371 protein-coding genes, 9 tRNA genes and 7 pseudogenes (2 of these 387 only partly in view) are annotated in these 461,373 nt (G+C 67.0%); 185 read left to right on the plus strand and 202 right to left on the minus strand.

All coding sequences use genetic code 11. The features are described from left to right. The 5 genes from AC3ITN_RS09605 to AC3ITN_RS09625 form a co-directional block, all read left to right on the plus strand. A protein-coding gene (locus tag AC3ITN_RS09605) for a DUF3857 domain-containing protein (RefSeq protein WP_489392900.1) crosses the window boundary here: on the plus strand, window positions 1–1,690 show its 3' portion. It extends 176 nt beyond the left edge of the window; only the last 1,690 of its 1,866 coding nucleotides appear in the window; the start codon falls outside the window, past its left edge; it ends in the stop codon at window positions 1,688–1,690. A 65-nt stretch (window positions 1,691–1,755) separates the two neighbouring features. Continuing rightward, a complete protein-coding gene (lolA, locus tag AC3ITN_RS09610) occupies window positions 1,756–2,394 on the plus strand; it encodes an outer membrane lipoprotein periplasmic chaperone LolA (RefSeq protein ID WP_313341782.1) in 639 nt (212 codons plus the stop codon). Between the two features lie 78 nt (window positions 2,395–2,472). After that, the gene (locus tag AC3ITN_RS09615; RefSeq protein WP_489392779.1) at window positions 2,473–3,774 is read left to right on the plus strand and encodes a replication-associated recombination protein A; all 1,302 of its coding nucleotides are present in this window, start codon (window positions 2,473–2,475) and stop codon (window positions 3,772–3,774) included. After that, window positions 3,774–4,178 (plus strand): fluoride efflux transporter CrcB, encoded by a 405-nt coding sequence (gene crcB, locus AC3ITN_RS09620; protein WP_489392901.1) that lies wholly within the window; start codon window positions 3,774–3,776, stop codon window positions 4,176–4,178. The genes AC3ITN_RS09615 and crcB overlap by 1 nt, the downstream gene beginning before the upstream one ends. A gap of 103 nt (window positions 4,179–4,281) precedes the next feature. Beyond that, a complete protein-coding gene (locus AC3ITN_RS09625; RefSeq protein WP_313341776.1) occupies window positions 4,282–4,554 on the plus strand; it encodes a hypothetical protein in 273 nt (90 codons plus the stop codon). On the opposite strand, the gene AC3ITN_RS09630 is transcribed toward AC3ITN_RS09625, so the two are convergent. From AC3ITN_RS09630 to AC3ITN_RS09645, 4 genes are all read right to left on the minus strand, one after another. Further along, window positions 4,478–6,856, minus strand: coding sequence for an ATP-binding protein (locus tag AC3ITN_RS09630; protein WP_489392780.1), 2,379 nt, complete (start codon window positions 6,854–6,856; stop codon window positions 4,478–4,480). The genes AC3ITN_RS09625 and AC3ITN_RS09630 overlap by 77 nt on opposite strands. Next, window positions 6,853–7,455, minus strand: a complete 603-nt coding sequence (locus AC3ITN_RS09635) for a response regulator (protein WP_313341770.1) — start codon at window positions 7,453–7,455, stop codon at window positions 6,853–6,855. The genes AC3ITN_RS09630 and AC3ITN_RS09635 overlap by 4 nt, the downstream gene beginning before the upstream one ends. A 201-nt stretch (window positions 7,456–7,656) precedes the next feature. Continuing rightward, window positions 7,657–8,538, minus strand: coding sequence for a LysR substrate-binding domain-containing protein (locus tag AC3ITN_RS09640; RefSeq protein ID WP_489392781.1), 882 nt, complete (start codon window positions 8,536–8,538; stop codon window positions 7,657–7,659). A 66-nt stretch (window positions 8,539–8,604) separates the two neighbouring features. Beyond that, entirely contained in the window at window positions 8,605–9,585 is a 981-nt protein-coding gene (locus AC3ITN_RS09645) for a helix-turn-helix transcriptional regulator (protein ID WP_313341765.1), read from the minus strand. Between the two features lie 119 nt (window positions 9,586–9,704). Here AC3ITN_RS09645 and AC3ITN_RS09650 point away from each other — a divergent pair, with 119 nt between their 5' ends. From AC3ITN_RS09650 to AC3ITN_RS09690, 9 genes are all read left to right on the plus strand, one after another. Continuing rightward, window positions 9,705–10,310 carry a glutathione S-transferase family protein gene (locus AC3ITN_RS09650; RefSeq protein ID WP_489392782.1) on the plus strand — a complete coding sequence of 202 codons (606 nt, stop codon included), beginning with the start codon at window positions 9,705–9,707 and terminating at the stop codon, window positions 10,308–10,310. 103 nt (window positions 10,311–10,413) lie between these two features. Further along, complete coding sequence (locus AC3ITN_RS09655; RefSeq protein ID WP_489392783.1) at window positions 10,414–11,859, plus strand: amidohydrolase family protein; 1,446 nt, start codon at window positions 10,414–10,416, stop codon at window positions 11,857–11,859. 186 nt (window positions 11,860–12,045) lie between these two features. Continuing rightward, a complete protein-coding gene (locus AC3ITN_RS09660; RefSeq protein ID WP_421566886.1) occupies window positions 12,046–12,225 on the plus strand; it encodes a hypothetical protein in 180 nt (59 codons plus the stop codon). 141 nt (window positions 12,226–12,366) lie between these two features. Beyond that, window positions 12,367–13,125: a hypothetical protein gene (locus tag AC3ITN_RS09665; RefSeq protein ID WP_489392784.1), complete on the plus strand. Its 759-nt coding sequence runs from the start codon at window positions 12,367–12,369 to the stop codon at window positions 13,123–13,125. Window positions 13,126–13,195: 70 nt separating this feature from the next. Beyond that, a complete protein-coding gene (locus tag AC3ITN_RS09670; protein ID WP_489392902.1) occupies window positions 13,196–14,197 on the plus strand; it encodes an alpha/beta hydrolase in 1,002 nt (333 codons plus the stop codon). Between the two features lie 119 nt (window positions 14,198–14,316). Continuing rightward, complete coding sequence (locus tag AC3ITN_RS09675; protein WP_489392785.1) at window positions 14,317–15,699, plus strand: YncE family protein; 1,383 nt, start codon at window positions 14,317–14,319, stop codon at window positions 15,697–15,699. Between the two features lie 52 nt (window positions 15,700–15,751). Further along, window positions 15,752–16,804 carry an ABC transporter substrate-binding protein gene (locus AC3ITN_RS09680; protein WP_489392786.1) on the plus strand — a complete coding sequence of 351 codons (1,053 nt, stop codon included), beginning with the start codon at window positions 15,752–15,754 and terminating at the stop codon, window positions 16,802–16,804. 13 nt (window positions 16,805–16,817) lie between these two features. Next, on the plus strand, window positions 16,818–17,858 hold the full coding sequence (locus AC3ITN_RS09685; protein WP_313341742.1) for a FecCD family ABC transporter permease: 1,041 nt from the start codon (window positions 16,818–16,820) through the stop codon (window positions 17,856–17,858). Continuing rightward, complete coding sequence (locus tag AC3ITN_RS09690) at window positions 17,855–18,628, plus strand: heme ABC transporter ATP-binding protein (protein WP_313341739.1); 774 nt, start codon at window positions 17,855–17,857, stop codon at window positions 18,626–18,628. The genes AC3ITN_RS09685 and AC3ITN_RS09690 overlap by 4 nt, the downstream gene beginning before the upstream one ends. Before the next feature lie 377 nt (window positions 18,629–19,005). Here the strand turns inward: AC3ITN_RS09690 and AC3ITN_RS09695 are convergent, their stop codons facing one another. Continuing rightward, window positions 19,006–21,207 (minus strand): TonB-dependent siderophore receptor, encoded by a 2,202-nt coding sequence (locus AC3ITN_RS09695; protein ID WP_489392787.1) that lies wholly within the window; start codon window positions 21,205–21,207, stop codon window positions 19,006–19,008. A 497-nt stretch (window positions 21,208–21,704) separates the two neighbouring features. On the opposite strand from AC3ITN_RS09695, the gene fusA reads away from it, so the two are divergent. From fusA to AC3ITN_RS09735, 8 genes are all read left to right on the plus strand, one after another. Further along, window positions 21,705–23,741, plus strand: a complete 2,037-nt coding sequence (gene fusA / locus AC3ITN_RS09700; protein ID WP_489392788.1) for an elongation factor G — start codon at window positions 21,705–21,707, stop codon at window positions 23,739–23,741. Between the two features lie 654 nt (window positions 23,742–24,395). Continuing rightward, window positions 24,396–25,316, plus strand: a complete 921-nt coding sequence (locus tag AC3ITN_RS09705; RefSeq protein ID WP_489392789.1) for a M14 family metallopeptidase — start codon at window positions 24,396–24,398, stop codon at window positions 25,314–25,316. A gap of 387 nt (window positions 25,317–25,703) precedes the next feature. Next, window positions 25,704–26,117 carry a hypothetical protein gene (locus tag AC3ITN_RS09710; protein WP_489392790.1) on the plus strand — a complete coding sequence of 138 codons (414 nt, stop codon included), beginning with the start codon at window positions 25,704–25,706 and terminating at the stop codon, window positions 26,115–26,117. A 393-nt stretch (window positions 26,118–26,510) separates the two neighbouring features. Continuing rightward, window positions 26,511–37,760 carry a DUF7507 domain-containing protein gene (locus AC3ITN_RS09715; protein ID WP_489392791.1) on the plus strand — a complete coding sequence of 3,750 codons (11,250 nt, stop codon included), beginning with the start codon at window positions 26,511–26,513 and terminating at the stop codon, window positions 37,758–37,760. After that, the gene (locus AC3ITN_RS09720; RefSeq protein ID WP_489392792.1) at window positions 37,757–41,440 is read left to right on the plus strand and encodes a TonB-dependent receptor; all 3,684 of its coding nucleotides are present in this window, start codon (window positions 37,757–37,759) and stop codon (window positions 41,438–41,440) included. The genes AC3ITN_RS09715 and AC3ITN_RS09720 overlap by 4 nt, the downstream gene beginning before the upstream one ends. A 6-nt stretch (window positions 41,441–41,446) precedes the next feature. Further along, complete coding sequence (locus AC3ITN_RS09725; protein ID WP_489392793.1) at window positions 41,447–42,199, plus strand: prealbumin-like fold domain-containing protein; 753 nt, start codon at window positions 41,447–41,449, stop codon at window positions 42,197–42,199. A 123-nt stretch (window positions 42,200–42,322) separates the two neighbouring features. After that, window positions 42,323–43,117, plus strand: coding sequence for a bestrophin-like domain (locus AC3ITN_RS09730; protein WP_489392794.1), 795 nt, complete (start codon window positions 42,323–42,325; stop codon window positions 43,115–43,117). Between the two features lie 72 nt (window positions 43,118–43,189). Beyond that, window positions 43,190–43,954: a transporter gene (locus AC3ITN_RS09735; protein ID WP_489392795.1), complete on the plus strand. Its 765-nt coding sequence runs from the start codon at window positions 43,190–43,192 to the stop codon at window positions 43,952–43,954. A gap of 37 nt (window positions 43,955–43,991) precedes the next feature. Here AC3ITN_RS09735 and AC3ITN_RS09740 read toward each other — a convergent pair whose 3' ends face one another. Beyond that, a complete protein-coding gene (locus AC3ITN_RS09740) occupies window positions 43,992–44,402 on the minus strand; it encodes a YidH family protein (protein WP_489392796.1) in 411 nt (136 codons plus the stop codon). A 41-nt stretch (window positions 44,403–44,443) separates the two neighbouring features. Between AC3ITN_RS09740 and AC3ITN_RS09745 the strand changes: the two genes are divergently transcribed. The 6 genes from AC3ITN_RS09745 (at window position 44,444) to AC3ITN_RS09770 (ending at window position 52,065) form a co-directional block, all read left to right on the plus strand. After that, the gene (locus tag AC3ITN_RS09745) at window positions 44,444–46,138 is read left to right on the plus strand and encodes an arylsulfatase (RefSeq protein ID WP_489392797.1); all 1,695 of its coding nucleotides are present in this window, start codon (window positions 44,444–44,446) and stop codon (window positions 46,136–46,138) included. 237 nt (window positions 46,139–46,375) lie between these two features. Continuing rightward, entirely contained in the window at window positions 46,376–47,008 is a 633-nt protein-coding gene (locus AC3ITN_RS09750; protein WP_489392798.1) for a sugar dehydrogenase complex small subunit, read from the plus strand. Between the two features lie 63 nt (window positions 47,009–47,071). Then, a complete protein-coding gene (locus AC3ITN_RS09755; RefSeq protein ID WP_489392799.1) occupies window positions 47,072–48,712 on the plus strand; it encodes a GMC family oxidoreductase in 1,641 nt (546 codons plus the stop codon). Then, entirely contained in the window at window positions 48,709–50,094 is a 1,386-nt protein-coding gene (locus tag AC3ITN_RS09760; protein WP_489392800.1) for a cytochrome c, read from the plus strand. The genes AC3ITN_RS09755 and AC3ITN_RS09760 overlap by 4 nt, the downstream gene beginning before the upstream one ends. Next, on the plus strand, window positions 50,094–51,353 hold the full coding sequence (locus AC3ITN_RS09765; RefSeq protein WP_489392801.1) for a carbohydrate porin: 1,260 nt from the start codon (window positions 50,094–50,096) through the stop codon (window positions 51,351–51,353). The genes AC3ITN_RS09760 and AC3ITN_RS09765 overlap by 1 nt, the downstream gene beginning before the upstream one ends. A 538-nt stretch (window positions 51,354–51,891) precedes the next feature. After that, the gene (locus tag AC3ITN_RS09770) at window positions 51,892–52,065 is read left to right on the plus strand and encodes a hypothetical protein (protein ID WP_489392802.1); all 174 of its coding nucleotides are present in this window, start codon (window positions 51,892–51,894) and stop codon (window positions 52,063–52,065) included. A gap of 49 nt (window positions 52,066–52,114) precedes the next feature. Here AC3ITN_RS09770 and AC3ITN_RS09775 read toward each other — a convergent pair whose 3' ends face one another. Then, window positions 52,115–53,050 carry a DNA-binding protein gene (locus tag AC3ITN_RS09775; RefSeq protein ID WP_489392803.1) on the minus strand — a complete coding sequence of 312 codons (936 nt, stop codon included), beginning with the start codon at window positions 53,048–53,050 and terminating at the stop codon, window positions 52,115–52,117. Window positions 53,051–53,154: 104 nt separating this feature from the next. Here AC3ITN_RS09775 and AC3ITN_RS09780 point away from each other — a divergent pair, with 104 nt between their 5' ends. The 4 genes and pseudogenes from AC3ITN_RS09780 to AC3ITN_RS09795 all read left to right on the plus strand — a co-directional run. Continuing rightward, complete coding sequence (locus AC3ITN_RS09780; RefSeq protein WP_489392804.1) at window positions 53,155–54,243, plus strand: site-specific integrase; 1,089 nt, start codon at window positions 53,155–53,157, stop codon at window positions 54,241–54,243. Window positions 54,244–54,325: 82 nt separating this feature from the next. Next, window positions 54,326–55,294 (plus strand): hypothetical protein, encoded by a 969-nt coding sequence (locus tag AC3ITN_RS09785; protein ID WP_489392805.1) that lies wholly within the window; start codon window positions 54,326–54,328, stop codon window positions 55,292–55,294. Between the two features lie 305 nt (window positions 55,295–55,599). Further along, window positions 55,600–55,761: pseudogene (locus tag AC3ITN_RS09790) on the plus strand (integrase core domain-containing protein); the annotation flags it as partial. Between the two features lie 38 nt (window positions 55,762–55,799). After that, window positions 55,800–56,248, plus strand: a pseudogene (locus AC3ITN_RS09795) (tyrosine-type recombinase/integrase); the annotation flags it as partial. Here the strand turns inward: AC3ITN_RS09795 and AC3ITN_RS09800 are convergent. The 4 genes from AC3ITN_RS09800 to AC3ITN_RS09815 form a co-directional block, all read right to left on the minus strand. After that, the gene (locus tag AC3ITN_RS09800) at window positions 56,157–58,397 is read right to left on the minus strand and encodes an AAA family ATPase (RefSeq protein ID WP_489392806.1); all 2,241 of its coding nucleotides are present in this window, start codon (window positions 58,395–58,397) and stop codon (window positions 56,157–56,159) included. The pseudogene AC3ITN_RS09795 and the gene AC3ITN_RS09800 overlap by 92 nt on opposite strands. A gap of 459 nt (window positions 58,398–58,856) precedes the next feature. Next, on the minus strand, window positions 58,857–60,377 hold the full coding sequence (locus tag AC3ITN_RS09805; RefSeq protein WP_489392807.1) for a hypothetical protein: 1,521 nt from the start codon (window positions 60,375–60,377) through the stop codon (window positions 58,857–58,859). A 375-nt stretch (window positions 60,378–60,752) separates the two neighbouring features. Then, window positions 60,753–61,571, minus strand: coding sequence for an SDR family NAD(P)-dependent oxidoreductase (locus tag AC3ITN_RS09810; protein ID WP_016903422.1), 819 nt, complete (start codon window positions 61,569–61,571; stop codon window positions 60,753–60,755). Window positions 61,572–61,609: 38 nt separating this feature from the next. Continuing rightward, window positions 61,610–62,671 (minus strand): alkene reductase, encoded by a 1,062-nt coding sequence (locus tag AC3ITN_RS09815; RefSeq protein WP_481477828.1) that lies wholly within the window; start codon window positions 62,669–62,671, stop codon window positions 61,610–61,612. Between the two features lie 117 nt (window positions 62,672–62,788). On the opposite strand from AC3ITN_RS09815, the gene AC3ITN_RS09820 reads away from it, so the two are divergent. Beyond that, entirely contained in the window at window positions 62,789–63,688 is a 900-nt protein-coding gene (locus AC3ITN_RS09820) for a LysR family transcriptional regulator (protein ID WP_481477826.1), read from the plus strand. A gap of 13 nt (window positions 63,689–63,701) precedes the next feature. On the opposite strand, the gene AC3ITN_RS09825 is transcribed toward AC3ITN_RS09820, so the two are convergent. Then, on the minus strand, window positions 63,702–64,628 hold the full coding sequence (locus tag AC3ITN_RS09825; RefSeq protein WP_489392808.1) for a LysR substrate-binding domain-containing protein: 927 nt from the start codon (window positions 64,626–64,628) through the stop codon (window positions 63,702–63,704). A gap of 121 nt (window positions 64,629–64,749) precedes the next feature. Between AC3ITN_RS09825 and AC3ITN_RS09830 the strand changes: the two genes are divergently transcribed. From AC3ITN_RS09830 to AC3ITN_RS09875, 10 genes are all read left to right on the plus strand, one after another. Further along, window positions 64,750–65,607 carry a pirin family protein gene (locus AC3ITN_RS09830; RefSeq protein ID WP_489392809.1) on the plus strand — a complete coding sequence of 286 codons (858 nt, stop codon included), beginning with the start codon at window positions 64,750–64,752 and terminating at the stop codon, window positions 65,605–65,607. Further along, a complete protein-coding gene (locus AC3ITN_RS09835) occupies window positions 65,604–66,677 on the plus strand; it encodes an HlyD family secretion protein (protein ID WP_489392810.1) in 1,074 nt (357 codons plus the stop codon). Before AC3ITN_RS09830 ends, AC3ITN_RS09835 begins: the two co-directional genes overlap by 4 nt. Further along, the gene (locus tag AC3ITN_RS09840) at window positions 66,667–67,725 is read left to right on the plus strand and encodes a DUF2955 domain-containing protein (RefSeq protein WP_489392811.1); all 1,059 of its coding nucleotides are present in this window, start codon (window positions 66,667–66,669) and stop codon (window positions 67,723–67,725) included. Before AC3ITN_RS09835 ends, AC3ITN_RS09840 begins: the two co-directional genes overlap by 11 nt. Window positions 67,726–67,867: 142 nt before the next feature. Next, window positions 67,868–68,620, plus strand: a complete 753-nt coding sequence (locus tag AC3ITN_RS09845; RefSeq protein WP_016903429.1) for a pirin family protein — start codon at window positions 67,868–67,870, stop codon at window positions 68,618–68,620. 21 nt (window positions 68,621–68,641) lie between these two features. Next, window positions 68,642–69,247 (plus strand): isochorismatase family protein, encoded by a 606-nt coding sequence (locus tag AC3ITN_RS09850; protein ID WP_016903430.1) that lies wholly within the window; start codon window positions 68,642–68,644, stop codon window positions 69,245–69,247. Window positions 69,248–69,334: 87 nt separating this feature from the next. After that, window positions 69,335–70,456 (plus strand): FAD-dependent monooxygenase, encoded by a 1,122-nt coding sequence (locus AC3ITN_RS09855; protein WP_489392903.1) that lies wholly within the window; start codon window positions 69,335–69,337, stop codon window positions 70,454–70,456. Window positions 70,457–71,027: 571 nt separating this feature from the next. Further along, window positions 71,028–71,261 (plus strand): hypothetical protein, encoded by a 234-nt coding sequence (locus tag AC3ITN_RS09860; RefSeq protein ID WP_102789238.1) that lies wholly within the window; start codon window positions 71,028–71,030, stop codon window positions 71,259–71,261. A 766-nt stretch (window positions 71,262–72,027) separates the two neighbouring features. Further along, entirely contained in the window at window positions 72,028–72,576 is a 549-nt protein-coding gene (locus AC3ITN_RS09865) for a hypothetical protein (protein ID WP_489392812.1), read from the plus strand. Window positions 72,577–72,812: 236 nt separating this feature from the next. Further along, entirely contained in the window at window positions 72,813–74,462 is a 1,650-nt protein-coding gene (locus AC3ITN_RS09870; RefSeq protein ID WP_489392813.1) for a hypothetical protein, read from the plus strand. Continuing rightward, on the plus strand, window positions 74,459–75,424 hold the full coding sequence (locus tag AC3ITN_RS09875) for a hypothetical protein (RefSeq protein WP_489392814.1): 966 nt from the start codon (window positions 74,459–74,461) through the stop codon (window positions 75,422–75,424). Before AC3ITN_RS09870 ends, AC3ITN_RS09875 begins: the two co-directional genes overlap by 4 nt. Before the next feature lie 1,538 nt (window positions 75,425–76,962). Here AC3ITN_RS09875 and AC3ITN_RS09880 read toward each other — a convergent pair. Then, the gene (locus AC3ITN_RS09880; RefSeq protein WP_489392815.1) at window positions 76,963–78,132 is read right to left on the minus strand and encodes a serine hydrolase domain-containing protein; all 1,170 of its coding nucleotides are present in this window, start codon (window positions 78,130–78,132) and stop codon (window positions 76,963–76,965) included. A gap of 240 nt (window positions 78,133–78,372) precedes the next feature. On the opposite strand from AC3ITN_RS09880, the gene AC3ITN_RS09885 reads away from it, so the two are divergent. After that, window positions 78,373–78,939, plus strand: coding sequence for a hypothetical protein (locus AC3ITN_RS09885; RefSeq protein ID WP_489392816.1), 567 nt, complete (start codon window positions 78,373–78,375; stop codon window positions 78,937–78,939). Window positions 78,940–78,948: 9 nt separating this feature from the next. Here AC3ITN_RS09885 and AC3ITN_RS09890 read toward each other — a convergent pair whose 3' ends face one another. The 3 genes and pseudogenes from AC3ITN_RS09890 to AC3ITN_RS09900 all read right to left on the minus strand — a co-directional run. Beyond that, on the minus strand, window positions 78,949–80,082 hold the full coding sequence (locus AC3ITN_RS09890; protein ID WP_489392904.1) for a hypothetical protein: 1,134 nt from the start codon (window positions 80,080–80,082) through the stop codon (window positions 78,949–78,951). 255 nt (window positions 80,083–80,337) lie between these two features. Beyond that, complete coding sequence (locus AC3ITN_RS09895; protein ID WP_489392817.1) at window positions 80,338–80,892, minus strand: hypothetical protein; 555 nt, start codon at window positions 80,890–80,892, stop codon at window positions 80,338–80,340. 314 nt (window positions 80,893–81,206) lie between these two features. After that, window positions 81,207–81,524 (minus strand): annotated as a pseudogene (locus AC3ITN_RS09900) (DUF3526 domain-containing protein); the annotation flags it as partial. A 43-nt stretch (window positions 81,525–81,567) separates the two neighbouring features. On the opposite strand from AC3ITN_RS09900, the gene AC3ITN_RS09905 reads away from it, so the two are divergent. Beyond that, on the plus strand, window positions 81,568–82,002 hold the full coding sequence (locus AC3ITN_RS09905; RefSeq protein ID WP_489392818.1) for a hypothetical protein: 435 nt from the start codon (window positions 81,568–81,570) through the stop codon (window positions 82,000–82,002). A gap of 34 nt (window positions 82,003–82,036) precedes the next feature. On the opposite strand, the gene AC3ITN_RS09910 is transcribed toward AC3ITN_RS09905, so the two are convergent. The 5 genes and pseudogenes from AC3ITN_RS09910 to AC3ITN_RS09930 form a co-directional block, all read right to left on the minus strand. After that, complete coding sequence (locus tag AC3ITN_RS09910) at window positions 82,037–82,966, minus strand: hypothetical protein (protein WP_489392819.1); 930 nt, start codon at window positions 82,964–82,966, stop codon at window positions 82,037–82,039. A gap of 100 nt (window positions 82,967–83,066) precedes the next feature. After that, window positions 83,067–83,372, minus strand: a pseudogene (locus AC3ITN_RS09915) (DUF3526 domain-containing protein); the annotation flags it as partial. A gap of 648 nt (window positions 83,373–84,020) precedes the next feature. Beyond that, window positions 84,021–84,770 carry a DUF1353 domain-containing protein gene (locus AC3ITN_RS09920; protein ID WP_489392820.1) on the minus strand — a complete coding sequence of 250 codons (750 nt, stop codon included), beginning with the start codon at window positions 84,768–84,770 and terminating at the stop codon, window positions 84,021–84,023. A 103-nt stretch (window positions 84,771–84,873) separates the two neighbouring features. Next, a complete protein-coding gene (locus AC3ITN_RS09925; protein WP_489392821.1) occupies window positions 84,874–85,512 on the minus strand; it encodes a hypothetical protein in 639 nt (212 codons plus the stop codon). 354 nt (window positions 85,513–85,866) lie between these two features. After that, on the minus strand, window positions 85,867–86,598 hold the full coding sequence (locus tag AC3ITN_RS09930) for a hypothetical protein (RefSeq protein ID WP_489392822.1): 732 nt from the start codon (window positions 86,596–86,598) through the stop codon (window positions 85,867–85,869). A gap of 360 nt (window positions 86,599–86,958) precedes the next feature. Between AC3ITN_RS09930 and AC3ITN_RS09935 the strand changes: the two genes are divergently transcribed. The 3 genes from AC3ITN_RS09935 (at window position 86,959) to AC3ITN_RS09945 (ending at window position 88,801) form a co-directional block, all read left to right on the plus strand. Continuing rightward, entirely contained in the window at window positions 86,959–87,456 is a 498-nt protein-coding gene (locus tag AC3ITN_RS09935; RefSeq protein ID WP_489392823.1) for a YciE/YciF ferroxidase family protein, read from the plus strand. Window positions 87,457–87,598: 142 nt separating this feature from the next. Next, window positions 87,599–88,237 (plus strand): DUF6766 family protein, encoded by a 639-nt coding sequence (locus AC3ITN_RS09940; RefSeq protein WP_489392824.1) that lies wholly within the window; start codon window positions 87,599–87,601, stop codon window positions 88,235–88,237. A gap of 15 nt (window positions 88,238–88,252) precedes the next feature. Then, the gene (locus AC3ITN_RS09945) at window positions 88,253–88,801 is read left to right on the plus strand and encodes a cysteine hydrolase family protein (protein ID WP_489392825.1); all 549 of its coding nucleotides are present in this window, start codon (window positions 88,253–88,255) and stop codon (window positions 88,799–88,801) included. Window positions 88,802–88,834: 33 nt separating this feature from the next. Here AC3ITN_RS09945 and AC3ITN_RS09950 read toward each other — a convergent pair whose 3' ends face one another. Continuing rightward, complete coding sequence (locus tag AC3ITN_RS09950) at window positions 88,835–89,644, minus strand: OBAP family protein (protein WP_489392826.1); 810 nt, start codon at window positions 89,642–89,644, stop codon at window positions 88,835–88,837. 505 nt (window positions 89,645–90,149) lie between these two features. After that, complete coding sequence (locus AC3ITN_RS09955; protein WP_313341601.1) at window positions 90,150–90,524, minus strand: response regulator; 375 nt, start codon at window positions 90,522–90,524, stop codon at window positions 90,150–90,152. Between the two features lie 155 nt (window positions 90,525–90,679). On the opposite strand from AC3ITN_RS09955, the gene AC3ITN_RS09960 reads away from it, so the two are divergent. Both AC3ITN_RS09960 and AC3ITN_RS09965 read left to right on the plus strand, forming a co-directional pair. After that, a complete protein-coding gene (locus AC3ITN_RS09960; RefSeq protein WP_489392827.1) occupies window positions 90,680–91,828 on the plus strand; it encodes a two-component system sensor histidine kinase NtrB in 1,149 nt (382 codons plus the stop codon). Further along, complete coding sequence (locus tag AC3ITN_RS09965; protein WP_489392828.1) at window positions 91,818–92,186, plus strand: response regulator; 369 nt, start codon at window positions 91,818–91,820, stop codon at window positions 92,184–92,186. Before AC3ITN_RS09960 ends, AC3ITN_RS09965 begins: the two co-directional genes overlap by 11 nt. Window positions 92,187–92,219: 33 nt before the next feature. Here the strand turns inward: AC3ITN_RS09965 and AC3ITN_RS09970 are convergent, their stop codons facing one another. Further along, complete coding sequence (locus tag AC3ITN_RS09970) at window positions 92,220–93,383, minus strand: zinc-dependent alcohol dehydrogenase (RefSeq protein ID WP_489392829.1); 1,164 nt, start codon at window positions 93,381–93,383, stop codon at window positions 92,220–92,222. A 153-nt stretch (window positions 93,384–93,536) separates the two neighbouring features. Between AC3ITN_RS09970 and AC3ITN_RS09975 the strand changes: the two genes are divergently transcribed. From AC3ITN_RS09975 to AC3ITN_RS09985, 3 genes are all read left to right on the plus strand, one after another. After that, a complete protein-coding gene (locus tag AC3ITN_RS09975; protein ID WP_489392830.1) occupies window positions 93,537–94,016 on the plus strand; it encodes a DUF4126 domain-containing protein in 480 nt (159 codons plus the stop codon). Between the two features lie 106 nt (window positions 94,017–94,122). Next, the gene (locus tag AC3ITN_RS09980) at window positions 94,123–94,989 is read left to right on the plus strand and encodes an SDR family oxidoreductase (RefSeq protein WP_489392831.1); all 867 of its coding nucleotides are present in this window, start codon (window positions 94,123–94,125) and stop codon (window positions 94,987–94,989) included. A gap of 112 nt (window positions 94,990–95,101) precedes the next feature. Further along, a complete protein-coding gene (locus AC3ITN_RS09985) occupies window positions 95,102–96,925 on the plus strand; it encodes a glycoside hydrolase family 15 protein (protein ID WP_489392832.1) in 1,824 nt (607 codons plus the stop codon). Window positions 96,926–97,040: 115 nt separating this feature from the next. On the opposite strand, the gene AC3ITN_RS09990 is transcribed toward AC3ITN_RS09985, so the two are convergent. Continuing rightward, complete coding sequence (locus AC3ITN_RS09990; protein ID WP_313341581.1) at window positions 97,041–97,361, minus strand: hypothetical protein; 321 nt, start codon at window positions 97,359–97,361, stop codon at window positions 97,041–97,043. A gap of 736 nt (window positions 97,362–98,097) precedes the next feature. Here AC3ITN_RS09990 and AC3ITN_RS09995 point away from each other — a divergent pair. Next, window positions 98,098–98,769 (plus strand): class I SAM-dependent methyltransferase, encoded by a 672-nt coding sequence (locus AC3ITN_RS09995; protein ID WP_489392833.1) that lies wholly within the window; start codon window positions 98,098–98,100, stop codon window positions 98,767–98,769. Here AC3ITN_RS09995 and ltaE read toward each other — a convergent pair whose 3' ends face one another. From ltaE to AC3ITN_RS10040, 9 genes are all read right to left on the minus strand, one after another. Further along, a complete protein-coding gene (gene ltaE / locus AC3ITN_RS10000) occupies window positions 98,770–99,798 on the minus strand; it encodes a low-specificity L-threonine aldolase (RefSeq protein WP_489392834.1) in 1,029 nt (342 codons plus the stop codon). 102 nt (window positions 99,799–99,900) lie between these two features. Further along, entirely contained in the window at window positions 99,901–100,257 is a 357-nt protein-coding gene (locus AC3ITN_RS10005; protein ID WP_313341572.1) for a hypothetical protein, read from the minus strand. After that, window positions 100,245–100,694, minus strand: coding sequence for a hypothetical protein (locus tag AC3ITN_RS10010; protein WP_489392835.1), 450 nt, complete (start codon window positions 100,692–100,694; stop codon window positions 100,245–100,247). The genes AC3ITN_RS10005 and AC3ITN_RS10010 overlap by 13 nt, the downstream gene beginning before the upstream one ends. 52 nt (window positions 100,695–100,746) lie before the next feature. Further along, window positions 100,747–101,289, minus strand: a complete 543-nt coding sequence (locus tag AC3ITN_RS10015) for a hypothetical protein (protein WP_489392836.1) — start codon at window positions 101,287–101,289, stop codon at window positions 100,747–100,749. A 213-nt stretch (window positions 101,290–101,502) separates the two neighbouring features. Next, complete coding sequence (locus AC3ITN_RS10020; RefSeq protein WP_489392837.1) at window positions 101,503–102,888, minus strand: NAD-dependent succinate-semialdehyde dehydrogenase; 1,386 nt, start codon at window positions 102,886–102,888, stop codon at window positions 101,503–101,505. Between the two features lie 413 nt (window positions 102,889–103,301). Then, on the minus strand, window positions 103,302–103,907 hold the full coding sequence (locus AC3ITN_RS10025; RefSeq protein ID WP_313341502.1) for a hypothetical protein: 606 nt from the start codon (window positions 103,905–103,907) through the stop codon (window positions 103,302–103,304). 188 nt (window positions 103,908–104,095) lie between these two features. Then, complete coding sequence (locus tag AC3ITN_RS10030) at window positions 104,096–104,701, minus strand: hypothetical protein (protein ID WP_489392838.1); 606 nt, start codon at window positions 104,699–104,701, stop codon at window positions 104,096–104,098. Window positions 104,702–104,778: 77 nt separating this feature from the next. Beyond that, the gene (locus tag AC3ITN_RS10035) at window positions 104,779–108,603 is read right to left on the minus strand and encodes a M48 family metallopeptidase (RefSeq protein ID WP_489392839.1); all 3,825 of its coding nucleotides are present in this window, start codon (window positions 108,601–108,603) and stop codon (window positions 104,779–104,781) included. 256 nt (window positions 108,604–108,859) lie between these two features. Next, window positions 108,860–110,797 (minus strand): hypothetical protein, encoded by a 1,938-nt coding sequence (locus tag AC3ITN_RS10040; RefSeq protein ID WP_489392840.1) that lies wholly within the window; start codon window positions 110,795–110,797, stop codon window positions 108,860–108,862. 162 nt (window positions 110,798–110,959) lie between these two features. Between AC3ITN_RS10040 and AC3ITN_RS10045 the strand changes: the two genes are divergently transcribed. Beyond that, on the plus strand, window positions 110,960–111,487 hold the full coding sequence (locus tag AC3ITN_RS10045; RefSeq protein ID WP_489392841.1) for a DUF6622 family protein: 528 nt from the start codon (window positions 110,960–110,962) through the stop codon (window positions 111,485–111,487). Window positions 111,488–112,194: 707 nt separating this feature from the next. Here AC3ITN_RS10045 and AC3ITN_RS10050 read toward each other — a convergent pair. Then, window positions 112,195–113,310, minus strand: a complete 1,116-nt coding sequence (locus AC3ITN_RS10050) for a serine hydrolase domain-containing protein (RefSeq protein ID WP_489392842.1) — start codon at window positions 113,308–113,310, stop codon at window positions 112,195–112,197. 276 nt (window positions 113,311–113,586) lie between these two features. Here AC3ITN_RS10050 and AC3ITN_RS10055 point away from each other — a divergent pair, with 276 nt between their 5' ends. Then, window positions 113,587–114,354, plus strand: coding sequence for a hypothetical protein (locus AC3ITN_RS10055; protein WP_489392843.1), 768 nt, complete (start codon window positions 113,587–113,589; stop codon window positions 114,352–114,354). 724 nt (window positions 114,355–115,078) lie between these two features. On the opposite strand, the gene AC3ITN_RS10060 is transcribed toward AC3ITN_RS10055, so the two are convergent. From AC3ITN_RS10060 to AC3ITN_RS10090, 7 genes and pseudogenes are all read right to left on the minus strand, one after another. Then, window positions 115,079–115,921, minus strand: a complete 843-nt coding sequence (locus AC3ITN_RS10060) for an aldose epimerase family protein (protein ID WP_489392844.1) — start codon at window positions 115,919–115,921, stop codon at window positions 115,079–115,081. After that, entirely contained in the window at window positions 115,911–116,927 is a 1,017-nt protein-coding gene (locus tag AC3ITN_RS10065; protein ID WP_489392905.1) for a glycoside hydrolase family 43 protein, read from the minus strand. Before AC3ITN_RS10065 ends, AC3ITN_RS10060 begins: the two co-directional genes overlap by 11 nt. Continuing rightward, window positions 116,901–118,373: pseudogene (locus tag AC3ITN_RS10070) on the minus strand (MFS transporter); the annotation flags it as partial. The gene AC3ITN_RS10065 and the pseudogene AC3ITN_RS10070, both read right to left, overlap by 27 nt. Before the next feature lie 10 nt (window positions 118,374–118,383). Continuing rightward, entirely contained in the window at window positions 118,384–121,038 is a 2,655-nt protein-coding gene (locus AC3ITN_RS10075; RefSeq protein ID WP_489392906.1) for a glycoside hydrolase family 3 protein, read from the minus strand. Window positions 121,039–121,067: 29 nt separating this feature from the next. Then, entirely contained in the window at window positions 121,068–122,756 is a 1,689-nt protein-coding gene (locus tag AC3ITN_RS10080; RefSeq protein ID WP_489392845.1) for a glycoside hydrolase family 43 protein, read from the minus strand. After that, window positions 122,756–124,777, minus strand: coding sequence for a sialate O-acetylesterase (locus AC3ITN_RS10085; RefSeq protein ID WP_489392846.1), 2,022 nt, complete (start codon window positions 124,775–124,777; stop codon window positions 122,756–122,758). Before AC3ITN_RS10085 ends, AC3ITN_RS10080 begins: the two co-directional genes overlap by 1 nt. Further along, entirely contained in the window at window positions 124,774–126,957 is a 2,184-nt protein-coding gene (locus tag AC3ITN_RS10090; protein WP_489392847.1) for an alpha-glucuronidase family glycosyl hydrolase, read from the minus strand. The genes AC3ITN_RS10085 and AC3ITN_RS10090 overlap by 4 nt, the downstream gene beginning before the upstream one ends. A 111-nt stretch (window positions 126,958–127,068) precedes the next feature. Between AC3ITN_RS10090 and AC3ITN_RS10095 the strand changes: the two genes are divergently transcribed. Beyond that, entirely contained in the window at window positions 127,069–128,124 is a 1,056-nt protein-coding gene (locus AC3ITN_RS10095; protein WP_489392848.1) for a LacI family DNA-binding transcriptional regulator, read from the plus strand. A gap of 17 nt (window positions 128,125–128,141) precedes the next feature. Here AC3ITN_RS10095 and AC3ITN_RS10100 read toward each other — a convergent pair whose 3' ends face one another. From AC3ITN_RS10100 to AC3ITN_RS10130, 7 genes are all read right to left on the minus strand, one after another. Continuing rightward, complete coding sequence (locus AC3ITN_RS10100) at window positions 128,142–130,706, minus strand: glycoside hydrolase family 3 N-terminal domain-containing protein (protein WP_489392849.1); 2,565 nt, start codon at window positions 130,704–130,706, stop codon at window positions 128,142–128,144. 23 nt (window positions 130,707–130,729) lie between these two features. Then, window positions 130,730–132,064: a xylose isomerase gene (gene xylA / locus AC3ITN_RS10105; RefSeq protein WP_489392850.1), complete on the minus strand. Its 1,335-nt coding sequence runs from the start codon at window positions 132,062–132,064 to the stop codon at window positions 130,730–130,732. Window positions 132,065–132,108: 44 nt separating this feature from the next. After that, the gene (xylB, locus tag AC3ITN_RS10110) at window positions 132,109–133,602 is read right to left on the minus strand and encodes a xylulokinase (RefSeq protein ID WP_489392851.1); all 1,494 of its coding nucleotides are present in this window, start codon (window positions 133,600–133,602) and stop codon (window positions 132,109–132,111) included. Window positions 133,603–133,666: 64 nt separating this feature from the next. Then, complete coding sequence (locus AC3ITN_RS10115) at window positions 133,667–135,196, minus strand: tryptophan halogenase family protein (protein WP_489390377.1); 1,530 nt, start codon at window positions 135,194–135,196, stop codon at window positions 133,667–133,669. A 13-nt stretch (window positions 135,197–135,209) separates the two neighbouring features. After that, complete coding sequence (locus AC3ITN_RS10120) at window positions 135,210–136,211, minus strand: cupin-like domain-containing protein (RefSeq protein ID WP_489392907.1); 1,002 nt, start codon at window positions 136,209–136,211, stop codon at window positions 135,210–135,212. A 21-nt stretch (window positions 136,212–136,232) separates the two neighbouring features. Beyond that, complete coding sequence (locus AC3ITN_RS10125; protein WP_489390378.1) at window positions 136,233–136,991, minus strand: SapC family protein; 759 nt, start codon at window positions 136,989–136,991, stop codon at window positions 136,233–136,235. Between the two features lie 67 nt (window positions 136,992–137,058). Continuing rightward, complete coding sequence (locus AC3ITN_RS10130) at window positions 137,059–140,190, minus strand: TonB-dependent receptor (protein ID WP_489390379.1); 3,132 nt, start codon at window positions 140,188–140,190, stop codon at window positions 137,059–137,061. Between the two features lie 324 nt (window positions 140,191–140,514). Between AC3ITN_RS10130 and AC3ITN_RS10135 the strand changes: the two genes are divergently transcribed. Continuing rightward, window positions 140,515–141,576: a LacI family DNA-binding transcriptional regulator gene (locus AC3ITN_RS10135; RefSeq protein ID WP_489390380.1), complete on the plus strand. Its 1,062-nt coding sequence runs from the start codon at window positions 140,515–140,517 to the stop codon at window positions 141,574–141,576. A gap of 72 nt (window positions 141,577–141,648) precedes the next feature. Here AC3ITN_RS10135 and AC3ITN_RS10140 read toward each other — a convergent pair whose 3' ends face one another. The 4 genes from AC3ITN_RS10140 to AC3ITN_RS10155 all read right to left on the minus strand — a co-directional run bounded on the left by AC3ITN_RS10140 (window position 141,649) and on the right by AC3ITN_RS10155 (window position 144,719). Beyond that, window positions 141,649–142,683, minus strand: coding sequence for an aldo/keto reductase (locus AC3ITN_RS10140; protein ID WP_489390381.1), 1,035 nt, complete (start codon window positions 142,681–142,683; stop codon window positions 141,649–141,651). Between the two features lie 219 nt (window positions 142,684–142,902). After that, window positions 142,903–143,589: a hypothetical protein gene (locus tag AC3ITN_RS10145; protein ID WP_489392908.1), complete on the minus strand. Its 687-nt coding sequence runs from the start codon at window positions 143,587–143,589 to the stop codon at window positions 142,903–142,905. A gap of 159 nt (window positions 143,590–143,748) precedes the next feature. After that, window positions 143,749–144,021, minus strand: coding sequence for a hypothetical protein (locus tag AC3ITN_RS10150; protein WP_313341460.1), 273 nt, complete (start codon window positions 144,019–144,021; stop codon window positions 143,749–143,751). A 110-nt stretch (window positions 144,022–144,131) separates the two neighbouring features. After that, entirely contained in the window at window positions 144,132–144,719 is a 588-nt protein-coding gene (locus AC3ITN_RS10155) for a CGNR zinc finger domain-containing protein (protein WP_489390382.1), read from the minus strand. 86 nt (window positions 144,720–144,805) lie between these two features. Here AC3ITN_RS10155 and AC3ITN_RS10160 point away from each other — a divergent pair, with 86 nt between their 5' ends. Then, the gene (locus AC3ITN_RS10160) at window positions 144,806–145,768 is read left to right on the plus strand and encodes an alpha/beta fold hydrolase (protein ID WP_489390383.1); all 963 of its coding nucleotides are present in this window, start codon (window positions 144,806–144,808) and stop codon (window positions 145,766–145,768) included. A 252-nt stretch (window positions 145,769–146,020) separates the two neighbouring features. Here AC3ITN_RS10160 and AC3ITN_RS10165 read toward each other — a convergent pair whose 3' ends face one another. The 6 genes from AC3ITN_RS10165 to AC3ITN_RS10190 all read right to left on the minus strand — a co-directional run bounded on the left by AC3ITN_RS10165 (window position 146,021) and on the right by AC3ITN_RS10190 (window position 152,394). Further along, a complete protein-coding gene (locus AC3ITN_RS10165) occupies window positions 146,021–146,311 on the minus strand; it encodes a hypothetical protein (RefSeq protein ID WP_489390384.1) in 291 nt (96 codons plus the stop codon). 169 nt (window positions 146,312–146,480) lie between these two features. After that, window positions 146,481–147,863, minus strand: coding sequence for an aldehyde dehydrogenase family protein (locus tag AC3ITN_RS10170; RefSeq protein ID WP_489390385.1), 1,383 nt, complete (start codon window positions 147,861–147,863; stop codon window positions 146,481–146,483). 107 nt (window positions 147,864–147,970) lie between these two features. After that, the gene (locus tag AC3ITN_RS10175) at window positions 147,971–149,626 is read right to left on the minus strand and encodes an acetolactate synthase large subunit (RefSeq protein WP_489392909.1); all 1,656 of its coding nucleotides are present in this window, start codon (window positions 149,624–149,626) and stop codon (window positions 147,971–147,973) included. 137 nt (window positions 149,627–149,763) lie between these two features. Next, window positions 149,764–150,363 (minus strand): hypothetical protein, encoded by a 600-nt coding sequence (locus AC3ITN_RS10180; RefSeq protein ID WP_313341446.1) that lies wholly within the window; start codon window positions 150,361–150,363, stop codon window positions 149,764–149,766. Between the two features lie 456 nt (window positions 150,364–150,819). Next, a complete protein-coding gene (locus AC3ITN_RS10185) occupies window positions 150,820–151,317 on the minus strand; it encodes a helix-turn-helix transcriptional regulator (protein ID WP_489390386.1) in 498 nt (165 codons plus the stop codon). 132 nt (window positions 151,318–151,449) lie between these two features. Beyond that, window positions 151,450–152,394 (minus strand): alpha/beta hydrolase, encoded by a 945-nt coding sequence (locus tag AC3ITN_RS10190; protein ID WP_489392910.1) that lies wholly within the window; start codon window positions 152,392–152,394, stop codon window positions 151,450–151,452. Between the two features lie 218 nt (window positions 152,395–152,612). Here AC3ITN_RS10190 and AC3ITN_RS10195 point away from each other — a divergent pair, with 218 nt between their 5' ends. The 3 genes from AC3ITN_RS10195 (at window position 152,613) to AC3ITN_RS10205 (ending at window position 155,799) form a co-directional block, all read left to right on the plus strand. Further along, complete coding sequence (locus AC3ITN_RS10195) at window positions 152,613–153,149, plus strand: hypothetical protein (protein WP_489390387.1); 537 nt, start codon at window positions 152,613–152,615, stop codon at window positions 153,147–153,149. A 144-nt stretch (window positions 153,150–153,293) separates the two neighbouring features. Beyond that, window positions 153,294–154,679, plus strand: a complete 1,386-nt coding sequence (locus AC3ITN_RS10200) for an FAD-containing oxidoreductase (RefSeq protein WP_489390388.1) — start codon at window positions 153,294–153,296, stop codon at window positions 154,677–154,679. Between the two features lie 10 nt (window positions 154,680–154,689). Then, a complete protein-coding gene (locus AC3ITN_RS10205; RefSeq protein ID WP_489390389.1) occupies window positions 154,690–155,799 on the plus strand; it encodes an alpha/beta hydrolase family protein in 1,110 nt (369 codons plus the stop codon). A gap of 10 nt (window positions 155,800–155,809) precedes the next feature. Here AC3ITN_RS10205 and AC3ITN_RS10210 read toward each other — a convergent pair. Together AC3ITN_RS10210 and AC3ITN_RS10215 are read right to left on the minus strand one after the other, a co-directional pair. Continuing rightward, window positions 155,810–156,088 (minus strand): annotated as a pseudogene (locus AC3ITN_RS10210) (hypothetical protein); the annotation flags it as partial. Window positions 156,089–156,187: 99 nt separating this feature from the next. Beyond that, complete coding sequence (locus AC3ITN_RS10215) at window positions 156,188–156,355, minus strand: hypothetical protein (protein ID WP_489390390.1); 168 nt, start codon at window positions 156,353–156,355, stop codon at window positions 156,188–156,190. Window positions 156,356–156,485: 130 nt separating this feature from the next. Between AC3ITN_RS10215 and AC3ITN_RS10220 the strand changes: the two genes are divergently transcribed. Further along, window positions 156,486–157,616, plus strand: coding sequence for a DUF3667 domain-containing protein (locus tag AC3ITN_RS10220; protein WP_489390391.1), 1,131 nt, complete (start codon window positions 156,486–156,488; stop codon window positions 157,614–157,616). Between the two features lie 39 nt (window positions 157,617–157,655). On the opposite strand, the gene AC3ITN_RS10225 is transcribed toward AC3ITN_RS10220, so the two are convergent. From AC3ITN_RS10225 to AC3ITN_RS10300, 16 genes are all read right to left on the minus strand, one after another. Further along, on the minus strand, window positions 157,656–159,074 hold the full coding sequence (locus AC3ITN_RS10225) for a S41 family peptidase (RefSeq protein WP_489390392.1): 1,419 nt from the start codon (window positions 159,072–159,074) through the stop codon (window positions 157,656–157,658). Between the two features lie 89 nt (window positions 159,075–159,163). Continuing rightward, complete coding sequence (locus tag AC3ITN_RS10230; RefSeq protein WP_489390393.1) at window positions 159,164–162,070, minus strand: TonB-dependent receptor domain-containing protein; 2,907 nt, start codon at window positions 162,068–162,070, stop codon at window positions 159,164–159,166. 281 nt (window positions 162,071–162,351) lie between these two features. Continuing rightward, window positions 162,352–164,721, minus strand: a complete 2,370-nt coding sequence (locus tag AC3ITN_RS10235) for a beta-L-arabinofuranosidase domain-containing protein (protein ID WP_489390394.1) — start codon at window positions 164,719–164,721, stop codon at window positions 162,352–162,354. 19 nt (window positions 164,722–164,740) lie between these two features. Further along, the gene (locus AC3ITN_RS10240; protein WP_489390395.1) at window positions 164,741–167,104 is read right to left on the minus strand and encodes a glucosidase family protein; all 2,364 of its coding nucleotides are present in this window, start codon (window positions 167,102–167,104) and stop codon (window positions 164,741–164,743) included. 114 nt (window positions 167,105–167,218) lie between these two features. Next, the gene (locus AC3ITN_RS10245; RefSeq protein ID WP_489392911.1) at window positions 167,219–168,760 is read right to left on the minus strand and encodes a DUF5597 domain-containing protein; all 1,542 of its coding nucleotides are present in this window, start codon (window positions 168,758–168,760) and stop codon (window positions 167,219–167,221) included. Window positions 168,761–168,840: 80 nt separating this feature from the next. Continuing rightward, the gene (locus tag AC3ITN_RS10250) at window positions 168,841–171,156 is read right to left on the minus strand and encodes a S9 family peptidase (RefSeq protein ID WP_489390396.1); all 2,316 of its coding nucleotides are present in this window, start codon (window positions 171,154–171,156) and stop codon (window positions 168,841–168,843) included. Next, entirely contained in the window at window positions 171,146–172,717 is a 1,572-nt protein-coding gene (locus tag AC3ITN_RS10255; protein ID WP_489390397.1) for an APC family permease, read from the minus strand. The genes AC3ITN_RS10250 and AC3ITN_RS10255 overlap by 11 nt, the downstream gene beginning before the upstream one ends. Before the next feature lie 83 nt (window positions 172,718–172,800). Beyond that, the gene (locus tag AC3ITN_RS10260) at window positions 172,801–174,606 is read right to left on the minus strand and encodes a DUF885 domain-containing protein (protein WP_489390398.1); all 1,806 of its coding nucleotides are present in this window, start codon (window positions 174,604–174,606) and stop codon (window positions 172,801–172,803) included. Beyond that, window positions 174,603–176,441, minus strand: coding sequence for a DUF885 domain-containing protein (locus AC3ITN_RS10265; RefSeq protein ID WP_489390399.1), 1,839 nt, complete (start codon window positions 176,439–176,441; stop codon window positions 174,603–174,605). The genes AC3ITN_RS10260 and AC3ITN_RS10265 overlap by 4 nt, the downstream gene beginning before the upstream one ends. 75 nt (window positions 176,442–176,516) lie before the next feature. Then, on the minus strand, window positions 176,517–177,719 hold the full coding sequence (locus tag AC3ITN_RS10270; RefSeq protein WP_489390400.1) for a M24 family metallopeptidase: 1,203 nt from the start codon (window positions 177,717–177,719) through the stop codon (window positions 176,517–176,519). After that, entirely contained in the window at window positions 177,716–179,308 is a 1,593-nt protein-coding gene (locus tag AC3ITN_RS10275; protein WP_489390401.1) for an aldehyde dehydrogenase family protein, read from the minus strand. The genes AC3ITN_RS10270 and AC3ITN_RS10275 overlap by 4 nt, the downstream gene beginning before the upstream one ends. A 1-nt stretch (window position 179,309) precedes the next feature. Next, a complete protein-coding gene (locus tag AC3ITN_RS10280; protein ID WP_489390402.1) occupies window positions 179,310–180,212 on the minus strand; it encodes a dihydrodipicolinate synthase family protein in 903 nt (300 codons plus the stop codon). After that, window positions 180,209–181,555, minus strand: a complete 1,347-nt coding sequence (locus tag AC3ITN_RS10285) for an FAD-dependent oxidoreductase (protein ID WP_489390403.1) — start codon at window positions 181,553–181,555, stop codon at window positions 180,209–180,211. Before AC3ITN_RS10285 ends, AC3ITN_RS10280 begins: the two co-directional genes overlap by 4 nt. After that, complete coding sequence (locus tag AC3ITN_RS10290) at window positions 181,527–181,772, minus strand: 2Fe-2S iron-sulfur cluster-binding protein (RefSeq protein ID WP_489390404.1); 246 nt, start codon at window positions 181,770–181,772, stop codon at window positions 181,527–181,529. The genes AC3ITN_RS10285 and AC3ITN_RS10290 overlap by 29 nt, the downstream gene beginning before the upstream one ends. Beyond that, on the minus strand, window positions 181,769–182,881 hold the full coding sequence (locus AC3ITN_RS10295; protein WP_489390405.1) for an NAD(P)/FAD-dependent oxidoreductase: 1,113 nt from the start codon (window positions 182,879–182,881) through the stop codon (window positions 181,769–181,771). Before AC3ITN_RS10295 ends, AC3ITN_RS10290 begins: the two co-directional genes overlap by 4 nt. Next, entirely contained in the window at window positions 182,878–183,834 is a 957-nt protein-coding gene (locus AC3ITN_RS10300) for a proline racemase family protein (protein ID WP_489390406.1), read from the minus strand. Before AC3ITN_RS10300 ends, AC3ITN_RS10295 begins: the two co-directional genes overlap by 4 nt. Window positions 183,835–183,975: 141 nt before the next feature. Between AC3ITN_RS10300 and AC3ITN_RS10305 the strand changes: the two genes are divergently transcribed. The 8 genes from AC3ITN_RS10305 (at window position 183,976) to AC3ITN_RS10340 (ending at window position 200,380) form a co-directional block, all read left to right on the plus strand. Beyond that, the gene (locus AC3ITN_RS10305) at window positions 183,976–184,692 is read left to right on the plus strand and encodes an AraC family transcriptional regulator (RefSeq protein WP_313341380.1); all 717 of its coding nucleotides are present in this window, start codon (window positions 183,976–183,978) and stop codon (window positions 184,690–184,692) included. 363 nt (window positions 184,693–185,055) lie between these two features. Continuing rightward, window positions 185,056–186,732, plus strand: a complete 1,677-nt coding sequence (locus tag AC3ITN_RS10310; RefSeq protein WP_489392912.1) for a ShlB/FhaC/HecB family hemolysin secretion/activation protein — start codon at window positions 185,056–185,058, stop codon at window positions 186,730–186,732. 10 nt (window positions 186,733–186,742) lie between these two features. After that, entirely contained in the window at window positions 186,743–192,310 is a 5,568-nt protein-coding gene (locus AC3ITN_RS10315) for a two-partner secretion domain-containing protein (RefSeq protein WP_489390407.1), read from the plus strand. A 130-nt stretch (window positions 192,311–192,440) separates the two neighbouring features. Then, window positions 192,441–193,166 carry a gluconate 2-dehydrogenase subunit 3 family protein gene (locus tag AC3ITN_RS10320; protein ID WP_489390408.1) on the plus strand — a complete coding sequence of 242 codons (726 nt, stop codon included), beginning with the start codon at window positions 192,441–192,443 and terminating at the stop codon, window positions 193,164–193,166. 4 nt (window positions 193,167–193,170) lie between these two features. After that, window positions 193,171–194,946 carry a GMC family oxidoreductase gene (locus AC3ITN_RS10325; RefSeq protein ID WP_489390409.1) on the plus strand — a complete coding sequence of 592 codons (1,776 nt, stop codon included), beginning with the start codon at window positions 193,171–193,173 and terminating at the stop codon, window positions 194,944–194,946. Window positions 194,947–194,956: 10 nt separating this feature from the next. Beyond that, window positions 194,957–196,342 (plus strand): cytochrome c, encoded by a 1,386-nt coding sequence (locus tag AC3ITN_RS10330; RefSeq protein WP_489390410.1) that lies wholly within the window; start codon window positions 194,957–194,959, stop codon window positions 196,340–196,342. A 181-nt stretch (window positions 196,343–196,523) separates the two neighbouring features. Further along, on the plus strand, window positions 196,524–198,089 hold the full coding sequence (locus AC3ITN_RS10335; RefSeq protein WP_489392913.1) for an SDR family NAD(P)-dependent oxidoreductase: 1,566 nt from the start codon (window positions 196,524–196,526) through the stop codon (window positions 198,087–198,089). 242 nt (window positions 198,090–198,331) lie between these two features. Then, window positions 198,332–200,380, plus strand: coding sequence for a TonB-dependent receptor domain-containing protein (locus AC3ITN_RS10340; RefSeq protein WP_489390411.1), 2,049 nt, complete (start codon window positions 198,332–198,334; stop codon window positions 200,378–200,380). Here the strand turns inward: AC3ITN_RS10340 and AC3ITN_RS10345 are convergent. Both AC3ITN_RS10345 and AC3ITN_RS10350 read right to left on the minus strand, forming a co-directional pair. Continuing rightward, on the minus strand, window positions 200,364–200,600 hold the full coding sequence (locus AC3ITN_RS10345; protein ID WP_489390412.1) for a hypothetical protein: 237 nt from the start codon (window positions 200,598–200,600) through the stop codon (window positions 200,364–200,366). The genes AC3ITN_RS10340 and AC3ITN_RS10345 overlap by 17 nt on opposite strands. 14 nt (window positions 200,601–200,614) lie before the next feature. Continuing rightward, on the minus strand, window positions 200,615–202,660 hold the full coding sequence (locus AC3ITN_RS10350) for a TonB-dependent receptor (RefSeq protein WP_489390413.1): 2,046 nt from the start codon (window positions 202,658–202,660) through the stop codon (window positions 200,615–200,617). 181 nt (window positions 202,661–202,841) lie between these two features. Between AC3ITN_RS10350 and AC3ITN_RS10355 the strand changes: the two genes are divergently transcribed. Further along, window positions 202,842–204,551, plus strand: a complete 1,710-nt coding sequence (locus AC3ITN_RS10355) for a sensor domain-containing diguanylate cyclase (RefSeq protein WP_489390414.1) — start codon at window positions 202,842–202,844, stop codon at window positions 204,549–204,551. Window positions 204,552–204,621: 70 nt separating this feature from the next. Further along, window positions 204,622–204,897 (plus strand): hypothetical protein, encoded by a 276-nt coding sequence (locus AC3ITN_RS10360; RefSeq protein ID WP_489390415.1) that lies wholly within the window; start codon window positions 204,622–204,624, stop codon window positions 204,895–204,897. 252 nt (window positions 204,898–205,149) lie between these two features. Here the strand turns inward: AC3ITN_RS10360 and AC3ITN_RS10365 are convergent, their stop codons facing one another. The 9 genes and pseudogenes from AC3ITN_RS10365 to AC3ITN_RS10405 form a co-directional block, all read right to left on the minus strand. Next, entirely contained in the window at window positions 205,150–205,554 is a 405-nt protein-coding gene (locus AC3ITN_RS10365; RefSeq protein ID WP_489390416.1) for an SMI1/KNR4 family protein, read from the minus strand. Window positions 205,555–206,319: 765 nt separating this feature from the next. After that, the gene (locus AC3ITN_RS10370; protein ID WP_489390417.1) at window positions 206,320–206,658 is read right to left on the minus strand and encodes a hypothetical protein; all 339 of its coding nucleotides are present in this window, start codon (window positions 206,656–206,658) and stop codon (window positions 206,320–206,322) included. 22 nt (window positions 206,659–206,680) lie between these two features. Beyond that, the gene (locus AC3ITN_RS10375; protein ID WP_489390418.1) at window positions 206,681–207,022 is read right to left on the minus strand and encodes a hypothetical protein; all 342 of its coding nucleotides are present in this window, start codon (window positions 207,020–207,022) and stop codon (window positions 206,681–206,683) included. A gap of 506 nt (window positions 207,023–207,528) precedes the next feature. Continuing rightward, a complete protein-coding gene (locus AC3ITN_RS10380) occupies window positions 207,529–207,840 on the minus strand; it encodes a hypothetical protein (RefSeq protein WP_313341350.1) in 312 nt (103 codons plus the stop codon). A gap of 71 nt (window positions 207,841–207,911) precedes the next feature. Continuing rightward, a complete protein-coding gene (locus tag AC3ITN_RS10385; RefSeq protein WP_313341347.1) occupies window positions 207,912–208,166 on the minus strand; it encodes a hypothetical protein in 255 nt (84 codons plus the stop codon). 104 nt (window positions 208,167–208,270) lie between these two features. After that, the gene (locus tag AC3ITN_RS10390) at window positions 208,271–208,609 is read right to left on the minus strand and encodes a hypothetical protein (RefSeq protein ID WP_313341344.1); all 339 of its coding nucleotides are present in this window, start codon (window positions 208,607–208,609) and stop codon (window positions 208,271–208,273) included. 232 nt (window positions 208,610–208,841) lie between these two features. Next, a pseudogene (locus tag AC3ITN_RS10395) lies at window positions 208,842–209,057 on the minus strand (IS3 family transposase); the annotation flags it as partial. After that, window positions 209,006–209,284, minus strand: coding sequence for a transposase (locus tag AC3ITN_RS10400; RefSeq protein WP_489390419.1), 279 nt, complete (start codon window positions 209,282–209,284; stop codon window positions 209,006–209,008). The pseudogene AC3ITN_RS10395 and the gene AC3ITN_RS10400, both read right to left, overlap by 52 nt. 47 nt (window positions 209,285–209,331) lie before the next feature. Beyond that, window positions 209,332–209,796 carry a hypothetical protein gene (locus tag AC3ITN_RS10405; protein ID WP_489390420.1) on the minus strand — a complete coding sequence of 155 codons (465 nt, stop codon included), beginning with the start codon at window positions 209,794–209,796 and terminating at the stop codon, window positions 209,332–209,334. A 288-nt stretch (window positions 209,797–210,084) separates the two neighbouring features. Here AC3ITN_RS10405 and AC3ITN_RS10410 point away from each other — a divergent pair, with 288 nt between their 5' ends. The 4 genes from AC3ITN_RS10410 (at window position 210,085) to AC3ITN_RS10425 (ending at window position 213,318) form a co-directional block, all read left to right on the plus strand. Beyond that, a complete protein-coding gene (locus AC3ITN_RS10410; protein WP_489390421.1) occupies window positions 210,085–211,233 on the plus strand; it encodes an SPFH domain-containing protein in 1,149 nt (382 codons plus the stop codon). An 18-nt stretch (window positions 211,234–211,251) separates the two neighbouring features. Further along, on the plus strand, window positions 211,252–212,586 hold the full coding sequence (locus AC3ITN_RS10415) for a TFIIB-type zinc ribbon-containing protein (RefSeq protein ID WP_313341332.1): 1,335 nt from the start codon (window positions 211,252–211,254) through the stop codon (window positions 212,584–212,586). Next, a complete protein-coding gene (locus tag AC3ITN_RS10420) occupies window positions 212,583–212,834 on the plus strand; it encodes a hypothetical protein (RefSeq protein ID WP_313341329.1) in 252 nt (83 codons plus the stop codon). The genes AC3ITN_RS10415 and AC3ITN_RS10420 overlap by 4 nt, the downstream gene beginning before the upstream one ends. A gap of 73 nt (window positions 212,835–212,907) precedes the next feature. Next, entirely contained in the window at window positions 212,908–213,318 is a 411-nt protein-coding gene (locus tag AC3ITN_RS10425) for a hypothetical protein (RefSeq protein ID WP_489390422.1), read from the plus strand. 22 nt (window positions 213,319–213,340) lie between these two features. Here AC3ITN_RS10425 and AC3ITN_RS10430 read toward each other — a convergent pair whose 3' ends face one another. The 5 genes from AC3ITN_RS10430 to AC3ITN_RS10450 form a co-directional block, all read right to left on the minus strand. After that, window positions 213,341–213,727, minus strand: coding sequence for a DUF1622 domain-containing protein (locus AC3ITN_RS10430; RefSeq protein ID WP_313341323.1), 387 nt, complete (start codon window positions 213,725–213,727; stop codon window positions 213,341–213,343). A gap of 169 nt (window positions 213,728–213,896) precedes the next feature. Then, a complete protein-coding gene (locus AC3ITN_RS10435) occupies window positions 213,897–216,245 on the minus strand; it encodes a winged helix-turn-helix domain-containing protein (RefSeq protein WP_489390423.1) in 2,349 nt (782 codons plus the stop codon). Between the two features lie 65 nt (window positions 216,246–216,310). Further along, window positions 216,311–216,700, minus strand: a complete 390-nt coding sequence (locus AC3ITN_RS10440; RefSeq protein ID WP_489390424.1) for a hypothetical protein — start codon at window positions 216,698–216,700, stop codon at window positions 216,311–216,313. After that, window positions 216,701–218,473 (minus strand): S8 family peptidase, encoded by a 1,773-nt coding sequence (locus tag AC3ITN_RS10445; protein ID WP_489390425.1) that lies wholly within the window; start codon window positions 218,471–218,473, stop codon window positions 216,701–216,703. A 79-nt stretch (window positions 218,474–218,552) separates the two neighbouring features. Beyond that, window positions 218,553–221,699 carry a YadA-like family protein gene (locus tag AC3ITN_RS10450; RefSeq protein WP_489390426.1) on the minus strand — a complete coding sequence of 1,049 codons (3,147 nt, stop codon included), beginning with the start codon at window positions 221,697–221,699 and terminating at the stop codon, window positions 218,553–218,555. Between the two features lie 292 nt (window positions 221,700–221,991). On the opposite strand from AC3ITN_RS10450, the gene AC3ITN_RS10455 reads away from it, so the two are divergent. The 14 genes from AC3ITN_RS10455 to AC3ITN_RS10520 all read left to right on the plus strand — a co-directional run bounded on the left by AC3ITN_RS10455 (window position 221,992) and on the right by AC3ITN_RS10520 (window position 235,619). Beyond that, window positions 221,992–222,546: a (2Fe-2S)-binding protein gene (locus AC3ITN_RS10455; RefSeq protein WP_489390427.1), complete on the plus strand. Its 555-nt coding sequence runs from the start codon at window positions 221,992–221,994 to the stop codon at window positions 222,544–222,546. Further along, complete coding sequence (locus AC3ITN_RS10460) at window positions 222,519–223,589, plus strand: FAD binding domain-containing protein (protein WP_489390428.1); 1,071 nt, start codon at window positions 222,519–222,521, stop codon at window positions 223,587–223,589. Before AC3ITN_RS10455 ends, AC3ITN_RS10460 begins: the two co-directional genes overlap by 28 nt. Beyond that, window positions 223,586–225,871, plus strand: coding sequence for a xanthine dehydrogenase family protein molybdopterin-binding subunit (locus tag AC3ITN_RS10465; RefSeq protein ID WP_489390429.1), 2,286 nt, complete (start codon window positions 223,586–223,588; stop codon window positions 225,869–225,871). Before AC3ITN_RS10460 ends, AC3ITN_RS10465 begins: the two co-directional genes overlap by 4 nt. Before the next feature lie 191 nt (window positions 225,872–226,062). Further along, complete coding sequence (locus AC3ITN_RS10470) at window positions 226,063–227,259, plus strand: molybdopterin molybdotransferase MoeA (RefSeq protein WP_489390430.1); 1,197 nt, start codon at window positions 226,063–226,065, stop codon at window positions 227,257–227,259. 1 nt (window position 227,260) lies between these two features. Further along, entirely contained in the window at window positions 227,261–228,286 is a 1,026-nt protein-coding gene (gene moaA, locus AC3ITN_RS10475; protein ID WP_489390431.1) for a GTP 3',8-cyclase MoaA, read from the plus strand. Beyond that, window positions 228,286–228,774 (plus strand): cyclic pyranopterin monophosphate synthase MoaC, encoded by a 489-nt coding sequence (moaC, locus tag AC3ITN_RS10480; RefSeq protein WP_489390432.1) that lies wholly within the window; start codon window positions 228,286–228,288, stop codon window positions 228,772–228,774. The genes moaA and moaC overlap by 1 nt, the downstream gene beginning before the upstream one ends. Beyond that, entirely contained in the window at window positions 228,771–229,361 is a 591-nt protein-coding gene (gene mobA, locus AC3ITN_RS10485; RefSeq protein WP_489390433.1) for a molybdenum cofactor guanylyltransferase, read from the plus strand. Before moaC ends, mobA begins: the two co-directional genes overlap by 4 nt. After that, a complete protein-coding gene (locus tag AC3ITN_RS10490; protein WP_489390434.1) occupies window positions 229,361–229,603 on the plus strand; it encodes a MoaD/ThiS family protein in 243 nt (80 codons plus the stop codon). The genes mobA and AC3ITN_RS10490 overlap by 1 nt, the downstream gene beginning before the upstream one ends. After that, window positions 229,600–230,058 (plus strand): molybdopterin synthase catalytic subunit, encoded by a 459-nt coding sequence (locus AC3ITN_RS10495; RefSeq protein WP_313341299.1) that lies wholly within the window; start codon window positions 229,600–229,602, stop codon window positions 230,056–230,058. The genes AC3ITN_RS10490 and AC3ITN_RS10495 overlap by 4 nt, the downstream gene beginning before the upstream one ends. Before the next feature lie 146 nt (window positions 230,059–230,204). Continuing rightward, window positions 230,205–230,849 (plus strand): aldehyde dehydrogenase iron-sulfur subunit PaoA, encoded by a 645-nt coding sequence (paoA, locus tag AC3ITN_RS10500; RefSeq protein ID WP_313341296.1) that lies wholly within the window; start codon window positions 230,205–230,207, stop codon window positions 230,847–230,849. After that, entirely contained in the window at window positions 230,846–231,796 is a 951-nt protein-coding gene (locus tag AC3ITN_RS10505) for an FAD binding domain-containing protein (protein ID WP_313341293.1), read from the plus strand. Before paoA ends, AC3ITN_RS10505 begins: the two co-directional genes overlap by 4 nt. A 3-nt stretch (window positions 231,797–231,799) precedes the next feature. Further along, window positions 231,800–233,998: an aldehyde oxidoreductase molybdenum-binding subunit PaoC gene (paoC, locus tag AC3ITN_RS10510; RefSeq protein WP_489390435.1), complete on the plus strand. Its 2,199-nt coding sequence runs from the start codon at window positions 231,800–231,802 to the stop codon at window positions 233,996–233,998. Continuing rightward, a complete protein-coding gene (locus tag AC3ITN_RS10515; RefSeq protein ID WP_489390436.1) occupies window positions 233,995–235,014 on the plus strand; it encodes an XdhC family protein in 1,020 nt (339 codons plus the stop codon). The genes paoC and AC3ITN_RS10515 overlap by 4 nt, the downstream gene beginning before the upstream one ends. Then, entirely contained in the window at window positions 235,011–235,619 is a 609-nt protein-coding gene (locus tag AC3ITN_RS10520) for a nucleotidyltransferase family protein (RefSeq protein WP_489390437.1), read from the plus strand. Before AC3ITN_RS10515 ends, AC3ITN_RS10520 begins: the two co-directional genes overlap by 4 nt. A gap of 10 nt (window positions 235,620–235,629) precedes the next feature. On the opposite strand, the gene AC3ITN_RS10525 is transcribed toward AC3ITN_RS10520, so the two are convergent. The 8 genes from AC3ITN_RS10525 to AC3ITN_RS10560 all read right to left on the minus strand — a co-directional run bounded on the left by AC3ITN_RS10525 (window position 235,630) and on the right by AC3ITN_RS10560 (window position 250,011). Beyond that, window positions 235,630–236,310 (minus strand): ATP-binding cassette domain-containing protein, encoded by a 681-nt coding sequence (locus tag AC3ITN_RS10525; RefSeq protein ID WP_489390438.1) that lies wholly within the window; start codon window positions 236,308–236,310, stop codon window positions 235,630–235,632. Next, the gene (gene modB / locus AC3ITN_RS10530) at window positions 236,307–236,987 is read right to left on the minus strand and encodes a molybdate ABC transporter permease subunit (protein WP_313341278.1); all 681 of its coding nucleotides are present in this window, start codon (window positions 236,985–236,987) and stop codon (window positions 236,307–236,309) included. The genes AC3ITN_RS10525 and modB overlap by 4 nt, the downstream gene beginning before the upstream one ends. Beyond that, complete coding sequence (modA, locus tag AC3ITN_RS10535) at window positions 236,988–237,746, minus strand: molybdate ABC transporter substrate-binding protein (protein WP_489390439.1); 759 nt, start codon at window positions 237,744–237,746, stop codon at window positions 236,988–236,990. A gap of 101 nt (window positions 237,747–237,847) precedes the next feature. Continuing rightward, window positions 237,848–242,641: an ATP-dependent helicase gene (locus AC3ITN_RS10540; protein WP_489390440.1), complete on the minus strand. Its 4,794-nt coding sequence runs from the start codon at window positions 242,639–242,641 to the stop codon at window positions 237,848–237,850. Between the two features lie 63 nt (window positions 242,642–242,704). Beyond that, on the minus strand, window positions 242,705–244,312 hold the full coding sequence (locus AC3ITN_RS10545; RefSeq protein WP_489390441.1) for an arylsulfatase: 1,608 nt from the start codon (window positions 244,310–244,312) through the stop codon (window positions 242,705–242,707). A 122-nt stretch (window positions 244,313–244,434) separates the two neighbouring features. After that, entirely contained in the window at window positions 244,435–245,286 is an 852-nt protein-coding gene (locus AC3ITN_RS10550) for a hypothetical protein (RefSeq protein ID WP_489390442.1), read from the minus strand. A gap of 24 nt (window positions 245,287–245,310) precedes the next feature. Continuing rightward, complete coding sequence (locus AC3ITN_RS10555; RefSeq protein ID WP_489390443.1) at window positions 245,311–247,479, minus strand: arylsulfatase; 2,169 nt, start codon at window positions 247,477–247,479, stop codon at window positions 245,311–245,313. Window positions 247,480–247,656: 177 nt separating this feature from the next. Continuing rightward, window positions 247,657–250,011 carry an arylsulfatase gene (locus AC3ITN_RS10560; RefSeq protein WP_489390444.1) on the minus strand — a complete coding sequence of 785 codons (2,355 nt, stop codon included), beginning with the start codon at window positions 250,009–250,011 and terminating at the stop codon, window positions 247,657–247,659. 273 nt (window positions 250,012–250,284) lie between these two features. On the opposite strand from AC3ITN_RS10560, the gene AC3ITN_RS10565 reads away from it, so the two are divergent. Then, on the plus strand, window positions 250,285–250,731 hold the full coding sequence (locus AC3ITN_RS10565; RefSeq protein WP_489390445.1) for a hypothetical protein: 447 nt from the start codon (window positions 250,285–250,287) through the stop codon (window positions 250,729–250,731). A 234-nt stretch (window positions 250,732–250,965) separates the two neighbouring features. Here the strand turns inward: AC3ITN_RS10565 and AC3ITN_RS10570 are convergent, their stop codons facing one another. Further along, window positions 250,966–252,495, minus strand: coding sequence for an arylsulfatase (locus tag AC3ITN_RS10570; RefSeq protein WP_489390446.1), 1,530 nt, complete (start codon window positions 252,493–252,495; stop codon window positions 250,966–250,968). A 246-nt stretch (window positions 252,496–252,741) separates the two neighbouring features. Between AC3ITN_RS10570 and AC3ITN_RS10575 the strand changes: the two genes are divergently transcribed. Then, window positions 252,742–253,158, plus strand: a complete 417-nt coding sequence (locus AC3ITN_RS10575; RefSeq protein WP_489390447.1) for a hypothetical protein — start codon at window positions 252,742–252,744, stop codon at window positions 253,156–253,158. 48 nt (window positions 253,159–253,206) lie between these two features. Beyond that, entirely contained in the window at window positions 253,207–254,160 is a 954-nt protein-coding gene (gene pip, locus AC3ITN_RS10580; protein WP_489390448.1) for a prolyl aminopeptidase, read from the plus strand. Here pip and AC3ITN_RS10585 read toward each other — a convergent pair. Then, window positions 254,145–255,278: an alkene reductase gene (locus AC3ITN_RS10585; RefSeq protein ID WP_489390449.1), complete on the minus strand. Its 1,134-nt coding sequence runs from the start codon at window positions 255,276–255,278 to the stop codon at window positions 254,145–254,147. The genes pip and AC3ITN_RS10585 overlap by 16 nt on opposite strands. A gap of 126 nt (window positions 255,279–255,404) precedes the next feature. Between AC3ITN_RS10585 and AC3ITN_RS10590 the strand changes: the two genes are divergently transcribed. Further along, entirely contained in the window at window positions 255,405–256,331 is a 927-nt protein-coding gene (locus tag AC3ITN_RS10590; protein WP_489390450.1) for a LysR family transcriptional regulator, read from the plus strand. A gap of 455 nt (window positions 256,332–256,786) precedes the next feature. On the opposite strand, the gene AC3ITN_RS10595 is transcribed toward AC3ITN_RS10590, so the two are convergent. Then, the gene (locus tag AC3ITN_RS10595; protein WP_489390451.1) at window positions 256,787–256,996 is read right to left on the minus strand and encodes a hypothetical protein; all 210 of its coding nucleotides are present in this window, start codon (window positions 256,994–256,996) and stop codon (window positions 256,787–256,789) included. A 300-nt stretch (window positions 256,997–257,296) separates the two neighbouring features. Between AC3ITN_RS10595 and AC3ITN_RS10600 the strand changes: the two genes are divergently transcribed. The 3 genes from AC3ITN_RS10600 (at window position 257,297) to AC3ITN_RS10610 (ending at window position 259,925) form a co-directional block, all read left to right on the plus strand. Continuing rightward, complete coding sequence (locus tag AC3ITN_RS10600) at window positions 257,297–258,547, plus strand: patatin-like phospholipase family protein (RefSeq protein ID WP_489390452.1); 1,251 nt, start codon at window positions 257,297–257,299, stop codon at window positions 258,545–258,547. 196 nt (window positions 258,548–258,743) lie between these two features. Further along, the gene (locus AC3ITN_RS10605) at window positions 258,744–259,241 is read left to right on the plus strand and encodes a YciE/YciF ferroxidase family protein (RefSeq protein ID WP_489390453.1); all 498 of its coding nucleotides are present in this window, start codon (window positions 258,744–258,746) and stop codon (window positions 259,239–259,241) included. A gap of 21 nt (window positions 259,242–259,262) precedes the next feature. Then, the gene (locus tag AC3ITN_RS10610) at window positions 259,263–259,925 is read left to right on the plus strand and encodes a hypothetical protein (protein WP_489390454.1); all 663 of its coding nucleotides are present in this window, start codon (window positions 259,263–259,265) and stop codon (window positions 259,923–259,925) included. A 56-nt stretch (window positions 259,926–259,981) separates the two neighbouring features. On the opposite strand, the gene AC3ITN_RS10615 is transcribed toward AC3ITN_RS10610, so the two are convergent. From AC3ITN_RS10615 to AC3ITN_RS10625, 3 genes are all read right to left on the minus strand, one after another. Then, window positions 259,982–261,331: a PQQ-dependent sugar dehydrogenase gene (locus AC3ITN_RS10615; RefSeq protein WP_489390455.1), complete on the minus strand. Its 1,350-nt coding sequence runs from the start codon at window positions 261,329–261,331 to the stop codon at window positions 259,982–259,984. Then, a complete protein-coding gene (locus AC3ITN_RS10620; protein ID WP_489390456.1) occupies window positions 261,328–261,750 on the minus strand; it encodes a DUF2231 domain-containing protein in 423 nt (140 codons plus the stop codon). The genes AC3ITN_RS10615 and AC3ITN_RS10620 overlap by 4 nt, the downstream gene beginning before the upstream one ends. Before the next feature lie 66 nt (window positions 261,751–261,816). Beyond that, window positions 261,817–263,181, minus strand: a complete 1,365-nt coding sequence (locus tag AC3ITN_RS10625; RefSeq protein ID WP_489390457.1) for an XAC2610-related protein — start codon at window positions 263,179–263,181, stop codon at window positions 261,817–261,819. Between the two features lie 178 nt (window positions 263,182–263,359). Here AC3ITN_RS10625 and AC3ITN_RS10630 point away from each other — a divergent pair, with 178 nt between their 5' ends. Continuing rightward, complete coding sequence (locus AC3ITN_RS10630) at window positions 263,360–264,598, plus strand: MFS transporter (protein ID WP_313341212.1); 1,239 nt, start codon at window positions 263,360–263,362, stop codon at window positions 264,596–264,598. Window positions 264,599–264,838: 240 nt separating this feature from the next. Here the strand turns inward: AC3ITN_RS10630 and AC3ITN_RS10635 are convergent, their stop codons facing one another. Beyond that, window positions 264,839–265,636, minus strand: coding sequence for an AraC family transcriptional regulator (locus AC3ITN_RS10635; protein ID WP_489390458.1), 798 nt, complete (start codon window positions 265,634–265,636; stop codon window positions 264,839–264,841). Between the two features lie 94 nt (window positions 265,637–265,730). Here AC3ITN_RS10635 and AC3ITN_RS10640 point away from each other — a divergent pair, with 94 nt between their 5' ends. Further along, window positions 265,731–266,459 carry an SOS response-associated peptidase gene (locus AC3ITN_RS10640; RefSeq protein WP_489390459.1) on the plus strand — a complete coding sequence of 243 codons (729 nt, stop codon included), beginning with the start codon at window positions 265,731–265,733 and terminating at the stop codon, window positions 266,457–266,459. 6 nt (window positions 266,460–266,465) lie between these two features. Here AC3ITN_RS10640 and AC3ITN_RS10645 read toward each other — a convergent pair whose 3' ends face one another. From AC3ITN_RS10645 to AC3ITN_RS10660, 4 genes are all read right to left on the minus strand, one after another. Next, window positions 266,466–268,808, minus strand: a complete 2,343-nt coding sequence (locus AC3ITN_RS10645; protein ID WP_489390460.1) for a GH92 family glycosyl hydrolase — start codon at window positions 268,806–268,808, stop codon at window positions 266,466–266,468. A gap of 293 nt (window positions 268,809–269,101) precedes the next feature. Further along, window positions 269,102–270,589: a glycine betaine/L-proline transporter ProP gene (gene proP, locus AC3ITN_RS10650; RefSeq protein WP_489390461.1), complete on the minus strand. Its 1,488-nt coding sequence runs from the start codon at window positions 270,587–270,589 to the stop codon at window positions 269,102–269,104. 285 nt (window positions 270,590–270,874) lie between these two features. Next, the gene (locus AC3ITN_RS10655) at window positions 270,875–271,198 is read right to left on the minus strand and encodes a thioredoxin family protein (protein WP_489390462.1); all 324 of its coding nucleotides are present in this window, start codon (window positions 271,196–271,198) and stop codon (window positions 270,875–270,877) included. Between the two features lie 7 nt (window positions 271,199–271,205). Further along, window positions 271,206–271,619, minus strand: coding sequence for a host attachment family protein (locus AC3ITN_RS10660; protein WP_313341889.1), 414 nt, complete (start codon window positions 271,617–271,619; stop codon window positions 271,206–271,208). A gap of 186 nt (window positions 271,620–271,805) precedes the next feature. Between AC3ITN_RS10660 and AC3ITN_RS10665 the strand changes: the two genes are divergently transcribed. The 4 genes from AC3ITN_RS10665 to AC3ITN_RS10680 are packed head-to-tail and all read left to right on the plus strand — an operon-like array spanning window position 271,806 to window position 276,129. Beyond that, window positions 271,806–272,483 carry a DUF3348 domain-containing protein gene (locus AC3ITN_RS10665; RefSeq protein ID WP_489390463.1) on the plus strand — a complete coding sequence of 226 codons (678 nt, stop codon included), beginning with the start codon at window positions 271,806–271,808 and terminating at the stop codon, window positions 272,481–272,483. Between the two features lie 10 nt (window positions 272,484–272,493). Then, entirely contained in the window at window positions 272,494–274,896 is a 2,403-nt protein-coding gene (locus AC3ITN_RS10670; protein ID WP_489390464.1) for a DUF802 domain-containing protein, read from the plus strand. Next, window positions 274,893–275,546: an OmpA family protein gene (locus tag AC3ITN_RS10675; RefSeq protein WP_313341188.1), complete on the plus strand. Its 654-nt coding sequence runs from the start codon at window positions 274,893–274,895 to the stop codon at window positions 275,544–275,546. Before AC3ITN_RS10670 ends, AC3ITN_RS10675 begins: the two co-directional genes overlap by 4 nt. Beyond that, complete coding sequence (locus tag AC3ITN_RS10680) at window positions 275,536–276,129, plus strand: DUF2894 domain-containing protein (protein ID WP_489390465.1); 594 nt, start codon at window positions 275,536–275,538, stop codon at window positions 276,127–276,129. Before AC3ITN_RS10675 ends, AC3ITN_RS10680 begins: the two co-directional genes overlap by 11 nt. Here the strand turns inward: AC3ITN_RS10680 and AC3ITN_RS10685 are convergent. From AC3ITN_RS10685 to AC3ITN_RS10715, 7 genes are read right to left on the minus strand one after another with little or no spacing between them, the layout of a single operon-like run. Further along, on the minus strand, window positions 276,126–276,887 hold the full coding sequence (locus tag AC3ITN_RS10685) for a 2,3-dihydro-2,3-dihydroxybenzoate dehydrogenase (protein ID WP_489390466.1): 762 nt from the start codon (window positions 276,885–276,887) through the stop codon (window positions 276,126–276,128). The genes AC3ITN_RS10680 and AC3ITN_RS10685 overlap by 4 nt on opposite strands. Beyond that, the gene (locus tag AC3ITN_RS10690) at window positions 276,884–280,810 is read right to left on the minus strand and encodes an amino acid adenylation domain-containing protein (protein WP_489390467.1); all 3,927 of its coding nucleotides are present in this window, start codon (window positions 280,808–280,810) and stop codon (window positions 276,884–276,886) included. The genes AC3ITN_RS10685 and AC3ITN_RS10690 overlap by 4 nt, the downstream gene beginning before the upstream one ends. Next, window positions 280,807–281,076, minus strand: a complete 270-nt coding sequence (locus AC3ITN_RS10695; protein ID WP_313341176.1) for a phosphopantetheine-binding protein — start codon at window positions 281,074–281,076, stop codon at window positions 280,807–280,809. Before AC3ITN_RS10695 ends, AC3ITN_RS10690 begins: the two co-directional genes overlap by 4 nt. Then, window positions 281,073–281,708, minus strand: a complete 636-nt coding sequence (locus tag AC3ITN_RS10700) for an isochorismatase family protein (RefSeq protein WP_489390468.1) — start codon at window positions 281,706–281,708, stop codon at window positions 281,073–281,075. Before AC3ITN_RS10700 ends, AC3ITN_RS10695 begins: the two co-directional genes overlap by 4 nt. Continuing rightward, window positions 281,708–283,360: a (2,3-dihydroxybenzoyl)adenylate synthase gene (locus tag AC3ITN_RS10705; protein ID WP_489390469.1), complete on the minus strand. Its 1,653-nt coding sequence runs from the start codon at window positions 283,358–283,360 to the stop codon at window positions 281,708–281,710. Before AC3ITN_RS10705 ends, AC3ITN_RS10700 begins: the two co-directional genes overlap by 1 nt. After that, on the minus strand, window positions 283,360–284,550 hold the full coding sequence (locus tag AC3ITN_RS10710) for an isochorismate synthase (protein WP_489390470.1): 1,191 nt from the start codon (window positions 284,548–284,550) through the stop codon (window positions 283,360–283,362). Before AC3ITN_RS10710 ends, AC3ITN_RS10705 begins: the two co-directional genes overlap by 1 nt. Beyond that, complete coding sequence (locus AC3ITN_RS10715) at window positions 284,547–285,818, minus strand: MFS transporter (RefSeq protein WP_489392914.1); 1,272 nt, start codon at window positions 285,816–285,818, stop codon at window positions 284,547–284,549. Before AC3ITN_RS10715 ends, AC3ITN_RS10710 begins: the two co-directional genes overlap by 4 nt. 233 nt (window positions 285,819–286,051) lie before the next feature. Between AC3ITN_RS10715 and AC3ITN_RS10720 the strand changes: the two genes are divergently transcribed. From AC3ITN_RS10720 to AC3ITN_RS10730, 3 genes are all read left to right on the plus strand, one after another. After that, window positions 286,052–288,796 carry an autotransporter family protein gene (locus tag AC3ITN_RS10720; RefSeq protein WP_489390471.1) on the plus strand — a complete coding sequence of 915 codons (2,745 nt, stop codon included), beginning with the start codon at window positions 286,052–286,054 and terminating at the stop codon, window positions 288,794–288,796. Between the two features lie 47 nt (window positions 288,797–288,843). Further along, entirely contained in the window at window positions 288,844–289,290 is a 447-nt protein-coding gene (gene atpC, locus AC3ITN_RS10725; RefSeq protein WP_489390472.1) for an ATP synthase F1 subunit epsilon, read from the plus strand. Window positions 289,291–289,533: 243 nt separating this feature from the next. After that, a complete protein-coding gene (locus tag AC3ITN_RS10730) occupies window positions 289,534–292,218 on the plus strand; it encodes an autotransporter family protein (RefSeq protein WP_489390473.1) in 2,685 nt (894 codons plus the stop codon). Window positions 292,219–292,295: 77 nt separating this feature from the next. Here the strand turns inward: AC3ITN_RS10730 and AC3ITN_RS10735 are convergent, their stop codons facing one another. Both AC3ITN_RS10735 and AC3ITN_RS10740 read right to left on the minus strand, forming a co-directional pair. Continuing rightward, window positions 292,296–292,601, minus strand: a complete 306-nt coding sequence (locus tag AC3ITN_RS10735; protein ID WP_313341887.1) for a DUF3817 domain-containing protein — start codon at window positions 292,599–292,601, stop codon at window positions 292,296–292,298. Between the two features lie 86 nt (window positions 292,602–292,687). Beyond that, window positions 292,688–293,449 carry an SDR family NAD(P)-dependent oxidoreductase gene (locus AC3ITN_RS10740; RefSeq protein ID WP_489390474.1) on the minus strand — a complete coding sequence of 254 codons (762 nt, stop codon included), beginning with the start codon at window positions 293,447–293,449 and terminating at the stop codon, window positions 292,688–292,690. 98 nt (window positions 293,450–293,547) lie between these two features. Here AC3ITN_RS10740 and AC3ITN_RS10745 point away from each other — a divergent pair, with 98 nt between their 5' ends. The 4 genes from AC3ITN_RS10745 (at window position 293,548) to AC3ITN_RS10760 (ending at window position 297,426) form a co-directional block, all read left to right on the plus strand. Further along, window positions 293,548–294,456, plus strand: a complete 909-nt coding sequence (locus tag AC3ITN_RS10745) for a LysR family transcriptional regulator (RefSeq protein WP_489390475.1) — start codon at window positions 293,548–293,550, stop codon at window positions 294,454–294,456. 130 nt (window positions 294,457–294,586) lie between these two features. Continuing rightward, window positions 294,587–295,363 carry a DeoR/GlpR family DNA-binding transcription regulator gene (locus tag AC3ITN_RS10750; protein WP_489390476.1) on the plus strand — a complete coding sequence of 259 codons (777 nt, stop codon included), beginning with the start codon at window positions 294,587–294,589 and terminating at the stop codon, window positions 295,361–295,363. A 10-nt stretch (window positions 295,364–295,373) separates the two neighbouring features. Continuing rightward, entirely contained in the window at window positions 295,374–296,519 is a 1,146-nt protein-coding gene (locus AC3ITN_RS10755) for an MFS transporter (protein WP_489390477.1), read from the plus strand. Between the two features lie 88 nt (window positions 296,520–296,607). After that, on the plus strand, window positions 296,608–297,426 hold the full coding sequence (locus AC3ITN_RS10760) for an isocitrate lyase/PEP mutase family protein (protein WP_489390478.1): 819 nt from the start codon (window positions 296,608–296,610) through the stop codon (window positions 297,424–297,426). A gap of 18 nt (window positions 297,427–297,444) precedes the next feature. Here the strand turns inward: AC3ITN_RS10760 and AC3ITN_RS10765 are convergent, their stop codons facing one another. Next, the gene (locus tag AC3ITN_RS10765; RefSeq protein ID WP_489390479.1) at window positions 297,445–298,362 is read right to left on the minus strand and encodes a M14 family metallopeptidase; all 918 of its coding nucleotides are present in this window, start codon (window positions 298,360–298,362) and stop codon (window positions 297,445–297,447) included. Between the two features lie 203 nt (window positions 298,363–298,565). On the opposite strand from AC3ITN_RS10765, the gene AC3ITN_RS10770 reads away from it, so the two are divergent. Then, window positions 298,566–299,453, plus strand: coding sequence for a LysR family transcriptional regulator (locus AC3ITN_RS10770; protein ID WP_489390480.1), 888 nt, complete (start codon window positions 298,566–298,568; stop codon window positions 299,451–299,453). A 28-nt stretch (window positions 299,454–299,481) separates the two neighbouring features. Here the strand turns inward: AC3ITN_RS10770 and AC3ITN_RS10775 are convergent, their stop codons facing one another. The 7 genes from AC3ITN_RS10775 to AC3ITN_RS10805 form a co-directional block, all read right to left on the minus strand. Continuing rightward, a complete protein-coding gene (locus AC3ITN_RS10775) occupies window positions 299,482–300,459 on the minus strand; it encodes a zinc-binding dehydrogenase (protein ID WP_489390481.1) in 978 nt (325 codons plus the stop codon). Window positions 300,460–300,510: 51 nt separating this feature from the next. Further along, window positions 300,511–301,287 carry a hypothetical protein gene (locus AC3ITN_RS10780; protein ID WP_313341128.1) on the minus strand — a complete coding sequence of 259 codons (777 nt, stop codon included), beginning with the start codon at window positions 301,285–301,287 and terminating at the stop codon, window positions 300,511–300,513. A gap of 95 nt (window positions 301,288–301,382) precedes the next feature. Further along, window positions 301,383–303,023 (minus strand): MFS transporter, encoded by a 1,641-nt coding sequence (locus AC3ITN_RS10785; RefSeq protein WP_489390482.1) that lies wholly within the window; start codon window positions 303,021–303,023, stop codon window positions 301,383–301,385. Further along, on the minus strand, window positions 303,017–304,315 hold the full coding sequence (locus tag AC3ITN_RS10790) for an alginate export family protein (protein ID WP_489390483.1): 1,299 nt from the start codon (window positions 304,313–304,315) through the stop codon (window positions 303,017–303,019). The genes AC3ITN_RS10785 and AC3ITN_RS10790 overlap by 7 nt, the downstream gene beginning before the upstream one ends. After that, window positions 304,294–306,147 carry an amidohydrolase gene (locus AC3ITN_RS10795; protein WP_489390484.1) on the minus strand — a complete coding sequence of 618 codons (1,854 nt, stop codon included), beginning with the start codon at window positions 306,145–306,147 and terminating at the stop codon, window positions 304,294–304,296. Before AC3ITN_RS10795 ends, AC3ITN_RS10790 begins: the two co-directional genes overlap by 22 nt. A 32-nt stretch (window positions 306,148–306,179) precedes the next feature. After that, window positions 306,180–306,581 (minus strand): DoxX family protein, encoded by a 402-nt coding sequence (locus tag AC3ITN_RS10800; protein WP_313341116.1) that lies wholly within the window; start codon window positions 306,579–306,581, stop codon window positions 306,180–306,182. Window positions 306,582–306,583: 2 nt separating this feature from the next. Further along, window positions 306,584–307,246, minus strand: coding sequence for a hydrolase (locus tag AC3ITN_RS10805; protein ID WP_489390485.1), 663 nt, complete (start codon window positions 307,244–307,246; stop codon window positions 306,584–306,586). 206 nt (window positions 307,247–307,452) lie between these two features. Here AC3ITN_RS10805 and AC3ITN_RS10810 point away from each other — a divergent pair, with 206 nt between their 5' ends. Then, window positions 307,453–310,470, plus strand: a complete 3,018-nt coding sequence (locus AC3ITN_RS10810; protein WP_489390486.1) for a sensor histidine kinase — start codon at window positions 307,453–307,455, stop codon at window positions 310,468–310,470. Next, a complete protein-coding gene (locus AC3ITN_RS10815) occupies window positions 310,467–311,129 on the plus strand; it encodes a response regulator (RefSeq protein WP_489390487.1) in 663 nt (220 codons plus the stop codon). The genes AC3ITN_RS10810 and AC3ITN_RS10815 overlap by 4 nt, the downstream gene beginning before the upstream one ends. A gap of 120 nt (window positions 311,130–311,249) precedes the next feature. Here the strand turns inward: AC3ITN_RS10815 and AC3ITN_RS10820 are convergent, their stop codons facing one another. After that, a complete protein-coding gene (locus AC3ITN_RS10820) occupies window positions 311,250–312,374 on the minus strand; it encodes an MFS transporter (RefSeq protein ID WP_489392915.1) in 1,125 nt (374 codons plus the stop codon). Between the two features lie 165 nt (window positions 312,375–312,539). On the opposite strand from AC3ITN_RS10820, the gene AC3ITN_RS10825 reads away from it, so the two are divergent. From AC3ITN_RS10825 to AC3ITN_RS10860, 8 genes are all read left to right on the plus strand, one after another. Continuing rightward, window positions 312,540–313,484 carry a LysR family transcriptional regulator gene (locus AC3ITN_RS10825; protein ID WP_489390488.1) on the plus strand — a complete coding sequence of 315 codons (945 nt, stop codon included), beginning with the start codon at window positions 312,540–312,542 and terminating at the stop codon, window positions 313,482–313,484. 56 nt (window positions 313,485–313,540) lie between these two features. Then, window positions 313,541–314,887 (plus strand): Nramp family divalent metal transporter, encoded by a 1,347-nt coding sequence (locus tag AC3ITN_RS10830; protein WP_489390489.1) that lies wholly within the window; start codon window positions 313,541–313,543, stop codon window positions 314,885–314,887. Between the two features lie 76 nt (window positions 314,888–314,963). After that, complete coding sequence (locus tag AC3ITN_RS10835) at window positions 314,964–315,803, plus strand: class I SAM-dependent methyltransferase (RefSeq protein WP_489390490.1); 840 nt, start codon at window positions 314,964–314,966, stop codon at window positions 315,801–315,803. 163 nt (window positions 315,804–315,966) lie between these two features. Next, the gene (locus tag AC3ITN_RS10840) at window positions 315,967–317,763 is read left to right on the plus strand and encodes an FAD-binding oxidoreductase (protein ID WP_489390491.1); all 1,797 of its coding nucleotides are present in this window, start codon (window positions 315,967–315,969) and stop codon (window positions 317,761–317,763) included. Window positions 317,764–317,865: 102 nt separating this feature from the next. Then, a complete protein-coding gene (locus AC3ITN_RS10845) occupies window positions 317,866–319,767 on the plus strand; it encodes a DUF885 domain-containing protein (protein WP_489390492.1) in 1,902 nt (633 codons plus the stop codon). A 112-nt stretch (window positions 319,768–319,879) separates the two neighbouring features. Continuing rightward, window positions 319,880–320,677 carry a DUF2092 domain-containing protein gene (locus AC3ITN_RS10850; protein ID WP_489390493.1) on the plus strand — a complete coding sequence of 266 codons (798 nt, stop codon included), beginning with the start codon at window positions 319,880–319,882 and terminating at the stop codon, window positions 320,675–320,677. Between the two features lie 463 nt (window positions 320,678–321,140). Beyond that, on the plus strand, window positions 321,141–321,308 hold the full coding sequence (locus AC3ITN_RS10855) for a hypothetical protein (RefSeq protein ID WP_489390494.1): 168 nt from the start codon (window positions 321,141–321,143) through the stop codon (window positions 321,306–321,308). Window positions 321,309–321,401: 93 nt separating this feature from the next. Further along, window positions 321,402–321,578, plus strand: a complete 177-nt coding sequence (locus tag AC3ITN_RS10860; protein ID WP_313341081.1) for a hypothetical protein — start codon at window positions 321,402–321,404, stop codon at window positions 321,576–321,578. Between the two features lie 93 nt (window positions 321,579–321,671). Here AC3ITN_RS10860 and AC3ITN_RS10865 read toward each other — a convergent pair whose 3' ends face one another. The 3 genes from AC3ITN_RS10865 to AC3ITN_RS10875 form a co-directional block, all read right to left on the minus strand. Then, on the minus strand, window positions 321,672–323,927 hold the full coding sequence (locus AC3ITN_RS10865; protein WP_489390495.1) for a patatin-like phospholipase family protein: 2,256 nt from the start codon (window positions 323,925–323,927) through the stop codon (window positions 321,672–321,674). Further along, a complete protein-coding gene (locus tag AC3ITN_RS10870; RefSeq protein ID WP_489390496.1) occupies window positions 323,918–325,072 on the minus strand; it encodes a BamA/TamA family outer membrane protein in 1,155 nt (384 codons plus the stop codon). The genes AC3ITN_RS10865 and AC3ITN_RS10870 overlap by 10 nt, the downstream gene beginning before the upstream one ends. 144 nt (window positions 325,073–325,216) lie before the next feature. Continuing rightward, a complete protein-coding gene (locus AC3ITN_RS10875) occupies window positions 325,217–325,765 on the minus strand; it encodes a DUF4136 domain-containing protein (RefSeq protein WP_489390497.1) in 549 nt (182 codons plus the stop codon). Between the two features lie 168 nt (window positions 325,766–325,933). On the opposite strand from AC3ITN_RS10875, the gene AC3ITN_RS10880 reads away from it, so the two are divergent. Genes AC3ITN_RS10880 through AC3ITN_RS10910 form a run of 7 tightly spaced genes read left to right on the plus strand, consistent with a single transcriptional unit; the run spans window position 325,934 to window position 332,964 of the window. Then, window positions 325,934–326,353: a response regulator transcription factor gene (locus tag AC3ITN_RS10880; protein ID WP_313341071.1), complete on the plus strand. Its 420-nt coding sequence runs from the start codon at window positions 325,934–325,936 to the stop codon at window positions 326,351–326,353. Further along, entirely contained in the window at window positions 326,350–326,901 is a 552-nt protein-coding gene (locus AC3ITN_RS10885; protein ID WP_489390498.1) for a DUF3302 domain-containing protein, read from the plus strand. The genes AC3ITN_RS10880 and AC3ITN_RS10885 overlap by 4 nt, the downstream gene beginning before the upstream one ends. 3 nt (window positions 326,902–326,904) lie before the next feature. Next, window positions 326,905–328,086, plus strand: coding sequence for an HlyD family secretion protein (locus AC3ITN_RS10890; protein ID WP_489390499.1), 1,182 nt, complete (start codon window positions 326,905–326,907; stop codon window positions 328,084–328,086). Next, complete coding sequence (locus AC3ITN_RS10895; RefSeq protein WP_489390500.1) at window positions 328,062–329,573, plus strand: efflux transporter outer membrane subunit; 1,512 nt, start codon at window positions 328,062–328,064, stop codon at window positions 329,571–329,573. The genes AC3ITN_RS10890 and AC3ITN_RS10895 overlap by 25 nt, the downstream gene beginning before the upstream one ends. Before the next feature lie 12 nt (window positions 329,574–329,585). Next, window positions 329,586–330,644 (plus strand): calcium/proton exchanger, encoded by a 1,059-nt coding sequence (gene cax / locus AC3ITN_RS10900; protein ID WP_313341059.1) that lies wholly within the window; start codon window positions 329,586–329,588, stop codon window positions 330,642–330,644. 6 nt (window positions 330,645–330,650) lie between these two features. After that, window positions 330,651–331,313, plus strand: a complete 663-nt coding sequence (locus AC3ITN_RS10905) for a potassium channel family protein (protein ID WP_489390501.1) — start codon at window positions 330,651–330,653, stop codon at window positions 331,311–331,313. A gap of 13 nt (window positions 331,314–331,326) precedes the next feature. Beyond that, window positions 331,327–332,964, plus strand: coding sequence for a mechanosensitive ion channel family protein (locus AC3ITN_RS10910; RefSeq protein WP_489390502.1), 1,638 nt, complete (start codon window positions 331,327–331,329; stop codon window positions 332,962–332,964). Here the strand turns inward: AC3ITN_RS10910 and AC3ITN_RS10915 are convergent. The 3 genes from AC3ITN_RS10915 to AC3ITN_RS10925 are packed head-to-tail and all read right to left on the minus strand — an operon-like array spanning window position 332,951 to window position 335,999. After that, window positions 332,951–333,850 (minus strand): DUF2950 domain-containing protein, encoded by a 900-nt coding sequence (locus tag AC3ITN_RS10915; RefSeq protein ID WP_489390503.1) that lies wholly within the window; start codon window positions 333,848–333,850, stop codon window positions 332,951–332,953. The two genes, AC3ITN_RS10910 and AC3ITN_RS10915, sit on opposite strands and share 14 nt — an antisense overlap. A gap of 13 nt (window positions 333,851–333,863) precedes the next feature. Continuing rightward, window positions 333,864–335,159 carry a DUF3300 domain-containing protein gene (locus AC3ITN_RS10920; RefSeq protein WP_489390504.1) on the minus strand — a complete coding sequence of 432 codons (1,296 nt, stop codon included), beginning with the start codon at window positions 335,157–335,159 and terminating at the stop codon, window positions 333,864–333,866. Window positions 335,160–335,201: 42 nt separating this feature from the next. Next, window positions 335,202–335,999, minus strand: coding sequence for an OmpA family protein (locus tag AC3ITN_RS10925; protein WP_313341048.1), 798 nt, complete (start codon window positions 335,997–335,999; stop codon window positions 335,202–335,204). Between the two features lie 208 nt (window positions 336,000–336,207). Between AC3ITN_RS10925 and AC3ITN_RS10930 the strand changes: the two genes are divergently transcribed. From AC3ITN_RS10930 to AC3ITN_RS10945, 4 genes are read left to right on the plus strand one after another with little or no spacing between them, the layout of a single operon-like run. Beyond that, window positions 336,208–338,958, plus strand: a complete 2,751-nt coding sequence (locus tag AC3ITN_RS10930; protein WP_489390505.1) for an Orn/Lys/Arg family decarboxylase — start codon at window positions 336,208–336,210, stop codon at window positions 338,956–338,958. Between the two features lie 30 nt (window positions 338,959–338,988). After that, entirely contained in the window at window positions 338,989–340,689 is a 1,701-nt protein-coding gene (locus AC3ITN_RS10935) for an aspartate:alanine exchanger family transporter (RefSeq protein WP_489390506.1), read from the plus strand. Window positions 340,690–340,698: 9 nt separating this feature from the next. Continuing rightward, entirely contained in the window at window positions 340,699–342,042 is a 1,344-nt protein-coding gene (locus AC3ITN_RS10940) for an OprD family outer membrane porin (RefSeq protein WP_489390507.1), read from the plus strand. Window positions 342,043–342,065: 23 nt separating this feature from the next. Continuing rightward, window positions 342,066–343,754 carry an aspartate-alanine antiporter-like transporter gene (locus AC3ITN_RS10945; protein ID WP_489390508.1) on the plus strand — a complete coding sequence of 563 codons (1,689 nt, stop codon included), beginning with the start codon at window positions 342,066–342,068 and terminating at the stop codon, window positions 343,752–343,754. A gap of 11 nt (window positions 343,755–343,765) precedes the next feature. Here AC3ITN_RS10945 and AC3ITN_RS10950 read toward each other — a convergent pair whose 3' ends face one another. From AC3ITN_RS10950 to AC3ITN_RS10985, 8 genes are all read right to left on the minus strand, one after another. After that, window positions 343,766–344,383, minus strand: a complete 618-nt coding sequence (locus AC3ITN_RS10950) for a response regulator transcription factor (RefSeq protein WP_489390509.1) — start codon at window positions 344,381–344,383, stop codon at window positions 343,766–343,768. A 4-nt stretch (window positions 344,384–344,387) separates the two neighbouring features. Beyond that, window positions 344,388–345,506, minus strand: a complete 1,119-nt coding sequence (locus AC3ITN_RS10955) for a sensor histidine kinase (RefSeq protein ID WP_489390510.1) — start codon at window positions 345,504–345,506, stop codon at window positions 344,388–344,390. A 90-nt stretch (window positions 345,507–345,596) separates the two neighbouring features. Next, entirely contained in the window at window positions 345,597–346,160 is a 564-nt protein-coding gene (locus tag AC3ITN_RS10960; RefSeq protein WP_489390511.1) for a hypothetical protein, read from the minus strand. Window position 346,161: 1 nt separating this feature from the next. Beyond that, complete coding sequence (locus AC3ITN_RS10965) at window positions 346,162–346,986, minus strand: DUF2092 domain-containing protein (RefSeq protein ID WP_489390512.1); 825 nt, start codon at window positions 346,984–346,986, stop codon at window positions 346,162–346,164. 39 nt (window positions 346,987–347,025) lie between these two features. Further along, window positions 347,026–348,009 carry a SphA family protein gene (locus AC3ITN_RS10970; RefSeq protein WP_489390513.1) on the minus strand — a complete coding sequence of 328 codons (984 nt, stop codon included), beginning with the start codon at window positions 348,007–348,009 and terminating at the stop codon, window positions 347,026–347,028. A gap of 39 nt (window positions 348,010–348,048) precedes the next feature. Further along, window positions 348,049–348,972, minus strand: a complete 924-nt coding sequence (locus AC3ITN_RS10975; protein ID WP_489390514.1) for a formylglycine-generating enzyme family protein — start codon at window positions 348,970–348,972, stop codon at window positions 348,049–348,051. Window positions 348,973–348,997: 25 nt separating this feature from the next. Next, window positions 348,998–349,510, minus strand: coding sequence for a DUF202 domain-containing protein (locus AC3ITN_RS10980; RefSeq protein ID WP_489390515.1), 513 nt, complete (start codon window positions 349,508–349,510; stop codon window positions 348,998–349,000). Next, window positions 349,507–349,938 (minus strand): hypothetical protein, encoded by a 432-nt coding sequence (locus AC3ITN_RS10985; RefSeq protein ID WP_489390516.1) that lies wholly within the window; start codon window positions 349,936–349,938, stop codon window positions 349,507–349,509. The genes AC3ITN_RS10980 and AC3ITN_RS10985 overlap by 4 nt, the downstream gene beginning before the upstream one ends. Window positions 349,939–350,118: 180 nt before the next feature. Between AC3ITN_RS10985 and AC3ITN_RS10990 the strand changes: the two genes are divergently transcribed. Beyond that, the gene (locus AC3ITN_RS10990; RefSeq protein ID WP_489390517.1) at window positions 350,119–351,285 is read left to right on the plus strand and encodes a hypothetical protein; all 1,167 of its coding nucleotides are present in this window, start codon (window positions 350,119–350,121) and stop codon (window positions 351,283–351,285) included. Between the two features lie 15 nt (window positions 351,286–351,300). Here AC3ITN_RS10990 and AC3ITN_RS10995 read toward each other — a convergent pair whose 3' ends face one another. The 3 genes from AC3ITN_RS10995 to AC3ITN_RS11005 all read right to left on the minus strand — a co-directional run bounded on the left by AC3ITN_RS10995 (window position 351,301) and on the right by AC3ITN_RS11005 (window position 353,578). After that, the gene (locus AC3ITN_RS10995; RefSeq protein WP_489390518.1) at window positions 351,301–351,690 is read right to left on the minus strand and encodes a response regulator transcription factor; all 390 of its coding nucleotides are present in this window, start codon (window positions 351,688–351,690) and stop codon (window positions 351,301–351,303) included. A gap of 120 nt (window positions 351,691–351,810) precedes the next feature. Next, window positions 351,811–352,458: a response regulator transcription factor gene (locus AC3ITN_RS11000; protein ID WP_313341007.1), complete on the minus strand. Its 648-nt coding sequence runs from the start codon at window positions 352,456–352,458 to the stop codon at window positions 351,811–351,813. A gap of 148 nt (window positions 352,459–352,606) precedes the next feature. After that, entirely contained in the window at window positions 352,607–353,578 is a 972-nt protein-coding gene (locus AC3ITN_RS11005; protein ID WP_313341005.1) for a helix-turn-helix domain-containing protein, read from the minus strand. A 331-nt stretch (window positions 353,579–353,909) separates the two neighbouring features. Here AC3ITN_RS11005 and AC3ITN_RS11010 point away from each other — a divergent pair, with 331 nt between their 5' ends. The 3 genes from AC3ITN_RS11010 (at window position 353,910) to AC3ITN_RS11020 (ending at window position 356,934) form a co-directional block, all read left to right on the plus strand. Further along, a complete protein-coding gene (locus tag AC3ITN_RS11010; RefSeq protein ID WP_489390519.1) occupies window positions 353,910–355,466 on the plus strand; it encodes a sensor histidine kinase in 1,557 nt (518 codons plus the stop codon). 89 nt (window positions 355,467–355,555) lie between these two features. After that, a complete protein-coding gene (locus tag AC3ITN_RS11015) occupies window positions 355,556–356,419 on the plus strand; it encodes an acid phosphatase (RefSeq protein WP_489390520.1) in 864 nt (287 codons plus the stop codon). A gap of 107 nt (window positions 356,420–356,526) precedes the next feature. Then, on the plus strand, window positions 356,527–356,934 hold the full coding sequence (locus AC3ITN_RS11020) for an OsmC family protein (RefSeq protein ID WP_489390521.1): 408 nt from the start codon (window positions 356,527–356,529) through the stop codon (window positions 356,932–356,934). Window positions 356,935–357,283: 349 nt separating this feature from the next. On the opposite strand, the gene AC3ITN_RS11025 is transcribed toward AC3ITN_RS11020, so the two are convergent. The 3 genes from AC3ITN_RS11025 to AC3ITN_RS11035 all read right to left on the minus strand — a co-directional run bounded on the left by AC3ITN_RS11025 (window position 357,284) and on the right by AC3ITN_RS11035 (window position 363,420). Beyond that, window positions 357,284–358,120 carry an OmpA family protein gene (locus tag AC3ITN_RS11025; RefSeq protein ID WP_489390522.1) on the minus strand — a complete coding sequence of 279 codons (837 nt, stop codon included), beginning with the start codon at window positions 358,118–358,120 and terminating at the stop codon, window positions 357,284–357,286. A 67-nt stretch (window positions 358,121–358,187) separates the two neighbouring features. Further along, entirely contained in the window at window positions 358,188–362,216 is a 4,029-nt protein-coding gene (locus AC3ITN_RS11030) for a YadA-like family protein (RefSeq protein ID WP_489390523.1), read from the minus strand. 214 nt (window positions 362,217–362,430) lie between these two features. Further along, window positions 362,431–363,420 (minus strand): helix-turn-helix domain-containing protein, encoded by a 990-nt coding sequence (locus AC3ITN_RS11035; protein ID WP_489390524.1) that lies wholly within the window; start codon window positions 363,418–363,420, stop codon window positions 362,431–362,433. A 773-nt stretch (window positions 363,421–364,193) separates the two neighbouring features. On the opposite strand from AC3ITN_RS11035, the gene AC3ITN_RS11040 reads away from it, so the two are divergent. The 14 genes from AC3ITN_RS11040 (at window position 364,194) to AC3ITN_RS11105 (ending at window position 377,669) form a co-directional block, all read left to right on the plus strand. Further along, window positions 364,194–364,394, plus strand: coding sequence for a Flp family type IVb pilin (locus tag AC3ITN_RS11040; protein WP_489390525.1), 201 nt, complete (start codon window positions 364,194–364,196; stop codon window positions 364,392–364,394). A 124-nt stretch (window positions 364,395–364,518) separates the two neighbouring features. Continuing rightward, window positions 364,519–365,064: an A24 family peptidase gene (locus AC3ITN_RS11045; RefSeq protein ID WP_489390526.1), complete on the plus strand. Its 546-nt coding sequence runs from the start codon at window positions 364,519–364,521 to the stop codon at window positions 365,062–365,064. Beyond that, window positions 365,061–365,528, plus strand: a complete 468-nt coding sequence (locus AC3ITN_RS11050) for a TadE/TadG family type IV pilus assembly protein (RefSeq protein ID WP_313340980.1) — start codon at window positions 365,061–365,063, stop codon at window positions 365,526–365,528. Before AC3ITN_RS11045 ends, AC3ITN_RS11050 begins: the two co-directional genes overlap by 4 nt. Window positions 365,529–365,559: 31 nt before the next feature. Beyond that, window positions 365,560–366,591, plus strand: a complete 1,032-nt coding sequence (gene cpaB / locus AC3ITN_RS11055; RefSeq protein ID WP_489390527.1) for a Flp pilus assembly protein CpaB — start codon at window positions 365,560–365,562, stop codon at window positions 366,589–366,591. Window positions 366,592–366,610: 19 nt separating this feature from the next. Next, window positions 366,611–367,963: a type II and III secretion system protein family protein gene (locus AC3ITN_RS11060; protein ID WP_489390528.1), complete on the plus strand. Its 1,353-nt coding sequence runs from the start codon at window positions 366,611–366,613 to the stop codon at window positions 367,961–367,963. A gap of 25 nt (window positions 367,964–367,988) precedes the next feature. Next, window positions 367,989–369,275: a CpaE/TadZ family protein gene (locus AC3ITN_RS11065; RefSeq protein ID WP_489390529.1), complete on the plus strand. Its 1,287-nt coding sequence runs from the start codon at window positions 367,989–367,991 to the stop codon at window positions 369,273–369,275. Next, window positions 369,260–370,606 (plus strand): TadA family conjugal transfer-associated ATPase, encoded by a 1,347-nt coding sequence (locus AC3ITN_RS11070; protein ID WP_313340970.1) that lies wholly within the window; start codon window positions 369,260–369,262, stop codon window positions 370,604–370,606. Before AC3ITN_RS11065 ends, AC3ITN_RS11070 begins: the two co-directional genes overlap by 16 nt. A gap of 2 nt (window positions 370,607–370,608) precedes the next feature. Further along, window positions 370,609–371,547: a type II secretion system F family protein gene (locus AC3ITN_RS11075; RefSeq protein WP_313340968.1), complete on the plus strand. Its 939-nt coding sequence runs from the start codon at window positions 370,609–370,611 to the stop codon at window positions 371,545–371,547. Further along, window positions 371,544–372,503, plus strand: a complete 960-nt coding sequence (locus AC3ITN_RS11080; RefSeq protein WP_489390530.1) for a type II secretion system F family protein — start codon at window positions 371,544–371,546, stop codon at window positions 372,501–372,503. Before AC3ITN_RS11075 ends, AC3ITN_RS11080 begins: the two co-directional genes overlap by 4 nt. 2 nt (window positions 372,504–372,505) lie before the next feature. Next, window positions 372,506–373,354: a tetratricopeptide repeat protein gene (locus tag AC3ITN_RS11085; RefSeq protein WP_489390531.1), complete on the plus strand. Its 849-nt coding sequence runs from the start codon at window positions 372,506–372,508 to the stop codon at window positions 373,352–373,354. Further along, the gene (locus tag AC3ITN_RS11090) at window positions 373,351–373,767 is read left to right on the plus strand and encodes a DUF3613 domain-containing protein (RefSeq protein WP_489390532.1); all 417 of its coding nucleotides are present in this window, start codon (window positions 373,351–373,353) and stop codon (window positions 373,765–373,767) included. Before AC3ITN_RS11085 ends, AC3ITN_RS11090 begins: the two co-directional genes overlap by 4 nt. Window positions 373,768–373,795: 28 nt before the next feature. Continuing rightward, window positions 373,796–375,955 (plus strand): TadG family pilus assembly protein, encoded by a 2,160-nt coding sequence (locus AC3ITN_RS11095; protein WP_489390533.1) that lies wholly within the window; start codon window positions 373,796–373,798, stop codon window positions 375,953–375,955. A gap of 117 nt (window positions 375,956–376,072) precedes the next feature. After that, entirely contained in the window at window positions 376,073–376,789 is a 717-nt protein-coding gene (locus tag AC3ITN_RS11100) for a DUF2968 domain-containing protein (protein ID WP_489390534.1), read from the plus strand. A gap of 559 nt (window positions 376,790–377,348) precedes the next feature. Continuing rightward, window positions 377,349–377,669 carry a putative quinol monooxygenase gene (locus tag AC3ITN_RS11105; RefSeq protein WP_313340961.1) on the plus strand — a complete coding sequence of 107 codons (321 nt, stop codon included), beginning with the start codon at window positions 377,349–377,351 and terminating at the stop codon, window positions 377,667–377,669. 258 nt (window positions 377,670–377,927) lie between these two features. On the opposite strand, the gene AC3ITN_RS11110 is transcribed toward AC3ITN_RS11105, so the two are convergent. The 3 genes from AC3ITN_RS11110 to AC3ITN_RS11120 all read right to left on the minus strand — a co-directional run bounded on the left by AC3ITN_RS11110 (window position 377,928) and on the right by AC3ITN_RS11120 (window position 380,521). Beyond that, the gene (locus AC3ITN_RS11110; protein ID WP_489390535.1) at window positions 377,928–378,695 is read right to left on the minus strand and encodes a SapC family protein; all 768 of its coding nucleotides are present in this window, start codon (window positions 378,693–378,695) and stop codon (window positions 377,928–377,930) included. Between the two features lie 113 nt (window positions 378,696–378,808). After that, window positions 378,809–379,705: a hypothetical protein gene (locus AC3ITN_RS11115; RefSeq protein WP_489390536.1), complete on the minus strand. Its 897-nt coding sequence runs from the start codon at window positions 379,703–379,705 to the stop codon at window positions 378,809–378,811. A 189-nt stretch (window positions 379,706–379,894) separates the two neighbouring features. Next, the gene (locus AC3ITN_RS11120) at window positions 379,895–380,521 is read right to left on the minus strand and encodes a decarboxylase (RefSeq protein ID WP_313340954.1); all 627 of its coding nucleotides are present in this window, start codon (window positions 380,519–380,521) and stop codon (window positions 379,895–379,897) included. Window positions 380,522–380,700: 179 nt separating this feature from the next. Here AC3ITN_RS11120 and AC3ITN_RS11125 point away from each other — a divergent pair, with 179 nt between their 5' ends. Continuing rightward, window positions 380,701–381,411 (plus strand): M949_RS01915 family surface polysaccharide biosynthesis protein, encoded by a 711-nt coding sequence (locus tag AC3ITN_RS11125; RefSeq protein WP_489390537.1) that lies wholly within the window; start codon window positions 380,701–380,703, stop codon window positions 381,409–381,411. Window positions 381,412–381,420: 9 nt separating this feature from the next. Here AC3ITN_RS11125 and AC3ITN_RS11130 read toward each other — a convergent pair whose 3' ends face one another. Beyond that, entirely contained in the window at window positions 381,421–381,915 is a 495-nt protein-coding gene (locus AC3ITN_RS11130; protein WP_489390538.1) for a DUF1543 domain-containing protein, read from the minus strand. Window positions 381,916–382,018: 103 nt separating this feature from the next. Here AC3ITN_RS11130 and AC3ITN_RS11135 point away from each other — a divergent pair, with 103 nt between their 5' ends. Then, window positions 382,019–382,324: a hypothetical protein gene (locus tag AC3ITN_RS11135; RefSeq protein ID WP_489390539.1), complete on the plus strand. Its 306-nt coding sequence runs from the start codon at window positions 382,019–382,021 to the stop codon at window positions 382,322–382,324. Between the two features lie 60 nt (window positions 382,325–382,384). On the opposite strand, the gene lldD is transcribed toward AC3ITN_RS11135, so the two are convergent. From lldD to AC3ITN_RS11155, 4 genes are all read right to left on the minus strand, one after another. Beyond that, on the minus strand, window positions 382,385–383,545 hold the full coding sequence (gene lldD / locus AC3ITN_RS11140; protein WP_489390540.1) for an FMN-dependent L-lactate dehydrogenase LldD: 1,161 nt from the start codon (window positions 383,543–383,545) through the stop codon (window positions 382,385–382,387). Between the two features lie 74 nt (window positions 383,546–383,619). Continuing rightward, entirely contained in the window at window positions 383,620–384,057 is a 438-nt protein-coding gene (locus AC3ITN_RS11145) for a VOC family protein (RefSeq protein ID WP_313340941.1), read from the minus strand. Then, complete coding sequence (locus AC3ITN_RS11150) at window positions 384,054–384,512, minus strand: MgtC/SapB family protein (protein ID WP_489390541.1); 459 nt, start codon at window positions 384,510–384,512, stop codon at window positions 384,054–384,056. The genes AC3ITN_RS11145 and AC3ITN_RS11150 overlap by 4 nt, the downstream gene beginning before the upstream one ends. 109 nt (window positions 384,513–384,621) lie before the next feature. Then, window positions 384,622–385,380 carry an SDR family NAD(P)-dependent oxidoreductase gene (locus AC3ITN_RS11155; RefSeq protein ID WP_489390542.1) on the minus strand — a complete coding sequence of 253 codons (759 nt, stop codon included), beginning with the start codon at window positions 385,378–385,380 and terminating at the stop codon, window positions 384,622–384,624. Window positions 385,381–385,538: 158 nt separating this feature from the next. On the opposite strand from AC3ITN_RS11155, the gene AC3ITN_RS11160 reads away from it, so the two are divergent. Continuing rightward, window positions 385,539–386,633, plus strand: coding sequence for an alkene reductase (locus AC3ITN_RS11160; RefSeq protein WP_489390543.1), 1,095 nt, complete (start codon window positions 385,539–385,541; stop codon window positions 386,631–386,633). Between the two features lie 69 nt (window positions 386,634–386,702). Here the strand turns inward: AC3ITN_RS11160 and AC3ITN_RS11165 are convergent, their stop codons facing one another. After that, entirely contained in the window at window positions 386,703–388,598 is a 1,896-nt protein-coding gene (locus AC3ITN_RS11165) for a CocE/NonD family hydrolase (protein WP_313340930.1), read from the minus strand. 720 nt (window positions 388,599–389,318) lie between these two features. Then, entirely contained in the window at window positions 389,319–392,144 is a 2,826-nt protein-coding gene (locus AC3ITN_RS11170; RefSeq protein ID WP_489390544.1) for a beta-glucosidase family protein, read from the minus strand. Between the two features lie 457 nt (window positions 392,145–392,601). Here AC3ITN_RS11170 and AC3ITN_RS11175 point away from each other — a divergent pair, with 457 nt between their 5' ends. Together AC3ITN_RS11175 and AC3ITN_RS11180 are read left to right on the plus strand one after the other, a co-directional pair. Further along, entirely contained in the window at window positions 392,602–392,952 is a 351-nt protein-coding gene (locus tag AC3ITN_RS11175) for a type II toxin-antitoxin system MqsR family toxin (RefSeq protein WP_489390545.1), read from the plus strand. Between the two features lie 2 nt (window positions 392,953–392,954). Continuing rightward, window positions 392,955–393,434 carry a type II TA system antitoxin MqsA family protein gene (locus AC3ITN_RS11180; RefSeq protein WP_313340922.1) on the plus strand — a complete coding sequence of 160 codons (480 nt, stop codon included), beginning with the start codon at window positions 392,955–392,957 and terminating at the stop codon, window positions 393,432–393,434. 34 nt (window positions 393,435–393,468) lie between these two features. Here the strand turns inward: AC3ITN_RS11180 and AC3ITN_RS11185 are convergent, their stop codons facing one another. Beyond that, the gene (locus AC3ITN_RS11185) at window positions 393,469–393,915 is read right to left on the minus strand and encodes a winged helix-turn-helix transcriptional regulator (protein WP_489390546.1); all 447 of its coding nucleotides are present in this window, start codon (window positions 393,913–393,915) and stop codon (window positions 393,469–393,471) included. Between the two features lie 73 nt (window positions 393,916–393,988). Between AC3ITN_RS11185 and AC3ITN_RS11190 the strand changes: the two genes are divergently transcribed. The 6 genes from AC3ITN_RS11190 to AC3ITN_RS11215 all read left to right on the plus strand — a co-directional run bounded on the left by AC3ITN_RS11190 (window position 393,989) and on the right by AC3ITN_RS11215 (window position 401,938). After that, window positions 393,989–395,149 carry an MFS transporter gene (locus AC3ITN_RS11190; RefSeq protein ID WP_489390547.1) on the plus strand — a complete coding sequence of 387 codons (1,161 nt, stop codon included), beginning with the start codon at window positions 393,989–393,991 and terminating at the stop codon, window positions 395,147–395,149. A 175-nt stretch (window positions 395,150–395,324) separates the two neighbouring features. Next, on the plus strand, window positions 395,325–395,942 hold the full coding sequence (gene imuA, locus AC3ITN_RS11195; protein ID WP_489390548.1) for a translesion DNA synthesis-associated protein ImuA: 618 nt from the start codon (window positions 395,325–395,327) through the stop codon (window positions 395,940–395,942). A 9-nt stretch (window positions 395,943–395,951) separates the two neighbouring features. Beyond that, a complete protein-coding gene (locus tag AC3ITN_RS11200) occupies window positions 395,952–397,367 on the plus strand; it encodes a Y-family DNA polymerase (protein WP_313340911.1) in 1,416 nt (471 codons plus the stop codon). Next, complete coding sequence (locus AC3ITN_RS11205; protein ID WP_489390549.1) at window positions 397,364–400,480, plus strand: error-prone DNA polymerase; 3,117 nt, start codon at window positions 397,364–397,366, stop codon at window positions 400,478–400,480. The genes AC3ITN_RS11200 and AC3ITN_RS11205 overlap by 4 nt, the downstream gene beginning before the upstream one ends. A 119-nt stretch (window positions 400,481–400,599) precedes the next feature. Then, complete coding sequence (locus AC3ITN_RS11210) at window positions 400,600–401,106, plus strand: hypothetical protein (protein WP_489390550.1); 507 nt, start codon at window positions 400,600–400,602, stop codon at window positions 401,104–401,106. A gap of 64 nt (window positions 401,107–401,170) precedes the next feature. Next, the gene (locus AC3ITN_RS11215; RefSeq protein ID WP_489390551.1) at window positions 401,171–401,938 is read left to right on the plus strand and encodes a YggS family pyridoxal phosphate-dependent enzyme; all 768 of its coding nucleotides are present in this window, start codon (window positions 401,171–401,173) and stop codon (window positions 401,936–401,938) included. Window positions 401,939–401,962: 24 nt separating this feature from the next. Here AC3ITN_RS11215 and AC3ITN_RS11220 read toward each other — a convergent pair whose 3' ends face one another. From AC3ITN_RS11220 to AC3ITN_RS11240, 5 genes are all read right to left on the minus strand, one after another. Then, window positions 401,963–402,871 carry a LysR substrate-binding domain-containing protein gene (locus AC3ITN_RS11220; RefSeq protein WP_489390552.1) on the minus strand — a complete coding sequence of 303 codons (909 nt, stop codon included), beginning with the start codon at window positions 402,869–402,871 and terminating at the stop codon, window positions 401,963–401,965. Window positions 402,872–403,203: 332 nt separating this feature from the next. After that, window positions 403,204–405,381, minus strand: coding sequence for a translocation/assembly module TamB domain-containing protein (locus AC3ITN_RS11225; RefSeq protein WP_489390553.1), 2,178 nt, complete (start codon window positions 405,379–405,381; stop codon window positions 403,204–403,206). 93 nt (window positions 405,382–405,474) lie between these two features. Then, on the minus strand, window positions 405,475–405,879 hold the full coding sequence (locus AC3ITN_RS11230) for a VOC family protein (RefSeq protein ID WP_313340899.1): 405 nt from the start codon (window positions 405,877–405,879) through the stop codon (window positions 405,475–405,477). A gap of 133 nt (window positions 405,880–406,012) precedes the next feature. Next, entirely contained in the window at window positions 406,013–406,561 is a 549-nt protein-coding gene (locus AC3ITN_RS11235; RefSeq protein WP_313340896.1) for an outer membrane beta-barrel protein, read from the minus strand. A gap of 87 nt (window positions 406,562–406,648) precedes the next feature. Further along, on the minus strand, window positions 406,649–407,050 hold the full coding sequence (locus tag AC3ITN_RS11240; protein ID WP_489390554.1) for a RidA family protein: 402 nt from the start codon (window positions 407,048–407,050) through the stop codon (window positions 406,649–406,651). 130 nt (window positions 407,051–407,180) lie between these two features. On the opposite strand from AC3ITN_RS11240, the gene AC3ITN_RS11245 reads away from it, so the two are divergent. Then, a complete protein-coding gene (locus AC3ITN_RS11245; protein WP_489390555.1) occupies window positions 407,181–408,110 on the plus strand; it encodes a LysR family transcriptional regulator in 930 nt (309 codons plus the stop codon). Between the two features lie 61 nt (window positions 408,111–408,171). Here the strand turns inward: AC3ITN_RS11245 and AC3ITN_RS11250 are convergent, their stop codons facing one another. Continuing rightward, window positions 408,172–408,537, minus strand: coding sequence for a hypothetical protein (locus AC3ITN_RS11250; RefSeq protein ID WP_489390556.1), 366 nt, complete (start codon window positions 408,535–408,537; stop codon window positions 408,172–408,174). 188 nt (window positions 408,538–408,725) lie between these two features. Here AC3ITN_RS11250 and AC3ITN_RS11255 point away from each other — a divergent pair, with 188 nt between their 5' ends. Both AC3ITN_RS11255 and AC3ITN_RS11260 read left to right on the plus strand, forming a co-directional pair. Next, window positions 408,726–409,850, plus strand: coding sequence for a sensor histidine kinase (locus AC3ITN_RS11255; RefSeq protein WP_489390557.1), 1,125 nt, complete (start codon window positions 408,726–408,728; stop codon window positions 409,848–409,850). Further along, window positions 409,847–410,638: a LytR/AlgR family response regulator transcription factor gene (locus tag AC3ITN_RS11260; protein WP_313340887.1), complete on the plus strand. Its 792-nt coding sequence runs from the start codon at window positions 409,847–409,849 to the stop codon at window positions 410,636–410,638. The genes AC3ITN_RS11255 and AC3ITN_RS11260 overlap by 4 nt, the downstream gene beginning before the upstream one ends. 12 nt (window positions 410,639–410,650) lie before the next feature. Here AC3ITN_RS11260 and map read toward each other — a convergent pair whose 3' ends face one another. From map to AC3ITN_RS11280, 4 genes are all read right to left on the minus strand, one after another. Then, the gene (gene map, locus AC3ITN_RS11265; RefSeq protein ID WP_489390558.1) at window positions 410,651–411,409 is read right to left on the minus strand and encodes a type I methionyl aminopeptidase; all 759 of its coding nucleotides are present in this window, start codon (window positions 411,407–411,409) and stop codon (window positions 410,651–410,653) included. Further along, window positions 411,406–411,618: a ParD-like family protein gene (locus AC3ITN_RS11270; RefSeq protein ID WP_068852612.1), complete on the minus strand. Its 213-nt coding sequence runs from the start codon at window positions 411,616–411,618 to the stop codon at window positions 411,406–411,408. Before AC3ITN_RS11270 ends, map begins: the two co-directional genes overlap by 4 nt. 66 nt (window positions 411,619–411,684) lie before the next feature. After that, window positions 411,685–412,503 carry a thiol:disulfide interchange protein DsbG gene (gene dsbG, locus AC3ITN_RS11275; protein WP_489390559.1) on the minus strand — a complete coding sequence of 273 codons (819 nt, stop codon included), beginning with the start codon at window positions 412,501–412,503 and terminating at the stop codon, window positions 411,685–411,687. A 124-nt stretch (window positions 412,504–412,627) separates the two neighbouring features. Continuing rightward, window positions 412,628–413,698 carry a GlxA family transcriptional regulator gene (locus tag AC3ITN_RS11280; RefSeq protein WP_489390560.1) on the minus strand — a complete coding sequence of 357 codons (1,071 nt, stop codon included), beginning with the start codon at window positions 413,696–413,698 and terminating at the stop codon, window positions 412,628–412,630. Window positions 413,699–413,916: 218 nt separating this feature from the next. Between AC3ITN_RS11280 and AC3ITN_RS11285 the strand changes: the two genes are divergently transcribed. From AC3ITN_RS11285 to AC3ITN_RS11335, 11 genes are all read left to right on the plus strand, one after another. After that, window positions 413,917–414,315 (plus strand): heavy metal-responsive transcriptional regulator, encoded by a 399-nt coding sequence (locus tag AC3ITN_RS11285; RefSeq protein WP_489390561.1) that lies wholly within the window; start codon window positions 413,917–413,919, stop codon window positions 414,313–414,315. Continuing rightward, window positions 414,312–416,684, plus strand: coding sequence for a heavy metal translocating P-type ATPase (locus AC3ITN_RS11290; protein WP_489390562.1), 2,373 nt, complete (start codon window positions 414,312–414,314; stop codon window positions 416,682–416,684). The genes AC3ITN_RS11285 and AC3ITN_RS11290 overlap by 4 nt, the downstream gene beginning before the upstream one ends. A gap of 86 nt (window positions 416,685–416,770) precedes the next feature. Beyond that, window positions 416,771–416,846 (plus strand) — tRNA-Ala (locus tag AC3ITN_RS11295). A 54-nt stretch (window positions 416,847–416,900) separates the two neighbouring features. Continuing rightward, window positions 416,901–416,976: transfer RNA gene (locus tag AC3ITN_RS11300), tRNA-Glu, on the plus strand. A gap of 147 nt (window positions 416,977–417,123) precedes the next feature. Beyond that, window positions 417,124–417,199, plus strand: a tRNA-Ala gene (locus tag AC3ITN_RS11305). 51 nt (window positions 417,200–417,250) lie between these two features. Next, window positions 417,251–417,326 (plus strand) — tRNA-Glu (locus AC3ITN_RS11310). 120 nt (window positions 417,327–417,446) lie between these two features. Further along, a tRNA-Ala gene (locus tag AC3ITN_RS11315) sits at window positions 417,447–417,522 on the plus strand. A 51-nt stretch (window positions 417,523–417,573) separates the two neighbouring features. Next, window positions 417,574–417,649, plus strand: a tRNA-Glu gene (locus AC3ITN_RS11320). Between the two features lie 124 nt (window positions 417,650–417,773). Further along, window positions 417,774–417,849: transfer RNA gene (locus AC3ITN_RS11325), tRNA-Ala, on the plus strand. Window positions 417,850–417,904: 55 nt separating this feature from the next. Beyond that, window positions 417,905–417,980, plus strand: a tRNA-Glu gene (locus tag AC3ITN_RS11330). A 57-nt stretch (window positions 417,981–418,037) separates the two neighbouring features. Continuing rightward, window positions 418,038–418,994, plus strand: coding sequence for an SOS response-associated peptidase family protein (locus AC3ITN_RS11335; protein WP_489390563.1), 957 nt, complete (start codon window positions 418,038–418,040; stop codon window positions 418,992–418,994). A gap of 7 nt (window positions 418,995–419,001) precedes the next feature. On the opposite strand, the gene AC3ITN_RS11340 is transcribed toward AC3ITN_RS11335, so the two are convergent. Then, window positions 419,002–419,382: a response regulator gene (locus tag AC3ITN_RS11340; protein ID WP_313340875.1), complete on the minus strand. Its 381-nt coding sequence runs from the start codon at window positions 419,380–419,382 to the stop codon at window positions 419,002–419,004. A gap of 124 nt (window positions 419,383–419,506) precedes the next feature. Between AC3ITN_RS11340 and AC3ITN_RS11345 the strand changes: the two genes are divergently transcribed. After that, window positions 419,507–419,593: transfer RNA gene (locus AC3ITN_RS11345), tRNA-Leu, on the plus strand. Between the two features lie 194 nt (window positions 419,594–419,787). Here AC3ITN_RS11345 and AC3ITN_RS11350 read toward each other — a convergent pair. The 13 genes from AC3ITN_RS11350 to ppsR all read right to left on the minus strand — a co-directional run bounded on the left by AC3ITN_RS11350 (window position 419,788) and on the right by ppsR (window position 433,610). Then, on the minus strand, window positions 419,788–421,629 hold the full coding sequence (locus AC3ITN_RS11350; protein ID WP_489390564.1) for a methyl-accepting chemotaxis protein: 1,842 nt from the start codon (window positions 421,627–421,629) through the stop codon (window positions 419,788–419,790). Between the two features lie 228 nt (window positions 421,630–421,857). Further along, window positions 421,858–424,014, minus strand: coding sequence for a PAS domain S-box protein (locus tag AC3ITN_RS11355; protein WP_489392916.1), 2,157 nt, complete (start codon window positions 424,012–424,014; stop codon window positions 421,858–421,860). 279 nt (window positions 424,015–424,293) lie between these two features. After that, a complete protein-coding gene (locus AC3ITN_RS11360; RefSeq protein ID WP_489390565.1) occupies window positions 424,294–426,663 on the minus strand; it encodes a Tex family protein in 2,370 nt (789 codons plus the stop codon). 495 nt (window positions 426,664–427,158) lie between these two features. Then, the gene (locus tag AC3ITN_RS11365; RefSeq protein ID WP_489390566.1) at window positions 427,159–427,374 is read right to left on the minus strand and encodes a hypothetical protein; all 216 of its coding nucleotides are present in this window, start codon (window positions 427,372–427,374) and stop codon (window positions 427,159–427,161) included. A 117-nt stretch (window positions 427,375–427,491) separates the two neighbouring features. Continuing rightward, on the minus strand, window positions 427,492–427,932 hold the full coding sequence (locus tag AC3ITN_RS11370; RefSeq protein WP_489390567.1) for a hypothetical protein: 441 nt from the start codon (window positions 427,930–427,932) through the stop codon (window positions 427,492–427,494). Continuing rightward, window positions 427,929–428,135, minus strand: a complete 207-nt coding sequence (locus AC3ITN_RS11375) for a PspC domain-containing protein (protein ID WP_313340860.1) — start codon at window positions 428,133–428,135, stop codon at window positions 427,929–427,931. The genes AC3ITN_RS11370 and AC3ITN_RS11375 overlap by 4 nt, the downstream gene beginning before the upstream one ends. Before the next feature lie 31 nt (window positions 428,136–428,166). Then, on the minus strand, window positions 428,167–428,559 hold the full coding sequence (locus AC3ITN_RS11380; protein WP_313340858.1) for a YfeK family protein: 393 nt from the start codon (window positions 428,557–428,559) through the stop codon (window positions 428,167–428,169). Then, on the minus strand, window positions 428,556–429,626 hold the full coding sequence (gene phaC / locus AC3ITN_RS11385; RefSeq protein ID WP_313340855.1) for a class III poly(R)-hydroxyalkanoic acid synthase subunit PhaC: 1,071 nt from the start codon (window positions 429,624–429,626) through the stop codon (window positions 428,556–428,558). Before phaC ends, AC3ITN_RS11380 begins: the two co-directional genes overlap by 4 nt. Continuing rightward, window positions 429,623–430,699, minus strand: coding sequence for a class III poly(R)-hydroxyalkanoic acid synthase subunit PhaE (gene phaE / locus AC3ITN_RS11390; protein WP_489390568.1), 1,077 nt, complete (start codon window positions 430,697–430,699; stop codon window positions 429,623–429,625). The genes phaC and phaE overlap by 4 nt, the downstream gene beginning before the upstream one ends. A gap of 52 nt (window positions 430,700–430,751) precedes the next feature. Then, a complete protein-coding gene (locus tag AC3ITN_RS11395; protein ID WP_313340851.1) occupies window positions 430,752–431,366 on the minus strand; it encodes a CDP-alcohol phosphatidyltransferase family protein in 615 nt (204 codons plus the stop codon). Window positions 431,367–431,618: 252 nt separating this feature from the next. Further along, window positions 431,619–432,107 carry an NUDIX hydrolase gene (locus AC3ITN_RS11400; RefSeq protein WP_313340849.1) on the minus strand — a complete coding sequence of 163 codons (489 nt, stop codon included), beginning with the start codon at window positions 432,105–432,107 and terminating at the stop codon, window positions 431,619–431,621. Window positions 432,108–432,166: 59 nt separating this feature from the next. Then, window positions 432,167–432,679, minus strand: a complete 513-nt coding sequence (locus AC3ITN_RS11405) for a DUF1249 domain-containing protein (RefSeq protein WP_489390569.1) — start codon at window positions 432,677–432,679, stop codon at window positions 432,167–432,169. A 109-nt stretch (window positions 432,680–432,788) separates the two neighbouring features. Further along, complete coding sequence (gene ppsR / locus AC3ITN_RS11410) at window positions 432,789–433,610, minus strand: posphoenolpyruvate synthetase regulatory kinase/phosphorylase PpsR (RefSeq protein ID WP_313340845.1); 822 nt, start codon at window positions 433,608–433,610, stop codon at window positions 432,789–432,791. 144 nt (window positions 433,611–433,754) lie between these two features. Here ppsR and ppsA point away from each other — a divergent pair, with 144 nt between their 5' ends. Next, on the plus strand, window positions 433,755–436,133 hold the full coding sequence (gene ppsA / locus AC3ITN_RS11415) for a phosphoenolpyruvate synthase (RefSeq protein WP_313340842.1): 2,379 nt from the start codon (window positions 433,755–433,757) through the stop codon (window positions 436,131–436,133). Window positions 436,134–436,366: 233 nt separating this feature from the next. On the opposite strand, the gene AC3ITN_RS11420 is transcribed toward ppsA, so the two are convergent. The 9 genes from AC3ITN_RS11420 to AC3ITN_RS11460 form a co-directional block, all read right to left on the minus strand. Continuing rightward, entirely contained in the window at window positions 436,367–437,479 is a 1,113-nt protein-coding gene (locus AC3ITN_RS11420; RefSeq protein ID WP_489390570.1) for an alkene reductase, read from the minus strand. 190 nt (window positions 437,480–437,669) lie between these two features. Next, window positions 437,670–438,539, minus strand: coding sequence for an EcsC family protein (locus tag AC3ITN_RS11425; protein ID WP_313340837.1), 870 nt, complete (start codon window positions 438,537–438,539; stop codon window positions 437,670–437,672). A 498-nt stretch (window positions 438,540–439,037) separates the two neighbouring features. Further along, complete coding sequence (gene orn, locus AC3ITN_RS11430) at window positions 439,038–439,610, minus strand: oligoribonuclease (protein ID WP_313341881.1); 573 nt, start codon at window positions 439,608–439,610, stop codon at window positions 439,038–439,040. Between the two features lie 113 nt (window positions 439,611–439,723). Next, window positions 439,724–440,248 (minus strand): tRNA adenosine(34) deaminase TadA, encoded by a 525-nt coding sequence (gene tadA, locus AC3ITN_RS11435; protein ID WP_313340835.1) that lies wholly within the window; start codon window positions 440,246–440,248, stop codon window positions 439,724–439,726. Next, entirely contained in the window at window positions 440,241–440,699 is a 459-nt protein-coding gene (gene mntR / locus AC3ITN_RS11440) for a manganese-binding transcriptional regulator MntR (RefSeq protein ID WP_313340833.1), read from the minus strand. The genes tadA and mntR overlap by 8 nt, the downstream gene beginning before the upstream one ends. Before the next feature lie 144 nt (window positions 440,700–440,843). Further along, on the minus strand, window positions 440,844–441,959 hold the full coding sequence (locus AC3ITN_RS11445) for a hybrid sensor histidine kinase/response regulator (protein WP_313340830.1): 1,116 nt from the start codon (window positions 441,957–441,959) through the stop codon (window positions 440,844–440,846). Continuing rightward, window positions 441,956–442,540, minus strand: a complete 585-nt coding sequence (locus tag AC3ITN_RS11450; RefSeq protein WP_489392917.1) for a chemotaxis protein CheB — start codon at window positions 442,538–442,540, stop codon at window positions 441,956–441,958. Before AC3ITN_RS11450 ends, AC3ITN_RS11445 begins: the two co-directional genes overlap by 4 nt. Continuing rightward, on the minus strand, window positions 442,537–443,385 hold the full coding sequence (locus AC3ITN_RS11455; protein WP_313340826.1) for a CheR family methyltransferase: 849 nt from the start codon (window positions 443,383–443,385) through the stop codon (window positions 442,537–442,539). The genes AC3ITN_RS11450 and AC3ITN_RS11455 overlap by 4 nt, the downstream gene beginning before the upstream one ends. Next, a complete protein-coding gene (locus tag AC3ITN_RS11460) occupies window positions 443,358–446,453 on the minus strand; it encodes a response regulator (RefSeq protein WP_489390571.1) in 3,096 nt (1,031 codons plus the stop codon). The genes AC3ITN_RS11455 and AC3ITN_RS11460 overlap by 28 nt, the downstream gene beginning before the upstream one ends. A gap of 154 nt (window positions 446,454–446,607) precedes the next feature. Between AC3ITN_RS11460 and AC3ITN_RS11465 the strand changes: the two genes are divergently transcribed. The 6 genes from AC3ITN_RS11465 (at window position 446,608) to AC3ITN_RS11490 (ending at window position 452,426) form a co-directional block, all read left to right on the plus strand. After that, on the plus strand, window positions 446,608–447,765 hold the full coding sequence (locus tag AC3ITN_RS11465) for a two-component system sensor histidine kinase NtrB (protein ID WP_489392918.1): 1,158 nt from the start codon (window positions 446,608–446,610) through the stop codon (window positions 447,763–447,765). Then, a complete protein-coding gene (locus AC3ITN_RS11470) occupies window positions 447,758–448,126 on the plus strand; it encodes a response regulator (protein WP_313340821.1) in 369 nt (122 codons plus the stop codon). The genes AC3ITN_RS11465 and AC3ITN_RS11470 overlap by 8 nt, the downstream gene beginning before the upstream one ends. A 106-nt stretch (window positions 448,127–448,232) precedes the next feature. After that, window positions 448,233–450,023 carry a putative bifunctional diguanylate cyclase/phosphodiesterase gene (locus tag AC3ITN_RS11475; RefSeq protein ID WP_489390572.1) on the plus strand — a complete coding sequence of 597 codons (1,791 nt, stop codon included), beginning with the start codon at window positions 448,233–448,235 and terminating at the stop codon, window positions 450,021–450,023. Between the two features lie 169 nt (window positions 450,024–450,192). Beyond that, on the plus strand, window positions 450,193–450,807 hold the full coding sequence (locus AC3ITN_RS11480) for a hypothetical protein (RefSeq protein ID WP_489390573.1): 615 nt from the start codon (window positions 450,193–450,195) through the stop codon (window positions 450,805–450,807). Beyond that, window positions 450,804–452,132 carry an XVIPCD domain-containing protein gene (locus AC3ITN_RS11485; RefSeq protein WP_489390574.1) on the plus strand — a complete coding sequence of 443 codons (1,329 nt, stop codon included), beginning with the start codon at window positions 450,804–450,806 and terminating at the stop codon, window positions 452,130–452,132. Before AC3ITN_RS11480 ends, AC3ITN_RS11485 begins: the two co-directional genes overlap by 4 nt. Window positions 452,133–452,189: 57 nt before the next feature. Next, window positions 452,190–452,426 (plus strand): DUF1653 domain-containing protein, encoded by a 237-nt coding sequence (locus AC3ITN_RS11490; protein ID WP_313347086.1) that lies wholly within the window; start codon window positions 452,190–452,192, stop codon window positions 452,424–452,426. 69 nt (window positions 452,427–452,495) lie between these two features. On the opposite strand, the gene AC3ITN_RS11495 is transcribed toward AC3ITN_RS11490, so the two are convergent. Further along, window positions 452,496–453,359, minus strand: coding sequence for a hypothetical protein (locus AC3ITN_RS11495; protein WP_489390575.1), 864 nt, complete (start codon window positions 453,357–453,359; stop codon window positions 452,496–452,498). Window positions 453,360–453,512: 153 nt separating this feature from the next. On the opposite strand from AC3ITN_RS11495, the gene AC3ITN_RS11500 reads away from it, so the two are divergent. Then, window positions 453,513–454,010, plus strand: coding sequence for a hypothetical protein (locus AC3ITN_RS11500; RefSeq protein ID WP_489390576.1), 498 nt, complete (start codon window positions 453,513–453,515; stop codon window positions 454,008–454,010). 492 nt (window positions 454,011–454,502) lie between these two features. Here the strand turns inward: AC3ITN_RS11500 and AC3ITN_RS11505 are convergent, their stop codons facing one another. The 7 genes from AC3ITN_RS11505 to AC3ITN_RS11535 form a co-directional block, all read right to left on the minus strand. Next, window positions 454,503–455,231 carry a hypothetical protein gene (locus AC3ITN_RS11505; RefSeq protein ID WP_489390577.1) on the minus strand — a complete coding sequence of 243 codons (729 nt, stop codon included), beginning with the start codon at window positions 455,229–455,231 and terminating at the stop codon, window positions 454,503–454,505. Window positions 455,232–455,869: 638 nt separating this feature from the next. Then, on the minus strand, window positions 455,870–456,967 hold the full coding sequence (locus AC3ITN_RS11510; RefSeq protein ID WP_489390578.1) for a DUF4189 domain-containing protein: 1,098 nt from the start codon (window positions 456,965–456,967) through the stop codon (window positions 455,870–455,872). 373 nt (window positions 456,968–457,340) lie between these two features. Continuing rightward, the gene (locus AC3ITN_RS11515; RefSeq protein WP_489390579.1) at window positions 457,341–457,874 is read right to left on the minus strand and encodes a DUF4189 domain-containing protein; all 534 of its coding nucleotides are present in this window, start codon (window positions 457,872–457,874) and stop codon (window positions 457,341–457,343) included. A gap of 364 nt (window positions 457,875–458,238) precedes the next feature. After that, window positions 458,239–458,772, minus strand: a complete 534-nt coding sequence (locus AC3ITN_RS11520) for a DUF4189 domain-containing protein (RefSeq protein ID WP_489390580.1) — start codon at window positions 458,770–458,772, stop codon at window positions 458,239–458,241. 663 nt (window positions 458,773–459,435) lie between these two features. Continuing rightward, complete coding sequence (locus AC3ITN_RS11525; protein WP_489390581.1) at window positions 459,436–460,107, minus strand: DUF4189 domain-containing protein; 672 nt, start codon at window positions 460,105–460,107, stop codon at window positions 459,436–459,438. Next, window positions 460,022–461,179, minus strand: a complete 1,158-nt coding sequence (locus tag AC3ITN_RS11530) for a TrbL/VirB6 family protein (RefSeq protein WP_489390582.1) — start codon at window positions 461,177–461,179, stop codon at window positions 460,022–460,024. Before AC3ITN_RS11530 ends, AC3ITN_RS11525 begins: the two co-directional genes overlap by 86 nt. A gap of 69 nt (window positions 461,180–461,248) precedes the next feature. Further along, a protein-coding gene (locus tag AC3ITN_RS11535) for a hypothetical protein (RefSeq protein ID WP_489390583.1) crosses the window boundary here: on the minus strand, window positions 461,249–461,373 show its 3' portion. Its footprint extends 679 nt past the window's final position; only the last 125 of its 804 coding nucleotides appear in the window; the start codon falls outside the window, past its right edge; the stop codon is at window positions 461,249–461,251.

The following is a 461,373-nucleotide window of genomic DNA, read 5'->3' on the forward strand; positions in this document are numbered from 1 at the left end:
GCGGCTGAGTTACAGCGAGAAGATGGAAACGCTGGACGTATTGGCCGCATACACGCTCACCGCCGACGGCCAGCGCCGCGACGTGCCGGCCGACCGCATCTACACGCAGGAAAGCTATTCCAGCGCGGCCGCGGCCATGTACGCCGACCGCAAGGTGCGGGTGGTGGTGTTCCCGAACCTGGCGCCCGGCACGCGCGTGGTCTACCAGACCCGCCGCACCCAGAACACGCCGTACTTCCCGGGGTACTTCGGGCTGTGGGAAACCTTCAATGTGTTTACCCAGTACGACGACGCGCGCGTGACCCTCACCGCACCGTCCAACCTGCCGATGCATGTGCAGGCGCGCGGCGTCGAGGGTGGCCAGTCGCCGCAGCACCGTGATGGCCAGGCCCGCTGGGAATGGCGGTACCGTCGCGCCGATCCCATGCAGGTGCAGAACTGGTCCGCGGCCGCCTGGGAGTTCAGTCCCACCATCATGGCCAGCACCTACCGCGACTGGTCGCAGGTGGCGCGCGCCTACCAGGTGAAGGGCGGCGAGGCGGCCCAGGTCACCCCCGGCATCCAGGCGTTGGCCGACGAGGTCACCCGCGGCATCGACGACCGCCGCGAACAGGCGGCCGCGCTGTATCGCTGGGTGTCGCAGAACATCCGCTACGTGGCCGTGTACCTGGGCAATGGCGGGCTGGAGCCGAATCCGGCGCAGAGCATCCTCGACAACCATTACGGGGACTGCAAGGACCATGTGGTGATCCTGGAGGCGCTGCTGGCGGCCCGCGGCATCGAGAGCACCCCGGTGCTGATCGGCGCGGGCGGCGGCCCGACCCTGCCGGCCATTCCGCTGCTGGGGCGCTTCAACCACGCCATCACCTACGTGCCCGAGTTCGACCTGTACCTGGACTCGACCAGTGCCTACGCACGCTTCGGGCAGTTGCCCGAGGGCGATCTGGGCGCGCCGGTGCTGCACACCCGCCAGGCCACCGTGGCCCGCACGCCGGACAACGATGCCGCGCGCAATGGCGCGGGGTTCGAGGTGACGTTCCGCTTCGACCCGAGCGGCAACCTGGCCGGGCAGACCGTGCAGCAGCCGCGCGAAGTCACCGAGATCGGCCTGCGTGGCTCGTTCGCGCGGCTCAACGCGCAGAACCGGGCGCGCGTTGAGGAGTCGATCATGGCGGCGTCCGGCTTCGATGGCAGCGGCTCGCTCACCCTGGTGGGCGACCCGCAGGACCTGACCCGTCCGTTCAACTACCGCTACGACTTCCATGCAAGTGACTACGTCGACTTCGGCGTGGTCGGCGGGATGGCGCTGCCGGACGCGCCGGGTGGCGAATCCTTCCGCGACATCTACACCACCACCTCCGCGCCGGAAAACGCCACGCCCTTCTACTGCAACGACAATCAGCGCGAGGAAACCTACCGGCTCGAGTTCCCGGTCGGGATCCCCATCGTGGCCATGCCGCGCAACCAGCAGTTCCGCAACGCGGCCGGCGAGTACGCGTTGACCTGGTCGCGCGAGGGCCAGGCCATCGTGGCCCGCCACCGGCTGCACCAGCGGGCGGTGCGCGGCGCCCAGGCGCTGTGCGAGCCGGCCGACTATCCTGCGTTCCGTGAGCTCTACCAGCAGGTGCGGCGCGGGTTCCGGGGGCAGGTGGTCTACGGCGACCTGCGTACGGTCCAGGCCGGTCCCTGATTGCCCATTCAGGATGGCGTCGGCACACTGTCGGCCATCCTCAATCCTTGTCACTGGATCCCCCTATGCACAGCTCCTTCCGTCGCTATCTCGTTGCCGCCACCCTGGTCTGCGCCAGCGTGGGATCGGCCAGTGCGTGGGCCGGCGCCCGCGACGAACTGAACCGTTTCAGCCAGGGCCTGAAGGGCCTGGACGGGCAGTTCAGCCAGCAGGTGTTCGACAGCAAGGGCAAAGTGAAGGAAACCACCAGCGGCCGCGTCGCGCTGTCGGCACCGCGCCAGTTCCGCTGGGAGTACCTCAAGCCGCACGAGCAGCTGATCATTGCCGACGGCAAGAACGTGTGGGTGTACGAAAAGGACCTGGAGCAGGCCACCAAGCGCGCCCAGGGTGCCGAAGAGCAGAACAGCCCGCTGACCGCGCTGATCAACCCGAAGCTGCTGGACCAGCAGTACGACGTGAGCGAAGAAGCCGCGCCGCGTGATGGCCTGCAGTGGCTGTCGCTGAGCCCGAAGCGCGAGACCGAAACGTCCTTCCAGTACGCCGCGCTCGGCTTCAATGCCCAGGGCCTGGCGCGCATGGAAGTGGTGGATGCAGTCGGCCAGCGTACGGTGATCAGCTTCACCGGCTGGAAGCGCAACCCGGGCTTTGCGGCCGGCACCTTCAGCTTCGCCCCGCCGAAGGGCACCGACGTCATCGGCGATTGATCGCTCTACAATAGCCGCGTGGCCAGAAACCGAACGACATTCAACGGGCCCGATCTGCTGGCGGTAGATCGGGACAGCATGCGCCCGCTCGCCGAGCGCATGCGCCCGCAGACGCTGGACGAGATGGTCGGCCAGAAGCGTCTGCTGGCCCCGGGCAGCGCCCTGCGCCGCGCGGTGGAATCCGGGCACGTGCACTCGATGATCCTGTGGGGCCCGCCGGGGTGCGGCAAGACCACGCTGTCCTTGCTGCTTGCGCATTATGCCGACGCCGAATTCCGGGCGATTTCGGCCGTGCTGTCCGGCCTGCCCGACGTGCGCGTGGTGCTGGCCGAGGCCGCGCAGCGCTTCGCGGAAGGCCGCCGCACGGTGCTGTTCGTGGACGAAGTGCACCGGTTCAACAAGGCCCAGCAGGATGCGTTCCTGCCACACATCGAACGCGGCACCATCGTGTTTGTCGGCGCCACCACTGAAACCCCGTCTTTCGAGCTGAATTCGGCGCTGCTGTCGCGCTGCCGCGTGCACGTGCTGGAAGCGGTATCGCCGGCGGATATCGTCGAGTCCTTGCAGCGTGCGTTGCAGGACCCGGTGCGTGGCCTGGGCGGCGACGCGCTGCAGGTGACCGACGCGGCGTTGCTGGAGATCGCCACCGCCGCCGACGGCGACGTTCGCCGCGGGCTGACCCTGCTGGAGATCGCGGCCGAACTGGCCGGCGGCGAAGGCGGTCGGATCAGCCCGGAGATGCTGGTGCAGGTGCTGGCCGACCGCACGCGCCGCTTCGACAAGGGCGGTGAACAGTTCTATGACCAGATCTCGGCCCTGCACAAGTCGGTGCGCAGCTCCAATCCCGACGCGGCGCTGTACTGGCTGACGCGCATGCTCGACGGGGGCTGCGACCCGTCCTACCTGGCGCGACGCCTGACCCGGATGGCCATCGAGGACATCGGCCTGGCCGATCCGCGTGCGCAGTCGATGGCGCTGGAGGCGTGGGACATCTACGAGCGGTTGGGCAGTCCGGAAGGCGAGCTGGCCTTCGCCCAGCTGGTGCTGTACCTGGCCAGCACCGCGAAGTCGAATGCCGGCTATGCCGCCTTCAACCTGGCCAGGCAGGAAGTTCGCGAGTCCGGCACGCAGGAAGTGCCGCTGCACCTGCGTAACGCGCCGACCAAGCTGATGAAGGAGCTGGGCTACGGCAAGACCTACCAGTACGACCATGACGCCGAGGGCGGCATCGCACTGGATCAGACCGGCTTCCCGGATGCGATGGGCGAGCGGGTGTATTACCAGCCGGTGCCCCGCGGGCTGGAGATCAAGCTCAAGGACAAGCTCGACCGGCTGCGCGCCGAACGCGAGCAGGCCCGCGCACGCAAAGCGCAGGAGTGATGGGCGGTTTCGGCACATGGTGGCAGCAGCTGGGCCTGGTGATGGCCGGCGGCGCGCTGGGTGCGGCACTGCGGTTCATGGTCGGCGACGCCCTGCTGCGCCAGTTTGGCAGCGGCTTCCCGTGGGGCACGCTCGCGGTGAATCTGGTGGGCGCGTTTGCGGTGGGCTACGTCGTGGTGTGGCTGCAGACCCGCGGCAGCGCGGCGCTGTATTGGCGTGCGTTCGCGGTCGTCGGCGTCATCGGCGGCCTGACCACGTTCTCTTCGATGATGCTCGAGGCGGTGCTGCTGGCGCGCAGCGGGCGCGGGTGGGTCATGCCGACCTATCTGGGCATCAGCCTCGTTGCCGGGTTTGCGCTGGTCTGGCTGGGTGCGCGCTTGGCGGAGTGGCAGGTCGGCCGTTGACGCCGCAGGCGCGGGCGCTCACAGAAATCCAGCGGTAAATCCGCTGGATTTCTGTGAGCGCTCACGATATCGTGCGCGCCCCCGTTTTACTTCTCTGCCCGTCATGCGTGATGAAGAAGACCCCGGCACCCTGGAGCTGATGCTGCCGCGCAAGCGCGGCCGTCCGCCCACGTTCGGCTACGCCATGACCGATGCGCAGCGCGCAGCCCGTTACCGTGCACGTCGTGCAGGGCAGGCCGGGCAGGGCGACGTGCGCACCTGCAGCGACATGGTGCTGCTGGACAAGATCCGTGCGGCGATCAGCGGAAAGGATCCGGAACTGACGGGTTTTCTCGTGCATGTGCTGTGGCAGCGGTATCCGTTGCAGCTGAAGTAACCCCGCCGCGCACCATCAGTGCTACCGCCGGGCGCAGATAGCCCAGCAACCGCTCGGCCTCCTGCCAGTCGGCCGTATCGTCAAGCTCCAGCTCGTGCAGGTCCCCGGCGATCGCCGCCAGTGCGGGCTGCCCCAGCATGCGCAGGATGCCCGCCATGCGATGGGCGTGATGCCGCAGGCGGTTGGCGGCCTGCTGGCGCAGGGCGTCCTGCAGGGCCGTCTGCTCCTCCTGCAGCGACTGCAGGAACTGCAGCCACATGGGGTCGCCGCCCGGGTCCGCGCCCGCCGCGCTGGACGGGGGCGGGTCCACAGGATCCACCCGCAGGATGTCCAGCAGCCGGCGGGTGTCGAGCGGCTTGCAAAGCACCGCATCCATGCCGCAGGCGCGGCAGCGTTCGACGTGCGCCGCAGAGTCGTTGGCGGACAAGGCGACGAGCAGGGCGGGCGTGGCGCCACGCTGCCGTTCCAGCTGGCGCAGCAGCACTGCCAGCTCGTAGCCACTCATGTCATCCAGCGTGCAGTCCAGCAGCACGACGCCGCAGGGTTCGGCGGCCTGGTTGCGCACCGCGCTGGCACCGTCGGCGCAGCTGGTCACCGATGCGCCGAGCGCGGCCAGGCGGCGGCTGACCATGCTACGGCTCAAGGCATGGTCCTCGACCAGCAGCAGGGTGCGCCCAGCCAGTGGTTTGCCCATGGGGGGCGCGCCGGCCGCCTCGACAACGACGGGTATGCATGCCTCGAAACAGCTGCCCTGTCCCGGTGCGCTGCTCAACTGCAGGGTCCCGCCCAGTGCGCGCACCAGGTCGTGGCAGATGGACAGGCCCAGGCCCGCGCCGCCCACCTGCCGCGACCGGGCGCCATGCGCCTGCGCGAAGGGCTTGAACACGCTGTCCTGGTGTTCGCGTGCGATGCCGATGCCGGAGTCGCGCACCGCCACCCGCAGGTGCGCGCTGTCGGCGTCCAGGTGCAGGCCCATGCTCACCTCGATGTGTCCCTGGTCGGTGAATTTCAGTGCATTGCCGAGCAGGTTGCTCAGCACCTGGCGCAGGGCGTCGCCGTCGATCCACACGCGTGGCATCGGGTCGGTGGTCTGCTTCAGCGCGAGCACCAGGCCCTTGCCCTCGGCGGATGGACGCACCACGGCCATGCATTCGCGGACCAGCTGGCGAAGGTCTTCCCAGCGGGGGGTGGGGTGGTACTCGCCAGCAGCGAGACGTGAGTAGTCCAGCGCGTGGCTCAGCAGGTAGCGCAGGCCTGCACCGGCCGCGCGGGCGGCATTGACCAGTTGGCGCTGGCCCTGGTCGAGCCCGGACTGGTGCAGCAGGTCCACCGAGGTCACCAGGGCCTGCGCGGCATTGCGCACTTCGTGGCTCATCATGGCGATGAAGCGCGCCTGCTGGCGTTCACTGCGGCGTGCCGACTGCTGCGCACGGCGAAGCCAGAATCCGGCCGACAGCATCAGCAGCAGGGTTACGCCCATGGCCAGCAGTTCCCAGCCGAAATGCCGCGAGAGCACCGCGAAGGACGGTCCGCTCAGGTAGGTGGCCTTGGTCCAGCGCTGCATCAGCTCGGCATGTTCCTGCGGGCTGATCGAGCGCATCGCCTGGTGGATCTGTTCGAGCAGGGCCCGGTCCTGGTGACGGACCACCAGGTGCAGGCTGCCCGGCAGGTTCGCGGGGCCGCCATGCAGCAGCAGGCTGTCACCGTGGTCGCGGCGCACCAGGGGCCGCATCACCACGTCCAGCCCCACTGCAACGTCGACCACGCCGGTTTCCACGGCGGCCAGCGCCTCCCGCAGGGTGGGTACCCCGATGACCTGCAGGTGCGGGTGGTAAGCGGCAAGCCATTCGTCATGACGGCTGCCACGCACCACCGCCACCCGCCGCAGGTCTGCAAGGTCCGGCGGATTGGGCAGGGTGTGCCTGCTGGCCAGCAGGGCCTGGCCCCGGTAATACGCCGGCGATGTTGCCAGCGCGGCACACGGCGCCTCGTCGAGTGCGCCCAGCAGCAGCATCAGGTCCGCGCGACCATCGCAGAGGTCCTGCAGCGCGGCGCGGGTGGAGTCGACCTGCTGCTCGCGGAACTGCAGGCCCGTCTGTTCCGACACCAGGCGCGCGTAGCCGCTGATCAGGTTGGCGTCACGCGCCGCGCGACTCTCCGTGGCCAGCAGCCGGTGCTGCGACGGGTCGGTCGCCACCCGCACTGTGCGGGGCGTCGGGGCGGCGGTGGCCAAGCCAGGCGGCAGCCAGGCGGCCAGCACCAGCAGCAGGGTGCTGGTGCGTGCCCATTCGGCGCCGCTCACAGTACCGCCAGCTGGTGGCGCAGGGTGAACAGGTCGCGGTCGGTACGCAGGCCCAGCTTGCGGAAGGCGGCATGCTTCTGGGTGCTGATGGTCTTGATGCTGCGGTGCCGCTTGAGCGCGATGTCGGTCACAGTCATGCCACTCAGGCAGAGCTGCAGTACCTCGCGCTCGCTGGGCGACAGGCGGTGCGCCTCGTGTTCATCGCGGTAGTTGACCGGCAGGTGGATGTGGCCGGCGGCGACGCGCCCGACCGCGCGGGCCAACGCCTCCAGCGGTTCACCCTTGGACACCACGCCCGCGGCGCCAGCGGCAATGGTGTTGGAGATCATCACGTGATGCACGTTGGCCGAAAACATCAGCAGCCGCACGCGCGGGAACCGGCGGCGCAGCATGCGCAGCAGCTCCATGCCCTGCAGGTCGCCTTCGGCCAGGGCGTAGTCGATCACGGCCACGTCCACGACATGCTGGGTGAGGGTGTTGATCAGTGCCCGGCTGCGGGCGTGATTGCCCACCACCTGGAAACGCGGATCGTTGGCCAGGTGCACGACGCTGCCGCGCCGGACGACGTCATGGTCATCCAGCAGCGCGATCTTCAGCACGGGTGGGCATGCGGTTCCGTGCAGGGGGCCTGTAGGGCGTAGGGACAAAGGAGGCGCGCACTCGTTGGGTCTGCGCCATTCTTACTGCTTCACTGTCCGGCAAAGATGCCCTGACGCCAGATTAGGATTATTCCTATACGCGGGACGAGAGGCCCGTCACTCTCTGCACGCCTCCGGCCGCCCGGTGGCGATGGTCGCCCGTCAGCGCCGCTCGCGATCCAGCAGGCGTGTGAACTGCGTCGCCAGTTCGAGCACCAGCGGCTCGGCATTGCTTCGATGCAGCATCGCGATCTCGATGCTGTCGACCGGTGGCAGGCCGTGTCGTGGGGTGAGTGCGCGGTGTTCGCGGGTCATGGCGCGTGCCGGCAACAGGCTGATGCCCATGCCGTCGGCGACAGCGCCCTGGATCCCGCTGAGGCTGGAACTGGTGAAGCTGATCCGCCAGCGCCGGCCCATGCCTTCCACCGCCGCGATCAGCTCGTCGCGGTAGAGGCCGCGCGGTGGGAACGTCACCAGCGGCACCGGGTCCAGGCCGATGCAGGGGCTGCGGACGCTGTCCACCCAGCGCATCGGCTCGGGCCAGCACTGCACGCCCTGGCGGCTGTTGCGCCGTTGCTTGACCAGCACCAGATCCAGTTCGCCGTGATCGTAGGCATTGGCCAGGTCGCGGCTGAGTCCGCTGGTGACCTCCAGCTTCACCTCGCGATGGCGGCGGTTGAAACGCCCGAGCAGTTCGGTGGTGCGGGCGCTCACGAAGTCTTCCGGCACGCCGAGGCGGAGGGTGACGGCTACCGTAGCGCCCGCCAGGGCCTCGCCCATCTGGTCGTTGAGTGCCAGCATCTGCCGCGCGATGCCGAGCAGGGTCTGCCCGGCGTCGGTCGGGTGAACGTCGCGATTGCCACGCACCAGCAGCGGATGGCCGGCCAGCTGTTCCAGGCGTCGGATCTTCTGGCTGACGGTGGACTGGGTGGAGTGCAGGCGCGCGGCGGCGGTGGTGAAGCTGCCGCAGTCGGCGACCATCGCCATGGCGCGCAGCAGGTCCAGCTCGAACAGGGCGCGATGGGGTTTTCCACTGGGTCGCATGCTGGCATCCAGAATGTAAATGACGAGGGTGGCAGCATGCCACGCGGGTGCGACAACGCGCGCGGCTCAGTCGGCCAGGGCGGCGTCGCCGCGGGCCAGGCTGCGGCCGAGCCTGGCGCGGGCATCGCGCATCATCACGTGCAGGGCCGGTGGACCGAGTACCTCGAATTCCAGTTCCAGTGCCAGCAGCCAGTACACGACTGCGCCTTGCGGGTGCGCGCCGCACCGCAGCAGGCAGCGCTGCGCGTCCACCACCTCCAGCAGGCCGGCCGAGCTGGGCATGCGCTCGCGCACCACCTCGATCGGCGCGTGCAGGATCACGCGCGCCTCGTCGCCATACGGGCCGAGCGACAACGACGCGATGACGAACGCGCGCAGGTCGCCATTGGCCGGCGACGGGCGGGGGCGGAAGTGTGCACCGACCTCGGCCCCACTGGTCATGCGGTCGATGCGGAAGGTGCGCCAATCGGTGCGCAGCGTGTCCCACGCCACCAGGTACCAGCGGCGTTCGGCGTGCACCACGCCTTGCGGCTCGACCTGCCGGTGGCTGGGTTGGCCCTGGCGGTCGGCGTAGTCGAAGCGCAGCTGCAACTGGTCGCGACAGGCGCCGGCCAACGTGGCGAGCAAGGTGGCATCCACGACCGGCCCGGCCTGGTCGACCGGCAGGATCGAGGTGCGCAGGGCATCCAGTCGACGTCGCAGCCGGGCGGGCATCACCTGTTCCAGCTTGACCATGGCGGTGATGGCGGTCTGCTCGATGCCGCTGATGGTGCCGGTCACCGCCATCCGTAGCGCCAGCGCGGCGGCCAACGCCTCTTCGTCGTCGAGCAGCAGCGGGGGCAGCGCGCGTCCGGCGCGGAAAGCGTAGCCGCCGGCCACGCCGCTGCTGGCCTGGATCGGGTAGCCGAGTTCGCGCAGGCGGTCGATATCGCGGCGCAGCGTCCGGGGGTGCACGCCGATGTCGGCGGCCAGGGTCGTGCCGGACCAATGCGGTCGGGATTGCAGCAGTGAGAGCAGGCGCAACAGTCGGGCGGAGGTGGTGAGCATGGCAGCAGGGTCGCGCCTGTCGAGGACAGGATCTGTCCGCAATGGTGGCTAGCCTGTGTCCGTGGTGCAAGGCCCTTCGCCGCGCACCGTCCACGCCGACACACAACAAGGAGTTCTGCATGTCCCTCGTCTTCTACTGGCACCCCATGTCCAGTGCCACCCCCATCGCCTGCGCCCTGGCCGAGCTGGGTGTCGCCCACGACCGGGTGAGGATCGACATCCGCAACGGTGAGCAGCGCACCCCGGAATACCTGGCAATCAACCCCAATGGCAAGGTGCCGTGCCTGGTGGTGGACGGCACGCCGATCTTCGAAGGCCTGGCCATCCACCTCTGGCTGGGCGAGCGTTTCGGCGTGGAACGCGGGCTGTGGCCGGCCGCCGACACGCCCGAACGGCTGCAGGCCATGTCGTGGTGCGCCTGGGCTTACGTGACCTACATGGCCGTGATCGGCCGGCTGCGGCTGGCCACGGCCGATGATGCACTTCGCGATGCACGGCAGGCAGATGCGGCGTCCTCTGACGCCAAGCGCCTGCTGGAGGTGCTCGACGAACGACTGGGCGGCAACGCCTGGATGCTCGGCGCGCAGTACTCGCTGGCGGACCTGGTGGTGGCGCAGGTGGTCGGCTACGGCACCTACGTCGGGGCAGGGGTGGACGACTACCCGGCGGTGGCGGCATGGCTGGCGCAGGTGCAGGCCCGGCCGGCGATGCAGGGCGAGGTCTGAGCCTGGATTCGAATAACGAATGATGGCCATGCAGAAAGTTAACTGGTGAATGCGGGCCTCCGCGCCGTATGGTGCGGAGGTCTTTACTGCATTGCGCCCCGCCATGAACCTGACCGTGCTGACCGCGTTCCCGCTGCTGCTTGCGCTGACCCCTGCTGCCCTGGCAGCCGAGCAGGGCGATCTGATCATCCGCCACGCCACGGTGGTCGATGTCGAACACGCCACCACCCGCGCCGACCAGGCCGTGGTCGTGCGCGGCGGCGACATCGTGGCGGTCGGCGACGACCGCGTCATTGCCCGGGACTGGAACGCGCCGCGACGGATCGATGGCAAGGGCCGTTTCCTGATTCCCGGGCTGTGGGACATGCACGTGCACTTCGGCGGCGGCCCGGAACTGATTGAAGAGAACAAGGCGTTGCTGCCGCTGTACATCGCACACGGCATCACCACCATCCGCGACTGCTCCGGGGACCTGCCCGAGCAGGTGCTGCAATGGCGCGGCGAGATCGCCAACGGCAGCCTGGAGGGTCCGCAGCTGTTCAGCTCCGGCGCCAAGATCGAAGGCATCAAGCCGGTCTGGAAGGGCACGCTGGAAGTCGGCAGCCAAGCCGACCTGGACGCGGCACTGGCGCGACTCAAAACCGACCATGTGGACTTCGTCAAGATCACCGACAGCACGCTGACGCCGGAACTGTTCCTGGCCGCCGTGCGCGGCGCGCGTGCCAACGGTCTGCGCGCCTCCGGCCACATTCCGATGGCACTGACCGTGCAGCAGGCGGTGGACGCAGGGATCAGCTCGATCGAGCACCTCGATTACGCGTACAAGGCAGGCGTCAAGGACGAGGCCAGCATTGCCGCGGACTTCGCCGCCAAGCGCATCGACCGCGCCGAAGCCAATCGCCGGCTGGACGCAGGCGTTGATCGCGACACCGCCATGGCGGCGTACCGTGGCTTCGCCGCCAAAGGCGTGTACGTGACGCCCACCCTCAATGGCGGCCGCATCCTCGACTTCCTCGACCAGGACGATCACGCGCAGGATCCGTACCTGGCCTACATCGGCCCGAAGCTCCAGGCGACCTATGCCTGGCGTGTCGAGCGTGCGGCCAAGGCGAGCCCCGCGCAGATCGATGCGCGGCACCGCAACTACCAGCAGGTCGCCGCGGTGCTGCCGATGCTGCAGCAGGCAGGCGTGACGATCATGGCCGGCACCGATGCAGGCTTCCTCAATTCATTCAACTATCCCGGCATCGGCCTGCATGACGAGCTGGGCCTGTTCGTCAAGGAAGGGCTGACGCCCGCGCAGGCGCTGTCTTCCGCAACGCGTGCGGGCCCGTCGTGGTTCGGCACGCTGGATCGGTATGGTGGCATCGCCGAAGGCAAGGCGGCAGATCTGGTGTTGCTGGACGCCAACCCCCTGCAGGACATCCAGGCGACCCGCGCGATCCATGCCGTGGTGCTGCGCGGGCATGTCTACGATCGCAAGGCGCTGGATGCGCTGCTGGCGCAGACGCGGGCCAAGGTGGCGGCGTGGCAGGCGGCCGCGCGGTAATCCGGAGCGCACGTATCCATCCCTGTGCGACAGCAGCGTGACGATGCGGGCACTGCCGTCTGAACTGTTTAGTGACGTGCGCTGCGCGTCGATGACGGGTGGCTTTCAGCGCACGCGGCGGTAACGGGCCATTGCCTAGTGTTGAGTCACCGGCATCACTCTCGACGCCGAATACCGGAGACAGTCATGGGTAACCAGCAGAATCCGCAGCAGGGCCAGCAGAATCCGCAGCAGGGTCAGCAGAACCAGCAGAACCAGAAAGACCAGCAGGGCGACAAGCAGCGCCAGGGTCAGCAGCAACAGCAGGATGCCGACCAGAAGCGCGAGCGCAACCAGCAGGGTGGGCAGCAGGAAGAAGAAGAATAAGCACCTGCCGGAATGGAATGACCGAATCACCGAAGTCCGGCCCCAGGCCGGACTTTTTTTTGCGTGGGGTGGGGCGTGATCGCTGGCGTATGATGCCGTTCCCTGTGGCGCGCCGGCGGCGCCCACTGCAAAGGAATGTTGATGACGCCTGTTTCGCTGTCGTACCTGGTTGCCGCTGCTGCGTTCTCGTCCAGCGCCGTCGCCGCTGATGTGCCTGCCACCCTCGAGGGGCTGATCGAGCGCAGCGCACGCATCAGCATCACCCAGGCCTTGCCCTCGGGTGGCGCAGTCGATCATGCGGTGGTCGAGCAGTTCGCCAATGGCGACATGCTGGTGCGGCACGGCGGCGGGGAAGGCGTGCCCATCGTGGTCACGATCTGCACGCGCGCCACGTTCCTCAACACCGCGCCGGACACCGCGGGTGCTGCGCCGCTGTCGGGCGGCCAACTGCGCGCCATCCGCGGCGCCCAATACATGGGCGCGTTGGCCGGGATGGCGATGGTGACCGGCGTAGCGGGCCGGGAGGCCGAGGTGCCAGCGGCCGGGGCGTCGATCAGCACCGAGAAGACAACCGCCTGGGCGTACGGCAAGGAGCGTTACGCGCTGGCCGTCTCGCGCGACGCGGTCGGCCAGCTCCGGCTTCGGGCGACCAAGATTGCCACTGAGACCACCACGCCGGCGTCCGGCCCCGAGGATCGGGTGAGCACCGACGATGATCGCGCGGCGCGCCTGGCCGAACTGGAACCGGTCGGGACTTGGCGCGAGATGGTGGTGTCCCCGCACGAGCGCACGGAAGCACTGCCGGCGACGACGTCGCTGCGCGGCTGGGTCGATGCCAGCGGCGACACGTACGCGAGCGTGGCCGACGCGCGCGACGAGATGTCCGGATGCGGCAAGTGATACCCATTCGCATTTGCGGTACACTGGGGTGATCGCCTTGCCCTGAGTCGTGCCTGCCGTGCTTTCCTGCCTGATTCCGTCGTTCTCTCCCTGGTTGCGCGCCGTCGGCGTCGTCGCTGCGCTGGGCATGGTGGCAGCAGCACCGGCCGCGGCGCAGCAGCGCAACCCGCTGCAGAAGGTCGGCGAGACCGTCCTCGACCAGCCCGCGCAGAGCTATCGCTTCGAACGTTTCGTGATCGAAAGCGGTGCGCCGGCACGTCGCTGGCGCGTCAATGTGGGGCTGCCGACACACACCGCCGCCAAGGCTGCGCCGGTGCTGTACATGCTCGACGGCAATGCCGCTGCCATGGTCTTCGACCAGGCCATGCTCTCCGACCTGGCCGCGCACGCCGCGCCGGTGCTGGTGTTCATCGGCTACGACAACGACCTGCGCATCGATTCCTTGGCGCGCACGATCGACTACACCGCCTGGGTGGATACCGCCGACGATGAGAACGGTACGCCGCAGTCCAGCGGCGGCGGCGCGCAGGCCTTCCTGGAGATGATCCAGACCCGGATCAAGCCGGAGGTCGAGCGTCGGGCACGCGTGGATGCGGGGCAGCAGTCGCTGTGGGGTCATTCGCTGGGTGGGCTGTTCGTGCTGAGCACGCTGTATACCCAGCCCACGGCGTTCCAGAACTATGTGAGCGCCAGTCCCTCGCTGTGGTGGAGTCAGGGCGCGCCGCAGGGCGTGATGGAGCATCACTTCGTGGCCAAGCCGTCGCCGGCGAATGTGTGGCTGATGCTGGGCGGCGACGAGCGCAGCGGCAACCGCGGCGTGCGTGACCTGACCAATCCCCGCGTGGTCGCCCACCTGCGCCGCATTGCCGGTGCCACGCCGGACGCCGCCTACACGTTGAGCCAGCGCCTGGCGAAGGTGCCCGGCGTGCAGGTGACCTACCGCGAATTCCCCGGGCTCGGCCACGGGCCGATGCTGCCGGCATCGTTGAAGGCGACGCTGGCGGCGCTGTACGGCGCCGCCGACCGCAGCACCGCGCCTGCGGGCACGGCCACCGACGCGACCTCGGATTGATCTTTTTCACCCTTACCCAGGCAATGCGTGGCCATGTGCCACCGCCGCAGCGATGCAGCTACGCCAAGGCAACCCTTGTGACACGCGCCGCTGGCGCGCCCCTACAGAAGGAGTCTGCTATGTCCCGATTCGTTTCCCTTCCGCGCCTTGCGGCGTTGACCGTGGCCCTGTCGCTGGTGACCGGGGCGGTGTGCGCCCAGCCGGTGTTCGACGCGCCGGCCAACGGCTTCCGTGGCAAGGTCAGCGCCCGCAATGAAAACGTCGTGCCGGGCAGCACCGCCGAAGTGACCGGCCGTGCATTCGTGCCCGGTCAGCAGGTGACGCTGCTGCGCGGCGAGACCGTGCTCAACGCCACCCCGTACGTCGTCGACGCGCAGGGCAACTTCAAGGCCAGCGTGGCCATCCCGGCCGATGCGGTGCCCGGTCAGCACCCGGTGGTGGTGCGCGCCAGCCAGCCGGCCGCCGCCGCCGTGGTGGCCCTGCGGGTATCGCCGAGCCTGCCGTTGAGTGGGCAGCAGAACTTCAGCCAGACCTCCGGCAAGCTGGTGCAGGGGCTGTACCAGAGCAGCTACAGCGCGGGCAGCAACGCGCTGTTCGTGACCGCGGCGGTGGGTCGCCCGCCGGTGACCCAGTCGCAGCTGCTCAAGGTGGACCCGAAGACCCTGAAGGTGGTCAAGGCGATCACCCCGGCACAGGCGCCCGATGCCAAGGGGGGCAGCGTGTTCGCGGTCTACGGCGTGGGCGTGGACGACGCCAACGGCACCGTGTGGGTGAGCAATACCCGCCAGGACACCGTGGCGGTGTATCGCCAGTCCGACCTGTCGCTGGTCCACCAGTTCCCGGTGGGCGCGGTGCCGCACGCGCGTGACGTGGTGGTCGATGCCAAGCGCGGCAAGGTGTTTGCGTCCGCCGCCGGTGAAGATCACCTGTCGGTGTTCGATGCGAAGACGTTCAAGGCGCTGGAACCGATCACCCTGGCCTCGGGCGTGGACGACGAAAAGTTCGTGCCCATGAGCCTGGTGCTGGACGAGGCCGGCGGCAAGCTGTTCACCGTGAGCATCGGCACGCCCGAGGCGGCGGTGATCGATGTCGCCAGCGGCAAGGTCGACAGGGTGATCGACCTCGGCAATGCCATCAGCGCCTCGGGCGTTGCATTCGACGCGAAGCACAACCGCCTGTACGTGGCCTCGCAGGGGACCGACAACCTGCTGATCGTCGATGTGGCCAGCGGCAAGGTGCTGCACGACGTGGCCGTCGGTGCGGGCGCGTTGAACGTGGCATTCGAGCCGGTGTCCGGCCTGGCCTACGTCACCAACCGCGGTGCCGGCACCGTGACCGTGGTCGATGGCGAGGGCAAGGTCGTCGGCAACCTGGATGGCGGTACCTTCCCGAACCACGTCCGTGAGGACGGCAAGGGCAATGTGTTCGCCGTCAACAAGTCGCGCGGTGCGGAAGACCCGAAGGGCGACCGCATCACCCGCATCACCCCGATCCGCCGTTGATGTGCCGCGCGCGCAGGGCCAACGTCCTGCGCGCGCCTGACTGGAGAAAACCATGTTGAGCGCTTTGTCCGCACGCCGCCGCGTGCTCGTGCTGGCCCTCGCGGCCGGGCTCACCGCATGCGGTGGAACGCCGGCGGACGCCGTAGCGCCTGCGGCCACACCGGAGGCGCCCGCGCGTGCGGACGCGACCACCGCGGCCGCACTGCCGCAGGGCTGGCTGCGCCTTGCTGGCACCGACGTCCCCGCCAGCACGGGCCTGGCGCCGGTGTTGCCGGTGACCGTGCAGTCCGACGATGGCGAACAGGTCACGGTGAAGGACACCGCGCGCATCGTGGCCGGTGGCGACGACGTCATCGCGGTGATCGAGGCGCTTGGCATGGGCGGGCAGGTGTATGCCGCGCCATTGCGTTCGGCCACCGAGGCGGGACGCAAGGCGCCGAAGCAGTTCCTGTTCAACCGCACCACTGGCGTGGAAGGCGTGCTCAGCCTGGAAGGGTCGCTGTTCATCGGCAACAGCCTGCGCCGCCATACCGAGCTGGCCAGGAAGCTGCGCGGGGCGGGTGAGGCGGCCATCGTGATCGACGATCTGCAGCCGGCACCGGACAAGGTGCGCAAGGTGGCGGCGGCGCTCGGCGTCGCGGCGGCGGGCGAAGCGCTGGCGGCACAGGTGCAGGCCCAGCTGGATGAGGCCGCGGCGATTGCGGCGGCCAGCACGCACCACCCGCGCGTGATCCATCTCTCGGCCACGGGTGCCGGCGGCGCGCCCACCGTGGCCGGCGCCGACAGTGCCTCGGGCGCGCTGATCGCGCTCGCCGGTGGCCTCAATATCGGTACCGAGGCCGGGGTGGCCAACTACTCCGCGCTGAGCAATGAAGGCGTGGTGGCGGCGGCACCGGACGTCATCCTGGTCACCGAGAATGACCTGCAGCTGTTCGGCGGTGAGGCCGGGCTGTGGAAGGCCTACCCGACGTTGAAGCAGACGCCGGCCGGCGCGGCCAACCGCGTATGGGTGATGCCGGACGTACAGCTCAAGGCGGCCAGCGTTGGTTCGGGCAGCGGCGCCGTGGCGCTGGCCAAGGCGCTGGCGGCGCTGCCGTCACCGTGACTGGCAGTCCGTGATGGAGCGCAGCAGGCGTCGCCGCGCAGGCGGCTGGGTGCTGGCGATGATGGCGCTGGCATTGCTGGGCGCAATCCTGGCCTCGTTCGCGGTGGGTCCGCTGCGGCTGCCGCCGCTGGAGGTGATGCAGGCGATGGCGGTCAAGCTGGGGTTGCTGGACCCGTCGCAGGTGAGCCAGCGGGACATGGCGGTGGTGTGGAACCTGCGCATTCCGCGGGCGCTGCTAGGCGCGCTGGTCGGCGCATCGTTGGCGATGGCCGGCGCCAGTCTGCAGGGCCTGTTCGGCAATCCGCTGGCCGACCCGGGTATCGTCGGGGTGACGCAGGGCGCGGCGCTCGGCGCGGTGGCCGCCATCGTGCTGGGAGCCGGCAGCGTGGGCGGCTGGACGCTGCCGCTGGCGGCATTCGCCGGCGGCGCGGCGGCGATCAGCCTTACCTACGCGCTGGCCCGTCCGGGACGCAACAGCGGCACGGCGACGCTGCTGCTGGTGGGCATCGCGATGGCGGCGTTCTGCTCGGCGGCGATCGGATTCCTGACCTACATTGCCAGCGAAAGCGAGCTGCAGTCGCTGGTGTTCTGGCAGATGGGGTCGCTGGCGCAGGCCGACTGGGCCGACGTCGCCGCGGCGCTGCCGGTGTTCGTGCTGGGCACGGTGGCGCTGCTGCGCCTGTCCACGCCGCTGGACATGCTGGCGCTGGGGGAGCGCCAGGCACAGCACCTTGGGCTGGATGTGCGGCGCACGCGCTTGAAGCTGATTGCGTTCAGCGCGCTGCTGGTGGGCGCGGCCGTCGCGTTCGCCGGCTCGATCGGGTTCGTGGGGCTGGTGGTGCCGCACGTGGTGCGCATGCTGGTGGGGCCGGGGCACCGCTGGCTGCTGCCGGTATCGGCGGTCACCGGCGCGCTGCTGATCGTGGTGGCCGACACGGCGGCACGGACGCTGGATCCGCCGGCCGAGATTCCGCTGGGGCTGTTCTCGGCCGCGCTGGGCGCGCCGTTCTTCCTGTGGCTGGTGCTGCACCAGCGCCGGAGTGGAACGGTATGAGTGCGCCGTTGCTGCAGCTGGACGGGGTAGGGCTGCGGTTGGGTGAGCGCCGCATCCTGCACGACATCCACCTGGCCTTCGCGCCGGGTACGTTGACCGCGCTGGTCGGCCCGAACGGCGCGGGTAAATCGACGCTGCTGGCGGTGGCCAGCGGCGATATCGATGCGGATGAGGGGCGCGTGATCCTGCATGACCGGCCCATCGCGCAGTGGAAGGCGATGGCGCTGGCGCGCGAGCGCGCGGTGATGCCGCAGGACCACGCGGTGCGCTTCGCCTTCACGGTGGAGGAGGTGGTGGCCATGGGAAGGCTGCCGCACCCGGCCGACGCGGTGCGCGATGCGGCGCGGGTCGAACACGCGCTGGGACAGGCCGAAATGCACGCGCTGCGCCAGCGCGAGGTGCAGACCTTGTCCGGTGGCGAGGCGGCGCGTGCGACGTTCGCGCGCGTTCTCACCCAGGACACGCCGCTGTTGCTGCTCGACGAGCCCACCGCCGCGCTGGACCTGCGCCACCAGGAGCGGACGCTGCGCGCGGTGCGCGGGCTGGCCGATGCCGGCGCGTGCGTGATCGTGGTGGTCCACGACCTGAATTTGGCCGCCGGCTATGCGGACCGCATCGTGCTGCTGGAGCAGGGCAGGGTGGCGGCCGATGGCACGCCGGACCAGGTATTGACGCGCGAGCACATCGAGCGGGTATACCAGCAGCCGGTGCTGGTGCTGCGGCACCCGCAGCGCAACGTGCCGCTGGTGGTGGTGGCGGACCCGGAGTAGAGCCGACTGCTTGGTTGCCACGCAGGGCGTGGCACTACGCTTGCGTTTGGCTGCTGCTTGGTTGCCACGCAGGGCGTGGCACTACGTTTGCGTTCGGCACTGCTTGGTTGCCACGCAGGGCGTGGCACTACGCTTGCGTTCGGCTGCTGCTTGGTTGCCACGCAGGGCGTGGCACTACGCTTGTGTTCGGCACTGCTTGGTTGCCACGCAGGGCGTGGCACTACGCTTGCGTTTGGCTGCTGCTTGGTTGCCACGCAGGGCGTGGCACTACGCTTGCGTTCGGCACTGCTTGGTTGCCACGCAGGGCGTGGCACTACTGGGTGCCGCGCCGTTCTGGCTTGTAGAGCCACGCCCTGCGTGGCTGCCGTGCGCGCGGCTTACCAGCCGAACGTGGCGGTGGCCGTCACGGTACGGCCGCTGCCGTAGTAACACGACGAAACGCCGGTGCAGGTCGACACATAACGCTTGTCCGCCAGGTTGCTGGCGTTGAGCGCGAGCTGCACGTGGGTGTTGCCGTGCTGGCCGAGGTCATAGCGCAGGGCGGCGTCGAACAGGGTGTAGGACGGAATGCGGTACAGGTTGGCGCTGTCGCCGTAGCTGACGCCGTTGTAGCGTGCACCCGCCGCCAGGCTCAGGCCACGCAGGGCGCCGGCCTGGAAGGTGTAGTCGGCCCAGAACGAGGCGCTGACATCGGGCACCATCGCCAGTTGCTTTCCCTTGTACGCTGCAGAGCGCAGCATCTCCGAATCCATGCGCGAGGCGGCGCCGATCAGGCTCAGGCCCTCGATCGGGGTGATGCGGCCTTCCAGTTCAATACCGCGCACGCGGCCCTCATCGCCCTGGATGGAGCAGGTGGCGGTGCCGGTGGCGCCGCAGTTGCGATGGCTGGTGATCGGGTCGTCGACGATCATGTTCTGCTGCCGAAGGTCGTACACGGCGAGGGTCACGAGGCCGTCTACGCTCGCCGGCTGGTACTTCAGGCCGGCCTCCCACTGCGAACCGGTGACCGGGTCGAACGCAGTCTGGGTGAAGCTGTCCAGTGGCGATCTGGTCGAGGGCTGGAACGATTCTGCGTAGCTCACGTACGGGGTCAGGCCGTTCTCGAACACATACAGCAGCCCGCCGCGGCCGGTGAACGCCTCGTTCTTGATCACGTTGTGCGGGCCGGGCTGCGACACGCCCGTGGCGATGTTGCGGGTGGCGCTCAGGGTGTCGTCCTTGGTCCAGTCGTAACGACCGCCCAAGGTCAGCCGCCAGTTGCCCGCGGCCAGCTGGTCCTGCAGGTACACGCCGCTCTGCCGGTTGATGCCGGCGGTGGGCGTTTCGGTGGTGACGGTGGGCTGGTAGGGGTAATAGGCTGGGTCGAAGATGTCGATCGCGCGCGGGTTGGTCATCGCGCTGCGCACGCCTTCCCAGTCGGCACGCTGCCAGTCCCAGCCGAGCAGCACGGTGTGGTCCACGGCGCCGGTGGCGAAGCGCGCCTGCAGGCGGGTGTCGAAGGTGTCGCCGTCGGAATCGCCGGTACCCTGCACGCCGCGGCGGTTCTGGGTGCGGCCGTCGGCGTTGAGCGCGCCGAACGTGACCACGCCGCGGTAGAGCGAGTCGACGTGGGTGCGGCGTGCGTTCTGAGTCAGGGTGATATGGTCGTTGAACTGATGTTCGAACATCCAGCCGGCGGTCCACAGCGTGCGGTCGAAGGTGTTCCAGTCCGGCTGGCCGATGAAGGTGCTGTTCTTCATGTAGCCATATGGTGTGGCGTTGAGCGTGCCGGCCATCGGCAGGAACTGGTAGGTCGATCCGCCGTCGTCCTTCTGGTACATGCCCAGCAGGGTGAGCCGGGTGCGCTCGGCGAGCTGCCAGGTGTAGCTCGGAGCCAGGAACCAATGCTGCTGCGCGGTGTGCTTGATCTGCGTGTCGCCGTCGCGGTACACCCCGACCAGACGCAGCAGATGCTGGTCGTCCGCACTGCCGGCGCCCACGTCGAACGCGGCGCTGTACTGGCCGTCCGCATCCAGGCCGAGCCGCAGCAGCTGCTGCTGATCGGGCGTGGGGGTCTTGCTGACCTGGTTGACCATGCCGCCCGGTGCCATCTGGCCGTACATCACGGCCGACGGTCCCTTGAGCACTTCCACGCGCTCCAGGTTCCAGCTGTCGAACATGCTGCGGTTCCACTGGCTGCCCTGCGGTGCGCGCATGCCATCCAGGGTGACATTGTTGGACCAGCTGCCGGCATCGAAACCGCGGATGCGGAAGTCGTCCACGCGGTTGTCGATGCCGCTGCTCTCCAGGCTCACGCCGGCCACGTAGCGCATGGCGTCGTTGAGCGACTGCACGCCGCGGGCGTCCAGTTCGGCGCGTTCGATCACCGACACCGACTGCGACGTTTCGGCGATGGCCGTGCTGGTCTTGGTGGCGCCGCTGGTGCTGTTGGCGGCGCGGTAAGCATTGACCTGCACCGCATCCAGTGCGGTGGCGGTCTGCGCCAGCGCTGCCGGCGCGAAGCTGGCGGCTGCGAGGCAGCAGGCGAGGGCGAGCGGGTGGCGCGGCAACGGACGGGTGTTGGCAGGAGCGGTGATCATGATGGGAACTCGGACGACAGTGCCCGACGCATTTTAGGCAGTTCCGCACAGGATGCAATTGCGACCTATTCGCATATAAGAGACCGGAACGGGTGCGGTTCGTTGCCAGAAATGCTCCCCATGGACGTTTCGGCCGCTCAGTGTTCCATGGATGCTTGCAAAACCCGCTTGCATACGGCCAACACAGGACTAGAATGCGCGCAGGTTCCTTCCTTTGCCGCCATGACCCTGATGCCGCTCCTGACGTTTTTTACTCGCACCCGCGCTTTTGCGGGACGGGCGCGTCTGCCTCGCGGCTCCTCAAGCGGTTGACCTGATCCGGTCAGCCGAAGGACCCAGACAGAGCGCCCACCGGGCGCTCTTTTCGTTTCCGTGTTCCACAACCTCATGAAGGAGAACGTGCCATGCACCAGATCGCCGAGCCCCAAACCTGGCCGCACGCCCGTCAGCCAACGGCGGCGTGCGGCTCCCCGAAGTTGGCAGCGAGAACATAGTCCATGAACACCCAGACCCAGGCCCTCCGGCGCAACCTCGGCATCATTGCGCATATCGACGCCGGCAAGACCACCCTCACCGAACGGCTGCTGTGGAAGACCGGCGAGATCCATCGCGTCGGTGAAGTCCACGATGGCGCGACGACCACCGACTTCTCGGCGATCGAGCGCGAGCGCGGCATCACCATCGGCGCAGCCGCCGTGCAGGCGCATTGGGCGCCGCGCGGTGAGGCCATCCACCACTTGACCCTGATCGACACCCCGGGCCACATCGACTTCGCCATTGAAGTCGAGCGCTCGCTGCGCGTGCTCGACGGTGCGGTGGCGGTGTTCTCTGCCGTGGATGGCGTACAGCCGCAGTCCGAAACGGTGTGGCACCAGGCGCGCCGTCACGGGGTGCCGATGATTGCCTTCGTCAACAAGATGGACCGCATCGGTGCGTCGTTCGACCGCGTGCTGTCGCAACTGCGGGAGAAGCTGCAGGCGCGACCGTGGGCGATCGGCTGGCCGCTGGGCGCCGAGGCGCAGTTCAACGGCTGGGTCGACCTGGTCGATCGCACGACCGTGCGCTGGGACGAGGCCGGTACGCCGACGCGAACGCCGTGGACCGACGACGAACGTGGCGAATGGGAGCCGCGCCGCCTGCAGCTGGTGGAGGCGGTGGGCAGCCATGACGACGCGTTGGCGGAGGCATGGCTCGAAGGCGGCGAGATCGATGCGCTGTCGCTGCGCGCGGCGCTGCGCCGGGCCACGCTGGCCGGTGCGGGCGTGCCGGTGCTCGCGGGTGCGGCGTTCAAGAGCAAGGGCATCGAGACGTTGCTGGACGCGATCGTCGACTATCTGCCGGCGCCGGAAGACCGGCCGGCGGTGGTGGCCGGATCTGCGGATGGCGAGGTCACGTTGCCGCCGGATCCGAGCGGTCCGCTGGCGGCGCTGCTGTTCAAGATCACGCACCAGAACCACGGTGCGCTGAGCTTCGTGCGGGTCTATTCGGGCACGCTGCGGGTGGGCGATGCGCTGGCCAGTTCGCAGCACGCGCAGGGTCGGCGGGTCAGCCGGCTGGTGCGTGTGCAGGCCGACCAGACCCACGACATCAAGCAGGGGGTGGCTGGCGACATCGTGGCGGTGCTGGGCTGGAAAGATGCGGTGAGCGGTGAAACGCTCAGCGCGCCATCGCGGCCGCTGCTGCTGGACACGATCAAGGCGCAGCAGGCGGTGTTGGCGTGGCGGTTGACGGCGGCGAAGTCGGCCGACCTGCTCCGCATCAGCCAGGGCTTGTCCAGTCTGGCCCAGGAAGATCCGTCGTTCCGTATCGAGACCGATGCGGACAGCGGTGAAACGCTGGTCTGGGGCATGGGCGAGTTGCACCTGGAGGTGATGGTGGAGCGGTTGCGTACGGAGTGGAACGTCAATGTGCAGACGGGCGCACCGCGGGTGGCCTACCAGGAAACGCTGCGGCAGGCGCTGCGCGGTGTGGAAGGGAAGGTGGTCAAGCAGACGGGTGGCCAGGGCCAGTTCGCGCGGGTGCTGATCGATGTGGCGCCGCGCGAGGACGGGGAGGTGCACTTCGTCGACCGCACGGTTGGCGGGGTCATCCCACGCGGTTTCGTGGCGGCGGTGGAGAAGGGTGTGCGCACGGCGCTGATGGAAGGCCCGAAGGGCCATCCGGTGGTCGGCATCGAGGTGACGCTGGTCGATGGGCAGACGCACGCAAAAGACTCGTCGGACATGGCCTTCCACCGTGCGGGCAGCGAGGCGGTCAAGGCGGCGTTGCTGCAGGCCGGTACGCGTCTGCTGGAGCCGGTGATGGAGGTGTCCATCCACGTGCCGTCGGTCAATGTCGGCGACGTGGTCGGCGACCTCAATCGTCGCAGTGGCCGCATCGCGTCCATCGATGACCAGGGTGGCCGCGCGGAAGTGGTGGGTTACGCGCCGTTGGCGCAGTTGTCCGGCTACACCACTTCATTGCGCTCGCTCACCCAGGGCCGCGCATCGAGCGACATGCGTTTGAATGGCTACGAAGAAGTGCAGGCCGCTTGATGGTGTATGGAGTGGGGGAGCCGGGTTTCCGGCTCCCCTTTTTTTTCTTAGAGGCTAAGAGCCTTCGTTTGCTGGGTTCGCCTGGTAAGGGCCGGCGGGTACGGGGGTACGGGACACGCCGTGAACCCATCCATGGGGGCTCGTAGAAAACATCCATGTTTTCTACGGTCCCGTACCCCCGCACCCGCCGACCCTTCGACAGTGTGTCGGTGGCCGAGGACAGAGCAATGCAGTTCAGGTCGCGGTGACAGTCGCTCGTTTGTTTTGATCTTCCGTAGGGCACCGGCCAACTTCAAAGTGTGTCGGTGGCCGAGGACAGAGCAATGCAGTTCAGGCGCCGGTGACGGTAGCTCGCTTGTTTTGATTTTCCGTCTTGTCCTGATTTTCCGTAGGCCACCGGCCAACTCCAAAGAGGGTCGGCGGGTATGGGGGTACGGGACCGTAGAAAACATGGATGTTTTCTACGAGCCCCCATGGATGGGTTCACGGCGTGTCCCGTACCCCCATGCCCGCCGGCCCTCACACAGTGACCCCGCAAACCAGGTGCTCTGGTTTTTGCTGTGGCTGTGGCTGTGGCTGTAGCTGTAGCTTCGGCTGTGGCTGTAGAAAGAAGCCAGTCCGTTACAATGGGCGCATCTGTTTGAGGAGCTTGCCATGACCACCGCCCATTTCTATCCCATCGGTACGCCCGGCCATGCCTGGGGCGATGGTGAGCGGGCTGCATGGCGCGCGCGCCAGGTGCAGCAGCGCAGCTATGCGCGGGATGTGGTGGAAGCCTTGCAGGCGCTGCCGGGTTCGCTGGAGGTGGTGCAGTATGGCCAGCTTGAATCGATCACCGACAGCTACCCGCTGCTGCTCGCGATGAGTCGTGACTGGGACCCGGCCCTGCCGACCGCACTGGTGACCGGCGGCGTGCATGGGTATGAGACCAGTGGCGTGCATGGCGCCCTGCAGTTCCTGCGTGGGCATGCACAGGACTATGTGGGGCGGCTCAACCTGATCGTCGTGCCGTGCGTGTGCCCGTGGGGCTATGAGCGCATCCAGCGTTGGAACCGCGATGCGGTTGATCCCAATCGCAGCTTCCGTGACGGCGGGTTGATCGTGGAATCGGCCTCCTTGATGAACTGGCTCGCCGCGCGCGATGACACGCTGCTGGTGCACCTCGACCTGCACGAAACCACCGACAGCGATGCAGATGAGTTCGACCCCGCACTGGCCTCGCGCGATGGCAAGGCCTGGACGCCCGAGACCATTCCGGATGGCTTCTACGTCATCGGCAACAGCGAGAATCCCGAGCCTGCCTTCCAGCAGGCCCTGATTGCCGCCGTGGCCCCGATCACCCACATCGCCCCGGCCGACGCCCAAGGCAACCTGGTGGGCCTGCCGCTGCAGTCGCCGGGGGTGGTGTGGGGTGAATCGCGCTCGATCGGCGCCTGCGCCGGCGTCACCGATGCCCGCTTTGCCACCACCACCGAGGTGTATCCGGACAGCCCGCGCACCACGCCCGCACAGTGCAACGACGCCCAGGTGGCCGCAGTCGTGGCCGGGTTGGAGTTTGCGTTGGCCAATCGCTGAGCCCGCCGGAACAGGGCAGGCAGCATGGCGAACGTCCTTCCGGTGGGAATGGCAGGCTGCGCACAGGGTTGACCCGCGCGCATGAAGGCGATGTCAGCGCCGCCTTGCCGATGCAAACCCTGCGGGACCGTACTTTTACTGACGGTGGCCGCAGCTTCCAGGCCTCTCAGCCCGCCGGCATATCAGCGTGGCGACCAGCGCTTCGCCGAGATCACTGTTCGGATCGGGGCGCGCTTCCGATTGTGACGGCCGGTAAGTAAGAGTACGCACGCCCGGCACGCGGCTTTACTGATGCGCTTGCGGTGAGGTGCGGCCAGACTTTGCCCCGTAGACCGGCACGACAGGTGAGTGGCGATGTCCAGAGTGGCTTCCAACCGAACGTATCCCATGCGGGGCCCGAACCTGGAGCGGTGCCCGGACAGCCTGTGCGGCATCTCCGATGTGGCATCGCGGAAATACAGTCACCTTGCCGCCTCCCGGCGGGTGCGGTTCGGCACCCAGATGCTGGACCTGGCAACGGGTAGCGATGCCGGGTTTGAAGCGCGGGGTGCAGCCCGACACACTGAACGTGCCCCCGTGGCCAGCGCGACGCTGGATGCGGCGTACCGGCACGTCGACTATCACGTCACCGCGTGGCAGCCGGCGGGCAAGCCGGCCTTTGTTTTCGTGATTACGTTGAAAGACCAGCATTGGATGCAACCCGATGTGGAAGAAGGCACGGATTTCGACGAAGTGATGCAGAACGCCGTGGCTTTCGTCGAGCGCTTGTTGGACAGGGAGGCCGTCTGCGATGGAACGTAAATTTACTTAGCACGCATAGGTATATAAACGCTGGCCGGTACACGGCCCGCACCCAAAGCTTTCCCACCTCGACAGAAGGCCGCGAGTTTCAGCCTTGACCAGGTGCTGGAAGAGATGAAGGAAGCCTCCACCGGGGCGTAGCAGGCGGCGCGAGCGTCGTGGCAACGCTGCCGCCGTCCCTGGGCCGGCGGCAGCGGCTTGTGTTCTTGCGAATGAAGGATTGTCTACCTTGGGGGAGCATCTCAATGGGGTACGCCGGGCTGTCCCTGCGCTGCGGAACTGCAACGCGATCCACCACACGGTCGGGACGTGGCTGACGGTTGCGCAGCGGTATCTTTGCGGCGGGTCCGGCGTGGACAACCGTTGCGGGCCATCGCGTTTGCAGTACTGGCCATGCTTGCCTGCTGTGCGTCGGCCGCCGCACAGACCTCGGTACAGAACACGGCTCAGATCCAGCTGCCGGCGGGATTGACCGACGCCACCCCAGGCAACAACACCGCCACGGTGGCGGCGTCGGTCTATGCGGTCACCATCAGCAAGACCGGCAGTCCTGCCAGCGGCGCCGCCGTTGCCGCGGGCGACACGATCGGCTTCAATCTCTCCGTGACCGTGACCGGGGCAACCACCTCCGAGCCGACGGTGTTCACCGATGTGCTCGGTGCCGGCCTGACACTGATCCCCGCGTCACTTCCCGCCGGCTGCACCGGCAGCGGCCAGACCATCACCTGCACCCTGCCGGCCGGCGCGGCGCCGGGCACTTCTGGCTGGTCCTACCAGGCGCAGGTGGACGCGTCGGCGACCGGCTCGGTCGGCAATACCGTGTCCGGTGGGCAGGGCTGCACCGTCGGCGGCGACTGCACCACGGTGCATGCCGTGTACCCCGCCATCAGTTTGGGAAAGAGCTGGGTGAACGGTCCCGGCGGCGACGCTGTCGATCTTGCCATCAGCGGCGCAGCGGGCAGCGTCATCGTCCTGGGCGGTGGCAGTTCCACTGACGGCGGGAGTACCACGCTGGCCACCGCAGGCGGTGCGCCCGGTGCGACCGTCACCCTCGCGGAAGCCTTCAGCACCGGCGACGCGGGGAACTACCTCATTACGGCCGCCTGCACCCGGACCGACAACGGCGCTGGCGTGCCGGTATCAGGCACGGGCGGCAGCGTCAGCTTCACCATGCCTGCCGACAGTGGTGTGGCGTGCGCCTTCACCAACACGCGGCGCCAGGCGTCACTCACGCTGACCAAGCAATGGGTCGATGCGCGGGTGGGGGAGACGGCGACCGTGTCCACCGCCGGCTTCACCAACAACGCCACCAGCGGACCCAGTACCTCCACGGGCAACAATGCGACGGTGGGCACGGCGGTGACGGTCTACGCCGGCGAAACCGGCACCATCAGCGAGCTGCTCAGTGATGCCGCGAACTACGACCCGGTGCTGACCTGCACGGGCAACGCGCTGCCACTCAGCGGCGGCGCGCTGACGATCGCACCGACCGACACCGCCATTACCTGCACCCAGACCAACACCCGGCGCCGGGCCACCCTGACACTGGCCAAAGCCTGGATCGACGGGCTTCCCGGCGACACCGCCACCGTGACCAGCAGTGGGTTCGAAAACGCCGCCAGCAGTGGCGTGTCCACGTCCACCGGCAACAACGTGACCACCGGCGCTGCGGTAACGGTGTTTGCAGGTGAGAGCGGCACCCTCAGCGAAGCGCTCAGCAACCCGGGCAACTACGACGCCACGCTGGCCTGCACTGGCAACACCACGCCGGTGACCGGCACCACGCTGACAATCAACCCGGCCGACACCGCCATTACCTGCACGCAGACCAACGCGCGCAGAGCGGTGAGCCTGACCCTGCGCAAGAGCTGGGTGGATGCAGCCGTGGGTGAGGCGGTCACGCTGACCGCCAGCGGCAGCACCACCACGCCGATCACGCTGGCGTCCACCGCCGACAGCGCCACCGAAATCGATACCGGTGCCGCGGTGCAGGTGTATGCCGGCGAGTCCATCACCCTGGCTGAAACGTTCACGGTGCCGGGCAACGCGGCCAACTACACCACCGCGCTCGCCTGCACGGGCACCAGCGGGTTGAGCGGTTCGTTGCTTACCGTGGGGCAGGGCGACAGCGCCATCGTGTGCACGTACACCAACACGCGCCCGCAGGCAACGCTGCAGCTGGTCAAGCAATGGGCGCCGGACAGCCGCAATGGCGACGTCGCCCAGCTGGGTGCCACCACGGGGCTGCAGAACAACACCAACGCCTTTACGTCGACGGCCTCGATCAATGCCAACAGCACCACGGTGGTGGTGTATGTGGGCGAGCAGGCCACCCTGCCGGCCGAGACCATGGGGGGCGGAGCGCTGGCCAACTACGCGGTGTCGTTGAGCTGCACCGGTGGCACCTTGGGCGGGACCGACGGCAAAGCGCCCAACACGCTGGACATCACCCCGGCCGACGCGGGCACGCCCATTGCCTGCACGTACACCAACACCCGCACCGCAACAACGCTGACGCTCCAGAAGACCTGGCTCAACGCGCTGCCCAATGACGAGGTGACCATCGTCGCCACCGGTCTGGCGCCGCTGTCGTCGACCGCGAGCGGCGGGCCCAGCCAGACCGATACCGGTGCCGCGCAGACCGTGCATGCAGGCGACATCATCAACTTGACCGAGTCGTTCAGCTCGGTCACCTCCAACCTGTACACCACCACCCTGTCGTGCACCAACACCAGCGGGCTCGTGGTCAACGATCCAACCACCGGCACCCTCACGGTCGGGCCGAACGATGGTCCGATGACCTGCACCTACGTCAATGACCGGCGCAGTGCTGAACTGATCGTGCGCAAGGTCTGGAGCGGTGGGCCGCCCACCACGGTCACGATCCCCGCCAGCACCGGCTTCACCAACAACACCCCGGCCTTCACCTCGACTTCGCCCGGGCCGGACCAGGTCGGGCCGGTCACGGTATACGCGCTGGAGAACGGCGGGCTCGGCGCGGAAAGCTTCCCGGGCGGCGATGGCGGTGACTACACCAGCAGCGTGAGCTGCGATGGTACCGACACCAATCCAGGCAACGGCCTGCTCATTGCAATCGCCGACGCCGGCAGCACCATTGTCTGCACCTACAGCAACATCTTCGTGCCGCGCGCCACGCTGGATCTGCAGAAGACAACCCCGGTCACCAGCGTCACCGCACCGGGGCAGGTGGTGCCGTACACGATCACCGCCACCAACACCGGCAATGTGCCACTGACCGATGTGACCGTGGTCGATCCGCTGATTGCGGGCAACATGGTCTGCACCCCGTCCATTCCTGTCGCCTCCCTGGCAACGGGGGGCACGCTCAGCTGCACTGGCAGCTATACCGTCACGCAAGGCGACATCGACCGCGTCGGCAGTGGCGACGGGATCAACGACGATGTCATCAGCAACAGCGCCGATGTCGAGGGCACCGATCCGGATGGCAACGCGGTAGTCGATTCCAGCAGCGTCGACACCACCCTGCCTGCGCGCAACTTCGTGGCCGAGTTCACCAAGACCCCGAATCTGGCCGATGCCAACGGCAGCGGCACCGGCAGCGTCGGTGAAGTGATCAGCTACAACTTCACGGTCACCAACGCCGGCAACACCACCATCCAGAGCGTGACGATCGCCGATCCGGCCTTGCCGGGCCTGAGCTGCCCGGCGGGTGGCCCGCTGGCACCGGGGCAATCGATCACCTTCGGGACCGCACCGCCGGCGGACATCGCCTGCACCGGCAATACCCACACCATCACCCAGGCCGACATCGACGGCCGCGGCGGCGGCGATGGCGATATCGACAACGACGCCACGGCCACGGCGGTGGCGCCCGGGGGCGGCAGCGTCAACGGCGACGCCACGTCCAGCGTGCCGCTGGATCCTCCGGCGCCGCAACTGGTGCTGGACAAGACCGCCAGTCCCACCCAGGTCAGCGCGGCGGGCGAGATGATCACCTATACGTTCACCGTCAGCAATCCGGGCAATGTCACCCTGACCAGCATCAGCGTGCTCGATCCGAAGGCGGGTCTGAGTGCGATCACCTGCACGCCCCCAGCACCCTTCACCCTGGCCCCGGGCGCCAGCGCGACGTGCTCGGCCACCTATACCGTCACCCAGGCCGATATCGACGGCGGCAATGCGATCACCAATCTGGCCACGGCGGCCGGCGACTACGACGGCACGCCGATCAGCGATACCGACGGCAGCGCGGTGATCATCAACCACGGCACGGTGTCGCCGGAGCTCATCAAGATTCCCAGCCGCACCTCGGTCAGCGCGGTGGGCGACCCGATCAGCTACACCTTCCGGGTCAACAATCCGTCCAGCGTCACCCTGACCAACCTGCAGATCACCGACGACACGCTGCTCGGTACCGGTCTGTCGTGCACGCCCATTGCCACGCTGGCGCCCGGCGGCAGCGCCGACTTCAGCTGCACCGGCAACACCTATGCCGTGCAGCAGTCGGACATCGACAACCAGGGCAACCCGGTCAACGACACCCAGGTGATCCACAACGACGTCACCGGCACGGCCCAGTACCAGATCGGGGCGGGCCCGGTGATCACGGTCACCGACGTGGCCAGCGCCGATGTCGCGCTGCCACAGCGCACGCCCGCGATCTTCCTGACCAAGGGCTCGGACGTGGCTTCGGTGAGCGGGCCCAACCAGCCGATCACCTACACGTTCTCGGTGCAGAACACCGGCAACGTGACGCTGTTCAACCTGGTCCTGACCGACCCGATGCTGCCGTCGTTGTCGTGCCCGCCGTTGTCCAGCCTGGCACCGGGTGCGCTGGTGGTGTTCAGCGGCTGCACCGGCATCGTCTACACGGTGACCCAGGCCGACATCGACAGCGGCAGCACCGACAGCCTGCCGGGCAATGGCCAGATCGACAACGTGGCCACGGTGGTGGCCGACACGCCCGTGGCCGGGGCCACCGTCACCGATACCGGCGAGCACCAGGTGAACCTGCCGGTGCGCGGCCCGCAGATGACCATCGTCAAGAGTGCCGACGTCGCCACCATCACGGCACCGGGCACGCTCAACTACCGCTTCACGGTCAGCAACACCGGCAACGTGACGCTCGAAGACGTCACCGTGAGCGATCCGACGCTGGGCCTGGCCTGTCCAAGCGTCGATCTCGCACCCGGGCAGACCCTGGTGTTCGGTGGCGCTGGCGCGGACGTGGTCTGCACCGGCACCACCCGCGGGGTGACCCAGGCGGACGTGGACACGTTGAACGTGGTCAGCAACGTGGCGGCGGCCACCGGCACTTCGCAGGCCGCCGGCACGATCAGCCGCAGCGGCGCACTGGACATTCCGGTGGCGCGCAGCCCGGCACTGGGCTTCACCAAGACCGCGGATGTCACCCAGGTGCTCAACCCCGGCGATGCCATCGTCTACACGCTCAGCGCCACCAACAACGGCAATACCACCCTGACCAACCTCAGCATCGCCGACCCGATGCTGCCGGCGCTGTCCTGCACGCCGGCCATTCCGGTGGCGGCACTGGCACCGGCCGCCACCGTCGTCTGCCAGGGCACCTACATCGCCACGCAGGCCGACTTCGACACCAACGGCGGTGGCGACCAGGCGATCGACAACACCGCCACGGCCAGCAGCGATGGGACCAGCACCACGGCCAGCGCGCAGGTCACCCTGCCGCTGCCGCAGCAGTCGCTTGAGATCGACAAGGCCGCCGGCACGCCCACCCTCAACCTGGGCCTGGACCCGGCGGTGACCGACGCCGGCGACACCATCACCTACACCTTCGTGGTGACCAATACCGGCAACCAGAGCCTGTCCGCGTTGGCGGTGATCGACACCAACCTCGATGCCACCGCCACCTGCGACAAGACCACGCTGACGGCCAGCGGGCCGGATGCGGTGGCCACCTGTACCGGTGTGCACACCATCACCCAGGCCGAGATGGACAACGGCACCGTCACCAACACTGCCACCGCAGAAGGGACGCCGCCGGGAAGCGCACGGGTGAGTTCGTCCCCGGATTCGGCGGTGGTCACCCTGGCGCCGCAGCCAGTGCTGGTGCTGGACAAGACGGCGGGCGCGCCGACCGTGGCCGGGGGCGCGCTGCCGACGGTGACCGACGCCGGCGACACGATCAGCTACAGCTTCGTGATCACCAATGCAGGCAACGTCACCCTCGACAACCTCACCGTGGCCGATCCGCTGCCCGGCATGCCCGCGATCAGCTGCCCGCCGGGGCAGCTGGCGCCGGGGGCAAGCCGCACCTGTTCAACGGTGGTGTACACGCTCACCCAGGGCAACCTGGATGCCGGGTCGGTAACCAATACCGCCACCGGGCAGGGCACGCCGCCCTCGGGACCCAATGCCACGGGAGACGACAGCACCACCACGCCGCTGACCGCAGGGCCCGCGCTCATCTTGGCCAAGACCGCGAACCCGACCACCTACGCCAGCGTCGGCCAGTCCATCAACTACAGCTACGCGGTGACCAACACCGGCAACGTCACCCTCAACACCCTGGCGCTGACCGACGACCGCATCGCCAGCATCAGCTGCCCGGTCACCACGCTGGCGCCGGGCGAGGGCACCACCTGCACCGGCACCTATCCGATCACCCAGGCCGACCTGGATGCCGGCAGCGTGACCAACACCGCCAGTGCCAGCGTGGTGCCGGCGCAGGGCAGCGTCGCCCCGGCCAGCGCGCAGGCCACCATCACGGCCGTGCAGACTCGTGCGCTCGCGCTGGTCAAGAGCAGCACCGCCACCGGCTTCAACGCGGTGGGCACCGTACTGCCCTACAGCTACCTGGTCACCAATACCGGCAACATCACCCTGACCGACCCGGTGACCGTCAGCGATGACCGCATCGCAGCGGTAAGTTGCCCGGCGCTGCCGGCGGGCGGGCTCGCGCCAGGAACCAGCGTGACCTGCACGGGCACCTACACCGTGACCCAGGCCGACCTCGACGCAGGCAGCGTCACCAATATCGCCACGGCGCAGTCCGGCGCGGTGAGTTCCGCGCCATCCACGGTCACCATCACCGGCACCCAGCAGCCGGGTCTGGGGCTGGACAAGACCACCACCAGCAGCGGCTACGACAGCGTGGGCGACACGCTGGCCTACAGCTACCGCGTCACCAATACCGGCAACGTGACCCTCACCGCTGCGGTGGTGGTCGCCGACGACCGCATCGTTGCGCCCAACGTGGTGACGTGCCCGGCACTGCCGGTGGGCGGGCTGGCACCGGGCGCGGAGCTGGTCTGTACGGCCACCTACAGCGTCACCCAGGCCGATCTCGATGCAGGCAGCGTGACCAACACCGCCACTGCGACCTCCGGCAGCACCACGTCGGGGCCGGATTCGGTGACGGTCAGCGGGGTGCAGAATCCCGCCTTGAGCATGGCCAAGGTGGTCAGCGATGCGCCCAACCCGGTGGTGCTCGGCAGTGTGCTGGAGTACACGGTTACCGGTACCAACAGTGGCAACACCACCCTGACCAACGTGGTGATCAGCGACAACAGGATCACCCCGTCCAGCACTACCTGCGCCAGCGTGGCACCTGCCGGCACCTGCGTGCTGGTGGGCACCTACACGGTGACCCAGGCCGACGTCGATGCCGGCCAGGTGCTCAACATCGGCAGCGGCATCTCCGACACCACGCCGCTGACCCCGTCGCCGCCGACGATCACCCCGGTGCAGCAGCTGCGCGGGCTGACCCTCGACAAGGCCAGCAGCACCGCCACCTATACGGCAGTGGGCGATGTGCTGAGCTACACCTACGTGGTGACCAACAGCGGCACCGTCACCGTCACCGGCCCGATCTCCGTGATCGACGACCGCATCGTCGCGCCCGGCACCGTGAGCTGCCCGGCACTGCCCGCCGGTGGTCTTGCCCCGGGTGCCAGCCTGACCTGCACCGCCAGCTACGCCGTCACCCAGGCCGACCTCAACCAGGGCAGCGTGACCAACACCGCCACCGCCACGGACGGCACCAGCACGTCCGCACCCGACAGTGTGACCATCAACGCCACCCAGCTGCCGTCAATCAGCCTGGACAAGACCGCCAGCGTGGCCGACAGCAATGGCGACGGCATCACCGGCGATGCCGGAGACGTGATCAGCTATGCGTTCAGCGTGACCAACACCGGCAACGTGCTGCTCGCGCCGGTAACCGTGGTCGATCCGCGCCTGCCGGGGCTGGGCTGCACCGTGCTGCTACTGCCACCGGGCACCACCACCGCCTGCACGGCCAGCAACAACACCTACACGGTCACCTTCGCCGACGAAACGGCCACCACCGTGGTCAATACGGCAACGGCCACCGGCGATGCGCCGGGCAGCGCACCCGACGCCACTGCGACCGACACCGAAACCACGCCCACCGCCATCACCCCGGCCGCGATCACCGTCAACAAAAGCGCCCAGCCCGCATCGGGCACGCAGGTGGCGCCGGGCGATGTGGTGCAGTTCACCCTTACCACCACCGTCGCCAACAACGAACTGCACGAGCCGCTCACGCTGACCGACACCCTCGGCGATGGCTTCAGCTTCGTGGCCGTCACCAGCCCCGGTGCCTACACCTGCAATGCCGCCAATCCGCTGGTGTGCACGCTGCCGGTGGGTACCGCCGCCGGTACCTACGCGGTCGTGTACACCGCAACCGTGGATGCCGACGCCACCGGCACGTTGCGCAATGCCGTGGTGCCCAGCAAACCGGCCGGCATCGATCCGGCGCCGGTCTGCCAGAGCTGCAGCACCGATCATCCGGTGGTGCCGTCCACCGCGACGGTGAGCAAGAGTGCCACCCCGCCCAGCGGCAGTTTCGTGCAGCAGGGTCAAGCCATCACCTATACCGTCACCACGGTGATCGCGGGCTCGGCCACGACCCAGCCGGTGATCCTCACTGACCAGCTGGACGCAGGGCTTGGCCAGGTCAGCGTCGCCGCCGCCGGGGCCTACACCTGCAGCGGCAACCTGGCCTGCATCCTGCCTATCGGCACGCTGCCGGGCAGCTATCCGCTGGTGTACACCGCCACCGTTGCCGCCGACGCCAGCGGCACGCTGCACAACGTGGTCAGCGCGGCCAACCTGCCGGGCGGCGATCCGGACCCTGTCTGCGTGCAGTGCAGCACCGAACACACCGTCGAACAGCCCGCGCTGGAAACCGCGAAGCGGCTTGCCGCCAGTACTGATCCCAGCGGCGAAGTGAGCACCGGCGATACGCTCACCTACACCGTCACTGCCACCAACACCGGCAACGTGGCGCTGAGCGATCTCACCATCGACGATCCGCTGATCACGCCCAACCGCATCGTCTGCGCCAGCGTCGCGCCCGGCGGCGAATGCACATTGACCGGCACCTATGTGGTGACCCAGGCCGATACCGATGCCGGCACCGTCGACAATATCGCCACCATCACCGCGCAACCCGGCCCCGGCGGCAGCCCGCTGCCCCCGGCGGTGTGCCCCCCGGGCTCGGCCGATGCGCGCTGCCGCCCGGTGCTGAACCTGCCGATCGTGCGCCGGCCGGCGCTGGCCACCACCAAGACCGCCACGCTCAGCGTGGACCGCGGTACCCCGGGCAAGGGCAATGCCGACGACGTGGTGACCTATGCGGTGACCGCCACCAACATCGGCAACGTGACCCTGGACCAGCTGGTGATCCAGGACACCCTGCAGGGCGGCACGCCTACGCTGCTCAGCTGCGCGCCCACCCAGCTCGCACCGGGGCAGAGCGCTACCTGTGCCAGCTACGACCACACCATCACCGAAGCCGATGCCGGCGTGGAGGGTGGCCAGTTGAACAACACCGTGCTCGCCACCGGCCAGCCCACCGGGGCCGGGCTGGCCAGCGCCACCGCCACCGCAGCAGCCGTCATCGCCGTTGAAAACGCACCGGCCGATATCCGGTTGGGCAAGGTCGCCAACGTGCGCGAAGTGAAGGTGGGCGATCTGGTGCGGTACACATTGACCGCGCAGAACGTGGGTGACATCGACCTGGTGGACGGCTACCTGATCGATACCCCGGCGCCGGGCTTCACTTACGTGGAGGGCTCGCTGCAGGGCGATGATGACGATCATTCGGTCACCGCGAGCGGCAGCGCGCCGCTGCGCATCAACGACCTCGACATCGCCGCCGGCAATACCGCGCGCCTCTCCTACCTGATGCGGGTCGGCGCGGGCGTGCGGCCGGGCACGCTGATCAACAGGGCGCAGACCTTCGCGCCCACCGACAAGGCCGCCTCCAACGTGGCCACCGCCGAAGTGGTGACCGGCAGCGACCCGCTGCTCGACGACAGCCTCATCATCGGCAGCGTGTTCGATGACCGCGACGGCGATGGCTGGCAGGACAGCGCCGCGCTGACCGGTCTCAAGGCACGGGGCGGCTTCGCCGCCGAGGCCTATATCGCCGGTTCGACCACCATCGACCGCGGCAACGGTCCGCAGCCGGTGGCGGACGCCAGCGCGCCGCTGCTGCATGGGATTGCCCTGGGCGAGCTGGGCGGACGCAGCAGCGAGGCCGCGCCGACGGGGACGATCGTGGTCCGCCAGCGGCTGCGCGAGCCGCGCTTCACCGACGACTTCGTGCTGACCAGCCGGCAGGGCGTCAGCGTGCACCTGGCTGCCGACGGCAGCACCCGCCGGCAACGTGTGGGCGATGCCGCCAAGGGCCTCACCGCTGCCCAGCCGAGCGTGAGCCGCAAGGTGATGCCGGGCGAGGGCGGCTACGTAGTCGATTACGTGATCGCCAACGCCGGCATCGACGAGAGCGGCATTCCCGGCGTACGGATCGGCTCGGTGGAAGGGCTGCTGATGGAGACTGACCAGTTCGGGCGCTACCACCTGGTAGGGGTCTCCGGCGGTGGCCTTGCGCGTGGACGCAACTTCATCCTCAAGGTGGACGCGGCCACCTTGCCGGCCGGAACGACCTTCGTGACGCGCAACCCGCTGCTGCGCCGGATCACGCCCGGTGTGCCGGCCCGCTTCGATTTCGCGGTTACCCTGCCGGCCACCGTGCTGGAAGAGCAGCGCGAGGTGGAGATGGTGTTGGGCGAAGTGGTCTTCGCGCCGGACAGCGCCCGCATCGGCGAGCGTTACCAGCCGGTGATCGAAAAGATGGCCGAGCAGGCGCGCGGGCAGGGCGAAGGCGAGATTGTGATCGCCGCCAACGGTGGCAGCGAGACGCTCGCGCTGGATCGTGCCAACGCCGTCCGCCAGGCGCTGGTGAGCGCGCTGGGCAGCAACGGCGCAGCCATCCGCGTACTCGCGCGCGCCGACGTGGACGACCCGGCCTCGTTGCTGGTCGGGGTCGACCAGGGCGGCGCACTGGTCGGCACGGTGCTGTTCGATACCGACAGCGCGGTGATCCGCCCGGCCATGCAGCCGCTGCTCGAGCGCATCGCGCAGCAGCTTGAACAGCGCGGCGGCGGGCGCGTGCTGATCGTCGGCCATGCCGATGTGCGGGGTGCGTCCGCGTACAACGTGCAGCTTGGCCTGCGCCGCGCCGAAGCGGTCTACGCCGCACTCCGCGCGTACCTGAGCCCCGGCGTGCGTGACAAGGTCCAGGTCGACAGCAGTGCCGATCCGGGTGCACCGCTGGATGCGCGCCCGGGCGCGGGAGAGGCACGATGAAGCCGCACCTGCTCAGCGGCGCGCTCGCCACCCTGATCGCCGGCATGGCGGGCAACACGCTTGCGCAGCCGGCGCAGGATCCGTCGCCGGCGGCGCAGACCCCGCCGGTCAGCTGCGGTGAACGGGAGTGCCATGAAGGCGAGGGGCTGCTGCTGCGCATCCGCACGCGCGGCAAGACCGACCCGGTCACCGAAGGGACCGACGCGCAGTCCGGTTCGGACGCCCTTCAGCCGGACCGCCGCGTCACGATCTCGGCGCCGCCGCCGGGGCGTGCCGTAGCGACCGGGCGCTTCAACATCCGCCTGCCCAGTGGCGGCGTGCTCTGGGCCACCGAGGACCCCAACCTGGGCCAGCCCGAACTCTCGGCCTCGGCCCCGTCGCTGGTCGCCTTCGAAGACGGGCGCATCCAGAAGCCGGTCCCGTTCTATGTGCGCGGCAACTACGGCGACTTCATCGAGCGCATGGAGATCCTGGTCTACCGCGCCACCGACGTGGACCTGATCGCGCCGCTGGCGCACATCCCCGTAGAGGTATCGGCGGTCAGCCAGGTGGAGTGGGATGGCACGTTGCCCGCCGGGGAACCGTTCCGCGCAGGCGATGAACTGCTGTATGTGGTGCGCGCCTACGGCCACAACGGCATCTTCGACGAGACCGTGGCGCAGCGCCTGCAGCTGGTGCGCCCGATCGAGGCCGACAGCCAGCTGCGTGGACTGCGCAGCCAGGTGGAACGCAGCCAAGGCACCTCGCTGGGCGTGGACCAGGCCCTGCAGCAGAGCCTGATCGACACGGCCTTCGCCGCCAATGGCCTGCGCCTGCAGAACATTCCCATCTACGGTTCGCGCATCCGCATCACCGGGCGGGATATTCCCGAGTCCACCTCCCTCACCATCAATGGCGCTTCGTACCCGGTGGACATGGAGCGCAAGTTCGTCGCCGAATACCTGGTCCCGGTCGGCCTGCACCGCTTCGACATCGCCGTGCGCGGTGGCCGCGATGGGGTGGAGCAGCAGCACACCCTGGAAGTGGATGTGACCGGCAAGTACTTCTACGGCATCGGACTGGCCGATGTGACCATCGCCCAGAACACTGTCAGCAGTGCCACCGCACCGTTCGCGGTGGACGAGCGCTACAGCGACGACGTGATCAGCGATGGTCGGCTGGCGTTCTACGCGAAGGGCAAGGTGCGCGGCAAGTACCTGGTGACCGCGCAGGCCGACACGACGGAGCAGGATATCGAGCATCTGTTCGACGGCTTCACCGAGGCGTGGCCACAGGACATCTTCCGCCGGCTGGACCCGGACCTGTACTACCCGACCTACGGCGACGATTCCACCACCTACCGCGACGTGGACAGCATGGGCCGCTTCTACGTCCGGGTGGACTGGGACAAGAACCAAGCCCTGTGGGGCAACTTCGCCACCGGCCTGACCGGTACCGAATACGCCCAGTACGTGCGCTCGCTGTACGGCGGCGCACTGAGCTGGCGCTCGCAGGCCATCAACCCCTGGGGCGACCCGCGCAGCACGCTTCGCCTGTTCGGTGCCCAGGAGCAGACCGCGCCGGGCCACAACGAATTCATTGGTACCGGCGGCAGCCTTTACTACCTGCGCAACACCGACATCCTGCCCGGGTCTGACCAGGTGGTGCTGGAAATCCGCGACCGCACCACCGGGCGGGTGGAAAAGCGCATCACCCTGCAGCGGGGTACCGATTATGAAATCGACGAGATGCAGGGTCGGCTGCTGCTGACCCGGCCGCTGAGCCAGGTCACCCGCGAGAACATGCCCACGCTCACCCGCGATTCGCCGCTCGACGGCTACCAGCAGCATCTGTTGGTGGACTACGAATGGCTTCCGTCCGGTTTCGATGATGGCGAACTCACCGCCGGCGTACGCGGCAAGCAGTGGCTCGGCGACCACGTCGGCGTGGGCGTCACCTACGTGGACGAGAATCGTGACGGCCAGGACTATTCGCTGGCCGCAGGCGACCTGACCCTGCAGGCAGGCAAGGGCACCTTCCTGAAGCTGGAATACGCGCACACAGAATCCTTCGGGGTGCCGTCGTTCTTCTCCGACAATGGCGGGTTTACCTTCATCCGCAGCAACAGCACCGACCCGCATCGCGAAGGTGACGCCAAGGCTGTGGAAGCCCGCGCCAATCTGCGCGAGCTGGGCTGGACCACGCTGGACTGGAGTGCCGGCGGCTGGTGGCGCGAAACCGAGCCGGGCTTCTCCATCGCCCGCCACGACACGGGACTGCCGGTCACCGAGTATGGCGCCGAGGTGCTGGGACGGCTGACCCGCGAGCTGGGCCTGTATGCCCGCTACAGCAAGGCCGAAAGTGGCGACGAGCAGTTCACCCAGGCCCAGGCCACGCTGGAATGGCGTCCGGATGACTGGAACACCCTCAGCGCAGAACTGCGCCGGGTGGAGGAGGGCCGTACCGACGATCCCGCCGCCGGGCTGCTGGGCGCGGTGAAATACAGCCACCGCTTCAGCACCGCGCTGGAGCTGTATGGGCTGGTGCAGGGCACCCTGGATGATGACGGCGGGCGCTACGCAGACAACAACGCGATGGCGGTCGGAGGCGACTACCTGCTGGATGACCGTGCCAGCGTGGGTGCCGAAGTCAGCACCGGCGACCGCGGCGATTCGGCCACGGTCGATGCCGAGTACAAGCTCGATGCGGATCACTCGCTCTACGGTGCCTACACGTACTCCACCGATACGACGGAGTACGAGTCCCTGTTCAACCCCACCCGCCAGAACGGGTGGTCGCTGGGCCAGCGCTGGCGGCTGTCGAGCCGCGCCAACCTGTTCAACGAAAGCCAGTTCCTGAAAGAGCCGGATCAGTCCGGGCTCGCGCATACCATGGGCATGGATTTCTACCCGGCGCAAGGCTGGAACCTCGGTTTCACCCTGCAGTCGGGCGACCTGGATACGGTCGACGGCGGCCACGTGGACCGCAGCGCCGTCAGCGTCAGCGGTGGTCGCACCTCGGCCGACACCGACTGGCGCAGCAAGGTCGAATGGCGCAAGGACACCGGCAGCGAGCGCCGCGAACAGTGGGTCACCACCAACCGGCTTACCCATCGCTTCAACGACAGCTGGCGGATTGCCGGGCGGCTCAACTATTCGCGCACCACCGATGAACTCAACGCGCTGGCCGGCGCCCGGTTCTGGGAGGCCAACTTCGGTTTCGCCTACCGTCCCTGGAACAGCCAGCGCTGGGCCCTGTTCGGCCGTTACACCTATCTCTACGACCTGGCCACCGAGGCGCAGCTGGGCGGCGCCGACCAGGACCAGAAGAGCCGGATACTCTCGCTCGAGGGTGTCTACAAATACGACACCCAGTGGGAATTCGGCGCCAAGCTGGCCCGCCGCGAAGGCGAGGTGCGGCTGGGCCGCGGCAGCGGGCCGTGGTTCGATTCGGCCACTACCTTGAGCGTGCTGCAGGGTCGCTATCAACTGCACCAGAAGTGGTACGCGCTGGGCGAGTACCGCTGGCTGGACGTCGACGAGGGCGGCACCCAGTCCGGGTTCCTGGTCGGCGTCGACCGCGACATCGGCGAGAACTTCCGGCTGGGCGTGGGATACAACTTCACCCGGTTCAGCGACGACCTGACGGACTTCGATGACGACCATGAAGGCTGGTTCCTGAACATGGTCGGCACCTACTGAGGGCGCATGATGACTACCAAGGCCAGCGTCTTTCTCCAACGCTCGCGGGCGCGCCATCGCGTGGTGGCGTGTGTGTTCGCGCTGTGCGCAGCGCTGCCTGCCCTGGTCGCGGCCCAGACGGTGCAACTGGCCAAGACAAGTCAAGGCGGGCAGGGCACGTTCAACTACACGTTGACCAACCTGAGCGGCGGGAGCGACACCATCACCACCGTAACGCCTGGAACGCCCCAGCTCTCGGCGGCAACATTCACCGTGTCCGATCCGGCGCAACCCGTGACAGTCATCGAGGCGACCAACACCCAGTTCACGCTCGACACGGCCAGTTGCGTCGATACCAGCAACACCGTGCCCGGCAGCATCGGGACACTGAGCGGCGCCACCCTGACCATTCCGGCTGCCAGCCTGCAACCCACGACCACCCTGGTATGCACGTTCGTGAACAGCCTGCGCGAACCGGACCTGGCGGTCACCAAGCAGGTGTCGCCGGGCGTCGTGGCCAGCGGCGGTACGGTGACCTACACCCTGACCGCCAGCAACGTGGGGGTGGTCGATGTGAGCAATGCGGTGCTGGCCGATGCGCCCGGTGCAGGCTTGAGCTGCACCGCGGCCGGAAGCTGCAGCGCCAGCGGCGGCGCCACGTGCCCGGCCAGCGTGCCGGCCGCGGCCCTGTTCGGTGCCGGGGTCACGATTCCCTCGCTGCCGGTCGGTGGCAGCGTAGTGGTCAACGTGCCGTGTACCGTGACGGCATCGGGAAACTGAGCCGCAACTACCGCCGTGCATCAATCACTGGGCGAGGCTCGGTAGAAGTACCGAAGCAGCTACGGGATTCATCGGCCATCCTCAAGCCAACCCTCGCGTGCCCGTTGATGATGGAGCATTCACATGTCAGGCAGCCTCCTCTTCGTCCCGCTGTGGCTGCTCACCGTGATGTTCTTCGTCGCGTTGATCGCCGCCCGCGAGCTGGGGTCCTTCCTGCGCAGACGAGAGAACCTGCGGAAGTCGCGGGAGCCGACGGCCACCGATGCCGATGAGGGCGACTCGTTCTCGACCAACACCGTTCTGGGCCTGTTGGCGCTGCTGATCGGCTTCACGTTTTCGCTCGCGCTCGGCCGCTACGACGAGCGCAGGTCGCTGGTGCTGCATGAGGCGAACGCGCTGGGTACCACCTGGCTGCGGACGGATCTGCTGGAGACGCCCGACGCCGAACGCGTACGCGCCGTGCTGCGCCGGTACATCGACGCACGCGTGGATTTCGCCAAGGCAAAGACCGCACAGCAGGAGCTGGATCGGTACGCACGCACCACTGCGCTGCAGACGGAGCTGTGGGCCGCCGTGATGTCGGCCACCGCCTCCTTCCGTGACACCCCGCGCGCGAGCCTGATGGTGACCACCACCAACGAATCCATCGACCTCGCCGGCGAGCGGTTCGCGGCCCGGCAGGACCACATTCCCCATCGCATCCTGCGGATGCTGTTCCTGTTCGCGCTGTTTGCCGCAGGGCTGCTCGGCTATGAACGCGTTCGCCAGCGGACGTCGACAACCCTGCTGCTCCTGTTGTTCTCGCTCGCCGTGGGCCTGGTACTGGACCTGGACCTGCCCAGTACCGGCGGCATCAACGTGCCGCAGGACCCCATGCTCGATCTTCAGCGTTCCGTGGCCCTGCCCACGCCTTCATAGGTGTCCGTCATGCACTGCTCATCCAACGCTGCTCGCCCCCTGCGCATACACCCGGTGCTGGCTGCGCTCGCCATGGTCCCGGTACTGGCAGGATGGTCCGGATCGGTATCGGCGCAGGATGCCGACGCCCTGGCGAAGAAGCTCTCCAACCCCGTCGCGGCGCTCATCAGCGTGCCGTTCCAGTACAACTACGACGACGGCTACGCCAATGGTGGTTATCGGCACACGCTGAACATCCAGCCGGTTGCACCGTTTTCGATCTCGCCGGAGTGGAACGTCATCTCCCGCACCATCCTGCCGGTGGCCTACCAGGAGGACGTGATTCCCGGGACCGACCAAGCCGGCCTCGGCGACCTCACCCAGAGTTTCTTCTTCTCGCCCAAGGAAACCGGCCCGTCCGGCATCGTCTGGGGCATCGGCCCGGCGCTGCTGGTGCCCACCGGCACCGATGACCTGGGCGCGGACACCTGGGGCGCCGGTCCCACCTTCGTGGTGCTCAAACAGGACGCGAGCTGGACCTTCGGCGCGCTGGTGAACCACCTGTCGGACATCGCCGGCAGCGGCTCCCGTCGCAGGGACATCAGCAACACGTTCGTCCAGCCGTTCGTGGCCAAGGCGTTCACCGGCGGCCGCACCGTGGCGGTGAACATCGAGTCCACCTACGACTGGAAGGCGAGCCAGTGGACCGTGCCGCTCAACCTCCAGTACTCGAAGGTCAGCAAGCTGGGCAGCCAGATGATCAGCTACCAGGGTGGGGTGCGGGCCTACCTGGACGGCCCGCGCGGCGGGCCGGACTGGGGCCTCCGGTTCAGTGTCACCTTGCTCTATCCCCGCTGAGCAGAGGCCCCCGTGAAGAGGGGGGCGGTGGAAGACCTTAGTCGGTGAACAGCCAGACCGCTGTCAGCCCGCCCATCAACAACAAGCCAAGGGTGAATACCGTGGTGGCGCGGTGCCGGGGGTTGATGACCCCCAGCTCGATGTCCCGTGTCACCAGCCGGTACCGCACCAGCGACCAGACCAGCAGCGCCAGCCCCAACAGCACCATGCCGAAACCGGCATTGCTGGCGTCATGCAGCATCAGGCGGCCGCCCTTGGGCGCTTCGTCGTTCTGGATCAGATAGGTGCTGAACCGGTTGATGGTGATCCCGAACCCGATCAGCGACACGGTGGTGCGCAGGTAGGCAAGATGCGTGCGCTCGTTGCCCAGGTGGGTGCGCCCGCGGGCGAGGTCGTTGGCCAGCGAGGCGGGCGGCGCGGTGTCTGGCGGGGCAGGGGCGTGGCTCATGGGGTCTCCGTTGGGCCGCAGCAGATGCCTGGAAGTGTGTCGTGCAGACGCGTGCCATGCATGCGTGTCAATGCGGAGACCGTGTCAGTAAAACTACTGCGGACGTGCACGCAGTAGAACTACTGGCAGGCATGGAAGGGAACTACGGATGCCTCCCAAGCGCCCCGGGTGAACAATTGAAATCCCATCGGTATCCCGCAAGGGAACAGGAGCACGTCGTGGCGAAGAAGAGCGTCGACTCGAGCAAGAAACCCAATATCCTCGTCATCTTTGGCGATGACATCGGCATTCCGCAGATCAGTGCCTACACCCGGGGGCTGATGGGCTACCAGACGCCCAACATCGACCGTATTGCCTTGGAGGGAGCGCTGTTCACCGACTCGTACGGTCAACAGAGCTGTACCGCCGGACGCGCGTCGTTCATTCTTGGGCAGGAGCCGTTCCGTACGGGGCTGCTGACGATCGGCATGCCCGGCGATCCGCATGGCATCGCTGAGTGGATGCCGACGATCGCCGATGTCCTGCAGGCGGAGGGCTACGCCACCGGCCAGTTCGGCAAGAACCATCTGGGCGACCAAGACCAGCACCTGCCGACCAACCACGGCTTCGACGAATTCTTCGGCAACCTCTACCACCTCAATGCGGAGGAAGAGCCTGAAGGCTACTTCTACCCGAAGGACCCGGCGTTCAAGAAGAAGTTCGGTCCGCGTGGCGTGATCCACTCCAAGGCCGGTGGCAAGATCAAGGACACCGGTCCGTTGAACAAGGCACGCATGCCTACCGTGGATGAAGAATTCCTGGAGGCCGCGCAGGGCTTCATTGGCAACAGCGTCAAGGAAGACAAGCCGTTCTTCGTGTGGTTCAACACCACCCGGATGCACGTCTTCACCCATCTCAAGCCGGAATCCGACGGTGTGACCGGCAAGGGGCTGCATGCAGATGGCATGGTGGAACATGACGGCCATGTCGGGCAGCTGCTCGACCAGCTGGACGAGCTGGGGGTGGCCGACAACACCATCGTGCTTTACACCACCGACAATGGTGCCGAAATCGCGCTGTGGCCGGACGGTGCCATGACACCCTTCCGCGGTGAAAAGGGCACCACCTGGGAAGGTGGCATGCGCATCCCCATGATGGTCCGCTGGCCTGGCGTGATCGAGCCTGGCACCGCCTACACCGACATCATCTCGCTGATCGACTGGTTCCCGACCCTGTGCGCCGCCGCAGGCGTGGACGACGTCGTGGGCAAGATGAAGAAAGGGTACAAGGCCGGCGGCACCACCTTCAAAGTCCATCTGGACGGCTACGACTTCACGAGCTATTTCCGGGGCAAGGCCGACCAGGGGCCGCGACAGGCGCTGTACTACTTCGACCAGGGCGGCAACCTCAATGCGATTCGCTACGCGGACTGGAAGGTGAGTTTCGCGGTGGCCAGTCACGGCAACATCGCCACCGCAAAACGCGAAGTGACGTCGTGGGCCACCATCACCAACCTGCGCATGGACCCCTATGAGCGGGGCATCGAGGAGGGCGGTGGCGCGATGCAGTTCATCGGGCAGCAGATGTGGCTGCTGGTACCGATCCAGGCGCAGATCAAGGCGTTCTTCAAGGACTTCGGCGATTATCCCTATCAGGTTGGCAGCTCGCTCAACCCCAGCGGCATCAACTACGGGTTGCTGCAGCAGCAGGACGCGATGAAGCGGTTGAAAGAGCTGGAGACATTGCGGACCAACTAGATCTGTTGGCGGGCGAGGGCGGCGCTTCGTTCCAGGAGCGCTGTCCTGATTGCCGTTGCAGTGAAAATCAGTCGCGTCATTGTGGCGTGAATGTTGGGCTGGAGAAAGACAGATCGTTCCATCGTCGGTCTTCTGCTCACGCCACGCCTCCTCTGGCGCGTAAGTTGCGGTTTTATCTCACTTAAAAACAGCAATCCAATAATCCTTGCGAAAATAAACTATTAGCTTCGACAATTGATGCGCCACGCGTCGCCTGCAATCATTGTCCGACCCCCAACGTCACAATTGGAACGCCCCGTGGATGACAGCAACGGTGATGCGGGCCCAGTGCAATTCCATGGATGGTCGCGTCGGAAGTTCCTTCTGGCGTCTGCCTCGATGGCGTTGCTCGCGGCCTGCCGGCGCAGCGATGAACCCGCTGCCAGCACCCAGCCAAGCGCCAACCAGACCCCACGCCGCGATGCGGCAGCAGCGGGCAGCACCGCTGCAGACACCGAATTCCTTGCGCTCTCCGTGGCCTTGACCGGCAAGGCCGATCTGGATCCGTCGGTCGCCGGCAGAATCCGCGCCGCGCTGGCTTCACTGGATCCGGCGACCACCGCCGCACTTCCCGCGCTGAAGCGTGTGGCCGCCACCGCGGACTCCCCGGCGAAGATCGTCGCGTCGCCAGGCGTGCGCGATGCGGCACTGGCCATCATCGCCGCGTGGTACACCGGCACGGTAGGGAAGGGCACCGCCGCCGTTACCGTCGCCTACCGTGACGCGCTCATGCAGCGCCCGGTTGCCGACGGGTTGTTCCCGGCGACGTATGCGCTGGGTGGCCCGGCCTGGTGGGTCGCCGCACCGCCGGCCGCCATCGCCCTGCGCTGACCCACCGCCTTCCTGTCGATTGCCGCGTGGCGTGCCAACGCCGCGCTTTCCGAGTGCATTCCCGTGAAAAAACCAACATTCAACAGCGGTGACGTCGATGCAGACGTCATCGTGGTAGGTTCCGGCGTCGTTGGCGCCCTGATCGCCAACCAGCTGGCCGCCGCCGGTCGCTCCGTCGTGATTCTGGAAGCCGGTCCCCGCCTGGAGCGGGCCGAAATCGTCCAGAACTGGCGCAACGCCAGCTTCGAGCGCCGCATCGGCAGCGACTTCCAGGGGCCGTACCGTCAGTCGCCACTGGCCACTGCGCCGCTGTACTTTCCGCCCAATGATTACGTGGCCCTTTCCGGGCCGGACGGCAACAGCTTCCGCCAAGGCTTCATCAAGGCCGTCGGCGGCACCACCTGGCATTGGGCTGCCTCGTGCTGGCGCCATCTGCCGGTCGATTTCAAGATGAAGTCCGCCTACGGGGTTGGCCGCGACTGGCCGATTGCCTATTCGGACATCGAGTCGTACTACTGCCGCGCCGAAGAGGCGATGGGCGTCTCCGGACCGAACGATCCCGAGCGCCAGAGCCCGCGCGAGCGCTCCAAGCCGTACATCGCCGACATGATTCCGTGGGGCCATGGCGATACCACCTTCGCCGAGGTGGTCAACCCGCATGGCTACAACCTGGTGCCGATTCCGCAAGGGCGCACCATCCAGCCGTTCAACGAGCGCCCGGCGTGCTGTGGCAACAACAACTGCCAGCCCATCTGTCCGATCGGCGCCATGTACAACGGCGTCCACACAGTGGATGCGGCCGAGAAAAAGGGCGCGGTGGTGCTGGACGAGGCCGTGGTGTACCGCATCGACACCGACCAGAACAACACCGTCACGGCGGTGCACTGGTACGACCGTGAGCGTGTCAGCCACAAGGCCACCGGACGGCAGTTCGTGATCGCGTGCAACGCACTGGAAACGCCGCGCCTGCTGCTGTTGGCCGCCAACGCGCAGAACCCGAACGGCATCGCCAATTCTTCCGACCAGGTCGGCCGCAACATGATGGATCACTCGGGCTTCCATTGCTCCTTCATCGCCGACCGTCCCATCTGGCTCGGGCGCGGTCCCGCGCAGTCCAGCTGCATGGTGGGCCCGCGCGATGGCAGCTTCCGCTCGGAGTACTCGGCCAACAAGATCATCCTCAACAACATCAGCCGCGTTCCGGTGGCCACCCAGCAGGCGCTCAAGATGGGTCTCGTCGGCGAGGCGCTGGACGCCGAGATCCGCCGGCGCGCGGTGTACGGCGTGGACCTCTCGATCAGCCTCGAGCCGCTGCCGGATCCGAGCAACCGCCTGACGCTGTCGAAATCGCGTGTCGATGGCCTCGGCCTGGCCTGCCCGGATATCCACTATTCGCTGGGCGACTATGCGCGCAAGGGCTACGACAAGGCCTGCGAGCAGCTGCGCCATATCGGCACCTTGTTCAATGCCGACGAGTTCGAGATCACCACTGCGCTCAATGCCAACAACCACATCATGGGCTCCACCATCATGGGCAGCGATCCGCGCGATTCGGTGGTGGATGAGAACTGCCGCGCGCACGACCACGCCAACCTGTGGTTGCCCGGCGGCAGCGCGATGGTGTCGGCAAGCGTGGTCAACAGCACGTTGACCATGGCCGCGCTGGGTTTGAAGGCGGCCGATGCCATCGAGCGTGCCCTGTGAAGTGGCTGACCCTACCGGGCGTGCTCCTGGCACTGATGGCGGCGGCCAACGTCCACGCCGACGACGCGGTCGAGCGCGGACGTTACCTGGCCACGGCCGGCGACTGCATGGCCTGCCACACCAAGCCGAATGGCGGCAAGGACTATGCAGGCGGTTACTCCATCGCCTCGCCGATGGGCGAGATCTGGGCCAGCAACATCACGCCCTCGGTGAAGTTCGGCATCGGCAGCTACAGCGAGGCGGACTTCGAACGTGCCGTTCGCCAGGGCATCCGCAAGGACGGCGCCCGCCTGTACCCGGCGATGCCGTACACGTCCTACGCGAAGCTGACCGATCGTGACGTGCGCGATCTGTATGCCTACTTCATGGCCGAGGTCAAACCGGTCGAGCAGCTCTCGCCGTCCACCGACCTGCCGTTCCCGTTCAACGTGCGCCTGTCGATGGCCGGCTGGAACCTGCTGTTCCTTGATCGCACGGCGGTGCCATCCGATTCGTCCAAGAGCGCGCAATGGAACCGCGGCGCCTACCTGGTTGAAGGCCTGGAACACTGCGGCAGCTGCCACACGCCGCGCGGCCTGATGATGCAGGAAAAGTCGGGCCAAGCGCTGTCGGGCGGTTCGTTGGGGCTGTGGTATGCCCCGAACATCACCTCGGACAAGGTCAGTGGTATTGGTGCCTGGACCGACCAGGACATCGCCCAGTACCTCAAGACCGGCAAGGTCGCCGGCAAGGCCCAGGCGGGCGGCGGCATGGCCGAGGCCATCACGCACAGCCTGTCCAAGCTCACCGATCAGGACATCGCCTCCATCGTGACCTACCTGAGGACCGTGCCAGCGGTCGCGGACCCCTCGATGAGCAGGAACGCCTCATCGTGGACGCTGCGCACAGGCGCGGGAGCAGGGGAGGCCCGAATCCGTGGCACCGGTCTGCCACTGTCCGACGGCCACGTGCTCTATGACGGTGTCTGTGCCAGCTGCCATGGCACGCGCGGGGAGGGCAGTGCCGATCAGTACTACCCCTCGCTGGTCAACAACAGCACGGTCGGTGCCGCCACGCCGCAGAACCTGATTGCCACCATTCTCACCGGCGTGGATCGTGAGGTGGCCGGCGAACACACGGTGATGCCGCATTTCTCCACCGGCTCCTACGTACAGCGGTTGAGCGACGAAGAGGTGGCCAGCGTTGCCACCTATGTCCGTCAACAGTTCGGTCCGGGCGACAGCGTTTCTGCAGCGGACGTGCGCCTGGCGCGAGCAGGCGGTCCCAGGCCGCTGTTGATGACGTTGACCACCTACGGCCTGCCGCTTGGTGGGCTGGTGATCATTGCATTGGGTATCTGGATCTGGCGGCGCAGGGCGGCCCGGAAGAGGAGGGCGCTGTGATGCGCGCATCTGTAGTGGTGTTGTCGATCAGTTCCGTGCTGGCATGTCAGCCGGCGATGGCCGCTGATGGTGTTCCGGCCAAGCCGGTGGAGTCCGTCAAGCAGGTTCCGTTGAGTACCGGCCTGCCAGCGCGCGACTGGTTGCAGGACCGCGGCGTCACCCCGACGGCGCGCGTGGTGGTGTCCTCGAGTTACGTCGACGGTGGCTACCGTGGCTCGGGCACCGCCACGGCAACCCATGTTGATTTCGGCGCTGTCGTGGACACCGGCAAGGCATTCGGCGTGGATGGCACGTTGCGGGTGGTCTTGTCGGATCGGTTCGGACAAGCGGCGCACGACCGCTACACCGGCAGCTACATCCAGAACCAGGCGTTCTGGGGGCAGGGGCAGAACTTCCGTCTCAACGAGGTCTCTTACGAGCGTGCGCTGCTGGACAAGCGGCTCAGCCTGAAGGGTGGCTTCTTCTCGATGGGCAATGATTTCGGCGGGCTGCCTTACACCTGCAATTTCAACAACAACGGGCAGTGTGGTCATCCGCTCGGACCGATCTACAGCTCCGGCTGGCTCGACAATCCGACCGGGCAATGGGGCCTACGCGTCAAATGGACCGACCCTTCCGGCTGGTACGCGCAGACCGGTGTGTTCGACGTGAATCCGTCCCGCAAGCAGGCCGACAACGGTTTCAAGCTGTCGTTTGATGGCAACACCGGTCTGTTCTTCCCGGTCGAGCTGGGCTACGTGAACGACCCCGGTCAGCGCGGGTACGGCGGGACCTACAAAGCCGGGTACTACTGGGACACCTCGAACGCGGCCGTTCTGGACAATCCCGGGGCGCGCGAAGCTTCGCATCGCAGCGGCGAGTATGTGCAACTGGCGCAGCGCATCTGGAAACCGGAAGAAGAGACGGTACGCGGCATTTCGGCCTTCGCCATCGGTACGCAGGCCGATGTACGCACCGGCACGCTGCGCCGTTCGTGGGAGCTCGGCGTCAGTTGGCGCGGTCCATTCCGGTCACGCGAGGACGATATCCTGAGCGTGGGTTGGACGCGGCTGGATTTCTCACGGCGGCTGCAGGCGTACCAGCAGGCTTCCGGCCAGCAGGTGCAGACCCGGGAAGAAATGCTGGAGCTCAACTATGGCGCCCAGGTGGCACCGTGGCTGGTACTGCGTCCGGCGCTGCAATATGTGACGCGGCCGTCAGGGTTGTCAGAGCGGCCGGATGCGTGGGTGTTTACGTTGCAGGCGCAGGCTACGCTTTGAACGGTTGTGGTTTGGAGGGGGATTGGGGCGCGCTGCAGAGAGGTGGCGCGCTGGCTTCATCGTAGGGTGTAAGGATGAAGCTGCCTGGGTTGGAGTGAAGTATTGGGGGTCGGTTCGGGGTCTGGCCGGCCATCCGCGTTCTTACATAATATACATTATGCGAAATGGTAGATCTGTCCTAGCCACGCTATTTCAGGTGGCTGGGTCCCGCTTCAACGATCGACTGGATTGTTCGTCAGCAGACAATTCTGCCCCGTTGAGGCAGAGATTCTGGTCCGCAAGGCAGACATTCTTGGGCCGCCGCAAGCCGTCGCAGAAATTTCTGGGTGCTAGTTGTCTGGTTGAACAAAGTTCCGCCCTTGGATCGCCTGGGTGCGCCGGGTTCAAATGCAGCCATCCTGCCCGCAGAGTGCAGCCATCCAGCCCTCAGTCTGCGTTAGATCTGGGGCTTCTACCGTTAAATTTCCTGCAAATTCTCTCGATCCGGGGACTAAAATTGCAGTGCCACATCGTCTTGGTCTTCCTAGTGGGAAATGCAATGAACTCCCTGTCTACCTTGCAACAGATGATCATCGTCGCCGGCGTCGCTATAGCGCTTGTTGTTTCCATTACCGTGGCGGCAGTTCGGCTGGCCAACCGCCAGAATGCAGCAGAAGCCCGAGACCTGGCTGGAGGAAAATGCCCTTGTTGTGGCAAATCTCTTGATGGCTGAAGTGTTCCTAATTAATGGCCTTGGCTGAGATCTACGCAAGCCCGCGTTCCTAGTTTGTGGCCTTGGATGAGCTCTTCTTAGCTCGCTGCTTGGGGCTTGTCTTCCGTGGACCGGAAGTTACCTGGCTTCGTCTAAGGGCAGCCTCTAGATCCGCCGGCAAGTTCTGGAGCTTGGCCAGTTGCTCTTCTAGCGCTGCAGATCGGCCGCGCTGATTGTCTACCATCTGTAGTGCATCCGCAGTAGCTGAGTGTGCCTTTTCGAGGCTGCCCCGCATCTCTGCTTCAATTGATGCATGTCTTTTCAGTGCGCTGGCTAGCTGCGCCTGCAGCACCTTGCTCTCTTGCCTAGCGCGATCAAGCTCACCCAATGCGCGGTTTTCGACAGATCTGACGTGCTCAGCCAGGCTCTCGCGCTCAGATCTCGCGGATTCCTCAGTCTTTTGGAGCCTGTCGTAGAGCGCTTGGCGTGAGGCCTCCACTTGGTCAAGTCGCTGAATAGCGGCGGTTCGTTGCTCGGCCAGTTCCGCAGCCTGCAGCTGAAGCTGGTCGACCAATCGCTGCAATTCGGTGGCGCGGGTGCATGCGATGCGTTCCGCGGCAATTGCCGCCTCCGATCTCGCATGGACAGCGCTTATCTCGCCTGCAAGTGCCTTGGACCGGACAAGAAGCTCCTCTTGTTTGAGTGCAAGGTCCTCGCGCACCTCGGAGAACTCAGCAAGGACCGCATCACGCGCATGTTCTAGCGCTAGCGCCCACCATTGCCCGGCAAGCTTCCCCACCACAGCCGGAGCGTCTTTCACGACTGAACTCTCAGGGTACAACCGACTTCCGAGGCTTTGCCACCACGTCTCCAGCAAGCGGGTTACCGTGTTCGGGGAGCCCGTACCTAGGTGCGCCCGGACGCGCTCCACCGTCGGGCGCTCGCCCTTTGCCACAAGCGCGTCAGCGGCGCCGTGCACGTCCAGTTCCGTGATGCCGCGAGCCATTGAACTATCTCCTGTGCGGGCGCCCTGCCCCGTTGATTCCGTACTGGCGATAAGTGATGATTATCGCGGGTATAAACTCTAGTTCGTAGTATACATTACATAGTATGAAAGATAATTCTATGCTTCCCGTACTCGGCGCGACGGCCGCCAGCTTGGTGCTGCCGGAACAGCTGGCCCAGCAGGCCGCCGACGCGGTCCGCGAGCTGCTGGCCGAAGCCGCCGCCGAGAACACCACCCGTAGCTACACCAGCGCCCTGCGCTACTGGGTCGGCTGGCATTCGGCGCGCTACGGCATCGAGCTGGCTTTGCCTGTACCCGAAGCCACCGTGCTGCAGTTCGTGGTCGACCATGTCCAGCGCCGCTCGACCGAGGGCGAATTGGCCTGGGAACTGCCGCCCACCGTCGACCAGGCCTTGGTGGCCGCTGGCCTCAAGGCCAAGCTCGGCCCGTGGACCTTGGCCACCGTGCGGCATCGGGTCGCCGTCCTGTCCACGGCGCACCGGCTCAAGCAAGCACCCAACCCCTGCGAGCAGCCGGCGATCCGCACCGTGCTCAGTCGCGCCGCGCGGGCGGCAGTCAAGCGCGGCGAGCGGCCGCGCAAGAAGACTGCCATCACCCTGCCCGAGCTGGAAGCGCTGCTGGCCACCTGCGATGACAGCCTGGAAGGGATTCGCGACCGTGCCCTGCTCTGCTTCGGGTTTGCCAGTGGCGGCCGCCGACGCAGCGAGATCGCTGCGGCCGACCTTCGTGACCTACGCCGCATCGGTGAAGCGGGCTATATCTACCGACTGGAACACAGCAAGACCCAGCAGGCCGGCGTCACCGCGACCTCCACGCCCGACAAGCCGGTGCTGGATCGGGCTGCCCTCGCCCTCCAGGACTGGTTGGAGGCCTCCGGGATCACCGAGGGGGCGATCTTCCGGCGGCTGTGGAAACAGCGCGTGGGCCCTGCCCTGTCCCCGGCGGCGGTGGGTGAGATAGTGCAGCGGCGGGCGCGCCTGGCTGGGCTGGAGGGGGATTTTGGCGGGCACAGCCTGCGGTCGGGGTTCGTGACCGAGGCCAGCCGCCAAGGGGTAGCGTTGCCGGCCATCATGCAGTTGACCGAGCACCGATCGGTGTCGAGCGTGGTGGGCTACTTCCAGACAGGCGGGGCCACGGCGAATCCCGCCGCTCGTCTTTTGGAGGACGATTAGGAGTGGCGGAAACAGTGGGACTTCACCCCCCCTATTGACGTGCGGGCCATCGAGCAGCAGCACCATCGTCCACGGAGCAACCATGGATCTGAAAGACCTGACCAAACTGGGTGACCTTTCCAGCCCCCTGGAACTCCTGTCGAAGGGCCCCAAGGCGTTGGCGGCTTGGATGGAGAAGCGCACGCGGGAGCGGTACGAGGAATTTGCCCGCTCAGCGCTGGATGGCGGCGTATTCCCGGAGAACGCGGAGGCCATGACGCCGGAGGACTTCCTTGCCATGATTCGAGCCCTAGAGTTGGACGTTGAAGCCGAGAAGGCGACCGTTTACGGTCGCCTGGCCTGCTCCATTGCCACGGGCAAGGTAAAAGGCCACTTCAAGCGGCACTTCATCAAGGCCCTCAGTGAGCTGTCTTTCGGGCAAGTCGATCTTCTGCGCATGGCTTGGATTGCCAAGCGCTTCGACGTGTATCCGGGCGGCGGTGGTGGCAGCCGAGAACCCAGAGAATTCTTGGGTTTTGATTCGAAAAACAGCATCAACCGGCTGACGTTCGAGCGCCTAGGGATGCTCGGAGAGAAGGAACTGAGCTCGACGGGAAGTCAGTTCGTGGAATCCTGTTTCCGCGCCGACGAGCTGGAACCGTCGTCAGTGGGCTTCCGTTTGTGGGCTAAAGGCATCGTCCATACGGTGTGCAACGAGATTGGTATCCCCGGATGTGCCCCATTCCTTCGCGAAATGTCAGAAGGCTGCCACCGTGAAGCGATACGCAATCCGAAAACGGCGGCCCGGCGAGGACACTCCACGCGCGCGATGAGGCTCGGCCCCTTGATGGTCGTCCTGCTCGCTGAGGATCCCCAGAGACTTATTGCAGAATGGACTGCCGTTGGGGATGTCATTCGCGGGGCAGACAAGGTGATGGTGGCGACGACTGATTCGACCGCGGTTCTACCACCCGAGATGGAAGGCTTCGAACGAATCGATGCGTCGAAGGAGAACCTCACCTCTGCGGTGAACACCGTGCTTGCCAGGTTCGAGGAAAGCGGCTTGCGATAGAGCTACCCTGAAGTTCCCTGAGCATTCCCGGGCCAGCGGGTGAACACGGCCTTGCGTAGCTTGTTAAAGGCCGCCTGGGCCTCAGGACCAAGTGATGCCATGTAGCGGGCCAACGCATCGATCTGACGCATCGCAACCGATCTGGCAATCATGTCCGATGGAAGTTCGCCTTCAGCGATGAGAGCTTGAATGTCAGCCTTGACCCTGCCCACGGCCACGTGAAGTCTCTGGGGAATGACCTGAGGCCATTCACCGGGGCCTCTACGATAAAACCCGGACTCTAAGGAGCCCCGCTACTGAAGGCAGAGGACGTCATTCCCACTTTGCTGCACGCACGTACCGGGATCGAAACTTGACGACGGGAATACAACGAGGAACGACCGAAGAAGATCCTGGGAGGTCTGACGCCGGCCGCCTATGCCCAACAACTCGCGGCCAAAACCGCCAAGACTAAATCTGGACTCTAAAGGGCCCCGCTACTGAAAGCGGGGGGGGGGGGGCGTCGGAGGCGGGCTATATCTCTCGGATGGAGCACAGCAAGAGCCAGCAGGCCGGCGTCACCGCCACTTGGTCCCCGGACAAACCGGTGCTGGATCGGGTCGCCCTCGCCCTGCAGGATTGGTTGGAGGCCTCCGGGATCACCGAGGGGCGATCTTCCGGTGACTATGGAAACAGCGCGTCGGCCCTGCCCTGTCCCGTACTGTGGTAGGCGAGATCGTGCAGCGGCGGGCGCGTCTGGCCGGGCGGGAGGGGGATTTTGGCGGGCACAGCCTGCGATCGGGGTTTGTCACCGAGGCCAGCCGCCAGGGCATGGCGCTGCCAGCGATCATGCAGCTGACCGAGCACCGCTCGGTGTCGAGCCCTATGCTGTGGCCTGCTCTTCTGCAGCGCCCATATTTGCCGAGTAGTGATCGCCAAACCCTGCGGCCACGAACACAGCCTGGAACTTGGTGAAGTAGTAGCTCAGATCGTACTGATTGAAGTCCATCACCGTGATGTTAATCCCATCCTTGTGTGATCCTCGATCTAGGTAGCGCGCCAAGGGAGCGAAGGTTGCGTCTTCGTCGCCGACCTTCTTTAAGGCCTCTTTGAACTTGTCCTCTTGATGCGTGAACCAGAAAAAGTGTTCGAGGATGCAACGCATGGCGTTGGGCACCATGATCGCAGGCATGTTGGAGTCACGCGCGTCTCGTAGCACTTGCCACAGCGCCTGGTAGTCGTTCATGAGCTCGGCAGCCTTCATGGGCACGACTTTGGTGTGCTCGGACTTCACAACACGCAGGAGCTGGCACTTCTTTGACGCCTTGGCAAGATCGGATCCGCCGATCGTCTGCCGAAGCACTTCGTGCAGGAAGAACAGATTGTGTGTCAGGACGATCACCTGGCGCGGCCTGGGTGTTCCATCTTCCGGCTTGATCAGCTCTCCGTAGATGATGGAGGCAATGTCAAACACAAAATTGTGAGACAAGCTGGATATAGGATCATCAATGACCGCAATGGTCCTCCCGAGATCGACAGCGCCGGCTTCGGCGGTGTCTGAGCCGCCAAGGCATTCCAGGTAGTAGAGAAAGGAAATGAGAGTCTTCTCGCCTTCGCTCAATGACTTCATATCTCCTTCGGCTTGCCCGGGGCGCGCTAAACAATACAGATTTCCTTCGCCGGCTTTCCTGGCGATCGAGTATGACGCAATCCCCATCCGCGCGAGGCGCGAATTGATCTTATCCACCGAGGCACCAACACCGCTTTGCACACGACGCAGTTCCTTTAGCCGGGCGGCGACAGCCGTCAGCGCCTCACTTACCTCCACCTTTTCTTCCTTGTCCTTCTTCAGCACCTCCACTAGCGGGTCTTTGCCCGCTTTGTATGTGTCATAGACGGGCGCCCGCTCCCTTCGCATGACTTGCCAGAACATGGTCTTGATGCGCTCACGCTCAGCCACTCGATCCGCCACTCGGGTGTTGAACTGAGTGATCCGTTCGTTCACGGTAGCGATCGCCTTCGCGAAACTCTCAGTATCACTGGCTTCCAGCACAACACTCTCGCCCGGCTTTTCAATCTTCGACAGCATCGAGGCGGCGTTAGCCTTGATCTGCGCATGAAATAGATCCCAAGCCTGCTCCAGCCCCGGCTCTTCCTTGGAGAACGTCTGTTCGAGCATGGTCTTAGCTGCCACCTCGATCTCGGCAACACGCTGGGCATAGGTGTCGGAAAGCGACTGGATCCGGTCGAGCTTCGACTGCCTGTCTCCGTCCAGTAGCAACGCTAGATCTTTGGCGAAGCCAGCCGGCAGGTACTGCTGACAGAACGGGCACTCTGGATCATGCGCAAACTTTCGCCCCTGGCCCACCCAATCGCTATTACCCCACTTTTCGATGAGCGGGGCCAGACGACTGGTCGCAGAGACGGCAATCACCTCGCCCCAGATGACGTCAGCTTCAACGATAGCGAGTCCAGTTAGATTCAGAGAAATCTTGGGCTGGGAACTCTCTGTGCTGTTGGCGTCTGCCAGTCTTTGCTTTAAGCGATCAAGGTCGTCTAGCTCTGCATCGTCAGCAACGGTGCAAGTGCCCAGCTCCTCGAAGAACTTCTGACGATCAGAGTGAAAGCCCTTCATCAAGTCCCGGAATGGCCCTTGATCGTGGTCAGAATGTGCCTTCCAAGCACCAGCAATGGCAATGTCCCGAACTGCCTTGCCTGCGTCAATCGTCTGCTGGATCTTCGCGTCCAACGCCGTCGATTGCCCTTCAAGCTTTTCGGCTTCGGCTTGCTTCTCTTCGATCTCAGCCTGGGTGGCGGCGTCTTGGACGCCAATGGTGAAGATTCCGGGCACACCCTCGGCCGTGCGGATTACCTTATCTACGAAGCGCTGGTTATAGACGAGAATTCGATAGTCAGCGTTATTGCTAGTTTCCAAGGCGCAGTGGGCAAACTCTGCTTCGTTCCCAGCCAATCCTTGGATCACCTCGCCGATGGCTGATTTGCCGGCGCCATTGATGCCGTAGAGAAAAACTGGCTGGGGCGGCGTGTTCGACTCAAAGTGGATGGGGGTAGCTGTCGTTGGATGGAAGCTCTTGTATCGGCGAATGGATAGCCCCGTGATCACTGCGCACCCCCTGTGCTGACCTATTCCCCTGATCATAGTCCTATCCGGGCCGCCAAGGGAAAGGGAGGGCTTTCCGGTTCTCGCCTACCCTGCCCTCGACTTCTGGCGATTAAGGGGGGGGGCGGATCTGTCGCGCCTGTTGAGCTGCTTGCGGAACTGACATCCTTCATGCCGTACGTGTGAACGACAACATCTGGGTCGCATAGCTGGACCGGCACAGGCACTGGCAGGCGTCGGGCCTGTCTGCGCCTACAGCAACTATGAGCAAGGGCGGATTGGCGCGAATACATTGGTGGTCAGCCACGACGCGTGCCTACGCGCGGATGTCCAGCAAATAACCGCACGGCGGAGCGCGGTCTCGGCGAGCAGGTTGGCAAAGGCCATCCTCCCACACCCGTTCGGCTGGATGGGATAGGCGCCGCCGGCATGTAGTGTCAGGCTACATACTGCAGAAGTGCGTCACAGAGTCCTGTTAAGACGCATCTTGGTATCTGACAGAAGCGAGTGAACGAGAGAGTTGAAGTCCTTGTCAAAGCCTCCGATCGACGAGGTTTTGACGTCCGGGAAGCACGTCTGCAGATACGTCGAGGGTACCCATCCTTCGTACTGAGGGGCGCCCAGACCGCCAAAGACATCCGACATCGGATGTATGGTCATCGCTGCGACAGCATGCTGGAAGGTCTCTGCTCCGAAGACCAGGTAGGGGACTCGCTGCTTCAGGTCGGCCGGCAGCCCAGACTTTTCAAGTCCTTCTGTGACGAGACGCTCCAGCATATCGGTAGCGACGTTGCTGAAAAGCAGCCAGTCCTCAAGCGTTATCACAATGGAGAATATGCGGCATTGTGCATCATTTGTTGCGTCAGGTTTGCTAGTTTCCCGGTCAATGTTTCGGTAGTTCTGAAGGATGGCGTTGGCTAGGTACTGAATTTCGCTGCGCAAATCCTCCAGCTTCTCTGCAACCCGGCCGCGCAACGCCAGACGCTTCGCCTTGCACTCGATGTACGCCCTGCTTTGATCTTGGTCGATTATGAAATCGGCGCCAGCGAACTCGAGCTTCCCGACTCGCTGTTTGGCAGGCTGGGAGACCGAGTAAGTGGATGGAAGAGACTGCAGCATGCGGCCAATGATGTACTCGACCCCATCGCCATATGCTCTCTCAAAGCCCGCGCCCTTGGTGGCTACGTCGAAGAAGATGCCCTCGGTGAGCCTGCTCTCCACTGCGTATGGTAGGGGGCAGATCAGTCTTTCGGGATGGTCCGCATCAAAAGCGACCAGCGGCTTGAAGTGAAGCGCGTTGAACGTGTATTCCCAACAGTCGCCAAGGCGCTGGTCATCTATGAGCTTCTTCCGAATTTCGTCAGTCGTTCCCACGACTCTTGAAAAGAACCGCTCAGCAGAGCCCGGATCGATGCCCAATACTGAATAATCTGTGAGTCGGTTATTGCAGGGCCGCTGAGCTGAAGCACTAATCACAGCGAAGGCCATTACGAAGTAGGTGTCTACATCAATTCCGATCTGCGTCTCAAAAAAAGGGGCGAGACTATGGAAGCGATACAGCGCAAGGTAGCGCCCCATTTTTGCGCTGGACAATCTGCTGAACCGTGGGAGCTGCTGATGCGCGATCCGGTGAAGCGTCAGCATCACGCCCCCCTTCTTATCACCGTCGAACACCGCATCGCCGTAGTAGTAAAGCGCGTTCATCGCCCTTGCCAAATCATTCCATGAGGCCAAGGTGCGAACAGACGGCTTGCCGGACCGGTCCGCATGGAGCATCAGTTCCCTACCCAGTATGTCGAGCTGGTGGGGGAATACATGCTTCTCAAGACGAATGTGCACACCGCGACCGTCGATATGCTGGTACTGGTGTGGCAGTGGAATGCCGTCACCGGTCAGCCGGCAGTAGTGCCAGAGGTGAATCAACGAATCCTCAAGTCCGAGGCCCCTCAGCGCTACCTTCACTCTTCCGTAGTCAGCAGACAACTTCCTCACTCCTTGGAATAGGGCGGCATCGGGGCTTCATTGATGGTGCCTGGCACCGGAAAAATTCCAAGCCTGGTACAGCGCTAGCAACAGTTTCACGCCATTGTGCCGGAAAAAAGGGAATGGGCAACTGGCTGTTTAGCAAGGTTAGGCTTGCTTCCTTTCGCTGCTGGACTTGACAAGAGAGGGACTTTGCCTACCCCCGATAAATCTCCCTAATCCCCTGCCCGCCCAGCGTCTGCTTTCGGCCAGCAGCGGACACGGCCAGGAACCAAGATCGGCGCGCGGAAGCGGTTCGTCACCTGTGCTACGTCCGCGACGCGCCTGCACGGGCGAGCCATGAGCCGCCCGTACAGTGGCGAGCAAACGGGACGGCTAGGCTGCAGTGGCCTTAGTGGCAAGCCGAGCGGTCTCCTGGTCGTCTCGCCAACCGGCCGTAGCACCGCCATCCACGCTGAAGTTCTGTCCGGTGACCCAACTGGATTCATCGGATGCCAGATACAGAGCCATGTAGGCGACGTCTTCGCTGGTTCCCGCACGCTGGATAAGCGCGTGACGCAACTGCCAAGCCTTCGCTTCCGGATCCACTGCCTTGTCCGTCGCTGGCGTGCTGATGAACCCTGGTGCGATCGAGTTCGCCCGCACGCCGTGCGGCGCGCCCTCTGCAGCCAAGGCTCGCGTCATTGAAACAATGCCCCCCTTCGCGGTGGCATGGGCAACCTGCGCCAGCGGCTGAATGCCCAGCAAGGCCGAGTAGGAGGCGATGTTGATCAGCGAGCCGCCGCCCTCAATCAGTAGCGGCCACGCAGCACTGGTAGTGTGGAACACCAGATCGAGCTCCACGTTCATCACATGCCGCCACAACTTCAGATCCATCTGTGTAAATGGTGCAAAGCCGAAACCTGCGGCGTTGTTGTAGAGCACGTCGAGGCCGCCCATGCGCTCAGCACTCTCACGCACCCACTTTCCAGCGTCTTCAGGATTGGTCAGGTCCACAGTGTTGGCGAAAGCGGAATATCCCTCGTTGCGTAATGCCTCGGCTGTCGCCTCTGCGGCACCTGGACGGAAGTCGCAGCCGATGACAGTTGCTCCCTGCTGGGCAAACAGGCGCTGTGCCACGGCCCCCTGCCCGCCGCCCGTTCCAGTGATGAGAACACGTTTGCCTTCAAGGCGGCCTGGATTGTTGCTTTTCATGATTCACCTCGCATGACGCTGGATGGAAGAACAGCCTGTCAGGCCGTTTCGAGTGCCGGGTAGTCGACGAATCCGGCTGCGCCACCGGAGTAGAACGTGCTCTTGTCCGGCGCATTGAGTGGCGCGTCGGCGAGCAGGCGCGCCGGCAGATCCGGGTTCGCGATGAAGCTGCTTCCAAACACCGCAGCGTCTGCTCGACCCGCCTGCAACGCATTTTCCGCGCTCGCCTTTTCCAGCCCGCTGCCCAGCAGATACGCGCCGGCGAAGCGCGGGCGCAGCAGGGAATGGTAGTCAGTGTCGCTGCCGAACAGGGCTACATGCAGGTAGGCCAACTTGAGCGGCTTCAACAGGTCCACCAGGTAGGTATAGGTTTCAACCGGGTCAGCGTCGCTGATGTCGTTGAAGTTCATCTCGGGCGAGATCTTCAGACCTACCCGATCAGAGCCTGCTTCTTCGGCCATCGCCTGCAGCACTTCGAGCACGAATCGTGCGCGGTTGGCCAGACTTCCGCCGTACTCGTCGGTGCGATGATTGGTGGACGAGGACAGGAACTGTTCGGGCAGGTAGCCGCTGGCGCCGTGCAGCTCGACGCCATCGAATCCGGCTTCCAGCGCCCGCCGGGTGGCGAGGCGGTAGCTTTCAATGACTTCCTTGACCTCGGCAGTGCTCAGCTCGTGGGGTACTACGAAATCTTTCTGGCCTTCCTGGGTCCAGGTCTGGCCGCTAGCCCTGATGGCCGAAGGAGCGACAGGCTGTGCGCCGCCCGGGAGGAGCAGCGGGTGGGAGACGCGGCCGGTATGCATGATCTGCATGAAAATGCGCCCGCCACGTGCGTGCACGGCGGATGTCACGCGCTTCCACGCGGCGACCTGCGCATCGGTTTCGATTCCGGGGGTGCGCACATAGCCCTTCCCCAGCGCGGAGGGAAATACGCCTTCACTGATGATCAGGCCCGCGCTGGCGCGCTGCTCGTAGTAGGTGGCCACCATGTCGTCGGGTATGCCGGCATCGTTAGCGCGGGAACGCGTCATGGGGGCCATGACGATGCGGTTGGAAAGGGTGTAACGACCCACTTGAACTTCGGTGAACAAGGCGCTCATGTGCAATTCCTGGCCGCGCTGCGGCTCGCATCTGGGGGAAGGCCTCCATCGTGGAGAATTCCGCCTACGGGATAAAGGTGGTAATCTGGAAAATATTGCTCCATAGGTGACGCAATCATGGAACTGTTGAACGACATGGCGCTGTTTGTCGAGGTCGTGAAGGTGATGAGCTTCCGCCGAGCAGCGGAGATCACCGGCATCCCCAACTCAACCATTTCGCGCAGGATCAGCAGCCTGGAGAAGGCGATTGGCCTGCGGCTGATGCACCGGACCACGCGCAAGCTGGAGCTGACTGAAGCCGGGCACCTGTATTACGAGCGTTGCAAGCACATCGTCGAAGAGGCAAGGCTTGCGCACGAGCAGCTTGGCAACATGCTTGCCCAGCCCGCGGGAGTCCTGCGCGTGTCGATGCCGGTAGACTTCGCAGCGATGTACCTGGCAGAGCACATTGCGGATTTTGCCCGCGCCTATCCCGGCATCAGCTTTGAGTTTGACTTGACTCCGCGCCGGGTCGATCTGTTCACCGAACCCTTCGACGTCGCCATTCGCATCGGGGAGTCGGAGAACTCAAGTCTCATAGCGCGCGCGATTGCCAGCTTCTCGGCAGAGCTCTACGCCGCACCTGGGTACTTGTCCGAAGCAGGAGAACCCAAGCATCCCGAGGATCTGACCGCACACCAGTGCTTCCACATGCAGCGCGATGGTGAGTGGACCCTTCAGAATGACAAGGAGAAGCGGAAGGTGCCGGTGGCAGGCCGTTTCATCGTCAACAGCATCGGCATGATGCGTCGCCTGGGTGGACTAGGGTTGGGGATCATCCTGATGCCACCCAAGGCGGTGGAGGAAGACGTGGCAGCTGGCAGGTTGCAGCGGGTCCTGCCGCACTGGAGAGGCGTTCCGCTCACGGCATATGCAATGACCGAAACCAGACTGCTACCAGCGAAAACCCAGCGATTCATCGAGTTCCTGCGTGACCGGCTTTCCACCACGACGCCCCACGCCTCAACAGGCATCTGAAGCAGCAGGTCGGCTAGACCTGCACGCTGCGTTGTTGAATGCTGGCCGGCAGGTGCAGTACCAGGTAGTCGATCAGGCTCCGCACCGACGGCAGCATGCCGCGCGGTGGCGGGTAAAGCAGGTGGATGACATGGGTGGTGGCCGACCAATCGGGCAGCACTACCTCCAACATGCCACTGAGCACCGCACCGGACACGATGGGTTCTGGCAGCAGGGCCACACCCAAGCCATGAATGGCAGCTTCCAGCTGCAGGCGCAGATCATCAGAGGACAGCCGCGGGCCGTGCATCACTGTCTCCTCGCCTTCAAGGCGGGAACTCAGCATCCATCTTGCCTGGCCCTCGTAGGCGTCGCGAAGGCGACTGATCGTGTCCATCGCGGCGAGGTCGCCAGGCCGCCGTGGCCGACCCGTCTGATCAAGCAGCGCCGGGCTCGCGACCAGCACACGTCGTGCGCGCCCCAGCTCTCTTGCCACGAGCCCTGCCGTGTCATCCATGCGTACGTTGGCGCGCACCGCCAGATCGAAGCGTTCCCTGAGCAGGTCCGCCTCAGGGTCGCGCGTGTCCAGTTCCAGCTTTACTTTCGAATGAGACACCAGGTACCCGGGCAGGATCGGGGCCAGATAGCTCTGCGCCATTACCTGGGGGCAACTCAAGCGGACGGTGCCCGAGGGTTCGCGTTTGAGGTGGGCCACACTTTCGTAGGCACTCTTTGCGCCTTCCACCAGACGGCTGGCCTGGGTATACAAGCGCTCGCCCGCTTCGGTCAGGGCGATGCGGCGTGTGGTTCGCTGCAACAGGCGCACCCCCAGTGCATCTTCCAGCGCCGCAACCCGACGACTTAGTCGGGTCTTTTCGATGCCGGATGCTCTCGCAGCAGCAGAAAATCCGCCATGGCGAACTACCGCAGCAAAGTAAGCCAGATCGTTCAGGTCATCCATCGCGCAGCCATTGGTGCAATTCCGCACCAGTCCTTGGTGGTTTTGACATCTTATCGCAACACTGTTGCAAATGTAGGGTAATCGGCTTCGGGGCACCTGTACCCTGTTTCTGGAAACACTCATGAGTCAGGTCATGTCTGGCGTGGTGGACGCCATCCACGTAGAGCACGGTGCGCACTTCTCCGCACGGCGGCTGGACCTGGAGGGTCTGCAAGGTTTGGCTGCACCGGTCATGGCCTTGGACCACTACCGGATGCGCGGTCCGACGTTTGCACCACACCCACACGCGGGCTTTTCCGCCGTCTCCTACGTACTGGAAAGCTCGGCGGGCGGCCTTCGCAACCGCGACTCACTTCAGCACGACGTGGTCATCGAGCCGGGTGCGGTCGTGTGGACGCAGTCAGGATCGGGAATTGTCCACGAGGAGTTCCCCGCAGCCATCGGTCGAGAGGTTCACGGCATCCAGATCTTCGTCAATCAATCGCGGCGGACGAAGGTACTGCCGCCGCGTGTAATGCACCTGAAAGCCTGCGACGTTCCGGTCATCATGGACAAGCAGTTCAACCGAACCCGCGTGCTGAGCGGGCGCCTGTCGGGGGCGATTGGTCGCCTCGACCCTGCGGAGCCCTTCGACCTGTTTGATGTACATGTGATGGGCAGCTGGATCTACCCGGTACCGGCACGCCGTCACGCGCTGGTCTACGCGTTGTCCGGGGAGGTGGAGGTCCAGGCCGGGGGCGAGGTTCGGAAGATTCGAGCCTTCCAAGCGACCGCTGCACGCTTCACCAAAGCGTGCCCATTACAGGTCGAGCCCAATGGCGCTGCGCAGATTCTGGTGCTGACCGGTACCGACCCAGCCGAACCGGTGGCTGTGCATGGGCCATTCATCATGAACGACCAGGAACAACTTATCGAGGCTTTGGATCGCTACACGCGCGGCGAGATGGGACGGCTGCTGCCGCTGGAGGGCATCGCATGAAAGCGCCCTTGTCTCCGGAGCAGCGGTTCCGCCGGTGGGTATACAGCTCGTTGACCCTGGGCCTGATGCTGTTCCTGTATTTCATTTTCGCTGACCTGCACATGCCGGTGAGCCCGGAGGCACGCCTTGGCCGCATGGTTGTCCAGGTAGCACCGGAGGTGAGCGGCCGTGTCGTTTCCATCAACGTCCGCAATAATCAGAAGGTAGCGCGCGGGGATGTCTTGTTTACCATCGACCCGACGGATTACGCGCAGGCGGTGGCGGACGCGCAGCTTCAGCTCGAGGCATCCGAACGCGATAACCGTGCCATCGATGCAGACATTGCCGGCGCGAAGGCACAGCTCCTGTCCTCTCGTACGCAAGCCGCGGAAACCTCGCGCCAGGCGGCGCGCTACAAGGCGCTTGCGGCTGACCAGTTCGTTTCGCGGCAGGCAGCCGATGAGCTGGCATCGGCCAGTGCGGTCGCCGCCGCCCAGGTACAGATTGCCTCACGCGAACTGCAACGCCTTACCGTTGAGCGTGGGTCGTTGAAGGGCGACAACCTGAGTGCACGCCAAGCGTTGATTCGACTGGAGTCAGCCCATACCGGACTCGGTCGAACCACCATCCGCGCGGCAAGCGAAGGCACCGTCAGCAACATGCAGCTGGAGCAAGGGGCATACGCGGCAGCCGGGGTGCCCCGACTTGCACTGGTGACACCTGCGCCAACGCTCTACGGCGATTTCCGCGAGAAGTCGCTGCGCCACGTGGTGGCCGGGGACCGTGCTGCCGTGGTGTTTGACGCCCGCCCAGGCGAAGTATTCCGTGCGGAGGTCATTGGCATCGATGCTGGTGTTCGCAATGGCCAGCAAGCCGCCGACGGTCAGCTGGCCGTCACCGAACAGACGGACCGCTGGGTGCGCCAAGCCGAGCGCGCAAGGGTCAACCTGCGGCTGCTGGATGCGCCTGATGCATCGCTGATTGCCGGTGCACGCGCCACCATCCAACTGTACCCACACCACAGCGGTATTGCCGACGCACTGGCTGGTGCACAGATCCGCTTGATCAGCTGGTTGCACTATGTCTACTGATGCCAAAGCACCCTCGCTGCGGCACACATTGACCGAGAATGACTGGTCACAAGTCAAGCGCCTGGTCTTCGGGGGTACGCTGGCGTTTGCCGTGTCCAAGGTCTTCGGCTGGAACTACGGGTTGTTCTATGCCATCTACCCGCTGCTGCTGATGGGACTTGTACCGCTTTTCAATGCCCACATCGCGCGGCAGTTCCTGTACAGCGCGGCAGTCAACATCACCGCAACCACCCTGATCGCGGCCGTCTTCATTCGTTCTCCCTTTGTGATGACGCTGCTGGTTCTGCTGTTCTCGATGATGTGCTTCTGGCTGATGGCAACAGGAAGAGCCTTCCTCTTCGGTGCGATGTCGCTGGCATCCACCCACACGCTGGTGCACTTGGCCAGCTATCCTGAGACCGATGTCCTGAATCTCTTCGGCAATCATGCGTGGGCCACTGCAATGGCCGTAGCCGTGGCAGCAGTGTCCTATGCACTGTTCCCCGACAGATCGCCGCGACAGCCACCGCCTCGTGTGAAGAAGACTGCCAGCACGATCCGCCATCAGATTCTCCTGGGCAGCATCGGTGCAACGCTCTCCTTCATCGTCTTCCAGGTCGCGGATCTACGCGACTCATTGTCCGCACAGGTTGCCACCCTGCTGATTCTGTTTCCGATGACCTGGAGTGGTTCGAAGATGGCCAGCCTGCAGCGCATGACAGGTACCGTCGTCGGCTCGGTGCTTGCCCTCCTTATCCAGTTGCTGCTTTACACCCACTATGACCGACTTCTGTTGGTGATTCCCTTCTACGCCTTCGGGCTGCTCCTGTTCGCGGCCGAGCACGCGCGTGAGGCGTCAGGTCCCGCACGGGGCTTCGGCGCACTGACAGGGCTGGCAGCCCTGTTTGGCCTCGCCACTCCGTCCACGGACCTGTTTACCAACTCTCTCTACCGGATCAGCTCCGTTGCGCTCTCTGTGGCCGCCACCTTGTTCTTCCTTTACGCGACGCACCTTGTACTGAACCGCTTCGCAGCCACGCGGCTGGAAACGGCGGTGCAGTCCCGCTGAAATCGCCAGGAGACGCCCGCAGGGCATAGGGCGACACGCCACATGATTGCCCCACAGGTGCAGCAATCATATCCAAACGGCCATCTTTATCCCGTCCGCGCAGAGGAGCAAGATTCTCCCATCGCAACGACGGAGCACCTCGATGGCTCACCCCTCCCACCTCGATTTTTCCCTTGCCCCTCTGCACCGTGCCGGGAACGGCGGCCATTTCCGCGCCGACGGGCTGCGCGGCCAGACAGTGTCGCTCTCCCCGTTCCTGGGGGTGGACCACTACCGGATGAGCGGGCCGACCTTCCCCCCCCACTCCCACTCTGCCATGTCAGCAGTCTCCTACCTGCTTCAGGATTCGGAGACTGGTATGTCCAACCGCGATTCGATCGGTACCGAGAATCTGATTCGCCCAGGCGGACTGCATTGGACAACTGCCGGTAGTGGGGTGGTGCATGAAGAAGTTCCAGCGGAACCGGGCAAGTCAGTCCATGGGTTGCAGATCTTCGTGGCCCTGCCCGCATCCAAGCGTCACATCGCGCCCTTCCCGCTGACCATTGAACCCGATGCGGTGCCAGTGATCCATCATCCAGGGGTGCAGATCCGGGTACCAGTGGGCCGCTACGGAAGCCAACAGTCACCGTTGATTCCACCGACCGATGTGACGCTGCTGGACATCAGCCTGGAATCAGGTGCCAGCGTTGAAATTCCCTTGGCGGCTGGTGTCGCCCTGTTCGCGATGCCCATCCATGGCGCCGTCAGTATCCAAGGCCACAGGTTTACCCCGGATGATCTCAGCGTTCCGGTCTTTGCCGAGCACGACGCACCGCGCTCGCTTGTTCTCTCCGCGCAAGAGGGCGCGGCCCAGGTCGTGCTGTTCAGCGGCCAACCCTTCCCACTGCATTAATCCACCCCGAGGAGCACCACCATGAAACAGCAACGCTTCACTGCCGAAAACACCGCCCTGCTGCTGATCGACCACCAAGTGGGCACCATGCAGCTGATCAAGAACATCGACACCACGTTGGCCGCCAAGCAGTCGATTGCGCTGGCCAAAATGGCGAAGATTCTCAACCTGCCCACCATCATCACCTCAAGCCAGGAAGACAACGCGCAGGGCCCGATCCTTCCGGAGATTGCCGAGATCCTTCCTGAAGCGCACCAAGCCCGCGTAAAGCGTCCCGGCGTAGTCAATGCCTGGGCGTACCCGGAGTTCCGCGATGCCGTGATAGCGACCGGCCGCAAGAACCTCATCATGGCAGGTGTCACCACGGACGTGTGCCTGATCTTCCCGTCCATTGATGCCGCGCTGGAAGGATTTGCAGTTCAGGCTGTGATGGACGCGTCTGGCTCGCCGAGTGACCTGTCCGAGGAGCTTTCCCGCCAGCGCATGCACGACGCAGGCGTCGTGCTCACCACCACAAACACCCTGATGGCCGAGATTGCCCAGGACTGGTCCACGCCCAATGGCCAGCAGTTGATCGGCCTGCTGTTCAGCGATGTATTCCCGGCGATGGGCGCAGGCATTGCCTGAACCAGGTTGGCAACACGGTCGGGGCGCATTGCCCCCGACCGGCCTTCCTCACCATCAGCATTATCGTTCGAGGCACATTTGAAGCGCATGCAAAGCGAGCAGTCTGAGGTTCTGGTCATCGGCGGTTCGTTGGCAGGCTTGACCTTCGCCTTGGCATGCGGCACGCGGGGCATACCGGTACGCATCATCGAGCGGACCACAGGGCACGTGCAGGGAGGCGACAGCCTGAGCGTGGACCTCAACGCGCTGAAGGCAGTCACCGGCCTCGATCCGCGCAGCGCGCCTGTGTTGCCAGTGGTGCCGGCCTACCGCGAACTCACCACCTGGAATGCACTTTACCGCTGGCTCCATGATCGAGCTTCAAGTACCTCAGGTATCAGCATTGAAGAAGGAATGGGTGTGTCGGCGGTGAACGACGAACATAGTCAACCGTTCATAGTGCTGGAGGACGGAAGCACCCGTACCGGCCGTGCAGTCATTGGAGCGGATGGCTACCGTAGCCTGATACGCAGGTCGATCTCTCCGGAGGCGCCGTACGCGCAGTATGCAGGCTATCTGGTATGGCGCGGCCTTGTAGATGAGCGACTGCTTTCAAAACCGGTTGCGTGGCCCTCCGACGGTGGACTTTGGATTGATTTCATTGCGGGCTATCGACTGGTCGCTGCAGTCCTACCGGGACGCGATGGGTCACTTGAACCAGGCACCAGGCAGATAACATTCGCGTGGTTCGATGCGCACCAAGAGACGCTACTGCGCAGCACTGGTTCCCTGACCGAATCGGGAGGCATCGTGGGAACCTTGGCGCGGGGAACGATCGACGCCTCCGTCCGCGAGAAACTTCTCACCGCCATTCCATCGGTATGGCCGGAAATCTGGGCAGAGGCTGTCGAGGCAGGTATCGCGGGCGACAAAATTCTGAGTGGAGCGCCCATCGCGGAGTACCTGCCACAACGCCTGGCTCGAGGGAGAATTGCCATCATCGGAGACGCCGCACATACCGTCTCCCCGATGACAGGGCGAGGCTACCTGACTGGTGTGGAAGACGCTGGCGTCTTGGCGCAGGCGCTGGCTGACCATAGAGACGACGCACACGGCATATCCAAGGCGTTGTCGATCTACGATTCAACGCGGCTTCCCTACGCGAGAGGACTTGTTTCTCACTCCCGTCGAATCAGCCGCGAATACGTGCAGTACGCTGCAAATAACTGAGTTTGAGCCCCATGTCCGCTATCGGCCAGGAGCGGACCTCTACCCAACCCCTGATAACGAATCCTAATCCTGAAGCTGGATGCCTCCTCCCGCGTTTGGCGGAGGACAACTTCCGGCCCAAAGCACCTCACAACCCGGCGTCCGAGTCTTCTGCTCGACTGCGTCTTCTACGCCGCCCTCTACTCCGCGATTCCCAGTGCATCATGCTTTCTGATTTGATCTTCCGGCTAAGCACCGGCTCTGGATGCCCTGTCGATGGGGGGCGCTCCTCAAGGGAGATCGCTTTTCGGAACGTTGCAGGAGTCGAACGCTACCGGGGTGTCTCCTAGCTCCTCACAAGCGGTCGCTAATGACATGAGGAACTCAACCGCAAGCTTTCAAGCTTTGAAAGCCCAACCGGCGCAATTTCGCATTCCCAACCATGCGATTTGAAAGTGCTTCCACGCCTAATTGCCCGCGATTAATTGCATTGCAATCAATATGTTAGCCATATTGCAGGGGGTTGCGCGCACGAGTAGAGTTGTTGTCAGTGCGCGACCTTGCGCGGCCAGACCACGACTGAGTACGGCAGATGTCCGAAGACTCGCTCGAAACGAAGTACCTGCGCACCTTCGGCGCTGTTCTGTCTGCGGCCCAGACCGCGAGGATCCTTGGCTACAAGAGCACTGCGTCGTTGGCCAAGGCGCGCGCACGCGGGTCCCTGCCCTTCCAAATGTTCCTGCTGCCCAAGCGCCGCGGCTGGTTTGCCGACACTGTCGATGTTGCCGCCTTCGTGGATTCTGCGAAGGCATCGTCCGGCGGTTAGCCGCATTCCCCAACCCACCAGGAGTCCCTGAGCATGAGCTGAAACCGCCCTCTCTGACCCTGGAAATGAAAATGCCCCCGCGTCAACGAGGGCATTGGCCTCTCGAAAGAGCGAGAGGTAGGAATTACTAAACATCCCTAAGTTTAGACTCCTTCATTTCTTCCGCGAAGTCAAGCCGCCAGTGATGGTCGGCCAGACAGGTGTTGCCTTCATATGGGCCGGCATATGCCGAACCGCGGGAAGGTTGCGCCCTGGCCCGCCACGTCTCTCGCGGTGTGGTGCCACCGTGCACCTAATCCGGAGAAAACCATGCCTTCAGGAGCAGCCTGCCTGGGAACGTTCGACACTGCCCGGGTAAATCACCACAACCTGCGCCCCACCGAAACTTCCGATGCCGCTTGGCGTGGCTACCGAACCCGGCTAGTCGCCACTTTGCACGACATCACTCGCCACTACTCCGTTATGACTGCCGCGAACAGTCACCATGACGGCGGTGATATGTGCGCGGCTCGCGCCTTTCAGTCTAAGTGCCATGCCCTTGCCACCGCGCCCCTTGCGGTTGGCCGGCTACGGATTCAATGGGAGAGGCGTCATGGCTAGTCTTCCCCACCTTCTAGGTACCGCGTCAGACACCCCGCCCTCGTCTAGCACGGAGGCGTACACCGCTCGCCCACTCACGCCCTCTGAATCCACCAGACTGGACGCCTACTACTACCAGTCACCAAGGAATAACCAACGCCTGGTTGCTGTCGTGGAACCGTGCCGCTTGGCCTTGGCGCTGGATCTGGAGTTTGACCCAAGCGTGGCAACCTATGTTGAGCGCCCTAGAACATTACTGGTGCGTGGCCGAGAGGTTGAGCTCTGCTTCTGGATCTCCAGGAAGTGTGGCACCGAAAGCTTCATCGTATTCCGCAGACAGGCCGGCGCCACTGTTCCGGCGCTCCGCGCCGAACAGCAGTTTTGCGCCGAACTGATGGAAGCTTCACAGCGTGCGGGTTTGGACCTTGCAATCCGGAAGGTGCAGTCCATTCTTGCAGCACGGGTGGCCAATGCCACGCGACTTGAGCTGCTTCCTTATGTGCAGGCAGCTAGACGGTCGCGAGGAATCAGTGTCTTCATTGACGCAGTGATGACCCACATGAGAAGGCACCCCGTCAGCTCTTTCCATGCAATCGAAACGAGCCTGCGCCCGACGTTCGATTGGCGGGATATTCGCAGTGCGACCTGTCTTCTGGTACATCGCGGGGACCTGGCGATCAACTTCAATGAGAGGCTTCGGACCTCGTCGTCAGTTACGCTGGGAGCAGACCAATGAGCGGGGTGAGTCGCGAGGAGCTACTGTCCTGGGACCTGCTTAGTCCTCAAGGGCTGACATCAAACCAACTCACGTCCTACCAGGCTCGCGTTGACGCAGTTCATGCCGTCGCCGCAGGCTCCTCGATCGCTGCGGTTGCGAAGCGTCACGGGCTGAACGCCAAGACGCTTGCATTGACGCTGCGAAACGCACAGCAGACGTCCCCAGATGGCCGGCCGTGGGGTTGGCGCGCCTGCTTGCCCTACAAAGTGAGAAATACCAGCCCACGCCTTGTCGCAGACTTTCCAGCCGCTGCGGGACCGGGAGCATTCAATTCGTTCTTGAGAAAGCTCCCGGAGTTCGAAGAAATGCTCATAGGCTACGGCGGCCCACTGCCTTCGAGAAATGAGCGAAGCCCCAAGTTTGATCGCTTCTTCAAATCACTGAAGAAGACTGTGCACAAGTCCGTCCCGGCAGATCGCTATCCAGCGAACGATAAATCGTGCGCGAGGAGAAGCATCCTGCAGTACCTGAAACGACTGCGTCAGGGTTCTCTGTTTGTAGATGATGGCTTCGATATAGAGGACGCAACCCTCGCCAGCCAGCTGAACGAGGTGTTTGCACTACAGATGGGGGACTGGGTGCAGTTCGATGGGCACGCGTTGGACACGAAGTTCAGCGTTGAAGGTGAGGACGCGGATGGAAACCCGTTCTTCCAAACGGTCCCAAAGACTTGGCTGATAGTCGGCTACTTCGCGCTACTGAGGCTCTGCTGCAGCTGGAGGCTTTCGTTCGCCACCAATTACAACGGAACCGAGTTCAACGCGGCATGCGCAGATAGCTTGCGGGAATGGTTCGCTCGTGACCTCGTTGCGCCCTCCATGAACTATGAGCCAGGGGCGTGCATCGGATCCTCGTCCGCCATTGGTTTTGTCGCAACGGGGGCAATTACGAGTGTAGACAATGCGATGGCTCACAAGTTGCAGGTCAATAGAGTGCGGATGGCGTCCGAACTGATGGGTGTCATCCACTTTGGGTATAGCCATGTTCCTGAGACACGCGGCCATCTGGAGGCTTGGAACAAGCGTATGGAGGAAGCGGTGATTCGAAAGCTGCCAGGTGGGTTCCGGCCAGCGGGTGAGCTATCAGATGCGATCAAAACGAATGGCCACAAGTTCGAGGACTTCCCACTACAGCCAACGGCGCTCGAAGATCTCATGGATGTCACGATCTCGGCTTCGAACATATCGCCGATCAACACGCTCCAGAACCGCACGCCAGTGCAGGCACTACAGTCGTTTGCCGCATCTGGCGGATGGCTGTTCGCCACAAAGGATCACGAGGATCGGGCTCGGTCACTTTCCAAGCACAATTTCACCGTAACCATTCGGGGCGATCGAAGTGAAGGGCGTCAGCCTTATGCGCGACATGAACACGCGATATATCGATCCGCCTCCATGAAGAACAGGTGGGACTTGTTAGGCCAGACGTTCGCGGCAGAGGTCGACATCCACGATGGAAGGTTCTTGTATCTATACACCTCGTCAGGAGAGCTATTCGTAGTCTTGAGGGCGCTCCGGCCTTGGGGCCGCTCACCGCATAGCATCGCGCTTAGACGGTTGATCCATCGCCGAAGCCAAACGGGTGGCTTCGAGATCTGCGGTGCAGAAGACGCGGTCATCGCGTACAGGGAGCATGTAAGAAAGAACTTCAGCTCAGAGCACGGAGCTGCGCTTGCAGCAACGCGACATCGGAGGGATCTCGATGCGCGATCTGAGGCTGGACCGGTGGCTCAGGAAGTGAGACTGCCTGTGGCCGAGATCGCCCTTCCGCCAATACCTGCAGAGGACTTGTTCGTACCCATCACCGGCCGGGTCAATTTGGGCAGAAAGGGGGCAAAGCAATGACCACTTTCAACTACAAGGGAGAGCCCATAATCCCGACCCGCGGCATGGAGGATGCGCTGACCAAAATCATCTCCGCACTTGAGGTTGACTACCGCGGTATCGGCTTCCATTCGCTGACACGGTTTGGAAAAAGTACCCTCGCGCAATTCATCTGCGCTAATACTGAATGGACCGAGTGCAAGTACGTGGCCAGGCAGGCAAACCTCCGGGTGCTTGGTCCTGGAGAGTCCGCATTCCTGGATTGGTTCATTTCACAGCTTGGTTCACAGGTGATTTCACACCAGTCTGCTGATCGAAAGATCGAAAGGATCGTGAATACCGTTGATCTGATGCTCAGGTCGGCAGGCGGCGGATCGCTATTCTTCATCGCCGATGATGCAAACCTGCTGGAGCAAGCCGCCTTTCAACACTTCATCACGATAGACAACGCGCTGGAGAAGAAAGGCATCTCGCTCTTTGTCATCTTCTTGTTTCAGGACAATCACACCTCAAGTCGGCGCGAGGAGATCAATAGAACCACGGTCACACCTCAGGTCCGTGGACGTTTCTTGACTCGCTACCATCGCCTGCATGGCATCCGAGGCGTTCTGGACGTTGAGACGTTCCTGGAGCGCTTCGAGGACGAGGTAGAAGTTAGCCCCGGGGCCGGGCTTACCTTGCCTAGGAGCCTCGCGCCAGAGCTCTACGACGGGAACTTTCGCTTACGGCATTTCAGTGAGCAGATCTGGAATGCCGGGTGCAGCTGCCGTGCTGCCGCCGGGCACTCCGCTCAAGATGAGTGGCCTCTAAAGGCTATGCGCCTCATTGCGTACTACTTGGCAACCAGAGTGATCTGCAAAAGTGGCTTCAAAGAGGTCACATCCAGTGAAATTGAAATGTCGGTCGCCTTCTCAGATCTTGCTGCTTTTGATGGCGAATCGGGAGCGCTGACTTTCACAGCAGATGGAGGCATCAATGGATAGCGAGAGCGAGGTCAGAACTGTAGCCCACCTACCGCCAGCGTGGAGTGCCGGCATTTCCCCGCTCGGATTCGTTGTTCAGACGCTGAGATTCAATAGCCTTTACTGCAGTGATGGACATGGTGCATTCGGCATCCGCCCAAGGTACACCGAGGATTTTTGTCGTCAGCTCTGTCTCTCCGCAAAGGCCCGAACTTCGATTGCGGCAAGGATTCCTGCTGCGTCCATCCTCGCGCCACTGTGGCAGCCAACTGCTTGGCAAGTCTTCGGCGGTTCTGCGATGCACTGGCGTCCATACCTGTCGGGGTGTACTGAGTGCATGATAACTGGGTATCACTCGATGTTGTTTCAGATGCCCTGGGTCAACCGGTGTCCGTGGCACTCGCAACCCCTCACATCTCAATGCGAGCATTGCTCGAGACCTCTATGGCATGGCTTTCGCTCCGATGCCCCTCCCCTACTATGCCCATGCGGGTATGACCCGGTCTCGAGCCGGAATACCATTGACGAAGAAGGTAGGATCGAGGCCCTTCGTGGCAGCTGGATAAAGCGATATCTTCGCTGGGCCGGGGCGAGTCGAGGTCGGCGAACGCTGATCGGGGTGGGGGATGATCTGACGTCCGCCGAGGAGGCGGCAGTCCTGTTTCGCGGCAGGGCTTACCCTTGGTACCGACCGCAGCACGCCTCGTCGGACGTGCTCATCAGGACGTCTACCTTACGTCATGGCCAATCCGTGGAAGCTCGCTCCCAGAAGGCGGAGTTCTCGCGCCTTGCCCCGTCCATGGGGCCAGGTCGTGACTTCTTTCTTGAGCTTCCTCAGGCGCTTGAAAGACCGATGGCGCGTATCACGGCCTCAGTCGCGGCGAAGTTCCGCGAGTCGACCTTCTCGGCACGTGAGCGAGCCTGCTTAGGCTTGCCTGAGCCCTCGGAAGGTGGGCAGCCATCCTCCCGCGCTTCGGTTGTATTGCTCCCCGCCTACAGAGTCCGCGAGCACCTGTTCCTGGATGGCCGTGTATTGGGTAGGCCCACGCAGGCGGTCCTAAGGGAGATCGCGCAGGCAATGTCTCTCCTCCCGTCTGACAACCCTGCGATCGAGGCTCTGGCGCGGGCATACGAGCGGGTACTGGGCCGCGGCTTCGCGCGCTCCGCCCTTCACTTGCTCGGCCGACTTGACGGCTCTGCTACTGATGATGAAGCCGAACTGATCCGCCCAGTGGTGTTGATCAGACATAGGGTGTTGATCAGACATAGAAGGAGCTCGTGCTTTCTGACTCTGGCGTGGCTGGGCTACGCCGGCAAGGAGCGAAGCAGAGCCGGCGGTCAGGTGTAGTGGATGGAGGGTCGTTCCCTGCCAAACCTGGACCGCCTCTTACTAAGTTCGTTGAGATACAGAATTGTCTGCATCCGACTTCCAAAGGGCGGAATTGTCGGCATCTGTCCTTCCAGTGGAAGGAATGTCTGCGACTTGCATCCTAGGCCCAGAAAGATCTGCGTTGGATCATGGAGATTGTGGCGTTGCGATAGAATTATGACCCAAGGAATCAGTGACTTAGCTTGCCGTCAAATCTCTGCGACGAACATGGATCAGGATGTTTGCTGGCCTGCTCCGGATCCGCCAGGCGCGCGTCCACCAATCCTGCGACCGCTTGGCCGATCTGATCAGGGCGGCTGTGATCGGCATGGAGATTCGTGAAAACAGCAACCGAGACGCCCGTTCCCAGGTATCTGGCGAAGTACGACGTAAACCCCTGCCATGCGCCGTCATGCTCCACGATGGGACCCGATGGGTGGTTGCGGACAAACCAGCCCAGACCGTAGCCTTCCTCGGGAACCACGCCGTCGACCGGATACGGTGTCCACATCTGCGCCAACGTAGCGGGAGCCAGAACGGAGGCGCTGCACAAGGCGCGATCCCAGTGCTCCAGATCCCGCACGGTCAGGTACAGGGTGCCGTCCGCCGTGGAATTGAAGGTGGGCGATACCCATGCCTGGTTGTACAGCGTCCCTTCCCTGCGTTCGTACCCTGCGGCCCGATGGGGGACGATCTCCTGGTCGGATATCACCCGGGATGCGGTCATGCCGAGACGGCCGAAAATGTCCTCCGCCAGGATGTCGCCGTGGAATTTCCCGGTGATGCTGCGGATGACGGCGCCAAGAAGGAGATAATTTGCGTTGCGGTAGCTCCACGTTTCTCCTGGAGACGCCTCAACGGGCAGCTGGGAAACCTTCTGCACCAGTTCCGCTTCCGTAAAGTCCCGGCGCACGTCGAACGGCCCGTCGCGGCCGGTCAACTCGTCGCCGTCATAATCGGCAATGCCCGACGTATGCGAGAGCAGCTGGCCGATGGTGATCGCCTGCCACGTCTCAGGCAGTCCGGCCACGTGTGAGCGGATGCTGTCATCCAGGCGAAGCCTGCCCTGCTCCACAAGGATCATCACCAGGGTTGCGGTGAACGTTTTTCCAATCGAGCCAGACTGCATCACGGTATCCGGGGTGGCCGGCACCTCGTGCTCGATGTTCGCAAGTCCATACCCCTTCAAGAGCACGGCGTGCCCATGGCGATAGACGCCGAGCGTCAAGCCAGGGATCTGCTGCCGAGCCATTTCAGACGCGACATAGCGGTCAATCGCCTGAAGCTGGGATACAGGAAGTTCGGCCGGGCTTGCGGCCGCCTGGCACAGCGCCGTTGCGGCAATAAGTTTCGACAACATCGGGTTGCTCTGTGTCCGTAATGTGGTTGCTGCGTCCAGGTAGGATCCCACCGCCAAGCTGATTTTACCGGCAGGGTCGGTCCCGTACGAGATAGAGTCTTCGCAGAAGTACATGGCGTGCAGAGCGTTACACTGCAATCCTGGAAGGCTAAGCTATGGCCCGTAGCCGCTTGGATAGGGCCAGGACGGGAATTGCACTAAACCGTACGTCACGGTCCCACGAATGGAGAGCGATTTTAGATGAAGAGTTGGCTGATCGGCGTAGTAGTCACCATGGCATGGACCAGCCCCTGCGCTGCTCAAATCGCCCCTGAGTTGCTTGGCGGCGCGGATCCGGGCAAGCCGATGTTCAGCGAATCCTTCTACAAGGGGGTTGAGGGCAATTGGGTGCTGGTACGCGAACCCGTCAACACCGGTTACCATTGCTCGGTTAATTTCATCACGCCAGATTCCACCTTTTCGCTTCGTGGCCCCGCCGACGCTGAAATGGCGCGAAAGGGTCATGGCGGCGTTTGGTTCATCAGCCAGGCGATCCCTCCGGTGACAACGACCGAGATCGCTCCGATCACGTTGTCATCTACCAACCACCCCACGCAGAACGTCCAGGCCGCCCATGTGAGCATGCCGGGCCAGAGCAGTGGGGCGTTGTTGCTCACCATCGACGTGCGGAAATCGGTGAAGGAAAAGCCGGACAGCAATGAGCTCGCTATCCAGTTTCAGGGGAAAGAGGTGTTCCGCTCAAAGGTTGTCCAGCTGCAGCTGGCGTATCGCCAGCTTTCGGCTTGCATGAGCGTGGCTCAAAAATAGGCCATGATTTCAGCCGTTTGGCATGTTCAAGATGTCGGCGCAGGCGTCACTTATCTTTCTAGTGTCGCCACTTGCTTCACTGAAGACATTCACATCGGCAACCCTCAGCATCCCGGCGCCGTCCGGGATCAGCACATAGCGGACGTTGCAGCTTTTATAACCGCCGCCGCCATACGTCGCGCCGGTCGCGAGGTTCTGCCACATGACGCGATTGTCAAAGGCTTGCCCATAAGAGAGCGTCCGCGCGATCCCGGCCTGACGGACAGCTGGGTTGCCGTTCGCGGCGACGACCTCTTGCTCGGTCTTGCCCACCCACACCGGAATCAGGATCGATTCACTGCGCGATAAACGCCTTTTCCCCCGGTATTCAGCGGCGGCCTGAGTAAAATCCAGATCGGCCTTCATCGTCGCCAGATCGCCCTGCACCCTCCCCTGTGCTTCGGCTACTTGTTGCTGCATGTGCGCCAATTTTGCCTTGTGCGCTGCCGATTCTGCTGGCGTCAGCTTGCGGCCGTTGTTGATCGCAGGCTTCGGTACGTCGGACCACAGCTTTTCCCAGGTAAAGTCGGCAAGCGAACTCATCGACAATCCGTCCGGGACCAGTTCCAGTCCATTCAAGCCAAGGGCTGCCAGTTTCGGTCGCAATGTGTCGGCCTGAACCACACGATTGACCGACGCAGCTTCTTTGGCGCCGATAATGCTGTCACTGTTGCAGGCTACATTCCATGCCTGCCGCATCGTATGGCTGCTCGTACTTTGCCAATCGGTGGGCTGGAGATCAATGATCGCCGGATCCTGTTTCATGGACTTCGTGCCGCTGGCCACCCGGAATTCCACGGAATCCGGCGTGTCCAACATGCCGGTTGAATCAGCCTTGTGCTTGGTTGCGCCACGGCCGCGCTGACTCGGCTTGGGGCATTTGAACTGGAGTTGATATTCCAACCATAGGGGCTGGTCGATCGCTTCATAGACCATTGTCAGATCAATCTGACGGATCCGGTTTGGGCCAGGATTCGTGACATCATCGACCGGCGTGTGGTCGGTCACCGCGTCATTGGCGTACACATTGACACGCTTTCCTGCTGCACCCTGCATATCGATCAGAAACTCGCTGGCTCCGACTTGCGCCGCGATAGCCATGATGCCCGCGCCGATTGCGAGTTTTGTGATTGGTCGTGTCATGAGCGCTTCCTTGTCCGTTTTACCAACTCGCGCTCTACCGCGCACGTACGCTACGCAACCTTTGGAGCTTCTGCCGGAACCAGGCGCTTCCGGGTCGATCGTGCTGCACCGATGCTAAGCATCGGCAATGGCTCTGGCAACCCCCGGCCCCGCTTCAAGCTTGCGGCAAACCCCAGCACTAGACTGTGCGACAGGCGTTGCACGGCCAAGCGCGACCTAGAACTCCGCTTCCTTGCTTGCAGCGGGTTGCAGCACTTGCTGCCCCACATCATTACCGATGTTGAGGAGCCCGATCCCGCCAGAAAGCCCTTGTGCTCGCATGGCCTGCGATTGCACGACCGAAGAATAATCCGCAAAGAAATCAGGCTTGCGCCATTGCGCGGAAATCGATTCGCGGCTGCCGCCCAGATCGTTGTTCCAGCTCACCGCCTTCTGCGCACTGGGCGGGCCGAACTTGCGCTTGAGCAGCTCCATCACGCGCGGCTGCGCCTCGAACCCCGTGGTGTTGAAGCGCAAGGCGATCACACGCCCGTTGCGCAGCAGAACCAGGCCGCCTGCACCCTCCAGAGAAAAAGCGTCACCTGCGCCCGCGCCCATCGACATGCCGATCGGTGCCACCCACGCCGGAAACTCATCCGTGGCGAAGACCAGGTACCCGTACTCCCCTGCCCCGAACTCGGTATTGCCCACGGCCATGTTTGTCGTGCCGGGCGCGACGCACAACCCTGTTGCCGGTGGGGTGGCCTTCAGCGGTTCCGGCGGCGGGGTCATCAGCTCGTTGAACGCCCTGGCCCCCAACCCTTTGTTGCTTCTGCGGGCAGCTGGAGCGGGCAAGGATATCTGGCAAGCGGGCAGCGCTAGTGGTGCCCCTATTGTGATGCCGAATATGTCACGTTCCCCCGCAGAGACCGGAACGGCAGACGCCATGGACAGTAGAACGACAAGCGAACTGGCTGCTGCAGTGAAATGCATAGGGCTGTACTCCATCCTGGATCATGATTGAGGGGAAGTGTATCCCCTGTGGGAGGCCTGGCTTCACTCCGCTGGCTCGAACGGGGGTATCCGATCATAGTCGCTCTTCACGACGCGACCTGCAGGCCGACCGACGGAAGTGCCCATCCCACTGCGGCGGCGGCAGCATTGCGGCGTTCGATGCCATGTCGGTACGCGGCCACCAACTGCGCAACCTGGTCATCACCGTTTTGATGGACGGCCAGATACCACTTGTAGTGGAAAGCATCGCCAAGCGGCGCCGAATCACGCCATTGCGGATGGCTGGCATAGAACTGCTACATTGTACGGTCGCGGGGAATATCCCAGGCGCCGTTCACCGCCTCGCGCTGCGCACGCGCGATGGTGGCCCCCTGCTCTACCGGGATTGCGCGCTCGATTGCCACCTTGGCGGAAAGGTTAAACTCTGCTCTACCAACAAGGAGCTCCGTCAACATGTCATGGCAGACCCCGCCACCGCTCACTGAAGTACAGCAGGCAATTGTCCAGTTCTTCGACGAGCTTCGCTTGAATCCTGGCCAGGTACCGTCTTCCGCATCGATCAAGGCATTTAGTGGGCGCAGCGAGGCTGAAACCTTGGAGCACCATCTGCGCTGGCTGTGGGATGATCTGGAAGACTGGGTGGCCGAACTGCCTGACCCCAGCTTTGAAGGCCCGTGGCTGAGTCATATCACCTCGCTTGGCGACGCCCCGGAGCTGGCGCTGGCCTGGCGCATCCAGGCGGACGACAGCAGCCGCATCGTTGAACATGATTGGGTGACCGTCAACGTGCAGTACGACGGCGAGCCGACCGACAGCACAGCCCGCTTCGACATGACCAAGGTCGATGGTCGCTACGTGCTCGCGCTTGACTCCATTCGCGTCATCTAATGGGATCAGCGGCTGAGTATGGAGAGTAATGAACTCATTGGCAGCTGAAGCGCTCCCAATGGGTTCCATCGAAGCGCAGGATCGCGTCATCGCCAACAGTCCACATTGCTCCCGCGGTGGCGGATGCGCTGTAGTAGGCCAGATGTCCTTCCACGGGCACGACCACCCTTTCCACCGTGCTGCCTGACAACGCCAACAACTCCCGCTGCGCGCACAGATAGAGTGTTTCCTGGAACAGGCAGGCGTGTTCGATGCTGAGATGCGCCAATGCCGGCACAGTGAGCGTACGCCAGCCGTCCACGCGATTGCCGCGGAACACCGTGCCCGCATCCCCGGCCAGCACCACGCTGCCATCGGGCATGCAGTGCACTACACGAATGGTCCACACGGAAGGTGATGTTAGCGCCTGCCACTCCCGGCCATCCCAATGCCAGAGTGCACCGCCCTCCCCTGCGGCATAGATGTCGCTTGCCCCGAAGCCATCCATCGCGTTGAAACCACAGGTGACCTGGTCCACCAATGGCGCGTGGCAACCATCGTCCATCCGAACCCATCCGTCGGCGCTGCGATGGTGTACTTGTTGCTGCGTGCCGCACGCATACAACTCCCCTGCGATCTGGTGCAGGTGCAATACGTATGCATTGGGCAAGGTCAGCGCTTCAACGTGCGGTGCTTGGCCGGTCGGGTTGATCCGCAGCAGGCCGCGCCTGCCCAGCATGGCGAAGGCGAACGGCTGCTCGTCCGTTGCCGGCAGCAACGTTGCGCCGTACGTGATGTCGGGCAGATCATAGACAAAGTAGAACGTGCCATCGCGCATCAGCATCACCCGGGTGATGCTGGGGTCGTGGCCCTCCAGATACAGGTGGCCCAAGAGCAGTGCGACGTTGGGTGCGCCGGAGATGACATGGGTGAAATAGAGGTCCGTGTCTCGTCGCCCTTGGGTTCTGTGTCCATCATTGCTCATGCTGTTCGCTTGGTCTGAACCCGGTATTGTCCACCGCCATGGTCGTCGTGCCGGGCGCGACGCACAACGCTGTTGCCGGTGGTGGGGCCCAACGCTTGGTTCACTCCCCAGGCTCAAACGGGGGGATGGATTCGTCGTCGCTCTTCACGAACGGCTTGTCAGTGAACAGGTAACCGTAGAAGAACTGCCGCAGCCTTTCGTGATAGCCGCGGATGCGGTCCTAGTACGCCAGATGGGCCTGCATGTCGGTCTCTGCCATGCGGGTCAGCGCGACTTGCAGGCCAACCGACGGCAGTACCCAGCCCGCTGCCGCGGCGGCAGCGTTGCGGCGTGCGATGCCATCTCGGTACGCGGCCACCAACGGCGCGACCTGGTCATCGCCGTTTTGATGGAAGGCCATGTACCACGCTCGGCCAAGCGCTGGTGGCGGCCAAGTTAAAGAGCCGCCCCGGCCCTTGGCGGTTGGCCACCCTCACCCACCGCGTCTCGGTACTGAGCAAGGTCCTACCGTATTGCCCCCGCCTGCCAAGTAGGAAATGTCTTTGGATCCGTGGCGCCCTCTGCGACTCTCTTTACTTAGTTGGGCGGCCGAGCGCGACCGGCCTCGCATTCCCTTGGCGGGGTTCGGCGTGGCGGTCTGATCTGCCTCAGAATGGCAAGCTCTAGTTCTGCCGCAGACGACATACAGCAGATACATGGGTTCGCGGCGACCTGGCGCCATCAAAGATCGGCGCCGCTCAGGGCATCGATGCCATGCGGAGCACGTGCTCGGCTAGATATTCCTTCTCCGTGGCAAAATCTTCTTTGAATCGCTGGAGGAGGCGGCACCATTGGCAAGCATCTTTGCTGCCGTGAGTTGCGGTCGACTTTGGCACGGGCGTATCACCGCCGAGCCTGAGGTTGTCAAAGACGCCCCCTTCGTCACACTCATGCGATTTCTCAGTTGCCTGACGCGCCTGCATCCGCCTCCCCCAAGCGGGAATGGATTTACTCTTGAAATTGAACTGACCTCGGAGGGCGGATCCGGCTTGAGAGAATTCCTGTGCCAAAATGCTCACAAGCTTGGTGGCGCCACCAAGTACTTTTTCTCAATCTGCTCCACAGAAAGTCCTTGCATATCAATTTCCTTCTGAAGAGCCATAACTTGATCCTCCGTTAGATGCACTGATGGCTGAGGCTCAAATGCGACCTCAACCGTCGCCGAGCTTGGCGGCAAGTCCGGCCTAAATATCGCGTAGTCGGTAGGTGACTGCGGAACGGTAGACCCAAGTACGACCCTTGTGCTAGCGGTTTCGCCACTCATGGTTTGAACTCTGGCCACAGCAAAAGCCTTGGCTTGCGCTTGTCCATACGGGATATCATGAAACGCAAGATGCCGACTCCATTTAGGGCCACCCAGCAATACCGCAGCGTACATCGTCTTAGCTTTCAAGCTATCTACGCCGGAGGTGAGCATCGCGTCATAGAAGACGCGATGCACTTCTTGCCATGGGCGGTCCTTTCGATCGCACGCGACGTCATGGATAACAGACGCATTGCGGTATTTTCCTTCGAACGGTCCCCCAATTATGGGCCACGCCGCTGGAGGAATAGACGCCCCGTCTACTTTCGCACCCTTGGGAGCAAGCCACTCTCTACCAGATGGATCGATGTAACGGAAGTCGCTTTGTAGCTCCATCGCTCGGCCGTCAGCGAGCCATTTTGCAACAACGTCGCCAATGTAGCGACCAGGGACCGCTGCGGAGGCTGATGCAACTAGTGCCAGGGCCGACATGCCAAGCACAACAATAGGGTTTGCGCGCATCAGATTCCTCCTAAATGGGCCTGTCAACTTGAGAGCCGGATCCTTACGTCGCTTGTGTCGAGTTGCGCGCCGAAGCGGTGTCGGCCTAAAGGAATTGTAGGCGTCAGGCCAGCCAAACTGCCAGCTCCTGTGAGGCCGTACTTAACACAACGCCAACGAAGAGCCAAAGTGCGCCAACCGCCGAAATGCTGACCCCGCCAGTGCTAGACGCTTCGAGTGCACCCATGATCTCCTTATCAGCCGCCTTTCTTTCCCGCGTTTCGACCAAAGCCTTGCCGTGCGAAATGCTGGATTCGTTGTCAATTTGACACTCCGCACTTTCAATCCGCTTTTGCAGCAACTCTAGTCCTTGCTCTATGTGCGCCAACCTTTGCTCAAGCGGTGCCCCTTGATCTGGCGTGAAGACAGTTGTCAGCCTTCCGCCGACCACGGAAGCCCCTAGGCTTATGCCCTCAGGCTGGAGATTGGTTGGATTGCGAATGAGTGGGCAGCGACGAACCCATGAAGATAGAAGACTGACAACCGAAGGATGTCCGAAATGCTTTCGTGTTAGTGAGATGCCCCAAATCACTGTCCCGATGCCGAGAATTTGAAGAGCTAGACCAACGAGTCGAATACTTTTCTCACTCGAATTAATGCTCGATATAAACAAAAGGCCGAGCGCCACGCAAAGGCTGGCAAGATATAGCAAGCGCCATTCGTCTAGCCACGCAAGGAGCCGTTTTGATCTATGCCAGCCCATCAATACTCCTCATGAATGATTGTTAGAAACCAGTGCGGAACCATCGAGGGGGGAGGCCGCAGCTTCTGACCAAGCCTGGAGGTAGCTCATTCTTTGGGGGGGGGAACTGGAATGCAAGAAATGCCCCTCCCCAGAGACATTTCAATTTTAGCGTATCATGATCTCGTTTCCACTGGCGTAAATCGTTGAAAGGATAGCCAGTCCTTTTGATTTTCATAGACGAACGTCGCCTAGATGTAACGCAGCCAAGATCGCGCTGCCTATTCCGCACGTCTCACCTTCTGTCCGGGGCATAGAGTCGCGTGATTTCCTGCGGCCAAGAGCGGGCATTCGCGCCACCCCCGATCGGCATCGCTAAACAGCACAAGAGCCAAAACGCTCCGCATCTTCCAAGGAAGCCTCCAACAGGCAAGCATAGGTATCCAGCCGCGTCCGCATCCCGATCAGCACCCAGCCCATCAGGTACAGCATCACGAGCCCCGCGATCAAAGTGCCGGCCACCAGGTTCACATCAAACGCACCGGCCCAGTCGCCCCACTTCCAATTGCGAAATTGAAGATACAGGGCAATAAGCACAGGAAACGGACCAAGCTTCTGCAGCCCGCCGTACATCAGCCCCATGCGGTCGATCATGCCGACCCGCAGGTCTTTTACGAACCGAAGCCGGCGCTCTCGCTCTACCTTGGGGTACTCCCGCAATCGTTCCACCAGCATCTGCCAATGGTGGAACGCGGCATCCATTTCAATTGCATGCGTCAGTCGGGGATTGATGTATTGGCGCCCTTCCCTGCTGAGCATGAGTACGAATGAAAGGACAAAGCCAGCCACCTCAACGGCAAGGCAGATTTTTAGTATCTTCAGCGCCCAGAGTGCCGGTACCAGGCTTGTCGACAAGGCAGCCACGCTAAGCCCCAAGGCGGTTGCTGCCACGCCGACCCACAGTGACCAACGCTCCAGCTGCGATGCTTTGGGGTAGATGGTGGTGGAGGTGTAGGCCTGCACCTGCTTGTACAGCCACGAAAACGTAAGCATGGGCTGGGTCTCGCTGCTGAGCGGGCGGACACTACTTGCAACCTGCATATCCATTGCGGGTACTCCCTTGGTGACGGCTGGCGATGCTGCATGGGCTCCGGCAGGGACTGCCTGAAAGCCAGTTTAGCTCGGGCAGTCACTTCGGGGGAGACCCTCTTCGTTTCCGGTGATTCGCGGATTTACTGCGGGGCAGCGTTGCCGCCGCAACGCGGCATGCCGTGCTGGCAAGAGGCCCTGGCTGAGCCTGAATGATTTAGTGGCCGCCCGGCGTCGCTCTGGGCCGCGCGTTCGCCGGCGGCGATCACAATCCAGGTGGCTTGGTTAAGAAATTCTCAGCGCTCAAGGGCCTCCCTTCACGCGTCTTCGGCGAGGCGGGCGGCAAGGTATTGCCTCACCCCAGCAGAGGACCAATAGATGGCCATCAAAACGCTTGAAGAGCTGTTCGTTCACGAGCTGTCCGACATCTACAGCGCTGAAAAGCAGCTGACCAACGCCCTGCCCCGCTTGGCCCGAGCCGCAGAAAACCCGGACCTCGCGGCGGCTTTTGAGACCCACCTGGAAGAGACGCAGGGACAGATCGAGCGCATCGATCAGGTCGTTGAAGTGCTGGGCATCCGCCTAAAGCGCATCAAGTGTGCCGCGATGGAAGGGCTGGTTGAGGAAGGCAAAGAAGTCATTGATTCGGTTGAGAAGGGCCCGGTGCGCGACGCTGCGCTGATCGGCGGCGCCCAGAAGGTGGAGCACTACGAGATCGCCTCCTATGGCACCATCGCAGCGCTCGCCAAGCAGCTCGGATACAAGGACGCGCTCCCGCTTCTTCTTGAGACCCTGGACGAAGAGAAGGCAACGGATGAGAAGTTGACGCTCCTGGCCAAGTCCGGTGGGAATGCCAAGGCAGCCCAAGCGGCGTGAGGTAGGACCATGGAACGCGACCAGAAAGCGTCCGGATCCAGCCGGTAATCCGGGGAGCGGCACTGGCTGCCGCTCCTTCACCGGATTTCTCCACCGGCGGGACTAACGTCGGATAGCTAGCTTAACTCTGGGCCGTATCGGAATGTGGAAACGCAACGGTTTATCGATCGTGCTGCTCTTTTTGCTTCTCTGCTTCCTGGGAGGGCAGGTGTGGACCGGCTTCCTGGCACACAACCAGGAACTTGCTGACGCACACCGAGCGCCGTTGGACCTGTGGGACTACCTGCAGAGCGGGCACTTCGTCATCGCCACGTTTGAGAACTGGGAGAGTGAGTTCCTCCAGATGGGCATGTATGTCCTGCTGACTGTCAGCCTGCGTCAAAAGGGCTCCGCTGAATCCCGACCACTGAACGAGGCCGAAGAAGAGGAGCGCATTGAGTCTGGCCCTACCCCTTGGGCCGTTCGCAAAGGCGGGCTCTGGAAGACCTTATACGGCCACTCCCTGGCGATCACCTTCGGTGCGCTTTTCCTGTTGAGCTTCTCGTTGCACCTTGCGGGCAGCTGGCGTGCGGAAGTCGATGAACAGAGGGCCCTTGGGCAGCCCACGCCGACGTGCTGGGAACACCTTTGGAGCAGCAGCTTCTGGTTCGAGTCGTTCCAGAACTGGCAGAGCGAATTTTTGGCTGTGCTCGCGTTGGTCATCTTGACCATTTTCCTGCGCCAGAAGGACTCGCCCCAGTCGAAGCCGCTGGCTGCACCGCACAGTCAGACGGGCGATTGAGGAGCCGGAGCATCCATGAGTCAGCCCACCCCTGCTCTTCTGATCATCGACATGTTCACGCTGTTCGACTTCCCCGAAGCTGACCAGGTGAAGCCCAACGCGTTGAAGGCCGCCGGGCAGATCGCTGTCCTCGCGCGGCGCTTCCGCGAGCGAGGTAACCCGGTGATTTATGCAAATGACAATTTTGCCAACTGGCAGATGGACTTCAAAGAACTGGTGAGTCTCTGTCTGGCGACGGAAGGCGAATCGTCAGTGATCGCTGAAGTTCTGCAGCCGCAGCTTGGCGACTACTTCGTGCTCAAACCCAAGCACTCGGCGTTCCTCGCCACCCCGCTTTCCGTGCTCCTGGCCAAGCTTGGCGTGAGCGAGCTCGTCATTACAGGAATGACCGCCGAGTCATGCATCGCCGCCACCTGCTTCGACAGCAACGCGAGGGAATACCACACGATCGTGGTGCAGGAAGCGGTGGCCGGCATTGGCTCCAGACGAACGACCGCATTACGGCTGCTGGGTGACTCCAAGGCGGCGAATGTCCTCAAGCTGGCGAGTTACCTGCGCCGCTGAAGGGTGTTTCTCAGACCCCTTGCCGACTCACAGCTATTGTTCGGTAGAGCCATTGGACGTTGCGTTCTGGTCGGGGCTGGAAGGCGCCTTGATGTTACTGCCGGCGTCGTGAGCGTGCGCACCCGTCGGGTCTTGAAGCTGGACCACCCTCCCCTGTTGCCAGGCGTCTGCTCCCGGGTCTATAGCGGGCTCGGGGATATCGGCGCGGCGTTTCCGTTTGTCCTCGCTGCTGACCCCCAGCCGTGCATCCCGTGCTGCCACCATCGCGGGGTCGGCTTGGCCATCGGCGGTAAAGCCCATCATCAACTGCGGCATCCCGCGCGGCAGGTCTTTGTCCAGGTCGGTGTGCCAGGTGTGCCACGTTTTCCCATACGTGTGGATGAGCTTTTCCATGAACTCATGCTCGGCCACCTCCGGGATCCCTGGTGCGATCAGCTGCCCCGATTTCACTTCATGGACGTGGCTGTGCCAGAGCGCCTTCTCCTGCTCAGGGAGGCCAGCGAACAGCTTCTCACTGATGATGTATTCCACCCCCATCAGCTTGGCGTCTTTCACATTGCCGTCGTAGATCGTGCACTGAATGACATCCTCGTTGAGGATGGAGCAATAGTGATGCGCTTCCATCTGAGCGTCCATCCGGCCGCTATAGAAATGGAAACCGTCCAGGTAGGCATTGATCGCGGCAATTGGCGGGCGATCCTGCAGCAGCGCCGCGCCGGCCTCCAGTGCCTTGGTCTTGGCCGTCTCATCGGCCCCCGGGGCTTGCACGCTGGACTCGGTGTTGCCGCCTCCGCAGGCGGCCAAGGCGAGAGCGGCTGTGGCGGACAGGATGGATCGACGCATCGCGTTTAGGTCACTGTACAGCGGGCGCTGGCGTCGCCCTGAACGTGGGTGCTCGGATGGGAGCGGGTTCGTAGGCCATCTCGCCTGCAGTCGCGATCAGTTCCAAGAGGCGAGCGGCAACGGGGCCACCCTCTTTCCGCACGCCGATGAAGTGGACCCATGAGCCCTCCACTTCCACTCGAGTTCCTTCAAGATCCGTGGACCGGCTGACCAGTGCTCGCAGGTTCTGGATCCAGGTCTCGCAGGGGACCGCGTCCAGCTGGACCACGGTAGTGGCATCGCCCACGTAGAGATCCGCCATTTCCATCCGAGTTACGCGGGGCGTTGCGGCGCGGAACTGTGGGTAAGCACTCATAAGATCCTCCTGGCAGATATCTGAAGACAAATATCCGCTTGGCGGAGGGCACGGCGCGTCACTGCGGCGTCAAGGGATCGTCAAATCCGCCTCTAGCCAGTCAGCGATTGATTCGTGACGGCGGAGCGGAGCCGCTCAACAACGAAGCGGTCAGGCAGATGCCGCCGGGTGGAGCTCAGAGATTGCGCGCCGGATATCCTTGAGTCGGAACGGCTTCTCCATGACGGGCGTACGGTTGAACCTCTCAGGGAACTTCCTCACCCCAAAGCCCGTGGTGAACACAAACGGGATCCCGCGCTCCATCAGCACGTCCGCAACAGGGAAAGACTCTTGGCCATGCAGGTTGACGTCCAGCATCGCCACATTGAAGGCTTCGCTTTGCGCTCGCTCCAAGGCCTCTGGCAGATACTCTGCTTTCTCCCCTACGGCGTAACCCAGGCTTTTGAGCGACTCCTCCAGCACATACATCAGGCTGGGTTCGTCCTCGACCAGGAACACGCTCACCGGGCCCGCCTCGTCCATCATGCAATGCCTCTTTCGCCAGCGTGATAACACCGAGCACTCAGTGTGAACGACTGTCCATCTGTATGTGTAAAGACGGGATCAACGCGAGGCTGCGGTGCCGAATGTTTTACGATTTCTTTACAAACGGTGCTTTAGGGTGACCCGATCCGGGGAGGATGGCCGTGACAGAGTTGCAACGCCCCAAAGACGCCTTGAACGACGAGAGCCGGCAGTTCGCTCTCCTGGTCAACTCCGTTACCGACTATGCGATCTACATGCTGGACGAGCATGGCGTGATTCGCACTTGGAACCCCGGTGGTCAGAGAATCAAGGGCTACACCGCCGATGAGGTGATTGGCACCAGCTTTTCCCGCTTCTACTTGCCCGACGATGCCGCAGCAGGCGTCCCGCAACGCAACCTGCGAACGGCCGCCACGGAGGGCCGGTGCATCGAGGACGGATGGCGGGTTCGGCGAGACGGTTCTCGTTTCCTGGCGAGCGTAGTCATCGATCCCATCTGGGTGGAAGGCGTGCTGGTTGGATACGCCAAAGTGACACGCGACATCACCGAGCGCCACGACGCGCAGGAACGGCTGCAGCAGGTTCAACACAGCCTGCTGCAGGCGCAGAAGATGGAAGCCATCGGCAAGTTGACTCTCGGTCTGGCCCATGACTTCAACAACCTGCTGACCATCATTGTCAACTGCCTCGACCTCATCAGCGTGCGCGTGAAGGACGGGCCCGCTGCCAAGCTGATTGAGACGGCCCTCCGCGCGGCCGAACGGGGGGCGCTACTTTCCCGACAACTGCTGACATTTGGCCGAGGACAGAAGTTGTCCCCTGAACGTTTGAATGTCACCGCAGCGCTGCGCGAATCCCAAGAGCTCCTGCAACGCTCCGCGGGTGACGCGGTCAACGTTGTTTTCGACCTCGATGAAGATCTTCCCCTGGTATTCGTCGACAAGGCCCAACTGGAGGCAGCGGTGCTCAACCTGGTGTGCAACAGTCGGGACGCCATGCCCAAGGGCGGCACCATCACGATCGCTGCGCGCGTGCAGGAAACACAGGATCCTGCCTCCGAAAACCACGCGCCGGAGCCCCACGTCTGCCTGACGGTCGAGGACGATGGCGAGGGCATCCCAACTGACAAACAGGCACGGGTCTTCGAGCCGTTCTTCACGACCAAACCGGTAGGACGCGGCAGCGGTCTGGGCCTGAGTCAGGTGTTTGGGTTTACCAAGCAATCCGGGGGATTCCCTCACCTGAGCAGCGTTCCGGGCGTAGGCACCCGCATCGTGCTTTGTTTTCCAATCCATGAGCCTTGAAATGCCCATCAACATATTGTTTGTTGAAGACGAAGACGATCTGCGCACCGTGGTGGTTGAAGCGTTGGCCGATCAAGGATTCGTGGTCACCCCTGCGTCCGATGGCGTGGAAGCCATCGCTCATCTCAGGGGTGACATACGGTACGCAGTGGTCGTGACGGACGTGAGCATGCCAGGCGGTGTATCCGGCCTGGACGTCGCTGCGGAGGTTGCCCAGGCACAGCCCAACGCCCAGGTATTGGTGGTATCAGGCCTGCAACGTTCGCAGCTCCCACCCATCCCTTCGTCCATGCGTTTTCTGCCCAAGCCCTACCGCTTCAAGCAGCTGATCACGGCCATCCACGAGCAGCTCTCGTAGCCGAGCGCGCCGCCGCCACGCCCTGGTCATGTGTCAGGGGATGAGGATCACCTTGCGGCAGTCCTCCTCCTTACGGTCGAACAGTTCGTAGCCGCGGGCGGCTTCTTCGAGCGGAAGACGGTGAGTGATGATCACGCCAGGGTCGAGCGCGCCTTCCCCGATGTAATCGAGCAGCTCGGGCATCAGACCCTGCACGTGGGTCTGGCCCATCTTGAAGGTCAGGCCCTTGTCGAACGCATCTCCAAGCAGGAAGCCATGCAGATCGCCGGAATAGACGCCGGGGATGCTTACCGTGCCGCAGCGGCGGGTGGCGGCGATGCACTGGCGGATCGCCACCCCGCTGCTGCCTTCCACCTTCAGCGTGGTCAACGCCGATTCAAGAGCGCTGCCTTCGGCTTCGAAGCCGACTGCCTCAATGGACGCATCCACGCCGCGCCCATTGGTCTGGGTGATGATGTATTGCGCAGGGTCCTCGATCTGACTGAAGTCCACCGGGGTTACGCCGTACGTCTGCGCGGCGAAGGCCAGCCGGTAGGCCAGATGATCGACCATGAAGATGGTCTCAGCGCCCAACAGGCGACAGCACGCGGCAGCCATCAGTCCGACCGGGCCGGCGCCGAAGATGGCCACAGTAGATCCCGGCTTGACGCCCGCGTTGATCGCGGCCTGGTAGCCGGTTGGCAAAATATCCGACAAGAACAGCACCTGTTCGTCGGGCAGCGCGTCCGGCACGCGCAGCGGGCCCACGTTTGCCTGCGGAACCCGCACGTATTCAGCCTGCCCGCCTGAAACGCCGCCGTATAGATGGCTGTAGCCGAAAAGTGCCGCCGGCGGGCGGATGCCCTTCTGGTTCAGTGCCGCGCCCTTGCCGGTGTTGGTTGTCTCGCACGCTGCGTGTTCAGCCAGCTTGCAGTGGAAGCACTCGCCGCAGGCGATGACGAACGGCACCACGACCCGGTCGCCCGGCCTCAGATCGGTCACCCCACTGCCCACCTCCTCCACGACCCCCATGAATTCATGGCCCAGCACGTCGCCGGTATGAAGATCAGGAATCTTGCCGCGGTAAAGGTGAAGGTCCGAGCCGCAAATGGCCGTCGCGGTGACGCGCAGGATCAGGTCATCGGGCGCAGCCAGGGTGGGATCGGGAACGGTGTCCACCCGGACGTCTTTTCTGCCGTGGTAGGTCAACGCGCGCATTGGGGCTCCTCGTGACGTGATCGATGCACCTAGAGATACCCGTCACCGCGTCCCCGGTCGGTGACTGCAGTGTAGTGAAGATGTGCAGCCCGCCAAGACGCCGTGCTCATGGTTACAGGCCCAGCATGCACATTTTCGACTCAGGAGAACGAGATGGCCTTGATCCATTCGATATTGATGGGCGCAGTAGCCGGGATGCGCGCGATGACCCCGTTGGCTGCGGTGACGAACGCCGCCCGCAGCGGCAACCTGCCGGCCGATAACGGTGCGCCGCGCCTTTTGTCCAACAACCTCGCGTCGGCAGGAATGCTTGCGTTGGCAGGCGGTGAGCTCATCGGCGACAAGATGAAAACGGCCCCTGATCGGATCGTGCCGGCGGGGATGTTGGCGCGCGTCGCTACCGGGCTGATTGCCGGCGCGGCGTTGGCTCCGCATCGGCAGCGAAAGCTGGGCGCGCTGTTGGGGGCCGGTGCTGCCGTTGGTATGGCCTACGTGACCTTCAACCTGCGCATGCGCGCGATTGCCCGCTACGGCCAAACCAGTACCGGGGCCGTGGAGGATGCGATTGCCGTGGGAAGTGCCGCGCTGATCACTCAGTCCGCAAGGGGCGCCAAGCGGAGAGGACGCCGCTGATTGGCTTTGTCCAAGGCCCTGCACAAGCCATCCACATCGCAGGGGCGCTCTGTTTACCCGCACATTCGCAGACTGGCGTTTCTTCCACCCCATAGAGGCTCCCTCGATGCCAGTGCCCAACTACCCGAAGCCGCCCTTCAAAGCTCAGCAGCAGTCGTTTCCTGGCAAGACCGACAAGCTCGACCCCCGGCCAGACCACGGTGAGGAGAGCTACGTTGGCCACGGCCTTCTGAAGGGCAAGAAAGCCCTGATCACCGGCGGCGACAGTGGTATCGGTGCCGCAGTGGCCATCGCCTACGCCCGCGAGGGCGCCGACGTGGCGATTGCGTTTCTTGAGGGGGAGGAAAAGGATGCTGCCAGCATTGGCGCGCTGATCGAAGCGGCGGGTCAGAAGGCCGTCCTGTGCCCCTGCGACATCAGCGACGACGCCCAGGCTGCGGCGCTCATCAAGCAGGTCACGGCCGAACTTGGCGGCTTGGACATCCTGGTCAACAACGCTGCGTACCAGCGCTATTACGAGTCCTTCGACGACATCACCCTCGAGGACTGGCGCAAAACGTTCGAGACGAACGTGCATGCAGTGTTTAATCTCACACGCCTTTCCGTGCCACACCTGCAGGACGGCGGCTCGGTGATCAACACTGCCTCGGTCAACTCCAAGAAGCCCACCCCCAATATCCTGCCCTACTCCGCTACCAAGGGCGCCCTTGCGAACCTCACCATTGGTCTTGCGGGCCTGCTCGCAGAGAAAGGCATCCGGGTCAATGCAGTGCTGCCAGGCCCGATCTGGACGCCCTTCATTCCTGCCGGCATGGCCGCGGAAGAAGTGGAGCAGTTCGGTAGCCAGACGCCTTTCGGTCGACCCGGCCAGCCAGCCGAGCTCGCCTCGGCTTACGTGATGCTTGCGGCCGACAGCGCCAGCTACACCTCCGGCGCACTGCTCACCGTCTCCGGCGGTGCCGTCACCCTGTAACGCGCCTGGCTCTCTCCTCCCCGAGGACTCCAATGACTTCTCTCAATCCATACGACACGCAGAAGCCGCTGACCCAGCTTCCCAGCGGTACCACCGGCGGCACGCTGCTTCCGTGACCGCTGGTGCCAGCAAGGCCGGCACCGTTGCTGTCGAGCGCGACGCGGACGGGTATGCCCCCATCCACTCCTATGCCGCCATCGGCGATGGGCGCTCCAGCGCGCTCATCGCCCCCGATGGAAGCGTTGACTGGTGGTGCGCGCCCTGCATGGACGCCCCGCCCTTGCTCGACCGTCTGCTTGATGAATCGGCCGGCGGTCGCTTTGTCCTGCACGCCCGGGACGCTAAGGAAGTGCAACGGCGCTACCGCGATAACAGCAACGTCCTGGAAACGCTCGTCCGCACCACGACCGGCTTGGTACGTGCGACCGAGTCGCTCAACAGCGGCCCGGCCGGCCGCTTGCCTTGGTCCGAGCTGGCCAGGCGGTTGGAAGGCCTTGAGGGAGAGGTGACCTTCGACCTGCACTACCTGCCAGGCACCCGAGCCGGCACCTGCACGCCGTGGATGAGCGACACCCCCAACGGGTGCGTACATCATGCCGGCCCCGTGATGACGATGCTGCGCTATCCCGACAGCGCGGAGATCACCCAGTGTGACGACCGTGAAGTACGCGGCAGCCTCACCCTTCGGCCTGGTGACAGGCACATCGTCGCGCTGCTGGCCTCGCAGGACGAAGTGCTACCCGTCCCTCCCTTGTCCGATATCGATACCCGCATCGATCGCTCCGACCGGGAGTGGCGTCAGTGGGTGGACGACCTGCACTGCGGTGTCAGCCGCCACGCCGAGGTCATCCGATCAGCGCTGGCGCTGAAGTTTCTGTGGTTCGCCCCCACCGGTGCCATCGCCGCAGCTGTGAGCGCCTCGCTGCCGGAACGCATCGGTGGCGACAAGAACTGGGACTATCGATATGCCTGGGTGCGCGACGCGGCCTACGTCATCAAGACCTTCCTGCGCGTGGGCGCCCTCCCCGACGCCAAGGCCGGCTTCAGCTGGCTGATGACCACCATTGGTCGCCATCGCCCCGGGCTTGCGCCGTGCTACTCCCTTCGCGGCGAGCGCGTCGAGAAGGTACGCTGCATCGACGTGCCGGGCTACCGCAACAGCCAACCGGTGCGCGTGGGTAATGCGGCCTCTGAGCAGCTGCAGACCTGCGCCTACGGTGACGTTCTGGAGATGGCGAGCCGGATGATCGAAGCAGGCCACATCCTCGACCCCACCACCGCCCGCCTGCTGTTTGAGCTCGCCGACGAATGCGCCGATACCTGGATGCGCAAGGACAGCGGCTTCTGGGAGCTGGGAGACGCGCAGCACTACACAATGTCCAAGGTGGAATGCTGGATGGCCCTACGCCGGGCCTGTGAACTGGCCGAAGCTGGCCACATCACCACCGCGCGTCTGCCGCGCTGGCAGCGCGAGAAGGAGCGCATCCTGGCCTGGGTCGACGAGCACTGCTGGGATGAGGCAAAGCAGAGCTACGTGATGCACCCCGGCACTGACCGCCTGGACGCCAGCCTCATGTTGGCCTCGCGTTTTGGCCTTGCTGAGGTTCGGCGGGAGCGCTTCATATCGACCCGGGAGGCGATGCGGCGCGAACTGTCGGATGAGAGCGGCGATCTGCTTTGGCGTTACAGCGGCATGCAGGACTGCGAGGGAACGTTCATCAGCTGCGCTTTCTGGATGGTGGAAGCTTACGGACTGTTGGGCGAGGCAGATGAGGCCAATCGCTTGTTCGGATCGTTGGTGGTCCGTGTGCAGAACGACGTGGGCCTGATGTCGGAGATGTGGGACCCGCAGGCAGAACAGGGGCTGGGCAACACCCCGCAGGGCCTCAGTCACTTGGCCTTGGTGCATGCCGCGTACGCCGTGGATGGTGAGTAGCTTGGCCGAGAGCCGCCCGGACTGATGCGGGTGGCGAGCCGTGGTTGATCATGCCGTGCGGGGTTTATGAGGAGCGTCCCGGGGCGACGTTGCCGCCGCCCCGCTCTGGCCTGACTTACCCAACCGGCCCGAGCCTCCAACTGGCCCCAGTCTTCTCAAACCGGACCATCGCTTTGGACAGCGCGTCCGGCGACGGGTCTGCCGCCAGGACAAACACTTCGCGTCCGATACCCAGGTACATCCGCGTCCCAGGCTCGATGCCGAGGTCACGCATCCACAGGCCCCGCGTCTTCAGACAGGGCACGGTCGGGCAGCCGGGATACGTCTCTAGTCCGTCGTGATGAAGTGCATTGATCATTACGCTCTTCGGCGCGCGCCAGAAGCGCTTGCGGAAGGCCTGTTGCTCGGGGGTCAGGCTCGCCCAATCGTCGTGCATGATGCTTCTCCTCTGTGTTCTCCCTCGCCGGGATGGCGAGGGAGTCGGGAGGTTCAGAACCGTGAAACAAACAAGACGGTGCGACGTGTTTCCACGAGGGTGTTGTATTCCGCCACCCTCCCGACACAGGACGTTCAACATGCAATGTTTGTTTCGGGTTCTGACACCCAGGGCACACCATGCGACAGACGTGACGGTACTGGAATTCGACGCCGCCCGGTCGCGGTTCACGGCATCAATGGGGTTGCGAAACGGAATTTCGCGAGCAAATCATTTCGTCAAAATCCTTGTACCGGCACGCAGTTACCAAGGCAGCAGGTCCCACTTCCAGCCCGTTCGGTCGCAACCCAAATGTTCGCCAAACCACCGGCAACACTGTCGCTCCCAACCCGCACCGCGCAACAACAGCAAGATCCTGCAAACGCCCTCCCCCACCCTGCGTTACGCTCCCACCCAGTAACTGGCACGGAGCAGCAAGGCCGCTACGCATGAGACAGCGATCCAGCAGGCCAGAGTGCTGTTTGACTCCGCGCTTCGGTAGGCGCAGGAAATGTAAGAGGCACCGTTGCGTGACACTTCCTGGTCGATCTCGGACTTCGTTCGAGGTCATGCGCTACCTGGTGTTGATGGGTTCAGTGCGGTCGTCTGGCAACCGACCCTACCCGGTCGCGGTGCGTGTCCGTCGTATGTAACAATTGCAGTTACATATAAATGGACCCACGCGGGCTGAGTATCCATGTCGACGTTCAACGACCCCTTCGCAGTCAGCAGTTATCAGCAAACCGCCCAAGCCAAGGTGCCTGGCATGGCGGCACTCCATCGCATGACGCACATTCTGTTGGCGGAATCCGTTCCGCCAACGGGCGAGGTGCTGGTGCTGGGTGCCGGGGGCGGGCTGGAGCTCGACGCCTTTGCCCAGGCGCAGCCCGGCTGGCGATTTGTCGGCGTAGACCCTTCACCTCCGATGCTGGACCTTGCACGGCATACCCTGGGCGCGAACGCCTCGCGTGCTGTGCTGGTGGAGGGGCTGATTGAGGATGCGCCGACCCGCGAGTTTGACGGCGCTACATGCCTGCTCACCCTGCACTTCCTCGACCCCGATGCGCGGCTGAAAACCCTGCGTGGGTTGTTCCAGCGCCTGCGGCCTGGCGGCGTGCTCGTGGTAGCTCACCACAGCTATGCACCTGAAGCACGCATGCGCTGGTTGCGGCGCTCGGCAGCGTTCGCGTCTGCAGGCGGCGTTCTGGACGAGCAGGCCGAAGCGTCGATTGCGGTTATGGCGGAGAAGCTTCCGGCCATCTCCGCAGCCGACGAGGTTGCGTTGATGGAGGCTGCCGGCTTCACGGACGTGGAGCTGTTCTACGCCGCCCTTAGTTTCCGGGGCTGGGTCGCGCGCCGGCCTCTTTGATTACCCCGCCACCACGCTCCGGATCACCGAGACGGTCTTGTCGATGGCGTCCCGGTCGATCTGCCAATGGGTCACCAGGCGCATTTTGCCGCCGTACGCACCGTTCGCCCGGATGCCGGCTGCTTCCAGGATCTGCATCAGCTGCGGCATGTCTACCCCGCCGGGGAGCGCGAACCACACCATGTTGATGTGGACGTCGTCCATGTCCACCTCAATGCCCGGCACGTCGGCCAGCTGCTGCGCGAGGTACGTTGCGTTGTCATGGTCCACATCCAGCCGGTGCGTCATTTCGGTGAGCGCCAGAATGCCTGGCGCGGCAATCACGCCGGCTTGCCGCCACCCTCCTCCCAGCAGCTTGCGGTTGTAGCGGGCGCGCTTGATGAAGGCGGCCGGCCCCGCCAGGATCGAGCCGACCGGTGCGGCCAGGCCCTTGGAGAGGCAGCACATCACCGTGTCCACATGCTGGGTAATCTCCTTTACGTCGCACCCCAGGTAGGTGGCGGCATTGAACACACGTGCGCCGTCCAGATGGATGGGAACGCCGTGTTCCCGAGCGATGGCGGCGGTGGCCTCCATCGTGGCCAGCGGTATCACGCGGCCGTTGCCGTGCGCGTTTTCCAGGCAGATCAGCCCGGTGCGGGGGATGTGGATGTCCTCCCCCACCCGGATGCGGGCCGCGATCTCGCTGGGCTCCAACTGGCCCCGGTTGCTGGCGATGGTGCGCAGCTGGACGCCACTGATCACCGCCGCAGCACCGTTTTCGTGCCAGACCAGGTGCGAGTCGTCGCCCGCGATCACTTCGTCGCCGCGGCGGCAATGGGTGAACACCGCGAGCTGGTTGCCGAATACCCCCGTCGGAACGAACAGGGCGTCATCCTTTCCCAGCAGGTCGGCGGCAAGGCGCTCAAGCTGGATGACGGTGGGGTCGTCCTGATAGACGTCATCCCCCACGTCCGCGGTGGCCATGGCCTGGCGCATCGCCGGGGTGGGCTGGGTGACGGTGTCGCTGCGCAGATCAATCCACTGCATCTGGGAACTCGCTGAATGGGGTGGCAAGCCCGCGAGTCAGGGGGACGCGGGGATCTTGATGGAGGTTATGTTAACGAATTCCTTAAGGCCCTCAGTGCCGTGCTAGCGGCCAAGGAATCTGTGCCACCAACGGCTTAGTCCGGCAAAGGCAAGGTAGAACAGCCAGGCAATCGGAAGCGGCGTCACCAGCAGCAACAATGCATCCATCCAGTCAGGGCCAACGGCCAGCATGCGCTTCACCGGGTCGTCCAGGAGGCTTTCAAGCAGCCCCACCGTGGCAAACAAGGAAAGCATGTTGCACATGAGGAACAGCATGGTGCGTTCGAAGATCCGCCAGCCTCTGCTGGGATCGTCAATCACGGCCTCAGGCAACTTGGTGTCGGTGATCTGCGAGCAGACGATGCATCCGAGCAGACCACCTCCGATCTGGACGACTGCCACGAAACCTAAAGGCGACATTGTTGGGATCCCCATTGCGCAACCCGCCAGCAGTAGCCGCCGCAGATCGCGCCGGCAACCGCGCCCGTGGCGGGGATGGTCCAGTTCCATGCGGGCTCGCCAGCATTGACCACTATGATCACCGCCTCCGCCACCACGCTGGTGAGGAAGCCGGCGCCGGTGCCCACCAAGAGGCTTCCCATGAAGCCCAGTGTGCGCCGGGAAGCCAGGAGGGCGAACATCACTCCGGCGGCGAGGGCCGGGAGCGCGCCCACCACGTAGCCGCCAATGATGAAAACAACGACCATAAGGATCGTGCCGCGGCTGAAGAATTCGGACAGCGGCACTGGATGCTCCAACCCCAGATGAACCTGGATGAACATGCAGAGGCCACCCATCACCGGGCCGAGCGCGAAGAAGATGAGCGTGTTGCGCCTTATCGTGTCCTTTTGACTCATGGCTCTGTCCTTGCTGCTGTGTCCAATACGGTGGGCCGAGGTGGCTTCGCGTCTACTGGGTGTAGTAGAGGCACCCTGCCACGGCGGACGGTCCATGATCGGCGTCGATCCGCGAGGTTATCAATGCCTTCACCTCGATGCCATCGCCTTCGGCTTCCGGCGCTGACTCGACAATACGCATCCCTCCAGGGCTACCCTGCCCCGTGTCCGGTTCAATGCCCATGGACTTGGCAAGGTCTGCGCCGATCGCTGGGTCATCGAAGGTGGCGACCACGGAACTACGCGACAGTATCAAGCGCGTGGTTGGATGGCCGAAAATGAGCACGGGTTCGGTGAGCTGCATTTCCGCCAGGACACCGGAAATATTGCCCAACGCCGCGCCGTATTCCCCTGCTTCGCGGGCGACCGGTTGCCAGCCTGCCGAGGGCTCGCGGCTGGATGCGACGTCGCGCAGCTCATAGGCCAATGTGCGGAACGCTGGGCGGTCGGCCTTGCAGGTTGCTAACGCTACTGCGCGATCGATTTGGTCCTGATTGGGGGTGGTGTTGCGGGCTGGTTCTGCTGCTGATGCCATGGGTGCCAGGGCTAGTGCCATGCCGATGAGACCGAGGGACTTACACCATTCGCTTGCGATCAATTTGTAATGCTCTCGTTCTTTATGAGCGCCCCTGCGGGACGTCTCTTCGGGCAGCCACGCATGGCGTGGCACTACGCTTCTTCGTGCACCGGCCAATGCGCGCGGTGCACGTGATTGTAAGCGCTTCTGGCACCGTGCCGCAGAGCCGGTCATTGGCGCCGCAGTCAACCGTCAAGCGGCAGCCGGAATCTTGATCGACTTGACGTTGACGAACTCCTTCAACCCTTCTGGACCATGCTCACGGCCGTAGCCCGATGCCTTTACCCCACCGAACGGAAGCGCGGGCGATGCAACATCGAAGGTGTTGATGAAGATCATTCCGGTATCGAAGTACTTGGTGGCCAGCTCGCGGGCGCGCTTCACGTCGCGGCTGAAGATGCCGCCGCCCAGGCCATAGCGGCTGTCGTTGGCAATGCGCAGCGCGTCCTCGTCGTCCTTGGCGCGGATGATGGCCGCCGCAGGGCCGAACAGCTCATCTTCATACGCCACCTGCCCCGGTGCGACGTCGGCCAGCACGGTGGCCGGATAGAACCAACCGGTGCGGTCCGGCACTTCACCGCCCACCAGCAGGCGGGCGCCTTGCGAGACGCTTTTTGTGACCTGTTCGTGCAGCTTGTCGCGCTGCGCCTCGGAGACCAGCGGGCCCAGCTGGGTATCGGCGGCGTTCGGGTCGCCCATCGTGATCGCCTCGAACTTGCTGGCGTAGGCGCCGACGAACGCATCGTAGTTCTTCTCCGTCACGATGAAGCGCTTGGCATTGACGCAGGTCTGCCCGTTGTTGAAAAGACGTCCTTTGACGCAGGTGTCGACAGCCAGATCAAGGTCGGCATCGTCTAGGACAAGGTAGGCATCGTTGGAGCCCAGCTCCAGCACGGTCTTCTTGAGGGCTGCGCCCGCCTTGGCTGCCACGGTGCGCCCTGCGGCCTCGCTGCCGGTCAAGGTCACGGCCCGGACCAGATCGTTCTCCACGATGTCGTTGGATTGGTCGTGGCTGATCAACAGCACGCCGAACAGGCCCTTGGGCAGCCCGGCACTTTCGTAGATGTCACGGAGCAGCAATCCGCTCCCGGTGCAGCTCTCTGCGTGCTTGAGCAGGACACCATTGCCGGCCATCAGGCTGGCGATGGAGTAACGGATGGCCTGGTAGGCCGGGAAGTTCCAGGGCTGGATGCCGTAGACGACGCCGATGGGCGAATGGGTGACGATGCCGGTGGCACCTTCGACATCGCGCTCCTCGTCCGCCAACGCTTCAGGGCCCTGCTTGGCGGTGTAGTCACAGATGGCTGCGCACAGTTCTACTTCGGTGCGGCTGTCTTCGATGAGCTTGCCGACTTCGCGGGTCATGAGTTGGGCGAATTCTTCCTTGCGATCGCGAAGTGCTTTGGCGATGGCGGAAACCACCTTTGCGCGCTCTTCCAAGGAGCGCAGGCGCCATTCCAGGTAGGCGTTGTGGCTGGATTGGACTACGGCGGCGGCTTCTTCGTCCGACATGTACGAATAGGTGGCAATCACTTCTTCGGTCAGTGGGTTGATCGTGGTGAGCTGTTTCTTGGTCATGGAGAGGCTGCACTTCATGGGGGAGGAAATGGACGGGTGAGCGTTGCACCGTCACGGTTTCCATGCAGTGAAGTGTTGAGTGGTGTGCGTCACGTGGGATTCACTGCGTTGGCTGCTCGCCCGCACGCCATCTCGCTGCGGGGAACAACGCCGCTGGTAGGGTCGGTTCCCAAACGACTGCCCTGAAACCGTCAACACCCGGTAACGCATGACCCTTGAACAGAGCTTTCGCGGTCCGTCAGGCACGTTGGTCGTGGGTTCTTCCAGATGGGGGGTTGGGCACGCAGCGCTTCGTTTAATGTCATGCGTTACCGGGTGTTGATCGTCTGAGGGCAGTCGTCTGGGGACCGACCCTACCGTTGACTCCCCCTGCCCCGAGCATGTAATTGGCCATTGCGTGATGGGGTGACGCACTAGCAGTTGGTTTTCCAGGTCGTTGAGATCGACTTGTACTTTGCCGAGGCCCGGCGCCAGGCCATTTCTTTGTACTGCTCCCGGACCATGGGCGACATGTGTGTCGGTTGAATGTGGGTCAGCAGATTTGCGCGCCTGCCAATCAAGCCCGGTTGCAGGGGCACGACACGCCACGCTTCCCCGCCGACCGAAATGTATTGCACGTACGGCGATGCCGGGCGGCCCATGTCGTACCACTCGCCGCAGAACAGGTAAGTGGCCACAACCGACCACGTCGATGTGGCCCGGTCGTAGTCCATGACGACCGGAATCAGGCTTGATCGCCACACGGGCGGTTTGACATCCCCGTCCGTGTGCGGGATCCGCACCGTGGTCTCCCCGGGCTCCCAGCCCGTTGGGCGCATCGCCATATCGCGCAACATGGTCCCTTTCGCGGTGCGCTTGACCACGATCAGTCGGCCGTCGGATAGCCGCACTTCCTCTTTCCACGACTGACTCATGCGACTGCAGCTGGCGCTCGCCAGCACCAGCGTACACAGCAGCGTCAGACCCAAAACGCGTACCAAGGCGTTTCGAGTGGTGGTGAACGCAAGGACGTTTGTCATGCCATGCCCCTTATGCCGGTTGGGTGAGACAGCGAAATCTGGTCACGTCAGATCAGGTGCGGGCGTTTCGTTGAGGTCATGCGTTACCGGGTGATGATGATTTCAGGGCAGTCGTCTGGTGACCGACCCTGCCGTTGACCTGCCTTGCCCCGAGCATGTAATTGGCCATTGCGTGATGGGGTGACGCACTAGCAGTTGGTTTTCCAGGTCGTTGAGATTGACTTGAACTGTTCCGGGGCCTGGCGCCAGTTCATTTCCTTGTACTGCTCCCGGACCATGGGCGACATGTGTGTCGGTTGAATGTGGGTCAGCAGATTTGCGCGCCTGCCAATCCAGCCCGGCTGCAGGGGAACGACACGCCACGCTTCCCCGCCGACCGAGATGTACTGCACGTACGGCAAAGCCGGGCGACCCATGTCGTACCAGGCGCTGCAGAACAGGTAAGTGGCCACGACCGACCACGTCGATGAGGCTCGGTCGTAGTCCATGACGACCGGAATCAGGCTTGATCGCCACACGGGCGGTTTGACATCCCCGTCCGTGTGCGGGATCCGCACCGTGGTCTCCCCGGGTTTCCAGCCCGTTGGGCGCATCGCCATATCGCGCAACATGGTCCCCTTCGCGGTGCGCTTGACCACGATCAGTCGGCCGTCAGATAGCCGCACTTCTTCTTTCCACGACTGACTCATGCGACTGCAGCTGGCGGTCGCCAGCACCAGCGCACACAGCAGCGCCAGGCCAAAGGCGCGTACCAAGGCGTTTCGAGTGGTGGTAAACGCAAGGACGTTTGTCATGCCATGCCCCTTATCCAGGTGTGGTGAGACAGCGCAATCGGGCCACGGCGGGATACGCTCCCGCCATGACCAGTACCTCAGATCAGGTGCGGGCGTTCGCTGCCGAACAGCAACCGGTTGGCTCCCTCGCGCCACACCGCCGGGCACGACTTGCCGCGCAGCACGGCCGCAACGGTATAGGCATGGCCACGATTGCTCGGGCTGACCCGGCCCAGCACTGCCTCTGCCTGCTGCACGCTGGCGTTGGCCCGCACGGCGTCAACGAACGCCACCATGCGCGCCGCTTCGTCGGGATTGGTAGACAACAGCACGGCCTTGCGCCAGGTTGCCTCGTCGCGGCCGTGCCGCAGCGCCAGCGCCCAGGTGGCCCACACCGAATCCGGATCGATCCCCTGCTCCGCCGTCATCGCCATGGCCTTTTCGACGTATTCGCTCGGCGCGCCGTCGGACGCGGCGACCATGCGAATCATGCGCGGCAGCAGCTCGGCGTCAGGCTGAGCCAGCTGCACCGCCTGCTCGTACTCGCCCTGGCCAAGCTTCAGATAGGCTTCGTAGGGCGAACCCACGGCGTCCTCGCTGTCGATGGCGAGCATGTTGGTCAGCAGCGAAGACTGGCCAGCCAGCGATTTGAGCTCCGCATTGCTGGCGCCCAGCATGCGCTTGACGCGCGCCAGCTCCAGCGCCACGTACTCCGACGTTGCCGGCGCCGTCGCCGCCTGCGACCAGGCTTCGTTGGCGCCCGCCCAGTCGCTGCGCGAGGCCAGCACGTAGCCGGCCGCCTGGGCAAACCAGGGCTCCTGCGGCCAGCGGCGCTGTCCGGCCAGGAACGCCTCGTCCTGCGCCGGGCCATCGGCCATGCAGCGCACGGCCAGATAGGCCAGTGAGGACGATTCCGGCTTGCTCGCCGCCATCTGCGTCTGGCGTTCGCACGCCGCGGCGGGTGTCTGGCCGATATGCAGGTCCTGCTCCATTCGCAGCGCAGCGACGTCTTCGGGGTAGCGCTTCAGCCGCTCAGCGATGAGGCCTGGCAGGATGTCCGGGTCCCGCGCCGCCATGGCGAGCCAGGTGGTCAGGTTCCGCGAGCCGGGTGCATCCCAGCGCGCATGCGCCAGGATCATGGCCTTCATCTGCTCGTCGTCGCCCACCAGCTCGATCTGCCGGCGCGGCGCCCGATCGCCCATCGCCGTCACTACCGAGCGCGTGCCGCCATTTTCGTAGCTCTGGGTCTGGATGGTGCTGGGCGGTTCCTGCAGCACGAAGTCGGCATCGGTGGCCGACCAGCGCTGCGTACCCAGCATGCGGTCCGGGTTGCCCTTTGCGCCGCCATATTCCGCCCACCACTGGACCATCGGCGCTGCACCGGCCACGTTGTAGGTGAAGTGGGAGCGACCGGTCATGCGTTCACTGTCGAAGGACTCGATCAGCTCCCCGTCCGCAGTGTGGGTGACCACCTTGTGGGCGATGCCGGGCTCCACGTCCAGGGTCGCGCTCTGCAGCGGCTCCAGCGCGACGGTGTTACCGTCGAGGGTGACCTGCACGGGGATGCCCAAACCGTTGTACAGCGACACCGTGGCGGTGCCGGTCAGCATGCCGAACACGAGCACACCCACGACAATCGCCGCCGCTGCGGATGCGCGGGCGGCGCCGGCGGCCCAGCCATCGGCCGTCTGGAACCTGTCCCACCAGCCCAGCTTGGTCTGCAGCTTGCGCTCCTGGCCGGGCAGCAGCAGCGGATAGCCCTTGGGGGGCTGCGACGGGGCCGGCGCAGCGGGCGCCAGCTCGGTCGACTCCAGGCGCTCCACCACGGCATCTTCGTTGGCCAGCAGGGCTTCCAGCGTCGCCGCGCGCAGCTGTGACAGCGCACCGCAGGTATGGTTGACCCAGTTGCCTGCATTGCGGACCCAGTTGTCCATGTTGCCCTGCACCGGTGCGCTCAGGCCGAGCTTGCCCAGCGCCGCTGCCAACGGCTTGCCGCCGTGGGCGATCACGGTCTCATCGATCACGCAGCTGCCGGCGGTGTCGTAGAGGTAGACAAGCGCCTGCTGCACGCGGCTGGCGGCCACGATGAGTCGGCGCAGCTCGTTCTCGGAAACGCGCTTGTCCGCGGTGACTACCTGCAGCACGTTGACGAAGAGCCCGTACCCGTCACGCAGGTCGGCCTCGGTGTGCTCACAGAAGTGCAGCAGGGCCACCTGCCCTTCGAGCAGCGCCTCCCACCCGGCCCCACTGCGGCGCGCGGCCAGCCGGTGCAGCGTGCGGCATTCCTGGTCGTGCTGGGTCACGGCCTGCCGCAGTGGCGCGATCTCCGCATCCAGTGTGGTGATGACCGGGCCGAGGCGCGAGGTGTCCAGCACCTGGTCACGCCAATGCACGCGGTTGCCCGATGCGCGAAGGTGCCCGGCGCGGGCGGCCTCCAGCGTGGCGCGCTCGTCCTCCAGCAGTTGCAGCTGCTGCAGTGCCTTGCCGTGCGCCGGCGCATACAGGGCGGCGATGCGGTCGCGCAGCTGGTCGTTGTTCAGCGGTTCGAGTGGGCCGAGGAACAGCTCGGCCGGCGTGGCGACGCCACGCACGAAGGAGCGCCGCAGGTAGGTGCCCTGGTAGCGCTGCTGCAGGGCGCGGATATCGAATTCGGCATCGAGCCGGCGCAGCGATTCCTCGCCATCAGCGAACGCCGGCGGGGTTTCGCGCAGCAGGCCGTTGGAGAGCTGGTGCTTGAGCGCGTCGGCGTCACGGAACAGCAGCATGGCCGGGCGTTCGTCGATGACCGCCTCCACATAGCGCCGCTTCAGGTTGTTCTCGCGGTCGATGTTGGCCGGGTGCGTGGACCACATTTCCGGCGCACGCACCATGGCCTGGCGGAACACGCGGTGCTGCTCACGCTCACGCTCGGGTAGCTGCGGCGGCTCGGCATACAGGGGGTCGGGCGACACCCGGCGCAGGTTGGCCAGCATGCGCGTCTGCACGGCGAACAGGTCGGCCACGGCATGGCCGGCAGCGAATTCGCGCGAGGCGAAACTGAGCGTCCTGCCCCAGGCATCGTCGGCCGCGCCAAGGCGGTGCAAGGCATGCACCAGGGCATCGCTGCCGGCCAGCGAGGCGGCCACCAGGTCGGCCTGGTACTCCATCTCGCGCGACAGGGCGCGCTCGGACAGCGCCACCACGCTGAAGGCGGTGTCCACCAGCGAGCGGATGGCCCAGACGATCAGCGACAAGCTCCAGCCAATCCAGGCGATGCGGAAGTCCAGCCGCGACACGGTCGCCAGAATGGTGTCGAGCGCGTCGCGCCGAGCCACCAGCTGGCTGGCGATCTGGTGGGCAACGTATACCCACCGCCCCACCGCCATGGTGCGCTGGGCGAAGTGGCCGAATTCGTGGGCCAGCACGGCCTTGAATTCGCCCAGGTTCAGGGCGTTCACCAGCGGCAGGCCGATGTCCAGGTTCTTGCGCGAGGGCAGCAGCAGGTTGACCAGCGAGAGGTCGTAGAAGACGCCGGCGTTGACCCGCGGCGACAGGTACACCCGCTTCGGGCGCGGCGCGCCGGCCTCGTCGGCCAGGCGGTGCAGGAAGGCGAACAGCTCGGGCTGGTCGGCCGGCTTGAGTTCCATGTCCTTGGAGGTCTGCCCGCGCTTCAGGAAGACCAGCCCCTTGGCCATGAACGCGACCAGGAACACGGAGAACCCACCGACGAGGACATTGGCAAACGCGTTGCCACCCTCCCCGGCCAGCAGGGTGCGGAACACGCGGTAAGCGGTCCAGCCAAACCAGCCCATCAGGGCGAAGTAGGCAAAGGCGAAACTGAGCAGACCGGCCACCGCCAGCCACGCATGGCGGCGATAGGCGGAGCTGGGTGCGGTGAGTTGCGCAGGCACGGCCGACGGCCCCGCCGGATAGAGCGAATCCATTATGTACATCCCCCTGTTGTCCTGCTCCGTGCTGACCCCCGGACATTACACGGAGTTTACCTGGCGTCATGCCCGGTCCCGGAGCGATTGTGCACGTTGTTGAGGCGCCGCGCATCTACCCGCAAACCGTCGATGGGCGCCGGAACATTCGATGGTAGGGGTGCGTCCCAATCAACTGCCGGGGTGGTGATTACCCCTTTGAGGCATGACCTCGAACGCAGGCAGCGCGTTTTGATGTGAGGTCATGCGTTACCGCTCAATCGTTGGTGGTTGCGGCCATTGCGGCTCTGATGTCGTCCGGAATCGTGCAATGGGTGCCGTGGCGTCGCGCGGGCCCCGTGAGCGGTTCAATCACGCCGCCTTTGGCCTCGCTTGTTCCGAGTTTGCATTGCATTGAAAGGAACAGGGTTCGGCCGTTGCGGTCCACCCATTGCTGCCCGAAGTACTCTCCATCCGCCCGCTCGAAGGTCGGGCCGATCAGCTCCGTCAGCGACCCTTGATTGGGGAGGCTGCGCAGCACCGGGCTGTCGTTCATGGAGGCATTCAACCAGCTGGCGATGACCGAGCCATCCATGCGACGCAAGGTTGTCATCCTGCCCGGCGCGTCATTGGCGAGGTAACGCGACGTCCACAGGCGATCCTCGCCCCAAGGGGTGATCGCGGTGTATCGCGCCGGCAGCCGTTCGATTCCCTCCGCGTCCATGAAGCCGTAGTAGCCATCGCGCAGGAACACCACGCCGCCTGGCAGCAACGCCTCCGCATACCTGATGGTCTCGCCGACGAAGCGCTGGCGCTTTACGTGATACAGGCGAAACCCTTCCTCGTCGCTGCGTACCAGGAGCAATGCGCCATCAGCGCTGACCTGGTCGATCCAGGTGCCCTTTGGCAGCAGGTGCTGGCCAAGCCCGGCGTCGAGCCACAGCCGTGGCTGAGATTCGCCTTCCAGTGTGCCGAAGAAGCCTGTGGCCTCGGCGCTGAGTTGGCTCAGCGGCGGCGTCTGGACCAGCAGCGTTCCTCTGCAGTCCACCAGGGTCTCCTGCCCGTCTTCCGCTATCGCCTGCCTCAGCTCGGGACGCCCCTCCACCTGTTTCCACGCGTAGGCCGTGAATGGCCCGAGCACGTTGCCATCCGCATCAACCAGCTTGTCACCGGCATCGCCCATGGCCGTGCGCCATACACCTGGGCAGACCTCCTCGCCTTTGGTCGCGCCGGCGATCGCCAGGAAGCGCCCATCCGGGTACATGAGGCCCTGCACGGCGTCGGCTTCGCTTGCGAAAATGCCCTCTGCATCTTCACGGATGACGCGGTATTCGGTCGCCCAGCGCGGCCAGCGGCCCAGATCCTCAGAGGCGAGGCTGCGCGATCGCGCCGATGAGTAGCCCACCAGGTAGATAAGCGTGCGATCACCGGTCAGTTGCCCGCGCGCATCCAGTCTGCGCCACGCCCTGCCCTGCAGCCCAAGCCAGCCGCCGTTGGTGAGCGGGAGCAGATTGTCGATCCGCTCGGTCCACAGCGTGCTCCCTGCTTCGTCGCGCAATGCGCAGGGTGTGCCCGGTTCGAGATCGCAGACCAGATACTGCGCGCGGTCCGGGAACGGGCCGGCTGCCCGGAGTTCACCCCTGGCGAGCTGCATGCGCAGCTGCCCACGTGCATCGAAGATGCGTTCGCCTGCTTCCCGCGAACGCCAGCTGTAACGCTGGGGATGCGGCGTGATGGCCCACTCGCCGCTGCCCGGCTGCCAGTCCACGAAGCTGCTTCCATCGGCGTGCATCAGGCCGGTCCCCGCCTGGGACCATGCGCTGAACAGTGGGGTTGGGTCCGGGTCTTCCGGGTGGCGCTCAAACGGCGCGTCGGATCGCAGCTCGACATACGGGCCCCGCAGGGAAACCCGGCCCGTGTCATCGAACCACACGCTGCGGCTTGTGTCGAAATCCACGGCAAGCCATCGATTGGGCGCGATCTGTTGGGGGCGCCCCGGCCACTCCTGGATCAGGCGGCCCTGGTCGTTGGCGACCACGGCGGTTTCGAAACCACTGGCCTGCAGCACGAATGTCTGGGGTGCCTCCGCCCAAGCCGGCGCGATGCCGAGGGCGAGTGCCAGGAGCACCGGCGGGGCCATGCGCCGGGCACGTCTGGCGGCCCCGGTGTGCGTGGCGTGGAATCGCTGCAAGGCGTCCGTGTCGTGCTTCGTCATCCGTCGATCTTGAGCGTACTGAAAGGACCCTATGGTAGCCGGCAACCTGTACTTCCTGATGGCTGACAGCTGTCACTTGTTCCGTTTCGGCGCAGCGGGAGAATTACCCCATTCCCGCACGGCCCTGTACGGCCGGCCCCCACCCCAAGCCGAGGACGTTCCATGAACATGCTGCAGCTATTCCTTTCGCACACCCCGCTCTGGGTGTGGGCGCTTCTGATCTTCCTGATCACGCGCGGTATTGCTGCCATGAAGCCGGGTGAAGTCTCGTTGGGTAGGCTGGCCATCGTGCCCGGGCTGTTCACCGCGTGGGGCCTGTGGTCGATCAGTGCGCGCTACGGCGCTTCTTGGGAGGCATGGGCGATCTGGCTGGTCGGTATCGCTGTGGGCGCCGGAATCGGCTGGCTGATGCTGCGCCGTTCGACGCTCACTCCCAACCGTGCAACCGGGAAGCTGTGGCGCGGCGCGGACTACAGCCTGCTGCCGCTGTTGCTGGTGACGTTCGCGGTGAAGTACGGGTTTGAATCCGCGCTTGCGATGTCGCCCACGCTTGCTGGGGATGTGGGCTTCCGCGCTGCCTATCTGCTGCTGTCAGGCGGGTTCACCGGCATCTTCATCGGCAAGTACGCCCGCTACCTGGCGGCGTGGCGCCGGGCAACGCCGGGCAATGATCTGCAGGTCACGGGCTGAGGCGTAGGCCCGGGCCGGCTGTGCCGGCTGGTCTGCTGTACGCCGGCTGGGCTGCTGCATGCCTGCCGGGCTGCTGCATGCCAGCCGGGCCGCTGTATGTCGGCCGGACTGCTCTATGCCGGCCGACGGTAGGGTTGCATCCCAATCAACCGCCGGGGTGGTGATTACCCCTTTGGGGCATGACCTTGAACGCAGGAGGCGCGCTTTCGATTTGGGTTCATGCGTCACCGTGCCGATCACCGCTATCGGCAGTGGTGCTCCTCCGCGTCCTGCGGTCGCACCACTTGTGCATCCATGCACGTCGTCGTTTGGGAGCCGACCCTACCCCATCCGAAATTGATGAGGTTGCGCAGCGCCCCGATATGCCAACGCAACAAATACAACGCCGGTCGCCAGGGATATGGCCAGTGGTATCCATAGGGTGGTTTTGTCTTGCCCGCCTTCACTGAGCGTTATGCACAGACCAGGGAGCGTGGCCATTGCAAACGCGATGGCCGGGCCCGCAAGGCGAAGCCTCAATGCGAGCCATAGCGTAGGCAGCCCGTACAGCAGAAGCAGCGGCGCCATCATGAGGTAGCCGAAGAATGAGACAAACATGCCATCACCAATGAACCTCAACACCTCTTGGGGTGAGGTGGATTCAAACAGTGAGATAAGGAGCAAGACCGCCAGGCTTCCGGCGGGCACCCCAGCCAATGCGGCGAGGATCAGATTCCGATAGGGGTGGTTGGGTTGGCGGCGATCTTCTCCACCAGCGTATCGACGGCCGCTTCCATCGCCCGCGCGGTCTGGTCACCGCTCTGGTTGGTGATGATGAAGATACCCAGGTCGTACTTCGGAATGATGTAGATGTAGCACTGTGATCGGGGCACCCCACCATGATGGGCGTAGTAGCTGCCCTTCTGACGGTCGCCGCCAACGATGTTCCAGAAGTACCCGATGCTGAAGTCCGAATCGAATTTCGCGAGCGTGCGATGCGATTCCGTGACGACCGGGCCGTTGACCAGCTGGAACCGGAGGTACTTCACCATCTCCGGGACGGTGGCCTTTGCGTTGCCGGATGCGCCCCAGGGGAGCTGCGGCATCGGCGTGGTCGGTGTCGGGTTGTCGCTGTGGTAACCGACCGCGAGCCGGTCCGCCTCGGTATCGGCCAGCCGGATACTGAGACCGCTCATCCCTGCAGCAGTACTGAAGAACTCGCGCAGCAGTGACTCATAATCGCGCTTGTAGACCTGTTCCAGAATGTGCGCCGTGAGTTCGGTTCCGGTACTTGAGTAGGCGTAGTCCTTTCCGGGCGCACGGGCAATCTCGACAGTGTGGAGGTCCTTGAAGAAGTCCGCCTTGCCATAGTGCGCGTAGATGGCATTGAGTTCGCGCGGCGTGCCGTGGTCGGTGAAGTCGTCAAGCACGGTATTCGCACGCTCCGGCAACATGTTCGGCAGGCCACTGGTGTGCGACAGCAGGTGGCGGATGCGGAGGGGTTCGCCGTTGTACTGCAGGTTCGGGTAGCTCCCCTGCAGGTACATTCGAATATCGTCCTCCAGCGTCACCCTGCCCTCCAGGACGGCGTTGGCCATCAGGGTGCCTGCCAGGGTCTTGCTCAGCGAGCCGATCTCGTAGAGGGTCGCGTCGGTGGGAGAGCCTGGCTTGCCTGCCTGCATGTCACCGCGGTGGCGGATGTACTCCTTGCCCCGGTACACCACCCCGATCGAGGTGGAGTGGAGCAAGGGCTGCTTGATCAGCGTGGCGGCGACCGCGTCGATCTCCGCCCCCAGGTCTTTCGCGGGGACATTGTCGGCCGCGCATCCGGCGACCAGAAGCACTACGGAAACTACTACGACATTGAGCCACTGCCTGTGTCGAACAATCATCGAAGTCGCTTGCATCCGTCGGCGCTTGAAGGCGGGGGTGGACTGGGCGCCAAGCATAGCCGATAGCCGGCGGCCTTTAAGCCTGGGGCTGGCAGCCACGCAGGGCGTGGCTCTACGCGGCGGCGTCCATGTGCAGCGGTGTACTTGACCGAGCGCCTGGGCCCGGGTGTTTCCCGGGGCGTGAAGAGACTTTATAGTTCGGCTCTTCAACGGACACGGCGGACTGAAATGCCCTTTATCGGAATCGGACTCCATGTACTTGCCGCCATCTTCTTTGCCGTGCATGCCATCCGCTCAGGCCAGAGCTTGTACTGGCTGATCCTTCTTTTTTCGTTCCCGCTGCTGGGGAGCGTTGTCTATTTCCTCGCCATCTACTTCCCTGAGATACGGCATTCGCGCGGGGCGCGCCGCACCCTGCGCGCGGCGAATCAGCTGATCAACCCCGGTCAGGAACTGCGCAACGCCCGGGCCGAGCTGGAGCATGCGCCCACCCTGCAGAACCGGGTGCGCCTGGCGACGGTGCTGCTGGAAGCCGGGCACGTCCAGGAGGCGCGGCCGCTGTTCGAGAAGGCGGCCAGTTCGCCGCTGGGTGATGAGCCCCACATTCTGCTTGGGCTTGCGCAGGCACGCCTTGCGTCGGGGGATGCTGGGCTGGCGGCGGAGGCGCTGGACGGCATGTTCGCGCGGCATCCTGATACCCGCCGGAAGCCGGAGCCGGCGCTGCTGTATGCCGAGGCGTTGGCGGCGAGCGATGCGCCGGGCACGCGGGCGGCGTTCGAGCGCGCGGTGGAGTGTGGCAATGAGGCGGCTGCGCGGTGCCGGTATGGGGAGTGGTTGCTGGCGCAGGCGGATGCCGATGACCAGCAGCGGGCTCGGGCGTTGTTTGCCAGCATTGTTGAGGATTCCAAGCGCTGGTCGCGGTTTGCGCGGGATCATAATGCGCGCTGGCTTGAGCGGGCGAAGTCGGTGGTCAAGGGTGGGCAGGTTGCAGGTTGATTTGCTGCCGGCCTTGCGCCTCTTCGATGTCGGTCATGCGTTACCGTGCCGATCACCGGTATCGGCGGTCGTTTGGGAACCGACCCTACCGTTCCGGACCTGACGGGGTTGCGTAGGCCCCCGGTAGGCCAATGCTAGAAATGCCAGGCCCGTGGCTACGCATACGGCCAACGGTGTAAAGAGGAGTATCGAGTAGGGCCAGTCTTTGACCAATCTGTACAGTCCAGGGAGAAGGGCGATTGCGAACGCTGTCGCCGGCCCGGCAAGGCGAAGTTTCAGGGCCAACCAGAGCGCGGGAAGCCCGTACACCAGAAGCGCCAGCACCATGACTACGTAACCCCATAACGAGAAGAGCAACGCACTGGTGATGACGCTCATTGCATCCGAAAGTGACACGGACGCCAACAGGGAAATCAGGAGCGCGTTCACCAGGTAGCCGGCGGGGACGCCAATGAATCCCGCGAAAAACAGGTTTCGATAAGGCTGATTTGGCGGGCGTGAGAACCAGTTCATTGACCTTCCATGAGTCGATTTGGGCCGAGCCTTCCGGCCGACTATAGCCCCGTGTGCCGGGCTCGGCCACCGGTAGGGTTGCATCCCGATCAACCGCCGAGGTGGTGATTACCCCTTTAGGGCATGAACTCGAACGTAGGAGCGCGTTTCGACTCTTGGTCATGCGTTACCGTGCCGATCACCGTTATCGGCGCTTGTTCGGGAACCAACCCTACCGGACCGTGTTCCACTCGAGTTCGAAGGTCAGCTCCAGTCGCTGGCCCGGCTCGAGAGTGTTTGGTGCCACGGTGAATCCATCGGGTGGGCCGGTTTGCGGTTCTACGCAGGTGGCGTGTGGCGCGCCGTCGTAGACCACCCAGTGGTTGGTGTTGGCTCGCAGCCGTAGCCGCTGGCCGGCCGCGACGAGCGTTACGTCGTTCTGGTTGATGAAACAGTCGTCCCACGGCCCGGGCGAAGGGGTTACGAGGGGCAGCGTGGCAATGCCCTCCCCGTCCCGCGGATACATGGCCTGGGGGACGAACAGCAACTCATCCGGCTTGCGGAACCACGGGTGCCAGCCGAGCACGGCCGGCATCGGTTGGGTGCCCGCCTGTACGGCGAGGCGCAGCTCCAGACGGTGCGGCGTTAGTTGGATCTGCTGCATTGCCGTGCCGCCGAAGGGCCAGTAACCGTCCTCCGGTAGCTTCAGTGACAGCGTGGCGCTGTCAGTATCGAGGCTGTCGATCTGCCAGGGCAGCGCGAACCCTACGCCGTGGATGGCGTGTTCGCCGAAGTTCGTTGGCAATGCGTACGCCCTGCCATCGAAACTGAAACGCCCGTGCCGGATGCGCCCGGCCCACGGCACCATCGGGTAGCAGCCCCACGCGATGGTGGCCGCCCCACCTTCTTGTTCGTCCACCAGCCACTCCACCCCGTCGTAGCAGATCTGGGCGATGCGTCCGCCGGCGTCAGGTGCAAGTGCAACCTCCAACCCGCCGGCCCGCAACCAGTGCACGCGGCCAGCAGGCAGTGGCGCCTGCGCATCGTCAATGGGCAGCGCGTGCTCAGTTGCCATAGGGATCGATGGTCCGGATGCTGCCGTCCGCGTCCATGTGCAGCGGGGTGCACTTGACCGAGCGCAGGTGGGTCACGCCGCCCGACAACAAGGCATCGTGATAGAACAGGTACCACTGCCCCTCGAACGCACAGATGGAGTGGTGCGTGGTCCAGCCGACGACCGGCTTGAGGATCACGCCGGCATAGGTGAATGGCCCATACGGGCTGTCGCCGATGGCGTAGCACAGCAGGTGCGTGTTGCCGGTGGAGTACGAGAGGTAATACCGGCCCTGGTACTTATGCAGCCACGGCCCCTCGAAGAAGCGGCGCTCATGGTCGTCGGCGCGCAGCGGCTGCCCGTGCTCGTCCAGGATGACCACCTCCCGGGTCGGCTCCGCCAACTGCGTCATGCCCGCCTCCAGCCGGCCAACGCGCGGCCCCAATGCGGGCGCCGCCCCAGTCGGCTCCTCGTGCGCGGTGTCGTAGTGGTTGTCACGATACTTCTGCAGCTGGCCGCCCCAGATGCCGCCGAAATAGAGGTAATGCGCGCCGTCGTCGTCCTTGAACACGGCAGGGTCGATCGAGTAGGTGCCCGCCATGGGCTCCGGTTCGGCGGTGAACGGGCCTTCGGGGCGATCGGCCACGGCAACGCCGATGCGGAACATCCCCTCCCCGTCCTTGGCCGGGAAATACAGGTAGTAGCGACCGTCGCGGTGGGCGGCATCCGGTGCCCACATCTGCTTTTCTGCCCAAGGCACGTCTCGGACATGCAGCGCCATGCCGCAGTCGGTGGCCTCGCCGTCGGGGCGGTCCATGCGCAAGACGTGATAGTCCTCCATGCCGAAGTGTCCGCCCTCATCGTCGAACGGCGCGCCGGCATCGATGTCGTGGGAGGGATAGATATACAGCCGCCCCTCGAACACGTGGGCCGACGGATCGGCGGTGAAGATGTGGGTCACCAGCGGCTGGGAGATCGCATGCGCGGCGAGGTGGCCAAGGTCGTTGCCCTGCCGACGTTGCCGCAGTTCCTGCTCGATGCGGGTCTCCATGCGCTTGTCGATCTTATAGAGGAAGAGCATCGCAACGGCGACCAGGAACGGAATGGAGCAGTAGAGGCTCACCGTGAGCCGGATACCGTTGACCACGCCCTCCGGCTGCTGGGCCGCGCCGGCCTGGTACCCGTAATACGCCAGGATGCCGGCGACCAGCGCGCCACCGATACTGAGCCCGATCTTCAGCCCGCACAGCATCGCGGAGAAGATGATGGCGGTGGCGCGACGGTTGTTCTTCCATTCCGAGTAGTCAGCGACGTCGGCGATCATCGCCCACAGCAGCGGGATGGTGATGCCGTAGAAGAACCCGTGCAGCATGAAGGAGACAAATGCCACGGCCACTGCGGTGGGCGGGAAGAAGTAGAACACCAGCAGGAACACGGTGGACACCAGCAGCGCGCCGCCAAACACATCGCGCTTGCCGAAGCGGTCGGCCAGCCGGCGTGACACGCCGATGCCGAGAATCATGCAGAGGATGCCGCAGGCGTTGAACAGGCTGAAGGCCGAGGTTGCCGGGTCCTCCGGCCACGCGAAGCCGGAAAGCCCCATTCCGTTGAGCGCGGCGTTCAAGCCGCCGATGAAGCGGTTGAAACCGGTGCTGTCGAGGAAGCCCGCCAACGCGGCCTCGCTCATGTAGTACTGGAAGTAGTAGATGTAGGTGCCGCCCTTGAGGGCCAGGTTGATGAAGACCAGAATCGTCAGCGCCAGCATCACCTTCCACGGCCGGTTGCGCACCAGGTCGGACAGGTCCTGCAGCACGCCGCCGGTCTGTTCCTTGGCCGGTACGATGCGCTCGCGGGTGGTGGCGAAGGTGATCAGGAAGAACACCGTGCCCACCACTGCGAATACGGTCATCACCCGCTCGAAGCCGAGCACGCGGTCGCCATCGCCCAGGATCAGCACCAGCGGCAACAGCAGTACCTGGATGATGAACTGCGCGATCATCACCGCTACGAAGCGGTAGGCCGAAAGGCTGTTGCGCTGGGCCATGCTGCCGGTAAGCACACCGCTGAGCGCGGAATACGGCAGGTTGTTGGCCGCGTACACCAGCATCAGCAGACCGTAGGTGGTGAGCGCATAGATGATCTTGCCGTGCTCGCCCAGGTCTGGCGTGCTGAAGGCCAGCAGTGAAAGCACGCCGAACGGCACCGCCGTCCACAGGATCCACGGCCGGAACTTTCCCCACCGGCTGGCGGTGCGGTCGGCGGCAATGCCGATCAGCGGGGTGAACACGAAGGCACCCAGCAGTCCGACGACGAAGATGATCGTCGCGGCCGTGGCGGGCGGCAGCCGGTACACGTCGGTGTAGAAGAACGCCAGGTAGGTGATGAGCGTCTGGAAGATCAGATTCGCGGCCAGGTCGCCGAGGCTGTAACCCAGCTTCTCGCGAACCGACAGGGTGTGTTCCGTGCTTTCCATGCGGCGCGAATCAGTCACGAGCGGCCTCCACGGTGAACCCGGCGGTCGCGCGGACATCCGCGCTGGAGCTCCCTACCCTGAGCTCGTACGCTCCCGGCGGTACGGTATACGCCCTCCGCGTTTCGTTGTACTGGCGCAGGGCCTGCTGCGCGTCCAGGTCGAAGGCAACGCTGCGCCGCTCGCCGGGGGCCAGGTGGATACGCTGGAAACCGTGCAGCGCCTGGAGTGCATCACCCGGCGCCGCGTCCAGCCGGCGCACGTACAGCTGCACCACTTCGTCGCCTGCGCGTTTGCCGGTGTTGGCCACGTCCACCGTTGCCTTGATACGTCCGTCTGCAGCGATGCGGGGCGAATCGAGGCGGAGCTTGCCATAGTCGAATGTGGTGTACGACAGCCCGTGCCCGAACGGATACAGCGGCTTCCCCCGGAAGTAGCGGTAGGTGCGGCCTTCCATCGCGTAGTCATCGAATGCCGGCATTTTCTGGTCCGCTTTGTAGAACGTGACCGGCAGCCGCCCGCCGGGGTTGGTATCGCCAAACAGTGCTTCGCCCACAGCGGTGCCGCCACGCTGGCCGGGATACCAGCTCATCAGGATCGCGGGCAGCGTGTCCTCGGCCCACTCCACCGCCAGCGCCGAGCCGCCGGTGAGTACCATCACCACCGGCTTGCCGGTGGCGTGCAGCGCCTCCAGCAGGTCACGCTGCGGGGCCGGCAGGCGCAGGTCGGTACGGTCGCCGCCGGCGAAGCCGGGGTAGTTGACCTTCATTTCCTCGCCTTCGACATCGCCGGTGAGCCCGCCGACGAACACCACCACATCCGCGCTGCGGGCGGCGTCGAGTGCCTCCTCGAACGGCGGCTTGGCACCGGGCATGCGCCAGCCCAGCCGCACGCCGGCATCGCGTTCGGCGTCGTAATACTCGAGTTTGATGTCGTAGGCACGGCCTGCCTGCAGGTCCAGCTCCACGCCATCGCCGTGCAGCCGGTCGGCGTTGGCCCACTGGTCCAGCACGCGCTTGCCGTCCACGTAGAGGCGGAAGCCATCGTCCGCAGCGGCCTCGATGCGGTAGCGGCCCGATACCGGCGGCAGCAGCTGGCCACTCCAGCGGATGCTGAACCCATCGGCGGGAATGCCCTGCCCCGGTGCCGCCTCGCCACGGGCCAGCAGGTTGTCGGTGGGTGAGCCCCGGTCCCAGCGGAAGCCGATCTGGGCGTCGGTACGCACCAGCGCCGGCGTGCCGGAAAGATCGGCCGTGCGGAAGTACTCGCCGCGCAGGCCGCGCTCCGGGGAATCGGCCGAAGGACGCAGGTAGGTCGGTTCGATCAGCGGGGTCGCACTGGGGTCGTCGCGCCCTTCCACCATGTCCACCCCGCGCGCATATCGCACCTCCACGCCCTTGGCCGCGTCGCGGATGCCCTGCAGGATGGTGACCGGTGCGGCCGGGGTGCCGAAGTAGTTGCCGAGCAGTGCCATGGTGTCGTCGGCGGTCGGGCCGACCACCGCAATGCGCTTGAGGGTGCGTGGCAGCGGCAGCACGCCATCGTTCTTCAGCAGCACCAGCGACTCCTGTGCGGCCTTCAGCGCCAGCGCGTCGTGCGCCGGGGCCTGGTTCACCGAGGCCGGTATCCGCGCCCACTTCACGCGCTCGGGCGGGTCGAACATGCCCAGCCGCATGCGCGCGGTAAACAGGCGCGTGACCGCATCGTCGATCTCCGCTTCGCTGATCAGCCCTTGCTTCACGGCGGCCGGCAGCGTGGCGTATTCCTGGCCGCACTCCAGCTCGGTGCCGTTCTTGACCGCGAGTGCTGCCGCGGCTTCGCGGGTGGGCACGATCTTGTGATGTTTCCAGATATCGACGATGGCCCAGCAGTCGGACACGACGTAGCCCTTGAAGCCCCAGTCACGGCGCAACACGTCGCGCAACAGGAACTGACTGGCGCTGGCGGACTCGCCATACACCCGGTTATAGGCGCCCATCACCGCATCGACCTGGCCCTCCTTCACCAGCGCCTCGAACGCCGGCAGGTAGGTGTCGTAGAGGTCGCGCTTGCTGGGCCGTGCATCGAAGTGGTGGCGGTCGGCTTCCGGGCCGCTGTGCACGGCCAGGTGCTTGGCAGTGGCGTCCAGCTTGCGGTACACCGGGTCGTCGCCCTGCAGGCCGTGCACGAAGGCCACGCCCATGCGCGCGGTGAGGTACGGGTCCTCTCCGTAGGTTTCCTGGCCCCGGCCCCAGCGCGGATCACGGAAGATGTTGATGTTGGGCGACCAGAAGGTCAGCCCCTGATAGCGCGCATGCGAGCCCTCGCGCAGGAACTGGTGGTGCTTGGCACGCGCCTCGTCGCTGATGGTGGTGGCCACCTGCCCCATCAACGGCACGTCGAAGGTGGCGGCCAGGCCGATGGCCTGCGGGAACACGGTGGCCTGCCCTGCCCGCGCGACGCCGTGCAGGCCTTCGTTCCACCAGTCGTAGGCGGGAACGCCCAGGCGCTCGATGGCGGGCGCGGCGTTCTGCATCTGCGCAGCCTTCTCCTCCAGCGTCATCTGCGCGACCAGCACCGCGGCCCGCGCTTCGAAGCTGGCCGAGGTGTCCAGCCACGGCTGCGGCTCGGCGGCGTTGGCGACGGTGGCCAAGGTGATCGCGGCGCAGAGCGCCAGCGTGCGGAACATCGGGCTGGAGAGCCGGGGCCTGCGCGTCATCAGTTGCTCCTCAAGGCACGCTCATCGCGCGCAAATGGTCCCAGCAGAGCGCCGACAAAGCCGCCTGCACGATCCGTACTCAACACGGTTCCGTCCACGTCGGCTGCCAGGGTCTGCCAGCCGTGACCGTCGCCGCTGTCGAACGCGAACGCATACTTGCCCTCGTCGCCCGTGATCTTCAGGCGCAAGGAATCGGATGCGTCCAGCTCCTTGGCGGCCAGCTCTTTCGTCACTCCGCTGCCGTCGCGCGCTTCGAGGAACACAGCTACGCGGTCCTTCCCGGCGCTGCGTACGCCAAGGAAGAACCAATAGGCCTCGTTCTGGAATGCCGCCAACCCGGCCGCTACGCCCGCCGCGGGGCGCGTCATCTGCGTGCTGGCCTCGAAGCGCAGGTGCTGTTGGCGCCGGCCGAGGAAGGCGGGGTTACGCAGCGTGTCCAGGTTCTCCGGCAGCGGATGCACCGCCAAGGAGCCGGGACGCTCGCGCAGGTCCGCCCAGGCCTGTTTCGGGACGCGCACACGCAGCCATTCGTTGCCGAGCGCCTTCGCATCGAAATTATCGCGCGCGACGAAGTTGCCGGTGGAGGGTGCCTGCGCGGCCTCGCCCTGCATCCATGACGGCGCCTTGGCCACGTACGGGATGGGTTGACCGGCGGGCAGGATCACCGGCCAGCCATCACGCCACTGCACCGGCAGCAGGTAGGTTTCGCGCCCGGTGTTGTAGTGGCGCGTGTCGTAGTTGCGGCTGGCCAGGAATACCGCCCACCAGGAGCCGTCCGGGCCTTCCACCAGGTCGGCGTGGCCGGCATTGGTGATCGGCAGCGACCTGTCGTTGGGCAGGTCGCGCTGGGTGAGAATCGGATTGCCCGCATATGGAATGTACGGCCCCCAGACGTCGCGGCTGCGCAGCACCACCTGGGAATGTTGCGGCCCGGTGCCGCCCTCGGCATCGGAGAGGTAGTACCAGCCATCGCGCTGGTAGAGATGCGGCCCCTCGATCCAGATCGGGTTCTTGGCCGGCTCCACTCCGCCATCGATCAGCACCTTGCGCGGGCCCACCGGCTTGAACGCGGTGAGATCGATTTCCTGTATCCAGATCGCGCGGTGCCCTTCGTAACGTGGCGGGCCCGGCGGCACATCGTTGTTGAGCAGGTAGACGCGGCCATCGGCGTCGAAGAACAGCGACGGGTCGATGCCCTCGATGCCGGGCAGCCAATGCGGGTCGGACCACGGTCCCGCAGGATCGCGCGCGGTGGCGATGAAGTTGCCGCCACTGTCGACCGCTGTGGTGACCACGTAGAACGTTCCCTCGTGATACGAGATGGCCGGCGCGAAGATGCCGCGCGAGACGCTCAGACCGTCGAAGTCCAATTGGGTGGGCCGGTCGATCACGTTGCCGATCTGCTTCCAGTGCACCAGGTCCGCGCTTTCGAACACCGGGATGCCCGGGAAGTAGGTGAAACTGGAATTGACCAGGTAGAACGTGCCGTTGGCCGCGACGATGCTCGGATCCGCATGGAACCCGGCCAATACGGGGTTGCGGTAGTGCCCTGCAGGCAGGGCAGCGTCAAAGGCCGCATCGTTTCCGGCGTATTCGAACCAGTCGAAGTAAACCGGTGGGGCGGGAGTCGCGGCTCGCACCTGCAGGGCGGTGGATAGGAGCAGTAATGTGGCAAGCAACAGTCGCATCACGGGGTCCCTGCTTCGGTGAGGGAGAGCTCGAACGGTCCCGCAGGTGCACCGCTGCTGTCGCGCAGCGTGCAGACCGGGCCGTCGGCCCAGCAGTAGCGGACACGCACGTGGTCGCTACTGTAGTGCCGGCCGCTGGCCGGCTCCAGGCAATCCAGGCAATCCAGGCAATCCCGGCACGACAGCACAACATCGCGCCCATCCAGCAGGGCATCCGCATACGTGCAGTGCTTCGCCTCGGCGTCGCACAGTTCAAAGCCGATAGGGCCGTTCGCACCCGTGGCGACCAGCGCTCCAGTGACACCATCGAACGCGATCCGCACCTCAACCGACGTGCGGGATACGCCGCCCGGCGTCGGGCCGGAGGCGGCGAGTGCCTGTTCGCCATACACCACCTGCCGCGCCACCCGGGCCAGACGCCGGCCGAGCTCCTGTTTGTTCGGCGGATGGATGTCGTAGGCGTCGCCGATGTCGATGGCCAGTGCCAGACCCGTATGCGGGTCTTCCGCCGCGACGCGCCGCTGCGCCTCGCGCACCTGCGCCCAGCCACTTTCCGCCGGCGCCACGGGTGGCTGGCCATAGCCGGCCAGCTGCACGACCAGCAGCGGCATCTGCGCGCCGAACCGGCTGCGCCAGTCCTCGCGCAGGCTGCGCAGCTTTGCCGCGTAGGCCGCGCCGTCGCCGGTGCTGGATTCGCCCTGATACCACAGCATGCCGCGCAGGCCATGGTTTCCGAGCGGTGCGATCATGCCGTTGTACAGGGTCGACAGGCCCGTGGCCGAATGCCACGGTGCCAGCGGCGGTGCCTGGTTACCGGGTGCTGCCCGGTACTGCCATGGAGTGTCCAGGACGATCCGCGTGCCATCGTCCAGCTGCACGGCGTGTGCGCTGGCAGGGCCTCCCAATCCGCCATCGCCCCAGGTGTCCAGCACGTTGACGACCACGGTATTGGTGCCGGCCTTCAGCAGTCCGGGCGGCAGCGGATAGGACCGCGCATCTCCCGGGGCGTTCTGGCTGCCCACCGCCACGCCATTGACCCAGGTCACGTCGGTTTCATCGGCAGGCCCCAGCTCAAGGCGTGCGCCCTGCCCTGCCTGTGCGACGGTGAGCGTCACCCGCGTGCGGTACCAGACCATGCCGTTGTAGGCGGACAGCGCCGGTACGCCCCAGCGCTCCCATGCGCCCAGCTGGGCCGGTGCTGCCTGCCATCCTGCGTGATCTGCGCCGGGCTGCCAGGGTGCATCGCCCGGTGTTGCCCACTCGCGCTGCATCCACCACTGTTCCCAGTGCTTGCCCCATTGCGCGTTTGCCGCAGCGGGATCACTGGAATAGAGCGCCAAGACGTCCAGCGCCTCGTCCATGCCGCCCTGCGCACGCAGCGCATCGGCGCTGGTCCATGCCTCGATCCGAGAGCCGCCCCACGCCGACTGGATCAGCCCCATCGGGACGTTGACGGTTTTCTGCAGTTCGCGCGCGAAGTAGTAGCAGGCGGCGGAGAAGTCGCGCACGGTGTCCGGGGACGCAGGGCTCCATGACACCGGCCCGGAGAAACCGTCCTGCGGTGCGACGGCCACAGCCTTGGGCACGGAGAACAGGCGGATGTCCGGGTGCGTGGCGGATGCGATTTCGCTGTCTGCGTTGAGCGCGCGGCGTACCGGCAACTCCATGTTCGATTGGCCGGAACACAGCCATACGTCGCCTACCTGCACGTCACTGACGGTCTGGGTGGCCTGCCCTGCCTGCACGTTGAGGACGTAAGGGCCGCCCGCCGCGATGGGTTGCAGGGTCGTGCGCCAGCGGCCTTCTGCATCCGCCTCGGTGGTGACGGTTTGGTGTGCGAAGGCTACGGAAACTTCAGCGCCGGGATCGGCACGGCCCCAGACCGGGATCGGCTGGTCGCGTTGCAGGACGGCGTGGTCCTGGAACAGTGGATGCAACAGCGGCGTCACGGATGGTTGGGCCAGTGACGGCGATGCCCAGCCCAGTAGAACCGCGACCACCACCCAGCCTGATCTGCTCATCGCCCGTCTCCCGGTGCGGAAGGGAATTGCAGTGCTTCGTAGTACGACAGCGGGTGCGGGGGTGCGGCTTCGCCCGGCGGCAATGGCCGGCCGCTGATGGATTGGAAGTACGCGACGCTGGCGTCGCGCCACCATTGCGCTTCCCGCAGTTGGATGTTGAGGAACGCCGCGATTTGTTGGTGGCGTTGGGCGTCCACGGTGTGATGCGGCGGGGCAGAGCCCCGCTCTACGGCGGTGGGTGGCGCGGGTGAAACGGGGTCAGCGGGCGCCGTTGGGGACAGCGTTGCCCAGGTGGCTTGCATCGCTTCTACTTCGCGCACGCCTTGCGAATAGCGGCTTATCAGTTCGTCCCAGAGCGGGCGCCCGGAGGCCATGCGGTGGTCCCAGGGCACGTGGTGGAACCACAGCAGCAACGGCTCTGGCACGTGGGACAAGTCGCCGTACACTGCGGCTACTTCGGGGGCGTATTGGCCCACGGCATTGCTGCCCTGTGCAGTGCGGTCGAAGCCGATGCCGTTGCGGTCGGCGCGGTGGTAGTACACCGACGTCCAGTCCGCGCGTGGGCCGCCGTCGACCCACGGCCCGGGCCCGTAATGGTGCCCGCGTGCCATCAGGTGATGCAGGCCCAGCGGGGTCATGTAGTTCACGGCCGCCTCGCGCGAGGCCATCATCATGCGGACGATGGGCTGCACCACGGCGGGGTCCGGCGAGAACGTCATCGCCGCCCAGTCCGCGGCGATGTCGCGGGAGGATTGCGATGGATTCCACGCAAGGCGCCCGAACGCGTACCAGTTGGCCTGGTCGAAGTGGGAGCCACTCCAGGTGCGGTCCGTGCCGATGTTGGCGACGCCGGCCATGCCGGTCAGCGACTGCGCCACGGTGGCGCCGTGCGGGCGCTGTGTCGTCGCCTGCAGCACCTCCTCGTACAGCGGCCCCAGGTAGACCAGATGCGTGGCGAAGCCGAAATACTCCTTGGTGATCTGCACTTCCATCATCAGCGGCGTGCGCGGCATGGCCCCGAACAGCGGGTGGAACGGCTCGCGCGGCTGGAAGTCGATGGGCCCGTTCTTTACCTGCAGCACCACATTGGGACGGAACGCGCCGTCCAGCCCGGCGAACTCGGTGTACGCCTGCGTGGCGCGGTCGGCGGGAACGTCGTGCGCGTAGACGAACGCGCGCCACATCACCACCCCGCCGTGCGGTGCCAGCGCGTCGGCCAGCAGGTTGGCGCCGTCGGCATGGGTGCGGCCGTAGTCCTGCGGGCCCGGCTGGCCTTCCGAATTGGCCTTGACCAGGAAGCCGCCGAAATCCGGAATGCGCGTGTAGATCTCCTCGGCCTTGTCTCGCCACCAGCGCTGCACGTTCGGGTCGAGCGGATCGGCGGTCTTGGGACCACCCAGTTCGATGGGCGCGCTGAAGCGTGCGCTCAGGTACACGCGGATGCCGTAGGGCCGGAACACATCCGCCAACGCGGCCGCCTTGGCCAGGTAATCTGGCGCGAGGCTCTGCGCGTTGGCATTGACGTTGTTGAGTACGGTGCCGTTGATGCCCAGCGAGGCATTGGCGCGGGCGTAGTCCGTGTAGCGCGGGTCGCGCCATTCCGGCAGGGTCTGCCAGTCCCACAGTGAGCGACCGGCATAACCGCGCTCGACATAGCCGTCGAGGTTGTCCCAATGATCGAGCACGCGCAGCCGCAACGTGGGGGATTCGCGCAGGTCAAGCCCGTTCAGTGACGCGCCCGTCTGCAGCAGGCGCAGCAGATGGAACACGCCGTACAGCACGCCGATGTCGTGGCGCGCGGCTATCAGCAGCACCTCGCGCCCACCGATTCGTGTCACCTTGAGCAGATAGCCCTCGTCGCCGAGCGATTCGATCTCATCACGGAACGGCGCGATCAACGTCGACGACTGCGGGGTACCCAGCACCACGCCGTGCTCACCGGCTATCGCAGAACCCAATCGGGGGGCGCGACCCAGCAGCCCGCCCAGGCCACGCGCAAGTTCCTCACGTGCAACGCGTTGCGTGGGCGTCTGATCGGGCGCCACTACCTCGCCCAACTGCGTGCGGTAGTCCGCCGCGAGCGCGGTTTCCAGCGGGACATAGCGCATCCACAGGGCGTAACCATCCTCCGCCCGCACAGACGGCGAGCAAGCCAGCAAGGCCAATGCAGCCGCCAGCATCCAATGACACCGCTCGACACCCGGTCGTAGCCGCAGCCGTGGCCGCAAACCTTGTAAGCTCGGGCGGTGCGCGGGATGCAGCAGCGTCACGAAGAAGAACGGGAGCGCGTATTGGACAAACCGAAGAAATCGGTCCGCCGCAAAACCAGTGGCGTGACGATCGACGAGGTGGCGGCGCTGGCCGGCGTATCCCCGATGACCGTGTCGCGGGCGATCAACCAGGGCAAGGTGCGCGATGACACCCGCGAACGCGTGATGCGCGCGGTGCAGGCGCTGGGCTACACGCCCAACCTGGCCGCGAGCACGCTGGCGGCGGCGCAGCACACGCGCATCGCGTTGATCTACACCAACCCCAGCGGCGCCTACCTGCGCGAGCTGCTGGTGGGCCTGCTGCGTGGCGCGTCCAATGCCGCCATCCAGCTGGTCATCCACTACTGGGACAACCTGGACCCGGCGGCCGAGCGCAAGGCCGCGCGTGCGTTGAACGGCCGCGTGGACGGCGTCATTCTGCCGCCGCCGCTGTGCGAGTCGCCGGTGGCCGTGACCGAGCTGGTCAAGGCCGGCATCCCCGTGGTTGCCATTGCATCCGGTCACCTGCGCGACGACATCTCCTGCGTGCGCATCGACGACTTCCATGCCGGCAAGGAGATGACCGAACACCTGATCCAACAGGGTCACACCCGCATCGGCTTCATCCGCGGGCGCGACGACCTCAGTGCGAGCGCGCGTCGCTACGACGGCTTTGTCACCGCCCTGCACGACGCCGGGCTGGAGGTCGAACCCGGCCTGGTCCAGCAGGGCGACTACACCTACCGCTCGGGGCTGGCGGCGGCCGAGCTGCTTCTCGCCCACCACCGGCCGCCGACCGCGATCTTCGCCAGCAACGACGACATGGCGGCCGCAGCGATCTCGGTCGCGCACCGACGCGGCCTCGACGTTCCCCGCGACCTGTCGGTGGTGGGCTTCGACGACACCTCCGCCGCCACCACCGTCTGGCCCGAACTCACCACGCTGCACCAGCCGATCGCCGAGATGGCCGACGCGGCCATCGATATCCTGCTGCGTACCATCCGCCACAGAAGCAACGACGCGCGCGTCCTGACGGACCACGTGCTGCCGCATGGGCTGGTGATGCGCGACTCGGTCGCGCACCCGCCCAGGCGGTGAGGGTGCAGAAGGCATCGTCACTTGCCGGGGCACGCGACGGTGGCGTCCGCTTCGTTCAAGGCACCCAGCGCGACGCGTGACACCGAGAGCGTCATCGCGCCTGCGGTACCCAGCGACCAGGGCCGGTCCAGTTTGCCGACATCGGCACCTGCCGCTGCCAGGCACTTCAACGGCACGCCCACACGCTTCCACTGGCCGACAGGCAGCTTGGCCAGTGCAGGCCCCACCGGAATGCGGGCGGTACAGCCGGTGCCGCAACCCACGGCCAGCCACGCCTCACCCTGCGGTGCAGCGTCCACGCGCAGCGTGGTCAACACCATCAGGTCACCATTGCTTTCGCGCTGCAGGTCCAGCGGCACGTGCGACTGCACCGCGACGGTGGCCTCGCCCTTGCCCGACCACGCCAGCCGGCGCGCATCTTCCTGCACGAGGTGGTCCACGCCGGTGACCTTCAGCAGGTCGCCGTTGAGCGCTTCCGGCACGTTGGTGACGGTCACGCCCTGCCCCGTGGCGGCCTCAAGACGCAGGGCCATGCCCGAACCGGCGTCGCCACGTGCGAAGAACACACCGGCCGCGCCTTCGTTGCCGGTCACGCCCGAGACTTCCGGCAGTGCGGCAAGGTCGCCGTTGTCGGCATAGGTCAGGCCGAAGCCGAAGGCGAACTGCGGGTCGTAGTCCTTCTGCCCCACGTTGTTGGCGTACTGCACCGCCGTGCGCGGCCAGCTGAAGCTCAGCTTCCCCTTGAAGTCGTGCTGGACGCTGCCGTCGGGCTTGCGCAGCAGCACGTCGGCGATGCCACCGCCTTCCGAACCCGGCAGCCATGCGGCCACGAACGCATCGGCGGCATTGATCTCGCGATTCACCCACAGCGGACGCCCGCTCAGGAACACGGCCACCACGGGAATGCCATCGGCCTTCAGCCGCTTGATGAGCGCAAGGTCCGCGTCGTCGCCCGGCTTGTACGCCAGGGTCGCCAGATCTCCCTGGAATTCGGCATACGGGTTCTCGCCGAACACCACCACCGCCACATCCGGCTTGGTCGTGTACGTGCCGTCCACGGCCAGCACTGCTTCACCGCCCGCGGCCTTGGCCTGCTGCGCGACGCCTTCGAAGATCGTCTCCGCGTTCGGGAAGTCCTTGCGGGTGGTGCCGGTGCCCTGCCAGTTCAGCGTCCAGCCGCCCGCCTGCTTGCCAACATCGTTCGCCCCATCACCGGCCACCAGGATGCGCTGCTTCGGCTCCAGCGGCAGCACGCCGCCCTGGTTCTTCAGCAGCACCAGCGACTCGCGCACGGCCTGCCGTGCCACGGCACGATGTTCCGGTGCACCGATGAGGGCGAACTGCCCACCCACCCCGCGCGACGACGGCTTGCCCGCCTCGAACAGGTTCAGCCGCATCTTGACCCGCAGGATCCGGCGCACCGCATCGTCCAGGCGTTCCTGGGAGAGGGTGCCGGCCTTCGCTGCGGCCAGCGTGGTTTCGTAGAAGCCCTTCCAGCTGTCCGACGCCATCGCCATGTCCAGGCCGGCGTTGATGGTGGCCGGGCAGTCGGTAGTGGTGCAGCCCTTGACCTGGCCGTGGCCGTTCCAGTCACCCACCACGAAGCCGCCGAAGTTCATGCGGCCCTTCAGCGCGTCGGTCAGGTAGGCCTTGTGGCCATGCATCTTCTCGCCGTTGACGCTGTTGAACGAGGCCATGACGGTCTGCGCGCCCGCCGCGATCGCGGTCGGGTAGCCGGCCGCATGGATGCGCACCAGCTCCGCTTCGCTGATCCGGGTATCGCCCTGGTCCTTGCCGTCATGGGTGCCGCCATCGCCCAGGAAGTGCTTTACCGAGGCGATCACATGGCGGCCATCGAGGAACGTGGGCGAGCCCACCTTGCCCTGCAGGCCTTCCACCACCGCGCCGGCGTAGCTGGCCACCACCTCGGGCGATTCGGAATAGCCTTCGTAGGTGCGCCCCCAGCGGTCGTCCTGCGGTACCGCCACCGTCGGCGCGAACGCCCACTCCATGCCGGTGGCGCGGGTTTCCAATGCGGTGATCTCCCCGATCCGACGCACAAGGTCCGGGTTGCGCGCCGCGCCCAGCCCGATGTTGTGCGGGAACAGCGTGGCGCCGACGATATTGCTTTGCCCGTGCACCGCGTCGATACCGAACAGCACCGGGATCGCCTTGCCGCCCTGCGAGGTGTCCATGGACGACTCGTAGAACGCATCTGCCAGCGCCAGCCATCTGGCCGGCGCGGCGTCGTAGCGGCCGCCCGGGTCGGAGTTGCCGCCGGCAAGGATGGAGCCCAGTCGATACTTGCGCACGTCGTCCGGCGTGATGCTGGCGATGTCGCCCTGCACCAGCTGGCCGACCTTCTCTTCCACCGTCATGGTGGCCATCAGGTCGGTGATGCGCTTTTCAAGCGCCGGATCGTCGGGCAACGGCCAGGTCACCTGGGGCCAGGGGTTGGCGTCGGCCTTGGCTTGCGCCGGGGCCGGCGCGGCCGTCTTGTCCTCGTCCTTGCAGGCCGCAAGTGCAAGCAGCAGCGCGGCCAGCAGAAATCCGGTGCGGCGCGTGGCGGAGTGGTTCGTCATGGTGCTCATCCTTGCCGGTGGGCTCAGCGCAGCAGGTACTGGTTGATCAGGTTTTCGTAACGCTCCTGCTTGCCGCTGATCTGCTTCGGTTCGCCGCCCTTCGCGCCGAGTGCCGCCAGGTCGTCCAGGCTCAGTGCGCCCTGTTCGAAGTCCTTGCCCTTGCCGCTGTCGAAGCTGGCGTAACGCTCCTTGCGCCACTGCTCCCACGGCGACTCGTTGAGCAGGCCGTGAGCAACTTCCAGGCCGCGGGCGAAGGCGTCCATGCCGCCGATGTGGGCAATGAACAGGTCATCCAGGTCGGTGGATTCGCGGCGCACCTTGGCGTCGAAGTTCAGGCCGCCCTCCAGTCCGCCCTGGCGCAGTACCACCAGCATCGCGCCCACGGTGTCGTACAGGTCGGTCGGGAACTGGTCGGTATCCCAGCCGTTTTCCGCATTGCCGCGGTTGGCGTCGATGCTGCCCAACAGGCCGTGATCCGAGGCGACCTGCAGGTCGTGTTCGAAGGTGTGGCCGGCCAGCGTGGCGTGGTTTGCTTCGATGTTGAGCTTGAAGTCCTTGTCCAGGCCGTGCTCTTTCAGGAAGCCGGCCACGGTGGCGCTGTCGAAGTCGTACTGGTGCTTCATCGGCTCCATCGGCTTGGGCTCGATCAGGAAGTTGCCCTTCAAGCCGATGCTGCGGCCGTAGTCGCGCGCCATGGTGAGGAAGCGCGCGAAGTGGTCGATCTCACGCTTCATCTGGGTGTTCACCAACGAAGCGTAGCCTTCACGGCCGCCCCAGAACACGTAGTGTTCGCCGCCCAGTTCCACCGTGGCGTCCAGCGCCGCCTTCACCTGCACGGCGGCACGCGCCACCACGGCGAAGTCGGGGTTGGTGGAAGCACCGTTCATGTAGCGCGGGTGCGAGAACAGGTTGGCCGTGCCCCACAACAGCTTCATGCCGGTGGCGTCCTGGCGTTCCTTGGCCAGGCCCACCATGTGCTTGAGGTTCTTCTCGTACACGCCGACATCGTCGGCGTCCGGTGCCAGGTCGATGTCGTGGAAGCACCAGTACGGCACGCCCAGCTTGGTGAAGAACTCGAACGCGGCGTCCACCTTGGCTTCGGCCGTGGCCATCGGCGCGCCCGCTTCCCACGGGAAGTGGCGGGTGCCCGGGCCGAACGGGTCGTGCCCGGCGTTGCAGAAGGTGTGCCAGTAACAGACCGCGAAGCGCATGTGCTCCTGCATGGTCTTGCCGCCGATGACCTTGTTCGCGTCATAGACCTTGAACGCGAGCGGGTTGTCCGAACCCCGGCCTTCGAAGGGGATGCGGCCAATGCCGGGGAAGAATTCCTTGGCGCCGATGAAGGGTTGTGTGCTCATGGTGCGGGGTCCTTTCGTTGTGCGGGGTGTTGCGTAGAGGGAAATCAGCCGCGCTGCAGCGGCGTGATGGCATCGAGATAGCGCAGGTAGCGGGCATAGGCTTCGGCATAGGCCGCTGTGCGCATTGGATCCGGGCGCGCCGACAGCTGCGGGTCGAGCGCAACGTGCTGGTTGGCGATGTCGGCAATGCTGGCGGCGTCGCCGCGGGCATGGCCCAGCGCCCACAGCGCCTGCAGGGCCGCACCGAATGCTGCGCCTTCGGCCTGCGTGGGCACGTCCACTGGCAGCCCGAAGACATCGGCGACCAGCTGCCGCCACGCGCCGCTGTTGCTGCCACCCCCGGTCAGCACGATGCGGTCGAACTGCATGCCGGCACGGACGAAGGCGTCGTAGCCGTACTTCAGGCTGTAGGTGGCCCCTTCCATGGCCGCGCGGTAAAGGTGTGCCGGGGTCATGTTGGTGGTGTCCAGCCCGGCCAGCACGCCCTTGCCATGCGGCAGGTCCGGTGTGCGCTCGCCGTTGAGGAACGGCAGCATCACCAGGCCATCCGCACCGGGCGGCGTGGTGCGCAGGTGACCATCGCCGAAGCGGGTGCTGAAGTCGAAGGCGTCGGCCACCTGTTCGGTCACCACGGTGCAGTTCATGGTGCAGATCAGCGGCAGCCAGCCGCCGGTGGAGGAGCAGAAGGCTGCCCATGCCCCGGCCGGGTCGACCACGGGGGTGTCGGAGTAGGCAAACAGCGTGCCCGAGGTGCCCAGGCTCATCGCCAGGCGACCGGATGCGACGCAGCCGGTGCCGATGGCCGCCATCATGTTGTCGCCGCCGCCGACGGCGACCTTCACGGTGGCGGGCAGCCCGAGTGCCGTGGCGGTAGCGAGGTCGATGTCGAACACCTCATCGGGCGCGGCGATGCGCGGCAGGCACTCGGCAAGGTCGCGTTCGGGATCGGTGGCGCGCAGCAGGTCGGGTGACCAGGTGCGGGTGCGCACATCCAGCCAGCCCGTGCCCGATGCATCGCCGTATTCGCAGAAGCGCTGACCTGTGAGTACGAAGTTGAGGTAATCGTGCGGGAGCAGGATCGTAGCCAGCCGCGCGTAGGCATCGGGCCGGTGCGTCTTCGTCCACGGCAGCTTGGAGGCGGTGTAACCGGCCAGGATCGGATTGCCGGCCAGTGCAATGGTGCGCGCCGCGCCGCCGAGTGCGTCCATGATCTGCACGCATTCGGCCGACGTGCTGGTGTCGCACCACAGCTTGGCCGGTGCGAGTACCTCCCCTGCCGCATCGACCGGTACGAAGCCGTGCTGTTGGCCCGACACCGCCAACGCGCCGATGCGGGATCGCACCGACGGATCGATGGAATGGAAGCAGGCGTGCAATGCCGCCACCCAGTCGGCCGGCGGCTGCTCGCGGCTGCCATCGGCGGCCGAGGTCAGGCCCAGCGGCGTGCTGGTGCTGGCAACGAGGCTGCGCACGGCAGGGTCATAGACCACCACCTTGAGGCTCTGCGTACCGGCATCAATTCCTGCAACCAGATCCATTGCGTTCACCCCGTGCGTGCTTGAAGGTAGCGCTACCATTTCTGTCCAACAGCAGGGGCCCCGGCTATGCCAAGGCCACGCTCCGTGGCCACACGTCCGGAGCAGCCCTGCAGTAGCGTTCAATGAAGGCCTCCTGCGATGGCATCGTCGCGACCGCCTGCTGCACCGGCTGCCGTATGCGCGCCAGCAGCGTGCGCAGGTCGGCGTCGCCGATGGCGGCGGCAAGCGGATGCGCAGGGCCCGGCTGGATGCCCTGCCCCATCAATACGCTGGTCCAGGAGTCCACCCGGAACAGCTCGCCGGGGTCCTGCCAGGCATGTGCGCGTTCGCGCCAGGCGCGCAGCCGGATGGCGAGCGACTCGGGCAGCGCCATCTCGCGGCAGGCGGTCCACATCGGCTCGTCGCGCTGGTTGGCGTGGTAGTGCAGGATGACGAAGTCGCGTACGTGCTCCATCTCCTGGCGGCTGACCTCGTTGTACAGGTCCACCAGCGCCGGGCGGATGCCATCGGACGGGAACAGCTGGATCAGCCGCACCACCGCGCTGATGGTCAGGTGGATGCTGGTCGATTCCAGCGGCTCGATGAAGCCACTGGCCAGGCCGAGCGCCACGACGTTTTTGTTCCATGCTTTCAGGCGGCGGCCGCTGCGGAACGGCACCAGCCACGGATCTCGCAGGGGCGGGCCGTCCACGTCGCGCAGCAGCTTGGCCTGCGCCTCGTCATCGGACATGTGGCGGCTGGAGAACACCAGCCCGCACCCGACCCGGTGCTGGAGCGCGATATGCCAGCGCCACCCGGCCTCGTGCGCGATGGCGCGCGTATAGGGCACCGGCGGATGGACCGACTCGGTCTGCACGGCAACCGCGCGGTCACTGGGCAACCATTCGTGCCAGTCCTCGTAGCCGGTCTGCAGGGTCTGCTCGGTCAACAGGCCGCGGAAGCCGGTGCAGTCGATGAACAGATCGCCCTCGATGACCTGCCCGTCTTCCAGCACCAGGGAGGCAACGGAGCCGTCATGCGCGTGCTGCCGGACCTCGCGGATCTTGCCTTCCACCCGCCGCAGCCCGTGCCCTTCGGCCTTGCGGCGGAGGAATTTTGCGTAGAGCCCCGCGTCGAAGTGATAGGCGTAGTTGACCTGGGGCTGGGTCTGCAGCGAGAACCGGTCTTCCCGCGAGGCCGCGCTTTCCAGGCAGAAATCGCCCAGGTCCGAGGGCATGCCGCGGCGCAGGCTGTCCAGCCAGAAATGGTGGAACGGCGTAGCCCAGGTGCCCTGCCCGATCGTGCCGAACGGATGGATGAAACGATCCCCGGGACGACGCCAGTTCTCGAACGAGATCGACAGCTTGAACGTGCCGGCGACGGCCTGCAGGAACTCCTGCTCATCGATCTGCAGAAAACGGTGGAACGTGCGAATGGGGGGCACGGTGGATTCGCCGACACCCACCGTACCGATCTGCTCGGACTCCACCAGGGTGATGTCCAGCTGGTCGCGGAACTGGTGCGCCAGCGCACAGCCGGCCAGCCAGCCTGCGGTGCCGCCCCCGGCGATGACGACCTTGCGGATACGCCCTTCGGTTGTGTTCGCCACGTTCAATGCGGTGCTCCCATCAGCGGTTGAGTCGAGCCAGCAGCTGGGCGCGCATGCGCCGCGCCTGCGTCTCGTCGAACGGTGCCAGATCGCCCCGGGCAGCGTTGGGCAGGTGTTCTCCTGCACGCTCTCCCGGACCGAACACGTAGAACTCGAAGATCTTTGCCCACGCCTGCTTCTCGCGTGCCGGCAGATCGCGCACGGCCCACATCGCGTGATGGAGTGCCGGCAGCGGCGAGGAAAGGAAGGCCGGCGAGCTGCGCCACCAGTAATTCACCAGGACGTTGAACGGCTCGAGGCTGCGCACGTGGTGCCACCACATGCTGGGAATGAAGATCGCATCGCCCGGTTCCAGCACGGCGCTCTGCGCGCTTGCCAGTGCATCACGGAAACGCGGATGGCGCGCGAAGTCCGGGCGGTCGAAATCCACCACGCTCACCACTTGCCCGCCCGGGGTGGGTTCCAGCGGTCCCGGATACAGATTGTCGATCTGCTCCGGCGGAAAGAGCGTGAACCGGCGCCGGCCCACGGCGCAGCACGCCAGGTTGTCCGGGGTGTCGAAGTGGCAGGAGGCCGTTACGCGGTTGCCGATCCAGATGCTTGCGGACGCCTCGATGCCCTGCGCGGCCAGACCGGCGTCGTTGGCCTGCGCGAAGCCGGGCAGCGCCCGATCGATCAGCAGCGACGCGACATAGTAGGTGGGTGGCCGCGGGGCCTCGAGATGGTCGGCAATGCCGTCCAGCACCTGCGTCAGCAGCCCACGCCGGACCTCCACGTTCAACTGCGTGAAGTCCTCGTTGTAGAACGGGCGCCCCTCGATCTCGGGGCCGCCGAAGGAATACGGCACAGGCACGCCCGCATCGAAACCGCGCAGGTACCCCAGCGCCGCCTGCGTGGAACGCAACCCGGCCTGTACCAGCCCCCAGTCGCGTGCGATGCCGCGCAGCACCACCGGTTCACCGGCGGCTACCAGCGCCTCCAGCGGCAACGCGGCGGGGTCCAGGCCTTCCAGTGTCCGCATGGCATCGCCGTCCAGCACCGGTCAGTTCCTGCCCGCCGCAGCGGCGGCATCCTGCAGGCGCAGGCGTTTCTGCTTCTCGGCGATCAGGCGTCGCATGTTGTGCAGCGACGCCAGCATCAGGTACGCGCCTTCCAGGTAACCGGCCCGGTTGAGTTCGGCCAGGGCCGTCCCGTCCAGCTGGGCCAGGCGGTCACGGTCGATCGCGTGCAGGCCGTTGACGCCGACCCGATGCTCCTGGGCGACCTGCACGTCGAGCGTGATCGGTTGAATGAGTCCTTTTGCATCGAGCACGGCAAACATCTCCGCGCCAAAGGCGTGGCCATCGTGAATGCCACGCAGCACGCCTGCGATGTGGTCCAGATAGGGCGTGTTGCCCCCCTGTGGCAGGAACACCGGCTCACCCTGCATCGCAGTCACGCGTGGATGGTCGAGGTCCACGTGCAGTACCGCTTCCTGGGTGAGCGCGCCGTCGATCCGGCTCTCCTGGAATCCGATCAGAAACGGCCCCTTGGCCGCCGCCCCGGGAAGATAGGATGCATTCCAGCGCCCGTCCTGCAGGTACAGGTTCTCGTGCTGCTCGAAGCCCAGCAGCGCAACGGACTGCCACTCGCCGGTGGCGGTATCCTTGCGCAGGAAGATCGGGTATTCGCGCTGCAGCTCGGCGTACTCGCTCGGGTAGGCCGGCACCATGCCTACCGCGTCGCCAAATTCGGGCCCGAACCCGGTCGCTACACGCAGCTCCCGGTGGGCGATGTTGTTGAGCATTTCGTAACGCGGCATGTGTAGTCCAATCCCTGCAGGAGCCTGCACGGGTGCCGCTGCCGAGACAGCGGCACCCGTGGCCTGTTCAGAACCTGTAACGAACGCCAAGCATGTAACGCGGATCCTGGTCAGCCAGTTTCACCATCATCTGCGAGGTGCGCGAACGCCAACGCACGTCCTCACCGGTGAGATTGATCGCTTCCAGGCTGAACGACCAGTTGTCATCGAGCGTGTACCCCACGCTGAGATCCCACTGGTCGTACTCTTCCACATAGTACGGGTTTCGGCTGGCACCCTGGTTGGCCAGGATCAGGTACTGGTCGCGCCAGTTCCAGGCCAGTCGCACCGACCAGCCATACTTTTCGTACATCAGCATGGCGTTGGCGGTATCGCTCAGGCCGGTGAGCGAGAACTGGTCGACGTTCGGATCACCCGCGTCGTTGAAGCCCACGTCGCCGTTGACGATGGTGTAGTTGGCCAGCACGCCGAACCCGGTGTCACCGAAGAAGTACTGCCCACCCAGCTCCCAGCCATGCAGCTTGGACTCGTTCTGGTTGATCGGGCGGTTGACGTTGAACTGGTACAGCGGATCGTCCGCCTCCCCGTACAGGTCGTAAGCCGCTTCGGTGGCCAGCACCTGTGCGTCGGTGCCGTTGTAGGCGCCCAGGCCAGCGGGGTTGTTGCGCAGCAACGCCAACGCGGTGAACAGCGAGGTGTCATTGGCCGAGCAAGCCGCCGCGTTGGCCACGCCCACCTGGGCGATACAGGCCCCACTGGTCAGGAAACCAAGCGCCGCCTGTGCGTCCGGTCCGGAACTGGGGTCGCGCAGGCCGTACAGGTTCTCCTGCACGATGGTGTTGCCGACGAAGTTGGCGACCTGCTTGTTCCAGTAGGTCACCGACACGTAGCTGGCGTCGGCGAAATACCATTCCAGCGCCAGGTCCAGGTTGTCCGATTCCAGTGGCTTCAGCGCCGGGTTCTGCGCCGTGCCGCTGGCCCGCGAGGACGGATCGATCAGCACCGAGCCGAACGGCTGCTGCGCGGTCGGGCCGGCATACAGGTTGCCGATCGGCGCACGTGCGATGCTCTTGCCGAACGAGATGCGGCCCTTCAGGTCGTCCAACAGGTCGATGCTGAAGTCCAGGTTGGGCAGGATGTAGCTGTAGCTGGTCTTCTCGGTGAAGGGCTGCTGTTCATCGGACAACAGCACGCGGAAATCGTTGTTCGATTGCCACTGGATGGATTCCGGAATGGCGATGATCGAGGTCGACACCACGTCGGTAGTCTCGTAGCGGACGCCCAGGCGCGTATTGGTGCGATGGCCACCCAGATCGCCGTCCAGCTCGACCTGGATGTAGGCCGAATTGGTCTTCTCTTCCACCCGGTTGTCGGCGGCATTCTGCGGGCTGACGCCGAGGTTGGCGCCATAGTGCTGCCCCGCCCACTGCGCCAGCCGGCCCGCGTCGCCGCGCCAGGCGGTGAAGCTGTTGACGTTGAAGTCGTCGAACATGCCGACGATGTTCACCGGCTGCAGCAGGTCCATCAAGCCGTTGGCAACATCGCCGTTTACATTGGCCACGCCCCAGTCGCCCAGGGTGTTGTAGTTCTCCGCGGCCTGGATGCGGTGGGTGGTCTGCTTGCTGGAGTCCACGCCGAACTGGAAGCGCCCCTGGTCGAAGGCCCATTCACCGTCCACACGCCCCTGCTTGATCTCGGTGATCTGGGTCTGCGAGTTGATGCGCAGCACCTGCGAGCCGATCTCGCCCGGCACGAACCCTGCGTTGACCACGCCATTGGTCTTGGCGATGGCATCGGCAGCGGTCGGGTACCAGACCTGGGTGCCCACCGGCAGGCCGTTGTTCCAGGCCATTTCCTGCACATACGTACCACCGCACTGCGGCCCGGTGGTGCAGTTGTTGGTGCCGGCGATGCTGGAGAAGATGGAGCCGCCGCCGGTGAGGGGATCGTTCGGCCGGCTCTCGTTCTTCGAGTCGTGGCCGTCGAAGCTCAGCTTGAAGCGGTCGGTGATGTTCCAGGTGGCATTGAAGCCGAGCGAACCCAGCTTGTACTTCTGCATGCTGCGCTGCTGTTCGAGCCCGAAGTCCTTGGTGCCGGCGATCTCGCGGATGTAGATCGGCGTGGCCACCGCACCGCTGGTATCGAACGTCACATCAGTGTAGTTGCTGTTCTGCAGCCACATGCCCTGCTCGCCGCGATTCTCTTCGATCTCGTTGGTCGAGTAGGTGTAGTCCAGGGTCAGCGTCACCGCATCGGTCGGTGCGAACTGCAGCACCGCCTGGCCATTGATGCGCTCGCGCTCGAAGTCGGCGAATGCATAGCGCAGGTCGTTCGGGCGCCCGTACAGCGCGCCGATCGCCGGTGCGTTGGTCACCGTCGGGTTGCCGGGCATGGTGCCGGTCCACGGCTGGATGTTCCAGTAGTTGTTGGTGGCCTGGACCGAGCCACCCTTGCGCTTCTGGTAGCTCGCGCTTACGCCAACGCCCCAGGTCTTGTCCGGGTTGGTGTAGCTGAAGATGCCGGAAAGTTCAGGGGTCAGGTCGCTGTCGAAGGGTTGGCTCTGGTCGGAGACGATCTTGGCCCCGGCGCTGGCAACAGTGCCCTCATGGTCGAACGGACGCCCGGTGAGGATGTTGATGGTGGCGCCGATACCACCGCTGGGCACGTTGGCCTGGCTGGTCTTGAAGACCTCGATGCCATTGACCGCTTCGGCCGCCAACTGGGCGAAGTTGAACGCGCGGGTGCCGCCGTCGACACCGCCGATCGCCACCTGTCCTGCCGCACCGAACGCATCGGCACCCGGCATCTGGCGCCCGTTGAGCGTCACCATGTTGAACGGCGGGCCAAAGCCGCGCGCGGTTACCTGCGCGCCCTCGCCGTCACGGCGTTCGATGGAAATGCCGGTGATGCGCTGCAGGGATTCGGCCAGGTTGGTATCGGGGAACTTGCCGATGTCCTCCGCACTGATCGCATCCACCACGCCGGCCGAGTCGCGCTTGATGTCCATCGCCTGGCTGAGGCTGTTGCGGATGCCGGTGACCTGCACGGTGTCCAGCTGTGTCGGGCTGGACTGGGCCTGCTGCTGGGTGACGGGCGCCGGCGTGGGTGCGTCTTGCGCAAATGCGGGATTGATGACCAGGACACCGCCGACAAACGTAAACATGGCCCTGGACTTGAACTTCGCCAGCGTGCGGCTCATGAACGAGCCCTCAGGTCTGGGGTACGACGAAAAGTAAACGCGCTCATGACTCTCCCCTCTGACATACGATCGAATGGATGTACCGCCCCTCCTGGGGGCACGTACGGGCGATGCCCGTCTTCCACACCGAACATCGCAATGCGCTTTGCGCGCACTGCGACTCAAACTCGCTTTCAGGCTTGCCAGAACAGCCGCGTGGTAAAGGGGGGGCGTATCCGCAGGGCCTTACTCCGACCAAGTGGTAGCGCTACCATCACGTCACGGCGCAGACTAATCATCTGGGGTCGGGCTTGTCATCATGCAGCGCAGCAAAGGAACCCGACCTTGAAGAACAGCCCTAAAGCGGTTCGTCGCAAAGCGAGCGCCATCACCATCGATGACGTAGCCGCGCATGCAGGCGTCTCCGCCATGACGGTGTCGCGTGTCATCAACGGCCATGCCGGGGTACGCGATGACAACCGCGAGCGGGTCATGCGCAGCGTGCTTGAGCTGGATTACCGGCCCAACCTGGCCGCCAGCGCCCTGGCCGCAGCCCAGCACACCTGCATCGCGTTGATCTACACCAACCCCAGCTCCAGCTACCTGCGTGAACTACTGGTCGGCGCATTGCGCGGCTCCACGCGCGCGGCAGCGCAGCTGGTGATCGCCACCTGGGATGAACTGGGCGACGAGGCGCGTCGCGATGCGGCACGGCAGCTTGCCACCAGCGTGGCAGGCGTGATCCTTCCGCCGCCGCTGTGCGAATCGAAGGCCATCGTCGACGAATTCGTGAATGCGGGTGTCCCCGTCGTTTCCATCGCGTCCAGCCATTTCAATGACCAGATCGCCTGCGTACGCATCGATGACCACCAGGCCAGCCACGACATGGTGTCGCACCTGATCGCCCACGGTCACACCCGCATCGGCTACATCACGGGCGACCCGAACCAGACCGCCAGTGGGCACCGCTGGCAGGGCTACCGCGATGCGCTGGCCGACGCCGGCATCGGCTACGACGACGCGCTGGTCCAGCCTGGCTACTTCACCTACCGCTCCGGACTGGAGGCGGCCGAACGGCTGTTGACCCTGCAGCCGCCGCCCAGCGCGATCTTCGCCAGCAACGATGACATGGCGTCCGCCGTGGTGTCAGTCGCGCATCGTCGCGGGCTGGAGGTGCCGGGGGATCTTTCGGTGGTGGGGTTCGACGACACCTCCGCATCGACGATGGTGTGGCCGGAGCTGACCACGATCCATCAACCGGTGGCGGAAATGGCGGACACCGCCATCGACATCCTGTTGCGGGAGATCCGGCGCACCGCCTCGTCGGGGCGCGGCACCGTGAACCACGTGCTGCCGCACCAGCTGATCATGCGGGCGTCCGTGTCGCGCCCGTTGCTGGCGCCCTGACCATCGCCGACACGTGTGGCAGGCCTGGCCGGTTTCGCCAGCGGCATGCGTTTTTGTGTGTCGCGGTTACGCCTATCTGATCGCCCCCGTCGGGAAATCAATCAACTCCAGCTTTCCGCCGGCCAGGGATCCGGCGCTGGCCGAGACAACCTCGTGCGGGAAGCCAAGTGGGATAGCGCTCGCGGCATCCAGCCGGTGGATCTGCTCCGGCGTCAGTGCCACCGCGACGGCCCCCAGGTTGTCCTCCAGCTGTTGCAGCGTGCGTGGGCCGATGATGGCCAGCGTTCCCTTGGCCAGCACCCAGGCAATGGCTATCTGGCCGGGAGGTCGACCGGTTTCTTCCGCAATGGCAAGGACTTCATCGACGACTGCGGATTTTCGTTCGCTGCTCTCGCTGTGAATCACAGCGCCGAGACCTTCGGCGCGGCCGGTCTCGCCCTTTCGATACTTCCCGGTCAACAGCCCGCCGCCCAACGGTGACCAGCCCACCACCCCGAGCTTGAACGCAGAGGCCATGGGCAACAGCTCGCGCTCCGCCGTGCGTTCCACCAGGCTGTATTCCAACTGCACGGCGGATACCGGCGCCCAGCCCCTCAACTCCGCCATCGTCGCGGCGGTCGCGATGCGCCATGCCGGAAAGTCTGACAGCCCCGAGTACAGGATTTTCCCTGATCGAACCAGGTCGTCCAGGCCGCGTGCAATCTCGTCGACTGGCGTAACCCCATCGGGCATGTGAACCCACAGCAGATCGATACGGTCCGTTCCGAGCCGCTTGAGGCTTGCCTCGACGCACTGGAGCATGGCCTTTCGGCTGTTGCCCGTGCGTTGCAGGCCGCTGGCTGGACTGGCGCCGAGGGAGAATTTGGTCGTGAGGATCACCTCGTCGCGATCATGCGAAATGAATTCGCTGAGCATTTCTTCCGACTGACCGAACTGGTACTGGTCCGCGGTGTCGATGAAGTTGCCGCCCGCCTCCCGATATGCGGCATAGATATTCCGAGCCTCGTCGCGATCCGACCCATACCCCCAGCCCTTGCCGAAGTTGCCCGTGCCCAGCGCAAGCGAGGACACGCGAAGACCGGTCTGCCCAAAGATTCGATAGCGCATAAGGCACCTCATCCAGTTCCTGGAACAGGAAACACATCGAATGATGTCTTCAGGCACACCGCGCCGCATGCGGAATCAAGGGGCGCTTTCCCTCCCCCGTTCAGGGGATGAGTCGCCTCGCCTTGTCCAGCACCGTGCATCTGCCGGCACCAACGTTCGCTACCGCGTGCCAGGCACGTGTATTTCGTTGAAGCGCTGCGCCGGAGCCCTGCACGGCCCTTAGTGTCGGGCAGGACCCGCGCGACCGTCTTCGCCGCCGCCGCCCTGTGACGCCGCACGACTCTGCGCGAAGTCCGGGAAGGTCTCCGCAAGCGACTGGTTGTCCGGCAGGATGTAGAACACGCCGCCCTTTTCGAAGGTCGGCTGGACGATGCGCGCGTAGAAATCCGGATTGACGTTGATGCAGCCATGCGTCACCCGGTTGTCGTCCGGCGACGGCGTCGCGAGGCGTTCAGCACGCTTCTCCGCGGGAACGCCCGTCGCGGTGGGATGTATGGAAATCGCCGTGTCATAGTCCACCCACAGCACGCGCCCGGCGTCGAGTGACGGGCCATAGCCGCCTATGAAGCGGCCAGCAGGGGTAGTACGATCCCGTCCCGGAATTTCCTTGAGCGCCAGACCCGCCACGCCCGGTGCCGAATGATCGCCGACGGCGGAGCCGAAGAGGCCCGGGGCGGCGCCCAGCAGCTTGCCTTTGCCGTCAAACACGAAGATCTGGGCTGCGGCCTTGTCCATTACTGCGAATGGATAGCCTTCGGTGTCCCTGCTTGCCTTTACCCAGCCCGCAAGTTGAATGACTGTCTCGGACACGGCCTGGTCCGGAGGCAGCTGATCGTTGGATACCGCCGGTTCCTCGGCGGGTGCCTGCGCGCGCGCCACGCCGGGCGCAGCTAACGCCAGTGCCAGCACCAGTGCGCCACACGTGGCCCGAATAGCGGGATGCATGTAGGTGTTGATGGGGGAATTCCTTGAAGCGACTACGGGGAAATGCAAAGAAGCCGGTGGCCAGTCAAGGCCACCGGGTCCCGGGTTTCAAACCTTCCTTACCGCATACGCAGCGGGCGATCAGCCGCGCGGCTGACGCTTTGCGGGGACCGATTCAAGACGCTGAACGCGGCTTTCAATCTGATCCAGGCGCTGGTTGGCCTGCTGTGCAGACTGATTGGCCGATTCGGCACTCTGCGCTGCGCCCTGCACCTTCGTATCAAGCGAATCAAGGCGTGAGTTGATGGTCGCAAACTCGTCCTTGTACGTGGCGCAACCGCCAAGGCCCAAGGTGGCGACGAGCGCCACGCCCAGCGTACGCATCAACACCACATTCTTCTTGGTCATCATCATTCGAGTACTCCTTCTTGGGTTCATGTAAATTGCGCCCCCCATGCAGAGAGATGATGACGCTGCAATGCGTACATGGACTGTGAAGGGACGGCGGTTTGTGTGAGCCGCGTTCAGGTGCCCTTCCCCACCTGTTTGCGAGAGCGGAACGCCGCCACTTTCATCCGGTTCCCGCATAGCGCCATGCTGCACCAGCGCCGCTTTCGCGACTTGGTCGTGTCATGGAACAGCAGGGTGCAGTCATGCGCTTCACACTCGCGTACATGTTGCAGGTCGCCACCAGCGAGGAGCCGGCTCAGCGCCACCGCGATGGGCTCCAGCAGGCTCTCTGCGCTGTCATCGCGGCGGCGTTCGACCACGCAAGGGCCTGCACCGTCAGTGGTCGACTGCAGTTGAATGATCGGTCGGCCGGCCTCCAGCACCTTGTTCACCACCGTTGCCTGGAACGGGCGCCCTGCCCGTGCAGCCGCCACCAGTTCGCGTGCTTCGTCGCGCAGGGCAACGGCCAGCGCCGCCACGCCGTTCGGGACGGCGACCGCGCCCGCCTCGAGGACGCCCGCCGCAGCCAGCCAGTCGATCACCGCCGGGTCGTCCTCAAGCACGTCCACCGGGGCCGTGCCGGGGCCGTAGGCCGAGTTGATGAAGTCGAGCGCCAGATCATTGGCCACGAACAGCGCGGCGGAGGGAGCTGAGTCGATCATGCGTAACCCCTGTAAGTGTTGTTGACAGGTTACCATTGCTGTGCGTAACCTTCAAATCAACTCCAATGCGGTTACAAAAGACGCTCATGACCCCTTCGAATACGCTCACCCGACTCGGCGCGACGGCTGCCCTGCTCACCGCCACCGCCACCGCGCACGCCCAGGTCCACTACCGCTACGAACAGGTGGGCGAGGTCAAGGTGTTCTATCGGGAGGCCGGCCCCCGTTCGGGCCCCACCGTGCTCCTGCTGCATGGGTTCGCGGCGTCGTCGTACATGTACCGCGACGTCATCGAGGCGCTGTCGGACAAGTACCACGTCATCGCCCCGGACCTGCCGTCCTTCGGTTACACCGAGGCGCCTGCGCGTGGCGCGTACGACTACACCTTCGACGCTCTCGCCGCGACCGTGCAGCGCTTCACCGAGCAGCTGAAGCTGGAGCGCTACGCGCTGGTGGTGCACGACTATGGCGCCCCGGTGGGATGGCGTCTCGCCAGCGCGCATCCGGAGCGGATCACCGCCCTGATCTCGCAGAACGGCAACGCTTACGAGGACGGCCTGGCGAGGGGGTGGGATCCGATCCGCGCCTACTGGAACGATCCCAGTGCGCAGAACCGCGCCGCCCTGGCAGAGTTCCCCACGGCCGCCGCGATCAAGTGGCAGTATCTGGAAGGCGTGCGCGACCCCAGCCTGGTGGCGCCGGATGGCTACACCCTTGAGGGCCTGCATGTATCCAGGCCCGGCAACGCGGATATCCAGCTGGACCTGCTGCTGGATTACGCCTCCAATGTGCGGCTATACCCCGCGTTCCAGGCCTACTTCCGGACGCATCAACCGCCGCTGCTTGCCGTGTGGGGGCGAAATGATCCGTACTTCCTGCCCGCGGGTGCAGAGGCGTGGAAGCGCGACATTCCCGATGCCGAAATCCACTTTTTCGATACCGGGCACTTCGCGCTGGAGACGCATGCGGACGAGATCATTCCGGTGATCCGGGAGTTTCTGGATCGGAAGGTTGGCGCGCACGGAAGCGGTGGGCAGTCAGGGCGTTGATAACGTCGGCGCGGGATTGGCCGCGCCTTATGGAGGGGCGTTGCGTTTCGGGGGGGGCGTGACGCATTGTGCGTTGGGTGCGCGAATGGGTGTTTGGGGTCTTCGCGAAGGGCAGCGGACTAACAGTCCGCTCTACCCAGTCGCTTGTATCGGCCCAGTCGCGTGTATCGGCCCCGTCGCTTGTATCGGCCCCGTCGCTTGTTCGGCCCTGTGGCTTGTGTCGGCGCACGGGTTTGCCGGTTGCCCGCCTGGCTACGCGCGGACGAGCGTCATCCAGCGGTAGCCGATGTAGACGGCACCTGCGGCTACCGGCAGCAGGCTGATCAGCAGCGGCAGCTTGAGTACGAACAACAGGATGGCGGTGGCCGCCAGCATCAGGATCGACAGCCCGATCACCCAGGCATCGAATAGTGCGATATCCGTGGCGTCCTTTCCCCAGGCATTCTGCGCCCGGTCCTTCGCGGCGCGTTGCCGGCGCAGTACCCACACATCGGTCACGAATGTAGCAATGCCTTCCAGCAGGTCACCGATGAAGCCCGACATGGTCGATCCTTGAGTCGCTTGGCTGAGTGCGCCGATCTTCAGGGGGAAGTGTGAGCGCGTCAAGTATTCACGCAGGACCGTAACGGCCTGTAGGGGACCCGAGCCGCCAGGGGCGGCACCGCCCGCCGTCGCAGTGCCCCCGCTCGCTCGTCGTTCGCGGTGGCGGTGCCTAACTCCGCCGCATCAGGATCATCTTCTCCTGCGACATGTCCCGCATGGTGTAGGGAATGCCGCCGGTGCCGTAGCCCGATTCCCGGCGGCCCGCGAAGGGCATCCAGTCGGTGCGGAACGCGGTTGGGTCGTTGATCATGACGGCCGAGGCGTCCAGGCGGTTGGCGGCCCTCATGGCGACGTCGATATCCTGGGCAAAGATACTGGCCTGGAAGGCCGTGGGCAGCGCGTTTGCGGTGGCAATCGCCTGGTCGAGGTCGGTGTAGCGATACACCGCGACCACCGGGCCGAACACCTCCTGCGTGGTCACCTTTGCATCGCGGGCAGGATTGAGCAGCACCGTGGGCTGCAGGGTCGTCTCGGAGAGGCGCTTTCCACCTGTCGCGAGCTGGGCGCCGCCCTTCACCGCCTCGTCGATCCATTCGGCGACCCGGTCGGCCTCACGCGGCTGGATCAGCGGGCCTACTTCGGTATCTTTCAGGGTGGGGTCACCGGTACGCAGTTTTTCGACGCGGGCGATGAGCGACTGGGTGAAATCGTCGGCGATGTCGGTGTGCACGAAGATCCGTTGGGTGGAGACGCAGACCTGGCCGGCATGGTAGTAACCGCCTTTGACGATCGGTTCGATGATCTTGCCGAGGTCCGCGCTGCGATCGACGATGGCCGGCGCAACCCCGCCATGCTCCAGCGCCGAACGTGCGCCGTGCGCAAGCTTGGCATGCAGCGACCACCCTACCCTTGCCGAGCCGATGAAGCTCAGGAAGCCCACGCGCCTGTCGGTGGCCAGCGCTTCGGCCAGGTCATTGCCTTCGGGGAGGAAGCTCTGGCACCAGGGCTCCGGCAGGCCGGCCTCATGGACCATGGCGACGAACTCCAGGCAGGAGAGCGGCGTTGCGGACGCGGGCTTGATGATGACCGGGCAGCCGACCGCGATGGCCGGGGCCACCTGATGGACGATGAGATTCAGCGGGTGGTTGAATGCCGAGATCGCTGCCACGATGCCGATGGGCTCGCGGGTGGTGAATGCCCAGCGTCCTTCCGACGCCGCCGACAGACCCATCGGGATTTCGCGGCCTGCGAAGTTCCGGAGCTCATCGGCGGCATTGTGCACGCCATCGATGGCGCGGGTGGTCTCGACAATGGCATCCGGCAGCGGCTTGCCGCCCTCGCGCGCGATCTGCAGGGCCAGGTGGTCGCGCTTGGCGTCCATCAGGGCGGCCAGCCTGCGCAGGATGGTGATGCGCTGGTGCGGCTTGAGCCAGCCATCGCGATCCTTGAATACGCCTTCGGCGGCGCGGAGTTTGCGTTCCAGCGCGGCGGCATCGTCGAACCCGAGCTCTGCAATGGGTGCGCGGTCGAAGGCCTGTACGACAGTCAACATCTTTTGTTCCTTGTTTTGAGCGCTGGAGGCGGGGTTTCTGGCTTGGGGGATCGCTTGGAGTCCGGTTTGCGTGGAGCCGGCCAGCGGCCGGCACTACTGTCCGATGGCTACGCGCAGCCTACGTCGGGGGTGCGGTTGCGCAGTTCGTCGACCAGCACGCGGGTGTTCTCGGAATAGTCGATCGGTACATCCAGCAGGTGTACGCCGCCGCCAGCAAAGGCGGCTTCGATCTTGGGCACCAGCTCCTCCACTGCAGACACCCGGCTGCCCTTCGCACCATACGCTTCGGCATAGCGCACGAAATCGGGATTGCCGAAGCGCATGCCGAAATCCGCGAAACCGTCCACCGCCTGCTTCCAGCGGATCATGCCGTAGGCACTGTCATTGAGAACGATGACCACCAGGTTCAGGCCCAGCCGCACGGCGGTCTCCATCTCCTGCGAGTTCATCATGAAACCGCCGTCGCCGCAGACCGCCAGCACGCGCCGCTGTGGATACAGCATGGCCGCCATCATGGCCGACGGCAGGCCCGCCCCCATCGTGGCAAGCGCGTTGTCGAGCAGCAGCGTATTGGCTACATGCGTGCGGTAGTTGCGGGCGAACCATATCTTGTACATGCCGTTGTCGAGGCAGACGATGCCGTCGTCCGGCATGGCCGCACGCACGTCATGCACCAGCCGTTGTGGCGTGACCGGGAAGCGGTCCTCCTCGGCGCGGTCGTTGAGGCGCGACAGGATCTTCTGACGCAGCTCGATCATGCCCTCGTCTTCAGACAGGCGGCCTTCCAGGCGCTCGGCCAGGGCACTGACGGTCGCACCGATGTCGCCGATCACTTCTATATCGGGGTGGTAGACCTGTTCGACCGTGGCGGACTGGAAGCCGACATGGATGACCTTGGGTCCGCCACTGCTCTTCATCAGGAACGGAGGCTTCTCGATCGTGTCATGGCCGATGGCGATGATCAGGTCGGCGCGTGCGACGGCTTCGTGCACATAGTCGCCCTCCGAGAGCGCAGCCGTTCCCATGTACAGGTTGGAGCCGCCGGTGACGGCACCCTTGCCCATCTGCGTGTTGAAAAATGGCAGACGCGTGCGGGACACGAACGCGGAGAGGGCCTCGGTCAGCGACGGCCGGCTGCAGGCCGCACCAATCATCACCAGCGGCCGCTTGGCGGCGAGGATCGCGGCTTCCGCCCGTTCGAGCGCGGCCGCCGGGGCGACGGGGCGCTCCAACGCGTGGACCGGAATCACCGGCACCGCGTCCACGTCCTCCCCGGCCACATCCTCGGGGAGTTCCAGATGCACCGGACCCGGGCGCTCTTCCATGGCAACACGGAATGCGTCACGCACCACGGCGGGTATCGCTGCGGGGCTGATGATCTGCCGTGTCATCTTGGTCAGTGGCTTCATCGACGCCACGATGTCCACGATCTGGAAACGCGCCTGCTTGGCGCTCATCACCGCTTTCTGGCCCGTGATGAGAATCATCGGCCATGCACCGAGATGCGCGTATGCCGCGCCGGTGGAGAAATTCAGTGCGCCCGGGCCCAGCGTGGCGAGGCAGACGCCGGGCCTGCCGGTGAGCCGCCCGTGGGTGGCGGCCATGAACGCCGCGGCCTGCTCGTGGCGGGTCAGGACCAGTTCGATACGCGAGTTCCGGAGCGATTCCAGGAAATCGAGGTTTTCCTCGCCCGGCACGCCAAAGATGCGGTCTACGCCTTCATTTTCCAGCGCGCTGACCAGTAGATCCGAGCCCTTGGGCATAGCGTTTATCCTTGGGGAGGTCGTCTGGTCGACTATACCCCCACCGGATGTCACGCATGCTCACACACGAGGTCCCGGCCGCCTGGGTGCGCAGGCGGCACAGGGATGCCACTCACCGTGCAGTGGGGCGTCGGCGCTTACGGGGTGTCGCGACGGATGCTGACGGCTACCGCCTCTGTGTAGGTGATGTTGAGCAGGTCACCCCGCTTCACCTTCGGCAGCTTGGCGCGCAGGTCTTCGCGTACGACGGCCACGATCTGCGTGTTGCCGCGCGGCCCTCTGAGCGCGATGGTGTTTCGCTCCGGATTCACCGCTGCCACTTCGGTGACGATGCTGATGGTGTTCGACTGCGAACCACCCGGCTTGGTGCCCGGAATCTGCACGGTGCTCTGCTGCGTCTTGGTCACGCCCACCGGTGCACTGCCGGCCGGCTTGAGCTCGAGGGCGACGGCGCCCGTGTAGTTGAGCGTCACGGTGTCGCCCACCTTGAGCTGGCTGAAGTTGCGCACCTCAGGGCCGGCAATGACGTCCAGCACCCCGCCGTCCTTGCCGGTGATCGAGACGGCGCGGGTTTTCGCGTCCAGCGCGGTGATCTTGCCCTGCAGGGAGAGTTGCGTGGACGCAGCGGTGACGGGGCCAGGCGTGGCGCGGGGGGCGGGCGCCGGCTGGGCTGCGGGTGCGACCTGCACCGCGCCAAGGATGAGTGCGAGAGAGGACGATAGGGCAAGGATGCGCATGGGAACCTCCAGGAGGACAGGGAGCAACACGTACACCCTGCCGGAGGGTTTGCCCGGACGGCAGATGTTCCCCTATTCCATCAGTTGCCCCACCCCGGCGCGCCCGTACTACTACTTATGGTTGTGCAGAAAACATACTGACCCCGGCGAAAACCGCGTGCATCAGCGGGCCTATCCTGGAGGTTGGCAACCATCCAATCACAGTGATGTGAGAAAACGCGTCGCAGTCCGGATGCAATGATCCAGGGATGGACTGTAGTTGAGTGTGTCGATCTGGCTGAAGGACGCCTGGAGCACCATAGCGGAACATGAGCACGGTTCCGCCGCCAAACGTCCAGAACGGTCGCTCGGTGCCACCGGCTGTCTCAAGTCCTCCCATCAGGACCATGGCGCGCGTAAAGAGCGGCTGCCAAGGTCCTGCCGGCAGGTTGTGTTCCGGTAGATCAGCAGCTGAATTCATTTGAAGAGGTCGTGGCGGACCAGGCCGAGCCTATCCGCCATCGCTGCTATGTTCTTCCAGATTACCTGCGGTGCCACCTGCTCTTTGCTCGCGGCTTCTTCAACCGCCATGACCAGCAAGGGAATGGGCGCTTCCTCAAGGAGCTTGGCTACCTGTGCGATGAACTCATGGGGTAGATCGCCGGTTGCGAGCGTGCGGGACAGATCCTCAGGGCTGAATTCGCTTTTGTAGCTGACGTTGGCGGTGTTGGCCGCCATCCAGAGTGCCTTCTTGGCACTTCTCGCCCCTACGGATGGCTCTCCTGGGCTGAGCCCAATCACGTTCATCACCTGGCATACCCGGTTGAATCCCAGATCCTTGAGTTTGCCGCTTTCCAACCCGCTGATCGTCTGCCGCGTCAGTCCTGAAAGCTTTGCCAGCAGCGCCTGTGACAAGCCGAGCGCTGCCCGGCGCTCCTTTATGGAGCCTCCCACTTGAGCGAGGTGGCTGATCATTTCAGGCTCCCGGAATGTCAAATATTTTGTACACTACACCCTTGACCGAGATACATGCAATGCCGCTGTCGGCACGGAGATCTACTCCCCAGGCACTGACGCCGCGCCGGCCGCCCTATTCCAGTGCGGCGTTCAACGGGGCGATGCCAGCAGGAACTTCAACCCGTGCGTCAGCCCACGCGGAGCCACACTCAGGTGGTCCTCGTCGTTCAGGACGTCCAACTGCAGCCGCAGCGAGGGGTAGTGGCGCGCGCGCAGGGCCGCGTCCATCTGCTTTGCATCCGCCACCATGTCGGCGTCGTTGCCGTAGGCGGGCGTTTCGTATTGTCCGACGTACATGTACACGGACGCCGGCAGGTCGCTGTGCCCTGCCGCGTAGTCCTTCTCGTACCGCGCCGTGACATTGCGGTCGTACCAGAACGATGGGCTTCCCACGATATAGCCGGAGAACATGCTCGGATCGGTGAACAGAATCCGTGTGCCGAGCAATGCGCCGTACGAGTGCCCCAGCAGCAGGCGCCGGGTTTCGTCGGTGCGGTAGTGCCCTGCCACGAAGGGCAGCACCTGCTGGCGAAGGTAGCCAATGTAGGCGTCGGCACCCCCGTGCACGGCGTCGGCCGGGGCGCTGCGGGGTCCGTTGGGGGTGGGCGTGTAGTCGCGGCGGCGGCTGGGCATCCCTTCATCGCCCACCGCGTACGACAGCCCAACCAGGATGAACTCCTCCAGCTTCGGACCCTCGACATTCAACCGCCGGCCGATCTGTCGCGCGAGCGGGAACGCGTAGTCCGCATCGGTCACATAAAGAACCGGATAGGTGCGCTCCGGCGTGTCTGCATAGGACGGTGGCAATGCGACGAAAACCTGGTACCTCCGTCCGGAGACCGGATCCGGCACATCCCGGACCTCGCTGCCCACCACCTCGTACGGCATGCCATCGCCCCGCTGCCCTCCCAGCACAGAGGCCTTGGACGGTGCGGGCTGGGGCGCGGCCGGTGCCTCGTTTCCTTGTGGTGGCACCGAAGCCTCAGGTGTCCTGGCGCAACCCACAAGCAACAGCAGAACAACCACACCCATCATCCGATCTTTCAAACGTCCTTCTCCATGTTGTTCCCAAACACCCAGCGTGAACGGCATTGATTCTTCGCGCGCGCTTCCTGGTACACAGGGCTTGCCGGCGAAGCGGTATACCATCAGTGTAGCCGCGTAGCCAGTCGTGCTGATCGGCATGAATGTCCTCCAACCGGTCTGCTATCGTCGTGCGTCAACAAAAAGGCAAGACAGGACGCAGTGCGCACATGGATCGAACCGAACGAACGTTGTTGACCGTTTCGTTGATCACCGTTCCCGGGCCAGCGGCCGCCTCCGATTTCCGGGGCTTCTTCTCTCTGTTCATGGCGACGCCAATTTTGGCGTTCATCGCGCTGGTGTCAGGCTTCATTCTCCTGCGTCGCGTCACCTCCTCCACGAAGGGGCCCGCTCGCGTCAGCCCTCTTGTTCTGATGCTGGCCGCGCTGCTGCCGCTCGCTTGGCTGTGCATGTTCATGCAGTGGTTTGTGTTTCTTGGCATCCCACTGCTTTCGGCTGCCTGGCTGCTGGGTGCGCGGCGGATCTGGCTGGACCCGCGCGGCAAGGTAGCCATGTGGTTGGCCCGCGGCCTGCTCGTTCTTGGCCTTGCGACCGGCGGGGTCATGGTGTGGGACATGTCCGTGGTCCTGGACTACCAAAGAGACGGGGACGCGCTGCGAATGGCGGGCCTGCTGGCGGCATACTTCTGTGTGTGCATGGGACTGTGCGTGTTTGCAGCACGGCGCGGGGCCACGTTGCGAAACTAGTCACTTGGTCGGGTTTGTGCGCCCGCAGCTCCGCCCTCCCTTCCCTCGCTGCCTCCTCTTGACCGGCTGCAGGCGTACCCTGACGGATACTGGCGGCCACATCCACGCACCCTGCAGCGACGGGGACACAAGAGGGATCCCCAGATGCCAAACGACACCCCGTTCGACGCCATCATCATCGGTACCGGCCAAGCGGGCCCATCGCTCGCGGGCCGGCTCGACGCCGCCGGCATGCGCGTGGCGATCATCGAGCGGCATCTGGTCGGGGGCACGTGCGTGAATACCGGCTGCAAGCCAACCAAGACCCTGGTCGCCAGCGCCTACGCCGCGCAGATGGCCCGACGTGGGGCGGAGTACGGCTTCTCTGCCGGCCCGGTGAGCGTGGACATGACGGTGGTGGCGGCACGTGCACGCAAGGTCATTCTGGATTCGCGCACAGGCAATGAGGACTGGCTGGCGGGCATGCCCAACGTGACACTGATCCGCGGCCACGCCCGTTTCGATGGGCCCGGCGCGGTGTTGGTCAATGGCGAGCGGCTGGTGGCCCCCAGGATCTTCATCAATGTGGGCGGTCGCGCTGCGGTGCCGGACATGCCGGGCCTGCAGGAGGTGCCGTACCTGACCAACAGCAGCATGGTCGAGCTCGACACCCTGCCCCGGCACCTGATCGTCGTGGGCGGAAGCTACATCGGCCTCGAATTCGCGCAGATGTACCGCCGCTTTGGCGCGCAGGTGACGATCCTCGAGCGCGCGGACCGGGTGATTGCCCGCGAGGATCCGGATATTTCCGTTGCGGTGCGCGGCATCCTGGAGGACGAGGGGATCGACGTGCGTACCGGTGCCGACCAGATGTCGTTCAAGCAGACCGACGACGGCATCGGCGTGACCTTCCAGACCCGCGCGGGCGAATCGGTCGTGGCAGGGAGCCATCTGCTGATCGCGATCGGCCGCCGCCCCAATACCGACGATCTGGGCCTGGAATCGGCCGGCATCGCGCTCGACGCGCGCGGCTACATCACGGTGGACGACCGCCTGCAGGCTTCGGTTCCCGGCGTCTGGGCACTGGGCGACTGCAACGGGCGCGGCGCCTTCACCCATACCGCCTACAACGACTTCGAGATCGTGGCGGCCAACCTGCTTGATGGCGAGGACCGGCGGGTCAGCAGCCGCGTGCCGGGGTACGCGCTCTATATCGACCCGCCGCTGGGCCGTGCGGGCATGTCGGAGCTCGAGGCGGCCAAGACGGGTCGCCCGCTCCTGTTTGCCAAGCGCGAGATGACCCGGGTGGGGCGCGCGGTCGAGAAAGGCGAGTCCAAGGGCTTCATGAAGGTGGTCGCCGATGCCGAAACGCGACGGATCCTCGGCGCGGCGATCCTGGGCACTGGCGGCGATGAAGCCATCCACGGCATCCTCGACATGATGAGCGCGGATCGCCCGCTGGACGAACTGCGCTGGGCCGTGCCGATCCACCCCACGGTCTCGGAGCTGATTCCCACGCTGCTGGTGGACCTTGCACCCGCGGCCAGATAAGGAGGAGTTGATGCGCAACGCCCGACGCGGTTCGCTGTCCATAGGCCTGTGCATCGTCCTGGTCATTGGGCCGGCGTGGAGCAGGACACCCGCTTCTGTGGAGCCGCGCAGCGAGACCGGACAACTGCAGGGCGCGCCTTGGCGCATCGATTACCCGGACCACTGGAATGGCGAGCTGGTGATGCTTGCACACGGCTTCGAACCGGTCGGCACGCCCCGCCCGGATCCGTGGCCGGGCAACAAAGGGAGTGAGGCACTGGTCAAGGCGGGCTATGCGGTCGGCCAGAGCGGGTACCGCAGCCAGGGTTGGGCGGTCGCCGACGCCATCGAGGATACCGAGCGGCTACGCCAGCGCTTCGTTGCCCAACATCCGGATACCCGGCGCACCTGGATCCTCGGCTTCTCGATGGGCGGCGCGGTGGCCATCGCCACGCTTGAGCGCCTGCCCCAGCATTACACGGGGGGCATCTCGCTTTGCGGTGCCAATCTGCCGGGCGATGTCCTGGCGGCCGAGATGCTCACCTCGCTGGTGGCGTTTGAATACTTCTTCCCAGCTGCGAAAGGCGTGCCGGAAGCAGGACTCACCTCGCCCGCTGCGGCCCACCTTCCCCAGGCGCAGACGTATGACGCCATCGAGGCGGCCGTGCAGGCCAACCCGGCCGCGGCTGCCACGCTGGCCAAACGGCTGGAATTGCAGCCGCATGAGCTGGCCGACACCATCAGCCTGCACACACTTGTGTTCCAGCAACTGGTGACGCGCAGCGGCGGCATGCCGGTGGGCAACACGCGCACGGTGTACGCAGGCTTCGGCGACGACAAGGCGTTCAATGCCAAGGTGCGGCGCATCACCGCGGATGCCGGGGCGCAGGCCTGGGTGGAGCGCGAGCTGGGTCTGACGGGTGTGCTGCGCAGACCATTGCTGCTGCAGTACAACCATGACGACCCCTCAGTGACCCCACGTTTCGAGCCGATCTACCCGGCGCTGGCGGCACGGGCGGGTGCCACGCCCCCGCCGACGACGCTGCCCGCGACAGGAGAGGGGCATTGCGATTTCACGCCGGGACAAGTGGTTGAAGCGGTGTCGACCCAGAGCAGGTGGGCGAAGGAGCCGACGCGGTAGGCGCGCCGCTCGGTCGCCATTGGCGCAGTGCCGGCCCCTTGAGGGACTGCTCACCGCAGCCCGACGGGCAACGCAGCACGCGCGCGACCGAGGTGCTGACAAAGCCCTCGCCTTCCTGCGCCTTGAAGATCACCTCGCAGCTCAGGCAACGCGCCACCATCGAGTACAGATGGACGATGCGGCCGGTACACGGATCCTGCAGGGCGCTCACATCCAGCAGTTCGAAGTGGCAGCTGTCCGGCAGGGCGCGCCGGGGGAGCGGATGGGCAATCGAGGTCTGCAGGTTCACACGCGGGCGCCGTTGGTTGGATGGACCCAACTGTAGGGAGCGCGATGTGGAGCGGGTGTGCAGCCGGTATGGCGTACACGCGAAAACGACGTCCGCACTTCAGACCGACGCAAGCGCTTCCCGACCCGCCGGCGTCAGGTCGATATCCGCGTCCTCGGCCTGCACCGCCAGGCCCTCGGTGACCGCCCAGGTGGCGTCGTCGGCCGATACCGGATCGGTCGCTTCGATGGCGCGCAGAATGGCGATCTGGGACGTGGTAAGTGGCATTGTGGTCGCCGCGAAGGGAGGTCGTTCGACTCTAGCAAGGCGGGCGTGAGCACCCCCTGCACCAGGGCACTGGCAGCCCGCCACGGCCGCCCTTATCGTATGCGCCTTTCCCGCCCGGGTCCTGGCACAGATGCATTCAGCCCTTCCCCACCCTGACGCCTGCGAGAACTGCAGCACCGCGCTGCAGGGCGACTTCTGCCACCAGTGCGGGCAGTCCGCGCACAGCCCGGTACGCAGCTTCGGGCATGCGGTGGAAGAGGTCTTCGAGTCGTTCTGGCACCTGGACGGGCGGATCTTCCGCACCCTGCGCCAGCTGCTGCTGCCCGGTCGCCTGGCCGCCGCCTACCTGGGGGGCCACCGTACCCGCTATATCCCGCCGATCCGGCTGTTCGTGATCCTGAGCGTGCTGACTTTCTTCGTGGCGCGGCTGGTGGTTCACGTCGATGCAGGGTCGTTCATCAGCCAGACTCCGACACCGCCCGAGGTGCCGGGTGCGTTCCGCGATGCGACCACCACCGAAGAGGTCGAACAGGTGCGCCGGGCCCTGCTGGCACCGCTGCAGCGATCACGCGACACCCTGCCGCAGGCCCTGCGCAAGCCGATCGATGTGGCGATCGCCAAGGTGGACAAGCAGGCCGCACGACGGCAGAAGGAGCTGCTGGGCCTTCCCCCCGGGACATCCGCACCGTCCGCGGCGAAGCCCGCATCCCCGCCACCCCGGGTGGTCCCCGGAAACGGCAAGGATCCGGTCGATATCGGCTTCCTGCCGGGCTTCGCCAACCGCTGGCTGACCGGGCAGGCGGACATCATCCGGCAGAACCTGCCGCGTATCAGCGAACGGCCGCAGTTGCTGGTCAACGCCTTCTTCGCCTCGGTGCCCTCGGCGCTGTTCGTGCTGGTGCCGTTGTTCGCGGGGCTGCTGAAGGTGTTCTACCTGGGCAGTGGCCGGCTCTATCTGGAGCACCTGGTGGTGGCGCTGTACAGCCATGCGTTCCTGTGCGTTGCGCTGCTGGGCATCCTGCTGCTGTCGATGCTGGGCGGGCAGCTGACCTCGGTGCCTGCGGCCGGCACGCTGATCGGCATTGCCATTGCGTTGCTGCTGCTATGGATGCCGATTTACCTGCTGCTGATGCAGCGCCGCGTATATGGTCAGTCCTGGCTGGTCACCACGATCAAGTTCACCGTGCTGGGCTGGCTCTACTTCACCGTGGTGACCGCGGCCACCGTGGTGCTGGCCATCGCCAGCCTTGCGCGCATCTGATTGCCTTGGCGATGCGGTCGCTGCCGTCGAGGCAGCGGATCACCGCGCACGCCCTCGCGTCCGTTCGGCGCGCAGCCATGCCACCGCCGCGACTTGGCTGCGGTTGGCCACACCCAGGTCGCTGATTGCTTCATCCGGTGTCAGGGGGCCGCCATCGCCCTTCCCCAGCCGGTCGATGAAGCGGGCGCCGGTGAGTAGCAGCAGAGTGCCATCCTGCAAGGTATATGCGGCATTGGCGGTGGGCACGCCGTATGTCGGCGCGCCAAAACTGCGCGTGGCGGACCGGCCGCGAAATGCGATGGCCACTGCCTCGCCAGAACTGGCCGTCCGCCCGGAGGTGAGCACCGCCACCGGCACCTGCGCCATGCTCGGCACGGCCGCCGCAGCGGGCGGCGGGTCATTTCGCCACGCGCGCCTGCTGCCATCGCGGCCCTCAAAGAAACCGAGGCTCTGGCCGCGCAGCAGCGGCTCCAGCCCGGCCAGCATCGGCCACATGTTGCCGCCGCCATTGCCGCGCAGGTCCACGACCCACGCACGCACGCCGCGCCGGCTGCCGGCCTGCAACGCCTCGACGAGAGACGTGGCGTAAGCGTTGCGCAGGTCAGGATCGGTGCCGATGAACCCCGGCACCTCCACATAGCCGATGCCTTCTTCCACCACCTCCCATCGGGCTGGCTTGAATGTCGCCTTCGCTACCTGCGGCAGGTCTAAGCGCCGGCTTGGGTCCATCATGAAGCTGTGGCGGTCCCCCAGCGCTTTGAGCACCTGCTTGACGGCCAGCCGCGCCTCTGCGGGCGTCGCCTGCGGCGCGGGCTGCCATTGCGCCCGGCAATCCGGCGGCAACCGGTCCGCATGCAGCGCATGGGCCGCAATGAGGCGCATGGCTTCCTCGTACAGCACTCCCCCGGAAACACTGCCGGTCGAAGGCGGTGCTGTCTCGCGTAGTTGCACCGTGTGGAGGCTGAAATCCGTCCCGGGTCGCCCGCCCACCATGAACTCCACCAGCCTGGCCCGCGCCGGCACCTGCAGATCGAGTCGCAGCCCTCCCAAATCCGCCGGTCCCTGCAGGTGTCGTCGCACGCGATCGAGCCGCTGCCATCCGTCATAGGCAGTCAGCGTCACCACCATGTCCCCGGAGGTGAGGGTGCCTTCCGCGAAGGTGAGGCTGTAATGGCCGGGCGTGCCGGGGGCGCGCTGCAAGGCGTAGCCGAAGCGGCTGGGCCCATTGCCAGACGCACGTGCGCTGATCTGGGCGCCGTCTTCAGTAAGCGGGGAGCCTGAAAAAGAGCCGGTAAAGTCTTCACCGCTCTGCACGCCGCTGCGCCAGGGCTTGTCGATCGTCGCGTACAGTTGGCTGGCGAGCACCAGCAGCAGTCCAAGAAGGCCTGCTGCCAACCAGAACGCAGCGCGTTTGACACGCGGGCGGCCGGTGCTTTTCTGCGGGTTGGCGTGGCTCACTGCATCTTCCTTGATCGACCGGCTCCGTTGCCGAGTCTACGACGGAAGGTGCACCGCCGGGACACCCTGCCCCGGCGGCACGCACTACATCAGAACTTGACCGACATGCGCGCCCAGTAGAAACGACCGAGCACGTCGTAGGTCGCCACATCGGTGTTGCCGTTGCCACCGTTGTTGGCGTAGTACAGCGGCGCCTGCTTGTTGGTCAGGTTGTCCACGCCCAGCTCGAAGCTGGTGTGCCACGGGGCCACGGTGTAGCCGACCTGCACGTTGTGATACACGAACGAGCCGATCCGGCGCACCACGCCGGCTTCATCGGTATCAGCCGACAGGCCCTGGTCAAGATCGCTGCTGCCGATCTTCGTCTTGCCGATGTAACGCATCCGCCAGGATGCGCTCCAGTCGTCCATGCTCCAGTTCAGCGTGCCCAGCCCGCGCCAGCGCGGGAAGTTGCCGTAGGCATAGGTGTACATGCCGCCGTTGCGGATGGTGACGGTGCTCGGGTCGGTGGTGTCCGGCAGGACGTCGTAGCGCTCCAGGTAGGTGCCGTTGAGGCCGGCAGTGAACTTGCCCCACGCGGTGGCGGGGATGCGGTAGGTGGCGTTGAAATCGACGCCGCGGGTGGCCAGCGTGCCCAGGTTGACGGTGGGTTCGGCCACGTAGTTGATGGTGCCGTTGCCGTTGCGATGGATCAGTGCGCAGAACGCACTGGCCGGATTGGCGTAGCACTGGTTGAGTACGGTCTGGGCCGAGACGCCGGTGATGGTGTCTTCCAGGTCGATCCGCCACCAGTCGGCACTGATCGACAGGCCTTCGATCCAGCGCGGATCGTAGACGAAGCCGACGTCATAGGACTTGCCGGTTTCCGGCTTGAGCTGGTAGCCGGCCACTTCCGCGCCCGAGGCCTTGCCCGAGATCTGGCCGTCGGCCTGGTGGTAGCTGCCGTTGGTGGGCACGTTGGCGCAGGCGACGTCGTTGCCGCCGGTGTAGCCATTGCAGGGATCGTTGACCGTGGGCGCATCGCCTACCACGCCGGAGTACAGCTCGTTGATGTTGGGGGCGCGGAATACTTCGGAGACCGTGCCGCGCAGCAGCAGGTCCTGTACGGGGCGGTACTCGATGGAGACCTTGCTGTTGGTCTTGCTGCCCACCGAGCTGTAGTCGGAGAAGCGCGTGCCGATGCTGAGGTTGAGCGATTGCACGCCGGGCAGCTCCTTCAGCAGCGGGAACAGCGCTTCGGCATAGGCTTCCTTGACGTCGAAGCTGCCGCTCAGCTGCGAGGCGCAGAATTCGATGACACCGCACAGGCCGTTCTCATCACCGGTCCAGAGGGCGTCGGCCTTGCTGGTGCTGGTCTCCTTGCGATACGAAATGCCGGCCGCCAGGCCGACGGTGCCGGCCGGCAGCTCGAACAGGTCGCCGTTGGCGTTGGCCTCGAACTGCTTCACGGTGTAGACGCTGGTGGCCACCGGGTTGACGATCATCTTCTCCAGCGTGCCCAGGCTGGACGGGTCGTTGATGTTGAAGATGTTGAGCGGCGTACACCCGGCGATGACGTTGCCGGCGGTACCGCACTTGACCGCACCATCGACGTCCAGGAACGACGGACCCACCGCTTGGTTGAACGCGGCGTAGTCGAGGAAGCCATAGTTGGTCGAGGTCTGCTTGACCCGACCGTAGTTCAGGTTGACGTCCCACTGCCAGGAACTGTCGCCGAAGCCACCGCGCAGGCCGGGACTGATCTGGAGGTTGTCGGTCTTGTACTCGTACCGGCGGTTGCCAAGGACGGTAGCGCGGGTATTGAGGTCGTTGTATGACGTGCCGGTGGTGCGGTCGGTGCCGAAGTTGACCCCGAACGGGTTGTAGTAGCTCTGCGCCGACACCAGGAAGTTGTCGCCGTTGGCGAAGATCGGGATCGGGGCGATCACCGAGGCGGATTCGGTTTTGCTGAACCAGGTGTTGACGTACCCTTCGATGTTGTCGGTGAAGCGGAAGGTGGCAAGCGCGAATGCGTTGGTGCGCTCCTGCGGCGTCTGCAGCAGGTTGTAGGGCTGGTAGTTGTACGAATCGTTGGCCGCGGTGTAGCAGTGGAAATCACCGGGGCCCGTGGCACCGGTGACGCCCCCGTTGAGGGTCACGCGCGAGCAGCCGTTGGCCGCCGCCAAAGCGCTGGAGGCGGCCGATCCGTCGTTGAAGTTGATCGACCCGGTCGGCGTGGCCGACGAGCCCTGCTTCACCGCTTCGCCGCTGCTCAGGTACAGCGCGTCCTTGGAGTAGTCGCGGTCGAGTGCGGAGACGGCGTCGAGGTTGTGGTACGAGACACCGGCGACGACGCTGCCACGGTCCCAGGCCTTGCCACCCGTCAGCGAGAAGTTGCGGCGGTTGCCATCGCCCTCGCCGCTGGTGCCGAAGTCGGCGGTGAACTGCGCGCCCTCGAAGCGGTCACGCAGGATGAAGTTGACCACGCCGCCGATGGCGTCCGAGCCGTAGATCGCCGAGGCACCATCGCTGAGCACTTCGATGCGCTCGATCATGGTGGCCGGAATGGCGTTGACGTCGTTGTAGGCAAGGCGAACGCCGTTGACCAGCACCAGGGTGCGCTTGTCGCCCAGGCCGCGCAGCGAGATGGTCGAGGCGCCGGTGCCGCCGCCGTTGTTGGTGTTCGGATTGGTGGAGTTGCCGGCAATGGACGGCAGCTCCTGCAGCAGGTCGCCGACGGTTGCCTTGCCCGTGGCCGCAATCTGCTGCTGGGTGACGGTCACCACGGGGTTGGCGCTTTCGGTGTCCACGCGGCGCAGGCGCGAGCCGGTCACCACGATGCTGTCCAGGTTGGTGGTGCCGCTGCCGGCGGCAGCGGTGGATTCCTGAGCCAGTACCGGCGCGGCACTGGCCAGCAGCAGCACGGCGGCCACGGCCATGGACAGCGGGCGACGGGCGGCGGTGGCACATCGGGACAACGACGAAGCATGCGGTGCATGGAACGGATGGGGCGTCATGGGCGAACTTCCTCGGTCATGCGCAGGCCGGTGGCGTCGAGGGGCAACAATCCCCCGCACCGGCATGCGCCAGTGAAACGGTTCGATGGGGCTTGCGAGCTGGCGTTCCACGCCAGGGCGCACATGGGCAGGCAGTGTTCGGATGGATCGCATGCACGGCGCCACTCGCCCTGCATTCAACTACAACGTTTTCATCTCACGGTCACAATGTGCCGGGTGGCCCGACCTTGCGTCTTGTCGCTTTTATCGCGTCTGGATGCGGAATAGCGCATGGACGCCGCTCATGCGGGAATCAGCCAGCCGCCGAACAGGGGGCCTGCGGTGTCACCGTGCTGCGGTTCGATGCGGAAGGTGAGCGCGTGGCCGCTACGGGTGAGCGCATGCGGCAAGGGATAGTCGCGGTCGACGAAATCGATCACCTGGCCGCGCTCAACCTCCACTTCCACCGCGAGCGTGCCGTTGACCAGGATATTGAAGCGGCCCTTGTCGCTGCCCCAGAAGCGCAACCGCAGCGCGAGTGGCTGCGTGCTGCCTTTCATGACGAAGGTGACGAACCCCTTGCCACGCACGTCGCGGCACTCCTGGCGACGGTAGGCGGCGGCAAAGGAGGTGTCGCTGCTGAGCGCGTGCGCCTTCTCGGAGACCTCGTTGCCGAACTGGAGCATGTCCACCGCGCTGGCCTGCAGTTCGGTCTGTTCAGCCCGGGTGCGATCGCGGCGCTGGGCTTCGTCCGCCCATTGCGCGGCGGTCATGCGCCTGAAGTACAGCGCGCTGCGGCGATCATGCTGCGCATGGAACGGCGAGAACTCCAGTGCCTGCGGGCGCGTGGTACTGGCCAGGAAACGGCCGGGTTGCGGCAGTGCGATGAAGCCCGACAGCGGTGACACATCGGCCACCAGCGCCGGATCGGGCGCATCGTACGGGGTGGTTGCCGGGCCAAGATCGGCCGCCAGGGCCAGGGGGCCGCGCATGACCACCACGGTGTCCGGGTCGCCTGCCGCGTGTTCCAGGCGAAGGGCGGTGTCCAGCTCCAGCTCCACCACGTCGCCCGTGCGCCAGCGGCGCTCAAGGGTCACGTAGCCATCGTTGACCGTGGCGGCGACCTTGCGGCCATTGAGCGTCAACGTGTGCCCCCGTTCCGACCACGCAGGAATGCGAAGCAGCAGGCGTTTGGGTGCGGTGGCATCGGCGCGGGTGACCTGCAGGCGGACCCGTCCGTTGTCCGGTATGCCGCTGTCCAGCTCGAGCGCGAGGCCGCCGTCGGTCCAGTCGAGTGTGGACGGGATGTACAGGTTGACATAGAGCGATGTCGCGTCCTGCCAGTAGATGGAGTCGCCGAACTGTGCGTGCGCCTCCATGCCGCTGCCCACGCAGCACCAGAACGAATCGAACTTGTCGGAGTAGCCGCGCTCGCCGCCGGTGATCATCGGCGTCATGTAGGTGAACATGCCGGTCTCGGGATGCTGGGCCGCCATGGTGTGGTTGAGCAGCGTGCGTTCGTAATGGTCGAAGTAGCGCGCCTGCGGGGTCCACTGGTACAGGTGCCGGGTGAGCTTGAGCATGTTGTAGCTGTTGCAGTGCTCGCAGGTCTGCTCGGTCAGGAACGCGGCGATGGTGTCCGGCTGCTGGAAGTACTCGCGATCGGCGTTGCCGCCGATCACGTAGCTGTAGTGCTGGGTAACGGTTTCCCAGAAGAAGCGTGCCGCCGCGGCGCAGTCCGGCTCGCCGGTGACTTCGAACTGACGGGCCTCGCCGATGAACTTGGGCACCTGGGTATTGGCATGGTGGTGCGGCAGATCATCTTTCCCGGCGATGGCCGGGTCGACGATGCCTTCATGGCGCAGGCGCTTGCCGATGGCGATCCAGCGTGGTTCGCCGGTGCGCGCGCCCAGTTCGATGTACGACTCGTTGAGGCCGCCGAACTCGGTGCCCAGCAGCGACTGCATCTGGTCGTGGTCCAGTGTGTCGAACACGCCGGCCAGGTAGCCCGCCAGCGGCAGCAGCACCTGCCGTGCCTGGGTGTTGCCGGCCAGTGCGTCGGCGTCGAGCAGACCGGCGAACAGCTTGTGCACGGTGTACAGCGGCGACCAGCTGCCGTTGATGTTGAACTTGCTGCCAGTGACGGCGCCGGCGCGGATATCTTCGAAGACGCTCTTGCCGCCCACGATCGCGCCTGCATCGGTCTTGCGGGTCAGACCGCCGACATAGCCGTCGGCGTCCTTGGCCTGGGCACGCGCGAGCTCGGCGACGATGTAGTCGATACGCTGCTTCACCTCTGCATCGCCGGTCTGCGCGTAGAGCTTGGACAGCGCGCTCAGGTAGTGGCCCAGGGTGTGCCCGGCGATGGTGTCGCCCTCCCAGCCGCCATAGACCTCACCCTTCGGCGGCAGCCCGGCGTACTGCAGGAAGTTGTGCAGCAGGCGGTCGGGTTCCAGCTCGAACAGGTAGCGGCGGTTGACCTGCAGGGAATCCAGGAACATCGACGGCTTCAGCGTGACTGCCTGCAGCGGCAGCGCGGTGACCTTGCCCGCGGTGGACGCGGCGGCGTCCAGCGGGAAGCGCAGCATCCCGGCGGCGACCGCCAGCGCGCTCCACTGCAGGAAGCGGCGGCGCGAGGGATCGATCATGGGGGGCGTGCTGGAAGCAGGCATGGGGACGTCCTCTGTGGCGTTATTCGTAACGGGCCTGCACGTTCAGCGTTGCCCCGGCGGCGAAGGGAAGTGCGATGCGGTCGTTGTGCGGGCCGGTGGCACGCACCGGCCGGCCATCGACCGTCACCTCGCGCAGCGCGGTGCCTGTGGGCACACGCAGCGTCAGCCAGGTGGTGTCCGGCCGTGAGGCGGGCAGCGTGACCTCGGCATCGATGCGGCGCTGGGTCGTGTCGGCCTGCAGGCGCACGCTGACGTGGCCCCAGGGCGTCGGCGCGTCCTGGAGATCGACCGGCTTGCCGGTGGCCAGCCAGTCGCGCGGCAGCGCCCGCGCCAGGTACAGGTCCTGGTCCTGGTCGAACACCAGCATCCAGCGCAGCAGCAGCGGCACGGTCATCTGCGCGGGCATGCAGAACAGCGGCATGCCGCCGGTGATGCCGGCGACCTCGCCTGCCGTCCAGCTGCCGCGGGTATGGGCCTGGTAACGGTGGGCGTACAGGAACAGCAGGTACTCCTCGATCCGGTCCAGGCGCAGCAGCTGCTGGGCATGCCCGTAGGAGATGAAGCCCAGGATGTCGCGGCCTTCCGGGGTCGGCTTCCAGATGTTGGAGACGATGCCCAGGGTGGTGCCGCCGTGGCCGCGCAGGCAGTCGATGACCAGGTGGGCGATGTCGGCCGGCAGCACGTCGGCCTGCAGCAGCTCGGCGTATGCGCGATGCGACCACAGCTGCTCGCTTCGGCTCGGGTCTTCCTGCGACATCGCCTGGCGGAACGTCTCGGTGGTGCCGGGCAACGGGCCCAGGTACGGCGGCACCAGGTCATGGCGGATATCGGCGCGGATGCTGGCCAGCAGACGCGCGCGCAGCTGCCGGGCGCGTTGCTGCCACTGGCGGCTGGGCCCGCGCTCGCCCGCGATGGAGGGCCACGCGGCGGCGATGTCTTCCCAGCCGCGAAGGGTGAGTGCGCTGTTGCCGAAGTACGGCTTCCACCACAGCGATGGATCCGGGTACAGGCAGGCATCGGATTCGCTCCAGCCGTGGATCAGGCCATGGCCGCGGTCGCTGCGGGGCAGCGCCAGGCTGACGTCGTGCAGCTCAACCAGCAGCGCGGCGGTGGCCTCGATCTTGCCCTGGTGGCGGCGCAGCAGCGCGACATCGCCGGTGTAGCGCAGGTAACGCGCCAGCAGGGACAGGGTCAGGCCAAACTGGCCGATCTCAGGCCCGCGCATGTTCACCAGGCCGTCGGCCTGGGTGTACTCGCTGAGATAGTTGTCCAGCACCGCCTTGGCCTGGTCGAAGCGCCCCCATTCCAGATTGGCGTACAGCGAACTGGTGAAGGTGTCCTGGAAACCGTCGTATTCGTTGCCGACATAGTCGCGGTCGACCGCGCCGTACTTCGGGTACACCCCGCCCGGCCGCACCACCCGTTCGCGCGCAAACGCGAAGCGGGCCAGATCTCCCCAGCTGTCGTCAGGAAGCTGCAGCGTGCTGGCCTGGGCCAGCTGTGCCTGCCAGGTGGCGGCGAAGTCGATCACGCCGCGATAGAAGTCGTCGGCGCTGGCGCCGCTGCGGCGCGTCGGGAAGTCCGGGTAGCTGTAGCCGAAGACGGTGCGCACCGCCTTGCCCTGCTCCACCAGCACCGCGCGGTGCCAGGTCTGCACGATGAAGCGGTCCTGCGCGTTCACATCGGCGAACACCAGCACGTCGTACCAGCGGCCTTCGCCGGCGGGAACCACCTTGTGCACGGCCGGCATCCAGCCACCCAGCACCCCCTCGAGGCGGTGGGCGACCTTGTCTGCATCCGCCAGCTCCGGGAACGACTGCAGTGCACGATAGGTGCGGCTGCGGCCATCCGGATAGATCTGCATGGTGTCGTTGGCCTGCACGGTCCCCACGAACGTGGTCCACGGCAGGCGGCCATTGTGGTCCTTCGGGTCCAGCCGCGACGCGGGCGGTGGCGCCACGTCGCGCACCTCGTCTTCGCGCGGGTCGCCGTGTCGCAGCAGCGCGTCGGCCAGCAGGTCGGCTTCGGCCATGGCCAGCTTCGCCAGCGGAATGCCCAGGTACGGCGGCGTGTCGCTGCCCCACACCGCCTCGGTGCGCTTGCCGAGGTCGAGTACACCGGCGGCACTGGCCAGCACCAGCGCGCCCTGCGGCGTGCGCAGATCCTCATGCACGGTCCAGGCCACCCCATGGTGCTCAAATGCGCACAGTTCGGTGAAGCCGGCCAGGTCCACCCCTGTGGCGGGCTGCAGTGCCGGCCGGGGCTGCCGTGCCAGCGCAGCCGGCGTGCCGGACGCCGCCGCCGCGCTCCCGGCGACTGCCGGAAGCAGGCTGACCGCCGCCGTTGCTGCTACGCCCTGACGCAGGAAACTTCTGCGATCCATGGTGCCCCTGCTTTGCAATGACCAGGCTCCATGCTGCGTGGCGCGGGCCGCGGCGTCTTGTCCTGCACCCGCGTCGTCGATGCGGTTTTCCGCATACATCGGTGACAACGTGGCTCAGTAGGTGCCCACGGTGACCCGCAGCACCGGCGGTGCGTCGCGCACGAAGTTGAGCCCGTAGTCGGTCTGGTCGCCGTTGAGCAGCCGCTCGAACCGCCACTGACCATCCACGTAGCGGCCCTGCTCCACCCGCAGCAGCTGGCCGTGCAGCGCGTCGGAGGCCACGCGGACGAACTCGGCCCGCGCGGCGAAACCGGTCAACAGGAACTGGTCGGCGGCAGTCTGCACCACCAGCAGGCGACCGGCATGGTCACTGTTGCCTGGCAGGATGGGGTCGGCATCGCCCCAGTACGGCGCGCCGTAGGACACCTGCACCTGCCAGTCGCCAAACGTCAGCGTGCGGCGGGGCTGCCCCGGCTGCTCGGCCACGGCCTGCAGCCGCCCCTCGAAGGCGGCCTTGGCGATGATCCGCTGCAGCGGTGCCAGCTGGCCGAAGTTGGCCGCATGGGCCGCTGTGGCCGCCTGCTTCTCCGGCGAGTCCAGCCCGTCCATGCCGAACACCGAGAAGCCGATACCGCCCTGCCCCAGCACATGGAACAGGTACGGCGCGGTGGCCGGCTCGAAGCCGGTTTCGGACACCCACGCGGGGTTGTCCGGGCGGGCGTACTGGCCGATGACCTTGGTGTACTCGTTGTAGTCGCTGGTGTAGATGTCGGTGCCGATGAAGTCGATCGACGGGGTGGCCGCACGCCACAGATCGAACACGTTGACGGTGGCACCGCCCGAGGGATAGTCCACGCCGGGGTACTTCTTGCCCTTGTAGCGCAGCCAGGTGTTGACATACATCGGCATGTCGTAGGCGCGCTTGCCGGCTGCCGCGACCTGTTCGATGTAGTGCGCCGTACCGTAGGCATTGAAGGCCTCGTCTGCTTCGGCACCGAATACCTGCTGCCAGCTGCCCGCCGGTTTGCCCAGCCGGGCGGTGATCGCCGCAGGCACCGGTTGGGCGAACGCGGCGTTGGCGGCGGCGCCGTGGTCGCGGACCGCGCCCACCGTGCCCGGTTCGTTCTCGACCTGCACCAGGATGACGGTATGGCGCTGGCCATCGACCTTGCGCAGGTGCTGCATGAGTGCGGTGAACGCGCGCGCATCGGCCTCCACGTTCGCGCTGGCATAGGGCGACAGCACGTCCACCGGTTGGCCGCGCTCGTCCAGCGTGCGTGGGTAGGTGCGCGCATCGCGTTTGATCCACTCGGGCACGTAGTGCATCTGGCCGTTCTTCCAGCTGCCGAACCAGAGCAGCGCAACGCGCAGGCCACGTCTGCGCGCCTGCTCAAGCAGCGCATCGACATTGGTGGTGTCGTACTGGCCCGGCACGGGTTCGAACTGCTCCCAGTACACCGGGGCCTCCACGGTATTGGCGTTCAGCGCCACCACCTGGTCCAGCGCGCCCGGCAACACCGCCGGCCATGCGCTGGAGTTGTGCAGCTGCGCGGCGAGCACCGTGTACGGCGCGCCATCGACCAGCAGTGCATGCCGGCCATTTTCTGTGACGAACCGCGGCATCTGTTCGGCCGCCATCAGCGGCGCACTCAGCATGCCCAGCAGTGCGAGGCAGGCAGCGGCGCGTCGGCGCGGACGGGTCGCGGTGGGTCTCCGCGCGATGCGTGGGGGAGCGGTCATGGCAGGGGGTCCGTGCGGGAATTCCAGTGGGGTGTCGGCGCATCCATCAGGTGGCGGACGAAGAAGTCGAACTGGCGGCGTGTCACGTAATCGATGGGCCCGCTGGAGCGGCCCACCGAGTGCTCGCCGCCCGGCACGTTGAGCAGGTCGAAGTCCTTGCCGGCCTTGATCAGGGCATCCACCACCTGCGCGGTGGAGGCCGGGTCGACGTTGCTGTCCTGTTCGCCCACCACCAGCAGCAGGTCGCCACGCAGCCCCGCCGCGTTGACCACGCCGGAGGCGCGCGCGTAGCTGTCGTCCACCGGCCAGCCCATCCACTGCTCGTTCCAGCTGATCTTGTCCATGCGGTTGTCGAAGCAGCCGGCCATCGCCACGCCCACGGTGTACAGCTCCGGGTGCTGCTCCAGTGCCCCGAGCGTGCTCTGGCCGCCCGCCGATGCGCCATAGATGCCGACGCCATGGCCGATGTCGTAGGACGGGTCCCTGGCGGCGAGCGCCTTGTGCCAGGCAATGCGATCCGGGAAGCCGGCGTCGCCCAGGTTCTTCCAGGCCACGTCGTGGAAGGCCTTGGAACGGTGGGCCGTGCCCATGCCATCGATCTGCACGACGATGAAGCCGAGGTCGGCCAGGGCCTGCATGCCGATCTGTTTGTCGCCGCCGGCGTGGTAGCCAAACGGCCAGAAGGTCTTGGGAACGAACGCATCATGCGGCCCGGCGTAGATGTTCTCGATGACCGGATAGCGCTTCGACGGATCGTAGTTGCGCGGCCTTACCACCATGCCCCAGATGTCGGTGCGTCCATCGCGGCCCTTGGCCACGAACGTCTCCGGCGCCTTCCAGCCCGCAGCGAGCAGGCGCGAAATGTCGCCCCGCGCCAGCGCGCGCACCAGGCGACCGTCGATGGCGCGCAGCTCGGCCACCGGGGCCAGGTCCGGGCGCGAATACACGTCGACGTAGTAGCGGCCGTCGTCGGCGATGGAGACATCGTGATCGGCCACGGCGGTGGTCAGCCGGGTCAGATGGCCACCATCGAAATCCACCTGGAACAGATGCCGCTGGTACGGGTCGTCACCTGCATCCATGCCACTGGCGCTGAACCAGATGCGGCGCTGCGCATCGTCCACATGCAGCACGTCGCGCACGACCCAGTCGCCGCGGGTGATCTGCTGCAGCACCTTGCCGGTGGCCCCGTCCACCCGGTACAGGTGCCGCCAGCCGTCCCGCTCCGAAATCCACAGCAGTTCCCTGCCCTGCCCGTTCACGTCATGGACGAAGGTGCGGTCGGCGGGAATGAACGTGCTCGAGGTTTCCTCGATCGCCGCGTGCGCCCTGCCACTGTCGGCGTCGACGGCCACCACGCGGACGGTCTGGAAGCCGCGCTGCACATACTGGATGCTGAAACCGCTGCTGTCGGCGCGCCACTGGATCGGCGCCAGCGCATAGGGGTTGGCGAGCAGCGGGGTGGTGATGTCCTTGCGGCCGCCGAAGACGTCGAACAGTACCGGTTGTTCGATATCCACTGCATCGCCGGGCTTGGGGTAGAGCTGGGTCTGCAGCACCGGGTGCAGCTGTCCCGGTGGCGAGGTCTCGACACGGGTGACCCGGCGCTGCAGGCCGGGCGTGACCCGGTACGCGGCGACGTGGCGTGAATCGGGCGACCAGGCGAGCGTCTCCGGGTCATAGAACGCATCCGCGCGTCCGTCCTGCGTGAGTGGCGTCTCGCTGCCGTCCGCCACCCGGCGCAGCACCAGGTTGTCGCCATCGGCGTAGGCCTCCCACTGGCCGTCCGGCGAGCGCCGTGGCGCGTTGTCGGCCGGCACGCGCAGGTCGCGCACCACGCCGAACCCGCGTGGGCGGCCGGTGGCCGGCTGCGCGGCGCAGACGTAGGTGGTCAGCGTGCAACGCCAGCCCGAATAGTCGCTGTCGAGATGGAAGGCGATGGCGCCATGCGGATCGGTGCCGTCGGCGACGTAGGTGAAGGACGAGAACGGCAGCTTCAGCGCTGCCTGGGAACGCTGGGTGGCCGTGGACAGGCCCTGTGCCAGTCGCGCCGCATCGAACGCCGGCTGCACGGCATCATTGTCGGGCGTTCCTGTCACGAAGGCGAAACCGCCGTCGACGGTGTGGCGGTAGTAGAAGCGGCCATCGCTGCGCCACTGCGCCGGGAACGCCACGTCGCGGGTGAGGCCGCTCCAGGCCTCGCGCAGGCCGAGCGAGCGCTGGTAGTCGGCGGCATCCGGTGCGGCATGGGCGGTGGCCGCAGCCGCTGCGATGCAGGCGACGGCAAGGGACTGCAGCACCCTACTCGCCATCGTCTTCCTCCAGCTTGAGTTCGCCGCTGGTCAGCCCGCTGCGCGCGCCCCAGTGATAGATGAAGAACGCGATCACCGCCACGCACGCGGTATCCCACGGGTGGCTGATCACGCCGATGCCGCCGAACGTGCCCAGCCACGACACCAGCATGACCAGCACGAAGAAGGCGATCAGCCAGGCGGAGCTGCGCACCTGCCGCAGCACGCGGGCGCGACGCGGCGGGTTGAACAGCTGCGATACCACGTAGCCCGCGTAGATCACCACCTGCAGGCCCAGCAGCCACGACACCGTCGTCCAGGTCGACCAGTACACGATCAGCGCGGCGATCATGAACGACAGCGGCCCCAGCACCGCCAGCCCTTTCACCCGGAACGGGCGCTCCAGGTCCGGCGCACTGCGGCGAAGCGCGGCCACCGTGACCGGCGCGATCGCGTAGCTCAGGACCAGCGCCGCCGAGACCACGCCGATGAGCGTTTCCCAGGACGGGAACGGCAGCGTCCAGAACACCGACAGCGCAAAGCTAAGCCACAGTGCCGGGCGCGGAATGCCCGACGTGGCATCCACCCGGGTCAGGATGGACAGGAAGCCGCTGCTGCGGGCCCAGCCGTACACCACGCGCGGGGTGGCGTTCATGTAGATGTTGCCGGTGCCACTGGGCGAGACCACGGCGTCGGCCACCACCAGGGTGGCCAGCCAGCCCATGCCCAGCGCCAGCGCGATGTCGCGATACGGCAGCGAGAACACCTTGTCCATGCCTGCCCAGCCGTTGGCCAGCACGTCGCCCGGCACCGCGCCCAGGAAGGACACCTGCAGCAGCACGTAGATCACGGTGGACAGCGCCACCGAGAGGATCAGCGCGATGGGAATGGTGCGCTGCGGATCCCGCACCTCGCTGGCCACCGACACGATCGGGGTCAACCCCAGGTACGCGAAGATGATGCCGCCGGCCGAGATCGCCGCCTCCACGCCGGCCATGCCGGACGGCGCGAAGCCCTGGCTGGTCAGGTTGTCGGGATTGAAGTGCGACAGCAGCAGCACGATCACCAGCAGCGGCACCAGGAACTTGAACACACTGATGATGTTGTTGGCGCGGGCGAACGTCTTGACGCTGAAGTAGTTGAGCAGGAAGAACAGCACCAGCAGGCCGAACTGCAGCAGCCAGCCGAGCAGCGTGGGATGGCTGCTGCCAGGCTTGCTCAGCGACGGGAACCAGGCGGCGGCATATTGCCGGCAGGCCTCCACTTCGATGGCGATCAGGCTGGAGAACGCGATAAGCGTGATGAACCCGGTCAGCCAGCCCAGGAGCGTGCCATGCGAGTACTCCGGGTAGCGCACCACGCCACCGGCGCGCGGCAACGCCGCCCCCAGTTCGCAGTACACCAGTCCCAGCAGGAACACCGCGATGCCGCCGATGATCCAGGACAGGATGCCCGCCGGCCCGGCAATGGAGGACACGTGGCTGGCCGCGAACAGCCAGCCCGAGCCGAAGATGGAGCCCAGCCCGATGAAAGTCAGGTCGGTCAGGCTGAGGCGCTTGTGGAACTTTCCTGCTGAAGCCATGGAGGTCCTCCGGTGGAACGGTGCGGGCCGGTGCCGTTGCGGCAGCGGCGCCGCAACGTGCAGGCGAAGGGGTGTTCGATGCTTCAGTGCGGAGCGTCAGCCCAGGGCGATGTGCCGCCCTCGGCGATGAAGCGGTCGATACGCGCGTCCAGCACCGGCAACGGCACCGAGCCCAGCGAGAGCACCGCGTCGTGGAAGTTGCGGATGTCGAACTTCTCTCCCAGCGCGGCTTCCGCCTTCCTGCGCAGGGTCAGGATCTCCAGCTCACCCAGGTAGTACGACAGCGCTTGGCCCGGCCACGCAATGTAGCGGTCCACCTCGGTGGTGATTTCGTGTTCGCTCAACGCGGCGTTGTCACGCAGGTAGGCCAGCGCCTGCTCGCGGCTCCAGCCCTTGCTGTGCACGCCGGTGTCGATCACCAGCCGCGCCGCGCGCCACATCTGGTAGGTCAGGTAGCCGAAGCGCTCGTAGGGCGTGGTGTACATGCCCATCTCCTGGCCCAGGTATTCGCAGTACAGCGCCCAGCCCTCGCCGTAGGCGGAGATGTAGGTGTAGCGGCGGAAGTCCGGCAGGTCCGTATCTTCGGCGGCCAGCGACATCTGCAGCGAATGGCCGGGCGAGGATTCATGCAGGGTCAGCGCGGGCAGCACGTACAGCGGCCGTGACGGCAGGTTGTAGGTGTTGAGCCAGTAGGTGTCCAGGCCGCCCCGGCCACCGGTGTAGAACGGCGCCAGGTCGTCCGGCACCGGCTTGATGGTGAAGCGCTGGCGGGGCACGCGGCCAAAGTACCGGCCCAGGTTGCCGTCCATGGTTTTGGCGATCCACGCCGCATGGTCCAGCAGCTGCTGCGGGGTCTTGGCATAGAACTGCGGATCGGTCCGCAGGAAGGTGAGGAACTCGGCGAAGCTGCCCGTGTAGCCGACCTCGTCCATCACCGCCTGCATCTCACGGCGCAGGCGTGCCACTTCCTGCAGCCCGATCTGGTGGATCTGCGCGGGGTCCATGTCATTGGTGACGAACTCGCGGATCTGCGCGCGGTAATACGCCTTGCCGTCCGGCAGCGCCTCGCCGGCCAGCGTGGTACGCGCCTTGGGCACGTATTCCTCGCGCATGAAACGCAGCAGCCTGTCGTAGGCGGGAATGACGCTGCCGGCGATCGCCGCCAGCGCCTGCTGGCGCAGCGCGGCCTGCTGTGCGGCCGGAATGCTGGCCGGCATCTGCTTGAAGGGGGTGTAGAACAGATTGGCCTCGCCCTTGGCCTCCACGACGTCGGCGATTGACTGGTCGCGGCCGGTGAGCGTCACCCGCGGCTGGCTGAAGCCACGCGCAAGACCGGCCCGCATGTTGGCGGTCTGGTCGTTGAAGTAGCGCGGAATATCGGCCAACTGGGCCAGATAACGTCGATAGTCGTCGGCGCTGCGGAAGGTGCCGCGCGCGGTGAAGCCCAGGTTGGTCCAGAAGGCGGTGTCGCTGTTGAACGGCATCTCCCAGGCACGGTAGTGCTGCTGGTCCAGCAGCACGTCGATCTGCTGGCGGTACACCTGGTAATTCACCTGGTCCTGCGCCGACAGCTGCGCCTGCGGCACCGCATCCAGTTCCCTGCGCACCTGGGTCCAATACGCGGTGCGCATCTCCTGTGTGGCCGGATCGACCTTGGGCAGGTGGTCGGCAGGCCGGCCACCGCCGTTCTCGTCGTCGCCGCCGGCATCCTGCTGCGCGCGCCACGCCCACTCGCGGGTGTACAGCGCCTTGAAGCGTGCGGCGGCATCGTTGGCAGGCGCCGCACCCGCGGTGGCCCCCGCGGGTGCGGCATCGGCGGCGGGTGCCACCAGGGCGGTGGCGCTGATGCCCAACAGCAGGGCCAGGGACAGCGGGGAGCGCAGGTTCATGGGGTCTCCTTGGCGGTGGCGGTAGCGACCGGCGCGGCCTTGGCCTGGGCGATCCACGCATCGATGCGGGCGTCGAGCAGGTCCAGCGGCATTGCGCCGCCGCCGAGGATGGCGTCATGGAACGCGCGGATGTCGAAGCGGTCGCCAAGCGCCTGCTCTGCCTTCGCGCGCAGCGCCAGGATGTCCAGCTGGCCGATCTTGTAGCCCATCGCCTGGCCCGGCCAGACGATGTAGCGGTCGGTCTCGGCCTGGATGCTGGGTTCGTCGTCGGACGGATGGGCGTGGAAGAAGTCCACCATCTGCTGGCGGGTCCAGCGCTTGTAGTGCACACCGGTATCCAGCACCAGACGGTTGGCACGCAGCAGCTCGCCGGCCAGGTGGCCGTATTCGCTGTAGGGGTCCTTGAAGAACCCGACCTCCCCGGCCAGCTGCTCGGCATACAGCGCCCAGCCTTCGATGAAGGCGTTGTAGCCGGCCTGCTGGCGGAACGGCGGCAACGGCAGCGTCTGCGCCAGCGAGATCTGCAGGTGGTGGCCCGGCACGCCCTCGTGGTAGGCGGTGGTTTCGATGTTGACCAGGGTGCGGTCGGTGGCGTCGTTGGCGTTGACCATCACGATGGCCGGCTTGCTGCCCTGCGGGTTGCTCTGCCAGTACTCCGCACCGGGCGCCTCACGCCGGAACGCCGGCATGCCCTGCACCTCCAGCGGCGTCTTGGGCAGCGTGCCGAACAGCTTGGGCAGCTCCGGTTCCATGTCGGCGATATAGCCGCGGTACAACGCCAGGATCTGCTCGCTGGAGGTGGCGAAGTGGCGCTTGTCCGTGGCGACCGCCTTGCGGAACGCGGCAAGATCCTTGAAGCCCTGGGCCTTCGCGATGCGGGTCATCTCCCCTTCGATCCGCGCGACTTCGTCCAGCCCGATCTGGTGGATCGCTTCGGGTGATTTTTCCGTGGTGGTCTGGGTGCGGATGGCGAACAGGTAGCGCTTGTCGCCGTCGGGCAGCGACCAGATGCCTTCCTGTGCCCGCCCCTGCGCCGCGTATTCGTCCTTCACGAAGGCGGCCAGGCGGGTGTAGGCCGGACGCACCTGTTCGTTGATGGCGGCGATGAGCTGTGTGCGAATGGCCTCGCGCTGCGCCGCATCGGGCACGGCCTTGTCGAGCTTCTTCAGCGGCGAGGCAAACGCGCTGTCGGCGCCCGCGGGTGCGGCGATGCTGGCGATCTGCGCTGGCAGCCGTTCAAGCAGGTAGCGTGGCTGCACCAGCCCGTCCTTCGCCCCCTGCTGCGAGACCTCGACAATCTGGTCGAGCAGCGCCGGAATGGCCTTCAGGCGCGCGATGTAGTCGTGGTAGTCCTTGGCGTCCTCGAAGGGAAACGCATCGCCCATGCCGGCCAGGCCGAGCTGGATGCCGCCCACCGGTTCGAGCGGCATCTCATGGTTCTTCAGGTCGATGGCGGTCAGCCGGTCACGCAGCTGGCGCAGCATCATCTGCAGGCTGAGCTGGCGTTGTTCGTCCAGTGCCGTGGCATCCACCGCTTCAAAGCGGGTGAGCAGGTCGGCCGTGGCCACCCGGTCGGCGGCAACCGCGGCCAGGCTGTAGTCCGTCCAGCGATCGTTGTAGCGCTTGTCGCCGATGATGCTGGCGAACTCCGGGCTGTGCGCGAGCTGGTACTGCCACTGCTGGTCGAGCAGTGCATCGAAGGCGGCGGACACATCGGCCTTGGAGGCGGCAGCTGCAGGTGCTTTCGTGCCTTCCGACGGCGCGGTGGTCGGCTGACACGCGGTCACCAGCGCTGCAGCAAGCAGGCCGATGGCGAGAGGACGGAACAGGGCCATGCATCTTCTCCAGTAGCAGGAATCACAGAACACGGCACCTCGCCAACGCGCAGGGCGCCGGCGGGTGCACTGCCCTCAGGCAAACGGCTGATCGATGGCCGGCGACGGTGGCGTGAACCACTGCGCGCCGTGCCCGGTCACGAAAAAGTGGTCTTCCAGCCGCACGCCGAACGCGCCCGGCACCACGATCATGGGTTCATTGCTGCAGCACATCCCGGGCTGCAGTACGGTGTCGTTGCCGCGGACCAGATACGGCGCCTCATGGATGGCCAGGCCGCAGCCATGCCCGGTCCGGTGCGGCAGCCCCGGCAGGCGATAGTCCGGCCCGAGCCCGGCTGCTTCCAGTACCGTGCGCGCGGCGGCGTCAACCGATGCGCAGGTCACGCCCGGCCGCACCGCGTCGAACGCAGCGGCCTGCGCCGCGTGTTCCAGTGCCCAGATACGCCGCTGCTCATCCGTAGGCGTGCCGAAAATCCAGGTGCGGGTGATATCCGAGTGGTAGCCCTGCACGGTGCACCCGGTATCGATCAGCACCAGCTGGCCTTCCTCCAGGTGCTGCACCCCCGGGATGCCGTGCGGGAACGCGGTGGCATGCCCGAACTGCACGATGCAGAAGGTGGAGCCGTTGTCGGCACCGAGCGCACGGTGGGCCTGGTCGATGAAGCGCACCAGTTCATCGGTGCCGATGCCTTCGTGTGCGATCCGCGCCGCCAGCCGGTGCACGTGCAGCGTCATGTCGCAGGCCTGCTGCATCAATGCCAGCTCCGCCGCTGACTTGCACATGCGGCAGCCATCGATGATGGCCGTGGCGTCACGGATGGCGTTCGCATCCAGGTGCCTGGCCAGCCCGGTGTGGACACCGAAGGCGATGCCCGGGTCGAGCGCAAGTGTCTGCGCCCCGCGTTCGGCCATCAGCTGTACGACGCTCGCATACGGGTCGTCGTGCTCTTCCCACAGCCGTTTGTCGACGGGGATGCGGAGCACGGCATCCAGGGACCCCTCTTCAAACACCGGGCAGACCAGCAGCGGGTCGCCGCTGAGGGTCAGCAACACCCCGACCAGGCGTTCGGTCGCGCCCCACGGAACCCCGGTGAAATAGCGCAGCGAGGTGCCTGCGCCGACCAGCAGCGCGTCCACGCCCTGCGCCTGCATCACTGCGCGCGCGTGCGCGATACGGGCCTGGTACTCGTCCGCGCCGATGGCCGGCGCCCGGTGTTCCCACGGGGCCAGCAAGGCCTGCGCCTGGGCCAGGGTCAGCCCGCCGATCTGACCGCTCATGCGCCGCCGCCCACGTCGGCCGTGCTGCCGACGCCGTCGATGGTGCGCTGTACGCCGCCCGGGTTGCGGTCGCGCAACTCTGCCGGCAGCAGCGCATCCGGCACGGCGTCATAGCTGTGCAGGGCCGCAAACCGGTGGATCGCGCCCGGCATGCCCACCGAGGTGAAGCCCGGATGGCCGGTGCTGGGGAACGGACCGCCATGATTCTGCGCGGCGCTGACGGCCACGCCGGTCGGCATCCTGGAATTGATGAGGCGGCCAACGCGGGCGCGCAGCACCGGTGCGATGCGTTGCCACGCCGCGTCGTCGCTGCCATCGGCAGCACGGTACAGCGTGCCGGTCAGGTTGCCGTCGAACGCCGCGGCCACCTTCACCATGGCGTCCACATCGGCCACGCGCACCAGCAGGCTGACCGGGCCGAACGCCTCGGTCTGCAACGCCTGCGGCTGCGCGACGAACGCATCGTCGTCCACGCTCAGCAGGGTTGGCGCATGCCGGTAGCCGCCCTCGCCCACCGCGCCGCCGGCCAGCAGCGCGGCACCGGCCCCGCGCAGGGTCGCGATGCCCTGCGTGAGGTGATCCAACCCACCCTGCGAGAACAGCACCATCGGTACGGCCGCTTCAAAGTGCGCGGTGGCCGCCGCAACGAAGGCATCGCCGTCGGCGCTGCGCGGCACAACCACCACACCGGGGTTGGTGCAGAACTGCCCGCTGCCCAGCGTGCAGGAGGCGAAGAATTCCTGCGCCAGGGCTTCACCCCGTTCGGCCAGCACGCCGGGCAGCATGAAGACCGGATTGACGCTGGACAGCTCGGCATAGAACGGCACGCCGGCCGCATCCGCCGCCGCCTTCAGGGCCAGGCCGCCGCCCCGGCTGCCGGTGAAGCCGATCGCACCGAGCCGCGCGTCGCCGGCCAATGCAACGCCCAGCGCGTTGTCGAACTGATAGAGCAGCTGCACTGCCGCAGCCGGCAGGCCTGCTGCCAGCAGCGCAGCATGCGCCAGCTGCGCCATGCGCTGGCTGGTGGCCGGGTGCAGCGGGTGCGCCTTGGCGATGACCGGGTTGCGTGCGGCGATCGCCGAGGCGAAGTCGCTGCCGGCGATGGCGTTGAACGCGAACGGGAAGTTGTTGGGGCCGAACACCAGCACCGGCTTGGACAGCGGCGCGAGGTGCGCGCGCAGCCCGGCCGCGGTGTCGATCACCGGCTGGGTCCAGCTGTAGCTGCGTACGGCGGACGCGGCCTGCCGAAGCTGGCCACTGGTACGCGGCAGTTCGTTGCCGCGCAGGCGCGTGGGGGCCGGCAATGCGGTTTCGGCGTGCGCCAGCGCCACGAGCGTTTCCGCGTCGGCATCCAGCGCATCGGCGTAGGCCTCCAGGAACGCGGCGATGCGTTCGACCGGTGCCGCCGCCAGTTCGGCCGCGACGGCACTCGCCGCCGCGACCGCGGTGTCGATGTCGGCCGCGCCACTGATGGGGAACGCAGGCCCGATGGACTCGCCGGTGGTGGGATCCGCGGCGCGGAAGCTTCCCTGCAGCGACAGGCTCGGTTGCCAGCGTCCCGCCAGCAGGAGCGGTTCGACATGGGTCATATCAGGCCTTCTTGGTTGCGATGGCGTGGTCGATGATGGCAAGGGCCTCGGTGCGTTCCGCGCCTTCCACCACCAGGCGTGGTGCACGCACGGTTTCGCTGCCCAGGCCGACCTTGGCCTGCACCAGCTTGATCAGCTGGACGAACTTGGGCACGGTGTCCAGGCGCAGCAGCGGCAGGAACCAGTTGTAGAGGTCGGCGGACGCCGCGTAGCCGCCGTCGCGGGCGAGTTCGAACAACGTCACCGACTCCACCGGATAGGCGTTGACCAGGCCGGCGATCCAGCCCTCCGCGCCCATGGCGAGGCCTTCGACGATGGCGTCGTCCATGCCCACCAGCAGCACCAGGCGGTCGCCCAGCAGTTCCTTGATGGCGGCGAAGCGGCGGATCTCGCCGGACGATTCCTTGACCGCCTGCAGGTTGGCGAATTCGCCCGCGAGCTGCGCGATCTGTGCCGGCAGGATGTCGGTGCGGTAGGCCACCGGATTGTTGTAGAGAATGCACGGCAGGTCGGTGGCACCAAGCACGGCGCGCGCATGCGCGGCGGCCTCATGCCAGTCGGAGGTGTAGACGTACACCGGCAGCACCATCAGCCCACCGGCACCGACGGCCTTGACCGCCTGCGCCAACTTCACCGCCTCATCGGTGGACAGCGCGGCGATGCCCGGCACCACCGGCACGCGGTCGCCAACGGCCTTGACCAGGGTGGCGACGATGGCGACCTTCTCATCGAAGCTCAGCGTGGCCGCTTCGCCCAGCGACCCCAGCGGGACGATCGCGGTGGAACCCGCATCGACCAGCTGCACCGCGTGCTTGGCAAGGAAGGCGTGGTCGACGCTGCCGTCGGCATGGAACGGGGTGGTGATGGCGGGCAGGACGCCCTTCCAGAAAGAAGCATTGCTCATGGATGTATCCCTTGCGAGTCGTCGGTGAAGGAGTCGGCCAGCGCCGCGAGGCGGACCGGGAACAAGGGCGGCCGGCGGCCGCCATCGGTGGACAGTTCGGCATCGCCCAGGCCCAGTTCGGCCAGTGCGGTGCCACAGATGCGGCCCTGGCAGGCGCCCATGCCGCAGCGCGACGCCAGCTTGGCGTCGCGCGTATCAGTGAACCCGCGCAGTTCACGCAGCGGGACGTCTTCGCAACGGCACACCAGGGTGTCGTCCTGCGCCAGTCCGTGCACCCGCGCATCGAGCGCGAAGCTGCGCTGCAGCTGGGTGGCGAAGGCGCGTACACGGCGGCGACGGGGTTGCAGCGCCTCCGCGGCGGCGGTGGCACCGGCCGCCATGTGCCCGGCGATGGCGCCTTCGATCCGGGCGCTGTCGCGGCCGCCGATGCCCAGTGCCTCGCCGGCGGCAAAGACACTGGGCACGCTGCTGCGCAGCTGTGCATCGACCGCGACCTGCGGGTGCGCGCCGTGGCGCTCCAGCCGGCAGCCCAGCAGCTGGGCCAGTTCCGTGTTGGGCACCAGCCCGTAGCCAACGGCAAGCTGGTCGCAGGCGATGCGGCGCCGCCCACGCGGGCCGTCAATGTCGATTTCCCGCAGCCGCGCATCCCCATGCGCGGCCACGACCACGCTCCCCGCGTGGTAGCCGATCCCGGCCAACTGCAGGCGCAGCGCGGCGGCCTGCACGGCCTTGCCCGGCCAGCGCGGCAGCTGCAGCGCGAACCCGCTGAGTGCACGTCGCGACGCCTGCTCGTGGATGCCAAGCACCTGCGCGCCGTGGTGGCGCAGCGTGGCCGCACTGGCCAGCAGCAACGGTCCACTGCCGGCCACGACCACGCGCCGGCCGGCCAGCGGCCAGCCCTGCTTGGCCAGTGCCTGCGCGCCGCCGGCGCCGGTCACGCCGGGCAACGTCCACCCGGGGAACGGCAACAGCAGTTCACGCGCACCGGTGGCCAGCACCAACGTGCGGTAGTGCAGTTGCCGGGCGCCACCGGGGCTGTCGGCCAGCAACCAGCCCGGCTGCGCCAACGTCACCTGGGTCTGCGCCAGCCACTCCACCTGGCCGCCGTCCACGATGGCGAGCGCACGCTTCGCCACGGCCGGTACCCCGTGCCGCACATCGTGGCGCCAGACCTGGCCGCCGGCACGCGGCTGCGCGTCCACCAGCCCCACCCTCGCCCCATGCGAGGCGGCGGCCCGTGCGGCGGCAAGCCCGGCCGGACCGGCGCCGACCACCAGCACGTCGTAGTGCAGCACCTGCGGTTGGCGCATGGACTCAGCCATCGGTGAGCACCTCCATGCCATCGCGCGCCGGCGTCATGCACGCACGCAACTGGGCAACGCCATCGATGCGCACACGGCACTCGAAGCACACGCCCATGCCGCATACCGGCGCGCGCGGTTCCCCGCCGCGCGATATCCGGAACGCGCCACCGGCCAGTGCGACGGCCACGGCCACCGTGGCGCCGTCGGGCACCTGCACCTGCTGCGCGTTGACCGACAGGCACACGGTGGCGCTCATGCGGCCATCCCGGTGACGGCGCGGTCCGGCCGATACGGCGTGGGGTCGATGGCCGGCGTGCTCCCCAGCAGGCCGTCCACGATCAACCGCGCGGTGCCCAGCGCCGTGGTGACGCCCAGCCCCTCATGCCCCGCCGCGACCCATACGTCGCGGCGGCCCGGCACCTGGCCCACGTAGGGGCGGCCATCGGGCGTGGCCGGGCGCAAGCCGGTCCAGATGCGGATCGCCTGCAGCTCACGCAACACCGGCAGGAACGCGAACGCCTGGTCCAGCATCTGCCGCAGCAGCGGCAACGAGACCTCGCGGTCGGAGACGTTGAACTGCCGGGACGAGCCGATCAGGATCTGCCCGGTCGGCCGCGGCTGCACGTTGAAGGCAACGCTGGTCTCGGCATCGCCGTGCGCGGAATCGGCGTAGTCCAGCGCCAGCAGCTGGTGATGCACCACGCCCGGGTAACGGTCGGTGATGACCAGCTGGCCCTTGCGCGGCCGCACCGGCAGTTCCGGCAGCAGCTGCGGCAGGTCCACGCCGGTGGTGACCAGCACCGGGCCGGACAGGACCTCGCCGTCATCCAGCCGCACCCCGTGGTCAAGCAACGCCACCACGCGGCGCCCGGCATGCAGCCGCGCACCGCGCTGGCAGGCCTGGTCCACCAGGTAGCGCGCCATGCGCGGCGGGTAGACCACCGCCTCGCCCGGCACCCGCATGCCACCGGCCAGCCCGGGCACCAGATTGGGTTCAAGCGCATACAGCTGCGCGGCATCGATGCGCTCGGCAACGATCCCGGCCTGGGCCAACCGGGCGATCTTGGCCGGAACGGCCTCCAGCTCGCGCGCGTTCCGCGCCACCCACAACGTGCCACAGCGGCTGAACTCGGCGTCCTTCAGCTGTGCGTAGCGTTCCCACAAGCCCAGCGAATAGGCCGACAGCGCCAGTTCCGCCGGGTCATCATCCATCGCCACCAGGTGCCCCATCGCCGCCGCCGTCGCACCGCCGCCGACCGGGCCCGGCTCGACCAGCGCCACGCGCAGGCCTTCCGCCGCAGCGGCTTCGGCACAGGCTGCGCCGACAATGCCGGCACCGACGATGATGAGGTCATGGGTGTTCATGGGTGGGCGGAGGTCTCCGCGCCGATGCCCCACGCAAACGGATCGGCCGGGTCGATCACCAGCTGCGCGCGGGCGGTGATGTAGGCGGTGCCGGTGATGCGCGGCGCGATGCCACGGCCGCTGGAACGGTAGCTGCCTTCGAACGCGGTGCCCAGGATGCCCTGCTGGATCCAGCGCGCCCCTTCGGCAAGCTTGCCGTCGGCGGCCAGGCAGGCCAGCTTGGCACTGGTGCCGGTGCCGCACGGCGAGCGGTCGTAGGCCAGGCCCGGGCACAACACGAAATTGCGCGCCTGCCCGCTGCCGTCCGGCGCGATGCCGTTGACTTCGATATGGTCGATCTCACCGCCGTCGGCACCGGCAATGCCGGCCGCCTCCAGTGCCTGCCGGATGGCTTCGGTATAAGCGATCAGCTCACGATGGTGGGCGAGCTCCAGCACGCACGGGCTCTGTTCGGTGATGAAGAACCAGTTGCCGCCCCAGGCGATATCGCCGCGCACGCGGCCGTGGCCGGGCACCTCCACCTCGACCGCGCTGGCATGCCGGTAGCTCTCCACGTTGTCGACCGAGACGTTGCCTGCCTCGTCCAGTTCGACCCCCACGGTGCCGACCGGGGTTTCGATCAGGTGCTGGCCGGGGCCGATCCGGCCAAGCTCGGCCAGGGTGCGGACCACGCCGATGGTGCCGTGGCCGCACATCCCCAGGTAGCCCACGTTGTTGAAGAAGATCACGCCGATGCTGGCGCGCGGATCCCGCGGCGGCAGCAGCAGCGCGCCAACCATGGTGTCCGACCCGCGCGGCTCGCAGGCAATGGCGCTGCGCCAGTGGTCGAAGTCGGTACGGAAGCGCTCGCGGCACTGCGCAAGGTCGCCGTCGCCCAGGCTGGGGAAACCGGAGGTCACGACACGGGTCGGTTCGCCGGCGGTGTGGGAGTCGATCACGTCGATGGTGTGCATGGCAACGATGCTCCCATCCGACCGCCGTGGCGACTAGCGCGGAATGGCGTTGGCAAATGCGGAAATCTGCACAATCGCACTGCGTGGCAGGCGGCCCGCTTTGCGCTAGGATCGGAGTCACGTGCCCCCAGCAGAACGCCAGTGGATTCGATGGACGTCAACCTTTCCGGCAACGAAATGCAGTCGTTGTTCGATGAACTCCCCGAAGTCGTGTTCTTCATCAAGGACCAGGACGGGCGCTATACGCACTGCAACCTGACCCTGGTGCGGCGCCTGGGCCGCAAGCAGCGCAGCGACGTGATCGGCAGAACGCCGCTGGAACTGTTTCCCCTGCCGCTCGGTGGCAGCTACACCATCCAGGACCGCCGGGTGCTGTGTGGCGAGGTCATCGACAACCAGCTAGAGGTGCACCTGTACCCCAACCGCATGCCGGGCTGGTGCCTGACCTTCAAGCGCCCCGTGTGCCAGGGCGAAGAGGTGTCCGGGGTCATCGGCATCTCACGCGACCTCGGCCAGCCCGACAGCCGGCACTCCGCGTTCGAGCGCTTGAACAAGGTGCTGGAACACATGCAGAACCACTACGACGAGCAGCTGCGCGTGCAGTCGCTGGCCAACCTGGCCGAGCTGTCCGTGGCCCAGCTGGAGCGCCACTTCCGGCGCGTGTTCCAGGTGACACCGCAGCAGCTGCTGACCAAGCTGCGCATCGAAGCGGCGATGCGGCTGCTGCACGGCGACGAGAGCATTGCCAGCATCGGCCAGCAATGCGGGTTCGCGGACCAGAGCGCGTTCGCGCGGCAGTTCAAGGCCACGGTGGGGATGTCGCCGCGTGACTATCGCGGCATAAAGGGACACCTGTAACGTCGGGTTGCTCCTCGCAGCCACGCAGGGCGTGGCTCTACTGTTGGTGCCGCGCAGCCACGCAGGGCGTGGCTCTACTGTTTGGTGCCGCGCAGCCACGCAGGGCGTGGCTCTACCGTTTGGTGCCGCGCAGCCACGCAGGGCGTGGCTCTACCGTTTGGTGCCGCGGGGCCACGCAGGGCGTGGCTCTACGTGCTTGGTCAGGCCTGGGCGTCAAGCCTTTGACGCCCCTGTTGCTTGTCAAAGCAACGCTTAGCACTTAAATTTGAATACGGCCAGGACCTTGCTCGCAGTTTGTGTTGCGACTGCTTCTTGAAGCAAGTGTCATCAGCGCCATCAGGGGTTCAGGGGAATCAGATGCGTATTACGTGTATCGCGGCGGCCATCGCTGCGTCGCTCGCTGCCGGGCCGGTGTCTGCGTTGGCGCTTGCCGACCATCCGACGGACAACGTCGCAGCTGATGCGACGCAGCCGACGGCACAGGCGTCGCCCGCCACCGGCACGGTGCAGGTGCGGGGCTTCCGCGTGCTCGATGTCGCGTCGCATCCCGAAGCCGGCATCGACCCCGCCAGCATGCAGGCGGTTGCCGATCGCGCGTTCGCCGAACTTGCCGACGGACAGCCGGTGGCTGCGCTGCGGTTCGACCAGCTGGAGGCTGTCGCCGACGCCGTGACACGCGCGTACCGCCAGGCCGGCTTCATCGTCAGCCAGGCGTACCTGCCCCAGCAGACGGTGGGCGACGAGCAGATCGTCGAGATCCGCGTACTGGAAGGCCGCGTCGGCCAGGTCATCGTGCAGGGCGCGTCGCGCTACCGCGCCGGCACCGTGTCCGCCGCGCTGCGACCGCTGCAGGCACAGGCGCTGCGCAAGCAGGACGTGGACGCGGCGCTGCTGTATGCGCGCGACCTGCCGGGCGTGTCGGTGCAGGCGGTGCTCAAGCCCGGCGAGAACCCGGGCGAGACCGATGTGGTGCTGGTGGCCAGTGAATCGGCGCGCCCCTACGTGATCAGCCTGGGCGGCAACAACTACGGGACCGAGCAGACCGGCCGCTATCGCGCCGAGGCCGGTATCACCTGGAACAGCCCGCTTGGCGTGGGCGATGTATTCGCGGCCAACTACGGCTACTCGTTGTCGCCCCGGCAGAGCCAGATCGGGGCGCTCTCCTATGGCGTGCCGGTATCGGCCGTGCCGGGGCTGGGCGTGGTGGTGGGGGCCAGCCGCAGCGAACTGGAAGTGCGCAACGGCGTGTTCGCCAGCCTGGGGCTGAAGGGTCCCACCTCGCTCGTCTATGCCGGCACCGACTGGAAGTTCATCAATCGTGAGCAGCTGCAGGTGCAGGGTTCCGCGCGCGTCCTGCGTGAGCAGTCCAAGCTCAGTGCACTGGGCCTGGACCTCTCCAACCAGAAGTTCGACGTCGCCGAACTGGGCGTCTCGATGCGCCGCACCGACATGGCATGGCACGGCGTGGACCTGGTGCAGCTGAGCGTCCGCCAGGCGCTGCGTGACCGCACGGCGCCCGGCGACATGATCACGCCGGACCGCGACAGCCATTTCACGATCGCGCGCCTGTCTTACACGCGCATGCAGTTCCTCAGCCGCAGCCAGCGCCTGTACGTCAAGCTCACTGGTCAATACACCGACGACACCCTGACCCCGATGGAGCAGTTCGCGGTGGGCGGCCCGGACAGCGTGCGGGCCTACCCCGTGTCTGACGCGTTGGGCGACCGCGGCTACTACGCGGCGCTGGAATATCACGTGGATGCCCCCGGATTCGGTGACGCGGTGTCGCCGTTCGATGGCCGGCCATGGCGCGAGCTGCTGGAGTTCGACGTGTTTGCGGACCACGCGCGCGTCTTTGCCAGCCATCGAAACGTGGCACCCGTGACGCTGGAGGGCGCCGGCGTGGGCCTGACCTTCCGCCTGCCGCAGTACGCCAACTTCGAGTGGCGCATCAGCGCGGCGCTGCCGACCGGAAGCCGCAAGGCCACCGACGGCCGCGACGACGCCCGTCTTTACACGCGTTTCGGTTTCACCTTCTGAGGATCTGCGCATGCATGCCACTGTCTCCCGTTCGATGACGTCGCGCAGGTCCCCGTTGCGTCACACACCGCTGGTGCTCGCCCTCGCCGCCTGCCTGTGCGGCGCGCCGCTTGCCGCCCACGCGCAGGTGTCGGCCAGCCAGCTGCCCACCGGCGGCAGCATCGCCGGCGGCACCGGCACCATCAACGCGCCCAATGGTGCCAGCCTGACCATCACCCAGACGTCCAACCGGATGGCGCTGACCTGGGGAAGCTTCGATATCGGCTCGGGCGCCACGGTGACGTTCAACCAGCCGTCCAGCAGCGCCGTCAGCCTGAACCAGATCCAGGGCGGCAACCCCACGCAGATTTACGGCAACTTGAACGCCAATGGCCAGGTGTTCCTGATCAACACCAACGGCATGATCTTCGGCAGCACGGCCAACATCAATGTCGGCGGGCTGGTTGCCAGCACGCTGGGTACTGATGCCAGCACCTTCATGAGCGGCAGCAACGTCCTGGATGCGGGTGGCAATACCGTTGCACTGATGTCCAATACCGGCACCATCAACGCCTCTGCCGGTGGCGTCAGCCTCATCGGCGGGAAGGTGACCAACGGTGGCACGATCACCGCCGCCGCGGGCAACCTCAATCTGGTCGGTGCCGATCGGGTCGTGCTGGTGTTCGAGTCCGGTGGCTTCGGGGTGACCGTCGAGAAGCCGCTGCAGTTGCCGCTGGACGCCGTGGCCGTGGAAAATTCCGGCAATCTCCTGGCAGCGGGTGGCCAGGTCCGGCTGGAGGCGCGGTCCCTGCCGGGCCTGTTCAGCCAGCTGATCAACAACAGCGGCGTCATCAGCGCGGCGGGCATCGCCGGCGGCAACGATGGCAGCGTCATGCTGATCGCAGGCGGCGGTTCCAGCAGTGGGACCGCCATCGGCGGGGGCGGCAGCATCAACGTCGGCAACGGTTCGCTCGGGTACGTCGCAGACGGCGGCGTCCAGCAGAGCGGCGTGCTGACCACGGGCGCGCTCAGCCTGGGTGTTGGCGGCAATGCAGCCTTCACCGGGTCCAACAAGATCGCGCTGGTGGGGGGCGACGTGGGCGGCAGCTTGAACCTGCAGAACGCGCGCAACCTTGGACAGAGCGCTGGACTGACCGTGGGCGGATCCGCGCTGTTCGCCACGGTCTACAACCTCGCGCTTGACAATGCCGACAATGACTTCGCCGGCCCGGTCAGGATCATCGCCCAGGATGCCACGCTCCGCGACAGAAACGCACTGACGCTCGGCACGCAGAGCGTTGGCTCGCTGACCGTCCGCAGCGGGGGCGCGTTGAACCTGGGCAACGGTGTCATCAACGGCGCGCTGTCGGCCACCAGTGACGCCGGTGGCATCACCCAGACCAATGCGCTGTCGGTTGCCGGCGCCGCCAGCATCGATGCCGGCACCGGCGCGATCACCCTGGCGCACGAGAATGACTTCTCGGGCAGCCTGGCGCTCGCCGGCCGCGGCATCACCGTGGTCGACACCAACAACCTGACGGTAAGTTCGGTCAACAACGCCGGCGTTGGCGACATCAACCTCACCGCGCGCGGTTCGCTGACGATGCCGGCGGGTGCGATAAGCACCAATGGCGCCCTGCTGCTGAGCGCCGACGGCGGCGCGCTGACACTCGGCGGCGCCCTGACCGGCAATGCCGTTTCGCTCTACAGCCGCACGGCGTTGAATCTCGGCACGTCCATCACGGCCGCCGGCGCACTGGCGGTCGTGACCGGCGACAGCGCCCTCACCCAGACGGCGGGCGCCTTGTCCGTTGGCGGCACGTCCGTCTTCTCTACGGATACGGGTGCCATTTCGCTCGGTGCGGCCGGCAACCACTTCGGCGGCCCCGTGAACCTGTTCGGCGGCACCACCCTGATCCGTGATATGGGTGCATTGACGTTGGGCACCCTTGCCACCGGCGCGCTCACTGCCGTCAGCAATGGCGTGCTGAGCCTGGGTACCGGCACCGTCGCTGGCGCGTTGTCGGCGACCAGCAACGGCCACATCCTCACCCAAGGCACCGCTGCGCTCAACGTAAGTGGCAACGCCACGCTGGATGCGAGCACCGGGGAAATCAGGCTGACGCGCCAGAATGATTTCGCCGGCGACGTGACCCTCACGGGTGGCACCATCGCCGTCAACGATGCCAACGACCTCACCATCGCCGCCGTCAACAACAGCGGTGTCGGCGACATCAGCCTGACAGCGCGGGGGTCGTTGTGGCTGCCGGCCAGCGGCCTGAGCACGACCGGCAACCTGACACTGGAGGCCGGCGCCGGAACGCTGGTGCTCGGCGGCGCGCTCTACGCAGACAACATCCGGTTGTACAGCCAGAACGCCCTGACCCTGGGCAACACCATCACCTCGAGCGGCGCATTGTCCGCCTCCACCGGCGGCACCAACATCACCCAGAGTGGCGGCACGCTCTCCATCGGCGGCCGGGCGACCTTCTCCACCGGGTCCGGTGCCATCCAGCTGGGGAGCATCGGCAACCACTTCAGCGGTCCCGTTGACCTCACGGGCGGTACGACGCTGGTGCGCGACCAAGGCAACCTGAACCTCGGCGTCCTGAACACCGGCGTGCTCAACCTCATCAGCAACGGCACATTGAACCTGGGCAGCGGGACAGCCGCCAGCGTGACTGCGTTCAGCAACGGCGCCATCACCCAGAGTGGCGCCCTGGTGGTGAACCAGGCCTCCGGCATCAACGCCGGCACCGGTTCGATCACGCTCAACGATGCGGGCAATGACTTCCGGGGCAATCTGGCGCTGGTCGGCGGCGACATCACGGTGAACGACCGCGACAACCTCATCATCACGTCGCTTGTGGGCACCGGCAACCGCAACATCGTCCTCACCGCGGGTGGCCAGCTCACGCTTCCGAGCCAGGCCATCGATGCGGGCACCGGCAACATCCGCCTTGCCTCCAACGGTGGCTCACTCAGCACGGCGGGCGCACTGCGCGGCAATCAGGTGACCCTGAGTGCAAGCAGTGGTCTGTTTCTCAATCAGAACATCGGCGCCAGCACGTTGGCCCTGGCCAGCACCGACGCCCCGATCCTGCAGTCGGCAGGTGCCTTGACTGTCCAAGGTGCCGCAACCGTCGATGCCGGCGCCGGCTCGGTCTCGCTGCAGGGCGGAAACAACGACTTCAGCACGCTGTCACTGCGCGGCAACGGCATCAACGTCACCGACCGCAACAACCTGACCATCGCCTCGCTCATCAGCGACGGCAACTCGGCCATCACCCTGACCGCGCTTGGCAACCTGACCCTGCCTGCACAGACGCTGTCGACCGGGTTGTCCAATCTCGCGATCGCCGCCGGCGGTACGCTCGGCCTCAACGGTGCGTTGAGCGGCCGCAACGTCCATCTGTACGCGAACGACAGTGTCAGCGTTGGCCACGATGTCACCGCCAGCCAGGCGCTGTTTCTGCAGAGCGACGGCGCCATCACCCAGACCGGTGGCGCGATACGCGTGGGCACCACGGCCGGTGTCACCGCCGCCGGCGACGTCTCCCTGGACGGCAGCGGCAACCGTTTCGGCACCGGCCTGGCCCTGATCGGCAGCAATCTGTCGGTCACCGACAGCGGCGACCTGACCCTGCTCAACGTGGGCGTCGGGCCCAATGGCAATGTGGCGTTGACCGCGGGTGGCGCGCTGTTCCTGCCGGGACAGATTATCGATTCCGGCACCGGCACGATCGACCTGGTCGCACGCGGCGGCGCCCTGACGACCCACGGCGAACTTCGCGGCCGCGCGATCAGCATGACGGCACGCGATGGCATCGTACTTGCCGACGACGTCACGGCAACCGACGCCTTGGCGCTGACCACGCGCGACGCCGCCATCACCCAGACCGCCGGCGCGCTCACGGCAGGCGGCTGGACCCACGTGGATGCCGGTACCGGCAACATCACGTTGGGCAATGCGGCCAATGTGCTGGATGGACCGGTGAACCTGGCCGGTGCCGACGTGCGGATCGCCGCGACGGCGCTCAGCCTCGGCACGGTGTCCGCCCATGCACTGACCGCCACCAGTGGCGGCGCGCTGAACCTGGGCAGCAGCACCGTGCGCGGCGCGCTGAGCGCCACCAGCGGCAATGCGGCCATCATCCAGTCCGGCGCGTTGTCCGTGGATGGGACCGCCACGTTCACGGCGGGTAGCGGTGCGATCACGCTGACCGATGCCGGCAATGCGTTCGCCGGCGCGGTGTCGTTGAACGGTGGCGATGCCGTGGTGCGTACCGGCGCGGCACTGCGGCTCGGCAACAGCCAGCTCACCGCGCTGCAGGTGAGCACCGCCGGTGACCTGAGCCTGGACGGTCGCGTCAGCGCCACCGCCATCGACCTGTCCACGGGCGGCGTGTTCCGCAACACCCGCGGTGCCGATGCGCTCAGCGCGACGGGCGGACGTTGGCTGGTGCGCCTGCTCGATCCGAATGGCGGGCACGTCTTCAACGGCCTGGACAGCGGCAATACCGCGCTCTGGAATATCGGTGCAGCCGATGCCGTGAGCCAGGCCGGCAATCGCTATGCGTTCGCGTATCAGCCCGTGCTGACGGTGTCGTCCAGCAACGCAGGCAAGGTCTATGGCACCGTCGCGGACCTGGCAACGCACTGGACCGCGACCGGGTTGATGCAAGGCGTTGCCGGTGCGTATGCCAGCGACTCAGTGGCGGATGTGTTGAACGGCGCTCCCGAACTGAGCTCGCTCGGTGCGGCGGCAACCGCGGGCGTGGCCGGCGGCCCGTACCGGATCACCACGGGGCTGGGCACGTTGACTACCGGCGGCACCGGCTATGCACTCGCCACGGCCGACAGCGGCCTGCTGACGGTGACACCGGCCAGCCTGGTCATCCAGGCGGGCAACGCAGGCAAGATCTACGGCAGCACCGCCAACCTCACCGGCTTTACCAGCCGTGGCCTGGTCAACGGCGATACGGTGACCGCCGCCGAGCTGGCCAGCGCCGGCCAGGCGGGGTCGGCCGACGTGGGCAGCTACGCGATCACGGCCAGCAACGCCTCGGGTGCCGGGCTGTCCAACTACGACATCGCTTATGTCGCCGGGCGGCTCACCGTGGACCCGGCCACGTTGCGGGTGATCGCCCGCGACACGACCCGCGCACCGGACGGCCCTGCCCTGCTCGCCTACTACACCGAAGGCCTGTTCAATGCAGACACGGTCACGTCGGCAACCCTGTCCAGCGCGGGTACGTCGTCGCTGGCCAACCCGGGCGCGTACGCCATCGGCGTCAGCGGCGCGGTGGGAACCGGCCTGTCCAACTACCGCATCGAGTACGTGCCGGGCACGCTGCTGGTGAGCGGGTTCAATCCGGGTCTCATCGCCACTGCCGTGCAGTCGATCAGTGCGCTGCAGACCAGCACGAGCTCGCCATGGGCATCCGCGTCCGCAACGACGATGACGCTGGATGCGCCGCCCTCCACGCCGTCCTGGTCGACAGCGCCGCACAACGCGCCGGCGCTGGAAATGCCCACGGCCAACGCCCCGGCAACCTGCCTGGTCGACAACGTGCTGGGCCAGTGCCGGCTTGACTGAGCCCGCATCGGTGCGATGACCGCGTGCTGCACGGACCTGGCGACCGCATCTGCGTGTCGCCAGGGCTGCACGCTGCCGCGACAGCACCTGCGTCATGCTGGGGGCCAGCCACCCGCCAGGTAGCCACACCATGACAGACGACGCCGAGCAGAACCGGCCGACCTTGACCCGTCGCCGCTTCTTCCAGGGTCTCACCCTGATTCCCGTTGCCGCGGCCCTGCCCGGCTGCGCACCCGGAACCCCAGCGGCCAGCACGCCATCGGCGACGCCCGCCAGGGAGTACACCCCCGAGTTCTTCACTGCCGCCGAGTGGGCCTTCATCACTGCCGCCTGCGACCGCCTGATCCCCGCGGACGAGACCGGCCCGGGCGCGGTGGAATCGGGCGTGCCCGAATTCCTTGACCGCCACATGCAGACGCCCTACGCCGCCGGCGCCATCTGGTACATGCAGGGCCCGTTCCTCGAAGCCCCCAGTGAATTCGGCTACCAGGGCAAGCTGGCATTGCGTGACATCATCAAGGTGGGCATCGACGCGTTCGATTCCCACTGCCGCAGCCAGTTCAACGGCAAGACCTTCGCCCAGCTCGGTCATGCGCAGCAGGAAACCCTGCTCAAGGCCGCCGAGGGCGGCAAGCTCGATTGGGAGGCCATCTCCAGCAAGCTGTTCTTCTCCAACTTCCTTGGCGAAGTGAAGAACGGCTACTTCGCCGATCCCAAGTACGGCGCCAACAAGGACATGGCCGCCTGGAAGATGATCGGCTACCCCGGCGTGCGCGCCGACTACATCGATTGGATCGGGGTGCGCGACAAGGCGTACCCCTTGCCGCCCGTGGACCTTTCCGGGCGCAGGAGCTGATCGCATGGCCACCATCAAACCGAAGGTCGACGCGGTCATCGTCGGCATGGGCTGGACCGGCGCCATCCTCGCCAAGGAGCTGACCGACGCAGGCCTGCATGTGGTCGCGCTGGAGCGCGGCGGCGACCGCGATACCCAACCCGATTTCGCCTACCCGAAGGTGGTCGACGAACTGGAAGGCTCGGTACACCGCCGCTACCTGCAGAGCCTGAACCAGGAAACCGTCACCGTCCGCCACACCCTCAGCGACACTGCCGTGCCGTACCGGCAGATGGGCTCGTTCAAGCCCGGCACCGGCGTGGGCGGCGCGGGCAGCCACTGGTCGGGCGCGCATTTCCGGCCCCTGCCCGAAGACCTGCAGCTGCGCAGCAATGTCGAACAGCGCTACGGCAAGGCCATCATTCCGGCGGACATGACCATCCAGGACTTCCCGGTCACCTATGCCGAACTCGAGCCGCACCTGAACATGTTCGAGCTGGTGTGCGGCACCTCCGGCAAGGCCGGGGTGATCAATGGCGTGGTGCACGACGGCGGCAATCCGTTCGAAGGCTCGCGCTCGCAGGACTATCCGCTCGGACCGAACCCGAACTACCTCGGCGGCGAGCTGTTTTACAAGGCCGCCAAGGAAATGGGCTGGCACCCCTACCCCATTCCCGCCTCCAATGCCTCCGGCCCGTACGTGAATCCGTATGGCTGCCAGCTGGGGCCGTGCAACGCGTGCGGCTTCTGCAGCGATTACGGCTGCCTCAACTACTCCAAGGCCAGCCCGAACGCCTGCATCCTGCCCGTGCTGCGGCAGCGGCCGGGCTTCGAGCTGCGCACCCATTCGCAGGTGCTGAAGGTGAACCTGGACAGCACCGGCGCCAAGGCCACCGGCGTGACCTACCTGGACGCGCAGGGCCGCCAGGTGGAGCAACCCGCCGACATGGTGCTGCTGTGCGCGTTCCAGCTGTACAACGTGCACCTGATGCTGGTGTCGGGCATCGGCCAGCCGTACGACCCGCAGACCAACACCGGCACCGTGGGCCGCAACTACTCCTACCAGAACCTCAACCGCGTGGTGCTGTTCTTCGACAAGGACGTGCAGGCCAACGGCTTCATCGGCATCGGCGGCGCCGGCACGACGATGGACGACCTCAACGGCAACCAGCTGGACAATGCCAAGGCCGGCTTCGTCGGCGGCGGCCTGGTCTGGGCGCGGCAGCCGGGTGCCGGTCCGGTGCGCGGCATCAACGTGCCGTCGGGCACGCCCAACTGGGGCCCGGCGTGGAAGAAGGCGGCGGCCGACAACTTCCGCCACAACTTCTATTACGAGGTGCAGGGTGCGTGCATGTCGTATCGCCAGCACTACCTGAGCCTGGACCCCAACTACACCGATTCGTTCGGGCGTCCGCTGCTGCGCATGACCTTCGACTGGCATCCGAACGAGATCAAGGCCTCGCAGTTCTTCGTCGACAAGGCCATGCAGATGAGCCGCGTGCTCAATCCGCTGTCGATGAGCGGCGATGCCAAGAAGGAAGGCGAGCACTACAACATCACCAAGTACCAGAGCACGCATACCTGCGGCGGCGCGATCATGGGCGCCGATCCGAAGACCTCCGCACTCAACCGCTACCTGCAGAGCTGGGACGTTCCAAATGTATTCGTGATCGGCGCCAACGCCTTCCCGCAGAACAACGGCTACAACCCCACCGGGCTGGTGGGCGGGCTGGCCTACTGGGCCGCCAAGGCGATCCGCGAGAAGTACCTGCCCGATCCGGGCCCGCTGGTGCAGGCATGAGGGGGGCGCCATGAAGAAGCTGCTGCTCTGGATTGTGGTGATCGGCCTGGTGGTGCTGCTTGCGGCGCTGGCCTACGCCTTCATTCCCACCCGCACCCGCGTGCTGGCGGACGGCCCCGCACCCGACGCCGCCCTGATCGAGCGCGGCCGTTATCTGGCCGACGCCGGCGACTGCACCGCCTGCCACACGCGGCCAGGCGGCCAGCCGTTCGCCGGCGGCCTGCCGGTGGCGTCGCCGCTGGGCGTCATCTACAGCACCAACATCACCCCGGACAAGGACACCGGCATCGGCGCGTATTCGCTGGATGACTTCGACCGCGCCGTCCGCCACGGCATCGCCCCCGATGGCCGCACCCTGTACCCGGCGATGCCGTACCCGTCCTATGCGCGCGTGACCGACGAGGACGTGCGGGCCCTGCACGCCTACTTCCTGCACGGCGACATCGCGCCCGTGCGCGAAGCCAACCGCGACGTTGAGATCCCGTGGCCGCTGTCGATGCGCTGGCCACTGGCGATCTGGCGCAAGACGTTCGCACCCGACGCGGACACCGTCGCGTTCGATCCCGGTCGCTACGCCGACCCGCAGCTCGCACGCGGTGCCTACCTGGTGCAGGGCCTCGGGCACTGCGGCAGCTGCCACACCCCGCGCGGGTTCGCCCTGCAGGAGAAGGCGCTGGACGAATCGGGCAGCGCCTACCTGTCCGGTGGCCAGGTGATCGACGGCTGGAACGCGGTGAACCTGCGCGGCAATCCCGCCGACGGGCTGGGCCGCTGGTCCACGCAGGACATCGTGGACACGCTGCGTAGCGCGCGCAATGCGCACAGCGCGGTGGTCGGCACGCCGATGGCGGATGTGGTCACCCACAGCACCCAGAAGCTGACCGACGACGATCTGCAGGCAATGGCGGTGTACCTGAAGCAACTGCCTGCCAGCCCGCGCGATCCATCGGCGTATACCGCCAGCGACGCCACCGCGCGCAAGCTCCAGGCCGGCATCAACGACAGCCGTGGCGCGGAATTGTTCGTGGACAACTGCGCGGCCTGCCACCGCACCGATGCCAAGGGCTACACCCACGTGTTCCCGGCCATCGCCGGCAACCCGACGGTGCTGGCCGACGACCCGACCTCGGTCATCCGGCTGCTGCTGGCCGGCAGCACACTGCCCTCCACCGCCCAGCGCCCATCCAACCTGGGCATGCCGGGTTTCTCCGAGCGGCTGTCGGACCAGGAGATCGCGCAGCTGGCGACCTTCATCCGCCAGGACTTCGGCAACAGCGCAGGCGCGGTCACGGCCGACCAGGCCGCCAAGGTGCGCAGGCACCTGCAGGACGAGGCCAAAGCCGCCAAGGGGGCGCATGACCCGACGGCCGCCCACGGCGGCGAGGATGCTGAATAACGGGGCTGTTCAGCCCCTTCCAGCATGAAACGCCCGGATCAGGGAGAATAGCGGCCCTCTGAACGCCCCCGCCTGCCATGGCAGGGGCGGCTTCCGCGCGGTTGACGGCTTTGCCGGCCGCCACCCCGCCGTTACTTCCGGATCCAACGTGAACGCCATCGCCTCTGCTCCCGCCGACGACCTGCCCCAGGACGACCTGCCCCTGACCGACCGCCTGCGTGCCGCGCTGGACCTGCTGGAGGCCATCGAGGCCGACCGCGGCGTGCTGGACACGTTGCCGGAAGACGACCGGGTGCGCTTCCACCAGGTGGTGGCGAAGGTCTACCACCCCGAACCCAAGGCGCGTCGGCAGAAGCTCAAGCAGCAGGCCAAGGCGCGCCATCACGAAAAGGTGCGCAAGGCCGAGGCGCTGCTCGAGCAGACCGGCATCCGCGCCCTGCGCCGCAAGCCGGTGTTCAGCACCCCGAACTACTTCCCGCCGCATGCCGCCGGGCTGCACGACGCGCACAACGGCGAAGGGGCCGCTGCCGCGCCGGAGCCGGTGCATTCGCCGGAGCTTCGCCACTGCTACGTGTGCAAGCAGAAGTTCACCCAGCTGCATCACTTCTACGACCAGATGTGCCCGGCCTGTGCCGAGCTGAACTTCGTCAAGCGCACCGAGACCGCCGACCTGCGCGGCCGCGTGGCGCTGCTGACCGGCGGCCGGGTCAAGATCGGCTACCAGGCCGGCCTGAAGCTGCTGCGCGCCGGCGCCGAGCTGATCGTGACCACGCGCTTCCCGCGCGACTCGGCCGCACGGTATGCCGAAGAGCCGGACTTCGCCGAATGGGGACACCGCCTGCAGGTGTACGGCCTGGACCTGCGCCACACGCCCAGCGTGGAGGCGTTCTGCAACGAGCTGCTGGCCACGCGCACGCGCCTGGACTTCATCATCAACAACGCCTGCCAGACGGTGCGCCGCCCGCCGCAGTTCTACGCGCACATGATGGCCGGCGAGACCGCCGCGCTGCATGACCTGCCCGAGACGATCCGGAAGCTGGTCGGCGAGTACGAGGGCCTGCGCAGCGCCGAGATGTTGAGCCTGGGCTCGGACGATGCCGTGCCGGCGCTGCAGGACCGCAGCGCGACCGGTGCCGACGGCCTGACCCGTGCCGCCGAGCTGTCGCAGGTGCCGTTGCTGGCCGACGAACTGCTGGGCCAGCAGCACCTGTTCCCCGAAGGCCGGCTGGACCAGGACCTGCAGCAGGTGGACCTGCGCGGTCGCAATTCGTGGCGCCTGCTGATGGCGGAAGTACCGTCGGTGGAACTGCTGGAAACCCAGCTGGTCAACGCGATCGCGCCGTTCATCATCAACGCGCGCCTCAAGCCGCTGATGCTGCGCACGCCCGACCGCGACAAGCACATCGTCAACGTGTCGGCGATGGAAGGCCAGTTCTACCGCAACTTCAAGACCACCCGCCACCCGCATACCAACATGGCCAAGGCCGCGTTGAACATGATGACGCGCACCTCGGCGGCCGATTACCAGAACGACGGCATCCACATGAACAGCGTGGACACCGGCTGGGTGACCGATGAGGATCCGGCCGACATCGCCGCGCGCAAGGTGGAAGAGGAGCGCTTCCACCCGCCGCTGGACATCGTCGATGGCGCCGCACGCATCGTCGACCCGATCATCCACGGCGTGAACACCGGCGAGCACGTGTGGGGCCAGTTCCTGAAGGACTACGCGCCCACCGACTGGTGAGCGCCCCCGTGTAGTGCCGGCCGCTGGCCGGCATCTGCACCGTGCCGACCTGTAGTGCCGGCCGCTGGCCGGCGTCCTGAACCGTGCAGACGTTGCGAACGCCGGCCAGTGGCCGGCGCCCCGGCGCATGTCAGTGTGTGTCTAATGCGAATGATTCGTGATAGCATTGTGAACGTTTTCAGTTTCCCTACACGGACGTCCCAGCCATCGCCAGCGGACCCTCTTACTCAGGAGTTTGCTCGATGCACCTTTCCTCCCCCACGTTTACCCATTCGATGGCCGCGCTCACGGCCGCCATCACTCTGGCCCTGTCCGCCCAGGCCCACGCCGCCGGCGACGTCGCTGCCGACGCCAAGGACATGAACACGGTCGTGGTCACCGCCACCGGCGCCCAGCAGTGGATCAAGGACGCGCCGGCCAGCATCAGCGTCATCACCCGCGAAGAGATCGAACGCAAGCCGGTCTCCAGCATCGGCCAGCTGCTCAGCACGGTGCCGGGTGTCACCGGCGGTTACGCGTTGTCCGGCGCGCAGTCCAAGATCCGCCTGCGCGGCCTGCCCGAGCAGTACACGCTGATCCTCATCGACGGCCGCCGCCAGGGTAATTCGTCCGGCGTGAACTACCGGGACGACCTCGGCCCGCAGGATCTGAACTGGCTCTCGCCGGACATGATCGAGCGCATCGAAGTGGTGCGCGGCCCGATGTCGTCGCTGTACGGCTCGGATGCGATGGGCGGGGTGATCAACATCATCACCCGCAAGATCGCCCCGGAATGGGGTGGCTCGGTGACCTTCAACTACAGCCGGCCCGATGCAGACGACCGCGGCAACACCACCCAGATGGGCGCGCAGTTCAGTGGTCCGTTGACCGACCGCCTGGGCCTGCGCGTGGGCGCCAACGTGACCGACCGCGAGTCGGACCGTGCGCGCGGACAGACGCCGGGCAGCAAGGCCGAGAACGCCAATGCCCTGCTCAACTGGGCGATCAACGACGACCACACGGTCGGGTTCGAGGCCACGCACGGTGTGCAGCGCAACCGCGGTGACGGCGACGTGGGCGCATGGGGCCTGTCCAAGCTGGTGCACACCGGCTACGTGGTCACCCATGACGGGCGCTACGGCGATGCCAGCACGTCCAAGTCCACGCTGACCCAGAACGACTACGAGGACAAGGGCAGCCAGGTGGGCAACCACTCCAAGGAAACCGTGTTCGACACCGCGTTCGCCACCGGCTTCCACCTTGGGTTCGAGCATCGCTTGAACGTGGGTGGCCAATGGAAGCGGGAAGAGCTGCAGAACACCGACACCATCGGCACCGTGCCGGTGACCTGGAGTGGCAGTGGCCGGATCAGCCCGACCAACGAGGCCGATTCCTGGGCGCTGTTCGCCGAGGACCACATCACCCTGCATGAGCGCTTCACCCTGACCCTCGGCCTGCGCTGGGACAACACCGAAAACTACGACGACAACCTGAGTCCGCGCATCTACGGCGTGTGGCATCCGTCGGATGACTGGACGGTGCGTGGCGGCGTGTCGCAGGGCTTCCGCGCACCGAACCTCAAGCAGGGCAGCGCCGGTGCGGCCACGCAGTCGGGCGGCAATGGCTGCCGCAGCCTGACCGTAGAAGGCTGGACCAACCGCTCGGTCAGCGCCGATGGCACCACCGGCTGCTACATGGCGGGCAACCCGAACCTGGAACCGGAGACCAGCACCAACTACGAGCTGGGCGTCGGCTTCGACCGCGGCGGCTGGTCCGCGTCGGCCACCTACTTCCTGACCAACTTCGACGACAAGATCGAGCAGGTACCGCTGCGCGATATCGCCGGGTACGACTCCAGCTTCGTCAACGGCTTCTGGTGGACGGTGGCGCAGAACATCCAGAAGGCGCGCACGCGCGGCGTGGAGGCCAGCGTCACCGTTCCGCTGCACGAGCGCCTGAGCTGGACCACCAATGCCACCCGCATGCTGGAATCGAAGAACCGCACGACCGGTGCGACGCTGCTGGTGGTGCCGGAACTGACGGCCAACACGGCGCTGGACTGGCAGGTCACCGATGCGTGGTCGTTGAACGTCAGCGCCCAGCACATCGGCAAGCAGCTGGTCTCCAGCACCAGCCCGACCTTCGCCAAGGCCTACACCACGTGGGACCTGGTGAGCGGGTTCGACGTCAACGAGCACCTGACCCTACGCGCGGGCGTGTTGAACGTGGGCGATGTGTCCACCGTGGATGAAGGCAACAACTACGACGGCGGTGCGCGCACCTTCTTCGTGGGCGCTACGGCGCGGTTCTGATCCCGCGCCGGGGACGCGGCCACCCGCTGAGGTGGCCCGTCTTCCATCGCCACAGGGCATAGGCCAGGAAGGCAAATACCAGTGCAACGCTCACCAGGTCCATGCGGCCACTGGTTCCGTACGCAACCAGGTATTGGATGAGGTAGGCAGCGAAGAACACGGCGGAGAGCTTGCGCCCGAACGCCAGGAAGATGCCGCCCAGCGCCAGTGAGAACGGCATGACCAGCTTGCCGCTCAGAGCTTCATGTTCAACGCGACAAAGAACGAACGCCCCGCTGCCGGCGAGAACATCGGCTGCGGCTGCTCCCAGAAGAAGCTGTCATACCATGCATAGTCGTATTGGCGGTCGGTGGCGTTCTTCAGCTGCAGGTCCACGCTCCAGCGCGGGTTGAGCTGGTAGCGCGCACTGAGGTCCAGCACCGCGAAGCCGCCGTACTTGCCGGCAACGTTGCGCTCTTCCAGGTAGTAGTCGCCCTGCGCCCTGCCCTGCAGGCCCAGCTGCAGCGCCCCGGTGGCCTGGTAGTCCAAACCGATGTTGCTGATGTAACGCGGGGTGGCGGCAACTTCGCGTCCCTCCAGCGACAGGCTGGCATCGCGACCATCGCGCTCGATCTTGGCCTCCTGGTACGCATGCGAGGCCCACACGGTCCACTTCTCGCCAACCTGTGCGCTGATCTGCGCGTCGACACCGCGACGGCGCGTCTTGCCCAGCGTCACCGTGGTGCCGGTGGCCGGCATGTTGGAGATCTCGTTGGCCGCATCCTGCTGCCACACCGCGATGCGCGCCTGGCTGCCTGCGAACGGGCTGAACTTCATGCCCAACTCCATGCCGGTATTCGTCGACGGGCTCATGGGGCCTTGGCCCGGCGTCAGATAGGCCGGCGCCGTCGAGCCGGTGAGCACCTGGAAGGTACGGCCCCAGTTGGCGTACACATTGGTGCTGTCGGTGAACGCATAGACCACGCTCAGCTTGGGCTGCTCGATGCTGCCGTAGCGCTGCAGCTGCCCGGTGATGCCGCCCGGCAGCCGGGTGTCGCCGTCGAAACGGTCCACGCGGTAGGCCGGCACGATCTTCAACGCCTCGATGGGCTGGTAGATCGCCTGCACGTAGGCGCCCCAGTTGTCGAAGGTGTGGCGGTCGTTGTTCTGCACGCGTGCCGGGGCGGCGCTGAAGTCGGTGGGCTCGGCGTAGCTGAAGCGCTCGCGGATGTAGCCGTTGTCCTGGTGCTCGACATTCACCCCGCCCTCCAGCGTCAGGGCGGCACCCGGCTGCCAGGTCAACGTGGTGAGCATGCCGGTCTGTTTCTCATCCCACACCCGGCGCTGTCGGGGCGCATTGCCGGTGGGCAGGTCGCTGAAAGTCACCCGGCGATCGTCTTCGTAGCGGTTGTAGTAAAGCTTGCTGCCCAGGAACAGCGCGTCGGCCAGCTTCAGGTCCATGTGGATGCCGATCTGGCGCATGTCGCGGTCATCGCCGTCATTGGCATTGCGCAACTGCGAGCCGCGGCGGTCGGTGCGCAGCTCCTCGGCCGTCATGAACCCGGGTTCGTCCGCTTCGTGGTGGTAGGCGCGTGCGCTCAGGCCGATCCGCATGCCTTCGTCGAGCGAGCCGTAGAACCACTTGCCGCCCAGCGCATACTTTCGCGAGGTGTCGTGGTCGCGGTAGCCGTCCGATGCCTGGCTGCCGATGAAGTAGTTCTGCGCGAAGCCGTTGCTCTCGCGGCCGATGGCCAGCTGCGCATCGCGGGTGTTGTAGCTGCCATAGCCCAGCCGCGCGTCGGTGTAGCTGCCGCCCTGGCGGGTACCGAAGTTCACGTTGCCGCCGATGTTGTGCAGGCCATAGCGCGGGTCGTTGGTGCCGCGCACCACCTCGATATAGCTGATCTCCAGCGGGAACAGCATGTCGATGAAGCGCTGGTTGCCGCTGTTGACGTTGCTGGGGATCCCGTCGATCAGGGTCTTGATGGCATTGAGGTAGCCCTCGCCGTTGAACGCGCGGAAGCTGACCTTGCCGGATTCGGCACCCTGGCGGGTTTCGGTCAGCTGGATGCCCGGCATCTGTCCAAGCAGCTCCCAGCTGTGCGACACGTTCTTGTCTTCAATCTGGTCGGCGCCCAGCACATCCACCGAGGTCAGCACCTGGTGGGCGGTGAGCTGGCCTTCGGTGTGCTGGTGCACGTCCACCTTGCCAAGCGTGAGGGCCGAGTCGGACGACTGGGCACGGGATTCGGGAGCGAACAGGACGGCGGCAACGGCCGTCACCAGAGCGTGGATCTTCATGTCAGGGGCAGCATCACGAATGAAAGTCAGGGGACAGCCATGGATCATGGCTGCTATAGTTACACTATAACATTACATGCACGAAACGAATCCGGGTTTTCACCAGCCGCTGCCGCGCCGCTACCTAGGATGGTCACAGGCGCGACGGAGGGTCGCGCCCAACACGCTGTGGAGGGATCGGATGACCGAACGCGCCCGTCAAGCTGCCCTGGAGTCCCTGCGGATACTGGATTCGGATCCAGAACCGTTCTTCGATGCCCTGACCCGCGCCGCGCATGCGATGACCGGCATGCCGGTGGCGATGATTTCCCTGATCGACGGCGACCGCCAATGGTTCAAGGCGCATGTGGGCCTGGAGGCCGTCACCGAAACCGCACGCGACATCTCGTTCTGCACGTGGACCATCCAGTCGGACAGCGTCCTGGAGGTGCACGACGCACGCGAGGATGCGCGCTTCGCCACCAATCCCACGGTGGTGGGCCCGCCTTATGTGCGCCATTACCTGGGCGCGCCGATCCGGCTGGAGGGCGGCAGCCGGATCGGCACGCTGTGCCTGCTCAACCCAGAGCCCGGCGTGGCCACGGCGGCACAGCGCGAGGCCTTGGCGTGGCTGGCGCGGGTCGCAGCGATCGGCATGGAACAGCGCGCCAGCCTGCTCAACCGCATTGCCGAGAGCAACCGCCTGCACCGCCAGCTGCAGCGCAGCCAGGCCTTCCTGGAGCGCACCAACACGCTGGCCAAGGTGGGCGGCTGGGAGCTGGCGCTGGACAGCAACGCACTGGATTGGACCCGGGAAACCCGCCTGATCCATGGCGTACCAGAGGACTTTGACCCCAACCTGGGCGCGGCACTCTCGTTCTACCCGGACACGAGCCGGGTTGAACTCCAGGACGCGATCGCCGCCTGCGCCCGCGACGGCACCGCCATCGACCTGACCGTGCGCGCCACCACACTGGGCGGCGAGCGCAGCTGGCTGCATATCGTCGGCCAACGCGTGGACGACGCGGCCGGCGCACGCTTGATCGGCGCCATCCAGGACGTGACCGAGCAACGCTCGGCCACCGACGCACTGGCGCAGAGCGAGGCGCGCTACCGACGCTTGTTCCAGCACAGCCTTGGCCTGATCTGCACGCACACGCTGGACGGCGTGATCACCTCGGTCAACCCGGCCGCCTCGCTGTCGCTGGGCCGGCCGGAAGCGGAGCTGCTGGGGCGCTCGCTGACCGAGATCATTCCTGGCGAGAAGCAGGGTCAGCTGCAGGCCTACCTGCAGCGTGTGCGGGAGAACCAGAGCGATTCGGGGCTGATGGAGCTGGTGGCCGAAGATGGGTCACGCCGCTACTGGGCCTACCACAACGTGCTCGATACCGAGGCGGATCCGCCGTATGTGCTCGGCCACGCCCAAGACATCACCACCCAGCACCTGCAGGAGCGGCAACTGCTGGAGATGGCCATCCGCGATCCCCTCACCCGCGCGTTCAACCGCCGCTACCTGGCCGAGCTCGCACAGCAGCAGCTGGAAGCATGGGGCTGCCTGGTGTTCGACCTGGACCACTTCAAGGAGATCAACGACTCCCAGGGCCATGCGCATGGCGATGCGGTGCTGGTCGAGTTCGCCGCGTTCCTGTCCGCGCCGTTGGACGAAAACGAGGTGGTCGTGCGACTGGGCGGCGATGAGTTCCTGGTGTTCGTGCCAGGCGCCACACTCGGCAGATTGCAGGCGCTGGAGGCGGACTATCAGGCGCGCGCCCATACGGCACCGGTGCGGTTCTCCGGCGGATGCGCGATCAGCCGACCGCCGGAGACGGTGGCCGACACCATCAACCGCGCCGACATGAAGTTGTATGAGCGCCGCCGCAGGGAGCGGCGATCCACGCCCACGGGGCCTTAACCTGACTTCCTTATGCTGACAACGCGCCGAGGGCACTGCGCCCGGCGTTTCACACTGCAAAGGAGTCGCAATGAAGAAGCTGCACACTGCCGTTCTCGCCGGATGCCTGCTCGGCATGAGTTCCCTCGCCTACGCCGAGGTTGCCAACCTGACCAACAGCGCCGATGGCGCCAACCGTGACGCGGGCATTGCCGCGGTCAAGAAGAAGCTGCAGGAGGCCTGCACCGACCGTAAGGGCACGCCGGATGCGGACTCGTTCGAGGTGGTGTTCGAGAAGACCAGCGAGAACCCGAATGTGCCAAAGCCTTACTACGTGGACGGCAAGATGAAGTGCGATCTGCCGTAAGTCACGTGCGGCAAGCGCGGCGCACATTTTGCGGCACGCTGGCATGGCCGCTATCGGCCGACGTATGAACCCGGATCTCTCGATGCCCTGTACGCCAGCGCATCGAGAAATTCCTTGCCGTGTTCCGCATATCCGGATTGCTCGCTGGCCGAGAGCGGGAAAGCAACCTCGTACAGCGCAAAGCCGCCCGTCATGACGCAAAGGCAGAGAAGGCCCTGCCCATCGCGGAAGAGGCGATACGATCGCCCGAACTTACTGCCACGACGCAATCTCACTGAGCTTTCGCGCTATGAATGTCGCGAAGTCAGGTGCTGCGTCGACTGGTGTCGCATGTTCCGTGTCAACTTCAACGACCCGCCAAGTCTGGGAATCGAAGCCAGCAGCAAAGCCACAGAGGTCATCTCCAAACAGCAGTACGCCTCTAACCTGCTTGCTCTCACCGTATATCTCTTCAGCCGGAATCAGCCCCGTATAGATCATGTAGTTTTCGCTTCCAACTTCGCCGGCACCGATGCGCAAAAGGAACCCAATATAGTCTTCTGGCAGCCCGGGATACTGTTCCTGCAACGACACTGTCTTCTCGCTCGAAACGGAGGCAAGCTTCTTCAATAGAGCGCCTACGCCTTGAATATCGTTCAACTGCCCGTAATCAGTCACTATCGCCTCACCTTACGAATAGATTTCTACCAGGCGACCCTGCCCCGCGGATGCCCATCTGGTGTTGATCAGGGTGCCTCGCCGGATGAATATTCCACCATTCATTTGGACCGCCATAGCCCAGCTCTATGACATGATGGGCTTCATAGTGCTGGCCAACCCTTCTGCTGACTTCCCCCGACTTGCTGTACACAGGCTGCAAATACGTTGGCCATACCTGACCGGTGTTGCGCTCCCTCTCTGCGATGAGGTCGCCCTTAATTCGACCGAGCTGAGATCGACTCTTTGCCCCTTAGGTCAAATGCCTACATTCACTCCAGGATCAAATCAATGCGATCGATGGTCGGCTCGCAGGTTCTGTACTGACTCTCAGAGCGGATCACGAATGCTGAGTCGGGAAGTCTGATGCGAGATACATTGATGCCAGACCAGCAAGTCTCACACCAGACTATCTTCCAGCCGAACTGTCCTGAATCCGGGCCAAAGTACTGAAACCTCAGGCCGACATTGCCACACGATGGACACGCTGCCGACGACAAATCACTATCCGCTTCGGGCAGTTGTTTTATCCAATAAAGGTACGTTTTACCGCTCGCCATCACCTGTAGCCCTCAAGTTGGCCCGAATTGTCTCCAAAGCAGTGCTGCAAGAGCCAGGCCACTTTGGCGTGGCCGTCGTGGATCAAGTACCGAGCCAAGAACCCGGGCTTCGAAGAAACCTATCAGAACTACTGAGCCGGAGATCCGTCGAGAGCGACTGGAAAATTCAATCAAGTGAATAGCACTGAACTCTGCCGTCAGCGGTGATTCTTGAGATGATTCCTTCAGCTACATCTACGTTCATCTCGCCCTCGACATAAGAAACCGGTTCCAGTTTCAGCTGAAAATGCGCACTCGGCTCGCTCCTCACATCGTCCTCGGGAGCAGGCGGACCCAGTAGCGAGTACTGATGGTCGCCCACCACTGCTACATATGCTGGGTACTCATCAAAAATACCGTCAACATCCTCAACAAAAGCAAAACAACCAAGCACCTCCCCAAGCAGCTCGGCAGTCTGCTGCAGGCCACCTACGGGAACAATACCAACATCCGCATGCTTCATCATGGGCGATCTCGACTATCCGGATTCACGAAGAACACTTGACCGTCACCTGCGTCAGCGCCACCCTCTCTCCCGCCAGCGCCGCGCGCCCGACCTTGGGGGCAGCGGCTGGCGGCGATTTCCCGCACTTCATGGATTGCGTCAACAGATACCCCGAGCTGCCTACCGGATCTCCGCAGAGTCCGCGCAAATTATCGTTATAGGCGCCGCAACTGCATCTCACAATCATCCCGGATTGATTCGGCGCAGCGATCTCAATCATCACTTCGCACCGTTCGCAACGAACCGCAGATACAGAGCCATCCTTCATAAATTCAGCGAGCGTCGCTTCAAACGTCTCGAACAAAGGAACGTTTACGTCGGTCATCTTACTGTTTCTCCATCTTGCCCATCACGCCCCCCCCAGAGAGTGAGCTTCCAACGCAGTCCGCCTTACCAAACCTCTCAAGACATGGTTGATCGCCTGAAACCTCTGCGAGTTCCCATCACATGCACCTGGCGGCACAGTACCCACTTGACTGAACGCCATTCGAGCGCAGCCAATGGACGGACAGTCAACGGGCGCACCCTCGGCATCACCCGACCAAGTCGGATCTGGTGGCACTCTCGACATTGAGGATGTTCTGTTCAACAAACTCTCGGGCAGCACTTTTCGAGTCGAACCATTCGATGTGAGCGTCATCATCCCAAAGTGCACATTTCGGCCAGAAGTACAGCGCGGATTCCTCATGTCAGTCGCAAGTGCGGGAATCGACTGCGGAAGTGAGACGCCATGGTCCAGCTCACGAATCGCTTCGTCGATACGGCCTGCACCACCGGCCTGTAGCGCGGGCTTGATCTGCTGCCAGTGAGCCTTCTCTTCAAGCATATTTTCTATGCGCATCGAAGCTTGCGAACTTTGACTAGCTCTTCCAGGTAAACCTTTTTTACATAGCATAAAAGGAAGTGTGCGGAGTTCACGTCAATCGCGCCATATCCACTCTTGTTGATGGCCGGAAGCATTTCAACACTGCCCTGTTCCGCAAGACCAATAGCAACGTCAAGCGCACCAATCACCTCTTCGTGGTAGGACGGATCAATTACAGTCAACTCCGCGACTTGGTTCAACGCCACATCCAGCGGCTCTTGATTGATAGCGCCTGCAAAAAGATCTTCCAATGCTTCCTGCCATGGAGTGGCATTCATTCTCGCGATTTCCGGTAAGGAACATGGGTGCCAGCAACCGCGCGCCGCAGGCTGGAATCCTTCATCAAATCCTACGCCTTTGACAGCCCGGACACATCCACTGACGCTGCTCCAGTTATTGCATTCACAGTGGTGCGAGCAATGACGCGGGCGTCTTTTCTAAGCTCACCTGGCACATAGAGCACAAAGACACGATCATCACCTTCAAAGAGAGTTGTCAACACCAGCGAGCCGCGAATTTCATCAGGAATAACGTATCCCTCAAGCTCTTTCTGCGTCAGACGTCGCGCGATCTCACGCAGCTCATCGACATGAATGGTCTTCATCTAGCTTTGCCCTGGGGTCGTAGCCACGTTCTTCCAATCAGCCTGCCAAGAAGGCTCACGACGCTTCAGACGTCAGCAAGGCGTTTCGATGAAGCTCTGCAACGTTAGACCTGGGCGGTACTCAACCAATCACCCTGCAGAACAATATCATCGCCTTTACCGGCAAGCCTAACTATTGCCGTGATTCCATGGTTGAGCTGCTGGAGCTTCTGCCTCATGACCTCGATGCTCTCAACTGACAAGCAAACGCTTCTGACGTTTACCGGGGAAGACAGCGGCCTTTCCATACGAACGTCTTCAATTGTACGCGGAATCACATAAGCAACATGAAAAACGTCACCAAGCGAAATAGATCCACCCGAGTTCACATATCCGACGTAATTTCTCCCACCATCTCTAGCCAGCAAAATTGTATCTACAAAAAACACGACACCTCTGTCCACGTCAATCTTCCTGCTTTGCACGTCGCATGAACTCGGCAATCTGCTGAGCTGTCATCTTGGGCGCGGCCTCATTAAGCACGGTGGAGTCACTCCTGAGTACGACACTGTGTGGCAGCGGGTGCACTCCCATGTCCGCAAGTATAAGTCTCGCGCGGTCAACCGGCGCAAATCCGCTTGCCCCATTGATGAACCCCGCAGCATCGCCCTGGACCGGCCAGACTTCCGTAGACATTCATGAGCCGCTTTGCACGTAGCGCCGTTCAAACTCTACAGGGGCCAGGTTGCCATCGGAACCATGGCGTCGGATTGAGTTGTGAAACATCTCGATGTATTTGAATACATCCGAGCGTGCCTCGGCCCGCGTCGGGTAGATCCGTCGCTTGATCCGCTCTTTCTTCAGTGCACTGAAAAAGCTCTCAGCCACCACGTTGTCATGGCAATTTCCGCGCACCTCGGCTGAGTCCTTGTGCGTGCGCAACATCGACCCCTCGGGTGTGCCCGCCAAGGTTTCGCTCTTGGCCTTGTAGACCAATGGTAAAGGCTGTGGGATGAAACCCCCAGCCGCTTGGCAACCTCGGCTACAGCAAAGCCCCTTTGGGCAACCTGCTTGGCCGCTTCGGCCTTGAACTCATCCGTGTACTGCTTGCTCGCCATAGACCTCTCTCTCGCTACCATTGATTAGGGCTCTGAGATGTCTACGAAATCCTGGCCGGTCCACAACATCAAGCACGAACGTCACCATTGAGCGCAACCTCAAACTTCCTTCCAGACATTGCCTCCATGCCGTGCGCAGAAATCTCTGCCTTGAAGAAGTTCCAGTGATTCAAAATGGTGGAAAGTTGCGCGCGGGAAAACTGGGGCGGCTCTCCGCCCACGTCGAGTTCGGGGTAGATATCATTTGTAAAACAAGCAAACCCTGGGTTCGCAACGGGTGGGTCAAGCCAGATCGCGACTACGTTGCAACCCCAATTCGCCTGCCCCGTGACCGAAGCCTCGCGCCCCGGATCGTCCATCGTGCGGAGCAATTGGGCCACTTCCTCAAACAGCTCATGATCAAGATCTAAAATCAACAGGAGAACCGTCAGATTCACTGCACGGCAATAGCTTTCATCCGGCCCTACACAATAGTAAGTACTCCGGAAAAAACCCGGTGCATGCTCATAGGCTGAAGCGATCAACGTAGTCATGGTTTGTTCTCAGGATAGCCACGCCATTTCAGAACACTGCTGTCATCCGGCTCGAAGAACCGAAAGCTTACGCCGTCAGACAACCCGACGAGAATGATGGGCTGACCGGCGGCGCGCCGGACAAGGTCAGCCCCCCTTCAGGGGGACATCCCAGGCACCGGCAACGGTTTAGCCCCGCATCCGTCCTTCCCCCTGCCGGAAACGTCCATCCCCGGGTCGTGGCGCGCTGCTATAGTTCTACCATCGTGGCGGGCGTGGTGCCCGTCCTTGGATCACAGGGAGCGGGTCATGGGTCTTATTCAAGCGGTGAAGGGTGCAGTCGGCGGCGTGCTGGCCGACCAGTGGAAGGACTTCTACACCGTGCCGGCCGGGCTGCCGTCCACCGCGGCGCTGTTCGCGGCCGTGCCGCAGGGCACCAACGCCGGGCGCGGGTCCAACACCAGCGGCTCGTCCAACATCATCACCAACGGCTCGAAGATCGTCGTACCGGAAGGCTACGGGCTGCTGCTGTTCCAGGACGGCGCGATCACCGGCTTCGTGGCCGAGCCGGGTGGCTACGAGTGGCGCTCGGATGACCTCAACTCGCAGTCGATCTTCGCCGGCGACGGCATCGTCACCCCGCTGATCAAGCAGAGCTGGGAGCGTTTCAAGTTCGGCGGCCAGCCGGGTGGGCAGCAGGCGGCCTTCTTCGTCTCGCTGAAGGAACTGCCGGACAACCGCTTCGGTACGCAGTCCGAAATCTACTGGGACGATGGCTTCCTCAATACGCAGGTCGGCGCGATCACGCGCGGCTCGTACACGCTGAAGATCGTCGACCCGATCCTGTTCGTGAAGAACTTCGTGCCGGCTGCGTACCTGCAGCCGGGCAAGGTGTTCGACTTCACCGACATGGACAACGCCGCGGCCAGCCAGCTGTTCAACGAAGTGGTGGGTTCGCTGGCGCCGGCCTTCAGCCTGTATACCAACGATCCGGGCAAGGGCAACCGCATCACCAAGCTGCAGCAGGATTCGCTGGGCTTTGCCCAGAGTCTTTCCGCGGCGGTTGAGCAGGGTTACCAGTGGAAGTCGGACCGTGGCCTGGCCATCGTCAAGACCGCCATCGTCTCGATCGAGTACGACGCTAATACCCGCGAACTGCTCAAGACCGTGCAGCGCGCCGATGCGCTGTCCGGCGGCCGTGGCAACTCCAACCTGCAGGCCAGCGTGGCCCAGGGCATCCAGTCCGCCGGCGAGAACGGCGGTGCGGCGGGCCTGGTCGGCGTGGGCATGGCGTCGGGCATGTTCGGTGCCGGCAACCTGCAGCAGCCGGTCGCCCCGGCGGCGCCTGCGGCGGACGATACGGTGGCCAAGCTGACCAAGGCCAAGGAGATGCTGGACCTCGGCCTGATCACCCAGGACGACTACAACGCGCTCAAGGCCAAGGCACTGGGTTTGTAAGGCGGACGCACGATAACCATGTCCGACCCCAGAACCCCGCCCCCGTTGCCCGGGGGTCCGCCGCCGTTGCCGGGCGCCGTTACCGGCCCCGGCTCGCCGCGCGATGTCCCGCCCCTGCCGGGCAGCTTTCCGCTGGATCCGGCCACCCTGCCCGACCCGATCCGTGCCGAGATCGAGGCGCCCGATCCGGTCGCCCTCGATACCAGTGCCGAGGAACTCAAGGACGGCCTGAACCGCTGTCCGAAATGCGGCTCCACCGACGTGCGCCTGAAGATCGGCACCGATGTGCTGGTCTGCCAGTTCTGCCGTCACGAATGGCATGGCGCGCTGGTCGAGGACGAATTCGGCCTGGGCGCCGGTATCGACCAGCTGCGCGGTACGGTCATCGCCTCCGGCGCACGCGACATCCAGGCCGACACCGCCAGCCTGATGAGCTTCAAGTGCACCGGCTGCGGCGCGGAAGTCACCATCAACACCGAAACCACCATGACCGCACGCTGCCATTGGTGCCGCCATGTGTTCGGGGTCAACGAGCAGGTCGCCAACGGCGCCGTGCCGGATGCGGTGCTGCCGTTCCGGATCGCCAAGGATGACGCCGTTGCGCGCATCCGCCAGTTCGTGGACAAGCGCCGGATGTTCGCGCTGAAGGCGTTCAAGGACCAGTTCACGCCCGAGAACGTCGTGGGCGTCTACATGCCGTACATGATCGTGGACAGCAACGTCAGCGCCAGTGTGTCCGGCAAGGGCGAGATCAAGACGGGCGAGTACACGCGCGGAGAGGGCGACAAGAAGAAGACCTACTACGACGCCGATGTGTACCAGGTGGAGCGCGGGGTGGACTTCACGGTGGACGACCTGCCGCTGGAATCGTCCGCCGAGCGTGGCAATCTCGATACGAAGACCAACACCAACAACATCATCAACACGATCCTGCCGTTCGATACCAAGAACGCGCTGAAGTGGAACGCGTCGTACCTGCTGGGCTTCACCTCGGAGAAGCGCACGCTGGACGTGGAGAAGATGCGGCCGCGCCTGGAAGACCAGCTGCTGTCCATCGCCCGCGCCCAGGTCGAGGGCTCGGTGCGCCGCTACGACCGTGGCGTGCGCTGGGAGCAGGAGCGCGTGGACGTGCACGGCACGCGCTGGGTGTCCATGTACCTGCCGGTATGGCTGTACTCGTACCACCAGCCCGGCCGCAACGGCGGCATGCTGCACTACATCGCGGTCAACGGCCGCACCGGTGAAACCATGGGCAGCGTGCCGGTGCAGCAGTGGAAGCTGCTGCTGGCCGCGCTCACCACCGGCACGATCGTTGAAGCCCTCACCCTCTGGTTCCTGGTAGCGGCCTCATGAGCGACGAAAGTGGACTCTGGTTGCTGTTGGCTGGCCCTGCCAGCGCAACGGCCTTGTACTGGGCGCTGTACCGGTACTACCGCAATACCGACAAGTCGCACGCCTTCGAGCGTGAGACCACCGTCGAGGCCAAGCCCATCACCGGCTCGGACCACCTCGTGGATACCAACAACGGCACGCAGGAGACGCGGATCCGCGGGGACAACGTGCGCGAGTATCGGCGCCGGGTGACACGAAACAGCGGATGAGCCCGCGCCCTCCGATCCGGCCGCGCGACGTGGCCCACCGACACCGCCCCTTCCCTACCTTGTGTGATCCCTCATGAAGAAGCTTGTTTTTCTCGCCGTTCTGCTCGGCCCCCTGTCCCTGATGACGGCCTGCTCCGGCGGTGTCGGCGGTGTCGGCGGTGCCGCTGCCACAGACGAAACCGCACAGTTGAATGATCCGAGGGTCGGCGACCTGTACGCCGCGGAGCTGTCCGAACTGGCCGAGTTCCAGGTCCCGGGCGAGAAGGCCTACGGACTGCTGAAGGTCATCAAGGTCGAGGCGGACACCGTCACCATCGTCACCGACAGCAGCGCCTGGGATGACACGATCTCCGCCAAGCGCGAGCTGCGTGGCGACCTCAAGGAAGTCGTCTGGGATACCGACGACGAGATCGTGCTGGCCCGTTCCCAGCTGCTGGACATGCGTCGCAAGGACGTCATCTTCGGCGTTCGACGCGGCGGCTGACCGCCTGCCCGGCACGTGGCGGTTACTCTTCGCGGCGTATGCCGCCACGTTCCGGCGGCCGTTTCCACGGCCAGAATCCTTCCACCTCCAGCACCACCGACCAGCTCAGGAAGGTGCGGATGATGACCAGCAGCCCCAGCGAGAGAATCGCATTCAGGGTGCTGTCCAGCGCCACCGTGCGGACGATGTCGGCCGCCACCAGGATCTCCAGGCCGAGCAGCAGGGCGCGCCCCAGCCGCCGCCGGTAGCGTTCGTAGCTGTCGGCACGGTCCTGGTGATGCACCGCCAGCGCCACGACGTAGACCGCAGTGGACACCAGGATCGTGGCCACGATCAGAGCGATCGCCAGCAGTTCGATGCCCAGGGCCGACCATTCGACCCATTGGATGGCGGAAGCTTGGCTGGGCATGACGCGGGTCCCACGAGCGCTGCTCGGGCAGCAGTAGGAACAGGGTGGTGGCGTGCTGTCGGCGCAGCCAGCGTTGAACTACGCAAACCGGCTCAGTAAATTTACGTGATGCCGCAGCCAGGGGCTTCCCGCGCACTGAGCGGGCCCTGCAGATGCGTCGCGTGTGGCATCACAGCAGCGGCTCCACCGCGAGCATGCGCTGCCCTCGCAGGGCCTGCACCTGGGTGAATGCATGACGGGCCATGTCGGTATCGCCGCGGCGGTTGTAAAGCGTCCAGGCCAGCCAGGCCACGCGGTAGTCGGCGCTGGCGTAGCCGTCCAGTTCACCCAGCACTGCAGTGGCGTCCTGTATCTGCCTCGCATCCAGCAGCACCAGTGCGCGCAGCACGTTGGCGCGGACCCGGTCGTTCGGGCTGCCTTCGCGGTCGGCGACGGCGAGCGCTTCGTTGGCCAGAGGCAATGCGGAACCGGCGTTGCCGAAGCGGCGCTCGACCACGGCGGCGGCAAATGCAGCGGCCGCTGGATCGGTCGCGGTCTCGGCGCTCGGCGCTGCCTGCTCCGGTACCGACAGCTTCAGCCAGCTGCGTGCGACCAGGGCAGCGCCAGCGGCCTGCACCGGAATGGTGACGCCGTTGAAATCGGGCGATTGCGCGGAGGCCGGCACCTGCTTCGCCAGCCGGGCGGCATTGCCGCGGTCTCCACGGCTCAATGCCACTGCCATCTGCAACGTGCCCGTGCTGCGCTCGCCCGGCGCGGGAGGCAGTGCCTTCAGCGCCGTGGCCGCGGTATCCAGCTTGCCATTGGCGATCGCGACCCGAGCCTGCGTCGCCCTCACCACGCCGATGAGCGTGGTGTCCTCGATCCTGGCCAGCAGGCCGGCGGCCCGTTCGATGCGGGTGCTGGCTTCGGCGGGCTGCACCAGTTCCAGGTAGGCCTCGGATTCGGCGGCCAGTGTGGCGGCGAGGTAGTCGTGCACCTGGAAGCGCTCGAATACCGCATTGGCGCTTTCAAATTCCTGTATCGCCTGGGGCCAGTGATTGCGGATGCCCTCGATCCGGCCGAGGTTGGAGCCGACCATCGCCGCCGATACCATGTCGCCACTGCGTCGCATGGCGATGCGTGCCATGCCGAGGTCGCTCACTGCGCCCTCCAGGTCATTGAGCTTGATCCGCGCCACACCGCGACCGTTGTAGGCGTTGCCGAGCAGCGCCGTATCACCGCTCCCGGTGCTGGTGTCGGCAAGCACCTCCAGCGCATCGGTGTAGCTGCGCTGTGCCTCGGCCGGCCGTGACTGGCGCAGCGCCACCGAACCCAGGCCCATCAGCGCCTTGGCACGGACGCGTGGTTCGGCAGGCGGCTGATGGTCCAGCCCGCGCGCGAACAGCGCCTGGGCCGCGTCCATGCGGCCGGCCCGATACTCCAGCTGCCCCTCGCGAACCAGCATGGGCGGCTCGTCGCGCGCCCCGGGCGGTGCGCCCAGGATCTGCTCGCGCGCCGCCTCCAGCTGCCCGGCATCGAGTTCGGCGTCAATGCGCTGCAGGCGTTCCTGCAGCGGCGTAGGCGCGGCTACCTGCACCGGCGCGCGGTGCACGCGGCGCAACCAGGTATCGGTGGCAACCGCCATCGCCTGCAGCGGCGTGTCGCCCTGGGCTTCCACGCTGGTGTCGGAGCTGCCATCAAGCGAGCGCAGCCTTACGCGCCAGTGTGGCCCCGCGCGCTCCGCCACCGGTACCAGCAGCCAGTGCGCACCGCTGCGCGCGAGCAGCGCGTCGAGGTCGCCGCCCTCCCCCGTTGCTGCGCTGAGATGCAGCGTCTGTTCGGTCGGCGTGACGCTGAGGGACGCGGCGCGCAAGCGGTCGGCGGCGTACTCCATGGCGCCCAGCCGCACCCAGCTGTATTCCGCTTGGCTCCCCTCCACGGTCACGGGCAGCACGATGACGCTGGCGTCGGCCAGTATCGGTCGCACCGGCGGTGGCCGCGTAACGACATGCATGAATACGCCACCGCCGACGACGAGCAGGGCCAGCGTGCCCAGCATGGCGGCCAGGCGCCATCGCGTTCGGCGCGCTGGCGGCGGTGCACGGTCGATCTTCGGCTCGGCGAACGCCACAGGCGTGGTCGGCGCGATGGCAGGCACCACGACGGCTTCAGCGGAAACGTATGCGGTGGAGAGCTCGGCAGCACCATCGACATCGACGCTGATCGCTTCGGTAGGCGCCACCCAGCGGTAGCCGAATCCGGCCACGGTACGGATCATGGTCTGGCGGTCGCCGGCATCATCCAGCGCTTTGCGGGCGCGCCGCATGGTCTGGGTGATCACGGTATCGCTGACATCGGCGCGACCCCAGACCGCCGACACCAGTTCGTCGCGGCCAACCGCGCGTTCACGGTTGACCACCAGGTAGGCCAGGCACTCCAGCGATTTCAACGGCAACGCCAGGCGTTCACCGGAGCGGCTCAGCTCACGCAATGCAGGATCGAGCTGGAAGTCGCCGAATCGGTACCGGGTAACGCGCATGTGCCGGGCCTGTCTCATGGCTCCTGGTGGACTTCGCATCCTACGACACGCCCACCCTGCATGGTTCAGTCGGTGCGCACGCGGAACGTGAATTGTCGCACCGGCCCTTCCGGCATCTCCTGCCTGCATTCAAAACGAAGGATGGAATGGCCCGACCTTGCGATTCGGAACAGCCAGGGATCGGTCGCGCGCAGGCGCGTCGGCTCCTGTTCCAGCTCCAGCACACCCGCGCCTGAATCCTGCAGCCAGCAGCGGTAGCCGCTGGCCGAATGCGCCGGCAGCTGCACCGCGAGCCATTGCCCGCGATGCAGCCGCACGTCACGTCCATCGTCGCCGGCGTGCAGCACAACGCGGTCCGGCGCGGGCAGAGGGTCCGCCGGACCCTCCGTCACGCGCCAGGCCGTGAACGCCAGCAGCGCGAGCCCCAGCACACCGCTGGCAACCTGTCCCTTCAATCAGTTCACCTTGATCAGCAGCCGCTCACCGGTGGTGTCCTGGGTCGCGGTGACCGCCAGGTAATAGTGGCCCTGCGCCGGACTGGTCACGCTGATGGCCTGGTTGACGCCTGGTCGCGCAGAGCTGCCGGCATTCTGGTTCGGCAGCGGGTCGGCCTCATAGCCGAGCAGCAGCTGGACTTCGCCACGACCGCCGTACGTGGTGATGTCGATCCGGCTCTTGCCCGGGGCCACGTCGATCACATACAGCTCGCGCTGGCCGGCGGCCATCGCGGGGAGCAGCATTGCCGTCCCCGGGCTGGTCGGAATGCCGTCGATGGGCTGCCCAAAGCTGCGGGCACGCTCCACCGCTGCGGCGGCATCCAGCAGGCCACTGCCATTGGCCTGGCTCTGCTTGACCGGGAATGCGCGCGAGGTGGCCTTGAGCAGTCCCTCCAGCTGCGACGGCGTCAGCGGCTGCGCCGCCACGCTCTGCATCAGCGCCGCCACGCCAGCCACATGCGGAGTGGCCATCGAGGTGCCGGTGTAGCCGCCGTAGGTGTCGCCGACCGGCACCGTGGTGCCACTGTTGACGGTCGACCAGACGTAGCCATTGGGCGATCCCTCGGTACCCGCCCCACCCGGTGCGGCCAGGTCGATGCCCGCACCATAATTGGAGTAGCTGGCGCGCTGCCCCGAATAGCCGGTGGCGCCGACGGTGACCACGTTGGCGCAGCTCGCCGGCGCATGGCCTGCCACCGGCGCGTTGTCGTTGCCCGCCGCCACCACCACCAGCGTGCCCAGACTCACCGCGGTGTTGATCGCGGCCTGCGTGTCGCTGTCGCAGTCGTGTGCGCCGCCCAGGCTCATGTTGATCACTTCTGCCGGCGTGGTGTTGTCCGGCACGCCGTCGATGTGGCCACCGGCGGCCCAAACGATGGCGTCATTGATATCCGAGGTGTAGCCACCGCAGCGCCCCAGCACGCGCACCGGCAGCACCTTGGCGTTGTAGGCAATGCCGGCGCCGCCGAGGCCGTTGTTGGTGACTTCGGCGATCGTGCCTGATACGTGGCTGCCGTGCCAGCTGCTGTTGCTTGCGGACGCGCCGGCGCCGCATTCGTTGGCGGCGCTGTAGTCACCGATGTCCCAGCCACCGGCAACGCGCTCGTCGGTATCGCGGTGCGAGACGAACGCGTCGGAGATGAAGTCGTAGCCCGGCAGCAGGTTGGCTTCCAGATCGGCATGGTGGGTGGCACCGGTGTCGATCACCGCCACCACCACGCCTGCCCCGGTCGCACCGGCGTCCCACGCGGTGGTGACGCGGGCGCCGCCAGCGCCGGTGCCGTACTGCCACATCTGGTGCGATGACAGCATCGGGTCATTCGGCACTGCAGCCGCATGCATGAGAGGGTCCACGGCGACCGATTCGACGTTCGGGTCGGCGGCGATGGCCCGCATCAGCGCTTCGGCCTGGCTGCGGTCCAGCCGCTGCGAGGCGCGCACCACGTGGCGACCACCGAAGGTTGCGCGCAGCGTGTTGACGCGGATGTCGGCACGGCCTTGCTGGCCGGCGATGCTGGCGCCCATCAGCGGACGCGCCCGGTGGGTCGCTGCGTCCAGCGAGCGCTGACGCGCCGCTGGCTGCAGGCGTTCGGCACTGCCGGATTTATAGGTGACGATGAAGCGCGGCGACAGCGTGGCGTCGTCGAGCGAGCGCAGGTCGACGCTGCCGGCGAAGGCCGGTGCGCAGGCGCCGGCGATGAGCAGGCTGAGAACAGTGCGACGGAAAGTCATGACGGAATTCCTGGATGCAGGGAAATGGCGGTGCCCGTGCGGGGCACCGCGTGTTGGAGGGGATCGTGCTGAAGGACGGTCAGAGGTCGACGCCGAAGCCGATGCCGGCAGAGCGGTCATCGCTGCTGAAGGCACCGCCGATGCTCATCGAGACGCGTTCGCCAATCGCCTTGGAGTAGCCGACCGACAGCGCGCTTTCGCCGTTCTGCCAGCCCACGCCGGCCGCCACGCGACCGCGCGGACTGCGCGAATTGGCGGCATTGATGGCCATGTTCATCATCGCGCTGCCCATCGCACCCTGGCGATCCAGGCGCTTGTCCTGCTGGTTCAGGCGTTGGTTCACGTCGTCGCGCAGGCCGCTGAAGCTGTCGTTGAGGCCCTGCAACTGCGTGTCGGTGTAGGCATTGGCGCGGCCCAGGGTCTGGGTGGCGGTGCTGTCGGTGTAGCTGTTGGCCGAGGCCAGCGTGGTGGCATCGCCCTGCTCCACCTGGCCGACGTTGGCCGCATCGGTGGCGGCGGTGCCGGCCGCGACCTGGGTGATACGACGCTGCTGGGTGGCATTGCCCACTGAGACGGTGTTGGCCTGGTCGGCGACCGCGCCCTGGCCCAACGCAACGGCGTTGCTGGCACTGGCGTGGCTGTCGGCGCCGAGCGCGACCGCGTTGTCGGCGCTGGCGTCCACCAGGGCGTTGCTGCCCACGGCCACGCTGTTGGCAGCGGCCACGCGCGCGCCGTTGCCGACCGCGGTGTCGTTGGGATCGGTGGCGTTGGAGCCCGTGCCGACAGCCAGGCCGCTGCCGGTGCCCGTCGGGGTACCGCCGCCGACCGGCGGTGCGGTGCCACCTGCGGTCTCCAGCGACGCCACCCGGCTGCTCAGGCCGGTGAACGCCGCATCGATGGCGTCGAACGTGCTGCCCACGTTGCCGTAGCCGCCGCCCTGGAAGCTGAAGCCGGGCGCGGTGATGCCCGACGCGCCCACACGGCTGCCACCGCCGAGCGCGGTGGCCACCGTGTCGAGCTGGGCGCCCAGCGTGCCGCCCACGTCGGCAACCACGGCATCGAGCTGGCCCTTGTTCACCGCGTCGGTGGCGTCGCTGCCATTGGCCACGTTGACCACGCGGCGTTCCGCGCCGACGCTGCCGACCGAAACCACATTGGCGGCATCGGCGCTGGAGTTCGTGCCGATGGCCACGCTGTTGCTTCCAAAGACCGTGGCGCCGCTGCCGAGTGCCACCCCGCCCGCGGTTTCGACCACCGCGTAGCTGCCGATGGCCACCGCGTCGGTCTCGCCGGCATAGCTGTTGTAGCCGCTGGCGATGCTGCCGCCGCCGAGGGCGAACGCGTTGGTGCCGGCGGCCAGCGAAGACTCACCCGCTGCATAGGCATGGTTGCCCAGCGCGGTGGCCTGCGCGGCGGTGGCCTGGCTGCCATCGCCGAGGGCGGCGCTGCTGTCGGCCACGGCCATGGCAGTGTTGCCCACGGCAGTGGCACCGACACCCGTGGCCTGGGCCGCGCTGCCCATGGCCAGCGCAGCCGTTTCAGTGGCCACCGCAGCGGTGCCGACTGCAACCGCATTGCTGGTTTCGCCGCCTACGCCCGGTGCGGTTTTCGCGTCCTGGCCGAAGGCGATGTTGCCGGTCCCGGTGTATCCATCGGCATAAGCGTTCTCGCCGATGGCGATGTTGCGGTGCCAGGTAGCCGTGGCCTGGTCGCCCAGCGCAATGCTGGCCACGCCGTACGCGACGGATTGGGTGCCGATGGCAATCGCATCGGCATCGGCGGCACTGGACTCGCGACCGATCGCGACGCTGGAACGGCCGGCAGCCTGGGCGAAGAACCCACCGGCGAACGAGCCGGACACCACGGTGGGGTCGGTGCTGTCGTAGTTGCGGATGATGCTGCTCGGGCCCGGGTTCTCGGTATCGCGGTCGCCGGTGGCCGCCGCGGCGCCTACGGCGGTGCCGTAATTGCCGAAGGAATACGTGCCGCTGCCGAGCGCCGTCGATCCGAGGCTGGTGGCGAAGGCCTTGCCGTAGGCGTTGCTGATCCCACCGGGACCGCGCGGGGTGCCGCCGAACGCCTGGGCCCAGTCCAGCCAGCCACCGATCGCGACCGAGCCGACGCCGAGGCTGTAGGACATGTAGCCCATTGCGGTGGAGTATGGGTTGTAGGCGATGGTGCTGTAGCCGACCGCGGTGCCGGGGCCACGGATGGTCTGGGCGGCAGCGCCGATCACCGTCGAATTCTGGTCGCCCTGCCAGTTGGGGTTGAACTGGGTGTACAGATAGTCCCCGCCGGTACCCGCACCTGCGCCGATCACCACATTGTTGTTGCCACGCGAGCGTGCGCCGTTGCCGATGGCAATGGAGTTCACCGCCGACTCGGCGGTGGTGCCCGAGAAGTTGGACCAGGAACCGGCAAACGTGCCGCCGCTCTTGTTGCCTTCGACGATGGCACCGTTGCCCAGAGCGATGGAGCCATCGCCGTTGACCGACGCGCCGTTGCCGATGGCCATGGAGTTCTTCGCCGGGCCTTCGGTCAGGGTTTCGACCTTGGTGATCACGGCGGTGCCGGCGTCCTCACTGAAGCCGACGCTGCCATTGATCGAGCGGACCTTGGCACCCGTGCCCATGGCGATCGAATCGCTGCCATTGGCGCTCGCGTCCGTCCCCACCGCGATGGAATTCTGGCTGCTGCCGGCGACCGTGGTGGCCTGGGTGGTGGAGGTCGAGGCCTGGCTGCCAGGCGGGGTGTAGGTGGTGGTCCTGCTGGTGGTCGAACCCGCATGCACCGCGCCGGCCTGGTTGCCGATGGCAATGCTGCCGTCCGTCGCGCTGAGTGCACGTACGCCAATGGCGGTGCTGGCGGCACCCTGCGCCTGGGCGGCGGCGCCGAGCGCGGTCGCGTTGTCACCCTTGGCCCAGGTGATCTCGTCGGCGTCGACCAGGCCGTCCCCGTCCAGATCCGTCCACCCGCCGATGGCGGTGGCATGCGCACCGTCGGCAGTCGCGTCGGCACCCAGCGCGGTGGCGCCCTCGCCGACCGCCGCGGCGTCCGTTCCGCAGGCCAGGGCGTTGTCGCCCGGCGCGGTGCTGTCGATGGTCACTGGCGTGCCGCTGTCGTCGACCCGTTGGCAGTGTGTTCCGGCGTAGGCCGGCAGCGCGAGAATGGAGAGCAGCGCGGCGGTCAACGATGTGCGGGGAAAGGCGCGGGAAATCGGCGGCATGGTCGGGCTCTGGGTTGGGAAGCCCCTAGGTCGCCGGATCCGCGCCGGGTTGTCGTGACACCGGCATGACAGCGTGTTGCTCCCGCGCCGCCAACGGGTGACATTCATGACACGCCGCTGACATCCCCTGCTGCCACAAGGGATGTCATACGCAGGGCGCGCATTCATGTTGAACAGCAAGGTCCCGCTCAGCGACCCGGAATCGGTCCTTCGCGCGCAGTGCACGTTCCCGGCACCCTGATTAGACAGTCAATGACCCAGTCTCGGAACATACGCCCCAGCCGGAACTGCCATGAGCGAGTCTGTTGCATCCCCACGCCCACGCGTGCTCTACCCGCTCAGCCTGGTCATCAATGGCGTCGACCATGCATTGCAGGTGGAATCCACGGTCAGCCTGCTCGACCTGCTGCGTGAACGCCTTCAGCTGACGGGCACCAAGAAGGGCTGCGATCACGGCCAATGCGGTGCCTGCACGGTGCTGGTGGACGGGCGGCGCATCAACAGCTGCCTCACCTTGGCGGTCATGCAGGACGGTGCGCAGGTGCAGACCATCGAGGGATTCGCGGACGGCGATACCCTGCATCCGCTGCAACAGGCCTTCATCGCCTGCGACGCATTGCAATGCGGCTACTGCACGCCGGGCCAGATCTGTTCGGCACAGGGCTTGATCAACGAGGGCAAGGCCTGCAGCCGCGACCAGGTACGCGAGCTGATGAGCGGCAACGTGTGCCGCTGCGGCGCCTATCCCCAGATCACCGACGCGGTGATGTCCGTGCTGGCCACCGACCACGACCTGCGCGGCGATGCCGCCACCGACGATTGGGTGCCAGGCACGGTGCCCGCATGATTCCCGCCACCTACCAGCGCCCCGACGCCATTGCCCACGCGCTGCAGGCACTTGCCGGCGCCATGGGCAGCAACGCCACCCGCCCCATCGCAGGCGGCACCAACCTGCTGGACCTGATGAAGCTGCAGCTGATGACGCCCACTGCCTTGGTGGACGTCAGCCGGCTGCCACTGGACGCGATCGAGGTGCGTGAGGACGGCGGGTTGCGCCTGGGCGCGACCGCGCGTAATGCCGATACCGCCTGGCACCCCCGCGTGGAACGGGACTACCCGCTGCTCTCGGCGGCCATGCTGGCGGCCGCCTCGCCGCAGATCCGCAACATGGCGACCAACGGCGGCAACCTGCTGCAGCGCACGCGCTGCACGTATTTCTACGACCGTGCCACGCCGTGCAACAAGCGCGAACCGGGTAGCGGCTGCTCGGCCATCGGCGGCCTCACCCGCCACCACGCCATCCTGGGCGCCAGCGAGCACTGCATCGCCACGCATCCGTCCGACATGTGCGTGGCGCTGGCCGCGCTGGACGCGGTGGTGCACGTGGCCAGTGTGCGCGGCGAACGCGCGATTCCGTTCGCGGACTTCCATCGCCTGCCAGGCGACGCGCCGGAGGTGGATACGGCGCTGGCGGCCGATGAACTGATCCTGCGGATCGAACTGCCGCCTGCCACGCACTTTGCCGCGCACAGCGCGTACCTCAAGGTGCGCGAGCGTCTGTCCTACGCCTTCGCGCTGGTGTCGGTCGCCGCCGCGCTGGACATCGGGCCGGACGGGGTCATCCGCGCTGCCCGTCTGGCGCTGGGCAGCGTGGCGCACAAACCCTGGCGACGCCCCGCTGCCGAAGCGCTGCTGGTGGGCGCACGCCCAGGGGCGGTGGCATTCGAAGCGGCCGCGGACGCGCTGCTGCAGGGAGCCGTCCCGCAGGGAGAGAACGCCTTCAAGATCCCCCTGGCCCGGCGCACGCTGATCCGCGCGCTTGAGGTGGCAACGCAAGGCACCGTGGACAACCAGGGCAGCACGCGCCCGCATCCGGAGACGCTGGCATGAACCTTCCCACGGCCCTGCAGCCGCCCGTCGCTCCGGCCGGTACCGGGCACGTCCCGACCGGCACCGGCACCCCGCGCATTGATGGCCATGCCAAGGTCACCGGCCAGGCCCGCTATGCCGCCGAATGGCCGGCGCCGGACCTGGCCTATGGCGTGGCCGTCAACAGCACGATCGCCAAAGGCCGCATCCTCGGCTTCAGCCTGGAGGCGGCGCATGCGGTGCCCGGCGTGCTGCGCATCATCACCCATCTCAACCGACCGCACATGCGCCGCGCCGGTCTGTTCTACAAGGACATGACGGCACCAGCCGGCAGTCCGTTCCGGCCCCTGTACGACGACACCGTGCTGTACAGCGGCCAGCCGGTGGCGCTGGTGCTGGCCGAGACCTTCGAGGCCGCGCGCGAGGCGGCCGGGCGCGTCGAGGTCCACTATGCAGTGGAGGAACACGACACGAATATGCTGGCGGCGATGGCGCGCGCCCGCCCGCCGAAGAAGATGAAGGCCGGCTTTTCATCCCCTCCCAAGGACAAAGGACATCCTGAGCAGGCCTTCGCGCAGGCCCCCGTCCAGATCACGGCCGACTTCCACCATGGGGTCGAGCATCACAACCCGATGGAGCTGTTCGCCAGCACGGTGATCCGGGGCGAGGATGGCCATCTCACCGTCTATGACAAGACCCAGGGCTCGCAGAACAGCCGCTGGTACGTCTCGCATGTGTTCGGCCTGCCCAAGCGCAGGGTCACGGTGCGCAACCCCTACGTCGGCGGCGCATTCGGCGCGGGCCTGCGCCCGCAGTACCAGTTGCCGCTGGCCGTGATGGGCACGCTGGCACTCGATCGCTCGGTCCGGGTGGTGATGACACGGCAGCAGATGTTCACCTTCGGCCACCGCGCCGAGACCGCACAGCGGGTGAAGCTGGCCGCCGACGCCGACGGCACCCTGCGTGCGATCTGGCACGAGGCGGTGGGCGAGACATCGCGCATCGAGGACTACGTGGAAGTGGTGGTCAACTGGAGCGGGCAGCTGTACACCTGCGACAACGTCCACCTGGGCTACAAGGTGGTGGACCTGGACCAGTACACCCCCATCGACATGCGTGCCCCGGGCGCCGCCCACGGCGTGCACGCGCTGGAAGTGGCCATGGACGAGCTGGCCGCCGAGCTCGGCATGGATCCGCTCGCGTTACGGCTGAAGAACTACGCCGAGGTCAATCCCGCCGATGGCAAGCCCTACTCGAGCAAGGCGCTGCGCGACTGCTATGCGCAGGGCGCGGAGCGCTTCGGCTGGGCCCGCCGTCCGCTGCAGCCGCGGGCGCGTCGCGAAGGTACCGAATGGGTGGGCTGGGGCATGGCCACCGGGCAGTGGGACGCCATGCAGATGTTCGCCCGGGCGCGGGCCGTGCTGCATGCCGACGGTCGGCTGGTGGTGAGCAGCGCCGCCAGCGATATCGGCACCGGCACCTATACCGTGATGAGCATGATCGCGGCCGAGGCGCTGGGCCTGCCGCTGGAGCAGGTGAGCTTCCAGCTCGGCGATTCCACCCTGCCGGTGGCCCCGATCGAAGGCGGCTCGTCGCATGTGAGCACCGTCGGTTCGGCGGTGGACGGCGCCTGCACCAAGCTGCGGCGTCGCCTGCTGGCGCTGGCCCGCCTCGCGCCCGGCACCGCGTTCTCGCGGGCGCGGCTGGAGGACGTGGTCTTCCGTGATGGCAGCCTCGCGCTGCGCGGCGATCCTGCCAGCGCGGTGGCCTTGACCACGCTGCTTGGCACGGCCGGGCACGACAGCGTCGAGGCCAGCTACCTGCTGCTGCCGAACGTGCTGGAGCAGCGCCGCTACACCCGCGCCACCCACAGCGCGGTGTTCGTCGAAGTACGCGTGGACGAGGAACTCGGCACGGTGCGGGTGATGCGGGTGGTCAGCGCGATCGCCGCCGGGCGCATCCTCAACCCGACCACCGCGCGCAGCCAGATCATCGGCGGCGTGGTGTGGGGCATTGGTGCGGCCCTGCATGAGCACACCGAAGCGGACCATCGTTTCGGTCGCTTCATGAACCGCGATCTGGCCCAGTACCACGTGTCCGTGAATGCCGACATCCATGACGTGGACGTGCTGTTCGTCGAGGAAGACGACCGGGTGGTCAGCAGCCTGGGCGCGAAAGGCGTCGGCGAGATCGGCCTGGTGGGCGTCTCGGCGGCGATCAGCAATGCGATCTTCCATGCCACCGGCAAGCGCGTCCGCAGTACGCCGATCACACCGGACAAGGTGATGCGCGACGCGTCGTGAAATGACGATCACATCCAGATCGCCAGACTGTCGTATCTGAAGCCTCCAGCCCGCACGCCCACCGCGCACCTGCACGGTGGGATGCCAGCCCCACTCAGATCGAGTCTTGCCGTGCCCGTGATGTTCCCTCGCCTGCCGTCGTTTTCCCCGCAGCTGCGCGCCTGCAACGGCGCCCCGAAAAGGGGTGTGCGATGCGGCCGCTGATCAGCGTCGATGCGGCCGCGGCGGCGATCCAGGCCACCACGGTGGCCGCTGCCACCGAGCAGGTGGCCCTGCACGACGCGGTCGGGCGCGTCCTCGCGCAACCCGTGCTGGCCGAAGGTCCCCAGCCGCCGTTCGACCGGGTGATGATGGATGGCGTGGCCACGCAGTGGCAGCCGGTAATGCCCGCCCTGCTGCGGGTGGCCGGGATGCAGATGGCCGGCATGCAGGGCGGCGCGCTCACCGACCCGGGCACCTGCATCGAGATCGCCACCGGCGCCGTACTGCCCGACGGCTGCGACTGCATCCTTCCCATCGAACACCTGCGCCGTACGCCGGACGGCTACGCGCTGAAGGAAACGGCGACGCCTGCCCCGGGCCAGTTCATCCACCGCCGCGGCAGCGACTGCGCTGCCGGCAGCCCCGTGCTGGCGCCGGGCGTACGCATCGGTGCGCCACAGATGGCCTTGCTGGCGGCCAATGGCGTAGCCCACGTAACGGTGGCGCGGCGACCGGCCGTGGCCATTGTCGCCACCGGCGATGAGCTGGTGGACGTGGACGCAACGCTGCCGCCGGGGCGCATCCGCCGCTCCAACGACCTGGCGCTGATGGCGGCACTGCAGACGGCCGGACTGGGCCAGGCCAGCCTGCACCACCTGGCCGACGAGCCGACCGTGCTCGCGGCGGCGCTCGCGACGCTGCTGGCGTCGCACGACACGCTGGTGCTGTCCGGGGGCGTCTCGATGGGCCAACGCGATTACCTGCCCGATGCACTCCAGGCACTGGGTGTGTGCTGCCAGTTCCACGGCATCGCGCAGCGTCCGGGCAAGCCGATGTGGTTTGGTGTCGGGCCGGCGGGCCAGCGTGTATTCGCGCTGCCCGGCAATCCGGTGTCGTCGCTGGTCTGCCTGGTCCGCTACGTGCGGCCCGCGCTGCTGGCCGGCATGGGCCTCGCGGCCGAGCCGCCTGAGCAGCTGCCACTGGCCAGCGCCCTGCCCGCCTTCCCGCTCGCACAGTTCATACCGGTGCGACTCGGCCGTGACGCGCATGGCAACGCCGTTGCCGAGCCGGTCGGGTCACGCAACTCCGGCGACTTCACCGCCCTGGCCGGCACCGCCGGCGTGGTCGAACTGGCCGCCGGCGCCGGCGCCGACGCGGGGCAGCGCCTGCCGCTGCATCGGTGGTGACATGAACGCACCGACGCCCGTGCTGGACCGCCGCGGCCGACCGCTGCGCGACCTGCGCATTTCGGTCATGGACCGCTGCAACTTCCGCTGCACGTACTGCATGCCCGCCGCCACCTACGGCGACGACTACGCGTTCCTCAGCAATGCCCAGCGGCTGGACTTCGACGAGATCGAACGGGTCTGCCGCCAGGCCGCGCCGCTGGGGGTGAGCAAGCTGCGCCTGACCGGTGGCGAGCCGCTGCTGCGCCCCGGCCTGCCGGACCTGGTACGGCGGCTGCGTGCCATCGATGGCATCGACGACATCGCGCTGACCACCAACGGCGTGCTGCTGGACCGCCAGGCCAGTGCGCTGGCCGACGCCGGACTGGACCGCGTCACGGTCAGCCTGGATACGCTCGACCCCGCCTTGTTCCGCACGCTCAGTGGTGGCCGCGGCGAGGTCGACGCGGTGCTGCGCGGCATCGAGGTGGCCCGCCACGCCGGCTTCCGCGACGGGGTCAAGGTGAACGCGGTGGTGCAGCGCGACCTCAACGATGCCGGTGCGCTGGACCTGGTCGACCACTTCCGCGGCACCGGCGTGGTGCTGCGCTTCATCGAATTCATGGACGTGGGCAACCGCAATGCCTGGTCCGCCGGCGCGGTGGTGCCTTCCGCCGAACTGCAGGCGCGCATCCACGCACGCTGGCCACTGCTGGCCCTGCCGCCGCGCCACCCGGGCGAGGTGGCCACGCGTTACCGCTTCCTGGATGGCGGCGGTGAGCTCGGGCTGATCTCCTCGATTTCCAAACCGTTCTGCGGCGACTGCACGCGCGCGCGCCTGTCCTCGGAAGGGCTGCTGTACACGTGCCTGTTCGCCACCCAGGGCACCGACCTGCGCGGGCTGCTGCGCGCCGGCCAGGACGACACCGCCCTGCGTGCGGTCCTGGCCGGCGTGTGGTCCGCGCGCAACGACCGCTACAGCGAACTGCGCGGCAGACCGGCCACCCCGCCGGGCCGCCGCATCGAAATGCACTACATAGGTGGATGATGGAACCCAACCCTTCCCTGCTCTCGCACCTGGATGCCGACGCCCGGCCACGCATGGTGAACGTGGGCGGCAAGACCGCCAGCGACCGTGTCGCCCACGCACAGGCCCGCGTTCGTTTTCCGCCCGAGGTGGCGGCCCAGCTGCGCGAGGCCGGGTTCGTGCTGCCGAAGGGCGCGGTGCTGACGGTGGCGCACATCGCCGGGGTGATGGGCGCCAAGGCCACGTCCCAGCTCATTCCGCTGTGCCATCCGCTGGCCCTGCAGCGCTGCGACATCGCCATCGCGATGGACGGCGACAGCGCCGTCATCGACTGCACCGTAGCCTGCCACGGCGTCACCGGGGTGGAGATGGAGGCATTGACCGGCGCCAGCGTCGCGGCGTTGACGCTCTACGACATGTGCAAGGCACTCTCGCACGCCATCGTGATCGAGCAGGTGCGGCTGGTGTCCAAGCGCGGTGGCAAATCCGACCTGGCGCCGCCGGCATGAGTGCACCGCTCTCTGCCCTGCTGCTCAGTGGCGGCGCCAGCCGGCGCATGCAGGCCGACAAGGCGCTGCTGGACTACGGCGGCCGGCCGCAGCTGCTGCGCGCGTGGGAACTGTTGCAGCACGTCGGCGTTGCCCACGCCCACGTGTCGATCAATCCCGGCCAGCAGGGCGACGCACTGCGTGCCGGCCTGCCTACCCTGGCCGATACGGTGCCCAGCGTAGGGCCGGTTGCGGGCATCGTGACCGCGCAGCAGGCGTTCCCCGCCCACGCATGGCTGGTGCTCGCCTGCGACCTGCCGCTGCTGGACGCAGCCACGCTGCAATCGCTCCTCGATGCACGCGATCCGGATCGGGATGCCACGGCCTTCAGCAGCCGCCACGACGGCCTGCCCGAACCCCTCTGTGCCATCTGGGAACCCAGCACCGCCCCCCTGCTTCGGCAGCGGCTGGCGTCCGGCCACCATTGCCCGCGCAAGGCGCTGCTGCAGTTGCAGATCCACACACTGCCCGCGCCGGGCAACACGCTGGACAACGTCAACACCCCGGACGAGCTGCTGCAGGCACGCCGGCAACTGGAGCTGCGCTGATGCCCCGCGTCGAACTTGCCTATTTCGCATTGCTGCGCGAACAGGCCCACACCGATTCCGAACGCCTCGATACCGATGCAACCTCGCTGACCGCGCTGTACGGGCAATTGCAGGACCGGCACGGTTTCACCCTGCCCGCCTCGGTGCTCAGGGTGGCGGTGAACGACCGCTTCTGCAGCTGGGACCAGCCCCTGCACGACGGTGACAGCGTGGTGTTCATTCCACCGGTCAACGGCGGATGAGCGGGTTCTCGGTGAGCGCGGTTGCGCTGGACGTACCGGCGCTGCGGGCGGCGCTGCAGAATCCCGCCCACGGCGGCTTCTGCGCCTTCGAAGGCTGGGTGCGCAACCGCAACGACGGCCGCCAGGTGGACGGCCTGGAGTATGAGGTCTACACCACGCTGGCGGAGGTCGAAGGCGCCGCGATCCTGGCCGAAGCGCGCGCGCGGTTTGGCGACATCGACGCGGTCGGTGTGCACCGCAGCGGCACGCTCGCGGTGGGTGAACTGGCCGTCTGGGTCGGTGTGTCGTCTCCGCATCGCGATGCCGCGTTTGGCGCGTGCCGCTACATCATCGATGCCTTCAAGCACCGGCTGCCGGTGTGGAAGAAGGAACGCTACGTGGAGGGCGATTCGGAATGGGTGGTCTGCTCGCATGGCAGCGCACCCCATTCACATGACCGCGCCGATGCGCGCTGACCCGCCCATGCCCCACCCGCTTCACCGTGCGCCGACCGCGCCTCGGCCATCCTGTTTCCCTCGGCACGCCGTTGGCGCTGCCGTTCCTGATCCCGTGAGTCCTGATCCCGTGAGCCAGGCCTTTGCAGCCAACGAGGAGCAAGCCGATGAGTACCCCTCCGCACCTTTCCCTTTCACGACGCGACCTGCTCAAGCTCGGCGCCGGCTCGGCCACCAGCATGGTGCTGCCTGCCGTGGTCGCTGACGCACAGGGCAACCCGGCCGGTGCGCGCGCCCCGGTCCTCGCGGACGTGGCGTTCCAGGTCAATGGCAAGGCGCGTACGCTGCAGCTCGACACGCGGGTGACCCTGCTCGACGCGCTGCGCGAGCACCTGCACCTCACCGGCACCAAGAAGGGCTGCGACCACGGCCAGTGCGGTGCGTGCACGGTGCTGGTGGATGGCCGCCGCATCAACGCCTGCCTCACCCTGGCGGTGATGCACCAGGGCGCGAAGATCACCACCATCGAGGGCCTCGGGTCGCCGGACGCGCTGCACCCGATGCAGGCCGCGTTCGTCAAGCACGACGGCTACCAGTGCGGCTACTGCACGCCCGGGCAGATCTGTTCGGCGGTGGCGGTACTGCAGGAGGTGCGCGACAACATCCCCAGCCATGTGACCGGCGACCTCGACCAACGCGCGACGCTCTCCGTCGAGGAGATCCGCGAACGCATGAGCGGCAATCTGTGTCGCTGTGGCGCCTACTCCAACATCGTGGACGCGATCGAAGACGTGGGGGGAACGCGCGCATGAGAGCCTTCACCTACGAACGCGCCACCAGCCCGGCCCAGGCTGCCGCCGCCGCCGCCCGCACGCAGGGCGCACGCTTCATTGCCGGCGGCACCAACCTGCTTGACCTGATGAAGCTGGAGATCGAGACGCCGGCACACCTCATCGATGTCAACGGGCTGTCCCTGGACACCATCGAGGCCACCGACGCCGGGGGCCTGCGCATCGGCGCGCTGGTCCGCAACACCGACCTGGCGGCGGACCGGCGCATTCGCCGCGACTACGCACTGCTTACCCGTGCGCTGGTGGCCGGTGCGTCCGGCCAGCTGCGCAACAAGGCCACCACGGCCGGCAACCTGCTGCAGCGCACGCGCTGCCCGTACTTCTACGACACCGCGCAGCCCTGCAACAAGCGGCTGCCAGGCAGCGGCTGTGGGGCCATCGGTGGCGTCAGCCGGCAGCTGGCGGTGGTCGCGACCAGCCCGGCATGCATCGCCACGCACCCCAGCGACATGGCGGTGGCGATGATGGCACTGGATGCGGTGGTGGAAACCATCCGGCCGGACGGCAGTGGCCGCCGCATCCCGCTGAACGAGCTGTACCGCGCGCCGGGGACCACGCCGCACATTGAAACCGTGCTGGACAAGGGCGAACTGATCGCCGCCGCCCACCTGCCCGCGCCGCTGGGCGGCACCCACATCTACCGCAAGGTGCGCGACCGCGCGTCGTATGCGTTCGCGCTGGTGTCGGTGGCGGCGGTCGTGCAGCGCGACGGCAGCGGCCGGGTCGCACTGGGCGGCGTGGCGTACAAACCGTGGCGCACGCCGGAGGCCGATGCGCTGCTGCCGCAGGGTGCCGCGGCCGTGATGGCCAAACTGCTGGAGGGTGCCGCACCCTCGTCACAGAACGCCTTCAAGGTGCAGCTGGCCGAACGCACGCTCGCCGCCGTCCTCCAGGAAGCGAAGGGGTAAGCCATGAAATTCGACACACCCGCCGGCACCAACCCCATCGACCAGCTGAAGGTGGTGGGGCAGCCGCTGGACCGCATCGACGGTCCACTCAAGACCACCGGCCATGCGCCCTATGCGTATGAGCGCCACGATGCCATCGCCGCACCCGCGTATGGGTATGTGGTGACCGCCGGCATTGCCAAGGGCCGGGTCACCGCGATGGAGCTCGATGCCGCGCGCCGCTCACCCGGCGTGCTGGCGATCGTCACCGCCGACAACGCCGGTCCGCTGCAGACGTCCAAACGCAACACCGCCGCCCTGCTCGGTGGGCCCGAGATCGCCCACTACCACCAGGCGCTGGCGCTGGTGGTGGCCGAGACTTTCGAACAGGCACGCGCCGCAGCCGGGCTGGTCAAGCTGCGCTACGCCACGCAGAAGGGCGCCTACGATCTGGCGGCGGCAAAGAAAGCAGGCACCCATTTCCAGAAGACCGACCCCGACGCGCGGGTGGGTGATTTCGAGAAGGCGTTCGGCAACGCGCCCGTCACCCTGGATGCGACCTACCACACGCCCGACCAGTCGCACGCCATGATGGAGCCGCACGCCACCCTTGCGGCGTGGGAAGGCGAAAAGCTCACGGTGTGGACCTCCAACCAGATGATCGACTGGGGCAGGACCGACCTGGCCAAGACCCTGGGCCTGCCCAAGGACAACGTACGGCTGATCTCGCCGTTTATCGGCGGCGGGTTCGGCGGCAAGCTGTTCGTGCGCTCGGACGTGGTGCTGGCCGCGCTCGGCGCGCGTGCCGCCAAGCGTCCGGTCAAGGTCGCGCTGTCGCGCCCGCAGATCGCCAACAACACCACCCACCGTCCCGCCACGCTGCAGCGCATCCGCCTGGGCGCCACGGCCGAAGGCACCCTCACGGCCATCGGGCATGAGTCCTGGTCGGGCAACCTGCCCGGCGGTTCGCCCGAGGAAGCCGTGCAGCAGACCAAGCTGCTCTACGCCGGCGCCAACCGCCTGGCCGGCCTGCGCCTGGCGCACCTGGACCTGCCCGAGGGCAATGCCATGCGCGCACCCGGCGAGACGCCGGGGTTGATGGCGCTGGAGATCGCGATGGATGAAATGGCCGACAAGCTCGGCCTGGACCCGATCGAATTCCGCATCCGCAATGACACCCAGGTCGACCCGGCCAACCCGCAGCGGCCCTTCTCCAAGCGCCAGCTGGTGCAGTGCCTGCGCACCGGTGCCGAACGCTTCGGCTGGGACAGGCGCAACGCGCGCCCGGGCATGCAGCGCGACGGACGCTGGCTGGTCGGCATGGGCGTGGCGGCGGGCTTCCGCAACAACCTGGTGATGACGTCCGGCGCGCGCGTGCGGCTCGACGCCAAGGGCCAGGTGACGGTGGAGACCGACATGACCGACATCGGCACCGGCAGCTATACCATCCTCGGCCAGACCGCGGCGGAGATGCTCGGCGTGCCGCTGCAGCAGGTCACGGTGAAGCTCGGCGATTCCAGCTTCCCTGCGTCGGCCGGTTCCGGTGGGCAGTGGGGTGCGAACAGTTCAACGGCGGGCGTGTTCGCCGCCTGCACCAAGCTGCGCGACGCGGTGGCGGCCAGGCTCGGGGTCGACCCGGCCACGGCCACGTTCGCCAACGGCACGGTCAGCGACGCTGGCAGGACCTTCGCGCTGGGCAAGGCGGCCGCGCAGGGCGACCTGGTGGTGGAAGACACCATCGAATTCGCCGAACTGGAAGAGAAATTCCAGCAGTCCACCTTCGCTGCCCACTTCGTCGAAGTCGGCGTGGACGTCGCCACCGGCGAAAGCCGGATCCGGCGCATGCTCGCGGTGTGCGCGGCGGGCCGCATCCTCAACCCGAAGACGGCACGCAGCCAGGTGATCGGTGCGATGACCATGGGGGTAGGCGCGGCATTGTCCGAAGAGCTCGCGGTGGACACCCGGCTGGGCTTCTTCGTCAACCACGACCTGGCAGGTTACGAGGTGCCGGTGCACGCCGACATTCCGCACCAGGAGGTGGTGTTCCTGGACGAGACCGATCCCGTGTCCTCGCCGATGAAGGCCAAGGGGGTGGGCGAACTCGGGCTGTGCGGGGTCAGCGCGGCGGTGGCCAATGCGATCTACAACGCCACCGGCACCCGCGTCCGCGAGTACCCCATCACGCTGGACAAGCTGTTGGCCGGGCTGCCTGCGCTGGGATGAGTGCAGGCCGGTCCATCGCTCCGCTGGACGTGGAGGACGGCAACCCCGCCCAGGTGCTGCACGCGGCCGCGGACGCCCTGCGTGATGGGCGGCGCGCGGCGCTGGCCATCGTGCTGGAAACGGACGGCTCGACGTACACGCGCGCGGGCACCCTGGTGCTGTTCGCCGAGACCGGCCATGTAGGCTGGCTGAGCGGAGGGTGCCTGGAGCCGGAGCTTGAGCGCCGCGCGATGCAGGCCGTCGACGAGGGCGTGCTGACCTGGATGGAGATCGACACCCGCGACGACGATGCACTGTTCGCCGGCAATGCGGTCGGGTGCCGTGGCCGCCAGCGCGTGGTGCTCGTGCCGCTGCCAGCGTTGGCCGCCCTGGCACCGCTGCTGTCGGCATGGTTGCAGGGGGATCACACACTCTCGCTGGCACTGCATGCGGAGGGACCGCTCGAATGGCGCTGTGGCGACGCACACCTCGCGGTTGCCCTGCCCAGCCTTCCCCTCGCGTGGGACGCCGACCGCACGCACTGGCAGCTCCAGTGGCGGCGCGCACCCCGCGTGCTGATCTTCGGCGCGGGCCCGGAGGCGGTACCGTTGCTGCCGTTGCTGGCGGGGCTGGGCTGGCGCGTGGAGCTCCGCGAGCCGCGTGACGCGTGGCGGAGCCGCGTGGTGGGCGTCGCGTCACCCGACCCGCGGTCGGACGCTACCGGCGCCAACGTGGCGCACGCCGGCATGGAGCGCTTCGATGCGGCCCTGGTGATGCACCACAACTTCGAACTGGATCGGGAGGCGCTGGAGCATCTTGCCGCCTCGACCATTGCCTTCATCGGCCTGCTGGGTCCCGAGCGCCGTCGGGAGGACCTGTTCAAGCTGCTGCGCGCCGAGTTGCGCGCGGCCCTGCTGCCGCGACTGCGGTCGCCGATCGGCCTGCCACTCGGCGGTCGCGGACCCGAGGCGATCGCACTGAGCATCGCGGCGCAGTTGCAGGCGTGGCGCCACGGCATCACGGCGGAGCACCCGTGAGCGACACCCGTGGCGCGCATGCCGTCGTGGTGCTCGCCGCCGGCGCGAGCACGCGGCTGGGCCAGCCCAAGCAACTGCTGCGGCGGGACGCTGAAACGATGCTTCATCGCGTGGTGCGCCTGGCCGAGGGCACCGCACCCAACGTGGTGGTGGTGGTGCTGCCGCCCGCCTCCGCCGTCTTCGCCGAGGCACTGGTGGGCCTGGACTACGCAACCGCGATCAATCCCGATCCCCGGCGCGGCATGGCAAGCAGCCTGCAGGCCGCCTCACCGTGGGTGCATGCTCAAGCACGGGTGCTGGTACTCGGCTGCGATCAACCCGCACTGGAGGCCGCGCATCTGCATGCCCTGCTGACCGCCGCGCGGCACGCCGCGTCCGGCTGCGCGGCGACCGCGCTGGAGGGCACGCTGGGCGTTCCTGCAGTGGTGCCCGGCCACTGGTTCGCGGATCCCGCTGCCGGTACGGCGGACAGCGGCTTCCGTGCGCGCCTGCGCGCCCTCGCCAAGGCGACAGTCGGTGTCGTGGAGGCGCCGGGCCTTGCGCTGGACATCGACACCCCCGACGACCTGCGCACAGCCCGCAGGCTGGGCCTGATCGACCCCTGAGCCACGCGCCTCAACCCGGCGCGGCGTCCACATTGCGGCCGTCGCGCAGGTGCAGCACCGCGCCACCGAACACCTCCACATCGGCGGGGTCATGGGTGATCAATACCACCGGGATGCCCAGCGCGTCGAGCAGCCGCTCCAGTCCGAGGCGGGTCGCCTGGCGGCTGGCATGGTCGAGGGCAGCGAACGGCTCATCCAGCAGCAAGGCGCGCGGCTGCGCCACCAGTGCACGGGCCACGGCGGTGCGCTGGCGCTGGCCGCCCGAGATGTCGCGCGGGTACTGGTCGGCCACGTGACCAAGCTGGAGCTGGTCCAGCCACTGCTCGACCGCCGGCAGGCGCCCGCGCGCACGCGGATTGAACAGGCCCGTGGCCAACGGAAAGGCGACGTTCTGGCGCACGGTGAGGTGCGGAAACAGGGCGTAGTCCTGGAACACATACCCCAGCCGCCGCGCCTGCGGTGACAGGTTGATGCCCTGCGCGGCATCGAACAGCGGCGTGCCGTCCACGCGTATCCAGCCGCGGTCCGGGCGAAGTAGCCCGGCGATGGCCTTGAGGGTCAGGCTCTTGCCCGCGCCGGATTCGCCGAAGATCACCACGCGGCGCTGCGTGGTCTGCAGCGCCACGTCCAGATCGAAGCGCCGGCCCGGCGAGACCAGGTGGCGCTGGATGCACAGGTCGACGCTGCTCATCGGCGCGGACTCCCTTCGCGCGGACCGGCGGCGAAGTGACCGGCGAGCAGCAGCGCGGCCATGCAGATCACCGAGGTCACCACCACCAGGAACAGGGCGCGGTCGTCCTGTCCGGCCTGCACCGCTTCCCATACGGCGATGGACAGGGTCTGGGTCTTGCCTGGAATGCTGCCGGCCACCATCAGGGTGGCCCCGAACTCGCCCATCGAACGGGCGAACGCCAGCAGTACCCCGGGCAGGATGCCGCGCCACGCCAACGGCAGCGTCACCCTCAGGAACAGGCTCGACTCGCGCGCGCCCAGCACGCGGGCGGCCTGCTCCAGCTGTGTATCCACGCCTTCGAACGCCGCGCGTGCCGGCTTGAACACCAGGGGGAACGACACGATGGCCGCAGCCAGCACCGCGCCCTGCCAGGTGAAGATGAGCTGGATGCCCAGCGTACTGTCGAGCCAGTGGCCGATGGGCCCGTTGCGCCCGACCAGAACCAGCAGGTAATAGCCCAGCACCGTGGGGGGCATCACCATCGGCAGGGTGAGCAGCGTATCCAGCGTCTCGCGACCCGGAAAGCGCCAGCGGGCGAACGCCGCGCCCAGCCCCACGCCCACGAACAGGTTGATCAGCGTCGCGCAGCCGGCGACCTTCAGCGACAGCAGGACCGCCGTCCAGTCCATCCCCATCTAGGGCGTTTCCACTCCGCTGAAGCCGTACCGGCGCAGGATGGCCTGTGCCGCCGATGCGCGCACGTAGGAAATGAACGCGCTGGCCTCCGCCGCGTTGGCACTGCGCGCCACCGGTGCGATCGGGTAGTCGATCGGCTGCGTCAGCGGCACACGGAACGCGGTGCGCACGCGTTGCTTCAGCGTGCTGGCATCGCTGCCGTAGACGAAACCGGCATCCACTTCGCCACGCGCGACGTAGTCCAGGGCCTGGCGCACGTTCTGGGTGGTGATCAACTTGGGCGACAGCGCCGTCCACAGCGTGGCCGCGTCCAGCGCCGACTTCGCATAGCGGCCGGCCGGCACCGTCTGCGGGTTGCCGATGGCAATCCGCTTCACGGTCGCGCCCGTGAGGTCCTGCATGTTCTTCGGCGGTGCCGACGCCGCAGGCGGCACCACCACGACCAGCGTGTTTCGAGCGAACACATGGCGCTGCGCAGGATCGATCAGCCCCGCCTTGGCCGCCTCGTCCATGGTGAACGCATCGGCCGAGGCGAACACGTCCACCGGCGCACCGTTGCGGATCTGCTGCAGCAACACCCCGGACGCGGCGGTGTTGAGGTGCACCGTGGTACCGGGGTGTTCGCGTTCGTACGCCGTGGTGATCTCACCGAACGCATCCACCAGGCTCGCCGCCGCCGACACCGTCAGTTCCCCTGCGCGTGCGCTGCCCATTCCCAGCACCAGTGCCACGCCCATTGCCAGACTGATACCGTGCATGCATTTTCCTCTTGTCGTCATGGTGAACTGCCGCCGCGCTGCGGGCCGGCATGCCGTGGAGTGTGGAAGCATGCCCATCGACAGGGCGTGATGCGCGGCACTCAGCCGTTCCAGTCCAGGCCTTTCGGCGCGCTGGAGAACCCGGCCGCGCGCAGCGCGTCGGTGAGTGCATCGCGCTTCACCGGCGCGTCGTCAATCAGCTCCAGCGTGAACGAGAGCCGCCGGCCGCGTCGCAGTGCGATGCCCAGCGCCTGCGCCGCCGCAGCGAGGGTCTGTTCCGCCGCCGGGGCCGCAGGATCCAGCCACGTCAGCAACTGCCGGCCCCCCTGCGCCAGGTACATGCGCAGCCGCCCACCACCGATGACGACCAGCGCGCCCGCGCGGCGCACCGGCCGCAGCGTGGCGCGATGCACCGGCCACGGCAGCACCGGACCAAACGCATTGGCCGGATCCACCGCCGACAGCGCCACCGTCACGCCACGGTCGGCCGCGTCCTGTGCCTCGGCCACCTCCCGCAGCGCATCGACCAGCCCGCGTTCGGCGAACTGCGCGCCGCCCAGGCCCTCCACGAAGCGTCCCCGCAGGACACGGCCGGCGTCCTCCATGCCGCGATACACCTGCACCAGTGCAGGGAATCCGCCGGCAATACCTTCGGCGATGGCCGCGCCCCGCGTCACGATACCGTGGCGCTCCAGCAGGCCTTCGGCGAGCGCTACGGCGCGCACCGTGTCGCTGGCCGGTACGCGCTGCAGCAGCGACCAGCGCCCCGCCAGGGTGCCGGTGTCGAGCGTGGTGGCCATGGCGGGCAGCCCGCCGCCGGCACCGAGCGGGTCCATCATCGCCCTGCCCCGCGCATACCGGCCCTGCCGCGCCGAAGTGCTCACGCGCGGGCGCGCCGCTCGTGGCCCGGACAGGTGGCGCAGCGGCGTCCACAGGTCGGTGGTCACGAAACCGTCCCACGCCAGCGTCCACAACGCATCATGCAGCGCCTCCGCATCCACTGCGTCGGCGGTACCGGACCGGGCCAGCCGCGCCTGTACCGCCCCCATCAACTGGCGTGCGAAGAAGGCACCGCCATCGGCCAGCACCGCCAGGATCGCGTTCTGCAACGGCGACAGCGCTGGCGCTGGCAATGCCGACAACGTCTCACCGGACAGCGCCTGCACGTGCAGCGACACCACCCCATCGTCATCGCCGAGCCGCCCATGTCCGGCCCAGACCACCGCCCCGGTGGCGAGCAGCGCATCGAGCATGGCAGGCGCATAGTCGCCGACCCGCGCGGGCAGGATCTGGTGTTCCCATGCCGAGGCCGGCATCGGTACACCGGCCAACAGTTCGATCACGCGCAGCACGCCGTCGCTGCCTTCCAGCGCGCCCTGCGCGGGCACCGCGTCGGCGCGGGTGGCGACCGTGGCATCGGCGACCAGCCCCTGCCGCTCGAGCAGCAGCGTGGCATACGCTTCGCGGCTGGCCGGGCGGGTGGCCTCGCGTGCGGCCTGCAGCGAGCGCAGGCGCAGACGCTGGAACACTGCCTCCCCCACCCACTCGCGTCGCGCCAACGGGTTTGGATCGGGCGCCCCGGCGCCGAAATGACCGCTGAGCACTTTGCCCTGCGCGGCCAGGCGCTCCAGCGCGGCATCGGCCACGGCCACGCCCAGGCCCGCGTAACTGGCGGCGTCGGCCGTGGTGAATGGCGCATGGGTGCGTGCGAACCGGGCCAGCACCTCACCGAGCGGGTCTGCCCCTGCCTGCAGGAAGACCTCGGGCAGTCCGTCCGGCAGCACCACGCCCAGCGCATCGCGCAGGCGCGCGGCATCTTCCACCGCGGCCCAACTACTGCGTCCCGCCAGGGTCAGCGGGACGGCGCGGTGTTCGCGTTGCAGCGCCTGCAGGTGCATCGCCGCAGCGTCGCCGTCCGTGAGGCGTGCGCCCACGTCCGCCTCGCCCAGCGGCCCCAGCTCGCGCAGCAGATCGGCCACGCCTTCCTTGCCCGATGCACGCCGCTCTGGTGCCAGCCGCTGCAGTTCCAAACCGACCTGCTCCACCACCCCGGCATCCAGCAGCTCGCCCAGGTCGACCTGCCCCAGCAGGTCCCCGAGCAGACCGGCATCCAGCGACAGCACCGACGCGCGACGCTCGGCCAGCGGCACGTCGGTGCCGTACATGAACTCGGCCACATAGCCGAACAGCAGGTTCGCGGCGAAGGGCGACGGCACCTCGGTGGTGACCTCGGCGATCTCGACATTGCCCCTGGCCAGGCGCTGCATCAGCGTGTCCAGCGCATCGAGATCGTAGACATCCTGCAGGCACTCCCGGGCAGCCTCGATCAGGATCGGGAAGTCGGGGTAACGCTGCGCGATGGCCAGCAGTTCGGCCGCTCGCAGGCGCTGCTGCCACAGCGGTGAGCGACGCCCTGGCGTGCGCCGCGGCAGCAGCAACGCGCGCGCGGCGCACTCACGGAAGCGCGCGGCGAACAACGCCGAACCCCCCACCGCCTGGGTCACCTCGCGACGCAGCCGTTCCGGATCGAACAGGAACAGTTCGGCACCCGGCAGCCGCCCGGCGGAATCGGGAATGCGCACGATGATGCCGTCATCGCTGGCCACCACGGCCGGGTCCACGCCCCAGCGTTCCTGGATGCGCCCGGCCAAGGCCAGCGCCCAGGGATCGTGCACGCGCCGCCCGTAGGGCGAATGCAGCATCACCCGCCAATCGCCTGATTCGTCGCGGCAGCGTTCCACCACCAGCCGCCGGTCGGTGGGCAGCACGCCGGTCGCCTGGCGCTGCTCGTCGAGCAGGCCAACGATGTTGGAAATCGCGTTGGACTGCAGTCCCGACGCCTGCAACCGCGCCAGGTGCGCGGGCGCGATGTCGCCCGCCGCCGCGTCGGCATCCATCGCGGCCAGGAACGCGCCCACCGCCTCACCGAGTTCGGCCGGCCGACCCACGCCTTCGCCGCGCCAGAACGGCAACCGCGCCGAGCGTCCCGGCGCCGGCGTGACGACGACCTGGTCATGGGTGATCTGCTCGATCCGCCACGAGGTGGCGCCCAGGGTGATGACGTCGTTGACCCGCGACTCGTGCACCATCTCCTCGTCCAGCTCGCCCACCCGCCGCGAGCCGGCGCGTTCTTCGCCCTCTGGCAGCATCACGCTGTACATGCCACGGTCCGGAATGGTGCCGGCACTGGTCACCGCCAGCTGTTTCGCACCCGGCCGTGCGCTCAGTTGACCGGTCTGCCGGTTCCAGACCAGGCGCGGCCGGAACCCGGCGAAATCATCGGAGGGATAGCGCCCGGCCAGCATGTCCAGCGTCGCGTCGAAGGCACTGCGCGGCAGGCTGCGGTACGGCGCCGCGCGGCGCACGCAGGCGTACCACGCCTCGACGTCCAGCGGCTCCACGGACACGGCCGCCACGGTCTGCTGGGCCAACACGTCCAGCGGGTTGCGTGGCGGGTCCACGGCCTCGATCTGCCCGGCCAGCATGCGCTCGATCGCCACGGTGGCATCGATCAGGTCACGGCGGGTACGCGGGTAGACCAGGCCGGTGGACGTGCCACCCACCTGGTGGCTGGCGCGGCCGATCCGCTGCAGCGCGCTGGCCACCGAGGGCGGCGCGGCCACCTGGATGACCAGGTCCACCATGCCCATGTCGATGCCCAGCTCCAGGCTGGAGGTGGCCACCACGCAGCGCAGCGTGCCGTCCTTGAGCGACTGTTCGATATCGCGCCGCTGCTCCTTGGACACCGAGCCGTGGTGCGAGCGCGCGATCAGCGGCGGGCCACCGGCAGTGCGCGACGACGTGCCGCCGTTGGAGGACGCATATTGTTCCGGCGTGAGTGCGATGGGTGCCGTGCCTGCCTCACGCGCGATGCGTTCGGCGTACAGCTCGTTGAGGCGTGCGGTCAGCTTCTCGGCGACCCCGCGCGAGTTGGCGAACACGATGGTCGAGCGCCGCACCAGCACCTGGTCAAGGATGCTGGCTTCCACATGCGGCCAGATGGAGCCGACCCGACCGGGCAGCGCGTTCCCGCCCACCGGCCCCGCAGCGGGTGGCAGGTCGGCCATGTCCTCCACCGGCACCACGATGCGCACATCCAGTGCGCGCGGGCTGGCCGGATCGACCACCGTCACCGGCCGGTCGCCGCCGAGGAACGCGGCCACCTGCTCCACCGGTCGCACCGTGGCCGACAGCCCGATCCGCTGCGCGGGCGCGGACAGCAGCGCATCCAGCCGCTCCAGGCTGAGCGCCAGGTGGCTGCCGCGCTTGCCGCCCGCCACCGCGTGGATTTCATCGATGATCACCGTATCCACGTCACGCAGGGTGTCGCGCGCCTTCGAGGTCAGCATCAGGAACAGCGACTCGGGCGTGGTGATCAGGATGTCCGGCGGGCGGCGGACCATGCGGGCGCGCTCGGCCGGCGGGGTGTCGCCGGTCCGCACCGCGACGCTGAGCGCCACGCTCGGATCACCGCGGCGGGCGCGCTCGGCGTCCACACCCTGCAGCGGCACCTGCAGGTTGCGCTGGATATCCGCGCCGAGCGCCTTGATCGGCGAAATGTAGACCACGCGCGTGCGTGGCCTTGGCGCGGCACGCCGCTCGGCCGACGTCGCGTCGCTTTCCCGCTGGCGCACGCGGTAAAGCTGGTCGATGGCATGCAGGAAGGCGGCCAGGGTCTTGCCGGAGCCGGTGGGTGCGATGACCAGCGTATGCTGCCCGGCGCCGATGGCATTCCAGGCCTGCGCCTGTACGGGTGTCGGTGCCGGAAACGCCGACGCAAACCATTCGCGCGTGGCGGGTTGGAACGCGTGCAGGGCGTGTGGTGCGGAGGACTGCGTGCGGGGCATGGCGCCGAGGCGACGGAAGCGGGTCTCCACCATACCCCGGCCGGGCATGAGCACACCATGATGGGGCCAGGCCGCAACCGGGCACACGCCATGCGTGCGCCCGGCCGGTACTCAATTGCTGCTGGCGGCAGGGTTTTCCATCTTGGCCTGCGCCTTCTCCAGCGACTTCTTCAAGCTGAGCGTGTCCGCGCCCTGCGACGGGGGGAACGCCATCAACGACTTCAGGTGCTCGGCGATGATCGGACCGCCGGCAGCCGGTGCCCACATCTTGGCGGCGAAGAACTTGCGGCCGATGTAGCCCCACTCGGGAGACTGCGGGTCCATCTTTTCCATCGGGTCCATGCGCAGGTTGAAGATGTACGGAACGGAGGGATAGTACTTCTCGTCCCACCAGCTGCCCTCGCGCTTGACCCCGATATGCATCTTCCAGTTGTTCACGCGCACCGCCATCAGGTCGGTTTCGTCGTAGTAGAAGATCTCCCTGCGCGCGGAGGTCTTCGAGTCGCCGGTCCAGTGGTCGAGGTTGTTGTAGCCGTCCAGGTGCACCTTGAACTTCGTGCCGTTGAGGGAATGCCCTTTGAGCAGGTCTTCCTTCAGATCGGGCAGCCCCGCCGCGGCCGCCAGCGTCGCAAACACGTCCTCGTGGTTCTGGATCTCGTTGGACACGCTGCCGGCCGGGATCCTGGCCGGCCACTTGACCAGGTGCGGGACACGTACGCCACCTTCCCAGGTGGTGCCCTTCTCGCCACGGAACGGCGCATATCCGCCGTCCGGCCACAACATCATCTCGTTGCCGTTGTCGGTGCTGTAGATGACGATGGTGTTGTCTTCGATGCCCAGCTCACGCAGCTTGTCGAGCAGCTGCCCGACCTGCTCGTCGTGCTCGAGCATCTTGGCGCGGACCACGTCTTCTTCCGCCCTGCCCTCATCCACCGCCTTCTGGATCCACTTCTTTGGCGAATGCGAGTGGATGTGGATGGCTGTGGTGTTGAACCAGCAGAAGAACGGCTTGTCACCTTTACCGACGCGATCGAGCCAGTCCAGCGTCTTCTCCACGACCTCGCCGTCGAAGGTTTCCATGCGCTTGCGGGTCAACGGACCGGTGTCTTCGATCTTCTGCTTGCCGACGCGGCCGAACTTGGCGTCGGTGGCGGGATCGTCCTTGTCGGTCGCGAACGCATGCAGCACACCGCGCGGCCCGTAGGTCTTCCTGTATTCCGGGTTCTTCTGGCCCGGGTAGTCCAGTTCTTCCGGTTCCTCCTCGGCATTGAGGTGGTAGAGGTTGCCGAACCATTCGTCGAAGCCGTGGACGGTGGGCAGGAACTCATTGCGGTCGCCAAGATGGTTCTTGCCGAACTGCGCGGTGGCGTAGCCGACCGACTTCAACACTTCGGCCAGGGTCGGGTCACTGGCTTGGATGCCGCGGGTCGAGCCCGGAATGCCGATGGTGGTCATGCCGGTGCGGATGGGCAGCTGGCCCATGATGAACGCGGCGCGGCCTGCCGTGCAGCTGGGCTGCCCGTAGTGGTCGGTGAACAGCATGCCTTCGTAGGCGATGCTGTCGATGTTGGGCGTGTGGCCCATGAGACCGTGGGTGTAGGCACCGACATTCCACATGCCGATGTCGTCGCCCCAGATCACCAGGATGTTGGGTCGGTCGCCTGCGTTGCCGGTGTCGCCCTTCTTTTTCGCGGACGTGGTGTTGGCTGCCTTGGTCACTGCACTTCTCCCGTTGCACACGATGGGGTGAGTACGCAGTCTCCAGCACCGCGCAGGCGCGCTCCTCAGTAGTTGTACCGGGATGCGCTGCGAAAATGACGCAAACGCGTGCACCGGCACGGCTAGTGCTCTGTGATGCGGCTGTTCAGGCGCAGCACCGGAATCGCCACCAGAACCCCGACCACCACATACAGCAGGATCGCGACCAACACCGCCTTTTCATCAGGGAAGTTGGTGGTGGCGATGCCCATCGCCACGCCGGGATGGCGGGTGGCCGCCGCCAGCGAGAGCGCGGTGCGGTTGCGTGGCGACGCGCCGCCGGCGAGGTTGCCCGCCAGCAGCCCGGCGATGATGATGCCGACGATGGCCAGCAGCGTGCCCCCGCCCAGAAGGTGCCGGATGGCGGGCAGCAGCAGCACCAGCAGCACCAGCGCGCAGCCCACCAGCAGCAGCCCGGCGGCCTTGGCCAGCACGTCGGCCACCTTCTCCGCATGGCCGCGCAGGACGCGCTGCAACGCCAGACCGGACAGCAGCGGCAGCAGGATGGTGATCGCCAAGGTCATGGCGAGGCGGCCGAACGATATCTGCGGGTCGACACCGAACGCTCGCCCCAGCAGTTCCAGACCCAGCGGCGAGGCGATCGGCGACACCAGCGCGGCGCCGACCAGCAGCCCGGTGATGTAGGCGCCGTCGGCGCCGGACTTGAGCTGGCGCTTGGGCAGCAGCGGCGGGATCGGCGAGACCGACAGGATCAGGATCGCCACCTTCACCTCATGCTTGAGCGCCACATTGGCCACGATCAATGCCGCCACGATCGGCACGATCACGTAGATGGCTGCAAACGCCCGCAGCCCGAGACGCCAGTTCCTGAACAGATACAGGACGTCGGCCGCGTGTGCCCGCAGCGCCAGGGCCAGCACGCTGAGGAAGACGCTGGCGATGATCAGCAGTTTGAGGGTGGCGATGTATTCCATGACCTGCTCGCGACAAGAGAGGGGCTAGTGCGGGAATACCTCGACGTCCACTCCATGAATCGTGCCGTCGAAGCGGAAGGGACGACGATCGACGTAATCGGGTGACACCGGCGAACCGAGGTCCACGCCCACGCCGAAGGTCTCGCTGGCGGTGAACGCGGCGGGCACGGTACGCGCCACCAAGACCTGCGCCACCATTCGACCGTCGACCTCGAGGGTGACATGCGCTGCCGTCATCGGCTCAGGCGATGCCATCGTGGTCTCCACCACGATCACGTGTTCCCCGCTGCCTATCGGCGAACGGCTGCGTGCCTGGAAGCGCTCCAGGATCAGCATGTTGTACTCGTAGACCAGTTCACCCTGGTCCATGAACAGCGTGACCCCACCGGAGAATCCACCGAGGGCGTAGAGCACGCCGCTGGCACGCTCTCCCGTCGCGACCGTCACCTTCACGCGGCTGCTTTGCCGCCCAAGCCCAGGTGCCGTGAACTCCGGCATGCGTACCGTGCTGGCGTCGAAGCGCCAATGCGTATAGGGTGAGGCAATCCGGTCTTCCGGATGGATCCGCAGCCACAACCCGGCGCCCACCGGCCAGACCAGGTTGTCGCGAGATACCTCCTTGAACTGCGCCTTCAACGCCTCCAACCGCTCGGGATGTACGGCGGACAGGTCGTGCGCCTGGCTGAAGTCTTCATCCAGGTTGTAAAGCTCCCACGGCTCGGCCGCCATGTCCCAGTCTTTCAGACCGCGGGCCGTGCTGGCCGTGTCCCAGGGCACGAAGGGACCGAACGCGCACGCATACCAGCCATCAACATAGATGCCGCGGCTGGCATTGTTCTCGAAATACTGTACTTTCTTGCGGCCATCGGCCTCGGCGGCGTTGAACGTGTAAGCAAAGCTCACGCCGTCCAAGGGCTTTTGGCGATGCCCGTCGACGACCTCCGGCGGCGTGATGCCGATGACCTCGTACAGCGTTGCCGCAATGTCGTTGACGTGATGAAACTGGCTGCGCATCTTTCCGTTCGGCTCGATTCGCCTTGGCCAGGACAACGCCATGGCATTTCGGGTGCCCCCAAAATGGCTGGCCACCAGTTTGGTGTGGTGGAACGGTGTATTGCCGGCCCATGCCCAACCGGCGTGGTACATATTGTCGGTGCGAGGTGAACCCAGCGCGTCCAGTCCGCCCAGCGCATCCAGCGCCGACAGCTGTTCTGCGACGGTGTTGGGAATATTGTTCTGCGCCAGCAGTTCACTGATGCTGCCGCGCTGCCCTTCGGCGCTGGAACCGTTGTCGCCGAAGAGGTACAGAACCAGGGTGTTCTCATGCTGGTCCAGTCGTTCCAGTTCGTCCAGCAGCCGGCCAACCTGGGCGTCCACGTGCTCCAGAAAGCCGGCGAACACCTCCATCAGGCGGCGCTGGAACGGCTTTTCTGCCTCTGGAATATCGGCCCATGCCTGCATCGACTCGGCGCGAGGGGTCAGCTCGGCGCTGTCGGGAATCCAGCCCAGCGACTTCTGCCGCGCAAATACCCGCTCCCGATATGCATCCCAGCCGTCGTCGAAGCGCCCTGCGTAGCGGTCCGCCCAGGACTTGAAGACATGGTGCGGACCATGTGCCGCGCCAGGTGCCCAGTACATGAAGAACGGCGCATCCGGGGCGAACGCGGTATGTCTGCGCAGCCACTCGATACCCTTGTCCGCCAGATCCTCGGACAGATGGTAGCCATCGTGGTTGGGCGGCTCGACCGCAGTGGTGTTCTCGTACAACCGCGGCTCCCATTGCGAGGTTTCACCGGCGATGAAGCCGTAGAAGTGATCGAAGCCATGGCCATTGGGCCATCGATCAAACGGCCCCATCGCGGTGGTCTGGTCAGCCGGTGAGTTGTGCCACTTTCCGAACGCAGCGGTCTTGTAGCCGTAGTGGCGGAGGACTTCGGCCACGGTGGCGGTATCCTTGGTGATCACACCGGTGTAACCATCCCAGTCGACTGCCCGTTCGGCGATGGTGCCCGAATGTACCCGGTGGTGGTTGCGACCGGTCAGCAGTGCGGCGCGTGTCGGTGAACAGATCGACGTCGTGTGGAAGCGGTTGTAGCAGATGCCTGCGCTGGCCACCCGGCTGAAGGCCGGCGTTTTCACCTCACCGCCAACGGTGTTGGCGAGGCCGAAGCCCACGTCGTCGAGCAGGATCACCAACACGTTCGGTGCGTCGGCCGGAAGGTGGCTGGGACGGGCGCGGCGCTGGTGCCGAGACTCCACCAACGAGTACCCGGCATCGCTTGCCGATGGGGGCGCGGGGAACGGAAGTGTGGCGCCGGGAGAATGACCGCTCATATTGACTGACCTCTGTCATATTTCGATGGCGCGGTGTCATTGCTTGCGAAGATAGGCCTTCATCTCAGCGTGCTGGTCGAGCACGTCTTCGCCGCTCACATCGATGACAACGCGTCTGAGTTCGCCGCCGTAACGGAACGGCGGAGTGTACCGAGGACTGACCGGCGCGCCGCTGTCCATGCCCACCAGCAGCGCGCCACCCTGCCCCAGCCGGATCGGAACGGTGTGCGGCAACTCTCCGCTGCCGATGGCAACCCCGTCCAGCAGCAACGTCACCTTGGCAGGCACGCCTTTGCCGTGCTTGATGTCCGGCGTGCCGGTCGGTTCGAACTGCATGCCCAGCAGATGATGGCCGCTGGGAAGCGGATCGTTCGATGTCACGTAGAAGTAGTCCAGCGCGAGATAGTTGTGCAGGTAGCACAACCGGTTGCCCTGCACGTAAAAACTGAATCCGCCATCATTGCCGCCGAAGCTCAGCAGTACGCCATCGGCGCCGCCTGCCGGAATGTGCACCTCGGCCACGAAGCTGTGCGGACGATTGAGAGTCCTGGGCGCCGCGGCGGCTACGACCCCTTGAGTATCAGGGTAGAACACATAGCGCTGCTGGCTTTCCGCAACCCGCGGCCGTTCCAGTGCGATGCGTTGGGTGCCGCGGCTGTCGATCGGCAGTACGTTGTACCTGCCCGCCTCTACATACCAGCGGCCCACCATTTCGATCAGCCGGTCCGGCTCCTGTGCTGCCAGGTTGCGGGTCTCGGCGGGATCCGCGGCCACGTGGTAGAGCTCCCAGCCATGCGCATCGAGGTCATTGAGCATGTCGTGGCTGATCTCGTCACCAAACGCGCGGCCCGATGCGGCGAACGAGGTACCGGGCCACGGGCACACCGCACGCCAGCCGTCGTGATAGAGCGAGCGGTGGCCCAGCATCTCGAAGTACTGGGTGAGGTGAACTTCGCCGGACCCGCCATCCAGTGCCGTGGGCAGCAGGCTGACCCCCGCCATGGCGGCCTGGGTCACGCCGTTGATCGACACCGGCTCGGCAATGCCCAAGGCATCCAGCACGGTCGGCACCATGTCGATGATGTGGCAGTAGTGGTGGCGGATCAGCCCCTTTTGCGCGATGCCCTTGGGCCAGGCCAGGATGAACGGGTCGGTGCTTCCGCCCCGGTAGGTCTCGCGCTTCCAGCGGCGGAACGGGGTGTTGCCGGCGTGGGTCCACCCCCAGGGGAAATGATTGAAGGTGGTGGGGCCGCCGATCTCATCGATGTGCTTGAGCCCATCTGCCACGGTGTCGGCAACGTTGTTGAAGAAGCGGCATTCATTGACCGACCCGGTCGGCCCGCCTTCGGCGCTGGAGCCGTTGTCGGACACGAGCATGATCAGTGTGTTGTCGTACTCGCCAATGTCCTTGAGGAAGGTGATCAGCTCGCCGACGTAGTGGTCGGTGTGCTCCAGGAAGCCGGCAAAGACTTCCATCATCCGCGAGAACAGGCGGCGTTCGTCCGCGCCCAGCGCGTCCCAGTCCTGCACGTCCGGGTCGTGCGGCGACAACTCGGTACCGGCAGGAAGTACGCCCAATGCAAGCTGGCGCTCGAACACCCGCCGACGGTAAACGTCCCAGCCCTCATCGAAGGCTCCGGCGTAGCGGTCGGCCCATTCCTTGGGGACGTGGTGAGGCGAGTGCATCGCACCCAGCGCGAAGTAGCAGAAGAACGGCTTCTCCGGAGCAACCTGCTTGGCATCGGCGATGAACGAACGCGCCCTGCGCACCAGGTCGGGAGTCAGGTGGTAGCCCTGTTCCGGGGTGAAGGGCGGCTCGGTCTGGTGGTTGTCATGAACCAGCTCCGGGTAGTACTGATGCGTGTCGCCGCCGAGAAAACCGTAGAAGCGCTCGAAGCCGCGCCCCAGTGGCCAGCGGTCGTACGGGCCGGCGGCGGTATTGGTTTCCTCCGGCGACAGGTGCCACTTGCCGAGGCAGTACGTGTTGTACCCCACCTTTTTCAGGATCTCGGCAATCGTGCCGTTCTCGAACGGCATGTAGCCATCGGTGCCGGGAAATCCGGTGGAACCGTTGGACAGGCACCCCATGTGGTTGGAGTGATGGTTGCGACCGGTGAGGATGCATGAACGAGAGGGGGAGCACAGCGCGGTGGTGTGCATGTTGTTGTACAGCAGCCCGTCCGCAGCGAGCGCGTCGATGTTCGGGGTCCGGATCGGGCTGCCGTAACAGCCCAGGTGGCCGTAGCCCGTGTCGTCAAGGACGATGAACAGCACGTTGGGTGCGTCTGGCGGCGCACGTACGGGCTCGGGCCACGCCGGTGACGACCGGTCCGGCGTGCGACCAACGATGCCGGGAAAGCGCGATCCAGCCTTGTATTCCTTGAGCGTCACGGTGGCATCCTCTGGGCGGCGCGCGGGCAGCGGCGGATGGATGCAGCGTCGGCGCGTTCGGCGCGCGTGGCAAGACGGGCAACTACCGTTCTGCCGTAGGTATTTCTACTGACTGCGGCGGCCCGGTAGATTTACTGTCCGAGGTACCGAAGTGACACGCATGCGACCACGGCCCCGCCGCGGCACACTGCAGCGAGCCCGTCGGATGCGGGGCCTGTAGTTGGCGGAGGCCTTTTCCGCGGCCTGGCTGTCTGTACGTTCAGGAGCATGACGATGAAGATCAATCCGGTGCGTGTGGTGCTGTCCCTGCTGCTGTCGGCCATCATCCTGATCGCCGCACCCCTGGTGCGTGCGCAGCAGCCCCCCCCTTCCAGTGCCACCGCCGCCCCCGCGGACGCCGAGCGGCCGCGCAGTTCCAACAAGTGGCGGATCGTGTTCGATGAGCGCGCCAAGTCTGACGGCACAATCCGTTTCCGGGTCTGGCCGCGGGGCGGGACGCCGGTCCAGGTCGACGTCGCCGTGGTCGACGGCGAGTCGGAGAACCACATCGCCGCCGCCGCCCGCGACGCTCTACGGGTTGCGTTGGGCAAGGGCTACCACGTGGAGATCGATGACGGCGAAGACGTGCTGGTGAAGGCGCGCCATGGCACGGGCGACTTCGGGCTGCAGCTGGTCGGCAGCACGGTGAAGGACGTGGACATCAAGCTGCGCCGCGAATAGCACTGCGTTCCGATCACTGCCCGCTCGCAGTCACCGTGCACGTCGCAATGACCACGATACTACTGCCGGCGGGCAAGCTGGGCACGGTCTGGTGTCCACGCAGCTGGCCGTCGCCTGCCGCCACCGCCGCACCGCTGGCGGGGCTGCCGGTCCTGGCGATGGTGACCGCCCCATTCGGGACTGCGTGGCTGTCACTGGATGGCGGAGTCCACGCAGATCCGCATGCGTCTGGCCTCAGTCGTGGCCCTTGCTCATGAACTGTTCCACCACGTTGGACATGTCGAAACTCTTGCCCCCCTGGACCGGTGGGTACTTGGCCAGGGTCACCAGGTGCTGCTGCATCAGCTCGCCCAGCGGCCCGGTCTGCCACGACACCTTCTGGATCAGGTGCCCGTAGGAATCACTGTTGTCGTAGCTTTCGAACGGGTCCATGCGGATGTTGAACACCAGCGGCTTGCTGCGGCCGACGATGTTGCCGTAGTAGTCTTCGGCGGTGGAAAAGTGCCACTTCCATGGCCCCATCCGCAGCGCGGTCAGCCGCGACTCGTTGTAGTGGAAGATGTGATTGCGGGCAGAGGCATCGGTCTTGCCGAGCCAGTAGTCCAGGTTGTTCTCGCCGTCGATGTACTGCTTCTTCTCCTCCAGCACCTTCCCGCGCACGTCCTCCACCCCAGCGGCCGCCGCCAGCGTGGTGAACATGTCCTGGTGGGCCTGGATGCCGTTCTTGAGCTGCAGCGGCGCAATCACGCCCGGCCAGCGCAGCATCGAGATGACGCGCACGCCGCCCTCGTAGGTGGTCATCTTCTCGCCCCGCCACGGCGTGGTTCCCCCGTGCGGCCAGGACGAGTGCTCCGGCCCGTTGTCGGTGGAGTACCAGACGATGGTGTCCTCTTCGAGCCCGTTCTCCTTGAGGAAGGCGGTGACCAGGCCAACATCGTGGTCGTGCTGCAGCATGCCGGAGCCGTGCAGGTCCGCTTCGGAGGTGTACTTCTCGGCGGCATACCGCCACGTGTCATTGAGCCGGGTGTAGAGGTGCATGCGGCTGGTGTTGAGCCAGACGAAGAACGGTTCATCGGCGTCCTTGGCCTGCTTCATGAACGCCAGCGCCTTCGGAATGAACTCTCCTGCATCCACGTCGTGCATGCGTTCCTGGTGCAGCGGCCCGGTGTCGACGATCTTCTGCTTCCCCACGCGCCCGAAGCGCGGATCCTCGGTCGCATCGTCGTTGTCGGTCGCCCAGCTGTGGATGACCCCGCGCGCACCGAACTTCGTTTCGTAGGCCTCCAGACTGCCGGCATAGGCCTCGGCGAAGTGCTTGTAGTCACGCTGCTCATCTTCCTCCGACACGTTCAGGTGGTAGAGGTTGCCGAAGAATTCATCGAAGCCATGGTTGGTCGGCAGGTGCTCGTTGCGATCACCGAGGTGGCTCTTGCCGAAGTGCCCGGTACGGTACCCGGCCTGTTTCAGCACTTCGGCCAGGCACGGAGAGGCCGGTTGCAGACCCAGCGCGTCGCCGGGCTGGCCGACCGTGACCATGCCCGAGCGGATCGGGTACTGGCCGGTGATGAACGCCGCGCGCCCTGCCGTACAGGACTGCTGTGCGTAGTGGTCGGTGAAGCGGATGCCCTCATAGCCGATCGCATCGATGTTCGGGGTCGTATACCCCATCGTGCCCATCCCGTAGGCGCTGACATTCTGCCAGCCGATGTCATCGCCCCAGATCACCAGGATGTTGGGCTTCTTCTGCCGGGCATTCGCATTCATGGGAATCGTCCGTATCGCTTCGGGGGGCCTTGATTCTTGTCACTGCACACGGCCCCAGCCACGGTAGTTCTACCGATTCCAGTACCTTTACTTACCCCTTGGGCCACGGCGATGGCGCAGGTGCGTAGAAATACCGACTCCCGTCGCGCAGATTTGCCGATGCAGTGATGCCCGGCCCGTGCCAGTGTTGCGGCAGTCGGTGGCGAGACTCACGGCATGACACACGCATCTGCCAGCATGCGCCGGATGGCCGCACTGGTCATGGCTTGCCTGCTGCTGTCCTTCGGCATGCCGGCCCGTGGCCAGTTCGCCCCTTTGTTGGGTCCGACGGTCAGCGACGTCCCCCGTCCAGAACCCGCATCTAGCTGGCGCGTGGCATTCGACGACGGCGCCGCGTCGAACGGGACCATCAGCTTCCGGATCTGGCCGGGCGACGATTCGCCGATCCATGTGGACGTGCCGGTGCTCGACGGCGAAACAGAGGTGCAGATGGCCGAGACCGCCCGGGACGTCCTGGCCGCGCGCCTGGGTGTGCGCTACCTGGTCGTCGTTGTCGATGGCACGGATGTCGTGGTCAGGGCGCGCCGCGGTACCCCGGCCTTCACCGTGGAGCTGCTCCGCGATACCGCGCGCGATGTCGACGTGGCGGTGCAGCGGGACTGATCCGGCCGCTGGGCTATTCTTGGCAGGCATTCCGCCCAAGGTTTCTTCATGCGCACGCTCTATCCGCCCATCACGCCCTTCCGTGAACACCAGATCGCGGTCGATGACCTGCACACGCTGTTCGTGGAGGAATGCGGCACGCCTGACGGCATCCCGGTGGTGTTCCTGCATGGCGGGCCGGGTGCGGGCGTGTCACCCACTCATCGGCGCTTCTTCGATCCGGCGCGTTACCGGATCGTGCTCATCGACCAGCGCGGCAGCGGCCGGTCCACGCCATTCGGCGAACTGCGCGACAACACGACCGCGCACCTGGTGGCCGATATCGAACGGGTACGCACCCAGCTGGGCGTCGAACGCTGGCTGGTGTTCGGCGGTTCATGGGGGTCCACACTGGCCTTGGCCTACGCGCAGGCCCACCCCGAGCGCGCCACCGGGATCATCGTGCGCGGCGTCTACCTGGGGCGGGCGGAAGAAAACCGCTGGTTCAACGAAGCCGACGGCGGGGCGCGCTGGCTGTTTCCCGAGCGCTGGGCGCGCTATGCCGCGCACATTCCGGCGGACGAACACGGCAGCCTGATCGAGGCGTACTGGCAACGCATGGACAGCGATGACAGCGCGACCCGCATCGCCGCCGCGCAGGCGTGGCTGGGCTGGGAAGATTTCGCCGCTACGCTGGTGCACCAGGTCGACGCCGTCTCCGACGCCGACCCGCTGGACACCCTGGCCAAGGCGCGGATCGAGGCGCACTACTTCCGCCACAACGCGTTCCTGGCACATGGGCAGCTGCTGCGCGACATCGACCGCATCCGTCACCTGCCCGGGGTGATCGTGCAGGGGCGCTACGACATCATCTGTCCGCCGCGCAGCGCCTGGGACCTGGCCCAGGCCTGGCCGGAAGCCCGGCTGGAGATGGTCCTGGCCGGGCACAGCGCGAACGAGGCGGCCACCACCGATGCACTGGTGCGGGCCACCGACGCGTTCGCCGATCAGGCCGCCTTGTAGCTCGGGTAGTCGATGTAGCCCTTCGCACCGCCGCCGTAGAACGTGGCGCGGTCCGGGGTGTTCAACGGCCAGCCGTGCTGCAGGCGCGCCACCAGGTCCGGGTTGCTGATGAAGGGCGTACCGAAGGCCGCCAGGTCGATCAGTCCCGCATCGATCAGCTGCTCGGCACTCTCGCGCGCCAGGCCGCCGGCGAGGATGACGGCAGTGTTGGGCAGGTTGCCCTTGATGGTGCGCAGCAGCCCCTGGAAGCCGGTTTCGGTGCCGGTGGCGACCACCTTCTGGCCGACCTGGAAGCCCGACTGGTTCATCAGGTGCACATAGGCCAGGTTGCGCGCGCCGATCTCCTTGCTGAGCGCTGCGTAGGTGCTGTCGATCCCGTCATACAGCGGCATGTCGAACAGCTGGCCATACGGTGACAGGCGGATACCGGTGCGGTCGGCACCGATGCGGGCGACCACCGCGTCGATCACCTCCAGGGTGAAGCGCAGCCGGTTCTCCATGCTGTCGGCCGAGTAACGGTCGGTACGATCGTTGACCAGCGGGTTGAGGAACTGCTCGTGCAGGTATCCGTTCGCGCCATGGATTTCCACGCCATCGAAACCCGCTTCGATGGCATTCGCGGCGGCCTGGGCGAACTCGCCCACGATGCGTGCGATCTCATCGGTCTGCAGCTGGCGCGGCACCGGCGGCGCGATCAGGCCGGGGGTGCCGGTCTCGTCATAGCCGTATGCCTGCGCGCCGACCGGCTGCTTCGAGCTGGCGCTGACCGGCAGCTTGCCGTCGGCCTGGATGGTCGGGTGCGACACCCGGCCCACGTGCCACAGCTGCGCCACGATCCGGCCGCCCACGGCGTGCACCGAATCGGTGGTCAGCCGCCAGCCCGCGATTTGTTCCGGGCGGAAGATGCCCGGATTGAACAGGTAGCCCTGCCCTTCCTGCGAGATCGGCGTGCCTTCGCTGACGATCAGGCCGGCGGTGGCGCGCTGGGCGTAGTACAGGGCGATGCGCTCGTCGGCGATGTCATTGGGCGCGCGTGCGCGGGTCAGCGGCGCCATTACCACGCGGTTGCGCAGCGGCGTGCCGGCGAGGTCGAACGGGGCGAACAGGGGGGAAGTCATTGCAGATGTCCTGGGGAGGGGCCCGCGCTTGCGGGCAGGCGACCATGCTAGGCAGATGCCGATAGAGCTACAATCCGGCCAACGAGCAAATCACAATTGCTTGATTCGCATTTATGGAGCCACCCCATGCAGCTCAAGGCCCTGCGCTACTTCCTGATGGTGGCCAGCACGCGCAGCTTCCTGGCCACCGCCCGCCACTTCCGGGTGCCGGCGTCGTCGGTGTCGCGGTTCATCGCGGCGCTGGAGAAGGACCTGGGCCGGCAGTTGTTCTACCGCAGCACCCGCGCGGTACGCCTGACCGAGGACGGCGAGCGCTTCCACCAGCAGGCGCGCGAGGCCATCGACCTGCTGGATGCGGCCGTGGACGATCTTGGGCGCAACGAAGGCCAGCTCAGCGGGCGGCTGCGGATCAATGCGCCGGAGGCTTTCGGGCGCCTGCATGTCGCCCGGGCGATCAATGCCCTGCAGACCGAGCATCCGGGCCTGGATGTCGAACTGCAGCTCACCGATGCCTACATCGACCCGGTGCAGGAAGGCGTGGACATCACGGTCCGGATCGGACCGCAGGTGGACTCTGGCCTCATTGGGCGGACCGTCGCCGCCCAGCGCCAGATCCTGGCGGCCAGCCCGGCCTATCTCGCCACACACGGCACGCCGCAGACCCCCGCCGACCTGCTGGAACATCGCTGCCTGCTCTACAAGGGCCAGTTCGGCACGCAGCGCTGGTATTTCCGGCAGGCGCTGGCCCAGCCGTTCGAGGGTGTCAATGTGAGCGGTCCGCTGTGCAGCAACAACGCGGAGGTCCTGCTCGCGGCCGCACTGGAAGGCCACGGCGCGGTGCTGTTTCCCAGCTGGCTGTTCAACCGTGACAGCTTCGCGCGCCACGAACTGGTGCCGCTGCTTGAGGAATGGGAGAGCTCGGTGACCACCGAGGTCTCCTACATCCAGCTGCTCTCACCGGAGAACAAACTCCGCTCGCGCAAGGTCCGCGAGGTCACGGCGTTCCTGCTGGAGGCCTTCGGCACCCCACCGCACTGGGACGCCACCGCCTGAAGCGGACCTCCGGATCATCCCAGGCAAGGATCCGTAGTGCCAGGCCGCGCGTGGCAACCGCGCGCAGCGCGGAGCAAACTTCCGAGGCCGACGCAACGCCGATGGCAATCATCGGACCGACGTTCAGACCCGCCGAAGCCGCCCATCAGGCGTTCATGACCGCTGAACAAGACCAGCCACGCAGGGCGTGGCACTACGGAGTACGACCGCGAGCGCACCCGTAGTGCCACGCCGTGCGTGGCAACCGCGCGCAGCGCGGAGCAAACTTCCGAAGCCGACGCAACGCCGATGGCAATCATCGAACCGGCGTTGAGACCCGCCGAAGCCGCCCATCGGGCGTTCATGACCGCTGAACCAAGACCAGCCACGCAGGGCGTGGCTCTACCGGGTACATCCTGCGCACGCATCCGTAATGCATGGCAACCGCGCGCAGCGCGGCACCATCCCCGGCGAACCTAAGGCGCGGGCCGCTTTCTTTCGGTGACCAGCCGGTATGCCCCCACGGCCATCGGCAGGATGGACAGCGCCGACAGCAGGTGCGCAACCGCCGAGAGGCTTGGCCGGGTGTTGGTCGCGTCCAGGTGGGCAGCCCATTGGCTTGCGGCCTGGTAGATCGCTATGCCGATGATGATGAGCACCAGGGCCCAGAGCTTTCTCGAATCCATGTCATTCCCCTGTCGATTGAATGGATGCGCGGCACGCTCCCCGTGCCGGGCGTGGGCGACTTTGACAGGTTGTGGTGGTGGGTGCACGCAGCCACCCATGGGGTGGCTCTACGGTGCGGGATGCCTTTGGGTGCAGCCACCCCGTGGGGCTGGCTCTACGGGTTTGCCTTCAGCCACCCATGGGGGTGGCTCTACCGGGTTCGTGGGCGGTTTGGCTGCGGGTTTTACTGTAGACCGGGCTGGGCGGAGCTGGCACGCTCGGGCCGTTCGTGCCGTGCTCCCTCCGCGCCGAGGCCCTTGGTGGATGCGATCAACGCCCGCTGCCGCGCCGTTCTCGTGCCCCGGCACGCGCAGGCGCTCGCGCGGGGCCTGGTGCTGCTGGGCTGCCTGATGCTGGGAGGGTGCGTCACCCTGCCCCGCAATCCGGTGCCTGCCGATCAGATCGCCTGGGCGACGGTGCCCGGCATGCCGGATGTGCGTGGCTGGGCCGGACGGCCGAACCGGGACATGCAGGTCGATTTCGAACGCTCGATGCACGACGAGCGCCCGGACGACTTTCCCGTCGCCAGCGATGGACGCATTCACTACCCGCATCTGGCCCTGTCCGGCGGGGGTGCCAATGGTGCCTTCGGTGCCGGCTTCCTCAACGGCTGGACGGCGACCGGCACCCGCCCCACCTTCAAGATCGTCACCGGCGTATCCACCGGCGCGCTCATGGCGCCCTACGCGTTCCTCGGCGCGGAGTACGACGAGGCGCTCAAGCGCTTCTACACCACCACCTCCGATGCCGACGTGTTCACTGCCGGCAACCCGGTCATGGCGCTGCTGCGGCGCGATTCCCTCGCCCACACCGCGCCGTTGGAAGCCTTGATCGCCCGCGCCATCGATGCGCCGCTGCTGGCCCGGATCGCCGCGGAACACCGCGCCGGCCGCCGCCTGTACATCGGCACCGCCGACCTGGATTCCCGCCAGTTCGCGGTGTGGAACATGGGGCTGATCGCCACGCGGGAGTCGCCGGAGGCGCTGGCACTGTTCCGGCGTGTGATGCTGGCGTCGGCGTCGATACCAATCGCGTTTCCGCCGGTGCTGATCGAGGTGGACGTGCATGGGCAGCGCTACGACGAGATGCACGTCGACGGCTTCGTCGCCGCCAACATCTTCCTGCACGCCGGCATCATCGATCCGCAGCGCATCTACACGCGACTGTCGCGCGCGCCGGCCACCTACGACACCTTCATGATCCACAACGGCCAGCTCAACGCCGCCTCCGATCCGGCGGAGCGTTCGCTGCGGGGCATCGCGTTCCGCACCATCGAAGTTGCCGGCCGCGCCGGCATGATCGGCGATCTTTTCCGCGAGTACGCCTACGCACGCCGCGACCGCGCGCGGTTCGCCTGGGTCACCATCGATTCCACGCTGGCGTTGCCCGACGCGACCAGCTTCGACCCCGCCCGCATGACGGTGCTTTACGGGATCGGGTACGCGCGTGCGCGCGACGGCCCGGTATGGCTGTCGCGCCCGCCCGGAATGTCCCCCGCCGACGACCCGTGACCGCAGCTGCACGGACCGGCTGGGTCACCCTGCACCGGCGCGTCCTCCACTGAAGTGATCAGCAGCCGTCTTCGTTCGGCACTCTCCGCGTCAAGACCGACCTCACGCCGCGCTCGCGCGCACCCTCACGCGAACAGACCGGCGAATAACATCAGGCGGCCCATGCTGCTGCTTCACTCACCGCAGGAGCTGCACCATGCCGATCAAAACGATGGAAGACCTGTTCATCCACGAACTCTCCGATATCTACAGCGCGGAGAAGCAGCTGACCAAAGCCCTTCCCCGCCTTGCGCGCGCCGCCACCCATCCGGAACTCGTGGCAGCCTTCGAGACGCACCTGGAGGAAACCGTGGGCCAGGTCGAGCGGATCGACAAGGTGGTCGAACTGTTGGGGATCAAACTGAAGCGCATCAAGTGCGCGGCAATGGAAGGCCTGGTCGAGGAAGGTAAGGAGGTCATCGATGGGGTGGAGGAAGGTCCGGTCCGCGATGCCGCACTGATCGGCGGCGCGCAGAAGGTGGAACATTACGAGATCGCCTCCTACGGCACCATTGCGGCGCTGGCCAAGCAGCTTGGCTACAAGGACGCGTTGCCGCTGTTGCTGGACACCCTGGCGGAAGAAAAGGCGACCGATGAGAAGCTGACCTTGATCGCAAAATCCAGCAGCGCTGCCCAGCCCGCGAAGGCCGCCTGATCGATCGGAGTGGACACAGCGATGCGCATTCTTTCCCGCGCCTCCGTTTTCCTGTGGGTGCTGACCGCGCTTAGTGGCTGCACCCAGCAGGCGGCCACCCCCGCTGCGGCAGCGACGCCGCCCAGCGGCGCCGACCCCGGCGCGGCCAAGGCCACCGCCGTGGCCGCGACAGCCGCCCCGGCCTTTGCTGAAACAGCGCCTGGCATCGCCATCAACGCCGTGCCCGGCATGACGCTGCGTCATGACTTCAAACGCACGTACCTCACTTCCGATGGCTGGGCCGTGTTCGCCCCGCCCGACACTGCGGGCACACCCTTGGCGGCGCTGCTGCTGGACGGCTCCAACGAGGTCACCGCCGCCGAACTGCGACTGGGGCGCAATGACGCCTCCGCGGCGATGGCGGCCTGCCTCACGCCGCCCGCCGAGGCGACCGGTACGACCCGCATCATCGATATCGACGGCATCCCGTTTACGCATTTCAGCGCAGGCGATGCGGCCATGAGCCACTACATGTCAGTGGAAAGCTACCGCGCGGTGCAGCATGACCGCTGCTACGCCATCGATCTGCTCGTGACCGGCACCCGCGCGGAGGTCTACGACCCACCGCGCACGCCGCCCTTCAGCACTGAAGAGGCGAAACAACGGCTCGCCGAGGCACTGAAGGCCGTGCGTTGGGTGGAGTGAGCGTCTGCGCCTGCGGCGTTCGCCGCAGGCGCAATTGAGCCACGCAGGGCGTGGCTCTACGGGGTGGGCGCTACCGGCGCCGCAGGCGCTGCAGCGGGGGGTGTCGGGGCCGCGGTCGGCGTGATCCGCCAGATGGTGTTGGCCAGGTCGTCGGCCACGATCACCGCGCCCTTTGGATCGACGGTCACACCCACCGGACGGCCGCGGGTCTTGCCGTCATCGGTGCGGAAGCCGGTGGCGAAATCGATGGCCTCCCCGGCCGGCTTGCCGTCACGGAACGGAACGAACACCACCTTGTAGCCGACCGGCGGGTTGCGGTTCCAGCTGCCGTGCTGGCCAACGAATACACCGTCGGTGAAGGTGCCACCCACGGCAGCGTTGGCGAATGACACGCCCAGCGCGGCCACGTGCGAGCCCAACGCATAGTCGGGTGCCAACGCGGAGGCAACCTTGTCCGGGTTCTGCGGCATCACCCGCCGGTCCACGTTCTTGCCCCAATAGCTGTAGGGCCAGCCGTAAAAGCCGCCGTCCTTCACCGACGTGAGGTAATCCGGCACCAGGTTGGGCCCGATCTCGTCGCGCTCGTTGACCACCGCCCACAGCACCCCAGTGCCCGGCTGCACCGCCAGCGCGGTCGGATTGCGGATGCCGCTGGCGTAGGCGCGGTGCGCGCCGGTCTGCGCATCGATCTCCCAGACCTGGGCGCGGTCGATCTCGGCCGCCATGCCGCGTTCGGTGATGTTGCTGTTGGAGCCGATGCCCACGTACAGGTGCTGGCCATCGGCGCTGGCGGCCAGCGACTTGGTCCAGTGATGGTTGATGGCCGACGGCAGGTCGGTGACCTTGGTGGGCGCACCACTGGCCCTGGTCTGGCCGTCGGCGTAGTCGAAGCGCACCAACGCGTCCTGGTTGGCGACATACAGCGCGTTGCCCACCAGCGCCAGGCCATAAGGGGCGTTGAGTTTGTCGGCGAAGACCGTCTTCAGCTCATACACGCCGTCGCCGTCTGCGTCGCGCAACAGGGTGAGGCGATTGCCGCTCTTCACCTGGGTATTGCCCTTGGCCTTGATCTTGCCCGCAATCACGTCCTTGGGCTTGAGGTTGGGCGCGCTGCCGCCGCGCCCTTCGGCCACCAGGATGTCGCCGTTGGGCAGCACCAGGGTCTGGCGCGGAATGGCCAGGTCGGTGGCGATCGCCGAGACCTTGTAGCCGGCCGGCACGGTCGGCACCTGGTCGCCCCAGGCGGTGGGCTGGGCAATGGTCATGTCCGGCATCACGCCGCGGTGAGGCTTCGGCAGTTCCGGATTGGCCCCCAGCTGGTTCATGTCAGGCGCCTTGCCGCTGCAGGCAGCCAATGCCAGGGCGAGTGTGGAGACCGCCAGTCCCTTCGATGTCGACCGGTTCACAGGGCACCTCCCACGCGCACGCGCAGACTGGCAAAGCCCAGCCAGGTCGCCAGCAACGCAAGCACCGTGGCAATCACCGACCACATCAACGCCGCCGGCATGATCGCCCACGCGTCGCGCGCGTGCTGCAGCGAATTGACGAAGCCCACGATCCAGGTCGCCGCCAGCACCACCACATAGAACACATGCCGGCTGCCGCGCACCAGGCCCACCAGGCCACACAACAGGGCCAGCGTGGTCATGACCATCGCCCCCACCAGCAACCAGGAGGCGAAGTTGCTCCACTGGATTTCGTAGGTGTTCCAGTAGGCGTAGTCGGCCAGCAGCGCGCCAAGGAACAGCGGCAGCACGCCACCGAGCACGGCGGCGTGGAACGGATGGATGACCCAGTGGCGGGTCACGACGACGGTTGAGGACACGGCGGTCTCCTGAGGGGAATGCAACCGGTATCCTGCCACCGCCGGCGTGACGGGGGGTTGATGCGCTCAGCGCCAGTGGGCGGGCAGCTTCCGCGTGCGGGTGTGGTACTTCATCGTGCCGTCGCGCAGCGTGCCCACCGTGGTCTGCAGGTGTTCGCCATCGGCCGACAGCGATTCTTCCCAACTGGCCATCTGCTGCAGCTGCCCGTCAACATAGCGATACGTCTCGCTTGCATGCGAGCAGCAGCCGCCGCGTGAGGCGGAGGTGAGGGTGCGCGTCGCCGGGTCGATGTCCAGCTGCGACAGGCTCGACAGCATCGGATCGAACACAAAGCCTTTGGCCGCTGGATCGAACAGGTAGAGGTTCCGTGTGGCATTGGGGCCCGCCCCGCCGGAGTAGGCCGGCACACTGAGGTCGGGCCAGCCGTCAAAATTGGCGTCCACCAGCTGCAGCACCTCCGGGCCGGCCGCCATCGGCTCGGCATCGATGTCGCGCAGGATCTGCCGGCGCCGGCCGGTCGCGGCATCCAGGATGTCGATGGCCTGCAGCACCGCTTGATCGTCGTCGGCGGGCGCTACGACCAGCACGAAGCGCAGCGTGGCGGTCGCGGCCTGCTGGGGAATGCGCATCGCCGCGCCGTCGAGATCATCCCGGCGGATCCAACCGGGCGTTGGCACGCCGTCCGCCGCCACGTCCTCGATGCCGATCCATTCCGCTCCCCTGCTGAGCACACCGGCGTAGCGTCCTGCCGCAAGCGTGCCCGACGGCGTACTGTCCTCGGCGCGCGGGTAGATCGGCGTATCCACCGTCGCCGCGAACACGTCGATATAGGGCCGTGACGCCTGCAGCTCAAACCCATCGCGAAAGTGGCTGACCTGGTAGTGCTGGAGATGGCCGCCGTAGGATTCGGGCGCACACACACCACTGACCGCGCAGGCGCCGATCTCATCCGGCGTGGGCTTGCGGGTGGCGGGAATCTGCTCGGTCCGGAGCAGCGTCTTCTGGTCGGCCCAGCGCAGCGTGAACCCGCGTTCGGTCCAGGCAAGCGCCGCTTCGTGGTCGGCGCTGCCGATGTTGGTCCGGCAGAATGGCTGTGCCTCCGAACGCTCGTTCCAGCCGGGAAACGCGTAGGCCGGGCACAACCGGTTGGCGCCGTTGATGTCGTAGCGGTAGGCCGCATCGGTAACGAATACCAGCTTGTTCAAGGCATCGCTTGGATCGCGCGAGACGAAGGCGTAGCGCACCTTCGCCGTGGCTGGAATCGCCGCGGACAGCGTGTCGTGATGGATCTCGCCGGCCGCCGGGGATGCCGACCGATCCGCATCGGACGCCTGCGGCGTGCGCTGGTAGATGCCCGGCTGCAGCAGCGGTGACGCTTCGGCGCGGGTGAGCAGGGTGGCAAGCAGCAAGGCGGCGTAGCGGATCTTCATGCCGCCATGATGCGCGATGTCCCTAACGCGACGATAGTGGCCCCTATCGCGCGAGACGGCACCGTGCGTCCGGCGTACCCTCGTGCCCCACCTGTCCCCCACCCGGTCCAGGCTGGAGCACGCGCCGGCGCCTTGGACGCGTGGCCGGCCGGTGCCGCTGCTGTTGTCGAATGGTCCCATGCGCATAGAAACCCCGCCGTCCGCTTCGCCCGCCGTCCCTGTTTCGCCGGTAGTGCCCACCGCGTCCGACCCCGCCCACCAGGGGTTTGCGATCCGCATCGTCGGCGCCGCTGCGTTCGCGCACCTGCTCAACGACATGATCCAGGCCGTGCTGCCGGCCGTGTACCCGATGTTCAAGAGCCAGTTCGCGCTGAGCTTCGGCCAGATCGGCACCATCGCGCTGGTGTACCAGTTCACCGCGTCGCTGCTGCAACCCTGGGTGGGCATGTACACCGACAAGCGGCCGCTGCCCTACCTGCTGCCCTCCGGCATGATGGCCACCTTCGTCGGCATCGGCATGATGGCGATGGCAAGCAGTTACGAAATGCTGCTGCTGGCCGCCGCCGTGGTGGGCGTGGGTTCGGCCACGTTCCATCCTGAAGCATCGCGCGTTGCCCGCATGGCGTCCGGCGGGCGTTTCGGCACCGCGCAGTCCACCTTCCAGGTCGGCGGCAATACCGGCTCGGCCATCGGTCCGCTGCTGGCGGCGGCCGTGGTGATACCGCATGGCCAGCGCGCCATCGGCTGGTTCCTGCTGATCGCCGCCGTGGCCATCTTCGTGCTGTTCCGGCTGACCGGCTGGACCGTCCGCCACGGGCAGGCCAAGATGAACAGCCTGTCGCGCTCGCACGGGGTCGGCCTCAGCCGCGGCAAGGTGGTGCAGGCCATCGCCGTGGTCGCGGTGCTGATGTTCGCCAAGTTCGTGTACATCGCCTCGATCACCAATTACTTCACGTTCTACCTGATCGAGCGCTTCCACCTGAGCGTGCAGCAGAGCCAGATGTACCTGTTCGTGTTCCTTGCCTCCATCGCGCTGGGTACCTTCATCGGCGGCCCCGTTGGCGACCGGATCGGGCGCAAGGCGGTGATCTGGATTTCGTTCCTGGGCGTGGCGCCGTTCGCGCTCGCCCTGCCCTATGCCAACCTCATGGGGACGGCGGTGCTTGCGGTGGCCGTTGGGCTGGTAATGTCTTCGGCGTTTGCCGCGCTGGTGGTGTATGCGCAGGAGGCCGTGCCCGGCCGCGTGGGAATGGTGTCAGGGCTGATGTTCGGCCTGATGTTCGGCATTGGCGGCATCGGGGCTGCCGGGCTGGGCAAGCTGGCTGACATCCACGGCATCGTGTGGGTGTACCACCTGACCTCGTTCCTGCCGTTGCTGGGGTTGGCCACGGCGTTTTTGCCGAAGACGAAGCCGTAGGTTGCGTCGGGGTGTGAGGGGAGCCGGCCAGCGGCCGGCGATGCGGCGGCCTTGTTGCGGTGTGACGGGAGCCGGCCAGCGGCCGGCGATGCGTCGGCCTTGTTGCGGTGTGAGGGGAGCCGGCCAGCGGCCGGCACTACGCGGGAGCTGGACGGCGGCCGGCGATACGCGGGAACCGGCCAGCGGCCGGCGATATGTCGGCCTTGTTGCGGTGTGAGGGGAGCCGGCCAGCGGCCGGCACTACGCGAAGAATTGGCTGGGGAGCTGGCCGAAGCGCTTCTTGAACATGGCGGTGAAGGCGCTGGGGCTGGCGTAGCCCTGGGCGAGTGCGACGTCGATGACCTTGTCGCCGTGGGCGAGACGCTCCAGGGCGCGGACCAGGCGGATCTGCTGCCGCCATTGGCCGAAGGTCATGCCCAGTTCGCGCGCGCACAGGCGCTGGATGGTCTTCGCGTCCACGCCCAGGCGCTCCGCCCAGTCCTGCAGGGTGGAGGCATCATCGGGTGAGGCCTCCCAGTGCCGGATGATCTGCTGCAGGCGCGGGTCGGCCGGTTGTGGCACGTGCAGCGGAAGCACCGGCAAGGTCTGCAGCTCGTCCAGGATCAGCTGCATCAGGTGGCCATCGCGCGATTGCGCGACATACGGCTGTTCGACGTCGGCGGCGGCACCGATCAGCGCTGCCAGCAACGGGGTGATGGAGACCGTCGCCGCGCCCGTCGGTGCATCGGCCATGGCCTGCGGCAGGATGTACAGGCTGCGCATGCGCACCGCGCCAATGCAGCTCACCTTGTGGCCGATGCCCGCCGGCATCCAGATCGCGCGCGTGCTGGGCACTACCCATCGCCCGGCACCGGCCTGCACGACCAGCACGCCCGAGGCGGCGTACACCAGCTGATGGCGATCAGGATGGTGGTGCAGCGGAATCACGGTGCCGGCGGCGTAGTCGCGGGCCCGGCACAGCACGGCGGACTCGGGACCCAGCGGCAGGCGCTGGCCGGCGGCGTCCACCGGCGGCCTGTCTTTTTTTCGATGGGGCATGGGCAGATACCGCGAAACAACCACCCCACGACTCTAGCGCCGCACGCGCCGGCGCTCAACCGCATGCTCACGGCGCACGTCCTACCCTCCGGGCATGCGTCGTTTCGCCCAAGCCATTGCCGAGCCGGAATCGGTCCCCGACGGACTGCCGCGCGCGCTCGCCGACGCCGTCGCCGCTGCGCCGGACCGCTACAACATCGGCAAGGGCTCGCCTGCCGCCGTGCTGGCGCGCAATGCCGATGGCGAGTTGATCGTGACCGACATGGTGTGGGGTCTGGTGCCGCGCTGGTCGAAAACCCCTGACACGCCCTACACCACCGTGACGGCGCGGCTGGACCGGGCGCCCGGCAGCCGCATCTTCGCCAAGGCCTGGTCCGAACGCCCCTGCGTGATCCCGATGACGGGGTACTACAAGCTCGATCGTCAGCGACGACCGCCGTGGCCGCTGTTCGTGCAGCGCGGTGATGGCCTGGCCCTGCTGGCGGCAGGCGTCTGGGAGCACTGGGAGGATGGCGAGGGGCACGCGATGGACTCCTTCAGCGTGCTCACCGCGCCCAACCGGGCCATCCCGGCACCGCTCACGCCCGATGGGCCGGTGTTCCTGCCGGCCGCGCTGGCGCTGGCCTGGCTGTCAGGTGCCGCCACCACGCCGGCCGAGCTGCGGGTACGCTCGCCCGCGCTGGAAGCCTACCCCGTCGGCCGCGCATTCCGTGACCTCAAACGCGACGACTACACGCTGCTGGAGCCCGTCGACCCGGATCTTGAAACGACATCGCCGCCCCCGATGGACGGGGACGGCGATGGGTGGGACGAGGACGGCTGAGCGGCGTCAGTGCGACATCGAATACGGCTGCTCGGCGCCCTGCCCCGGCCACGCCGTGTTGGGTTCGGCCTGCAGTGTGAAGTGCAGTTCGCCACCGGCCAGGATCTCCGCATGGCGCAGGAAGGTGCGATTCAACGGCTTGCCATTGAGCGTCACGGAACCCACATATTCGTGGCCCTTGCCCATACCGTCCGTGGTGATGCGGAAGGTCTTGCCGTTGGGCAGGTTCAGCACCGCCTTGGGCAGGAACGGACGGCCAATGATGTACTCGCCGCTGCCCGGCGCGACCGGATAGAAGCCCAGCGCGGTGAACACATACCAGGCCGACATCTGGCCCAGGTCGTCGTTGCCGGCCAGGCCATCGGGGCGGTCGGCGTACTGGGTGTCCATGATCTGCTTCAGTCGCGCCTGCGCGCGCCACGGCTGGCCCGCATACGAATACAGGTAGGCGACGTGGTGGCTCGGTTCGTTGCCGTGCGCGTACCAGCCGATCAGGCCGGTGATGTCTTCCATGTGTTCGAAGATGGACGGATCGACCTTGGCGTCGAATACCGCGTCCAGCCGCGCCAGCAGCGCGTCGGCGCCACCGTGCACGGCGGCCAGGCCTGCGACGTCCTGCGGCACGTACCACGAATACTGCCAGGCATTGCCTTCGGTGTAATCGGTGCCGTAACCGCTGGCACTGGGATCGAACGGGGTGCGGAAGCTGCCGTCGCGCTTGCGGGCGCGCATGAAGCCGGTCTCGGCATCGAACGCATTGCGCCAGTTGCCGGCGCGCTTGTCGAACTCGGCGGCCACCTCGGTCCTGCCCATGGCCGTGGCCATGCGGGCGATGGTCCAGTCGTCGAACGCATATTCCAGCGTCTTGCTGGCGGCCTCGCCTTCCTCGTCGATCGGCACCCAGCCCAGCTCGCGGTACTGCGCGATGCCATCGTAAGGACCGTAGTTGGCGGTGGCGACCATGGCCTGCAGCGCCTTGTCGGCGTCAAAGCCGCGGATGCCCTTGACGTAGGCATCGGCGATCACCGGCACGGCGTGGTAGCCGATCATGCACCACGTTTCCTGGCCGTGGAACGCCCACACCGGCAGCATGCCGTACGGGCTGTTGTGCTGGTGCGCCAGCAGCGAATTGATCATGTCGCTGTTGCGCTGCTCCGGCTGCACCAGGGTCAGCAGCGGATGCAGCGCCCGGTAGGTGTCCCACAGCGAGAACGTCGAGTAGTTGGTGTAACCCTCGGCGCGATGCACGGCGTTGTCCGACCCGCGGTACTGGCCGTCGCTGTCCATGAACAGGGTTGGGCCGAGCAGGCTGTGGTACAGCGCGGTGTAGGCGCTGCGGCGGTCATGCGCGGGCGCCTCGATATCGAGCACCGACAGCGCCTGCTGCCACTGTGTGCGAGCATCGGCGCGGATGCGGTCGAAATTCTGATCCTTTGCCTCGGCATCGAGGTTGGCGATGGCGCCGGCCTCGCTCACGGACGAGATCGCCACGCTCACCACCAGCGGCGCATCGAGCTTGCCGAATTCAAACGTACCCACCAGCTGGCGCCCTTCGATCTGCGGGCGCTGTTCGGGGTTGTTCTGCCCCGGCGGCGGGAAACCCTTGTAGGCGATGTCGGTCTCGGTGTTGTGCAGCGCGTGGCCGGTGAGCGGACGCGAGAAGCGCATGGCGAAATACAGCTGCCGCCCCGGCGCCCAGCCGCGGGTCTCGCGGAAACCGGTCACGGTGCCGTCGTCGTGCAGGCGCAGGCGCGACCACAGGATCTTGCCCGGGTAGTCGTACAGGCTGGTGCGCAGGTCGAGCAGCACCTTGGCCGGCGCGCCCTTCGGATAGGTGTAGCGGTGCACGCCGGTGCGGGCGCTGGCGGTGAGTTCGGCGCGGACCTTGTAGTCCTGCAGCGTCACCGCGTAATAGCCCGGCTCGGCCTTCTCATCGGTGTGATCGAAGCGCGATGCGTAGCCGCTGCGCGGCTTTTCCGGGTCGCCACGCTCCAGGCCCGGGTCGCCGGTGAACGGCATCACCAGCACGTCGCCCAGGTCGGAGTGGCCGCTGCCGGAGAAGTGGGTATGCGAGAAGCCGACGATGCTGCTGTCGTCATGGCGGTAGCCGGCTGCCCAGTCGTACGCCTTCTCGCGCGGCTGGATGCGGGTGTCCGGGCTGAGCTGGACCATGCCGAACGGCACCGTCGCGCCCGGGTAGGTGTGACCCTCGCCCGCGGTGCCGATGAAGGGATCCACCGCGGCAAACGCACGTTCGCCTGCGGTTTGTGGGGCGCCCGATGCGCCTCCTGCGACCAGCATTGCACCCATGGCCAGTGCCGCCCAGCCCGACTTACCCGCTCTGCTCATTTGGATTTAGATCGATTCAAGGTGAACCGATCCTAGCATTGGTTCTCCCCGCGCCGCATGTTGCGGCGCGGGGTTGGTCGCGTGGATCAGGTTGGCAGGGGTTGCCACGCAACAGCATCATGCCCCGTTGGTGCGGATGGTCCCCGGGCGCGTGGCGACGCGTTCATCGCAATGGCGCCCGCTGATCATGGGGCGCGGCGTGGCACTACGTCACCGTTGCGTGGCGGTTGGCATGGGGATAGCCCGGGCAGTGGTGTCGGTTGGATTTCGGGGTCGCCACGCAGGGCGTGGCACTACGCGGGGGTGGGGTCGTTCGGCAGTGCCGGCTGGGGCAGCGTGGGCTGGGTGGCGTCTACGGTGACCGGCTCGTCGCTGCGCAGCAGCGCGTGCGCTTCGGCTTCGCTGGCCACGGCGGGCGGCGAACCCCGCAGCGGCAGGTTCGCGGTCTCGTTGACGAACAGCATGGTGATGATGCCGATGACCGCTGCACCCATCAGGTAGTACGCCGGCACCAGCGGATCGCCGGTGCGCTGCACCAGCCATGCGGTGACCAGCGGGGTGGTACCGCCGAACAGCGAGACCGACACGTTGAAGGCGATCGACAGCGCGCTGTACCGCACCGGGGTGTAGAACAGCGCCGGGAGTGTCGACGGCATCGAACTGGTGAAGCACACCAGCGCCAGGCCCAGCAGCATCAACCCGAGGAAGATCAGCCAGTCGTTGCCGCTGCCCACCAGCAGCAGGCACGGAATGGCCAGCGCGAACAGCGCGATGCAGGCGCCGATGATCATCGGCCTGCGCCCCAGGCGGTCGCTGAAGAACCCGCCCACCACGTTGAGCGGCATCATCACCAGCATCACGATGATGATCAGCAGCAGGCCCTTGCTCTCCGCATAGCCCATGGTCACGCTGAGGTAGCTCGGCATGTAGGTGAGCAGCATGTAGTCGGTGACGTTGAACACCAGTACCAGGCCCACGCACTTGAGCAGCTGCGGCCAATGCACGCGCAGCAGCGCGCCCAGCCCGGGGCGCTCGTGGTCGCGCTTCTCGGCTTCCTCGGCATACGCCCGGAACGCGGGCGTCTCTTCCAGCTTCATGCGCATGTACAGGCCCAGCAGGCCCAGCGGACCGGCCACCAGGAACGGAATGCGCCAGCCCCAGTCCAGCATCTGCGTGCTGCTCAACGCCATGTGCAGCGCGGTGACCGTCGCCGCACCGGCGATGTAGCCGCCCAGCGTGCCGAATTCCAGCCAGCTGCCCATCAGTCCGCGATTGCGGTCAGTGGAATACTCGGCGATGAACGTGGCCGCGCCTCCATACTCGCCACCGGTGGAGAAGCCCTGCACCAGGCGCGCCAGCAGCAACAATGCCGGCGCCCACATGCCGATGCTGGCGTAGGACGGAATCAGGCCGATGCTGAAGGTGCCCAGCGCCATCAGGATCATGGTGAATGCCAGCACTTTCTGGCGCCCGTATTTGTCGCCAAGCGGACCGAACACCAGCCCGCCGAGCGGGCGCACCAGGAAGGCGACGGTGAACGTGGCGAACGTGGCGATCAGCTGCGCGGTGGGGCTGCTGGCGGGAAAGAACACCTGACCCAGCGTCACGGCCAGGTAGCCATACACGCCGAAATCGAACCACTCCATCGCATTGCCGAGCGCCGCAGCCCCCACCGCCTTCTTCAACATGGGTCGGTCGACGACGGTGACTTCGTCAACCTGCATCTGGCGGCGGCGTTTGAACCAGCCGAAATGGGCATGTGCGGCATGCAGGTCCTGCATTGCTGTCTCCTGGGAGCGTGGTCACCACGTCGCCCGAGGCCCGCGCACGGCACGGGAAAGCAGCCGCCTCCGGAAGAACGCGGCACGATGCGCGAAGAAGGGGCTTCAACAGACGATCCCGGACGGCCGCGGGGACACAGCGGCGCTGCAGGAAGGATGACCGTGAGGCGGGCGATGGCCCGAGGCAAAGGTCAAGCGATGCATGTTAGCACATGCCGGAAATCCGGGCCTCCCCTGGCCATGCCTCCGCCGTAGAGCGACGCCCTGCGTCGCTGCTTCAACCCATCAACGTTCGCGCAGCGCCGTCAGTGCCAGCAGGTCATCCACGTCGCGCGGGCGCACCACGCGAGCCACTTCCCCGCCGTCGTGGAGCAGGATCAGCGTCGGCCACAGCGTGACCTGGAAGGAGCGCCCCAATGGGCGCCCCTTGCCATCCTCGATCTTGATGTGATCGGTCGCGTGCTCCGCCTGCCACTGCGCCACCACCGGCTGCGCACCCACGCAATGCGGGCACCATGGCGCCCCGAATTCCAGCAGCAGCCAGCCCGCGTGCGCGTCGATGGACGAGCGCAGCGGCTCCTGTACGGCGTAGTCGCGGGTGTACGCCATGCGGCGATCAGCTCAAGGCGCGCTGGATGTCTTCCAGCGGTGCGTTGGTCAGGTCCTTGGCGATGTCGCGCAGCAGCCGCGATTCGACTTCCTTGTGCAGCTGCGGGCGGATGTGGCCCAGGGTCTTCGGGTCGGCGATGAGGATGAGGTGGCTGTACCGGTTCTTGAGCGCGTCATCGTTCAACTGCTGCGCGAGCTGCTTGGCGAACGTGGCTTCGTTGAGCTGGGAGATGCTCATATCCTTGGGCACCGCGCCGGACGGGCCCTGGCCGGACACGCCCTGCGAACTGATGTCCTGGATCTGCAGTTCCTCGTGCTGCTTGAGCTGCAGCGTGCGTCCGTCGCCGACATTGGTGAAGACGCGGGCCGAGCCGCCGTCTGCCACGACGACCAGGGTACCTTCGGGGATCTGCTGCATGATGGTTGACTCCTTGAGGGGAAAAACGGGCGATGTCTTGACGCCCACCCCCACCGTAGGGAAGCGGATGTAAGCGCGGTGCATACGGGCGTGTGCAGCGCGTGTGGACGGGGCAGCGCAACCGGTCCAGGCCGCAACGCACGGGCATTCAGCAAGCCCGGCTGTCATTCCGGTGTAAAATTCGCTGTTTTGACCGGAACCATGGCGAAAAAGCAGCACCGCACGCCTGTCCCCGGCCCGCCCTTCATACGATTGCTGGCGGCGCTGGCCGACCGCAACGCCCCGCGCACCGGCCCGGACCTGTCCGATCGGCTCAGTCAGTGGATCGACTGGACCCGCGCGGTGGCCTTGTCGCGGGCGCTCGACGGACGCCTGCCGGCCCCGGTCGAGGCTGAACCGGCCCAGGCGGATGCGCTCGCGACCGAATGCGCGCGGGTCCGGGCGGTGCTGGTCGAGACCATCCGCCAGCCGTCGGAGGCCGGCAGGCCGGTCCCGGTCGACGCCATCGCCTACCGGCAGCGGTGCCTCACCGTGCAGCGCGCCATGCTCAGCGCCACCGGCCGCCTGCGCGGCCAGCTGCGCGACCGGCTTGCCGCTGAACCGGGCGAGCTGCCGCGGCTGGCCGAAGTGGATGCCGTGATGGAACAGGCGCTGAGCCCGCGCGAACAACAGCTGCTGGCGAGCGTGCCCGCCCTGCTCGGCGCGCATTTCGAGCGTCTGCGCGAGGACGCGGGCAGCAGCGAGGTCGATCCCGACAGCGGCTGGCTGCAGATATTCAGGAAAGACATGCAGGCCGTGCTGCTGGCGGAGCTGGATGTTCGTTTTCACCCCATCGAAGGCCTGCTTGCAGCGCTTCGCCCCCACTAACCGGGCTGTCATGTTCAGAACTCCTCTCTACGTTGTTGTCTTCCTCGCCGGCCTTGTCGCGGCGTGCTGGATCGGCGCCGGCTACGTCGGCTCCAACCCGGTCGGCCTGGCCATGGCGCTGCTGATCGCGGCCGCCTACTGCGCTGGCGCCCTGGAACTGCACCGCTACCGCCAGGCCACAGCCGGGCTGGTGCTGGCCGTGAACGAAGCCGCTGCTCCCCCGGCCACCCTGGGTGACTGGCTGGAACGCGTGCCGGCCGGCCTGCGCAACGCCGTGCGACTGCGCGTGGAAGGCGAACGCGTGGCCCTGCCCGCGCCCGTGCTGACCCCCTATCTGGTCGGCCTGCTGGTGCTGCTGGGCATGCTGGGCACGCTGCTGGGCATGATGGCCACCCTGCGTGGCACCGGCCTGGCGCTGGGCAGCGCCACCGACCTGCAGGCCATCCGCGGCTCGCTGGGCGCGCCCGTGGAAGGGCTGGCCGTGGCATTCGGCACCTCCATTGCCGGCGTCGCCACCTCGGCCATGCTGGGCCTGCTGTCCGCCCTGTGCCGGCGCGAGCGCCTGCTGGTGGTGCAGCAGCTGGACAGCCGCATCGCCACCACCCTGCACGTGCACTCGCAGGCCTGGCAGCGCACCGAAGCCTTCCGCCTGCTGCAGGCCCAGGCCGGCCTGATGCCGGCGCTGGTGGACCGGCTCGACGCAATGAGCGCGGCGATCGAGCAGCAGAGTGGCGCGGCCGGCGAACGCCTGTCGACCAGCCAGGCCACCTTCCACGCCCGTGCCGAGGCTGCCCATGAGCGCCTCGCCGGCGCCGTGCAGCAGGCCCTGCAGGACAGCGTGGCGCAGAGCGCACGCGCCGTGGGCGATGCGCTGCAGCCGATCATGGAAGCGACCATGGCCGGCATCGCGCGGCAGACCGCGGATCTGCAGGGCACCGTCGGCGACGCCGTGCGCGCACAGCTGGACGGACTGTCCAGCGGCTTCGAGGCCAGCCGCGTGGCAACGGCGGCCACCTGGAGCGCGGCGCTGTCCACCCAGCAGCAGGCCCACGCAACGCTGTCGGCCGAACTGCGCTCCACCCTGGCCACGCTCAGCGACCAGCACGACCAGCGGGCGGTGCAGCTGCTGGACACCCTGGCCGCCCGCCTCGATGCCAGCGTGGACGCGTGGACGCAGGCGCAGGACGCACAGCAGCAACGCCACGCCGCCCTCAGCGCCGACCTGCGCGCGACGCTGGACGGCTTCAGCCAGGCCCAGGGCGAGCACGGCACCGCCCTGCTCGATGCCGTCGGCGCCCGCCTGGACGCCACCGCCGGCCAATGGCAGCACGCACAGGCGGTACAGGCGCAGACCCATGCCGCCCTCATTGCCCAGCTGGATGGCGCACTGGCGCGTTTCAGCGACGCACACACGCAGCACGCCACCGCGCTGGTCGACACCCTGGCCGGGCGCATGGACGCCAGCGCCAGCGACAGCGCGCAGGCGTGGCGGGACGCGCTGCACGGCCAGCAGGCGGTGAATGCCGAGCTGGCCGAGCGCAACCAGCAGGCACTGGTGGCCGCCACCACCCACTTCGACACCCATGCGCGCGCGCTGGTGGATGGCCTGCAGTCGTCGCACGATGGCCTGCAGGACCGCCTGGAAGCACGCGATACGCAGCGCCTGGCGACCTGGAGCGACGCCTTCACGCAGCTCTCCGAGCGGCTGGGCCAGCAGTGGGCCGACAATGGCGCGCAGGTCGCCGCCAGCCAGCAGGCCGTCTGCGAGACGCTGTCGCGCACCGCGCATGACATCGGCACGCAGGCGCAGGCACATGCCGCCGAGACCATCAGCGAGATCTCGCGCCTGGTCACCCTCGCCTCCGAAGCACCCAAGGCCGCCGCCGACGTGGTCGCCGAGCTGCGCCAGAAGCTGTCGGACAGCATGGTCCGCGATACCGCCATGCTCGAAGAACGCAGCCGCCTGCTGGCCACGCTGGAAACGCTGCTGGACGCGGTCAACCATGCCTCCACCGAGCAGCGTACCGCCGTGGATGCCCTGGTCGGCACCTCCGCGGACCTGCTGGAACGGGTCGGCAGCCGCTTCACCGACCACATCGCCGCCGAGACCGGCAAGCTGGAAACGGTTGCCGCCCAGGTCACGGGCAGCGCCGTGGAAGTGGCCAGCCTGGCCGAGGCCTTCGGCACCGCCATGCAGAGCTTCGGCAGCGCCAGCACCGGGCTGGGCGAGCAGCTGCAGCAGGTGGCCGGCGCGCTGGACGCGTCGATGACCCGCAGTGACGAGCAGCTGGCCTACTACGTGGCGCAGGCGCGCGAAGTAGTGGACCTGAGCGTGCTCTCGCAGCAGCAGATCATCGAGGAGCTGCAGCAGCTGGCCGGGCGCCGCCGCAGCAGCGCGGCCGCCAGCGCATGAGCGACGAGATCGAACTCGATGGCGACGGCGACGCCGGCGCACCCATCTGGGCCGCCTTCGGCGACCTGATGTCGGTGCTGCTGGGCGCCTTCGTGCTGATCCTGGTCGGGGTGGTCGCGCTGCAGCTGGAGCTGTCGCACCGGCTGGACCAGGAAGTGGCGCAGCGCCAGGCCGAAGCCAAGCGCCGCCAGACGCTGGAACAGGCGCTGGCCGGCCCGCTCGCTGCCGGCCGGGTCACGCTGGTGGATGGCCGCATCGGCATCCGCGGCAGCGTGTTGTTCGCGCTCAACTCCGACCAGCTGCAGCCCGAAGGCCGCGAGCTGCTCAAGAGCCTGGCCGCGCCGCTGGCCGGTTACCTGTCCTCGCGCGAAGAGATCCTCATGGTCAGCGGCTTCACCGACGACCGCCAGGTGCGCGAGCGCAACCGGCAGTTCGCCGACAACTGGGAACTCTCGGCCGAGCGCGCCCTGACCGTGACCCGCACCCTGATCGCCGAAGGCGTGCCGTCCGGATCGGTGTTCGCCGCCGCGTTCGGCGCCGAGCAGCCGGTCGGCTCCAATGCCGACGAGGAAGGCCGCGCACGCAACCGGCGCGTGGAGATGGCTCCGATCCCGCGCCCGACGCCGACCGTGGCGGGCGATGGACGGTAACCGCCCCGCCGCCGACGACCGCCTCGCACAGTGGCGGGCACAGCAGCTGGATCATCACGATCCGGTGCAGTTTGCGTTCCTGGAGGCGCTGCAGCGTCGCGCGCAGGCGTCCCACGGTGCGCTGCGCCGGGTCCTGGACGCACGCCTGGGGACACTGCTTGACGCGCACGCCGCGCGCCTGGCCGCCTCGGCCGCTGCGCCGGTGTCCGTGGCCACTGCCGCCACGATGGATTCACTGGCGACACTGGGCGCAGCGCGCAGCACGCAGGCATCGACCTACCCCGCGCTGCCCGCGCTGGCGCAGTTCCGCACCCTGTGGGCACAGCTGCGCACCGCCGGCCAGGTGCGCCAGACGCTGGCGCAGAGCCCCAGCGATGGCGGTCCGTTGAATTCCAGCGTGCTGGTCCATCGCACCATCGGCTGGATGGGCGACGTCTCGCCGGCCTACCTCGAGCACTTCCTGGCCTACGTCGACAACCTCGCCTGGCTGGAGCAGATGCAGCAGCGTGGCACCCTGCCCAGCCGCGACAGCGCGCCGGGCCGGGCACCGGCCAAGCCGCGCCGGGCACGCAGCCCGCGCTAGCCGCGCAGCGTGGCGCCGCCGTCCACGTACAGATCGCTCATCGCGATGTGACCGGCCTGGTCGGACAACAGGAACATCACCGCCTGCGCGATGTCGTCCGGCGTGGCCAGTTTGCGCAACGGAATGCCGGCCTTGTAGGTCGATGGGGTGCCGTCGATGACCCGCTGCGCGCCGTCGTCGTCGGTCCACATGCCGGTCTGCATCGGCGTCAGCGTCGATCCGGGCGCCACGATGTTGCAGCGGATGCCGTGCGGGGCCAGTTCCAGGCCCAGGCAGCGGGTGAACATGGTCGCGGCCGCCTTCGACGCGGCGTACGCCGCCATGCCGTGGCGCGGAACACCGGCGGCGTTGGAGCTGACGGTCACGATGGCACCCGTGCCGCGCGGCGTCATCACCCGCGCCAGCGCCCGGCCGAGATGGAACACTCCGTCGGCGTTCACCGCGAACACGCGCCGCCAGTGCGCATCGTCGATGCGGGTCACCTCGCCCACCTGCAGCAGGCCGGCCACGTTCACCCCGAAACCGATCGGTCCGAACGCCGCTTCCACCTCCGCCACCCGCGCATCCACCGCCGCCGCGTCGGTCACGTCGAGCGCGCGCGCATGCAGTCGGGGATGGTCGGGCAGCGCAGGCGCGTGCACGTCGGTGGCAATGACGGTGCAGCCACTGTCCAGCAGCTGGCGCACCAGCGCCGCACCGATACCGCCGCCCGCGCCCGTGATCAGCGCCACGGTGTCCTGGAATCCGGTGAGTTTCATGTTCTGTTGTCCTGTGGAATGGCGTCCCGCTGCTGCAACCGTGCCGACAACCACGGCGCGAGCTGCGCCACGGCGTCGCGGCCGGTCAGTTCTGCGTGCAGGAAGGCCAGCGGCAGCGCCTCCACGTGCGTGGCGTGCGGCTGCCACAGCGCCGACTGCAGTTGCGGGCGCTGTACGTGATCGTTGGCGGCGCGCACATGGACCAGTTCGCCGTCGTAGTGGCGGTGGTGGTGCGCGCGGATCAGGCGGTTGGTGCCGGTCACCGCCCGCACCACGCCGTCGAGCACCGCGTCGGGCAGATTGCCCAGCGCGCTGTCGCCGCGGCGCAGGAAGGCCACGATGCGTTCGCGGCTGTCCAGGTCCGGATGGGCGTCCGGGTCGTGGCCGGCGATGGCCAGCAGGGCGCGCAGCGCGGCAATGGGATCGGGCTCGGGCTCGGCCCGCCAGCACTCGCTGGGATACGCATCCAGCAGCACCAGCAGCCCGACCTCGCGCTGCAGCGCCTGCAGCTGCACCGCGATGGCCTGCGCGATGATGCCGCCCACCGACCAGCCCAGCAGGTGGACCGGCCCGCTTGGCTGCTGCACCACGATCCGCGCCACGTACTCCGCGGCCAGCGCATCGATGCTGTCCGGCAACGGCTGTGCGGGATCGAGTACGGGTGACTGCAGGCCGTGCACGTCGCGCGACGGCTGCAGCGCCCGCGCCAGCGCACGGTAATTCCAGGCGATGCCCCCGGCGGGATGGATCACGAACAGCGGCGCCCTGCCCGCCTCGCCGCGCGCCAGCGCGATCATCGGCGCGAGCCCGTGGTCGGTGTCCTGCGGCGGGGCATCCAGCCGCGCGGCCAGGCCGGCCACGGTCGGCGTGGCGAACACCGCCCCCAGTCCCGGGTCGCGCTGCCAGCGCTGCTGGATGGCCAGCAGCAGGTGGACCGCCGACAGCGAGTCGCCGCCCAGGCGGAAGAAATCGGCGTCGGCGGTGACCGTCGCCGGCAGGCCCAGCACCTGCTGGAACAACCCGGCGATCGCGTGCTCGCTGGGCGTGGCCGGCAGTCGGCCGGCCGCTGCGGCCATGTCCGGCGCGGGCAACGCGGCGCGGTCAAGCTTGCCATTGGCGGTGACCGGCCACGCCTGCAGCACCACCACGGCGGCCGGCACCATGTAATCCGGCAGCTGCTGGACCAAGGTGCGCCGCAGCGCCTGCGGGTCCAGTGCGTCGCCCGACACATACGCCACCAGGCGTGGCGCAACGCCTGCGTCGTTCGCGCGCAGCACCACCTCGGCACGCACCACGCCAGACGCGCCACGCAGCGCCGCCTCGATCTCGCCCAGTTCAATGCGCAGGCCGCGCAGCTTGACCTGGTGGTCGCTGCGGCCCAGGTAGTCCAGCGCGCCGTCATCGCGCCAGCGCGCCACGTCGCCGGTGCGGTACAGGCGGCCTCCGCGTACGTGCGGGTCGTCGAGGAAGCGCTCGGCGGTCAGGTCATCACGGCCCAGGTAGCCGCGCGCCAGCTGTACACCGCCCAGGTACAGCTCGCCGGGCACGCCCGCCGGCACTGCACGCAGGCGCGCATCCAGCACGTACAGCCGCGTGTTCCAGACCGGATGCCCGATCGGCACCGGGTCGGAGCGGTCGTCGCGGAGGGCCGGCCACGCACTGACATCCACCGCCGCTTCGGTGGGGCCGTACAGGTTGTGCAGTTCGGCGTGCACGTGTGCGTGGAAGCGGTCGCGCAGCGACGCGTCCAGCGCTTCGCCGCTGGTGAACACCCGGCGCAGCGCCAATCCGTGCGTCTCGGGTGCCTGCAGCCATGCGTCCAGCATGGACGGCACGAAATGCAGCGTGGTGATGCGCTCGGCATGGACCAGCCGGGCCAGTGCCTGCGGATCGCGATGCAGCCCCGGCGCGGCGATCACCAGCGTGGCGCCCGTGATCAGCGGCAGGAAGAATTCCCACACCGACACGTCGAAGGTGGCCGGCGTCTTCTGCAGGATGCGCTCGTCCGCGCCGATGCCGTAGTGGCTGCGCATCCACAGCAAGCGGTTGACGATCGCCCGATGCTCGATCAGCACTCCCTTGGGCGCGCCGGTGGACCCGGAGGTGTAGATGACATAGGCCGCGTCCTGCGGCTGCACCGCATCGACCAGGTCCGCCTCGCCCTGCACCGCCCACTGCGACGGAGGCAGTACCGTCGTGCCGGCGAAGCGGGCGGCGTCGGCGACGTCGGCCAGCACGCACACGGGCTGTGCGGAGGCGACGATGCGGGCCAGCCGTGCGTCCGGATGGCCCAGGTCCACCGGCAGGTAGGCGCCCCCTGCGCGCAGCACGGCGACCAGCGCCACCAGCAGCGACAGCGAACGCGGCAGCGCCACCACCACGGTGGACTCGCGGCCCACGCCCAGCGCCTGCAGCTGCAGCGCCAGTGCCCGGCTGCGCTGTTCAAGCCCGGCATAGCAGAGCGTCTGTCCCTCGAACACCAGTGCGGTGGCCTGCGGCGTCGCGGCCATGCGCTCGAGCAGCAGGCGCACCAGCGAGACATCCGGCACGGCATGGTCAGTGGCGTTGATCTCATGCAGCCAACGCCGCGCCTCCGCCGGCGTCGCCAGGGCGATCTCGCCCATCGTGCCGCCCTGCGCATGCACGGCCAGTGCCGTCGACACGAAGTGCAGCAGCCGCGTGGCGTGCGCGTGCAGCGACGGCAGCGCATGCAGCGCCGGGTTCGCCTCGATTTCCAGCTCCAGCCGCACCGCGCCATCGCCACGGAAGCCGATGTTGATGTCGTCCACCGGGCCGGTGCACAGCACCTCCAGCTGCGCGGCAAGCTCCTGCCACGGCAGCGGCCGGTAGAACGGCTGTACGTTGACCAGCGGGCCATGCAGGCGCTGCTGCGGCCCGGTCCAGCCGAGATCGCGGCGCAGCTGCTCGCCCCGGTAACGGCCATGCCGGCGCCCGCGCACCAGGGCACGTGCGGTGTCGCGCACGAACTCCGCCACGCTGCCGGTGTCGTTGCCGCGCACGCGCAGCGGCAGCACGTTCATCACCATCGCCGGCACGCGTGCCGACGGACTGCCCAGCCGCCCCATGAACGGCACCCCCAGCACCACTTCGTCGCGCGCCGCGAACCGTCGGCAATACTCACCCGCCAACGTGGCGAGCAGGTCCGGCCAGGGTTGGCCGATCGACACGGCGGCCGCCTGCAGGCGCTCACGCAGCGCCGGCTCGATCTTGCGCACCAGGCGCAGCGCATCGGCCGACGCGGCGGCATTGCCGCCGACCAGCGTCTCGCCGGGCGCGGCACCCTGCAGGTAGTCCTGCCAGTACGCGGCATCGGTCGCGCGGCGCTCGCTGCAGCGGTACTGCGCGTCTTCCTGCACCACGGGCAGCAGCGGCTGCAGTGCCTCGGGCGCTGCATCGCCGGCATACAGCGCGCAGACCCGCGCGCTGAGCAGCGCCATGCCGTAGCCATCGGTGGCCAGGTGGTGCACGCGCAGGTACCAGGCGAACCGCTTCGGACCCAGCACGAACAGGCGTTGCTGGGCGATCCGGTCACGGCACGGGTCCACCGCGGTGAGGCGATCGTGGCGCATGGCCTGGCGGGCGGCGCTGTCCGGGTCGGGCGCGTCCGAGAAATCCACCAGCAGCAGCCGTGGGCAATGCGCCGGGTCCAGCCACTGCCGCGGCTGGCCGTCTGCGTCTTCGCCGAAGCGCAGCCACATCGCCTGCGCTTCCGCCGCCGCGGTATCGGCGGCCATCACGAAACGCCGCACATCCAGCACACCTTCGAACCAGACCACGTGCGCGGTGTTGAACGCGGCGGGCGCGGCCGCCAGCCGCTGGGCGTACCACAGCCCGGACTGCGCCTCGCTCAGCGCGTGCCGTTCGCCCACCTCGGCCGTCACCGCCGCCGCCTGCGCATTCATGCGTTGGACGCGCTGCGTGCCTGCAGCTGCTGCACCACCTGCCACCAGCCCGCCAGCGTGGTGTGCTCGGCCAGGTGGCCGAACTCCAGCGCGATGCCGGTGTTGCCCCAGGCCAGCACCAGCCCGAGCACGCGCATGGAATCCAGCCCCAGGTCCATCAGGTGGTCATCGTCGCCCACGGCGTCGGGGGCCTCGCCGAGCATGCCGGCGATATCGGCGCGCATGCGCGCCAGGGTGAGGGGTGCGAGGTCTGAATCGTGTGTCATGCCAGGTGCTCCAGCAGCTGTTCGGTGGTCAAGGGCACGCCACAGGTGCGCGCGATCCACTGCAGCGCCTGGTCGTGGTCGACACGCGAGAAGTCCGCCACTGCGTCGGCGGCGATGAAGGCCTCGATATCGCGCTGGAACGCCTCGGCGACCGTCGCAGTGCAGCCGATGTGCGCATAGACGCCGGTCACCAGCAGCTGGTCGCGGCCGCGCGCACGCATCAGCGTGTCCAGGTTGCTGCGCTGGAACGCGCTGTAGCGGTGCTTGACCAGCACGTGGTCGGCGGCGGTGGGTGCCAGTGCATCGATGATCGCCTCGTGTTCGGCGCCACTGCGCATGCCCGGCCCCCACAGGTCGGCCTGCAGGCCACGGTCGCGGCGATCCTGGTTGCCGCGCTGGGCGGTATAGAACACCGGGATCTCGTGCGCGCGGCAATGGGCGATCAGCCGGGCGATGTTGGCCACCGCCGGTGCCAGCGGCGCGGCGTCGGCGGCGAACGCGGCCAGGAAGTAGCGCTGCATGTCGTGCACCAGCAGCGCGATCCGCTCGCGCCGGGGCTGCCAGGGGCCGCGCGGCGCGGGTAGTTCGACCGCGGTGGGCAATGGATAGGCGGAAATCGTGGGCAGCGCCATCAGCGCGGTTCTCCTGTCTGTTCGATGAAACGTTCGCGCAGCTGTGCGCGCAGTTCGCGGCGGCTGATCTTGCCCACCGCCGTGGTGCCGAAGGCCTCAACGAAGACCACCTGGTCGGGGACCTTGAACGCCGCCAGGCCACGCCCCCGCACCCATGCCTTCAGACTGGCCGCAGTGGGTGGGTCGCCGCGGGCGATCACGAACGCGCAGCTGCGTTCGCCCAGGTAGGCGTCCGGCATGGACACCACCGCCGCATCGAAGACGCTGGCGTGGGCCAGCAGGTGGTCCTCGATTTCCTCGGCGGAGATCTTCTCGCCGGCCCGGTTGATGTGGTCGCCGGCGCGTCCCTGCACCACCAGGTAGCCGCCGGGCAGCTGCTGCACCCTGTCACCGGTGCGGTAGAAGCCATCCTCGGTGAACGCCCGCGCATTGGCCCCGGGATCGTTGTGGTACCCGCGGATCGTGTACGGCCCGCGCGTCAGCAGATGCCCGATCTCGCCTTCCGCGACCGGATTGCCGTGGTCGTCCAGCACCAGCACTTCGTCATCGGCCGAGATCGGGCGGCCCTGGGTGTTGATCACGCAGTCCAGCGGATCGTGCAGGCGGGTGTAGTTGACCAGGCCTTCGGCCATGCCGAACACCTGCTGCAGGCGACAGCCCAGCCCGTCGATCACGCGGCGCGCCGCCTCCGGCACCAGCTTGGCGCCGCCCACCTGGACCACCGCCAGGCTGGAGAGGTCGTGCGCGGTATTCGCCGCCGCCTGTGCCCACAGCAGCGCCAGCGGCGGAACCAGGCCCACGCAGGTGACCCGCTCGCGGGCGATCAACGGGAACGCCACGTCGGGCCCCGCGCCGGGGCTGAGCACCACCCGCGCGCCGGCGTACAGCGCGCCGAAGAAGCCGGGCGAACTCATCGGGAAGTTGTGCGCGGCCGGCAGCGCGACCAGGTAGACGCTGTCGCGGCCGATCGCGCAGATCTCGTTGCTGGCGCGGAACGAGTACAGGTAATCGTCGTGGGTGCGCGGAATCAGCTTGGACAGCCCGGTGCTGCCGCCCGACAACTGCAGGAACGCCACCGACTGCGGATCCGGATCCGGCGGCAGGCGGGCCGCGTCGCCCGCCAGTGCGGACACGGCGACGAACTCGGCGGCATCGCCCACGATCAACACGTGGCGCAGCGCGGGAATGTCCGCCTGCAGCTGGCGCGCCAGCGTGCGGTAATCGAATCCTTCAACGGCGGCGCCGGCGATATAGGCATTGGCCTCGGCCTTGCGCAGCACATGCGCCACTTCGGTGAAGCGGTGCGCGGGGAGCGCATAGACCGGGATCAGTCCGGCGCGGAACAGCCCGCAGACCACGCTGACGAAGTCGACGGTGTTGCCCAGCTGCACCACCACGCGGTCGCCGGGCACCAGGCCCTGCGCCAGCAGCCCGGCGCCGATCCGCCCCGCCTCGGCCCACAGCCGGGCGTAACTCAGCCGCGTGTCGCCGCCGACCACGGCGATGTCGTCGGCGTACTGCGCCGCGCGCTCGCGCAGGAAGCCGGGGAAGGTCTCGCCACGCCAGTAGCCGGCAGCGCGATAACGCGCCACCAGCGCAGGTGGCCAGCTCTGGCGCAGCGGCATGCGCGGCGGCGCGGGTACAGGATGCATCACGAACTCCCGGTCTCGATCAGGGGGGCGGCGTCGGCGCCCAGCGCCGTCAGCAGCGCCGCGAACTTGGCGGCCGTTTCGGCCACCTCCAGTGCCGGCTCGGAGCCGGCCACGATGCCGGCGCCGGCAAATACACGCGCCTGCGTGCCCTGCACGTGCGCGCAGCGGATCGCCACGTACCAGTCACCATCGCCGTGCGCGTCCATCCAGCCCACCGCGCCGGCGTAGAACCCACGCGGCACCGGCTCCAGCGCGCGCAGCGTGTCCAATGCCCGCGCGCGCGGCGTGCCGCAGACCGCCGGCGTGGGATGCAGTGCGGCCAACAGCGTCGCCACCGGCGTGGCAGGGTCGCGCAGGGTCGCCTCGATCCGGGTGCCGAGGTGCCACATGGTGTCGGTGGCCTGCAGGCCCGGGCGTGGCGCGGCATCGATCCGCACGCACCACGGCGCCAGCGCGTCCACGATCGCCTCCACCACATGGCGGTGTTCGTCGTGATCCTTGCCGGAGGCCAGCAGGTCCTGCGCGACCTGCGCATCCTCGGCGGGATCGGCCCGCCGCCGCGCGGAGCCGGCCAGCGGGTGCGACAGCACCTGCACACCGCGGCGCGATACCAGCAGCTCCGGGCTCGCCCCCACCAGCCAGGCCGGCGCCTCACCGGCCACCGCCGGCAGCGGCATCAGGTAAGTGGTGACGCTGGGATCGCGCCCCAGCCGCGCCGCGATGTCGCGCGGGTCCAGCATCTCGGCCGCCTGCACGCGCAGTGTGCGTGCCAGCACGACCTTGGCCAGGCCCGCCGGGTCGGCGCGCAGCAGGTGCAGCGCCTGGTCCACCGTGTCGGCGTACACCGCTGCGCTCGGCTCGGCGACGACCGAACCGTTGAACCGCGCGGGCGGCGCGGCTTCGCTCGCGGCGGCGGCAAGCCACTGCGGCTGGTGCAGCGCATCGTGCGCGTCAGGATCGAACGGCAGCATGCCCACCAGCAGCGCCGGTGCGTGCCGTGGCGTGGTGAAGAAAGCCTGCACCCGCGCGGACAGGCTCGCCGTGCCGCCGCGCGGCAAGCGCGCACGGCAGCCGCGCGCATCCAGCGTGTGCCCCGGCATGCGCAACAGGAACTGCAGCGTAGCGGTCGCTTCGGTGGCTTCGGCAGCGGCGGCGTCGTGCGCGGCCGCCTGGCGCAGCGTGTCGTTCATCGTGCGCTCCGGCCGTGCAGGCTGGCCGCGAGGGCAAGCGCACCGAGCACGCCCCCGACCAGCAGGTACGGAGCGCTGGGGGCGGCACGGTACAGCAGCGTGCCCAGCATCGGGCCGATCACCATGCCCAGCCCCTGCACCGACGCCACGGCACCGGCGGCAGCGCCCTGTTCGTGCGCCTCGACCGCGTCGGCCGCGAGCGCCTGGAACGAGGGAAACACGAAGCCCATGCCGAACGCGGCCACCGCGTAGGTCGCCAGCAGTTGCCAGGGCACGTGCACCAGCGCCACCGCGGCGAAGCCGGCACCGGCGATCAACGCACCGATGGCGATCCAGCGCTGCGGGGGCACGCCCTTGAGCTTCACCACCAGCAGCTGCGCGACGATCAGCCCCACCCCGACGGCGGTCAAGGCGAGCCCGGCCATGCGCGCCCCTTCGGCGGGTGCAAGACCCAGGCGGTCGATCGCGAAGAACCCCACCGTGACCTGCGCGGTGGTGACCGAGATCATCGCTGCGAACACCGCCATCACCGGCAGCCGCAGGCGCGGATCGAACCAGGCCAGGCGTGGCCGCGCAGCGCTGCCCGGCGCCACCGCGGGCGCCGTTGCAGGCAGGCGCCAGGCAATCACCAGCAGCGCCAGCACCGGCAGCAGCGCGGCGACGTACAGCGTCAACGCCAGATGGTGGAAGGCCACCCACCCGGCGGCCGCCGGCCCCACCACCATGCCCACGGCGTTGGCGGTGCCGAGCTTGGCCATGGCTGCGGCACGCTGCCCGGGCGCGGCTTCATCGGCGACCAGCGCCGCCGCGGTGGGCGGCACGGCGGCATAGAACAGGCCGACCAGCGCGCGCAGGCCGACCAGCGCCAGCACCGACACCCACAGGGCCGGCGGTGACTGCAGCGCGGTGTCGACGAACACCGCCAGCGCGATGTAGATGAGCGCATAGGCCGCGAGCGCGATCAGCAGCACGCGCCTGCGTCCGATGCGGTCGCTCAGTGCGCCCCAGCGGCGCGCCGACAGCATCCACAACACGCCGGCGGCCGTGACCGACAGACCGGCAGCCCACTCGGACAAGCCCAACAGACGCACCACCGGCCCGATGACCGCGACAAACGCCATCATCGCCATGGTGCCGACCAGGGCGGCGAAGACCAACGCCGGCACGGCGGAAACAACGGGAATTGAGCGCATGAGATACCACGACCGATCAGGAAGGAGCGCGCACCGCGCAGACGCGCGGGCGTTCGTTGATTCGGCTTCGTCGATTCGGGATCGGCGTGGCTATCCCGTCAAATGATAACAGCTCGCATTTGGCTGTGCGTCGTTTCGGGTCGCATCACGTGTTCCAGTGCACAGACCAAGGGTGATGCACGCAACAATTTGCATGGATCAGGACGGCACAGGATCGCACCATTGCGCGCTGCCCCGACCCGACCACCACCGCTGCAGTGCTGCGGCAGGGTCCGGCGCCTTCGTCCGTCAATCGAGCCCTCCCCCACATGCACGTCCCTTCTCCCTGCGGCGGTCGCCGCACGCTGCCCTTTGCGATTGCCCTCACGCTGGCCACGCTGCCCGCCGCCGCCATGGCCGGCTCACTGACTGGACCCGAGGACAATCACACGGTGCAACCGGGCGATGACCGTGAGTCCTGGACCGTGGCCAACGGCGCCACCCTCACCATCGAACCCGGCGGCGCAACCGGCGGCGTGGAACTGGACTACGCCAACCTCATGGGCGCGGACGTGGACATGGCAGGTCCGTTCGGGATCCGGGCCTCACACGACAGCCGTATTTCCATTGCGGCCGGGAAGATGCACCTGAGCTCGGCCGATGCGGTGGCGGCTGTCATCGCCTCCCGCAGTTCGGCGACGATCAACGATGTCACGGTGAGCTCGGAGGGCAGTGGCTTTACGGTCGTCGACCTCGGCAGTGCGCTGTACATGAACCGCACCACGATCCATGCCGCCGGTGCGGCGCTGACGGTAGACAACGGCGCCACCCTGGGCGCGGACCGGTTGGAGGTGCACTCGGACACCTTCGGCCTCCAGATCGGGTCCGGCGGCGGCGAGGCCCAGCTTACCGATGGTTACGTCTCCGGCGACGTCGCGGCCGTCCGCATGGACGCAGGCAGCCTGGTGACATTCGACACAATGCTCGACTCGGCCCAGGGCACCGCCCTGATCCTGGCCGGTGATGCAGCCGAACCTGGCGTGGCCCCCATCGCACGCATGAGCCGCGGGAGCCTCACCGGAGCGGTCGGCGCCAGCGTCGCGAACGCGTCGCTCCTGCTGGGCGGCACGCGCGTCTCGGCAGCGGAGAGCACCCTGCCCGACGGCGGTATCGGCATGCACCTCAGCGATTCCACGCTGCTGGCCAGCGACGGGGCCCACATATCCGGCTTCAACACCGGCATCCGCCTCTCCGGCAGCGGCGAAGGCAGCAGCAGCGTCAGCCTTGACCGCTCGTCGGTGACGTCGGAGACCGGCCCGGCCATGGACATGCAGCCCGGTGGAACGGCCACCATCGAGATCTACAACGGCTCGCGGCTCGAGGGGGGCAATGGCGTGGCGCTCAGTGTCGGTGCGGGGGCCAGCGTTGATCTTCGCGTGGAAGACGCGACGGTCGCTGGCGACATCCGGGTCGACGCCTCGGGCCCGCAACGCGCCGAGGTGGATATCCACCTGGGCCAGGGCGCACAGCTGGAGGGCGCCATCGTCAATGGCAACCAGCTCGATCTGGCGGGCGGCGCATGGCAGCTTGCCGGCGACAGCAATGTGCAGCGGCTGTCCCTCGACGACGGCGCGTCAATCACGCTCGGCAACGGCAGCCGGTTCCACACCCTGCGCGTCGCCGGCCACTATGAGAGCCACGGCGGCACCGTCATCTTCAACACCGTGCTCGCCGACGACGACGCCGCCACCGACCGGCTGATCATCGAGGGCGACAGCACTGGCCAGACCCACGTACGCGTGAACAACATGGGCGGCGCGGGCGCGCAGACCGGGCGCGGCATTCCCTTGATCCAGGTGGCCGGCGCCTCCAACGGCAGCTTTGACCTGAGCGGCCGGGCGGTCGGCGGTCAGTACGAGTACTTTCTGTTCAAGGGCAGCGAAGACGGGCACTGGTACCTGCGCTCGGTGCTGCCGGACGAGCCTGAAGGTCCCTCACTTCCAGACCAGTGCGCGCTCGACCCGACCCTGCCCCAATGCGTGGCGGATCCCGTGCCCGACCCCGACCCGGTTCCCGATCCCATTCCGGACCCAGACCCCACCCCGGACCCGGCGCCGGTTCCGGACCCCGATCCGGAGCCGGCACCGCTTCCCGTCCTGCGGCCGGAGGCCGGCGTCTACCTGGCCAATCTGCATGCGGCCGAGGGCATGTTCGCGCTGGGCCATCACGCCCGCGCAACCGGCCAGCCAAACGCACGGGCGTGGGCACGGGTGGACGCCTCGCGCGACCGCTTCGGCGCGCAGGGGCAGCAGCTGCGGCTGCGCGGCAACAGCCAGGCCACGACCGTGGGCGCCACGGTGCTGGGTACCCCCGGGGGCAGCGCAGCAGGGCTGATGATCGGCAGTGGCACCGCCTCGACCACCGCCACCAGCGGCTGGACCGGCTACGGCGCACGCGGCAGGGTCCGTGGCACGGCCGTGGGCGCGTATGCCACCTGGCGCCCTGGTGCGGTCACGGACGCGGCCACCGGCTTCCATCTGGATGGATCGGCACAGCACGTCCGCTTCACCAACCGCGTCGAGGGCACCGCGCTGGCCACCGAGCGCTACAACAGCAGTGCCTGGCAGGCCGCGCTGGAGGCAGGCCACGCATTCGGCGTGGGCGGCGCGGGTCCAGGCAGCGTTTACATCGAACCGCAGCTGCATGTCGGCTATACCCGCTGGCGTACGATCCGCCACACCGAGCGCAATGGCACGGCCGTGACCGCCGGTGACGACAGCGGGCTGCTGGGCCGGGTCGGCGTGCGGCTGTCTGCCGTTGCGCACTGGCGCGACACCCCGGCCGTCCTGCAGCCCTACGTGGCCGCCCACTGGGCCGGTGGGCGCGCCGGGGGCACCCTGAGGATGGACGCCGAAACCGTCGACGCACGCCTGCCGCGCAACCGGGGCGAGCTGAGTGTGGGTGCCGCGTTCAGGGGCGCTGCTGGCGTCGGCGCGTCGGCCGCCTGGTCGGGTCGGTACGCGTCCGGCTACCGCCAGCACGGCGCGCAGCTCGTGGTGCACTACCACTGGTAGGGCGGCATGCCCGGTAAGCTGTGGGCACGCCTCCACGAAGACCCGCCATGGCGTCACCTCCCCTGCCCGCGCTGCTTGCCGATGCGCACGGTTTCTCCCTGCAGATCATCAGCCTGGTCGGTGAGCTGTGGACGGGCGACGTGCGCGAGGTGACCCTGCCCGGCAGTGAAGGCCGCTTCGGCGTGATGGCGCAGCACGCGCCCCTGCTGGGCACCCTGCGCGAGGGCATGGTCTCGGTGTACCCGGTGGAACCCGAGCCGCCGCTGCACGTGTACGTGTCCGGCGGCTATGTGGAGGTGCAGCCTGGCAGGGTGATCGTGCTGGCCGACCTGGCCCTGCACAGTGACGACCTGGACCAGGCCCGCGCGCAGGCCGCCGGTGGCGCCGCCCGCTCGCCGATGGCGGTGGACTTCACCGATGACGGCTATGCCCGACTGCACGCCGAGCTGATGCACCAGCGCACCCTGCAACTGCGTGGTCTTCCCTGGAAATAGCGGCGACCCACCCCGTCGCCGCAGCGTCGCGGGCAGCTCAAAAGGCCGAATACGTTATTCACGCGCGCTCGACATAGGCGTGCTCATGCTGAACAGGCGAGAGTCATTAGTGACGTGTGCAACATGTTGCATGGTCCAGGACAGGACGCAATCGGATCATTCCGATCCTGCCCGGGGCCTTGGTACTGCGTTGTGGTGCTACGGGGGTCTACCGGTCCACCTGTTCCGTTACGGAGTCCTGCCATGAACCTCACGTCCACGTGCGGCCATCGCCGCGTGCTGTCCACCGCCATCGCCCTGACCCTCGCCGCGCTGCCGCTGGCCGCCAGCGCAGGCTCGCTGACCGGCCCCGGCAGCACCCACACCATCAATCCCGGCGACGCCCGTGAACTGTGGAACGTCGAAGACGGCGCGGAACTCACCATCGCTCCCGGCGGCGCCACCGGCGGCGTCCAGGTCGACAACGCCCGCGTGATCGGTACCGGCGTGGACATGACCGGGCTGTTTGGCATCCGCGTCGCCAACGGCGGCGAGGCCACCCTCAACGGCGGGCAGATGGTGTTCACCTCCAGTGCCAGCGATGCGGGCGGTGTGTCGTCCGGCAGTCGCATGCGCATCGACGCGATGACCGTCACTTCAGCCGGTCGCGGCTTCGCCGCCACCGGTGCAGGCAGCGAACTGATCCTGGGCAACACCGTCCTCAGCACCGGCGGCGAAGCGCTGCAGGTCAGCGATGGTGCCCGGCTGGTGCTCGACACGGTCACCGCCAGCTCGGACGGCAGTGCCGGCGGCGCCCTCGGCTATGCGCTGGATATGGACGGCGGCCGCGCTGAGGTCACCAACAGCACGCTGTCCGGCACGACGGCCGGCATCCGCATGGACGACGGCACCCTGTTATTGACCGGCTCCACCGTGCAGTCCAGCCGCACCGGGCTGATCCTGAGCGGCACCCCGAACGGCAGTCCGTCCTCGCCCGTCGCCGAGGTATTCGACTCCAGCATCCTCGCGGCCAACGGGGCCACGCTGGGCCGCAATGCCACGCTGACCGCCTCGGGCACGCGCATCCGCGGTGACGCCAGCCTCGGCGGCGGCACCGCCAGCGGGATCGGCGTGGATCTCACCGATGGCCGCTTCACCGCCCTCCAGGGCAGCAGCATCGAAGGCAGCACCAGCGCGATACGCCTGGCCGGCAGTGCGGCCGGCACCAATACCGTCGACATCAGCGCCTCCAACGTGCGGTCCGACACCGGGCCGGCGATCAGCATGCAGCTGGGCGGCAACGCCAACATCACCCTGCGCGACGGCGCGCGCGTGGAAGGCGGCAACGGCGTCGCGCTGGATGTGGGTGCGCTGGCTACCGCCAATCTGGACGTGGCCGGTTCCCAGATCGTCGGCGACATCGTCGGGCGGACCCAAGGCACCAACAACCGTGCGACGGTGAATGTGAATCTCACCGACGGCGCCACGCTGCGCGGGGCCATCGTCAACGGCACGGACGTGCAGCTGGACGGCGCCGGCTGGCTGCTGACCGGCGACAGTTCGATGCAACAGCTCACTGTGGGCGGTGGCTCGGTCATCGAATTCGGCGACGGCACCGCCTTCCACACGCTGCAGGTCACCGGCGACTACGCCGGCGGAGGCGGCACCCTGGTGTTCAACACGGTGCTGGCCGGCGATGACGCCGCGTCGGACACGCTGGTCATCGGCGGCGACAGCAGCGGCCAGACCAACGTCAGGGTCAACAACGTGGGCGGCGTCGGCGCACTGACCAGCCAGGGCATCGAGCTGATCGATGTCGCCGGTGCGTCCAACGGCACCTTCGATCTGAGCGGGCGCGCGGTCGGCGGCATCTATGAGTACTTCCTGTTCAAGGACGCCGGCAATGGCAACTGGTACCTGCGCTCCGCGCTGGAGCAGGTGCCCAGCCTGCCCGACCAGTGCGTCATCGACCCGCAGCTGCCGCAGTGCGTGGACCCGCCGACTCCGGACCCCGAGCCGGTTCCGGTGCTGCGCCCCGAACCGGGCGCCTACCTGGCCAACCTGCAGGCCGCCGAGGGCATGTTCCGGCTCGGCTATCACGAGCGCGAGGCCGGCCAGAACGGCGGCCGCGCGTGGGCCCGCGTGGATGGCTCACGCAACCGCTTCGACGCCGACAGCCGCCAGCTCGACGTGCACGGCAGCAGCCAGGCGCTGAGCGTGGGCACCGCATTGCTGCGCACGCCGCAGGGCAGCGGTGTGGGCGTGATGCTTTCCAGCGGCAACGCCAGCAGCACCTCGACCAGCGAGCTCACCGGCTACGCGGCACGCGGCAAGGTCCGCGGCACCGCGCTGGGCGTTTACGGCACCTGGCGTGCCGGCGGCAACGGCGACCCCTACGGCGGCTTCTACCTGGACGGCTCGCTGCAGCACGCCCGCTTCAGCAACCGGGTGGAAGGCACCGCACTGGCCACCGAACGCTACGACAGCCGCGCGTGGCAGGGCGCGCTGGAAGTGGGTCATGCCTTCCGCATCGGCCGTTCGGGCAGCGCCAGCATGCTGTTCGTGGAGCCGCAGCTGCAGGTCGGGTACACCCGCTGGAATGACGTGCAGCACCGCGAACAGAACGGCACGGTGATGACCAGCGACGACGCCAACGGCGTCTTCGGCCGGGTTGGTGTGCGCGTCTCCGGGGTGACCCGCTGGGAGGGCTCGGCCGCACGCGTGCAGCCGTATATCGCGGCCCATTGGCTGCGCACCGGTGCGGATGCGCGCGTACTCATGGACGATGAGCGTGTCGATGCGCGCATCCCGCGCGACCGCGGCGAAGTCAGCGCGGGCGCATCGATCACCTTCGCCGGCGGCTTGGGCGCCTGGGCCGGCCTGGCGCTGCAGCAGGGCCAGGGTTATCGACAGCGCACCGCGCAGCTGGGAATGAGCTATGAATGGTGACAGGAGAGCAGCCACGCAGGGCGTGGCTCTACCCTGCGCCGTCGTGCCAGTCCCTGCCTGGCCACGCATGCAGCGGGTCAGCGGGCGGACAACAGCCCGCGCCGCTTGAACCACCACTCCAGCGGCAAGGTCACCAGCGGCGGCACGGCGGCGAGCAGTGCCAGCCCTGCGGCCCACCACGGCCAACGCAGTTTCACCGCCGCCAGCACGGTGACCACCACGTAGACCATGAAGGCCACGCCGTGCACCGGCCCGAACAGCGCCACGCCGGCGGTGGTCGGCACCGCCGCGTGGTACTTCCAGTACATGCCGACCAGCAGGCCGGCCCAGGTGAACGCTTCAAACAGGGCCACAACAGCAAATACACGACCCATCGGATGCATCGGAACAGTAGCGCGCAAGACGATCTCGGCAACGGCGGCAAGACCGGCCATCATACCGGCTTGCCGCGAATGCAACGCGTTCGCAGTCAGACAAACATGCCGCCCGACGCTTCCACCCGCTGCGCGTTGATCCAGCCGGTCTGCGGTGACAGCAGCGCCACCACCACCGGGCCGATGTCATCCGGCTTGCCGGCACGCCCCAGGGCCGTATTGCCCGCCACCATCGCGTTGATCTTCTCGTCGTCGCGCACGTGCCCACCGCCAAAATCCGTTTCGATTGCGCCCGGCGCCAGCGTGTTGGCGCTGATGCCGCGCGCACCCAGTTCCTTGGCCAGGTAACGGCTGAAGACCTCAATGCCGCCCTTCATCATTGCGTAGGCCGAACTGCCCGGCAGCGAGAAGCGGGCCAGGCCGCTGGACACGTTGAGGATGCGGCCGCCGTCGGCCAGCAGCGGCAGCAGCGCCTGGGTCAGGAAGAACGGGCCTTTCAGATGCACGGCCACCAGGTGGTCGAACTGTGCCGGGGTGGTGTCGGCGATGCTGGCGTAAAGGCCCTCCCCTGCATTGTTGAGCAGCCCCTGCAGCGCCGTTTCGCCCCAGGCCTGCAGCTGCGCCTGCACCGCCGCTGCGAACGCGGCGAAGCCGTTGCTGTCGGCCATGTCCAGCGGCAGTGCCGCCGCACGCCGGCCCAGTGCCTCAATCGCGGCGACAACCTCGTTGGCGGCGTCGGCCTGGTTGCGGTACGTCAGGATGATGTCGGCGCCATCGGCGGCCAGCGCCAGTGCCGCGTTGCGGCCCAGGCCACGGCTGCCGCCGGTGATCAGTACGGTACGGTGGGAAGCGGTCATGTCGGTCTCCTTGAGGGGGTGGAAGCAGACTATTGATATTGCGGCTCCGCATAAATCGCGCGATCCTGATTTGACTGTCCAACCAGAGCGAACAATCGATGGATCGGCTCGACCAGCTGCGCAGCTTCCTGCGCGTTGCAGAACTGGGCTCCTTCACGGCCGCCGCCGACCAGCTCGGCCTGCCCAAGGCCAGCGTATCGCTGGCCGTGCAGCGGCTGGAAGCCGAGGTGGGCGTGCAGCTCCTGCATCGCACCACGCGGCGGGTACGGCTCAGCGCCGACGGCGCCCAGTTCCAGCAGCGCGCCCGCGACCTCCTCGATGACATGGAAGAGCTGCAGGGCATGTTCCGCCGCGACACCGGCCAGCTCAAGGGCCGCCTGCGCGTGGACATGTCCAGCGGCCTGGCCCGCCAGCTGGTGGTTCCGCACCTGCCGGTGTTCCTGGCCCTGCATCCGGAACTGGAGATCGAGCTGAGCGGCACCGACCGCCGCGTCGACCTGGTCCGCGAGGGCTTCGACTGCGTGGTGCGGGTCGGCCCGCTGGACGACAACACCCTGGTGGCGCGCCCGCTGGGCGTGATGCACATCGTCAACTGTGCCAGCCCGGGCTACCTCGCCGTGCACGGCGTGCCGCAGACGCTGGACGACCTGGCGACGCACGCACTGGTCCACTACGTGGGCACGCTGGGCCAGCGCTCGCCGGGCTTCGAGTACCACGATGGCGAGGACTACCGCTGCCTGCCGATGCGTGGCGCGGTCACGGTCAACAGCGGCGAGGCCTACAGCGCGGCGGCGCTGGCCGGGCTGGGCATCATCCAGGTCCCGCGCCTGGGCGCGCGCCGGGCACTGGCCACGGGGGAGCTGGTGCAGGTGCTGCCGCAGTGCGTGTCCGAGCCCATGCCGGTCACGCTGCTGTACGCGCAGCGCCGCCATCTGCCGCGCCGGGTGGCGGCGTTCATGGACTGGATGGCGGCGCTCTTGGTGCCTGAGCTGGAGCGTCCGGACTGAGGGTCGTGCACGCGCATGCACGTTAATGCATGTTTGTGCGCATATCGGGTAGACTTCGGCCCGATCCGCTGCGTGTTCGCGCCTGTACTTGCACGAATGCCCCGGCCACGGCCCCTACCGAGACCCGCCCATGACACCCGACACCCTGCCTGGGGAACGCCAACAGACCATTCTCCGCCTGCTGCGCGAACAGGGGCGGGTGTTTTCGGCGCAGTTGGCGCTGCAGATGGCCGTCTCCGAAGACTCCATCCGCCGCGACCTGCGCGATCTGGCCAGCCAGGGGCTGTGCCGCAAGGTCCACGGTGGCGCACTGCCGGCCGCGCCGGACTTCCCGCCCCTGCCCGCGCGGCACGCACAGCAGGCCGCGCAGAAACGCGCACTGGCTGCCGCGGCGGTGGCGCAGGTGCGTCCGGGCAACTGCATCCTGCTCGATGCCGGGTCCACCAACAGCGCCATTGCCGCCTGCCTGCCGCAGCAGCAGGGCCTGCATGTGATCACCAACGCACCGGACATCGCGCTGGCGCTGATGGCCCGTGGCGGGATCGAGGTCAGCCTGATCGGCGGGCGGCTGGACCCGCGCGCGGGCGCGTGCATCGGCGCGCAGGCCCTGGAAGCGGTGAGCGGCCTGCGTGCCGACCTGTGCTTCATCGGCACCTGTGCGGTGGATGCGGAAGCAGGCCTGTGGGCCATCGATGGCGAAGAGGCCCCTCTCAAGCGCGCCCTGCTGGCAGCGAGCAGCCGCTGCATTGCGGTGGCCACCAACGACAAACTCGGCACGCAGGCAGCGTACCGCGTGGTCGGGGCCGAGCAGATCGACCTGCTCGTGATCGAACACGATGCCCCCGATGCGCAGGTGCAGGCCTTCCAGCGCCGCGGCATCGACATCCAGCGCGCTGCGCCGTACTGAGGTTGCCACGATGACCGTCACCGCCTTGCCTGCCCGCGCCGCGCGCGCCGAACAGCATGCCACCCGCGCCGCCTTCTTCCTGCCCGGCTTTGCCACCGCGGCATGGGCGCCGCTGGTGCCGTTCGCCAAGACCCGCACCGGCCTGGACGAGGGCACGCTGGGCCTGGTGCTGCTGTGCCTGGGGGCCGGCTCGCTGCTGGCCATGCCACTGGCCGGCATTCTCGCGGCCCGCCATGGCTGCCGCGCGGTGATGATCGTCACCCTGCTGATGGTGATGGCCAGCCTGCCGCTGCTCGCCATTGCGCCCTCGCCCTGGACGCTGGGGCTGGCGCTGTTCGTGTTCGGCGCGGGTGTAGGCGCCTGCGACTGCACGATGAACATCCAGGCGGTAATGGTCGAGCGCGACAGCGGGCGCCCGATGATGTCCGGCTTCCACGCGTTCTACAGCATCGGCGGTGCGGTCGGCGCCGCGGCAATGACCGTGTTGCTGTCACTGCGGTTGCCACCGCTGTGGGTGTGCGTGCTCGCGTCGATCACGATGGTCGGGGTGTTGGTGGTATCGGTGCCGTACTGGCGGCGCGACCGCGCACCGAGCGGCGCCCCGTTGTTCGCGGTACCGCACGGCGTGGTGCTGGCCATCGGCGTGCTGTGCTTCATCGCCTTCCTTGCCGAAGGCGCCATGCTCGACTGGAGCGCGGTGTTCCTGCATGAAGTGCAGCGGGTGCCACCCGACCGCGCCGGCCTCGGCTTCATGACCTTTGCCATCGCCATGACCATTACCCGCCTGGTTGGCGATGGCGTGGTGGCCAAGCTTGGCCGCCTGCGCGCGATCCTGCTCGGCAGCATCGTCGCCGCCGCCGGCTTCGGCATCGCCACCTTCGCCAGCGCGCTGCTGCCGGCACTGGCGGGCTACGCGCTGATCGGCCTGGGCTGCGCCAACATCGTGCCGGCGCTGTTTTCCATGGCCGGCAACCAGAAGGCGATGCCGGAAAGCCTCGCCATCCCGGCGATCACCACCCTGGGGTATGCCGGGGTGTTGGCCGGGCCGGCGTTGATCGGGTTCGTCGCGCAGGGCAGCAGCTTGGTCGTCGCCTTTTGTGCGGTCGCTGCGGCGTTGCTGCTGGTGGGCGTGAGCGCGAGGTGGGTCCGCGCGTGACACGGCGGCCGACAGCGTAGAGCCACGCCCTGCGTGGCGGCGGTAAACCGCCTACGATGCCACCACGCTCCCGAGGCAAGGCCACCCCATGTCCGATGATCTCAACCACCGCCGCGCCGCCTTCCGCGCCCTGCACGCCGATGGCTGCTTCGTGCTGCCCAATCCGTGGGACATCGGCAGCGCCCGCTACCTGCATGGCCTGGGCTTCAAGGCCCTCGCCAGCACCAGTTCGGGCGTGGCGTGGAGCCTCGGACGCGCGGATGGCCAGCTGTCGCTGGACGAGACCCTCGCCCACCTGCGCGACCTGGTCGCGGCAACACCGCTGCCGGTGAACGCCGACGTCGGCGATGGCTTCGGCACCGATGGCGCTGGCGTCGAAGACGCGGTGGCGCGTGCCATCGCGACCGGTGTCGCCGGCATCTCCATCGAAGACGCCAGCGGCGATCCGCTGCATCCGCTGCGGCCGCTGGACGACGCCGTATCCCGCATGCGCGCCGCCCGCGCCGCGATCGACCGCTCCGGCGAAGACGTGCTGCTGATCGGGCGCGCCGAGAACTTCTTCGTCGGCCGGCCCGACCTGGACGACACGATCACGCGCCTGCGGGCCTACGCCCAGGCAGGCGCAGACTGCCTGTATGCGCCAGGCATCAGCACCCGCGAACAGATCGAGGCCGTCGTCGCCGCCGTCGCGCCGAAGCCGGTGAACCTGCTGGTCGGCGGCGCAGTACCGTTCACGCTGCAGGACATCGCCGCGATGGGGGTGCGCCGGGTCAGCGTCGGCGGCGCCATGGCGCGCACCGCCTGGGGCGGCCTGATGCGCGCCGCGCAACAGATCCACGACGAAGGCCGCTTCGACGGCTTCGCCGATGCGGCCAGCGGCGCCGTGCTGAACCAGCTGTTCCGCTGACGGCCCGCTCCGGGTGGATCAGTGCGCCAGCGCGTACTCGATCGCCGCGCACACCGCCGCGACCTGCGCATCGTTGCACTGCTGCGGCGTGGCGCGCGGGCTGTCCGGGTACACCTCGGTGGTCGTGGTGTAGGTCGCGCCGGTAATGCTGGCGCACAGCCCCAGCTTCTTCAGCGGATACTCGATCACCCCCGGGGCGACGACCGGTGATCCGATGATTTCGTTATGCGCGTCAGCCGGCGCGATATGCGTCACCTGCCCCACCGCTGCATTGACCGCCTGCTGGAACGCCGGCTGCGGGTTCTCGCTGTCGTCCACCAGATAGAAGCCGTCCGGAATGCCGCCCGGCTCGAACGGCTTGCCATCGCGGGCGGCCAGTGCCGGGCGGAATTCGCTCTCGTCGCTGTCGGTGGTCTCATGCAGGTCGATATGCATGCGCATGCCCTCGCGCAGTGGTGCCACCAGCGCCATCAGTGCCGCCGATTCCTGCGCCGGGCTGTCGGCCACGAACGAGCGGTTCGGGTCGATCGCATCGGCATTCCAGCGCTGGATGCGCTCATAGCCCCAGGGGCTCACGCACGGCGCCACCAGCACGTTGGCGCGGCCGGCGTAGTCCGCCGCGCGGGTCGCCAGGAACTGCAGCGCGCCTTCCACGCCGCTGGTTTCGTAGCCGTGCACGCCACCGGTGACCAGCACCGACGGCAACGCCAGGTCCCAGTCACGGCTGCGCACGGCGAACAGCGGATAGCGGTCCGGCGCGTAGTCGAGCGTGCCGTACTGCACCACGTCGAACCGGTCGCGCAGTGCCTCCAGCACCGGCAGCACATCGTCGGCATAACGCCGCACCGGCACGTGACGCGCCCGCCATTCCGCCTTCTCGGCCGCGCCCCAGGGCTGGCCCGGGGTACCGATGGGATAGAAGCGGGTGTCGTTCATGGCAGGGCTCGCGGTTGTCTCGGAAGAACGCCGATTTTAGCCTGTACGCGCGTGCCACGTTGCCTCGCAGCGCCCGGCGCTAGGGAGCAAGGTGACAGGGACCCTGCCGCCATCGGCTGTTGAGGGTTCACCGCTTGAGTTCATCAATGGCGCGCGCCCATGATGTGGGTGCATGACTGCCATGCGTCCCCTGCCCCCGCCCGATGGCACGCGAGAACTTCAACGACCTGCAGGTCTTCGTCACGGTGGCGCGCGAGCGCAGCTTTACCCGCGCCGCCGCGCAACTGGGCGTCTCCCAGTCCGCGCTGAGCCATACCGTGCGCGGACTGGAGGAACGACTGGGGGTACGGCTGCTGACCCGAACCACCCGCAGCGTGTCGATGACCGAGGCCGGTGAACGCCTGTACGAGAGCGTGGGGCCACGGCTGGAAGAGATCGAGCTGGAGCTGGCCGCCATCGCCGAGTACCGCGACCATCCGGCCGGCACCATCCGCATCACCAGCTCCGAACACGTGGCCAACGCGATCGTCTGGCCACGGTTGGCGGCCGTGCTGCCGCGCTACCCCGACCTGAAGGTCGAGCTCACCGTGGACTACGGGCTGGCCGACATCGTGGCGCAGCGCTATGACATCGGCATCCGGCTCGGCGACCGCGTGGCGCAGGACATGATCGCGGTGCCGATCAGCGGACCGCAGCGCATGGCGATCGTCGCCAGCCCCGGCTACTTCAAGCACCACACCGCGCCGCAGGTACCGGCGGACCTGGCCGCGCACGACTGCATCGGCCTGCGCCTGCCCACCCACGGGGGCCTGATGGTGTGGGATCTGCACAAGGACGGCCAGAACGTCAACGTGCGCGTGGACGGGCAATGGACGTTCAACAGCAGCGTGGCCATCCACCGCGCCGCGCTGGCCGGCGCGGGCCTGGCCTACCTGCTGGAGGAGATGGTGCTGGAAGACATCGCCGCCGGCCGCCTGCATCGGGTCATGGCGGACTGGTGCGATGTCTTTGCCGGCTTCCACGCCTACTACCCGAGCCGTCGCCAGTCCTCCAGCGCGCTGCGCGTGGTCATCGAGGCGCTCCGGGGGTAGCGGCGCATCCCGCCGCCGCACACGCCCCTTACGGGCGCAGCAGTACCTTGCCGTTGCGGCCGGGTTGCAGGCTGGACTTGGCCGCCTCGGCGATCTGTTCCAGGCCGAACACCCCGTCCACCGGCAGGTTCAGGCCACCTGCCGCCGCGAGCTTCAGCAGTTCGCCGACCAGCCGGCGCTTGTCGTCCGGCGCCATCGCCTGGCTGACCTTGCTGCCCCAGAAGCCCTTCACCGTGGCCTGTTTGAAGATCACGTCGCCGGAGCTGAGCTGCATCGGCTCGCCGGTCATCGAACCGAACGACACCAGCGTGCCGCCGTCGGCGAGCAGGGTCATCAGCTCGCTGCTGGCGCGGCCGCCGACCGAATCCACCGCCGCGACAATCGCGCCCGCGCCCACCCGGGCCTGCACCTGCGCCATCCAGTCCGGCTGCGCGGTGGACACGGTGGTGTCGATGCCCAGCGCCTCCATTTCGGCCACGCCGGCATCGCGGCGCACCAGGTTGAGACAGTGCACGCCACGGGCCTTGGCCAGCATCGCCAGCGCCTTGCCGACCGCGCCGTTGGCCGCGTTCTGCAGGATCCACTGGCCCGGCTCCACCCGCAGGAATTCGAGCAGCATCAGCGCGCTCAGCGGCATGGCGATCAACTGCGCGGCGGTGTTGTCATCGATGCTGTCCGGCATCGGAATCACCATCCGCGCCGGGGCGATGAAGTGCTCGGCCCAGGTGCCGTGCACCGACGCGGCGCTCACGCGCTGGCCGATCTGCAGGCCACTGACGCCCTCGCCCACCGCGTCGATCACGCCGGTGCCCTCACTGCCACCGATCGCCGGCAGCGTGGGCTTGTAGCCGTACTGGCCGCGCACCGTCCACAGGTCATGGTTGTGGATGGGCGCCAGCACGGTGCGGATCCGCACCTCGCCTGCAGCGGGTTCCGGGGTGGGCATCTCGCCGCCGTGCAGGACCACGGTGGGGTCACCAAACTGCTCATGCAATGCAACGCGCATGGGGGGTCTCCTTCTACGAATACAGACTGCGCCGGCCGCAACCGGCAGGATTCAACGGCGGTGGCGGTGTGCGGCGACCACGCCCGGCCGCGGCGTACGCCAGGCACGCGCGCGCAGCAGCAGGGTCTGCAGCACCAGCAGCGCGGCGATGGCCACCGCCAGCACGGCCACGGTATCGGCCCCCGGCAGGCGCCAGTCCGACTGCTTCACGTACACCCCGGCCAGCGCCCACACCACCGCCGCCGGATAGGCGAAGTGGCCGCGCAGCCGGTAGTTCATGGTCCAGGCCAGCAGCGTGGCCAGCGCCAGCAGCACCAGGCTCCACGCAAGCATGTTGCCGGTGGGCAGCCACTGATAGGCCACGATCACCTGGGCGGTGTTGAGGAAGGCGGCCATGGTCAGCCAGCCGGCGTGCAGGGCCAGCGGATAGGCGGCGAACGCACGTTGCCCGGCACTGGCGGTGGCCGGTGCCGCGCGCGTCGCGGCCACCAGCAGGCACAGCAGCGCCGTCCAGATGATCAGCAGCGCGGGAATGAACCACTGGTTGGAGAACACCGGCATCCACGCCGCGGTCAGCACGAAGCCGGCGGCGGCCCAACCACGCACGCGGGCGTTGTCATCGGGCTTGCGGCGGCGCAGCTGCCACAGCCCGAACAGCACGTTCCAGAGGAAGATCACGCCCCAAATCGAGAACGCGTAACCGGCCGCGACCAGCAGCGTGGGGTAGCGGTCGGAGATCGCACCATTGGTCGGGCCGAACTGACCGGTCTGGGAAAACCACGCCACCGTCGGCATGGCCAATGCGGCCAACAACACGATCCAACGCATGCACCCGCTCCTGCTCAAAGAGCGCCGACGATACGCGCATTGCGGTTAAGAAGGTGGCATGGGCCGTGGCGTACCGGTCCGCGCGCTCACGGTCCTCACCCCAACGCCGCATGATCATGACCCGGGTGCAACCCGGTCAATGCCCCGCTGCCGCCCACGAAATGCCGCACGATCGGCGCGTGTTCGTTACGGTGCAACGCCCGCACCTTGTCCTGCAACGCGCGGTCTTCGGCCGTCACCCGCTCATGCTGGCGAAGGTGTTCGATCCAGGACGGGGTCACGAAATACTCCAGGTGGACGCCGGGCGTCGCCACGTCTTCGGCAACGCCCCAGATCACCGCCCCGTCCCGGCGGCGGGTCCGGCCCAGCTCACCCAGCAGGCGATGGAACGCGGCGCGGTCGCCCTCATCGATGTGGTATTCCACGGTGATCAGCACCGGGCCACGGTCATGCGTGACCGGCACCGCCAGCTCCGGTGCGGGCCAGTGACCGGCCGGGCGCAGGTCGAGGTCCTCGCTGCCGGCGATGCGGACGCGCCATACCAGCAGCCCGGCGACCACCGCGCCGATGGCGGCCGCCGTCAAGGCGAGCGGAATCGAGGTGCGCTGCGCGATGCTGCCCCAGCTGAGGCCGCCTGCCGCCATGCCCAGCGAGAACACCATGATGTACAGCGACAGCGCACGCGCGCGGACCCAGGCAGGCACCGCCGTCTGCGCCGCGATCTGCAGCGAGGAAAGCACGGTGATCCAGGCGAAGCCATTGACCAGCATGGCCAGCGGCAACAGCGCCATGTGCCGCAGCCAGGCCAGCCCGAACAGGCTCAGTGCGCAGGCCAACGTGGCCAGCAGCACCAGCAGGTCGCGGTCCAGGCGCGCCCGCAGGCTGGGCAGGACCAGCGCGCCGGTGACCGCGCCGATGCCGATGCAGCCCAACAGCAGCCCGTAGGTGCCGGCCCCACCATGCAGCTCGGCGCGGACCACCAGCGGCAGCAGCGCGGTGAGCGCGCTGGCGAAGAAGAAGAACCCGGCCGACTTGATCAGCACCGCCTGCAGGCGGCCGGCACGCAACGCGTAGCGCAGGCCGGCGCGCAGGCCCGCGCCGAAGCCCTCGGGGGGCAGGCTGGATACGTGGGCATCGGGTACCCACCGGAACAGCACCCACAGCATCGCCGCGAAGCTCAGCGCGTTGAGGCCGAACGCCCAGCCGGCGCCCAGCTGCGCCACGATCAGGCCGCCGATGGCCGGGCCGAGCGAGCGCGCGATGTTGATGCCGATGGAGTTCAGGGCCACCGCCGAGGCCAGCATCGGGCGCGGCACCAGCTCGGACACGATGGCCGCCTGCGCGGGCATGCCCATGGCCGCGCCGCAGCCCATGGCGAAGGTCAGCGCCACCAGCAGCGGCGGAGTGAGCATCGACAGGGCCGTGAGCGTGGCCAGCGTGGCCGCCACCAGCAGCATCCAGCCCTGGGTGAACAGCAGGAAGCGGCGGCGGTCGACGATGTCGGCCAGGGTGCCGGCCACCAGGGCCAGCAGCACCACCGGCACGGTGGTGGCCGACTGCACCAGCGCCACCATCAACGGCGACCCGGTGCGCTCGGCCATGACCCACGCCGCGGCGACGTCGTTGACCCAGGTGCCGACATTGCTGCCGAGAATGGCCAGCCACATCGCGCGGAACAGCCGGATCTTCAGGGGGGACCACGCGCCGGGGGCGGCGCTCGGAGTCGTCTCTACCATTGCCATGCTCCTACTACCGATGCAAACAGGGTGTCGCGGCCGCCGGCCGCACGCAGGCCGGGGCCGGCGTCGAACCAGGCCAGCTGGCCTTGCCAGGTCCAGTGGTCGCTGGCCTTCCAGCGGGTTTCCCACTTGTACTGCTGGCCGATCCGCCGCGGGGTTCCGGCCGTGCCAGGCACCGCCGAAAGCGGCGCCGGCGTGGTGTAGATGGCGTCGCTGCGCCGGTGCTTCCAGGCCAGCTGCACGCCGAGCTCGGTACTCAGGTCCGCGCGCGGCGTCAGCGTCAGGGTGGGCTGCACATCCATCAGGTTGGCCGGCGCCAGCAGGCTTGCCTCGCTGAAGTACGCCGATTTCGGGTACATCGCGTTGAAGGTGTTCAAGCGGCCATCCTGCGCGTTGCGGTCGCCACTGGCGATGTCCAGCTTCACCCCGAGCCGCGGCTGCCAGGCCACGCCCGGCCAGCGCACGCCGCTGTCGCTTGCCAGGGTCCAGGCGCGGATGGCCAGGTTGCCCTGCCCGCCCGCGAGCGTGCCGCGCTGGGCCACCAGCTCGATGTTGGCGTCCCAGCGTGGCTGCAGTGCGAACCATCGCGTCCCCAGCGACGTGCGGCGCTCATCGCCCACCGCACTGGCGAAGCGTGCACCGTCGCGTCCATAGCCCAGCAGATACAGGTCCACGCCGTTGCCGGGCCGCACCGCGTGCCAGGTGGCATAGCTGCCGAGCAGGTACTGGCCGCGGTCGCCGCGGTCGTCGAACGCGCCCATGCGGTTGTCGACCGGACGCAGCGCCATCACATCGAGCTTGAACGCGCCCTGTTGCCAGCGCCCACGCACGCCATCGAAGGCCAGCCGGATGTTGGGGCCGTCGCGTACCGACAGCAGCCGCGAACTGCCGTACGCCGCTTCCTGCCGGCCGAGCTGCCAGGACACCTGCTCGCCCTGCCAGCGCACATAGCCCTGCTGCAGGTCCAGCGCGCCACGATCGGTGCCGCCCGGTCCGCCATCGCGGCCCTGCTCGGCATGTACGCCCAGCTGCACCAGGCCGTCCCAAGCACCCCGCCGCACCGCCACCGCGCTCAGCGCGCGCAGCAGTCCATAGCCATCCTCACGCCCGTGTATCCCGAAGCGGGTCGGGTCGTAATACATGCCACGCAGGCGCAGCGAGGCATCCAGCTGCATCTCGCCACCGCCCTCCAGCGCAAGGCAGCGATCGGCCGCACCGTCCTCGCACGCCACCGCCAGTGACGGCAGCGATGCCGCCAGCCCCAGGCTCAGAACGCGAAGCACGAACATCCCAGTGCGCCCCAGAACGCGTTCGGCGCATCGGTGGGCACGGCATGCGCGGCAGCATGGCCGTGCGCATGGGTGCGGCACGCGGTTGCGCCATGCGCGTGCACATGGCCATGCGTCTGCGCGACCAGGCCGGTGGCGGCACCGCCGACGTGATAGCCGCCGAAGCGGTTGACCGGCGACCAGTCCGGCATCGCCGGCGGCAGCGTGGGTGCCAGCGGACCGAACTCGCCTTCGCCATGCACGACCCGTCCGCCGACCACGGTCAGCACGCTGGTGATGTCGGCGATGGCCGCGTCGTCCACCGCGAAGAAGTCCGACGACAGCACGCAGAAGTCGGCCAGCTGGCCCACCGCCAGCGTGCCTTTGTTGGCTTCATCGCCCGAGAACCAGGCACTGCCCTGGGTCCACAGGCGCAGCGCTTCCTCGCGCTCGAGCAGGTTCTCCTCGCCATACAGCGACAGCCCGCCCACCGTGCGCCCGGTGACCAGCCACGACAGCGCCACCCACGGGTTGTAGCTCGCCACGCGGGTGGCGTCGGTGCCGGCGCCGACCGGCACGCCGGCCTGCAGCATGCGCCGCACCGGCGGGGTATGCCGGGCGGCCTCGGCGCCATAGCGCTGCACGAAGGCCTCGCCCTGGTACGCCATGCGGTGCTGGATGGCCAGGCCACCGCCCAGCGCGCGGATGCGGTCGATGTTGCGCGGGGTGATCGTCTCGGCGTGGTCGATGAACCAGTGCAGGCCGTCGAACGGGACCTCGCGGTTGACCTGCTCGTAAACATCGAGGATGCGGTCGATGCTCTCGTCGTAGGTGGCGTGGATGCGGAACGGCCAGCGCTTCTCGACCAGCAGCCTGACCACCTGTTCCAGCTCCGGCTCCATGCCCGGCGGCAGCTCCGGACGCGGCTCGTTGAACAGCTCGAAGTCGGCGGCGGAGAACACCAGCATCTCGCCGGCACCGTTGTGGCGCAGCAGATCGTCGCCCTGGCGCGGGGCCACGATCTCGCTCCAGTGCTGGAAGTCCTGCACTTCCCCGCCCTTGTTCTGGGTGAACAGGTTGTAGGCGATGCGCACGGTGAGATCGCCGTCGCGGTGCAGCTGCTCGATGACCTGGTAGTCCTCGGGGTAGTTCTGGAAGCCGCCGCCGGCGTCGATCACCGAGGTGATGCCCAGCCGGTTCAGCTCGCGCATGAAGTGCCGCGTGGAATTGGACTGGTATTCGATCGGCAGGCGCGGCCCCTTGGCCAGCGTGGCATACAGGATCAGCGCATTCGGCTTGGCCAGCAGCAGTCCGGTCGGATTGCCCAGACTGTCGCGCGCGATCTGGCCGCCGGGCGGGTCCGGGGTGTTCCTGTCGTAGCCACAGGCACGCAGTGCGGCACGGTTGAGCAGCGCGCGGTCGTACAGGTGCAGCAGGAAGACCGGCGTATCCGGCGCGATGGCATTGAGTTCGGCCAGCGTGGGCAGACGCTTCTCGACGAACTGCTCGGCGGTGAACCCACCGACCACGCGTACCCATTGCGGGGCCGGCGTGTTGTCCACCTGAGCCTTCAGCATGGCCATCGCATCGGACAGCGAACGCAGCCCGTCCCAGCGCAGCTCCAGGTTGTAGTTGAGCCCGCCACGGATGAGGTGGGTATGGCTGTCGTTGAGGCCGGGCACCAGGCGGCGGCCGGCGGCGTCGATGACGGTAGCGTCGATCAACCCGGCGCGCACCTCGGCTTCCGCGCCGATGGCGGCGATGCGGCCGTCCACCACCGCCAGCGCGTCGGCCTGCGGCACGCGCGGGTCCAGGGTGGTGATGCGGGCATTGCGGATGAGCAGCGTGGTCATGGGGGTCTCCGGGGACAGGGGCGGCATTGCGCTCAGGTCTGCAGCGCGAGTGCGCCGGGGCCGGCCAGGGCGATGGCGCACAGGGCCAGCGTCCAGAACAGCGGATATTCGATGCCGCCGCGCATCCAGAACCAGCCTTTGGGCAGCGCCAGCACGGCGGTGGACGCCAGGAACAGCGCCGCGATGATCGCGGCGACACGGGTCTGCCAGCCCAGCAGCACGGCCAGCCCGCACATCACCTGCACCGTGGCCAGCAGCAGCGGCAGCGGTGCGGGGGCCGGCAGGCGGAAGCCGCGCAGTTCCTCGGCGAACCCGGCCAGGCCGGGGCCACCGAACCAGCCGAACAGCTTGCCCAGCGCGTGTGGCAGCAGGAATCCGCCGGCGGCCACCCGCAGCACCAGCAGCCCGAGGTCCAGGCCGAGGGTGCCGCTCATGCTCAGTGGCCGCCTTCCTGCGCGCCGAACATGGCCTTTGCGTACTGGATGCCCAGGCCGTAGCCACCGGCGTGCTCACGGGCGATGCCGGTGGTGAGGCCGTAGGTCTCGCCGCGTGCCCAGTCGCGCTGCAGTTCCAGCAGGTACTGCACCGAGGTGACCGGCACCGCACCGGCCTGCACCATGCGCGTAATGGCGCGCTCATGTGCTTCGTCGCTGACATCGCCGCAGGCATCGGTGATCACGTAGACCTCGAAGCCCTGCTCGATCGCCGACAGCGCCGGGCCAACGATGCAGACACTGGTCCACAGTCCGGCGATGACCAGCCGCTGCTTGCCGATGCGGTTGATCTCCGCGATCACCGGCGCGTCTTCCCAGGTGTTCATGGAAGTGCGGTCGAAGACCTGCTGGCCCGGGAAGATCGCCGGCAGTTCCGGGAACAGGGGGCCGGAGAACGAGGTCTCGGCGACGGTGGTCAGCACCACCGGCACCTTGAAGCCAGCGGCGCCCTTGGCGATCAGCGACACGTTGTTGCGCAGCGCGGCGATGTCGATCGAACGGGTGGCGAAGGCCATCTGCGACTGGAAGTCGATCAGCACCAGGGCATGGTTGGTGGGCGACAGCAACGAAGCGCCGGGCACGGCGGTGGCGGTGGCGGTGGTCATGGGGAATCCTTTGTAGAGTCCGCCCATGGTCGCTCCCCGGCGGTCGTCGCCCTACCCTCATTGGGTGGTGCCCCCGGCCACTCTTATGGGGGATCGCGGATCACAGGGTGCGCAACGTGCTGCGTGAGTGGTACCGCAAGCCCCTGCGCGCGCGCCTGCCCCGAAAGAGTAGTCCTGCACTGCCCCCGGCCTGAGACAATCGGGCCATGTGCGATGCCCCACACTCCCCACGTTCCGCCGCCGCGCGCCACCTGCGCCGGGCCGGATGGGTGCTGCTGGTGCTATGCCTGCCGGTGCAGGCGTGGGGTGCGGGCTTTGCGGCCTACGAGCACAGCACGTGGATGGTCGGCCAGGGCGCCCCCGGCGACATCTGGGACGTCGCCCAGCAGGCTGACGGTCGCCTGCTGCTGGCCACCGGTGCGGGGCTGTACCGCTTCGATGGCCGCCAGTTCGAACGGGTGGAACCGCCGAACGGCAGCACGTTTCCGTCGGCCAACATGACCTCGCTCACCCTCGATCCCGACGGCACGCTGTGGATCGCGTACTACAACGCCGGCATCACCCGACTGGACGCACACGGCACGCGCGACTTCGGCAGCCGCGACGGACTGCGCCCGGGACTGGTCCCGCGCATGGCGCGCGATGGCAGCGGGCGGCTGTGGGCGGCGTCGGACGGTGGACTGCGCTGGTTCGATGGACACCGTTGGCAGCCGCCCACGACCGCCATGGGCATCGGCGACCTTCCGGCGCACTGGGTGCTGCGCGACCGCCAGGGCACGCTGTGGCTGCTGGCCGGGGGCGAGCTGTGGCGGCTGCGTGCGCATGCCACGCGCTTTGAACGCCTGCATCTGGCGGTGTCACGATTCTCCTCGCTGGCCCTGCGCCAGGACGGCCAGGTCTGGCTCGCCGACCGCCTGCAGGGGGTCATGCCGATTGCCGATGCACACGGGCTGTTGTCGCCGGCCCACCGCCAGGCCCACCGGCTGCCGACGCTGCTGGCCGGCAGGCTCGAATTCGCCGCCGATGGCAGTCTGTGGGGCAGCTTCATCGCCAACGGTGGCATCTTCCAGGCGCACGCCGATGGCAACGGCGGCACCCGGGTGGAGCGCTTCGACGCCGCCCAAGGCCTGGCGTCGACCACTGCCGGCCCGGTGCTGCAGGACCTCGAAGGCAATCTGTGGGTGGGCACGAACCTGGGGCTCAACCGCTTCCGTGCGCACCAGGTCCGGGCCCTGTCGCTGCCCGGGCCGGCCGATCCGCTGCGCACGCTGTCACGCACGGTCGATGGCGAGGTCTTCGGGTACGGTGAGGACATGCGCCCCACCCCCTTGCGACGCGATCTGCTCGACACGGTTGCCCCGCCACGGCAACGGGCCGGGTTGGGCAACGCGCAGCCACTGTGGCTGGCGGACCACGACGCGCTGCGGGTGATCAGCGATGACACCGAGCGCGACCTGACGCTGCCCCGCCTGCCCGCATCGCATGAACTGCGCGCGATGCTGCCGCTGGGGCGCGACGCGGCCTGGCTGTGCCTCGGCAATGACACGGTGCTGCATTACGTTCGGGGCCACTGGACGCCGGACCCCGCGCTGCCGCACCAGGCCTGCAGCACGCTGGCCGCCGGTGACGACGGACGGCTGCTGCTCGGCTACCCCGACGGCACCCTGCGCGTGGGCCACGCGGGCCGGTTCCATCACTACACCCGTGCCGACGGGCTGGCGGTCGGCCCGATCACCGCCACCGCGATGATCGACGGCCGCATCTGGGTGGCCGGCGAGAACGGTCTGGCCCTGCTGGGTGAGGATGGGCGTTTCCGCGCCGCACAGGCGATCGCCCCCGGCGTGTTCGAAGGCATCACCGGCATCGTGCGCGACGGCGGTGACCACTACTGGTTCAACGGCAGCCGCGGTCTGGTCCGGGTGGATGCCCTGGGCCTGGACGCCGCCATCGCCGAGGGCCGCATCCTCGCTCCGCGCTTGTTCGATACCGCCGACGGCATGCCCGGCATTGCCACCCAGACCACCCCGGTGCCCAGCGCGGTGCTGGCTGCCGATGGACTGCTGTGGGTCTCGACCAACCAGGGGCTGGCCTGGCTGGACACCGTGCAGGCGCGACCGGATGCGCGCCCCCTGCACCCGCACATCGTCAGCGTGTCCTACGGTCGCCAGCAGCAGCCGCTGCGCGACGGGATGGTGTTGCCGCCCGGCACCGCGCAGCTGCAGATCGACTACATGGCGGTCTCGCTGGCGCGTCCCGATCGCACCCGCTACCAGCACCGCCTGCTGGGTCTGGATGACCAGTGGCAGGACGCCGGCCCGCTGACCCGCGCCTTCTACACCAACCTGCCACCGGGCGACTATCGCTTCGAGGTCAAGGCCGCGAACGAGGACCAGGTGTGGAGCCCGGTGGCGGCGTCGCGCAGCTTCCGGATCGCCCCGATGGCATACCAGACGCTGTGGTTCAAGGCCGCTTGTGTACTGGCGATCCTGGCCCTGCTCGCCGTGGCCATGCGGCTGCGCAGCCGCCGGCTCACCCAGCTGGTGCGGGCACGCCTGGAGGAGCGCCATGCCGAGCGCGAGCGCATTGCACGCGAACTGCACGACACGCTGCTGCAGGGCACCCAGGGCCTGATCCTGCGCCTGCACGCGGTCAGCCGCTCCGTGCATGCCACGCCGGTGGTGCGCGAGGCACTGGAAGCGGCCATGCAGCAGGCCGAGAACGCGTTGGCCGAAGGCCGCGAACGGGTCAACCTGCTGCGCGACGGCAGCAGCGGCTACCAGGACATCGGCGCGGCGCTGGTGCAGGTGTATGGCGAGCGCGCCGCCGATGCCAACAGCCCGTCGCTTCGCCTCAATGTGGAAGGCACGCCGAAGCCACTGCGCCACGATGCCGCCGAGGAGGTCTACCTGATCGGCCGCGAGGCACTGCTGAATGCCCTGCAGCACGCCGCCGCCGCCGCGGTGGACGTGCACCTGGTCTACGCGCGGCGCGGCCTGCGCCTGCACATCCGCGATGATGGGCATGGCCTGCCGCCGATCCTGCCCGAGGGCCGCTGGGGCCTGGTGGGCATGCGCGAGCGTGCCGAACGCCTGGGCGCGCGCCTGCACCTGTGGTCCCGCCCCAGCATCGGCACCGAGATCGAACTGTTCCTGCCCGGCGATCGCATCTATCGCCATCACCGTCGGCGCTGGCGCTGGCGGCGCACTTCCGGAGACTCCGCATGACCACCCCGTCCATCCCGATCGGCATCCTGGTGGTCGATGACCACCCCCTGCTGCGTGACGGCCTGGCCGCACTGCTCGGCATGCAGTCGGACATGCGCCTGCTCGGCGAAGCCGGCGATGGCGAGGAAGCCGTGGCCCAGTACCTGGCGCTGCAGCCGGACGTGGTGCTGATGGACCTGCAGCTGCCCAGGATGGACGGCGTGGAGGCGATCACCCGCATCCGCCACTATGATCCGCGTGCACGCATCATCGTGCTCACCACCTACCGTGGCGACGTCCGTGCGGTGCGTGCACTGCAGGCCGGGGCGAGCGGCTACCTGCTCAAGGACATGCTGCGCCACGAACTGGTGGACACCATCCGCACCGTGCACAGCGGTCGCCGCGCCGGCATTCCGGCCACACTGGCGGCCAGCATCGCCGCGCACGTGGTCGAGGACAGCCTGTCGCCGCGCGAAACCGAAGTGCTGGGCCATGTCGCCAGCGGACGCTCGAACAAGGGCATCGGCGAACAGATGCGCATCTCCGAGCAGACCGTGAAGGCGCACATGAAGAACATCATGGAGAAGCTCGGCGCGCGCGACCGCACCCACGCCGTCACCCTGGCGCTGAAGCGCGGCATCATCAGCCTGGATGATGCCGGCAGCGATAACGACGGCTGACGCATCCCGCCGGTAGCGCCGGCCGCTGGCCGGCACACCGAATTTTCCTGTAGCGCCGGCCGCTGGCCGGCACACCTCATTTTCCTGTAGCGCCGGCCGCTGGCCGGCACGGGGACCCGCTCAACGCAGCCGCATTCCCAGGCCCAGCGCGGCGGACAGCGTCGCCAGCACCGCCACCCCGTTCCAGCCCACCTGCGCCAACACCACCGCCCCCAGCGCACCGCCGGCCGCCATGCCCAGGAACACGCCGGTGAACAGCAGCGCATTGAGTCGGCTGCGCGCTTCCGGCGCCAGCCCGTACACCAGCGTCTGATGCGAGACCAAGGCAGCCTGGAAGCCGAAGTCGAACACCAGCGCGCTGATCGCCAGCAACGGAAGGATCGCCGCGCGCGGCAGCCACGGATCCAACAGCAGCAGTGCGAACCCGACCAGGGCGATCAGGATCGCGATACGCGCCACCGCATGACTGCCGAGCCGGTCGGCCCAGCGCCCGGCCAGCGGTGCCGCCAGTGCACCCGCGGCCCCGGCGATGCCGAATGCCCCGGCCACCGCACTGCCCAGTTGAAAGCGGCTGTGCAGCATCACCGCCAGGGTCGACCAGAACGCGCTGAACCCAACGGCCAACAGGCCTTGTGCATACACCGCGCGACGCAGCTGCGGTTGTCCGCGCCACAGCCCGGCCAGCGAGCGCAGCAGCGCCGGATACTGCAGCCGGGTGGTCGGCGCCATGTGCGGCAGCTCGCGCGCCAGCGCCAGGGCCATCACCACCACCGATGCCGCCGCGATGCCGAACATCGCCCGCCAGCCCAGCACCTCGGCCACCAGCCCGCTGGCCACGCGCGAGAGCAGGATGCCCAGCAGCAGACCCGTCATCACCTTGCCCACCACCGCGCCACGCTCGGCGTCCGGCGCCAGCGTTGCCGCCGCCGGCACCACGTCCTGCGCCACGGTGGCCATCAGTCCCACCAGCAGGCTGGCCATCAGCAGTGTCGGCAGGCTGCCGGCCAGCGCGGCGCAGCCCAGTGCCGCGGCCAGGACCGCCGACTTCACCAGGATCAGCCGGCGCCGGTCGAAGCGGTCGCCCAGCGGCGCCAGCAGCAGGATGCCGAGGGCATAGCCGAGCTGGGTGAGCGTGGGCACCATGCCCGTCGCCTGCGGTTCGCTGGCCAGGCCGGTGCTGATGACGCCCAGCATGGGCTGGCTGTAGTAGATCGAGGCCACCGAGAACCCGGCACCGGCGGCCATCGCCACGATCAACCGCGACGGTACCGTGGTGTGGGCCGGCACCGCGGCCGGTATATGCATGCTGGACATGAGCCGCTCCACAGGGAAAGAAAGTGGGGCCAGCATGGCGCGGCGAATCCAGGCCGTGTAGTAGGCTTCCGTACATATCCATCATACGAAGGTTGCATGAGCCCCACCCCCACGGCGGCCGGCGCGGACCGTATCGACCTGCTGCATACCTTCGTCCGCATCGTCGAGAGCGGCAGCCTGTCGGCCGCCGCCGTGCAGCTGGGCACGACCCAGCCCACGGTGAGCCGGCGCCTGCAGGCGCTCGAACGCCTGTTCGGCCTGCACCTGCTCAAGCGCTCCACCCACCAGATGACCCTCACCGAAGACGGCGCGCGGTGTTATGCGCATGCGCGCGCCCTGGTGGAGGACTGGGAGGCGATCCAGGCCGACCTGCGCGGCGAAGTGGACGTGCCGCGCGGCCGCCTGCGCGTGGTGGTACCGCATGCGTTCGGCCAGGCGCAGCTGCTGCCGCCGATGCTGCAGTTCCTGGCCCGCCACCCGCAGGTGACGCTGGAGTGGATGCTGGAGGACCGCCCGCCGGACTTCATCGCCGACGGCATCGACTGCGCCATCCGCGTCGGCGTCGTGGAGGAGCCGCATCTGGTGGCGGTCCCGCTGGCCGAGGTGCCGCGGATCGTGATCGCCGCGCCGGCGCTGGTCGCCGGCGGCGACCTGGACGACCCGGCACGGCTGCCCGGCCTGCCGTGGATTGCGCTGACCACGTACTACCGCGAACGCTTCAGCCTGTTGCCGGCCGGCGATGGCCCGGCGCTGCGGGTGGACATCCAGCCACGCCTGCTCACCGACAACCTGTTCGTGGTGCGCCAGGCGGCGCTGGCCGGCCTGGGGGCGGCCGTGGTCTCGGCCTGGCTGGTGGCCGATGACCTGCGCGACGGCACGCTGGTCCGGCTGGTGCCGGACTGGCAGGCACCGCCCCTGCCGGTGCACCTGGTGTATCCCGCCGCGCGCCAGATTCCGTCGCGGCTGCGGGCCTTCATCGACGCCATGAAGGCCGTGCTGCCGCACACCCATGGCATGCGCTCCCTGCCGCCGCCGCGCTGACACCGCGGCGTTGATTTGCACGGCCTTACTAACATAGCCTCTGCTATATTCGGGCCATGAGCGCGGACCCCACTTCCAAGAGCGCCGGCGTCTGGCCGCAAGCCACCGGCAACAGCCCCAGCCTGGGCGACATGCACGCCAGCGTGGCCGTGCCCAGTGGCGGCCATTGGTGGTTCCGGCTGCTGGCCTTCCTGGGCCCGGGCTACATGGTGTCGGTCGGCTACATGGACCCCGGCAACTGGGCCACCGACATCGCCGGTGGTTCGCACTTCGGCTACCTGCTGCTGTCGGTCATCCTGCTCTCCAACCTGATGGCGATCGTGCTGCAGGGGCTGTCGGCACGCCTGGGCATCGCCACCGGCCGCGACCTCGCCCAGGCCTGCCGCGACCACTTCTCCAAGCCGGTGAACCTGGGCCTGTGGCTGCTGTGCGAAATCGCGATCATCGCCTGCGACCTGGCCGAGGTGATCGGCACGGCGATTGCGTTGAAGCTGCTGTTCGGCCTGCCGCTGGTCATGGGCGCGATCATCACTGCCGTCGACGTGGTGCTGGTGTTGTGGCTGATGCACCGCGGCTTCCGTGCGCTGGAAGCGTTCGTGATCGCGCTGCTGCTGGTGATCTTCGCCTGCTTCGCGATCCAGATCGTCCTGGCCGCACCGCCCCTGCACGCGGTGTTGGGCGGCTTCATTCCCCGGGCGGAAGTGGTCACCAACCCGCACGCGCTGTACCTGGCCATCGGCATCATCGGTGCCACCGTGATGCCGCACAACCTCTACCTGCACTCTTCCATCGTGCAGACCCGCGCCTACCCGCGCACCGACAGCGGGCGGCGCAGCGCGCTGCGCTGGGCGGTCACCGACAGCACGATCGCGTTGATGCTGGCGTTGTTCATCAATGCCTCCATCCTGATCCTGGCCGCCGCGGTATTCCATGCACACGGACGCACCGACGTGCAGGAAATCGAACAGGCCTACGAGCTGCTGGCGCCGATGCTGGGCGTTGGCGTGGCATCCACCCTGTTCGCGGTGGCACTGCTCGCCTCGGGCATCAACTCCACCGTGACCGCGACGCTCGCCGGGCAGATCGTCATGGAAGGGTTCCTCCGCCTGCGCATCGCGCCCTGGGCGAGACGCCTGATCACACGCGGCATCGCGATCGTACCGGTGGTGATCGTCACCGCGATCTACGGCGACCAGGGCACCGCGCGCCTGCTGGTACTCAGCCAGGTACTGCTCTCGATGCAGCTGCCGTTCGCGGTGATTCCGCTGGTACGCTTCGTCGGGGACAGGACCAGGATGGGCGCATTGGTGGCCCCGCGCTGGCTGCTGACCCTGGCGTGGACGATTGCCGGCGTGATCGTGGTGCTGAACATGAAACTGTTGGCCGACACAATGACAGGGTGACCGGATACATCGCCCCTTGACCTCAAGCACGGTTGAGGTGGCAAGGTGATCGCCTTCCCCCCCTTCGGATCGCCGGATGTCCACCCCACCCTCACCCCCCACCCAACACGCGCTATGGAACGGACCCGCCGGCGATGCCTGGGTGCAGGCACAGGCCCTGCTCGACGGCATGTTCGCCGCGTTTGAACCGCTGTTGGCCGATCCGCTCGCCGCCCAGCCCGACGCGCAGGTACTCGACGTGGGCTGCGGCACCGGTGCGGTCTGCCTGGCCATCGCCCAGCGGCTGGGTCCGGCGGGACACTGCACCGGCGTGGATATCTCCGCCCCGATGATCGCCGTCGCGCGCGAGCGTGCCGCCGCTGCAGGCAAAAACATCGACTTCATCGTCGCTGACGCCCAGCAGCACGCCTTCGCACCGGCCAGCGTCGACCGCATCGTCTCGCGCTTCGGCGTGATGTTCTTCGATGATCCCCTGCTGGCCTTCCGCCAGCTGCGGAACGCGCTGCGCGGAGGCGGCAGCCTGCACGCCATCGCCTGGCGCAGCCCGGCCGAGAATGCGTTCATGACCACTGCCGAGCGTGCGGCCCTGCCACTGCTCACCCTGCCGCCACGCGCGGCGGACGGCCCGGGACAGTTCGCCTTCGCCGACGCCGCCCGGGTGCAGTCGATCCTGCGCGACAGCGGCTGGCGCGACATCCAGATCACGCCGCTGGACGTGCCCTGCAGCATCGCCCGCGAGGACCTGCCCACCTACGTGTCCCTGCTCGGCCCGGTCGGCCAGGCGCTGCGTGCCGCCGGCATGGACCCCGCCGTGCGTGCGTCGATCCTGTCGACCGTGGTCGACGCCTTCGCACCGTTCGTGCAGGGCGACCGGGTCGTGTTCACCGCCGCCTGCTGGTCGGTGCGCGCGGGTTGAGGGCGGCTATGGCTTCCGCCATTACCGGCTGGGTGCAGCCGGCTGCCAGCCATCACCCTCTCCCCACCATTCGTCCCAGACCCGCTGTCATTCACCCCAATCCCAATGACAGCAAGGGTCGGCCGGCACATGCTGCGGCCATCGCCCTTCGCTGTGCATCCCCATGAAACGTCGCGACTGCCTGAAAGCCGGCCTCACCCTGCCCCTGCTGCCCCTGGTCCAGAAGGCCGCTGCAGCCACCCGTCCGGGACCGGCCAGCGCACTCACCCGGGTCCGCCCGGGCGCCGTCGGCTGGCCCACGCCCGGTGACTGGGAGCACCTGTCCCAGGCGGTCGGCGGGCGCCTCTCGGTGCCGGTCTCGCCGTTCCTGGCCGACCCCGCCACCCGCACCGAAGCACTGGCGCAGATCGCCAACCCGTTCTTCATCGGCGACCAGCCCGCCCTCACCCAGACCAGCGGCTACCACGGCGGCTGGCTGTCGCGGCCCAGCGCCCGGGTGGTGGCCGCCGCCAACAGTGCCGATGTCGCCGCCGCCGTCGACTTCGCGCGGCGGCACCGGCTGCGGCTGGTGGTCAAGGGGGGCGGGCACAGCTACCACGGCACGTCGTGCGCGCCGGATTCGCTGCTGGTCTGGACCCGCGCCATGAACCAGGTGGAACTGCACGATGCCTTCGTCGCACAGGGCGCCGCAGCAGGCACCGCCGCGCAGCCGGCGGTGAGCCTGGGCGCCGGCGCGATGTGGATCGATGCCTATGCGGCGGTCACCACGCGTGGCGGGCGTTACGTGCAGGGCGGTGGCTGCACCTCGGTCGGGGTCACCGGGCTGGTCACCGGCGGCGGCTTCGGCAGCTTCTCCAAGGCCTTCGGCACCGCCGCCGCCCACCTGCTGGAAGCGGAGATCGTCACCGCCGACGGCCAGGTCCGCGTGGTCAACGCCAACCGTGAGCCGGACCTGTTCTGGGCCCTGAAGGGCGGCTGCGCCGGCAGCTTCGGCGTGGTCACCCGCATCACGCTGCGCACCCATGCCCTGCCCGACACGTTCGGCGGCGTGTCGATGAAGGTGCAGGCCGACAGCGACCACAGCTGGCACGCGCTGGCCGCCGAAGTGCTGCGCCTCTACCGCGACACGCTGTGCAACTCGCACTGGGGCGAGCAGCTGCGCTTCGGGGGCGCACGCACGCTGGAGGTGGCGATGGTGTTCCAAGGGCTGACCCAGGACGCCGCCGCCGCGGCGTGGGCACCGTTCATGGCGTGGCTGGCCGCGCGACCGCAGTACACGCTGCTCGAACCGCTGAAGGCGACGGCCCTGCCTGCACGGCACATGTGGGACGCGGACTTCTTCCGCGCACATGCGCCGCAGTTCATTGCCGAGGACACCCGCAACGACGCACCGCGCACGCACATGCTGTGGAAGGGCGACCAGGGCCAGGTGGGCTGGTATCTGCACGGGTATGCGTCGGCCTGGATGCCGTCGGCACTGCTCGGTGATGGACGGCGCGACGCGGCTGCGGCGGCGATCTGTGCGGCGGCGGCGCACATGCCGGTGGAACTGCACTGCAACAAGGGTTTGTTCGGCGCCCCCGCCGAGGCCATCGACGCCAGCCGCGCCACGGCCACGCATCCGGCGGTCCTGGATGCCTTCGCGCTGGCCCTGATCGGTACGGCCAGCGGCCCGGCCTACGCCGGCAGCGGCGGCGTGGTGGACGAGGACCGCGCGCGGCGGGGTGCGGAACGTGTCCAGCAGTCCTACCAGGCGCTGCGCACGGTGCTGCCGGCGGCACCGACCTACGTGTCCGAATGCGATTTCTTCCAGCGCGATTGGCAGCAGGCCTTCTGGGGGCCGCACTACCCGCGCCTGCTGGCCGCCAAGCGGCACTACGACCCCGACGGGCTGTTCGTGATCCATCACGGTGTGGGCAGCGAGGACTGGAGCGCCGACGGCTTCGAACGTCGTCGATAGTTCCCCGCAGACGGTGTCGCGTGTCCATCCCACGCGACACGTGCGCCCGCTGCCACTCTGCCGTAGCCTGCGGGGCACTCGCCTGCCATCGGAGATCGCCCCGTGTTTCCGTCCACGCCCGTCGTTGCCGTTCCCGCCGCGCTCTGCCTTGCCATCGCCTGCGCCCTCCTGCCGGTCGCCGCCCACGCACAGGCCACGCCGCCCCCGGCAGAAGCACGCAGCGCGGCCACGGAGTCACGCAGCTTCAACGCGCTGCTCGATGCGCAGACCATGGGCGCGATCAACGCCGACCCGGAGCTGCGCACGCTGCTGGGCATCAGCGGCGATGGCGTCGGTGATCTGTCCGACCGGCTGACCGATGTGTCGCTGGCGCAGCGCGAGGTGAACCGGCGGATGCTGGCCGACAACCTGGCCGCCATCAAGGCGTGGAAAGGTGCGCCGCTGGACCCGCAGCAGCAGCTCAGCGACGGCCTGGCACGCTGGTTCTACCAGGCGCAGATCGACCTGATGGCGGTGCCGTGGTCGGCGGCATGGTTGCCGGTCGGTGGCAGCACCTATGCGGTGGACCAGCTGTTCAGCCTGCCGGTGAACCTGCCGCAGTTCTTCGACAACCAGCATGCCGTCACCGACGTCACCAGTGCCCGCCATTACATCGCACGGCTGCAGGCGATGGGCACCAAGCTGGACCAGGTGCGCGCGAACATGGACATGCAGGCCGGCCTGGGCGTCGTGCCCCCGGACGTCGCGCTCAACGGTGCCGCCACGCAGTTCCGCACCCTGCTGGCGCCGGCGCCGAAGGACAGCCTGTGGGTGCAGTCACTGCAGCGCAAGCTGGACACGCTGCCGGCCATTCCCGCCGACGAACGCGCCGCCCTGGTCGCGCAGGCCACGCGCGCGGTGCAGGACGCGGTCAATCCCGGCTACCAGCGCCTGCTGGATCGCGTTGAGGCGGCACTGGCCACCCGACCCGGCAACAACGGCATCTGGGCAGTGCCGCACGGCGACGCCTACTACGATGCAGCGCTGCGCTGGTACACCAGCACCGACCTGGGTGCCGACGCCATCCACCAGGTCGGCCTGGACGAAGTGGCACGGCTGGAGACATCCATGGATGCGCGCCTGCGCCAGCTGGGCCTGCGCGACGGCAGCGTGGCGGCGCGTGTGGCGACGCTGGGCGACGATCCGCGCTATCGCTATGCCGACAGCGAGGCCGGCCGCACGCAACTGATCGGCGACATCGAGCAGCGCCTGCGCGATCTCGATCCCATCCTGCCCACCTGGTTTGGTCGCCTGCCCCCACAGAAGCTGGTGGTGCTGCCGGTGCCCGCGCACATGCAGGCCACCTCGCCCGGCGGTTACTACTATCCACCGGCGATGGACGGCTCGCGACCGGGCACGTTCTTCATCAACCTGGGCGACATCGACGCCAATACGCGCTGGAGCATTCCCACCCTCACCTACCACGAGGGCTCGCCGGGCCACCATTTCCAGATCTCGATCGGGCAGACCCTGACCGACCTGCCCCTGCTGCGCCGCACCCTCAATCCCAGCGCCTTCAGCGAGGGCTGGGCGTTGTATGCCGAGCAGCTGATGGCCGAGGCCGGCGTGTACAAGGACGACCCGGCCGGCGACCTCGGCCGCCTGCAGGCCGAAATGTTCCGTTCGGTGCGGCTGGTGGTCGACACCGGCCTGCACCGCAAGCGCTGGACCCCGGAGCAGGCCATGGCCTACATGCAGGAAAAGACCGGCATGAAGGAATCGGAGGTGCGGGTCGAGATCAACCGCTACCTGGTCCAGCCCGGTCAGGCCGCGTCGTACAAGATGGGCCAGCTGCGGCTGCTCGCGTTGCGTGAAAAGGCACGCCGCCAGCTGGGCGATCGCTTCGACATCCGCGCCTTCCACGACCTGGTGCTGGGCAACGGTGCCTTGCCGATGACCGTGCTGGAACAGGCGGTGGATGCCTGGGTGGCGGCCGGCGGTGGCGACCCACGACGTGCGCCGTGACCCGTAGAAATACCTAGGACGCGTCGGTGTAACTCCGGTTGTCCGCCCCGCGATGGGTGCGCACAGTGAGGGCATGGCCTGCTGCACAGGCCCGGCCCCACAGGAGACCCCCATGCGCCCGTCACGAACCTGCCTGTTGCTGCTGTTGTTGGCCGCGCCGCTGCCATGGCCAACCGCCCATGCCGCGCCGCCCGTGGCCGGCAGCGCCGCGCCTGCGGCCAGCGTGGACGCCGACGCGATCACCGCGCTGACGCGCATGGGCAAGGCACTGCGCGCGCTGCCGCAGTTCACCCTGGCCGCCACCACCCGCACCGATTACGTGCTGGACGATGGCCAGAAGCTCGCCCTGGCCGGCACCGTGGATTACAGGGTGCTGGGCCCGGACCGCTTCTTCGTGGAGATCCGCAGCGACCACCAGCATCGGCAGCTGTTCTACGACGGGCATACGCTGACCATCTATTCGCCGAACCAGAAGTACTACGCCACCGTCGAGCACCTGGATCGCAGCAGCCAGGCCCTGCTCAGCGATTCGGCGACGCGGCTGGGCGTGGAGTTTCCGCTGGCCGATCTGTTCCTGTGGGGCACGCCGGGGTTCCCGACTGACCGCATCGAATCCGCGTTGTTCGTCGGCAACGAGCGCATCGACGACGAGCTGACCCGGCATTACGCGTTCCGCCAGCCGGGCGTGGACTGGCAGGTGTGGATCTCCGATACCACCCAGCTGCCGCGCCAGCTGTTGATCACCAGCCATGCCGATCCCGCGCTGCCCAATTACCAGGCCACGCTGACGTGGGATACCCGGCGGCCGGTTGCGGCGAAGGATCTGGTGTTCCGTCCGGACGGGGCCACCCGCATCGCATTCGTGCCCGTTGCGATGGCAGGCGACGACGCTGGCAAGGGAGATCGCTGACATGCATGCCACGACGACACTGCGCACGGCCCTGATCGCGGCCCTGCTCTGCTCCACCGCCGGTTCCCTGCTCATTCCCGCCGCTGCACAGGCACGGCCAGGGCTGCGCGGATTCGCCCATCCGTCGATCGCCAGCCACGGTGGCGTTGGCGGAGGGGGCTTCAGCCCGCATCCCGGCCCCCGGCCCGGACCCGAGCCTGGACCCCACCCGGGTCCGGGTCCGGGACCACACCCGGGACCTGGTCCTGGACCTGGACCTGGGCCTGGACCCGGCCCGCATCCTGGCCCTGGCCCGCATCCTGGCCCTGGCCCACATCCAGGCCCGGGACCGGGTCCAGGCCCCGGTCCGGGTCCGCATCCGCCGGGTCCGCCGCCGGGCCCCGGACCGCACCCCTACCCGCCGCCTCCGCCGCCGCCCTACTGGGACCATCCGTTCTGGGATGCCGCCGCTGTCACCGCCGGTGTGGCGCTCACCGCCGCGGCCATCGGCTCGGTGGTGTACTCGCTGCCGGTCGACTGCAGCACGATCGTCGTCGACGGCATCGGCTACCAGCAATGCAGCAATGGCTGGTACCAACCGCGCTACGTGGGCACGACGGTGCAGTACATCGTGGTGGATGCGCCGCGATGACGCGGCGCATCGAGCACGACCTGCCATGTCGATGCGCCGGCAGCTGATTGCCTGCGCGCACTGAAGCCCCTTCCCCTCGCCCGCGGGCATCCCATGCAAACCCATCCCTGGTTCTGGATCCTCAGCCTGTTCCTGGTGCCGCTGCTGGCCGCGCTGGTGGTCAGCCTGTTCATCCGTCGGCGCGGCATCAGCGCCAATGCGGTGCTGGCCTGGTTCGTCATCGTGTGCTGGATCGGCGCACTGGCCGCGATCCTGTCCCAGGTGACCTGACGGTTTGCCGGCCAGCGGCCGGCACTACGGATGGCTTGCCGGCCTACGGATAGCTTGCCGGCCTACGGACGGCTTGCCGGCCAGCGGCCGGCACTACAGGGACTGGCCCAGCTCGATGAAGACGACGCGGTGGCCACCTTCGCGGACACCCACGCCGAAGATCAGCGGCCCGATCCACGAGTCGAAGCCCAGGAACAGGCTGCCGTTCCAGATGCCGTCGCTCAGCGACATGTCGCTGCGCTGCTGCCAGGCATTGCCATATTCCACCGTGCCGCCGACCTGGGCCGAGCGGCCCAGCACCTTGCCCAGCTCATACGTGTAGCCGGCGAAACCCAGCGCATAGTCCTGGCCGGTCAGCTCGTTCTGCTGGAAGCCAGCCAGCCGCCAGCGTCCGCCCAACCGGTACAGGTTCTGCACGGGCGCGGTGCCGGTTGCGGTCACGTGGTAGCGCAGGCCCAGCTGCACCGCATGCTGGCCGAGGGGAAACGCGCCCACTGCGTCCAGGTCGATCTGGCCGAACCGGCTGTCGGCCCCAAGCATTTCGCGGGACTGATACGTGCCCGCGTTGACCAGGAAACCGTCACGCGGGAAATACAGGCTGTCGATGTTGTCGTAGGTAGCGCTCGCGGTCAGCGCGCCTTCCTCGAAATCCGTGCGCGGCAGCGTCGGGTCGCCGATTTCCACCGAGGCGCTGCCGGTGTAGCGCTCCAGCCCCGCCCGCAGGGCAAGCACGTTGGAGACGTTGCGTACCAGATCCACGCCCGCGCCTGTGCGCCGCACCCGGAAGCGCGCCGTCTTGTTGCCGTCGCCGTCGTACACGTTGAAGGCGCGGGTCTGGAATCCACCCACCGCCTCGAAGGCATAGCGGTTGCGCAGATCGAAGGGGTGGTAATAGCTGCCGGTCAGCGCCGGCTCGCTGCCTACCTGCAGCGTCACCCGGGCTTCGGCGCCGTAGGGCGACAGCGGTGCGAACAGCAGCCCGGCGCGCAGGTTGCTTTCATGATTGCCCTGCAGGTCGTTGCTGAGCGTCCAGCCGGCTTCCAGGTAGGCGGGGCCGTTGGGCTTCTCGTAGGCACTCACCACCACACCCACCTGGCCATCGCGCTCGACCTGCTCGTAGCTGATGCTGGCCAGCGTATCCATGCCATAGGCGCGCAGCAGCCCGGCCTGCATGGCCTTGCTGTCCAGCGGCCGCCCCACCTCCAGCGGCAGGTAGGAGAGCAGCAGTTCATCGGCATAGCGGGTGTGGTTTTCCACCTCGATGAACGCGATGCCGGCCGCCGCGCCGTGCACGGCCCGCTGGTCGCGGGCGGCGAGCCAGCGCTGGTAGATTTCGGGTGGTTGGGAAAACGCGCGCAGCGCCGGCGCGGCCTGCTCGGCCGCCTGCTGGCCGATCTGCAGTGCCTCGGGCGCCTTGTCGAAATCGCCGGTCGCGACCTTGCCGGTCAGCTCCGGGGCAATCAACAGGTCCCGTGGCCCCAGCGTGGACAGCTGCTGGGCGGCGTTGCGCGTGGTCAGGAAGCCGCTGAGCTGCCCGATCACGTCCACCAGGCTCGCATCGCGGTCCAGGGCGCTCAACGGCGTGCCCACGTCCACCGCAATGACCCGGTCCGCGCCCATCGCCCGTACGATGTCGATCGGCACCTGGTTGGCCACACCGCCATCCAGCAGCACCCGGCCATCGATCGCCACCGGGCGGAAGATGCCCGGCAACGACATGCTGGCGCGCATCGCCATCGGCAGGCTGCCGTGCGAGAGCACCACCGCCTCGCCGGTGTTGAGATCGGTGGCGATGGCGCGGAACGGAATGGACAGCGCGTCGAAGTCGCCGCTGACCCGGCTGCCGCCGGTGGCCCGCTCGAACAGGCCGATCAGCTTCTCGCCCTGTGACATGCCGCCAGCCAACTGCACGCGTTTACCCTCGCCACCCAGGCCGATGCCGATGGGCGCCAGCTGCGCGTAATCGTCGGCCTTGCGCTGCAGCGAGCGCTCGCGTCGTGGCAGGGTGTCGCTGAACATCGTCATCCACTGGGTTTCCAGCACCACCTTTTCGATCTGTTCCGGGCTGCTGCCGGAGGCATACAGCGCGCCGACAAGGGCACCGGCACTGGTCCCGGCGATGCAGTCCACGGGAATGTGCAGTGCCTCGAGCTGGCGCAGGATGCGCACATGGGCGATGCCGCGCGCGCCACCGCCGCCGAGTGCCACGCCGATGCGGGGCCGGGTATCACCGGGGTCGCGGTGACCACAGCTGTTGCCGATGGGAACGTTGACCGTCTCCACCGCCTGCGCGGTGCCTGCCCAGCACAGCGCCGCCAGCAGGATCCATCGGATGGGGGTCATCGCCATGCGCTGCCCACCTGGATGTAGAAGGTGTCGTCTTCCGGTCCCCACGCGTAGTCGAGGCCGACCTGCATGCCCAGCGCGCGGGCGATCAGGTAACGGACGCCTGTGCCCTTGGACACCTGGCTGCTGCCGTCGCCGAAGCTGTTATGCCGGCCCCAGGTGCGACCGGCACCGACGAAGCCGATCAGCGACCAGCGCGGGGTGACGTTCCAGCGCAGCTCGCTCTCCAGCACGCCGGCGCGGGTGTCCTGGTAGCGCGCCGAGCCAATCCCGCGCAGGTCGATGTACGGCAACCGGTAGAACGGAATCTCGCCGTTGGCCCAGCGGGCATCCAGGCGCCCGCCCAGTACCAGGCGTTTGCCGAGCGGCCAGTAGCCATAGGCATGCCCGCGATAGCTCTGGAACGCGCCGTCGCTGCCGATGCCCGGCAGATAGAAGTTGCCTTCGATCATGCCCAGCCAGCCGCTCGACGGAGTGAACGTGTTGTCGCGGTTGTCGTACTCCAGCGACAGGCCCAGGCCGGAACTGCGCGAGGCCAGCTCCTTCGGGGTGAAGTTGTCGCGGTCGGACGCCACGTCGAACCCGATGTCGACGTCCATGTAGATCCAGGCCAGCCCCAGGTAGAGGTCGCGGTTGCCGAGCTGGCGGAACCCCTGCTGGAACGAGACCACGCCGTCCACGTTGTAGTCGATTTCCAGCGGTGGCAGGCGCTTGCCCGGCGTGTGGAAGCCCAGGTTCATCGACGCATCGGCAACGCCGCCGCGATAGCGCCAGCGGTCGTCGTCGAAATGCAGCGACGCCCCAACGCCGTAGGCCTTGCTGCCGTTTTCAGTGCGGATCGCCATGCCGCCGTAGATGTCCGGCGTGACCATCCGCGGCGCGCCATCGGCCTCCGCCGCCGTCGGGTCGCTCTCCTTGGGCCGGTGGAAGAACGCCAGCGCCAGGCCGCCGCCATTGCCCACGGCCGGGTCGGTGATGACGATCGGCACCGGCAGGAAACCGCGGTGCTCCAGCAGCCAGCGCGACATGTCGAACTGGCCGTCTTCGGCGTCACGGAACAGCGCGGCGCCGCCGGTTTCAGCGCGCGCCGTGCAGGGAAGCATCAGCCAGCACGCCAGCAGGTACAACGCATGGGCGCGGATCGACACAGGGCACCTCGTCGAGTGGAAACGGGGGGGTGCGTGCGGGCTTCACCGCGGGGCCATGCGTGAAAAGTGCGCGGCGGCGTACCGGCAGGAGGGATGGGTTCCGGCACGCCGTCACGCGGTGAACTCGTGGATGCCGTCAGGCCATCACTTCGCGGGCGCGCTGCCCGGCGGGAAACCGGCGAACAGCTTGTTGAGGCCGGCTTCGACAGCAGTGTTGACGCGGTCGGGTGAGCTCGGCACCGTGGCGCTGGCTGTGCCGCGCCAGACCGCCTGCTTGCTCCGCGCATCGAACATGTCCACCACCAGCGTGCCGACATCGTAGGTGCGCACCGTGGTGGTCGCGGTGCCCATGCCCATGCCGCCGCCCCAGCCGCCGCCACGCCACCCCCAGCCGCCCATGTTGCTGCCGCTGTAGAAGGTGTCCAGGCTCTGCCGTTGGCTGGTCACGATATGCGCGGCAAGCGCCACGTCACCGTTGGCCGCCTGGGTCCAGCCACGGGCCGCCAGGCGCGCGTCGATGCCATCCACGATGCGCTGCGTCACCAGTGGCGAGCCGCCCTGCGGCTTCATTGCCCAGCTGTAGGTCTTGAACGACGCGAAGTTCGCGCCGGGGTCGAAATCGGTGTGGACCGTGGGCGAAGATGCACAGGCCACCAGCAAGGTGGCCATCACCGCAGCTGCAAAGGCTTTCATCACACAGGACTCCCGCGCCGTGAACTGGCCACCAGCCTAGCGCTGGGCCCCCGGCGTGGTCATCCGCATAACTACGCAGCACGACCAGCAAAACTACCGGTTGCTGCAGCGGGCATGGGGCCAAGGGCCAATTGCCGCCGGCGCCCGCCGGGGCGATGGTGCTTCACCATGACAGAACGGGCGCCAGTGGTTGCGGTGGTCGACGATGAGGACGACGTGCGGCTCGCGCTGCGTCGGTTGCTTCGGTCGGCCGGGTTCGACGTACTGGCCTACGAATCGGGGTCGGAGTTCCTGCGCCACGCCGCGCGCAGCCTGCCCGACTGCGTGATCCTCAACCTGCGCATGTCCGGTCTCAGCGGCTTTGACGTACTGGCGACCATGAAGGAACGGGCGCTGCGGATTCCGGTCGTGGTGGTCACCGGCAACGACGGCCAGGAAAGCAGAACCGAGGCGCTGGCACTGGGTGCCGATGCCTACCTGTGCAAACCGGTGGATGCCGACGCGTTGATCGGCGCCACGCAGGCCGCGATCGAACGGCACCGCCGGCGCCGCCCCCCACCTCACCCCGGCTCCCCGGAGGCGTCATGAACCGTCCGCCGTTTCTGCCTCTGCGCACCGCGCGCCGTCTGTTCCTGGCGGTCGTCGCGACGCTCTGCTTCGCCTCCAATGCACAGGCCTCCTTCCTCAGTGGCGACGCCCTGGACACCGCCGCCAATGTCATTGCCTGGGTGGCGTTGGTGGTGGTACCGGTCGCGCTGATCACGGTGTTCTGGATGGTGCACATCCTTCCGGAAAAAATCGCCGAAAAGCGCAACCACCCGCAGCTCGAGGCGATCAAGACACTGTGCCTGCTGTCGCTGCTGTTCGGCGGCCTGCTGTGGCCATTGGCCTGGCTGTGGGCCTACACCCGGCCGGTGCTGCACAAGCTTGCCTACGGCACCGACCAGGGCAGCCACGAGCACGACAATGAAGCGTTGCGGCCCTTCCACGACGCCCGCGTCGAAGCGGAGCCCGCGCCGCTCGACACGGTGCCGGCCAACGACGCCCTCTGGCAGCAGCGGGTGGACACGCTCGAACGCCGCCTGGCCGCGATGGAAGCGTCGCGCCACGAACCGCCCACCGGCGCAAAGGGGTAAGCCATGGAAGTCATCCTCCTGCTCATCTACTCGTTCTTCGTCTGGCTGATCTTCTTCAAGTTCAAGTGGCTGCCGTGGAACTTCGTCTCACAGGTGGTGGTGATCTCGCTGCCGATCTTCGCCATGACCGCGCTCATCCTGGTCCTCAACGTGGTCGCCCCCTCCTCGTCGGACGTGCGTGCGATCAACTATGTCGTGCAGGTGGTGCCACGGGTAACCGGGCGCGTGATCGAGGTGCCGATAGAGCCCAACCGACCGTTGCGCAAGGGCGACGTGCTGTTCCGCATCGACCCGGTGCCGTACCAGCAGCAGCTGGCCGCCTTGGAAGCCAAGCTGCCGGAGCTGTCGGCCAAGCTGGACAGTGCCGACGCCTACCAGCGCGAACTGGGCGAGCAGCTGCGCGGCGCGCGGGCCACGCGCGCCGCGCTGGCCACGCGCCTGCAGCTGGCCGAACGTCGTGAGCGCCAGACCGGTGAACTGGCCACGGCCGGCGCCGGTACGCGCTTCGACCATGAGCAGGCACAGACCGAAGCGGCCAGCCTGCGCTCGGATCTGGTGAACACCACCGCGCAGATGGCCCAGGTACAACAGAAACTCTCGGCACAGACGACCGACGGCGAGCTCTCCGAAGTCGCCCAGGCCCGTGCCGGCATGGTGCAGCTGCAGGCGCAGATCGTCGAAGCGCGCTGGCAGCTGGAACAGACCGTGGTGCGCGCACCGGCCGATGGCAGCGTCATCAACCTGCAGCTGCGCGAGGGGTCCTATGCTGCCAGCCTGCCGCTCACCCCGGTGATGTCGTTCGTCGAGCGCGAACAGTGGATCATTGCCATGTTCGCGCAGAACGAGCTCGGCAACGTGGCGCCCGGCAACGAGGCCGAGATCGCGCTGAAGGTGTATCCCAACCGGATCATCAAGTGCAGGGTCGACTCGGTGGTGTGGGCCTCGGGCACCGGCCAGCTGCCGATCAGCGGCATGGTGCCGCAGACCGGCCTCACCCCGCTGCCGCCCGGGCGCATCGCGGTGCGGCTGCGTCCGGACGGCCGTGACCGCGATGTGTTCATCGCCATGGGCGCGCAGGGCCAGGGCGCCATCTACACCGAGCACGGCGCGCTGATCCACATCGTGCGCAGGGTGATCCTGCGCGTGGGCAGCAAGCTCGATTGGCTCGTGCTGAAGCTGCACTGATGGCCATGGACCGCCACCCGACGCGCCGCTCCCGCCCCTTGGCACGCATGGCCGGCCTCGCGCTGGGCGTGGCGCTGGTCGGCTGCGCCACCGCGCCGGAGCCCAGCACCGACCAGATCCGCGCCGAGGCGTTTGCCACCGTGGCCATTCCACCGAACTGGTCGGCGCAGGCCAGCCAGGCGCAGGTGGACCAAGGCTGGCTGGCCGCCTTCGCCGACCCGCAGCTGACCGCGCTGGTGCACGAAGCCCTGATCCGCAGCCCGGACCTGCTGATTGCGGCAGCGCGGGTTGAACAGGCCAACGCCCAGGTCGACATCGCCCAGGCGCAGCTGCGCCCGGCGATCGGCCTGATCGGGCGCGGCGGCTCCAAGCCCATCGCCGACCTGGTCCCGCTGCTGAGCGGCCTGATGCTGCGCCTGAGCTGGGAAATCGACCTGTGGGGGCGCCTGCGCTACGCGCGTAACGCGGCCATGGCCGCCAGCGACGCGCAGAGCGCGGACTACCGGTATGCGCAGCAGTCGTTGGCCGCCAGCGTCGCCCGCGCGTGGTTCACCGCCACCGAGGCACGCCTGCAACTGGCCCTGGCCACCGACCTGGCCGAGCGCGGCCAGCAGCTCACCGCGTTGGCCGAACAGCGCGAGCGGATCGGTGCCGGCAGCTCCAATGACACCCTCGCCACGCGCGCCGCCGCGGCAAACTACCTCGATGCGCGCGAGCAGGCCGAGATGGCCAGCCGCAGCGCCGCCCGCGCACTGGAAATCCTGCTCGGCCGCTACCCCGGTGCCACGCTGCAGGCGGCCGTGGCGCTGACCCCGCTGCCGGGCGCGGTGCCGGCCGGCATGCCCATCGATGCGCTCAACCGGCGCCCGGACCTGTATGCCGCCGAACGTCGCGTGGCCGCCGCGTTCGACAGGGTCGGCGAGGCGCGTGCCGCGATGCTGCCGGCGCTCTCGATCTCGGCGGGCTACGGCAGGCTCAGCAACGCGGCGGTACGTACCCGCGATGACCTGGAGCAGACCACCTCCAGCGTTGCCGCCACCGGCACCCTGCCGCTGTACACCGGCGGTGCGCTCACCGGACAGGTGCAGCTGCGCTCGGCCGAGCAGAAGCAGGCGGTGGCCGAGTACACGCGCAAGGCACTGGTGGCGCTGGCGGAAGTGGAAGACGCATTGACCGCCGAGCGCATGCTGGCGCAGCGCGAGCGGCTGCTGTCCGATGCATTGGCGGCGAACGAACAGGTCGCGCGGCAGGTGGACGCGGCCGAACGCATCGGCCGTTCCGACCAGCGGGCCGTGCAGGCGCAGGCGCTGGAAACGCTCGCCGCACGCTCGGCCCTGCTCAGTCTGCAGCGCGAACGGCTGAGCCGCCGGGTGGATCTGTATCTCGCGCTGGGCGGCGACTACGCCGTGGCAACGCAGGCTCCGGCGCAGGATTCCGGCCCCCCAGGCCCATCGCCCACGCCAGCGGATGGCACCTCACCCAGATAGACGGGGTTCCCCATGTACTGGATGCTGCTTCTGGTTCCGCTGGCCATCGTTCTGCATCACCTCATGCCGGGCAATGCGCTGCTGGTGTTCGGCGCCACCGCGCTGGCCATCGTGCCCCTGGCCGCATTGATGTCGCGCGCCACCGGCGCCTTGGCGGCGCGCCTGGGGCCCAGCATCGGCGGCCTGCTCAACGCCACGTTCGGCAACGCCGCCGAGTTCATCATCGCGCTGGCCGCGCTGCGCGGTGGGCTGCACGGCATGGTCAAGGCGTCCATCGCCGGCACCATCATCGGCAACATCCTGTTCGTGCTGGGCCTGTCGATGGTGCTCGGGGGCCTGCGCCACGGCCACCAGCGCTACGACGCGGCCAGCGCCCGCATGCAGGCCACCATGCTGACCCTCGCTGTGATCACGCTGATCCTGCCGGCGTCCTACCGCGCCGTGGTCCCCGGTGCGGAAACCGCGCTGCAGGACATCAGCCTGGTGCTCTCGGTACTGCTGTTGCTGGTCTACCTGGCCACCGTGGTGTTCACCCTGCGCTCCGCGCGCAGCGGCGAAGGCGGCGAACAGGCCGCGCATGACGCACACGGTGCGCCGATGTCCAATGGCCGCGCCGCGCTGCTGTTGGGCGCTACCAGCGTGGGCATCATCTGGCTCAGCGAGATCCTGGTCAGCGTCGTGGAACCGGCCAGCGAGCAGCTCGGGCTTTCCGACGCGTTCACCGGCGTGTTCGTGCTGGCCGTAATCGGTGGCGCCGCGGAACAGGCCACCGCGCTGGTGGCCGCACGAAAGAACCAGATGACGTTGAGCATGTCCATCGCGCTCGGGTCGGGCGTGCAGCTGGCGCTGCTGGTGGCCCCGTTGCTGGTGCTGCTCAGCTACGTCGTCGGCCCCGCACCGATGAGCCTGGAATTCGGCGCCGGACTGATCCTCAGCGTGCTGGTGGCGGTGATCATCACCGGCCAGGTCGCCACCGACGGGCACTCGGACTGGCTGCGCGGCGTGCAGCTGCTGGGGCTGTATGTGATCCTGGCCACGCTGTTCTGGTTCGTGCCGGACGTGGCGGCGTGACCGCGCATGCGCACTGCCCTGCCCCTGCTGCTGCGTAGCCACCGGTACACGCTCCTGTTCGTTGCGCTGCTGGCCACGGTCACCGTGGGGCCGCTGCTGGAGGCCCTGTCCTTCGGCCACCGGGCGATGGAGCTGCTGCTGTGCATCAGTCTGGTCACCGCGCTGACGCCGATCGGCCGGCCCGCGCTGCGCTACCCCATGCTGCTGCTGGTGGTGGTGGCACAAGCGCTGCGCTGGTTTGCGCGCGATGCGAGCGACGCGCTGGTCCTGACCGGCGCGGTGCTGTGGGGCGTGCTGGCCACCGTGGCCGCCTGGCATGCGGTGCGCCACTCGCTGTCCAGCCCCCGGGTCCGCACGGAACATCTCGCGGCTGCATTGAGCGCCTACCTTTTGCTGGGCATCTGCGGCGGTGTGGTGTTCGCCGCGCTGTCGGCCATCGCACCCGGCTCGATGTCGGTCGGCGGACAGCCCGCGCATGAGGGGTTGGGCATGGGTGCCTCGATGTACTTCAGCTTCGTGACCCTGGCCACGCTCGGCTATGGCGACATCACCCCGGCCAGCCAGGTGGCACGCGGGCTGGCCACGCTCGAGGCCATCACCGGCCAGTTGTACCTGGCGTTGCTGGTGGCCCGCCTGGTCGGTCTGGGCAGCGCAACGGTGGCCCGATGAACGTCGACCGTCCATGAGCACGCTGCTTCCCCGCCGGTTGTCGCTGTCTGCCAGCCTGCTGGTCCTGGCGGCATGGGCGTGGCCGGGCGTGGCCGCTGCCACACCCGCAGCGCCACCCGCGTCCGCGCCCACCGCTGCGGCTCCGTCGGCCACGGCCCGCTGGTTCAACCGCGACCTGGTGACGTTCCGCGCGTCGCTGTATGGCAACACGCCGGCGATGCGTGCGCGCGCCGCCGAAGGCAACCTGGCCCGCATCGTCGACCAGCCGGGGCACGCCACCGTCTCGACCCAGAACGTGCCACAGGGCAGTGTGATCCTGGCCGACGGCCAGCTGGTCACCGTCCTGACGCCGGCCGACCGCGACGTGCTGCGCAATGAAACGCCGGCCCAGCAGCGCGACCGTGCCGTGCAGCGCATGCAGGCCGCGCTCGCCGCCGCCGAACAGGCCCGTCTGCCGCAGCGGTTGCTGGCCGGCGCGGCATGGACGCTGCTAGCCACCTGCGTTGCGATCGCGGTGCTGTGGGCGCTGCGCGGGTGCGCGCGGCGCATGCGCCGCCGCGTCGATGCCTGGGTGCAGCGACGCGTGCACAAACTGCGCAGCCCCTCCGCGCGGCAGCTGCTGTTCGGCCTGGTCACCAGCGCGCGCAGCCTGGGGCGCCTGATCGGCTGGCTGGTGGTGCTGGTGCTCATGGAGGAATGGCTGCGATTCGTGCTCGGCCGCTTTCCCTATACCCAGCCGTGGGCGGACGCCATGGCGGGCTGGATCGGCGAACGCCTTGCCGGGTTCGGGCGCGCCACCCTGCAGGCCCTGCCCGACCTGGTCAGCGCGGCCCTGATCTTCCTGGCGGCACGCGTGGTGGTACAGGCGGTGCGCATCGTGTTCGAAGGCGTGGCCAGCGGCCGGTTCCAGTTCGTGGGCATCGACCAGCCCCTGGCCGAGCCCACCCGCAAGATCATCACCGTGGTGATCTGGCTGTTTGCACTGGCCATGGCCTATCCCTACCTGCCCGGCGCGGAGACCGACGCGTTCAAGGGCCTGAGCGTCTTCGTCGGCCTGATGGTGTCGCTGGGTGCATCGAGCATCATCGGCCAGGCGGCCAGCGGCTTCACCCTGCTCTACTCGCGCACCATGACCGTGGGCGATGTGGTGCGGATCGGCGACACGGAGGGCGTGGTGCAGCAGATCGGGCTGTTCACCACGCGTCTGCGCACCCCGCTGGGCGTGGAGATCAGCTTCCCCAACAACGTGGTGCTGTCCGGCGAGCTGCGCAACTACTCGCGCGACCCCGAGGGTCCAGGACTGTGGGTGGAAACCTCGCTCACCATCGGCTACGACGCGCCGTGGCGGCAGGTACACCGGCTGTTGAAGCAGGCCGCCGCCGATACCGACAGCGTGGTGGCCGAACCACCGCCGCACGTGGTGCAGTCCGAACTGGGCGACTTCGCGGTCACCTACACGCTGCGCGCCCGGGTCATCGACGTCGCGCATCGATGGCAGGTGCGCAGCGCGCTGCTCGCGCATATCCAGGATGCGTTCAATGCCGCCGGCGTGCAGATCATGTCGCCCAACTACGAAGCGGATCCAGCGTCGGCCAAGATCGTGCCGAAGGAACACTGGGACGGTCGGCCACCCACGATCAACGCGCCGTAGCGGGTTCGGCGCGATCGTCCAGCGGGGTCCAGCTGCTGTCCGGGTCGAACAGCGTCATGTCACGCGCCACCTGTTCCGTGTCCGGACCGAGGTCCTTCTCATACACGGTGCCGGCGTGGCTGATCGTGTAGCTCATGACGCCACTGTCGCCGTAGTGTGCCGGCCAGGCGACCAGGGCGAATCCACGGGTCAGGCTGCCGGCCACGGTATACGGGTAGGCACCGCGCGGCGCCGACGGGCCCTGCCCGAGCAGGATCTTGTAGTGATAGCCATGCCACTCCCCCTCCGGCGTCTCGCCCCCGAACAGCGGTCCCAGCGGGCTCTCGCCGCCGGCATCGGCCGGCCAGTAGAGCCCGTCCTGCTTGCCGTCGCTGCTGCGCAGCCGCTGCGCATATTCGGGCAGCGTATCGCTGTTGCGATCGCGTCGCGCATACTCACGCTGCGCATCGGCATAGGCCAACACCGCCTGCACCGCCTCGCGTTCGTTGCGCCCGATCCGGCGTGCACGCAGTTCGGGCTCGCCCGCCTTCAGGTCGAAGGCCCAGCCGCCGCCCTGGCGGGTCAGCGGCACCGGCAGCGTCCATCCTTCACTGCCCACCGCCAGCAGCGATTGACCCGCGTCGCTGGCCTTGATGGCATGTTGCCTGTGGTACTGGGTGATGAAGGCATCCACGTCCTTGCGCTCGATACTGCCGCGCGGCACGTAGTCCTCCCAGTCGGCCCCCAGCACGGTGGCCAGCTGCTCCGGATGCTGGTCGCGCGCTTCCAGCGCACTCACCAGGGCGTCGGCCGCGGCGCTCGCGGTGGGATAGGCCTGCTGGGCGCCGACCGGCGTGGCCAGCAGCAGCGTGCAGGCCAGGGTCAACAGGGAAACACGAACGCTCATGGGGATTCTCCGATCAACGGCGCCGGCCACCGCCACCGCCACGGGGCGCAGCGGCGGGCCGATTCATCGGCCGCCCCTGCGGACGGGACGCAGCGGGACGTTGCGAACTCTGCATGCTGCGATGCCCGCGGTTGGCGTCGGCACGGGATTCGGCCGGATTGCGCGCACCGCTGAAGGCGTTGTTGTGCTGGCTGCCCGGTGGTCGGCCCTGCTGACCCGGTGAGCGCTCCAGGCTGCCCGGCGGGCGGCCCTGGCCGGCCTGACGCTGGCCCATCTCGCGCTGCGAGGCGCCGGCGCGATCGCGCGCTTCACGGTTGCTGGTGGCCGGCGCGTCGAAGCCGCGGCTCTCCAGCGACTGCCGCGCACGGTCGCGCTCGGCCGCGCGGGCATCATCGCGGCCCCGATACGCCTCGCGCTGCGCCCCGCCCCCGCGCTGGCCGTCAAAGCGCTCGCGGGTGGCGTTGTCACGATAGGGCACGCCGTCGCGGTTGGCCGCATTGTGCTTCCACTTGCCATCGCCGCGGTTGATCTGGCGGTTGCTGTTGAACTCGTTGTAGCGGTTCACGTCGATGTCGATATCGCCGTGGCCCCAATCGAGGTCGCCCCACAGCGCGCCACCCACCGCAACGCCGATACCGAAACTGAGCAGCGCCCCGCCCGGGTAGTAGTAGGCCGGCGGCGGGTAGTAGTACGGCGGATAGCTGGGGTACGGCCAGCTGCCATACACCACGCCGGGGTCGTAGCTGGGCACGTACACCACCTGCGGGTTGGCCGACTCGATCACGATGGTCTGCGGTGCTGCAGGTTGATGGGCCACCGTCTGCTGCTCGTTGGACGCCAGGTGGCCTGCAGCCTCTGCCTGCTTGCGCAATCGCTGCACCGATTCCATCACCGCATCCGGCTGGGCCAGGAACGCGTCGCCCATCTTCTGCACCCAGGCCGGGTCCTGCCCAAGGACGGCCAGCAGCTGGGGAAACGCAGCGAGCGACTGCACGCTGGGGTCCCACGCCTGGTTGGCGACCTGGCGTACCGCTTCCTCGCCCTTGGCGTCGGGATGCGCCTTCGACCACGCGACCGCGTCGGCCACATCGCCGGGGTAGCTCGACGCCATCAACACCTGCGCCAGCAGCGCGTCCGGATACAGCGCCACCGGCGCCAGCATCTGGTCGAGCTGTTCGCGCGAGAACGTGCCGTTCGCCGCAGTCGTGGCCGGTGCGCCGGCGCCGCCGGGGGGAGGCGCGGCAGCGCCGGCGCTGGCCAACGCCAGCAGCACCGCGGCCGCCAACGCCTGGATCATGTGCGTATGCATGCAACCTCCGCTGCAACGGGCGAGCACTGCCCGCCGTCAGAATCAGGGTTTGGCGCCAGCCTGCACGCCCTTGTCGACCACCAGCTTGGCCACCACCTTGCGCGCGCCGCTGTTGCTGCCGCTGCCCGCATCCGGCGCCACGCCCATGCCATCCCCGGCGCGCACGCGACCCGGGGCCAGCCCGGCGTGCTGCTGCAGGTAGTTGGCCACGGCATTCGCGCGCTGGGTGCTGAGCCGCTGGTTGGCGGCGGCATTGCCGGTGGCATCGGTGAAGCCCTGCAGCACCACCGCATAGTTGTGGGTCTGCTTGGCCTTGGCCGCGAAGGCGTCCAGGTCGGACCTGGCCTTGCCGGACAGCGTGGCACTGCCGGAGTCGAAGGTGACCTCCGCCGCATCCAGCTGCTCATAGGTACCAAACTCGTCCATCCGCTTGTTCATCGCGCCCACTTCGGCGTTGGTCGTCGCCATGCCGGCCTGGATCTGCCGGGTGGTCCGCAGGTCTTCGGAGCGGAAACTGATCTCGCGGGCGTCCACATGGTCGCCCGAGGCAGCCCCTTCCACCGTGACCGGCAAGCCAGCCGCCAGCACGCTGCGGTCGGTCTTCTCGTGGATCACATTGGTCAGGCCCTTGGTTTTCTTGTAGACGGTATCGGAAGACACATCCACGGTATGCGCCGTGCGCGACTGGTCGACCACGGTGATGGTGTCGCCCTGGACGGCGGTGATGACGCCCTTGAACCGGGTCTTCGTCTCGTCCGCTGCCACCGCAGTCAGCGCGATGAATGCGCCAATGAACAACAGGGTGCGGGCAGGTGCCCGGCTCGGGTTGCGCGTGGCCATTGCAGATGCTCCGGTGGGTTGATCGTTGTTCCACGCTAGCGGTGCCCCACACCGCCCGCAATTGGCCCTTGGGGCTACGTAACTACATGGGCCCAAGGCCCAATTCCAGCGCCACGCCGACGGGACTAGTCTGCGCCGCGTAACTGTCATCGCGCCCGCCTGTCGGGCCTGCCCGTCGCCTGCTGCATCCAGATCGCGGAGCCTTGCCATGAGTGTCGAAACTGCCGCCCCGGCGGAACTGTCCAGCGTCTTTCTTGCCGCGTCGCTGCGCGCCGACCAGTGGCGACAGCTCAATGCGGACGCCCGCGCCTGGGCCGCAGGTGGCCGCGATGCGGCGGGACTGCGCAGCACCTGCGAAAGCGGGCTGGCACGCATCCGCCGGCTGGAACCCTGCTGGGCCTACCCCGGCGAGCGCCTGCTCGCCGCGCTGACCGCAGCGTTGGCCAGCAACGACGCTGCCCAGTTCGCGCGGCTGGCGCGCAAGCTCTCCGCGGCGATTCTCTCCGGGGATTACCGCCGCGACGAACAGGCATGGGATGCCAACGACGATGGCGACCGCACCCTGCTCGATGCGCTGCCGCCCGAGCTCATCGGCGCGCATGACAAGCCCTACTTCGAGGTGCTGATCGTCACCCCGAACGACCCGGCGCAGTGGCAGCGCGCACGTGACGAGATGCGGCGCATGCGCCGGGAGGACGACCTGTTCCACTATTCCGTCACCCATGCGGGCAGCTTCGAGGACGCCGCGCTGGCGGTGATGGTCAACCCGGATCTTCAGGCGGTGGTGATCGTCGACGGCTTCGGCTACAACGCACTGCTGGACGTGCCCGACCTGAAAGACTTCATGTCCACCCACCTGCACCTGGACGCCATGCCGACCGCGGCGGGTGCGCTGTCCACGGCACTGGCGCGCACGATCAAGCGCTATCGCCCCGAACTGGACCTGTACCTGCTGACCGATCGTTCGCCGGAGCGCCTCGCCGGCAGCATCGAAGCCGCGCCACTGCGGCGGGTGTTCCACCACGTCGAAGAGCCGATGGAAGTGCACCTGGCGATCCTGGACGGCATCAATGATCGTTACGAAACCCCGTATTTCGATAATCTGAAGAAGTACGCGCTGCGGCCGATCGGCACCTTCCACGCCCTGCCGATCGCGCGCGGCAAGTCCATTTTCGGCTCCAACTGGATCCGCGACATGGGCCACTTCTACGGCACCAACATCCTGTTCGCCGAGTCGTCGGCCACCACAGGCGGCCTGGACAGCCTGCTGGAGCCCACCGGCACCATCAAACGCGCGCAGACCGCGGCCGCCCGCGCCTTCGGTGCCAAGCGGGCGTACTTCGGCACCAATGGCACCTCCACCTCGAACAAGATCGTGGTGCAGGCGGTGTGCAAGCCGGGTGACATCGTCATCGTCGACCGCAACTGCCACAAGTCGCACCACTACGGCTTCGTGCTCAGTGGCGCGCAGCCGTACTACGTGGAGGCGTTCCCGCTGACCCAGTACTCGATGTATGGCGCGGTACCGCTGCGCACCATCAAGCAGGCGCTGCTGGACTGCCAGGCCGGTGGCACGCTCGACCGGGTCAAGGTCATCGACATGACCAACTGCACCTTCGACGGCCACATGTACAACCCGCGCCGGGTCATGGAGGAATGCCTGGCGATCAAGCCGGACCTGATCTTCCTCTGGGACGAGGCGTGGTTCGGCTTCGCGCGCTTCAATCCGCTGCACCGCCGCCGCACCGCGATGGGCGCCGCAGCGGCCCTGACCGAGCGCTACCGCAGCCCCGCCTACCGCGAGGAGTACGCGGCATGGAAGGACGCACGCGGCGACGTCGACCCCGGCGACCCGGCGCAACTGGACGAACGGCTGCTGCCGGACCCGGACAAGGTGCGCATCCGCGTTTACCAGACCAACTCCACCCACAAGTCGATGTCGGCGTTCCGCCAAGGCTCGATGATGCTGGTCTGGGACGAGGACTTCCACCAGGTCGAAGGTCCCTTCGAGGAAGCCTTCTTCGCCCACACCTCCACCTCGCCCAACCTGCAGCTGATTGCCTCGCTTGACCTGGCACGCCGGCAGATGGAGCTGGAGGGCTACGGCCTGACCCTGAAGATGACCGACCTGGCGCTGCGCCTGCGCCACAGCATCAACACCCATCCGCTGATCTCGCGGTATTTCCACGTCGCCACGCCGGAAGACATGATTCCCGCGGAATTCCGCGGGTCCGGCCTGCGCGACTACGGGCTGCCCAACGCCACCTGGGCCGAGACCAGCCGAGCGTGGGACGACGATGAGTTCGCGCTCGACCCGACCCGTCTCACGGTGGTCTGCGGTGCGGCCGGGTTCGACGGCACCCAGTTCAAAGGCATCCTGGCCGAGCGCTTCGACATCCAGATCAACAAGACCTCGCGCAACAGCATCCTGGTCCAGACCAACATCAACAACACCCACAGCGATGCGGCCCTGCTGATCAAGGCGCTGGCCGATCTTGCGCGGGAGATCGACACCCGGCTCTCGCAGGAAGGCCCAGGCGGGCAGCAGGCATTCGCCGACCGCGTGCGTTCGCTCATGACCGACGTGCCGGACCTGCCCAACTTCAGCCGCTTCCACGACGCGTTCCGCGAAGCGCCGGACGGTGCCAGCAATGAGGGCCACATGCGCCCGGCGTTCTTCATGGCCTACGAAGAGGCCAACTGCGCGTTCGTCAGGCTGGACAGCGACGAGGTGGACCAGCGCCTGAAGGACGGCCCCGAGATGGTCTCGGCCAACTTCGTCATCCCCTACCCGCCCGGCTTCCCGATCATGGTGCCCGGCCAGGTGATCACCGCCGACACCATCGCGTTCATGCGCAAGCTCGACGTCAAGGAGATCCACGGGTACCACGCCGCACAGGGCATCAAGCTGATCACACCGGATGCACTGGACGGCGTCCGCGCCCGTTCGCTGCAGTGAACCGCCGTTCCAGGACAGGAGATATCCGTCATGCAGGCCTTCTTCCAGTTTCTCGCTGATAACCCGTACGTCCTGCTCTTCTTCACCGTCGGCATGGCGGTGCTGGTGGGCAAGTTCTCGGTCAAAGGCTACGGCCTGGGCATGGTCGCCGCGGCGGTGGTGGTGGGTGCCGCCTTGGCCACATGGGCGTCCACTTACGGCGTCAAGCTGCAGTTGGACAACTTTGCCAAGTCGCTCTTCTATTACCTGTTCATGTACGGCGTGGGGCTGCGCGTGGGCCCGGCGTTCTTCAACAGCCTGAAGAAGGACGGCATCACCTTCACCATTCTCGCCGTCATCTGCTCCGTGCTCGGCCTGGGCCTGGTGGTGCTGATGTCCGACCTGCTCGGCCTGCCCGCCGGTGCTGCCGGTGGCGTGCTGGCCGGCTCGCAGACGATGTCCGCGGCGATCGGCACGGCCGAGATGGCCGTTGAACAGGGTGCGTACAAACTGCCGCCGGGCACCACCGCCGAACAGGTCTCGGGCATGATCGCGCTGGGCTACGGCGTGACCTATATCTGGGGCACGGTAGGCATCATCCTCATCTGCAAGTACCTGCCGCGCTGGTGGGGCGTGGACGCCCGCAAGGCCGCCCGCGAGTACGAACAGGCCCACGGCGTGCGCAATGTCGACGATGCCACGCTGTCCGGCTACCGGGGCGGCGGCCTGCGCGCCTACCGGCTGGACAACACCAGCACCGCCGGCCAGAGCATCGCTGACTTCCGGCGCACGTATCCGCAGTACCGCATCGCCAACGTGCGCCGCGGTGACGATATCCTCGGCGCAGCGCCCGAGCTGGTGCTGCAGCGCGGGGATGTCATCGCCCTGGGTGGCCGGCTGGAAGACCTGACCGCCAATATCGGTCTGATCGGCACTGAAGTGGATGATCCCAAGGCACTGAACGTGCCGCTGGACCAGGCCGAGATCCTGGTCACCGAGAAGGACTTCACCGGCAAGCCACTGAAGACCCTGGCCAGCGAGGATTTCGCCGGGCAGCTGCAGGTCAGCCGCATGGAGCGCTCGGGTGAACCGCTGCCGTTCGGCGCCGACACCGAACTGAAGCGCCTGGACGTGCTGTACGTGACCGGCCTGAAGAGTGCCGTGGACAAAGCGGCTGGACTGCTGGGCAAGATCGCCCGGCCGAGCAGCTCCACCGACCTGTTGACGCTTTCGCTGGGCATGGTGCTGGGCCTGCTGATCGGCAAGATCAACGTGCCGATCGGCGACTTTTCGGTCGGCCTGGGCAACGCCGGTGGCCTGTTGCTGTCGGGCATCCTGGTGTCCTCGCTGGTGTCGCGGCTGCGCTTCTTCGGCAGCACACCCAATGCGGCGCGCAACATCCTGGAGGACCTGGGCCTGGTGACCTTCATCGCCATCGTCGGCATCAACGCCGGGGCCACGCTGCTGGACCAGCTGAGCGGCGCGATCGCAGTGAAGATCCTCGTCGCCGGCTTCGTGGCCAGTACCATTCCGCCGTTCGTCACCTGGGCGGTCGGCTACCACTTCTTCAAGATCAATCCTGCGGTGTTGATGGGCGGCGTGGCCGGGTCACGTTCGCACTCCGGACCGGCGCGCGAGGCCGCCAAGGAGATCGACAGCACCGTGCCGTGGGTCGGCTTCCCGGTCGGCTACGCCGTGTCCGGCGTGTTGTACACGGTGTTCGGGTACTTCGCGATGGTGTTCTCGCAGTAGGAGGCGGACATGAAGCCGATCCAGTATCTGTTGACCGCTGCGGCGATGCTGCTGCCTGGCATGGCCATGGCGCAGGCGAACGCATCGCCGGCGGCGGAGACCACCGACAACCCGCCCGAAAGCTCCGTCGAGCAGGGCCAGACCCCGCTCGACGAAGCGTTCGGCCCGCGCGATCGCGCCGCATGGATCCGCGAGACCCGACGCAAGGCCTGGGAAGACACCACCTTCGACGTGCAGGCACGCACGTTCTATCTGGACCGCGACAAGTACGACAACAGCGAGAGCACGGCCTGGGCGCTGGGCGGTTCGGCCGGCTTCAAGACCGGCTACTTCCGGGAACGCGTCGCCCTGGGCGCCACGGGCTACACCTCGCAGCGCCTGTACGGGCCGGACGACAAGGACGGCACCCTGCTGCTCAAACCCGGGCAGGAGGGCTATACGGTACTGGGTGAAGTCTACGGCGATGTCCTTCTCAACGACGACACCCACCTCAAGCTTGGGCGGTTCGGCATCGATACGCCTTACGTCAACCGCAACGACGCCCGAATGACCCCCAATACCTTCCAGGCGCTGACCGTGCAGGGCCTGTACGGGGGCGAAAACGGTGCACCGGAGTGGCGCGTCGGCGGCGGCTACTTCGACAAGATCAAGGAACGCAATGCCGACGACTTCGTGTCGATGGCCAAGGACGCCGGTGCACCCGACTGGGTCAAGCGCGGCGTGTATACGCTGGGCGCCAACTACAAGCAGGGCAACGCGAGCGCCGGTGCCATCTACTACCACAGCAACGACATCATCAGCATTTTCTACACCGAGGGAAAATACGCCTTCCCGCTCGGCGACAGCAGCAAACTAACGCTCGCCCTGCAGTACTCCGACCAGGACAGCGCCGGCGACAACCTGCTGCGTGGCGAGGAATTCTCCGCCCGCCAGTGGGGCGGCAAGGCGGAACTGGGCTACAAGGGCGCGTTGTTCACCACTGGTTACACCCGCGCCAGCGGCGGCACCAACATGCAGAATCCATGGAGCGGCTACCCCGGCTACACCAGCGTGCAGGTCGAGGATTTCAACCGCAACGGGGAAGGCGCCTGGTTGCTGCGCGCCGCGTACGCGTTCGAATCGGTGAAAGGACTAAGCCTGTACGCACTGTATGTGGACGGTTCTGATCCTGACGCGCTTACCGAGTACGCCAAGGACGAGTACAACCTCAATGCCCAGTGGGCCGTCGCCGAGGGTGCGCTCAAAGGCCTGACCCTGCGCGTGCGCTATGCGCATGTGACACAGAAGGACCCGCAGTCCACCGACCTGGACGACCTCCGGCTGTTGATCTACTACGACCCGCCCAGCCTCTGACCCGGGTCGGCAAGGAGCTTCGCATGGCCTGGCTTGCTTCGACCCTGACCCACTACCCTGAGCTGGCGGTGTACCTGGCGCTGGCGTTGGGCTACTGGGTGGGCGGCATCACGCTGCGCGGCTTCCAGTTGGGCGGGGTGACCGGTTCGCTGCTCGCCGGCATGCTGCTGGGCTGGGCGTTCGAGGTACCGGTCGCGGCCACCGCCAAGTCGCTGGTGTTCCTGCTGTTCCTGTTCGGCATCGGCTACGAAGTGGGCCCGCGCTTTGCCCCTGCGATGAAGGGCGATGGCTGGCGCTATGCGGTCCTGGGCGTGTTCATGCCGGTGGTCGGCCTGCTGGTGGCACTGGTCGTGGCGCGCGCCCTGAAGCTCGACCCGGGGCTGGCCGCCGGCATGATGTCCGGCGCGCTGACCGAGTCCCCGGCCATAGGCACCGCCACCGAAGCGATCCAGCGGCTGCCGATCGACGACACGCTCAAGGCCCGCTACATGGCCCATGTCGGCGTGGCCGATGCGCTGTGCTACGTCGGTGGCGCGCTGGGCGTGATCTTCACCTGCAACGTCATCGGACCGCGTCTGCTGCGCAGCCAGCTGGTGGAGGAATCGCTGGCGCTGGAGCGGCAGCATGGCATCGAGCGGACCCGCATGGGGATCAGTTCGGCCTGGCAGCCGTTCGAGACGCGTGCGTACCGGATCGTCGCCAGCATGCCGATTGCCGGCCGCAGCGTGGCCGACGCCGAGCGCCACCTCTCTGATGCGCGCCTGTTCGTCTACCGCATCCGCCGCGACGGCCTGCTGCTCGAACCCACGCCGGACACGCGCCTGCGTGCCGGCGACCTGGTGGCCGTTGGCGGTCACCGGCATGCATTGGTGGAGCTGCTGGGCGACCGCGCCGACGAAGTCGATGACCCGGAGCTGCTGGATGTGCCGCTGGCGTCGCACCAGGTGCTGGTCAACAAGGCCACGTGGGCCGGGCGCACCCTGCAGGACATCGCCACGGGCGACGCGGTGCGCGCGGTATTCCTGCGCTGGATCCTGCGCAACGGCCAGAAGATGCCGATCGGCACCCAGACCACCGTGGAACGCGGGGACGTGCTGCTGTTGGTGGGTCCGGAGCCGGCCGTGGAGCGCGCGGCCGCCGAACTGGGGCAGATCGTCCACAGTACCGATGCCACCGATTTCGTCGCTGTCGGCCTGGCGATCTTCCTCGGCGCGGTGTTCGGCATCATGGCGGTGGTCCCCATCGGCAATGTCTCGGTCAGCATCGGTTCCAGCGTCGGTGCACTGCTCGGCGGAATCGTCACCGGACACCTGCGCGCGCGCCGGCCCCTGTTCGCCCGGGTGCCGGACAGCGCGGTCAAGCTGATGCAGTCCTACGGCCTGGCTGCCTTCGTGGCCATGGTGGGACTGGGCGCCGGCCCGCACTTCGTGGAGGCCGTGCAGCAGCATGGGCTGGGCCTGTTCCTGGGCGGCCTGGTCGTCACCATGGCGCCGCTGCTGAGCGGGTTGTGGTTTGGCCGCAAGGTACTGAAGATCCCGCCGGTACTGCTGCTCGGTGCGATCTCCGGTGCGCAGACCTTCACCGCCGCGCTGGCGGCGCTGCAGGAGAAGACCGGCAGTTCGATTCCGGTCATCGGCTATTCCGGATCGGTGGCCATCGCCCATCTGCTGCTGACGACGTGGGGAACGGTCATGGTCATGGCGATGGCGTGAGGCGTCCGTGCCTAGAAGGTGGCACACGCTACATGCGCGCGTTCCGCCTGCCGCACCAGCGCGGCCACCGAGCGCACCCCGAACTTCTGCATGATCCGGCTGCGGTGCACCTTGGCGGTCTTCAGCGAAATGCCCAGGTCGGCGGCGATCTGCTTGTTCAACCGACCGCCGATGATGTGTGGCAGCACCTGCCGCTCGCGCGGGGTCAGCGCGCTGTAGCACTGCGCGGCGAGGTGCTCGCCACTGCGACGCACGCGGGCATCCGCATCCACGTCGATGCCGTGCCGCACCGCGGCCAGCAGAACGGCGGCATCGACCGGCTTGGTCAGAAAGTCGAGCGCACCGGCGCGCATCGCGGTGGCGCAGCTGGGCACATCCGCGGTGGCGCTCACGAAGATCAGTGACGGCGGCTCACCGAAGGCAGCCAGCAGGCGCTGCACGGCCAACCCATCCATGCCCGGCATGTTCAGGTCGAGCACCACGCACCCCGCCAGCGTGGGGTCGTAGCGGGTGAGGAACTGCTCGGGGGAGGCGCTCAGCGAGACGTCCAGCCCATCGGCCTTCAAGCAGCGTCCCAAGGCAGTCAGCACATCGGGATCATCGTCGACGACATGTACCAGTGCGTTCATGGCCTTACTCCAGAATGGGAAGTTCTACGCAGAACACCGCTCCACCGCCTGCCAGGTTTCCGGCGTGGATGCGCCCTCCATGCGCACGCAACAGGGTGCGGCAGATCGCCAGCCCCATGCCCATGCCATCGAGCTTGGTGGACTGGAACGGCAGGAAGATGGACTCCAGCCGCTCCGCGTGGATGCCGGGACCGGTATCGCACACCTCCACCCGGATCCAACCGGCGTCCGCTGCCTCGGTGCGCAGCGTGAGCACCCGCCTGGGCTGCCCCTCCATGGCATCGCAGGCGTTGAGGACCAGATTGAGCAGCACCTGCTGCAGCTGCACAGGGTCGCCCTGCACCCGGCTGATCGGCACCCCGAGGTCCAGGCGGTACTCCACGCCGCGATTGATCAGGTCATTGCGGATGATGCGGATGGAATCGTGCACCAGCTCATCGACGACCAGCGGTCCAAAGCTGCGGAACTCCCGGCGCAACAGGCTGCGCAGGCGGCTGATCACTTCCCCTGCACGGCGATCATTCTCGACGATGTCCTCGAGTATCTCGCGGATGTCCGTGATCTCGCCCGGGTCGCGGCGCAGCAGCCGCAGCGCCGCCTGCGCATTGCTGAGGATGGCGGCCAGTGGCTGGTTGAGCTCATGGGCCAGCGAGCCGGAGATTTCGCCCACCAGGGTGACCCGCGACATATGCGCCATGCTTTCGCGCTCCGCGGCGACCTCGCGTTCCGCGTTGCGCATCTCCGCCAGGTCGTTCACCGCCAGCACGAAGTGGGGCCTGCCCTCCAGCGCCAAGGTGTGCACCAGCAGTTCGGCCGGAAACTGGTCGCCGCTGCGGCGTCGGGCCATGAGGTCGTTTCCCGCTGAACGCCGCGGCGACGACACCGGCACCGACGCGCGGCCCGTGCGGACCTCGCTGCTCGCGTCCGGCAACAGCTGCGTACACGCCAGCCCCGCCATGTCGTGCCGCTCGTAATCGAACAGCGACGCGGCGCGGTGGTTGGCATGGCGGATCGTCCCTTCCGGATCGACCAGCAGCAGCGCCATCGGCACGGCCTCGAAGACCGCGCACAGAAGTTGTACTGCGCGGCTGTCAGCACCGTCGTCCTGAATAAATGCGGCCATGCAACTCCTCTCCCAGTCGCACCCCCCTCGAAACCAGTCGAGCCTGATGGCCCCGCCAAGGCCGCCGCCAACGCGCCCTCCGTTGTGCCGTCAACGCGGCGGATTGATCACCACGTACTGCACCGTGGTGCCGCTGTAGCGCGGCTCGTACCAGGTGCTGCCACATTGCTGGTAGGCCATGCCATTGACCACGGTGGTGACGCAGCTGGGCGGCACCGAGTAGACGATCGACCCGATCACCGCCGAGGTGATCGCCACCCCGGCGGTGACCGCCGCAGCAGTGGCGAAGGGATGGTCGTCGTAGCGGTTCCAATGGTCGTCGTGGTAGTCCACGTCGACATTGACATCGCGGTTCACGTTCCGGTTCACGTTGCGATCGACGGTGCGATTTCCATCGTGGTTGACGTTGCGGTTGATGTTGCCGCCGCCCTGCGGATGCTGCGCCGGGCGATGCTGCATCTCTCCGCCGCCATGGGGCCGTTGCGCCGGCCGGTTGACGCTGCTGTGCGCGCTGGCGCGGGCCGCACCGGCGCCCCCGCCACCGCCGCGATGGCCGCGTTGGGCTCCTGCCGTCTCGATGCCGATGGACACCACCAGCAACAGGCAGCCGGCGCAGGCCAGCACTACGTTTCGAACGTTCGGCACGCTGCGCATGTCACTTCTCCTGGCCAGCATCGGGAACCACCACCGCCACCTCGGCCGGCACCAGTTTGATCCGCGCCGCATCGGCCGGCGGATCGAACTGGAACGCCGTGGCCGCCACCGGCGTGCGCGTGTCCCAGCGCAGGCGGGCGCGGTACTGGGGCTGGGCGGGATCGTCCAGCGAGTTGATGACCAGCTTGCGTGGAAGCCCGCTGGCCGTGGAGATCCAGATCTGCCAGTCCACGTCATCCTGCTGGAAGGCGTACTGCTCGACGGCGTCGCCATCGATCTTTCCCCCGCCGATATGCAGTGCGCTGCGAATGGCATCCTGGGGCGCCTTGTCGGTACCCCACAGGAACATGTCTGCCAGCGGCATCTCGATGCCATAGCGGGTGGCGGCTGTTTCGACCAGTTCGCCCAGTGTCGAACTGAGGCCATCCACCTGCGCGTAATTTTTCGTCCGGGGCGAGTAGACGGTGAGCGTCTTGCCGTCATAGATCAATTGCCGCAGCTGGCGGTCGCTGCTCAGCTCCAGGAACAGCTGGTTGGGCGTCTTGACCTTGTAGATCACCACCCCGTCCAGTTCGACCTTCTGGCCATCCTCGAGCACCAGCTCGGTGCTGGCCTCGGAGGTGAGCTGGAACTGCTTGAGCGCGCGCAAGGCCGCCCCCATCCGATCAAGCGCCGCCAGTGCCTGTGGGTCGCGGACAGCGGCGGCAGTACTGGCCGCCGACGCCGCGGCGGGCCTCGGCGTGGCCGCCGATGCGACGGAGCCGACGCCAAGCGCTGCGATCAGTAGCGAGGCGGCGCATCCAAGCGACGTTGCAGGGGTTGCCATGAGCATTTCTCCAGGCGGAAACGGCGGGAATACGGCAGGTCAGAAACCGGCGCTGATCGACAGGCTCCAGGGATCACCCTCGAAGCGGTTACGCACGCTGAACTCGCTGAGGTAGCGGAACGACACGTCCACGTGTTCGCCGCCGGACCACTTTTTGCCGTAGGTCAGCACCGGACCCAGGCCGAAGGAGCGTCCCTTGAAGCCATTGAGCCGGTCGGCCAGGTCACTGTCATCGTCCTGCACCTGCTGCAGCCAGCCGCCCGCGGCACCGAAGCCCCAGCCGCTGGCCGTGCGCTTCACGAGCAGGGCGTCGGTGCGCAGGACCAGGCCGTTCTTGTAGTCGGTATCGTCGTTGCGGCTGTACCAGTCCATGCCGCCCAGCACGCTGAACTCCAGCGTGCCCTTCTGGAACAGGTGGGTGTAACCGACCGCCGGCGACACGGTCCAGACGTTCAATCCCGGATTGGCCAGCTTACCCGGGGTGTATTTGGCCGTGGGCGCGTACACGTACAGCCCGAACGAGACGTGCTGGACCGGATCGATGTGGTAGCCGGCGATCACGGGTGCGAAGTACACGTCGAACAGGTTGGACGCACTGTCCTGCACCCGCAGCTGGTTGCCCAGCGGCCCCTGCAGGTTGGCGGTGACATCGGCGGTGATGTACGGCACCGTCAGCATCGAGCCGAAGTTCCACTTGCCGGCCTTGGTCGGCCAGACGTAGACCCCGGTCGCCGCGGTCAGGCTGACATCCGCATCCAGGCCCAGCGATACCTGCCCGGCAATCGGCGCCGGTCGGCTGCCGCCGATCCTGCCGTCGTAGTGCACGTAGCTGAGCGACCACTGCATGCCCGGCTCGGGGGGAATGACGCCGACGTACGAGGTGATCTGCATCCCGGTGATCGAGCGCCCCAACCCACCCTCCACCGCGTGCGCCGGCAGCGCCGCAACCAGCGCCAGTGCGCCCAGCAGCACCGAACAGGCTAGCGTGCGACGGCGATAGTAGGAGACAGTCGTTCGATGCATGGCAATCACCTCGCGCTGGGTTGTCATATCAGGTCCGTATCACCGCTCCACGCACCGGAAGCCGAGGTGGCAGGTGGAGGTGTCGATGGGCTGGGCCATGCGTGCCGCCGGGCGGTAGCGCCGGCAGTAGTTCGGCGCGCACAGGTGCGAACCGCCCTTCATCACCCGCCGCGGAACGGCGCTGCGGTCGCGTGGATCATGGCTGCGCTGGCGTTCGCCGCCGCGCGGGTTGTCGATCGCGCAGCATGGCTTGCCCTGTATCTGGTCGTGCTGCTGGTACCAGTCGCTGGTCCATTCCCAGACATTGCCGATCATGTCGTACAGGCCATAGCCGTTGGGCGCGAAGCTGCCTACCGGCGACGTCCAGCGGTGGCCGTCCTCGTCCAGGTTGAGCCAGGGGAACTCGCCCTGCCAGGTATTGGCCTGGTGCCGGCCGCGCACCGTCAACGTCTCGCCCCAGGCGAACTCGCCACTGTCATTGCCGCCGCGCGCGGCGAACTCCCATTCCGCCTCGGTCGGAAGGTCCTTGCCGATCCACGCAGCGTAGGCCTGCGCATCGGCGTAGTTGAGGTGCACCACCGGGTGATCATCCAGACCGTCCAGCCCGGTATGCGGGCCGCGCGGATGGCGCCAGTCGGCGCCGGCGATGTAGTGCCACCAGTTGTGCGTATTGGACATGTCCACCGGATGCGACGGCTGCACGAACACCACCGACGACGGCACCAGCAACGACGGGTCCGCGCCCGGATAGTCGCGCGGGTCGGCCGGCCGCTCGGCGGCGGTCAGGTAGCCGGTGGCACGGATGAAGCGCGAGAATTCGCGGTTGGTCACCGGATACCGATCGATCCGGAACGGCGCCACACGCACCTTGTGCGCCGGGCGCTCTTCCGGATAGTGGTCGTTGGAGCCCATCATGAAAAGGCCTCCCTGGATCTCGATCATCGTGTCTGCAACGGCACTCATGCAGTCCTCTCCGTGGAGGGCGCGCTCATCCGAACGGCGCCAGGTTGAAGGTCATTCCGCTGATCGCCAGCACCCCCAGCAGCCAGAGCAATCCAGCGGTGATCAGGGTGAGCGATACCGGATAGTGGCTTTCGCCATGCACCAGCCCCTCGCGGATCATCAACTGGCGCTCGGCGCGCAGCCCCTGCATGTAGCGCAGGTGGTAGACGATGCCCAGGGTCAACAGCACCAGCCCCAGTGCGACCAGGGCCACGCCGAAGTTGCGCGGCGCATGCGGGCGCAGCGTGGTGCCGGGCACGTCCAGCATGTGGCCGAAGAACTGGAAGATGGTGAAGCCGAAGCCGATCAGGGACAGCGCCGTGCGGATGATCGACATCAGCGTGCGATCTGCGCTCATGCGGGTGCGCTGGAACGACATGCCGGTACGCCGCGAGGACAGCTCCAGCGATGCTTCGTCCGTGCCGCCCAAGGTCTGCCGCGCCCGCTGCAGGCTGACGGCGGTTTCGGAGAGTTCTGTTGCCGGATCTTTCTCGGTCATGGCCGGGAATCCTTGCCGTGGTGGGGATGACGCTGCAGCCAATGCCCGGCGAGCCGGGTGAAGGGGCCACGAAGAATGAGGTAGGGAATGAAGCCCAGCAGCACCGCGAGCACGAACGCCTCCAGCGGGTAGCGGAAGCCGCCGTAGACGCGGACCTGGTAGATCACGTCCATGGCCACGCCCAGCAGCAGGATCCGGGTCGTCGCGGTCACGCCTTCGCGCCACGTGGCCAGGCGCTCGCCGCCCGTGCTGTGGGCGATGAGCCACGCGTAGGGCGGCTTCCCGGCCCGCGCCGCGCGGATGCCGTCGATCAGCGCGGTGATCAGCGCCATCGTCGGCTGCAGGAAGAACCGGAACGTCATCGGCCCGTCGGCGCGACCGATCATGTCCGTCCAGAAGCGGGTCAGGAAATCGATGACCAGAAGCATTGACGGTTCCCCGGCGGCAGGATTCCAGCTTGGCGGCAGCGCTCTTCGACCACATCAGGATTGGTACTGCACCGCGATCAGTATTTTTACTGCGTCGGTGCAGGCGGCGGCCGGCGCTATGCTGCCGGTGCGGCGCCCCCTCGGGCACGCACGCTCACCCCTCCCTGCGGCCGACCTTGCATGACCGAACCCAGCTTCTCACTCATGCAGGGCGGCCTGGTCCATCGGCTGCTGTATTCCACCGGCGCGTTGCACGCCAGCCGGCGCCTGTCCTGGTGGTTGGCCGGCGTACTGGTCGCGCTCAGCATGCTGCCCCTGATCGTGCTGACGGCGCGCGACGGCACCCTGCTGCCGGCCGCCCGCGGGATGGCGCTGTTCGGCGACTACGCCACGCTGGCCCGCCTGCTGCTGGCCATGCCGCTGCTGGTGTTGGCGGCGCCCCGCGCGGATGCACTGCTACGCAATGCCTTGCGCCAGCTTTCGCACGTCAGCCTGGTGCCGGCGTCGCGCCAGCCCCGGTTGAGTGCCCTGCTGCAACGGGCCCGTGCATGGCGCGACGGCTGGTTTCCAGAGGCGATCTGCATTGCACTGGCCTATGCACCGCTCCTGCTCACCCACGGCGATGGCAGCTTTCTGCCAGGGGTGCCGGATTGGCGCATGCAGGCCGCCCAGTTGAGCGCCGCCGGGCACTGGCACGCGTGGGTAGCCGCCCCCCTGTTCCGTCTGCTCACCCTGCTGTGGCTGTGGCGCCTGGTGATGTGGACGCTGCTGCTGTGGCGCCTGCCCGGTGTGGGCCTGGTGCTGCGCGCCCAGCATCCGGACCGCACCGGCGGCCTGGCCTTCCTTGGGCTTGCCCAGGAACGCTTCAGCATCCTGGCCGCGTCCAGCAGCCTGGTGCTGGCAGGTGCCTGCCTGAATCACATGACCTACCTGGGCAGCACGCTGTACAGCATGCGTCATCTGGTGCTGGGCTACGTGGTCGCCGCCACGCTGCTGCTGGTCGCGCCGCTGCTCGTGCTCACGCCGGCGATGGTTCGCGCCCGGCGCCACGCCCTGTATCGCTTCGATGCGCTGGGCAGCCGTTCGGCCGCCGCCTTCGACCAGCGCTGGCGCGCCGCAAGCGAGGGCATCGCCGGCACCGAATCGCTGCTCGACCACAACGATGCCTCGGCCTATGCCGACTTCAGTGCGGTGTATCAGGGCGTGGTGGCGATGTCGGTGGTGCCGGTCACCCGCTGGAACCTGCTGGCCATGGCCCTGCCCGCCGCGTTGCCGATGCTGCCGCTGCTGCTGGTGGCGATGTCGGTGGACGAGCTGGTCGCCAAGCTGCTCGGGATCCTCGCCTGAGCGCCGTTTCCAACGTTACAGCGAGCGCGAAATGAAGCGTTCGCCGCGCAGGGCGGCCAGCACGGCCAGCGCCAGGTCATCGCCGGCATCGGACTTGAGCACGTAGCTGCACGGTCCCAGCGCCATGGCCTGCTCCACCATCTGCGGCTCGGCATGCACGGTGATGAACACCACGCCCAGTACGGGCCGGTGCAGCCGCAGGCGGCGCGCTGCCTCCAGCCCGTTGAGTTCGGGCATGGCGATATCGGTCACCACCACATCGGGCAACATGCTCTGCGCGGCCTTGACCAGCGACGCGCCATCCTGGACCAGTCCGATCACCTCGAACTGTTCCGACAGCAGTCCACGAAGCTGACGCCCCATGGCAGAGCCGTCTTCGGCCAGCAGCACACGGACAGCATTCATGGTTCCCGCCAGGTCGACGCGTACCCTGATGGTGTGCCGCTCCGGCGCCGGTAACAAGGGAAAAACAACCGGACACGGGCAAGTAAATCTACTTGCCCGGCGTCGAACGGCCCGTCCCTGTCAGTGGCGGATCAGCCCTTCCTGCTCGGCCTTGCGCACCAGTTCCAGCGTCCCATGCACACCCAGTTCCTGCATGATCGCGTACTTGTGCGATTCGATCGTGCGCACTGAAACACCGAGTTCGAACGCGATCTGCTTCGAACGCAGCCCGCGCGCCACGTATTCCAGGATGCGCAGCTGCTTGTCGGTCAGCATGTACTGACGCCTGCCCGCACTGGTGATGGCGTCTGCCGCCAACGAGGGCGTGACGTAGGTGTGGCCGCACATCACCCCGTTGAGCGCACGTACCAGCTCGTCGCCCGCGGCGCTCTTGAGGACATAGCCGCGGGCACCGGCGCGGATCGCCTCGGCGGCCATGCTCGACTCGTCGTGCATGGTCAGGAATACCACCGGCATCACGTAACCCTCCTCGCGCATCCGGCGCAGCGCCTGGATGCCACTCAGACCGGGCATGCTGATGTCGGCGACCACCACGTCGGGCGGGTCGCGTCGGACCGCCTCCACCAGTTCCTCGCCGGAAGACACCAGTTCGATTGAATCGAACTGATCTTCCAGCAGATGCTCGATGCCCTGCGCCACCACCCGGTGGTCGTCGGCCAGCACTACCCTGCGATGTCGGCTCTCCGCCGTCGAATACGAAACCTGCATTTCGTCGTCTCCCGTGGCATCAATCGTCCCCTGATTGAAGTGCTCTGCAAGCCGGCCGCGCCGACTCTGCACAACGCATTCAACATGCGGCCAGCTTGGTGATGGCGCCGTGATGTTCGTACTACCTGTGACGGTCGTCCGCAACGGTTCAGGCGCGCAGCGTGTCGCGCGGACTTTCACCGAATACGTCCCGGTACATCACCGAGAACCGGCCCAGATGGGCGAAGCCGAAGCGGGTGGCGATCTCGGTCACCCCCACCGCGCCCCGCGCGTGCAGCAACGCGCTGCGCGCCAGGTTGAGCCGCGCCATCTGGTGCCAATGGCAGGGGCCGTGACCGTAGGCATCACGGAACAGCCGCTCCAGCTGTCGCTCACCGATTCCCAGCGTCGCCGACAGCGCCCGGCTGTCATACACGCTGTCCATCTGCGTCCGCAGGTACTCCTCGGCCTGCCGCACGATCGTGTCGCGGCGACGCTCGCTGCAACTGCTCTGCCCACGCCGCTCGGGGCCGCCATCCGCCGCCGCCACCGCGTCGATGAACACCCCCAGCAGCAGGCGGGCCTGCGCGGCCAGCTGCCCGGGCGACACCAGCCCTTCCCAGTCCGCCGCCTCCTGCAGCACCTTGAACACCCCTTCGCGCAGGTTGCAGGCATCGCGTGGCGCGGCCGGTCGGCTGTACCAGCCCACCCGCGGCAGGCGCAGTTCACGGCCCAACCGGCCGGCCGCTTCCCGCTGCAGGACCTCGCGTGGAATCAACATCACCGCCCACTGCCATCCCCCCGGGCTGGGGCGCACGTTCAACTCGCTGTCCTCGGCGAACACCATCACCTGGCCGGCCTCGATCGAGCGCCCGTTGGCCCACATCGGCTGCGCGCTGGTGACCGCCAGTGCCAGCGCGATCATGCCCGGGCTGAAGCTGCCGCTGGCGAAGATCGGCAGCGTGTATGCACCGCTGTCCAGGCTGAACTCCGGGAACACCAGGCGTTGCACGCACGCGCGGAAGTGGCCGGCTGACAACAGCCGCTGCTCGAAACGGGTATCCCGTACCACCCCCAGCAATGCATCGGCATCGAAGCCATCGACCACGAAGCGGCTGTAGGGGGACATCGGTTCGTCCATCACCAACTCCTTCAGTGCGTCGGAATGTGGATAGCGCGTACCAGCTCAACCTGTTTACATCGGCGCGATTGTGCGGCCGGCGCGACGCGGGTACAAGCCGCCGCCGCAACGCTGGCCGCAGGACGTCTCACAATACGTTGCTCACCCGATAAGCCGTCCCACCCAAGCGGCGCGTTCGCCGTCGCTGACGATCCAGGCACCACCGGAGAGGTGATCAGTGCAGGCCAGCAGCCAGGTCAACCGCGGCGGCGTGATCGCCGCAGACAGTCCCAGCCCCCCCCGTCCTGCGCCACGCCCACGACGCTTCACATCGCCTCCACTCGACGTGCGCATGCTGTTAACGAATGTGCTGCCGTTGCTGTTTGGCTGCCTGCTTGGCCAGTGGCTGCCCACGGTTCCGCAACTGCCCCAGCTGCACCATCAGCTGCTGTGGATTCCCGGCCCCTTGCTGCTGGGGTGGCTGCTGTTCACGCCGCGCGCGCAATGGCGTGGCTGCATTCTTGCGGCGTGCGCCGGCACGGTGTTGTCGTTGCTGCTGGTGCCCATGTCGGCGTTGCCGCGGCTGCTGGCCAGTGTGGGTGAGTTCGCCATGGTGGCCATGGTCGCCTGGCTGCTGGAGCGCTGGCGCGGTGAGCGCGCCGCGCTGGAAGACTATCGGGACCTGACCTTGTTCATGCTGCTGGCCTGTGTGCTGCTGCCGCTGTGCGGGGCGTGGTGGTACGCGCTGGCCTCCGGCGGACGCGCCGCCGCATTGTCGCCGGTGGCCATGCGCGAAGTCGCCTTGAGCAGCAGTGTCAGTTACCTCCTGCTGGTGCCGGTGCTGGTCAACGTGGCGCGCATCGTCGACGCACCGGAGCGACGGCATGGATGGCACTGGCGTACCGTGGGCATGGCCCTGCTGCTGTTCGGCCTTCTGGTCGTGCTGTGGACGGTCAACTGGGAGGATGGCGTGGTCACCCCGCTGCTCACCCTGGCCCCGATTCCGCTGCTGGTGTGGACCCTGATCGTGTTCGGCCCCGCCGGCGCGTCCATCGGCATGCTGGTGGTGGCATTGCTGGGCATTCAACTGGGTGTGCAGGGCATCGGCCCCTTCAGCTTCTGGGACGCACCGCGCAACCTGCTCACCGGCCAGGCGTGGACGCTGTGCACCGGTTTTGCCCTGTTGTTCCTCGGTGCCCTGTCCGACCAGAAGCTCTCCAACCGGCTCAAGCTGCAGCGCGCCTACCAGCGCCTGGGCGAAGTGACCGGTCGCATGCTGGTGGTACAGGAGGAGGAGCGCACGCGCATCGCGCGCGACCTGCACGACGACGTGAACCAGTCGCTGGCGGCGATCTCGATCCGCCTGAGTACCCTGCGCAACCAGATCCCGGCCGCCGAGCGTCCCAGCGTGGTGGAACTGCAGGACCAGCTGCTGGCGGTGTCGAACGACATCCGCTCGATCTCGCACGAACTGCACCCCAGCATCCTGCGCTTCACCGGCCTGGCCAGTGCGCTGGATGCGTTCTGCATCAAGCGCAATGCGCGTGGACGCCTGCGCCTTCGGTGCAGCATCGAAGATCCGCCGCGCCTCGCCGACGACCAGGAACTGAGTCTGTTCCGCATCGTCCAGGAAGCACTGAACAACGTGGACAAGCATGCGCGCGCCAGCGTGGCCGACGTGCTGGTCTGCGTGCGCGGGCAGCACCTGCTGCTGCGCGTGGACGACGATGGGGTGGGCATGCCGGTGGGGCGCGGAACGCGCGCGCCCGGGCTGGGACTGATCAGCATGGAAGAGCGCGCGCGTCTGCTCGGCGGTACGCTGCAGGTGGGGACCAGCCCCTTGGGCGGCACCCGGATCGAGGTGCGTTTCCCGCTGCAGGATGCCGCGCGCCACGCCGCGTCCCAGTAGAACTACTGGCGGTGTCCACGTAGAAAGGCGGTTGTGCATGCCGCGTGCGGGCGACAGATTGCAGGTGCGCATCCGCAACGGAGATCACCATGGCTGCTGTGTCGAAGACGTCGTTGCTGGTCGTGGCGGCCCTGTTGGCCGGCTGTGCGTCCGGGCCGCTCAGCAGCCCGTCGCCGGCAGTGATCCCCACCGCCTTGCCGCCGTCGCCTGCACCCGTGCCGGAGCTGCGCCCGGGCGTGCCGGCCGGCTATCTGGGCCGTGCCCTGCCCGACAGCCTGGCGCTGTTGCCGCCGCCGCCCGCCAAGGGATCGCCCGGGTTCGCGCGTGACCAGGCGGTAAGCCGCGCATCGCAGAAGCTCAGAAACACCCCACGCTACGCACTCGCCAGCCGCGATGCCGACCTGCGCTTCCCCCAGGTGGCCAGCACGTTCGCATGTGCGCTGGGCGTGCCCATCAGCCAGCAGGACACGCCGCGGCTGTACCTGCTGCTGCAACGCAGCCTGGTCGATGCAGGGCTGGCCACGTATGCGGCCAAGGATCACTACAAGCGCACGCGGCCCTTCGTGTTCTACAAGGAAGCCACCTGCCTGCCGGCCGACGAGGCCGCGCTGCGCACCGACGGTTCGTATCCCTCCGGGCATACCGCCATCAGCTGGGCCTGGGCGCTGCTGCTCACCGAACTCAGCCCTGCCCAGGCCGACGCGTTGCTCGCGCGTGGCCGCGCCTTCGGCGAGAACCGGCTGATCTGCAACGCGCACTGGCAGAGCGATGTCCTGCAGGGCCGTGCCGTGGCCGCCGGTGCCGTGGCCACGCTGCACGCCAATGCCGACTTCACCGCCGACATGGCCGCCGCCCGTGCCGAGATCAACGCCCTGCGCGGCAGCGGGTTGGTGCCGCAGGACTGCGAGGCCGAGGCGACCGCGCTGAAAGTGAACATCCCCGGCGTGGAATAGCCATCGCGCACGCCCGGGCAACGCTTCATCCCGTGTCCATTGGCTGTGCCGTGGTGGCGCGCGTGGCATGCTCGGCGTCCCATTCCGCTGGCGCAAGGGCGTTTTCCATGGCACAGGTCCAGATTGTTTCCGAAGGCCCCAACTACCTGCACAGCATCCAGGCCGGCGCGCACCACGTGCAGGCCGATGAGCCGGCCACGCTGGGCGGCCAGGGCGCCGGCATGGCGCCGTTCGAGCTGTACCTGGCCGCGCTCTCGGCCTGCACCGCGATCACCCTGCGCATGTATGCGGAGAAGAAGGGCTGGGTACTGGGCGAGTTCCGAGCCGACCTGTCGTCCTCGCGCAGCGAGTCCGGCCGGCTGCAGGTACACCGCGTGCTGCATGCCACCGGACCGCTCAGCGATGCGCAGTGGCAGCGGTTGCTGGAGGTGGTCGAGAAGACCCCGGTCACCCTGGTGATGCGCGAAGGCGCGGAGATCACCAGCGAACGCGGCACGTCGATGCAGGCAGATTGACCGGGCTCGCCGCCGCGCACTGACGACGGGGGAGAGATCGCGTACCAGGCGACGAGCCAGGCCAAGGCCCTGCGCTTTCCGGCACGGGAGAGGGTCGTGTCGGCCAGGTGCCACGGGTGGAACCAGATGACCCGGCCCTCTGCCACCTCAGCGATGACGGGGGAGACATCCGCGGTCGGCAGCGGGCCGGGGCAAGACGTGGAACTGGATGACCCGGCCTGCCGCCACCTTAGCGATGACGGGGGAGACATCCCGCGGTCGGCAGCGGGCCGGGTCAAGCTGTGCCGATGCCACGGCACATTGGCGGGCATCGGACGGATCGGGTGCTGCGGTTGCTCGGCAGTACGGTTCAGCGAGGTCGTGCCACGCCGGACACTTCGACGCGTCGGTTCGGGGCCAGGCAGGCGATCACCACCTGCCGCGCGCCCTGCTCGCACTGCACCAGGGGCCGCGCCTTGCCGCGCCCTTCGGCGACGATCGCCGCTGCGGGCACGCCGCCCTGCACCAGCGCTTCGCGCACCGCGTCGGCGCGCCGCTGCGACAGGTCCAGGTTGTAGGCATCGTTGCCGATACGGTCGGTGTAACCGGCCACCTGGATGGTCTGCACCTGGCTGGCGTCGCGCACCTGCTGCAGCAATGCGTCCACGCTGCGCCGACCGGCGGGCGTCAACGAGGCACTGTCGAAACCGAACAACGCATCGGCTGCCAGGCGTACCGGCTCGGTCGGCATTGGCGCCGGGGCCGGTGCCGGCGGCGGCACCGGCGGCTGCAGCAGCGCAGCGCACGCCTGCGGCTTCCAGTACCCGGCCTGGGCGATGCCCTTGCTGTCGAAGTGAACCTGGAACTGGCAGGTGAAGTAGTCGCCATTGGGCGTGCTGCGGAAGTTGAACAGGTAGTTCCATTCGCGTACGCCCCACATGCCCTCACCGAAGTGCGGGGTGCCCAGCAGGGTGTACAGCTGGCGCTTGCTCATGCCGCGTGCGAACAGCCGCAGGTTGTCCAGGTCGACGAACATCCCTTCCTTCAACGAGGCGCGGGCGGGGTCGGGAAAGTCCGGTGTCTCGGCGGCGGCGGGCGCGGCGCGCTCTCCCCCTCCGCTGGCGCAGGCGCTGAACAGCAGTACGACCAGGCCCAGCGCCAGTGAGCGCAGCAAGGGGGCGGGATCGTGCGGACGTGGTGCGTTCATCGTGTTCCCCTGTGTACGGAACTGCACTGGAGTGAGCAGTGCCGGCGACCGCCGGCACCGCCTGCGCTCACCACTGGAAGCCGGCACCGACCGAAACGCCGCCTTCCCCGCGGCTGTTGGTGGAGCCACTCAACTTGTAGATCATGCGACCGCCGTCGGAGACTCCGGAGATGCCGACCGCCACGCCCGATTCGCCGTTGTAGCTGCCGGCCGCAATCGCGGCCATGCTGCGTCCGGCCTCGTAGGGCTGTGGCAGGCCGGCCACCGCCATGGCTGCGGCGACGCCGGCCGATGCACGGTTGTCGGTGCGGCGCAGGTCGCGGTCGAACCCGCCCATGCGCTCGTCGGTGTACGCCTTGGACGCGTCCAGCGACTGGTTCATGCCGGCGCGCAGCTGGTCCACGTTGACCGCGTCGGTACCCGCCGTGCCGGCGGCCACGTTGTGCACCGTGGTGGGACCGGAGCCGGTGCCGCCCAGGGTGACGCTGTTGAAGTTGGTCGCGCCGTTGACGGTGCTGTCGTAACGGAGGGTGCCCTGCTGCGAGGCCTGCAGCTGGCGCAGGTTGACCGCATCGGTGGCGGCGGTGCCGTCGCCGACGTCCGTGATCTGGCGCTCGGCACCGGCACTGCCCACCGACACCGTGTTGTCGCGGCTGGCTACCGAACCTGCCCCCAGTGCCACCGCATTGCGCGCGGTGGCGCTGGCACCATTGCCCAGTGCGGTGCTGTCGGGGCCCGCCGCACTGGCACCGGCACCGCCGGCCACCGTGTTGGCTCCGCTCGCCGCAGGTGCCGCCAGGCCGTTGCTGTTGTTCACCTGGAACATGCCCGACGTGCCGTTGTTGATGGTGTTGATCTGCGTGTCGGTGTAGGCCTTGGACTGGTCGATGGCGTACGTCACGCCGTTCTGCAGCTGGCCGACGTTGACCGCGTCGTACTGCGCCGAGCCGTCGGCAACGTGGGTGACCTTGCGTTCGGCACCGGTGCTGCCCACCGACACCTCACCGGCCGAGTTGCTGGCACCGGCGGCGCCGTAGGCACCGGTGTAGCCGCTCTGCGCGCCCACGCTGGCCACCGCGCCACTGCCCAGCGCGACGCTGTTGTCCGCGCTGGCATCCGCGCCATCACCGATGGCCGTGCTGCCTGCACCGCTGGCGCTGGCGACCGGGCCGATGGCGATGCTGTCCGCACCGGTGGCACTGGCGGCCGCCTTGGTCGAGTTGATCTGCACGAACGGGCTGGGCGAACCCGGCTGCGCCTGGGTGATGCGGGTGTTGAGGGTATTGAGGGAACTGTTCACCGCATCGAACGCACCGGTGACGTCGCCGTAGGCGGTCGTGGTGGCCGCACCGGTCGGCGTGAAGGCCGAGATGTTGAACGTCGGCGCTGTCCACAGGCCCGTGGCGGCGTCATAGGCCGTGGTGCCGCCCAGGTAGGTCACCAGCGCTTCGTTGGTATCCAGCAGCTGCGCCATGTTCACCGCATCGGTGGCTTCGGTGCCGGCCGCCACATTCACCACCTGGCGTTCGCTGCCCAGCGCACCGACCGACACGGTGCGGCTGCGCATGGCCATCGCCCCGGCGCCCACGGCGATCGCGTCGTCCGCCACCGCCGTGGCACCTTCGCCGACCGCGATGCTGTCCACGCCATTCGCCGCGGCGTCGCCGCCGGTCGAATTGACTTTCAGATACCGGGTGCTGACACCCGTGCTCATGTTGTTGATCTGGGTATTGAGATTGACCAGCGAACCATCCACCGCAGCGAAGGCATCGCTGGCGTTGTCATACACGCCCTGGGCGACCGCGCCACCCGTGGAGATCGTGCTGATCTGGAAGCTCGGCGCGGTCCAGGTGCCGGTGGCCGGATCGAAGGCGGTCAGGCCACCGAAGTAGTTGGCCACCGCCGTGTTGGTGGCGGACAGCTGGCTGCCGTTGACGGCGTCGGTACTGCCCGCCGCAACCGCACCGTTGGCCAGGTTGCTGACCGTGGTTGGGCCGCCGCCGTTGCCCAGCGTCACCCGCGCGTAGTCCGGCTGGCCGGTGCCGTCATCGTCGTAGGACACGGCGAAGATGTCGGCTGCGTTGACCTGCGAGATCGCCCCCTGCAGCTGCGCCACGTTCACTGCGTCGGTGGCTGCGCTGCCGGCGGCCACATGGCTGATCTGACGCTCGCTGCCGGCCACGCCCACCGACACTTCACCGGCCGAGACCTGCGCGGCCGTCATGCCGTAGGCGGCATAGCTGGCCTGCGCGCCGCGGGTGGCGGCGCTGCGGTAGCCCAGCGCCACGCTGTTGGCCTGGTTGGATGTGGCTTCAGCGCCCAGCAGCACCTGCCCGTTGGCGGTGCCGGTGGCGCTGTCGCCCACCACCACCGAATGGCCCATGCGTGCCGCGTAATCGGCGGTGGGGACGCCGGTGGGGTCGGTCGGATCATTCTCACCCGCGCCGGGGAACGCCACGTTGGCATCAACCAGCGGCAGTTGATGGCGCGCGTTCGCGCCGATCACCACCTCGCGCGATCCATTGGCGTAGGCGCCGTCGCCCATCAGCACCTGGTAGTCCTGCGCAGCGTTGACCGCCCAGCAGTCGATGCTCACCACCCCCAGAACGTCGAGGCAGGAGTTGGACCACGCCGGCGAGCCATCCGGCAGCACCAGGCCCAGCAAGCCATTCGGATTGCCGTTGTTGATGTTGTAGATGTAACTGTCCGACGTCACGCCGCCGATCAAGGTCAGGTGTGAACTGCCACCCGTCGTGGCGCCGCCCAACCCGTTCAGCAGCGACCCCACCGGGGTCAGGTTGACCAGCGGCAGACCGAGCACGTTGGTCACCGAATAGGTCTGCATCACGTTGGCGCTGCTCACCGCGAGGTTGCCGTTGCGCACGTAGCCGTCGCCGCCGAGCAGCCCCTGTGTGGTCGGCCCGACCAGTTCGCCCAGCGACCCGGTCAGGCCGCCTGTGCCGATGATCAGCCCTGCGCCCGGATCGGCCGGCGCCGGGGCCTTCGGATTGCCCGGCTGCAGTGCCGCTGGCGATACACCGACGCTGCCGCTGCTGCCGCCCAGGCCTGCGCCGAGGCTGCCGACTGCCGTGCCCAGGCTGCCGATCGTCGTGCCCAGACCACTGCCCAGATTGCCGAGCAGACCCGAATCACCGACCGTGCCGCCCACGGCGCCGAGCGTGTCGCCCACGCCGCCCAGCACGTCGCCTACCCCGCCGAGTACGCCGCCCAGCAGTCCCTGCCGCGAGGTATCCAGGGCGTTGGCCTGGACGCTGACATCGGCCTCCACCATTTTCTGGTTGCGGTCGGCCGCCTCCACCTGCACGGCCACCCCTTCCAGCCCGGCATTGCCCGCCGCGCCGACGCTCACGGAAGCCCGGAGCGCGTCATCGACACCGTCGCCGGTGTTCTCTTCCTTGCCGACCGCAATCGCAGCATCCAGCACCGCATGCGCGTTCGCATCGGTGCCGGCCGTCGCAACGTGGACGTCAACCGAAGCGTCCGGCACCACGGCGGCGGCCGTCGGCAACGCGGTCTCCAGCGTTGCCTGCAGTCGCGGCACCACGCTCGGCAGCGCGGTCTGCACGGCGACCTGCGCGCTGGCAACAGGCGTACCCTGCGCGGCGACCTGCACCTCCAGACCCGTGCCGGCCAGCGTACCGGTCAAGCGCGACGGCAGCGCCACCTGCGTCGGCAGTGCGGACTGCGGGGTGGTCGCAATGTTCACGTGGACCGCAGGCACGTTCGCCACCGCCGTTCCCAGCCGGATCTCCGCGCCGGCATCGGCCGCCAGCTGCGGTCCGCCCTGCGCCGTGTTCAGTACCGTGGCCAGCGCCACGTTGGCGCCCACCTGCACCGGCAACGGCGCGTATTTGTTGGTCAAGGCTTCCAGGTCCGTCAGGGTCTGGTTCTGCGCCGCAAGCGCGGACCCGCTGCCCAGCGCGAACGCCAGGCCGATGGACAACACCGACAACGGCACCTTCAGGTGCACCACGACCGGACCCGCCGCGAGGCTGCCACGGGCCGTGGCGATTTCCGAGACGACCACCAGGGCATTCAGCCGGTGGCTCCAGACCAGTCGAAAGATGCGGTTCATCAGATGTTCCCCCGTGAACGTACGTTGTGGACTGCGAGTCCCATGCCCGTGGGCTGGTGGTCTCATTACAGTCGCGGCGACGCCACGCGGGCACTTCATTCCGGCAGCACGAACGTGCGTTCCGGCAAGACGACGGGGAAAACCGGCAGCGGCATGGACAATTCCGGCAGATTGCCGGAAAGGTGCATGCATCAGAGGGCGCCGCAGCGGGGACTCAGGCCGGACTGCTGATCGAGGCAGGCGCACGCATCAGCGTGTCGCGTGGCAGTTCGCCGAACACGCGGCGATAGTTGTCGGCAAAGCGCGAAAGGTCCCACAGGCCGCAACTGAGGGCGACCGCCTTGACCGATTTACGGTTGGCATCGGCCATGGACAGCCCGCGACACGCCGCACACAGGCGCAGCATGGACAGGTAGCGATTGGGCGACGTACCGAACAGATCCTCGAAGGCGTAGCGCAGGGCACGCTCACTCACCCCGGCAGCGTCACAGATCTCATGCATGTAGATGTAGCGGCGCAGGTTCTGCCGCATGAAGTTTTCGGCACGCTGCGCGATCAGGTAGTGCGCCCGGCGCGCACGCGTGCTCCCCGGGCGCTCCTGGCCGTCGGCCGCCAGCAGCGCCTGCACATGGTCATGCAGCAGCGACTCGACGGCATCGGCCGGCACCCCGTCACCGGCTGCATCCAGCCACGTGGGCAGCTGCGCATAGCGTTGCGCGAGACGCGAGGTTCCAGCGCCCGCATCGGCCTGGAACAACGACAGCGCCTGGCCCGAAGGCAGGCTGCTGCGCAGGCTCAGCTCGGTCAGCTTGCGCTGCACCCGGCGCATGGGTGTCAGCATCAGACTGAGCCGGGTGCCGGCGCTGAAGGCAAATTCGCTGATGCCTTCCGGCAGCACCGTCAACGCCATGCCGGCGCTCAGGGTCACCCCGTGGCACCAGCTGTGCTCCTCGTCGGTGGCATGCACGAAGCCCAGCAGGCACCAGTCCTGCGGCAGCATGAAGCGCCCGCGGAACTGGAAGCCACAGGTCGCCGTGCAGAACAGTGATTCATCATGGACCTGCGACTGGATCAACGCGCGCGGACCATTACCGTCCAGCAGCACCAGTTCCAGTTCGCAGACGCGCAGCACACCACCCAGCGTTGCAAGGTCGAATGACCTCAGCGCTGTTTCTCCACCGCCATCCACCACACCATCTACCATGACAGTGATGCTCCCGGTTGGCCTGCATCCCCTTGCGCGTTAATCACTGCGCGGGGCCACGTTCCTGTAATGCGCGTGCGTTTTCAATACCCCGGCGTATCGCCAGCAGCGCGGGAAAGTAAATACCCTCTCCTGCTCCGGCGACCTATCCACAATCCGACGTCCTGGATTTCGCGCAGTATGCATCAACTCCGATGGCGCCAGGCGAGCCATTCGCGACAAAGCGCTAACTGACTGAACTGTTTCTATTTTTGGCCAACAACGCATAGGTTTGCGTCAAGAAAGCGTCGTCACATCGCCTTCACCAAATAAATACGCCACCTTCATCGAATTATCTTTACATCGGAGCCACGCCACCTGATATTGGCGCCGGGGGAATCGGCCAGGTAATTAAAGTTGAATACCAACCTGCCGATTTTGTGCATTACCCGCCGACGTGCGGGATGAGGATTATCAAACGCAGTCCTGGCAGCTCCATGGCGGACACCAGGCGGGATAACAGGGGGAATGCAATGGACATGCTGGATACATCACGACGGCTTCTCTGCCGCATTCTGCTAAAGCGGTCACATATTGCCCGCCGCAGGATGCCGCCTGCGCCCTGTTGACCGGATCGTGTCCGGCGGGCCGATGCCCGTCCGGACCTGCGGCCGTCGCTGGCCGCACCCCTGTGCAGGGAGCGCACAGGTAAACCCGTGGCCCCCGGTGGAACCGGACCGCGCCATCCCATGCAGGCACCACGTTGTATTGACTGGAACAGGGAGAAGACCGTCATGAACACCTCCATCCGCAGCTTCATCGCAGAAGACGATGGCGTCACCGCGCTCGAGTACGGGCTGCTGGCCGCCGTGATCGCCGGCGTGCTGGTACTGGCCGGCAAGGAAGGCCTCACGGACATGTTCACCACACTGTTCACCAAGCTCAAGGAGCTGGTCAGCACGTCCATCGGCGGGGCGGGTACGTCCACCACCTGATCCCTGGCGCCTGGCGCCAGGCCATCTGGATGCAGCTGCCCGCAGGCACGCGCCTGCGGCAACGGCGTCGTTTGGCCTGGCGGCCCGGAATGGATTCGTCGTTCGGTTCTGGAGGGCGTACCGGATGTCCCTGTTGCCGCTGTTGGCCATGTTGTTGAGCCTGCGGATCGCGATCAGCGATCTGTATGCGCGGCGCGTGCCCAACGCCTGGCTGGCGGTGTCCGCGTCGGCCGCGCTGGCGTGGCTGCTGGGCAGTCGCATTGCAGGTGCCGACGACGCGCTGTTGCCGCATGTCGGTGGTGCGGTGCTGGGCCTGGCGGCCCTGCTTCCGTTCTATGTGGTGGGCTGGATGGGCGCAGGCGACGTCAAGTATTTCGCCGTGCTCGGCTTGCTGCTGGGCTGGCAGGCGCTGCTGCCCCTGTGGCTGCTGAGCAGCCTGCTTGCCGGTGCCCATGTGCTGGGCCTGGTACTGACGCGGCAACTGGCCGCTGCGCTGCCGCTGCGGCTGCAGCTGCTGCGCGAGCGCGCCGTGCAGCACTGGCAGCGCCGCCCGGTCGCACGTGATATCCGCGGTGCGCGCCAGGGTCGGGTCGGCATTCCCTATGCGGCCTACCTGGCGTTCGCCACGGTGGCCCTGGTGCTGTGGGACCTGCACGGAGAGGCATCATGAAACGCCCCACCCACGCGCGCGGCGCGGCCACCATCGAGTTTGCGTTCATGCTCATCTTCGGCCTGGTGCCGTTGCTGATGCTGACCTATACCGGCGTCATGATCATGGCGGTGCAGCAGACCTTGTCGTTGGCGTCCGCCGAGGGCGCGCGCGCGTCGCTGCGCTACGCCACGCCGCCCGAGCGCCGGGTGGCCGCCTGCCAGGCGGCGAAACGCTCCATGCAATGGCTGCTCACCTACGCCGGCCAGAACCCGGATTGCAGCGCGGCGGGCGCGCCACCCATCGTCGTCTCCGCGCCCAGCCCCTGTAGTGGCCTCGCCACGGCGCAATGCATGCAGATCTCGGTCAGCTACGACTATCGCGCCAAACCCTTCCTGCCCGGTACCGGCCGCGTCTATGGCTGGGTGATCACCGAGCCGATCCGCAGCACCGCCGTGGCCCAGCTCGACCTCGGCACACCGTGATGTTCCGCGCTCTTTTCCTGGAGACCGTCGCATGCTCAAACTGACCCGCATCGCCGCCGTTGCGTTGATCGCACTGGCCCTGGTGCTGGCCCTGGTCGCCGTGGCGGTCAGCCGGCGCGCGCCGCAGACGGCGGCGGCGCCCCTGCCCCAGGTGGCCGGTCAGCCGCGCCAGTGGCCGGTGGTGGAAGCGGCCGCGCTGCTGCCCGCCGGCCGCCCCATCGCCGTCACCGACCTGCGCATCGGCGCGGCAGCGCAGGCCCCGGTGGGCGGCTACAGCACGCTCGCCGAGGCGACCGGCGCGGTGCCGGTGCGCGATATCGCGGCGGGCACCGCGCTGGAGAGTGGGCTGATGGCGCAGGGCTATTCGCTGCGGCTCAATCCCGGCGAGCGCGCGCTCGCGGTGCCGGTCGATGAGCTGGTGGCCGCCGGCAACCGCATTCTTCCCGGCGACTATGTCGATGTGTTCCTCAACCTGCGTGCACCCAGTGGCATGAACACCGACGGCCAGGCGCAGGCCCGCCTGCTGCTGTCGCGCCTGCGGGTGCTGAGCTACGGCGCGGCCGACACCGCGCCCGGCCAGGCGGCAGCGCGGCAACCGGCCAACGGCGACCGCGACAGCCGCGCCGAAGACATCCAGGGCGGCACGTCCTCCTCAAGCACCGGCAACACCCCCCAGGCGCCGGTGCGCAGCGCCGTGCTCGCGGTGCCGGTGGCCGACGCCAACCGCCTGCTGCTCGGCGCGCAGCAGGGCAAGCTGTTCCTGGCGCTGCGCAACCCGGCCGACGTCGGTCTGCCCGACCAGGCGCTGTTCGCGGCCGCACCCGCCGTGCTGAGCCCGCGCCGCGAGCTCACTCCCGAGCAGCGCCTGACCCTGGCATCGCCGGAGAACGATGCGTTCGCCGGCATCGACGCCGACGCGCTGGCCGGGCGAAGGGGCAGCCGCGTCCCCGCGCCGGCCGCCACGCCCGCCTTCGCGCCCACAGTACGACGTACGGCACCGCGGCTGGATCGCGGCGTCGAGATCATCCGCGGCGATGTTTCCTCCCACAGCGGCTCGCGCTGAGCCTTCGCAGAGAGCTTCCATGACGTCACGGCCTGCACCCCTGCACTGCCTTTCCCGCTGGCGCCCGCGCCTGGCCCTGCTGCTGGCGTGGGCGCTGTGCCCGACGCTGGCGGTGGCCGCGCCCGACCTGGTGCTGCAGACGCGCGAGCAGCGACCGTGGACACTGCCGGCCGACCTGGAGCGGGTCGCCATCGCCGACCCGGGCGTGGCCGACCTGGTGATGCTGCGCGAACCGCGCCAGGCGCTGCTGGTGGGCAAGCGTGCCGGCACCACCACGCTGCTGCTGTGGCGCCGCCAGCAGAGCGAGCCGCAACGGCTGCAGGTCGACGTGCGCAGCGCGGTCCAGGGCGCGCTGCCATCGCCGGACGACCTGCAGCTCACCGTGCAGGACCAGCAGGGCCTGCTGCAGGGCAGCGCCCCCAGCCTGCTGGCGCACGAGGACAGCCGCAAGGCCGCACAGTCCACGCTGGGACGCGAGGGTCAGCTCGCCGACGTCTCCACCGTGGCCAGCGGCGGCGTGGTGCAGGTGGAAGTGAAGGTGGTCGAGTTCAACAAGACCGTGCTGCGCCAGATCGGCATGAGTTTCGCCAACCGCAACAACGGATTCTTCTACGGCATCACCCGACCCGGCGGCACCCTGCCCGGCGTGGACACGTCCGGCGATGGCGGTGGCGACCCGGGCGTGGTCACCAACCCGCTGTCCTCCGCGTTCGGCCTGGTGTTCAAATCGCTCACCCACGGCTGGGATGCCAACATCGACCTGCTGCAGAGCAACGGCATGGCCCGCGTGCTGGCCGAGCCGACGCTGGTGGCGCTGTCCGGGCAGAGTGCCAGCTTCCTGGCCGGCGGCGAGCTGCCCATCCTCGAACCGCAGGGGCTGGGCACCACCACCGTGACCTTCAAGCCGTTCGGCATCGGCCTCACCGTGACCCCGACCGTGCTCGGCACGGGCCGTATCGCACTGAAGGTCGCGCCGGAAGCCAGCGACCTGAACTATGCCTCCGGCATCGCCTACAACGGTGTGCAGATTCCCTCGATCACCACGCGCCGCGCCGACACCACGGTGGAACTGGGCGACGGGGAGACGTTCGTGATCGGCGGGCTGGTCAGCAACACGGTCAGCTCCAACGTGGACAAGATTCCATTGCTGGGAGACCTGCCGATCATCGGCTCGTTCTTCCGCAACCTGAACTACAAGAAGGAGGAAAAGGAACTGGTGATCATCGTGACCCCGCGCTTGGTGCAGCCACTGGCCAAGGGCACCACCGTGCCATTGCCCGGTGACCGCGAGGCGCGCCCGAACCTGCCGGTATGGGGCGCCTGGCTGCTCAGCCCGGCGTCTTCCGACCAGCTCCCCGGCTTCTCGCGCTGATCCGCATGCAAGGACGCACCTGCTCATGTCTGCCTCCCTTCAACTGCTCCACCCGACGCCCCCACCCATGACCCTGGTGCTCTACGCTCCCGCCCGCGACCTGGCCACGCTGCTCGAGGCACGCCTGCCGGTGGGCATGCGCGTGCACTGGCAGGACAGCGCCGGTTCCGCCGCCGCACTGGACCCGCACCGTCGCGCCGGCCCCTGCGTGGTGCTGCTCGACTACCGCCGCGAACCGGCCGCCGCCTCCAGCGACCTGGCGCGGCAGTTGCAGCGTACACATCCGGAACTGGCGCTGGTGGCGGTCGGCTCCACCGCACCGGCCGAGGTCGATGGCATCGTGGCGGCAGTGCGCGCCGGGCTCCGCGACATCCTCGACCTGGAATCGCCCACCGCCGATATCGACGCCGTACTGCGCCGCGCCGCCGCGGTGCCGACCAGTGTGCGCAGCGTGCCTGCCGACGCCGTGCACAAGGCGCGCCTGGTGCTGCTGCTGGGCGTGCGTGCGGGCGTTGGCAGCAGCACGCTGGCCGCGCACTTGGGCGTGCTTGCCCAGCAGCTGGGCCATCCTGGTGCCGCGGATGGCAGCGTGGCCGAACCGCAGCCGCCCTCCAACGCCACCCTGCTGCTCGACCTGGGCCAGCCCGCAGGCGACACCGCGCTGTACCTCAATCTGGACAGCCAGTTCCATTACGACGATGCACTGCGCAACGCCAACCGCATCGATGCCACGCTGGTGCGCACCGCCATGACCCGGCATCCCGGTGGCCTGACCCTGCTGGGGCAGCCGGCCGGCAGCGACGGCGGGCCGATCGCCGACCCGGCGGTGCTGGTGCAGCGCCTGCGCGGGGTGTTCGAAACGGTGCTGTGCGATCTGGGCGGCGTGCCGGTGCGCCAGGTGCCGCGCTCGCTGTTCAACAGCGCCGACGAAATCTGGCTGGTCGCCGACCAGGCCATCGGCACGCTGGTCTCGCTCGACCTGGTACTCAAGCAGCTGGAGGCCATGGGCGTTCGCGATGCGCGCCTGCAGCTGGTGATCAACCGTCACGAAGAGGACGGAGGGCTCAGTCCGGCGCAGATCGCCGAGCGGTTCTCGCTGCCGCTGCTGGCCACCCTGCCCGACTGCCACCGGCTGCGCAGCAGCGCCAACCACGGCCACCTGCTGCTGCAGGATGCCCCGCGCAATCCGTACCTGCGCGCCCTGACGCCGCTGTTGCTGCACCTTGACCAGGCCGCCGCACGCGCCTTGCCGCGCAGCTGGCGGGAAAAGATCGCTCTTGCCCTCGGTGGTCTCCAATGGAAGACAAAGTAATGCCCTTCACCGTGCCCCCCGCCGATGCCGACGGACCCGCCCCGGATCCGCATGCGCCGTTCGCCCAGTCCGACGAGTACCAGAAGGTGCTGGTGGCGGCGCACGAACACCTGCTCAACAGCATCGAGGATGAGCGCATCGACATCGATGCGTGGGCACCGGACACGGTGGCGCGCTACGTGCACACGCAGACCGCGATCTTCGTGCAGGAATGGCGCATCCCGGTCAACGAGTCGGAGATGGAGATCGTCGCCGCCGCACTGGTCAAGGAGCTGACCGGGTTCGGCCCGCTCGACGACCTGCTGCATGACCCCAGCATCGAAGACATCCTCATCAACGGCTACAAGGACATCCATGTTTCCCAGGGCGGGCGGCTGGTGCGTGCCCCCCAGCGCTTCAGCGACGACAGCCACCTGCTGCGCATCCTGCGCCGCATCCTGGCACCGCTCGGCCGGCGCCTGGACGAATCCAACCCGATGGTGGACGCGCGCCTGCCCAATGGCGGCCGCCTCAACGCCATCATCTCGCCGCTGGCCGTGGACGGGCCGATGGTGTCCATCCGCAAGTTCCGCAAGGATCCGTTCACGCCCGACGAACTGCTGCGCATGGGCACCTTCGACCCGCCCATGCAGGCGCTGCTGCACGCCATGGTGCTGGGCCGCTGCAACATATTGGTGTCCGGTGGCACCAGCTCGGGCAAGACCTCGCTGCTCAACGCGCTGGCCAGCTACATCCCCGCCGACGAGCGCGTGATCACCGTTGAGGATACGGCCGAACTGTCGCTCAACCACCCGCACGTGGTGCGCCTGGAAAGCCGCATCGGCGGCTCCGACGGCCAGGGTGCGGTGAGCATCCGCGACCTGGTGCGCAACAGCCTGCGCATGCGCCCCGATCGCATCGTGGTCGGCGAAGTGCGCGGCGCGGAAGTGCTGGAGATGCTGCAGGCGATGAACACCGGCCATGACGGCTCGATGGCCACCATCCATGCCAATTCGCCGCGCGACTGCCTGTACCGCATCGAGATGCTGGCCGGCTTTGCCGGCTTCCAGGGCAGCGAGGACAGCCTGCGCCGGCAGATCGCCAGCGCGATCGACTTCATCGTGCAGATCTCGCGCCTGGGCAGCGGCCGCCGCGTGCTGGTGTCGATCACGGAAATCACCGGCGTCAGCGACAACATGATCAGCACCCAGGAGATGTTCCGTCACGAAGTGCAGATCGACGCCGAGGGCAAGGAACGCGACCGCTGGATCGGGCTGGGCTTCCACCCGCATTCGCACAAGCTCGAACCGTTCCGCCGGCAGCTGCGCGACGCGTTGGACGGAGGCTACTGAGCATGGCCACGGTGCTGTTGCTGTGCAGCGCGATGCTGGTGCTGGTGGCGGTGGCCATCGAGCTGTGGTGGGGCGCGGGCCGCCGCGAGCGCCAGCGGGTCTCGCTGCAGCATGCCGAGCAGCGCCTGGCCGCCCCCCACGTGCCCACCCTGGCCGGCGTTGCGCCGCGCTCGCCCACGGCGCCGATCCCCCCTGCGGTGGCCAACGGACTGCCGTGGGACGACGTGCTGCAGCGCGCCGCGCTGCGCCCGGGCTGGCGCCTGCCGCTGCTGTGGCTGGCCATCGGCGCGCTGCTGGCGTGGATGGCGGCGGCGCGCATCGGCACCGGCTGGATGTGGCCGATCACGCTCGGCCTGTATGCCCTGGTGCTGGGCGTGTGGATCTCGCGGCGCATCGTGGGCATCAAACGTCGGCTGCTGCGCCAGCTGCCGGACTTCCTCGACAACCTGGTGCGCCTGAGCGGGCTCGGCAACAGCCTGCAGATGGCGTTCCAGGTCGCCAGCCAACAGGTGCCGATGCCGCTGCGCGGGCTGCTCGACGACACCTTGTCCGGCACCCGCAGCGGGCTCGACCTGGACCGCGCGTTGAGCCAGGCGGCGCGCCCGTACCGGCTCGACGCGCTGGAAGTACTGGCGGTGGTGCTGGGCGTCAGCATCCGCATCGGCGGTCGCTCCGACCAGATCCTGCAACGCATGAGCGACTTCATGCGCGACCTGGAACAGGCCCAGCAGGAACTGATGGCCACCACTTCCGAGACGCGCATGTCGGCGTGGGTATTGGGCCTGCTGCCACCGCTGTGCGGCCTGTTGATGGCGATCGCCAGCCCGGACTTCTTCCAGCCGGTGCTGCACGCGCCGCTCGGCCACAAGATCCTCGGCGGCGCGTTGGCGCTGGAACTGATCGGCGCGTTCCTGCTGTACCGCCTGGCGCGTTCGCTATGAACGCCAGCACGCTGTGGACCGCCGCCCTGCTGGTGCTTGCCGCCGGGCTGGCCCTGTTCGGCATTGCCGGGCTGCTGCTCAGCGGGCGCCAGCAACGCACCGCCGCCACCCTGCAGAGCGCGCTGCGCAGCCGCGACGGCAGCGCCCCCGCGCCCGCACCGGCCACCCCCGCTGCCGCGACCGAATCCGGCCCGCGCGGGCTGGGCTGGCTGGCCGCGCTGGGCGAGCGCTTCAACGGCGGCCGGATCGAAGCGGCGCTGCTCGCGCCCGAAGACCGCCTGCTGCTCGATCAAGCGGGCTGGAACACCCGCATCGGCACCGCCATCTTCCTCGGCCTGCGCCTGCTGCTGGCGGCACTGTGCCTGGTGCTGGCGCTGCTGCTGTTCGACACCAGCGGCATCCAGCGCCTGTTCGTCATGCTGGCCGCACTGGCGTTCGGCGTGCTGCTGCCGAAGTTCGCGCTGCGCAGCTGGGCGGCCCGGCTGCGACAGCGCGTCAATGCGGAGCTGCCGCTGCTGATCGACCTGCTGCGGCTGCTGCAGGGCGTGGGCTTCAGCATGGACCAGAGCCTGCAGACGCTGGGCGAGAAACTGCGGGGTGCGATCCCGGTGCTGGGCCGCGAGATACAGCAGGCCAATATCGCCTACATGCACGGGCGCACGCGCCAGCAGTCGTTGCGCCGGCTCGGCGAATCGTTCGGCGACGAGGACCTGGCCAGCCTGGTGCAACTGATGTTGCAGGTACACGAACACGGCGGCGCGGTGCAGGAACCGCTGCGCCAGTTCAGCCTGCGCCTGCGCGAACAGCGCCGCGCCACCCTCAAGGAAAAGGTCGGCAAGCTCTCGGTGAAGATGACCGTGGTGATGATGCTGACCCTGCTGCCGGCGCTGATGCTGGTGTTGTCCGGCCCGGCGATCATCGCCCTGGCCGATGCCATGACCAAACTGGGCACCTGACCATGCCGAACCGCACCGCTTCCCTCACCCTGCTGCTGGCTGCCCTTGCCGTGTGCAGCGCCTGCCAGTCCACGAAGACCGCCTACCGCCCGGACCCGGTCAGCCTGGCCGGACCGGACACCCCACCACAGGACGACAAGCGCCTGTACCTGGAGCTGATCGGTCAGATGCAGCGGCAAGGCGCGTACTACGCGTCGCTGGCGCACGTGGATGCCTACCGCCAGCGGTACGGCGACAGCCCGGCGATGCGCCTGCTGCAGGCCGACGCACTGCGCGAGACCGGACAGCTGCCCGCGGCACGCTCGCTGTACGTCAGCCTGGCCAACGGTCCGCAGGCGGCCGCCGCGCGGCACGGACTGGGCCTGATCGCGATACGCGATGGCGACGATACCCAGGCCGAACAGGCGCTGGCGCGCGCGGTGCAGCTGCAGCCGTTGAATACCGACTACCTCGGTGACCTCGGCTTCGCGCGCCTGCGTGCGGGCCAGCTGGAACAGGCCCGCGAACCGCTGGCCAAGGCCGCCGAGCTGGCCCCCGGCAACCCCAAGGCCAACGCCAACCTCGCCGTGTGGGCGCTGCTGCGCAACGACACCGCCATGGCCGAGCGCATCCTGCAGAGCGCAGCGCTGCCCGACGCCACCCGCCAGGAAGTGCGGCGTCTGGCTCAGCAGCTGCGGCAACCCCCGGTAACGCGCGCGCCGGCCGCGCCGCCCCGCAGCGCAGCCAACACCACCGCCAGCACCGCGGTGGCGCGCGGCACCGCAGTCCCTGACCGCAGCGACGCCCGGATCGCGCCCCCGATGCTCGAACGCTTCGGTGGCGCCGATTCCACAACCGAGAGCACACCATGACGTCCTTCGCCTGCCGCTTCGTCGTCCCTCATGCACTGCTCTGGCTGGCTCTCGCTGCGGCGTCTGCGGCCGGCGCGCAGCAGCGCCCACTGACCGGTCAGATGCTGGGCGAGCCCGGTGCCCCGCCGACCACGCCTGCGGCGGCGCCCGCTGCGCGTCCTGCACCTGTGCCCGTCACCACGCCTGCCCCGCTGGTACTTGCCTTGCCGGCACGCGCGCAGATCGGCGATACCACCCGCGCCCTGCTGCAGCTGCAGGCCAGTGGCGAACACGCCGGCGGGCACCTGCCGATCCTCGGCGACCAGGCATCACTCAGCTACGCGCGCTATCTGCAGAGCTTCTCGCATCCGATCCCCGAATACCTCGAGAAGAGCGTGCGCAAGGACGTATCCGGTTCCGGCAGCGGGGAGTAAGCAGATGAGCGCGCCAGCGTCGACGAGGATGGATCCGCCTGCCCCGGCACCGCAGCGGCAGCGCGGCGGCATGTCGGTGACGATGATGATGGTCATGGTCGGGCTGGTGAGCATGCTGGGCCTGGTCGAGATCGGCTACCTGTACTGGGCCAAGCGCGACGTGCAGAAGATCGCCGACCTGTCCGCGCTGGCCGGTGCGCAACGCCTGGACCTGTGCAGCGCCGACCGCGCCGACAACAGCGCCGCACGCCTCAACGCCCTGAACGCCAACCGCTTCCCGGGCACGCTGCAGGTGCAGTGCGGCGACTGGAACCCGACCCATGCCAGCACCGATCACTTCATCGCGCCCGCCGCGACCGCACCGGTGAACGCGGTCAAGGTCGTGGCCGAGCGCTCGGTGCTGCCGTTCTTCGGCCAGAACCAGAGCCTGCCCACGGTACGCGCGCAGGCCGTGGCGACCCGCGCGCCGCCGCTGGCGGTGTTCAGTGTCGGCTCGCAGCTGCTGCGCGTGAACGGCAACACGCCGTTGGGCAGCGTGCTCAAGCTGGTGGGGGTCGACCTGGACCAGACCACCCTGCTCGGGTACGACGGGCTGGCGCAGGCGAAGATCACCCCCAACGGCCTGCTCAAGGCATTGGGTATCCCCGTGGATGCCAACATCAGCGTGGGCGACTTCAACGCGCTGCTCGCCGCGCACAAGGTCTCGCTCGGCCAGCTGCTGGACGCCACGGCCAGCGTACTGGCGCAGAGTGGTGCGGCCAACGTGGACCTGCGTGCGCTGCGCAATGCACTGGCGGCGCAACTGGACATCGACACGCTCAACGTGCAGCTCGGCAGCGATGCCGCCGGCAGCGGCCTGTTCGGCCGCATCGTCGCGCCGGACGGCCCCGCCACTGCCGCGCTGGAGGCGCAGGTCAGCGCGCTCGACCTGCTCACCACCAGCATCAGCATCGCCAACAGCGGGCGCGCCGTCGCGGTGAATCATCTCGACGTACTGGGCGTGCAGGCGAAGGCGGCCGTGATCGAGCCGCCGTCCATCGCCATCGGCGGGGTGGGCGCGCGTGCGTACAACGCACAGGTGCGCGTGAACCTGGACATCGACAGCAACACCCTCGCCTTCGGCCTGGGCAAGGTGCTGACCGCGCTCGGCATCCGCCTGCGCCTGCCGATCTATGCCGACGTCACCAATGCCATGGGCACCGTGACCAGCCTGCAGTGCGCGGCGCAACCGGCCACGGCAACCATCCAGGTGGATTCCTCCGTGCTGCGCGCCTGCGTCGGCAAGGTCGCCGACAGCGACAAGTTCTCCACGAAGAACGTATGCGACGCCAGCCTGCAGAACGAACAACTGCTGACCCTGTTCGGTGCGCCCCTGATCAACGACCGCATCCAGCTCAACGCACTGACCCATAGCGAACGCCTGACCCTGGCCGCCGGCGAGACGAAGTCGACCTGGATCAACGGCGCGCAGATCGGCACGGCAGTCAACGACCTGGTGCAACAGCTGCTGCGCGTGCTCGGCGGCATGCTCAACCCGGCGACCAAGGGCATGGATACCAGCACCACCTCCGGGCAGCTGGCCGATCAGTTCCTGAAGGCCTCTAACCCCGGCAACGGCCTGTACGACGTGGACAAGACCATCGCACTGCTGCGCAACGGCTCCTCCGCACAGGGCATTCCCGCCTTCGGCGACTGGACGGTGCACAACGGCGTGCCCTACGCCTGCGGGCTGCTCGGTCTGGTCACCTGCTACAAGGATGGATCGGCCTGGGACGGCTACCGCGCCACGGTCACCGGCCAGGGCCTGGGCGTGCTGGACGGCCTGCTCGGCACCCTGCTCGGCGGCCTGGTGATCAACCGCTGCAGCGGTCTGGTCAGCACGCTGCTGGCGTACAACGCGTGCGTCAAAGGCAACCTGACCTCGTACCTGCAGACCGCCCCGGCCGGCGTGCTCGATGCCTACCAGGGCAGCGGCGGCGTGACCGACCCGGGGACCAATTCCGTGGCCTGCAGCGGGCTGCTCTGCACCCTGCTGCGGCCGGTGCTGGAGGGCGTGCTGAAGCCGCTGCTCAACGGCGTCGGCACCCTGCTCACCAACACGCTGGCAAGCGTTCTGGGGCTGGAACTGGGACGTACGGACGTGCACCTGCAGGCCACGGCATGCAATCCTGCACAGTTGGTTTACTGAATTGGAAAAACAGGTTCCACAGGCGGATGCGGCCGCCCGTGGGACACGCTAGACTGCCGTGGGGACTGGGTTTCCAGACGCTTTTTAACCGCTGATCCGTTCTTGGATGATCTGATGATGCGAGAGAAGAAAGGGGTTGTTTCCGTCAGCCGTTGCCTGTTGCTGGGCGGCATGCTGTTGTCGTTGGCCGTTGTCCCGACGGCGTACGCCAAGCGCGCACCCAAGGGTGAGGCCGCCGACGCCGAGCGCACTGCGCCGGCCGTGCGCAACACCGTGGAGGAACTGCGCCAGCTGATGGATTCGCAGCAGCTCACCGAGCTGCGCACCACCTACAACGGCAGCTACGGTGCCAGCCTGCTGTTCAACACCGGCACGCTGCAGTATTACGTGTCGCTGTTCCACGAAAAGGAGTTCTGGCGCGTCATCAAGACCGATTCGGTCGAGAACGCCGAGAAGGTCTACCGCACGTTCGTGGGGCAGACCGAAGAACTGGCGCAGGTGTACATCGACACCACGCGCCTGGAAGCGGGCAAGCGCTACACCGAGAACCTGGTGGCCTACAACGAGCAGCGCCTGCGCAGCCTGCAGCAGGAAGCCGACCTGCAGCGCCAGCAGGCACAGCAGGTGAGCAGCTCGATCCAGCAGGCCAAGCAGCAGGCGGTATCGCTGAGCACGGACCTGCGCAGCTCGCACACCCAGCTGGACCAGCTCAACCAGCGCATCCAGGCGCTGCAGGCGCAACAGGGCAACCCGGAGCTGTCGCTGCCGGTCCCGGAAAACAGCACCCCGCAGCCCACCCCGCCAACACCCTCGGGCCACTCCGGCACCCCGTAAAGGAACACCGACGGGGTAGAAGCGACGGGTAGAAGCGACGGGTAGAGCCGACTGGGTAGAGCTGACTGTTAGTCAGCTGCTCTTGGCACGGACGTCAACGGCAGCGGTGGGTAGAGCTGACTGTCAGTCAGCTGCTCTCCGCGCGCACGCGAACGGCAGCGGTGGGTAGAGCTGACTGTTAGTCAGCTGCTCTCCGCGCGAACGTCAACGGCAGCCGACTAACAGTCAGCTCTACCGGCAACGGCAACGGCAGCGGACTAACAGTCCGCTCTACCGGCAAGGGCAACAGCAGCGGTGGGTAGAGCTGACTGTTAGTCAGCTGCTCTTGGCGCGAACGTCAACGGCAGCCGACTAACAGTCCGCTCTACCGGCAACATCAACGTCAACGGCAGGCGGACCAGCAGTCCGCTCGTACCCTACCGCCGGCGGCAGCGCCAATACCCCCGCCACGCTGCGCACGTTCGAGGCGGTATCCCGCCACGCGGGCGACGCACATCCCTGAACGACCTGCCGCGCACTCCCCCCTTACACTGTGCGCATCTCTCCATCGGAATCCGCCATGACCGACACCGACATCCCGCTGGTCTTCTACGTGACACTGCGGGTCAAACCCGAACAGATCGATGCATGGCTCGAGGCCGTGCATGCGTTGATCGACCGCATGGCGGAGGAACCTGCCTTCGTGTCCTGCGACCTGCACCGCGACGCCAGCGATCCCACCGTGTTCACGCTGTACGAGCGCTGGAATGAAGAATCGGTGGAGGACTTCCTGGCCCACCAGTCCACCGACTACCGCGCCGCCTACGACGCGCTGCTGCCGGACCTGCTGCAGGCACCGCGCGAGCCGCAGGTGCTGGAGCTGCTCCAGAGCTGGGCGTAAAAAGCGGCACAGCCGACGGGTAGAACCGACTGGGTAGAACCGACTGTTAGTCGGCTGCATTTGATTTTTGCCGACCTGGTAGAGCCGACTGTTAGTCGGCTGCATTTGATTTTTGCCGTCTGGGTAGAGCCGACTGTTAGTCGGCTGCATTCAATCTTTGCCGACTAACAGTCGGCACTACACGTGCGGCACTACACGTGCGGCACTACACGCACGGCACTACATCCACGGCGGCCCCAGGGCCGCCGTGCAGTGCAATCAGGCTGCCGCGGCAACCTGCTCGCTCTGACGCTTCACCAGCGCGTTGAAGCGCGCCAGCGAGGTCAGGTGGTGGTGAACCGAGGCCAGCCAGCCGTTACGGTGCCAGGCCACGACGATGTCGTCGGGCAGCTTGGCGAGCTTCTCGACGTCCACCACCTGGAAACCGTTCACCGACATCTTCTCGCCGGTGTTCAGGGTCACGTCGATGCTGCGCTCCACCAGCAGGTCATTGGCCAGCAGCGCGGCGCTGAACTGGCGGGTCTGCTCGTGTTCGCGGGTGAAATCGGCGCAGAACTTCATGGCGTTGTCGACCAGCTCGGTCGCCTTGCCATCGACGAACAGCGGCTCGCCTTCATCGCTGACGCCTTGGTTGACCTGTTCCGATTCGGCATCCAGCGCGAGCAGGAAGTTGCCTTCATCGTCAGACTGCATGAACACGAACGGGTAACGGCGCAGGTAGGCCGGCGCGTAGGTGTCGTCGGCCCACTTGCCATCGGTCACGAACAGGTTGCTGCGGGCCAGGCCCACCGCCACGATCGGCGCGGCGTCCTGGCCGGTGAACAGGATGGGGAAATGCTGGGCGGCCATGCCGAACTCGCCGATCACTGCCGGGATGGCGTTGGTTTCAGCGGCGAACGCCAGCGAACCGGGGCGCAGGCGCCAGTTGGCGTGCTTGTCCGATTGCAGCGGCAGCGGCTGGCGGTAGAACAGCGGGCCGGTAGCCTGGGCCGGAGCGGCCGGCGGAGTAGTCGTTTCAGCAGTCATGGATTAGGTCAGGTACGACGCGCCAGACAGCCCGGGCGCGAAAGCGGGCACCGCATAGATCGGCCACTATAGCGTGGCTGTTTGACGATTGCGTGCCGCCGGCCTGCAGCCGGCTACAGCTCGGTGAATTCGCTGCACTGCGGCATGGGCGCGTCGGGCTGGTAGCCCTGCCCGCTGAAGCGCAGCGTGCGCTGGAACGAGCAGGCGCGGTCGGTCTCCGTCCGCAGGTCCCTGCGGGTCAGGCGCGGCATGGCCAGGGAGTCGCGCTCCCGCGACACGCCGGCCGGATAACGGGTGGCGCTGGTCGTGTAGCGAAGCACCGGCATGCCCTCCGCGCCCGGATCCAGGCGCAGTTCGGCGGTGAAGGTGTACTCGTCGTGGCAGGCGCCGGCGCGCTGGGCCATGTCCTTCTCGCTGAAGCAGGCCCGGATCATCGACGAGCCATCCGACGGCAGCTCCAGCACGGCGTCGATCTGGATGCCGTCGTCCTGGTGGTAGAGGCGGCTCAGGGACAGGCGGGACGCGGTGGCGCCCCCGCCGGAGTACGCCGTGTTCCACTCGGCCAGGACCCCCACCAGGACATTCTCCAGCGCGGCCTGCTGCGGGTCGTGCGGTGGCCGCGGCGCCCCGATACCCGGCGCCATGCGGACCAGGTACGGCCACGGCTGGTAGTTCCGCATTTCTTCGCCCGCCACCAGGGGCACGTAGCGGACGCGCGGCTCGGCCTCACCCGCCACCTGCTGCGTCACTTCCAGCTGCGCGGCGCCCTCGTCGCCCTCACGGGTCGTGCGCACGCACCACTGCCGATCCGCCGTGCAGTACCAGGACGAGGCACCCTCGGCGCGCTCCCTGGCATCCACCGGCCCCGCCTGTTCAGTGAGCCGCTCGAGCCGGTTGCCGGCGCGGTCGCGCTGGACAGCATCGGGCGCGGCCAGCGCCGTGGGCAGCTGGAGCGCGAGCAGCAGCGCCATGGCCGCATACGCGGCGGTCCGATTCAGCATCCGTGTCATGGCCTTCCTTCCGTTGCAAACGTCGATGATAGCCCGTCGCCGGATCCGGCCCAGCGCACGCCGTGCAACGCGCCGGCGGCGCCGGTCAACACCGCGCAAGGGTCCTGCCGTTCCTCGCCGCTGGCCTGCAGGCCAGCCTCCACATCGGCCTGCCCGCGCGCGCGCCCTGGCCGTGCGTTGCGGAAGCGGTCAATACGTACTGAACGGCACCTCGACCACCTGCCCGCTGCCGCCGCTGGCAGGCAGCAGCGTGTAGCGGTCCAGCGCGCCATTCTCGTCGGCCAGCGGCAGGCGCCGGAACTGCACGGTCCAGCGGCCGCTGCCGACCTTGACCGTGCCGCTGGGTTCCAGCGCAGCGCCGGCAGGCAGAAGCAGGCCGCCGAGGTCGCTGTAGGCTTCGGGCAGGTCGGAGAACGGGTACTCCACCAGCTCGGCATCGCGGGTCATCGCGTACACGTACGGGTCACCCTGGCGGCGGTTGCGTTCTTCGCTGCCCAGCAGGTCGGCGATCCAGACCCCGGGCAGGCGGTAGCGGGTTTCCAGGGCAATGGCATCCAGGCGCTCGCTGTCCACCACCAGGCAGCACACCGCGCGCTTGCTCTCGCGGTCGAGAATGGCGAACCGCTCGCCCTTGTCTGCAGCCGCAGGCAGCAGCGCGAAGGCGAGATCCTGCAGCACCGGCTCGCTGCCACTGGCCGAATGCAGGTTGCGCCACCCACCGAAGACAGGGTTGCCCGCAGCCCCCGCCGATCCGGCGAGCATCATCGCGGCCAGCACACCCGCGCGCCCTGCCGTTGTCCATGATCCGTGCCGCATGCCGTCCATTCCGTTGTCAGTGATGCCGCAGGCGCAGTCGACGCGTGCTCGGCGTGGCGCCACTATGCGCCCGCCCCGGATGCCCGGCAATCCCATTGCGGCGTGCTGGTCGCGACGTGGCGTTGGCGTTGCCGCGCGCGCATGGGCGATGATCGCGCCAGCCCCGCCACGGAATGCCCATGCGCCACCGACCGATCACGCCCCTGCTGTTGTCCCGCCCGTGCCGGCTTGCGCTGCTGCTGTCCCTCGCCGTTGCGTCGGCGGGCTGCACCGAACACGGCAGTACCCCGGCGCCCGAACCTGCGTTCGCCCTGCTGCCCGACGCGGTGGCGGTGGACGGTCTGCTGCCGGGTGGCGAGACGGCGCTCAAACGCGTGCACTTCCGCGACCGTCATGGCGAAGGCCTGCTGGTGGTGGAGCGCAGCGACGAGACCGTGGACGATCCCGACGGGGAAACCCTGGACGTGGCGGTGTTGACCGCGCGCTTCCACGCACGGCCTTCGGCGCAGGCGGCGTGGGACAAGCACTGGCAGCGCCAGATCCGCCAGCCCTGCCCGGGCCTGGACCTGGATGCCGGCTGGTTCCTCGACCGGGTGGGCGTCACCGACCTGGATGGCGACGGCCAGGCCGAGATCACACTGGCCAGCCACACGTTCTGCGGTGGCGGCATCGATCCGCAGCAGATCCACATCAGCCTGATCGACGGCAGCAACCACTACGGCATCGAAGGCGAGTCGCTGGTGACGCTGGACGGCGAGCCGCCGTTCGGCGGCGAGCGCCACGACAGCGACACCCTGGCCGGCGCGCCGGCGCCGTTCGTGCGGCACCTGGACACGGTGTGGTCGCAGCTGCGCGAGGCGCCGGGCGACGCCGCTGATGGCGCGCCGTAAGCGCAGTGCTCAGCCGATCACGATGTAGTCGCTGACCTGCTTGATCCCGCCATGCCCAGCACGTTCCAGCGCCACGTAGCGCCCGCCGACCTGGTCGATGGCGATGCAGTCATCCACGTCCAGCAGTGCATCGGTATGCGGCTTGATCCACTGCGCGTCGCGCAGTGTCTTGGCCTTGATCCGGGCGTTGGCAAGGTCCGGCGCCACCAGCAGCAGGTAGTCGTGCACCTCGCCGAGGGCACCGGGCACGTAGCCGCCCAGATTGACGAAGAACAGCCGCGGGGCATCGGGCGCGGGCGCAGCGTTGCCGAATCGGACGCGATAGTCCTCCACGCCGTCCACCGCCAACCAGCCATCGATGTGCAGCCCCTTGGCGGCACCGAACCAGTCCTGGCGCAGCTGCGGGTAGGCGTCTTCGATGCGCTCGACATTCGCGAACACCACGTCGTGAACCTCGATCCGCGCGCGGGCATGGCGCCCGCCCAGCATGAACACGTGCAGCACTACCGGCTCCTTCGCCTCGTCCAGGCGACAGTGTAGCGGCGCCCACACGCGGTCCGGACGACGGCGGTGGTATGGTCGGGGCTGGCAACCGCAGGAGCGACCCATGACGTCCCGTTCGCGCAACGTGATCCCGCTGGTGGCCATCGCCACCGCCCTGACCCTGTCGGCCTGCGCGACCTCGCCCGGCCCTGAAATCCCGAGCTCGGGCCAGTGCCATGACACCCGCCTGGGCTGGGCGGTCGGCAAGGTGGCCGATCAGCCGACCCTGCGCAAGCTTCTGCTGGAGAGCGGTACTGGCCTGATCAACCCGATCGGCCCGGAAACCATCGTCTCGCATGACACGCGCACGGACCGCCTGCGCGTGTACATCGACAAGAACAACATCATCACCGCCGCCCGCTGCGAGTAGTGCCAGGCCCTGCCTGGCTGCCCGGCGATGACGCCGTGATCGCCGCCGCTCCGACCGGCGCTACGGCACCAGATGCCCGCGGCGGATTTCGCTGGCCAGTGAATCGGCGCTGATATCGGCCAGCGTCCTGGCGCCGGTGAGGGTCATCGCCACGCGCATTTCCTTTGCCACCAGATCGAGCAGGTTGGCTACGCCGGCCTCACCCTGCGCGGCCAGCGCGTAGACGAACGCACGGCCGAGCAGGACCCCGTCGGCCCCCAGCGCCAGCATGCGCACCACGTCCAGCCCGCTGCGGATGCCGGAGTCGGCCAGGATCTCCACCTCGCCCTTGACCGCATCGGCAATGGCCGGCAGCGCGCGTGCCGTGGACGACACGCCGTCGAGCTGGCGTCCGCCGTGGTTGGACACCACGATGCCATCGGCGCCAAAGCGCACCGCGTCGCGCGCATCTTCGGCATCCAGGATGCCCTTGATCACCATCGGCCCGGACCAGAACGCGCGGATCCACTCCAGGTCCTGCCACGAAATGGAGGGGTCGAAGTTGCTGCCCAGCCAGCCGATGTAGTCGGCCAGACCCGTGGGACTGCCCCGATAGGCGGAGATGTTGCCCAGATCGTGCGGTCGCCCGCGCACGCCCACATCCCAGGCCCAGCCCGGGTGCGTGACGGCCTGCAGCATGCGCCGCAGCGGGGCGTTGGGGCCGCTCATGCCCGAATGCGCATCGCGGTAGCGTGCGCCCGGTGTCGGCATGTCCACGGTGAACACCAGCGTGGTGACCCCGGCCGCCTTGGCCCGCTCCAGCGCGTCGCGCATGAAGCCGCGGTCCTTGAGCACATACAGCTGGAACCACATCGGCCGGTCGATGGCCGGCGCCACTTCCTCGATGGGGCACACCGACACGGTGGACAGGGTGAACGGAATGCCCCGGCTGGCAGCGGCGCGTGCCGCCTGCACCTCGCCCCGCCGCGCATACATGCCGGTCAGCCCCACCGGGGCCAGCGCCACCGGCATGGCCATGCGCTCGCCAAGCAGCTCGGCCTCCAGGCTCAGGTCGGACATGTTGCGCAGGATGCGCTGGCGCAGCGCGATGTCGGCCAGGTCCTCGACGTTGCGGCGCAGCGTGTGTTCGGCGTACGCGCCGCCGTCGATGTAGTGGAACAGGAACGGTGGCAGCCGGCGCTGTGCGGCGGCGCGGTAATCGGTGGAAGCAGAGATGATCATGGCCCAACCATGGCGGAAACAGGCGCGGCGCGCCCATTAGACCAAAGATCTACCCCGGTGCAGCGGGCCTGCGGTCACCCGCAGCCGCAGGCGCTGGACGGCCCCTTCAGTTCCACCGCATTGCCATCGGGGTCGCGCAGGTAGAGCGAAAGCCCGTCCCCTTCCGCCCCCATGTTGCTGCTCACCTTCCCTTCTACTGCAATCGCGTGCATCTGCAGGTGCTCGCGCAGCTGCCCCTCGTCGAACGGCTCCACGCGCAGGCACAAGTGTTCCAGGTTGCGCCCCTGCGCACCCGCTGCCGCCCCACCGCGCTGGCCGAGCGAGCCGTCCACACTGATCAGATCGATCATCGACGCACCGGCATGCAGGTGCACCATCCCCAACGACGGACGCTCGCGCGCGACCGTGCAACCCAGCACGTCACGATAGAACGCCACCGACCGCGCCAGGTCCTGCACGCGCAGCACGACATGGTCGATACGTTGGATCTCGAACGGGCGTTGAGTGCTCATGACGACTCCAGCTTCTTGGACAGCCGACGGAAGACCGTCAGCACCACGACACACATGACGCTCACGCCGATGGCGATCACGTACTCCCCGATGCCGACCGCGATACCAATTGCGGCGGCCATGATCAATGAACTGGCCGTGGTCAGGCCACTCACCTCGTCCTCGCGGCTACCCCGCAGGATGGTGCCGGCCGCCACGAAGCCGACGCAGGCCACCACGGCTTCGATCAGGCGCACGGGGTCCACCTGCAGCAAGTCGCGATAGCGCTCCTGCTGGAAGTGCTCGGCAATGCTGTCGCCCAGGCCGACGATGAGGGCCGCTGCACCCGCAATCAACATATGCGTGCGCAATCCCGCCGCGTGCTTGCCCAGCTCGCGCTCAAGACCCAGCACGCCACCGAACAGCATCGCCGCGGCAATCCGCAGCAGGATCGAAAAATCTTGTTCCAGTCCCATCCACTTCTCCTCGCCAATGCGCGAAGCGTTGCGTGATGGTCGTGGCAGCGCCGTGAAGTCCGGCGTGAGTGCGGCGTGCAGGAGCGGGGTCGTCCCCGCTCCGGGCCGATCACTGCGCCAGGTAGCCGCCGTCGATAGCGTAGTAGGTGCCGGTGGCGAACGACGCGTCCGCGCTGGCCAGCCAGGCCACCAGTGCCGCCACTTCCTCGGCCTTGCCGAGCCGGTTGAGCGCGTGCTTGGCTTCCAGCGCCTTGCGCACCTCCGGGTCCATCTTGTCCAGCAGGGGCGTGGCGATGAAGCCCGGGCCGACCGCATTGATCCGGATGTTGTCGCTGGCGTGTTCCCACGCGGCGGTCTGGGTCAGTCCGACCACGCCATGTTTGGCCGCCACGTAGGCGGCGGAATTGGCGAAGCCCACCTGGCCCAGGATGGAGGCCATGTTGATGATGCTGCCGCCCTTGCCCGCCTTGCGCAGCGCCTGGATCTGCGCACGCTGGCACAGGAACACGCTGTTGAGGTTGACGTCGATGACGCGCTTCCAGCCGTCCACCGGATAGTCGCCGCTGGTCGCCGACGGCCCGCCGATGCCGGCGTTGTTGACCGCGACATCCAGCCCGCCCAGTTCCTGCACGGTGCGCTGCACGGCCGCCTCCACCGCCTGCTCGTCGGTGACGTCCAGCGCGATGCCGATCGCCTTCACGCCGCGTCCGCGGATGGCCTCGGCGGTCTTCTGCACGGCGTCGTCCTTCAGGTCCCACACCGCGATCGCCGCACCGGAGTCGGCCAGCAGTTCGGCCACGGCCAGGCCGATGCCGGAGACGCCACCGGTGACGATGGCGACCTTGCCCTTGAGTTGGTAATCAATCATTGCGTTTGCCTCTGCTTGAGTCACCCCACCCTACGCCTCGAATGCGTTACGCAACGTGCACGCAGCGCCCCGCAACAATGCTTCCCATCGCTGCAACGCACCCGGGCCTATGCTGGGTGTCGTACCCCCGCACGACTTCCTTCCCCAAGGCACTGCACATGACCCAGACCACTGACGGTACGTTGTTCACCCCCACCCGGCTCGGCGCGATCGAGGTCGGCAACCGCATCGCGATGGCCCCGCTCACGCGCAATCGCGCCATTGAAGGGCGCGTGCCCAATCCGCTCGCCATCCAGTATTACGAGCAGCGCGCCAGCGCCGGCCTGATCATCGCCGAGGCCACCCAGATCAGCCCGCTCGGCCAGGGCTATCTCGACACGCCGGGCATCTACAGCCAGGCGCAGATCGATGCCTGGCGCAAGGTCACCGACGCGGTGCACGCACGCGGCGGCCGCATCGTGCTGCAGCTCTGGCATGTCGGCCGCATTTCGCACACCAGCCTGCTGCCCGAGGGCGAAGTACCGGTGGCGCCGAGCGCGCTGCGCGCCAACGGCAAGACGTTCACGGCCAAGGGCTTTGAAGACGTCTCCGAACCGCGTGCGCTTCGCCTGGACGAAATTCCCGGGCTGATCCAGGACTTCCGCCAGGCCGCACGCAATGCGATCACCGCCGGCTTTGACGGGGTGGAAGTGCATGCCGCCAACGGTTACCTGATCGACCAGTTCCTGCGTGACGGCAGCAACCTGCGCACCGACGAGTACGGTGGCAGCATCGAGAACCGCACGCGCCTGCTCGACGAAGTGGTCCGCGCCATTGCCGCCGAGATCGGCGCCGATCGAACCGGCGTGCGCCTGTCGCCGGTGACGCCGGCCAATGACGCGCACGATTCGCAGCCGCAGCCGCTGTTCGAACGCGCGGTCGAACGGCTCGACGCCATTGGCGACCTGGCCTTCATCCATGTCATCGAAGGGGCGACCGGCGGCCCGCGCGACAACATTGCCTTCGACTACGCCGCGTTGCGGACCAGGTTCAAGGGTGCGTGGATCGCCAACAACGGCTATGACAAGGACAGTGCCACCCAGGCCATTGCGTCGGGGTACGCCGACATGATCGCGTTCGGCCGCGCCTTCATTGCCAACCCGGACCTGGTCGAACGCCTGCAGCTGGGCGTGGCACTGTCCGAGCTGGACCCGGACACGCTGTATGGCGGTGGCGCGAAGGGCTACATCGATTACCCCAGCGTGTCCGGCTGACCGCCAGACACGCGGTAGCGCCGGGCGTTCCCGGTGTGCGGGGCGCCGGCCAACGGCCGGCGCTACCGCTCAATAGACCGGCAACGAGATGAACGATGCGTTGGCCGGTGCATGCCACACCTGCTGGGTCGCCTTCTGGTAATCGCCGGGTTTGGCCAGGTAGATGTTGGGCACGAAGGTCTGCGGGTTGCGGTCGTACAGCGGGAACAGGCTGGACTGCACCTGCACCATCACGCGGTGGCCGGGCTGGAAGACGTGGTTGGCGGTCGGCAGGCCAAACCGGTAATCCAGCACCTGGTTCGGCGTGATCGCCTTCGGGTCGCTGAAGCTTTCGCGGTACCGTCCGCGGAAGATCGCCATCGACACCGCCAGCTCGTAGCCGCCCATCTCGGGGGTGGACGGCACCTGGTCGGGATACACGTCGATCAGCTTCACCACCCAGTCGCTGTCGCTGCCACTGGTGGCCGCCTGCAGATTCACTTGCGGCGCGCCACCGATCCGCAGCGGCGCGGTCAGCGGTTCGCTCACGAACGTGAGCACATCGGTGCGGCCATCCACGAAACGCTGGTCCTTCACCAACCAGCTGGTCCACATGTCGCGGTCGGCGAAGCGCACCGGCCGCGGCACGAACGGCACCGGCTTGGCCGGATCGGAGACATAGGCGTCGTAGGTCGCCTCACCCGGCTGCGGCGCCTCGAACGACAGCTTGCCACCGGCACGCAGGTACAGCGGCCGGGTCTGCGCGGCGGTGCGCGGCCACTGCTGCAGGCGGTCCCAGTGATTTTCGCCGGTGTTGTAGATCAGCACCGGCGGCGTGTCGGCCTTGGCGGCGCCATCCACGAGGTACTGGTCGAAGAACGGTTTGAGCACATCGCGGCGGAACTGCAGTGCGGTATCGCCGTCGAATTTCAGTGCGCCCAGAGCGCTGCCATCGTAATTGACCTGGCTGTGCCGCCAGGGCCCCATGACGAGGTAGTTGAGGGTATTGCTGCTGTCACGCGGCTCCATTGCCGCATAGCTGTGCACCGCGCCCCACATGTCTTCCTGGTCCCACAGGCCCTGCAGCCACAGGGTTGGCACCTTCAACGGGGTCTTGGCCATCTGCGCATCCAGCGCCTGCTCCTGCCAGAACGCGTCATAGGCGGGGTGCTCGATCAGCTTGTGCCACCACGGCAGCTGGTCCAGGCCATTGGCCTTGGCGTAGTCGCCGGCGGAACCGGCGCGCAGGAAGGTGGTGTAATCGTCGTAGCCCACGCTGGGGATGGACGGGCCCTTGCCGCGCTTGGCCAGCTGGCCGGTGAAGTAGCCGAAGTTGACCTGGCGGAACGCGCCGTAGTTGAGCCAGTCATCGCCCATCCAGCCGTCGATCATCGGGCTCTGCGGTGCGGCCACCTTCAATGCCGGATGCGGGTTGGTCAGCGCCATCACGACGGTGAAGCCCTCGTACGACGACCCGAGCATGCCGACCTTGCCGTTGCTCTCGGGCACGTGCTTGACCAGCCAGTCGATGGTGTCCCACGCATCGGTGGCATGGTCGACCTGGGTGCTGTTGAGCGGCCCGCGCAGCGGCCGGGTCATCACATAATCGCCTTCGGAACCGTACTTGCCGCGAATATCCTGGAAGACGCGGATATAGCCGGCATCGACGAAGACCTCGTCGCCCTGCGGCAGGATGTCGCGCATGTGCGGCGAATCGATGCGCTTGGCGCGGTTGGCGGCATCGTACGGGGTGCGGGTCAACAGCATCGGTGCGTTGCGGGCGCCCTTTGGCACCACGATCACCGTATAGAGCTTGGTGCCGTCGCGCATGGGGATCATCACCTCGCGCTTGTCGTAGTCGAAGTTCGCCGTGGGCGTCACGAAGCCCTTGGCCGGAATATCCGGCTTCATGGGCGCGGTCTGCGCGGACACGCTGGCGGCAACCATGAGACTCAACAGCACGACAGGCACGACACGGACACGCATGGCTCTCTCCGGGAAGGTGATGGCGACCAACCTCCGCAGCCTAGCGCTGTTCTTTCCCGACCGATATGTGCCGATGGTTGGCCGCGAACGGCCTGTTGAAGCAAAGCCCTGGAGCCAAGGCCAAAGCCAAAGCCAGAGCCAAAGCCAAAGCCAAAGCCCTGGTCTGCGAATGTCCTTGGCTTGGGCCGGCGGGCACGGGGGTACGGGACACGCCGTAAATACGTCCATGTAGGCTCGTAGAAAACATCCATGTTTTCTACGGTCCCGTACCCCCGCACCCGCCGACCCCTTGACGGTCAGCCGGTGGCCAAGGGAAAGCAGTGGGCGACGACCGCTGGTCGGAAACCGAGCGTTGCCGTGGTCGTTGCGTTTGATTTCCCTTGGACACCAGCCAACTTTCAAAGGCTGGCGGGGGTGGGTTTGCGGGACTGTAGAAAACATGGATGTTTTCTACAAGCCTCCAAGGATGGATTTACGGCGTGTCCCGCAAACCCACACCCGCCGGCCCAACGCAGGCCATGTATCAACCCTCGGCCGTCCGCCCAGATGCGTGAAGCAGCCGGGCAAGGCCCGGCTCTACGGGACAGGGTGCGATCCAGAGCGTGCGTGTCCCGCAGACCCACACCCGCTGGCCAACCTGCAGGCACCTGCAGCCCAAGGCTTCTCGCCTTGATGCGTGAGCGCTCATGACGCCCACGCATCGCGCCTGCACCGCTTACCTCACTTGACCACACCACCACTCAACACCATCGGCGTGGTCTGCAGCGGCTCGTTGGCCGAGCGCGAGAGCTGCAGTTCGTAATGGCCTTCGGCGATCTTCCACTGCTTGTCGGCGGTGTCGAAGCTGGCCATGGCCTTGGGTTCGGCTTCGATGCGGATCCGGCGCGATTCGCCCGGCTGCAGCGTGACCTTCTGGAACCCGATCAGGCGGATCGGCGTGGTGCTGCCTTCCGGCATCTTCAGGTACAGCTGGGCCACGTCCGCACCGGCCACCTTGCCCGTGTTGCGGATGTCGACCGTCGCCACCAGGCGCTGGCCCATGCCCGTGTAGGTCAGGTTGTCGTACTGGAACTGCGTGTAGGACAGCCCGTGGCCGAACGCGAACTGCGGCACCAGGCCCTTCGCCGCGAACCACTTGTAGCCGACGTTGGCGCCTTCGATGTCATAGTCGATGGTGTCATCCGGCTTCTGCTTCGGATTGAAACCCAGCCCGTTCACGTGCGGACGCGGCAGCTGGCTGGCATCCACCGGCCAGGTGACCGGCAGGCGGCCGGACGGATTGACCTTGCCGGTCAACAACGCCGCGATGCCTTCGCCGCCGCGGATGCCCGGGTACCACGCCTGCAGTACCGCCGGCACCTGCTGCAGCCACGGCAGCTCCACCGGGCCGTTGGTTTCCAGCACCACCACCGTCTTCGGATTGGCCTTGGCCACCCCGGCGATCAGCCGGTCCTGGTTGTCCGGCAGCTGCATGTGCGGCAGATCGACCGATTCGGCCGACCACTGCGTGGCGAACACGATCGCCACGTCCGCCGCAGCGGCAGCGCGCGCCGCAGCAGCCACATCGCGACCGTCCACGTACTCGATCGTTGCATCAGGCCGTTCCGCGCGCAGCGCCTCCAGCGGCGAGGACGGGTGGAAGATCACCGGGCCCGGCCACGTGGTCGGCAGCACGCCCGGCACCGCGTTGGTGCCCTTGGCCGTCCAGCCCACCATCGACGAACCACCCCCGCCGATCACGCCCTTGTCGGCATGCCCGCCGATGATCACGATGCGCTGCACGTCCTTGCCCAGCGGCAGCAGGTCGCCGGCATTGCGCAGCAGCACGCTGCCCTCCTCCACCGTGCGCTGCGCCGCCAGGAAGCCGGCCGCGTCATCGATCGGCACGTGCTGCGGCGGCAGGTCGAAGTTGCCGTGCGCGAACATCGTGCGCAGGATCCGCGCCACCATGTCGTCCAGCCGTGCCTGCGGCACCGTGCCACCGGCCACGGCCAGGCGCAGCGGTGCATCGAAGTACACCGCCTTGTCGAACACCTCGCCTGCCGACTGCTGGTCCAGACCGGCCAGCGCCGCCTTCGAACCGCTGTGCACGCCGCCCCAATCGGACATCACGAAGCCGGGGAACTTCCATTCCTGCTTGAGCACCTGGTTCATCAGGTAGTCGTGTTCGCAGCCGTAGATGCCGTTGATGCGGTTGTACGAGCACATCACCGAACCGGGCTTGCCCGCGTCCAGCGCGATCTCGAACGCCAGCAGGTCCGACTCGCGCATGGCCTGCTCGCCGATCTCGGCGCTGTGGAAGTTGCGCGAGGTCTCCATGTCGTTGAGCGCGAAGTGCTTCATCGTCGAGATCACGTGCTGGCTCTGCACGCCGCGGATCGATTCGCCGACCAGGCGACCGGCCAGCACCGGGTCTTCGCCGGCATATTCGAAGTTGCGGCCGTTGCGCGGGTCGCGCTGCAGGTTGACGCTGCCGGCGAGCAGGATGTTGAAGCGCTGCTGCCAGGCCTCACGGCCCATGGTGGCGCCACCGGCGAACGCGATGTTCGGGTTCCAGCTCGACGCGGTGGACGGGCCCGACGGCATCGCCGTGGCATGGTCGCCCTTGCGGATGCCGCCCGGATTGGTCACGCCCACGCCGGCGTCGGCCGACTGCTGCGCCGGAATGCCCAGCCTCGCCACGCCGGGCACGAAACCGGCCGACCCCACCGCGCCTTCCGGCAGCGGCCCGCCGTCCTTGCCCAGCCCGAAGTAGCTGTGCAGCATCTGGAATTTCTCGTCCACCGTCATCCGGGCCACCAGCAGCGCCGCGCGCGCATCCGCGCTCAGGCCCGTGTCCATCCACGGCGTGTCGCCTCCCACCGGTGCGGTGTAGCCCAGGGTCAGCAATTGGCCGGCAATGGCCGCATCGTCTGTGATGCGCAGCTTGACCGCCTTGCTGCCGGACGCCTCGAAGCCCTGGCTGTAGCCGGCGCCATTGGCGACCTTGGCAAACCCTGCCGCCGTCGCGGTGGCGGCATCGACGCCCAGCAGCACCGCCGGGGCGCCCAGCCGCGAGCTGTCCACCAGGGCCTTGACCGCAACGCCGTCGGCGGCGGCGACGCTGGCACGCGTGTACAGCGCGACCACGTGGCGGCCGTCATTGAGCCGCAGGTAATTCAGGCCGGGCGCTTCCACGCCCGATTCGGCCTCCACCGGCAGCCGCGACAGCACGATGCTGCCACGCTGTTCGGCCGCCGCCGGGTCGGCGCTGACGAAGCGGTAGGTGTAGCCAAGCTGGTCGGCCAGGGCCGCCAGCGGATCGGGGGCGTGCGCGGTGCCCATGGTGTCGGCCGGACGCACGACGTTGCCGATGGTCAGCGCGTCCACGTCCAGCGCCTGCAGCTGGGCGGCAACGCCCTTGGCGTCCAGGTAATCGGGCGCCTTCTCCAGGCTCAGCACGGTAAAGGCATCGCGAGCGGTGGCAGGCGTTGCGGCCAGCGCGGAGGCAGACAGCGACAGAGCGATGGCGGCCGTCAGGGCCAGGGGCTTTGTAATCGTTTTCATAAGCGGGCGAAACACCTTTGCTGACGCAGAAAATCCAGGGAGTCTTGCCGCAGAAGGGTGCAGCGCCGTCGTGGCGGATCCCGGCACGTTTCCGTGGCCGGCATCGGAACTACACAGTTGGGACGGCTACGACCAGGCCCCTCCGCCCGTCGCTACAGCCACCCCACCTGCAGGGTGCCGTGACCGGCACCCATCCGGTCAAGAGTCGTCCACCCTGTTCATCCGTGTCAACAGCGTGTTCAGGTTCAGCGGTGCGGTCGCGACGCGTAAGTGGAGGTCGATGACTGCACGGAGACGGCCTATCGAGCTTGGTGAATCCATCCAGACGTTTGATTTCCAGAGTTGCGAACTAACCTCTAAGGTGTATATTCAACCCAGTCATGGAAGCACGCGATGATCCCATCGCAGCCAGACAGCCTTCTTCCCGTTCCACCGCTCGGCGTCGCAGTGCGGCCTGATGGCGTATGGGAAAAGCGGACGCCGTGCTACCCCCCTGGCACAGGTCAAGCAGGTAGTCCGCCAGTTCGGAACCGGTGTATTTGGTTTCAAGGCAATCGCTGGAATGACCGCCATGCAGTTGAATCCGCGCCAGGCGGTAGCTGCGATTCTGAGGCTGATGCCGGAGCATTTTTTCAAGTCCATGACAGCCGAAGCCGATGTGAGCCACACGCTTTGGCAGGACGTCTATCACGCCCCAACTGAAAACGGATTGGCTTATATCAAGTTCATGCTTTGGTTTCCCGCCGCTACCTCCAGCGCCGCTGTCACCCCTTCGCCCAAGCTCGTTATCTCTTTCAAGAAGCTCTGACCATGACAACGACAACCGGACGTGACTATCCAACCATCGCCCCTGGTCAGTGCCCGGCATGTGGCACGGTCGATTCCCTGGTTGCCTTTTCCGGCAACCTGCCGCTTGCCAGCGGCAATCGGGTGATTGATGTTCCCCGCATGACCGGTCAGCGTTGCGTGCACTGCGAAGAAACATTCCTGGATGAAACCAGTCAGGCACGATATCTCGCTGCAGCAGATGATCTGGTGGTGCAGGTACGGTTGGAAGCGGGCGCGGAACTGCGCCGTGTGCGTCGGAAGTTGCGTCTCAGCCAGCATGAAGCGGCCACTATTGCCGGCGGCGGTCCCAATGCGTTTTCTCGTTACGAGACGGGCAAGGCCCAGCCGGTAGCAGCGGTGTTCAACCTGTTCTACCTGCTTGATCGCCACCCGGATCTCCTCGGGGAGATCCGGGAGGCCCGGCGTATTCCGATTCAAACCAAAGCCCGGAACAATTCGTAGCAATGCACGGAACGGAAATGCGTTTCCGGCTGCGTCAGTCGATCTGCACCGGCTTGATCACTTCAGTATCGGCAGCCGCGACCAGCCTGCCATCGGCATCGCGCGGCAGCAACGGCGCCAGTTCCCGCCCGTCGCCGATCACCTGCAGGTGCGAACGCGGTTCAGCCGGGGCGAACAGATGGCCCTCGCCCCACTGGCGCAGCGCCACCACCAGCGGAAACAGCGCCTGGCCCTGCGCGGTAAGCACGTAGTCCTGATAACGGCTGCCATCGGCGGCCGCCTGCTGGACCAGCACGCCGGCATCCTGCAGCGCCTGCAGGCGCTGGCTGAGCATGCTGCGCGACATCCCCAGGCTGCGCTGGAAATCGCTGAAACGGCGCACGCCGTCGAAGGCGTCACGCACGATCAGCAGCGACCAGCGGTCGCCGATCAGGTCCAGCGCGCGTGCCACCGGGCAGGTGCGGTTGAGGTCGTCGCTCATGAAGGGCCTCCTTTGTAGTTTCATTTTAGAACCAAATGCAGCAGACTCAACTGGTTCTATTTTGAGACCAGTTATGTCCGCCGCGCGCCCACTGCCCCGCCTTGCGCCTTCGCTGCTGCTCCTGTTCGCGTGTGCGGCTGGACTCAGCGTGGCCAACGTCTATTACGCCCAGCCGCTGCTCGACGCCCTGGCGGCCGACCTGCATATCAGCACGGCCTGGATCGGCGCCGTCATCGCCGCCACCCAGGTCGGGTCGGTGGCAGCGCTGCTGTGGCTGGTGCCGCTGGGCGACCGCATGGAGCGGCGGCGGCTGATGGCACTGCAGACCACCGCACTGGTCGTGGCGCTGCTCTGCGTCGCGGTCGCGGGCACGGCGACGGCGTTGCTGCTGGGCATGCTCGCCGTTGGCCTGCTCGGCACGGCGATGACCCAGGGATTGATCGCCTACGCGGCGGCGGCCGCTTCATCCCATGAACGTGGGCGCGTGGTCGGGGCGGCACAGGCCGGGGTGGTGATCGGCCTGCTGTTGGCGCGGGTGGTGGCCGGGGTGGTGGCCGACCTGGCGGGATGGCGGGCGGTCTACCTGCTTTCCGCTGCCCTCATGGTGGGCGCCGGGGTGCTGCTGTGGCGGCACCTGCCGCGGCTGCCGGTGCCGCAGCGCTCGCCCCGGCTGTCGTTGACGGCCCTGCTGCGCCACACACCGGTGCTGCGCCAACGGGGCGTGCTGGGGCTGTTGATGTTCGCCGCCTTCGGGCTGTTCTGGAGCAGCATGGCCCTGCCGCTGAGTGCACCGCCCTTCGGGCTTGGCCATACCGCGATCGGCGCGTTCGCCCTGGTCGGAGTGCTGGGCGCACTGGCGGCCGCACGCAGCGGGCACTGGAGCGACCGCGGGCACGCCGGCCGGGTCACGCTGGGCGCGCTGCTGCTGTTGCTGTTGAGCTGGTGGCCGCTGTCGGCGCTGCACGCCGGGCTGGGCTGGCTGGTGCTGGGCGTGCTGCTGCTCGACCTGGCCATACAGGCCCTGCATGTCACAAATCAGAGCCTGATCCTGGCGGCCGCGCCGCAGGCCCAGGCGCAGGCGATCGCGGCCTACATGCTGTTCTACGCCGCCGGCAGCGGGCTGGGCGCGCTGGCCGGGAGCGCGCTGTATGCGGCACACGGATGGGGCGCGGTATGTCTGGCCGGGGGCGCGGTATCGGCGCTGGCGTTGGGCGCTTTTTTGAGGCGGTCATGAACGTTTGAATGACGTAAGAGGCCATCACACATGAACGGCGAAACCATTAGCATTTTTACTAATTGGCGGTAGCATGTCGGTCTCAGCCCTTGACACTCGCGCTTCCGATACTCGCCCTCATGCCCCGGTTTTCCGCCCCCTTCCCCCTGTTCCAGCCCGTCCGGGCGGTGCGCTGATGGGCGCCGTGCTGGCCCTGGAGCAGCTGCTGGAAAGCCGCCAGGTCTGGCGCGGGCAGCCGCGTGGCGCGGTACCGGACCCCCCCGCCCACCCCACCGGACACCCGGCGCTGGATGCGCGGCTGCCCGGCGGTGGCTGGCCGCCGGCGGCGCTGTCCGAGGTGCTGCTGGCTGCCCCCGGCCAGGGCGAGCTGGCGCTGGTCTGGCCCACCCTGGCCCGGCTGAGCCAACTGCAGCAGACCGTGGTGCTGGTCGCCCCGCCCCACCTGCCGAACGCTCCGGCCTGGGCCGGGGCCGGCATGGCGCTGGGCCAGTTGCAGGTGGTGCATGCCACGGCGCGCGAGGCGCTGTGGGCGGCCGAACAATGCCTGCGTTCGGCCGCGTGCGCGGCCGTGCTGTGCTGGCCGGGACATGCCGACGACCGCACCCTGCGCCGGCTGCAGGTGGCGGCCGAAACCGGCCAGTGCCTGGGCTTCGCCTTCCGTGACAGCCGCCTGGCGCGCAACCCCTCCCCGGCCCCGCTGCGCCTGCAGCTCGAGGCCGGCCAGGTGCGGGTGCTCAAGTGCCGCGGCGGGCAGGCACCGGCACAGCCGTTGCCGCTGGCCCTGGCCCATTGAGGCGCCGCCATGCAGTGGGCCTGCCTGTTGCTCCCCCAACTGGCGCTGGACGCCGCCCTGCGCCAGCAGCCCGATCCGCGCGCGCCGCTGGTGCTGGTCACCGGCCCGGCGCAGCGCCGGGTACTGCATGCGGTGAGTCCGACCGCCCGCCAGCTCGGCCTGCGCCGCGGCATGCTGCTGTCGGCCGCGCAGGTGCTCACCCGCGACATGCTCACAGTGGACTACGACCCGCGCGCCGAACAGGACACCCGCCAGCTGCTGGCCAGTTGGCTGTACGGCATCAGCTCGCAGGTAAGCCTGGCATTCCCGCATGCGCTGGCCCTGGAGATCGGTGCCAGCCGCGCGCTGTTCGGCGACTGGCCGGCGATCGAGCAGCGCCTGCGCGAGGGCTTGAAGGAACTCGGTTTCCGCCACCGCCTGGTGGCCGCACCGAACCCGCATGCGGCCTGGGTGCTGACCCGCGTGCACGCACGACTGGGCGTGGATGCGATGGGACTGGAGGCCGCGCTGGCGCAGATCCCGATCGAACGCAGCGGGCTGCCGGCCGAGGCCGTCACGGTACTGGCCCGTTCCGGCCTGCGCACCCTGGGCAGCGCGTTCGCGCTGCCACGTGACAGCCTGGCCCGGCGCTTTTCCGCCCAGGTGCTGGGCCACCTGGATGCACTGCGCGGGATCGGCACACCACCGCTGCAGTACTTCCGTCCCCCGGACCGGTTCGATGCGCGCATCGAGTTCGAGTACGAGATCGATTCCACCCAGGCGCTGCTGTTCCCGCTGCGCCGCCTGACCGCCGACCTGGCCGCCTTCCTGTGTTCGCGCGATGGCGGCGCGCAGCAGTTCGACCTGTGGTTCGAGCATGACCGGCATCCGGACACGCGGTTGACCGTTGGCCTGCTCGCGCCCGAACGCGATGCGGCCATGCTGTTCGAACTGGCGCGCAACCGCGTGGATCATCTGCGCCTGCCCGCCGGCAGCCGCGGGCTGCGCCTGCAGGCCGAACAGCTGCCGCCGTTCGTGCCGGCCGCACGCGATCTGTTCGACCCGCGTCCGCAGCAGGCGATGCCGTGGGAACAGCTGCGCGAACGCCTGCGTGCCCGGCTCGGCGACGATGCCGTGCAGGGGGTGGGGCTGCGCGCCGAACACCGTCCCGAACGCGCCAGCGGCACCGCCCTCGAAGCGACCAAGGGTCCGCCCCCCACGCTGCCATTGCGCCCGGGCTGGCTGCTGTCCCGTCCCCAGCCGCTCTACGATCCGGACCTGCGCATCCTGTCCGGACCGGAACGGATCGAATCGGGCTGGTGGGACGATGGTGATGTCCGCCGCGATTACTACGTGGTGGAAACCGGCTATGGCCAGCGCGGCTGGGCCTACACCGCCGCCGGTGCGCGCAACGGGCCGTTCATGCTGCACGGCTGGTTCGCATGAGCACCGCCCTGCCCGGCTATGCCGAACTGCATTGCCTGTCGGCCTTCAGTTTCCAGCGCGGTGCGTCCATCGCCGAGGAGCTGTTCGCACGTGCGAAGGAACAGGGCTACCAGGCCCTGGCGATCACCGACGAGTGTTCGCTGGCCGGCATCGTGCGCGCCTGGCAGGCGGCGAAGAAGCACGCACTGGCCCTGATCACCGGCGCCGAATTCCAGATCGAAGACGGCCCCAAGGTGGTGCTGTTGTGCACCGACCAGGCCGCCTACGCCGGCTTGTGCCAGCTCATCACCACCTGCCGCCGGCGCGCGCCCAAGGGCGAGTACCGCTGCCTGCGCGAGGATTTCGACACGCTGCCCGAGGGCCTGCTGTGCCTGTGGGCCGAGCGCGCGCCTGGCAGCGACGAAGCCGCCTGGCTGCAGGCGCGCTTTCCGCACCGGCTGTGGCTGGCGGTGGAACTGCACCGCGACGCCGACGATGTGGAACGGCTGGAAGCCCTGCTGGAATTCGGCTACGCCCATGACCTGCCGCTGGTGGCCAGCGGCGATGTGCACATGCACGTGCGCCGTCGCCGCGCGCTGCAGGACACCCTGACCGCGATCCGCCACCACTGCACGATCGCCGATGCCGGCTGGCACCTGTTTCCCAATGGCGAACGCCACCTGCGCACCCGCGAGGCACTGGCCGTGCTGTATCCGCCGGAGCTGCTGGAGGAAACCCTGCGCATCGCCGCGCGCTGCCGGTTCGATCTTTCCCAGCTGCAGTACACCTACCCGCGCGAGCTGGTGCCCGACGGCCACGACCCGGCCAGCTGGCTGCGGGCGCTGGTCGAGGATGGCATGCAGTGGCGCTGGCCGGAGGGGGCCAGCACGGCACAACGTGCGCAGATCGAGCACGAACTGGGCCTGATCCATTTCAAGCAGTACGAGTCCTACTTCCTCACCGTGCACGACATCGTCCGCTTCGCGCGCGGCCAGCAGATCCTGTGCCAGGGCCGCGGTTCGGCCGCCAACTCCTCGGTGTGCTTCGTGCTGGGCGTGACCGAGATCGACCCCAGCCACATGGCGCTGCTGTTCGAGCGCTTCATTTCAAAGGAACGCGACGAGCCGCCGGACATCGACATCGATTTCGAGCACGAACGCCGCGAGGAAGTGCTGCAGTACGTGTTCAACCGCTATGGCCGCGAACGCGCCGCACTCACTGCCGTGGCGATCAGCTACCGCGGCCGCAGCGCGGTGCGCGACGTTGCCCGTGCGCTTGGACTGCCACCGGACCAGGTCAACGAACTGGCCGCGTGCCTGGACCGCTGGAGCAGCCACGAACCGCTGCCCGATGCCCTGCGCGAACGGGGCTTCGACCCGGACACGCCGTTGATGCGGCGCGTGGTGGCGCTGACCGCCGAACTGGTCGACTTCCCGCGCCACCTGTCACAGCACCCGGGCGGATTCGTGATTTCCGAGCACCCGCTGTCCACCCTGGTGCCGGTCGAGAATGCCGCCATGGCCGACCGCACCGTGATCCAGTGGGACAAGGACGACCTGGATGCCACCGGGTTGATGAAGGTCGACTGCCTGGCGCTGGGCATGCTCACCGCCGTGCGCAAATGCCTGGCCATGCTGGAAGCACGTGGCGAACGCGGCCAGGATGGGCGCGTTCTGACCATGGCGTCCCTGCCGCCCGATGACACGCCCACCTACGACATGATCTGCCGCGCCGATACCCTGGGCGTGTTCCAGATCGAATCGCGCGCGCAGATGGCCATGCTGCCGCGCATGCAGCCGCGCTGCTTCTACGACCTGGTGATCGAAGTGGCGATCGTGCGCCCCGGCCCGATCCAGGGCGACATGGTGCATCCCTACCTCAACCGCCGGAAGCGGCTCAAGGAAGAAGGGATCGAAGAGATCGACTACCCGCCGGCGCTGGAAAAAGTGTTCAAGCGCACGCTGGGCGTCCCGTTGTTCCAGGAACAGGTGATGCAGCTGGCCATCGAAGCGGCTGGTTTCAGTGCCGGCGAGGCCGATGCACTGCGCCGCTCGATGGCCGCGTGGAAGCGCCACGGCGGGCTGGAACCGCACCGCGAGCGCCTGCTGGCCGGCATGGCCCGCAACCATTACAGCCGCGAGTACGGCGAGCGCCTGTTCGAACAGATCAAGGGCTTCGGCAGCTACGGCTTCCCGGAAAGCCATGCCGCCAGCTTCGCGCTGATCACCTACGTGAGCTGCTGGCTGAAGTGCCACCACCCTTCGGCATTCGCGGCCAGCCTGATCAACAGCCAGCCGCTGGGCTTCTACACCCCCGACCAGATCCTGCAGGACGCGCGCCGCCATGGCGTGCCGGTGCTGCCGGTGGATGTGCGCCACAGCGATTGGGACTGCACGCTGGTGCCGGCCACGTCGCCCCATGCGCTGCCCGGCATCCGCCTGGGCCTGCGCATGATCGATGGCTTCAGCGAAGCGGTCGCCAACGCCGTGATGCAGGCGCGCACGCGATACGCGTTCGAGAGCGTGGCCGATCTCAGCCAGCGGGCACGGCTGGACCGCCGCCACCAGGGGCTGCTGGCCGACGCCGGTGCGCTCAAGGGCTTGAGCGGGCATCGCCATCGTGCCCGCTGGGACGTCTCCGGCGTGGAGAAACCCCTGCCGCTGTTCGAGAACGTGCGCGCCACCACCGACATCGTGGTGGCGTTGCCGGCGCCCAGCGCGTTCGAGGACATGCAGGCCGACTACAACAGCACCGGCACCACGCTGGGGCGCCACCTGGTGTCGTTCATCCGCCCCCAGCTGAGCGAGCGCCGCTGCCACCGCTCCGACGAACTGGCCCAGCTGCCGCATGGCCGCAGCGTGCGCTTCGCCGGCCTGGTCCGCATGCGCCAGCGCCCCCAGACCGCCAGCGGGGTGACCTTCCTCACCCTCGAAGACGAGTGCGGCATGGTCAACGCCGTGGTCTGGCGCAAGACCGCCGACCGCCAGCACCGCGTGCTGGTGGAGGCCCAGCTGATGCAGATCGACGGCCGGCTCGAACGCGTCGATGGGGTACAGCACCTGATCGTGCAGCGCATGCACAACATCGACACGCTGATCGACGGGGTACGCACGAGCAGCCGCGACTTCCGGTAACCAGCGCGCTGCCCTGCTGTGACCGGTTTCACGTTGATGACAGAAACAGACTTTTCCGACTGGTGTCGCAAACACCCCATCGGCTATCGTCGCTGCCATCCAAGGATCCGGAGCCAACCATGTCGCGCGCACTCACCCTCACCACCCTGGCCGTGTCCAGCCTCGCACTGCTCGTTTCGGGCTACACCGCCGTGCGGCTGCACCAGAGCCAGTCGGAACAGCGCGTCATCACCGCCCGCGGCCTGGTCATCCAGGACGGCAACGGGCAGGCCCGGGTCATCCTCGGCGCCCCCCTGCCCGACCCGCTCAGCAAGGGCGTATCGCAGGGCCCGCGTGCATCGCCGCTGTCGGGCGTGGTGCTGCTCGGCGCCGACGGCTCCGAGCGGGGCAGCTATGGCACCGCCGATGTCGGCGACGAGGCCATGCTGACCCTCGACGACGCCAATGGCACCACTGAAGTGTTCAAGATCACCGCCAACCCGGACCGCGGCGCCACCCTGGTGATCAAGCACCAGAACAACACCGGCGCCATGCTGACCTCGTGGCAGGGCACGCCGGAGCTGATTTTCCTCAACGACAACGGGCAGTCGCATTACATTCGGGCGGGGACGACTGCGGCGCCCTGAGGATTTCGATGGACGGCTTCGGCGGCATGTGAAAATGTGTGTCGCGTCTGTCCTGGAACACGCCATGTCCATCGCCGCTCCTTCCTGGCCGCCAGCCACCACCGTTGCCGATTTCCGTCGCAACCTGGATGCGGTGCATGCGCGCATCGCGGCGGCCTGTGCCCGCGCCGGGCGCGATCCGTCCAGCGTGCGACTGCTGCCGGTCAGCAAGACCGTGGACGAAGCGCGGCTGCGCCTGGCGGTGGAAGCGGGCTGCGATACGCTTGGCGAAAACAAGGTGCAGGAAGCCAAGGCCAAGGCCGAGGCCATGGCCGACCTGGGCATCCGCTGGTCGGTGATCGGCCATCTGCAGACCAACAAGGCCCGCGATGTGGCCCGCTTCGCCAGCGAATTCCAGGCGCTGGACAGCCTGCGCGTGGCCGAGGCGCTGGACCAGCGGCTGGCCATGGAAGACCGCGTGCTGGACGTGTTCGTGCAGGTCAATACCTCCGGCGAGGCCAGCAAGTACGGGCTGGATCCGATCGCGGTCGCCGATTTCGTGCAGCAGTTGCCGGCCTTCCCGCAGCTGCGCGTGCGCGGGCTGATGACGCTGGCAGTGTTTTCCCCCGATCCCGAGCAGGTGCGGCCGTGTTTCGTGCGGCTGCGTGACCTCCGCGAGCGGCTGCGTCCGACGCTGCCTGCCGGTGTCAGCCTGGACGAACTGTCGATGGGCATGTCCGGGGACTTCGAGCTCGCCATCGAGGAAGGCGCCACCGTGGTCCGGGTCGGACAGGCCATCTTCGGCGCGCGCGCAACGCCCGACAGTCAGTATTGGCCCACGCCGGCGGGTTGATCCGCGCCTGCGTGCAGCCCCCCCTCAAACCCCCGGCGCTACCAGCGTCTCCATATGCCGCGCATGCTCCGCCGCCTGCGCATGCAGCCACTCACGAAACGCCAGGAACCCCTGGTGCGTTGACGAGCGCGGCGGAAACACCAGCCAATGCGACCAACGCGTCTTCAGCCGGTGCGGCGACAACGCAATCAACTGGCCCGAATCCAGCAGCAGCCGCGCCCGCGTCACCCGCCCCAGCGCCACCCCGAATCCATCCAGCGCCGCACGGTGGTGCGCCTCGGACTCGTTGAGCATCGCCACAAATCGCGACGGCGCCGTGTCGCCCGCCAGCGCAAACCAGCGGTGCCACTCGCCATCGGGATCCCCCAACAGCGGCCACTCCGACAGCGGGCGCGCGTCCACCCCACCCATCCGCTCCACCAGCGATGGACTGGCCATCGGCATCAACCACTCATCGAACAAGGGCTCGGCGTGCAGGCCGGTCCATTGCCCTGCCCCCACCCGCAAGGCCGCATCGACCTGCAGCTGGCGCTCGAAATCGGTCAGGCGCTCGCTGGATTCCAGGTTGAACTCGATCTGCGGCTGCGCGGCCACGAACGAACCCAGCCGTGGCACCAGCCAGTTCGACGCCATCGATGGCAGCGCGCTCACTGTCAGCACCCGGTCATGCCGTGCACCAAAGGGTTGCAATGCCTGCGCAATGGCGTCCAGGTGCGGCCCCACCTGGTCCAGCAGCCGCTGGCCTTCGGGCGTCACCCGCACGCCACGCGGCTGCCGCTGCAGCAAGGCATAGCCCAGCCGCTGCTCCAGCTGGCGCATCTGGTGGCTGAGCGCGCTGACCGTCAGGTTCAGTGACTCGGCCGCCCGGGTCAGGTTGCCCAGGCGCGCGGCCGCCACGAAATTCTGCAGCGGCTGGAGGGGAATCCGGGACATGACGACTTGAATCCAGCTCAAGGATGGGTTGCGAAATGATCGCTTTCGCGGACTCCATCCTGCACCTATCGTCAAGTCCACTCAAGTGGAGGGGCGCATATGAACATCTATAGCGGTCTGCTTTTCATGCACGGGCATATCGCCAATGTGGCACTGGCGCAGCGGCTGGCGGAGCCGGACCCGGAGGTGGATGCCGCTGCTCGCGAAACGGCGGCGGGGGCGCATCGGTCAGGGGTCCCTGGCGGGTCTGGCGCCGTTGCGGTCTCGGCCGGCGCTGGGCGCAGCGGAAGGGAACGTGGGGCGTAATGGTGCCTGCCACGCATGGCGTGGCACTACGGGGCGGGTGTTGATTCGGGTAGCAGGCGGGGCCGTCCGTCGTACCATTCGCGTGCGCCGGCCAAGTGCCAGGTGCGCTTGCCGCCGCCCATCTCGATCCCCGCGCCGAGCAGCCCCCAGCGCACGTACAGATCACCCTGACGCTGGGCCTGCTCCATGTCCAACCGCGCGCGCAGCGACAGGCGCGCGTTCTCGGCCTCCAGGTCGTCCACCACCAGGTGTTCCCGGCGCCAGCGCAGTTGTCCGCTGGCCTGGACCTCACCCGAATCGAGCAGCCCCAGCACCCAGCGCGGGTATTCACTGCGCTCGGCGAACACGCCCAGCAACGGCCCCGCATCGCGCAGCCGCAGGTCCGCGCGTGCATCCACCTGGTACGGCGCCGCCGCATCGATGTGCCCGCTGCGCAGGGTTGCTTCGCCCCACCAGTTCGCCTTGCCCGCATCGTCGCCGACCTGCACGTTGCGCAGGCTCAGCGTGGTGCCGCCCAGGTCGAACTGACGGCTGTCGAAGTCGGCACGCTGCACGCGCGCCTTCACCTGCGCATCGCCACGCAGGGCCATGCCGGCCACCTGCATGCGTGCACCGGTACCGCGCAGGTCGGCACGCCCCTGCCCGACCCGCCCGGCGCTATCCAGGGTCACGTCGCCACTGAGCAGGCCGGTGCCGCCGAGCAGGCGCATGGACTCATTGCCCACGTAGCGGTTGTAGGCGGTCAGGTCGGGAACCCGCGCATTGTCGAAATGCAGGCGCGCGCGCATGCCGTCACGCAGCTGCTGCAGCCGTGCATCGCCGCGCAGAGTCAGCGCCATCGCCTTGCCGTCGAACAGCAGTGCCTTGGGCGCATCCACCGGCGCGGCGCGGAACCGCGGAATCTCGACCTGCAGCTCGGCCTGCGGCGGTGCCCCGTCGACGATTCGACCCACGGCACGCGCGTCGCCCAGCATGCGCACGCCGGCCACCTCGGCCACTGCGGCCACCTGCGGCACGTTCAACGTACTGCCCGGCGCCAGCTGCCCGTCCACTATCCTGAGATCGCCTTCCAGCAACCCACCCCCATCGAGATGGAACCACGGCTTGCGCACGAACAGGTCCGAAATCCAGTTCAGCGACTCGAACCGCCACGCCCCGCGCACATCACCCGACATTCTTGGCAACAGCTCGGCCGGTGCCTGGAACGGAATCTTCCGCCCGGTCACACGCAGGTCGGCGTGCAGTTCGCTGCCGGTCTCCGGATCGCGCGGCAAGCGCGCCTGCACGCGGATGTCCTGCGCCACGTCCAGCTGCAGCGACAGCAGCCCGCGGTCAGGTGCATGCACACCCGCATGCACCGGCACCCGCCACACCACACGGCTGCCCGGCTGCAGCACGCCACGGTCCATCACCACATCGGCGTTGAGACGGGCTTCGGCCGGCACGCTGCCGACCTTGACGTGCGGACCGGCGGTATCGATGTTGATGGCCTGGCTGCGTCCATCCACCTGCAGCTGCGCCCAGAGAATGCCGAACTTGCGCAGGCCCGGCGCGTCGTCGCGGTAGTGGCGCGGATAATGGAAGCGTGCCGCCAGATGGGCTTGGTCGAGCAGCGTGACACCGTCGTAGCTGACCGTGGCGTTCTCGAAACCAGCGGTGGAGTCGAACAGTTCCGACGGCCCGCCGCGCACCTGCTTGAGGAAGCCGACCGTCCCGCTGCCCTCGCCCACGATCAGCAACTTGCCGAAACGACCGCTGCGGATGCTGTCGCTGTGGATCGCATCGAAGCGCAGGGTCCAGCCCCGATCGCCGCGTGGCGGCGGCGGAATGGCCTGCTCGACACGCTCCACTTCCGACTCCACCCCGCTGGCATTGATACGCGGAATGCGGACCTCGCGCCCGAACAGCGCCGTCAGCGAGATCCACGCACTGGCCCGGTCCGCGCGGAAGATGTACACCGTGCGGTTGGCCTGGCCGCGCATGCGGATGTTCCAGACCACGGCGTGCCCCGGCAACAGGGTCAGCGCCGGGCCGGTCTGCATCGAGAACTTCTCAGGCTTGCGGTTGGTGACGGCGTCGAACAGCGGCGTGTTGAGGAACACATTGCCGGCCACCAGGTACAGCGCATACAGCGCCAGCAGCGTAAGCAACGCCACGCGCCATGGCCGGGGCCAGCGCCGGACGCGCTCGGGAATCAGGGGCATGAGGGTGTGCGACGAAGCAGAATGACGCAGCTACTATCGACAACGACCCGACGGAGCCGTGTGAAGGCCGATCGCTGCCATCGCCGCGCGACGTCACCCCGCGCGCCGTTCCGGGTCCCACGCCACCGGCTGCCACAGCTCCAGCTTGTTGCCATCGGGATCCAGTATCCAGGCGAATGAGCCGTTCTCATGGGTCTCGGGACCACTGACGATGGTCACACCCGCTTCGCGCAGCTGGGTCAGCAGTCCGTCCAGATCGTCAACGCGATAATTGATCATGAAGGGCGCGTCGCTGGGGCTGAACCACTGGCTGTCCGGCTCGGCCAGTGCCCACACCGTCAGCCCGCCGTCGTTGGCGGTGTCGTCGGGCCAGCGCAGCACGGCACCGCCGAAATCCTCCAGCGTCATGCCCAGGTGCTGCCGATACCACTCGGCCAAGGCGGCGCGATCCCCGCGGCACTTGAAGAACACCCCTCCGATTCCGGTCACCTTTGCCATCGCCCTCTCCTGACGTTCGTGATGCCGCGGCGGGTCGCCGTGCGCAGGGTCGATCCTATGCCCTCGGCGCCCCAAACGAAAACGGCAGGCCGATGGACCGGCCTGCCGTTGTTTCGTCACGCGAGGCGCGCGATCAGAAGCGGAACTCGCCACCCAGGCTGATGGTGTCCACGTCCACGTCCACGCCGCTGAAGTCACCCTTGCGGCGGTCGTAGTTCAGGCTCATGCCCCAGTGGTGGTTGAAGTCGTAGCCGACGTTCACGCCGTAGTACGGCTTGGTCGAGCTTTCGTCATCCACCACGTCGAAGGTGTCTTCGCGGACCTGCGCGGTCAGGCGGGCGACACCGGCGCGGGCGCCGATGAAGAAGCCGGTGTTGTCGTTGCCGAAGTTTTTCTTGGCCACCAGGCCGACGCCGATCGAGACCAGGTCCAGTTCCTGGTCATAGCCCAGGTCCTTGTTGTACAGCGAACCGACATGGCCTTCGACGCCGATGTTCGGGGTGAACCAGTAGCCGCCGCCGACCGCGGCGGAGGTGTCGGACTCGCTGCCGCGGAAACCGTCGTAGCGCACTTCGGTATCGCTGCTGCCGAGCTCGGCACGGACAAACGCCTGGCCCGCCATGGCATTGGTCGACAGGGTGGCCAGCGCGACGGCGGCGGCCAGGGTCACGGACTTCTTCATTCAGATCCTTCCAAAGGTGGTTTGCCCTTCTGGGCGGCGCCACTCTGCCTCCTGTTCACGTTTGTGTCAATTCCGTTAAACGAACCCTCACGCCCCGGCGTCGGGGAGCTTGGCGACCACCTTGAACTCCACGTCGAACCCGCTCAGCCAAGTCACCCCCACGGCGGTCAGGGTCGGGTGCGGCGCCTCGCCCCAGTATTCGGGCACGATGGCCCAGACCCGCTCCAGGATGCGGTCCGGGTCGATCATGAAGACCGTCACGTCCACGACGTCTGCAAAGGTGCAGCCAGCGGCGGCCAGCACTGCATTGAGGTTTTCGAACAGACGGTGCACCTGCGCCTCCAGCTCCGGCTCGGGCGAGCCGTCCTCGCGGCTGCCGACCTGGCCGGACACGAACAGCAGGCCGTTGGCACGGACGGCCGGGGAATAGCGGTAGCGGGCATACAGGTCCTGCCGGCCGGCGGGGAATACGACGTCACGGGTTGCCATTGCAGTCTCCAGAGGGCGGGTGCCCCATTGATGTGATCCACCACGTTAAGCGTCGACCCGGACCTTGATAAACGACCGCGACTGACCATCACTGTTTGTAGAATCCAAACAATTCCCCGCAGGAGCGCAGATGGACCGGTTCGATGCCATGCAGGCCTTCGCCCGGGTCGTGGAGACCGGCAGCTTCACCAAGGCCGCGCAGACCCTGCATATGAGCCGCACCACCGTGACCCAGCTGGTGCAGCAGTTGGAGGCGCGCCTGCGCGTGCGCCTGCTCAACCGCACCACGCGCCAGGTCAACGTCACCGCCGATGGCGCGGCCTACTACGAACACGTCGCGCGCCTGCTGGCGTCGCTGGACGACGCCGAGACCAGCCTGTCCAGCTTCGCCGCCAGCCCCCGTGGCCGGCTGCGCGTGGATGTGCCGGCACCGCTGGCGCGTTTCCTGCTGGTGCCCGCCCTGCCCGGCTTCCATGCGCGGTACCCGGACATCCAGCTCGACCTCGGGGTCAGCGACCGCAACGTGGACCTGATCGACGAGAACGTCGACTGCGTGATCCGCGGCGGCGTCATCACCGATCCCTCGCTGGTGGCGCGCCACATCGGCGACCTGCACGCCGCGCTCCATGCCGCGCCTGTGTATCTGGACACCGTGGGTGTGCCTGCCCATCCCAAGGACCTGGAAGCCGTTCCGCATCGCATCGTCGGCTACCGCGGTTCGCGTCGTGCCGGCGTCATGCCGTACGTACTGCATCGCGGCGACGAGGTGCTGACCGTGCACGGTCGCCACCTGCTGGCCGTCGACGATGGCAACGCCTACCTCGCCGCCGGCGTGGCCGGCCTCGGCGTGCTGTGGTTGCCCGACTACGTGGCCGCCGCGCATGCACAGCGCGGCGAACTGGTGCGCGTGCTCACCGACTGGCAGGTGGAGCCCATGCCGCTGCACGTGGCATTCCGCCCCAACCGCCACATCAGCGCCAAGCTGCGCGTGTTCGTCGACTGGGTGGCCGCGTTGATGGCCGAGCATGTGCCGGTGATCGACCCGCGCCAGACCGCGTAGAGCCAGCCCATGGGTGGCTGCGCTTCGTTCGGTTGCCGCGACAGCCACCCAGGGGGTGGCTCTACCGTTTGGCGACACCCCGGTCTGCTGCCTGCGCCGCGTCCCGGCGCGGCAGCGGTGCAATCACGAGGGTGTCGCCGCTGCATACGTCCACGTCCCGATAGATCGCCGTGCGGCCATTGCGGAACTGCAGGCGCAGGTCGAAGCGGCAACCGGCATCGGCCAGGCGCACGGTGGTGCTGTCGCCGCCGCCGGCCAGCACGTCGATCGGGCGCGGCGCGAACGTGGCGTCGCCGGCGGGCGCTACCGCCAGCGCCACCACGCTGTCGTGGGCCCGGTTGAGCAGGGACAGATAGCGCGCGTCGCCGGCGTGGGCGGTGGTGGCAAACAGCAGCGCGGCGATCACGGCAGGACGAATGAGGTTCATGGCAACGGCTCCGGCGGTTGAGGTGTGGCCTGCATCACGCGCCCTGCTGCGCGTGGCCGCCACCGATCCGGGACGAATCGTCACCATGGCGGGACCAATCGTAATGGGGTCTCATGGCGCTTCTCCGCACCCGGTCGCGCCCCTAAGATGGCCCTGCCCCGCCGTGCCGGGCGCTCTGGATACCGGCCTTGAACCTCCGCCTTGGCAGCACCTCGATCGGCCTCACCCGCTACCTCACCTTGTGGACCGCGGTGGTGCTCGTCTTTGCCATCCAGCATTCGCTCAGCGATGGGCTGCATGGCCAGAGCTGGCCGTTCCTCGATCACCTGCGCTGGGCGATGATCCAGTGGTACACCTGGGCGGCGCTGGCGCCACTGGTGTTCCGCCTCGCCGAACGCCATCCGATGGACCCGTCCAGGCGCTTCCGCGGACTGGGCAGGCAGGCCGTGGCCAGTCTGGTGGTTACCTTCGGCGCCATGATCATCGGCGCGCTGGCCTCCACGCTGTTCGAACCCAGCGGGTTCTTCGAACAGGTGTGGTACTTCATCGCCCAGCACTTCGCCACCGGCCTGCTCACCTATTGGGCCCTGTTCGCGATCCAGCAGGCGCTGCACTTCCATGCCGAGAAAGCGCGCCGCGAGATGGAGGCCAGCCACCTGGCCACCGAACTGGCCCAGTCGCGCCTGCTCGCGCTGAAGTCGCAGCTGCAGCCGCATTTCCTGTTCAATACGCTGCACGCCATCATCACCCTGCTCGACGAGGACACGCTGTCGGCCGAGGACATGCTGCTGCGCCTGAGCGAACTGCTGCGCGCGTTCCTGGAAGATTACGATGGCCAGGAAATCCCGCTGCGCAAGGAGCTGGACCTGATCGAGCTGTACCTGGGCATCCAGCGGGTACGCTTCAAGGACCGCCTCACCACCCGCACCTACATCGCGCCGGACACCCTCGATTGCGCGGTGCCCAGCCTGCTGCTGCAGCCGCTGGTGGAGAATGCCGTGCGCCATGGCATCGGCCAGCGCGTGGGCAGCGACGTGATCGAGATCGAGACCCGCCGCGACGGCGACGTGCTGTGCATCGAAGTGCGCAACCGCAACAGCACGCTGTCACCCGATCCCATGGCCCCTGCCGGTCACGGCATCGGCATGTCCAACACGCGGCTGCGCCTGAAGGAACTGTATGGCAACCGCGCGGACGTTCGGCTCGACATGCTCTGGCCCGAGGGCGTGGCATGCCGGGTGCGCCTGCCGTTCCGCGAACTCGATGCGGGCGATGAGGCGCCGGAGTTCAGCGCCGGGGTGGCACCGGCATGAGCATCACCGTGCTGGTGGTGGACGATGAACCCATCGCGCGGCGGGCGATCGTGCGCCTGCTCGGCGAGGACCCGGCGCTTGCGTTGCTGGGTGAATGTGGCGATGGGGTGTCGGCCGTCGCCGCCATCCGCGCGCAGTCGCCGGACCTGGTCTTCCTCGACATCCAGATGCCCGCCATCACCGGTCTTGACGTGGTCGCCACCATTGGTGCCGAGCGCATGCCAGCAACCGTGTTCGTCACCGCGTACGAGCAGTATGCGGTGAAGGCCTTCGAGGCCAACGCCGTGGACTACCTGGTCAAGCCGTTCAGCCGCGAACGCTTCGCTGCCACCCTGCAGCGCGCCAAGCAGCGGCTGTCCACCCCAGGCGGCACCAGCGCGCAGACCTCGGCGCAGATCCTGCAGGCGCTGGACGCGCTGCGCCAGCGCGACGACTACCTGCAGCGCATTCCGGTGCGCGTGGACGAACACGTGGTCCTGATCAACGTGGACGAGATCGTGTGGATCAAGGCGGCGCGCAACACCGTCGAGATCCACCTCGCCGGCGGCATGCATGAACACCGCGGCACCATGGCCGCCCTCGCCGCCCGGCTGGACCCGCGCCACTTCGCCCGCGTGCACCGGTCGGCGATCGTCAACATCCGCCGGGTCACCGCCATCCATCCGTGGTTCAACGGCCATCACGTGGTGACGCTGGATACCGGCCAGCAACTGCGCATGAGCCGCTACCAGAACGAGGCATTCCTGAAGCTGGTGTCTACCCGGACGCCGGGACACCTGCCCGGGTAGCGCCGCGCAGCGCTATCGTTCGCCGGCACGCAGGGTCAATACCTCCACCCCGTCGGCAGTGACCAGCACGGTGTGCTCGCTCTGCGCCGACAGCTTGCCGTCGCGGGTGGTGACGGTCCAACCGTCCTCGCTCATGTCGATCGCCGCGCGGCCCTGGTTGATCATCGGCTCGATGGTGAAGGTCATGCCCGCTTCCAGCTCAACCCCGGTCCCGCGTTTACCGTAGTGCAGCACCTGCGGTTCTTCGTGCATTTCGCGGCCGATGCCGTGCCCGCAGAATTCGCGGACCACGCTGTAGCCATGCGCCTTGGCGTGCTGCTGGATCGCAAACCCGATATCGCCCAACGTCGCGCCAGGCCGCACCGCTGCAATGCCTTTCCACATCGCCTCGCGGGTCACCCGCACCAGGCGCTTTGCCTGGAAGTCGACCTCGCCGATCAGGTACATCCTGCTGGAATCGGCGATATAGCCGTTCTTCTCCAGCGTGATGTCCAGATTGACGATGCTGCCGCTGCGCAACACCTGTTCGGCCGATGGCACGCCATGGCAGACCACGCTGTCGATCGAGCTGTTGAGCACGTAGGCGAAACCATACTGGCCCTTGCTCGCCGGGCGCGCGTGCAGCTCCTCGGTGATGAAGCGCTCCACCCAGTCGTTGACCTGCAACGTGCTCATGCCTTCCAGGGTCAACCCGTCCAGCGCCTCGAACACCGAGGCCAGCAGGCGGCCGGACTGCCGCATCAACGCCTGCTCTTCCGCCGTCTTGATCACGCGACCGCCACCCGCAATGCGCCCGGGTCCACCCCGGCAGCCCGCAGCTCACGGTTCACGATCTCCTGGTAGCTCATGCCGGGATTCATCTCGCACAGCATGCCGACCTTGATCCAGAAGCCGGCCTGCGCGTTGATCGAACGGCCGGAGACGCCGCTGGCACGACGCAGGTTGTCGTGCAGTTCGTCATCGATGTTGACGATACCCATGGGAAGCCTCGAATGCGGAATATACGTAGCATATACGCTTCGTATATCCGCAGCCAATCCTCCAGGTCAGCGCGGCCCCATCACCTTGGCCATGTCCTCGCCCTGCGGCATGCCGGACACGCGCTGCACGACGCCCTGGGCGTCACGGAACAGGATGCCCGGCGTGCCCTGGAAGCCCAGTTCCACCATCAGCACCTGGTTGGCGTCGAGCTTGTTGGCCAGCGCCGGGGTGATCGTGGCCGCCGGCTTGATGCCGCCCTTGCTGAAGTCATGCTCGTTCTGCAGGAACACCGCGCTCGGGTTCGGTGCGCCCAGGATCGCGGCCGCCTTGGCCGGGCTGTCTTCGCGGATCACGCCGACCATCACGTGGCGCAGCTGCACCTTGCCGCTGTCCACCCACGGGCGCGCCGCTTCCCAGAAACGGTGGCAGTACGGGCAATTGGCGTCGCTGAAGGTGTACACCACGCGCGGCGCGTCCGAACGCCCGTCGCGTACCCACGCGCTGCCGTCCAGGCGCGACCAGATCCGGTCGGACATCGGCTTGGCCACCAGCTTGTCCAGCGGGGCGGCACCGACATCCTCACCCTTCTCATTGAACAGCGTGCCCACCATCACGTTCTTGCCGTCGGCGGTGACATACGCCGCGGCCGGCTGCTGCCCGCCCACCACGCCAGCAAAACCGCGCAGCCCACCGGGTGCGTCGAATTCGCCGATCACCTCGAACCCCTGCTTCTCGATGCCCTGCAGGACGGCGGGCCGGTTGGCGGAGCCCGCCGCCGAGGCTTTCGGCGCAGTCGGGGTCTGTGCCTGGCCGCACCCTGCCACGGCCATCAACAGCGATACGGCCAACACGGAGCCCAACGCGGGCGAAGACTTCAACAACATGGCGACTCCTGGATGTCGAGAACAACGATCGAGCCACAGAGTAGACGGATACGCCGCTACCTGCAGCAGCGGCACGCATCGCCACGATGCCCGCCGCCCACCCGTGTGGGGTGCCGCGTGCGGCTCAGGCGGCCGAGCGCAGCGGTTCGGCCTGCTGTCGCGATGGCGGCATGCGGGAACGCTCGCGACGCTGCGCGAAGATCTGGCGGCGATAGCGCGCCGGCGTGACCCCGACGATGCGCAGGAACAGGCGACGGAATGCACTCTGGTCCGAGTAGCCCACCGCCCACGACACCTCGTCCACCGCGCCACCGGCCTGCAGCAGCAGCTGCGCCTTGGCGATGCGCAGCCGCTGGCAATAGGCGATGGGTCGCAGCCCGGTGGCCTTCAGGAAGCGCCGCTGCAGCGTACGCGGCTCAAGCCCGGCGGCCTCGCAGATGTCCTGCAGGGTGACGCCACGTGCGGCGATGGTGTGCAGCCAGCGCTGCGCCTTCAGGATGCCGCGGTCGCCATGGGCGAAGTTGGGGCTGAAACGCTCCAGGTCTTCCTGCACACCGCGCGGAATGATCAGCTGCAGCTGCTGGATCGCCGCACTCATCACGCTCTGCCCGTACACACGGGCCAGCAGGCGCAGGCTCAGGTATTTCCACGCGTCAGGGCCGGAGGCGGTGAGCAGGTCGCCATCGTCCACCAATGCCCGCTCGCTCGGCTGCCAGCTGGGCACCACCGAGGCCAGCGACGGCGACCGCGACAGGTCCGGCACGCTGACCGAGCGACCGCTCAGCACCCCGGCCGAGGCCAGCAGCAGCCCGCCTTCCTCGCATCCGGCCAGCAGGCTGCCGGCGTCGTGGCTGTCGCGCAGCCAGTTGAGCATGCGCTCGTCGGCCTGCATCAACGGCCAGGTGGGTTCATTGCCGGGAACCACGATCACCGCAGGCGGCGTATCGCCGAACAGCTCGGCCCCGGCCACGCGCTGCATGCCATGGCCACGCGTGGACAGCGTCCAGCGGGTCACCAGCATGCGGGCGCCGGTACGTTTGCCGGCGGCGGCGGTGCGGTTGCAGCGCTGGGCCAGCTCGGACAGCACCGGCGCGGCGGCACGAAGACTGCCGGGGTACTCCAGCACCGCGACTTCCATCAGGGTCGGTGAGGCCGGCTTGAGGACCGGCAACGAAGGGGGGGAAGATGCATCCATGGCAACACTCCTGGAACGGCTGCTGAGACCGGCAAACCCTGCGAGGTCAAGGCATGCCGGCGATTCCAATGGAGCCTACGGAGCGCCTCCCATGGCATCTATGAAACAAGTTGTAATTTTGGCTCGGTAACGACATTCCACCGGATTCCGTCACAACCCTTGACCCTTGACCAGACTCAAGGGTTCACACTGACCCCCTGCTCCTACGCAAGGTCGTCATGAACATCGGACAACTCGCACGCCAGGCCGGCGTGCCCATCGATACCGTGCGCTATTACGAGCGCCAGCACCTGCTGCCCACTGCCCAGCGCAGTGCCGGCGGCTACCGGGTTTTCAGCAACAGCGACCTGACCCGCCTGCAGTTCATCCGCCGCGCCAAGGCGTTGGGTTTCAGCCTCGAGGAGATCGGCGAGCTGCTCGGCCTGAGCGACCAGCGCGGCCAGGACATGGCACAGGTGCGCGACAGCGCGGTGCACAAGCTGCACGACATCGAGCAGCGCATCGACGAGCTGCAGCGCATGCATGGCGCCCTGAAACAGCTGGTTGACGCCTGCCCCGGCCACGGCGGCCTGGAACAGTGCCCGATCCTGGCCGCACTGACGGAGCCGCGGCAATGAGCGCTCCCCCTTCCCCGGGCGGCGGCAGCTGCTGCTCGAACACGCCCACCCCGACGCCCGCGGCCACGGTGAAGGACCTGGTCTGCGGCATGGACGTCAATCCGGCCACCACCGCGCACCACACCCGGCATGCAGGCAGCGACTACCACTTCTGCAGCGACGGTTGCCGCCGGACATTCGTCGCCGACCCGCTGCGCTACCTGCACCCGTCCACGCATGCGGCCGAGCCGGTGCCGGCCGGCACCCGCTACACCTGCCCGATGGACCCGCAGATCGTGCAGGACGGTCCCGGCACCTGCCCGATCTGCGGCATGGCGCTGGAGCCGATGATGCCCAGCCTGGACGAGGGCGAAAACCCGGAGCTCACCGACTTCCGGCGCCGCTTCTGGTGGAGCCTGCCGTTGAGCGTGGCCACCCTGGCACTGGCCATGCTGGCCATGACCCCGCTGCTGCGCGCCCTTGCACCCGATGTGCGGGTGTGGATAGAGCTGGCGCTCGCCACCCCGGTGGTGCTGTGGGCCGGCTGGCCGTTCCTGCACCGCTGGGCTCAGTCGATCCGCAACCGCAGCCCCAACATGTGGACGCTGATCGGCACCGGCGTGCTGGCCGCCTACGGCTACAGCGTGGTGGCCACCATCGCGCCGGCACTGTTCCCGCCGTCCTTCCAGCAGCACGGGCATGTCGGGGTGTACTTCGAAGCGGCGGCGGTGATCGTCTCGCTGACCCTGCTCGGCCAGCTGATGGAACTGCGCGCCCGGGCACAGACATCCGCCGCGATCAAGGCGCTGCTGGGCCTCGCCCCGAAGACCGCACGCGTGCTGCGTGACGATGGCCACGAGGACGATGTTGACATCGCCGCGCTGCAGCCCGGTGACCGTCTGCGCGTACGCCCCGGCGAGACGGTGCCGGTGGACGGCAGCGTGCTGGAAGGCCATTCCAGCGTGGACGAATCCATGCTCACCGGCGAGCCGGTGCCGGTTGCCAAGACGGTCGGCGATGCGGTCATCGGTGCCACCCTCAACGGCACCGGCAGCCTGGTGATCCGTGCCGAACGACTGGGCGAAGACAGCATGCTGGCGCAGATCGTGCAGCTGGTGGCACAGGCGCAGCGTTCGCGTGCGCCGATGCAGCGGATGGCGGACAAGGTCGCCTACTGGTTCGTGCTGGCCGTGCTTGGCGTGGCCGTGCTGACGTTCTTCGGCTGGGGGCTGTTCGGTCCGGCACCGTCGTGGACGCATGCGGTGTTGAGCGCGGTGGCGGTGCTGATCATCGCCTGTCCCTGCGCGCTGGGCCTGGCGACGCCGATGACGATCATGGTCGCCACGGGCCGCGCTGCGCAGCACGGCGTGCTGTTCCGCGATGCCGAGGCCATCGAGGCACTGCGCGGCATCGACACCTTGGTGGTGGACAAGACCGGCACGCTTACCGAGGGCCGCCCCGTTTTCCGCGATGTGCAAGCACAGGCGCCCTTCACTGCCGACGAGGTGCTGCATTGGGCCGCCAGCCTGGACCAGGGCAGCGAGCATCCGCTGGCGGCGGCGATCGTGACGGAGGCGCGCCGGCGCGGCCGTCCGTTGGCGGCCGTGAGCGGGTTCGATTCGCTGACCGGCGTGGGCGTGCGCGGCAGCGTGGACGGCAAGGCACTGCTGCTCGGCAATCCGTCGCTGATGCACGACCACGGCATCAGGCTCGACGCGGTGCACGCACACGCAGACGCGTTGCGCCATGCGGCGGCCAGCGTGATGTACCTCGCGGTGGATGGCGCGTTGGCCGGCCTGCTTGCAGTGGCCGACCCGATCAAGGCGTCCACCGCCGAAGCGATCGCACAGTTGCAGCGCGATGGCCTGCGCATCGTGATGGCGACCGGCGATGGCGATGCCACCGCCGCTGCCGTGGCGCGCGAACTGGGCCTGGATGAGGTTCACGGCGAAATGCGTCCCGCCGACAAGGCCGCGCTCATCCGCACGCTGCAGTCACAGGGGCGAAAGGTGGCGATGGCGGGCGACGGCATCAACGACGCCCCTGCCCTGGCCAGCGCCGACGTCGGCATCGCGATGGGCAACGGCACCGACGTCGCCATGTCCAGCGCCCAGGTCACGCTGGTCAAGGGCGACCTGCGCGGGATCCTGCGCGCCCGCCAGCTGTCCACCGCCAGCGTGCGCAACATGCGCCAGAACCTGGGCTTTGCCTTCCTCTACAACGGGCTGGGCATCCCGGTGGCCGCTGGCGTGCTGTACCCGTTCGGCATCGCGTTGTCGCCGATGTTCGCGGCGGTGGCGATGAGCCTGAGTTCGGTGTCGGTGATCAGCAACGCGCTGCGCCTGCGGCACCAACGCCTGCCGGATACGGCGCCCGAGCAGCGTGCGTAAGAGTTCAAGCAACGGATGAAGAAATTGCTGCAATTTTCTCTTGCCAATCGAAAACACCGTCGCTATGATTTCGCTCCTCACGACGTGGGGCCATAGCTCAGCTGGGAGAGCGCCTGCATGGCATGCAGGAGGTCGGCGGTTCGATCCCGCCTGGCTCCACCACTCCAATCATTAGGCCGATTGGAAGGTAGTGAACACAATTCAAGGTTTACGTGCGTCCCCATCGTCTAGAGGCCTAGGACATCACCCTTTCACGGTGGCGACCGGGGTTCGAATCCCCGTGGGGACGCCAATTACACAACAACAAGCCCTGACCTCGGTCGGGGCTTGTTGTTTTCAACGGGCTATCGAGCAACCGCTTCAACCGTGTGTCCACTGGCAGTGGATACCTACTTGGCGAATGCGTCGGACACGCGTAGAATTCCGCCTCCAGCATCGTGGGGCCATAGCTCAGCTGGGAGAGCGCCTGCATGGCATGCAGGAGGTCGGCGGTTCGATCCCGCCTGGCTCCACCACTCCGGACCTTAGGCCGTTCGGCGTGCTGAAAACATTGATGAGATTCATGCGTCCCCATCGTCTAGAGGCCTAGGACATCACCCTTTCACGGTGGCGACCGGGGTTCGAATCCCCGTGGGGACGCCACTCATCAACGACATCAGGTCCGGTTCCCAGGTCTTTTGTCACCGCCCCCTGCAGTTCTGTTCGTGGGTCTTCCACAAACGTGAACAGGCAGATATACTAGGCGGCTTGCGGTACCAACGTGGGGCCATAGCTCAGCTGGGAGAGCGCCTGCATGGCATGCAGGAGGTCGGCGGTTCGATCCCGCCTGGCTCCACCACTTCTTCGGACATTAGGCCGTCCGCTAGAAGCGACATTCAAAGTTTGATGCGTCCCCATCGTCTAGAGGCCTAGGACATCACCCTTTCACGGTGGCGACCGGGGTTCGAATCCCCGTGGGGACGCCAATAAACGCAGAAGACCCCGGCAATGCCGGGGTTTTTTGTTTCGGCCTTTGGTCGGTGAGAATTTACTGAAAGTCTTCCAATTTTCAGAAATCTTGATATATTAGGCGGCTCGCAGCATCAACGTGGGGCCATAGCTCAGCTGGGAGAGCGCCTGCATGGCATGCAGGAGGTCGGCGGTTCGATCCCGCCTGGCTCCACCAACATCCGGTCATTAGGCCGACCGGATGGATGCGGCATAAAAATTCAGTTTCGTGCGTCCCCATCGTCTAGAGGCCTAGGACATCACCCTTTCACGGTGGCGACCGGGGTTCGAATCCCCGTGGGGACGCCAATACAACGCAAACAGCCCTGGCTTCGGCCGGGGCTTTTTGTTTGATAGCGTATGCGCATGTGCTATTCCGCCCAGATCCGTGCCGATTACACCAAGCTGGTCCGTGAATTCGGCGCCATGATGTCGCTGGACGAGTTCGCCCAGTTGTATGCGCACGACGCCGGCAAGCAGCGGCCGAAGACCCCGAAGGCGATGGACGATGGCTTCGCTGGCGCGCGGACCGCGCAGGGCCAGGACATCGTGGCAAAGATCCAGCAATGGCATGCCGACGAGATGCAGGCGCTGGACGAGGAAATCCGCGTGCAGGGTGCCCGCCTGAAACTGGCGGAAGAAAGCCTGGCCCACCGCCCTACCCAGAAGGCACGCAACGAGGTCCGCATCGCGGGCAATCGCGTCGAGCGCGCGCAATCGCGCCTGTCCGACCTGCACCGCACCGGCCTGCTGCCGCGCGACAGCCGCATCTTTCCCGGCGTGTACGCACCGGTGATCGTGTCCGAGCATGGCCGGCGCATGATCAAGCCGATGCGTTACCAGTGCCGGCTGCCGGACAAACCGGCGCGCAACGATGCGCTCTATCCGGGCACCTACAACGCGCGCCGCGACAGCCTGGAGTCGTACTGGAAAAATGCATTCGGCCACCGCCACGGCGTGGTCGTGGTGCAGTCCTTCTACGAGCATGTGCCACGCCACGCACTGGAACAGCGCCTGCTGGCGCCCGGCGAGACCGCACAGAACGTGGTGCTGGAATTCCGCCCGCAGCCGCCGCGCGATCTGCTCATCGCCTGCCTGTGGTCGGAATGGGAAGGACCGGAGGGCCGACTGTTGTCGTTTGCCGCGATTACCGACGAGCCGCCGCGTGACGTCGCAGCGGCGGGGCACGACCGCTGCATCGTGCCGATCCGGCACGAGCACCTGGAGGCCTGGTTGAATCCCGACCCGCAGGACCTGGCGGCGCAGTACCGCATCCTCGACGACCGCGAGCCGGTGGACCTCGGCTACGCAGAAGCCGCGTGAGCCGGACTCAACTGGCGACCGAGGTGCCCTGCAGCGCGCGCGCCAGGGCGGCGTTCAACTCTGCGGTCAGATACGGCTTGGTCAGCAGCACGCCGGAGCGGAACGCGTCCGGCAGGTGGTCAAGCGCCATGCCCGTGGCCAGCACGAACGGAATGCCGCGCGCGGCCAGCGCCTGCGCGACCGGATCACTGGTTTCATGGTTGGCCAGGCGGTAATCCAGCAGTGCCACCTGTGGCTGGGTTTCTTCCAGCAGCCGCAACGCTTCGCTTACCGACGCGGCCTGGCCGACGACCACCGCGCCGGACTGCGCCAGCTGCATCTGCAGCAGCGCCGCGCTCATCTCGTCGTTCTCCACCACCAGTATCCGTAGATCCTGCAACCCGCTCATCACGGCTCCCTGTATGGTTCAGGGCCATGAGTATAGCGTCGCGTCGAAATGACGGTCGCGCATCGGGTGAACGATTCAGATCTCCCCATGCGTCGATGATTTGTATACACTACGCGGCCAGCCAGCCGAAGTGGCGGAATCGGTAGACGCAGCGGACTCAAAATCCGCCGCCCTTAAAAGCGTGTGGGTTCGAGTCCCACCTTCGGCACCATGGAATACAAAAGGCCAGATCCTGCGATCTGGCCTTTTTCGTTTGGGGCTGCCGTGGCCGATGACGGGAGCGCCGTGCTGGTGGAGCAGCCGACTGATAGTCGGCTCTACCGATCAAGCAGCCGACTAACAGTCGGCTCTACCCAGTCGGCTCTACCCAGTCGGCTCTACGCAGTCGGCTCTGACCAGGCGGGTTTAGACCAGCCGCAGGGTTGGCTGGCCGCCGTGGCGCAGTGCCTGCGCGACGGCCGCGTCTACGCGGAACCCGGCGACGGTCTGCAGCAGCTGGGTCGCCTGCTCTTCCATGCTGCGGGCAGCCGCCGACGCCTCTTCGACCAGGGCGGCGTTCTGCTGGGTGCCCTGGTCGATCTGGTCGACCACGATGTTCATCTGGCCCAGGCTGTCGGCCTGCTGCTGGGCGGCACCGCTGATCTCGGTGATGAGGTCGCTGACCCGCTTCACGTTGACCACGATGTCGTCCATGGTGCGCCCTGCACTTTCGACCTGGCAGGCGCCGGTGCCCACCTTGTCCACCGAATCGCCAATCAACTGCTTGATCTCCTTGGCGGCGCTGGCCGAACGCTGCGACAGCGAGCGTATCTCAGTGGCCACCACCGCGAAGCCGCGACCATGTTCGCCCGCGCGCGCGGCTTCCACGGCCGCGTTCAAGGCCAGGATGTTGGTCTGGAACGCGATGCCGTCGATCACGCCGATGATGTCGACGATGCGGCGCGAGGACTCATTGATCAGCGCCATGGTCGACACCACTTCGTGCACCACATGCCCGCCCTGCGCGGCCACGTCGACGGCGCCGCTGGCTAGCTGGCTGGCCTGCCGCGCGTTGTCGGCGGTGCGCCGCACCGTATCGGCCAGGTCCTTCATGGACACGGCGGTTTCCTCCAGCGAGGCGGCCTGCTGCTCGGTACGCACGGACAGGTCGGCGTTGCCGGTGGCAATCTCGCCCGCGCCCAGCGCGATGGTGTCGGCCGCGGACTTGATCTGCCCGATGATCGAGGCCATCGCCTCCACCAGTGCGTTGATGCCACAGCACAGCTCGGCGATCGCGCCGGTCTTGTCATCGGTGGCGATGTGCATGGTCAGGTCGCCGCCCTGCGCGGCCGCCACCACCTCGCGGGTCTGGGCCACGGCGCGCTGCAGCGCTTGCGTATCACGCACCTGGTCGGTGATGTCGGTGGCGTACTTGACGACCTTGAGCGCCCGTCCGTTCATGTCCAGGATCGGGTTGTAGGAGGCCTGTATCCAGATCTCGCGACCGTCCTTGCCGATGCGCCGGTACTGTCCCGCGTCGTATTCGCCGCGCCCGAGCTTCTGCCAGAACGCGCGGTATTCCTCGCTCTTCCGGTACGCCGGCTCGACGAACATGGCGTGGTGCTGCCCGCGCACTTCCTCCAGCGTGTAGCCGGTGGTGGCAAAGAAGTTTTCGTTGGCGCCCAGCACACGACCATCCAGGCTGAATTCGATCACCGCCTGCGACTTGTTGATCGCCGCGAGCTGGCCGGCGAAATCGGCGGCCTGCATCTTCTGCGCCGTGATGTCGGTGGCGAACTTGACGACCTTGTACGGACGGCCGCTGCTGTCGAACACCGGGTTGTAGGAGGCCTGGATCCAGATCTCGCGGCCGCCCTTGCCGACGCGGTGGTACTGGCCGGCGTCGTATTCGCCACGGCCGAGCCGGGCCCAGAATTCGACATATTCGGCGCTGCGGGCGTACGCCGGATCGACGAACATCGCGTGGTGGTGGCCGCGCACTTCGTCGAGCGAATAGCCCAGCGCCTGCAGGAAATTGTCGTTGGCAGTCAGGATGGTGCCGTCGAGTCCGAACTCGATGACGGCCTGGACCCGGTGCAGTGCGGCCACCTGGGCCTCCAGCTCCGCCTGGCGGCGCGAGGCGGCCTCAACGTCGCCGCGCACCGCCCGACGGGAAACGAACAGCGCGCGCAGCGCGCGCCACGGGGAGTCCGACACCGGCACTCCGGCCGGCTCTGACAGGGGCATATGCATGCCTGAAGTAAGCATCGTTGTAATCCTCGATGTCCGAACAGCTGGTTGGGATGCCCCCGGGCAGCAGTGCCCAGCGGCGCAATCACGTTGGCTTCGGTTACGAAGACGCCAGTGGGGATGACGTCACTCCAGCGGCTTGCACGAACGACTGCAAAGGGTTATCGACCCCTCAGGGGTCAGCTTGAGAAAACGACGGTTGGTGGCTGAACGCTTTACGTTCTGCGTCACACATCGCGCCGGCGCTCAGTCCAGGCCGCCCTCGCCGCCCTCGCCCTCGGCGCTGTCCAGCGGGTCCGGGCCGCCATGCAGGGGCGCTTCGACCTGGACGTTGTTGCGGCCCATTGCCTTGGCCCGGTAGCACTGGGCATCGGCGGCCGCGACCGCTTCGTCCACGTTCATGCTGCCGCCGATGGCCGCAATACCAATGCTGGCCCCTACCCCCAGCCGCTGCTGGTCCCAGGGAATGGTAAGGCCGCGCACCGATTCCAGCAGATCGCTGGCGATGCGGCGTGCGCGCTTGAGCGAACAGCCGGCCAGGATCACCGCGAATTCATCGCCGCCCAGCCGGGCCACGATGTCCGAGTCGCGCACGCCGTGCTTGAGCAGGTTGGCCACAGCCCAGAGCATGGCGTCGCCGGCCAGGTGGCCGTGGCTGTCGTTGATCGGCTTGAAGTTGTCCAGGTCGATGAACATCAGCGACGCCGACTGCCCGGTGCGCGCCACCCGGGTGATGGCCGCCTGCAGATGCGCCTCGAAGCCACGGCGGTTGCTCAGCTCGGTCAGCGGGTCCACCTCCGCCAGGTGGCGTGCCTCACGCTGGCGGGCGCGCTGCTGGGTGACATCGCGGATCACCCATACCGCGCCGGTCACCTGCCCGTCCTCGCCCTGCAGCCAGGCCCGGGTCACATCCACCGGCAGCAGCTGCGCTCCCACCGACAACAGCAGGTCCGAATGCAGGTCGACCGCATTGCTCTCCGGGTCGAGCAGCACCGCCACGTCCAGCGGCGAGCGCGGCGCGTACTCGGTGGTCAGTTCCATCACGTCCTGCACCTGGCTGCCGGTCACCGGCGCGGCGCCCTCGCCGGCCAGCGCGCGGGTCGCCGCCGCGTTGGCGTACTGGATCAGGCCATGCCGGTCCAGGTTGAGCACCATGTCGGCCACCGCGTCCAGGGTGACGCGGGTGCGTTGTTCGGATTCGCGCAGCTGCAGGCTGTTCTGGCGCTGGGCGGTGACGTCCTGGATCTGCGACACGAAGTGCAGCGGCTCGCCGTGCGGTGCCCGCACCAGCGACACCGACAGCCGCCCCCACACCGTGTTGCCGCCCTTGCCCAGGTAGCGCTTGTCCAGGTGGTAGTGGTCGCGGCGCCCGGCCAGCAGGTCGCCCACCATGGCCAGGTCGGTAGTGAGATCGTCGGGGTGGGTCACGGTCTGGAAATCGGCCTCCAGCAGTTCGGCCCGGGTATAGCCGAGGATGCCGCACAGCGCGTCGTTGACGTCCAGCCAGCGCCCCTCCAGCGACACCAGCGCCATGCCCAGCGCGGCCGAGGAGAACGCACCGGTGAACTTCTCGGCGGCCACGTAGGCCTGTTCGCGCATTTCCAGCAGCGGGGTGATGTCCACCGCCATGCCGACATAGCCGATGCGGCTGCCGGTGCTGCTGTTCAATGGACTGATCGACAACTGCACCTGGCGATGCCCGCCATCCTTGCGCACGAAGGTCCACTGGTGCGACCAGGTGCCCTGCGCGGCGCGCGCGGTCAGCGCCTCGAAAATGGTGGGGACGCGGCCATCGGCATCCGCCTCCGGGCGCAGGTAGTCCTCCATTTCATGGACGTCGTGGAACAACCCGGGATTGACCCGCCCGATCACTTCTTCCGGGGCGTAGCCCAGCAGTTTCTGCGCACCGCTGTTGAACAGGTTCACCACGCCATCCACATCGGTGGCGATCACCGCCACTTCGTCGGATGCATCCACCACCGACTGCAGGCGCTGGCGCATGTTGGCCGCATCCTGCAGGGCGTTCTGCAGGTCGCTGACATCGGCATGCGCACCGGCCATCCATACGGGCTGGCCCCGCTCATCCCATTCGTAGACGCGGCCGCGATCCTGCACCCAGATCCAGTGCCCGTCCTTGTGGCGCATGCGGCACAGGCTGTCGTAGTGCGGCGAACGCCCTTCCAGGTGTTCGCGCAGCAAGCCGTTCGAACGTGCCAGGTCGTCGGGGTGGACCAGATGCTGGAACGTCTGCGGCGTGATCGGTGCCAGCTCCTGGCGGGTGTAGCCGACGATCTGCGCCCAGCGTTCGTTCACCCGCATCTGGCCGCTCTGGCAGTTCCATTCCCAGGTGCCGGCGGCGGTGCCCTCGATGATCATTTCCAGGCGGCGGCGCTGCTCGGCCATCTCATGCAGCGCGGCCTCATCCGGGGAGTTCCCCGGCGGCGGCGCGGCGCGGCTCACAGGCATCCTCCGGCGTGACCGTTACCGGCCGCGTCGTGCGGTACCTGAGCACCCTGGCCCGCCTGCTGGTCTGTCATCTGGCCTCCCCGCCGTTTGCACAGCGTACCGGCATTCAACCGCAAGCGGGGTCACGTCCCCGTCAAGCTCATTCAGCGACCGGGCGGCCAGCATGAAAAGGGCCGCCCGAAGGCGGCCCTTGGATCACGCGCCTGGCCGGGGGGCTCAGCCGCCGCGCTTGGCCCGGGCGAAGGCGTCGGCCAACGCGTTGTTGGCCGGCGGCGCGCTGGTGCCGCCACGCGGCGCGGCCGGTGCAGCGCGGCCCCCTTGGCGCGCCCCGCCCCCACCGTCACGGCGCGGGCCGCCAGCCGGGCGGGCATCGCGTTCGCCGGGGGCCTTGGCCGGGGCCGGGCTGTCGTCCAGGCGCCGGGTCAGTGCGATGCGCTTGCGCGCCACGTCGACCTCCAGCACCTTGACCTTGACGATGTCGCCGGCCTTGACCACGTCACGCGGGTCCTTGACGTAGGTGTCGGACAGCGCGGAGATGTGGATCAGGCCATCCTGGTGGACGCCGATGTCGACGAAGGCACCGAACGCGGCCACGTTGCTGACCACGCCTTCCAGGATCATGCCCGGCTTGAGGTCCTTGATCTCTTCCACGCCGTCGGCGAAACGCGCGGCCTTGAACTCCGGGCGCGGGTCGCGGCCGGGCTTCTCCAGCTCCTTGAGGATGTCGCGCACCGTCGGCACACCGAAGTTCTCATCGGTGAACTGCTCGGCCTTGAGCCCGCGCAGGAAGCTGCCGTCACCGATCAGCGCCTTGATCGGACGCGCGGTCAGGGCCACGATCCGCTCGACCACCGGATACGCTTCCGGGTGCACCGAGGACGCATCCAGCGGCTGGTCGCCATCGGCGATGCGCAGGAAGCCGGCGCACTGCTCGAAGGTCTTGTCACCCAGGCGCGGCACTTTGAGCAGGTCCTTGCGGCGCTTGAACGGACCGTTCTCGTCGCGGTGCCGCACGATGTTGTCAGCCACGGTGGAGGACAGGCCCGACACCCGCGACAGCAGCGCTGCCGAGGCGGTATTGACGTGCACGCCCACCGCGTTGACGCAGTCTTCCACGCGCGCATCCAGCGCGCGCGCCAGGCGGTACTGGTCCACGTCGTGCTGGTACTGGCCCACGCCGATCGCCTTGGGTTCGATCTTGACCAGCTCGGCCAGCGGATCCTGCAGGCGGCGGGCGATCGACACGGCCCCGCGGATCGACACATCCAGGTCCGGGAATTCCTTGGCCGCGAACTCGGACGCCGAATACACCGACGCACCGGCTTCGCTGACCACGATCTTCTGCAGGCTGGTTTCACCCAGCGCCTTGATCACGTCCCCGGCCAGTTTGTCGGTCTCACGGCTGGCGGTGCCGTTGCCGATCGCGATCAGCTCCACGTTGTGCTTCATGCACAGCTGCTTGATCGTATGCAGCGACTGGTCCCACTGCCGGCGCGGTTCGTGCGGGTAGATGGTGTCGGTGGCGACCAGCTTGCCGGTGGCATCCACCACGGCGATCTTGCAGCCGGTGCGGATGCCCGGGTCCAGCCCGAGCACGGTCTTGGGGCCGGCCGGCGCTGCCAGCATCAGGTCCTTGAGGTTGTCGCCGAACACCGCGATGGCCTCGGCTTCGGCCTTTTCGCGCGCCTGGTTGAACAGGTCCAGCAGCAGGTGCATGTGCAGCTTGGCGCGCCAGGTCAGCCGGCAGGCGTCGAGCAGCCAGCGGTCGCCCGGGCGCCCGGCGTCGCGGATGCCGGCCTTGAAGGCCACGCGGCCCTCGGCGTAGACGTGCCCGGCCTCCGCGTCGCTGCCCGGGTCGAGCTCGAGGAACAGGATCTCCTCGCGGCGCGCGCGGAACAGCGCCAGCAGGCGGTGCGAGGGAATCTTCGCCAGCGATTCGGCGTGTTCGAAGTAGTCGCGGTACTTGGCGCCCTGCTCTTCCTTGCCCTCGGCAACGCGGGCGCGGATCACGCCCTGCTCGCCCAGCCAGCTGCGCAGTTCGCCCACCAGCGCGGCGTCTTCACCCCAGCGCTCCATCAGGATCGCGCGGGCGCCTTCCAGCGCGGCCTTCGTGTCGGCCACGCCCTTGTCGGTGTCCACGAACCCGGCCGCGAACACCTGCGGGTCGCGGGTGGGATCGGCCAGCAGGCCGTCGGCCAGCGGCTCCAGCCCCGCTTCGCGGGCGATCTGTGCGCGGGTGCGGCGCTTGGGCTTGTACGGCAGGTAGAGGTCTTCCAGGCGCGACTTGGTGTCGGCCCCGAGGATGTCGCTGCGCAGCTCGTCGGTGAGCTTGCCCTGTTCGTCGATGCTGGACAGCACCGCCGCGCGGCGCTCCTCCAGCTCACGCAGGTAGGTCAGGCGCGTTTCCAGGTTGCGCAGCTGGGTGTCATCCAGGCCACCGGTGATTTCCTTGCGGTAGCGCGCGATGAACGGGACGCTGGCGCCCTCGTCGAGCAGCGCGATGGCGGCACGCGCCTGGGCTGCTTGGGCACCGATTTCGTCGGCGATGGTCTGGGCGATCTGCTGGGCGAGCTTGATGTCTGGCATTGCTTCCGGCCGTGGCCGCTATGCGGAAACCCCGATTGTGGCAACGCACGGCGGCGGGGGGAACCCGTTGACAGTGCGCCCCGAACCTGTCGCCGACCGGGTAGTGCCGGCCGCTGGCCGGCTCTTCATGACCCATAAACCGGGCACGGTAGTGCCGGCCGCTGGCCGGCTCTTCATGACCCATAAACCGGGCACGGTAGTGCCGGCCGCTGGCCGGCTCTTCATGACCCATGGACCAGGCACGGTAGTGCCGGCCGCTGGCCGGCTCTTCATGACCCATAGACCGGGCACGGTAGTGCCGGCCGCTGGCCGGCTCTTCATGACGTCAAGGTGATGCGTGGAGCCGGCCAGCGGCCGGCACTACATCTCGTTGCTGCTTGGAGCCGGCCAGCGGCCGGCACTACATCTCGTTGCTGCTTGGAGCCGGCCAGCGGCCGGCACTACATGCGTCAGGGGTTGCTTGGAGCCGGCCAGCGGCCGGCACTACGCGGTGTTTCAGCGGTAATGCTGCGCGGCGCGCAGCATGACCGATTCGTCGCGCATCGACTCCAGCGCCATCACCCGGATCTTGCCGATCCCCTGCAGTTCCATGAACCGCTCGGTGTAGATCTCCGGACCCGCTGCGGTATCGGCGCGGGACTTGCTGAATCCATGGGGCACCAGGCCCTTGTCGCCATCCTTGCTACCACCGACATAAAGAACGATTGCCATGTGATGTGTTCCTCCAATAAACGTCATGCATGTACAACAGCGTGCAGCTTAACGCGCCGAACCTGACTGATCTGTCATCAGCCTAATAACCGTTGTTTTCATGCAGATGACGCAGCGCTACGGCCACCAGCCGCGCCCGGTCATCGCATACACATCGGCCGCGCGCTCGAACGGGTTGCGCGCGCTCACCCCACCGCACAGCAGGTACACGGGCAGGTACAGCGGTCCCAGCACCATGTACTGGTAGATGTGTGCCCGTTCATGGTCGTGCAGGCCGATGACCGGTTCGCTGCAGTGCCCGGCCTGGTGGGCATAGGTGCGGCACGGCACGTCCAGGACCGGGCCGGTGTGCAGGATCACGTTGCCCAGGGTGATCGCCCCGCCCGGTCCCCACGGCCAGTCACGGAACACGATGGCCAGGTCGCGCCGGTTCAACGACGGCCGCGCGCCGGCCACCATCCCGGCTACGCCACCGAGGAGTCCGATCAGGGTGTTGGGCACGGTCCAGAACACGCCCAGCCCCTGCAGGACGCGCAGCGCCGTGGGCGCCAGGCTCAATCGGCCTCGTTGGGGATCAGCAGCCACAGGATCAGGTAGACCAGGATGCCGGGGAACGCGGCCGAGGCCAGCGACACCACCACGAACAGCACCCGCAGCAGGGTCACGTTCCAGCCGAACCGGTGGGCGATGCCGCCCATCACCCCGGCGATCATGCGGTCGTTGAGCGAGCGCGACAGCGTGCGCGGCGCGGTGGTGTTCATGGCAGGGTCCTCCGGCAGTGGAAGGGCTACGTTAGCGCACCGGATGTGTAGCGGGCGCGGTGGACTGGCGCAGCGCTTTCAGCCGCGCCCCGAACCATGCCGCAGCGGTCTGCTCGGGCTGGCCCGGACAGGCGATCCGGTACGGCGTGCCACTCATGCTGCTCTGGCTGGCGGCGCGCTCGATGAACTGCTCGGCCGTGTCCACCTTGTCCTTCTTCAGCAGGTAATCGTACTTGCGCTGCAGGTGCGCACGCGCCTCGGCGGCGTCATGCCAGCTGCCATTGCGCTGGAAGCGGCAGCTGGAGCCATCCAGCGCACCGACCAGCCCGGCAATCTCGCGGCGGGCGGTCTCGCTGGGCGCCGCCTGCGCGGTGCCGGCCAGGGCCAGTGCCAGGGCGGCAGCGGCCATCACGTGACGGTTCATGGCGTGCGTTCCTTCAGCCAATCGGTGATGGTGGCCGGCACCTCACGCTGCGCGCGGCCGGACACGTAGATGCCGATATGGCCGCCGCGGAAGCTGCTTTCGGTGTAGTCCGTGCTGCCAATGCGCCCACGCAGCGCCCGCGACGCGTCCGGTGGCACCAGGTGGTCCTGTTCGGCATAGATGTTCAGCACCGGCAGCGTGACCTGGGCCAGCTGCACGGTCTCGACCCCGATGCGCACCCCGTCGTGCATCAGCCCGTTGCCCTGGTAGAACTGCTTGATGAAGTCACGGAAGGCCTCGCCGGCCAGGTCGGGTGAATCGAAGATCCACTTTTCCATGCGCAGGAAATCTTCCAGCGCCGCCTTGTCGTCGAGGATGTCCAGCAGGCCCACGTACTTCTGCACGTTGAGCCGGAACGGCTTGAGCATCAGGTAGCTGGCGTTCATCAGGTCGGCCGGGATGTTGCCCAGCGTATCGACCAGAAGGTCCACATCGACCTGGCGCGCCCAGTGCGACAGCATGTTGTCCGGCGTCTGGAAGTCCACCGGGGTCACCATCGTCACCAGGTTGGCCAGCTTGGGCTGGCGCAACGCGGCATAGCACAGCGCGAACACGCCGCCCTGGCAGATGCCGAGCATGTTGATCGGTGCGCCGTCGTTGGCGGCCACCAGATGGTCCACCGCGCCATCGACGAAACGCAGCAGGTAGTCCTCCAGCGTCTGGTAGCGCTCGGAGCGGTCCGGGTACCCCCAGTCGAGCACATACACGTCGTGCCCCAGCGCCAGCAGCCGCTGCACCAGCGAGCGGTCGGCCTGCAGGTCGACCATGTAGGGGCGGTTGACCAGCGCATACACGATCAGCAGCGGGGTGCGCTGTACCGGCGCTTCGTCGCCGACGAACCGGTAGAGCGCCACCTTGCCATCGCGCCACACTTCCTCGCGTGCGGTGGCGCCGTAGTCCACGTCGTCCACCTCGGGCAGCAGCTTCAGCCCGTCCATCAACTTGCGTTGCATGGACAGCGTTTCCTGCAGCAGGTCCTCGGCGTTGAACCCCAGCGGTCCCTTCATGGCGACGCCTTGCGCGCGCGCGGCCGGGCTGGCTTGTCGGGTTTGACCACTTTTGCGCTGGCGGCCTTGGCCGGTTTGGCGGCCTTGGCCGGCTTGGCGGGCTTGGCCGTTTTCGCCGGCTTGACGGGCTTGGCCGGTTTCGCGGGCTTGGCCGGTCTGGCCGGTGCTGCCGACGAGGCAGGGGCAGCGCCGGCGGCCATGCGCCGGACCAGTCGCTCCAGCTCGGTGATGCGCCGGTGCGCGGCATCCATCTCGGTGCGGGTGGGCATGCCGATCGACTCGCAGAGCCGCTCGACTTCCTGCTGGGCCGCCCCGCGCAGCCGCATCTGGGCGTTGCCCAGCGATGCATAGACCTGCTGGAAGGGCTCGGACAGGGCGACCTTGGCATAGGCCTCCTCGGCCACCTCTATCCACAGGTCGAACATCGCGCGTGCGCTGGTCAGCTGGTTGCCGGGTTGTTCGTGCTCGGCCAGGCGCTGTTCGAACAACGTGAACGCGTCGTCCAGCGCCTGCTTGATCTGGTCCACGTAGTCGCGCGCATGGCCCTGGTACTCCTGCTGCGCACGCATCAGCGCCTGCCAGCGCGCCTGGTGTTCGCGCGCCGGCCCGAACGCCGGGCTCTGCAGCCACGGGCCAAGCGCATGCTGCAGGCGTTCCAGCAGCGCCAGCAGGTCCGGCCCGCCGGGCTGGGTGTGGCCACGGGCGCCCTGCAGCATCCACTGCAGCAGGCCGTCGCCCTGCCCTTCCACGGCTTCGCGCCAGGCCTGGGCGATATCGGCACTGCTGCTGTCCTGGCCGGCAAAGCGCGCGGCCACCTTCTGCATCGTGCCGTACCAGCCACCGGCCTGGTCGCGGAAGCGGTGCACGGCGTCTTCGGATTGCCGGGTGCCCGGGTTGGACATCAGCTGCGCCCAACCCTCGATGGTCTGCTGCCAGCTGCCCGGCCCGGCGCCAGCCGCGTCGCCCTGCGGCGGCACGGCGGCATGCCGCAGCGCATCGCCCCAGGCGCTGAAGTACTGCCGCGCCAGGGCTTCGATGTCGCCGGCGTCGTGGCCGCTTCCGGCAGTGCTCATCGCAGCGCTCCACAGGGGCAGGACAAGGGCGGGAACATCAACGGGCTCCGGGTCACGGCTTGGGAATGCGCAGTGTCTTGCTGATCATCAGCGAGCCGGACAGCGCGAACAGCAGCACCAGTGGGTGCAGCTGCCACGGGCCCAGCTGCCAGCGGCCCAGCCACAGGTCGTGGCCGATCGCGCCCATGCTGGCCGCCACCGCCAGCACCACCACCAGCGCCAAGCTGGTGGGAATGGGCGTGCCTTCGAAATACGGCACCTTGTCGCCATCGCCGGCCAGCGACTCCGCGGTGACGTTGTAGCGGGCCAGACGGCTCACGCCGCAACACACGAAATAGCTCAGCACCAGCCAGTCCCAGCCGCCCTGCATGCCACAGGCGTACGCCAGCGCGGCCGGGGCCACGCCGAAGGAGATCACGTCCGACAGCGAATCCAGCTCGCGGCCCAGGGTCGAGCTGGATTTGCGCCAGCGCGCGATGCGGCCATCCAGCGCGTCGAAAATGAAGGCCAGCGGAATCAGCGCCATGCCAAACAGCAGGTAGCTGCGCTCCCCGTCCTGCAGGAACCGCATCGCCGCGAACACCGCACCGGTACCGCAGAACGCATTGGCCAGGGTGAACCAGTCGGCCAGCTGGAACTCGCGCAGCATCGTGAAGTGACGTTTCATGGAGGCTCTTTGGACGGCAATGGCAAGAGAGTACCGCGACGGCCCAAACCGGGACAGCCTTCACGGAAGGCGACCCTTCGCGCGACGCTCACGGGACAACGACATGCGGTGAATTTTTAGCCACCCATCTTGACAGCCAAGGCGGCTGGTCGCTGCCGGCGCTTATCCACAAACTTACGCACCGGTCATCCACACCCCCTGTGGATAAGCCGGCACGCTCGGCCCAAGGCGCCAGCCGGACCGGGTCAGGCGTCAGAGACGGGTGTACGACCAGGACTGCATCGCACCGTCGCGATACGGCATGACCCCGTGGAAGGGCCGCGGGTCGCCGTCGAACACCAGCGGCAGGAACTGGCGGTCGCCTTCCCACAGTGGCAGCTGCTCCAGCTTGTCCACGTCCACCCACTCCAGGCTACCCTCGGGATTGGCGGTCAGCGGGGTGCCGGTGTAGTCCTCGATCACGAACACGAAGCCGAACCAGTCTTCGCCCTGCTTGCCGAAGCCCGGCCAGCTGATGGTGCCGCGCATGCGCATGGTGCCGCAGACGATCCCCGCTTCCTCCAGGATTTCCCGGCGCATGCCCGCCGCCACGTCTTCATCGCGCTCCACCTTGCCGCCCAGGCCGTTGTATTTGCCCAGGTGCTGGTCACCGGGCCGGGCGTTGCGGTGGATCATCAGGACTTGCTTGCCATCGGGCGACAGCACGTAGCCAAGGGTGGCCACGATCGGGGTATAGGGCATGACGCACGGGCTCGGGAACACAAACGCCGATTATGCGCGATCCGCGCAGGGGCGGCGTTTCAGCCGGTCACGCGGCTGCGCTGGGTGTCGGCCGGGGCCGCCAGCGCATCGCCATCGCGGCGCAGGGTGGCCACGCCGTGGCCGCGCTCGGCCAGGTATTCCAGCCATTTGCCCAGGAAGGTGTTCATGCGCATGCGGTGGCTGATCAGCTCGGCCGGCGGCGGGTACATCCCCACCACGTCCTGCCAGCGACGGCCCACGTAGCAGTGGGTGGTCTCGGCCTGGCGCGCGTCGCGGTACAGGCGCACGTACGCCGACGGGTCCGGCTGGCCGGTGACCGGGTCCGCGAAGTCGTAGGTCAGGCGCAGTTCCACCGTGTACCGGTGGCACTCGATGACGTCCAGGCGCACGTCCAGCCCGTCACCCACCGAGGAGACATAGCTGCCGGGCACCAGCTCGGCCGGCGCGAACAGCCGCACCAGGTGCTGGTAGTTCTCGGCGTACAGCCCCATCAGCCAGCTCAGGCGGCTGAGCCGGGGGATGCGTTCGATACGGGGCGATGCCTGGGCCATGTCTCGATCCTACACGTTGGACTCTCAAACGTGGGGACGGCGGAGACCGGCCAAAAGGGGCGCGGCCCGGTCACGACCGACGGTCGTGACCTGCCGGTTCATGGGCGGCTCAATACAGTTCGCGCTGCAGCCCCAGCGTCCCCAGCACCTTGCTGGAGATCTCCTCGATCGAGGTGTGGGTGGTGCTCAGGGTCGGGATGCGCTCCATGCGGAACATGGTCTCGGCCGCAGCCACCTCGCGCTTGCAGGTGTCCAGGTTGGCATAGCGCGAGTTCGGGCGGCGCTCCTGGCGGATCTGCTGCAGCCGGTCCGGGTCGATGGTCAGGCCGAACAGCTTCTTGCGGTAGGGCCGCAGCCGGGGTGGCAGGCGGTCCTGCTCCAGGTCCTCATCGGTCAGCGGGTAGTTGGCCGCCCGCACCCCGTAATGCAGCGCCAGGTAGATGCAGGTCGGGGTCTTGCCGGCCCGCGACACCGCTACCAGGATCACATCGGCATCGTCGTAATTGATGGCGATCCCATCGTCGTGGGTCAGCGCGAAGTTCATCGCGTTGATGCGGCGGTGGTAGGTCTCGAAGTCCACCATGCCGTGGGCCTGGCCGACCCGGGAATGGCGGTTCACCGCCAGTTCGCGCTCCAGCGGCTCGATGAAGGGGGCGAAGACGTCAAGCATCAACCCGCCACTTTCGGCCAGGATGATGCTCAGCCCGCTGTCCACGCAGGAGCTGACCACGATGGGGCGCACCTGGTAGCGCTCCCCCGCCGCCCGGATCCGTTCACAGGCTTCGCGGGCCTTTTCGGGGTCATCGACGAACGACATTCGATCGGTAATGAAGCTGAACCCGGAGAACTGGGTCAGCAGGCTATGTCCAATGGTTTCAGCGGTGATACCGGTTCCATCGGAGACGTAGAACACCGGACGGATCGTCGACATGTGCCTTTTTACCCCTCTGCAGCTTAAAAAGGCCGTCGATTCAAGCTTGTGCCGACGGCGGTCTGCCCTGCATCATATCGGCTTCTTCCTACGGACGTGGCCATCCAAGCCCGCCTCGGGCGATGGCCAAACGGAGCATCGCGCTTGAACGAGAATATCCTGTGGTTGCACGAACTGCGCTTGGCCGACCTGGCCCGCGTAGGCGGCAAGAATTCGTCGCTGGGCGAAATGATCGGCAATCTTGCCGGTCTGGGGGTGTCTGTCCCCGGCGGTTACGCAACCACCGCTGAAGCCTTCAAGGACTTCATCGCGCACAACGATCTGTCCAAGCGCATTTTCGACAAGCTGGCCACGCTGGACGTGGAAGATGTCGCTGCGCTGACCGTGGCCGGCAAGGAAATCCGCGGCTGGGTGATCGATGCCCCGCTGCAGCCGCAGCTGGACCAGGACATCCGCACTGCCTACAAGCAGCTGTGCGACGAAAACGGCGGCGGCGACGTAGCCGTTGCGGTGCGCTCCTCGGCCACCGCCGAGGATCTGCCCGATGCCTCCTTCGCCGGCCAGCAGGAAACCTTCCTCAACGTGACCGGCGCCGACGATGTCGTGCTCAAGGTCAAGGAAGTGTTCGCCTCGCTGTACAACGATCGCGCCATTGCCTACCGCGTGCACCACGGCTTCAAGCATGAAGACGTGTTCCTGTCCTCGGGCGTGCAGCTGATGGTGCGCTCGGGCGTGGGTTCGTCCGGCGTGCTGTTCACGCTGGACACCGAATCCGGTTTCCGCGACGTGGTGTTCGTGACCTCGAGCTTCGGCCTGGGCGAAATGGTCGTACAGGGCGCGGTCAATCCCGACGAGTTCTACGTCTACAAGCCCACGCTCAATGCCGGCAAGCCGGCGATCCTGCGCCGTTCGCTCGGCAGCAAGGCGATCCGCATGGTGTATTCGGATGTCCCCGGTGAGCGCGTGCGCATCGAAGACACCCCGGTCGGGATCCGCAACACCTTCTCGATCAGCGACGAAGACGTGCAGGAACTGTCGAAGCAGGCGCTGATCATCGAAAAGCACTACGGCCGCCCGATGGATATCGAGTGGGCCAAGGATGGCGTGAGCGGCAAGCTGTTCATCGTGCAGGCGCGTCCGGAAACGGTGAAGTCGCGTGGCCACGCCACCCAGATCGAGCGTTTCGCGCTGAGCCAGAAGGACGGCAAGGTGCTGGCCGAAGGTCGCGCCGTGGGTGCCAAGATCGGCGCCGGTGTGGCGCGCGTGGTCAAGTCGCTGGACGACATGGCCCGCGTGCAGCCAGGTGACGTGCTGATCGCCGACATGACCGACCCCGACTGGGAGCCGGTGATGAAGCGTGCGTCGGCCATCGTCACCAACCGGGGTGGCCGTACCTGCCACGCCGCGATCATCGCGCGTGAGCTGGGCGTGCCGGCCGTGGTCGGTTCGGGCAACGCCACCCAGCTGATCCAGGACGGGCAGGAAGTCACCGTCAGCTGCGCCGAGGGCGACACCGGCTTCATCTACGACGGCATCCTGGAGTTCGAGCGCACCACCACCGATCTGGGCAACATGCCGCCGGCACCGCTGAAGATCATGATGAACGTGGCCAACCCGGAACGTGCCTTCGACTTCGGCCAGCTGCCGAACGCGGGCATCGGCCTGGCGCGCCTGGAGATGATCATTGCCAGCCACATCGGCATCCATCCCAACGCACTGCTGGAGTACGACCGCCAGGATGCGGCCACCAGGAAGAAGATCGACGAGAAGATCGCCGGCTACGCCGACCCGGTCAGCTTCTATGTGAACCGCCTGGCCGAAGGCATCGCCACCCTCACCGCCTCGGTCGCGCCGAACCCGGTCATCGTGCGCCTGTCGGACTTCAAGTCCAACGAGTACGCCAACCTGATCGGCGGCAGCAACTACGAGCCGCACGAAGAGAACCCGATGATCGGCTTCCGCGGCGCGAGCCGTTATGTCGACCCGAGCTTCTCGGCCGCCTTCGCACTGGAGTGCCAGGCCGTGCTGCGCGTGCGCAACGAGATGGGCCTGGACAACCTGTGGGTCATGATCCCGTTCGTGCGCACGCTGGAAGAAGGCCGCAAGGTGATCGAGGTGCTGGAACAGAACGGCATCAAGCAGGGCGAGAACGGCCTGAAGATCATCATGATGTGCGAAGTGCCGTCCAACGCACTGCTCGCCGATGAGTTCCTGGAGATCTTCGATGGCTTCTCGATCGGCTCCAACGACCTGACCCAGCTCACCCTGGGCCTGGACCGCGATTCCTCGATCGTGGCCCACCTGTTCGACGAGCGGAACCCGGCGGTGAAGAAGCTGCTGTCGATGGCGATCAAGGCTGCTCGCGCCAAGGGCAAGTACGTCGGCATCTGCGGCCAGGGCCCGTCCGACCATCCGGACCTGGCCGAGTGGCTGATGCAGGAAGGCATCGAGTCGGTGTCGCTGAACCCGGACACCGTGGTCGACACCTGGCTGCGCCTGGCCAAGTTGAAGGCCAAGGGCTGATAACGAAAAACCCCGCTTCGGCGGGGTTTTTTGTGCGTCCAACTGCTCGGGCACCTGACCGTAGAGCCACGCCCTGCGTGGCTGCTCTCCGTTCCGGCGCCGCGAAGCCACGCAGGGAGTGGCTCTACCCGGTCGGGCGCCGCGAAGCCACGCAGGGCGTGGCTCTACCCGGTCGGGCGCCGCGAAGCCACGCAGGGCGTGGCTCTACCCGGTCCGGCACCAGGAATGCGGGATTACGCCTCCACCCCTTCCGCGATGGGATAGTCGGTGAATCCGGCTTCTGCCCCACCAAAGAACGTGGCCTTGTCCGGCGCGTTCAACTCCAGGCCGTGTTGCAGGCGCAGCGGCAGGTCGGGGTTGGCGATGAAGGGACGGCCAAAACCGATCAGGTCCGCCCAGCCCTTCGCCAGCGCTTCCTCGGCGCGCTCGACGGTGTACTTGCCGGCGTAGATCAACGTGCCGCGATAGATCATCCGCAAGGCTTCCTTGAACGCCACCGGCATCACCGGGGCATCGTCCCAGTCTGCTTCGGCGATGTGCAGGTAGCCCACGCCGATGCTGTCCAGCACGTGCGCGGCAGCCAGGTAGGTGGCCTGCGGGGTGTCGTCCACCGCGCCCTGCAGCGTGGTCAACGGAGCCAGCCGCACGCCTACGCGGTCGGCACCCACTTCGGCGGCAACTGCCTCGGTGACCTCGCGCAGGAAGCGCAGCCGGTTCTGCAGCGGGCCACCGTAGCCATCGGTGCGCTGGTTGGCCTGCGAATCGATGAACTGGTTGATCAGGTAGCCGTTGGCACCATGCAGTTCGACGCCGTCGAAACCGGCCTCGATCGCGTTGCGCGCGGCCTGTGCGAAATCGCGCACGATCCCCGGGATCTCCTCGATCTTCAGTGCACGCGGCATGGAATGCTGCACCATCTCGCCCACCCCGCCCTGCGGGCCGGTGCCATGCGCATCGACGAAGACCTTGACGCCCTCGGCCTGGAGGGCGGACGACGACACCGGCGCCCCACTGTCCGGCTGCAGCGCGGTGTGCGAGACCCGGCCCACGTGCCAGAGCTGGGCAAAAATGCGCCCGCCGGCGGCATGCACCGCGTCGGTCACCGTACGCCAGCCGGCGATCTGCGCCGGGTCATGGATCCCCGGGGTCCAGGCATAGCCCTGCCCCTGCGGGCTGATCTGGGTGCCCTCGCTGACGATCAGGCCGGCGCCGGCGCGTTGGGCATAGTACGCGGCCATCAGGGGCGTGGCCACGTTGCCATCACCCGCACGCGAGCGCGTCATCGGCGGCATCACGATACGGTTGGGCAGCGTCAGCGCGCCCAGGCGATAGGGGGAGAAAAGCATGGGAATCCTTGGGGGAAAGTCTGGTGCAAGGATGGGGATCGCAGGCGCGTGCAAACAGGCCCGCCAGCGCAAAACAGTTGTGCCGCGGGTGCAATGATCCGTAGCGGCACGCCGCGCGTGTCCCACGCCAACCGTCGGAAGGAGGCGCGCTGGCTTCGGGTGGGCTGCGGGGGACACGCATGGCGTGTCGCTACGGGCGCTGTCCCGCCAGCATTGCGTATGCCGCACGCACCGTTTCGTAGCCGTACTGCCGCTCCAGGCGACGCACGATGAAGTGGCCGCGCGCCATGTCCTGGTAGTAGTCGGTGAACATGGTATTGAGGGTTGCCCCGGCGACCGCGCCGATGATCGGCACCGCCTGCGCGGCGAACTTCTCGGTCACCACCACGCCGAAGCGTGCGGCCACCTTCTCCACGATCTTGGCCAGCCACTTGCCGGCCTCCTTCGGGGTCAGGCCGATCATCACTCCGCCACCGCCCACCGCCGCGCCGGCCAGTTCTGCCGAGAGGTGGCGCATCACTTCGGCGGTGAAGCCGCGGGTGATGTAGTAGCCGGTCTCGCTGGCATCGTCCTCGCCGGAGTGTCCGCCCAGGGCAAACACTTCCAGGCACGCGTGGCGTGTCTCCATCTCGCGCAGGTCGAAGCCTTCGCTGCGGGCCACATCGGCCACCGAGCGCATCATGATCGTGGTCGACACCGGCAATTCGAGGAACAGCGCGGTGAAGCCGAAGGCCCCGCCCACCGCACCGCTGGCGGCAGCGGCCAGCTTGTGCCAGCGCGTGGAAGCGGCCTTGCCGGGCGTGTTGTCCATGCTCCACAGCGCGGCCTGCGCCGATTTGAACAGCGCGGCCTCGACCGCCCCGTGAATCCGCCGCGACACCGACTGCGGCAGCTTCTTCACCGCGAATTCCAGCGGTGAACCGATCAGGTTGGCCATCTTGGCCGTCAGCGTGGGCGACTCCAGCAGGGCGACCGCCCTTTCCAGGTCCGCCCAATCCTGCGAGGTCGGCAGGATCTGCGATTCCAGCGGCGGCGGCGTGATGCTGACGATATGGGTCATGGCCCGATGATAACCCTGCCCGCTTGAACACAACGTGCCGGTAGTGCCGGCCGCTGGCCGGCTACCACGATGCAGCCAGAGGTAGTGCCGGCCGCTGGCCGGCTCCGCACGATGCAAACAGAACCAGGTAGTGCCGGCCGCTGGCCGGCTCCCCACGATGCAAACAGACCCAGGTAGTGCCGGCCGCTGGCCGGCTCCGCTTGATGCAAACAGAGCCAGGTAGTGCCGGCCGCTGGCCGGCTCCGCTTGATGCAAACAGAACCAGGTAGTGCCGGCCGCTGGCCGGCTCCGCTTGATGCCGGACATACGTGGAGCCGGCCAGCGGCCGGCACTACCGTTTCGGGCCGGACATACGTGGAGCCGGCCAGCGGCCGGCACTACCGTTTCGGGCCGGATATCCGTGGAGCCGGCCAGCGGCCGGCACTACGATTTCGAGCGGAGCCGGCCAGCGGCCGGCACTACGATTTCGAGCGGAGCCGGCCAGCGGCCGGCCATCCGTCAGGCCGCCGGCAGCCCCGACAGCGCACCCATGAACTGCCGGTAGTGGCGCAGCTCGGCAATCGAATCGTGCACGTCGCTCAGCGCCGTATGGCTGGCGGTCTTGCCCACGCCGGCGGCCACCGACGGTGCCCAGCGCTTGGCCAGTTCCTTCACCGTGGACACGTCCAGGTTGCGGTAATGGAAATACTTCTCCAGCCGCGGCATTTCACGGTGCAGGAACCGGCGGTCCTGGCAGATCGAATTGCCGCACATCGGCGAGGCACCCGCCTTGATCCACTGCGCCAGGAAATTCACCGTCTGCGCTTCGGCGTGGCCCAAGGTGATCTGGCTGTCGACCACACGCTGCCACAGGCCCGAACGGCGATGCTGGGTGCGGTTCCATTCGTCCATCGCTTCCAGGCGCTCCACCGGGTGGTGGATGGCGAACTCCGGGCCTTCGGCCAGCACGTTCAACTGCGCGTCGGTGACCACGGTAGCGATCTCGATGATCGCGTCGTTGTCGGTATCCAGACCGGTCATTTCCAGGTCGATCCAGATCAGTCGTTCGCCTTCTGCGCCGTTGTCCGCCATGTCTTCGCCTTGTGCAGGGGCCAACGTCGCAACGCCGGCCTGGGTGTGTAGGACGCCATGATACCGCCTTGGCGGCGTGCCTCCGTCGTGAAAACGCACGCGACGTGGCGGACTTATTCCAGCAGCAGCGGCGGTTTGCCGCGCTTGGCGCGGAAATAGTTGGTCAACCGCGTGCTTGCCTGCTTGGCCAGCACGCCGCCGTGCACTTCCACGCGATGGTTGTGGCGTGCATCGCCCAGCAGGTCGAACACGCTGCCACAGGCGCCGGTCTTGGGGTCGCTGGCGGCATAGACCAGCCGCGCCACGCGGGCATGCACCACCGCCATCGCGCACATCGCGCAGGGCTCCAGGGTCACGTACAGCGTGCTGCCCAGCAACCGGTGGTTGGCCAGCGCCCGCCCCGCCTGCCGCATCGCCACGATCTCGGCATGCGCGCTGGGGTCGTGGTCGGCGATGTTGAGGTTCCAGCCCTCGCCCAGCACCGTGCCATCGGCCGCCACCAGCACCGCACCCACCGGAATCTCGTTGAACTCGCGCTCGGCGCGTTCGGCCAGCTGCAGCGCGTGCTGCATCCAGTGTTCGTCCTGGTCGTGGACCGGCACGCCCAGCGGCGGCGGCGGTGGCAGGCGCTCAACCATGGCCATCGCTCTTGCGCACGAAGGCCTCGAACGCGGCCAGGGTGGCCTCGCTGACGTGATGCTCGATGCCCTCGGCATCGCGGCGCGCCGAATCCGGATCCACGCCCAGTGCCAACAGGAAACGCTCCACGGTCTGGTGGCGCGCGCGCATCTCCACCGCCAGCTGCTCGCCGGCCGGGGTCAGGAACACGCCCCGGTACGGTCGCTGTACCGCCCAGCCTTCCTTGACCAGGCGCTTGAGCGCCTTGGCCACGGTGGGCTGTGCCACGCCCAGACGGGTTGCGATATCCACCTGCCGGGCCTCACGGCCGTCGGCGATGAGGTCGGCGATCAACTCCACGTAGTCTTCCACCAGCTCCGAACGGCGCGCCTCGCGCACCTGCACGAATCCCTCGACGTGCACCTGGGCATCGATCAGCGGGGTCGGCGTCTTGCGGCTGGCGGGGGTCATGCAGGCTCCGTCGTGCGGCTGCCAATGGCAGGCATCGGCAGCAGGGCACCCAGTTTACCGTAGTGGCAGGCCATGCCTCTCTGCGTGGCAGGCCATGCGTGTCCAGGTGGCGGCCATGCCCGTCAGCGCCGCCGTCGCCCCGCCTCAGCGCACCCGGCGCTGCAGACGGGTTTCGAACAGGACTTCACCGTCCAGATTGCGTGCCACCAGGGTGCCACCGTGCGCCCGCGCGAACTCGTGGGCGATGAACAGCCCCAGGCCCAGCCCACGGCTGTCGTGGAAACTCGCCTTGAACGGCTCGAACAGGCGCGGCAGCAGCGCCTCCGGAATCTGCCCGTCGTTGCGCACCTGCAGCCGCAGCGGTTCGTTCGGCGCCCCCTCCACCTTCACCTGCACCGGCGCCGTGCCACCGTGCAGCACGGCATTGCCGATCAGGTTGGAGAGCAGTTGCGCCAGCCGGTCCGGGTCGCCCTGCAAACGGGTGTCGCCTTCGACATGCAGCTCGATCCGGGCCTGCGGATGCGCGCGACCGATCTCGGCCACCACCGCGCCGGCCACCTCGGCCAGGTCGCACTCGTCCGGCTGGATGCGCAGGCCGCCACTGCGGATGCGCGAGAAATCAAGCAGCTGCTCGACCATCCGCGCCATGCGCTGGGCACTGTTTTCCAGGTGCACCAGGGTCTGCTGCACCGCCGGCTCATCGGGTACGTCCAGCGACAGCTTGTCGGCACACAGCAGGATGGCCGACAGCGGCGTGCGCAGGTCGTGGGTAAGCACCGCCATCATGGTTTCGTTGAGCGTGAGCGCGCGCTCCAGCGCATGGTTGCGCGCCTTGAGCAGCTGCTTCTGCTGGTAGAGCTCGATGAACACGTTGACCTTGCTCATGATCACCTGCGGCTCGATCGGCTTGTGCAGGAAATCCACCGCGCCACTCTCGTAGCCCTTGAAGGCACGCACCGGATCATTCGGCGAGGCGGTGAGGAAGATGATCGGCACATCCCGGCTGCGCTGCGAACCGCGCATCAGCTCGGCCAGCGAGAAGCCGTCGATTTCGGGCATGTGCACGTCAAGCAGCGCCAGCGCCACTTCATGTTCGAGCAGCAGTTCAAGTGCCTCGGCACCGGACGCGGCACACAGGATATCCAGTCCATCACGACGCAGCAGCGCTTCCATCGCCACCAGGTTCTGCGGCACATCGTCCACGATAAGCAGGTTGACGCGATCGGAGACAGGCGCCGAGGTGGGCTCGATCAGGTTCATCGGGTAAGGCCTTTCATGCGCGAGCATAGAGAAGAGAGCGTCAGCACCGCATCGGCGCCGGCGTGGGCCAGCGCGGCCGCGGGCATTATCGGGGAATAGGCATCATCGGGACTCTGGATCCAGGCCTGGCCACCGGCCTGGCGCACGGCTGCAACGCCCGCGCTGCCATCGTTGCTGGCCCCGGTCAGCAGGATCGCCAGCACCGTGTTCCCAAACGCCTCGGCCGCGCTTACGAACAGGGGATCGATCGCCGGGCGCGAATACAGCACCGGCGGGTCCACCGACAGCGCCAGGCTGTGGCGGTCCTCCACCAGCAGGTGATAGTCCGGCGGCGCGAAGGTCACCGTGCCGGCGACAAGCGGCTGCTTGTCCTCGGCCTCGCGCACCGGCAGCGGGCAACGCACGTCGAGCAGGTCGACGATCCGGCTGGGACGGTCACGCGGCAGGTGCAGCACCACCAGCACCGGCATCGGCAGCGTGGCGGGCATGGCGCTCAGCAGCGCCTGCAGCGCGCTCACGCCACCGGCCGAGGCCCCCACCACGACCAGTTCGAATTCCTGTGCCGACGGCGTGGTCATCAGGCCAGCTTCCGGTACAGGCGCTGCTCGCGCGCGCAGGGCTCAAACGCGTCCGCATGCTCGCCGAACTGCAGCGATTCCTTGCTGCCCAGGCCAAGGAAGCCACGGTGCACCAGCGCCTCGTGGAACAGCCCGATGGCGCGGTCCTGCAGGGCGCGCTGGAAGTAGATCAGCACGTTGCGGCAGGACACCAGGTGCACTTCGGAGAACACCGTGTCGGTGGCCAGGCTGTGGTCGGCAAACACGATGTTGCGCTTCAGGCGCCGGTCGAACACCACGCTGCCATAGCCGGTGCTGTAGTAGTCGGACAGCGAGCCGCTGCCGCCGGCCTCCAGGTAGTTGCGGCTGAACTGCGCCATCCGGTCCAGGGTGAATGCACCCGTCTCGGCCGCTTCCAGCGCTTCCGGATTGATGTCGGTGGCGTAGATGATGGCGCGGTCCAGCAGCCCTTCTTCCTGCAGCAGGATGGCCAGCGACCAGACTTCCTCGCCGGTGCTGCAGCCGGCGATCCATACCTTGATCGACGGGTAGGTGCGCAGCACCGGGATGACGTGTTCGCGCAGCATGCGGAAGTACGCCGGGTCACGGAACATCTCCGAGACCTGCACCGTGAAGTACTGCATGGCCAGCGCGAACGTCTCCGGCTCGTGCAGCAGCCGGTGCTGCAGCGCCCCCATGGTGTCGCAGTCGAAACGGGCCATCGCATGGCGCATGCGCCGCCGCAGCGACGCCAGCGCGTAGTCGCGGAAGTCGTAGTGGTAGCGCTGGTACACCGCCTCCAGCAACAGGCGCAGTTCCAGGTCGAAGAGCTCGGCCTCGTTCATCGGCGCGAGCACCACACACGGCACAACGACACCAGCTTGTCCACGTCGATCGGCTTGGCGATGTAGTCATTGGCACCGGCCTGCAGGCAGTGCTCGCGGTCATCGGGCATGGCCTTGGCGGTCAGGGCGATGATCGGCAGGTCGCGCCAGCGGTTGTCGCGGCGGATCTCGCGCATGGCGGTCAGGCCGTCCATCTCCGGCATCATGATGTCCATCAGCACCAGATCGATGTCCGGGCGCAGCTTGTCCAGCGCCTCGCGGCCATTGCGTGCGATTTCCAGCTTCACGCCGAGGGGCTCCAGCACGCTGGACAGCGCGAAGATGTTGCGCACGTCGTCCTCGGCCAGCAGCACGGTGCGGCCGTCCAGCACCGCGTCGCGGCGCCGCGCTTCGCGCAGCAGGCGCTGCTGGTCGCTCGGCAGCGAGGCTTCCACGCTGTGCAGGAAAAGGGTCACCTCGTCCAGCAGGCGTTCGGGCGAACGCGCGCCCTTGATGATGATGCTCTTGGAATAGCGGCGCAGGCGCTGCTCTTCGTCGCGGGTCAGCGCACGACCGGTGTAGACGATGACCGGCGGGAAGGCGACCGCCTCGTTGCCGGCCATGTGTTCGAGCAGGTCGTAGCCGGTGCCGTCCGGCAGCGCCAGGTCGGTGACCATGCAGTCGAAGGTGGAGCTGCCCAGCTCGGCCATCGCTTCTGCAATGGTGCCCACCGCGGTGATCTCCAGCTGGTCGCGCCCGAGCAGCAGCTGCAGGTTGGAGCGCAGTTCGCTGTCGTCCTCCACGATCAGCAGGCGACGCACGTCGCGCTCGCTGGTCGCCTCCAGCTGCTGGATCGCCTCCACCAGGCGTTCGCGCGTGGCCGGCTTGATCACGTAGCCGATGGCGCCCAGTTCCATCGCCACCTGCGAACGCTCCAGACCGGATACCACGTGCACCGGAATGTGGCGGGTGGCGGGGTCGCGCTTCAGCCGCTCCAGCACGCTCAGGCCCGACACATCGGGCAGGCCGATGTCGAGCAGGATCCCGTTCGGGCGCAGCTCGGTGGCCAGGGTCAGCGCTTCCTCGGCGGTCTGCGCGGCCACGCAGTCGAAGTCCAGCTCGTGGGCCATGTTCACCAGTGCCTCGGCGAAGACCACGTCATCCTCCACCACCAGGATCATCCGGCCGGTACGGCTGCGTCGGCCACGGTCGTCGGCCACGCGGGGGGCCTGCACCGGCGACGCACCGTCATGTGCCGAACCGAACACGGCGGCCGGCGCCTGCACCGGCGTCGGCGCGGGCGCAGCGCGCACGTCGGGGGCCGCCGAAGGTGGTGCCGAGGCGGCCACCAGCGGCAGTTCCAGGGTGAAGCAGCTGCCACGGCCCGGCTCGCTGGCCACCGCGATGCTGCCACCCATGCGCGCGGCCAGGTCGCGCGAGATCGACAGGCCCAGGCCCGTGCCGCCGTAGCGCCGGCGCGTGCTGCCATCGGCCTGGCGGAAGGCCTCGAAAATCACCTCGGTCTGCGCCTGCGCGATGCCGATGCCGGTATCGCTTACCGCGAAACGGATACGCCCCGCCCCCGAGCCACTGACCACCAGCGAGACGCTGCCGTGTTCGGTGAACTTGACCGCGTTGGCCAGCAGGTTCTTCAGGATCTGCTGCAGGCGCTGGCTGTCGGCCACCAGCTGGGTCGGCGCATCGGCCTCGGCATGGATACGCAGCGCCAGCCCCTTCTGTGCCGCCAGCGGCTCGAAAGTCTCCTTCAACCGCTGCAGCACGCTGGACACCGCCAGGTTCTCTTCGGCCAGCTCAACATGCCCCGCCTCGATCCGCGACAGGTCCAGGATGTCGTTGATCAGCGCCAGCAGGTCGTTGTTGGAGGAATGGATGGCCTGCGCGTACTTGACCTGCTCTTCGGTAAGCGTGCCGTCCTTGTTGTCCGACAACAGCTTGGCCAGGATCAGCGAGCTGTTCAGCGGCGTGCGCAGTTCGTGCGACATGTTGGCCAGGAACTCGGACTTGTAGCGCGAGCTGGCCTCCAGTTCCTTGCTGTTCTGCACCAGCTGCGCCTGCGCCAGCAGCAGCGCCTGCTGGCGCGCTTCCAGCTCATGGGTGCGCTCTTCGAGCTGCACGTTGGTCTGCTCCAGCTCGGCCTGCTGCTGTTCCAGGTTGGCCTGCGAATGCAGCAGGCTGCGGCTCTGCTCTTCCAGTTCCTCGTTGGCCACGCGCAGTTCTTCCTGCTGCGTCTGCAGCTCCTCGCTCTGGCGCTGGGTTTCTTCCAGCAGCTCCACCAGCTGCGCGCGCAGCAATGCCGTGCGCATCGCCACGCCGAGTGGTTCCGCGCACTGCGTCAGCAGGTCCAGCTCCAACCCACGCGCAGGCGAGATGCCGGCGCGGCCCAGCTCGACCAGGCCCACCACCACGCCATCGGCGGTCACCGGCCCGAGCAGGCGCTGGTGCACCGGAGTGCGGCCCAGCGCGGTTTCGATGTGCAGCACGCTGTCGCTTTCTTCCAGACGGCGCGGCTCACCCAGGCGCACCACCTCGCCCCACTGCCCCGCGGCGGTGGGCAACGACTCCGGCAGCTGCGGCGGCAGCGCCGCGCCCCCCACCAGCACCAGCCGGTCGCCCTGCAGGCGGTACAGCGCGCCGACATCGGCATTCAGCCGCGCGCACAGGGCGCGCATGGCCTCGTTGGCCAGCGTGCGGGGCTCCGGGTCGCCGCGCAGGCTTACCGTCACCGCGTTCTCGCCTTCCTGCAGCCACAGCGCGTCCGCGGCCGTGCGGCGTGCCTGGATGGCCTTGATCACGGTCAGCGCCATCAGCAGGAAGCACACCCCACCGATGCTGCGGTTGACGAACGAAAATGCCGAATTGGTGCTGGCCGGCGCCACGTTGTAACCCACCGCCAGCAGCACGCAGGAACCCACCGCCACCAGCAGCGGCACCTCCAGCCGGCGCTGGAACAACGTGATGCCCACCGCCATGAAATAGGTCAGCCAGACCGCATACCCCAGCGGAACCACCAGCTCCAGGCCGAGCGTAAAAGCCATCAGGCCCGCCGAAGCCAACCAGATCCAACGGTCGCGAGCGGTCGGTGCAGCGTTCATGCAGTGTCCCGTCAAAAAATGGTTTCTGATGTTACCCGAACCGTGAATGCGGCGTTATACGACAATTGGCGGCGCGATAGATTCCGTTCTTGACATGATCTTCACACCACGGCTCATACGGTTCAGCCCCTTACAGGGGAGTACAACCGCCGCCGTGGTCCAGGCCGTCACCGCCGTTGCGTCGCTCGCAGATGAACGTCTGCAGTTGAAGCTGTTGATCGACCATGTCTCTGACCATGCGATCTACCTGCTCGACGCGGACGGCCGTATCCGCAGCTGGAACCGGGGCTGCGAGCGGGTCAAGGGCTACACCGCCGAGGAGGCGGTAGGGCAGCATGTGGACCTGTTCTATTCCCCCGAAGACCGGGTCCTTGGCCTGGCCCGCGATACGCTTGCCCGCGCCGGCGAGCAGGGCCGCTTCACCGGTGAAGGCTGGCGGGTGCGGCGCAGCGGCGAGCGCTTCCGCGCCAGCGAGGTCATCGAGGCGGTGCGCGAGAATGGCGCCCTGCTCGGCTTCGTCAAGGTCACCCAGGACATCACCGAGCGCTACCACGCCCAGCGGCTGCTGCAGGACGCCCAGCGCGCCCGTGAGCAGCTGCAGCAGTTCGAGGGCGTTGGCCGGCTTACCCGCGGGCTGGCCCATGAATTCAACAATCTGCTGACCACCATCGGCAACGCGCTGGATCTGATCGCGCTGCGCCCCACGGCCGACGCGCGTACCCACGAACTGGCCGAGCTGGCCCAGGCCGCCGCCGACCGCGGCTCCCTGCTCACCCGGCAGCTGCTGGCCTTCTCGGCCGATCAGACCCTGGTCCGTGAACCGCTTCAGGTAGCGCGCCTCTTCCAGGAGGAACTGCCTGCCCTGCAGCGCGCCTGTCCGCGTAACATATTGCTGCGTCTGGAAGTGCCTTTCGACCTACCGCAGATCACCACCGATGGCGTACAGTTGCATACCGCTGTGTTGAACCTGCTGCTCAACAGCTGCGAAGCGATGCCCCAGGGCGGCACGATCACGATCACCGCCCGGGTCGAGCAGCGCCTCGCACCGGACCTGGCCAATCCCACCCAGCGCCGCTACGTTGCCATTGCGGTGACCGATGATGGCGAGGGCATGCCACCGGAAATCGCCGAGCGCGCCAGCGAACCGTTCTTCACCACCAAGGAAGTCGGCAAAGGCAGCGGTCTGGGCCTGAGCCAGGTGTTTGGATTCGTTTCCCAGTGCGACGGATTCGTCGATGTACAGACCGCGCCCGGGCGCGGCACCACCGTTCGTTTGTTGTTACCTGCCATTGAGGAAGTCGCGCATGTCTGAGCCCCTTCGCGTGTTGATGGTCGAAGACCAGCAGGACCTGCGCGAGTTGATCGGCCAGGCCTTGCAGGATTTCGGCATCGAGATCCACACCGCCGACGACGGCCCTGCCGCGCTGCGCCTGATCCAGGAGCCGGGTGGTTTCGACGTCGTGTTCAGCGACATCAGCATGCCCAACGGCATGAGCGGCGTGGAGCTCAGCGAGCATGTCGCCACGAAACTGCCCAATGCGCGCATGATCCTGGCGTCCGGCTATGCCCGCTCCCAGCTTCCGCCCCTGCCTGAACACGTGGAATTCCTGCCCAAGCCCTATCGGCTTCGCCAGCTCGTGGCCCTGCTCCAGGCGCCTGCACCGTCGCACTGACCGGGCGGCCGGCGTGAATGCTTCATGCCTGAACGCACTGCTTCACATGGAGTCGGCACGATCGGGCTGATAGTGGCCGTGTACTCCGTATGACAGGACGCACGGAATGCTGGACAGAAGCCAGGAGCTGGAACGCATCGCGCTGATCGAAGCGCTGAACGTGATGGATCCGGCACTGGGACGATCGCTGGATCCGGTCACCGAACTGGCTGCATTTACGTTCGGCACACCCATCGCGCTCATCTCCATTGTCGATGCCGATTCGCAGTGGTTGATTTCGCGCGTGGGACTGTCGCTGCATCGGACCGATAGACACCATTCGATCTGCTCCTGCGCAATCCAGTCGACCGGCATCCTGCAGATCCAGGACCTGCGCGAAGATCCCCGTTTCTGCGACAACCCGCTGGTGACCGGACCCGAGTCCATGCGTTTCTACGCGGGTGCACCGCTGGTTACCCGCAATGGCATCGCGCTCGGCACACTGTGCCTGATGGACCGCGCGCCGCGCGTGCTGTCTGACACCGAACAGCGCCAGCTGCAGACCCTGGCGCGGATCGTGGTCAACCAGATGGAACTGAAGATGTCGCTGGGTCGCCGCGACCCGGTCAGCGGCCTGCCCAACCGACAGCAGTTCCAGGCGGACCTCAGCCTGCTCAGCCACGCCGATGGCGCCCGCCACTACACCGGCGTGCTGCTGGACGTGTTCGACCTCCAGAGCGCCAACGACGCCGGCCAGGCGCTGGGCATGAAGCCGGTGGAATCGCTGTTGCGCCAAGCCTCCCTCCGCGTCCAGGAGATGCTGCAGGACCAGGCGCAGGTCTACCACGTGGCCGCGACCCGTTTCGCCTTCATCGTGCGCGACCACTCGCGCGAGCAGATTGAAGCCTTGATGGGCCGCCTGCGCGAGCGCATGCGTCGCCCGTTGATGGTCGGCAGCATTCCCATGTCTCCGCAGTTCCATGCCGGCCTGTGCGACTTCCAGGCGACCGCCGAAGAGACGGGCGACCTGGTGCGCAAATGCCTGGTGGCGATGCACCACGCACTGCAGACCGACGCGTGCCTGTGCTGGTATTCGGCCGACCGCGATGCCCACCTGCGCCGGCGCTACCGGCTCGCCTCCGATGCCGCCCGTGGCCTCGCGCAGGACCAGTTCAGCCTGGTCTACCAACCCCGCTACGACCTGGCCACCGGCCAGCCGGTATCCGCCGAGGCACTGCTGCGCTGGACCCATCCGCTGCTCGGCCCGGTCAGCCCCGGCGAGTTCATTCCGGTGCTGGAGTGCACCGCGCTGATGCACACCCTCAGCCAGTGGGTGATCGAACATGCCTTCGAGCAGGCCGCACGCTGGCAGCGGCTGCTGCCCGGCTTTGCGCTGTCGTTGAACCTGTCACCGCGCGACTTCGACAACGAACAGCTGTGGACCGGCATGGCCAACCGCCTGCACGTCCATGGGCTGGTCCCGTCGCAGATCGAAGTGGAGATCACCGAGGGCCAGTGGCTGCACGGTCACCCGGCGGCACTGCCGCAACTGCGTGCGATGGCGGCCGCCGGTGTGCGCATCGCCATCGACGACTTCGGCAGCGGCTACAGCAATTTCGGTTACCTCAGCGAGGTGCCGATCAGCCACATCAAGGTCGACCAGAGCCTGGTCACCGGGCTGGCCCGTTCGCGCACCGCGCGGCTGAAAGTGGAGGCCATCCTCCGCCTCGCCCAACAGCTCGGCTACCGCACCGTGGCCGAAGGCGTGGAGCACGACAGCGAGCTGTCACTGTTGCGCCTGTGGGGCTGCGATGAAGCACAGGGCTACCATCTGGCGCGTCCGATGAGTGCCGATGCCGTCACCCAGCTGGTACTGGCGTGCCGCGCCGGACCGCTGGCCGATGCCGAGCACGAGTAGTTCCCCACGCGAATCGTGACCGGTCGCCCGAGGCCGCGCGAACCGCGCTGCTAGGATGGCGGCTGTACGATCCGTTGCGTTTGCCCGGCTGGAGTGCCCCTTGAACCGACTGACCTTGTTCTGCCTTGCCGCCCTATTGATGACTGCCTGCAACCGTTCGGAGCCCGCCATGAGCCGTGACCTGTCCAACGCCGAAGCCGATGTCGCCGCCGGCGGCCGTGGCCTGGCCACCCTCAACCCGGCACCGGTCAAGGCCTACCAGGTCACCCTGCGCATCCACGGCGCGCCGGGCACGTTCAAGCACGTGCGCGGCAGCGCCCAGTACGACGTCGTCAATGAGGAACAGTGCGGGTACATCGAGCCAGCCACCGGCACGGCCTCGCGCATCACCAGCCAGGAGCCGCTGGAGCTGACGCGCATCTCCGATGACGAGTACCAGGGCACGCTGTACCTGGACCGCATGCAGGACCAGGACTATTACGGGCGTGGCATCTGCCGCTGGGAGTTCACCGGCGCGGGTGCCCTGCTCAAGGCCACCGGTGCGCAGGAAGAGACGCGGTTCCTGACCTTCGTGGATGCGCCGGAGCTGGTGGCCGGGAAGACGTATACGCGGTATTACCCGCTGCGCGATTATCCGCGTGCGGGTCAGCTCAACAACGACCCCGAACTTCCTGCCATTGATGACTATGCAGCTCGTGGGCGTGAACAACCTACCGAGTACGCCCCCAAGCTTCAGAACCAGCTCTTCTCAATCACGGTGGCTGCGACTGAAATCAAGTCATGACCATTACCAGCCAAGACTACGCCGCGCTAGCCGACGATGCCTACGTGGATCGCAAGGTCGGACGCAGGGAACCTGGTCAAGAAGAGAAGGTCTATCTCAACGGCAACCAGTACAAAGTACTGGAACATGTTGATGACCGACGAACGGGCTATCAGGGAACGGTCTACCAACGCGTCAGCACCAACGAAGTTGTCGTAGCCCATCGGGGTACCGAAGAGCTCATCAAGGATGGTGTTGTGACTGACGCCGCCATGGTGATCGCTCGAAGCAATCCGCAAGCCAGCCAGGCATTGCAGCTGGTCGCCCGCACGGTGACCGAGGCACGACGCTTTGGAGAGGAATCAGGCATATCGCCCCCCCAAGTGACCGTCACCGGCCACTCCCTCGGCGGCTCGCTCGCCCAGATCACCGCGCATCATTACGGCTTGAAGGGCGAGACCTTCAACGCCTACGGCGCAGTAAGCCTCACCAGCTACCGCATTCCGGAAGGTGGCCACAGCATGATCAACCACGTGATGGCCGCCGATGCGGTCAGCGCGGCGTCGCCGCATTTTGGCGAGGTGCGCATCTATGCCAGGCAGCAGGAGATCGACACGCTGTCCAAGGCGCAGTACAGCAACAGCGATCTCAATTTCCTGATCCGTGACTATCCCATCGCCGCTGCCGCCTCATCGCTGGACTCCCACAAAATGAGCAACTTTCATGGCGCCGAGTCCGTCTTGGTCTTCAGCAGTGCCCGCCAGCTGGCAGACACCAACGCACGCATGATCAGCGAGTACCGCAGCGACATCGACGGCCTGCGTACCGGTGCAACCGTCATTTCGCGGGGCGTTCCGGGCGGCGTGATCGATGCGTACGACAAACTGCGCGGCCCGCTCGAACCGGGCGAGCCCGCACGTCGCCAGACCGAGCAAGGTCGCCACGATCGCGACACTACCCGCATGGACGAACCGGGCCATCCCGGCTATTCCCTGTTCAAGGACGCCCAGCGCGGCGTACACGAGCAGGACGCCCGCGTTGGGCGCACCCCGGACCAGGCCAGCGACCAGCTCGCCGGCAGCCTCGCCACCCAGATGCACGCCGCAGGCGGCAGGCGCATCGACGCCGTGCTGATGAGCAACGACGCGGCCCACACCTTCGCCGTGCAGGGCAAGGTGGACGACCCTGCCCACCTGCGCGTCGCCGTGGCCACCGTCGCGGCCATGAATACCCCGCTGGAGCAGAGCAGCCGCCAACTGGATGCCGGCGCCGCCAGCCAGCAGCTGGAGCAGCAGAACCGGCAGCAGGCCGAGACCCAGACTGCCGCGCGCAGCATGACCGCCTGAAACCCGTGCTCGGAGGGGGGCCGTGCGACAATGCGGCACTCTCAGGAACTGACCCTCATGTCCAATCTGGCTCCCCTGCCCCCGTTGACGCCCGGCCGCTACCGTCACTTCAAGGGCGGCAACTACCAGGTGCTGGGCGTGGTGCGCCACAGCGAAACGCTGGAGCCGCTGGTGCTGTACCGCCCGCTCGATGCAGACCTGGGCGTCTGGGTGCGGCCTTACGACATGTTCGTTGCACAGGTCGAGGCCGATGGGGTCATGCGCCCACGCTTTGCGCTGGTCACGGCTGACTGATCTCCAACCGCCCTCCCGTAACGAAAAAGCGCCCCGAAGGGCGCTTTTTTGATTCAGAACTCCCCCGCCTTACGGCGTCGCGCTCTGCCCTGCCACGGCCGTGCTGTTGACGATGAACGGGTCACGCCCCGCATCCGCATAGCCGCTGCACGCCGTATCGCCCGGCGCCACCGGATCACAGGTCCACAGGCTGCGCGGCACCGTATCGCGCGTCTCGAAGCGCTCGCCGTTCCACACCAGGAAGCCCAGGTGCAGGCGGCCCCACTCGCCATACGTCCGCGGCTCGCCCTTGCCTTCGGCGCTTACGTCGGCATACCAGCGCAACGCCGGACCAAACTGCAGCTTGCCCGCGTCCAGCTTCACGCTCGTCGCTTCCACGCCGTAGCGCTTGCGGTCGCCATCGGACACCAGCGGCTGGGCCGGCATCACCTGCGCGGTGATGTCCTGCGGTGCCGCGCCCGCGGTCACCTGGTACACGCGCTCCTGCACAAGTGCCTCGCGGCAGCTGCCGGTGGAGAGGCGCATCGTCTCGCCGGCGATGCTTTCGGGGTGACGTCCGTCAACGCAGGTAAACGGGCCGGAGACCAGGTAAACCGTGGTGGCGGCATCGGCGCCCTCGAACGAACGCACCCAGATCCCGTTCTGCACGGCCAGGAAGTCCGGCCGCAGGCCGTAGCCCGGCACCGCCTTGAACCACGCCTTCTGGCTGACCTGACGCTCGCGCACGGCGCGCGGCAGCAGCAACTGCTGCTCCGGAATGGCCTTCAGCACGTTGGCCAGGTGGGCCGGCAGGGTGCCCTGGCACGCACCGATCAGCAGGTTGTCCTGCGTGGCCAAGCGCGCGGCCAGATCGTTCGGACAGCGTGCGCCCAGCTGGCGCTCGATGGCGTTGTTCTCGTTGACCAGGGTCGGTACGACCAGCGGACGCGGCACCGGCGGTGCATCAGGTGCAGGCGCGGTAACCGCCTCAGCCGGAGCAGCCGTGTCTGCCACTGCTACCGGGGACGGCGCCGGAACGCTGGCCGCAGGCGCCTCTGACGCCACCGAAGCAGCGGGCACAGCGACCGGTGCCGCGGCGGCAGGAGCGTGTACTGCAACAGCGGCAGCAGGCTCTGCTGCCGGCGTCGGCACCGCAGCCGCCTCAACCGCCGGCGGCGAGGCCTCAGGCGATTCAGTGACCGCTTCCATGACAGCGTCTGCGGGCACATCGCCGGCCATATCAGCGGACGTCTGATCTTCCATCACCGGTTCCGCTGCCGGAACGGCGACCGGGGCCGCTGCAGCATCGGATGCCGGCGCGGCTACCTGCTCTATGACCGCAGGCGCGGGCTCAACCGCGTCCTCCACGGACTGGGCGTGCGCGGCAGCCATCGCAAACGGCAGGAGCAGCAACAGCGAGGTGGAACGGCGGGCACTCAGGTGCCGGGAGTAAAGCGAAGCATTTCGCATATTTCGTCCTTGAAGCTGGAGTGGAATGACATGGACCGCAGCGATGCCATCGGCCATGGGGTGACGTTCGCCGAGCCCGGCAACCGCACACCTGAAACCGTGGAGACCCCTGATGGCACTCAAAGCCCCCTTTGAGCGCCCTTCCAACCATCGCCGCATTCCCAACGGCGACACCCTACACCAGTCGTGAAATCCGCGTCGCGACAAAGCCGGGAATATTTGAATTAGATCACAACTTTAAACACCCAAGATGGCAGTCAGGGGCAGATAGCGACGGATGTAAGGCCCAGAGCAGCGGCGGCCCGATTATTGCTGCACCGCACAGCGTGACTTCGTTCCGTCACATGAGGCCGCATCACGCCTGCATGGCACGCCCTTCGGGGTCAGGTTGAGCTTCGCAAGACCACGCCCTCTGTTCGCCACGTCCTCTGTTCGCCACGTCCTCTTCAGCCGTCGCCATCTTCCCGTCCATCGCCGTCTCCGTGCGGCCACACGCCGGAGTCACCACCAGCAACGCCACTAGCGCGGCGCCAACCATCGCACCTGATTGTCTTGCCATGAACTATTGATCTCCTGCCGGACCCGAGGCCAACGTGCGGTGCAGGCAGCGCACCGGCGTCATGGCACTCAGTCAATCTCCAGCGCTTTCTTCAGCGCAAGGGTCTGAACGACATCGGACGCCGCCGTTGCGCTCGGATCTCCCCTGAAGGCCACCCTGGCCAGAACCCGCTGCCGGGCGTGCATCGCAGAAATGTAGGCGTCATACCCCTGCATGCGGGTGCCCCACTGCTGGGAAAGAACGTTGAGCTCGTTGGTGAGGCGGGCAGTGTCGCTTTGCGTGGCTTGGACGCCGCCCGTCGTATTTCCACCGTCCACGCGCGCCTCGAATATCTGTCGCAGGGTGTCCTCCGCCTGCTCCATCGTATCCTCGAGGAACATGACCGTCTCGTTGAACTTCCGGTTCTCCATCATCTGGATGTTGACGCAGATCTGCCGCTGCTGCCCTGCGAGCGCATACCTGTCACCGAACTTGAGCACCGAGAAGACAGTCTCCATGCCGAGGCCGACCGCCTTCCTCCCACACACCTCCTTTACCAGGTAATCCGGCGCCACCTTCTGGATCTTCGCTCCTTCCGGCAGGCCCATGCCGAACCTGAGTGGGTCGAAGATCGCGCGAGCTTCATCGATCTGCACCTTGACCTGCTCCCACCGCTTTGCCTCCTTCGCATACACCATGGCGTCGTTGAAGAACTTCTGTATGTCCCCCACGATCGAGGTGATGTCGATCACCGGCGCGCCGGCTGCAGCGGTCTGCGGCGCCACTATCGTCAGCACGGAAATCATGGCGGCCAGCACGCGCAGGCGTCCGCGGCGGCTTCCAGTCCTGCATGTCCGTTGAGCACTACTCATCACAATCTCCCCCTCTCAGTTCGACCGGCACCGTGCAGGACCGGAACAAGAAAGGGAATTCGATTATTTCTGTAGATCCTGCCGGATCAGTTGGCGCGCACTACCAATGCGTCGTAGGGTGCCAGTGCGCCAACCTTACCGAAGCCCCCCAAGAGGCAGAGCGATATCGATATCGTGGGCGTATTGGATCCTGCGCTCCTGGATCGACGCTGCGCGCGACAACATGGATTTGAGTTCCCGGTTGACGGCGGAAGTTCCTTGCGCCGCGCGCGCACGCACGCGACCGACAAAGCGCAAAGACGTCGCTTCCAACGCGACTCGCGCGGAAACTGCGCACGGTTGACGCAGGGAACCGGCTCGGAGCGCGCCCACAGAAGAAGGAGGCTCATTGCTGAACGTCCTCTCCCAGATCTGAATTATGTCGCTACTGCAAGGCATTGAACGCCCGACATGCTGCACGCGAAATAGGTGAAATTGCAGCTGGCGACGCCCATTGAGTGGCACACCCTATCTTTCTCGACGCGCGCTACCCCAGCTACTGCCGACGTCAAGCCGGCCGGACCCCGTAGCCAATACCCGCCGCCCTACTTCATGCACTGGCTGAGCACGACTGGACAGGACGCTGCTTTAGCTGCCCTGCAGGCGGTCGATGCGACGTCTTCCGCCGCCGCCGTCGTGTCGCCCCGCCCTCCGAAGCTTGCGACGCGCCCGCCCGGCTGTGGCGCCCTGATGACCGCAATGCATTCGCCATGCGGCGCTGCGACGAGTACGCTGCAATCCGCTCCACAGGCGCTGACAGCGGTCTCCTTGGCGTCCTGTTCGGAGGGAGCAACCTTCGCCGCAAAGGCAGCGGTGCTACTGCTGGTAGCGATGGCGAACCACGGCTTGGCCACGCGCGTCATGCCCTCCGGCCCTGCCTCCGCATCCTCATTGGACACTTCCGGCGTGGAGCCGTCCTGCGTCTTCGGCTTGGCACGCGCCATGGCGGTGACAGCCCCGCGCCGCGCCAGCGGCTTCGCGATGTACTCCTTCGCACCCGGAAATTCGACGAACTTGGGACCCGCCACGTCGCCACTGGCCTCCAACAACAGGCGATGGGAAAAGCGTTCACGGCCGCTGTAGGCATACTTCCAGCCAGAGCAGAATGCCTCTTTGGGTGGGCTCTCGCAGCGAGTGCCGCCTTTCGCACTGCAGGCCGCCACCGCGCCGGCCCCTGCCTTCTCGCGGGACTCGCCTGGGCTCCAGTACATGCCGCCTTCGCTGCTATACGCAGGTGCCATGCACGAGTTCGCAAATGACAGCACCGGTGTGCAGGTGCCCTTGCACTGGGTCATTGCGTCCATGGCGGCGTCATTAGCCGTCTTTGCATTCAGTGCCGCATTCCAAATGCCTTGCTCGGTGCTGACCACGATGACACCCCACCAGTCGCGCGTAGCGTCCTCGCGGATCTTCACCTTGTTGGCGGCGCGGGCGGCGGCCGCGATGGCGGTTGCAGCCGCATCTTCCATCTGGGACAGGTAGCTGGCGTTGCCAGGACTCTGCTGCCAGCCACCCGCGCCGGGGATAGGAGCGCAACCCTGCACGCCCTGTCCACCGATCGGGTACTGGCCGGGCGGACATCCGCCCTCCGCTCTTGCCCAGAATGATGCAACGCCCAGCAGAACAAGTAATGCAACTCTCATGTGTCCCTCCTTGGAAACGCGGTGGTGTCAACGATGCATAACTGCGGCAATCCGCACGACTTGAACTCGGAAAACGGCATGGCGTTTCTTATCCGGGCAACAGCCGAACCGCCACACAATTGGATTTTGCAAGAGTCTCGCCCCCGCCCCAAACCGCGTCAAGCCTGCGGGTGCTGCGCGCTGCCGGCCGCGTATGTCGCAGACATGTGAGCGACATACCCCCAATGCGCGCGCCTCGTTCCGGGAAAGGTCGTTGAGCTCGGATGTCAGGCCGCGGTGTCGAACCCGCAACATCCTTTCCGACATGGAGAGAAAACCGAGAAAGGGAGGCTCACTTCTGAACCTCCCTCTGAATACTCGTGCTATTGCGGCGCTAGAACGCTTTGAATTCGGACATGCTGCAAGCCGAATAGACAACGCTGCACTCTTGACCAGAACCGAAATCTTCGCAGCGCTTCATGGCATTTGCCTTGGCAAGCTCAAGCGTCTCCGCTGCACTTGCCATCGTCTGCCCTATCGAGCCCTGCGGGCTCCTTTGCCTGAACTCAACGGTAGGATCGGCCATTGCAACGCATTGATTGTAGTAAGCAATCCGTAGCTTGCACGACTTCCCTCCCACGCGCTTGCAATCATCGAGTGCAGCAGAGACCGCAGCTCGTTTGGACTTATAAGAAACTGCAGTGCCAGTAGACATGTTTGAAGTGTCTTCAGCAATGGCGCCCCAACGTGTCTCCCACTTCCCAGTCGGCCTGGGGGACCCAGAGCTCTGACTACCGCCCGCACCTGGAATCGGCGCGCAACCCTGCACACCTTGGCCACCAATGGGGTACTGGCCTGGCGGACACCCTCCCTCAGCGCGGACAAGCAGGGGGACCATCAACAGAATCAGGAAAATCGCGCTCTTCATACTCTCAGGCTCTCAGAGATTCACTGCCGGACATGTGCAAGCTTAGTCATCAGGTCTTGGCGTTGCCATAGACCCCGGGCGTACGCTGATCCGGGGAGGACGGTCCCGTCGAAACCTTCATGGTACGTGGGCGACGCCAAGCATCGCTCCTATGCTGCCGCAGCAGCGCTTTCAAGAAAAGCAGAACTGTCGCTACTGACTAAGCGTATTGCGAAGCTGCTCAGCATCAGGTTGCTGAGCAATCTCCTTCAATGATTTGCAGATGAAAACAGAGGCTCATTACTGAACCTCCTCTATATCAATTCAGCCTAGACCGCTGCGCCCTGACGCCAACACAGCCAAAATTTACGTGAATCGCCATAGATCAACGGAAAGGCTTGAACTCAGACATGCTACATGCGGAATAGACGACGCTGCATTCCTGGCCTGCTCCGAATGCCGCGCAGTCTTTCATCGCGCCAGCAGTAGCCAACTCAAGAGTCTCCGCCGCCACGTGGCGCGATTCAGCGTTTCCTGCCGTGCGCTGACGACTCGCAATGGTCGGATCGGCAATTGCCACACATTGGTCGTAGTAGGCCACTCGCAGTTTGCAACTGCGTCCGCCCGCCTGCTCACAGACCTTCATCGCGGCCGCAGTGGCTTCGCGCTTCGACCTCTGTGAAACCGATATTCCCGTAGCAAGAGTAGACGAATCCTCTACGACCGCACCCCATCTCGTCTCCCACTTTCCCGTCGGCTTGGGGGCTGGCGCGGTTGCGCCCCCACCAGATGCACCGGGTATGGGCGCACAACCTTGAACACCTTGGCCACCTATGGGGTACTGACCAGGAGGGCACCCACCTTCTGCGTGTACACCGTAGGAAAGCAGCCCCAAAACAATCGCCAGCAAAATTCTCATCGAAACCTCACCAAGTAGACATCAGCTGCTCGAACGACATCATCGCGTCGGAGCCTGGCCCAGCTGTCCCACTTTAGCGGCATCTGCCGCCGGGGAAGGACCATAATGTCTCATCATCGTGTCTTGATTGTTTGCCATTGACGTGCCTCCGCCAGAATGACCTGAATTATGAGTCTGCTGCGGCGTCGAGCCCGGCGGCTGGCCCTGTGCACCCGGCTGTGCCGGAATCGGACCGCCACCGATCTGGGAATATGCCATGAAGCTGCCCAGCGTACCCTGGAAAAAGAACGCGGCTATTGGGGGCGTCAGAATGAGGGTGGTGAGGATCAAGCCCATGCCGCCCTGCTGCACGGCCTAGCTGGTGAGGCCGTCGGAAGAGTCGCCTTTTAGCAGCAACTCTTTGAACGCTGCGCCGCCCCATAATGCGACGAAAACGCGAATGACGATGTCGAGTGCGATTGAGACCAGCACCGCCCTCAAGCACATTGTGCTTAGGCCGTAGGGCAGCTACGTCGTAAGCGAGGCAGCGTGTCGCTTCCGGCCAAGCTCGCCGCAAAACTGCGCAGGCACATTGCGTTCAACACGCTCACTCAATCCGAACTGAATAAAAAAAAGGAGAATCATCACTGAACCTCCTTTCTCTGGCTTTGATCCCCACCGGAATCAGAAAGCCTTGAACTCGGACATGCTGCATGCCGAGTAGGTGATCGAACAGCCACTATTCTCGGCGACCGAACACCCCTTCATCGCCAATTCTTTGGCCTGCTCCGCAGTACCTGCGCTATATGTACTCGACTTTCCGCCCGTTCCACCCTGACTACGTGGTTTCGGATCGGCAACTGCAATGCATTGATTGTGGTAAGTCGCAGTGACTTCGCACTTCAATCCACCTCCGGCCCGACACTGCTCTATCGCGACCTTGCCAGCCTCCCGCTTGCTCCGCTTGGACTCCGACACACCGGTCGCCAGCGGGACGCCACGCGCATTTGCGCTGGAATCCTCAGCAATAGCTCCCCAACGCGTTTCCCATTTGCCGGTTGCCCGAGGCGATGACGTGCCCGCGGCCGATCCCCCGCCACCGGGGATAGGCGCACATCCTTGCACGCCCTGACCGCCCACTGGATATTGGCCGGGCGGGCATGAGCCTTCTGCAAAGGCAGCAAGCGGTGCGAGCAGCAGTAGTGCAAAAGCTACAAATCTCATCACGAACGTCTCCAAATCTCTATCCGCCAAACTCGTTTCGGATGAATCAAGTGGTCTTATTCGCAGCTCCCAACCTGCCGGTATCAGGGTTCGGAGCCGGCGCGTTATGCGTCCCTGTGTAGGCCCGTCCATCACTTACTTGGTTGCTATTCGTGTGACTGTTTACGTTATTGTTCTGCGTCTGCTGCGGCGTATACGAACCCGGCGACTGGCCCTGCGGACCAGGCTGGGCACCGGCGGCGCCACCTATCTGCGAATATGCCATGAAGCTACCCAGCGTGCCCTGGAAGAAGAATGCGGCCATTGGGGGCGCAGTCAGAATCAAGGTGGTGAGGATCAACCCCATGCCGCCCTGCTGCATGGCCTGGCTGGTGAGACCTTCCGTCGATCCACCGTCCGACAGGAACTGTTCGAACGCTGCACGGGCCCAGAAGGCGACCGATACGCGGATGACCATGTCCAGTGCGATGGAGACCATCGCCGCCAGTACAGCCATCGAGAACATCGTGCCTATGCCGTAGAACAGCCACTTCTGGAATAGCTGCTTGGTCTGGTCGAACAGCAGGCACAGGATGAACAATGGGCCGAAGCCGACGAACAGCGCCATGGCGATCTGATACAGCAGCAGCATGGAGCCCGCCACCACGGCGGGGCCGCCGGTACCGAGACCAATAAACAGCTGTGCCTGCGTCTTGTCACTGCTGATGCTGGGGTCGTCGACCACCTTGATGGCGTCAACGCTCGACAGCGCCACCTGCATCCAGCCCAGCGCCTGGTCGATCTGCTTCTCCGGCGGGTCATTCTTGCCGGTGACAACGGTCGAGATCACACCCTTGACGTCCTTCGTGAGGAAGTCCTGGATACTGGTGCCGAAGATGGCCATGCTGGTAGCGACGCTGACGATGAGCGCCGCGCGCGCCATGTTGGTGACCAGCGCCATCATCGAATCACGGCTCTGGCCGGTGACGATGCGGTAGCCCTGGATCAGGACCCAAAGCGTCATCAGTACCAAGGCGATGCCACCTACCCAGGTCATCATGTTGTTCAGCATTTCGATGCCGAACTTGTTGATGCGGTCTTCCAGGTAGCTGAGGATCAGCCGGAAGAATACGAAGTCGCCGATCGACTGGATACGCGTGGCGTACCCAAGCAGGTCCTGCAGGCCTCCCGAGAAGTCAAAATTTGCGATCGATTCGAGCTTCATTTCCATAGTCCTTTGGTCTTCCCACTTTCCAGGGCCCTGCACGCCTGATGCGGGCAGGGCTCATGCCGCTCAATCAACGCTCAGGGCGCCCTTCAGAGCCACCGTCTGCACGATATCGCCCAGCAGCTTGTTCTTCGGGTTGCCCTTCAGGGCAGCCTTGGCCAACACGTTCTGGTTCTGCTCCTGGCCCGCGA

The sequence above is a fragment of the Stenotrophomonas sp. KH_036_B genome, assembly GCF_057839485.1.

Coding starts and splice junctions, on each gene's coding strand:
- AC3ITN_RS10805 (WP_489390485.1), bottom strand. CDS start 307,246: ATGACCACCGCCACCGCCACCGCCGTGCCCGGCGCTTCGTTGCTGTCG.
- AC3ITN_RS10810 (WP_489390486.1), top strand. CDS start 307,453: ATGTGCGATGCCCCACACTCCCCACGTTCCGCCGCCGCGCGCCACCTG.
- AC3ITN_RS10525 (WP_489390438.1), bottom strand. CDS start 236,310: ATGAGCAGCGTCGACCTGTGCATCCAGCGCCACCTGGTCTCGCCGGGC.
- AC3ITN_RS11350 (WP_489390564.1), bottom strand. CDS start 421,629: ATGCTTACTTCAGGCATGCATATGCCCCTGTCAGAGCCGGCCGGAGTG.
- AC3ITN_RS10700 (WP_489390468.1), bottom strand. CDS start 281,708: ATGGCGCTGCCCACGATTTCCGCCTATCCATTGCCCACCGCGGTCGAA.
- AC3ITN_RS09990 (WP_313341581.1), bottom strand. CDS start 97,361: ATGCACGACGATTGGGCGAGCCTGACCCCCGAGCAACAGGCCTTCCGC.
- AC3ITN_RS10035 (WP_489392839.1), bottom strand. CDS start 108,603: ATGGATTCGCTCTATCCGGCGGGGCCGTCGGCCGTGCCTGCGCAACTC.
- AC3ITN_RS10825 (WP_489390488.1), top strand. CDS start 312,540: ATGAGCCCCACCCCCACGGCGGCCGGCGCGGACCGTATCGACCTGCTG.
- AC3ITN_RS10815 (WP_489390487.1), top strand. CDS start 310,467: ATGACCACCCCGTCCATCCCGATCGGCATCCTGGTGGTCGATGACCAC.
- ppsR (WP_313340845.1), bottom strand. CDS start 433,610: ATGTCGACGATCCGTCCGGTGTTCTACGTCTCCGATGGAACCGGTATC.
- AC3ITN_RS10195 (WP_489390387.1), top strand. CDS start 152,613: ATGGATCGAACCGAACGAACGTTGTTGACCGTTTCGTTGATCACCGTT.
- phaC (WP_313340855.1), bottom strand. CDS start 429,626: ATGAAGGGACCGCTGGGGTTCAACGCCGAGGACCTGCTGCAGGAAACG.
- AC3ITN_RS10220 (WP_489390391.1), top strand. CDS start 156,486: ATGCATTCAGCCCTTCCCCACCCTGACGCCTGCGAGAACTGCAGCACC.
- modA (WP_489390439.1), bottom strand. CDS start 237,746: ATGCACGGTATCAGTCTGGCAATGGGCGTGGCACTGGTGCTGGGAATG.
- AC3ITN_RS09725 (WP_489392793.1), top strand. CDS start 41,447: ATGATGACTACCAAGGCCAGCGTCTTTCTCCAACGCTCGCGGGCGCGC.
- AC3ITN_RS10085 (WP_489392846.1), bottom strand. CDS start 124,777: ATGAGCAGATCAGGCTGGGTGGTGGTCGCGGTTCTACTGGGCTGGGCA.
- AC3ITN_RS10040 (WP_489392840.1), bottom strand. CDS start 110,797: ATGACGAAGCACGACACGGACGCCTTGCAGCGATTCCACGCCACGCAC.
- AC3ITN_RS11360 (WP_489390565.1), bottom strand. CDS start 426,663: ATGCCAGACATCAAGCTCGCCCAGCAGATCGCCCAGACCATCGCCGAC.
- AC3ITN_RS10300 (WP_489390406.1), bottom strand. CDS start 183,834: ATGCACACCATCGACGTGATCGACTCCCACACCGCCGGCGAACCGACC.
- AC3ITN_RS11470 (WP_313340821.1), top strand. CDS start 447,758: ATGTCTGAGCCCCTTCGCGTGTTGATGGTCGAAGACCAGCAGGACCTG.
- AC3ITN_RS11340 (WP_313340875.1), bottom strand. CDS start 419,382: ATGAGCGGGTTGCAGGATCTACGGATACTGGTGGTGGAGAACGACGAG.
- AC3ITN_RS10495 (WP_313341299.1), top strand. CDS start 229,600: ATGAGCGGGTTCTCGGTGAGCGCGGTTGCGCTGGACGTACCGGCGCTG.
- AC3ITN_RS10540 (WP_489390440.1), bottom strand. CDS start 242,641: ATGCCCGGCCGGGGTATGGTGGAGACCCGCTTCCGTCGCCTCGGCGCC.
- AC3ITN_RS09975 (WP_489392830.1), top strand. CDS start 93,537: ATGGCCTTGATCCATTCGATATTGATGGGCGCAGTAGCCGGGATGCGC.
- AC3ITN_RS10410 (WP_489390421.1), top strand. CDS start 210,085: ATGGGTCTTATTCAAGCGGTGAAGGGTGCAGTCGGCGGCGTGCTGGCC.
- phaE (WP_489390568.1), bottom strand. CDS start 430,699: ATGAGCACTGCCGGAAGCGGCCACGACGCCGGCGACATCGAAGCCCTG.
- AC3ITN_RS10730 (WP_489390473.1), top strand. CDS start 289,534: ATGAACCTCACGTCCACGTGCGGCCATCGCCGCGTGCTGTCCACCGCC.
- AC3ITN_RS09690 (WP_313341739.1), top strand. CDS start 17,855: ATGAGTGCGCCGTTGCTGCAGCTGGACGGGGTAGGGCTGCGGTTGGGT.
- AC3ITN_RS10820 (WP_489392915.1), bottom strand. CDS start 312,374: ATGGCCGCCGGTGCCGGGTTCTCGGTGGCCTCGATCTACTACAGCCAG.
- AC3ITN_RS11425 (WP_313340837.1), bottom strand. CDS start 438,539: ATGACCCATATCGTCAGCATCACGCCGCCGCCGCTGGAATCGCAGATC.
- AC3ITN_RS09765 (WP_489392801.1), top strand. CDS start 50,094: ATGCGCGCATCTGTAGTGGTGTTGTCGATCAGTTCCGTGCTGGCATGT.
- AC3ITN_RS10575 (WP_489390447.1), top strand. CDS start 252,742: ATGGCCGCACTGGTCATGGCTTGCCTGCTGCTGTCCTTCGGCATGCCG.
- AC3ITN_RS11355 (WP_489392916.1), bottom strand. CDS start 424,014: ATGGCCGAGCAGCGCCGCCGCCTGGAAATGATCATCGAGGGCACCGCC.
- mntR (WP_313340833.1), bottom strand. CDS start 440,699: ATGACCCCCGCCAGCCGCAAGACGCCGACCCCGCTGATCGATGCCCAG.
- AC3ITN_RS10235 (WP_489390394.1), bottom strand. CDS start 164,721: ATGCCTGCTTCCAGCACGCCCCCCATGATCGATCCCTCGCGCCGCCGC.
- AC3ITN_RS09840 (WP_489392811.1), top strand. CDS start 66,667: ATGTCTACTGATGCCAAAGCACCCTCGCTGCGGCACACATTGACCGAG.
- AC3ITN_RS10075 (WP_489392906.1), bottom strand. CDS start 121,038: ATGTTCCGCACGCTGGCGCTCTGCGCCGCGATCACCTTGGCCACCGTC.
- AC3ITN_RS10750 (WP_489390476.1), top strand. CDS start 294,587: ATGACACCCGACACCCTGCCTGGGGAACGCCAACAGACCATTCTCCGC.
- xylB (WP_489392851.1), bottom strand. CDS start 133,602: ATGGATCTGGTTGCAGGAATTGATGCCGGTACGCAGAGCCTCAAGGTG.
- AC3ITN_RS11050 (WP_313340980.1), top strand. CDS start 365,061: ATGAAACGCCCCACCCACGCGCGCGGCGCGGCCACCATCGAGTTTGCG.
- ltaE (WP_489392834.1), bottom strand. CDS start 99,798: ATGCAGTGGATTGATCTGCGCAGCGACACCGTCACCCAGCCCACCCCG.
- AC3ITN_RS10930 (WP_489390505.1), top strand. CDS start 336,208: ATGAGTGTCGAAACTGCCGCCCCGGCGGAACTGTCCAGCGTCTTTCTT.
- AC3ITN_RS11205 (WP_489390549.1), top strand. CDS start 397,364: ATGAGCACCGCCCTGCCCGGCTATGCCGAACTGCATTGCCTGTCGGCC.
- AC3ITN_RS09655 (WP_489392783.1), top strand. CDS start 10,414: ATGAACCTGACCGTGCTGACCGCGTTCCCGCTGCTGCTTGCGCTGACC.
- AC3ITN_RS10565 (WP_489390445.1), top strand. CDS start 250,285: ATGAAGATCAATCCGGTGCGTGTGGTGCTGTCCCTGCTGCTGTCGGCC.
- moaC (WP_489390432.1), top strand. CDS start 228,286: ATGGAACCCAACCCTTCCCTGCTCTCGCACCTGGATGCCGACGCCCGG.
- AC3ITN_RS09980 (WP_489392831.1), top strand. CDS start 94,123: ATGCCAGTGCCCAACTACCCGAAGCCGCCCTTCAAAGCTCAGCAGCAG.
- AC3ITN_RS11045 (WP_489390526.1), top strand. CDS start 364,519: ATGTCCCTGTTGCCGCTGTTGGCCATGTTGTTGAGCCTGCGGATCGCG.
- AC3ITN_RS09825 (WP_489392808.1), bottom strand. CDS start 64,628: ATGGATGACCTGAACGATCTGGCTTACTTTGCTGCGGTAGTTCGCCAT.
- AC3ITN_RS10940 (WP_489390507.1), top strand. CDS start 340,699: ATGAAGCCGATCCAGTATCTGTTGACCGCTGCGGCGATGCTGCTGCCT.
- AC3ITN_RS10385 (WP_313341347.1), bottom strand. CDS start 208,166: ATGAAGACCATTCATGTCGATGAGCTGCGTGAGATCGCGCGACGTCTG.
- AC3ITN_RS11220 (WP_489390552.1), bottom strand. CDS start 402,871: ATGTCCCGGATTCCCCTCCAGCCGCTGCAGAATTTCGTGGCGGCCGCG.
- AC3ITN_RS10205 (WP_489390389.1), top strand. CDS start 154,690: ATGCGCAACGCCCGACGCGGTTCGCTGTCCATAGGCCTGTGCATCGTC.
- AC3ITN_RS10030 (WP_489392838.1), bottom strand. CDS start 104,701: ATGACAAACGTCCTTGCGTTTACCACCACTCGAAACGCCTTGGTACGC.
- AC3ITN_RS10780 (WP_313341128.1), bottom strand. CDS start 301,287: ATGCGTTGGATCGTGTTGTTGGCCGCATTGGCCATGCCGACGGTGGCG.
- AC3ITN_RS09940 (WP_489392824.1), top strand. CDS start 87,599: ATGTGGAAACGCAACGGTTTATCGATCGTGCTGCTCTTTTTGCTTCTC.
- AC3ITN_RS09970 (WP_489392829.1), bottom strand. CDS start 93,383: ATGCGCGCGTTGACCTACCACGGCAGAAAAGACGTCCGGGTGGACACC.
- AC3ITN_RS11380 (WP_313340858.1), bottom strand. CDS start 428,559: ATGAACCGTCACGTGATGGCCGCTGCCGCCCTGGCACTGGCCCTGGCC.
- AC3ITN_RS09925 (WP_489392821.1), bottom strand. CDS start 85,512: ATGGGCTGGCATAGATCAAAACGGCTCCTTGCGTGGCTAGACGAATGG.
- AC3ITN_RS10550 (WP_489390442.1), bottom strand. CDS start 245,286: ATGGAATACATCGCCACCCTCAAACTGCTGATCATCGCCAGCGTCTTC.
- AC3ITN_RS10290 (WP_489390404.1), bottom strand. CDS start 181,772: ATGAGCGCCACCGTGTGCCTGTCGGTCAACGCGCAGCAGGTGCAGGTG.
- AC3ITN_RS09930 (WP_489392822.1), bottom strand. CDS start 86,598: ATGGATATGCAGGTTGCAAGTAGTGTCCGCCCGCTCAGCAGCGAGACC.
- AC3ITN_RS10445 (WP_489390425.1), bottom strand. CDS start 218,473: ATGACTTTCCGTCGCACTGTTCTCAGCCTGCTCATCGCCGGCGCCTGC.
- AC3ITN_RS10960 (WP_489390511.1), bottom strand. CDS start 346,160: ATGCGCAGCGTGCCGAACGTTCGAAACGTAGTGCTGGCCTGCGCCGGC.
- AC3ITN_RS10705 (WP_489390469.1), bottom strand. CDS start 283,360: ATGCATCCTGTACCCGCGCCGCCGCGCATGCCGCTGCGCCAGAGCTGG.
- AC3ITN_RS11105 (WP_313340961.1), top strand. CDS start 377,349: ATGACCGACACCGACATCCCGCTGGTCTTCTACGTGACACTGCGGGTC.
- AC3ITN_RS09785 (WP_489392805.1), top strand. CDS start 54,326: ATGGATCTGAAAGACCTGACCAAACTGGGTGACCTTTCCAGCCCCCTG.
- AC3ITN_RS11070 (WP_313340970.1), top strand. CDS start 369,260: ATGGAAGACAAAGTAATGCCCTTCACCGTGCCCCCCGCCGATGCCGAC.
- AC3ITN_RS11110 (WP_489390535.1), bottom strand. CDS start 378,695: ATGACTGCTGAAACGACTACTCCGCCGGCCGCTCCGGCCCAGGCTACC.
- AC3ITN_RS10770 (WP_489390480.1), top strand. CDS start 298,566: ATGGCACGCGAGAACTTCAACGACCTGCAGGTCTTCGTCACGGTGGCG.
- imuA (WP_489390548.1), top strand. CDS start 395,325: ATGGGCGCCGTGCTGGCCCTGGAGCAGCTGCTGGAAAGCCGCCAGGTC.
- AC3ITN_RS11165 (WP_313340930.1), bottom strand. CDS start 388,598: ATGCGTGTCCGTGTCGTGCCTGTCGTGCTGTTGAGTCTCATGGTTGCC.
- AC3ITN_RS10890 (WP_489390499.1), top strand. CDS start 326,905: ATGGAAGTCATCCTCCTGCTCATCTACTCGTTCTTCGTCTGGCTGATC.
- AC3ITN_RS10200 (WP_489390388.1), top strand. CDS start 153,294: ATGCCAAACGACACCCCGTTCGACGCCATCATCATCGGTACCGGCCAA.
- AC3ITN_RS09720 (WP_489392792.1), top strand. CDS start 37,757: ATGAAGCCGCACCTGCTCAGCGGCGCGCTCGCCACCCTGATCGCCGGC.
- AC3ITN_RS10430 (WP_313341323.1), bottom strand. CDS start 213,727: ATGCCCAGCCAAGCTTCCGCCATCCAATGGGTCGAATGGTCGGCCCTG.
- AC3ITN_RS09875 (WP_489392814.1), top strand. CDS start 74,459: ATGACCACTTTCAACTACAAGGGAGAGCCCATAATCCCGACCCGCGGC.
- AC3ITN_RS09815 (WP_481477828.1), bottom strand. CDS start 62,671: ATGAGCGCCTTGTTCACCGAAGTTCAAGTGGGTCGTTACACCCTTTCC.
- AC3ITN_RS09615 (WP_489392779.1), top strand. CDS start 2,473: ATGCGCCCGCTCGCCGAGCGCATGCGCCCGCAGACGCTGGACGAGATG.
- AC3ITN_RS09680 (WP_489392786.1), top strand. CDS start 15,752: ATGTTGAGCGCTTTGTCCGCACGCCGCCGCGTGCTCGTGCTGGCCCTC.
- AC3ITN_RS09735 (WP_489392795.1), top strand. CDS start 43,190: ATGGTCCCGGTACTGGCAGGATGGTCCGGATCGGTATCGGCGCAGGAT.
- AC3ITN_RS10645 (WP_489390460.1), bottom strand. CDS start 268,808: ATGAGCAGAGCGGGTAAGTCGGGCTGGGCGGCACTGGCCATGGGTGCA.
- AC3ITN_RS10005 (WP_313341572.1), bottom strand. CDS start 100,257: ATGTCGCCTTTAGGTTTCGTGGCAGTCGTCCAGATCGGAGGTGGTCTG.
- mobA (WP_489390433.1), top strand. CDS start 228,771: ATGAGTGCACCGCTCTCTGCCCTGCTGCTCAGTGGCGGCGCCAGCCGG.
- AC3ITN_RS11225 (WP_489390553.1), bottom strand. CDS start 405,381: ATGCCCCTGATTCCCGAGCGCGTCCGGCGCTGGCCCCGGCCATGGCGC.
- AC3ITN_RS09950 (WP_489392826.1), bottom strand. CDS start 89,644: ATGCGTCGATCCATCCTGTCCGCCACAGCCGCTCTCGCCTTGGCCGCC.
- AC3ITN_RS10965 (WP_489390512.1), bottom strand. CDS start 346,986: ATGGCAACCCCTGCAACGTCGCTTGGATGCGCCGCCTCGCTACTGATC.
- AC3ITN_RS10355 (WP_489390414.1), top strand. CDS start 202,842: ATGACCGAACGCGCCCGTCAAGCTGCCCTGGAGTCCCTGCGGATACTG.
- AC3ITN_RS11280 (WP_489390560.1), bottom strand. CDS start 413,698: ATGGATGCATCTTCCCCCCCTTCGTTGCCGGTCCTCAAGCCGGCCTCA.
- AC3ITN_RS10830 (WP_489390489.1), top strand. CDS start 313,541: ATGAGCGCGGACCCCACTTCCAAGAGCGCCGGCGTCTGGCCGCAAGCC.
- AC3ITN_RS11020 (WP_489390521.1), top strand. CDS start 356,527: ATGGCACAGGTCCAGATTGTTTCCGAAGGCCCCAACTACCTGCACAGC.
- AC3ITN_RS10630 (WP_313341212.1), top strand. CDS start 263,360: ATGCGCATAGAAACCCCGCCGTCCGCTTCGCCCGCCGTCCCTGTTTCG.
- AC3ITN_RS10465 (WP_489390429.1), top strand. CDS start 223,586: ATGAACCTTCCCACGGCCCTGCAGCCGCCCGTCGCTCCGGCCGGTACC.
- AC3ITN_RS10360 (WP_489390415.1), top strand. CDS start 204,622: ATGAAGAAGCTGCACACTGCCGTTCTCGCCGGATGCCTGCTCGGCATG.
- AC3ITN_RS11155 (WP_489390542.1), bottom strand. CDS start 385,380: ATGATTGATTACCAACTCAAGGGCAAGGTCGCCATCGTCACCGGTGGC.
- AC3ITN_RS11245 (WP_489390555.1), top strand. CDS start 407,181: ATGGACCGGTTCGATGCCATGCAGGCCTTCGCCCGGGTCGTGGAGACC.
- cax (WP_313341059.1), top strand. CDS start 329,586: ATGTACTGGATGCTGCTTCTGGTTCCGCTGGCCATCGTTCTGCATCAC.
- AC3ITN_RS10765 (WP_489390479.1), bottom strand. CDS start 298,362: ATGAACGACACCCGCTTCTATCCCATCGGTACCCCGGGCCAGCCCTGG.
- AC3ITN_RS10915 (WP_489390503.1), bottom strand. CDS start 333,850: ATGAGCGTTCGTGTTTCCCTGTTGACCCTGGCCTGCACGCTGCTGCTG.
- AC3ITN_RS10340 (WP_489390411.1), top strand. CDS start 198,332: ATGCACCTTTCCTCCCCCACGTTTACCCATTCGATGGCCGCGCTCACG.
- xylA (WP_489392850.1), bottom strand. CDS start 132,064: ATGAGCACACAACCCTTCATCGGCGCCAAGGAATTCTTCCCCGGCATT.
- AC3ITN_RS11170 (WP_489390544.1), bottom strand. CDS start 392,144: ATGAAAACGATTACAAAGCCCCTGGCCCTGACGGCCGCCATCGCTCTG.
- AC3ITN_RS11240 (WP_489390554.1), bottom strand. CDS start 407,050: ATGGCAACCCGTGACGTCGTATTCCCCGCCGGCCGGCAGGACCTGTAT.
- AC3ITN_RS10240 (WP_489390395.1), bottom strand. CDS start 167,104: ATGGATCGCAGAAGTTTCCTGCGTCAGGGCGTAGCAGCAACGGCGGCG.
- AC3ITN_RS10160 (WP_489390383.1), top strand. CDS start 144,806: ATGACCCCTTCGAATACGCTCACCCGACTCGGCGCGACGGCTGCCCTG.
- AC3ITN_RS10735 (WP_313341887.1), bottom strand. CDS start 292,601: ATGCATCCGATGGGTCGTGTATTTGCTGTTGTGGCCCTGTTTGAAGCG.
- AC3ITN_RS10710 (WP_489390470.1), bottom strand. CDS start 284,550: ATGAACGACACGCTGCGCCAGGCGGCCGCGCACGACGCCGCCGCTGCC.
- AC3ITN_RS10970 (WP_489390513.1), bottom strand. CDS start 348,009: ATGCATCGAACGACTGTCTCCTACTATCGCCGTCGCACGCTAGCCTGT.
- AC3ITN_RS10680 (WP_489390465.1), top strand. CDS start 275,536: ATGGACGGTAACCGCCCCGCCGCCGACGACCGCCTCGCACAGTGGCGG.
- moaA (WP_489390431.1), top strand. CDS start 227,261: ATGAACGCACCGACGCCCGTGCTGGACCGCCGCGGCCGACCGCTGCGC.
- AC3ITN_RS11080 (WP_489390530.1), top strand. CDS start 371,544: ATGAACGCCAGCACGCTGTGGACCGCCGCCCTGCTGGTGCTTGCCGCC.
- AC3ITN_RS10945 (WP_489390508.1), top strand. CDS start 342,066: ATGGCCTGGCTTGCTTCGACCCTGACCCACTACCCTGAGCTGGCGGTG.
- AC3ITN_RS11365 (WP_489390566.1), bottom strand. CDS start 427,374: ATGGCAATCGTTCTTTATGTCGGTGGTAGCAAGGATGGCGACAAGGGC.
- AC3ITN_RS09650 (WP_489392782.1), top strand. CDS start 9,705: ATGTCCCTCGTCTTCTACTGGCACCCCATGTCCAGTGCCACCCCCATC.
- AC3ITN_RS09855 (WP_489392903.1), top strand. CDS start 69,335: ATGCAAAGCGAGCAGTCTGAGGTTCTGGTCATCGGCGGTTCGTTGGCA.
- AC3ITN_RS10875 (WP_489390497.1), bottom strand. CDS start 325,765: ATGAAAGCCTTTGCAGCTGCGGTGATGGCCACCTTGCTGGTGGCCTGT.
- AC3ITN_RS10100 (WP_489392849.1), bottom strand. CDS start 130,706: ATGACGAACCACTCCGCCACGCGCCGCACCGGATTTCTGCTGGCCGCG.
- AC3ITN_RS10905 (WP_489390501.1), top strand. CDS start 330,651: ATGCGCACTGCCCTGCCCCTGCTGCTGCGTAGCCACCGGTACACGCTC.
- AC3ITN_RS11000 (WP_313341007.1), bottom strand. CDS start 352,458: ATGCAGGTTTCGTATTCGACGGCGGAGAGCCGACATCGCAGGGTAGTG.
- AC3ITN_RS10850 (WP_489390493.1), top strand. CDS start 319,880: ATGCGCCCGTCACGAACCTGCCTGTTGCTGCTGTTGTTGGCCGCGCCG.
- AC3ITN_RS10795 (WP_489390484.1), bottom strand. CDS start 306,147: ATGACCACGCTGCTCATCCGCAATGCCCGCATCACCACCCTGGACCCG.
- AC3ITN_RS09695 (WP_489392787.1), bottom strand. CDS start 21,207: ATGATCACCGCTCCTGCCAACACCCGTCCGTTGCCGCGCCACCCGCTC.
- AC3ITN_RS09740 (WP_489392796.1), bottom strand. CDS start 44,402: ATGAGCCACGCCCCTGCCCCGCCAGACACCGCGCCGCCCGCCTCGCTG.
- AC3ITN_RS10450 (WP_489390426.1), bottom strand. CDS start 221,699: ATGCCGCCGATTTCCCGCGCCTTTCCCCGCACATCGTTGACCGCCGCG.
- AC3ITN_RS10935 (WP_489390506.1), top strand. CDS start 338,989: ATGCAGGCCTTCTTCCAGTTTCTCGCTGATAACCCGTACGTCCTGCTC.
- AC3ITN_RS09775 (WP_489392803.1), bottom strand. CDS start 53,050: ATGGCTCGCGGCATCACGGAACTGGACGTGCACGGCGCCGCTGACGCG.
- AC3ITN_RS10130 (WP_489390379.1), bottom strand. CDS start 140,190: ATGAGCCGCACGCTGGCGAAGTTCAAGTCCAGGGCCATGTTTACGTTT.
- AC3ITN_RS09645 (WP_313341765.1), bottom strand. CDS start 9,585: ATGCTCACCACCTCCGCCCGACTGTTGCGCCTGCTCTCACTGCTGCAA.
- AC3ITN_RS10950 (WP_489390509.1), bottom strand. CDS start 344,383: ATGAACGCACTGGTACATGTCGTCGACGATGATCCCGATGTGCTGACT.
- AC3ITN_RS10080 (WP_489392845.1), bottom strand. CDS start 122,756: ATGCGACTGTTGCTTGCCACATTACTGCTCCTATCCACCGCCCTGCAG.
- AC3ITN_RS11010 (WP_489390519.1), top strand. CDS start 353,910: ATGCTGTTAACGAATGTGCTGCCGTTGCTGTTTGGCTGCCTGCTTGGC.
- AC3ITN_RS11180 (WP_313340922.1), top strand. CDS start 392,955: ATGACAACGACAACCGGACGTGACTATCCAACCATCGCCCCTGGTCAG.
- AC3ITN_RS10280 (WP_489390402.1), bottom strand. CDS start 180,212: ATGAGCAATGCTTCTTTCTGGAAGGGCGTCCTGCCCGCCATCACCACC.
- AC3ITN_RS11405 (WP_489390569.1), bottom strand. CDS start 432,679: ATGGCCCAGGCATCGCCCCGTATCGAACGCATCCCCCGGCTCAGCCGC.
- AC3ITN_RS11025 (WP_489390522.1), bottom strand. CDS start 358,120: ATGAACGCACCACGTCCGCACGATCCCGCCCCCTTGCTGCGCTCACTG.
- AC3ITN_RS10420 (WP_313341329.1), top strand. CDS start 212,583: ATGAGCGACGAAAGTGGACTCTGGTTGCTGTTGGCTGGCCCTGCCAGC.
- AC3ITN_RS10320 (WP_489390408.1), top strand. CDS start 192,441: ATGACAGACGACGCCGAGCAGAACCGGCCGACCTTGACCCGTCGCCGC.
- AC3ITN_RS11250 (WP_489390556.1), bottom strand. CDS start 408,537: ATGAACCTCATTCGTCCTGCCGTGATCGCCGCGCTGCTGTTTGCCACC.
- AC3ITN_RS10090 (WP_489392847.1), bottom strand. CDS start 126,957: ATGCTGGCGGCTGCATTGGCCTTGCTGGCTTGCTCGCCGTCTGTGCGG.
- lolA (WP_313341782.1), top strand. CDS start 1,756: ATGCACAGCTCCTTCCGTCGCTATCTCGTTGCCGCCACCCTGGTCTGC.
- AC3ITN_RS10675 (WP_313341188.1), top strand. CDS start 274,893: ATGAGCGACGAGATCGAACTCGATGGCGACGGCGACGCCGGCGCACCC.
- AC3ITN_RS10760 (WP_489390478.1), top strand. CDS start 296,608: ATGTCCGATGATCTCAACCACCGCCGCGCCGCCTTCCGCGCCCTGCAC.
- AC3ITN_RS11090 (WP_489390532.1), top strand. CDS start 373,351: ATGACGTCCTTCGCCTGCCGCTTCGTCGTCCCTCATGCACTGCTCTGG.
- AC3ITN_RS10230 (WP_489390393.1), bottom strand. CDS start 162,070: ATGACGCCCCATCCGTTCCATGCACCGCATGCTTCGTCGTTGTCCCGA.
- AC3ITN_RS10260 (WP_489390398.1), bottom strand. CDS start 174,606: ATGAACCTGCGCTCCCCGCTGTCCCTGGCCCTGCTGTTGGGCATCAGC.
- AC3ITN_RS09810 (WP_016903422.1), bottom strand. CDS start 61,571: ATGAAAAGCAACAATCCAGGCCGCCTTGAAGGCAAACGTGTTCTCATC.
- fusA (WP_489392788.1), top strand. CDS start 21,705: ATGAACACCCAGACCCAGGCCCTCCGGCGCAACCTCGGCATCATTGCG.
- AC3ITN_RS10370 (WP_489390417.1), bottom strand. CDS start 206,658: ATGATGAAGCATGCGGATGTTGGTATTGTTCCCGTAGGTGGCCTGCAG.
- AC3ITN_RS10610 (WP_489390454.1), top strand. CDS start 259,263: ATGCGCATTCTTTCCCGCGCCTCCGTTTTCCTGTGGGTGCTGACCGCG.
- AC3ITN_RS10790 (WP_489390483.1), bottom strand. CDS start 304,315: ATGTTCGTGCTTCGCGTTCTGAGCCTGGGGCTGGCGGCATCGCTGCCG.
- tadA (WP_313340835.1), bottom strand. CDS start 440,248: ATGGTTGAGCGCCTGCCACCGCCGCCGCCGCTGGGCGTGCCGGTCCAC.
- AC3ITN_RS09715 (WP_489392791.1), top strand. CDS start 26,511: ATGCTTGCCTGCTGTGCGTCGGCCGCCGCACAGACCTCGGTACAGAAC.
- AC3ITN_RS10605 (WP_489390453.1), top strand. CDS start 258,744: ATGCCGATCAAAACGATGGAAGACCTGTTCATCCACGAACTCTCCGAT.
- AC3ITN_RS10245 (WP_489392911.1), bottom strand. CDS start 168,760: ATGCTGAGTGCGCCGCTGATGGCGGCCGAACAGATGCCGCGGTTCGTC.
- AC3ITN_RS11125 (WP_489390537.1), top strand. CDS start 380,701: ATGCGCCACCGACCGATCACGCCCCTGCTGTTGTCCCGCCCGTGCCGG.
- AC3ITN_RS10325 (WP_489390409.1), top strand. CDS start 193,171: ATGGCCACCATCAAACCGAAGGTCGACGCGGTCATCGTCGGCATGGGC.
- AC3ITN_RS11485 (WP_489390574.1), top strand. CDS start 450,804: ATGACCATTACCAGCCAAGACTACGCCGCGCTAGCCGACGATGCCTAC.
- AC3ITN_RS11490 (WP_313347086.1), top strand. CDS start 452,190: ATGTCCAATCTGGCTCCCCTGCCCCCGTTGACGCCCGGCCGCTACCGT.
- AC3ITN_RS10350 (WP_489390413.1), bottom strand. CDS start 202,660: ATGAAGATCCACGCTCTGGTGACGGCCGTTGCCGCCGTCCTGTTCGCT.
- AC3ITN_RS10955 (WP_489390510.1), bottom strand. CDS start 345,506: ATGGCCGCATTTATTCAGGACGACGGTGCTGACAGCCGCGCAGTACAA.
- lldD (WP_489390540.1), bottom strand. CDS start 383,545: ATGATCATCTCTGCTTCCACCGATTACCGCGCCGCCGCACAGCGCCGG.
- AC3ITN_RS11475 (WP_489390572.1), top strand. CDS start 448,233: ATGCTGGACAGAAGCCAGGAGCTGGAACGCATCGCGCTGATCGAAGCG.
- modB (WP_313341278.1), bottom strand. CDS start 236,987: ATGGGGATGGACTGGACGGCGGTCCTGCTGTCGCTGAAGGTCGCCGGC.
- AC3ITN_RS10270 (WP_489390400.1), bottom strand. CDS start 177,719: ATGAGCGGTCAGATCGGCGGGCTGACCCTGGCCCAGGCGCAGGCCTTG.
- AC3ITN_RS11285 (WP_489390561.1), top strand. CDS start 413,917: ATGAACATCGGACAACTCGCACGCCAGGCCGGCGTGCCCATCGATACC.
- AC3ITN_RS11210 (WP_489390550.1), top strand. CDS start 400,600: ATGTCGCGCGCACTCACCCTCACCACCCTGGCCGTGTCCAGCCTCGCA.
- AC3ITN_RS11525 (WP_489390581.1), bottom strand. CDS start 460,107: ATGGACGGGCCTACACAGGGACGCATAACGCGCCGGCTCCGAACCCTG.
- AC3ITN_RS10690 (WP_489390467.1), bottom strand. CDS start 280,810: ATGAATGCGCAGGCGGCGGCGGTGACGGCCGAGGTGGGCGAACGGCAC.
- AC3ITN_RS10185 (WP_489390386.1), bottom strand. CDS start 151,317: ATGATCAGCCACCTCGCTCAAGTGGGAGGCTCCATAAAGGAGCGCCGG.
- AC3ITN_RS10865 (WP_489390495.1), bottom strand. CDS start 323,927: ATGGCGATGACCCCCATCCGATGGATCCTGCTGGCGGCGCTGTGCTGG.
- AC3ITN_RS10985 (WP_489390516.1), bottom strand. CDS start 349,938: ATGCTTCTGGTCATCGATTTCCTGACCCGCTTCTGGACGGACATGATC.
- AC3ITN_RS09685 (WP_313341742.1), top strand. CDS start 16,818: ATGGAGCGCAGCAGGCGTCGCCGCGCAGGCGGCTGGGTGCTGGCGATG.
- AC3ITN_RS10425 (WP_489390422.1), top strand. CDS start 212,908: ATGAAGAAGCTTGTTTTTCTCGCCGTTCTGCTCGGCCCCCTGTCCCTG.
- AC3ITN_RS11120 (WP_313340954.1), bottom strand. CDS start 380,521: ATGCGGCACGGATCATGGACAACGGCAGGGCGCGCGGGTGTGCTGGCC.
- AC3ITN_RS11200 (WP_313340911.1), top strand. CDS start 395,952: ATGCAGTGGGCCTGCCTGTTGCTCCCCCAACTGGCGCTGGACGCCGCC.
- AC3ITN_RS10775 (WP_489390481.1), bottom strand. CDS start 300,459: ATGCGCGTTGCATTGCATGAGCAGTTTGGTGACCCCACCGTGGTCCTG.
- AC3ITN_RS10190 (WP_489392910.1), bottom strand. CDS start 152,394: ATGATGGGTGTGGTTGTTCTGCTGTTGCTTGTGGGTTGCGCCAGGACA.
- AC3ITN_RS10980 (WP_489390515.1), bottom strand. CDS start 349,510: ATGACCGAGAAAGATCCGGCAACAGAACTCTCCGAAACCGCCGTCAGC.
- AC3ITN_RS09960 (WP_489392827.1), top strand. CDS start 90,680: ATGGCCGTGACAGAGTTGCAACGCCCCAAAGACGCCTTGAACGACGAG.
- AC3ITN_RS09885 (WP_489392816.1), top strand. CDS start 78,373: ATGAAGAGTTGGCTGATCGGCGTAGTAGTCACCATGGCATGGACCAGC.
- AC3ITN_RS10840 (WP_489390491.1), top strand. CDS start 315,967: ATGAAACGTCGCGACTGCCTGAAAGCCGGCCTCACCCTGCCCCTGCTG.
- AC3ITN_RS11065 (WP_489390529.1), top strand. CDS start 367,989: ATGTCTGCCTCCCTTCAACTGCTCCACCCGACGCCCCCACCCATGACC.
- proP (WP_489390461.1), bottom strand. CDS start 270,589: ATGCAGGACCTGCATGCCGCACATGCCCATTTCGGCTGGTTCAAACGC.
- cpaB (WP_489390527.1), top strand. CDS start 365,560: ATGCTCAAACTGACCCGCATCGCCGCCGTTGCGTTGATCGCACTGGCC.
- AC3ITN_RS10215 (WP_489390390.1), bottom strand. CDS start 156,355: ATGCCACTTACCACGTCCCAGATCGCCATTCTGCGCGCCATCGAAGCG.
- AC3ITN_RS11095 (WP_489390533.1), top strand. CDS start 373,796: ATGGATCCGCCTGCCCCGGCACCGCAGCGGCAGCGCGGCGGCATGTCG.
- AC3ITN_RS10745 (WP_489390475.1), top strand. CDS start 293,548: ATGGATCGGCTCGACCAGCTGCGCAGCTTCCTGCGCGTTGCAGAACTG.
- AC3ITN_RS10020 (WP_489392837.1), bottom strand. CDS start 102,888: ATGACCAAGAAACAGCTCACCACGATCAACCCACTGACCGAAGAAGTG.
- AC3ITN_RS10375 (WP_489390418.1), bottom strand. CDS start 207,022: ATGACCGACGTAAACGTTCCTTTGTTCGAGACGTTTGAAGCGACGCTC.
- AC3ITN_RS10635 (WP_489390458.1), bottom strand. CDS start 265,636: ATGCCCCATCGAAAAAAAGACAGGCCGCCGGTGGACGCCGCCGGCCAG.
- AC3ITN_RS10165 (WP_489390384.1), bottom strand. CDS start 146,311: ATGTCGGGCTTCATCGGTGACCTGCTGGAAGGCATTGCTACATTCGTG.
- AC3ITN_RS11085 (WP_489390531.1), top strand. CDS start 372,506: ATGCCGAACCGCACCGCTTCCCTCACCCTGCTGCTGGCTGCCCTTGCC.
- AC3ITN_RS10330 (WP_489390410.1), top strand. CDS start 194,957: ATGAAGAAGCTGCTGCTCTGGATTGTGGTGATCGGCCTGGTGGTGCTG.
- AC3ITN_RS10640 (WP_489390459.1), top strand. CDS start 265,731: ATGCGTCGTTTCGCCCAAGCCATTGCCGAGCCGGAATCGGTCCCCGAC.
- AC3ITN_RS10275 (WP_489390401.1), bottom strand. CDS start 179,308: ATGACCCATGTCGAACCGCTCCTGCTGGCGGGACGCTGGCAACCGAGC.
- dsbG (WP_489390559.1), bottom strand. CDS start 412,503: ATGTTGTTGAAGTCTTCGCCCGCGTTGGGCTCCGTGTTGGCCGTATCG.
- AC3ITN_RS09850 (WP_016903430.1), top strand. CDS start 68,642: ATGAAACAGCAACGCTTCACTGCCGAAAACACCGCCCTGCTGCTGATC.
- atpC (WP_489390472.1), top strand. CDS start 288,844: ATGGCGTCACCTCCCCTGCCCGCGCTGCTTGCCGATGCGCACGGTTTC.
- paoC (WP_489390435.1), top strand. CDS start 231,800: ATGAAATTCGACACACCCGCCGGCACCAACCCCATCGACCAGCTGAAG.
- AC3ITN_RS10255 (WP_489390397.1), bottom strand. CDS start 172,717: ATGGCTTCAGCAGGAAAGTTCCACAAGCGCCTCAGCCTGACCGACCTG.
- AC3ITN_RS11190 (WP_489390547.1), top strand. CDS start 393,989: ATGTCCGCCGCGCGCCCACTGCCCCGCCTTGCGCCTTCGCTGCTGCTC.
- crcB (WP_489392901.1), top strand. CDS start 3,774: ATGGGCGGTTTCGGCACATGGTGGCAGCAGCTGGGCCTGGTGATGGCC.
- AC3ITN_RS10120 (WP_489392907.1), bottom strand. CDS start 136,211: ATGCGGACACTGGAAGGCCTGGACCCCGCCGCGTTGCCGCTGGAGGCG.
- AC3ITN_RS10175 (WP_489392909.1), bottom strand. CDS start 149,626: ATGCCCAAGGGCTCGGATCTACTGGTCAGCGCGCTGGAAAATGAAGGC.
- AC3ITN_RS10975 (WP_489390514.1), bottom strand. CDS start 348,972: ATGAGTGCCGTTGCAGACACGATGATCGAGATCCAGGGAGGCCTTTTC.
- AC3ITN_RS09880 (WP_489392815.1), bottom strand. CDS start 78,132: ATGTTGTCGAAACTTATTGCCGCAACGGCGCTGTGCCAGGCGGCCGCA.
- AC3ITN_RS11290 (WP_489390562.1), top strand. CDS start 414,312: ATGAGCGCTCCCCCTTCCCCGGGCGGCGGCAGCTGCTGCTCGAACACG.
- AC3ITN_RS10590 (WP_489390450.1), top strand. CDS start 255,405: ATGCAGCTCAAGGCCCTGCGCTACTTCCTGATGGTGGCCAGCACGCGC.
- AC3ITN_RS11145 (WP_313340941.1), bottom strand. CDS start 384,057: ATGAGCACTCAACGCCCGTTCGAGATCCAACGTATCGACCATGTCGTG.
- AC3ITN_RS09995 (WP_489392833.1), top strand. CDS start 98,098: ATGTCGACGTTCAACGACCCCTTCGCAGTCAGCAGTTATCAGCAAACC.
- AC3ITN_RS09770 (WP_489392802.1), top strand. CDS start 51,892: ATGAACTCCCTGTCTACCTTGCAACAGATGATCATCGTCGCCGGCGTC.
- AC3ITN_RS10470 (WP_489390430.1), top strand. CDS start 226,063: ATGCGGCCGCTGATCAGCGTCGATGCGGCCGCGGCGGCGATCCAGGCC.
- AC3ITN_RS10995 (WP_489390518.1), bottom strand. CDS start 351,690: ATGAATGCTGTCCGTGTGCTGCTGGCCGAAGACGGCTCTGCCATGGGG.
- AC3ITN_RS11060 (WP_489390528.1), top strand. CDS start 366,611: ATGACGTCACGGCCTGCACCCCTGCACTGCCTTTCCCGCTGGCGCCCG.
- AC3ITN_RS09830 (WP_489392809.1), top strand. CDS start 64,750: ATGAGTCAGGTCATGTCTGGCGTGGTGGACGCCATCCACGTAGAGCAC.
- AC3ITN_RS09820 (WP_481477826.1), top strand. CDS start 62,789: ATGGAACTGTTGAACGACATGGCGCTGTTTGTCGAGGTCGTGAAGGTG.
- AC3ITN_RS10250 (WP_489390396.1), bottom strand. CDS start 171,156: ATGGCGAGTAGGGTGCTGCAGTCCCTTGCCGTCGCCTGCATCGCAGCG.
- AC3ITN_RS10595 (WP_489390451.1), bottom strand. CDS start 256,996: ATGGATTCGAGAAAGCTCTGGGCCCTGGTGCTCATCATCATCGGCATA.
- AC3ITN_RS10585 (WP_489390449.1), bottom strand. CDS start 255,278: ATGACTTCCCCCCTGTTCGCCCCGTTCGACCTCGCCGGCACGCCGCTG.
- AC3ITN_RS09860 (WP_102789238.1), top strand. CDS start 71,028: ATGTCCGAAGACTCGCTCGAAACGAAGTACCTGCGCACCTTCGGCGCT.
- AC3ITN_RS11160 (WP_489390543.1), top strand. CDS start 385,539: ATGACCCAGACCACTGACGGTACGTTGTTCACCCCCACCCGGCTCGGC.
- AC3ITN_RS11530 (WP_489390582.1), bottom strand. CDS start 461,179: ATGAAGCTCGAATCGATCGCAAATTTTGACTTCTCGGGAGGCCTGCAG.
- AC3ITN_RS11445 (WP_313340830.1), bottom strand. CDS start 441,959: ATGAACCTGATCGAGCCCACCTCGGCGCCTGTCTCCGATCGCGTCAAC.
- AC3ITN_RS10455 (WP_489390427.1), top strand. CDS start 221,992: ATGAGCGAGTCTGTTGCATCCCCACGCCCACGCGTGCTCTACCCGCTC.
- AC3ITN_RS10880 (WP_313341071.1), top strand. CDS start 325,934: ATGACAGAACGGGCGCCAGTGGTTGCGGTGGTCGACGATGAGGACGAC.
- AC3ITN_RS11230 (WP_313340899.1), bottom strand. CDS start 405,879: ATGGCAAAGGTGACCGGAATCGGAGGGGTGTTCTTCAAGTGCCGCGGG.
- AC3ITN_RS10835 (WP_489390490.1), top strand. CDS start 314,964: ATGTCCACCCCACCCTCACCCCCCACCCAACACGCGCTATGGAACGGA.
- AC3ITN_RS11460 (WP_489390571.1), bottom strand. CDS start 446,453: ATGAACGCTGCACCGACCGCTCGCGACCGTTGGATCTGGTTGGCTTCG.
- AC3ITN_RS09665 (WP_489392784.1), top strand. CDS start 12,367: ATGACGCCTGTTTCGCTGTCGTACCTGGTTGCCGCTGCTGCGTTCTCG.
- AC3ITN_RS11520 (WP_489390580.1), bottom strand. CDS start 458,772: ATGAGAATTTTGCTGGCGATTGTTTTGGGGCTGCTTTCCTACGGTGTA.
- AC3ITN_RS09935 (WP_489392823.1), top strand. CDS start 86,959: ATGGCCATCAAAACGCTTGAAGAGCTGTTCGTTCACGAGCTGTCCGAC.
- AC3ITN_RS09965 (WP_489392828.1), top strand. CDS start 91,818: ATGAGCCTTGAAATGCCCATCAACATATTGTTTGTTGAAGACGAAGAC.
- AC3ITN_RS10140 (WP_489390381.1), bottom strand. CDS start 142,683: ATGCGCTATCGAATCTTTGGGCAGACCGGTCTTCGCGTGTCCTCGCTT.
- AC3ITN_RS09660 (WP_421566886.1), top strand. CDS start 12,046: ATGGGTAACCAGCAGAATCCGCAGCAGGGCCAGCAGAATCCGCAGCAG.
- AC3ITN_RS10345 (WP_489390412.1), bottom strand. CDS start 200,600: ATGCCGTTCTCACTGGCGCTGGGCGGCATCTTCCTGGCGTTCGGGCGC.
- AC3ITN_RS10125 (WP_489390378.1), bottom strand. CDS start 136,991: ATGCCGCGTTACGAAATGCTCAACAACATCGCCCACCGGGAGCTGCGT.
- AC3ITN_RS09750 (WP_489392798.1), top strand. CDS start 46,376: ATGCGCCACGCGTCGCCTGCAATCATTGTCCGACCCCCAACGTCACAA.
- AC3ITN_RS09920 (WP_489392820.1), bottom strand. CDS start 84,770: ATGCGCGCAAACCCTATTGTTGTGCTTGGCATGTCGGCCCTGGCACTA.
- AC3ITN_RS10150 (WP_313341460.1), bottom strand. CDS start 144,021: ATGATGATGACCAAGAAGAATGTGGTGTTGATGCGTACGCTGGGCGTG.
- AC3ITN_RS10885 (WP_489390498.1), top strand. CDS start 326,350: ATGAACCGTCCGCCGTTTCTGCCTCTGCGCACCGCGCGCCGTCTGTTC.
- AC3ITN_RS11035 (WP_489390524.1), bottom strand. CDS start 363,420: ATGGTAGATGGTGTGGTGGATGGCGGTGGAGAAACAGCGCTGAGGTCA.
- AC3ITN_RS11515 (WP_489390579.1), bottom strand. CDS start 457,874: ATGAAGAGCGCGATTTTCCTGATTCTGTTGATGGTCCCCCTGCTTGTC.
- AC3ITN_RS10685 (WP_489390466.1), bottom strand. CDS start 276,887: ATGAAACTCACCGGATTCCAGGACACCGTGGCGCTGATCACGGGCGCG.
- AC3ITN_RS10380 (WP_313341350.1), bottom strand. CDS start 207,840: ATGAATGCCACTCCATGGCAGGAAGCATTGGAAGATCTTTTTGCAGGC.
- AC3ITN_RS10670 (WP_489390464.1), top strand. CDS start 272,494: ATGTTCAGAACTCCTCTCTACGTTGTTGTCTTCCTCGCCGGCCTTGTC.
- AC3ITN_RS11400 (WP_313340849.1), bottom strand. CDS start 432,107: ATGCCCTATACCCCGATCGTGGCCACCCTTGGCTACGTGCTGTCGCCC.
- AC3ITN_RS10015 (WP_489392836.1), bottom strand. CDS start 101,289: ATGGCACTAGCCCTGGCACCCATGGCATCAGCAGCAGAACCAGCCCGC.
- AC3ITN_RS10025 (WP_313341502.1), bottom strand. CDS start 103,907: ATGACAAACGTCCTTGCGTTCACCACCACTCGAAACGCCTTGGTACGC.
- AC3ITN_RS10010 (WP_489392835.1), bottom strand. CDS start 100,694: ATGAGTCAAAAGGACACGATAAGGCGCAACACGCTCATCTTCTTCGCG.
- AC3ITN_RS10860 (WP_313341081.1), top strand. CDS start 321,402: ATGCAAACCCATCCCTGGTTCTGGATCCTCAGCCTGTTCCTGGTGCCG.
- AC3ITN_RS10170 (WP_489390385.1), bottom strand. CDS start 147,863: ATGTTGACTGTCGTACAGGCCTTCGACCGCGCACCCATTGCAGAGCTC.
- AC3ITN_RS10045 (WP_489392841.1), top strand. CDS start 110,960: ATGAACATGCTGCAGCTATTCCTTTCGCACACCCCGCTCTGGGTGTGG.
- AC3ITN_RS10490 (WP_489390434.1), top strand. CDS start 229,361: ATGCCCCGCGTCGAACTTGCCTATTTCGCATTGCTGCGCGAACAGGCC.
- AC3ITN_RS10155 (WP_489390382.1), bottom strand. CDS start 144,719: ATGATCGACTCAGCTCCCTCCGCCGCGCTGTTCGTGGCCAATGATCTG.
- AC3ITN_RS11395 (WP_313340851.1), bottom strand. CDS start 431,366: ATGAAACGTCACTTCACGATGCTGCGCGAGTTCCAGCTGGCCGACTGG.
- AC3ITN_RS10625 (WP_489390457.1), bottom strand. CDS start 263,181: ATGAAGATCCGCTACGCCGCCTTGCTGCTTGCCACCCTGCTCACCCGC.
- AC3ITN_RS09895 (WP_489392817.1), bottom strand. CDS start 80,892: ATGACCCCGCCGCCGGAACCGCTGAAGGCCACCCCACCGGCAACAGGG.
- AC3ITN_RS11215 (WP_489390551.1), top strand. CDS start 401,171: ATGTCCATCGCCGCTCCTTCCTGGCCGCCAGCCACCACCGTTGCCGAT.
- paoA (WP_313341296.1), top strand. CDS start 230,205: ATGAGTACCCCTCCGCACCTTTCCCTTTCACGACGCGACCTGCTCAAG.
- AC3ITN_RS11150 (WP_489390541.1), bottom strand. CDS start 384,512: ATGGGACTGGAACAAGATTTTTCGATCCTGCTGCGGATTGCCGCGGCG.
- orn (WP_313341881.1), bottom strand. CDS start 439,610: ATGGCGGACAACGGCGCAGAAGGCGAACGACTGATCTGGATCGACCTG.
- AC3ITN_RS10400 (WP_489390419.1), bottom strand. CDS start 209,284: ATGGTAGCGAGAGAGAGGTCTATGGCGAGCAAGCAGTACACGGATGAG.
- AC3ITN_RS10740 (WP_489390474.1), bottom strand. CDS start 293,449: ATGACCGCTTCCCACCGTACCGTACTGATCACCGGCGGCAGCCGTGGC.
- AC3ITN_RS09945 (WP_489392825.1), top strand. CDS start 88,253: ATGAGTCAGCCCACCCCTGCTCTTCTGATCATCGACATGTTCACGCTG.
- pip (WP_489390448.1), top strand. CDS start 253,207: ATGCGCACGCTCTATCCGCCCATCACGCCCTTCCGTGAACACCAGATC.
- AC3ITN_RS11420 (WP_489390570.1), bottom strand. CDS start 437,479: ATGCTTTTCTCCCCCTATCGCCTGGGCGCGCTGACGCTGCCCAACCGT.
- AC3ITN_RS11175 (WP_489390545.1), top strand. CDS start 392,602: ATGGCGTATGGGAAAAGCGGACGCCGTGCTACCCCCCTGGCACAGGTC.
- AC3ITN_RS11040 (WP_489390525.1), top strand. CDS start 364,194: ATGAACACCTCCATCCGCAGCTTCATCGCAGAAGACGATGGCGTCACC.
- AC3ITN_RS10515 (WP_489390436.1), top strand. CDS start 233,995: ATGAGTGCAGGCCGGTCCATCGCTCCGCTGGACGTGGAGGACGGCAAC.
- AC3ITN_RS10720 (WP_489390471.1), top strand. CDS start 286,052: ATGCACGTCCCTTCTCCCTGCGGCGGTCGCCGCACGCTGCCCTTTGCG.
- AC3ITN_RS11335 (WP_489390563.1), top strand. CDS start 418,038: ATGTGCTATTCCGCCCAGATCCGTGCCGATTACACCAAGCTGGTCCGT.
- AC3ITN_RS11100 (WP_489390534.1), top strand. CDS start 376,073: ATGCGAGAGAAGAAAGGGGTTGTTTCCGTCAGCCGTTGCCTGTTGCTG.
- AC3ITN_RS10315 (WP_489390407.1), top strand. CDS start 186,743: ATGCATGCCACTGTCTCCCGTTCGATGACGTCGCGCAGGTCCCCGTTG.
- AC3ITN_RS10055 (WP_489392843.1), top strand. CDS start 113,587: ATGCCCTTTATCGGAATCGGACTCCATGTACTTGCCGCCATCTTCTTT.
- AC3ITN_RS11115 (WP_489390536.1), bottom strand. CDS start 379,705: ATGACACGGATGCTGAATCGGACCGCCGCGTATGCGGCCATGGCGCTG.
- AC3ITN_RS10785 (WP_489390482.1), bottom strand. CDS start 303,023: ATGGTAGAGACGACTCCGAGCGCCGCCCCCGGCGCGTGGTCCCCCCTG.
- AC3ITN_RS10920 (WP_489390504.1), bottom strand. CDS start 335,159: ATGCATACGCACATGATCCAGGCGTTGGCGGCCGCGGTGCTGCTGGCG.
- AC3ITN_RS10655 (WP_489390462.1), bottom strand. CDS start 271,198: ATGGCGTACACCCGCGACTACGCCGTACAGGAGCCGCTGCGCTCGTCC.
- AC3ITN_RS11030 (WP_489390523.1), bottom strand. CDS start 362,216: ATGAACCGCATCTTTCGACTGGTCTGGAGCCACCGGCTGAATGCCCTG.
- AC3ITN_RS10695 (WP_313341176.1), bottom strand. CDS start 281,076: ATGACACACGATTCAGACCTCGCACCCCTCACCCTGGCGCGCATGCGC.
- AC3ITN_RS09675 (WP_489392785.1), top strand. CDS start 14,317: ATGTCCCGATTCGTTTCCCTTCCGCGCCTTGCGGCGTTGACCGTGGCC.
- AC3ITN_RS11235 (WP_313340896.1), bottom strand. CDS start 406,561: ATGAAGAAGTCCGTGACCCTGGCCGCCGCCGTCGCGCTGGCCACCCTG.
- AC3ITN_RS11260 (WP_313340887.1), top strand. CDS start 409,847: ATGAGCATCACCGTGCTGGTGGTGGACGATGAACCCATCGCGCGGCGG.
- AC3ITN_RS11075 (WP_313340968.1), top strand. CDS start 370,609: ATGGCCACGGTGCTGTTGCTGTGCAGCGCGATGCTGGTGCTGGTGGCG.
- AC3ITN_RS09625 (WP_313341776.1), top strand. CDS start 4,282: ATGCGTGATGAAGAAGACCCCGGCACCCTGGAGCTGATGCTGCCGCGC.
- AC3ITN_RS09730 (WP_489392794.1), top strand. CDS start 42,323: ATGTCAGGCAGCCTCCTCTTCGTCCCGCTGTGGCTGCTCACCGTGATG.
- AC3ITN_RS10295 (WP_489390405.1), bottom strand. CDS start 182,881: ATGAACACCCATGACCTCATCATCGTCGGTGCCGGCATTGTCGGCGCA.
- AC3ITN_RS10910 (WP_489390502.1), top strand. CDS start 331,327: ATGAGCACGCTGCTTCCCCGCCGGTTGTCGCTGTCTGCCAGCCTGCTG.
- AC3ITN_RS10180 (WP_313341446.1), bottom strand. CDS start 150,363: ATGCGCATCCTTGCCCTATCGTCCTCTCTCGCACTCATCCTTGGCGCG.
- AC3ITN_RS11510 (WP_489390578.1), bottom strand. CDS start 456,967: ATGAGAGTTGCATTACTTGTTCTGCTGGGCGTTGCATCATTCTGGGCA.
- AC3ITN_RS09910 (WP_489392819.1), bottom strand. CDS start 82,966: ATGAGCAATGATGGACACAGAACCCAAGGGCGACGAGACACGGACCTC.
- AC3ITN_RS09705 (WP_489392789.1), top strand. CDS start 24,396: ATGACCACCGCCCATTTCTATCCCATCGGTACGCCCGGCCATGCCTGG.
- AC3ITN_RS11135 (WP_489390539.1), top strand. CDS start 382,019: ATGACGTCCCGTTCGCGCAACGTGATCCCGCTGGTGGCCATCGCCACC.
- AC3ITN_RS10925 (WP_313341048.1), bottom strand. CDS start 335,999: ATGGCCACGCGCAACCCGAGCCGGGCACCTGCCCGCACCCTGTTGTTC.
- AC3ITN_RS10800 (WP_313341116.1), bottom strand. CDS start 306,581: ATGAGCGGCACCCTCGGCCTGGACCTCGGGCTGCTGGTGCTGCGGGTG.
- AC3ITN_RS11375 (WP_313340860.1), bottom strand. CDS start 428,135: ATGAACACCACCGCGCCGCGCACGCTGTCGCGCTCGCTCAACGACCGC.
- AC3ITN_RS09710 (WP_489392790.1), top strand. CDS start 25,704: ATGCGGGGCCCGAACCTGGAGCGGTGCCCGGACAGCCTGTGCGGCATC.
- AC3ITN_RS11005 (WP_313341005.1), bottom strand. CDS start 353,578: ATGGACGAACCGATGTCCCCCTACAGCCGCTTCGTGGTCGATGGCTTC.
- AC3ITN_RS11270 (WP_068852612.1), bottom strand. CDS start 411,618: ATGGGTATCGTCAACATCGATGACGAACTGCACGACAACCTGCGTCGT.
- AC3ITN_RS10060 (WP_489392844.1), bottom strand. CDS start 115,921: ATGGCAACTGAGCACGCGCTGCCCATTGACGATGCGCAGGCGCCACTG.
- AC3ITN_RS10405 (WP_489390420.1), bottom strand. CDS start 209,796: ATGACTACGTTGATCGCTTCAGCCTATGAGCATGCACCGGGTTTTTTC.
- AC3ITN_RS09835 (WP_489392810.1), top strand. CDS start 65,604: ATGAAAGCGCCCTTGTCTCCGGAGCAGCGGTTCCGCCGGTGGGTATAC.
- AC3ITN_RS11185 (WP_489390546.1), bottom strand. CDS start 393,915: ATGAGCGACGACCTCAACCGCACCTGCCCGGTGGCACGCGCGCTGGAC.
- AC3ITN_RS10435 (WP_489390423.1), bottom strand. CDS start 216,245: ATGCGCGTTACCCGGTACCGATTCGGCGACTTCCAGCTCGATCCTGCA.
- AC3ITN_RS10990 (WP_489390517.1), top strand. CDS start 350,119: ATGACCGAACCCAGCTTCTCACTCATGCAGGGCGGCCTGGTCCATCGG.
- AC3ITN_RS09955 (WP_313341601.1), bottom strand. CDS start 90,524: ATGATGGACGAGGCGGGCCCGGTGAGCGTGTTCCTGGTCGAGGACGAA.
- AC3ITN_RS10505 (WP_313341293.1), top strand. CDS start 230,846: ATGAGAGCCTTCACCTACGAACGCGCCACCAGCCCGGCCCAGGCTGCC.
- AC3ITN_RS11480 (WP_489390573.1), top strand. CDS start 450,193: ATGAGCCGTGACCTGTCCAACGCCGAAGCCGATGTCGCCGCCGGCGGC.
- AC3ITN_RS09640 (WP_489392781.1), bottom strand. CDS start 8,538: ATGCGACCCAGTGGAAAACCCCATCGCGCCCTGTTCGAGCTGGACCTG.
- AC3ITN_RS10285 (WP_489390403.1), bottom strand. CDS start 181,555: ATGGCATGGAGGTGCTCACCGATGGCTGAGTCCATGCGCCAACCGCAG.
- AC3ITN_RS09845 (WP_016903429.1), top strand. CDS start 67,868: ATGGCTCACCCCTCCCACCTCGATTTTTCCCTTGCCCCTCTGCACCGT.
- AC3ITN_RS10570 (WP_489390446.1), bottom strand. CDS start 252,495: ATGAATGCGAATGCCCGGCAGAAGAAGCCCAACATCCTGGTGATCTGG.
- AC3ITN_RS09905 (WP_489392818.1), top strand. CDS start 81,568: ATGTCATGGCAGACCCCGCCACCGCTCACTGAAGTACAGCAGGCAATT.
- AC3ITN_RS10755 (WP_489390477.1), top strand. CDS start 295,374: ATGACCGTCACCGCCTTGCCTGCCCGCGCCGCGCGCGCCGAACAGCAT.
- AC3ITN_RS10265 (WP_489390399.1), bottom strand. CDS start 176,441: ATGGCCCTGTTCCGTCCTCTCGCCATCGGCCTGCTTGCTGCAGCGCTG.
- AC3ITN_RS10415 (WP_313341332.1), top strand. CDS start 211,252: ATGTCCGACCCCAGAACCCCGCCCCCGTTGCCCGGGGGTCCGCCGCCG.
- AC3ITN_RS11015 (WP_489390520.1), top strand. CDS start 355,556: ATGGCTGCTGTGTCGAAGACGTCGTTGCTGGTCGTGGCGGCCCTGTTG.
- AC3ITN_RS09780 (WP_489392804.1), top strand. CDS start 53,155: ATGAAAGATAATTCTATGCTTCCCGTACTCGGCGCGACGGCCGCCAGC.